Source organism: Mucilaginibacter celer, from assembly GCF_003576455.2.
Lineage (GTDB): Bacteria > Bacteroidota > Bacteroidia > Sphingobacteriales > Sphingobacteriaceae > Mucilaginibacter > Mucilaginibacter celer.
In genome coordinates this window covers 2,534,697-2,996,069 of the sequence record NZ_CP032869.1, presented here as the reverse complement: position 1 = coordinate 2,996,069, position 461,373 = coordinate 2,534,697, and the positions used below count along the sequence as shown (strand labels likewise).

333 protein-coding genes, 2 tRNA genes and 1 other RNA gene (2 of these 336 running past the window's edge) are annotated in these 461,373 nt (G+C 43.9%); 177 read left to right on the top strand and 159 right to left on the bottom strand.

The features are described from left to right. The 4 genes in view from HYN43_RS11790 to HYN43_RS11775 are tightly spaced (at most 24 nt apart) and all read right to left on the bottom strand, a layout consistent with a single transcriptional unit that may run on beyond the window. Positions 1 to 1,109, bottom strand: the 5' portion of a protein-coding gene (locus HYN43_RS11790; RefSeq protein ID WP_119409536.1) for a hypothetical protein. It extends 40 nt beyond the left edge of the window; 1,109 of the gene's 1,149 nt are visible here — the first part of the coding sequence; its start codon is at positions 1,107 to 1,109; its stop codon lies off the left edge, out of view. A 24-nt stretch (positions 1,110 to 1,133) separates the two neighbouring features. After that, the gene (locus HYN43_RS11785) at positions 1,134 to 1,838 is read right to left on the bottom strand and encodes a DUF3823 domain-containing protein (protein ID WP_119409535.1); all 705 of its coding nucleotides are present in this window, start codon (positions 1,836 to 1,838) and stop codon (positions 1,134 to 1,136) included. Positions 1,839 to 1,861: 23 nt separating this feature from the next. Continuing rightward, positions 1,862 to 3,676, bottom strand: coding sequence for a RagB/SusD family nutrient uptake outer membrane protein (locus HYN43_RS11780; RefSeq protein WP_119409534.1), 1,815 nt, complete (start codon positions 3,674 to 3,676; stop codon positions 1,862 to 1,864). Positions 3,677 to 3,688: 12 nt separating this feature from the next. Next, positions 3,689 to 6,829 carry a SusC/RagA family TonB-linked outer membrane protein gene (locus HYN43_RS11775; protein ID WP_119409533.1) on the bottom strand — a complete coding sequence of 1,047 codons (3,141 nt, stop codon included), beginning with the start codon at positions 6,827 to 6,829 and terminating at the stop codon, positions 3,689 to 3,691. A gap of 513 nt (positions 6,830 to 7,342) precedes the next feature. Between HYN43_RS11775 and HYN43_RS11770 the strand changes: the two genes are divergently transcribed. Both HYN43_RS11770 and HYN43_RS11765 read left to right on the top strand, forming a co-directional pair. Beyond that, on the top strand, positions 7,343 to 9,538 hold the full coding sequence (locus HYN43_RS11770) for a DUF5916 domain-containing protein (RefSeq protein WP_119409532.1): 2,196 nt from the start codon (positions 7,343 to 7,345) through the stop codon (positions 9,536 to 9,538). A gap of 61 nt (positions 9,539 to 9,599) precedes the next feature. Then, positions 9,600 to 10,346 (top strand): HAD-IIB family hydrolase, encoded by a 747-nt coding sequence (locus HYN43_RS11765; protein ID WP_119409531.1) that lies wholly within the window; start codon positions 9,600 to 9,602, stop codon positions 10,344 to 10,346. Positions 10,347 to 10,462: 116 nt separating this feature from the next. Here HYN43_RS11765 and HYN43_RS11760 read toward each other — a convergent pair whose 3' ends face one another. From HYN43_RS11760 to HYN43_RS11750, 3 genes are read right to left on the bottom strand one after another with little or no spacing between them, the layout of a single operon-like run. Beyond that, on the bottom strand, positions 10,463 to 10,792 hold the full coding sequence (locus tag HYN43_RS11760) for a phosphoribosylpyrophosphate synthetase (protein ID WP_205589921.1): 330 nt from the start codon (positions 10,790 to 10,792) through the stop codon (positions 10,463 to 10,465). Positions 10,793 to 10,829: 37 nt separating this feature from the next. Beyond that, complete coding sequence (locus HYN43_RS11755; protein ID WP_119409530.1) at positions 10,830 to 11,762, bottom strand: cation diffusion facilitator family transporter; 933 nt, start codon at positions 11,760 to 11,762, stop codon at positions 10,830 to 10,832. A 5-nt stretch (positions 11,763 to 11,767) separates the two neighbouring features. Next, positions 11,768 to 12,808, bottom strand: a complete 1,041-nt coding sequence (locus HYN43_RS11750) for an AI-2E family transporter (protein ID WP_119409529.1) — start codon at positions 12,806 to 12,808, stop codon at positions 11,768 to 11,770. A 307-nt stretch (positions 12,809 to 13,115) separates the two neighbouring features. Between HYN43_RS11750 and HYN43_RS11745 the strand changes: the two genes are divergently transcribed. From HYN43_RS11745 to HYN43_RS11725, 5 genes are all read left to right on the top strand, one after another. After that, complete coding sequence (locus HYN43_RS11745) at positions 13,116 to 14,354, top strand: MFS transporter (RefSeq protein WP_119409528.1); 1,239 nt, start codon at positions 13,116 to 13,118, stop codon at positions 14,352 to 14,354. Between the two features lie 8 nt (positions 14,355 to 14,362). Next, positions 14,363 to 15,217 (top strand): ROK family protein, encoded by an 855-nt coding sequence (locus tag HYN43_RS11740; RefSeq protein ID WP_119409527.1) that lies wholly within the window; start codon positions 14,363 to 14,365, stop codon positions 15,215 to 15,217. 13 nt (positions 15,218 to 15,230) lie between these two features. Beyond that, positions 15,231 to 17,888, top strand: coding sequence for a glycoside hydrolase family 2 protein (locus HYN43_RS11735; RefSeq protein ID WP_119409526.1), 2,658 nt, complete (start codon positions 15,231 to 15,233; stop codon positions 17,886 to 17,888). 473 nt (positions 17,889 to 18,361) lie between these two features. Then, positions 18,362 to 19,054: a hypothetical protein gene (locus tag HYN43_RS11730; RefSeq protein WP_119409525.1), complete on the top strand. Its 693-nt coding sequence runs from the start codon at positions 18,362 to 18,364 to the stop codon at positions 19,052 to 19,054. 93 nt (positions 19,055 to 19,147) lie between these two features. Continuing rightward, positions 19,148 to 20,689, top strand: a complete 1,542-nt coding sequence (locus HYN43_RS11725) for an MFS transporter (RefSeq protein ID WP_119409524.1) — start codon at positions 19,148 to 19,150, stop codon at positions 20,687 to 20,689. Position 20,690: 1 nt separating this feature from the next. Here HYN43_RS11725 and HYN43_RS11720 read toward each other — a convergent pair whose 3' ends face one another. After that, a complete protein-coding gene (locus tag HYN43_RS11720; protein WP_119409523.1) occupies positions 20,691 to 21,029 on the bottom strand; it encodes a TfoX/Sxy family protein in 339 nt (112 codons plus the stop codon). Between the two features lie 189 nt (positions 21,030 to 21,218). Between HYN43_RS11720 and HYN43_RS11715 the strand changes: the two genes are divergently transcribed. Beyond that, entirely contained in the window at positions 21,219 to 21,569 is a 351-nt protein-coding gene (locus HYN43_RS11715) for a YciI family protein (RefSeq protein WP_119409522.1), read from the top strand. Positions 21,570 to 21,609: 40 nt separating this feature from the next. Further along, a complete protein-coding gene (locus HYN43_RS11710) occupies positions 21,610 to 22,854 on the top strand; it encodes an RNA polymerase sigma factor (protein WP_119409521.1) in 1,245 nt (414 codons plus the stop codon). 49 nt (positions 22,855 to 22,903) lie between these two features. On the opposite strand, the gene rpoN is transcribed toward HYN43_RS11710, so the two are convergent. Further along, positions 22,904 to 24,379 carry an RNA polymerase factor sigma-54 gene (gene rpoN / locus HYN43_RS11705; RefSeq protein ID WP_119409520.1) on the bottom strand — a complete coding sequence of 492 codons (1,476 nt, stop codon included), beginning with the start codon at positions 24,377 to 24,379 and terminating at the stop codon, positions 22,904 to 22,906. 173 nt (positions 24,380 to 24,552) lie between these two features. Between rpoN and mscL the strand changes: the two genes are divergently transcribed. Further along, complete coding sequence (mscL, locus tag HYN43_RS11700; RefSeq protein WP_119409519.1) at positions 24,553 to 24,963, top strand: large-conductance mechanosensitive channel protein MscL; 411 nt, start codon at positions 24,553 to 24,555, stop codon at positions 24,961 to 24,963. Between the two features lie 74 nt (positions 24,964 to 25,037). Here mscL and HYN43_RS11695 read toward each other — a convergent pair whose 3' ends face one another. Further along, positions 25,038 to 25,916: a ChaN family lipoprotein gene (locus tag HYN43_RS11695; RefSeq protein WP_119411212.1), complete on the bottom strand. Its 879-nt coding sequence runs from the start codon at positions 25,914 to 25,916 to the stop codon at positions 25,038 to 25,040. Between the two features lie 371 nt (positions 25,917 to 26,287). On the opposite strand from HYN43_RS11695, the gene HYN43_RS11690 reads away from it, so the two are divergent. From HYN43_RS11690 to tsaB, 5 genes are all read left to right on the top strand, one after another. Further along, entirely contained in the window at positions 26,288 to 26,866 is a 579-nt protein-coding gene (locus tag HYN43_RS11690) for an ankyrin repeat domain-containing protein (protein WP_119409518.1), read from the top strand. Between the two features lie 280 nt (positions 26,867 to 27,146). Further along, positions 27,147 to 27,305: a 50S ribosomal protein L34 gene (rpmH, locus tag HYN43_RS11685; RefSeq protein WP_083878950.1), complete on the top strand. Its 159-nt coding sequence runs from the start codon at positions 27,147 to 27,149 to the stop codon at positions 27,303 to 27,305. Between the two features lie 45 nt (positions 27,306 to 27,350). Continuing rightward, a complete protein-coding gene (locus HYN43_RS30885) occupies positions 27,351 to 27,785 on the top strand; it encodes a ribonuclease P protein component (RefSeq protein ID WP_342633832.1) in 435 nt (144 codons plus the stop codon). A gap of 8 nt (positions 27,786 to 27,793) precedes the next feature. After that, positions 27,794 to 28,036, top strand: a complete 243-nt coding sequence (gene yidD, locus HYN43_RS11675; protein WP_245447260.1) for a membrane protein insertion efficiency factor YidD — start codon at positions 27,794 to 27,796, stop codon at positions 28,034 to 28,036. A 5-nt stretch (positions 28,037 to 28,041) separates the two neighbouring features. After that, positions 28,042 to 28,734 (top strand): tRNA (adenosine(37)-N6)-threonylcarbamoyltransferase complex dimerization subunit type 1 TsaB, encoded by a 693-nt coding sequence (tsaB, locus tag HYN43_RS11670; protein ID WP_119409516.1) that lies wholly within the window; start codon positions 28,042 to 28,044, stop codon positions 28,732 to 28,734. Here tsaB and HYN43_RS11665 read toward each other — a convergent pair whose 3' ends face one another. Together HYN43_RS11665 and HYN43_RS11660 are read right to left on the bottom strand one after the other, a co-directional pair. Further along, on the bottom strand, positions 28,735 to 30,183 hold the full coding sequence (locus tag HYN43_RS11665) for a DUF5723 family protein (RefSeq protein ID WP_119409515.1): 1,449 nt from the start codon (positions 30,181 to 30,183) through the stop codon (positions 28,735 to 28,737). A 129-nt stretch (positions 30,184 to 30,312) separates the two neighbouring features. Further along, positions 30,313 to 31,896 carry a hypothetical protein gene (locus tag HYN43_RS11660; RefSeq protein ID WP_119409514.1) on the bottom strand — a complete coding sequence of 528 codons (1,584 nt, stop codon included), beginning with the start codon at positions 31,894 to 31,896 and terminating at the stop codon, positions 30,313 to 30,315. 86 nt (positions 31,897 to 31,982) lie between these two features. Here HYN43_RS11660 and HYN43_RS11655 point away from each other — a divergent pair, with 86 nt between their 5' ends. Together HYN43_RS11655 and priA are read left to right on the top strand one after the other, a co-directional pair. Continuing rightward, the gene (locus tag HYN43_RS11655; protein WP_119409513.1) at positions 31,983 to 32,372 is read left to right on the top strand and encodes a DUF423 domain-containing protein; all 390 of its coding nucleotides are present in this window, start codon (positions 31,983 to 31,985) and stop codon (positions 32,370 to 32,372) included. Positions 32,373 to 32,378: 6 nt separating this feature from the next. Further along, entirely contained in the window at positions 32,379 to 34,871 is a 2,493-nt protein-coding gene (gene priA / locus HYN43_RS11650; protein ID WP_119409512.1) for a replication restart helicase PriA, read from the top strand. Between the two features lie 103 nt (positions 34,872 to 34,974). Here the strand turns inward: priA and HYN43_RS11645 are convergent, their stop codons facing one another. The 6 genes from HYN43_RS11645 to argB all read right to left on the bottom strand — a co-directional run bounded on the left by HYN43_RS11645 (position 34,975) and on the right by argB (position 45,506). Next, a complete protein-coding gene (locus HYN43_RS11645; RefSeq protein WP_119409511.1) occupies positions 34,975 to 37,788 on the bottom strand; it encodes an alpha/beta hydrolase family protein in 2,814 nt (937 codons plus the stop codon). 101 nt (positions 37,789 to 37,889) lie between these two features. Further along, on the bottom strand, positions 37,890 to 40,805 hold the full coding sequence (locus tag HYN43_RS11640) for a DUF6493 family protein (protein WP_119409510.1): 2,916 nt from the start codon (positions 40,803 to 40,805) through the stop codon (positions 37,890 to 37,892). A 12-nt stretch (positions 40,806 to 40,817) separates the two neighbouring features. Further along, positions 40,818 to 42,158 (bottom strand): SWIM zinc finger family protein, encoded by a 1,341-nt coding sequence (locus tag HYN43_RS11635; protein ID WP_119409509.1) that lies wholly within the window; start codon positions 42,156 to 42,158, stop codon positions 40,818 to 40,820. A 99-nt stretch (positions 42,159 to 42,257) separates the two neighbouring features. Continuing rightward, positions 42,258 to 43,634, bottom strand: coding sequence for an aspartate kinase (locus HYN43_RS11630; RefSeq protein ID WP_119409508.1), 1,377 nt, complete (start codon positions 43,632 to 43,634; stop codon positions 42,258 to 42,260). A 214-nt stretch (positions 43,635 to 43,848) separates the two neighbouring features. After that, on the bottom strand, positions 43,849 to 44,664 hold the full coding sequence (gene proC / locus HYN43_RS11625; protein ID WP_119409507.1) for a pyrroline-5-carboxylate reductase: 816 nt from the start codon (positions 44,662 to 44,664) through the stop codon (positions 43,849 to 43,851). Beyond that, positions 44,661 to 45,506 (bottom strand): acetylglutamate kinase, encoded by an 846-nt coding sequence (argB, locus tag HYN43_RS11620; protein WP_245447258.1) that lies wholly within the window; start codon positions 45,504 to 45,506, stop codon positions 44,661 to 44,663. The genes proC and argB overlap by 4 nt, the downstream gene beginning before the upstream one ends. 147 nt (positions 45,507 to 45,653) lie before the next feature. On the opposite strand from argB, the gene HYN43_RS11615 reads away from it, so the two are divergent. Continuing rightward, the gene (locus tag HYN43_RS11615) at positions 45,654 to 47,009 is read left to right on the top strand and encodes an NAD(P)/FAD-dependent oxidoreductase (RefSeq protein ID WP_245447257.1); all 1,356 of its coding nucleotides are present in this window, start codon (positions 45,654 to 45,656) and stop codon (positions 47,007 to 47,009) included. A gap of 42 nt (positions 47,010 to 47,051) precedes the next feature. Next, a complete protein-coding gene (locus HYN43_RS11610) occupies positions 47,052 to 48,299 on the top strand; it encodes a cation:proton antiporter (RefSeq protein ID WP_119409506.1) in 1,248 nt (415 codons plus the stop codon). Between the two features lie 29 nt (positions 48,300 to 48,328). Here HYN43_RS11610 and HYN43_RS11605 read toward each other — a convergent pair whose 3' ends face one another. From HYN43_RS11605 to HYN43_RS11555, 11 genes are all read right to left on the bottom strand, one after another. Continuing rightward, positions 48,329 to 48,937, bottom strand: coding sequence for an FMN-binding negative transcriptional regulator (locus HYN43_RS11605; protein ID WP_119409505.1), 609 nt, complete (start codon positions 48,935 to 48,937; stop codon positions 48,329 to 48,331). A 70-nt stretch (positions 48,938 to 49,007) separates the two neighbouring features. Beyond that, a complete protein-coding gene (locus tag HYN43_RS11600; protein WP_119409504.1) occupies positions 49,008 to 49,955 on the bottom strand; it encodes an N-acetylornithine carbamoyltransferase in 948 nt (315 codons plus the stop codon). Positions 49,956 to 49,976: 21 nt separating this feature from the next. After that, positions 49,977 to 51,104 carry an aspartate aminotransferase family protein gene (locus tag HYN43_RS11595; RefSeq protein ID WP_119409503.1) on the bottom strand — a complete coding sequence of 376 codons (1,128 nt, stop codon included), beginning with the start codon at positions 51,102 to 51,104 and terminating at the stop codon, positions 49,977 to 49,979. A 67-nt stretch (positions 51,105 to 51,171) separates the two neighbouring features. Further along, positions 51,172 to 52,170 (bottom strand): N-acetyl-gamma-glutamyl-phosphate reductase, encoded by a 999-nt coding sequence (gene argC, locus HYN43_RS11590; protein ID WP_119409502.1) that lies wholly within the window; start codon positions 52,168 to 52,170, stop codon positions 51,172 to 51,174. Then, positions 52,148 to 52,501, bottom strand: coding sequence for a cupin domain-containing protein (locus HYN43_RS11585; protein ID WP_119409501.1), 354 nt, complete (start codon positions 52,499 to 52,501; stop codon positions 52,148 to 52,150). Before HYN43_RS11585 ends, argC begins: the two co-directional genes overlap by 23 nt. Next, positions 52,494 to 53,690 carry an argininosuccinate synthase gene (gene argG, locus HYN43_RS11580; protein ID WP_119409500.1) on the bottom strand — a complete coding sequence of 399 codons (1,197 nt, stop codon included), beginning with the start codon at positions 53,688 to 53,690 and terminating at the stop codon, positions 52,494 to 52,496. Before argG ends, HYN43_RS11585 begins: the two co-directional genes overlap by 8 nt. Positions 53,691 to 53,785: 95 nt before the next feature. Then, a complete protein-coding gene (locus HYN43_RS11575) occupies positions 53,786 to 54,430 on the bottom strand; it encodes a GNAT family N-acetyltransferase (protein ID WP_119409499.1) in 645 nt (214 codons plus the stop codon). A 436-nt stretch (positions 54,431 to 54,866) separates the two neighbouring features. Beyond that, on the bottom strand, positions 54,867 to 55,823 hold the full coding sequence (locus HYN43_RS11570) for a YpdA family putative bacillithiol disulfide reductase (RefSeq protein ID WP_119409498.1): 957 nt from the start codon (positions 55,821 to 55,823) through the stop codon (positions 54,867 to 54,869). 86 nt (positions 55,824 to 55,909) lie between these two features. Next, positions 55,910 to 56,008, bottom strand: an RNA gene (gene ffs, locus HYN43_RS11565) — signal recognition particle sRNA small type. A gap of 44 nt (positions 56,009 to 56,052) precedes the next feature. Next, complete coding sequence (locus tag HYN43_RS11560; RefSeq protein ID WP_119409497.1) at positions 56,053 to 56,682, bottom strand: 2'-5' RNA ligase family protein; 630 nt, start codon at positions 56,680 to 56,682, stop codon at positions 56,053 to 56,055. A gap of 12 nt (positions 56,683 to 56,694) precedes the next feature. Beyond that, entirely contained in the window at positions 56,695 to 57,315 is a 621-nt protein-coding gene (locus tag HYN43_RS11555; RefSeq protein ID WP_119409496.1) for a 2'-5' RNA ligase family protein, read from the bottom strand. A 74-nt stretch (positions 57,316 to 57,389) separates the two neighbouring features. Between HYN43_RS11555 and dinB the strand changes: the two genes are divergently transcribed. From dinB to HYN43_RS11535, 4 genes are all read left to right on the top strand, one after another. Continuing rightward, the gene (gene dinB, locus HYN43_RS11550) at positions 57,390 to 58,574 is read left to right on the top strand and encodes a DNA polymerase IV (RefSeq protein WP_119409495.1); all 1,185 of its coding nucleotides are present in this window, start codon (positions 57,390 to 57,392) and stop codon (positions 58,572 to 58,574) included. A gap of 223 nt (positions 58,575 to 58,797) precedes the next feature. Continuing rightward, a complete protein-coding gene (locus HYN43_RS11545; RefSeq protein WP_119409494.1) occupies positions 58,798 to 60,021 on the top strand; it encodes an acyltransferase family protein in 1,224 nt (407 codons plus the stop codon). Between the two features lie 9 nt (positions 60,022 to 60,030). After that, on the top strand, positions 60,031 to 61,056 hold the full coding sequence (locus HYN43_RS11540) for a sensor histidine kinase (protein WP_119409493.1): 1,026 nt from the start codon (positions 60,031 to 60,033) through the stop codon (positions 61,054 to 61,056). Between the two features lie 3 nt (positions 61,057 to 61,059). Next, a complete protein-coding gene (locus HYN43_RS11535) occupies positions 61,060 to 61,758 on the top strand; it encodes a LytR/AlgR family response regulator transcription factor (RefSeq protein WP_119409492.1) in 699 nt (232 codons plus the stop codon). A 52-nt stretch (positions 61,759 to 61,810) separates the two neighbouring features. On the opposite strand, the gene HYN43_RS11530 is transcribed toward HYN43_RS11535, so the two are convergent. From HYN43_RS11530 to HYN43_RS11515, 4 genes are read right to left on the bottom strand one after another with little or no spacing between them, the layout of a single operon-like run. After that, entirely contained in the window at positions 61,811 to 62,338 is a 528-nt protein-coding gene (locus HYN43_RS11530) for a GNAT family N-acetyltransferase (RefSeq protein ID WP_119409491.1), read from the bottom strand. 22 nt (positions 62,339 to 62,360) lie between these two features. Continuing rightward, positions 62,361 to 62,951, bottom strand: a complete 591-nt coding sequence (locus HYN43_RS11525; RefSeq protein ID WP_119409490.1) for a hypothetical protein — start codon at positions 62,949 to 62,951, stop codon at positions 62,361 to 62,363. Next, positions 62,938 to 63,435 (bottom strand): RNA polymerase sigma factor, encoded by a 498-nt coding sequence (locus HYN43_RS11520; RefSeq protein ID WP_119409489.1) that lies wholly within the window; start codon positions 63,433 to 63,435, stop codon positions 62,938 to 62,940. The genes HYN43_RS11525 and HYN43_RS11520 overlap by 14 nt, the downstream gene beginning before the upstream one ends. Positions 63,436 to 63,478: 43 nt before the next feature. Then, positions 63,479 to 64,006 carry a hypothetical protein gene (locus HYN43_RS11515; protein WP_119409488.1) on the bottom strand — a complete coding sequence of 176 codons (528 nt, stop codon included), beginning with the start codon at positions 64,004 to 64,006 and terminating at the stop codon, positions 63,479 to 63,481. 162 nt (positions 64,007 to 64,168) lie between these two features. On the opposite strand from HYN43_RS11515, the gene HYN43_RS11510 reads away from it, so the two are divergent. The 4 genes from HYN43_RS11510 to rpmA all read left to right on the top strand — a co-directional run bounded on the left by HYN43_RS11510 (position 64,169) and on the right by rpmA (position 67,373). Beyond that, on the top strand, positions 64,169 to 65,545 hold the full coding sequence (locus HYN43_RS11510; protein ID WP_119409487.1) for a dicarboxylate/amino acid:cation symporter: 1,377 nt from the start codon (positions 64,169 to 64,171) through the stop codon (positions 65,543 to 65,545). A gap of 453 nt (positions 65,546 to 65,998) precedes the next feature. Next, entirely contained in the window at positions 65,999 to 66,511 is a 513-nt protein-coding gene (locus tag HYN43_RS11505) for a hypothetical protein (protein WP_205589920.1), read from the top strand. A 77-nt stretch (positions 66,512 to 66,588) separates the two neighbouring features. After that, complete coding sequence (gene rplU, locus HYN43_RS11500; RefSeq protein WP_119409486.1) at positions 66,589 to 66,897, top strand: 50S ribosomal protein L21; 309 nt, start codon at positions 66,589 to 66,591, stop codon at positions 66,895 to 66,897. 53 nt (positions 66,898 to 66,950) lie between these two features. Beyond that, positions 66,951 to 67,373, top strand: a complete 423-nt coding sequence (rpmA, locus tag HYN43_RS11495; protein ID WP_119409485.1) for a 50S ribosomal protein L27 — start codon at positions 66,951 to 66,953, stop codon at positions 67,371 to 67,373. 66 nt (positions 67,374 to 67,439) lie between these two features. On the opposite strand, the gene HYN43_RS11490 is transcribed toward rpmA, so the two are convergent. The 10 genes from HYN43_RS11490 to pbpC all read right to left on the bottom strand — a co-directional run bounded on the left by HYN43_RS11490 (position 67,440) and on the right by pbpC (position 78,929). Then, positions 67,440 to 67,856 (bottom strand): energy transducer TonB, encoded by a 417-nt coding sequence (locus HYN43_RS11490; RefSeq protein ID WP_162996426.1) that lies wholly within the window; start codon positions 67,854 to 67,856, stop codon positions 67,440 to 67,442. 4 nt (positions 67,857 to 67,860) lie between these two features. Then, positions 67,861 to 69,456: a M1 family metallopeptidase gene (locus HYN43_RS11485; RefSeq protein WP_119409483.1), complete on the bottom strand. Its 1,596-nt coding sequence runs from the start codon at positions 69,454 to 69,456 to the stop codon at positions 67,861 to 67,863. Between the two features lie 4 nt (positions 69,457 to 69,460). Continuing rightward, on the bottom strand, positions 69,461 to 69,784 hold the full coding sequence (locus HYN43_RS11480) for a TonB family protein (protein ID WP_119409482.1): 324 nt from the start codon (positions 69,782 to 69,784) through the stop codon (positions 69,461 to 69,463). Between the two features lie 23 nt (positions 69,785 to 69,807). Then, positions 69,808 to 70,215 (bottom strand): energy transducer TonB, encoded by a 408-nt coding sequence (locus HYN43_RS11475; protein ID WP_119409481.1) that lies wholly within the window; start codon positions 70,213 to 70,215, stop codon positions 69,808 to 69,810. 2 nt (positions 70,216 to 70,217) lie between these two features. After that, positions 70,218 to 70,577, bottom strand: coding sequence for an energy transducer TonB (locus tag HYN43_RS11470; protein WP_119409480.1), 360 nt, complete (start codon positions 70,575 to 70,577; stop codon positions 70,218 to 70,220). A 13-nt stretch (positions 70,578 to 70,590) separates the two neighbouring features. After that, entirely contained in the window at positions 70,591 to 71,565 is a 975-nt protein-coding gene (locus HYN43_RS11465; RefSeq protein ID WP_119409479.1) for a polyprenyl synthetase family protein, read from the bottom strand. A 91-nt stretch (positions 71,566 to 71,656) separates the two neighbouring features. Then, on the bottom strand, positions 71,657 to 73,795 hold the full coding sequence (rnr, locus tag HYN43_RS11460; RefSeq protein WP_119409478.1) for a ribonuclease R: 2,139 nt from the start codon (positions 73,793 to 73,795) through the stop codon (positions 71,657 to 71,659). A 250-nt stretch (positions 73,796 to 74,045) separates the two neighbouring features. After that, positions 74,046 to 75,743 (bottom strand): ABC transporter ATP-binding protein, encoded by a 1,698-nt coding sequence (locus tag HYN43_RS11455; protein ID WP_119409477.1) that lies wholly within the window; start codon positions 75,741 to 75,743, stop codon positions 74,046 to 74,048. Continuing rightward, positions 75,736 to 76,452 (bottom strand): 3'-5' exonuclease, encoded by a 717-nt coding sequence (locus HYN43_RS11450; protein WP_119409476.1) that lies wholly within the window; start codon positions 76,450 to 76,452, stop codon positions 75,736 to 75,738. The genes HYN43_RS11455 and HYN43_RS11450 overlap by 8 nt, the downstream gene beginning before the upstream one ends. Before the next feature lie 86 nt (positions 76,453 to 76,538). Beyond that, entirely contained in the window at positions 76,539 to 78,929 is a 2,391-nt protein-coding gene (pbpC, locus tag HYN43_RS11445) for a penicillin-binding protein 1C (protein ID WP_119409475.1), read from the bottom strand. 82 nt (positions 78,930 to 79,011) lie between these two features. Here pbpC and HYN43_RS11440 point away from each other — a divergent pair, with 82 nt between their 5' ends. Further along, on the top strand, positions 79,012 to 79,737 hold the full coding sequence (locus HYN43_RS11440) for a glycosyltransferase family 2 protein (RefSeq protein ID WP_119409474.1): 726 nt from the start codon (positions 79,012 to 79,014) through the stop codon (positions 79,735 to 79,737). Here HYN43_RS11440 and HYN43_RS11435 read toward each other — a convergent pair. From HYN43_RS11435 to HYN43_RS11415, 5 genes are all read right to left on the bottom strand, one after another. Further along, positions 79,724 to 80,476 carry a 4'-phosphopantetheinyl transferase family protein gene (locus HYN43_RS11435; RefSeq protein WP_119409473.1) on the bottom strand — a complete coding sequence of 251 codons (753 nt, stop codon included), beginning with the start codon at positions 80,474 to 80,476 and terminating at the stop codon, positions 79,724 to 79,726. The genes HYN43_RS11440 and HYN43_RS11435 overlap by 14 nt on opposite strands. Positions 80,477 to 80,478: 2 nt before the next feature. After that, a complete protein-coding gene (locus tag HYN43_RS11430) occupies positions 80,479 to 84,498 on the bottom strand; it encodes a non-ribosomal peptide synthetase (protein WP_119409472.1) in 4,020 nt (1,339 codons plus the stop codon). A 2-nt stretch (positions 84,499 to 84,500) separates the two neighbouring features. Further along, positions 84,501 to 91,172: a polyketide synthase gene (locus HYN43_RS11425; protein ID WP_119409471.1), complete on the bottom strand. Its 6,672-nt coding sequence runs from the start codon at positions 91,170 to 91,172 to the stop codon at positions 84,501 to 84,503. Between the two features lie 196 nt (positions 91,173 to 91,368). Next, complete coding sequence (locus tag HYN43_RS11420; protein WP_119409470.1) at positions 91,369 to 92,544, bottom strand: glycosyltransferase family 2 protein; 1,176 nt, start codon at positions 92,542 to 92,544, stop codon at positions 91,369 to 91,371. Beyond that, a complete protein-coding gene (locus HYN43_RS11415; RefSeq protein WP_119409469.1) occupies positions 92,541 to 93,464 on the bottom strand; it encodes a glycosyltransferase family 2 protein in 924 nt (307 codons plus the stop codon). Before HYN43_RS11415 ends, HYN43_RS11420 begins: the two co-directional genes overlap by 4 nt. Before the next feature lie 80 nt (positions 93,465 to 93,544). Between HYN43_RS11415 and HYN43_RS11410 the strand changes: the two genes are divergently transcribed. From HYN43_RS11410 to HYN43_RS11395, 4 genes are read left to right on the top strand one after another with little or no spacing between them, the layout of a single operon-like run. Further along, a complete protein-coding gene (locus tag HYN43_RS11410; RefSeq protein WP_119409468.1) occupies positions 93,545 to 94,045 on the top strand; it encodes a hypothetical protein in 501 nt (166 codons plus the stop codon). A gap of 12 nt (positions 94,046 to 94,057) precedes the next feature. Further along, positions 94,058 to 95,197 (top strand): fused response regulator/phosphatase, encoded by a 1,140-nt coding sequence (locus HYN43_RS11405; protein WP_119409467.1) that lies wholly within the window; start codon positions 94,058 to 94,060, stop codon positions 95,195 to 95,197. Next, positions 95,198 to 95,533 carry an STAS domain-containing protein gene (locus tag HYN43_RS11400; RefSeq protein ID WP_119409466.1) on the top strand — a complete coding sequence of 112 codons (336 nt, stop codon included), beginning with the start codon at positions 95,198 to 95,200 and terminating at the stop codon, positions 95,531 to 95,533. Between the two features lie 12 nt (positions 95,534 to 95,545). After that, positions 95,546 to 96,094: a hypothetical protein gene (locus HYN43_RS11395; protein ID WP_119409465.1), complete on the top strand. Its 549-nt coding sequence runs from the start codon at positions 95,546 to 95,548 to the stop codon at positions 96,092 to 96,094. A 13-nt stretch (positions 96,095 to 96,107) separates the two neighbouring features. Here the strand turns inward: HYN43_RS11395 and HYN43_RS11390 are convergent, their stop codons facing one another. From HYN43_RS11390 to HYN43_RS11320, 16 genes are all read right to left on the bottom strand, one after another. Beyond that, positions 96,108 to 97,250 carry an acyltransferase family protein gene (locus HYN43_RS11390; protein WP_162996425.1) on the bottom strand — a complete coding sequence of 381 codons (1,143 nt, stop codon included), beginning with the start codon at positions 97,248 to 97,250 and terminating at the stop codon, positions 96,108 to 96,110. Between the two features lie 91 nt (positions 97,251 to 97,341). Beyond that, complete coding sequence (locus tag HYN43_RS11385; protein WP_119409463.1) at positions 97,342 to 99,996, bottom strand: non-ribosomal peptide synthetase; 2,655 nt, start codon at positions 99,994 to 99,996, stop codon at positions 97,342 to 97,344. A 64-nt stretch (positions 99,997 to 100,060) separates the two neighbouring features. Continuing rightward, positions 100,061 to 101,284: a glycosyltransferase family 2 protein gene (locus tag HYN43_RS11380; RefSeq protein ID WP_119409462.1), complete on the bottom strand. Its 1,224-nt coding sequence runs from the start codon at positions 101,282 to 101,284 to the stop codon at positions 100,061 to 100,063. Positions 101,285 to 101,347: 63 nt separating this feature from the next. Next, on the bottom strand, positions 101,348 to 102,565 hold the full coding sequence (locus HYN43_RS11375) for a glycosyltransferase family protein (RefSeq protein ID WP_119409461.1): 1,218 nt from the start codon (positions 102,563 to 102,565) through the stop codon (positions 101,348 to 101,350). Between the two features lie 9 nt (positions 102,566 to 102,574). Then, entirely contained in the window at positions 102,575 to 103,918 is a 1,344-nt protein-coding gene (locus tag HYN43_RS11370; RefSeq protein WP_119409460.1) for an oligosaccharide flippase family protein, read from the bottom strand. 9 nt (positions 103,919 to 103,927) lie between these two features. After that, positions 103,928 to 104,542 carry an acyltransferase gene (locus HYN43_RS30880; RefSeq protein ID WP_119409459.1) on the bottom strand — a complete coding sequence of 205 codons (615 nt, stop codon included), beginning with the start codon at positions 104,540 to 104,542 and terminating at the stop codon, positions 103,928 to 103,930. 4 nt (positions 104,543 to 104,546) lie between these two features. After that, positions 104,547 to 106,058 carry an O-antigen ligase family protein gene (locus HYN43_RS11360; RefSeq protein ID WP_119409458.1) on the bottom strand — a complete coding sequence of 504 codons (1,512 nt, stop codon included), beginning with the start codon at positions 106,056 to 106,058 and terminating at the stop codon, positions 104,547 to 104,549. Between the two features lie 27 nt (positions 106,059 to 106,085). After that, a complete protein-coding gene (locus HYN43_RS30290) occupies positions 106,086 to 106,223 on the bottom strand; it encodes a hypothetical protein (protein ID WP_162996424.1) in 138 nt (45 codons plus the stop codon). A 58-nt stretch (positions 106,224 to 106,281) separates the two neighbouring features. Then, a complete protein-coding gene (locus tag HYN43_RS11355; RefSeq protein WP_119409457.1) occupies positions 106,282 to 108,435 on the bottom strand; it encodes an exopolysaccharide transport family protein in 2,154 nt (717 codons plus the stop codon). A gap of 3 nt (positions 108,436 to 108,438) precedes the next feature. Continuing rightward, positions 108,439 to 109,122 carry a TolC family protein gene (locus HYN43_RS11350; protein ID WP_119409456.1) on the bottom strand — a complete coding sequence of 228 codons (684 nt, stop codon included), beginning with the start codon at positions 109,120 to 109,122 and terminating at the stop codon, positions 108,439 to 108,441. A gap of 5 nt (positions 109,123 to 109,127) precedes the next feature. Beyond that, on the bottom strand, positions 109,128 to 110,216 hold the full coding sequence (locus tag HYN43_RS11345) for a sugar transferase (protein ID WP_119409455.1): 1,089 nt from the start codon (positions 110,214 to 110,216) through the stop codon (positions 109,128 to 109,130). After that, positions 110,197 to 110,583: a response regulator gene (locus HYN43_RS11340; protein WP_119409454.1), complete on the bottom strand. Its 387-nt coding sequence runs from the start codon at positions 110,581 to 110,583 to the stop codon at positions 110,197 to 110,199. The genes HYN43_RS11345 and HYN43_RS11340 overlap by 20 nt, the downstream gene beginning before the upstream one ends. Positions 110,584 to 111,006: 423 nt before the next feature. Next, positions 111,007 to 111,396 (bottom strand): VOC family protein, encoded by a 390-nt coding sequence (locus HYN43_RS11335; protein WP_119409453.1) that lies wholly within the window; start codon positions 111,394 to 111,396, stop codon positions 111,007 to 111,009. 57 nt (positions 111,397 to 111,453) lie between these two features. Continuing rightward, on the bottom strand, positions 111,454 to 111,675 hold the full coding sequence (locus tag HYN43_RS11330; protein WP_245447255.1) for a hypothetical protein: 222 nt from the start codon (positions 111,673 to 111,675) through the stop codon (positions 111,454 to 111,456). A gap of 144 nt (positions 111,676 to 111,819) precedes the next feature. After that, positions 111,820 to 112,248: a VOC family protein gene (locus HYN43_RS11325; protein ID WP_119409452.1), complete on the bottom strand. Its 429-nt coding sequence runs from the start codon at positions 112,246 to 112,248 to the stop codon at positions 111,820 to 111,822. A 162-nt stretch (positions 112,249 to 112,410) separates the two neighbouring features. After that, a complete protein-coding gene (locus tag HYN43_RS11320) occupies positions 112,411 to 113,160 on the bottom strand; it encodes an NUDIX hydrolase (RefSeq protein WP_119409451.1) in 750 nt (249 codons plus the stop codon). Between the two features lie 138 nt (positions 113,161 to 113,298). On the opposite strand from HYN43_RS11320, the gene HYN43_RS11315 reads away from it, so the two are divergent. From HYN43_RS11315 to HYN43_RS11305, 3 genes are all read left to right on the top strand, one after another. Continuing rightward, entirely contained in the window at positions 113,299 to 114,930 is a 1,632-nt protein-coding gene (locus tag HYN43_RS11315) for a carboxylesterase/lipase family protein (protein WP_119409450.1), read from the top strand. Positions 114,931 to 115,061: 131 nt separating this feature from the next. Continuing rightward, positions 115,062 to 115,586, top strand: coding sequence for a Fe-S protein assembly co-chaperone HscB (gene hscB / locus HYN43_RS11310; protein WP_119409449.1), 525 nt, complete (start codon positions 115,062 to 115,064; stop codon positions 115,584 to 115,586). A 19-nt stretch (positions 115,587 to 115,605) separates the two neighbouring features. After that, positions 115,606 to 115,685, top strand: a tRNA-Leu gene (locus HYN43_RS11305). 109 nt (positions 115,686 to 115,794) lie between these two features. Here the strand turns inward: HYN43_RS11305 and HYN43_RS11300 are convergent. The 3 genes from HYN43_RS11300 to HYN43_RS11290 all read right to left on the bottom strand — a co-directional run bounded on the left by HYN43_RS11300 (position 115,795) and on the right by HYN43_RS11290 (position 117,575). Then, the gene (locus HYN43_RS11300) at positions 115,795 to 116,076 is read right to left on the bottom strand and encodes a hypothetical protein (protein WP_119409448.1); all 282 of its coding nucleotides are present in this window, start codon (positions 116,074 to 116,076) and stop codon (positions 115,795 to 115,797) included. Then, entirely contained in the window at positions 116,073 to 117,005 is a 933-nt protein-coding gene (locus HYN43_RS11295) for an SDR family NAD(P)-dependent oxidoreductase (protein ID WP_119409447.1), read from the bottom strand. The genes HYN43_RS11300 and HYN43_RS11295 overlap by 4 nt, the downstream gene beginning before the upstream one ends. Before the next feature lie 132 nt (positions 117,006 to 117,137). Then, entirely contained in the window at positions 117,138 to 117,575 is a 438-nt protein-coding gene (locus tag HYN43_RS11290; protein WP_119409446.1) for a MarR family winged helix-turn-helix transcriptional regulator, read from the bottom strand. Positions 117,576 to 117,783: 208 nt separating this feature from the next. On the opposite strand from HYN43_RS11290, the gene HYN43_RS11285 reads away from it, so the two are divergent. Next, positions 117,784 to 118,812, top strand: coding sequence for a GlxA family transcriptional regulator (locus HYN43_RS11285; RefSeq protein ID WP_119409445.1), 1,029 nt, complete (start codon positions 117,784 to 117,786; stop codon positions 118,810 to 118,812). 12 nt (positions 118,813 to 118,824) lie between these two features. After that, the gene (gene gap / locus HYN43_RS11280; RefSeq protein WP_119409444.1) at positions 118,825 to 119,802 is read left to right on the top strand and encodes a type I glyceraldehyde-3-phosphate dehydrogenase; all 978 of its coding nucleotides are present in this window, start codon (positions 118,825 to 118,827) and stop codon (positions 119,800 to 119,802) included. Positions 119,803 to 120,083: 281 nt separating this feature from the next. On the opposite strand, the gene HYN43_RS11275 is transcribed toward gap, so the two are convergent. Then, positions 120,084 to 121,292: a hypothetical protein gene (locus HYN43_RS11275; protein ID WP_119409443.1), complete on the bottom strand. Its 1,209-nt coding sequence runs from the start codon at positions 121,290 to 121,292 to the stop codon at positions 120,084 to 120,086. A gap of 264 nt (positions 121,293 to 121,556) precedes the next feature. On the opposite strand from HYN43_RS11275, the gene HYN43_RS11270 reads away from it, so the two are divergent. From HYN43_RS11270 to HYN43_RS11220, 11 genes are all read left to right on the top strand, one after another. Then, the gene (locus tag HYN43_RS11270) at positions 121,557 to 122,423 is read left to right on the top strand and encodes an alpha/beta hydrolase (protein ID WP_119411206.1); all 867 of its coding nucleotides are present in this window, start codon (positions 121,557 to 121,559) and stop codon (positions 122,421 to 122,423) included. A 22-nt stretch (positions 122,424 to 122,445) separates the two neighbouring features. Continuing rightward, complete coding sequence (locus HYN43_RS11265) at positions 122,446 to 123,741, top strand: CitMHS family transporter (RefSeq protein ID WP_119409442.1); 1,296 nt, start codon at positions 122,446 to 122,448, stop codon at positions 123,739 to 123,741. 57 nt (positions 123,742 to 123,798) lie between these two features. Then, a complete protein-coding gene (locus tag HYN43_RS11260) occupies positions 123,799 to 125,133 on the top strand; it encodes an acyclic terpene utilization AtuA family protein (protein WP_119409441.1) in 1,335 nt (444 codons plus the stop codon). Beyond that, positions 125,123 to 125,452: an AtuA-related protein gene (locus tag HYN43_RS11255; RefSeq protein ID WP_119409440.1), complete on the top strand. Its 330-nt coding sequence runs from the start codon at positions 125,123 to 125,125 to the stop codon at positions 125,450 to 125,452. The genes HYN43_RS11260 and HYN43_RS11255 overlap by 11 nt, the downstream gene beginning before the upstream one ends. A gap of 309 nt (positions 125,453 to 125,761) precedes the next feature. Then, positions 125,762 to 127,855, top strand: coding sequence for a tetratricopeptide repeat-containing sensor histidine kinase (locus HYN43_RS11250; RefSeq protein ID WP_119409439.1), 2,094 nt, complete (start codon positions 125,762 to 125,764; stop codon positions 127,853 to 127,855). Beyond that, on the top strand, positions 127,827 to 128,564 hold the full coding sequence (locus HYN43_RS11245; protein WP_119409438.1) for a LytR/AlgR family response regulator transcription factor: 738 nt from the start codon (positions 127,827 to 127,829) through the stop codon (positions 128,562 to 128,564). Before HYN43_RS11250 ends, HYN43_RS11245 begins: the two co-directional genes overlap by 29 nt. A gap of 350 nt (positions 128,565 to 128,914) precedes the next feature. After that, the gene (locus HYN43_RS11240; RefSeq protein WP_119409437.1) at positions 128,915 to 149,839 is read left to right on the top strand and encodes an MBG domain-containing protein; all 20,925 of its coding nucleotides are present in this window, start codon (positions 128,915 to 128,917) and stop codon (positions 149,837 to 149,839) included. A 192-nt stretch (positions 149,840 to 150,031) separates the two neighbouring features. Next, positions 150,032 to 150,388, top strand: coding sequence for a hypothetical protein (locus HYN43_RS11235; protein ID WP_119409436.1), 357 nt, complete (start codon positions 150,032 to 150,034; stop codon positions 150,386 to 150,388). A 3-nt stretch (positions 150,389 to 150,391) separates the two neighbouring features. Beyond that, positions 150,392 to 150,967 carry a Crp/Fnr family transcriptional regulator gene (locus tag HYN43_RS11230; RefSeq protein ID WP_245447253.1) on the top strand — a complete coding sequence of 192 codons (576 nt, stop codon included), beginning with the start codon at positions 150,392 to 150,394 and terminating at the stop codon, positions 150,965 to 150,967. Between the two features lie 338 nt (positions 150,968 to 151,305). Further along, complete coding sequence (locus HYN43_RS11225; protein ID WP_162996423.1) at positions 151,306 to 151,725, top strand: HEPN domain-containing protein; 420 nt, start codon at positions 151,306 to 151,308, stop codon at positions 151,723 to 151,725. Further along, positions 151,712 to 154,435, top strand: a complete 2,724-nt coding sequence (locus HYN43_RS11220) for a P-loop ATPase, Sll1717 family (RefSeq protein WP_119409433.1) — start codon at positions 151,712 to 151,714, stop codon at positions 154,433 to 154,435. The genes HYN43_RS11225 and HYN43_RS11220 overlap by 14 nt, the downstream gene beginning before the upstream one ends. A gap of 86 nt (positions 154,436 to 154,521) precedes the next feature. Here HYN43_RS11220 and HYN43_RS11215 read toward each other — a convergent pair whose 3' ends face one another. Both HYN43_RS11215 and HYN43_RS11205 read right to left on the bottom strand, forming a co-directional pair. Further along, positions 154,522 to 156,114: a glycoside hydrolase family 43 protein gene (locus HYN43_RS11215; protein ID WP_119409432.1), complete on the bottom strand. Its 1,593-nt coding sequence runs from the start codon at positions 156,112 to 156,114 to the stop codon at positions 154,522 to 154,524. Between the two features lie 675 nt (positions 156,115 to 156,789). Continuing rightward, positions 156,790 to 157,440 (bottom strand): hypothetical protein, encoded by a 651-nt coding sequence (locus tag HYN43_RS11205; RefSeq protein WP_119409430.1) that lies wholly within the window; start codon positions 157,438 to 157,440, stop codon positions 156,790 to 156,792. Between the two features lie 590 nt (positions 157,441 to 158,030). Between HYN43_RS11205 and HYN43_RS11200 the strand changes: the two genes are divergently transcribed. Continuing rightward, on the top strand, positions 158,031 to 158,996 hold the full coding sequence (locus HYN43_RS11200) for a hypothetical protein (RefSeq protein ID WP_162996422.1): 966 nt from the start codon (positions 158,031 to 158,033) through the stop codon (positions 158,994 to 158,996). 110 nt (positions 158,997 to 159,106) lie between these two features. On the opposite strand, the gene HYN43_RS11195 is transcribed toward HYN43_RS11200, so the two are convergent. Both HYN43_RS11195 and HYN43_RS11190 read right to left on the bottom strand, forming a co-directional pair. Beyond that, the gene (locus HYN43_RS11195) at positions 159,107 to 160,213 is read right to left on the bottom strand and encodes an acyltransferase family protein (protein ID WP_119409428.1); all 1,107 of its coding nucleotides are present in this window, start codon (positions 160,211 to 160,213) and stop codon (positions 159,107 to 159,109) included. A gap of 93 nt (positions 160,214 to 160,306) precedes the next feature. Beyond that, positions 160,307 to 161,029 (bottom strand): DoxX family protein, encoded by a 723-nt coding sequence (locus HYN43_RS11190; RefSeq protein WP_119409427.1) that lies wholly within the window; start codon positions 161,027 to 161,029, stop codon positions 160,307 to 160,309. Positions 161,030 to 161,179: 150 nt separating this feature from the next. Here HYN43_RS11190 and pnuC point away from each other — a divergent pair, with 150 nt between their 5' ends. The 6 genes from pnuC (at position 161,180) to HYN43_RS11160 (ending at position 164,571) form a co-directional block, all read left to right on the top strand. After that, a complete protein-coding gene (pnuC, locus tag HYN43_RS11185) occupies positions 161,180 to 161,809 on the top strand; it encodes a nicotinamide riboside transporter PnuC (RefSeq protein ID WP_119409426.1) in 630 nt (209 codons plus the stop codon). After that, positions 161,802 to 162,785 (top strand): AAA family ATPase, encoded by a 984-nt coding sequence (locus HYN43_RS11180; protein WP_119409425.1) that lies wholly within the window; start codon positions 161,802 to 161,804, stop codon positions 162,783 to 162,785. Before pnuC ends, HYN43_RS11180 begins: the two co-directional genes overlap by 8 nt. A 115-nt stretch (positions 162,786 to 162,900) precedes the next feature. Then, entirely contained in the window at positions 162,901 to 163,281 is a 381-nt protein-coding gene (locus tag HYN43_RS11175; protein ID WP_119409424.1) for a DoxX family membrane protein, read from the top strand. A 49-nt stretch (positions 163,282 to 163,330) separates the two neighbouring features. Beyond that, positions 163,331 to 163,648: an ArsR/SmtB family transcription factor gene (locus HYN43_RS11170; protein WP_119409423.1), complete on the top strand. Its 318-nt coding sequence runs from the start codon at positions 163,331 to 163,333 to the stop codon at positions 163,646 to 163,648. Positions 163,649 to 163,651: 3 nt separating this feature from the next. After that, the gene (locus tag HYN43_RS11165) at positions 163,652 to 164,155 is read left to right on the top strand and encodes an SRPBCC family protein (RefSeq protein ID WP_119409422.1); all 504 of its coding nucleotides are present in this window, start codon (positions 163,652 to 163,654) and stop codon (positions 164,153 to 164,155) included. A gap of 2 nt (positions 164,156 to 164,157) precedes the next feature. Further along, positions 164,158 to 164,571: an SRPBCC family protein gene (locus HYN43_RS11160; RefSeq protein WP_119409421.1), complete on the top strand. Its 414-nt coding sequence runs from the start codon at positions 164,158 to 164,160 to the stop codon at positions 164,569 to 164,571. Positions 164,572 to 164,647: 76 nt separating this feature from the next. On the opposite strand, the gene HYN43_RS30960 is transcribed toward HYN43_RS11160, so the two are convergent. From HYN43_RS30960 to HYN43_RS11140, 3 genes are all read right to left on the bottom strand, one after another. Next, the gene (locus tag HYN43_RS30960; protein ID WP_483466616.1) at positions 164,648 to 164,845 is read right to left on the bottom strand and encodes a PIN domain-containing protein; all 198 of its coding nucleotides are present in this window, start codon (positions 164,843 to 164,845) and stop codon (positions 164,648 to 164,650) included. 247 nt (positions 164,846 to 165,092) lie between these two features. Then, on the bottom strand, positions 165,093 to 165,320 hold the full coding sequence (locus HYN43_RS11145; protein WP_245447251.1) for a UPF0175 family protein: 228 nt from the start codon (positions 165,318 to 165,320) through the stop codon (positions 165,093 to 165,095). Between the two features lie 66 nt (positions 165,321 to 165,386). After that, positions 165,387 to 166,091 (bottom strand): DUF4241 domain-containing protein, encoded by a 705-nt coding sequence (locus HYN43_RS11140; protein WP_119409418.1) that lies wholly within the window; start codon positions 166,089 to 166,091, stop codon positions 165,387 to 165,389. Positions 166,092 to 166,204: 113 nt separating this feature from the next. Here HYN43_RS11140 and HYN43_RS11135 point away from each other — a divergent pair, with 113 nt between their 5' ends. The 4 genes from HYN43_RS11135 to HYN43_RS11120 all read left to right on the top strand — a co-directional run bounded on the left by HYN43_RS11135 (position 166,205) and on the right by HYN43_RS11120 (position 171,004). Beyond that, entirely contained in the window at positions 166,205 to 166,936 is a 732-nt protein-coding gene (locus tag HYN43_RS11135; RefSeq protein WP_119409417.1) for an AAA family ATPase, read from the top strand. Between the two features lie 159 nt (positions 166,937 to 167,095). Then, positions 167,096 to 168,589: a tagaturonate reductase gene (locus HYN43_RS11130; protein WP_119409416.1), complete on the top strand. Its 1,494-nt coding sequence runs from the start codon at positions 167,096 to 167,098 to the stop codon at positions 168,587 to 168,589. 207 nt (positions 168,590 to 168,796) lie between these two features. After that, positions 168,797 to 169,810: a zinc-binding alcohol dehydrogenase family protein gene (locus HYN43_RS11125; protein WP_119409415.1), complete on the top strand. Its 1,014-nt coding sequence runs from the start codon at positions 168,797 to 168,799 to the stop codon at positions 169,808 to 169,810. A gap of 75 nt (positions 169,811 to 169,885) precedes the next feature. After that, a complete protein-coding gene (locus HYN43_RS11120; RefSeq protein ID WP_119409414.1) occupies positions 169,886 to 171,004 on the top strand; it encodes a sialidase family protein in 1,119 nt (372 codons plus the stop codon). Positions 171,005 to 171,071: 67 nt separating this feature from the next. Here HYN43_RS11120 and HYN43_RS11115 read toward each other — a convergent pair whose 3' ends face one another. Continuing rightward, the gene (locus HYN43_RS11115; protein ID WP_119409413.1) at positions 171,072 to 171,743 is read right to left on the bottom strand and encodes a hypothetical protein; all 672 of its coding nucleotides are present in this window, start codon (positions 171,741 to 171,743) and stop codon (positions 171,072 to 171,074) included. Between the two features lie 612 nt (positions 171,744 to 172,355). Here HYN43_RS11115 and HYN43_RS11105 point away from each other — a divergent pair. Further along, positions 172,356 to 174,497 carry a glycoside hydrolase family 31 protein gene (locus HYN43_RS11105; protein ID WP_119409411.1) on the top strand — a complete coding sequence of 714 codons (2,142 nt, stop codon included), beginning with the start codon at positions 172,356 to 172,358 and terminating at the stop codon, positions 174,495 to 174,497. 257 nt (positions 174,498 to 174,754) lie between these two features. Then, positions 174,755 to 176,935, top strand: a complete 2,181-nt coding sequence (locus HYN43_RS11100; protein WP_119409410.1) for a GH92 family glycosyl hydrolase — start codon at positions 174,755 to 174,757, stop codon at positions 176,933 to 176,935. A gap of 105 nt (positions 176,936 to 177,040) precedes the next feature. Here HYN43_RS11100 and HYN43_RS11095 read toward each other — a convergent pair whose 3' ends face one another. From HYN43_RS11095 to HYN43_RS11035, 13 genes are all read right to left on the bottom strand, one after another. Further along, positions 177,041 to 178,150, bottom strand: a complete 1,110-nt coding sequence (locus tag HYN43_RS11095; RefSeq protein ID WP_119409409.1) for an alkene reductase — start codon at positions 178,148 to 178,150, stop codon at positions 177,041 to 177,043. A gap of 95 nt (positions 178,151 to 178,245) precedes the next feature. Continuing rightward, positions 178,246 to 179,061, bottom strand: coding sequence for a DJ-1/PfpI/YhbO family deglycase/protease (locus HYN43_RS11090; RefSeq protein ID WP_119409408.1), 816 nt, complete (start codon positions 179,059 to 179,061; stop codon positions 178,246 to 178,248). A gap of 40 nt (positions 179,062 to 179,101) precedes the next feature. Next, on the bottom strand, positions 179,102 to 179,881 hold the full coding sequence (locus HYN43_RS11085) for a putative quinol monooxygenase (RefSeq protein WP_119409407.1): 780 nt from the start codon (positions 179,879 to 179,881) through the stop codon (positions 179,102 to 179,104). 159 nt (positions 179,882 to 180,040) lie between these two features. Then, the gene (locus HYN43_RS11080; RefSeq protein WP_119409406.1) at positions 180,041 to 180,259 is read right to left on the bottom strand and encodes a 2TM domain-containing protein; all 219 of its coding nucleotides are present in this window, start codon (positions 180,257 to 180,259) and stop codon (positions 180,041 to 180,043) included. Positions 180,260 to 180,303: 44 nt separating this feature from the next. Then, positions 180,304 to 180,891: an NAD(P)H-dependent oxidoreductase gene (locus HYN43_RS11075; RefSeq protein ID WP_119409405.1), complete on the bottom strand. Its 588-nt coding sequence runs from the start codon at positions 180,889 to 180,891 to the stop codon at positions 180,304 to 180,306. A gap of 78 nt (positions 180,892 to 180,969) precedes the next feature. Further along, a complete protein-coding gene (locus HYN43_RS11070) occupies positions 180,970 to 181,569 on the bottom strand; it encodes a Crp/Fnr family transcriptional regulator (protein WP_205589919.1) in 600 nt (199 codons plus the stop codon). Between the two features lie 62 nt (positions 181,570 to 181,631). Then, entirely contained in the window at positions 181,632 to 182,075 is a 444-nt protein-coding gene (locus HYN43_RS11065; RefSeq protein ID WP_119409404.1) for a GNAT family N-acetyltransferase, read from the bottom strand. Positions 182,076 to 182,087: 12 nt separating this feature from the next. Next, on the bottom strand, positions 182,088 to 183,233 hold the full coding sequence (locus tag HYN43_RS11060; protein ID WP_119409403.1) for a glycosyltransferase: 1,146 nt from the start codon (positions 183,231 to 183,233) through the stop codon (positions 182,088 to 182,090). Positions 183,234 to 183,262: 29 nt separating this feature from the next. Next, positions 183,263 to 185,596, bottom strand: coding sequence for a GumC family protein (locus HYN43_RS11055; protein WP_119409402.1), 2,334 nt, complete (start codon positions 185,594 to 185,596; stop codon positions 183,263 to 183,265). 7 nt (positions 185,597 to 185,603) lie between these two features. Then, a complete protein-coding gene (locus tag HYN43_RS11050; protein WP_245447249.1) occupies positions 185,604 to 186,398 on the bottom strand; it encodes a polysaccharide biosynthesis/export family protein in 795 nt (264 codons plus the stop codon). Between the two features lie 26 nt (positions 186,399 to 186,424). Next, positions 186,425 to 187,687 (bottom strand): glycosyl hydrolase family 28-related protein, encoded by a 1,263-nt coding sequence (locus HYN43_RS11045; RefSeq protein WP_119409401.1) that lies wholly within the window; start codon positions 187,685 to 187,687, stop codon positions 186,425 to 186,427. 45 nt (positions 187,688 to 187,732) lie between these two features. Beyond that, positions 187,733 to 188,137: a hypothetical protein gene (locus tag HYN43_RS11040; RefSeq protein WP_119409400.1), complete on the bottom strand. Its 405-nt coding sequence runs from the start codon at positions 188,135 to 188,137 to the stop codon at positions 187,733 to 187,735. A gap of 191 nt (positions 188,138 to 188,328) precedes the next feature. After that, entirely contained in the window at positions 188,329 to 191,676 is a 3,348-nt protein-coding gene (locus tag HYN43_RS11035; RefSeq protein WP_119409399.1) for a non-ribosomal peptide synthetase, read from the bottom strand. 713 nt (positions 191,677 to 192,389) lie between these two features. Between HYN43_RS11035 and HYN43_RS11030 the strand changes: the two genes are divergently transcribed. Further along, positions 192,390 to 193,133, top strand: a complete 744-nt coding sequence (locus HYN43_RS11030) for a WecB/TagA/CpsF family glycosyltransferase (protein WP_162996421.1) — start codon at positions 192,390 to 192,392, stop codon at positions 193,131 to 193,133. Positions 193,134 to 193,160: 27 nt separating this feature from the next. Here the strand turns inward: HYN43_RS11030 and HYN43_RS11025 are convergent, their stop codons facing one another. The 4 genes from HYN43_RS11025 to HYN43_RS11010 all read right to left on the bottom strand — a co-directional run bounded on the left by HYN43_RS11025 (position 193,161) and on the right by HYN43_RS11010 (position 198,318). Continuing rightward, a complete protein-coding gene (locus HYN43_RS11025; protein WP_119409397.1) occupies positions 193,161 to 193,373 on the bottom strand; it encodes a hypothetical protein in 213 nt (70 codons plus the stop codon). A gap of 193 nt (positions 193,374 to 193,566) precedes the next feature. Next, the gene (locus HYN43_RS11020) at positions 193,567 to 194,943 is read right to left on the bottom strand and encodes an O-antigen ligase family protein (protein WP_119409396.1); all 1,377 of its coding nucleotides are present in this window, start codon (positions 194,941 to 194,943) and stop codon (positions 193,567 to 193,569) included. Between the two features lie 194 nt (positions 194,944 to 195,137). Beyond that, a complete protein-coding gene (locus tag HYN43_RS11015; protein ID WP_119409395.1) occupies positions 195,138 to 196,694 on the bottom strand; it encodes a glycosyl hydrolase family 28-related protein in 1,557 nt (518 codons plus the stop codon). 220 nt (positions 196,695 to 196,914) lie between these two features. Then, positions 196,915 to 198,318, bottom strand: coding sequence for a glycosyl hydrolase family 28-related protein (locus HYN43_RS11010; RefSeq protein ID WP_162996420.1), 1,404 nt, complete (start codon positions 198,316 to 198,318; stop codon positions 196,915 to 196,917). 329 nt (positions 198,319 to 198,647) lie between these two features. On the opposite strand from HYN43_RS11010, the gene HYN43_RS11005 reads away from it, so the two are divergent. Together HYN43_RS11005 and HYN43_RS11000 are read left to right on the top strand one after the other, a co-directional pair. Beyond that, complete coding sequence (locus HYN43_RS11005; RefSeq protein WP_119409393.1) at positions 198,648 to 199,646, top strand: glycosyltransferase family 4 protein; 999 nt, start codon at positions 198,648 to 198,650, stop codon at positions 199,644 to 199,646. Between the two features lie 65 nt (positions 199,647 to 199,711). Further along, positions 199,712 to 201,187, top strand: a complete 1,476-nt coding sequence (locus HYN43_RS11000) for an oligosaccharide flippase family protein (RefSeq protein WP_119409392.1) — start codon at positions 199,712 to 199,714, stop codon at positions 201,185 to 201,187. Here the strand turns inward: HYN43_RS11000 and HYN43_RS10995 are convergent. Then, the gene (locus HYN43_RS10995; protein WP_119409391.1) at positions 201,184 to 202,338 is read right to left on the bottom strand and encodes an acyltransferase family protein; all 1,155 of its coding nucleotides are present in this window, start codon (positions 202,336 to 202,338) and stop codon (positions 201,184 to 201,186) included. The genes HYN43_RS11000 and HYN43_RS10995 overlap by 4 nt on opposite strands. 461 nt (positions 202,339 to 202,799) lie before the next feature. Between HYN43_RS10995 and HYN43_RS10990 the strand changes: the two genes are divergently transcribed. Next, on the top strand, positions 202,800 to 203,321 hold the full coding sequence (locus HYN43_RS10990; RefSeq protein WP_119409389.1) for a tetratricopeptide repeat protein: 522 nt from the start codon (positions 202,800 to 202,802) through the stop codon (positions 203,319 to 203,321). 62 nt (positions 203,322 to 203,383) lie between these two features. Here HYN43_RS10990 and HYN43_RS10985 read toward each other — a convergent pair whose 3' ends face one another. Both HYN43_RS10985 and HYN43_RS10980 read right to left on the bottom strand, forming a co-directional pair. After that, positions 203,384 to 203,851: a c-type cytochrome gene (locus HYN43_RS10985; RefSeq protein ID WP_119409388.1), complete on the bottom strand. Its 468-nt coding sequence runs from the start codon at positions 203,849 to 203,851 to the stop codon at positions 203,384 to 203,386. Positions 203,852 to 203,853: 2 nt separating this feature from the next. After that, on the bottom strand, positions 203,854 to 205,161 hold the full coding sequence (locus tag HYN43_RS10980) for a PQQ-dependent sugar dehydrogenase (protein ID WP_245447247.1): 1,308 nt from the start codon (positions 205,159 to 205,161) through the stop codon (positions 203,854 to 203,856). A gap of 277 nt (positions 205,162 to 205,438) precedes the next feature. Here HYN43_RS10980 and HYN43_RS10975 point away from each other — a divergent pair, with 277 nt between their 5' ends. From HYN43_RS10975 to HYN43_RS10955, 5 genes are all read left to right on the top strand, one after another. After that, entirely contained in the window at positions 205,439 to 206,353 is a 915-nt protein-coding gene (locus tag HYN43_RS10975; RefSeq protein WP_119409387.1) for a hypothetical protein, read from the top strand. 272 nt (positions 206,354 to 206,625) lie between these two features. Continuing rightward, positions 206,626 to 207,639 carry a LacI family DNA-binding transcriptional regulator gene (locus tag HYN43_RS10970; RefSeq protein WP_119411201.1) on the top strand — a complete coding sequence of 338 codons (1,014 nt, stop codon included), beginning with the start codon at positions 206,626 to 206,628 and terminating at the stop codon, positions 207,637 to 207,639. A 101-nt stretch (positions 207,640 to 207,740) separates the two neighbouring features. Then, positions 207,741 to 209,021, top strand: a complete 1,281-nt coding sequence (locus tag HYN43_RS10965; RefSeq protein WP_119411200.1) for a serine hydrolase domain-containing protein — start codon at positions 207,741 to 207,743, stop codon at positions 209,019 to 209,021. A 228-nt stretch (positions 209,022 to 209,249) separates the two neighbouring features. Further along, positions 209,250 to 209,501 (top strand): hypothetical protein, encoded by a 252-nt coding sequence (locus HYN43_RS10960; protein ID WP_119409386.1) that lies wholly within the window; start codon positions 209,250 to 209,252, stop codon positions 209,499 to 209,501. 123 nt (positions 209,502 to 209,624) lie between these two features. Then, positions 209,625 to 210,326, top strand: coding sequence for a hypothetical protein (locus HYN43_RS10955; protein WP_119409385.1), 702 nt, complete (start codon positions 209,625 to 209,627; stop codon positions 210,324 to 210,326). A 160-nt stretch (positions 210,327 to 210,486) separates the two neighbouring features. On the opposite strand, the gene HYN43_RS10950 is transcribed toward HYN43_RS10955, so the two are convergent. The 5 genes from HYN43_RS10950 to HYN43_RS10930 all read right to left on the bottom strand — a co-directional run bounded on the left by HYN43_RS10950 (position 210,487) and on the right by HYN43_RS10930 (position 216,023). Further along, positions 210,487 to 211,176, bottom strand: a complete 690-nt coding sequence (locus HYN43_RS10950; protein ID WP_119409384.1) for an arylesterase — start codon at positions 211,174 to 211,176, stop codon at positions 210,487 to 210,489. Positions 211,177 to 211,196: 20 nt separating this feature from the next. Then, on the bottom strand, positions 211,197 to 213,782 hold the full coding sequence (locus HYN43_RS10945; RefSeq protein ID WP_245447246.1) for an ABC transporter permease: 2,586 nt from the start codon (positions 213,780 to 213,782) through the stop codon (positions 211,197 to 211,199). Next, positions 213,760 to 214,449 carry an ABC transporter ATP-binding protein gene (locus tag HYN43_RS10940; RefSeq protein WP_119409383.1) on the bottom strand — a complete coding sequence of 230 codons (690 nt, stop codon included), beginning with the start codon at positions 214,447 to 214,449 and terminating at the stop codon, positions 213,760 to 213,762. Before HYN43_RS10940 ends, HYN43_RS10945 begins: the two co-directional genes overlap by 23 nt. 105 nt (positions 214,450 to 214,554) lie before the next feature. Next, positions 214,555 to 215,154, bottom strand: a complete 600-nt coding sequence (locus tag HYN43_RS10935; protein WP_119409382.1) for a GNAT family N-acetyltransferase — start codon at positions 215,152 to 215,154, stop codon at positions 214,555 to 214,557. A 236-nt stretch (positions 215,155 to 215,390) separates the two neighbouring features. Continuing rightward, a complete protein-coding gene (locus HYN43_RS10930) occupies positions 215,391 to 216,023 on the bottom strand; it encodes a MarR family winged helix-turn-helix transcriptional regulator (protein ID WP_119409381.1) in 633 nt (210 codons plus the stop codon). 236 nt (positions 216,024 to 216,259) lie between these two features. Between HYN43_RS10930 and HYN43_RS10925 the strand changes: the two genes are divergently transcribed. The 9 genes from HYN43_RS10925 (at position 216,260) to HYN43_RS10885 (ending at position 227,057) form a co-directional block, all read left to right on the top strand. Next, complete coding sequence (locus HYN43_RS10925; RefSeq protein WP_119409380.1) at positions 216,260 to 218,014, top strand: ABC transporter ATP-binding protein; 1,755 nt, start codon at positions 216,260 to 216,262, stop codon at positions 218,012 to 218,014. A gap of 41 nt (positions 218,015 to 218,055) precedes the next feature. Further along, entirely contained in the window at positions 218,056 to 219,816 is a 1,761-nt protein-coding gene (locus HYN43_RS10920; protein ID WP_119409379.1) for an ABC transporter ATP-binding protein, read from the top strand. 243 nt (positions 219,817 to 220,059) lie between these two features. After that, positions 220,060 to 220,764, top strand: coding sequence for an NUDIX hydrolase (locus HYN43_RS10915; RefSeq protein WP_119409378.1), 705 nt, complete (start codon positions 220,060 to 220,062; stop codon positions 220,762 to 220,764). A gap of 81 nt (positions 220,765 to 220,845) precedes the next feature. Next, a complete protein-coding gene (locus HYN43_RS10910) occupies positions 220,846 to 221,295 on the top strand; it encodes a response regulator (RefSeq protein ID WP_119409377.1) in 450 nt (149 codons plus the stop codon). 99 nt (positions 221,296 to 221,394) lie between these two features. Then, a complete protein-coding gene (locus tag HYN43_RS10905) occupies positions 221,395 to 224,961 on the top strand; it encodes a gliding motility-associated C-terminal domain-containing protein (protein WP_119409376.1) in 3,567 nt (1,188 codons plus the stop codon). A gap of 2 nt (positions 224,962 to 224,963) precedes the next feature. Next, positions 224,964 to 225,977, top strand: a complete 1,014-nt coding sequence (locus tag HYN43_RS10900) for a PorP/SprF family type IX secretion system membrane protein (RefSeq protein ID WP_119409375.1) — start codon at positions 224,964 to 224,966, stop codon at positions 225,975 to 225,977. Between the two features lie 150 nt (positions 225,978 to 226,127). Continuing rightward, the gene (locus tag HYN43_RS10895; protein ID WP_119409374.1) at positions 226,128 to 226,532 is read left to right on the top strand and encodes a hypothetical protein; all 405 of its coding nucleotides are present in this window, start codon (positions 226,128 to 226,130) and stop codon (positions 226,530 to 226,532) included. Positions 226,533 to 226,549: 17 nt separating this feature from the next. Further along, positions 226,550 to 226,777 carry a hypothetical protein gene (locus HYN43_RS10890; RefSeq protein WP_119409373.1) on the top strand — a complete coding sequence of 76 codons (228 nt, stop codon included), beginning with the start codon at positions 226,550 to 226,552 and terminating at the stop codon, positions 226,775 to 226,777. Between the two features lie 79 nt (positions 226,778 to 226,856). Continuing rightward, positions 226,857 to 227,057, top strand: coding sequence for a hypothetical protein (locus HYN43_RS10885; RefSeq protein ID WP_119409372.1), 201 nt, complete (start codon positions 226,857 to 226,859; stop codon positions 227,055 to 227,057). 72 nt (positions 227,058 to 227,129) lie between these two features. On the opposite strand, the gene accD is transcribed toward HYN43_RS10885, so the two are convergent. Next, positions 227,130 to 227,975: an acetyl-CoA carboxylase, carboxyltransferase subunit beta gene (accD, locus tag HYN43_RS10880; protein ID WP_119409371.1), complete on the bottom strand. Its 846-nt coding sequence runs from the start codon at positions 227,973 to 227,975 to the stop codon at positions 227,130 to 227,132. A 269-nt stretch (positions 227,976 to 228,244) separates the two neighbouring features. On the opposite strand from accD, the gene fbaA reads away from it, so the two are divergent. The 4 genes from fbaA to HYN43_RS10860 all read left to right on the top strand — a co-directional run bounded on the left by fbaA (position 228,245) and on the right by HYN43_RS10860 (position 230,992). Next, complete coding sequence (gene fbaA / locus HYN43_RS10875; RefSeq protein ID WP_119409370.1) at positions 228,245 to 229,324, top strand: class II fructose-bisphosphate aldolase; 1,080 nt, start codon at positions 228,245 to 228,247, stop codon at positions 229,322 to 229,324. 103 nt (positions 229,325 to 229,427) lie between these two features. Continuing rightward, the gene (locus tag HYN43_RS10870) at positions 229,428 to 229,937 is read left to right on the top strand and encodes a low affinity iron permease family protein (protein WP_119409369.1); all 510 of its coding nucleotides are present in this window, start codon (positions 229,428 to 229,430) and stop codon (positions 229,935 to 229,937) included. Then, entirely contained in the window at positions 229,903 to 230,328 is a 426-nt protein-coding gene (locus HYN43_RS10865; RefSeq protein WP_119409368.1) for a GNAT family N-acetyltransferase, read from the top strand. The genes HYN43_RS10870 and HYN43_RS10865 overlap by 35 nt, the downstream gene beginning before the upstream one ends. Positions 230,329 to 230,419: 91 nt before the next feature. After that, a complete protein-coding gene (locus HYN43_RS10860; protein WP_162996419.1) occupies positions 230,420 to 230,992 on the top strand; it encodes a hypothetical protein in 573 nt (190 codons plus the stop codon). A gap of 82 nt (positions 230,993 to 231,074) precedes the next feature. On the opposite strand, the gene HYN43_RS10855 is transcribed toward HYN43_RS10860, so the two are convergent. Both HYN43_RS10855 and HYN43_RS10850 read right to left on the bottom strand, forming a co-directional pair. Beyond that, the gene (locus HYN43_RS10855; protein WP_119411198.1) at positions 231,075 to 231,845 is read right to left on the bottom strand and encodes a DNA-formamidopyrimidine glycosylase family protein; all 771 of its coding nucleotides are present in this window, start codon (positions 231,843 to 231,845) and stop codon (positions 231,075 to 231,077) included. 46 nt (positions 231,846 to 231,891) lie between these two features. Beyond that, positions 231,892 to 232,947, bottom strand: a complete 1,056-nt coding sequence (locus HYN43_RS10850) for a winged helix DNA-binding domain-containing protein (RefSeq protein WP_119409366.1) — start codon at positions 232,945 to 232,947, stop codon at positions 231,892 to 231,894. 90 nt (positions 232,948 to 233,037) lie between these two features. Here HYN43_RS10850 and HYN43_RS30285 point away from each other — a divergent pair, with 90 nt between their 5' ends. Then, complete coding sequence (locus HYN43_RS30285; RefSeq protein WP_162996418.1) at positions 233,038 to 233,190, top strand: hypothetical protein; 153 nt, start codon at positions 233,038 to 233,040, stop codon at positions 233,188 to 233,190. 68 nt (positions 233,191 to 233,258) lie between these two features. Here HYN43_RS30285 and HYN43_RS10845 read toward each other — a convergent pair whose 3' ends face one another. Next, on the bottom strand, positions 233,259 to 234,881 hold the full coding sequence (locus HYN43_RS10845) for a gliding motility protein RemB (protein ID WP_245447244.1): 1,623 nt from the start codon (positions 234,879 to 234,881) through the stop codon (positions 233,259 to 233,261). Positions 234,882 to 235,171: 290 nt separating this feature from the next. Here HYN43_RS10845 and HYN43_RS10840 point away from each other — a divergent pair, with 290 nt between their 5' ends. The 13 genes from HYN43_RS10840 to HYN43_RS10780 all read left to right on the top strand — a co-directional run bounded on the left by HYN43_RS10840 (position 235,172) and on the right by HYN43_RS10780 (position 263,199). Continuing rightward, on the top strand, positions 235,172 to 238,195 hold the full coding sequence (locus HYN43_RS10840; RefSeq protein ID WP_119409365.1) for a glycosyltransferase family 117 protein: 3,024 nt from the start codon (positions 235,172 to 235,174) through the stop codon (positions 238,193 to 238,195). 162 nt (positions 238,196 to 238,357) lie between these two features. Further along, positions 238,358 to 240,931 (top strand): DUF3857 domain-containing protein, encoded by a 2,574-nt coding sequence (locus HYN43_RS10835; RefSeq protein ID WP_162996417.1) that lies wholly within the window; start codon positions 238,358 to 238,360, stop codon positions 240,929 to 240,931. A gap of 279 nt (positions 240,932 to 241,210) precedes the next feature. Further along, positions 241,211 to 242,464 carry a Pycsar system effector family protein gene (locus HYN43_RS10830; RefSeq protein ID WP_119409363.1) on the top strand — a complete coding sequence of 418 codons (1,254 nt, stop codon included), beginning with the start codon at positions 241,211 to 241,213 and terminating at the stop codon, positions 242,462 to 242,464. 117 nt (positions 242,465 to 242,581) lie between these two features. Next, positions 242,582 to 244,618: a polyphosphate kinase 1 gene (ppk1, locus tag HYN43_RS10825; RefSeq protein WP_119409362.1), complete on the top strand. Its 2,037-nt coding sequence runs from the start codon at positions 242,582 to 242,584 to the stop codon at positions 244,616 to 244,618. Further along, positions 244,615 to 245,511 carry an SdiA-regulated family protein gene (locus HYN43_RS10820; RefSeq protein WP_205589918.1) on the top strand — a complete coding sequence of 299 codons (897 nt, stop codon included), beginning with the start codon at positions 244,615 to 244,617 and terminating at the stop codon, positions 245,509 to 245,511. The genes ppk1 and HYN43_RS10820 overlap by 4 nt, the downstream gene beginning before the upstream one ends. Positions 245,512 to 245,607: 96 nt before the next feature. After that, positions 245,608 to 249,171 (top strand): BamA/TamA family outer membrane protein, encoded by a 3,564-nt coding sequence (locus HYN43_RS10815; RefSeq protein WP_205589917.1) that lies wholly within the window; start codon positions 245,608 to 245,610, stop codon positions 249,169 to 249,171. Positions 249,172 to 249,195: 24 nt separating this feature from the next. Continuing rightward, complete coding sequence (locus HYN43_RS10810) at positions 249,196 to 251,553, top strand: GAF domain-containing protein (protein WP_119409360.1); 2,358 nt, start codon at positions 249,196 to 249,198, stop codon at positions 251,551 to 251,553. Between the two features lie 285 nt (positions 251,554 to 251,838). Further along, positions 251,839 to 256,737 carry an MBG domain-containing protein gene (locus HYN43_RS10805; protein ID WP_119409359.1) on the top strand — a complete coding sequence of 1,633 codons (4,899 nt, stop codon included), beginning with the start codon at positions 251,839 to 251,841 and terminating at the stop codon, positions 256,735 to 256,737. Beyond that, on the top strand, positions 256,697 to 257,437 hold the full coding sequence (locus HYN43_RS10800; protein ID WP_162996416.1) for a hypothetical protein: 741 nt from the start codon (positions 256,697 to 256,699) through the stop codon (positions 257,435 to 257,437). Before HYN43_RS10805 ends, HYN43_RS10800 begins: the two co-directional genes overlap by 41 nt. Positions 257,438 to 257,563: 126 nt before the next feature. Further along, the gene (locus HYN43_RS10795; protein ID WP_245447242.1) at positions 257,564 to 260,152 is read left to right on the top strand and encodes an outer membrane protein assembly factor; all 2,589 of its coding nucleotides are present in this window, start codon (positions 257,564 to 257,566) and stop codon (positions 260,150 to 260,152) included. An 85-nt stretch (positions 260,153 to 260,237) separates the two neighbouring features. After that, positions 260,238 to 260,888, top strand: a complete 651-nt coding sequence (rpe, locus tag HYN43_RS10790; protein ID WP_119409357.1) for a ribulose-phosphate 3-epimerase — start codon at positions 260,238 to 260,240, stop codon at positions 260,886 to 260,888. A gap of 203 nt (positions 260,889 to 261,091) precedes the next feature. Further along, the gene (gene serC, locus HYN43_RS10785; protein ID WP_119409356.1) at positions 261,092 to 262,159 is read left to right on the top strand and encodes a 3-phosphoserine/phosphohydroxythreonine transaminase; all 1,068 of its coding nucleotides are present in this window, start codon (positions 261,092 to 261,094) and stop codon (positions 262,157 to 262,159) included. Positions 262,160 to 262,245: 86 nt separating this feature from the next. Further along, positions 262,246 to 263,199 (top strand): D-2-hydroxyacid dehydrogenase, encoded by a 954-nt coding sequence (locus HYN43_RS10780; RefSeq protein WP_205589916.1) that lies wholly within the window; start codon positions 262,246 to 262,248, stop codon positions 263,197 to 263,199. 225 nt (positions 263,200 to 263,424) lie between these two features. Here the strand turns inward: HYN43_RS10780 and HYN43_RS10775 are convergent, their stop codons facing one another. The 5 genes from HYN43_RS10775 to HYN43_RS10755 all read right to left on the bottom strand — a co-directional run bounded on the left by HYN43_RS10775 (position 263,425) and on the right by HYN43_RS10755 (position 269,055). Next, a complete protein-coding gene (locus tag HYN43_RS10775) occupies positions 263,425 to 264,171 on the bottom strand; it encodes a hypothetical protein (RefSeq protein WP_162996415.1) in 747 nt (248 codons plus the stop codon). Between the two features lie 139 nt (positions 264,172 to 264,310). Then, on the bottom strand, positions 264,311 to 265,717 hold the full coding sequence (locus tag HYN43_RS10770; protein ID WP_119409354.1) for an MBL fold metallo-hydrolase: 1,407 nt from the start codon (positions 265,715 to 265,717) through the stop codon (positions 264,311 to 264,313). Positions 265,718 to 265,879: 162 nt separating this feature from the next. After that, positions 265,880 to 267,712, bottom strand: coding sequence for an ABC transporter ATP-binding protein (locus tag HYN43_RS10765; protein WP_119409353.1), 1,833 nt, complete (start codon positions 267,710 to 267,712; stop codon positions 265,880 to 265,882). A gap of 27 nt (positions 267,713 to 267,739) precedes the next feature. After that, positions 267,740 to 268,264 (bottom strand): hypothetical protein, encoded by a 525-nt coding sequence (locus HYN43_RS10760; protein WP_119409352.1) that lies wholly within the window; start codon positions 268,262 to 268,264, stop codon positions 267,740 to 267,742. Between the two features lie 14 nt (positions 268,265 to 268,278). Further along, positions 268,279 to 269,055, bottom strand: a complete 777-nt coding sequence (locus tag HYN43_RS10755) for an SAM hydrolase/SAM-dependent halogenase family protein (RefSeq protein ID WP_119409351.1) — start codon at positions 269,053 to 269,055, stop codon at positions 268,279 to 268,281. 101 nt (positions 269,056 to 269,156) lie between these two features. On the opposite strand from HYN43_RS10755, the gene HYN43_RS10750 reads away from it, so the two are divergent. From HYN43_RS10750 to HYN43_RS10735, 4 genes are all read left to right on the top strand, one after another. Next, positions 269,157 to 270,122 carry a PhoH family protein gene (locus tag HYN43_RS10750; RefSeq protein ID WP_119409350.1) on the top strand — a complete coding sequence of 322 codons (966 nt, stop codon included), beginning with the start codon at positions 269,157 to 269,159 and terminating at the stop codon, positions 270,120 to 270,122. A 144-nt stretch (positions 270,123 to 270,266) separates the two neighbouring features. Further along, positions 270,267 to 271,211, top strand: a complete 945-nt coding sequence (locus HYN43_RS10745; RefSeq protein WP_119409349.1) for a phosphoribosylaminoimidazolesuccinocarboxamide synthase — start codon at positions 270,267 to 270,269, stop codon at positions 271,209 to 271,211. 50 nt (positions 271,212 to 271,261) lie between these two features. Further along, positions 271,262 to 271,639 carry an STAS domain-containing protein gene (locus HYN43_RS10740; protein ID WP_119409348.1) on the top strand — a complete coding sequence of 126 codons (378 nt, stop codon included), beginning with the start codon at positions 271,262 to 271,264 and terminating at the stop codon, positions 271,637 to 271,639. 21 nt (positions 271,640 to 271,660) lie between these two features. Further along, complete coding sequence (locus HYN43_RS10735; RefSeq protein WP_119409347.1) at positions 271,661 to 272,575, top strand: ribonuclease Z; 915 nt, start codon at positions 271,661 to 271,663, stop codon at positions 272,573 to 272,575. A 74-nt stretch (positions 272,576 to 272,649) separates the two neighbouring features. On the opposite strand, the gene HYN43_RS10730 is transcribed toward HYN43_RS10735, so the two are convergent. Further along, the gene (locus tag HYN43_RS10730) at positions 272,650 to 273,594 is read right to left on the bottom strand and encodes an MlaD family protein (protein WP_119409346.1); all 945 of its coding nucleotides are present in this window, start codon (positions 273,592 to 273,594) and stop codon (positions 272,650 to 272,652) included. A 109-nt stretch (positions 273,595 to 273,703) separates the two neighbouring features. Continuing rightward, complete coding sequence (locus HYN43_RS10725) at positions 273,704 to 274,639, bottom strand: N-acetylmuramoyl-L-alanine amidase family protein (RefSeq protein WP_119409345.1); 936 nt, start codon at positions 274,637 to 274,639, stop codon at positions 273,704 to 273,706. 52 nt (positions 274,640 to 274,691) lie between these two features. Between HYN43_RS10725 and HYN43_RS10720 the strand changes: the two genes are divergently transcribed. The 4 genes from HYN43_RS10720 to HYN43_RS10705 all read left to right on the top strand — a co-directional run bounded on the left by HYN43_RS10720 (position 274,692) and on the right by HYN43_RS10705 (position 281,247). Further along, complete coding sequence (locus tag HYN43_RS10720) at positions 274,692 to 277,436, top strand: putative LPS assembly protein LptD (protein WP_119409344.1); 2,745 nt, start codon at positions 274,692 to 274,694, stop codon at positions 277,434 to 277,436. Positions 277,437 to 277,442: 6 nt separating this feature from the next. Then, on the top strand, positions 277,443 to 278,690 hold the full coding sequence (locus HYN43_RS10715; protein WP_119409343.1) for a competence/damage-inducible protein A: 1,248 nt from the start codon (positions 277,443 to 277,445) through the stop codon (positions 278,688 to 278,690). Between the two features lie 42 nt (positions 278,691 to 278,732). Then, on the top strand, positions 278,733 to 280,373 hold the full coding sequence (locus tag HYN43_RS10710) for a dihydrolipoamide acetyltransferase family protein (protein WP_119409342.1): 1,641 nt from the start codon (positions 278,733 to 278,735) through the stop codon (positions 280,371 to 280,373). 214 nt (positions 280,374 to 280,587) lie between these two features. After that, positions 280,588 to 281,247, top strand: a complete 660-nt coding sequence (locus tag HYN43_RS10705) for a protein-L-isoaspartate(D-aspartate) O-methyltransferase (protein WP_119409341.1) — start codon at positions 280,588 to 280,590, stop codon at positions 281,245 to 281,247. A 106-nt stretch (positions 281,248 to 281,353) separates the two neighbouring features. Here HYN43_RS10705 and smpB read toward each other — a convergent pair whose 3' ends face one another. The 3 genes from smpB to HYN43_RS10690 are packed head-to-tail and all read right to left on the bottom strand — an operon-like array spanning position 281,354 to position 284,382. Beyond that, on the bottom strand, positions 281,354 to 281,806 hold the full coding sequence (smpB, locus tag HYN43_RS10700; RefSeq protein WP_109608705.1) for an SsrA-binding protein SmpB: 453 nt from the start codon (positions 281,804 to 281,806) through the stop codon (positions 281,354 to 281,356). Between the two features lie 28 nt (positions 281,807 to 281,834). Then, positions 281,835 to 283,736, bottom strand: coding sequence for an Nramp family divalent metal transporter (locus HYN43_RS10695; RefSeq protein ID WP_119409340.1), 1,902 nt, complete (start codon positions 283,734 to 283,736; stop codon positions 281,835 to 281,837). Then, positions 283,720 to 284,382 carry a metal-dependent transcriptional regulator gene (locus HYN43_RS10690; protein ID WP_119409339.1) on the bottom strand — a complete coding sequence of 221 codons (663 nt, stop codon included), beginning with the start codon at positions 284,380 to 284,382 and terminating at the stop codon, positions 283,720 to 283,722. Before HYN43_RS10690 ends, HYN43_RS10695 begins: the two co-directional genes overlap by 17 nt. A 129-nt stretch (positions 284,383 to 284,511) precedes the next feature. On the opposite strand from HYN43_RS10690, the gene HYN43_RS10685 reads away from it, so the two are divergent. Further along, positions 284,512 to 284,982, top strand: coding sequence for an Lrp/AsnC family transcriptional regulator (locus tag HYN43_RS10685; RefSeq protein WP_119409338.1), 471 nt, complete (start codon positions 284,512 to 284,514; stop codon positions 284,980 to 284,982). Between the two features lie 174 nt (positions 284,983 to 285,156). Here HYN43_RS10685 and ung read toward each other — a convergent pair whose 3' ends face one another. Next, positions 285,157 to 285,834, bottom strand: coding sequence for a uracil-DNA glycosylase (gene ung, locus HYN43_RS10680; protein WP_119409337.1), 678 nt, complete (start codon positions 285,832 to 285,834; stop codon positions 285,157 to 285,159). Between the two features lie 72 nt (positions 285,835 to 285,906). Between ung and HYN43_RS10675 the strand changes: the two genes are divergently transcribed. Then, a complete protein-coding gene (locus HYN43_RS10675) occupies positions 285,907 to 286,458 on the top strand; it encodes a tetratricopeptide repeat protein (RefSeq protein WP_119409336.1) in 552 nt (183 codons plus the stop codon). A 58-nt stretch (positions 286,459 to 286,516) separates the two neighbouring features. Here HYN43_RS10675 and HYN43_RS10670 read toward each other — a convergent pair whose 3' ends face one another. From HYN43_RS10670 to lysS, 4 genes are all read right to left on the bottom strand, one after another. Further along, a complete protein-coding gene (locus tag HYN43_RS10670; protein ID WP_119409335.1) occupies positions 286,517 to 286,735 on the bottom strand; it encodes a hypothetical protein in 219 nt (72 codons plus the stop codon). A 98-nt stretch (positions 286,736 to 286,833) separates the two neighbouring features. After that, the gene (locus HYN43_RS10665) at positions 286,834 to 287,364 is read right to left on the bottom strand and encodes a metalloprotease family protein (RefSeq protein ID WP_119409334.1); all 531 of its coding nucleotides are present in this window, start codon (positions 287,362 to 287,364) and stop codon (positions 286,834 to 286,836) included. Between the two features lie 2 nt (positions 287,365 to 287,366). Continuing rightward, the gene (locus HYN43_RS10660) at positions 287,367 to 288,299 is read right to left on the bottom strand and encodes a hypothetical protein (RefSeq protein WP_119409333.1); all 933 of its coding nucleotides are present in this window, start codon (positions 288,297 to 288,299) and stop codon (positions 287,367 to 287,369) included. Between the two features lie 117 nt (positions 288,300 to 288,416). Then, complete coding sequence (gene lysS, locus HYN43_RS10655; RefSeq protein ID WP_119409332.1) at positions 288,417 to 290,138, bottom strand: lysine--tRNA ligase; 1,722 nt, start codon at positions 290,136 to 290,138, stop codon at positions 288,417 to 288,419. Between the two features lie 202 nt (positions 290,139 to 290,340). Between lysS and HYN43_RS10650 the strand changes: the two genes are divergently transcribed. The 8 genes from HYN43_RS10650 (at position 290,341) to HYN43_RS10615 (ending at position 301,448) form a co-directional block, all read left to right on the top strand. Beyond that, the gene (locus HYN43_RS10650; protein ID WP_119409331.1) at positions 290,341 to 291,234 is read left to right on the top strand and encodes an SMP-30/gluconolactonase/LRE family protein; all 894 of its coding nucleotides are present in this window, start codon (positions 290,341 to 290,343) and stop codon (positions 291,232 to 291,234) included. A gap of 337 nt (positions 291,235 to 291,571) precedes the next feature. Then, entirely contained in the window at positions 291,572 to 292,075 is a 504-nt protein-coding gene (locus tag HYN43_RS10645; RefSeq protein ID WP_119409330.1) for a glycosyl-4,4'-diaponeurosporenoate acyltransferase CrtO family protein, read from the top strand. A 196-nt stretch (positions 292,076 to 292,271) separates the two neighbouring features. Continuing rightward, positions 292,272 to 294,644: a response regulator gene (locus HYN43_RS10640; RefSeq protein WP_119409329.1), complete on the top strand. Its 2,373-nt coding sequence runs from the start codon at positions 292,272 to 292,274 to the stop codon at positions 294,642 to 294,644. A 589-nt stretch (positions 294,645 to 295,233) separates the two neighbouring features. Next, a complete protein-coding gene (locus HYN43_RS10635; RefSeq protein WP_119409328.1) occupies positions 295,234 to 297,615 on the top strand; it encodes a TonB-dependent receptor in 2,382 nt (793 codons plus the stop codon). Positions 297,616 to 297,657: 42 nt separating this feature from the next. After that, positions 297,658 to 298,236 carry an RNA polymerase sigma-70 factor gene (locus HYN43_RS10630; protein ID WP_119409327.1) on the top strand — a complete coding sequence of 193 codons (579 nt, stop codon included), beginning with the start codon at positions 297,658 to 297,660 and terminating at the stop codon, positions 298,234 to 298,236. 4 nt (positions 298,237 to 298,240) lie between these two features. Further along, positions 298,241 to 299,191 (top strand): FecR family protein, encoded by a 951-nt coding sequence (locus HYN43_RS10625; protein ID WP_119409326.1) that lies wholly within the window; start codon positions 298,241 to 298,243, stop codon positions 299,189 to 299,191. A 4-nt stretch (positions 299,192 to 299,195) separates the two neighbouring features. Next, positions 299,196 to 300,932 carry a carboxypeptidase-like regulatory domain-containing protein gene (locus HYN43_RS10620; RefSeq protein WP_119409325.1) on the top strand — a complete coding sequence of 579 codons (1,737 nt, stop codon included), beginning with the start codon at positions 299,196 to 299,198 and terminating at the stop codon, positions 300,930 to 300,932. A gap of 45 nt (positions 300,933 to 300,977) precedes the next feature. Continuing rightward, positions 300,978 to 301,448, top strand: coding sequence for a RidA family protein (locus tag HYN43_RS10615; protein WP_119409324.1), 471 nt, complete (start codon positions 300,978 to 300,980; stop codon positions 301,446 to 301,448). A gap of 290 nt (positions 301,449 to 301,738) precedes the next feature. Here HYN43_RS10615 and HYN43_RS10610 read toward each other — a convergent pair whose 3' ends face one another. After that, on the bottom strand, positions 301,739 to 302,719 hold the full coding sequence (locus tag HYN43_RS10610; protein ID WP_119409323.1) for a GlxA family transcriptional regulator: 981 nt from the start codon (positions 302,717 to 302,719) through the stop codon (positions 301,739 to 301,741). A 160-nt stretch (positions 302,720 to 302,879) separates the two neighbouring features. On the opposite strand from HYN43_RS10610, the gene HYN43_RS10605 reads away from it, so the two are divergent. Together HYN43_RS10605 and HYN43_RS10600 are read left to right on the top strand one after the other, a co-directional pair. Beyond that, positions 302,880 to 303,299 carry a DoxX family protein gene (locus HYN43_RS10605; protein ID WP_119409322.1) on the top strand — a complete coding sequence of 140 codons (420 nt, stop codon included), beginning with the start codon at positions 302,880 to 302,882 and terminating at the stop codon, positions 303,297 to 303,299. Between the two features lie 69 nt (positions 303,300 to 303,368). Continuing rightward, the gene (locus HYN43_RS10600) at positions 303,369 to 303,941 is read left to right on the top strand and encodes a dihydrofolate reductase family protein (protein WP_119409321.1); all 573 of its coding nucleotides are present in this window, start codon (positions 303,369 to 303,371) and stop codon (positions 303,939 to 303,941) included. 48 nt (positions 303,942 to 303,989) lie between these two features. Here the strand turns inward: HYN43_RS10600 and HYN43_RS10595 are convergent, their stop codons facing one another. Then, on the bottom strand, positions 303,990 to 305,606 hold the full coding sequence (locus HYN43_RS10595) for a carboxylesterase/lipase family protein (RefSeq protein ID WP_119409320.1): 1,617 nt from the start codon (positions 305,604 to 305,606) through the stop codon (positions 303,990 to 303,992). A gap of 226 nt (positions 305,607 to 305,832) precedes the next feature. Between HYN43_RS10595 and HYN43_RS10590 the strand changes: the two genes are divergently transcribed. The 3 genes from HYN43_RS10590 to HYN43_RS10580 all read left to right on the top strand — a co-directional run bounded on the left by HYN43_RS10590 (position 305,833) and on the right by HYN43_RS10580 (position 307,482). Further along, a complete protein-coding gene (locus tag HYN43_RS10590) occupies positions 305,833 to 306,597 on the top strand; it encodes a hypothetical protein (RefSeq protein WP_119409319.1) in 765 nt (254 codons plus the stop codon). A gap of 125 nt (positions 306,598 to 306,722) precedes the next feature. Continuing rightward, positions 306,723 to 307,175, top strand: coding sequence for an SRPBCC family protein (locus HYN43_RS10585; protein WP_119409318.1), 453 nt, complete (start codon positions 306,723 to 306,725; stop codon positions 307,173 to 307,175). Further along, positions 307,156 to 307,482, top strand: coding sequence for an ArsR/SmtB family transcription factor (locus tag HYN43_RS10580; protein WP_119409317.1), 327 nt, complete (start codon positions 307,156 to 307,158; stop codon positions 307,480 to 307,482). The genes HYN43_RS10585 and HYN43_RS10580 overlap by 20 nt, the downstream gene beginning before the upstream one ends. A gap of 220 nt (positions 307,483 to 307,702) precedes the next feature. On the opposite strand, the gene HYN43_RS10575 is transcribed toward HYN43_RS10580, so the two are convergent. Next, positions 307,703 to 309,022 carry an IS4 family transposase gene (locus HYN43_RS10575; RefSeq protein ID WP_281024319.1) on the bottom strand — a complete coding sequence of 440 codons (1,320 nt, stop codon included), beginning with the start codon at positions 309,020 to 309,022 and terminating at the stop codon, positions 307,703 to 307,705. A gap of 732 nt (positions 309,023 to 309,754) precedes the next feature. Next, positions 309,755 to 310,318 carry a DoxX family protein gene (locus HYN43_RS10570; protein ID WP_119409315.1) on the bottom strand — a complete coding sequence of 188 codons (564 nt, stop codon included), beginning with the start codon at positions 310,316 to 310,318 and terminating at the stop codon, positions 309,755 to 309,757. Positions 310,319 to 310,400: 82 nt separating this feature from the next. On the opposite strand from HYN43_RS10570, the gene pdxR reads away from it, so the two are divergent. After that, positions 310,401 to 311,885 (top strand): MocR-like pyridoxine biosynthesis transcription factor PdxR, encoded by a 1,485-nt coding sequence (pdxR, locus tag HYN43_RS10565; protein ID WP_119409314.1) that lies wholly within the window; start codon positions 310,401 to 310,403, stop codon positions 311,883 to 311,885. 1,453 nt (positions 311,886 to 313,338) lie between these two features. On the opposite strand, the gene HYN43_RS30280 is transcribed toward pdxR, so the two are convergent. Further along, complete coding sequence (locus HYN43_RS30280; RefSeq protein ID WP_162996414.1) at positions 313,339 to 313,479, bottom strand: hypothetical protein; 141 nt, start codon at positions 313,477 to 313,479, stop codon at positions 313,339 to 313,341. A 147-nt stretch (positions 313,480 to 313,626) separates the two neighbouring features. Here HYN43_RS30280 and HYN43_RS10560 point away from each other — a divergent pair, with 147 nt between their 5' ends. Genes HYN43_RS10560 through HYN43_RS10550 form a run of 3 tightly spaced genes read left to right on the top strand, consistent with a single transcriptional unit; the run spans position 313,627 to position 319,084 of the window. Next, positions 313,627 to 316,641 (top strand): glycosyl hydrolase family 28-related protein, encoded by a 3,015-nt coding sequence (locus HYN43_RS10560; RefSeq protein WP_205589915.1) that lies wholly within the window; start codon positions 313,627 to 313,629, stop codon positions 316,639 to 316,641. A gap of 19 nt (positions 316,642 to 316,660) precedes the next feature. Continuing rightward, the gene (locus HYN43_RS10555) at positions 316,661 to 317,920 is read left to right on the top strand and encodes a DUF5009 domain-containing protein (protein ID WP_119411660.1); all 1,260 of its coding nucleotides are present in this window, start codon (positions 316,661 to 316,663) and stop codon (positions 317,918 to 317,920) included. A gap of 21 nt (positions 317,921 to 317,941) precedes the next feature. Beyond that, positions 317,942 to 319,084: a glycoside hydrolase family 18 protein gene (locus HYN43_RS10550; protein ID WP_245447238.1), complete on the top strand. Its 1,143-nt coding sequence runs from the start codon at positions 317,942 to 317,944 to the stop codon at positions 319,082 to 319,084. Between the two features lie 413 nt (positions 319,085 to 319,497). Here the strand turns inward: HYN43_RS10550 and HYN43_RS10545 are convergent, their stop codons facing one another. From HYN43_RS10545 to HYN43_RS10515, 7 genes are all read right to left on the bottom strand, one after another. Further along, entirely contained in the window at positions 319,498 to 322,383 is a 2,886-nt protein-coding gene (locus HYN43_RS10545; RefSeq protein ID WP_162996413.1) for a glycoside hydrolase family 9 protein, read from the bottom strand. A gap of 269 nt (positions 322,384 to 322,652) precedes the next feature. Beyond that, on the bottom strand, positions 322,653 to 323,411 hold the full coding sequence (locus tag HYN43_RS10540) for a 6-phosphogluconolactonase (RefSeq protein ID WP_119411657.1): 759 nt from the start codon (positions 323,409 to 323,411) through the stop codon (positions 322,653 to 322,655). A 9-nt stretch (positions 323,412 to 323,420) separates the two neighbouring features. Further along, on the bottom strand, positions 323,421 to 323,687 hold the full coding sequence (locus HYN43_RS10535) for an HPr family phosphocarrier protein (protein ID WP_119411656.1): 267 nt from the start codon (positions 323,685 to 323,687) through the stop codon (positions 323,421 to 323,423). Continuing rightward, complete coding sequence (ptsP, locus tag HYN43_RS10530) at positions 323,684 to 325,396, bottom strand: phosphoenolpyruvate--protein phosphotransferase (protein WP_119411655.1); 1,713 nt, start codon at positions 325,394 to 325,396, stop codon at positions 323,684 to 323,686. The genes HYN43_RS10535 and ptsP overlap by 4 nt, the downstream gene beginning before the upstream one ends. Before the next feature lie 13 nt (positions 325,397 to 325,409). Further along, positions 325,410 to 326,996: a PTS system mannose/fructose/sorbose family transporter subunit IID gene (locus HYN43_RS10525; protein ID WP_162996412.1), complete on the bottom strand. Its 1,587-nt coding sequence runs from the start codon at positions 326,994 to 326,996 to the stop codon at positions 325,410 to 325,412. A 40-nt stretch (positions 326,997 to 327,036) separates the two neighbouring features. Continuing rightward, positions 327,037 to 327,507 carry a PTS sugar transporter subunit IIB gene (locus HYN43_RS10520; protein ID WP_119411653.1) on the bottom strand — a complete coding sequence of 157 codons (471 nt, stop codon included), beginning with the start codon at positions 327,505 to 327,507 and terminating at the stop codon, positions 327,037 to 327,039. Further along, positions 327,500 to 327,937, bottom strand: a complete 438-nt coding sequence (locus HYN43_RS10515; RefSeq protein WP_119411652.1) for a PTS sugar transporter subunit IIA — start codon at positions 327,935 to 327,937, stop codon at positions 327,500 to 327,502. The genes HYN43_RS10520 and HYN43_RS10515 overlap by 8 nt, the downstream gene beginning before the upstream one ends. A 395-nt stretch (positions 327,938 to 328,332) precedes the next feature. On the opposite strand from HYN43_RS10515, the gene HYN43_RS10510 reads away from it, so the two are divergent. From HYN43_RS10510 to HYN43_RS10475, 8 genes are all read left to right on the top strand, one after another. Then, complete coding sequence (locus HYN43_RS10510; protein ID WP_205589914.1) at positions 328,333 to 330,180, top strand: glycoside hydrolase family 9 protein; 1,848 nt, start codon at positions 328,333 to 328,335, stop codon at positions 330,178 to 330,180. Positions 330,181 to 330,196: 16 nt separating this feature from the next. Then, positions 330,197 to 331,330, top strand: coding sequence for a redoxin family protein (locus HYN43_RS10505; RefSeq protein ID WP_119411651.1), 1,134 nt, complete (start codon positions 330,197 to 330,199; stop codon positions 331,328 to 331,330). Positions 331,331 to 331,354: 24 nt separating this feature from the next. Then, positions 331,355 to 332,110, top strand: a complete 756-nt coding sequence (locus HYN43_RS10500) for a ThuA domain-containing protein (protein WP_119411650.1) — start codon at positions 331,355 to 331,357, stop codon at positions 332,108 to 332,110. 558 nt (positions 332,111 to 332,668) lie between these two features. Further along, entirely contained in the window at positions 332,669 to 333,193 is a 525-nt protein-coding gene (locus HYN43_RS10495; protein WP_119411649.1) for a DUF4468 domain-containing protein, read from the top strand. An 18-nt stretch (positions 333,194 to 333,211) separates the two neighbouring features. Then, entirely contained in the window at positions 333,212 to 333,970 is a 759-nt protein-coding gene (locus HYN43_RS10490; protein WP_119411648.1) for a ThuA domain-containing protein, read from the top strand. 95 nt (positions 333,971 to 334,065) lie between these two features. Next, complete coding sequence (locus HYN43_RS10485; RefSeq protein ID WP_119411647.1) at positions 334,066 to 336,087, top strand: copper amine oxidase; 2,022 nt, start codon at positions 334,066 to 334,068, stop codon at positions 336,085 to 336,087. A gap of 188 nt (positions 336,088 to 336,275) precedes the next feature. Next, positions 336,276 to 337,046 carry an adenine nucleotide alpha hydrolase family protein gene (locus HYN43_RS10480; protein ID WP_119411646.1) on the top strand — a complete coding sequence of 257 codons (771 nt, stop codon included), beginning with the start codon at positions 336,276 to 336,278 and terminating at the stop codon, positions 337,044 to 337,046. A 73-nt stretch (positions 337,047 to 337,119) separates the two neighbouring features. After that, entirely contained in the window at positions 337,120 to 337,425 is a 306-nt protein-coding gene (locus HYN43_RS10475) for an HTH domain-containing protein (RefSeq protein ID WP_119411645.1), read from the top strand. A 138-nt stretch (positions 337,426 to 337,563) separates the two neighbouring features. On the opposite strand, the gene HYN43_RS10470 is transcribed toward HYN43_RS10475, so the two are convergent. Beyond that, on the bottom strand, positions 337,564 to 338,850 hold the full coding sequence (locus HYN43_RS10470; protein WP_162996411.1) for a hypothetical protein: 1,287 nt from the start codon (positions 338,848 to 338,850) through the stop codon (positions 337,564 to 337,566). A 156-nt stretch (positions 338,851 to 339,006) separates the two neighbouring features. Between HYN43_RS10470 and HYN43_RS10465 the strand changes: the two genes are divergently transcribed. From HYN43_RS10465 to HYN43_RS10435, 6 genes are all read left to right on the top strand, one after another. Then, complete coding sequence (locus tag HYN43_RS10465; RefSeq protein ID WP_119411643.1) at positions 339,007 to 339,381, top strand: DoxX family protein; 375 nt, start codon at positions 339,007 to 339,009, stop codon at positions 339,379 to 339,381. Positions 339,382 to 339,443: 62 nt separating this feature from the next. Beyond that, on the top strand, positions 339,444 to 340,835 hold the full coding sequence (locus HYN43_RS10460) for a serine hydrolase (RefSeq protein WP_119411642.1): 1,392 nt from the start codon (positions 339,444 to 339,446) through the stop codon (positions 340,833 to 340,835). Between the two features lie 248 nt (positions 340,836 to 341,083). Then, positions 341,084 to 341,473 carry a BlaI/MecI/CopY family transcriptional regulator gene (locus HYN43_RS10450; protein ID WP_119411640.1) on the top strand — a complete coding sequence of 130 codons (390 nt, stop codon included), beginning with the start codon at positions 341,084 to 341,086 and terminating at the stop codon, positions 341,471 to 341,473. 25 nt (positions 341,474 to 341,498) lie between these two features. Next, positions 341,499 to 343,235 (top strand): M56 family metallopeptidase, encoded by a 1,737-nt coding sequence (locus tag HYN43_RS10445; protein ID WP_119411639.1) that lies wholly within the window; start codon positions 341,499 to 341,501, stop codon positions 343,233 to 343,235. A gap of 218 nt (positions 343,236 to 343,453) precedes the next feature. Beyond that, on the top strand, positions 343,454 to 345,892 hold the full coding sequence (locus tag HYN43_RS10440) for a TonB-dependent receptor (RefSeq protein WP_119411638.1): 2,439 nt from the start codon (positions 343,454 to 343,456) through the stop codon (positions 345,890 to 345,892). A 433-nt stretch (positions 345,893 to 346,325) separates the two neighbouring features. Beyond that, the gene (locus tag HYN43_RS10435) at positions 346,326 to 348,062 is read left to right on the top strand and encodes a phospho-sugar mutase (RefSeq protein ID WP_119411637.1); all 1,737 of its coding nucleotides are present in this window, start codon (positions 346,326 to 346,328) and stop codon (positions 348,060 to 348,062) included. Positions 348,063 to 348,141: 79 nt separating this feature from the next. Here the strand turns inward: HYN43_RS10435 and HYN43_RS10430 are convergent, their stop codons facing one another. Further along, a complete protein-coding gene (locus tag HYN43_RS10430) occupies positions 348,142 to 348,609 on the bottom strand; it encodes an RNA recognition motif domain-containing protein (protein ID WP_119411636.1) in 468 nt (155 codons plus the stop codon). A gap of 158 nt (positions 348,610 to 348,767) precedes the next feature. Next, positions 348,768 to 349,367 carry a hypothetical protein gene (locus HYN43_RS10425; RefSeq protein WP_162996410.1) on the bottom strand — a complete coding sequence of 200 codons (600 nt, stop codon included), beginning with the start codon at positions 349,365 to 349,367 and terminating at the stop codon, positions 348,768 to 348,770. A gap of 376 nt (positions 349,368 to 349,743) precedes the next feature. Between HYN43_RS10425 and HYN43_RS10420 the strand changes: the two genes are divergently transcribed. The 5 genes from HYN43_RS10420 to HYN43_RS10400 all read left to right on the top strand — a co-directional run bounded on the left by HYN43_RS10420 (position 349,744) and on the right by HYN43_RS10400 (position 363,162). Continuing rightward, complete coding sequence (locus HYN43_RS10420) at positions 349,744 to 351,354, top strand: DUF6377 domain-containing protein (RefSeq protein ID WP_119411634.1); 1,611 nt, start codon at positions 349,744 to 349,746, stop codon at positions 351,352 to 351,354. A 569-nt stretch (positions 351,355 to 351,923) separates the two neighbouring features. Beyond that, positions 351,924 to 354,914, top strand: a complete 2,991-nt coding sequence (locus HYN43_RS10415) for a SusC/RagA family TonB-linked outer membrane protein (RefSeq protein WP_162996409.1) — start codon at positions 351,924 to 351,926, stop codon at positions 354,912 to 354,914. Between the two features lie 10 nt (positions 354,915 to 354,924). Beyond that, positions 354,925 to 356,463 (top strand): RagB/SusD family nutrient uptake outer membrane protein, encoded by a 1,539-nt coding sequence (locus tag HYN43_RS10410; protein WP_162996408.1) that lies wholly within the window; start codon positions 354,925 to 354,927, stop codon positions 356,461 to 356,463. A gap of 71 nt (positions 356,464 to 356,534) precedes the next feature. Beyond that, positions 356,535 to 359,837, top strand: coding sequence for a VCBS repeat-containing protein (locus HYN43_RS10405; protein ID WP_162996407.1), 3,303 nt, complete (start codon positions 356,535 to 356,537; stop codon positions 359,835 to 359,837). Next, positions 359,824 to 363,162: an FG-GAP repeat domain-containing protein gene (locus HYN43_RS10400; protein WP_119411630.1), complete on the top strand. Its 3,339-nt coding sequence runs from the start codon at positions 359,824 to 359,826 to the stop codon at positions 363,160 to 363,162. The genes HYN43_RS10405 and HYN43_RS10400 overlap by 14 nt, the downstream gene beginning before the upstream one ends. A gap of 97 nt (positions 363,163 to 363,259) precedes the next feature. Here the strand turns inward: HYN43_RS10400 and HYN43_RS10395 are convergent, their stop codons facing one another. Further along, on the bottom strand, positions 363,260 to 364,192 hold the full coding sequence (locus HYN43_RS10395) for a GyrI-like domain-containing protein (protein WP_119411629.1): 933 nt from the start codon (positions 364,190 to 364,192) through the stop codon (positions 363,260 to 363,262). 234 nt (positions 364,193 to 364,426) lie between these two features. On the opposite strand from HYN43_RS10395, the gene HYN43_RS10390 reads away from it, so the two are divergent. Genes HYN43_RS10390 through HYN43_RS10380 form a run of 3 tightly spaced genes read left to right on the top strand, consistent with a single transcriptional unit; the run spans position 364,427 to position 368,078 of the window. Continuing rightward, the gene (locus HYN43_RS10390; RefSeq protein WP_119411628.1) at positions 364,427 to 365,755 is read left to right on the top strand and encodes a vanadium-dependent haloperoxidase; all 1,329 of its coding nucleotides are present in this window, start codon (positions 364,427 to 364,429) and stop codon (positions 365,753 to 365,755) included. Positions 365,756 to 365,787: 32 nt separating this feature from the next. Further along, positions 365,788 to 367,827, top strand: coding sequence for a kojibiose hydrolase (locus HYN43_RS10385; protein ID WP_245447236.1), 2,040 nt, complete (start codon positions 365,788 to 365,790; stop codon positions 367,825 to 367,827). A gap of 44 nt (positions 367,828 to 367,871) precedes the next feature. Next, positions 367,872 to 368,078, top strand: coding sequence for a DUF2683 family protein (locus HYN43_RS10380; protein ID WP_119411627.1), 207 nt, complete (start codon positions 367,872 to 367,874; stop codon positions 368,076 to 368,078). A 347-nt stretch (positions 368,079 to 368,425) separates the two neighbouring features. Here the strand turns inward: HYN43_RS10380 and treA are convergent, their stop codons facing one another. Next, complete coding sequence (gene treA, locus HYN43_RS10375) at positions 368,426 to 370,018, bottom strand: alpha,alpha-trehalase TreA (RefSeq protein ID WP_119411626.1); 1,593 nt, start codon at positions 370,016 to 370,018, stop codon at positions 368,426 to 368,428. Positions 370,019 to 370,193: 175 nt separating this feature from the next. Between treA and HYN43_RS10370 the strand changes: the two genes are divergently transcribed. Further along, on the top strand, positions 370,194 to 371,348 hold the full coding sequence (locus tag HYN43_RS10370) for a glycoside hydrolase family 130 protein (protein WP_119411625.1): 1,155 nt from the start codon (positions 370,194 to 370,196) through the stop codon (positions 371,346 to 371,348). 78 nt (positions 371,349 to 371,426) lie between these two features. After that, complete coding sequence (locus HYN43_RS10365; RefSeq protein ID WP_119411624.1) at positions 371,427 to 371,741, top strand: hypothetical protein; 315 nt, start codon at positions 371,427 to 371,429, stop codon at positions 371,739 to 371,741. Positions 371,742 to 371,786: 45 nt separating this feature from the next. Here HYN43_RS10365 and HYN43_RS10360 read toward each other — a convergent pair whose 3' ends face one another. Beyond that, a complete protein-coding gene (locus tag HYN43_RS10360; protein ID WP_119411685.1) occupies positions 371,787 to 372,563 on the bottom strand; it encodes an NUDIX hydrolase in 777 nt (258 codons plus the stop codon). A 136-nt stretch (positions 372,564 to 372,699) separates the two neighbouring features. On the opposite strand from HYN43_RS10360, the gene HYN43_RS10355 reads away from it, so the two are divergent. From HYN43_RS10355 to HYN43_RS10345, 3 genes are read left to right on the top strand one after another with little or no spacing between them, the layout of a single operon-like run. Continuing rightward, positions 372,700 to 373,692: a TIM barrel protein gene (locus tag HYN43_RS10355; protein ID WP_119411623.1), complete on the top strand. Its 993-nt coding sequence runs from the start codon at positions 372,700 to 372,702 to the stop codon at positions 373,690 to 373,692. Positions 373,693 to 373,717: 25 nt separating this feature from the next. After that, positions 373,718 to 375,466: a GMC family oxidoreductase gene (locus tag HYN43_RS10350; protein ID WP_119411622.1), complete on the top strand. Its 1,749-nt coding sequence runs from the start codon at positions 373,718 to 373,720 to the stop codon at positions 375,464 to 375,466. 18 nt (positions 375,467 to 375,484) lie between these two features. Continuing rightward, the gene (locus HYN43_RS10345; RefSeq protein ID WP_119411621.1) at positions 375,485 to 376,108 is read left to right on the top strand and encodes a gluconate 2-dehydrogenase subunit 3 family protein; all 624 of its coding nucleotides are present in this window, start codon (positions 375,485 to 375,487) and stop codon (positions 376,106 to 376,108) included. Positions 376,109 to 376,810: 702 nt separating this feature from the next. Here HYN43_RS10345 and HYN43_RS10335 read toward each other — a convergent pair. The 5 genes from HYN43_RS10335 to HYN43_RS10315 form a co-directional block, all read right to left on the bottom strand. Further along, positions 376,811 to 380,203, bottom strand: a complete 3,393-nt coding sequence (locus HYN43_RS10335) for a DEAD/DEAH box helicase (protein WP_245447234.1) — start codon at positions 380,201 to 380,203, stop codon at positions 376,811 to 376,813. A gap of 95 nt (positions 380,204 to 380,298) precedes the next feature. Continuing rightward, a complete protein-coding gene (locus HYN43_RS10330; protein WP_162996406.1) occupies positions 380,299 to 381,363 on the bottom strand; it encodes a nucleotidyl transferase AbiEii/AbiGii toxin family protein in 1,065 nt (354 codons plus the stop codon). Positions 381,364 to 381,372: 9 nt separating this feature from the next. Then, the gene (locus tag HYN43_RS10325; protein WP_119411618.1) at positions 381,373 to 381,981 is read right to left on the bottom strand and encodes a hypothetical protein; all 609 of its coding nucleotides are present in this window, start codon (positions 381,979 to 381,981) and stop codon (positions 381,373 to 381,375) included. A gap of 93 nt (positions 381,982 to 382,074) precedes the next feature. Beyond that, positions 382,075 to 383,154 (bottom strand): phosphotransferase enzyme family protein, encoded by a 1,080-nt coding sequence (locus HYN43_RS10320; RefSeq protein WP_119411617.1) that lies wholly within the window; start codon positions 383,152 to 383,154, stop codon positions 382,075 to 382,077. Between the two features lie 84 nt (positions 383,155 to 383,238). Further along, positions 383,239 to 384,264: a LacI family DNA-binding transcriptional regulator gene (locus tag HYN43_RS10315; protein ID WP_119411616.1), complete on the bottom strand. Its 1,026-nt coding sequence runs from the start codon at positions 384,262 to 384,264 to the stop codon at positions 383,239 to 383,241. A gap of 402 nt (positions 384,265 to 384,666) precedes the next feature. Between HYN43_RS10315 and HYN43_RS10310 the strand changes: the two genes are divergently transcribed. The 9 genes from HYN43_RS10310 (at position 384,667) to HYN43_RS10270 (ending at position 400,836) form a co-directional block, all read left to right on the top strand. Then, positions 384,667 to 385,914, top strand: coding sequence for a DUF3472 domain-containing protein (locus HYN43_RS10310; RefSeq protein ID WP_162996405.1), 1,248 nt, complete (start codon positions 384,667 to 384,669; stop codon positions 385,912 to 385,914). A 25-nt stretch (positions 385,915 to 385,939) separates the two neighbouring features. Then, entirely contained in the window at positions 385,940 to 387,289 is a 1,350-nt protein-coding gene (locus HYN43_RS10305) for a Gfo/Idh/MocA family protein (RefSeq protein ID WP_119411614.1), read from the top strand. A 543-nt stretch (positions 387,290 to 387,832) separates the two neighbouring features. Further along, positions 387,833 to 390,898, top strand: coding sequence for a SusC/RagA family TonB-linked outer membrane protein (locus HYN43_RS10300; RefSeq protein WP_119411613.1), 3,066 nt, complete (start codon positions 387,833 to 387,835; stop codon positions 390,896 to 390,898). Between the two features lie 32 nt (positions 390,899 to 390,930). After that, positions 390,931 to 392,451 carry a RagB/SusD family nutrient uptake outer membrane protein gene (locus HYN43_RS10295; RefSeq protein WP_119411612.1) on the top strand — a complete coding sequence of 507 codons (1,521 nt, stop codon included), beginning with the start codon at positions 390,931 to 390,933 and terminating at the stop codon, positions 392,449 to 392,451. Between the two features lie 84 nt (positions 392,452 to 392,535). Beyond that, positions 392,536 to 393,936, top strand: a complete 1,401-nt coding sequence (locus HYN43_RS10290) for an aryl-sulfate sulfotransferase (RefSeq protein ID WP_119411611.1) — start codon at positions 392,536 to 392,538, stop codon at positions 393,934 to 393,936. Next, entirely contained in the window at positions 393,937 to 394,959 is a 1,023-nt protein-coding gene (locus tag HYN43_RS10285; RefSeq protein ID WP_205589912.1) for a c-type cytochrome, read from the top strand. Between the two features lie 207 nt (positions 394,960 to 395,166). After that, positions 395,167 to 398,154: a glycoside hydrolase domain-containing protein gene (locus HYN43_RS10280; protein ID WP_119411610.1), complete on the top strand. Its 2,988-nt coding sequence runs from the start codon at positions 395,167 to 395,169 to the stop codon at positions 398,152 to 398,154. A gap of 214 nt (positions 398,155 to 398,368) precedes the next feature. Next, the gene (locus tag HYN43_RS10275) at positions 398,369 to 399,064 is read left to right on the top strand and encodes an adenylate/guanylate cyclase domain-containing protein (protein WP_119411609.1); all 696 of its coding nucleotides are present in this window, start codon (positions 398,369 to 398,371) and stop codon (positions 399,062 to 399,064) included. A gap of 242 nt (positions 399,065 to 399,306) precedes the next feature. Further along, on the top strand, positions 399,307 to 400,836 hold the full coding sequence (locus HYN43_RS10270) for an alpha/beta hydrolase family protein (protein WP_119411608.1): 1,530 nt from the start codon (positions 399,307 to 399,309) through the stop codon (positions 400,834 to 400,836). Between the two features lie 34 nt (positions 400,837 to 400,870). Here HYN43_RS10270 and HYN43_RS10265 read toward each other — a convergent pair whose 3' ends face one another. Continuing rightward, on the bottom strand, positions 400,871 to 400,993 hold the full coding sequence (locus tag HYN43_RS10265) for a hypothetical protein (protein WP_245447232.1): 123 nt from the start codon (positions 400,991 to 400,993) through the stop codon (positions 400,871 to 400,873). Positions 400,994 to 401,355: 362 nt separating this feature from the next. On the opposite strand from HYN43_RS10265, the gene HYN43_RS10260 reads away from it, so the two are divergent. Next, complete coding sequence (locus tag HYN43_RS10260; protein ID WP_119411607.1) at positions 401,356 to 402,468, top strand: glycoside hydrolase family 43 protein; 1,113 nt, start codon at positions 401,356 to 401,358, stop codon at positions 402,466 to 402,468. Positions 402,469 to 402,569: 101 nt separating this feature from the next. On the opposite strand, the gene HYN43_RS10255 is transcribed toward HYN43_RS10260, so the two are convergent. Together HYN43_RS10255 and HYN43_RS10250 are read right to left on the bottom strand one after the other, a co-directional pair. Next, entirely contained in the window at positions 402,570 to 403,346 is a 777-nt protein-coding gene (locus HYN43_RS10255; RefSeq protein WP_119411606.1) for an SDR family oxidoreductase, read from the bottom strand. A gap of 290 nt (positions 403,347 to 403,636) precedes the next feature. Further along, positions 403,637 to 404,668, bottom strand: coding sequence for a LacI family DNA-binding transcriptional regulator (locus HYN43_RS10250; protein ID WP_119411605.1), 1,032 nt, complete (start codon positions 404,666 to 404,668; stop codon positions 403,637 to 403,639). A gap of 149 nt (positions 404,669 to 404,817) precedes the next feature. On the opposite strand from HYN43_RS10250, the gene uxuA reads away from it, so the two are divergent. Then, a complete protein-coding gene (uxuA, locus tag HYN43_RS10245) occupies positions 404,818 to 406,011 on the top strand; it encodes a mannonate dehydratase (protein ID WP_119411604.1) in 1,194 nt (397 codons plus the stop codon). A 212-nt stretch (positions 406,012 to 406,223) separates the two neighbouring features. Further along, positions 406,224 to 408,404 (top strand): alpha-glucuronidase family glycosyl hydrolase, encoded by a 2,181-nt coding sequence (locus HYN43_RS10240; protein WP_119411603.1) that lies wholly within the window; start codon positions 406,224 to 406,226, stop codon positions 408,402 to 408,404. A 245-nt stretch (positions 408,405 to 408,649) separates the two neighbouring features. Here HYN43_RS10240 and HYN43_RS10235 read toward each other — a convergent pair whose 3' ends face one another. Further along, a complete protein-coding gene (locus tag HYN43_RS10235) occupies positions 408,650 to 409,462 on the bottom strand; it encodes an SDR family oxidoreductase (RefSeq protein ID WP_119411602.1) in 813 nt (270 codons plus the stop codon). An 83-nt stretch (positions 409,463 to 409,545) separates the two neighbouring features. Further along, complete coding sequence (locus HYN43_RS10230; RefSeq protein ID WP_119411601.1) at positions 409,546 to 411,474, bottom strand: sialate O-acetylesterase; 1,929 nt, start codon at positions 411,472 to 411,474, stop codon at positions 409,546 to 409,548. A gap of 818 nt (positions 411,475 to 412,292) precedes the next feature. Between HYN43_RS10230 and HYN43_RS30620 the strand changes: the two genes are divergently transcribed. The 4 genes from HYN43_RS30620 to HYN43_RS10215 all read left to right on the top strand — a co-directional run bounded on the left by HYN43_RS30620 (position 412,293) and on the right by HYN43_RS10215 (position 414,764). Then, positions 412,293 to 412,472 carry a carboxypeptidase-like regulatory domain-containing protein gene (locus HYN43_RS30620; RefSeq protein ID WP_205589911.1) on the top strand — a complete coding sequence of 60 codons (180 nt, stop codon included), beginning with the start codon at positions 412,293 to 412,295 and terminating at the stop codon, positions 412,470 to 412,472. Then, positions 412,420 to 413,298: a TonB-dependent receptor plug domain-containing protein gene (locus tag HYN43_RS10220; RefSeq protein ID WP_205589910.1), complete on the top strand. Its 879-nt coding sequence runs from the start codon at positions 412,420 to 412,422 to the stop codon at positions 413,296 to 413,298. The genes HYN43_RS30620 and HYN43_RS10220 overlap by 53 nt, the downstream gene beginning before the upstream one ends. A gap of 78 nt (positions 413,299 to 413,376) precedes the next feature. Continuing rightward, positions 413,377 to 413,559, top strand: coding sequence for a hypothetical protein (locus tag HYN43_RS30275; RefSeq protein WP_162996404.1), 183 nt, complete (start codon positions 413,377 to 413,379; stop codon positions 413,557 to 413,559). Then, the gene (locus HYN43_RS10215) at positions 413,556 to 414,764 is read left to right on the top strand and encodes a DUF4982 domain-containing protein (RefSeq protein ID WP_245447230.1); all 1,209 of its coding nucleotides are present in this window, start codon (positions 413,556 to 413,558) and stop codon (positions 414,762 to 414,764) included. Before HYN43_RS30275 ends, HYN43_RS10215 begins: the two co-directional genes overlap by 4 nt. 37 nt (positions 414,765 to 414,801) lie before the next feature. Here the strand turns inward: HYN43_RS10215 and HYN43_RS10210 are convergent. From HYN43_RS10210 to HYN43_RS10200, 3 genes are all read right to left on the bottom strand, one after another. Next, positions 414,802 to 414,886: transfer RNA gene (locus HYN43_RS10210), tRNA-Ser, on the bottom strand. Between the two features lie 631 nt (positions 414,887 to 415,517). Continuing rightward, entirely contained in the window at positions 415,518 to 418,109 is a 2,592-nt protein-coding gene (locus HYN43_RS10205) for a DUF5686 family protein (protein WP_162996403.1), read from the bottom strand. Between the two features lie 309 nt (positions 418,110 to 418,418). Then, complete coding sequence (locus HYN43_RS10200) at positions 418,419 to 424,793, bottom strand: T9SS type B sorting domain-containing protein (RefSeq protein ID WP_119411598.1); 6,375 nt, start codon at positions 424,791 to 424,793, stop codon at positions 418,419 to 418,421. Between the two features lie 384 nt (positions 424,794 to 425,177). Between HYN43_RS10200 and HYN43_RS10195 the strand changes: the two genes are divergently transcribed. After that, positions 425,178 to 433,133: a T9SS type B sorting domain-containing protein gene (locus tag HYN43_RS10195; RefSeq protein ID WP_162996402.1), complete on the top strand. Its 7,956-nt coding sequence runs from the start codon at positions 425,178 to 425,180 to the stop codon at positions 433,131 to 433,133. 185 nt (positions 433,134 to 433,318) lie between these two features. Here HYN43_RS10195 and HYN43_RS10190 read toward each other — a convergent pair whose 3' ends face one another. From HYN43_RS10190 to HYN43_RS10165, 6 genes are all read right to left on the bottom strand, one after another. Beyond that, positions 433,319 to 434,281 carry an ROK family protein gene (locus tag HYN43_RS10190; RefSeq protein ID WP_119411596.1) on the bottom strand — a complete coding sequence of 321 codons (963 nt, stop codon included), beginning with the start codon at positions 434,279 to 434,281 and terminating at the stop codon, positions 433,319 to 433,321. Positions 434,282 to 434,284: 3 nt separating this feature from the next. Beyond that, on the bottom strand, positions 434,285 to 435,757 hold the full coding sequence (locus HYN43_RS10185; RefSeq protein ID WP_119411595.1) for a glycoside hydrolase family protein: 1,473 nt from the start codon (positions 435,755 to 435,757) through the stop codon (positions 434,285 to 434,287). Positions 435,758 to 435,774: 17 nt separating this feature from the next. Then, positions 435,775 to 437,148 (bottom strand): sugar porter family MFS transporter, encoded by a 1,374-nt coding sequence (locus HYN43_RS10180; RefSeq protein WP_119411594.1) that lies wholly within the window; start codon positions 437,146 to 437,148, stop codon positions 435,775 to 435,777. Positions 437,149 to 437,168: 20 nt separating this feature from the next. Beyond that, complete coding sequence (locus HYN43_RS10175) at positions 437,169 to 438,884, bottom strand: RagB/SusD family nutrient uptake outer membrane protein (protein WP_119411593.1); 1,716 nt, start codon at positions 438,882 to 438,884, stop codon at positions 437,169 to 437,171. 17 nt (positions 438,885 to 438,901) lie between these two features. Next, positions 438,902 to 441,976, bottom strand: a complete 3,075-nt coding sequence (locus tag HYN43_RS10170) for a SusC/RagA family TonB-linked outer membrane protein (protein WP_119411592.1) — start codon at positions 441,974 to 441,976, stop codon at positions 438,902 to 438,904. A 147-nt stretch (positions 441,977 to 442,123) separates the two neighbouring features. Continuing rightward, positions 442,124 to 443,134 carry a LacI family DNA-binding transcriptional regulator gene (locus tag HYN43_RS10165; RefSeq protein ID WP_119411591.1) on the bottom strand — a complete coding sequence of 337 codons (1,011 nt, stop codon included), beginning with the start codon at positions 443,132 to 443,134 and terminating at the stop codon, positions 442,124 to 442,126. Between the two features lie 375 nt (positions 443,135 to 443,509). Here HYN43_RS10165 and HYN43_RS10160 point away from each other — a divergent pair, with 375 nt between their 5' ends. The 7 genes from HYN43_RS10160 (at position 443,510) to HYN43_RS10130 (ending at position 456,289) form a co-directional block, all read left to right on the top strand. Continuing rightward, a complete protein-coding gene (locus HYN43_RS10160) occupies positions 443,510 to 444,463 on the top strand; it encodes a hypothetical protein (protein ID WP_119411590.1) in 954 nt (317 codons plus the stop codon). Positions 444,464 to 444,500: 37 nt separating this feature from the next. Beyond that, positions 444,501 to 446,285, top strand: a complete 1,785-nt coding sequence (locus HYN43_RS10155) for an alpha-L-fucosidase (RefSeq protein WP_119411589.1) — start codon at positions 444,501 to 444,503, stop codon at positions 446,283 to 446,285. Positions 446,286 to 446,783: 498 nt separating this feature from the next. Beyond that, on the top strand, positions 446,784 to 450,059 hold the full coding sequence (locus tag HYN43_RS10150; protein ID WP_119411588.1) for a SusC/RagA family TonB-linked outer membrane protein: 3,276 nt from the start codon (positions 446,784 to 446,786) through the stop codon (positions 450,057 to 450,059). Positions 450,060 to 450,077: 18 nt separating this feature from the next. Then, the gene (locus tag HYN43_RS10145; protein WP_119411587.1) at positions 450,078 to 451,991 is read left to right on the top strand and encodes a RagB/SusD family nutrient uptake outer membrane protein; all 1,914 of its coding nucleotides are present in this window, start codon (positions 450,078 to 450,080) and stop codon (positions 451,989 to 451,991) included. Between the two features lie 27 nt (positions 451,992 to 452,018). Continuing rightward, positions 452,019 to 453,263, top strand: coding sequence for a DUF4959 domain-containing protein (locus HYN43_RS10140; RefSeq protein ID WP_119411586.1), 1,245 nt, complete (start codon positions 452,019 to 452,021; stop codon positions 453,261 to 453,263). A gap of 16 nt (positions 453,264 to 453,279) precedes the next feature. Continuing rightward, a complete protein-coding gene (locus HYN43_RS10135; protein ID WP_119411681.1) occupies positions 453,280 to 454,494 on the top strand; it encodes a DUF4998 domain-containing protein in 1,215 nt (404 codons plus the stop codon). A 61-nt stretch (positions 454,495 to 454,555) separates the two neighbouring features. Next, positions 454,556 to 456,289, top strand: a complete 1,734-nt coding sequence (locus HYN43_RS10130) for a S1 family peptidase (protein WP_119411585.1) — start codon at positions 454,556 to 454,558, stop codon at positions 456,287 to 456,289. 216 nt (positions 456,290 to 456,505) lie between these two features. Here the strand turns inward: HYN43_RS10130 and HYN43_RS10125 are convergent, their stop codons facing one another. Next, complete coding sequence (locus HYN43_RS10125) at positions 456,506 to 458,494, bottom strand: HRDC domain-containing protein (RefSeq protein ID WP_119411584.1); 1,989 nt, start codon at positions 458,492 to 458,494, stop codon at positions 456,506 to 456,508. Positions 458,495 to 458,714: 220 nt separating this feature from the next. Between HYN43_RS10125 and HYN43_RS10120 the strand changes: the two genes are divergently transcribed. Together HYN43_RS10120 and HYN43_RS30955 are read left to right on the top strand one after the other, a co-directional pair. Next, a complete protein-coding gene (locus HYN43_RS10120) occupies positions 458,715 to 460,454 on the top strand; it encodes a thiamine pyrophosphate-dependent enzyme (protein WP_119411583.1) in 1,740 nt (579 codons plus the stop codon). Between the two features lie 292 nt (positions 460,455 to 460,746). After that, positions 460,747 to 460,965, top strand: coding sequence for an outer membrane beta-barrel protein (locus HYN43_RS30955; protein ID WP_119411582.1), 219 nt, complete (start codon positions 460,747 to 460,749; stop codon positions 460,963 to 460,965). 158 nt (positions 460,966 to 461,123) lie between these two features. Here HYN43_RS30955 and HYN43_RS10110 read toward each other — a convergent pair whose 3' ends face one another. After that, positions 461,124 to 461,373: the 3' portion of a hypothetical protein gene (locus tag HYN43_RS10110; RefSeq protein ID WP_119411581.1), read on the bottom strand. The gene runs 293 nt beyond the window's last position; 250 of the gene's 543 nt are visible here — the last part of the coding sequence; its start codon lies off the right edge, out of view; it ends in the stop codon at positions 461,124 to 461,126.

The following is a 461,373-nucleotide window of genomic DNA, read 5'->3' as shown; positions in this document are numbered from 1 at the left end:
AAATCATCGTGTGCTTTGGATGAGGTAAAGAAGAAGATCCTGAAGTGATTGATAGCCGTATAGTCGGCACCACCATCACTTGTCTTGATCGATTTATCAAAATCGAGGGTGATTTTATTCCAGCCGTTTTTAAGTGTTGGTAGTAACGGTGCTACATCCCAGGCCGATTCATGATCGTCGGATTTTCCGGAACTGGTAATTTCGATAGAACCATCAGCTTTCAACAATGACACGTCCGATACATACCACCAGAAACTAAACCTGCCATCAGCAGCGCCGAATGACGTGTTTACCGGCGTATCAACACTTTTAATAAATTGCATAAAGTCGCCGCCGTTGGCTATGGTATTTTTCAGGTAGCCGGTACCTTCTTTTTGCCCGGTGGTGGCTATATTGGGTGTACCAACAGTTTCCCAGCCATCAGCCTTGTCAACATTATCAAATATAACCGGAGGTGGGGCAGGGGCCGCCCTGAATACCAAATCATCTACACCAGTCACCAAATCGTCGTGAGCCTTGCTGGTGGTGAAAAAGAAAATGCGGAAATGGTTAACAGCCGAGTAATCAGCCCCGCCATCACTTGTTTTGATGGCTCTGCTAAAGTTAAGGGCTATTTCGTTCCACCCATTTTTTAGGTTAGGGATCAACGGCGCTACGTCCCAGGCCGATTCATGATCGTCGGATTTTCCGGAGCTGGTGATCTCAATCGAACCATCCGCTTTAAGCAGCGACACATCTGATACATACCACCAAAATTTAAACTGGCCGTTATCGCCTGTAAGTTTTGTATCCAGCGGTGTTGGCAGGTCTTTGATGAACTGCATAAAATCGCCGCCATTGGCAATGGTGTTTTTCAGATAACCGGTACCTTCTTTTTGGCCGGTTGTAGCAATGTTGGGCGTGCCCACCGTTTGCCAGCCATCGGCCTTATCGGCATTATCAAACGAGATAAGTGTTGCATCTACCGGTGGCGGCGCAACGGTATCCGGTGGTGGCGACTTCAGGTAACTGGTATCTCTCGAAATGTATTTTTCTTTTTTACAGCCGGCAAAACCTATGCCTATCATCAGGATGGCGCTTGCCACCATTGTTATTTTAGTGAATTTCATTTCCTTTTTTGGTTTTAGGTTAACTTATTTAGGAATATCTACCTGTACTATTTCCGAAAAATTCGAACTGTTGAAGCTGTCGCTCAACCTTACGCCAACGCGTACAAAAAATGTACGGCCGGGAATCAGATCGGGTACGGTAAGGGTTATCGATTTTTCGGCAGCGCTCATGTCAATAAATGCCTTATTGATACTTTTTGAGTTCACATCCGAAAAATCACGGATGGAAGCGCCTGTGCCTACCAGTTTGGTGGTGTTTACATAAGGCTGCACATCTTTAATGGTTGGCAAACCGGCAATGATAGGCGCATCAATATCAAACTTTAAGGTAAGCGTATTGCCTGTTAAAGTATGCGTGAAGTTTTTGATTACGATATAAGGCGTAACCGTAAAATCATGCTTTGTACCTTTATCAATATTAACAGTCACCGTATCGGTAACAGGCCAGAATGCGCCGCCGGTGGGCACAATTTTATAGCCGCCTTTAAACAGTTTGCTGTCCTCGTAAGTACCATCAAATTTACTTGGGATGGTTTGTGGCGAGGTCCAGCCAATTTGCTGCAGTTTGATGGTTGTGCTGCCGCCCGATGTAAGCAGGTTACCACCCTCTGATGAGATGATGTTACCCTGTAGTGAAGCATTGGGGCCATCATAGTTATCTATTTTTGTACATGCAGAACTTGCCAGTATAGTTATGCCCACCAATATTCTACCAATCAGATTTTTCATATCTTATAACTTTTAAATTCTTATTAATAATTAGGGTTGTTAGGAAGCAGGTTAGGGTTTTTGCCAATTTCGCCGCCCGGTATCGGCTCATAATAAAACTGCTTTTGGAAGGTGTACTCCCTGTTAAACAGCTCGGGCTCGGCCAAAAAGATGTATTTGTTTTCGTTAAATACATAGTATGGCATCAGGCCTTTAAAGTGAGCGCGATCAAGCACCACATCGGCAATGCGCCACCTTTTTAAATCCCAGTAGTATTGGTTTTCAAAGGCAAGTTCCATCCGGCGCTCTTTGCGTACTTTATCCAGATCGATAGAGCCGTAAAGGGTTGCACCGGCACGGGTTCTGATCTGGTTGATGGAGGTTAGGGCATCGCCGTTATTTCCCAATTCAACTGCAGCTTCGGCACGGTTTAACAAGATCTCGCCATAACGCAGGTCAATCCATGGCTGCTCGCTGCGGTTCAGGTCAACCGAGGCTTGTGGTTTGTTGTAATCAACATACTTGCGAACGTAGAAACCGGTACGGGTAAGCTCATCACCGCCTGTCCACGGACCAGTGAAGCCGATAACCTGTTTGCCGTTATAAAGCGTTTTGGTATCGCCCGATAGGATGTATGAGCGCGAGTTTGGCTGTTTAGCCACCTCGGCAGCAGCCGTACCGCTAAACGACGGGTAAATACCGCGCTGCATATCAAACATCAATCCCCTTAAGGTTGCACCCGGGAAGTAGATGGTAGCCAGTAACCGTGGCTCAAGGCCTTGCATCAGCTCGGCACGGGTGTTAAAGCGTTTAGGCGTACCATCATCATTGGTTACGTTTAAGGCTCCCCAAAGCTGCACTAAATCAAGCGTAGGATATGAGCGAGAAAGCGCATTGGCAGTGAAATAACGTGGCGACATGGTATCGTCCCAGCTATGTGCGGTATGGTTGGCTATCGAATACTGTTTGATAAAAATATTCTCCGGACTTGGTTTTAAAAACGCGTCGACATAGTTCTGTACTTTATCAGAGTTAGCGTTATAAAGCGAATAGTGGCCTTCCAGTAATTTAGCCGCGTCATAAGCCGCCTGGAAATAGGTATTGGCTTTTGATGCCGGGATACCCACCAAGCCCTGCGAACGTGCCGGGCCGTCAACAAAATTGGTTGAACCATATTTGGCAATACAAGCCGCGTATAGCATCACTCTTGATTTTAATGCAGCAGCTGCATATTTATTGGCCCTGCCGGCATCGTTGGTTTCGGGCATCATCTGGTAGCCCAGGTCAAGCTCGGCGCCGATGAAATCCCAGGTAGCTTCTTCTTTATCGCGATGTACCTGTAGCTCGGATAGGGGAGCAGCGGGGTCCTGCGGAACTTTGATAATCGGTACGCCGCCGTAACGTTTAGCTAAACCAAAGTAATAGTAAGCCCTTAAAAAGTGAGCTTCGCCTAAAAGCGCGTTAACGGTTGTTTGGGTTAACGCCGCGGTATGTTTAGGTAGCTCGTCAATCAGAATATTTACGTTCCGGATGTCACCATAAGGCCAGTAGCCAAAGCCGCCGCCAATATCCATACCGCCAAAGGGGCCAACCTCTTCGCCTGTTACTGAGGCCGAGTTATAAAAGTTTTCCCAATCGTTGCTGCCGGTTTTAAACCCTTGGTCGGGACGGTATTTAAAATCTTCGATGGGCAGGTTGGTGTAAATTGTTGCTAAAAATGATTTAACACCGGCCTCGCTATCGTAAATAACATTAGGCGTAAAAATATTGGTTGGCGGAATATCTAATCGTTGGCAGGAAGTTACCGAAGCGCCTACGCCGACAGCAATTGTTATAATGAGTTTATGTATTTTTTTCATGTGTTAAATGATTTAAAATGAAACATTAGCACCCAGGTTAAAGGTGCGGTTCATTGGATAGGTGTAACCGCCCAGTGCCCTGCCAAAGTCGCCGTTATCCCTTGGGTTAGGTCCCTGGTGTTCCGGATCGTAGTTTTTAAGGCCGGTAAATGTTAACAGGTTATAGCTGTTTACATACACCCTGAATTTGCGCACGCCAATAGTTTTTAATATAGAAGGGGAAAGGGTATAACCAAACTCAAGCGTTTTTAAACGCAGGTAGCTGGCACTTTGAATAGCCTTGGTACCTTTTGCCGAAGGTGAGCCCATAGCAGGATAGAAGCCCGGCACCCACTGTGTATTCGGGTCGAATACGTTGGCCGATGGATCTACCGTGTGCCAGCTATCCAAAAAGCGGGTTAGCGCGCTCCTGTTGTACATCAACGGCTCGGCAAATTGCTCGCCGTATTGTACGTAAACGCCGGCTGCGCCTTGTAAAAGCATATTCATATCAAAGCCTTTATAGCTTACGCCAACAGTAAGGCCGTAGTTGTACAGCGGAATATCAGTTGTAGCGATAGGATGATCGTCTTTACCGTCAATCACACCGTCGTTATTCCAGTCTTTATAGTAATAATCGCCCGGCACCACGTTGTTGTTGCCGCCGCCGGTGTTTATACCATAGTTGTAAATTTGATTGTAGCTGGTGAACTGGCCGTCATATTCGGGGCCCCACCAGATGTTTTGGTAACGGTTGGTTTGGTTGTTTTTCCAGTTATCGTATTCGTTACCCGAGTTGCCGCGCAATACCTTCAACGCTTTTAAGCGGGTGGTGCCGATGTTACCGGTAAGGTTTAAACCAACCTGGCCAAAGGTGTTACGGTACGAGAGGTTGAAATCCAAACCCTGTACACGGTCGCTGTTGTAGTTAATTTGCGGTACTGCAGCACCCACTGTACCTGGCAGGGCAACTGATGGCTGCGCAGGCAAACCTGTTCTGTCGTTCCTGAAAACCTCGATGGTACCGTCAACTTTTCCGCCAAATAAACCAAAATCCAAAGCGATGTTCTGGATGGTATTTACAGACCAGGTTAAGCCAGGGTTACCCAGTTTAGGTGCCGAGCCGTTTACTGCAGCCGAACCGAAGATGTAGCTGTTAACAGGGTAGGTGTAACCGTTAATGTAGTTAAAGGCAGGGGCATTACCCTCATCGCCCACTTTACCATACGAACCGCGGAGTTTTAAGTTGGTTAAGATATAATCTGATACCAGTTTGCGGAAAAAGTCCTCTTTGGTGATAACCCAACCCACCGAACCGCCAAGGAAGTTACCCCACTGATCCTTACCTGGTTTGTACAGGTTGTTACCATCGCGCCGGAAGGTACCTTCTAACAGGTATTTGCCTTTGTAATCGTAGTTGATCCTGCCGATAATGCTGCGGTGAGCACGATCAGTAAGAGCGCCTGCATCCATACCGCCTGCCATATTTGAGTTTTGCAAACCACCAAACAGGTAATCAACCGGAATTTCAACGTCGCGATAAGCGTTAAAGTTATCGGCAGTTTCGTGGCTTTGCTCGTACGTAGCCATCGCCGTAATATTATGATCTTTAAAGAATGTATGCGCATAGTTTAAAGTCAACTGGCTCAGGGTATTGAGGTGCGTATAGTACTGGCGGGTAATACCTGCAGGCGAGTTTACCAAACTTGGGATATAAGTATCGTTCTCGGCTTTATAAGTGTACAGGTTAAATGAACGCCTGATGATATTGTTATCGGCCACACCATAATCAATATTAAACAAAGCTTTGGCGGTTAAACCGGTTACACCCGGAATATCATAAGTTAAGTTTAACTGGCTGGTGATATTTTTATTCCTGAAACGTTTTGAACCAACCTTATCAGCATCTGTAATGATAGATGGGTTCATGTTATCATCTATTACTGCCGGGTAAAGCGGGTTATCATTAGCGTAGATCTGGTGGGTTGGGATCTGATTCCAGGTGTATTTGTAGATGGTCCATTGATCGGTATAAGGCAGGTTTTTTTCATCCATCCAGGCCGATGTTAGTACCTGTGCTTTTAGCCCTTTGGTGATACTTGCGGTAACGTTTGACCGGAAATTGTATTTGTTATAATTTAAATCGCCGGTTTTAAAAACACCGTCCTGCTTCTGGTAACCGAAGTTGAAGAAATAGTTGATCTTATCGGTACCGCCGTCAATATTCAGGTTGTGCTGAATTTGATTAGCCCTGTCCCTGAAAACCAAACCTATCCAATCGGCCGATTTGTAGGTGCCGTCGAGCCATGGTTTGAAATCGGCGTATTGAAATTGCGGGGTTACGTTATGCACAAAGTTATTGGCAAAATCGCGTTTAACTTTTTCGTTGGTCAACAACATATAATCTACGGCACCTACACCTTCGGGCATGCCCAAAAATGTTTGTATGGCATTGTTTACCGAGTAGTTGATATTGATTTTACCATTTTTGCCGCCTTTTTTGGTGGTGATTAAGATAGCGCCGCCGGCAGCACGCATACCATAAATTGAGGCGGCCGCATCCTTCAGTACCGAAATGCTCTCAATCTCGTTAGGGTCCATGCGGCCTACGGTTGATTGATCGCCGCCGATAACACCATCAATTACAATTAATGGTGAGCCCTGGTAACCACGGATATTAAGGTTGTTGGCATACGAGCCCGGTTCGGCAGTTGTTTGCACAATGCGTACGCCCGGTATTTTACCGGTAAGCATGTTAATAACACTTTCGTTTTTGGTGGTAGTGATCTCCTTGCTTTGTAATGTGGCGATAGAGCCGGTTATGGTTGCTCTTTTTTGCACACCGTAACCTACCACTACTACCTCATCCAAACTTTTGCTGGTAGTTTTTAGGGCGATGGTACCGTCTTTGATATCTTTTACAGCAATTTCGAGGGTTACATAACCTATGTATGATACCTGTAAAACCGCATTGGGGCCGGGTACCTGTAACTGGAACTTTCCGGCTACATCCGTGATCACACCGTTGTTTGTGTCTTTAATTTTTACACTTACCCCCGGAAGTGTCGACCCATCTGTTAAGTCTATTACTTTCCCTGTAATGGTAGTTTGCTGGGCAAACAAACTAAGCGGGAAAAGGAAGAAAAGTATAAGTAAGTATTTATATTTTTTCATATCGTCTCTCTTTGTTGATTGGTTAAGTTTAATTGGTTGGGCTACCCTGCAGGTAGTAAATAGCGCATGCGGCGGCAAAGCCTCAGGGCGGGTTGGGGTTGTTGTAATACATGGTTTAAAAAAATTGGTTAAGCAGTGAATGGTTGCCTTCCGGCCCTAAAAAACACTGCTGATGGCTTATAATTTCAGGTACAAAACAACAGGAGGGCATTAATAAAAAATAAATAATACATTAATAATTGCCCTGTTAATGGCCAAAAACGGGCTTTTATGAAATTTTTTGCAATCGATTGCGGAAAAATGAGGTTTTGACAGAAATAATTTGTTTGTTAATGATGGGGCAGAAGTATTGATACATTTTTAACAAAAGGTGATACGGGTTAGCAGTAGTTTAATGGTTGGCGCGAAGATGCGGCTTATAGCAGTAAATTATATGATACAACCTTGGCTTTTTGAACAAAAAATGTAGCTTTAAAACGGTTAAACCAATTCAACACCGTTACGCTTATCTTAATGCCCCTTAAACGCTCCTGCCTTTTCCCGGTAAAACATTTATTGCTTATTGTGCTGTGCTGCATAACCGGCTTTTATGCATCGGCGCAAAAAAAGAACGCCGGGTATAAATACCATATCCGCAGGGCGGCATCGGCAGTTAGTATTGATGGTGTAATGAATGAGCAGGCCTGGATGCAGGCCGATTCGGCAGGCGATTTTTTTATGGTGTTGCCGATGGATACCAGCAAGGCCACGGTTAAAACGGTGGTGAGGATGTGTTATGATGATAAAAACCTGTACATCCTGGCCATTAACTATAATTCGGTACCGGGGCCTTATATGGTCGAATCGTTAAAACGGGATTTTAGCTTCGTGAAAAATGATAACTTCCTGATTTTTATGGATCCATTTGATGCCCGTACCGATGGCTTCAGTTTTGGCGCCAACGCGGCAGGCGGGCAGTGGGACGGGAGCATGTACGAGGGTGGAAAGGTAGATCTGAGCTGGGATAACCGCTGGTATTCGGCAGTGAAAAATTACCCGGATAAATGGGTTTGGGAAGCGGCAATCCCTTTTAAAAGTATCCGCTATAAAAAAGGGATTACGGAGTGGGGCATCAACTTTAGCCGCAACGATTTAAAAACTGCCGAAAAATCAAGCTGGACACCCATACCACGCCAGTTTCCTACAGCCTCATTAGCCTATACCGGAACATTGGTTTGGGACGAACCGCCGCCAACGGCCAGCAGCAATGTATCTATTATACCTTATGCTCTCACCGGCTTTAGCAAAGATTATCAGCATAACACCAAAACCGATTTTAAACATGCTATAGGCGGTGATGCCAAGGTATCCTTAACGCCCTCGCTCAACCTCGATCTCACCGTTAATCCCGATTTTTCGCAGGTGGATGTGGATCAGCAGGTGATCAACCTCAACAGGTACGAACTCTTCTTCCCCGAAAAGCGCCAGTTCTTTTTAGAGAACGGTGATCTGTTTGCCAATTTCGGCTACTCGGATATCCGGCCATTTTTTTCAAGGCGGATAGGCCTGAATGTTCCTATTGATTTTGGCGCAAGGCTAACCGGCAAACTGGATAAGGACTGGCGCATCGGCGTCATGGATGTCCAAACCGGGAGTTCGGGCACAGCAGCCCAGGCTGCGGCAAATTATGGTATCATAACCCTGCAACGCCGGGTGCTCGACCGCTCAAACATCGCTTTCCTTTTTGTAAATAAAGATGCTACAGCCAATATCCCCGGTACCAACGCAGGCGCTACGGCTTACAACCGTAACATAGGTGCCGAGTTTAACCTCGCCTCGCGCAGCAATATCTGGACGGGTAAGGCCCTCGCCCTAAAATCATTTACACCCGGGGTAAACGGCAAGGATTGGGTACTTTCAGATCATTTTCAATACCTCAGCAAATACTGGACGGTTTACCTGCAGGAGGAGTACGTAGGTAAAAACTACAATGCCGAGGTAGGTTACGTGCCCCGCGTTGGCTATATTAAGGTAAGCCCGCTTTTGTTACGTAACTTTTTCCCTAAGCAGGGTAACATTTTGAGTCATGGCGTACAGGTTACTTCCAATTATTTTTTTGATGAGTCGTTCCATCGTACTGATAATGAAAGTGCTTTATCGTACCTCATCACTTTCCGCAACCGTGCCACGCTTTCTGTAACCGGTTTTAATGATTATGTGCGCCTGTTAAGGCCTTATGATCCCACCAATATCGGCAAGGGACTGCTGCCCACCGGCTCAGAACATAATTGGAACACCATTGATGTGCAATTTGTATCAAAACCTCAAAATGTGTTCACCTACCTGCTCGAGGCATCGCACGGCGGTTACTATGATAAAGGGATCCGCAACAGTTTAACAGGTTTAATTGGCTACCGCTTTCAGCCTTATGTAAATATTGCCATCAATACATCCTTTAATGATTTGCGGTTGCCGCAGCCGTTTGGCCATAATTCTTTTTGGCTGGTAGGACCAAAGGTTGATGTTACTTTTACCAATACACTGTATTTTACCACCTACGTGCAGTACAACCAGCAGATAGATAATATCAACATCAACACCCGCCTGCAATGGCGGTATAAGCCGGCATCAGATCTGTTTATTGTTTATGGGGATAATACCACGCCATCGCCCTATACAGTTAAAAACAGGCAACTCACTTTAAAATGGACATACTGGTGTAACCTGTAAAACAACTACAGGTATGCGTATGTTGCTTTAATGCCCGGCTATTAAGCCCGTGGCAATACTGATGAAGAAACTGATTATATTCGACCTTGACGGTACCCTTGCCGAAAGCAAGGCTTCGTTGGATAAGGAAATGGCCACGCTGCTGGTTAGCCTGCTCAAAGTTGCCAAATTGGCTATCATATCGGGCGGCGACTGGCCCCAGTTTGAAAAGCAGGTACTTGGCAACCTGCCCGAAAAGGGTTTACTTAAAAACCTGTCTATCCTGCCCACCTGCGGTACTAAATATTACCAGTACAAAAAATCGGGCTGGAAAAAACTTTATTCAGAAGATTTTACTGTTGATGAGGAAAAGGAGATCATCGACAAATTAAACGAAGCCGTTGACGAATCGGGCGTAAAAGCTAAGAAAACCTGGGGCGACCAGATAGAAGATCGCGGCAGCCAGATCACCTTTTCGGCATTGGGGCAACTGGCTCCGCTTGATGAAAAGAAGAAGTGGGACCCCAAATTTGCCAAACGCAAAAAGATCAAATCCCGACTGGATAAATCACTTACCGGCTTCTCCGTTCAAATGGGAGGGGCCACCTCTATCGATATCACCAAACCAGGAATAGACAAAGCCTATGGCATTCATAAACTGGAGCATACCCTCGGCATAAAAATAAAACAGATGATTTTTATTGGCGATGCTTTGTTTGAAGGAGGAAACGATCATCCGGCCAGGAAAACAGGAGTAGACTGCATCCAGGTTCGTGACCCGGAAGAAACTAAGAGGGTTGTAGAGGGGCTTATATTGTGTTTAGAATAATCTGATCTGCCGTTCATTGTCATTCTGAAAAACTAAGTATGAGATTAGATATGATATGCGCTATATCGCAAACCAAATACTTCGTTTTTCAGAATGACACAAACTTAACGATTGATTTATTCCCGTCTTGCCTGCTGATATTTATAATGTAAATTTTTCAGCGTTTCGATAGTCGCGTCATCGGTTGACACACCGTAACCCGTTACAAGCGTACCTTTAACGCCGCTGGTTGATGCCAGTGCATAAACAACGGCTTCATCGGCAGGATCTGAAGGCCCTTCGTAGCGGTAAAGGTCGGTTATCTCAAAATCCGCGGCAGGAAAGGTTTCTTCGCCGTCTTTAAAATGATCACCTTCAAGGCTAAATTCATGCGTGTAGCCTTGTTCTTTTAATTTGGCTATAGCTTCAGTTACGGTGGCGTAATGAAATTTTTGTTCTTGCATCATGAGGGGTAGGGTGTTTTTAGTTATTACTAATATACAATTAAAGTACGCTGCCTGTTTCATTAACCTCGGTCGAAAACGGTTCAGGTTGCACCAATACAAAGCGTACCAATATAAATTCATGTTTAACGCAATCACGTATGCGGTCGATAGCCTGGTTGATCTGTTGCGTATCAAGATCTTCCTTAAATGCTACTATCAACATCAAAATAATTTCATCGGGCGATTGGTATGTAGAGAGCATGTGCATCACTTTTAACACCGCGCTGTCTTTTTCAACCAGCCGGGCAATTTTTTCTCTCGATTCGGATGAGATTCCTTCGCCCATCAGTAAACTTCGGCTTTCGCGGGCAAGTATTGCCGATACACCTACCAAAATTAAGCCAACCAATAACGAAGCTACGCCATCAAGTACAGGAATATCATACCGATGGTTCAAAAACAGGCAGATGGCTACAATAAAAAGCCCCGCGACAGCGGCGCTATCTTCAAACATTACTAAAAACGTTGATGGATCCTTGCTTTTAACTACGGCTTCCCACCAGGTTTGCCCACCGCGTACAGCATTAAATTCTTTTAGGGCTACTATAAGTGATGAGCCCTCAAAGATGATAGATAAACCGAGAACGATGTAGCTTAAGGTCGGATCGCCCAGCGTTTCAGGCTCACGGATATGTAAAATGCCCTGGTAAATGGATAAGCCCCCGCCTAAACCAAATATGATGATTGATACAATGAACGACCAGAAATACAGCTCTTTACCATAGCCAAAAGGATGGGTTTTATCTGGCGCTTTGCGGCTGCGGTAAAGGCCAAGTAGTAATAGTAACTCATTGGCGGTATCCACCAGCGAATGAATTCCTTCTGAAATCATCGATCCGCTCCGGCCGATAATGCCGGCTACAAATTTGGTTACGGCTATCAGCAGGTTGGCGATAAGCGCGCTGTATATCGATTTTTTTGATGAAGCCATTCGTTTTAATGCGCAATTACTTCGGCATCGCCCAGTTTTTTTACATAAAGTTCATCAACCAAAATAACAATAATGGCCAGGATAGGCACGGCCAGTATAATGCCCAACACGCCCGAAAGCGTGCCCATAACCACCTGGCTTATAATTGTTAAAGCCGGCGGCAGGTTGATCATCCGGTTTTGCACTATCGGCACCACAATATTGCTTACAATGGTTTGCGATACCACATAAATAAGCGCTACAATGATGGCCGAATTTGGTCCGATGGTAAGCGCCAGTAACACGCCCGGTATCATGGCTATTACCGAACCTAAGTTGGGGATGATTTTTAGCATGCCGGCAAACAAGGCCAATATTAAAGCCGCCGGGATGCTCATAATGCTTAACCCGGTAGTGAGTAATATGGCAAGCAATACCATGGATAGCAGCATCCCTTTTAACCAGCCTTTTAAGGATAAGCTTATCCTATCCATAATGTCTTTACCCAATTGTTTTTTCCGGTCGGGAATTAATATCATTATCCCATTTTTATAAACATCGGGATTGGAGGTGAAAAATATACTCAGGAAAAGGATTATATAGATGTCGCCTAATACACCAAAACCCGTACTGAAAAAATGCTGTACGGTAACCACCATTTTGTCCGGATCGTTATCGCCCGAAAAATAATCGAGGATCTGCTGCCCGGCTGAGTTGGAGGCCAGTTTTGCTTTAAAATTATTTATGGTATGCGGCAGTGTTTCTTTTAGTAAGGCTATCTGGTGCTGTATGGTAGTGCCCATCAGATAAAACAACCCGGCAACAATTAAAAAAGAACCGCCTACGGATATGATCATGGCATACCTGCGGCGCATTTTGGTGTTACGCTCAATCAAATCGCCAAGGCCGTGAAAATAAGTGGCTATCAATGCTCCCGAAAGTACCATCAACAGCACATTGAAAGCAACCCGGGCTATCAGGATTACAACAACCAACAGGGCAACAATGGCTACCGTGTGCCATACTTTTTCAATATAACTAAGTTCTTTTTCTCGTTTTGGGGTCATAGCACGTCGTTTGTTCCATAAACACGCTCATGTACCGTAAATGTTTTGATTAAGGGAATTTTAAGTTAAAATGATGTTAAGGACGGAGAACGTTGCACCGTATTTACTCACCCCAACATCGCTGCGCTTGCCACCCAGCGAAGCGTAGGCCGTGTGAGTTGACTATCCGGGAGATTTTCAAACTTTTTAAAATATTTTAAAAAGAAAGTGTAACAATTTAAATAACATTTTGTAAAATTATCCCGCCAACGGATTTTTAACGATATTAGTTAAGTGCCAAAGCAAAACCCATAACCTAATTGAGCCAATGAAAAAAAACTACTACATCGTAACGCTCATCATGCTTACGTTTTTTGTTATCTCGTTTTTAACCAATATTATCGGCCCGCTCTCGCCCGAGTTTATAAAGGATTTTGAACTGAGCGATGCCATGGCAGGGCTGTTACCTTTCGCGTTTTTTATCGCTTATGGGGTAATGTCGATCCCATCAAGCATGCTGGTTCAAAAATATAACGAGAAAACCATTATGGTGGCGGCTTTTGTGGTGGCGTTTATAGGGTCGTTACTTTTGGCTGTTTATCCTAATTATCTCACTGCCATATTATCGTTGTTTTTAATTGGCTGCGGTATGGCTATGCTGCAGGTGGTGATCAATCCACTGTTACGCACATCCGGAGGCGAAGAGAATTACGCCTTTACATCTGTATTGGCACAATTAATTTTTGGCGGGGCATCGTTTGTGAGTCCGCTGGTTTACTCGTACATGGTTAAAAATATGGGGAGCAGCAAGGGTGGTATTTTTCCGCTGCTGGAGTCGCATGTGCCTGCAACTATGCCCTGGATCTCGTTGTACTGGTTATTTGCGGTGATTTGCCTTGCCATGTTTGTAATTATGCTGGTATCTAAATTTCCGAAGGTTGAGCTGGCCAGCGACGAAAAGGCAGGGCCGTGGAAAACCCATATCGATCTTTTTAAAAAGCCGGTTGTTATAGCTTATTTCATTGCCTTGTTTTGTTATGTGGGCAGCGAGCAGGGCGTATCCTATTGGATGTCGCAATTTTTGTTCGAGTATCATAAGTTTGATCCGCAAACAACCGGGGCCAGCGCCGTAGCCTATTTCTGGGGACTGATGACGGCAGGCGGCGTTTTAGGTTTGTTTTTGCTTAAGCTGATGGATAGCCGTAAACTGCTGGTAATCTTTACCATACTGGCAATCATATTCCTGTCGCTCGGTTTGTTTGGCGCTCCTCAGACATCATTGTATTCGTTTTCAATAGTTGGTTTCTTTATGTCGGTGATGTATCCTATTATATTTTCATTAGCGTTGAGTTCTGTTGCTGAAGATCACGGCTCATTTGCGGGCATCCTGGTTACCGGTATTATCGGTGGTGCGATTGTTCAGTTGCTGATAGGCGGATTAGGTAGCTTATTTGGATTACGGCAGGGGATGTTTTTCCTGTACATCACGTTTGGTTACATGCTCAGTATCGGTTTTTGGGCTAAGCCGCTGGTTACCAACAAAACTATTTTCGATAATAAAGAATAACCATATAAATGAGCAATATAAAAGTTATAGGCATTGATCTGGGTGCCACCAATATCCGTGGCGCTGTGGTTGATAATAATGCAATTGGCAATATCATATCGCAAAGGATAAAAAGCGATGGCAGCATTGATGATGTATTGAATGATATTTATACCGTTGTTGATACCCTGCTGCAAAACGATGCAGCCGATGCTATAGGTATTGGCGTACCCAGTGTGGTTGACGTTACCGAAGGGATAGTTTATGATGTACAATATATCCCCTCGTGGAAGGAAGTACACCTTAAAAAACTGATGCAGGAGCGGTACAATATCCCCGTTTATGTAAATAATGATGCCAATTGCTTTGCTGTTGGCGAGTTATATTTTGGCAAAGGCCGGGGTTTGGATAGCATGGTTGGCGTTACCCTCGGCACCGGGCTTGGTACCGGCATTATTGCCAATGGTAAATTGTATGCCGGCCATAATTGCGGGGCAGGGGAGATTGGCCTTTTTCCTTATATCGATAATATACTGGAATACTATTGCAGCGGCTCGTTTTTTAATAATGTTTATGGGCTGAATGGGGTGCAGGTATTTAAAGATGCACAGGCCGGCGATGCCCGCGCTTTGGAGCTTTATGCCGAATTAGGAACCCATGTTGGCAATGCAATAAAAATGGTAATGTATGCTTACGATCCTGAGTTGATTATTTTAGGTGGATCGGTAAGCCATGCCTTTGATTATTTTAAAGATGCTATGTGGCAGGTGGTGAAAACCTTTGCCTATTCCAAAACCCTCGAACGCATAAAAATTGAAATTTCCCAACTGCAAAACAGCGGCATCATAGGCGCGGCTGCCTTGTATTACGATAACCAGCAATAAACCTATATCTGCAATGAAAAAAATACTACTACTATCGGTACTCACTTTATTGGGGTCGGGCGCTTTTGCCCAGCGAAAGGAAAACTTTAACCTGCTGTTGAAGGAAGACTGGCAAATGCAGTCTACAGTAACCGCTCCGGCCGCCGCTGCCGAGATCTCAAAAGAAAAATTTGATACACAGGGATGGTATAAAGTGAGCGTTCCTTCAACTATTTTAGCGGGCCTGCTTGCCAACCATGTATATAATTTCGATCCGTTTATGGGTAAAAACCTCGAAAAACTGGCCGACCCTAAGCTGGATAAACCCTGGTGGTTTAGGCGGGAGTTTACACTGCCTGCTGCCGAGAGCGGCAAAAACGTGATCCTCCGTGTGCATGGCATCAATTACAAGGCAAACATCTGGTTTAACGGTGTAAAAATAGCCGATTCGACAAAGGTTAAGGGCCCATATCGCATGATAGACCTCGACCTCACAAAATACATGAATTATACAGGAGCAAACACTCTTGCCATTGAGGTACTACGCCCGTTCGCGCCAAATAAGCGTGATGGCGACCTGGCTATTGATTATGCCGACTGGATTCCATACCCGCAGGATTACAACGGAGGTATTATCAATAACGTAGAGATTCGTACCTATAATAAAGTAGGCGTAAAATTTCCGCTCGTTACTACCGATTTTGACCTGCCATCGTTGGCTGTAGCTCATTTAAACGTTGATGCCCAGGTAACTAATTACACCAATAAGCCACAGGATGCTGTAATTAAAGGTAAGATCAATGAGAATATCTCTTTCGAGAAGAAAGTTCATTTGCTGGCCAATGAATCGAAGAACGTGAATTTTTCACCTGCCGAGTTTAAGCAGCTGAATGTAAAAGATCCGGCTATCTGGTGGCCATGGCAATATGGTAAACCTAATCTGAACAGGATCGAGGTTTCGGCTGTGGTTGATAAAAAGCTGAGTAATTCGGTTAGCGAGAATTTTGGCATCAGGCAGTTTACATCAAAAATAATTGATGATAACCAATCGCGGGAGTTTATTGTGAATGGTAAACCGATTATGCTAAGGGGCGCGGCCTGGTCGCCGGATATATTTCAGCGTCGCTCGCCCGAAAGGCAGGAGCAGGAGATGAAGCTGGTGCGGGATATGAATATGAATATTGTACGTTCGGAAGGTAAAATGGAGGATGATAATTTTTATGATCTGTGCGATAAATATGGCCTGATGGTAATGAACGGCTGGATGTGCTGCGGCACCTGGCAACACCCCGAAAAATGGGATGCCGCCGAGCGTAACGTAGCTATGGCATCAGATAGCAGCGTAATGTACTGGCTGCGCAACAAGGCCAGCCTGTTTGTTTGGCTTAACGGCAGCGATATGCCGCCAACCGATACTTCCGTTGAAAGCGATTACCTGAAAATTGAAAAGCAACTGAAATGGCCCAACCCGCTGCTGGCTACAGCAAACGAAAGCAAATCAAAAGTATCTGGTTACAGCGGTGTAAAAATGGCCGGTCCTTATGAGTGGGTACCGCCAATATACTGGGAAACCGATGCCACCAAAAAGTTTGGCGGTACCTACAGTTTCGCTACCGAGATATCACCCGGCCCGTCTATCCCGCCATACGAAAGCCTGGTGAAGTTTATCCCTAAAGATTCGCTGAACGTAACCTCGGCCGATTGGAACTACCATTGCGGTACGGGCTCGTTCGGCACCACTAAGGTATTTACCAAAGCGCTTTATGGGCGGTACGGCGAAACGGCATCTATCAAAAATTATGTAGCCAAAGCGCAGGCCCAAAACTACGAGGCCCACCGTGCAATGATGGAAGCTTACGGTTTAAATAAATACCAAACTGCTACAGGCGTGGTGCAATGGATGCTGAGCAACCCATGGCCAGGTATTATCTGGCATACTTATGATTATTATTTATATCCGGCCGGTACTTACTTCGGTATGAAGAAAGCCATGGAACCGCTGCACGTGCTGTATTCGTACAAAGGTAACGAGGTAGCGATCATCAACTCGTACCTTAAAACTTTTAGCGGTTTAAAGGTTAAAGCTGATGTTTATAACCCGGATGGTTCAAACAAATTTACTAAAACAGTAACTGCCGATATCGGTGCGGATGCCTCAAAAAGGCTATTCGCCTTGCCTGCTATAGCCGGTTTGTCTGATACTTATCTCTTGCGTGTTGAGTTAAGTGATAAGAACGGCGAAACCAAAAGCATCAACTGGTACTGGCTCTCCAAAAAAGGCGACGAGCTGAACTGGAAAAAATCAAACTGGTTTACCACACCGCAATCGGCCTATGCCGATTACAGCGCTTTGCAATCTCTGCCTAAAACAAAACTTAGCGTTAACCAAAGCAATAAAGTTGCCGGGGATAGTACATCTTATACTGTCACCATTAAAAATGCTGGTAGCGCTGTGGCATTCTTTGTGCATCTGCGGGCATTGAAAGGACAGGGGGGAGATGATATTTTGCCGGTGATCTTCAGCGATAATTATATTTCGCTGGCTCCGGGCGAAAGCAGGGTGATTAAATGCACATATGCCAATAAAAATGCTGATGGGACTAAACCATACTTATTAACTTCTGCCTGGAATGTGGATGTTGCCGGAAGTAACGGAGATAGCGGGTTTGAAGACGGACTGCCGAAAGAGTAGAGAAAGCTAATAAAAAAGTATGCTGTCCGAAGACTCTTTCTTCGGATGCCTATGCCTGTAGTTTGCAACTACAGGTAGCCTAAGTTTGACGGATTAGCTATGGCCGGAGTTGTAAACTACGGGCATAGCTAATCCGGGCTCAAACACATCGAACTGCGTGATTACTTAATAAAGAAATAACCCGGCTTAAAGCTACAGGTTGCTGTAGGGGCTGTACACTCAACAGGCAGGCGATGGTGATATGAATAAGTATAAGGATAAGCTTTTTCATGATGGTTATTGATTTTTGATCAATATTATCAAGTGTCTGCCGCTATATAAACAAAGTGTGACGAATGCACATTATTAAGTGACAGAAGCTACAGGTAAAATTTAAAAGGCTGGATAATCAGCGTTGTTATCCAAATTAAAACGCAACTACAAACATGTTGTGGCTGGCAGGTGTTAATCATTAATCACCTATTGATAAAACTGTGCTTAACACCTATAATACTGCGCGTAAAAACAATAATTTAACCAGGCCCGAATTCCTGGTATTAGGTTTGGCTGCTCTTGTTACGCTAACGGCTATTGTACTGTTCTCTGCCAATAAAACTTATTTCGAGATTTTTTACAATCGCGAGGGAGGTTTTATCGGGTATATTAGTGTGCTGCTATTTATAGCAGTTTTCGTGGTATCAGTAGTGTATATGCTGAGGCTTGCCCGCTACCGCAGTATTCAATTTTGTGCGGTTCTGATTTTAACAGGCATGCTGAGCCTGTTTTTTGCCGCCGAAACTTTATCGAACCTGCCCGATCTTGTTCACCTATCAACACATCATTTTTTTAAGGCCGATAAGATTGTGACTGGCACAAACGTAAATGATATAGTTAAAATTAATGAAACAGGTAAAATTGCTTTATACTGGGTACTTATAGCCGCAGGCGCTTTTTACATTTTAATACTCCCCCTTATCTACCGTAATAATTTTAAGGCCAAACGCTTTATTGATAAAACGGGGATCCCGGTTCCGCATCGTAATCATATCATCGCGTTAATGGTGCTGAGTGCTTTAGCGATGCTTTTCTCCGCGGTTAGGGCATCGGCAGTTTTTCAGCTTGATCTTGCGGCAATCGCGCTGCTCATATTATTCTGCCCGGAAAATATCGGAGTTTTCAGGCGATAGTCATATTGCAGATAATTAATTGCCGGATGGCTTAGCTAATCCAATCAATTAACGCAACTTTGTATTGGGAGATACCAATTAACCTTATAAAATATGGCTACAGTTTCCTTAAGCAGCCCGGCCGGTAAATGGATCATGGTTTCGGCAATACTGGCATCGGCTATGGCTTTTATTGATGGTACAGCGCTTAACGTAGTACTACCTGCCCTGCAGCAAAGCCTCAATGCCAAAGGTGCCGATCTGTTCTGGATCCTGAATGCTTACCTGCTGATGCTGGCCTCGCTCATTCTTATAGGTGGCTCGCTTGGCGATAAGCTGGGCCGGAAGAAAATTTTTACGGCGGGTATTTTCATCTTCATAGCCGGGTCGGCGCTTTGCGGCCTGTCGCCCGGTGTTTTTTATCTCATCATTTTCAGAATTATCCAGGGCATAGGCGGGGCTTTGATGATTCCCGGAAGCCTCTCGCTTATTTCATCCTCTATCGATGTAAAAGAACGAGGAAAGGCTATAGGTACATGGTCGGCCATTACTACGGTGGTTACTATGGGCGGCCCCGTACTTGGCGGGGCCCTGGCCGATGCAGGCTTATGGCGCTATATATTTTTTATCAATGTACCCATCGGCATTGCCGCGCTGCTTATCCTGTGGCGAAAGGTTGCCGAAAGCCGGGATGACGGGGCAGATCAGTCGATTGATTTTCCCGGGGCTATCTCAATTGCCTTAGGATTGGCCCTGCTTACGTTCGGTTTTTTAAGGATGCCGGCTGTTGGGCTTAATAACTGGCAGGTTTACGGTTCGCTTGCAGCCGGGCTTTTATTGCTTGCGGCCTTTATTTATATTGAACGTACAAGCAAACATCCTATGATGCCGCTTAGCCTTTTTAACAATCAAACCTTCAGCGGAATAAACCTGCTTACTTTTTTTCTGTATGCAGGTTTGGGCGGCGGGATGCTGTTCATGTCGCTAAACATGGTGCAGGTGCAGGGATATAGCCAGCTGCAATCTGGTCTCACCTTTTTACCGTTTACCGTGCTGATGATCTCGATAGCTCGTTATGCCGGTAGCATAGCCGATAAAAAAGGCCCGCGGTTGTTGTTAATTATCGGTCCGGCTTTGGCCGGTGTGGGCTTGCTCATCCTATCTTTCATTAAACAAACTGCCGGACCTGCTGATTATTGGACAAGCTTTTTCCCCGGGGTGCTGGTTTTTGGTTTCGGGATGTCATTAACCGTGGCTCCGCTTACAGCAACGGTAATGGGCTCGGTAAGCGATCATTTTTCGGGTACGGCTTCGGGCATTAATAACGCCATGACCCGCATTGCCAACGTTTTTGCAAATGCCATTTTCGGCGCACTCGCAGTATTGTTCTTTTCGGGAGCGATGCAGGGCGATTTGAAGAAAATGCCGCTCTCCGAAAAAAATAAAAAGGCGGTTACGGAACAGGCGGCTAACTTAGGTAATGCCAAAGTACCCGATGGTATTAACGGCCCTGACAGGAAAGCGATTGAAACAGCCTACCATAACAGCTTTATCTTGGCATACAGCAATATTATGAGGATCTGCGCGGGATTAGCTTTCCTGGGCGCATCAATGTCGGTTGCTTTTATCCGGAACAGTGCTGTGAAAAAAGAATAGATCACTTCTTTTTTGATGCTTTAGCTAAAGGATTAAACGCAAGGCATAACGAAATCCAGTAATGAAGGCCTTTGGCGGTGTTAACCTCCGTTTCATCCACATAAACAAAATCTTTCATTACCCGGCCGGCGTTAATCATTTGGGTGCAGTTGCCTTTTTCCAGTTCAATATGCGCCTGTTGTTCGCCAACCCGGCAAAGCAGGCTATCTTTACTTACACATACGCACATTTTACCATCAACCAAAAAGCAAACGCCCTGAAACATTTTCTTTTCCTCAACAATGGGCTCATCCATCAACGCTTCGCGAACGCGGTTGGCTAACTGCTCGTTATAAGGCATATACTTTGTGTTTTTAAGGCAGATAAATTAGCACTATTTAACGCTTCTGATTTCCAATATGTCGTTTAAAATTAATTCATTTTGGGCCAATGCATATTTCTCGCTACTTTAATAAAAAAAATCAAGTGCCTGTCCAATTCCGGTTAGCCTGATCGTCTTTTGGTTTTTAACCATTAAATTCAAAACAACGTGAACGAGTTCTTATTGATTTTCAGAAGAGATGCAGAAGCAAGCGCGGTACAACGCTCGCCCGAACAAATGCAAACCATGATGAATTACTGGCGCGAGTGGATTGGCGGGATAGCTGCCCAAAACAAGCTGGTAGCCGTTGGCAACAGGCTGGATACCAACGGCAGCGTAGTAAAGCCGGATGATGTAATAACAGACGGCCCTTATGTTGAAGTTAAGGAGGCCATAGGTGGATACAGCATCATCAGAGCCGCATCATTACAGGAAGCCACCGAACTATCAAAAGGTTGCCCCATATTATCGGTAGGCGGCAGCGTAGAGGTTCGGCCTATCATCCCGATGGAAGTTTAAATGAATTACAGCCTCCCATAAACGGGAGGCTGCTTGTTTTATGCAGCAGGATCAGCTTTTACCTCATTTATTCCGTACCGAATACCAAAAGATCATAGCCGTGCTATGCCATTATTTTGGCTTTGAACATATTGAAGCCGCCGAAGACATAGCCAGCGACACCTTTTTAACCGCAGCTGAAACCTGGGGCATAAAAGGTTTGCCAGATAACCCCACAGGCTGGCTATATACCGTAGCCCGCAACAAGGCAACCGATTATATACGACGCGGCAACCGTTTTAAACAAAAAATAGCCGAAGGACTTGTTGTGGATGGCGATGAGCCGGAAGAGGCAGAAATCGACCTTTCCGATCAAAATATTACCGATAGCCAGCTGCAAATGATGTTTGCGATATGTCATCCGGCGCTACCGGCCGGTGCACAGATAGGCCTTGCACTGCGTATTCTTTGCGGTTTTGGGATTGATGAAATTGCGGATGCTTTTTTATCAAATAAAGATACCATCAATAAACGCCTGTTCAGGGCTAAGGAAAAATTGCGTGAGCAAAAAGTTAAGATAATTTTTCCAGCACCTGCTGAGATTGTTGGCAGGTTAAGCATTGTACTGAAGACATTGTACCTGTTGTTTAACGAGGGTTATTACTCCAGTTGCCAAAGCCTTACGTTAAGAAAAGATTTGTGCCTTGAAGCCATGCGGCTTAATTATCTGCTGATAGAAAATAAACAGACCAATTTGCCCGAAGTGAACGCCTTATTAGCGCTGATGTGTTTTCATGCTTCGCGGTTTGATGCCCGGGTTGATGAAAACGGGGACATGGTACGTTATCACGACCAGGACAGGAACCTTTGGAATGATGAACTGATAGCAAAAGGAAGGCATTTCCTTAACCTTGCATCAAAAGGCAGCGATGCCGGTAAGTATCATATTGAAGCTGCCATTGCCTATTGGCATACCGTTAAAACCGACACTGCCGAAAAATGGGAGAATATCCTGATGCTTTATAACCGGTTGTTGATCTCTGCCTACTCGCCTGCTGCAGCATTAAACCGGGCTTATGCTTTAGCCATGGTGAAAGGAAAGGAAAAAGCCATTGTAGAAGCTGAAAAGTTAAAACTGGATACCAATCATCTCTATCACGTATTGTTGGGCTACCTGTATACCGGGGTAGATAATAACTCGGCAATAACCCATTTGCAATCGGCCCTTAAACTGGCTAAAACACTGGCCGATAAAAACAGGATTTTAAAAGATCTGAACGCCCTGCAGAAAGGATATAATGAATAATGCCCCTTAATTATTTATCAAGGGGCATCATTTTATCAATTCAAGTAAATTATAATTCTTTCCTCAACCTTGCTACGGGGATATTCATCTGCTCACGGTATTTGGCAACCGTACGGCGGGCAATATTGTAACCTGCATCTTTCAAAATCTCGGTTAGTTTCTCATCCGCAAGCGGATGACGTTTATCCTCTTTGCCAATATGTTCTTCCAGGATCTTTTTTACCTCTTTGTTAGAAACCTCTTCACCACTTTCTGTCTGGATAGCTTCGGAGAAGAATGATTTGAGCAGGAAGGTACCAAATTCGGTTTGTACGTATTTGGAGTTGGCTACGCGCGATACGGTTGAGATATCCATACCAATCCTGTCGGCAATATCTTTTAATATCATCGGCTTCAGGTTTTTGTCGTCGCCGGTAAGGAAAAACTCGTATTGGTATTGCATAATGGCATTCATGGTTTTAAGCAGCGTTTGCTGGCGCTGTTTAATGGCATCAATAAACCACTTGGCCGAATCGAGTTTTTGTTTTACAAATTGAACCGCTTCTTTCAGCTTTTTATCTTTTTGCGAAGCTTTATCATAGTGCTGAAACATTTCCTGGTACGATCGGCTTACTTTTAACTCCGGTGCGTTTTTAGAGTTAAGCGTAAGCACAAGTGTGCCATCATTATTGGTGATATGAAAATCCGGGATCACCTGCATTTGCTTGGTATTGATCTCGTTCGAGTCGCCCGGTTTCGGGTTCAGTTTCAGAATCTCATTAATAACACCGCGAAGCTCAATCGAATTAAGATTAAGCGATTTTTCGAGTTTGTCGTAGTGTTTGCGTGTAAACTCGTCGAGATAATTTTCGACAACCAGAATGGCTTTCTTTATAATAGGGTCGTTCGGGTCTTTTTTACGCAACTGGATCAATAAACACTCCTGCAGGCTTCGTGCACCAACACCTGCCGGGTCAAAGCCCTGTATCACCTTCAGCATATCCTCAACCTCTTCATCTTCGGCAAATACATTTTGCGAAAATGCAAGGTCATCAGTAAGCGACATAATAGGGCGGCGCAGGTAACCATCATCGTCAAGGCTGCCGATGATCTGCTTGCCTATCATAAAATCCTTGTCGCTCAGTACCAAAAGGTCAAGCTGTAGTTGCAGGCTTTCAAAAAATGAGCTTTGTACGGCAATAGGTATTTCCTTGCGTTCATCCTCGTCGTCGCCGTTTTGATCATAGCGCGAGCCATAATCATTCACGTTATCTTCCTGCAGGTAATCGTCAATATTAAATTCATCCATCTCGCCTTTTTCCTCGTCGTTGTTGTTGTAATCATCGTCGGGGTCGCGATCCGGGTATTGTTCTTCGGGTTCGTTTAAATTAGTGAGGCTCAGATCTTCAAGCGCGGGGTTTTCTTCCAGTTCTTCTTTTATCCTGGTATCAAGCGAAACGGTAGGCACCTGCAGCAATTTTATAAATTGAATTTGCTGCGGCGAAAGTTTTTGTAAAAGTTTTTGTTGAAGGTTCTGTTTAAGCATAATTAAGACGTAGCCAAAAATACATCAAATTAATATTAACTGAAAATTACTTGATGCGTCTGCTATAAAGTTGTTAAATGTATTAGTTGGATAATTGTTTTTGCGTCAAACAAAAATCGCTATAAAAACTTACTTGTGTATTATTGCTAACTTTATCAACCAAACTTAAATTTATGGCTATAATAAAAGAATTTAGAGAATTTGCTTCGCGCGGGAATGTGGTTGACCTTGCTGTGGGTGTTATCATCGGCGCTGCATTTGGCAAAATTGTTACCTCGCTGGTTAATGACATTGTTATGCCGCCCGTGGGCTTGCTAACCGGAGGTGTTGATTTTAAAGATCTAAAAATACACCTTAAAGCTGCCAATGAAGTTACCAAAACCCCTGCGGTTGATATTAACGTAGGTAATTTTATTAATACTGTAATTGAATTTCTGATTATTGCCTTTTGTATATTTATAATTGTAAAAGGCATAAATGCTCTTAAAAAGAAGGAAGCAGAAGCGCCGGCCGCCCCTCCTGCGCCATCTAAAGAAGAGGTATTACTTACCGAAATTCGCGATCTGTTAGCGAAGAAAGCGTAATTTTTTTCCAGTTAGTTCGTGGTTCATAGTAGTTTTTGGTCGTCCATCATGAACTATGAACCACGATCTGTCGGCTACCTTGTTTTCGGCAACCCCGGGTCTGTAAGGATAATATAATCTGCCAGTTTTGTGAATTGGCTCCAATCGGGATTGTTAAAACTATCGTCTGATAAGGAAGTTACGTTCAGCACCCGTATTTTTGAATTGTATTTTTTTAACTGGGCCACTATTCCCAGCTTTTCTTCGCTATGAAAACCTCCGTTTAGCTGAAGTATTTTAAAATCTTTATGTTTTTTATAAAACTGTGCTATTGACCAGGCCATGGTTGCGTCCCATAAATTTTGCGATTGATAGATCTGCATGCCCGGCATAGAAGCATGGCCACCCATAATTTGCACAAATTTATCATAATAGGCACCCGTGGCGGTATCAATAGGTAAGGGTGGGAGATAGCTTTTTGCCTGCTCATCAAGTTGTTTTAAACCATCAAGGCCGAGGCGCGTAACCATATTGGTATAACGGGTAGGAGTGTTGGCGGCTATCACCGGGATCTGATTGGTTTTGGCTAACTCAATCAATGGCTTGTAATCCTTATAATTAGGCCAGGCACGGCCCTCGGTTACCAGGTTTTTTTCGCGGATAAAGCCGGCCAGGTATTCATTCAACACCAGTTGACAATCGGTTTGAAACATCTCCATGGATAGGGCTGCTTTCTGGGGATACTTTTCTGCCAGCTTTTTAAATAGCAGGTATTCGAGATAATGCGCTGTCGAATCATTGTGTTCCTCGCCAAAAAACAACACATCGGCATTTTCTATATCACTAATAATGTCATCTGGCGATATGATTTTTTGCCTTTTGGTGCTGTATATTTTATAATGATTTGTCGGTAGTTCCTGACCGAAAGCAAACATAGAAAACAGCGTTAAAATTAAAAGCAATAAGTATTTCATGAGGATGGCTGAAAGTGTTGAAAGTACACCGAAAAATCTGTTTAGAGCTATTTTGTTTAATTTTTTTTGAGCAGAAATTGTCATGGATTTGTCATGTAGTATTCTTTAAAGAGGTAAGCCGGTAAACTATTAATTAACGGTAAATGTAATTGTTTATTTAAGAAGCCGAAATTTAGCCAATTACGACTGTTCATTTTGTTCATTTTCGTGACGAGAAATGGGTGATGTATTTAATTTTAATGAAAAAAAATTTCAACCATATTTTCCTGAAAATATGGGTAAAGCTAACTCAGCCGAAAATTCTTAATCTCTTTTTTTCGTTACTTGCAATGATTTGTACAACGGAAAGCATTTTAAATTATTGATTATTAATGAAAAAGAGATTTACTTTATTGAGTTTACTGTTGGTATGCTCATTACCCATTTTTGCACAAAACATTTTTACAGCTATTGGCGACAATGATGTTCAGGGCGTTAAATTTTTGCTGAACAGGGGAGTTAACCTGAAAGCTAAAGATCAGAATGGCAATACCCCTTTAATAGCCGCAGTGAAAAACAACCAGGACAGGATTGTAAACCTGATACTGCAAACAGACGTTAAGGTGGATGGCAAGGATGCAGATGGAAATACTGCCCTCATGATTGCAGCCGACAAAGGAAACGATGTATTGGTAGGTATGTTGCTACACTACTATCCCAATACCAACGCGCACAACGCCGGCGGCGCCACGGCCCTGATGATGGCCGTAAACAGCGGCAATGCCAATGCGGTAAAAAGCCTGCTTGAGCACGGTGCCAATCCCAAACTAAAAGATAAGCAGCATAAAGCAGCTATTGATTATGCTAAGGAAACCGACAAGCAACAAATGGCCTCGCTGCTGGATAACACCTACCCGGTAACGGCAAGCATTAAAAACACCGGTGGCACTTACGCCATCCCTTTTCAATAAGCAAGCAGACCCCTATAAGTAAATAAACGAATCAGGTTGATTAAACCGGTTTTAATTTGTGTTAAGCCCTTAAAATTAAGCAATACTAAAACTATTGCTAATTTTAGGGCTTTTGTTTTCGACGCTGTATACCAAGGCAGCTATTTAACAGTTTTTAATGCTGCTAAATGCCTTAGATAAAATATCTTATTTGATAAGAAAAATAGTATTTGAATTAATAAATAAAATAACTACATTTGCGCTCTTGTTTAAAAAAGACGACGAATAGAATAAAATAGCCATGAAAAGAACGTTTCAGCCTTCTCAAAGAAAAAGAAGAAATAAACACGGTTTCCGTGAACGCATGTCAACTGCAAACGGCAGAAGAGTATTAGCAGCCAGAAGAGCAAAAGGCAGGAAAAGATTAACTGTATCTGACGAAGGCAGGCACAAAGCATAATTAAGGTTGCCCTGCCCTTTTTAAAAGGGTTTGGAACCGTTTTATATGCTCACCTCCGGTTCAATAATGGCAACTATGTATACTTTTAAAAAAGAAGAACGGTTATGTAACAAAAGGCTTATAGACAAGCTTTTTCATAGTGGTTCTTCTTTTTTATGTTATCCCTTCCGGGTATCCTGGCTTTTAAACTCTGAGCCGCAGCCTTATCCCGCGCAAATTTTATTTTCGGTTTCAAAAAAGCGTTATAAGCACGCTGTTGATCGTAATACAATAAAAAGATTAATGCGCGAAACCTACCGCCTGCATAAGCAGCAGCAATTGTATCAAACATTAGATATGTGCGATAAAAAGGTGCTGATTTCGGTTGGATATATAGGTAAGGAGATTGAACCCTATCTTTTCTTCGAAAAAAAAATGCTGAAGTTGCTGATCCAGCTAAGTAATGAACTTACTGCCGACAACTTAAAGCAGGCTAATTAAAAGAAGGTATGAAGATGATAGCAAAAATTTTGAAAACACTTGTAGGTGGGATTTTTGTTTTGCTTATCAAAATCTATCAATACTTTATTTCTCCGTTATCGCCCGCTGTGTGCCGGTATACGCCCACCTGCTCGCAATATGGTGTTGAGGCTATCAAAAAGTATGGAGCATTTAAAGGTGGGTGGTTAACTATTAAACGCATTGCCAGTTGTAACCCCTGGGGTGGACACGGGCATGATCCGGTACCTTGAATACTATGAGCACTATCTTACAAATAGAAACCGCAACTACATCCTGTTCTGTAGCGCTTTCGCGCAATGCTGAAGTTGTTAATTTTAAACAGATCAACGCCCGCAACATCCATGCTGAGGTGATTACCCTTTATATTGATGAGTTGCTGGCTGCTCAAAATTTAAATTATAATGAGCTTGATGCCATTGCTGTAAGCAGCGGTCCCGGATCGTATACCGGTTTGCGCATTGGCGTATCAACTGCCAAGGGCTTATGTTTTGCGCTTGATAAGCCACTTATCGCTATCGAAACCCTGGAGGCGATGGCTTATGGTGTTTTAACTGCCGGTGAGTTTGAGCCGCAGGAGGGCATGCTGTTGTGCCCGATGATAGATGCCCGGCGCATGGAGGTGTACACCGCCTTGTTTGATACCGCAGGAAACCGGGTGCGCGAAACAGCTGCCGATATTATAGATGGGCACAGCTTTTCATCATACCTCGAAAATCATAAAATTCTTTTTTTTGGCGATGGCGCCGAAAAATGCAAAACCACTTTAGGCTCAAACCCTAATGCCTTGTTTTTGGATGATTTTGCAAACTCGGCCACGCATCTTACGGTAATGGCCGCAAAAAAATTTAACGCGGGGCAGTTTGAAGATGTAGCTTATTTTGAGCCTTACTACCTTAAAGATTTCATTGCCGGTAAAAAAGCTCTTTAATTACCGGTAGGTTTTAAAGATGCGGCCAAATAACCTGCCGAAAAATCCCTTTTCACCCATTGGTATATAGCTCGCATTCATAGGATGTTCTATCACACGGCCAAACTTTAACGAAAAGCCAAAAAAGATATCAGCACCGGTATAATTGCCCACATGGTTTATTTGCCCGGTATTGTTAAGGGCAGCAAGTGTAAACCGTCCTGTGTTAACCAAACGTTCGGTACCTATAAAAAACTCTGCGTTGGGCGATTTAACCATAAACTGCAGGCCCAGGTTAAAAAGCTTATAATCGTCATAAGTAGCCGTTAATGTACCTACCAGGTTGTTTTTTTGTACCGAGTTTACCCAGGCACCGGTAAAGCCCGAATAAAATAATTCTTTTTGAGCAATAACGGTTGGGAAATACCTTATTGTTTTTTCGTCATCAAACCAATAGTTTTTGGTTACACTTAACTCGGCTTTGGCGTTGGTTTTGGTGTTAAAACCGGTTAAGGTGCCGTTACCGGTAAATAATTTATAACTGGTATTATAAATACTGTCCTCACGGTGTGCGGTATTGATCCCGTTTATCGTAACGGTGTTATTAAAATCAGTAATTAATGAACGTTTACTCCAGTGTATAAAGCCAAGATCTTTAACATTGCCTTGTATGGTTATACCATCCTCGGTACGATAACTGGCACCCATGGTTATTGATGCGCCAGGGTTACGGAAATTTGGCAGAAAATCGCGGCCATCCAAACGCCCGGGTACGTAGCTGTGATAATAGCGACCCTGCATATACACATCTGCACTTTCTTCGCCGTTGATATCCTGGATCCTGTTAAATTGTACTGCCGAGTTTACAACATCAATTTTAGCGTACTGAACACCCGACAGGTAACTTAATTTAAAACCAATGGCCAACTGCTTGTCAATCCGTTCGCGATAAGTGTAGCTTAACTGATCGTAGATTTGCAGTTTATAGTGGTTGTTAAATACGTTTTCGTAGTAATCTTTGGGGAAGGTTTCCGGACCTGAAAAAAAGCGGACCGATTCATCTGTAAGTAAACCTTTTGATTCAACCCTGCTTTGCGCCGAAAAACCCATTTCAACATCGCCGCTCAGGTTAGTGTAAAACTTAAGCATTATCCAGTAGTTGTTTCCGCCTACATTAAAGTGGTTTAAACCGCCTCTGCCCGGAGGAGCTAACGACGATACATCGTAATTGCCGGTAAAAGCGCGGCTTTTTAATGCCCGCTGAGCATTGCCGGTTACATACAGATTAGCATCGAAATTCGGAACAAAAAAGTTAAAAGCTATAGCCCTGCTCGAATCAGGTATAAAAGCCCTTTGCGATGGGTTTTCGAACGAGTCATATAAAGAGCCGGTATTAAATTGTGCGAATTGCTGGGCCGAAGCGGATAGAGAAAAAAGAACGAAAGAGATAATAATAAAGATCTTATTCATATTGTAGCATAACTACCTTTGCTCTCCATTTTATAAAAAACGAAATGGAGTACAGGTAAAACTGTTAAATTTTTACTTTAGTAGTTTTACGAGATTAGCGGGTTATTGTTTTGCAAATACCCTATAAATTTAATTTTTTATCGCACTACTATCAGGAATGCTGAGCTGCATGCAAAAATTGGTGTAAAATTCCTTGTCGGATGTGGCCAGTTGGTAGGCCGCAGCATAGTAGTTTTTCCAGCCATAGCGGCTGTTTTCAAAATCATCAAAAAAAGCCGGTTTTAGGTCGCGTTTCAAAATCGGCTGCATGTTTTTAAAGTGTACAAAAAAGGCCACGTTGCTACGTTCGGCCAGCAAGTTATCAAAACGGGTAAACTGGTCTGTTTTACCAATAAATTTCCGGTTGATGTAGGTATCGTAATAACTCTCCAGCTCCGAAACAGAAGCCGCCAGCACCAGGTAGTTATCCAGGATGATAAAATAAGGCTTCCTGAAAATACTGAAAGCATCGCCCAGTAAAAAGAAAGGCAGTTTTTCATAATTAAACTGGCCCACCTTATCGGTAACCATGTTGCTGATGTTCATCATCAGCGGTAGTAGTTTAGTGCCGTCTTTAACCGAAATAATGGCAAACTTTTCGAAATAACGGGTAGTAACAACTGCAAACTCATTACCCAATAAATTATCAAACTCGGGCTGCAAAAACAGGCCGGCGTTCGCTTTTACATCGGCCAGCAGTTTGTCGCGTTCTGCTCCAACTCCGGCTTTGTTTTGCCAGTTGGCCAGATCGGAGGTAAACTTTACAGCATCCGAGATGGCAAAGCTGGTGCTGTAAGCCGTTGTTGAAGGGAAGATGTCTTTTAAGTGATTAACTATGGGTTGCTGTGCCAAAAAAAGGTTTAAATAACTTGTTGCATTGCCTTGTTGTTTGCTGAAACCATTAAACATGAGCGCATCGCTTTTATAATTTAATGTTAAGGCGCCAAAGGCAGGTAATAACCTGAAGCTTTTAAAAATATCGGTATTCTTATTAAAAAACAGTTGGTTAAATAGCGGGTCGAATTGGCTATAATTAACATAAAGTTCGGCAAGCGAATTGGCGTTCTGCTGCTCGGGCAGCGGTACGAAGTTGTTTTTGTTTTTATCTTCGATGGCGCTATGGTCAATAAGGTCTTTCGAAAAACTGCCCGAAAATATATTGCCGCCTTTTTTAAGGATATAAAAATGTTTGTCGAGCTGTTTGATAAAGATATTATAACCCTGGCTTGCGGCTATCTGCATGGGGGCTATTTGCAGTGCTGATTTGGCAGCGCCGGTTAAAGTAGTAAACATGGCAGCATTAAAGGTTTTTGAGGCTCTTGCCGTTATCAATAGGTTAATATCCTCGTTGTTTGCCGGGTGCAATGAAACAAAAATGTTTTGACCATCAAAAAACTGATTGAGTTGGGGCGATGCAATGAGCAGCTTGCGCAGTGTATCCAGATCGGATAATTTTTCTTCGCCAACAAAGTTTTTTAGCAGCGCACTGCCGTTAAAAATATCGTAAAAGCCCTTTTCGTTATTAAACTCAAATATGGCAACGGCATTGGCCGGGATACTGTGCATAACCTCGCCGGTGCGTACCCCCGGCGGACTCAGATTTTTGAAATATAATACCGTAACCAGCACAGTAGCTATAATCAAAAATATAGTGGTAGCAATCAGTCGTTTCATAGGTGGGTTGCGTAGCAAATATAGAATTTTACCCCGCGCAGTTAAAGTAATACTTTCAATTGGTTAACTTAGCTTTTTATATCTGCATGAACAAACAAATAGTTATCACCGCCTCGTTTTTTGGTATGCTTGCCGTTATAACCGGGGCTTTTGGTGCTCATGGTTTAAAAAACCATTTATTGCCTTCACAGCTTGAGGTTTGGCATACCGCTGTACAATATAATTTTTATCATGTATTTGCCTTGTTATTCCTGGCTGCTTTTGCCGGTAAGCGGGATGGCGGACTGATCTCGGCAGCGCATTACCTTTTTACATTCGGTATCATCCTTTTTTCAGGTTCGTTATACCTGCTCTCGTGTCGTGATTTGCTCGGCTGGAGCTGGCTGAACGTAATGGGGCCGATTACGCCGGTTGGTGGTTTGTTGTTTATTTTAGGCTGGCTGATGCTGGGCCTGGCCGCTATCCGTACCAAATAATATTACATGCTTGAATTTGCTGCCGATATTGAACATACCGATCGTAAAACACTTTTTGCCGAAGTGATTTTACCGCTGGCTATTTCAAAAAATTATACTTACCGGGTACCTTACGAGCAAAATGATGCCATTGCCATTGGTAAAAGGGTAGTAGTGCAATTTGGCAAAAGCAAACTCTATACAGCCATAGTTAAAAGCCTTAGCGAACTGGCTCCCGAAAAATATGAAGCTAAATATATCATCGAGATTCTTGACGACCGCCCGGTAGTAACCCCCCGGCAACTGGAGTTTTGGGAATGGCTGGCCGATTACTATATGTGCAACACAGGCGAAGTAATGAACGCGGCATTGCCTGCAGCCTTAAAACTGGCCAGCGAAACTAAAATTGTACTTAACCCCGAATACGAAATTGATAAGGCTAACTTACACGATAAGGAGTTTTTAATTGTTGAGGCCCTCGAAATACAACCCGAACTTACGGTTAGTGATATTGCCAAACTGCTTGGGCAAAAAACAGTGATGCCGATATTGAAGCAAATGTTTGAAAAAAACATCATCAATATCTCGGAAGAAGTAAGCGACCGTTATAAACCACGGCGACGGACATTCATTATCCTTAACCCGGTTTACAATAATCCCGAGAATCTTCGCGAATTGTTTCCGATATTGGAAAAACGGGCACCTAAGCAGGCTGATGCTTTGCTGGCCTATATCAAACTTTCGCGTCATCAAAAAAATATCACCAAAAACGAACTGATTGAGGAGAGTGGTGCAGGCGAATCGAGTATCAAATCACTGATTGAAAAAGATATTCTTTTTGCCGAAGACAGGAATGTTAGCCGTTTACATTTTGAAGAGGATGATGAGGCCGGCAATACTTTCGAATTAAGCGAGCAACAAACCGAAGTACTGCAAAGTATCCGCACCCGGTTTAAGGAAAAAGATGTTACCCTGTTGCATGGTGTTACCTCATCAGGTAAAACGCAGATCTATATCCGGTTGATTGAAGAGATGGTGCGCAACGGCAGGCAGGTACTTTACCTGCTGCCCGAAATTGCACTTACCACGCATATTATCGAGCGTTTGCGAATGTATTTCGGCGCTGATATTGGTGTTTATCACTCGCGTTTTAATGATAACGAAAGGGTGGAGGTTTGGCAAAAGGTGCTGAGCGGCGAATATAAAATAGTGCTCGGCGCGCGGTCGTCGGTATTTTTGCCTTTTAATGATTTGGGTTTGATTATTGTTGATGAAGAGCACGAAACATCATACAAGCAATATGATCCTGCCCCCCGTTACAATGCCCGCGATGCCGCCATATTTTTAGCAAACCGCCACAACAGTAAAGTACTGTTGGGTTCGGCAACCCCATCGTTTGAGAGTTATTATAATGCCCGCACCCATAAATATGGTTTTGTTGAGCTGACCGAAAGATTCGGCGGCGTTGAGCTGCCTGTAGTTGACGTGGTGAGTATAGCCGCGGAAACCAAACAAAAAACTATCCAGTCGCACTTTACAAGTGTGCTGATGGATGGTATAAAACAGGCGCTGGAAAATAAGGAGCAGGTGATATTATTTCAAAATCGCCGGGGTTATGCGCCTATTTTAATGTGTAAGATCTGCGCTTACACGCCCAAATGTATCAATTGCGATGTAAGCCTTACCTACCATAAAAGCAGCGGTAAACTGCATTGCCATTATTGTGGCTACAAGGAAGACACGCCCAATATTTGCCCGGCCTGCGGCTCGACTCACCTCGAATACAAAGGCTTCGGCACCGAAAAAATTGAAGATGAGCTGAGCGTTTTACTACCCGAGGCCCGCATTGCGCGGATGGATCTGGATACTACGCGGTCGCGAAATTCATTGCAAACTATCCTCAATAATCTCGAAGAGAAAAAGATCGATATCCTCGTCGGTACTCAGATGGTAGCCAAGGGCCTGGATTTTTCCGACGTTACATTGATAGGGATCATCAACGCCGATAGCCTGCTCAAGTTTCCGGATTACCGGGCAAACGAACGTGGTTACCAGTTACTGGCCCAGGTTAGTGGCCGTGCAGGCCGGCGCGGTAAGCAGGGTAAAGTGGTTGTGCAAACCTATGATATTTACCATAGGGTGCTGAAGCAGGTGATAGATAATAATTACGCCGATTTGTATTTTACCGAGATGGAAGAGCGACGCAGTTTTAAATACCCACCGTTTTACCGCATTATCAACCTCGATATCAAACATAAAAATCCCGATGTGCTGGCCAACCAGGCCATATATCTCGCCACACGGCTGCGCGAGCATTTTGGTGAACGGGTGATCGGTCCGGAGCCGCCGTTGGTGAGCCGCATCCGTAATTATTACATCCAGAGCATTATGCTCAAGTTTGAAAAGGATGGCATCTCGATAGTGAAAGCCAAATCTGTTTTGAGGGATGTGATCACGCAATTTCAAACCACAAAACTAAGCACCGGAAGTATTGTGCAGCCGGATGTTGATCCGTATTAGGGGAGCCTTAAGTCGAAAGTTCTAAGTCTTAAGTGGGGAGTTTCAAGTTAACAAAGCAGACATCATCAATTTCGACTCAAGACTTAAGACTTCGGACTTAGAACTACTGACTCATCTCCAAACCCCAATCCTTCCCCTTATCAACAGCCGGAACACCCTTATCCATCCAAACCGGCATCGGCGCTCCTTTTAAAAAATGATCAAAAAACTGCTGTTCGCGGATGGTGATATCCTTGCGGTTTTGGCGTAGCACAAGGTTATGCGCCTCGCCATTATATTGCAGCAGCCATACCGGTTTGCCTAAGCGGCGCAGTGCGGTAAACATTTCAATACCTTGATACCAGGGCACGGCACCATCGGCATCGTTGCTCATGATCATCACCGGAGTTTTTACTTTGGGTAACTGAAACAGCGGCGAATTTTCGAGATAAAGCTCTGGTTTTTCCCAAAGGGTGGCACCGATGCGGCTTTGCGATTTTTCGTACTGAAATTGCCTGTTCAGACCAGATTCCCAGCGTATACCGCCATAGGCCGATGTCATATTCACTACCGGTGCGCCAGCCCAGGCCGCAGCATACATATTAGTTTGGGTGATGAGATAAGCCACCTGGTAACCTCCCCAGCTTTGACCTTGTATGCCAATATGTGCGGCATCAACCCAACTGTTTTTCTTCAACTCCTCGACCCCCGAATTGATAAACTCAACCGCCGAAGCACCCGGGTGACCGTTTTGATAACTGATATCGGGTGCAAATACCAGGTAGCCATTACTTACAAAAAACGAAATAGGAAGACGGGATGGAGTAGGAGCCGGCGCAATGTAATTGTAAAGCCCGTCGGATAGTTTCTCATAAAAATAAACCACCATTGGGTATTTTTTAGTGGGATCAAAGTCCTCGGGTTTGTATAATATTCCGGTTGATTTATAGCCTTTTGGGGTAGTCCATTTTACAAGCCCGGCGGTGCCCCAGTTATATTCATCTTGTTGCGGGTTGATATCGCTCAGTTTGATCTCCTTTTTTAAATCGGACGAAGCATACAGATCGGGCGATAACTGATAGCTGGCCTTGGTATAGATATAGGTATCTGCTTTTTTTGCCTTTAAAAGATTATCATAACTCAAGGGAGCCATTACCACCTTTTCGGGCGGATTTTGGCCGGCGGGCATTTTTTTATAATAGCCCCATTGTTTAGTCTCTTCGTTTTGGGTTAACAGCCACATTGGCTCGTTTAGGGGGATAAATTTTTGTTCCGGATCGGTTTGATCGTACCGGATGATGAGCTTGTTTTTACGACCGATACCATTGGTAAAGTTAAACGCGTCGCCTGTAGCCGGGTCAATGCTCCAGATATCATACCTGTCATAAATAAACACTCTTTTATCCCCCTCCGTCCAACCGGCCAAACCATAGGCCGAGGGATAACCCGGAACATCATTAAGCTCATCTCCCATAGCAGTACCTGCGGATTTACTTAAATTTACGTTCTGCCCGGTAGCAATGGTATAGCAAAACCAGCTTTGCTGCTTTGCATCAAACCACAAAACATAATTGCCATGCGGCGAAATGTAATAACGGGCGAAAGCAGCGCCATTAACCAGCCGGTGATTACCACTTTTGGTATCAATTAAAATAGCCTGCTGTTTGGTGCCGCCTTCCCACTGGGCGGATACGCGGGCCCCGGTGTCAGTAACACCTAATACATAGCGGGCATCTTTATTCTCGGCGGTTAATATTTCGGGGATGGCCTTGCTGCCCAGCTGCACCGTTTTAGGGGAGAGGTCATTGGGTTTTATTACAGCAAGATAGCTCCGTTTTAATTCGGATTGCAGGTTTTTGAGTTGCTGGGGCTGCAGGTAATCATCTTTATAATTCCAGATATCCAGTTTAGCCACCTCAAAATCAACCAGTGTGGTATCGGCTGGTTTGGGGATAGGGGCGGTGCCAAAAAAAAGATTGCCGCCGCTTTTACTGAAGCTAATTTTACCGTCACCACTAACCGCCCATTTATCTGGTACTCCTGCCGAACCTTCGGCCGCGATCACCTCGGCAGTATCTTTGGTTGTATTGTAATAGTACAGTTTAAAAGGTTTAACTAATGCTTTTTCGGGGTTCTTTTCGGCCGAGAATGCTAATTGCCTCGCGGCCTCATCAAATGTTATGTTGTGATAATTGCCTTTGCCTGTGCTTAGCTTTTTTGCCGTATTGCTTTCCGTATCAAATAGATATAATCCGGCGATAACATCCTTTTGCTTTGGCAACGAGCTAACTGCAAAGGCTACCCATTTGCCGTTTTTGCTGATCTGGTATTCGGTAACCTGTTTAAAAATCCGTTCGGTTTTAGCTGTTAGTTTTTTGATGGTAAGGTCAGCCCCCGCAGGAGTGGATGGCGCAATGGTAGCAGCGACGGCTTTTTGGGAGGTATCACCTGCGGCCGGTTTCTTTATAGTATCGGCGGTTGCCAGGTAAGCTAATACCGGCGCATTTTCGGCTATTTTGAATGAGCGGATAGCCGGAAACTTGCTAACCGAATTTGAACCCAATTGAATAATGCCAAGGGTATCCTTAGGAAAGTCGGCTTGCTTTTTCTTTTTGATTTTTGCCTGCCGGGTGTCTTTATAAAATGGGCGGATAAGGCATACGGCAAATTTCGAATCGCCGGTTATTTTTACGGTATCAGCACGTGCGATTTTGAGTGTAGAACTGTTTTTTGCGTCTTTAATAACCAGTTCTGCATCGCCCTGCTGCGGTTTTATAACATAAGCCACCCACTTACCATCATTGCTGATCCGCTGCCCGGCAACGCTTTGCCATCCGTCAAAAACAGAATGATCCAAAGGTTTTTTTGCTGCTTTTTGGGCAGATAGATCAAGCGAAACAAAAAACAAAGCAATTAAAAACAGTAAATGTTTAAGCATAGCAGGCACATGTAAAACCTAAATATGCTTAATAACGGCGGGTTTTAAAAGTTTTGCTGTAGGAATGTTACAATTGATCGCACTACAAATGCTATTGTATTTTATTGTTTACTGCCCGAAAACCCCTGTTTAATGCGCCCGGTAACAGTTGTTAAACTACTGCCTGTTTGTTCCCACTCGTTTAACATGCCTAATACCTTTTCATCCGTAACCGACTGCTTATTGGCCGCCAATACTTCAAGGTAAATATCAAGAAGCTTTTTGGTGTTGTTTAAAGGTTTTTTATTCATGTTGCTGATACAGGCTGCCAGCAATTGTTCAAGTTCGCGATCATGAGCCGGTGAAATATGCAGCATGCCCGAAAGGATCAAGTCTGTAAACCGTTTTAAAGGCGCAAGCCCGTTATATTCGTGCTTACCTATAATTTCGCCCAGTTGTTTGCTGTTTATAGTTTGATCTTTAACGCCTTTTATCCATAATTCGGCAGCGTATGAACGTACTGTTTTATCATTAAGCAACATGCAGGTGCCAATAAAAAGATGACTCGCAGCGCCGTAGGTATACTTAAGAGTCATTAAGGTTTCCTGTGCCGAAATAACAAGCTTTTTGTCGGTTTCGCCTTGCAGATCAAAGTAGCGGAAAGATTCTTTGTTAACATAGCACAACCAATGCTCGGGCCAGTTGGGGCTTAAATAAATGAGGCGCTTAATGTCATTTTGCTCGGCGGTAATGTATTTATATTTCAACTCTGCAAAATCAAAATAACCTTCCTCATACGCTACAAGGGTTTTGTGGCCCGTGAGTTTGTTCCACAAACTTTTGATGCCCGAAGCAACCGGACTTGTATCTGTTTTGTTGATGGATACAATCACCGCGTTTCGGGTAGCGGGTACCATTTCATATTTCTGCTTTTGGTAGTTATACTTTTTTTCCTGGTAATGTTCTACAAGTGACGACCAGGTGAAACCGGCCAGTAAATATTCCTCATTCCATTTGCTGTACGCCGCCCATTGTTGTATCAAACTGCGCCTGTGTGTTAAAACCGCAGCAAGCCAAACCGGCTTGAGTTGATGCTGCGGATTGGGTTGATGATCTTCTCCTAAAATAAAACCGATTAAATCGCGCGACTCGCCATTTAAAAGCCCGTTAGCCAATGAAAGCGCTTCTTCTTTATTATCGATAAAGGAACGCATTACCGCCACCTGGTAATCCATGAGGCCTGGCCGGGTATTTTTGCCCTGGTATACGCTTATCCTCCTGATCAGTTCTTCAATCGACACAAGGCTGGGTTCATGAGTAGGAGTGGAGAGTAGCGGAACCCAAAGTTTATGTTCAAGCGCCCAAAATGCGTTCAGTAAAATATGCTTATGAGGTTTGTACCCTTTTGAATGTGTGAATACCTCCCATGCCTTGATGCCGCTGTCAAACCATTTGAGATCCTGTTTTTTTTCGACCATCTTTTTGCGATGCTCCTGGTGAAGCTCTTTAAGCGATTGTGCCGCAGCCGGGTAAAAATCCATCAGTAATAAACCATAGCTGAGCATAAATTTGGCCAGCATGCTATCCAGGTAACCCCTGGTGCTTACCCAATCGCCGCTGATGGTTTTAAATGCGCGCTGAAATGCAGGCAGTAGTTTCCTGATATTCTGCTCCGTCATCTGGTCCTGAAACTTCAGGATGGCAGCCGGCAGCAGATCAAAATGATAAGCCTCGTTCTGGTCAAAAGCCTGGCTGGCCAGGTATACAAATTCATCAAAGTTTTGAGGGAAAGCTATGGGCTGCCTATCCTGTTGTTCGTGCACACCAACAAAATCTTCCGAATCATCTGTAGGTTCCTCCGGCATTAAAAAAGGTTCGAGGATATTTTTAGCCTCGAAAAGCAGACCTTGCTGGTAAGCCGAAACCGCTTCCCAAACGTCTAACGAAGCACTATCGGCGTATTTTGAAATGAGTTTGGCGGTACGCACCTGCAGTTTATCATCCTGGTGAAGGAGTGCCTGGCTGGCCAGTATGCAAATTTCTTCCCGCTTACCCGGATGTTTTTTGGCCAGTTTTTCCAAAATCATTAAGGCATTGGTTACGGTTGTTTTTGATTCGGACGAGAGCACCAGCGGACAATGTTCAAAAAAGCCGGTTTCGTCAAAACCTTCATCACCTGCTATATCTTTAAAATATTTCAGTGCCGTGTTTACAGGTTTGGAATGTGGCGAGTTAAATGTATTCAGCAATACCTGTTGCAAATCAAGCAATTCTGTTTTAGAAGGCTCAATCCGAATGAAAAGTTCAACAAACCAACCACACAGGCTCTGGTTAAAATTACGGTTAATGGCTGCCGTGGTAGCGTTTAACACATCCGCACGAGGTAAAAGTCCGCGTCCTATAAAATCAAGAATAGCTTTTATCCAGAATTGTTCGTTTTCGTCGGCCCAATGAATTTCGTTGCTATATTCAAACAGGTACCAGAAATGTTTTTGCAGGGTAACAGGCCGTTCAAGAAGCTGTTGCGGCTCGTAACTTTTTCCGCGCGCAAGGGGCTTAAAAATAGCACGAGGCAAAATCCGGGCAATAAGCTGCGCCGATTCGCTTACATAGCCGCCCTCAACCAATTCCATGTACCAGCTATAATCAATAAAATAGGGGATAAACTCTGTATCGGCAAAGCGGTTCATATAATCGCTAAACCAGGTGGGGCAATACCAGGGCAGTATGGTATCCAGTACCTTTTTGTTTATAACATCAACCGGGTTGGCTTTTTCAAATTCTTTGCGGTTATAAACCACAAAAAAGGTAATACCCAATATTTCGCGCTGTAAATCGGTAGATTTATAGCCATACCGTTCCCCGCCAGATAATGATTTTTCTATTATCCCAAACTTAAAGTGCTCCGTATCCAGTTTTTTAAGCTCGGGCAAAAAAACTTTTTTACCGGCTACATCCAGGGTTTGCAGCAGCGGAAGCAAATCTTTACGACGCTCTTTTTTTAAAAGTACCTGGTATTGCTCAATAAAAGTGCTCATATCAATAAAAGCTTATCGGGCCAATAATTTTTTCACCGCCAAAATATGTTTGCAAACACCACGCTCGCCCTGGTTTTTGCTGAACCACATGCAGGTACAACGATCCTGATCATTCTCCAATAAAACCATGTGGTGTACACCGCTTCCCTCAACTTCGGCCTCTACCCGGCTACCGGTATTTGACTTGATCCGTACTTTTCCTTCAGCAAGCAGCTTTTCGGCATCCTTCAAGCGTGGGTTTAATGTGAGGATGCGGCTGGTTTTAAAAGGCAAACGACGGTAAAAGAAATTGTTATCATCCAAATCAAACCCCAGCAAACCTATAGCCGAGAGCCTTCCGGTTAAATTCTCCACTTTTTTTAGATCTATCCCTTCGTTTACAGCAAGCAGGGTAGGATTAAATTCCTGGTTAGCATAGCTGTAACTATCCATCAGTTCTACCCAGTTTTCGGGCACATCTTCTATCAGCGATTCGAGCGCTGCGCCTTCGCCGGAAAATCCCCGCCAGGCATCCCTCGATATGGAAAGACTAAACCGTACCGCGCCGATATAAACCTGCCAGGTGGTTGATTGCTGATCTTTATGAGCAAAAACCTGCAGTTGATCGGCTATAAGCAATAATGGTTCAATTAATTTAAGGCGGTGAACCCCGCCAACTGTTATGGCATTTGCGGCTTGTACCGGCGAAAACATCGGTTTTCCGCCCCGCAACAGTAAATAATAATCTGTTTTGGGTTTTCCTGTCGGGATGGTTTTAAATAGCTGGATGGCCTGCAGGCGGTTAAATTTGTAGGTATGTTCCGATTCGGAAAGGAACACCTGTACGCTGGTTAAGCCCTTTATCCATTTAGTTGGCAAAGGTACCTTACGCTCCACTATTTTGCCTTCATCGCGGTGTAATGCGACTTCTTTTTTGCCTATAGACAGCAACACTTCCTCATTTCGGCGAACGCTGCTCAAAGCCGATAACATGGGCTGATTAAAATCGACGTTAGTGGTGCCGTTTTCCAAAAACTCGCCATCGTGCCCATCACCTAACACATCAACGCGGGCATAAACGCCTGCACAATGCGAAAAGCCTTCAAACCTGATCTTTTCGTTACCTGCGGTTACAATCGGGTCTTTCATCATCATAAAATCAAATGGTGATAAACTGAAACTTGATTTTACAACGTTTGAAAGCGTAAGCAGGCAGCGCGAAACTACATAAGGATCAGTAAGCCTGCCCCAAAAAAAGCAGGATGCATCTTTTTTCTGCACCTCGCTGTAGTTGGCCAAAAACAACTGATCGTTGTTGTCAACTTTGCTTAATGATGATAGCTGGTTATATTGGTATGTAATGGTATCAGACATTAGGATAGTTTAGGATAACAGCGCTAATTTAAAAAATAAAAGGTTAGTTACTTGCTGCAACTAACCTTTTACCTTTAAGCTTTCACCTTTCACCTCAACCTAACACATCGCTTTGTTCAACGCGCGGATAGCTTCGTTAAAATCTTCGCGGGCCACTAAAAACTGGATGTTTACCATCCTCAGGGCGAAACCGCAGCTCCGGATATTAATACCATTTTGGGCCAGGGCAGTCGCTGATTTGGCCAATAAGCCCGGCTGATCCATATTTGAACCGATGAGGCAAACCATAGCCATTTTTTCAACAGCAACCTTTTCGTAATTATCTTCCAGCTCGGCAATCAGTTTTTTGTTATAGTCTTTCTCCCAAATAACAATCGAGATACTGTTTGCGCTGGTAGCCTTAAAGCTGTAGCTCACGCCGTACTTGTAAAACAGCTGCATAATATGGAAATCGGTACCCACGTTGCCTACCATTGATGGATCGTAGATATCAATCATAACCACTTTGTCGGTACCGGTTATTACTTCAACGCGTTTAGTATCGCATATATATTCGCGGGTAATGAGCGTGCCGGGGTGTTCTGGCTGGAAGGTGTTTTTGATCCTCAGGTCGATATCATTTATCTCAAGCGGTTTTGAGGCTTTAGGGTGAATAGCCTCCATACCCACATCAGCCAGCTGATCGGCAACATCATAATTGGTATTACCTACCGGGAAACAATTTTCAACGCCAACCAACTGCGGATCGGCAGTACACAAGTGGTATTCTTTGTGGATGATGGCTTCCTGAGGTTTTACAGCTACAGCTATTTTGCTAAAGGTAACTTCAGAATAACCACGGTCAAACTCGCGCATAATACCTTCGGTACCTTTGGCGTAGCCGGTAACGATGGTAATGGTTTTTGAAAAATCGATATGGGCAAGATCCTTCCTGATCCGCTGATCGATAGTTAGGGCGCGGTGATCGTGAAAGCCGCTCAGGTCGATGAACGTGGCATTGATACCCATGTTTTGCAGAATATTGGTAAAATTAAAAGCCGAGTGGCTTTCACCAATAGATGCCAGGATCTCGCGGGCGGCCTGTAAAATACCTTCTTTACCTACATAGCCTGATGCCAGGATGTTGGCCAGGTTTTCGAGATAAGTTTGCGCGTCTTTAATGCGGGTTTCGATAAACTTATCGGCTTCGATTAGGTTAAGGCCAAGGCTTTCGTAGTTTTTATTGAGTTGCTTTAACTTAACAATAAGCTGCTTAAGCAGGGGATGGAAATCTTTATAAGTGGCCAGCTTGTGGTAAACACCGGGTGCGCCGGTTTTCTTATTTTCGAGCAGGAGGTTGGTTACTCCCGAAAAGGCTGATACTACAAATATGCGGTTGTAAAGCTCATCGCCGCTGCGTTCAAACTGGATGATGTTTTTGATCACATCGCCCAAAGCGGTCATGGATGTACCGCCAATTTTTTCTACTGTTAACATTTTATAATTGAAAGTTCAACATGCAAAATGCTATTATTATGCCACCGTAATTATGGTGCTGATTGCTAATAACTTGTCGTTTTACTGTTGTTTAAAAGTATCTCATTTTGATTCCTTTGGTATCAAAACGGTCGAATATAATGATTTTGCTGTTATCGATTTTGTTTGAATTGTCAGGCTTTCCGCTTTTGGCCTTCTGCTTTAAGCTAATATATCAATCCTTTTTGTACAAGTCGCCTGCTTTCTCTGCTGATAAACGGATACCCTTGATCATGGCCGAACTGAAACCATGGTGCTCCATCTCGTTTAAGCCCGCAATGGTACAGCCACTTGGTGATGTTACTTTATCAATTTCCTGCTCAGGGTGCGATGCGAGTTGCAACAAGAGGTCTGCAGCACCTTTGGCAGTTTGTGCAGCCATTTTCAATGCATCATGCGCGTGGAAGCCAATCTCAGTACCACCTTGCGATGCCGCGCGGATAGATCTTAAAAAGAAAGCTATGCCACAGGCGCACAGGGCAGTGGCCGATGTCATGAGTTCTTCGTTAATCTGGATGGTAACGCCAACGGTATCAAACAATGATTTGGTCATGTTGATGTTTTTGTTGGTGCCGTTATCTGTAGCGATACAGGTCATTGAATGCCCGATGGCAATGGCCGTATTTGGCATAGCCCTGATAATCTGCACGTTTAAATCGAGGTGCTGGCGGATATCGGCACAGCTAACTCCTGATATCACCGAAATTAGCAGTTGCTTATCCGGTTTTAGTTGTGGCTTTATTTCATCAAGGAGTTTGTTTAATTGCTGGGGTAGTACGGCCAGTACAACGATATCGGCTTTGCGTACGGCACGCAGGTTATTATCAGATACATGATACCCTTGCTCGGCATATTGGCTAAGGGCGGCAACATTACGGCGGGTAAGGGAGATTTGCTGGGGTTTGCAAATTCCTGCCTTAACTAAACCTTTGGCTAATGAGAGGCCTATGTTACCAGAGCCTAATATTGAAATGTGCTGTTGTGAGTTCATGCGTTTTTTGTTAAACGTGTTCCAAATGGTTTGTTATCCTTTAGCTGCCCCAAATCGTCCGATTTGCCTATAATTACCGCTTTTACGCCGCAGGCAATAGCGGTAAAGGCATTGTCAAGCTTGGGCAGCATGCCGCTGTGTATTATCTTTTCTGTTTTTAATTCCTCGTAACGCTGCGGATCTATTTCGCCAATCAGCGATTCCTCATCGTTAATGTCTTTTAACACGCCTTTTTTCTCGAAACAATATATCAGGGTGGTGTCGTACAATCCCGATAACGATACCGCCAATGCTGATGCAATAGTATCTGCGTTGGTGTTTAATAGCTGCCCTTCACCATCGTGTGTTATGGCGCAAAAAACAGGTGTAAAACCGGCTTCCATCAGCTTGCTTATGTTTTGCGGGTTGATGGAATCAGGTACAATATCACCTACAAAACCATAATCGATTGTTTTTACAGGTCGTTTTACCGCTTTTATAAAATTACCATCGGCACCCGTTAAGCCTATGGCATTATTGCCAAAACGCTGTAACTGCGCTACAATGTTTTTATTAATGAGCCCGCCATAAACCATGGTAACCACACGCAGGGTTTCGATATCGGTAATGCGGCGACCATCAACCATTTTTGATTCGACGCCCAAATCTTCGGCCATTTGCGTAGCTACTTTTCCACCGCCGTGTACCAGTATTTTATAGCCTTTAAGTGCTTCAAAGTCTTTTAAAAAATGATACAGATTTTCGGAGTTATCAATAACGTTTCCTCCAATTTTGATTATATAAAGGCTGTTATTGGATGTTAATTTACCCATTTTGATATGATCTGTATCAATTTTACCCATCACTGTTGTTAATATAGCTATATTTTTAGTAAATCTCTGCTTTTTTTAGTAGAAAAGCATCTAAAATTAAAAAATTATAGTGTGTTTGTTAAAAAAATGATACAAAAATGAGCAGGCGTTGTTTGGTGCCGACTTTACAATTTGATAATGAAAGATTTAGTATTATTGGAAAAATTAAGGCATCATCCTTGCTTATACCTATCTATGGAGCAAAAAAAGAATACCAGGCCGCGCGTAGCAATTATTGGCGGAGGATTTGGGGGCATTCAGTTAGCTAAAAAATTAAAAAACGCACCTGTTGATGTGCTGATGATTGATAAGCATAATTATCACACTTTTCAACCACTGCTTTACCAGGTGGCCGGCGGTGCCATCGCCGCCGATTCGATTGGCTTTCCGTTGCGGAGGATTTTCACCAGGCAAAAGAATTTCAGGTTTGCACTTGCCGATGTAAAGAAGATCAACCCGGAAAGCAATACGCTGGATACCGATATAGGCACAATTTATTATGATTACCTCGCGATAGCCACCGGCTCCAACACCAATTTCTTCGGCAATAAGGAAATTGAACATTTTGCCATGCCGATGAAAAATATCCCCGAAGCATTAAACCTCCGGAGCCTGATTCTGCAAAACCTGGAAATGTCGCTGGTATCAAAAGATCCTGAAGAGAAAGCCGCGTTAATGACCTTTGTGGTAGTAGGAGGTGGCCCTACAGGCGTTGAACTATCGGGCGCGCTGGCCGAGATGCGGGAACTTATTTTGATGAAGGATTATCATGGTCTGCGCAAACACAGCATGAAGGTATACCTGGTAGAAGGTAAGGCCGAGTTACTTGCAGCCTTTTCGCCAAAAGCCAGTGCAAAAGCCAAACAGTTTTTGCAGGATATGGATGTAACCATTTACAACAGCGTGCATGTGGAGAGTTATAACGGTTATCTGCTTAAAATAGATAATGGCACCACCATACTTACCCGCAATGTGCTTTGGGCTGCCGGAGTAAAAGGAGAAATCCCGGAAGGCATCCCTGCCGAAAACATAGCCCGTGGTAACCGGATCCTGGTTGATGAATATAACAAAGTAAAAGGTTATGAAAATATCTACGCCATAGGCGATGTAGCTGCGATGATTACTGATGAATTCCCCAACGGGCATCCCGGTGTAGCACCGGTAGCTATTCAGCAAGGGCAAAACCTGGGCGAAAATGTTTACCGCATGTTTGAACGTAAGCCGCTGGTGCCATTTAAATACAAAGATAAAGGTTCACTTGCAACCATCGGGCGTAATAAAGCGGTTGCCGATTTAGGAAAACTTCATTTCCAGGGCTTTTTTGCGTGGCTGGTTTGGGGCCTGGTGCACATCATGTCGTTAGCTGGATTTACAAACAAGGGTATTATCTTTTTTAGCTGGGCCATTAACTATTTTACCAAAAACAGCGACAACAGGCTTATTGTACGCCAGTTTGATACCGAAACCCGCAAAACCAATCCCGAAGTGAGATAACGGCAAACAATAATCCGCATAAATCCTTATTGATAAGTATTTATGGATCTGTTTGTTGTAATTGCTTTATTGGTTATTGTAAGCGCGATTTTTTCATACCTCAACGCGCGTTTTATAAAGTTGCCCGGCACAATTGGTATTGTGCTGCTGGCTACAATTGCTTCTATAGTTATACTTGTTTTAGATAAAGTAGATTCGTCTATAGCTGATTACCTGGGCACTTTGGCCAAGAATATTAATTTTTCAAAAGCGGTATTGAATATTCTGCTGGGTTTCCTGTTATTTTCAAGTTCGTTTAACCTTGATGGCCGGAAGCTTAAAAAAGAAATGCGGCCTGTGTTTGTGTTGAGCACACTTGGGGTAATTATTTCAACCGCAGCATTCGGAACGCTGTTTTATTACGTAGCTCCTGTTTTTCATATTCATATGCCGCTTATTTATTGCCTGCTATTCGGCGCATTGATTTCACCTACCGATCCTGTAGCGGTATCTGCCATCATCAAAAACTCAAAACTGCCGGCACACCTTGAAACCATTATTTCTGGCGAATCGTTGTTTAATGATAGCATTGGGCTAATCCTTTTTGTGATTATTTTAGAAGTTGCACGCGTAGGCGAAGAGAAGATAGAACTGGCTAAAGTAACCATGCTTATTGTTAAGGAAATAATAGGAGGGATTGTAGCCGGTGCGTTATTAGGGTACCTGGCGCACCGCTTAATGCATTCGGTAAAGGATTTTCAGACTATCGTATTGATCTCGCTGGCTTTGGTGATGGGGTTATCTGTATTGGCCGTTCTGCTTGATTTTTCGATACCGCTATCGGTTGTTACGGCAGGATTATTTGCTGGGAGTCAGTCTATTAACCAGGATAATAAAGAGAAATCGCACGAAGCACTCGAAAAATTCTGGAAACTGGTTGATGAAATTCTGAATACTATATTATTTGTGATGATAGGGTTGCAACTGGTTAACCTGCCATTTGTAAACAATTACTGGGTTACCGGCAGTTTATCGATAGCCATAGTGTTAATAGCGCGGTGGATGAGTATTATGCTGCCGCTTACCTTTTTAAGGAGAACATTGAAAGTGAATTACAGTAATATCAATATCATGACCTGGGCGGGCTTACGGGGAGCGATCTCTATAGCACTTGCATTATCATTGCCCAATACACCATATCGGCATCTGATCCTTTCGGGCAGCTATTTTATCGTGATATTTTCGGTAATTGTACAGGGGTTAACGCTGAATGCAATGATAAACAGTGCATCCAAAAAAATACAGGAATAAACAATCTGCCGAAGATTTAATTGTAGTAATTACTCTAAGCCAGACATGTATTTGCTTATCTCTGCTTCAACAGCATCTCCACTTTTGGCTAAGGCTTCAATAATATTTTTTCGTTCAAGTTCACTCCGGTTTTGACTGAGCTTTTGTTTACCCTGTAAATCATCTACAGCAATCTCAAATGCTACAATGCCTTTCATCATACGTTGTTTGTATTCATTAGGCAAGCCGTTCGATTGTTCCAGGTAATCGGCTTCATAATTACCTATCATTCGGGCCAGTAAATCGGCGGTCTGTTCGCCTTCGGGCAAAATTATGGCTTTGCCGTAGGCATGTACGGCTATATAATTCCAGGTAGGTACGTTGGTTTCTTTTTCGTAATGTTTGGGTGAAATATAGGCATGAGGCTCGGTAAATATCACTAAAACATCTTTTCCGATAATTTCAGTTGCCTGCGGGTTAGCTTTGGCAAAGTGCGAAGCGAGAATGATTTTCCCGTTGCGCTTTTCAATCAAAAAAGGGATGTGGGTAGCAAAAGGCACATCGTTAGTAGCTGTAATGATGGTTGCAAAGCTGTAACGCTGCATAAAGCTGATGGCTTCCTGCTCATCTGTTAACTGAAAATGTTTAGGCGTATACATGAGAAAAGAATCAGGAAAGTAAGAGGCAGGAATCAAGATCTGATCTTAATTCCTGCTCATTGAAAAATTACTACAAACTCTCTAACATCTGCTTTAAAACAGCCTGCGCTGCCCAAACACGGTTGCCGGCTTCGTGAACTACTACCGAATTTGGTCCGTCTAAAATCTCATCAGACAGTTCCAGGTTACGGCGAACCGGCAGGCAGTGCATTACTTTAGCATTGTTGGTTAAGGCAAGCTTTTTATTGGTAAGCATCCACTCTTCATTTTTGCCCAAAATATTGCCATAAGGCTCATAAGCCGACCAGTTTTTTACATAAATAAAATCTGCTCCGGCCAAAGCCTCATCCTGGTTGTAAGTGATATTTGCGCCTTGTGTAAAATCGGCACAAAGCTCATAACCTTTTGGTTGAACGATGGTAAAATCAACATCAGCCTTACACATCCACTCCGAAAACGAATTTGGAACAGCCTGCGGCAACGGTTTAATATGCGGTGCCCAGGTTAAAACCACTTTAGGCCGAGCGCTGGTTTTTAACTCTTCAATGGTAACCAAATCGGCCAAACTTTGCAGCGGGTGACGGGTAGCTGATTCTAAACTCACAACCGGCACTTTGCAAAACTCAACAAACTTGTTAAATATCATTTCGCTATAATCCTCTTCGCGGTTACGCAAGCCTGGGAACGAGCGAACGCCAATAATATCGGCATACTGGCCCATAACGCCCGCCGCTTCGCGGATATGCTCAACGGTGGTGCCATCCATAATTACGCCATCGCGCAGTTCAAGCGCCCAGCCTTCTTTATCGATGTTGAGTACCATCACGTTCATGCCCAGGTTAATGGCAGCCTTTTGGGTACTCATGCGGGTACGCAGACTTGGGTTTAAAAACACAAGCGCCAGCGTTTTATTTTTACCCAGTTGTTGATGGGCAAAAGGATCCTGTTTAAGTGCCAGCGCCTCTTTTACAAGCGTGTTAACATCGGCTACATCATTAACAGAAGAGAATAGTTTCATCGGTTGGGGTATTATAGCGGGTTATTGATTTAAAACAGTTACAAAAGCTTCCAAAAACCTATCAGCATACGCTTTGGTGAGGTTCAATGCCGGTAGTAACCTGATCACGTTTGGTTTAGCTTCTCCGGTGAATATATGGTGCTTGTTAAGTAATTCTTTACGGGCGTGCGCTAATTCCTCAGGCAGTTCAATACCGATCATCAAGCCACGGCCACGAACTTCTTTAACCTGCTCAAGTTTTTTCAACTCGGTAATCAGATAGCTGCCAATCTCAGCAGCATTTTGCATCAGGTTATCCTGTTCCATTACTTCAAGTACGGCCAAACCGGCAGCGCAAGCCAGATGGTTACCACCAAAAGTAGTACCCAACATGCCATAAGCAGGCTGTATTTTAGGCGATATGATAATACCGCCAATAGGGAAGCCGTTACCCATACCTTTAGCCATGCTGTAGATATCGGCGTTAACGCCTGCAAAATCGTGCGAGAAGAATTTACCTGTACGGCCATAACCGCATTGTACCGAATCGGCAATAAATACAGCATTATATTCGTCACAAAGCGAACGGATCTTTTGCAGGAAAGCTTCAGGAGCAACCTGGATGCCACCTACGCCCTGAATACCTTCGATTATTACCGAAGAAACCTCGTTGTCTTTCAAAGCCTGCTCTAAAGCAGCTTCATCAGCCCAAGGCAAAAAGATCACGTTATCGGTTTCGTTTACCGGCGCAACAATTTTAGGATTATCAGTAGCTGCAACAGCCAAAGACGTACGGCCGTGAAACGATTTTTTGAAAGCGATGATCTTCTTTTTACCATTGTAAAACGAAGCCAGTTTCAAAGCATTCTCATTAGCCTCAGCACCAGAGTTACACAAAAACAATTGGTAATCATCCTTGCCAGATACCTTACCTAATTTTTGAGCCAGTTCAGTTTGAATAGGGATCTCGATAGAGTTAGAGTAAAAGCCGATCTGGTGCAACTGATCTTCCAAACGCTTTACATAATGCGGATTGGTATGACCAATAGAAATAACGGCATGACCGCCATAAAGGTCAAGATATTCAGTTCCTTCGGCATCGTAAACAAGGCTGCCATTACCCCTTGTAATGTTTATATTGTTGATAGGATAAACGTCGAATAATTTCATTTTTTTCAGTGGATATAATTTTACTACTTAATTGATAACAGGTTTTCCGGTACGGCGAGCAGCTCCATCAGAAGCCGATCGCCTTAAGTCGTAAGCCTGCGCGCTCGTCAAGGCCGAACAATAGGTTCATGTTCTGTACTGCCTGGCCGGATGCGCCTTTAAGTAAGTTATCCATTATGCTGATAATGAATATTTTGTTATCGTGTTTTTTTACCTGGATAAAGCATTTATTGGTATTAACAATCTGCTTTAAATCGATATTACGGTTGGTTACATGTGTAAATGGATGGCCTTCGTAATATGCTTTGTAAAGCGCTAATGCTTCCTCTTCGGTTAAGTCGCTTTCGGTATAAATAGAGGCTATGATGCCGCGGGTAAAATCGCCACGATAAGGGATAAAGTTTATCGCTTTATCAAAGCCCGGCTGTAATTGCCTTAACGATTGGCCAATCTCATTTAAATGCTGATGGCTGAATGCTTTATAAACAGAAAGGTTATCGTTTCTCCATGTAAAGTGTGAAGTAGCGGATAAACTCTGACCGGCTCCCGTAGAACCTGTTGTTGCTGTAACATGCACCTCATTATCCAATAAACCTTTCGAAGCCAGGGGCAGCAAACCTAATTGTAAACAAGTAGCAAAGCAACCCGGATTGGCAATATTAGCGGCTGTTTTAATTGCCTCGCGGTTCAATTCAGGCAAGCCATATACAAAGCCCTTACCGTTTAAAGCAGCGTTTTGCGACAGCCTGAAATCCTGGCTCAAATCAATGATCTTTACAGAATCGGGGATAGGATTTGCTTCCAAAAACTTTTTAGCATCGCCATGGCCTACGCAAAGGAAAAGCACATCGATATCTGTAGATAATTCAGAAGCAAATTTCAGGTCGGTATCGCCAAACAGGTCGGTATGTACTTCGTAAATGTAGTTGCCCGCGTTGCTGTTGCTGTGTACAAAAGCTATATCAACGTTAGGGTGGTTGATCAGGATGCGGAGCATCTCGCCACCGGTGTATCCCGCGCCGCCAACTATACCTGTACGTACCTTATTTAATTTCAATTCTGTCATTATTTGTAGATGGATATGAATATAAAATAAACTCCAGATCTGTCCGGTCGTTGTTGCTTATAAAATGCTTCTGACCGGGGTTAATCTCGATACCTTGTTCGGGTTTTAATACCGTTACCTCCCCGTCAATCGAAAAAGTAGCTCGTCCTCTCAAAATAAAAAATACCTGAGTGGCTTTTTCATGATAATGCAATTGCTCGGCAGTATCGGGTGGCATTAGTTCTTGTTTAACGGATAAGGCTTCCGTATCAATGAAAGTCCATCCGTGGCAGTCGTCGCCCCAGTTATAGTGCTTTAAGCAATCGCTTTTTGAAAACGCCGTATTAATCATTTTGGCCGTTAACCTTATGATAGATCATTACCTGGTTACCGAATATTTTCGAGAAACCTTTAACGTCTTCGCCGCTCCATGCATTGTTCATCTCGCCGTAGCTGCCAAATTTGTTCGACATTAAATCATGATCAGACTCGATACCTACAACCTGGAAACGGTATGGGTGCAATTGTACAAACACTTTTCCGCTTACGTTAACCTGTGTATCGTTCAGGAAAGCTTCGATATTACGCATAATAGGATCATGGAACTGACCTTCATGCAGCCAGTTGCCATAGAAAGATGATAACTGATCTTTCCATGAAAGCTGCCATTTGGTCAAAACGTGTTTCTCTAAAGTATGGTGAGCTTTGATGATCACCATTGGGGCAGCGGCCTCAAAGCCAACGCGGCCTTTAATACCGATAATGGTATCGCCAACGTGGATATCCCTGCCAATGCCATAAGGCTGCGCGATAGCTTGTAAAGCCTGGATAGCTTTGGTTGGGTGATCATATTGCTCATCGCCAATGGCTACCAATTCGCCTTTATCAAAAGTAAGTACCAAATCTTTTACTTCGCTTTCGGTAACCTGTGTAGGCCAGGCCTCTTCAGGTAAACCAAGGTTTGAAGTCAAGGTTTCTTTACCACCTACCGAAGTACCCCAGATACCTTTGTTAATAGAGTATTTAGCTTTTTCGAAGTTCATATCAACACCATGTTTTTTCAGGTATTCGATCTCTTCTTCGCGGCTCAGTTTCAAATCGCGGATTGGGGTGATGATCTTTACTTCTGGTACAAGGATATTGAAGATCATATCAAAACGCACCTGGTCGTTACCGGCACCGGTACTGCCGTGGGCAACAAACTCGGCACCAATTTCTTTGGCGTAGTTAGCGATGGCGGTTGCCTGGCTTACACGCTCGGCACTTACCGATAGCGGGTAAGTATTGTTTTTTAATACGTTACCATAAATTAAAAAGCGTACGCAGGTATTGTAAAAGTTTTCGGTTTCGTCAACCACATGGTGCGATGTAACGCCCATTTTATAAGCACGCTCTTCAACGCCTTTTAACTCTTCTTCGCTAAAACCGCCGGTATTTACAATAACCGAATGAACCTCATAACCAAGATCCTGTGTTAAATAAATACAGCAAAAAGAGGTATCTAAACCTCCGCTATAAGCTAATACTACTTTTTTCTTCATGTTTTTTGGTAAGCTTAAAGCTTAAAGCGTAAGGCTTAAAGCTTTACTATCAATTTATGGTAATCTGTTTTTGTTTGTTTTACTAAGCCTCTGGCTTAATGATCGTGCCCGATGCGTTTTTTTATGGCATTTTCAATACGCTCCAAAAGCGTTGCTTTGTGCGTAATTCGTTGCATCTTTTCCTCGTACTCCTTTTGTTTTTCCGCAGGATCAAACAGCATAGCTGTGCACATGCAGTTTTTACGGTTTTTACTGGTGAGGATATCGAAGTTTACGCAGCTTTTGCAGCCGGCCCAAAAGTTCTCGTCCTGGGTAAGTTCAGAGTAGGTAACCGGTTCGTAGCCAAGTTCCGAATTTATCTTCATTACCGCCAAACCGGTTGTTAAACCGAATATTTTAGCATCCGGATATTTGGTGCGCGACAATTGGAAAATACGGTGTTTAATGGCTTTCGCTAAACCTGCTTTTCGGAATTGCGGGTTAACAATAAGGCCCGAGTTGGCAACAAAGTCGCCGTGGCTCCAGGTTTCTATGTAGCAAAAACCGGCCCAGGTGCCATCTTTATGCAATGCTATAACCGCTTTGCCTTCCAGCATTTTATTGGCAACATATTCGGGCGAGCGTGTGGCGATACCGGTTCCGCGTGCCTTGGCCGATTCGGCCATTTCATCGCATATCATGGCAGCATAATCTACATGCTGTGCTGTAGCAACCTGGATATCAAAATCTTGTATGGTCATTTAAATAGGTAATTACCGTGAAATTAATTGGCTTTATCAGCCTTAAATAATTAGATGGTTTTTTTAAAAGAAGTTTAAAAAACTCTTTTTGTGTGGAGCAGGATGAAAATTAATTCAAGCCCGTGGCATGTAGGTCCTTCGTCGGAGAAGAGGGCAGTTTAAAAATACAGCTGAACCCAAGGCAGCAGCAACCGGAGCAAAACTTGCTCTCAGGGCGGGCTTATTTAAGCTTGGTATATTCATTTTTTTGTTGAATTACTGTGTTTTTAATTTCGCTGCAAAGAAGACTATAAAATTTTATTTATACAAGAAAAAAATGTCATTATTTGTGGGTTGGTGAATGGTTGATTGAGTTGATTGGGTGAGTAGTTGGTTTTTGTTTATAACTTGTTGTTTTTCAAATAAAACCATTCGCCTAATCAACTCAATAAACCACTCACTTTTTCGCCATAATATCAGCAAGGATCATCTCTGCGTGAACGCGCGAGTTTTCAATGAACCAAAGATGCGTATCGAGGCCGCCGCAAACCACCCCGGCAAGGTATAAACCGGGCATGTTTGTTTCCATAGTTTCGGGGTTGTATTGGGGGATAAATTTATCTTGGGATAGGATAATTCCGAGTTTTTTAAGAAAGTCAAAATTCGGTTTGTAACCTGTCATCGCCATCACAAAATCGTTGGGAATGGTGATTAAACCTTCGGGAGTTTTGATATCTACCTCATGTTCGCGGATGGCTTCGAGGTTGGAATTAAAGTAAGCTTTAATGCTGCCTTCTTTTATGCGGTTAATAATATCGGGCCTTACCCAGTATTTAACCCTTTGGCTCACCTCGCTATCGCGGATTACGAGGGTAACCTCAGCGCCTTTACGATAAGTTTCCAATGCCACGTCAATAGCCGAATTGCTTGAGCCTACCACAACCACTTTTTGCAGGGTGTAATAATGCGGGTCCTGGTAGTAGTGCTTTACCTTAGGCAGCTCTTCGCCGGGGATATCCAAATTAACCGCAATATCATAAAAGCCGGTTGAAAGGATTACCTTTTTTGCCTGGTAGCTTGCCTTTTTAGTAGTGATGGTATAAATACCTCCTTCAAGCTTTACTTCGGTAACTTCTTCAAAAAGATGAATAGGCAAATTATTGGATAGAGCTACCCGGCGGTAATATTCCAATGCATCGGCTCGGTTAGGCTTAGTGTGTGTGGTAACAAATGGTACGCCGCCAATTTCCAGTTTCTCTGATGTAGAGAAGAATGTCATGGTTGAAGGGTAGTTGTATAATGAATTTACAAGGGTGCCTTTTTCGATGATCACGAAGCTTAAACCGGCTTTTTGGGCTGCAAGTCCGCAAGCTAAACCAATAGGGCCGGCACCAATAATGAGTATGTCGAGCATTTATGTATTTTATGAAGTAGAGAGATCTTGTACACCGGAAGCAGGCGTGTACCATTTTGCCGGTGCGGCAAAAATAAGAAAATAAAAAAGGGTAAGCTACTTCTATCGCGCCGCTCAACTCTCTACCCTTGCTGTGTTCCCACCCTGGGGGAGTTCAAGAGGAGCTGGCCGTAAAAGACTTACCCCGGCGCAAATATAGAAAAAGACAGCATTTATGATTAAGAAAATGTTAAAAAAGGCTTATCTGTTGATTTATAGAGGGATAATTTTTAATTTGCCTGTTTATACCCCAATTATCAGAGCCGGCCAGTACATTTTCGTCGCCCCGAAACTCAAATTCACGGTAAGTTTTGGCATGTTGGTCTGAATCTGTGAGCAAATTTTGCAAAATGGTTAGCCTGCTCACCACAAATTTTACCTTCATTTCCCGTTTCTGAAAATGCGGCCATAGCCGGTTAAACTGATCCGGAGTGATGCCCCTTGCTATGGTGATATGGGGAATGGTGCTGCTTTCGCCAACTATATCTTTCAGCAGTTTTAGCCAGTATTTGTTCTGTTCGCTTAGTTTAACTTTAGCGTAGATTGTCTTACTATAGTTGTTGCCTTCGTTAAAGCAATCAAAACCATCTATCTCAAAAACAACTGACGGCAATAATCCAAGCTTCCTGCTCAAAAATGAAAACCCCTGCATATCTGCATCAAGTGGTTTGCGTGGGTAGTTATTGATGGTGATATGTGCCCGCGCCTGCATGCTTGGGTAATTGCCGATGAGGCGCTTTGCCTCGTTCTTTAATTTCAGGATCATGAAGTTAACATGATCGGGTACCGGCAAAATGAAATGATAAAATGCGTAGTCCATGATATTAAAATTTTAAATAAAGAGGTTAATTTGATCCGGATCACCTGCTTTAAGCAGTTCCAGCTCATCGCGGGTGTAGCCGGGAGCAGTCTGGTTTTTAAATTCGAAAACTTTAAACTTATCCCATTTGGCAAAGGCATCCAGTGTATCGCGCTTTAAGATGCTCAGCTCCCTGATCCAAAATGGCTCAACCAGTTTTTTATGCCTGAAATGCGGCCAAAGCGCATCGAAATGTTTTTCGGGAATATCGCGCACTACGGTAATATGGGGCACAATATTTTTTTTGATCTTGAGCCTCTTTTTAAGCGCGCTAAACCAGTCATCAGTGGCCGGGGTGGTGCGGATGGTGGCATAGATGGTCATACGGCTATGCAGATGTGTAAAATGCGCGAAGCCATCTAAATGCAGCAGTACTGGTGGTAAGGTATTAATGCCTTGTTCAATTAACTCCATGTTTTTACCAGACATAAATGGCTTCTGCCTTTCCAGATGCTGAATAGAAATATGCGCCGGAGAATCCATGCTTTTAAAATTACCGATAAGCCTTGCCGACGCCTTTTTATAGCGGGCTATCTCGTGCTTCACCGGTTCGGGAGGCGAGAGCAGCATCAGGTAATCTTCGTACATATTCATCTGTTAGCTAATTAATTTAGTCAAAAATGCTAAAATAATTAGTAAAATATCAAATTTATTTTCACTTTTGTTTTGTGGAAGCCAAACGCTATATTGTTCATATCGACCTCGATTCGTTTTTCGTTTCGGTGGAACGAAAGTTTCATCCGGAGTTGATTGGTAAACCCGTAATTATCGGTGGCTCGGCCGAAAGGGGAGTGGTGGCCTCCTGCAGTTACGAGGCGCGGGCATTTGGCATACACTCGGCAATGCCTACCAAACAGGCGCTTAAGCTTTGCCCGCACGCTATCCTCATCCGTGGTTCGCATGGGCGATATGGAGAAGCCTCGCGCGAGGTTACCCAGATCATTGATGATACGGTGCCTTTGTATCAAAAAACCTCCGTCGATGAGTTTTATATCGATTATACCGGGATGGACCGCTTTTTTGATTGTTACCAGGAGGCTACCAAACTGAGGCAGAAGATCATCAAAGAAACCGGCCTGCCAATCTCCTTCGGTATGGCATCTGGCCGAACTGTAGCTAAAATGGCTACCAACCAGGCCAAGCCCAATGGGCAAATGTTTGTGAAGCATGGCGATGAGGTGAAGTTTTTGGCCCCGCTAAACATCAGGAAGATACCCGGGTTGGGTGAGAGTACCTGTAATAAATTATATCAATACGGCATCGAAAAGATAGGCCACTTGCAAAAAGTAGATATTCGTTTTCTGGAAACTATTTTCGGTAAATATGGCCATGCGCTTTGGGAAAAGGCCAACGGGATTGATCATAGCGAGATAGTACCGCATTCCGACAGGAAATCCATCAGCACCGAGCATACGTTTCATACCAATGTATCCGATCATCGCACGCTTGAAACCACGCTGGTATCAATGACGGAGGAGTTGTCATCCAAACTTCGCCGGGAAAATAAGTTATCATCATGCCTGGCCATTAAATTACGTTACGGTAATTTTGAAACGCATACCCAGCAGCAAAAAATTGCACTCACGGCCGCCGAGCATATCCTTATTCCGGGAGTGAAAAATTTGTTGAGAAAGGCCTGGGATCAGCATCGACCTATCCGCCTGATAGGTGTAAGGCTGAGCGATTTGTGTACCGGAAGTTATCAGATTAACCTGTTTGAGGATAATGAAGAGCGCATTAAACTTTACCAGGCGATGGATCAGATCAACTTTAAATTTGGCGATAAAACCATTTGCCGGGCGGCGGGGATGGAAATAGGGACGAGGAATTTTAACCCGTTTATGCGTGGCTGACCGTTGATGGGGAATGATTACGTTGATTTTATCTGGGATTACACCGATTGTTTTTTGATTACACCGATTTTTTGAACGGGAAATAGCAGTAAGAGTTTTCTCGATAATTTGATTTTATTCAGCCTCAAATCCTGCCAATGGTCAAAGCTTTTTTACCGTTGGTCAAAGTAATTTTATACAGCGCGTGCCCCTGATTTTCTTTGATAAAAAACAAAGAAATATCATGGAAACCACACAACGACAAACCTATCTCGACTGGCTACGAATTTTATCCATACTGGGCGTATTATTTTTCCACTCGGCAATGCCTTTTGTTGCCGAAGATGGCTGGCACATCAAAAATCACGAAACCAGTAACCTCATGATGGAATCGAACCATTTTTTACACCTTTTTCGCATGCCGCTGCTCTTTTTTATATCGGGTACCGTGAGTTACTACATGATGCAGCGGCGTTCTACACTCAGTTTCATCGGCTTGCGCTTCCGCCGGCTTTTTATTCCGCTGCTGGTGGGCATGTTCGTCATTGTTCCGCCGCAGATCTATATGGAACGGCTGGCTAATGGTTACAAAGGCTCCTTCCTTGATTTTTATCCCAGTACGTTTAGCTTTCAGCCCTATCCCAAGGGTAATTTCAGCTGGCATCACCTTTGGTTTATCGCCTATTTGTTTATTTATGATCTGATCTTCGCGCCGCTTTTTGCCTGGATGATCTCGCCTAAAAGCAATGGCTTTAAACAGAAACTGGCTATATTAGCCAATGGCAAATGGGTTTACTTGGTTATGTTGCCGGGCATCCTATGGTTTACATTTACCAGTTGGGATTTGCCCGAAACCAACGATCTGATTCACGATGGCAGCTATTTTGTTTACTGGCTGCTGTTTTTGCTGGCTGGTTTTATTTGCATTCTTCAACCAAAATTAATGGATAGCCTTGAGCGCAACCGCCGTTTTGCCTTAACCATTGGCTTCATCAGCCTGATGATATGGGAAGTAATGCGCTGGAACAGTATTGAACCCTGGCAAACAGCCTGGCCGTTTAAAAGTATTGCTTTTTCGTATGCTTTTACCGCTTTACGGCCAATAATTGCCTGGGGATGGGTGTTGGCGCTTGTTGGCTATGGCAAGCACTATTTTAACAGGAGCCACAAAGTGCTTGGTTATTTAAACCAGGCCGTATATCCGTTTTACATACTGCATCAAACGGTTATTGTTTTGATAGCTTACTATATTGTGCAAACCCAAAACGAAAGCATTCTTTCAAAATATATTTATACTGTGGGTATTACCCTTTTTGTTACCGTGCTTATCTATCATTTGCTGGTGCGCCCGTACGCTTTAACAAGGTTTTTATTTGGCATGAAACCCAAAGAAAAACCGGCATCGCAGTCGTCCGCAACGGTATCCGAACTTCAGCCGGAGGCCGCTCTTTCTGCCTTAAATTTGTAATTTGCTGATATGAAACTATTCGGGAAATATGTTTTTCCACTATTGTACGGTCTGCTGATATATTTTACCATCAGGTTGGTGCACGATGTAGAAATAGGCTCGAGGTTTTGGGAACGGCCTGCGATGCTCAATACTTTGGAGATAAGTTTGAGCGTTTTAGTGGGATACGTAGGGGTAGCGATGAACGAGTGGCTGTTCCGGTACTTTGAAAAGCGCTGGCCAGCCGGGCTGAGTTACGGCAGTGTTGCACGTGAACTCGCAATATTTGCCGGTGCTAACCTGTTGCTCATCAATACAATATTTACCCCCATGGCCGCCTTGACAGATGATGGCATTTCGTGGGCCGATGTGGTTGACATTAACCTGATTCCTACCCTGTACGCCACAGTTTACTACGGCATTGCACGCACTAATACCTGGCTTAGGGCTTATGTAAACAATAAAGTTCAACTCGAAAAACTAACTAATGATCAACTCGAAACAGAGCTTAAATTCCTGAAGGCCCAATATCATCCCCATTTTTTATTTAACGCGCTAAATACCATTTATTTCCAGATGGATGAGGATGTGCCGGGTGCCAAAAAGAGCACAGAATTGTTATCAAGCCTGCTGCGTTATCAGCTGTATGATCAGCAGCAGCAAGTGCCCGTTTTGCAGGAGTTGGAATATCTTGAAAATTACATCCTGCTTCAAAAAATACGGGCCAGTAATAAGATGAAGCTGAATGTTAAGTTTGATAATCAGCTTGCCGACCAACTGATTTACCCGCTGTTGTTGCTCCCCCTGGTTGAAAATGCCTTTAAATATATAGGCGGCGAATACCGGATTGCTATTGAATGCAAATTGGAAAACGATATGTTTGTTTTTAGTGTTTATAATGATGTACCGCCTAACATGAAAGCGCCGGATAACTACAGCGGCATCGGCCTGGAAAATTTGAAGCGGAGACTGCATTTATTGTATCCCGATAAACATCAATTAAAAACCGGCCGGGTAGATGACCATTATGTTGCCCAACTCGAACTAAAACTATAAAACATGGCTCGCATAAGTTGTATTATTACCGATGATGAACCTTTTGCCCGCAAAGGCCTGGAAGGTTATGTAAATAAAGCCGGTTTTTTTGATTTGAAGGCGCAATGCGAAGATGCCATGGAACTTGGAGCTTTGTTAGCGCAGCAATCTGTTGATTTGTTGTTTCTTGATATCCAGATGCCGCATTTAACCGGGGTAGAATTTATCCGCTCGCTTCCGAATCCTCCAAAAGTAATATTCACCACCGCTTTTAAAGAATACGCTACCGATGGCTTCGATCTGGATGTGTTGGATTACCTGCTTAAACCCATCCCTTTTGAGCGTTTTATGAAAGCTGCCTTTAAAGCGAAAGACTACTTCGACCTGAAAAATAATGATCCATCAACCGGCTATGTATTTGTTAAAAGTAACGGCAAGCTGGAGAAAGTGGTTTTTGATGAGGTGCTGTTTATTAAAGGCATGGAAAATTATGTAGAGATCCATACAGTTGCCCGTAAAATTATAACGCACAGCACGTTGCGGGCTTTTGCCGATAAGTTGCCTCAGCGCAGGTTTATGCAAACGCACAAATCGTACATCGTAGCAAGTGATAAAATAACTTCGATAGAAGGTAATATGCTAAATATAGGAGCCTTTGAAGTGCCGATAAGCAGGCAGCTAAAAGATCAGGTAATACAGGCTTTGATTAATCAGAGCCGGTAGTTTTAAGTTAGAAGCCTTTAATCTTAAGTTTGAAGTTCAGAGTAAAGATCTTTTAGTTGAGACTCTTTTTCATTAAAAGGTCGGTTTGCCTATCGGTTCCTAAAAGAAACTCATGGCTGCCGAAGGGCTCAAAGCCATGCCTGGTGTAAAAACCAATCGCTTTTTGGTTATGCTCCCATACTCCAAGCCATACGTATTGCAAATTCTGTCCGGAAGCCTCATTTAGCGCAAAATCAAGTAAACGGTGACCTATCTTTTTACCATGATGCTGTCGCGATACATAAATCCGCTCAACTTCAAGCGAGGCGGGATCCCGGAATTCGGTTTGTGCCGATCTGTAGTTTAGTTTAAGGTAGCCTGCAATCTCATCATTCAACATCGCAAAAAAGAAACAGGAATCCGGATTGTTCAATTCTGCCTCGATTTTAGATAGTGTAAATGCCGTGGAGGCATAAGCTTCCATATCTTCGGGCTTATTTGCCGCTGCGAAGAAATCAAAAAAAGTATCCCTGCTGAATGCAAGCAAGGTTTCGGCATCAACTAAAGTTAGTTTTTTAATGATGATGTTTTCGGTAACCATGAGGCAAACCTAACAATATATCTTAATCAAACTGCTCTTTTAGCCTTACCAGCCGGTCAATCATCAGGTTTAGTTTTTCTTCTTCGTTTTTAAACATGCGTGGTTTAAGGTAAAACGTAGTGAACAGGAACCAAACGAGTATGGATGTATAAGTAATTATTTTAAAAGTGAGCGATGAGTGTTCCAGTACCTCAACAAAGTACATGGCCAAACCCGCGCTTAGCAGTAATATATAAGTGTAATAAAACCAGCCGATAACTTTGCTGCGGTTTTTTTGGTAAGCTTTGAGGCTATCAAGATAATCGGCAGGGTTAACGGTTGCGTCGCGTTTGCTCAGGATATGGTAGTGACGCACCATTAAGGCCAAACCCATAATCATGGTTACCAAAACAATAAGGATACCGATAGTGGTAACTGCAGATTTAAATGCCAGGAAAAAAGTAACAATAAATGCAAAAGCCACTGTCACAATCATAGCCACAATGCTCCAGTACAACTTATTGGTTATACTCCTGATCCCTTTCTTTACCTGCTTCAGCACCTCATCCACCGAAAGCTGATCTGGTTTTGGCTGTCCCTGCCAAACCGACATCAAATGATCAAAGTCTTTCATACTGGTTATATAACTCTGTTAATTTTTGTTTAATACGATAAATTTTCACCCTCAAATTCCCTTCAGATATACCCGAGATCTCGGCGATCTCCGGGTACGGCACCTCATCAAGCACCATAGTTATAATAATCCTTTCCGATTCTTCCAGTTTTGAAATACATTTATACAGCAGAGCCACCTGTTCGTTTTTCTCAGACAGTTCTTCGCGTTTTGTTTCGGCCAGTTGTGGGGTAAGCTCGTCTTTAGCCTGGCGTTTTTCCGAGCGCAGGTAGGTTAAACAGGTATTTACGGCAATCCGGTAAATCCAGGTCGAGATCATGGCCTGGTTACGAAACTTTTCCAGGTTTTGCCAAACTTTTAAAAAAGTTTCCTGTACCAGGTCGTACGCGGCATCGTCATCGCCCGTATAACCATAGCACAGATGGAATATCTTTTTAGAATTAGCCTCGTATATCTGCTTAAACGCCGCTTCCTTGTTGGCCACTTGTCAGTTAATTTTATATTTAGACGATGTTAAATGTTATATGTTACAACAGGTGATCATTCTTTTTAAACCAGCCCAGTTTAGTTTCAGCATCGCTTATTAATTTGTTGTAACTATCCTGGTAATCAAACTGCAGGTCTTCGTGCAGTTTGCCAATCAGGCCGCGTACCTTATCAACCTGTTTTATTAAAATCAGTCGTAAAGGTTTGTAGGATGTTCGGCGGTCGGCATATTCAAGGTAATTTTCACAGAAATTGATGAGCAGTTCAATTTCAGCTCCCTTCGAAGCCATAAATTTGGTGTACTTACCCAATAGCCTTAAAATTTTGCGCATCCCTTTGGCCGCGTTATAGCTTATTGATGATAACTGGCTGAACATGAAACCGGCCTCGGCTTTTACTTTTTCGATAAAAGCGGCTTCGTCATGCGCTTCAAATAACAGGTAGGCAAGGAGTTCCTTATTCTCCTTTTTGTAGCGTGCCAAACGCAGCATTAACTCGGCAAGCTGTTCATTGGGCAGGTGCTGAATTTCTTTTTTAATATGCTGTAATCCGTAGGCTGTAGTGCTCATGTTGTAATAAGCGGGCAAAATAGTAATTGTTTTATAAAGTGTGATAATGCGGGCTGCAGGGAATGCTTTATTTGTTTTATTGTATGGTTTATGAAATAGAATATCACCAGTGCTGTTTAAACAGTATTTAAATTTTGTAGTTTTGCAGCCTTATTGTATTAAATGAAAAAAAGCAGACTGACGCTCTTCATTTTTATCGCGCTGGTGGCGGGCGTGGTGGCCGGCTATATTTATAATACTTATGTATTTGCCGATCTGAACAAACAGATCAGCACCGCCGGGGTAAATCTCAAAACGATCAATAAAAGCATTGAAGCTTTGACCGATACCACAGTAGCAGCTTTTAAAGATTTTAAAATACAAAAAGCTGCACAGCTTAAGGCTCAATCTGTTGCTACGGATGCCCGGGAAGACAAGCTTGAATTATACAATATATTAAGTAAGATATTTCTTAATTTAATTAAGATGATTGTTGCTCCCCTGGTATTTACCACATTGGTGGTTGGGGTTGCAAAAGTGGGCGATATTAAAGCGGTTGGGCGCATTGGAGGTAAAACCATGCTTTGGTTTATCAGCGCCACCCTGGTTTCATTGCTATTGGGGATGTTGCTTGTAAACCTGTTTGAACCGGGTAAAACTATGCATCTGCCGCTTCCTGATAGTCACCTAAGTACAGGTATCAAAAAGTCGGCATTGTCATTAACCGAGTTTATCGGGCACGTATTTCCTAAAAGTTTTATCGAGGCGATGGCCAATAACGAGATTTTGCAGATTGTTGTATTCTCGTTGTTTTTTGGCGTAGCCACCGCGGCTATAGGCGAGCAGGGGAAAGTGGTAATTAAGGCTATGGACGCTATTGCGCACGTAATAATGAAAATTACCGGTTATGTAATGAAGTTTGCACCGTTTGCTGTTTTTGGTGCGATAACTGCCGTTATTGCCAAGCAAGGCCTTGGAGTACTTTCAACCTATGGCATTTTTATAGGCGAGTTTTATTTTTCGCTGTTTGTGCTATGGTCGGTTATCATACTGGCCGGTTATATTGTATTGAAGAAACCGGTATTCAGGTTGATTAACAGTATTAAGGATGCTATGCTGATCGCATTCAGTACTTCAACCAGTGAGGCTGCTTATCCGAAAGTATTGGAAGAGCTGGAGCATTTTGGCTGCAGTAATAAAATTGTAAGTTTTGTACTGCCGCTGGGTTATTCATTTAACCTGGATGGCTCGATGATGTATATGACTTTCGCATCGCTGTTCCTGGCGCAATCATATGATATTCATCTTTCGTTTGGGCATCAATTATCGATGCTGTTGGTGTTGATGCTTACCAGCAAAGGCGTAGCAGGTGTGCCGAGGGCTTCGTTGGTGGTAATAGCGGGTACTTTGTCGATGTTTAATATTCCAGAGGCGGGTTTGTTTTTACTAATTGGCATTGATCCGCTACTTGATATGGGACGTTCTGCAACAAATGTACTCGGAAATGCAATGGCAACGGCTGTGGTTAGCAAGTGGGAAGGGGAGAAAATAAGTACATAGTCAACGATTTGAGCGCAGGCCAGCGTTAGGGATTGCAGTGGAAAGCCCACAGCGCGGGTTGGGCTGTGCGCCGGAAAGGCGAGGACTTGCAACGGAAAGCCCGGGCCGCAGGCAACGCCCGCGTTATAATTAAAGTTAGAAGAAGACATTTATTGAAAGCTAATAATATAAAATAATCAGTAACAATAAAACAACCAACAACGATGCATACAGAAGCTTCTTATAGGGGATTTGCTTCGGCCCACCCATGACGCAATTGAATGGGTGTCGTGCTGAGCCTGTCGAAGCATGGTAGGCAGGGCCTTTGCACGCGACTCTTCGAAAAGCTCAGAGTGGCAGTGCCGCCCGCCAAATGTCACGTCTCCTTTAGAGGCCGCGGCTTTTATTACTTATAATGACGTCTGAAAAAAAACAACTCATTTACTAATTCAACAATTCACTAAATAACTATATATGTCTCCCCGCACCAAAAAGGTATTCTTATTCATGGTAGTTGTAGTGCCGTTTATTCTGTACTGCGTTTATTATTATGGTATGATGATTAAAAATGCCCCTTATCGTTTTGTCGATTTTCAATCATTAAATTTTCAATATGGCCATAAGGATAGCCTGGTAAATAAATATGATTCGCATACCGGCATGTTTCAATACCTGGATAAGCGCGATTCGCTGATCAGCGAGCACCTGCATTTTACCAAAGACGACCTGCTATATCTGCACCGCAAAGCTGCCGATTTAGGTTTCTGGGATTTTCCCTCGAATGAAATTGGCGATACAACCGCTGCGGCTAAAGGCAAGGCTGTGCGTTATATTATTGAGTTTAAATACAAGGAAAAAACCAAGCGCGTGATTTTTGACAGCGATTATTTTGGTAACCCTAAACTAATTGATGCCAACCAGCGCCTGATTGCCGAAATACAGCAAAGGATAACTGCTGTTGAGGCCCGGGGTAAAAGTAAAAAATAAAACTCAGGCGTATTGTTTATTAAATAATCAATCCCTATATTTGCACCTCGAATTTTAAAACAAATAATTAACAAAACATGTACGCAATAGTAAGTATAGCAGGACAGCAATTTAAAGTTGCTAAAGACCAGCAGATCTTTGTACACAGATTACAAGGCGATGAAGGCGCTAATATTGAATTTGACAATGTATTGTTAGCAGAAAACGAAGGCGCATTCAAATTAGGTTCTGATTTGAAAGGTGCTAAAGTATCGGCTAAGATCCTGTCTCATTTAAAAGGTGATAAAGTGATCATCTTCAAAAAGAAAAGAAGAAAAGGTTACAAAAAGAAAAACGGTCACCGTCAGCAATTTACCAAAATTGAGATCACCGGTATTACATTATAATTAAAGGTTGAACCAAAGGAGTTGTTTAGGCAATTCTATAAAAGAAATAAAAAATGGCACACAAAAAAGGGGCCGGTAGTTCCAAAAACGGCCGCGAATCCCATAGCAAACGTTTAGGTATCAAAATTTTCGGTGGTCAGCCAGCTATTGCAGGTAACATCATCGTTCGTCAGCGTGGTACCAAACACAATCCGGGTTTAAACGTAGGTTTGGGTAAAGATCATACTTTATTCGCTCTTGCAGAAGGTATCGTAGTTTTCAAAAAGAAAGCTGATAACCGTTCATACGTATCAGTAGTTCCTTTTGAGGCTGCTGAAGTTGAAGAAGTAGCTGCACCTGCACCTAAAGCAAAAAAAGAAGCTAAAGCTGTTACAGTAGAAGCTCCTGCTGCTGAAGAAGCTCCAAAAAAGAAAGCTGCTCCAAAAGCTAAAAAAGAAGAAGCTGCTGATGCTGCTGAAGAAGTTGTAGCTGAGTAATCAGTTAACAAACATTAGGATATAAAAAATCCCGGTCAGTTTTGATCGGGATTTTTTGTTTGGGGATTATTCATCTCCGGTGAAGCAGACAATAATTGGAATACTATATGTCACCCTCACAGGTCTGCCGTGCAAAAGGCCTGGTTTCCATTTAGGCGATTGACGGATACGGTCAAGATATGCCCGATCCATTATTTTACTGCCACTACTGCGCACTATTTTAAAATGGGTTAAACTTCCGTCTTTCTCTACAATCACTTGTATATGCATCCTACCAGGCAATCTTTCCGTAGTATCTAACGCCGGTATTTTTGTTTTTGCCAAATAAGCGCCAAACCTTTCTAACCCTCCGGGAAATTCAGGCACCATGTCTACCGAAGTGTAAACGGCTGTATCTGGTTTAATACCTGCCTTTTTTAATTTGCTTTGAGCAAATGAAGTAACAGAAAGCAACATCAAACCCGATACAAGCCAGCCTTTCATAAACTTATTCAATAATGAGTTTTTTGAGATAATAGGTATCCGGATCAATAACCGGCATTGTTTTACTAATAATCGTAATTCCCTTTTTATCCAATGTATATTTCTTAGTAATGCCATCTGCCGTGATATCAACAGGTAAAGGCATATCGATATTAAGTAGTTGAACCTGGTACTTATCGCCGCGCTGTGCTTTTACATGCACTTCCAGTTTATTGGTGGAATAGATAAACAGATCAAACAAGGGTTTCAAATCTTTCCCCGCCGCCTTGCTGAAATAATCGATCACATCTTCGGTACTGGCCAGGTTGTTATAAGTATAACGCGGATCGGTAACAAAACCTTTAAGGGTAGGGAAGAAGGTGCTATCGCCCATTACATACCGCAGCGTATGCATAAAGAAGGCGCCTTTGCCGTAGATGTCGCCATTATAGGCCGATTCTTCGTCGATATCCTTACCTATCACAATCGGGATTTTATTGCCGAAGGATAAAGCCGAGTTTTGAAAGAATTTGATATAAGCCTTTTCGCCTTCAAACTCGCGTATGTAAAGGGCGTCGCCGTAAGTACAGATACCTTCGTGAATCCAGTAGTCGCCCCAATCTTTTGCTGTTACTTTGTTGCCCCACCATTCGTGGCCAAACTCGTGATGCATAAGGCCGTCGTAATCTTCGCCGCCAACTTTGCTGTACCTGAATTTTGCACCGTAAGCATTCATTGTTTGGTGTTCCATACCCAGGTGAGGGGTTTCAACAATCCCTATCTTCTCTTTAGCCCATGGGTATTCGCCAAAATATTTCTCCTGCTCTTTGATGGTTTTGATAAAGATATCCAGGTGATGTTGGGCTTTGGCTGCATGTTCTTTTAATACATAAAACTGCACCGGCACGTTATGGCCATCAACTGTGGTATATGGCCTGCTTACTACCGTATAATCGCCCGCGTTAAAAAGGATGCTGTAGTTATTGATAGGATATTTGGTTTGCCAATGATAGGTAGCTGTTTCACCTTGTTTACTCACTTTTTTCAATAAGCCCGGACCCGCTACTACCAGATCTTTAGGAACGGTAATGATCAGATCTGCACCTTCGTCGGGCTCATCAGATGGGTGATCTTTACATGGGAAATACAGTTTGCCGCCGGTACCCTCGGCAGTAATAGCCATCCATTGATGCCCGGTTGAATCACGTGTCCAGATAAAGCCGTCATCCCAGGGCGGTCGACGGGCCACGTGGGGTTTGCCGCCGTAAATTACTTTCACGCTGGCTTTGCCCGCGGGTAGTTCTTTGGCGGTGTGTATGGTAATGAGATTGTTTTTGTAATCAAAAGTTTCGGGTTTGCCGTTTACCAGTACTTTGCTTACGGTTAACGAATCCAGCAAATCAAAAAGTAAAACTTTGGTTGCCTTCGCCATGATCACGTCGATGGTAGTAAAGCCATCTATGGTTTTCTGCTCCGGATCAACAGCAAGCGAAATGGTGTAATGCCTTACATCCATTATGGCTTGCTCAGGTTTGAGCTTTCCGCCTGATGTTAGGGTTTGGGCCTGTAACAGGCAGGTAGACATAAAGAGCGACAGGGTGACCGATAAAATTCTTTTCATTTAACTATGGGCGTTTAAAACGTAATGGTATAGTATGTTTGCTTTGTTTAGGCTGGCTATGGATAACCCGGGGCCTCCAATCGGTGTAAGAACGGATCACCCGTAAAGCTTCGGCATCCGTAGCTTCGGATAAGCTTTGTTTAATGTGTGCCTCAATCAGTTTACCTTCTTCGTCGGTTGTATATTCAACCACAACTTCACCCTCTATGGTTTCAGCCTCCGGGTATTTCAGGTTTTCGGTTATATAATCGATGAATTTTTTTATCGCATCAAAATTGAAAGTAGTAGTTAGCGCTGCTTCTGTTATTTTTATTGTTTGTTTTTGCATGGCAGTGTTTTAGATAATAAGCTTTATTTGAAGGAAATAGGAATAAAATATTCGAAGCGCTCGGGTTTGCCATTATTAATGGCTGGTTTCCACCTCGGGCTTTTTTTCATCAATCGTACAACTTCTTTATCTTTTTCGGATGATACTCCTCTAATAATACGAATGTTGGTTATCCTTCCGTCTGTTTCAATGAAAAAGGCAGCTATCACACGCCCCCTGCCATTGTCATGTTTGTTTGCTTGTTGCTTTAAATTTTTCTTGATAAATGCCTCAAACCCTTGCTCGCCTCCTGGAAATTCTGGTATTTTATCTACTTTATGACCGCATTTGCAAGAAATAGTCGCTGTATCAATCTCGGGCGAAGTGCCATTTTGTGCTTTTGCAGTTATCGTAAGAAATACTAAAAAAAACAATACTAAAATCCCTCTCATAATCAATATACTGTTAACTCATACTGAATAGGAACCGAATATTTTGATTTAATAGGCTTTCCTCCACGCGTTGCCGGAACCCATTTAGGCGAAAGCCTGATAACCCTAAGGGCTTCCTTATCAAATTCGGGTGCAAAACCCTGCGCTAATTTAATATCCGAAAGTGTGCCATTGCTTTCTACAAAGAAGCTCACTTTAACTACGCCCTGTTTAACAAGTGTATCTTTTGGCCATTTAAGGTTTTGATCTAAAAAATCATGAAAAGCTTTATCTCCGCCACGAAAATGCGGCGGCATAAGCTTTTGGGCGTTCAAGCCCGATGAAATCAATAAAAGGATAAGGATGGGTAAATATTTCTTCATCCTTAAATATAAATCAATTCTCCCTTACCAGCAAGCTGTCGGCAAAATCGCGGAGGTATTGTTTATGATCTTCGGGCAGGCTTATCGCTTCAAGGGCGGCAAAGGCTTTATCGGCAAATGAGTGCATGGCTTGTTCGGCGTATGGTCTTACGTCCAGGCTATCGTAAATTGCGGTTACTGCGGCAACCTTCTCAATGTTGTCAAATTGGTCAAGGTTGATCCAGTTATTAAGTTCGGCTTTGGCTTCGTTTTTTGCTAACTCCAGCGCTTTAATCAACAGGTATGTTTTTTTGTTGGAGATGATATCGCCGCCAACCTGTTTGCCAAACTTTTCCGGGTCGCCATATACATCCAGTATATCATCCTGCAATTGGAATGCTATCCCCAGGTTAACCCCAAACGCGTCGATCAGTTCCGCATCTGTAGCAGAAGCTCCGCCAATGATGGAGCCTATTTTCATCGTTCCACCAAGCAGCACAGCAGTTTTCAGGCGGATCATATCCAGATACTCGGCAATGCCAACATCGTTACGTTGCTCAAAGCTCATATCAATCTGCTGCCCTTCACAAACGCCTGTGGCGGTATCGTTAAATACATTCAGTACTTCACGCAGTATATTATCGTCAACCATCATCATCATGCGGTTGGCTTCCACCATCATGGCATCGCCCGATAGGATTGCCACATTGGTGTTCCACTTTTCGTGCACGGTTGCTTTACCACGACGTAGCGGGGCCTTATCCATGATATCATCATGCATCAGGGTAAAGTTGTGAAATACCTCAATGGCTAAAGCTGGCTCAATAGCCTTGTTAACATCGCCGCCAAAAAGATCGCAGGCTAACAAAAGCAGCGCGGGGCGCATACGTTTGCCGCCAATAGAAAGAATATAGCTTATCGGTTCATACAAATCGGCCGGGTAAGCCGGGTAACTTAACTTGCCAACCGCTTTATTTATCAGTAACTGTAACTCTGTAAGTTGTTTCATTTTTTAAGTGGAACCCTGATTTTCCTGATTTTAGGATTTTCTGATACATTATTCAAGTAATCCTAAAATCAGGCGAATCAAGGTTCAGTTTTTATTCCTGTACCAGTGAAAAATCTATCTGTTTTTTAGTTAGGTCAACCTGTTTTACTTTGATCTTTACCTCATCACCCAGCTGATATATTTTCTTTTTACGCTGTCCGATGATGGCATAGTTTTTCTCGTCCAAAGTATAAAAATCGTCCGAAATATCGCGCAGGCGGATCATGCCTTCGCATTTATTTTCGATGATCTCAACATACATGCCCCATTCGGTAACGCCCGATATGATGCCTGTAAAGGTATTGCCAACCTGGTCGCGAAGATACTCAGCTTGTTTGTATTTTACCGAAGATCGTTCGGCATCGGCTGCTTTTTTCTCCATGGCCGAGCTGTGTACGCACAACTTTTCATAAAACTCGGCATTGGCCGATTGCCCTCCGTTTAAATAGTGGAACAGCAGGCGGTGAACCATCACATCCGGGTAACGGCGGATGGGCGAGGTGAAATGTGTATAATGATCAAATGCCAGGCCGTAATGGCTGCTGCTTTTGGTGGTATACAAAGCCTTAGCCATTGAGCGGATGGCGAGGTGCGTTAACACATTCTGCTCCTTTTTACCTTCAACATCCTCCATCAAAAAGTTGAGCGATTTGGCGGTTTCTTTATCCGATTTGGTGTTGATTTTATAACCAAACCTGGCTGCAAACTGAGCAAAATTTGCCAGCGCATCGGGCTTTGGTGAATCATGCACACGATATACAAAAGTGTATTTATGTTTGCCTTTGCCCATTTTGCTTACGCGTTCGGCTACCTTGCGGTTGGCCAGTAGCATAAAATCCTCAATCAGTTTATGGGCATCTTTGCGCTCTTTTACATAAACGCCTATGGGTTTTCCGGTTTCATCAAGCTTAAACTTAACCTCGGTTGTTTCGAAGCTGATAGCGCCGTTTCTAAATTTGCGCACGCGCAGTTTGTGTGCAAGGGCGTTTAGCTTAAATATTTCATCTTTAAAATCGCCTTCGCCGCTTTCAATCACTTCCTGCACCTCTTCGTATGTGAAACGCCTGTCGGAGTAAATGATGGTTTTGCCATACCATTCGGTAATGATATTGGCTTCCTCATCCATTTCAAATACTGCCGAGAAGCATAGTTTTTCTTCTTTAGGGCGAAGCGAGCAAAGCCCGTTCGAAAGCCTTTCGGGCAGCATTGGAATCACCCTGTCTACCAAATAAACCGAAGTAGCCCTTTCCAATGCCTCTTTATCTAAAGCCGAATCGGGGATGATATAGTGCGACACATCGGCAATGTGTACGCCAACCTCATAGTTGCCGTTTTCGAGTACCCGGTAGGATAGGGCATCGTCAAAATCCTTGGCATCAAATGGATCGATAGTGAAAGTGGTAATATTGCGGAAGTCGCGACGTTTGGCAATTTCTTCGGGCGTGATCACATCCGGAATTTCTTCAGCTTCATGCTCAACCTCCGCAGGAAAAGCTAATGGAAAACCATACTCGGCCAGGATGGCATTCATTTCCGTATCGTTCTCACCTTGTGCCCCTAAAACGTATTTAATGCGACCGATGGGGTTTTTAGCTTCCGTTGGCCAATCGGTAATTTCGGCAATGGCTTTGATGCCATTTTTTGCCCCGTTAAGCTCGGCCATCGGGATAAAAATATCGTGCATCATCTTGCGGTCGTCCGGAATGAAAAATGCATAACGCTCAGAGAGTTTAACCACGCCGGTAAACTCCATTTTGGCGCGTTTAATAATCTCGATTACCTCGCCTTCCTTGTTTTTGCCGCGGCTTTTGGCGTATACATAAACTTTTACCCGGTCGCCGTTAAGGGCAGTGCGCAGCTTGCGTGGGGCGATGAAAATATCGCTTTCAAATTCATCATCGGTAACGATGAAGGCCGAGCCATCGGCAGTCATATCAACAATACCTTCAACAAAGGTTTTAAGTTCAATAAGCTGGAATTTGCCGGGAGCCGTCTCTTTTAAAACTGATTTAAATGCCTCTTCTTTAAGTATTTCAAGTATTACCTGGCGACCTTCATCATCGCGCACATTTAGTTTTGCAGATACCTGCTTATAGTTGAGTGGCGTATTGCCGTTTTGTTCAAATATATCGAGCACCAGTTTGGTAAATACCTGGTGTATAGATGAGTTTTTCTTTTTATGTTTAGACATAGTGTAGTATTTCTATCAAAGATACGGAAATTTGGGGTGGTTGGTAGTTAACTGAACGGTACGATGTGTCGTTACAACGCGTGTGTGTGGAGATATATAACTGATTATTGAATGCGCAGGTTTAAGCGTCTACGCTTGAACCATTTTTTGTGAGGGTCCATGCTCCCGAAGCAATTCAATTAAGCGTGGACGCTCAATTTTAGGATAGTTCAAGCGTGGACACTTGAACCTGCGATTATTTTAAATATAATCACCCCGGTATCGAAGCAATCAATTTCTTAGTATAATCCTCCTTTGGCCTGTAATAAATATCATCCGGATAGCCCATTTCCACTATCTCACCCTTATTCATCACCATCATCCTGTCGGAGATATGCTTAATCACGGCCAGATCATGTGAAATAAAAATATACGTAAGTTTCAATTCCTCCTGCAATTCGCGGATCAGGTTTAATACCTGAGCCTGTACCGATACATCAAGCGCCGAAACCGACTCATCACAGATAATAAATTTAGGCTGCAAGGCCAAGGCTCGTGCTATCACAATGCGCTGCCTTTGCCCACCCGAAAACTCGTGCGGGTAGCGGTTAAAATGAGCAGGTAACAGGTTTACGCGTTCCAGCAATTCCAGCACCTTGCGCTTTCGTACGGTATCATTATCGTAAAAACCATGCACCTGTAAGGGTTCCATTAACGATTGGCCGACGGTAAGTTTGGGGTTTAATGATGAATACGGATCCTGGAAAATGATCTGGATCTCTTTCCTGATCTGCCTCAGATCATCCTTTTTAAGCCCGCGCAGATCAGTATCGTCAAAGGTGATCTTACCCGACGTAGGTTCTATCAACCTTAAAATACTCCTGCCCAATGTAGTTTTGCCACAGCCCGATTCACCCACCAAACCCAATGTCTCGCCGGGATAAACTTCAAAACTTACGTTATTAACGGCTTTTACTATATCGCTTTTGCGTTTAAAAAATCCACTCCCGGTTGGAAACCAGGTACTTAATGCCTCTGCTTTAAGCAAAGGTTGCTGGTTATATAATTTCTTTTTTCGTGCCGATATTTCATCTGCGGGATAGTGATATCGTTCCCGGATTTCCTCAATGGTAACCGTCGGTTTATTTTCACCCAAAAAATCGGCTACCACCGGGAGCTTTTTTAAATGCTGATCAGGAACCGGGCGGCAAGCCAGTAAACCTTTGGTATAGGGATGTTGCGGATTGGCAAAGAGTTGGTTAACTGTCGCTTCCTCAATAACCTCTCCTTTGTACATTACCAAAACCCGGTCGGCTATCTGTTTAATTACCCCTAAATCGTGCGAAATGAAAATGAGGCTCATCTGCCGTTCGGCTTTAAGCTTGTTCAGCAAATCGATAATGGTTTTTTGCACCGTCACATCAAGGGCAGTGGTCGGTTCATCGGCTATCAAAATTTCGGGGTTACAGGCCAATGCCATGGCAATCATCACCCGCTGCTTTTGTCCGCCCGAAATCTGATGGGGGTAGCTATCAAATATAGCCTCGGGGCGGGGGAGTTGAACTTCTTTAAAAAGATCAATAGTTTTTTGTTTTGCCTCTGTTTTGTTCAAACCTAAATGCAGCCTGATAGCCTCGGTTAACTGGAAACCACAGGTAAGCACCGGGTTAAGCGAGGTCATGGGCTCCTGGAAAATCATCGCCACCTGGTTACCGCGCACCTGCTGCATTTCATCTTCAGAAAGTGAACAAAGGCATCGCCCGTTTAAAAGTACATGTCCATCCAAAACGGTTTGTTCGGCATTGAGCAAACGCATAATAGCCAGCGATGCAACCGATTTGCCTGAGCCAGATTCGCCTACAATGCCAATGGTCTCTCCTTTTTTTAGCGTGAAAGAGATTTCCTTAACAGCTTTAAAGCTGTTTTTTCCGCTACGGAAGCTTACCGATAAATTTTCTACCTCAAGCATTGCCGCCAACTATCGTAATACAATCATCCGTTATCAGTTCTTCGCCGCGATACCGCCTTAACAGTTGTGCTGTTACTATCACATCCTTTTGGCAATAGGTACAAATCCGCTCCAGTTGGTTTTCCTGCCAGTAAACCCGGCCAACGTCGCTGCCGTCTATATCATCTTTAGAGGTAGGGATATTAAAAATGGCCGAAAGCAGGTTAAGCGAAGTATAGTGTTTATGGTCGCCAAATTTCCAGAGCTCCATGGTATCTAAATGGATAACCTCCCAGGGCTTTTTGCCGGCTATCTGTAACTGCGGCGGAAAAGGCATCCCGTTAATAAGCAATCGCCGGCAGATGTACGGAAAATCGAACTCCTTACCATTATGCGCGCATAAAATAAGGTTGGCAGGCTGGCTAAAAAGCAGGTTGGTAAATTTGGTGAGCAACTCCTTTTCATCGTGCGAGGCAAACGATTTTACCCGCAGACCCGTGCTTTTGCCCGCAGTAAAAATCCCGGCCGAAATGCAGACTATCTTTCCAAACTCAGCCCAGATGCCGGCGCGTTCATAGTAAGCATCGGCGGGCTCATCCTTGCGCTGGTATTGGGTTTTAAGCTCCCAGAGTTTTTGCAAATTCTCGGGCAGTTGATCGTGGCTGCTGTATTGCGGTACTGTTTCAATATCAATTATCAGTATGTTATGCAGATCGTACTGTTCAAGCATCCGGGTAAAAATTTGAAAGCAAGATAATAATAATGTTAAAAGTTAAAGAGAGGGAGCAATGTCTTTACAGGCAGATTACAGGGGCTTTATTTACTCAGGATCTCAAAACCGATGCTGATGGTGTTACCGTTGCTATCAACCAATGTAAGGATATGCTTGCCCGGAGGCGGATTTAAGGCCATCTGGTGAAAATCTTTGGTTTCGCCCATATACCGATCGTCCAGGTGCCAGAATATTTTTACGCCGGGTTGCCGGTGCGCCGCATTGCAGATCATCCGGCCCCGGGTACCATCGGCTTCAAGGGGAACATAGATCTTTGCACCGTTTTTGGGGTAGATCACCTCCATGGTATTGCTATTTTCGTTCTGCGCACAATCAGCCCTGAAGGGCGGTAAAACATGGTACTGATAATTACGTGCCTTGTAATAATATTCCATCGAAGGCGGCAGTACAAACCAGCTTTTATTAAGGATGTTATCAGGTGTTTCGCAATTGCCATTTACCTGCCATCGGGCATCAGCCGATAAATGTACCAGTTGATGGTAAGGGCATACCGGTGCCCTTAAGCCGCTTTTAGGTACGTATTGTTCATCAATATCCTGGCAATATTGACCGGCACGATAACCGCTTTGATGGCATACATTTATCTTCACCATTTCGCCTGCGGGCATCTCAAACCAATCGCGCGAAACCGGGAGCAGCCTGAAAATCTCGAAGAGGGCAGGGGCGGCAGTATTAATCCCTGTTAACCCCGGCCTGCCTTCGCCATCGGTATTCCCAACCCAAACCCCTACAACATATTTAGGTGTAACGCCAATGGCCCATCCATCTCTGAAGCCAAAGCTTGTCCCCGTTTTCCAGGCCACTCGCTGCGATGAGCTGAACTGCTGCCATAACATTTCCTCGCCCGGGCGCATAACCTCTTCCATAGCCTGAAAAGTATAGTAAATTGACGCGGCATCCAATAATCCTGATGTATGAAGCTCCGGTTTACCGGTTTCCTGCCGGCTGTAAACCGGGCTGTGAAAATCTGCCGGGTTATATTGCCCTTTGTATTTGTTATAGTGATTCAGCACCCGCCCCATATCCGCATAAGCGCCACTTAACTCCCAAAGGGTATTTTCGCCACCGCCCAATATTAATGATAAACCGTAATGATCGGCAGGTTTGGTTAGCGTGCTGATGCCTGCCTTATGCAAAAAATCGTAAAAACGCTCGTATTTATATTGCTGCAGCATTTTTACAGCCGGCACATTTAGCGATCTTGATAAAGCTCTTGAAGCCGGCACCGCACCATCATAGCCCAGATCAAAGTTTTCGGGGTGATAGCCTGCTATCAGCGTGGGTACATCAGGCATTAAGCTATTGGGCAAGATCAGGCCATCATGCAGCATCGCCGCATACAGCAAAGGTTTAAGTGTGCTTCCGGGGCTACGGGGGGCATCAATCACATCCACATCGCTTTCCATCTGCGGGTCTTCGCGGTGCGAGATATTGCCGGCGTAGGCCAGCGTAGTTCCGGTTTCAACATCAAGCACAATGGCTGCTATGTTATTGATGTCGTTGCCTTTCAGCAATTGATGATGCTGCTCTAAAATATCATTCACCTGTTGCTGCAATGATGAATTGATACTGGTGGTGATGCGGGTGTCTCCATCGGGCTTAATTTTGTGATCGGCCTTAAAGCGTTGCAACAGGTGGGGGGCAAGTTGTGGCAAAGGCATTGGCCTGTCGGGTACGGGCTCCAGGCGGGCCAGCACAGCGGTAATGCTGTCAATAACACCGGCCTTTTGCAGTTTATCAAGCAGCGAATTGCGTTTTTTCAAAAGGATTGTCCGGTTGCGGCCGGGGTGTACCAAGGATGGTGAGTTGGGCAATACCGCCATGGCCGCCATTTCGCCCCATGATAATTTATCCGGGCTGCGGCCAAAATACCGCCATGAAGCAGCATCTAAACCGATAACATTGGTGCCAAAGGGTGCATTGCTGGCATATAAAGCTAAAATCTGTTTTTTGCTGTAGCTAAGCTCAAGGCGCATGGCCATAAAAATTTCCTTAAGCTTGTTCCAGATGTTGCGGTTATGTTTGGTGGCTAAACGAATTACCTGCATGGTAATGGTACTGCCGCCGCTGGTCACTTTTTTTGATGACAGGTTTTGCTTGATGGCACGACTAAACGCGATAGGGTCAAAACCGGGGTGATGTTCAAACCGTTTATCCTCAAAGGCAATAATACATTGTTTAAACTTTTCGGGTACATCAGGGTTGTACGGAAAGCGCCATTGCCCGTCGCTTGCTATAGAAGCGCCCAATAGTTCACCTTGTTCATCATCAATAACATACGATGTTGGGCTGCGAAATAGGGGGCTTGGCAAACAAAACCAGAATATCAGGGTTAAAACAAACAAAAGCGAAAGTATGATGATCACTTTCGGCTTTTTTAGCAGCTTTTTTGTTCGTTTTAATAAAAAATGCATTATTAAATATAAAATATTAAACAGGTAAAGGTTTATACAATTATAATTGCAGCAAATATCTACTTAGGCAATATTACGATAAATGACGATAGAAAAATTATCAATTATTATTCCGGCTTATAACGAGGCGAGGACCATCCATCTTATTTTAGATAAAATTAAAACCGTAACTCTCCTCAATGATATTAAAAAGGAAGTGATCATTGTAAACGATTGCTCGAAGGATGATACCGAAGGTGCTGTTTATCACTATAAAGCATCAAATCCCGATCTTGACATCCAGTACTTTAAACACGAAGTAAATAAAGGCAAGGGGGCTGCGCTGCATACCGGCATCGCCAAAGCCACCGGCGAATACCTAATCATTCAGGATGCCGACCTTGAATATGATCCCGCCGAATATAACGATTTGCTGAAACCGGTAATAAACGGCTTTGCCGATGTGGTTTATGGTTCGCGCTTTATGGGCAGCAACCCACACCGCATCCTCTTCTTTTGGCACACCATAGGCAACAGGTGGTTAACCTTCGCATCAAACATGTTTTCCAACCTTAATTTAACGGATATGGAAACCTGTTATAAGCTCTTTAATACCAAACTCATCCAATCAATAAAACTCACCGAAAAACGTTTTGGCTTTGAGCCGGAGGTTACCCAAAAAATCTCGCGTGTTCCAAAAATCAGGATCTACGAGGTGGGCATATCCTACTATGGCCGTACTTATGACGAGGGTAAGAAAATAGGATGGAAGGATGGCGTTAGGGCGTTTTACTGTATTGCCAAATACGGCATGTTTAAATCGAAGTAAGGTTAATATCCCAAAATTTAAGTTCAGAATCATTATCGGCTTCATAAGCTACCGTTGCCAGGTTGCCGGCATCAAGCTCAAAACTTGCTAAAGCTATATCCTTAGATGAATTGATGATGTTGTTAGCTATGAGGTGTTTATGGTTTAATGACGGGATTGCTTTTAGTCGTTCATCCAGTCCTTGTCCGGTTAGTTTGGTGGTAGCTTCTTTACGTGTCCATAACAGGCAAAAACGCCGGTGTGATTGATTCTGTTCAATATAGTTTGTCTCTTCTTTATTGAAGTGATCTGGGAGGATATCTGCATAGGCGAATACGGGATCTATTTTTTCCGTATCTACACCAATTGGCTTTTTTGAAACCGCGATCAAAGCCCATTTATCCGAATGGGATATGTTATAGTTGATCGGTTTATCGAAATTTGCTAAAAACGGTTTCTTATTTAGGCCGATGCCGAAACGGATATCGCGGGCAGGCTGATTGATGTACCGGCCCAAAATAACCCTTAACACGGCCCTGCTTATTGCAAACCGGTTTCTGTCTTTTTCCTGGTAATAGCGACTGGCACGTTCTATTTCGTCTGGTTCCAGTATAGGTAAAAAACGGGGAATTAAATGGAGGTTAGCTTCGAGACTGATGCGCCATACATCGATGTCATCCGTTAAGTTAAAAGAGCACCCGGTATCCTGCTGCCAGTTAACAACATCAAGATACCGGATATCTACAGTAATCCCGGCCATAGCTATTTTTTAGCTGCCTCATCAAGGCATTGCTGCAAAATGCGGGCAAAGATCTTGTCGTTTGGCGCTTTAAATATCGAGTTATGTTCGCCTGGGATGGGATGTACGTTAATGCCCTTTAAAGCATAGGGTTTCCAGCCCAGGTTTTCAAAATCGTCCATATAAAAAGTATGGGTATTGGCCCTGAACAATTCGATGGCGATGTTATAAGGTTTCAGTTGGTAACGACGCTCGGCAAGCTGATTCATTTCGTCAATTTTGTTTGAATAACCGAAAAAACCTTCCTGCTGATTATCATTAGTTAACTTCCATAACATCCTTGTGGCATGGCGTTTAATATTTTTTGTTTTCTCGGTGAGGCTTTGCGACAGGCCTTCGGGCGTAAATAAGTTGTATTTAAGCTTGCGCATAAAAAACTTGGCCCTTTTGGTTTGCATGGTAAGCCAGGGATCAAAAAATGGTGAACGATAGGCATAGGTATCAAACATGGCCAGCATTTTTACCTGTTTGCCTTGTGCCTCCAGTTGCCGGGTCATTTCCCAGGCTATGATGCCGCCAAACGAATAACCGGCAAGCGCGTATGGCCCGTTAGGGTTTTGTGCCTGTATGGCGCCGATGTAATGCGCGGCGATATCTTTGATCTCGCTCAGCGGTTCGTCAATACCGTTAAGGCCTTTTGCCTGTAAGCCGTAAACCGGCTGGTCGGCATCCATGTTGATGGCCAGCGCGTTAAATAGCAATACATTAAGTCCGGCACCGTGTACAATATACAAGGGCATTTTGCTGCCATTGGGCTTTATCGGCACTAACGAATCCCAAACAATGGATTTGCCGTCCATTTCCAGCATGAGGGATAATTTCTCAACTGTCGAGTTTTCAAACAGCGCGGCAAGCGGTAACCGTTTGCCGGTAACCTTTTCAATGCGGGCCATTACCTGCACGGCTATCAGCGAGTGCCCGCCCATCTCAAAAAAATTATCGTAAACGCCTACTTTGTCAATCTCTAAAAACTCGCTCCAGATATCGGCAACCAATTTCTCTACATCGGTGCGGGGAGCTACGTACACGTTTACCGCCTCAGCTATTGGTGCCGAGGTTTGGATCAGCGCTTTTTTATCCATTTTACCGTTTGGTGTAAGCGGAATAGCCGTAATCACGATAAAATCATCGGGCACCATATAATCCGGCAGGGCATTTTTAAGTGATGACCGCCAGTTTTTTTGCCGCGCAATTTCATCTTCCATCAGGTAATTATCATCAATGGTAATGTAGGCTACCAGTTTATTGATCCCTTTTTTATCGGGCTGCGCTACAACCACCGCCTGTTTTACGTTTGGCTGATTGATGAGATGATATTCAATTTCGCCGGTTTCAATGCGATAACCGCGAATTTTGATCTGGGCATCGGCACGGCCAAGGCATTCAATTTCGCCATCTTCCATAAAGCGGCCTAAATCGCCGGTACGGTACATTTTATCACCGGCGTTGTCTGAAAACGGATCGTCAATAAACTTTTCGGCCGTTAGTTGGGGTTGGTTCAGATAACCGACGGCAAGCCCGTCTCCGCCAATATAAATCTCACCTATAGTGCCGGTATCCAGCGGGTTAAGGTTTTTATCTAAAATATAGATCGAGGTGTTATCTATCGGTCGCCCTATGGTTATAGCTACATCATCAGCCTTAATTTGTTTGATGGTTGACCATATTGTGGTTTCCGTTGGTCCGTATACATTCCATAGCGATGATGCTTTGCCTAAAATCCTTTCGGCTAATTCTTTAGGTAAGGCCTCGCCGCCGCAAATTACTTTTATCGGCGTATTTTCATCCCACCCTGCTTCAAGCATAATGCGCCAGGTATATGGCGTAGCCTGCATGGTGGTTATGTTTTCCTTGCGGATGATGTCCAACAACGCACGGCCGTCTTTAGCGGTATTGGTATCGGCAATTACAACCTGGGCGCCGCTAAGCAGGGGAAGGAATAGCTCAAGCCCGGCAATATCAAAGCTGATGGTTGTAACGGCAAGCAGTTTATCAGCCGCCGTCATCCCCGGTCGCTTTTGCATGCTGTACAGGAAATTTACCAGGCTATGCTGGCTGATTTGTACCCCTTTAGGCATACCGGTTGAGCCGGAGGTGTAGAGAATGTACACGAGGTCGTCGCCTGTAACTTCAACAACAGGTTCTGTTGCCGGATATTTTGAAAGATCGGGCCAGATGTCTTCGATGATTAGTTCAGTAGCTTCTGATTGATAATGCCCCTGGTATTTTGCCGATGATAACAATACCACGGCTTTTGAATCGCTGAGCATGTAATTGATCCTCCCGAGCGGAAATTGCGGATCGAGCGGGATATAAACAGCCCCGGCTTTCATAATACCCAAAATCACCACAAGCATTTCTGCCGACCTGTCCAGGGCAAAAGTCACCTTATCGCCTTTTTTAACACCTTTATCAATCAGTAAGGCCGCTAAACGGTTGCTGTTTTCGTGCAGTTGGCTGTAACTCAGACTTTGGTCTGCAAATTTTACGGCTATTGCATCGCTTTGCCAATTGATTAGTTGGTGCAGCGCTTTGTGCTTAGGATAAGCCACCGAAGTGTTATTCCAGGCCTTTAGCTTTTCAATTAACACTGCACGGTTGGCAGCAGAAACACTGCCTATCAATACCTCGGGATCATTTACCAATTCATTCAACAAAAACTCAAACTCATCCATTAAATTGCGGATGCATTTTTCGCTGAATAACTGCGTGTTATATGACCACTCAAGAACTAAAGCTTCATCCCGCCCGGAGATGTTCACAAAAATCTCGAAGCTTTCATATTCGCGCGGGTTGCTGGTTAGGTGATGCTTCAATCCGTAAAAATCAACATCATCATCCATACCCATATCAATGTTAAACATTACCGGTACCAGTGGCACCCGTGATGCATCGCGGGGGATGGCAAGCTTTTTCAGTAATTCGCCAAAGGTATATAACTGATGGTCGTACGCATCAAGGATAGCTGTGGTACGCTGTTTCAGATAACTTTTGAATGATTGTGCGGATTTAGGCGCACTTCTTAAAGCCAGCAGGTTAACGCAGTGGCCAACCAAACGGTAATTACCCGTAGCTGATTGCCCAGCGGCAGGCAAACCCAATATAATCTCGTCCTGCCCGGTTGCGCGCTGTAAAAAAACCTCGAACGCCGCGAGTAATGTAGTTACAAAACTACTGCCATTGGCCTTGCCCAGTTGTTTAATCCGGGATACCAATTGTTTATCAACCGGAAGATCGAGCCGGTGGCTTTTATAGGTACGCACAGCAGGCCTTGGCAAATCTGCCGGCAAATCCATCAAATAATTGCTGCCTTTAAACTCGTTAAGCCAGTATTGTTCAATATCTTTAAATTCTTTGCTGCCGGTAAATAAAACCTGCTCATTTGAGTAGTCAATAAACGATGGTCCGGCAGGAAGCTTAAGCTCTTCGCCCCTGGTGTAAGCCGAATATAGCTTGCTCAAATCCTGCATCATAATACCGATAGACCAGCCATCGCAAACAATGTGGTGTGCTATAAAGGTTAGGCGATGTTCCGTTTCACTCAATTTAATCAATTGCACTTTAAACAGAGGGCCCGTTACAAGGTTAAAGGGAGTAAATGCATTTTGATTATTCTGCTCGGTGATAAAAGCATGTTGTTCGGCAGTTGTACGGGTTGATACATCAGCAAAACTGAAATCGAGCGCGAGTTCTTTATATACACAGATATATTTACCATCGGCACTAAAAGCCATACGCAGGGCCTGGTGCATATTGGTAATTTCCTGTAAGGCCAGCAGCATAGCATCCTGGTTTAGCTGGCCTGTAAGCTGTAATGAAAATGATTCGTTATAGGCACAGTTGGCTTCATCGCCGCCAATAAGGCATGATGCCCAGATTTCGAGCTGTGGCTCGGTTGATGGAGCAATGGCAAAAAGCTCTGGTCCGGCAAAGGGGTCAAACTCAACCGGGATAGTATTGTATATGGTAGTAGTAGTGGCCAAAATTAGTTGCTGCTGATTTTTACCTGTAAATATTTGCCGGGGTTTTCCTCGTCGCTGATAAACCAGCCTGGATTGCCATCTTTATCGCGGCCCAGTTTGGCACCAGGTACCGGCGGCTCGGCCGGCAAGCCATTTTTTTTAGGTTCGGATTCAACCGGTTCGGGTTTGTTGGTTGGCATAATACCTGCCTCAATCAGTTCGTAAACACTTTCGCTGAATTTGCTGATGATCTGATCTATATCTTCATCGGTATGCGCAGCCGTGATAAAGCAGGGGAACAGATCCCAGATGTGGATCCCTTTCAGGCGCATCAATGTAAACAGCAATTCGCCGTAGGCAAGTTCGTAATCAAACTTAATTTTCCATAACGAACCGAATGAAGGTATATGAAGCGGCAGACCTTCTTTTTCGCAAATAGCATTCAGGGCATCGGCCAAACGCAGGGTCATGTTATTTAACCGCTCCTGTAAAGCCGGGCCCTGTTCTTTCATGTAAAGGAGCGAGGCCTTGCCTGTAGCCAGTGCTAAGGGGTGGCGTACAAAGGTGCCCGCAAAATAGGTTACACCGGCCTGCGGCGATGAATCGTCGCCGTATTGCCAGGTGCCGCCATCAAGTGCGTCCATGTATTTGCTGATGCCTGCAATGGCACCTATAGGCATGCCGCCGCCTATTACCTTGCCGTAAGTACCCAAATCGGCCTTAATACCAAATATAGCCTGGGCACCGCCGGGATGCATCCTGAAACCGGTGATCACCTCATCAAAAATCAATACCGTTTCTGATTGCCGGGTAATTTCGCGCACACGCTTTAAAAACTCAACCGGGCGAAAGTCTGGCCTGCGGCTTTGTACCGGTTCAACCAGTACGGCGGCAATTTCGTGAGCACGTTCGGCAATGATCCTCAGTGATTCTTCGGTGCCGTAATCCAAAATCAGCATGTTCTGAACCACCTCGGGCATAATACCCGGAGCGGCCGGAACTGTTTTAAGTTTTTTGGTGCCGCGAACAATCACCTCGTCATTAATACCGTGGTACGACCCGTTAAAGGCCACTATAATAGAGCGGCCGGTAACCGTGCGGGCAATGCGCATAGCTCCTAAAACAGCTTCCGAGCCTGTATTACATAAGGCTGCACGGTCAAAATTGGTAAACTCACAAATCAATTTGGCAACCTCGCCGGCAAGTTCATGCTGCGGGCCTATTTCGTAGCCTTTTTCAACCTGGTCAAGTACTGCCTGTTTCAGGATCTCGGTTTGATAGCCTAAAAAGTTTGAGCCAAAACCGTTCAGTGCGTCGATGTATTCGTTACCGTCAATATCCCAAACCCGGCTTCCTTTTGATCGGTTAACAATGAGGGGGTAAACCACTTCTTTGGTTAACGGACGGAAACCGCTTACAACCCGCGGATCGGCCATGTAGGGCCTGTCCATTTGGGTTTGTACTTTGCTGCCTTTGGTTTTGGCATTATATTTTTCTGTAAGATCTTTTAAAAAGGCCTGTTGCTTGTCATTTAAACCCTGTACCTGTTTTTCAATCCGCGCAGTAGCGCCGAATGGTTTTTTTAGTTCAACCTGCTCTTCGGGCGTAAAATCGGCCACTAAAGATAAAAGCGATTTGGCCGGTGTTGCCGCAGGGGCAGGCGCATTAAATGTTTGCGGGGCAGATGCTGCTACAGGCGCTGCACTATTACCCTGTATTAAAGTTAACTGGCTGGCCAGTAGTTGTAGTTGCTGAGAGATGAGGCTGATGGCAATATCATTACTGCTTTGCCCTCCGGTAAACTGCGACGCATGCGATGCCGGGAATGAATTAGCAGTAGGAGCGGGCACCGGATTTTGTTGATGCTGAAATGCCGGATTAACCGAAGGCGCTACCTGCGGCTGGAAAGCATCGGCCGGCAACTGGGTGTCGAGGTAAGCCGCCAGCAGCTCGAGGCTGTTGTATTCTTCAAATAGCTTCCGGAAAGTGATAGGCACGCTGAAAATCTTTTTCAAATTGGTGGCTATCTGTGTTAATGATAACGAATCGAAACCGATTTCGATAAAGCTAAGGCCTGTGGCGGCCATGTCAATTTCAATACCGGCGGCATCTTCAAATACTTCCTTCAGCTTGTCAATTAAAATATCCTTCCTCATCGGTATAATTTGCGTAGTAGTAGTTTCTGTTTGTTGTTGTGTTAAGGTTTCGGGCACCATATTTATGGTTACAGCAGGCTCAAGCCAGCACCGTTTATGATCGAAAGCGTAGGTTGGGATATCAATCCTTTTACGGTTTTGCCCCAGATAAGTTGCCTTCCAATCGGCTTCAATGCCGTTAAGCCAAAGCTGGCCAAGGGCTTTCAGCAGGCTATGGTATTCAGACAGTGTTTCGCTCTTTTCAAAACCGCTGATAACCGGAATAGTTTTACCTGCCGTGTGCTGGCGCGCAAGTGTAGCCAGGATATTACCAGGGCCGCTTTCAAGCAATAACCTGCCCTCATTTGCCAATACGGTATCCAAAGCGGCTGCAAAGCGCACAGTTTTACGCAGGTGCTGTGCCCAATAATCAGGATCGGTAGCTTCGGCCTCGCTTAGCCAGGTGCCCGTTACAGTTGACACCACGGGTTTTAGGGGCGGATTTAATTTTACCGATTGTACAACGGCTTTAAATGGCTCAACCACATCATCCATCATTAACGAATGGAATGCGTGGCTGGTGAGCAGTAATCTTGCCGGGATTCCTTTTTCTGTAAGCAGGTTAGTAAATGCAGTAATTTCGTTTTCCGGCCCTGCAACTACGCACAGTTTGCGGCTGTTTACCGCTGCTATAGAAAGTGTTGCCGGTAAAATCTCTTTCAATTTACCCTCTGCAACCCGTACCGAAAGCATTTGGCCCGGTGCTGCGCTGCTCACCAAACGGGCACGTTCTGAAATAAGCAATAAAGCATCTTTCAGGCTGAAAACCCCGGCAAGGTGGGCCGCTACAAACTCACCAATGCTATGGCCCATTAAAACGGAGGGCTGTATCCCCTTGCTCATCCATAGCTTAGCCATGGCATATTCCAGGATGAACAGCGCAGGCTGGGTATAAAAAGTGTTTTTTATTTTTTCTGCGGATTGTGCATCGGCCGTGTTTGGAAAAATGATATCGAGCAAGCCTGCATGTACGGTATTTTGCAGAAGCGAGACACATTCGTTCACCGCATCAGCAAAAACAGGCTCCGGTTGATACAAATCATGGCCCATATCAGCGTACTGTGATCCCTGGCCGGGGAACATGAATACCACTTCGGCAGGGATATCAAGCAGCCTTTTTGTTGCTGATGGATCAGTTTCGGGCGAGTTTAGTTTTGACAGTAGCTCATCAGCATCAGAGGCAACAACAAAGCGCCTGTAGCTAAAGCCGGGCCTTGTAGTTTGCAACGTATAGGCAACGTCATTGATATCGATATCTTTATTGTTGCCGATAAAGCCGACAAGTTTTTTGGCGTAGTTAGTTAAACTGCTTTCGGTTTTGGCCGACCAGCTAATCAGCTTTAACGGTTTATCTATGCCAGCCTGTTCGCCTACCGGCTTTTTATATTCATCAACAATAATATGCACATTGGTACCACCCACGCCAAACGAACTGATGCCCGCGCGTTTAGTTTCGGAATTCCAATCGCTCAGTTGCGCGTTTACAAAGAATGGGCTGCCGGCAATATCAATATTGGGATTGATCTGTTTAAAAAACAACGAAGCCGGAATTTTACCATGCTGCATACCCAGCACCGTTTTAATCAATCCGGCAACGCCCGAAGCCGCTGTGAGGTGACCCAAATTGCTTTTTACCGATCCTATGGCACAATACTGTTTTTTATCCTGCCTGCCGAAGGCGAGGTTAAGGCCTTCAATCTCTATCGGGTCGCCAATAGGGGTGCCGGTGCCGTGGGCCTCAACATAATTAATGGTTGACGGATCAATATCAGCATCGGCAATGGCCATAGCAATTGCGCCGGCTTGTCCCTGTGCGTTGGGACCTCCAAAGCTGCCTTTTTCGGCTCCATCGTTATTTACGCCTATACCTTTAATTACCGCATAAATGGTATCTCCATCACGTTCCGCATCTTCCAGGCTCTTCAATAAAACCACACCGGCACCATCGCTAAAAACGGTACCCGAGGCTTCCGCATCAAAAGGACGGCAATGACCGTCGATACTCATGATGGAACCTTCCTCATAAATATGCCCGCTTTTTATGGGTGAGGTTATCGAAGCAGCACCCGCCAGAGCCACATCACACTGCCCGCTGCGAATGCTGCTAACAGCCTGTGTAATGGCAAGCAATGATGTTGAACAGGCCGAATAAACCGCTACTGCCGGTCCTTTCAGGTTTAGCTGGTAAGCCGTACGTGTAGCTATATAATCTTTTTCGTTAAGCGTACGTACCTGGAAATGGCCGGTGCTTTCAACAATGGCCGGGTTGGTGAGTACGTTGTTGTTGTAATAGGTATTGTAGCCGCAGCCGGCAAAAACACCTACAGAGCCATTATGTTTTTGTGGCAGATAGCCGGTTTTTTCCAGGACCTCCCATGCAAGTTCTAAAAATACACGCTGCTGCGGATCCATCAGTTCGGCCATACGGGGGGTGAAGCCGAAAAAAGCGGCATCAAATTCTTCAGCACCGTTGATAATGCCTCTTGCTTTTACGTAGGCCGGGTTGGTTTTTTCGCCAAGCGGTACATATTTATCCAGTTCCTCTTCGCTGAAAAAGCTGGTGCCTTCACGGCCTTCGGCCAGTAACTGCCAAAATTGTTCGATAGTATCGGCACCGGGGAACCGGCCCGCCATGCCTATAATGGCCACGTCGCTATTGTGATCCGCAGCTTTGATTTTTTTTGTGGAAGTGAATGTTTGCTTATCTGCTCCGCTTATCAAATTTGCTATGCCCGCAATAGTGGGGTATTGATATAATTTGGTAATAGCCACTTCATAACCGAAGCGTTGTTTCAACACGGCTACGGTTTTTAAAGCGAGTAGAGAATTGCCGCCCAGCTGGAAAAAGTTATCATTAACGCCAACCTTATCAAACTGCAACAAGTCAATTAAAACTGCTGCGATGTTTTTTTCTGTTTGGGTTGACGGTGCTTTATAAAGTACATCCAGTTCGGGGCGTTTAATATCGGGTTTGGGTAATGCCTTCCTGTCAACCTTGCCGCTGGTGGTTTTAGGCAACTCCTTTAGCCATACATAGGCCGAAGGCAGCATATAATCGGGAAGGTGTTCTTCCAGATTTTTGCGTACGGCTTCAGTATTTTCATCATCGCCTGAGGCCACCATATAAGCAACTAATCGCTTTTGACCGGCGGCATCTTCGGGTGCAGTTACAACGGCTTGTTTAATATTGTCAAGCTGGCTGATCAGTACTTCAATTTCGCCAATCTCAACCCGGTTACCACGGATTTTTACCTGGGTATCCCTGCGGCCAAGGTATTCGATATTGCCATCGGGCAGGTAACGGGCCAAATCGCCGGTGTGGTAAATGCGGATAGTTTTTCCGTTTTCCGTCCAGTCGATAAATTTTTCGGCAGTAAGCTCCGGTTTATTCAGATAGCCGTTGGCTAAACAGATGCCCGATGCGCAAAGCTCGCCGGTTTCGCCATCGGCAACCCGTTGCAGGTTTTCATCAAGCAAAATTATCTCGGTATTACTTATGACTATGCCAATTGAGGGGAGGCCTGGCCATAACGAGGCATCACCATCAAGCTTAAGTTGGGTAATTACGTGCGTTTCTGTAGGGCCGTATTGGTTATACAAAACAGCTCCGGGCAAGGCTTTAAAAAAGCTTGCTACCTGCGGTGTGATTTTTAATTGTTCGCCGGCTGTCATTACTTCCTTTAAGGATGCCGGAATGTGGTTATTGGCTGTAGCAGCTTCTGTTAAATACTGCAATACCACAAAAGGTAAAAATATGCGGTGGATGCTGTTTTCATCAATAAACTGCAGCAGCTTAACAGGGTCGATACGTAGTTCTTCATCAACCAAAAACAACGTTCCGCCTGTACCCAACGTAGCGAAAATCTCCTGGAAGGATACGTCAAACGTTAAGGGTGCAAACTGCAGCGTATTTACCCCCGGTGCTGATATGGAATTTTCCTGTTGCCAATACAACAGGTTAACTAATGCGGCATTGCCCATTGATACGCCTTTGGGGGTACCGGTTGAGCCGGAAGTATAAAGTACATAGGCTATATCGGGTTGCCAATCCGCAGAAATTGATTTAGCAGCAACATCATGAATTATATCTGAGGGCAGGATAGTAACAGGCAAACCATCAAACAAATGTTTACTGGCAGATGAAGCAAGGCAAACTTTAATACCCGAATCGTTGATGATAGTTTCCAGCCTGTCTTTTGGATATTCAGGGTCGAGCGGGAGGTAGCCTTTTCCGGCTTTCAGAATGGCTAATACACCAACAATGGTTTCAATTCCGCGGGTGGCGCTAACGCCTATAATCTGGTCGGTTGGATAAGCAGCAAGGATGGCCGATGCAAGATTATCGGCTTTATAGTATAGTTCGTTATAGGTTAACTGCCCGCCCTTGTGCACAACAGCAACAGCATCGGGTAATTTTATCCGCTGTTGATCAAACAAGTCGTACACATAAGGGGTAGCAGATTCCCCGTTAGCAATTATGGTTCCCGGCTCAATATTCATTAAAATCAATAAGGTTTGATCGTGGTTAGCGATCTGAAATATACTTTTAAATTATGTGACAGGTAATTTAAAAAGCAGTTGAAGATAATGATTTTTTAATGTTGTACCATTTATCCGGAATTATTTTGCGGTTTTTATTTATTCGTTAAAAGAATAAATTATTAAATAATTCCGGATTTAACTTATCCTCAATGCTTTATTGTTTACGCTGCACTTTCTCCCAAACGGCGCTTTGCTTTTTGCCAAAATAACGGATAATGCCGGCCAGCACGGCGTAGTTCATTACGCAAAAGTAGTAAGGAATAAAGAGTACCTTGATACGCAGCTGTCGTTTTTCCATAAGTAGCCCAAGCAATGCCATAAGGTAAAACAATACCTGTGCCAATAACAGTATTTGCATGGCCGTTTCGCCGGGTTTAAGGGCAAGTACTACTGTTAAAATTAAAGAGAGGATAAGCAGGAAGGGTGTAACCGTCCACCGTAATACACGGTGACTGATATACTGGAATGAAAGTATAGGATAAGAAAATGGGTTAAACAGTTTTTTGAGCCTTAATATAGATTGAATGCCGCCCGCTGCTATCCTCACTTTTCGCTTTAACTCTTCCGATACATTTTCGGATGCAGTTTCGGTGGCATAGGCATCGGGTTCGTAAATAATGCGGTAGCCTTTGGCGGCTATCAGCATCGAGATCATAAAATCATCCAGCACAGTATCAGGCTCAACAGGCTGATACAATGAACGACGTACACTAAAAAGTTCGCCGGCTGCGCCAACTACTGAGTATAATTCCGAATCCCACTTTTTTAAGGCCGATTCATATTTCCAGTAAAAGCCTTCGCCAGCGGCACTCGCATCGGCGTTTTCGTCAATGTGCACACGTTTTTCGCCGGCTACGGCACCAACGGTGGCATCGCTGTAATGGCGGCAAATTTTAATGAGGGCATCTTTATTTAAAAAGGTATTGGCATCGGTAAATACAACTGCATCGGTATCAACATACTCCATTGCGCGGTGTACGGCGGCTATTTTGCCGGCACGTTCCGGCTTGTGCAGTAATTGAATCTGCGGATAGCGCGCAATCACCTCCGGCGTTTTATCTGATGAGCCGTCGGTAACAAAAAGCAGTTTCAGCTTACCTTCGGGATAGTTAAGTGCCAGCGTGTTTTGAATTTTTTGCTCCATGTAGTACTCTTCGTTGTAAGCAGCTACAATGAGGGTGCAAGTGGGTAGCAGGTCGGCATTTTCGTCAACAGCGGGCTTGCGGCCCTTAACAGCACGTTTTATTTTTATAATAATGTACAGAAAAATTCCGTACCCGGCAAAGGTGTAAAAAACAATGAACAGGCTAATGAATAAAATTATTTTCATGCTATAGTCTTAATAGGATATCCCAGATCGCTGCTGTTTTTTGAATGTGTAAAATTCCACCAAACTGCTTTTAAAAGCATCGGTATAAAATCGTATTGTTTGTCTTTAATGTAACTAACCAGGTTGCGGGGCACTACCAGCAACAGGAAATAAAAATAAAAGAAGATCTTTTTGAACAATGGCGCGTTCCTACGGATAAAAAGGATGCGGTTGCGGTTCATGAAATACTCTTTCAGCTTGCTTTTTTTACCTACCGAGACTGATTCTTTATGATAGATTAAAGCCTCGGTACATACCCAGGCCTTAAACCCGGCGCGAATAATATGTTCGCACCAGTCAACCTCTTCATAATATAAAAAGAAGTTTTCGTTCATCATACCGGCTTTTTCAATGGCTTCCTTCCTGATCATCATGGCTGCGCCATGGCAGTAGGCCGTAGGGGCGGTTATATGATCATACTGGCCTTCATCTTTTTGTTTGAGGCCGATGCAGCTGTTACGGGCAGTATAATAATTCATGGGGGTGTAACCTGCGTATTGGATCAGCTGTTTATCGATGAAATAATTGATTTTGGGCGAGATCATACCCACGGCATCATTGCTATCCAATACGTTAACCAGGGTTGCAACCAGCCCGGGGGTGAACTCGGTATCGTTATTCACCATAAAAATATAATCGCCCGTGGCCGATTTAAGACCAAGGTTGTTGCCGCCGGCGAAACCCAGATTTATCTCCGAGCGTATAAAAATAATACCGGGGTATTTTGTAATCCAATCTGGCACGGGATTTACCTTGCTGGCATTGTCGACAACAATTACCTCGAGATTGGTATAAGTGTTTGTTTTTTCGATTGATGATAACAGTTCTTCGGTAACGGCAGGCTGGTTAAAATTTACGGTAACTACAGATACTTTTTTCATCTATAAAGGTGTTATTATCAATATTGCCTTTTTACGACTAATATGAGCAAAAGTTAATTATAATACATCAATTAATTCCTGTGAAGAGTGAACAAATAAACAACAACGATTTATTGCTTGATGTAAAAGTAAACGAGCTGGTATTACTACTTCAAAGCGGCGATCTTGATAAGGAACATATCAAAGCCGCCCAGCAAAAAATAAACAACGCTATTGATACGCTGCCTGCGCAACAAAGTTTCGATGCTTTTAAGGAACTTGACGGAGCCCAGGACCGCCTTGCAATGGTAACTAACCTTGAATTGCTGCTTACCCAACACCAGGTGGATAGCAGGCAATCAAAAAAATACCTGCTGCACGAAAAAGTAAAGCGTGTAGTATTGATTGCTATTGCAATTACAATGGCTGTACTGGGTCTGGCCATGATTATTATGCCCGCACCACCATATTTTGAAATGTTTACCATATTTTACTTTTCTAAAGACGATGGTATAACTTTAATGGATGTAATATCCGTATTAATACTGTTAACAGGCGTATATTTGTTTTTGAACGCCGTTTTAAAAAAAGCCAATCCCTGATACCTTTGAATTATGTCGAAATCAAAAAAAATACTACTGGTTGATGATAGCCCCCTTATTTTAAAAATCATAGGCCAGGCGTTAGAAAAAGATGGTTTCGATTGCCTGAAGGCGGCCAATGTACAGGATGCAATGGAGCATCTTAAAAATGAGATCCCCGATCTGATCCTGTCCGACTACCAGATGCCTGATATTGACGGCTTTGCCTTCAGGCAAAGCTTAATGGGTATTCCCGAATATCGCAATATCCCTTTCATGTTTTTAACCTCCATTGCCGATCACGACCGGATGCTGGAAGGGATGAACATGGAAGTGATTGATTATATTATCAAAGATACGCCGATAGCCTTTGTTATCTCCAAAATAAACAATTTCTTAAACAGCATCCGCGAGCGGCACGAACGCACCATTAAAGAACTAAGTACCGCCGCTATGGCGCTTAATTTGTATTCTATTCCGCAGGATGCACCATCTGTCGATGGGTTTGATATTCATTTCTGGCACCGCTCATACCAAAACTATCCCGGTGGCGATTTTATTGACCTGATCACCATTGATGATAAATACACTTTTATTATCCTGGGCGATGTGATGGGTAAAAAGTGGGGTGCCTGGTTTTTTTCGTTCGGCTATCTGAGTTATATCCGTGCGGCGGTAAGGTTATGTGTGTCGGAAGGCGATCTGTCAACCAAAAGCATCATGCAAAAAATTAACCAGGTAATTTATCATGATCCGGTGGTGAGTGGGTTACTATCCACGCTATCACTCATCATGATAAATGCCGAAACAGAAGCTATCAGTTATACAGGTGCCGGCGACCTGCCGTTGTTTTTTTATGATCATGCAAAAAGCACACTTAACAAGATAAGCTCGGCAGGCCTGCTGTTAGGCGTTAGTAAAGATGGTGGTTTTGACGAACATATATTTACCATGCTGCCCGGCGACCAGCTGCTGATGATAACCGACGGCATGATTGATAAGGAAACCACCCGGGGCAAGAAAACTGATCTAAAAGGTTTTGAAAGCGAATTGCTAAGCCATCTGGGTAAGCCCGATTCGTTTACAGACATGAAAGAGAACGGCTTTTTAAACAAAAAAGCCAAAGAACAAATTGACGATTGCAGTTTAATATTTATTCAAAAAAACAGCTAAATGATATTACTGGCAAGTGCGCTTGGCAATGCTTTATTGGCCACTGTACAAATAAAGGAAGGAAATATGGTTTTGGCCGAGGAATTTAAAACAGAATTGCTAAATTTAATTGATGATAACAACAAGTACATTATTGTAAATTTTGAGCGCGTTATTTATGTTGATAGTTCTTTTTTAGGCGCTTTGGTATCGGCACTGAAACATGCTATGAATAAAGGTGCAGACATAGCCGTAGTGGGATTAAATAAAGATATCAAATCGCTTTTTCAATTGGTACGATTAGATAAGGTGTTCAGGATTTATGCAACAGCACAACAGGCGTTAAACGGGGCATAACCAATTATTACCTTGAAAAAGTTTGTTTTTAATAATGAAACCGAAGGGATTTATCCATTAACCCTTCAAATTACCGACTATATTAAAAATATAGCTGAGCAATTTATTGACGAGGATGTGAGTTTCAGGGTGCGTACTATCCTGATCGAATTACTCACCAACTCGCTCAAACACCATAGCGAACAAACTACACTTATCGAGGTTTCGCTTAAAAACAATAAACTCTCCATCAAAAAATTGGACAAGGGGCAACCCTTCCAGATCAAAACCCGCCAGTACCTGTTAAAATGGCCCCTCCCGCTTGATGTTTTAAAAAAGAATGAGATAGCTGTTTACGGCGACGACTTCGGTACCCTGAAAGGCCGGCTTAAAAACAGCAATAAGCTTGAGTTTTATACCGAAGATGTTGATGTACAATATGTTGACAGGGAAGTGATAAAAGGCCTTAACGAGCATTACGGGCTTATGATTATAACCCGCGCCAGCGATGTGTTTAATTATGAATATAAGCCGGGTACAGGTGCCAATAACTTTACATCGATAATACAACTGGGTAACTAATAACGCCGTTAGTTTATTGCGTTATCTTCTGGAAGCGCTTTTTAATATTCAAAAAAGGTTTTTCATATCCGAAGTAGGTGAGGGAAGCTATTCCGATAGCGCAGGAAATGGTAGCCACGTAAATCACTACGTTTTGAATTAACAAATTACTTTGGGGCATATAGGTATGTACCAGGTATAATATTAAAAACAAAGGGTACTTATGCATTAAGTATATTCCGTAGGAGATTTGCCCCACGTAACCCAGTTTTTTATTTTTTATAGTGAAAATACTGGTTTCAGATTGGCAGAGGTTAACGATAACCAATGATGATAGTATGGCAAGCGGCACATCGCCGTGCCCCATATCGTAATCAAGATAGGAATATATATATCCAATAAGCAGTATGTAAAGTATTACCTGGGTGCCGGGTTTAAACAATAGGTTGAATAAGGATTGGGCTCTAAATTTAAAAGTGGGGTGCAGGGTGTTATGATATAATATAGCCACCGCAGCCCCGATCATCATATTATCAAACCTGGCATAGTAAAAAAACTGGCTAAAAAGCCTCCAGATAATATCTGTGTGTTTGAGGAAGTGCATACTTACCTGTATTGACCATATTAACAGGATAAAAACAACGAAAGCATAAAGAATCTTCTTTGTATTTTTTATCCTGAAAAAATGAGGATGAAAAATATAAAACTGCTCTTCCGTACCTATCGACCAGATTGGGTTAAATATATCGGGCAGCATCCGGAGGCAAAATGCCAGGTTAGGCAAAAAGAATATTGATAGCCATAAAGCTGTAGACGAGCCGTGCCGCGGGTAAACAAAAAAACCGATTACAACAAGCAAAAAGTACAAGGGCCAGATTCTGAGCATTCGGCGGATATAAAAATCCTTGAAGTTTACTGCAGAAAAATTTCGCCGCTCTTCGAGCAACAAATAGGTGATGAGAAACCCACTTAATGAAAAAAAGATAGTAACCCCGGTTTTACCAAAATTAAGAATATTGATATAGGGGATTCTGTCTATCCGAAAATCAACTTTATGCAGCTCGATGTGCGATATTACAACCATCAGGGCGGCAATAGCCCTTACGCCGTTTAAGTTGGCGAAGTATACTTTTGCTTTACCTGATGGCTTTGTATCTTTTTCGGTAGTTTTCTCCATAGTTAACATCGCCGCTTAAGCTAAATATAGCTTAAAGTTTTAATATGCCCGGCATGTTTATTATGCATTTAATTTAATAGTAGTTTTTGCTTTATTTTTTGGCTACGCGATCGAGGCATTTTTGTAATACTTCGGCAAATTCCTTATCGTTTGGCGGTGCAAAAATGGTATTATGCTCGCCCGGAATTTCGTGTACGTTAACGCCTTTTTTGGCAAAAGGTGTCCAGCCTAAAAACTCAAAATCTTCCATGTAAAAGGTGCGCTTTTTAGCCCGGAATAAATCAAGCGTGATATCCAGCGGTTTTAAAACATAGTTGCGTAATGCTTTTTCGCTGGCTTCGTCAATTTCGTTATCGTAGGCAAAAAAGCCTTCTCTTTTTTGGCCGCTTTTAAAAACTTTCCAGTACAGTTTTATTAACTGGCGTTTAAGCATCAGGCCTTTATATTCAATGGTGCGTTTCGGGTCTTCAGCAAGTAACACAAAGCTGTGTGCAAATTTTTTGGTACCTAAAATGGCTTTGCTTACCGCTTTTTTAGCGGCGCTGTCGTTTACAGTTGAGCGCTCGGCGTAGGTGTCAAACATGGCTACCATTTTCACTTCTTTGCCTGCGGCTATTAACTGGTTAGCCATTTCGTAAGCTATAATACCGCCCAAAGAGTAGCCGGCCAAAGCATAAGGCCCTTCCGGGTTTTTAGCAACAATTTCGGCAATGTAGTTGGCGGCAATTTCCTCCATTACATCAAGCGGCTCATCAATACCGTTCAAACCGCGGGCCTGTAAGCCGTAAACGGGTTGCTCGGCATCCATATTCATGGCTAATGCATTAAACAGCAACACGTTTAAACCGGCACCATGTACAATGTACAAAGGCATTTTGCTGCCGGTAGGTTTTATCGGTACTAACGATTCCCAACTGATCACTTCATCACCTTCCAACCTTTTCGCCAATTTCTGAATAGTTGCATGTTCAAACAGGGTAGCAAGCGGCAGGCGTTTACCGGTTTCCTGTTCAATAGCCGCCATAATTTTTACAGCAACCAGCGAGCGGCCACCCAGTTCAAAAAAGTTATCGAGGATACTGATCTTCTCAATCCCCATATTTTGCTGCCATATTTTGGCAACCAGTTTTTCATTATCAGTACCCGGCTCAACAAATTCCCCTTCGCGGTATATAATATTATAATCGGGTTTGGGTAGAGCCTTGCGGTCTATTTTTCCGTTTGGTGTAATCGGGATAGCTTCCATCACCACAAAATCGTCTGGTACCATGTATTCGGGCAGTACTTCCAATAGCCCTTTTTGCCATGCATCGAACTGGTTTTTAAGTTCGATGCCTTCTTTTGCCTCGGGCGTAATCACATAGGCCACGAGGCGCGGCATGCCGGGAGTGTCTTCGCGGGCTATCACAACGGCCTGTTTAATATTGCCTTGTTTTAACAGGTTTTGCTCAATTTCTTCCAGCTCGATCCGGTAACCGCGCACTTTAACCTGGTGATCAATACGGCCAAGGCAAACTATTTCTCCATCCTGCCTGATCTTGCCCAAATCGCCGGTGCGGTACATGCGGGCATTTTCATCGGCCGAGAAAATATCTTTTATAAAACGCTCTGCTGATAATTCTTCGCGGTTCAGGTAACCAACGGCTACACCATCACCACCAATCAAAATTTCGCCTATCGAACCATCGGTTAAATTATTCAGTTGTTCATCAACAATATAAATCTGGGTATTGGCAACGGGGGTACCAATGGTGATATCCTCGTCGCTGGTGATTTGTTTAATGGTTGAATAGATAGTAGTTTCAGTCGGGCCGTACAGGTTCCAGATCTCGCTTGTTTTAGGCAACAACTGTGTAGCCAGGTCTTTTGGAAATGCCTCGCCGCCACAATAAATTTTCAGATCTATTTTACTGTCCCAGCCAGATGCCAGCATCATACGCCAGGTGAAGGGAGTAGCCTGCATTACCGTTACGTTTTCGGCTTTTACCAAATCAAGCAACGCACGACCATCTTTTGCCGTTGCCGAATCGGCAAGCAATAATTCGGCTCCGGTTATCAATGGCAGGTATAAATCCAAACCGGCAATATCAAATGATATGGTGGTAACAGCCAGTACTTTATCTGCCGGCGTTAAGCCTGGCCTTGATTGCTGGCAGCTCAATAAAAAGTTGACGAGGTTAAAATGGCGGATCTGTACACCCTTAGGTTTACCTGTCGAGCCTGATGTATAAAGAATATACGCAAGGTCTTCGCCAATAACACCGCTTTCAGGTTCAACTGCAGGGTAATCGGGGAATTTTTCTAACGCTGCTTCAATTAAAACTTCTTTGGCATTGGCGGCGAAGTGATTTTGATATTTTTCGGATGTGATCAGGATTTTTGCTGATGAATCTTCCAGCATAAATTCAATCCTGTCTTTTGGATAATCTGGATCAAGCGGTACATAAGCGGCACCGGTTTTCATAACAGCCAACAGCGAGATCACCATTTCGGGCGAGCGATCAAGCGCCACGCCGGCAACATCGCCGCGTTTAAGGCCCTGGTCAACCAGGTAACCGGCAAGTTTGTTGGCGGCATCATTAAGTGCCTTATAAGTAAATACCCTGTCGTGAAACTTAAGGGCAATTTTATCAGGATTTTGTGCAGCAGCAGCTGCAGTTAAATGGATCAGCGCTTTTTCTTTTGGATATGCTACGGCTGTATCGTTTAAAGCGTTTATTGCATCGGTATTTAAAGGAGCATCCATAAGTATTTTTGTTAGCTGTTAATTGCTGGTTTGGTTAATTGTTAATTTTACTACACTAATTTATTTACACATTTGCCTGATCTTTAATTTCTTCGGGCACAGCCTCCTGTGCGGCGTGATCATGTGGTGTGTGGATAAACTTTTTGTTGGCACCCTTTAATTTAAACAGGAGCAGGAACATGGTAATAAAAATAAGGGGCAGCTTCAGCATAGCCTCTAAAAGTTTTCCGTTATAGAACGATGTTGGTATGGCAACAATAATACCAAGATAACAGGCAATGGTAGCGTAAAGCCATAAGTGCCAATCCGGACCGATACCCGGGGTTAAAAATGAGATAAACAACATCACGGGCATCAACCCAAGCATCAGTACGCGGGGCAGGATAGCCATCTGGTAAATCTCGTTCACATAATCAAAATTGCCACGGAAGAACTGGGCCGGGGCGGTGGCACCATATTTTTTTAGCAGGTTAAATTGTGCCGAAAGCCAGCGTTTACGTTGTTTTTCGAATACGGCGGGGTTACTTACCTTTTCGTCGTAGATGTAAGCTTTTTCGGCATAGGCAACATGGATCTTATCGCGGGTAAGCAGCAGCCCCATCTCTTTATCAAAACCACCAACTGCATCAATCCTCGACATTACATTTACAAACAGTTGAAACTCCAACGCCATTCCGGAGCCGATGATTGCCGCTGAAAACTTGAATAACTGCTGCGATTTTCTGAAAATATGATTGTTAACTTCTTCACTTACAGCATCAAGTACAGCCACCTGCGTGTTTGAGTTTTTTGCTACGCGATGGCCCTGTACTACGCGGTGTCCCGCCTGCAGGTAGTTGTTGATCTCGTGCAAATAATCCGGAGCGGCAATGTTATCGATATCAAAAACAACGGCAGCGTCAAAACCCACGGCCGTGTTTTCAATAGCTTTATTCAGGGCTTTTGATTTGGTGCTGGTTTCAAAAACAACCTCAACCACCTGTAAAGGCATCTGCTTTAATTTGGCAATGGTTTCGGGTTTTAACGAATCGGCAATTACGCAAACATGGAATTTATCTTTCGGATAATCGATAGTGAGGGCAGCGGCAGCCGAGTTTAAAATAATTTCATCTTCTTTATAAGCACAGATATAAAGGATAAAATTACTGAGCTGCGTTGCTACCGGCGGTTGCTTAATGGGAATTAATTTCCCCAATGCTGAGAATACAAACAGGTACAGGCTATATACCCCAAGGTATATAAAAAGTACAATTGCCACTACCGATGCAATAAGTTTAATGATTTCCATGTGTTGTGATGATAAAATCCCTGTTTTGTTAATTATTAGTAAAAGGGTGTCCTCTGTAATGAATTAACCTTTCTGCTTATTATTCAAATTTGTTGCCAGCAGGTTTTTTATTTCAGTTATACGGTGTTCCCAGGTATTTTGTGATGCTACATTTAATCTTTTTTGTTGCAGCCATGGCGTATCATTTAACGATAGGTTAATAGCTGCCGTAAACTCCTCTGCGTTTTTACAAATGTGCACCGTATCGCCGGTAAACTCTTCCAGGTCGGCGTTAAAATCGCTTATCACAACCGGCCTTCCCGATCCTAAGTATTCAAACAGTTTAAGCGGAAATATTGAGCTGCTTACATCATCTTTTTTAAAAGGGATAATGGCCACATCAAATCCCTTTAATACCGCCGGCAATTGCTCATAAGGTACCGATCCTTTTTTGAAAATATTGGGCGCATCAAAAGCCGGGTTATTTTCATAATCTATATCTACGGGGCCAACAAAAACAAAGTTTTTATCGGGGTTCTGTTTTAATAAATTGGTGAGCAAATCATAATCTATCCTCCGTTCAATATTGCCAAAATAACCAATAATGGGCTTCCGGACATCCGACAGGATCTCCGCAACCGGCAGCATAGGGTCAAGTGCCTTTTGGCTGTGGCTGATGTTGGCTGCGTTTGGTACAAAATAGGAGTTAGGGTTAAGTTTAGCTTTAATGTTGCTTAGCTCCTTGCTGGTGCAAATCACCATATCCATATCTTTTACCAAAATATCTTCGGATATTAAACCATGGCGGGTTTGATATTCCTCAATTAACGGATCGACGCAATGATATACTTTAAGCAAGGGCTGCAGTTTAAGCAGGCGATGCATAGTTGGGTAATAAAAAGCGTACGAGTTGATAAAAATATAATCGGTAATGCCCAGGTTTTTAATCACCTTGTTAAGCCGGCCGACTACAATCCATTCGTTAACCTTTAGCGCCATCCGGTATATTTTACCCTCGGGCAACGAATTAATGGACGGAACGGGAGGCGAAATGATGATTTTTAAATTAGGGATCTCCGTTTGAATAAAACTATCTGTCGAGGAAAAAAAATGGGGCTTGCGGGCCTTGTAGCCGGGTGTATCTTTAAACTGAACGTAATCCTTCCAGGTATACGGCCTGTCTACATAATACACATAGTTATCCTTAGCCAAATGCTTGGCCATGGTGTAGTTTGTAGATTCGAGTCGGCTATCAAACTGCATTTGCGAAAATATAACGATATGCTGGTTCTTAAGCTCCATGGTAGTAGGTTATTCTGTTAGTTGTTTTCCTTTAATTTTTTGCAATACCACAGCAATCAACTCTTTAAGTTCGATATAGCCTAAAACAAAAATGTCGGATATTTTAAATTGAAGATGCTTTTTAAGTGCCCAATAGCCAAATATGGCTCCCGAGAAAAATGTAAAAATAGAAGCAACTGCCACCGCATACAGGCTGTGGAAGATGAAGATACCGGTAAAATCGCCAACCACGTTTACTGTAAGCATCAGGAACACTTTTATCATGTTTAAATGCGGTTTGCCTATGATATCGAGTGTGATACCAAAAAACCTGTCAATAGGCAGCAGCATTACGTAACACATAAAAATACGGAAGATGTTGCCTGCATCTGAGTGATAGTACTTGGCGCCGAATATTAACCCGATAATCAGATCGGCACCGGCAAAGCATATTATGGCTATAGGGGTGAGCGCCATGGTAAGCATACCTGCATACTTTTTCATGATATAGGTAACATACTTTTTATCGTCGCGCTGTACAGCTGCCGACATGGCCGGAAGTGCGGTTGAGATAAAGGCCCTTAGCGGAATTTCAAAGATTTCCATTAATCTTTGCGGGATATAATAAACCGCCAGCAAATCAGGACTAAACATCGGTTTTACAATAAGCGTATCCGAACTGCGGAGCAGGTACGAACTGATGGAAGTACCCACGCTGTATTTACCAAAGTGCGCCATCTCTTTAATTGTAGCCCAGCTTTTTGCGGCAATGGTTTTAACCTTAGCCCAGCCTATAATAATACAAATGATACTGCTGAGCAGGTTTGCTGCGAAGTACGAGTAGATAGTGGTGTTAAAATCCGACCGCCCCATAAAGGCAAGGATAACCACCAGGATAAGAAAGCCGCCCTGGTTCATCAGCTGTAAAATAAACATCTTATCAAACCGCTCTTCGGCCTGCAAAATCCATAAACTTACGGCAGATGGAAGTGTACAATAATAGATGAGACTGAACCATTTAAGGGTAACTACTATATCAGGGTCGGTGCCCGGATAAACAAGATATATCAGCAGGTTTACAACAGCAAATACAGTAGTAATTAAAAAACCCAGGTACCAGGTAGACCCGGATATGTTGCGCATCCGCTCGGGCGTGGAACCCGAATAAAATTTGATGAGCGATGTTTGCAGGAAACCGGTGCGAAAAGTATCAGCCAGTGTAAAAATAATCAGGAAGAACACATAGTTACCAAACGCTCCTTTACTTAAGCGATGAGCAAGCAGCGAAAGTATCACCATCCCCAAAACCGGCAACACCGCGTTGGTGGCTAACGAAAGTGTGTGTTTGTTTATCAGTTTTTTAAATAAACTCATGGTTGCCTTTTACGCTTTTTCCCAGGTTTGTGTTGTGAAATTGTATTGTTTAATCACTTTTGCCGGGTTGCCCACAGCAACCGAATAGGGGGGGATATCGCGCGTAACCACGCTGCCTGCACCAATTACCGAATGTTTGCCAATAGTTACACCTGCGGTTACTGTGCAGTTGGCACCTATCCAAACATTATCATCAATGGTTATTTGTTTAGTGGTAACTTTTTGGTGCCTTGGGGATATGGTTACATCCTGGTAGCCGTGGTTCAGGCCCGATATCACCACGTGCTGGGCCGTCATACTAAAATTGCCTATTTTAACGGGGCCAATCACTACGTTGCCAATACCAATACCGGTACCCTCGCCAATAAAAACGTCGCCTACGCCGTTATTGATCACTGCAAAATCCTCTATAATACTTTTGGCACCCAGTGAAAATTTATTGAAGGGAAACAGGTCCATGCGTGAGTTAAACCGCACTACGCTTCCTTTGCCCCTGTGATGAAAAAAACGGTTCAGGATTAGCCTTACCCAAAGCCGCGGCCGCGATTGCCCGGTGGGGATCAGCATCCAGTGCACCAGTTTTTTAAGCTTTGGGTTTGATTTTATGGAGGATACTATCGACATCGGCTTAATTAATTATTACAGCTTCGGTTTTGTTTAACTGTTTTAGTTGCTCCTGTTCCTGATCGTCAATACGTTTGCAAACTACCAGTATGGATATGGCCAGGTAAAACAGGATGTTTGATGGGTATTGAACGAGTGCCTGCTGCGGAAAGTTGCCGATATTAAAGGCAAAAAGTATCAGCAGCATAGCCAGGCAGTAATTTTTGAGTGTGGGATTTTTGACGCTGAAATAATAGTTGATTCCCGTTTTAAGTACTATAAAAAACAAGGTGCAGAATAGCAGGAGGCCCAGCCAGCCCATCTCAACCGAAACCCGCACATAACCACTATCCGGCGGAAATTTGGCCAGCATGGAGTTTGGCGAAAATCGCCTGCCCCATACACCAACCGAACCAAGCCCGCCGCCAATGGGGTGCGAAAGGATAAACGGTTTTATTTTTTTCTGATTTTCGGCACGTACGTTATAAGATGGATCGTCGGACGGGTTAAATGCCGTTTGGAAGCGTTTGATAAGCGGATTTGAGGTTGGCATCACAATTAAAACGCCAAGCATTGCACCGGCTATCAAAGTAAAAGTGAGTACCCTCCTGTTAAAATTAATTACTGCCAGCATAGACAGCGCACCGGGGATTAATACATAAGCGGCCCTGGTACCCGAATAAAGCATCACGTATAAAAAAAACATCGCGGTACAACCCAGTATAATTTTCTTTTTAAGTGGCGGGTTGCCCATAATTAATACTATACAAAGCAGGCTACCAATAACCATGTTGTACGAAAACGTAACCGGATCTGAAAAAATTCCAAACTTACGCATGTGCCCGTTTATAAACAGGAGGCTAACCCGCAACGGATCGGCATAAAGATACTTATGCTCGAAAGGAAGAAAACCGAAGTTTTCCTGCTGAAAAGCTGAGATACCAGCAAGTATATCCAAAAATAACCAAAGCTTTAACAGGGTTTTGATAAATTTTATAGTACGGATCTGGTAAACAAACACAAAGTACATCAGCATAATAAAACCAACGGTACGCACGGTATAAACCCAGGCCAGCCGCGATTCGGCGGAAGGGTTTACAAATTCAAGCAGATTGAAACTCAACCAGGCCAGGATCATATAACTCACAGGGTTTTTAAAATAGGTCCAGTTTCTTTCAGTGCGCTGTTTAATGAAAAAGCCGAGGATGAGCAGGTAGGTGGTTACGTCCATCAGGGTACCGATAGGTACTTCGTCGGGCAAAAACTCGGATACATAGCTGATAAAAAATGCTGCAACAATAAGTGCGCAAATCCCAAATTCGGGATAAACGGTAATGGCAAATACAATAGGCAAACCAATGGTTAAAACCAGCACTGCGCCAAAACCAATAAATTGCAGTTTGTAAGTTAAAAAACTAACAGCCAGGCAGGTAACAAGTAAAACCAGCAAGGCAAAAGGATGCGAAAACTTTTGCACCAGCAAATCCTTCCAAAAGCTGGATTTAATTTTGGTATCGCCTGTTGGTTCGGTTCGCATAAGGTAGTGTAGCCGTTTAACGTAAGTTTACAGGAACAGGATTTTTACCGCCCACACAAATACGCCTATAAAAGCAAACCATATAGTGGCTTTGCGCGTTTTTTTTTGCAGCGGCGTTAAGTCTTCGTACGGATCCTTTTCAATTTCAGGAGGGTCTATTCTCATTTTTAATTATAATTAATGTGAACCCGCCGCTTTGCGGGGCGGTTAAACCACTATCGTTTTATTTGTGCTGATTGTTATAATCAGTTTTGTTAAGTACCCAGCCTGCAAACCTGTTTTCGAGGCCCTTTAAATAGGCAACATGTTGTTTTTGGGTGTTGGTAAGCTTTTTATTGGCTTCAAAAACAGCAATGGTTTTATTGCTGAACAACATCCATTCTTTTGATTTGTTAAGTGCCGTTAATGGTGCGGTATCAATAATAATAACATCATATTTTGTACGGAGCTCGTCAAAACGGTTTTTGGCAAAGGCTTCGTCGCCAATTTCAAGTAGGGTTACATCACTGCCACGGTTACCTATAACTGTTGTGGTAATGCTGCTGATATCCTGCCCGTAAGATGAGCTCTTGAAGAAATCCTCTACATAAACCTGCGGTTGTGCTGTGCCGCTTATGGTAGGGTGATTAAAGTTACCATCAATCAGCAATACTTTTTTGTTAATCATTGAGTAGGAGTAAGCCAGGCTTATAGCCAGCAATGTTTTGCCTTCGGTTGCCTCAATACTGGTTATCGCTAAAACTTTTTCGCCGCGCAATTCCTGGTCAATTTCAAACCTGATGGAGCGGAGCAACTCTTTAAAAGTTTTCATTTTATCCCTGTGCTCTACATCCCAAAGCTTCCGCAAATCAAGTGTTTCGCCCTGAATTTTGTTCAGGTAACCCAATAACGGCAACTGGGTTTTATTAACCAGCTCGGCAGGTGTTTTGATGGTATCATCAATGTAAAACAAAATAAACAGCCAAAAAATACACGCAAATAAACTACCCACAAAACTCAGGATAATGAGCAGCATCTTTTTAGATGGCTGGGCAACATCCGGCACGGCAATCTCCACCTGGATCAGTTTTATCGAAAAGTTTGAACGCAGGTTGGTTTCGTTGTATTTATTCAGTACATCCAAATATTCTTTACCGGCTATATCGATATCAAAATCGTAGGTTTTAACTTTTGCGTCAAATGGTACCAGGCGGGCAAATTTGGCGTTGAGGTTCGCTAATTCGCCGTTTATTGATTTTACACTGTATTTGGCCAGATCGCGCGAAACCTCAAGGGTTAGTTTCTGTTTGATCTGGTCATCTTTGGCTACCAAAGGGTTGGTGATGTATTTATCAGATGAAAGATTGATCTGGCTGGCCAACTGGCTCTGCAACGAATCGAGCTCAACTTTGTACTTGTTGTTAAAACCGCTGCGCACGTATTGATCTTCAAGGATATGTAGTTGCTCCTGGGTTGAAATAATAGCCTGGTTGTATTTGTTGGTTAAGGCCTCAACATATTTGCGGTCATCCGGTGTAAATTTCCGGTCGATGGCGTCGATAGCTCCCTGGTAGGAGATGGCATCTTTATCGGCCTGTAACTTTTTATCGTTATAAACCATAATCTGCCCAAAAATAGCTTTCGATTGCTCGTCGAGGTTCAATACACCGTTTTGAATTTTGTATTGCTGCAGCTCACCCGTTTTTTCGCTCAGGGCCTTACGTTTTTCTTCCAATAAATTCGAAAGGAAGTTTACCGCGTTCGATTCGTTTTGCTTTACGCTTTGCGTATAGTAATCAATAAACTGCTTACAAAGTGTATTAACCAAAAATGCCGAAAGCTGCGGGTTTTCAGAGTCATAACTAACCGAAATAAAATCGCTGCTCTCATCGCGCGCTATCACCAAATCCTTCATCATGCTGCGCTCGTCGTATTTCATCGAGCGCAATAGTTCAATGATCGAATTTTCAGTTTTATCATAAACCGAAAGCGGTTGCAGCCTGGCAAACTTATTTTTTAAAATAGCTAAAGCAGCATCGCGTTCATAAGGGCGCATTTCAAGCAATTCCTTACTTGGCTTGCGGAACGGTGTGTTGCTGCTCAGATCATGGATCATGAGCGAATACGAAACCTGGTCAATCAGCTTTTTTAGCTTCATGATGGCTATCAGGTTGCTAAACTCGCGGTCAACCTGTTGCTCCTGCACGTTGGCAGTGGCATCCTTATCCAGTAAATGGCGCGAGGCATCAATAATGCCAGTAGCTATCTCGGCGTGAGATTCATAAACATCGGGCAGGTTTTTGACAAGAAAGAACGAAATAATAACAAACACCAACGGAATGATGATGATAATATTTCTGTATTTTTTTAGTAGATTAAAAAAGTTGCCTATCTCCATTTTTTACTTAACGTCTTCCAATTTAGTCCCCAACAATTCTTCCAGATTGGTTTTCGCCGTAAATGTCGCTAATTCGGCCTGCACTTTAAAAGAGTTTTGGTTATATAAACTGTTAAGTTGTTCGTTGTAAATCTGAAAAGTTGTTTCCCCTTTTTGGAAAGCGTATTTTAATTGTTTTACCGCGCTCTCGGCATCAATAACCGCGTTCGATCGTAACCTTAACTCGGCCTGGGCCTCAAGGAAGGCAAAATAAAAGCGTTTAACCTGGGCCTCAAGGCTTAGCATATACTCGGCCTGCTGGTATTGCGCCACTTTGTAGGTTTCTTTTGCCTGCCTGATAGTACCCGGCCTTGAAAACAGCTGACCTATATTTAAAGATATGGCTATCTGGTAGCCTTTAAATATAGTTGGCTGCGAAATATTGATGGATGTTTGCGGGCTGTAAATATATGATGCCGTTAAAACATCCAACCATGAAAACGCTGTTGCATTGTAAAGGCCTTTGGCGGCTGCAACCTGGCTTTGCCTGGCCTTAACCTCAGGGTAGTTCTTTTTTGCCGTAGCTATCAGTTTTTCAAGGTAAGGGTAGTTAATATCTTTTATAAACGATGTTTCCTGGGCCTGCACACGGGCGGCTAATAAAATAATGGCAATAAATAAACACGCTGGTTTTAAATTTACAGGCATATAGGTTATACTTTTTCTTTTTGGAACAAGGCAGGCACAGTACCTACAATAATTTTTAAATCTAACCAAACAGAATATTTTTGCGCATAAAAATTATCTAATTTTTTTCGTTCACGCTCAGACATGTCTTCCTTACCGCGTTTGCTGATCTGCCACAGGCCTGTTAAGCCCGCCGGGCCCAAAAAGCGCATCGACCACTCGTTAGATGTAAGCATCTCGGCCTCATAAATTGGCAAAGGCCTGTTACCCACTACCGACATATCGCCACGCAATATATTATATAATTGCGGCAATTCATCAAGGCTCGAATTACGTAAAAAGTTACCCAATTTAGTAATCCGCGGATCGTTTTTAATTTTTACGAAGGCTGCTGTTTTTTCACCGCCCTCGGCTGCATACTGGTTATTTTCGGCCGATAATTTGGCCAATAACTGATCGGCATCGGTACGCATCGACCTGAATTTGTAAAAATCAAACACCTTATAGCCTGTACCCACACGTTTGCTTTTGTAAAACACCGGGCCTTTTGAATCGAGCTTGATTAAAATAGCCACAACCAGCATCACCGGCGAAAGGAACAATAACATACCGCCCGAAATTACGAGGTCGATAAGGCGTTTACCTGCCGGCATTTTGTAGGTTGTATCAACCACTTTTGATAGCTCAAGCAGTTTGGGTTTAATCAGTTTAAACTTCACTAAAAAGTTTAAACGCTCGCGCAGGTCGCTGATGGTAAAAGGAGCGGTGTAAAAATCATGCACCTTTAATTTAATAGCCTTTTGCTTTAAAGTTTTATCGGCCCGCGATGATAACAGTACAATAATTAAACCATTAAGCAGGAAGCTCTTTTTAACTTCTTCAACCAGTTTAATCCACTGTCCTTCGGCGTCAACCTCAACCAGCATAATATCCGGTACCGATAGGATTGACTGCTCGCCCAGGTAATCATTAAGCTGATCGATCGAGCTATTATATTCTATTTTAAAACCTTCGTTTAAGCCAGCCGCAATTACATCTTTAAATTCAGTACCGGCATAAGCTACCCTGATATTTGAACCAGAGCTTTCGTTCCAGTTAGCTGTTTGATGATTCATAAACTTTCAAAACTTTGTTAATGGCTGTTTTTAATGCTTCAGGCTTAAATGGTTTGTGGATATAGGTATCTACGGTAAAGGGCATTTTGCTTACCTGCTCGTCAAGATCATGTGCGGCCGAAAGTAATATTACCGGGATTTCGCGGTAAAAACCGCTGATCTTTACATTTTTAATAAATGATTGTCCGTCAAAATATGGCATCTGTAAATCGGAGATGATGAGTTCGGGCATATTGCCATCTTCAAGCCAGCTAAAAGCTTCGATGCCGTTATTTTTAACTATGATATCGTATTCTTTTGAGAGGATGAAATTGAGCAGTTTTAAAATGCTCAAGTCATCATCAACAATAAGTATAGTTCTTTTCATTTTAAATGGGGTTTGATTTCAGGGAGGAGTGATTGTTTATGATTGTTGATGTTGTATTGAATTTATAATATTCGAAATAAATAGCAATATCGATTTGTTTTGTATTAAATTATCTATTATTAATAACGGTATTTAACAATGATAACCTGTTGCTGCCGTTGGTTAAATATAGCATAAATACTTGCATCATTAACCTAATTTGTTCAGGTAATCTTTATACAATAAACATTCCCGAAACTCAAAAAACTGATGATAAATGGCTTGATTGCCTTTTTTACGTATTTTAAAGGGAATAGTTATATAAATAACCGGTTTTTAACGCAAAGTTAATAGCAGAAAGGAGTATCTGCGAGGAATAAATTCCCGGTGCGGGTAACGGGTATTCCCCAAATTGAGGTGAATAAACAATGGTTTACAGCCGATTTACCTATCGGTTTCCAAAACCGACAAAAAGTTACCGGCCGGATCTTTAAACCAGGCTATCTTCGGCCCTCCGCCCAGAAAAATTCCTTTTTCGTTTGTCTTAAAGTTTTCTTCGTTATATATGATAAACTTAACCCCGCGTGCGCTAAGCTCATCAACTGTTTTTTCAATATCAACAACCGGAAAATTGAGAATGGTGAAAGTGGCAGGGCTATGATTGGGTTTTGTATAAATGAGGATTGAGGCGCCACCTGTTATATTTAAGCGCAACAAACCCTGCATATCCGGAACGTCGCTTACATCTAAACCTAATACATCCGAATAAAAAGTTTTTGCTTTTTCAGTATCATCTACCGAAAAGCCACTAAATGCCTTGCTATCTTTTAACATGATGCCTGAGATTAGTTTATAGTTAAATATACCCGCACCCGGGCCTTATTGTTTGCTTTAATCTGTCAAAACTTCGGCCTTGCAACCCATTTCATTCAAAAAAGTCATTAAAGTTTTTGAACAAAATACACCCTCGTCGCATTGAATACGCAAAATCCGGTCACAATCCTCCAAATCAAAATTGGCTTTGTGGTTATTAAAAGTTTTGTGAATTGCCTCGAGCAGTTTATTAGCCTCGCGACGCCTGCTTACATTGGTTTTAAAAACTTCTACTATCATAAGTTTGGTTTTTAGGCTGCGATATTTATTTGTCGCGAAACCTTATGGTTGCAAATTTAATGAAACCTTTTGGTTGCGCAATAGCTTTGGATGTATTTTTTAAAGGGATGATCAATTTTGGATCATCCCTTTAAAAAATACCTATTACGGACGGTTAGGATTAAAAGAGATCATCCAGCTGATGCCGAATTTATCGGTAACCCAACCAAAGTAATCGCCCCAGAATTCTTCGCGCATAGGGCCGCCTTTTTGCTGATCGACAGATAAGCCGGCATGAAATTTATCAGCCTCTTCCTTTGATTCGCAGCTGATGGTAAGCGAAAAATTGCTGCCCATGGTTACAAGGCCCATGGCCGATTCAAGCGCATCGGTACCCATCAGCATATTGCCCGGACCAAGGGGTAAGGCGATGTGCATTAATTTGTTTTGGTCTTCTTCCGGCAGCTTTGAGGCTTCGGGACCGTCTTTAAAACGCATTACTACGGCAAACTCGCCGCCAAAAACTGATTTGTAAAAGTTGAAAGCCTCTTCGGTATTACCGTTAAAATTTAAATAAGGATTTACGACTAACATGCCTGATTGTTTTTGATTTATAATTTGAGTGATTTGATGAAGTAAAATTAGGTTGTGTTTAACAGCATAAGAGGGTGCTGTTAAGACATATTAAGGGGTTAATTGCGACATTAACTGTGCTCAATATAGGCAATAGAAAGTATCCCGGTGTGCAGATAACGGTTAAATATTATCAACAAATGTTTTATCCGAAATGAATTTATATAAGTAGGGGGCCTTATGCGCGCCGCCGGTCCATTTTTTGGCCACGCGCTCTAAAATACCGAGGCTTAACATTTTACGCTGAAAAGCAGCACGGATAAGTTTTTTATTGAGGATGGTTTCGTAAAGCGATTGCAGATCGCCCATCGTAAACTCCTCGGTCATGAGGTTGAAGCCGATCAGTTTTTGATCCAGGTCGCGTTGCAGGGTTTGCAGGGCTTTGCTGATAATTTGCCGGTGATCCTGCATCAGTACCGGGAGCTCGTTAAGGCTGTACCAGTTGCAGGTGTCTGATATTTCGTCGGGAGCGGGGATGGCTTTGGTAAAATCAACAAGGGCATAGTATCCTATGGATACAAAGCGTTTCAATAACCAGTGACCGGCAGGAGGGATGTAGCCCCGGGCTTCCATAATGGCTTTAAGCGGGGAGGGGTCGAAACGGCTGAGATCGCCAAAAACATAAAACTGCTCCAGGTAAATATTGGTTAATGATGTACGGCTTTGCAGCACACGGCGTGCCGCTTGGTTTACATCCTCATCATCGTGCACAAAGCCACCTGGCAGCGCGTAAAGAGCCGTGTTTTTATATTCAAGCAATAATACTTTAAGCTGGCCATCGTGAAAGCCAAATATTACCGTATCAATAGCCAGGCCGGGTAAAAAACCTATTCCGTCAACGTTACCTTCCTGCCTGCGAAACTCTTTGTCCATTTAATGTTATAAAATAAAGCTACAAGTAAATAAAAAAATTTGATAGCTGTTGTAATTTATTTTATTATTGTAACATAATGATACAATAGCAATTGATGTATTGTGATCAATTAAAACCAAACTAACCAAAACCAGATAATGAAGAAACCAATTTTAGTAATGCTGCTGCTTGCGCAGGTTGCCTCGGTAAGGGTAATGGCGCAGCTATCTGAAGGCAAAACAACCGTAGAGAACGGTGCGCTGCAGGGCGTTCGCGAAGCATCAAACGTAACCAGTTTTAAAGGTATTCCTTTTGCCCAGCCGCCCGTTGGCAATTTGCGCTGGAAGGAACCACAACCAGCCAAAAACTGGGAGGGAACTTTAAAAGCCGATCATTTTGGCCATAACCCTATGCAAAAGCCAATTTTTGGCGATATGAGTTTCCGCTCGGCAGGTATGAGTGAAGATTGTTTATATCTTAACGTTTGGACACCTGCCAAATCATCAAAAGAAAAATTGCCCGTACTGGTTTATTTTTATGGTGGCGGCCTGATGGCCGGCGACGGGTCTGAATCGCGTTATGATGGCGAAAGTATGGCTAAGAAAGGAATAGTTGCTTTAACAGTGAATTACAGGCTTAGCGTATTCGGTTTCTTTTCTCACCCGGAGTTAACCAAAGAATCGCCGAATCATTCATCAGGCAACTACGGTTATCTTGACCAGAACATGGCCCTGCTTTGGGTAAAGAAAAATATTGCTGCTTTTGGCGGCGATCCTGATCGGGTTACCATCGCGGGCGAATCTGCAGGTTCAATTTCAGTATCGGTACAAATGGCGTCTCCCTTGTCGAAAAATCTGATTGCCGGAGCTATTGGCGAAAGCGGTGCGGGTATCAAACCAACGCTTTTCCCTATCCCGCTTGCAGATGGCGAACAGAATGGTGTTAAGTTTGCTGCAAAGGTGAATGCCAATACCCTGGCCGACTTGCGTGCCATCCCCGCCGATAAATTGTTGGATGATGCCTTTACACCGGGAACTCCGCCTATGTCAGCCACTATTGATGGTTACCTGTTACCAAAATCGCTGCCCGAAATATTTATGGCAGGCGAGCAGGCCAAAGTGCCTTTACTGGTTGGCTGGAACTCGGCCGAAGTGCCTTTCCAGTTTTTGATGCGGGCTGATGCGCCAACCCTCGAAAATTACAAAAAAACATTAACTACCCTGTATGGTGATAAAGCAGAAGAAGCCCTGAAGCTATATCCGGCAACCAACGACCAGGAAGTTATAAAATCGGCAACAGCACTGTCAAGCGACCGCTTTATCGTATACAGCACCTGGAAATGGGCCGATTTGCAGGTACAAACAGGAGGGAAGCCGGTTTATCGTTACCTGTTTTCGCGCGTTCGCCCGGCCATGGTAGCCTCAATGGGTAATGCTACGCCGGGCCTTGCCGGTGGCGTTGTACAAGGGGATGCAAGTAAACCTGCCCTAAAAATGCCCCCGCCGGTTGGTGCAGCTCACGCTTCAGAAATTGAATACGCTATGGGTAACCTAAGTGGCAATAAAACTTATGCCTGGACACCGGATGATTTTAAAGTATCAGAAACGATGGAGAACTATTTTGCCAACTTTATTAAAAATGCCAACCCTAACGGTTCGGGTTTGCCAAAATGGTCGGCCATTACGGATAATAACAAGGTGAAGTTTATGAATATTGATGTGAAAAGCCAGGAACAGGCCGAGACGGATCGTGCACGGTACCTGTTTTTGGATAAGGAGTATATGAAGTAAGATTTTTTATTTTAGATGTTTGGGCTGGCCTCTGCAATTTTTTGCAGGGGCCTTTTTTATTGGTACGTCATCCTGAAGCTATAAGGTTTGTGCGGAAACATTGTAAAGCGCTAAATCCTTATCTTTGCTCAATGAACTATTTTGAATTTTATGGCATCCCCGAATCCTTCAATGTTGATCAGGCTGCGCTTAAAAAAGAGTTTTATAAACTGAGCAAACTTTACCATCCCGATTTTTATGCCAACGAGGATGAGGAAAAGCAAAAGGAAATACTGGAATTATCTACCCTTAACAATAAAGCTTTCCTGGCCCTTGGCGACCCGGCGAAGCGCCTCGAATACATTTTGAAGCTGCATGACCTGGTATCTGAAGGTGCAAAACCACAATTGCCCGCAGATTTTTTAATGGAGATGATGGATATTAACGAGCGCCTTATGGAAGCCGACGATGCGGAGCAGCTTGCTGCTATCACTTCAGAAACGCTTGCCATTGAGGGGGATATGAATGAGGAACTGGCAAAGCTAACCGATGGCTACGAACAACTGGACGATACTGCCAAAGAAAGCCGCCGGATTGAAATTGCAAATATTTACTATAAACAAAAATATTTGTTGCGAATTAAGGAGAGTTTGTCTACCTTTGCAACCCGCAAGTAAGGGAACACACTTACGAAATGCCCAGATGGCGGAATTGGTAGACGCGCTGGTCTCAAACACCTGTGGGAAACCGTGCCGGTTCGACTCCGGCTCTGGGTACAAAGCCTGATACGAAAGTATCGGGCTTTGTTGTTGTGTGATCCTGGTTTATACCGGATATTTTCTCCCGTCTCAGCTTTTATCGTTTTATATGATTCAAATTTGGCACTCAAGTTTTGTCGAGTTTTTCAATAATCTGATCCCGCATTTTCTTTTTAAAATCGTCGTCAAGTTTAATGCTCCCGGTAATCTGCCGTTCACGGAACACATCACGCACCAATTTATTGATCAATATGCTTTGCTGCTCAAACATCCTGCACCCGGAGCAACTGGTCAGATGTACCTTCAGCTCCAATTTCTCACGGATAGTTATATAGCCTGCCTGTTTTTTCTCAATAAGCCATGACGCTTTCCTGCAGTTTTGGGTAATATTTTTTAATATGTTTTTCAAGCCTGTTTTATAAAACGGTGAATTGCTTCATCGGCGTTATCTTGAAAAGAAGCATTTTTCAAGTCAGTATAAAAAGTGCTCTGGTCAACCACGTCTCCTGATAATTTACCCTCTTTACTTGCATAAAAAACGCCGCTCTTATATCGCTCATCCGAAACGCCATCTACAAAGCGCCTGGCACCTACTTCTAACTTGTGCACCATTTCTCCAATCAATGGGAATACAATAGGCATCATTAAATACTGCAATATAAATTTCATTGCCGGGGGCAAACTATCCGGTGCATTTGTTCCGCCCGTGTTTCCGGGGCTCATAACAACAAATTTGAGGTGAGGATATTTTCTTGCCATTAATAAGGTCCACATGGTTAATGCATATTTAACATAGCCGTATGCCTGAATTGCTTCGAACTTATCACCAAAATATGATCCGTCAAGAACAGCAGCAAACTCATCTACAGAAGAGTTCTTCATCGCAACCGGTTTCATTCCGAGCATCTTTACCCCCGGTACAGCTTCCGCACTTACTGATAGCACTGCTTTTTTTAACAAATCGCGCTTTATCAATTCTTCCACTAAGATTACATTACCTAAAATATTCGTAGCAGCTAATACATTCATACCGGAAGGCGTAATTTTTGCAGCCGTTTTGCCAATTACTCCACCCGCATTTAAAATTACCGCATCAATAGGCTCCTTTAATTGTTCCACCGCTTTTCTTACGGAATTTTCCTCCGAAACATCCCCAATAATTATTTCGAAAACCTGTTTACCCGTTTGCTTCTCCAGGTCCGTTTTTGCCGCCTCGGCTTTCACCTGGTTTCTGCAGAAAAGAATTACTTTTTTTGTTTCTTTTTTCAATGCTAATTGTCGGGCAGTCTCTTTCCCAAGCCCTGCATTTGCCCCGGTTATTAATATACTTTCGTTCATTTTTTTATTCTTTAGAAGTCTTTATTTCGTTAATGCAATAGTACGGATATCGAATTAATTAAACAAGCGACCTCTCTGTTTTATTACGAATAAGGAATATTACCATTAACGAACTAAATAAGAAAAAAAATATTAAAGCTTAATTGAAGCTACGAGTTGAGTGAGATTAGTAATAAGTGTTGCCTGCTCCGTTTCACTCAAATGGCCTAATACCTTTTTTGCCATAACTTCTCTCCGGTTTTTGAATTCTTTATAAGAGCCTTTTCCTTTCCGGTCGAGTTCAACTTTTACCACACGCCGGTCATCATGAGAATTATACCGTAAAAGGAATTTATTGCTGACAAGCTTATCAATAATGGTGGTTAAAGTACTAAGTGGCGCTTGTATATAATCAGCTATATCACTCATTTTTACACTCTTTTTTTCTCCGATAAATGCGATAATAAATAATTCTTTTTCATTAAGACCACCACAGATCTTGCAACAATACTCAGACTCACTTTTTATCGCATTATTCAGGTTGAACATCACGGATATGAACTTTTCCGCATTTTCCGCTTCTACTACCATATTGATTTTTTTAACTGAACTCTAAAATTTTGAAACATTACTGTCCGCTGCAAAAATAGACGATTAAATTAAAAAAATTCAGTGTTCCTTAACCGGTATTCCTTTTTGTTCTACATTATCATTCAATCTGTATTTATAAACTAATGATGGCCTAAATTGACTGATTTATGTCCTTTGCGACATGGTAGTCAATTCCTAAATTTGACTTATGAACGGTAATCCTCAAAAAAAGAAAATCGTTATTGTCGTTATGTCTGGCAATATGCTGTTGAATTTTGCAGGCCCTTCTGATGTATTTGCAAATGCAAATGCGAGCCTTGTTGATATGGGTATGCCCGAGGGATACGAGGTGCTTATAGCAACCGCTACGAAGGATCGGAAAGTACGTGGCCGGACGGGTGTCGAAATTCAATGCCCCTGTTGCGTTATGGAGGTTGCACAGCCTATTGATACGTTGATTATAGCAGGTAATGACCGGAGTGCAGAGGGTGGTATCCGTTTAGCTGAGTTCCATCATTGGCTGAGTAAAATAGATCCGAAGAAAACACGACGGATTGCCTCTGTTTGCGGTGGTGCCTTTGCTTTGGCCAAAGCAGGCCTGTTAAATGGAAAGAAGGCAACAACCCATTGGGAACGTAGCGAAAACCTCGAAAAAGAGTACCCCGGCGTTCAGGTTGAGGCTCATCAATTTTTTGTAAGGGATGGTAATATTTATACATCGGCAGGGGTATCCTCCGGTATCGACCTTTCCCTGGCTATGGTTGAGGAAGATTACGGCAGGGACATCGCAATACGGGTTGCCCGAAAATTGGTTTTTTATTTAAGCCGTCCCGGTTTTCAATCTCAATTTGGAAACTTGATTCCACCATACGAAGCCGAAAATATAGCCGGAAAACTACAGGGTTGGTTAAAACAACATTTGCACGAGCCGCTTGACGTAACCCGAATCGCCGATTACTTGAGTATGAGTACCCGCAACTTTACACGGGTATTTCATAAACAAACCGGTATATCACCAGCCAAATTTATAGAAAAGCTGCGTGTGGAAGCTGCCCGTAAATTACTGGAAGATACCGATGTTCCGCTGGAAAGAATAGCAGAACAGTGTGGGCTTATTAACCTTGTTGGTATGCGTCGTACGTTTTTAAGGCACCTGAATGTGACACCCTCTGATTACAGGCGCACTTTTCGTACCGCGTTGAAAGATGCAGGTATCACAGAACTTCTTATCAATTAATATTTATAACACATGAAAATTGCAATCAATGGTTTCGGCCGCATCGGCCGGATGACTTTACGCGCGCTTCAGTTACACCCGGAAATAGAAGTTGTAGCTATTAACGATCTTACTGATGTAGCTACGCTTGCCCATCTCCTTAAATATGACACAGCACACGGCCGTTTTCCCGGCGAAGTTATTGCCGAAGGCGAAACCTTAAAAGTGAATGGTAAAAGCATCGCAATGTACCAGGAAAAGGACCCTGCTAAGTTGCCATGGGCTGTTTTAGGTGTTGATGCGGTTATCGAATCAACCGGCCGTTTCACTGATAAAGCTACAGCTCAGGCGCATATTGATGCAGGCGCCGGGAAGGTACTCATCACAGCACCGGCAACAGGTGGGGTAAAAACAATTGTTCATGGTGTGAATAATGAATTGATTGGTGATGACCAGATTTATTCAACTGCATCCTGTACTACCGGAAGCATTGCCCCTGTTTTATTTGCTTTGGATAAAGAATTTGGTATTGAATCGGGTTATATGGTTACTGTTCACGCATTTACTGCCGACCAGAATTTGCAGGATGCTCCGCATAAGGATCTTCGTCGTGCGCGGGCATCCGCCTATTCCATCATTCCTACCACAACCGGCGCGGCCAAAGCAATAGGAAATGTGTTACCTAACCTACAGGGGAAGATGGATGGCTATTCATACCGTGTACCGGTAATTGACGGCTCTATTGTTGATCTTTCCATCAATCTGCAAAAGGAAGTAACCGCAGCAGAAATAAATGAAATACTGAAAAGATACGCAGACACAACCCTTAAAGGGATTATGGAATACACCGAAGAGCAGTTTGTGTCTACGGATATTTTAGGCAATACGCACTCTTCTATTGTAGATGGCGGAATGACAAAAGCCATGGGAAAACTGGTTAAGGTTGTTGCCTGGTACGATAATGAGGTTGGTATATCAAACCGGATTGCTGAACTAATTTCGCTAATTTGATTGTTTTGATAGGTAAAGCACATGGAGATGGCTGATGCAAACAGCAAAGCCCGGTACACAAGTGTCGGGCTTTGCTGTTTGAATGAATTTTTCCCCCGGGGCTTTTTTGGATTCTAAGTCTGAACAGGAAAAAAGATGAATTGCTTGTACCTCGAGGTGTACCCCTGAAAGTTTTTATTTTAGCGTATAAATATTTATCGGAAACATTGGCTTTACTGTTATCAAAGAATTTGAAGATAGTTATAAAGCGTAATAGCAATTAATTTGCATGGGATAGTGTCTTATTTGGGCTTACTCAAAGATTTTATCATAAATAGTGTTGAATCGCCCGGTTGAGATAATAATATACTTTTCTCGTCAAGCGTTTTTTTTAGTCTTTGATCTCCAATAGTATCCAAAAGTTCATTTTTTAAGTAAAATAAGCGCACCTTATCATTGCGAGGAAACCATCTGATTATTTTACAACTGCAGGCCGCGTTTTGCGGGGTATTTATAATCTCTTCAATCCGGCCGCCTTTTCCCTGTTTCATAAATAGTTCTCTTATCCCGATGATCCTGTTTTTTTTGCCCTGGTCAAAGTTCCATGACGCTGAAATTACATTTATATAGCTTTTTGCTTCGTCCAGGCGCATTAAAGATAATTTGGGCGACTCAATACTGTCCCTCTTGTTAACCACATGCGAGTGAATGGAAACCAGCCAGGGCGCTTCAAACTGCATATAACCGGCATGGTCAAAGTTAGAGCCATAACGGGTGAATTTAAAGTAGCCATTTATGTACTTCACATCCATGATGTTCGAAACGATTTTATGAAATCTTCCCGCGTCGTAAGTGCGCGCCTGGGGCGATCCTGTATAGCATAACCAAATTCCTTCCAGGCTGTCTATTTCAGCTTTTGTTGGCTGGTAGGGTAAAATGCTTAAGTCCCGAATTAATCTTTTCTTTTGTGAAATTTGTTTAGCCCAAAAAAAACTGATAATTAATAATATCACAGTAAGGAGAATTATAACCAATAGATAGCTATTGGTCTTTTTTATAATTAAAGGTTTTTCGCTATCGGCAACAGAAATATTGCTGGCTTGTCTTTTTACGGCCGCCGACTCCTCAAGCAATCCTTCATCAACCGGTTTTTGTGCAAACCCCACTCTGCCCTCCCCATATAAATAGATATAACAGGCGTCAACCAGGAATTGGCGGGGATTAGATACAATCCCGTTAATGGCGTCCTTTATCTGCCCCCCTGTTATATCATATTTGCGAAAAGGATATAAGGCGCCGGTATTGTTTTCATCAGGCGGATAATGGCTATGTAAAAGTGTTTCGCTGGTATCGGGTAAACGATTACTGATCTCGCTCAACATACGGGCCAGGTCTTCATAATTTTTCCTGTTGGTATTTCGCTTAATATCCTTTCCTGTTTCTCTTTCATATTTTAACACCACCTTAGTTAGTAGGTATACAACTTCATCTTTCCCTGTTTTGAGCTTCATGTAGGTTTGGGGATATTAGGTTAAATCCGATTTCGGAAATGTTTCGGAAATGCAATACTAAATTTATACACAATTCAGCAATATAAAAAAAGATGAAATTAAAGATGTAGATATAGATTTGTTATTCACGATAACGCCGATAAATAAGAACCGAAAATATCATAGTGCTATGTTGCTTTTGATATTGAATTTTTAATGAACGGCGGCCGGATGCTGATTTATTAAAAATTGCTGCCATTAGATATAAGAACCAATAAAACCAACATGAGGAAACTGAATTTCTTTTTATTCATCATGATGATGAGCAGTATGTTCGCTTATGCATCAAAAGTTGACACCATCCAGGTGCCAAGCGCTGCTATGAACAAAACCTATAAAGCAGCTATCGCGTTACCAGACAGTTATTCTAAAAGTAAAGCCGATTTTCCGGTTTTGTATTTGCTGCATGGTGGGTTTGGGCACTTTAACGACTGGCTGCTTAAAACGCCGGATAAAATGTTGGTACGTAACCTGGCCGATCAGTACAATATGATTATTGTAATGCCCGAAGGCGAAATTTTTAGTTACTATATCGATAGCCCGGTAGATCAGAACAGCAAATTCGAAACGTATATCATCAGGGAAGTAATTCCGTATATCGACAGTAAATACCGTACCGTAAAAGACAAAAAAGGCCGCGTGATTACCGGCTTGTCTATGGGTGGGTATGGCTCGTTATATCTATCCACTAAACATCCCGACCTTTTTGCTGCGGCAGGTTCTATGAGCGGAGCTTTAGATCCTAACATGACTACCTGGAACCTTACGCCCGAGCGGTTTAATGGTTTATCTAAATTTCTTGATAAAATCATGGGGCCTATGACACCCGATAATTATCTGCCATATTCGATTGTTAACATGGCCGATCAGATTCGCAGAAACGGGCTGCCGATAGTAATGGATATAGGGGTTGAAGATTTTTTACTGGAGCCCAATCGCGAACTGCATCGCAGGCTGGTATACAATCATACCCTGCATAATTATACAGAACGGCCCGGTGGCCATACCTGGGACTTTTGGCAGGATGCGTTGCCCGGGCAAGTATTATTTTTTAGTAAAGTTTTGAAAGCCAACAGCACGGCAGTTAAATAAAAACTTAGCGTATAAAACCAAAATGCTATCATTACTTGGCTTTTTAACTATCTGCGTTTTTTTGGGTTTGATCCTTACCAGGCGGTTGTCTGTGTTGCTTTCATTGATTTTGGTGCCTGTGATATTCGCGTTGATTGGCGGTTTCGGGTCAAAGGAGGTTGGTGAAATGGTATTAAGCGGGATTAAACAGGTGGCTCCTACGGGTATTCTCCTGATCTTCGCCGTGTTATATTTTAGCCTGATGATAGATGCAGGGCTTTTCGACCCGATTGTAAGCGGTATCATTCGCCTGGCTAAGGGCGACCCGCTTAAAATAACTTTAGGCACAGCTATTTTAGCCATGCTGGTTCACCTGGATGGAGATGGTACGGCCACGTTTATGATCACCATTACAGCATTGTTACCAATTTACAAAAAGTTGGGGATAAAAAAGCTGATACTGCCATGTATCGTAGCGCTTAGTGTTGGCGTAATGCACCTGGTGCCCTGGTCGGGTACAGTGGCCAGGGCCTTGAACGTTATGAAAACCGATCCTGCGCAACTGATCATTCCTGTGCTGCCATCTATGGCAGGCGGAATACTTTGGGTGCTGTTCGTTTCATACTGGCTCGGCAAAAAGGAACGGAAAAGGTTAGGTATTGTTCAACTTAATTATAACCATAACCAGGAACTTTCAGATGCACAAAAAGAAAGCCGCCGCCCGGGCTTATTCTGGTTCAACACCGTTTTAACAATTAGTTTGATCTCAGCGCTCATCTTATCGCTGGCTCCGCCGTCGGCTTTATTCATTATAGGTTTTGCAGTGGCGATCCTGATCAATTACCCGTCGCAAGCCGAACAAAGAAAAAGGATACAGGCACATGCTACTAATGTATTTTCAGTTTCAATTATAGTTTTTGCGGCAGGGGTGTTTTCCGGTATTCTTATGGGGACTAAAATGATTGATGCCATGGCATTGTCGGTTGTTTCAATTGTTCCTAAGGAGCATGCCGGCCACCTGCCGGCGTTGGTGGGTTTTACAAGCATGCCATTAAGTTTGGTTTTTACGCCGGATGCTTATTATTTCGGGGTAGTTCCCGTTTTAAAAACAGCCGCCATTCATTATGGGTTAAACCCGGTGGAAATAGGCCGGGCGGCAATTTTAGGACAGATGACAACCGGCTTCCCCTTAAGCCCTTTAACGGCCTCAACTTTTATTTTAGTGGGATTGTCGGAAGTTGAACTGGCAGATCATCAAAAATTCGCTTTTAAGTGGGCGTTCGGCACAACAGTTATCATGACGATCATAGCCATGTTAACCGGTGCGATAAGTATATAAATAATTATTTAATACCCTTTTCCGCTGTTTGATACTTCCGCGGATGACCGAGTAAAAATGAAACATAAAGATAAAGTTCGGATAGGTTGCGGGGCGGGCTTTTCGGGTGACCGGATTGAACCCGCGCTGGTTTTAGCCGAAAAGGGAGACCTCGACTACCTGGTACTGGAGTGCCTGGCCGAGCGTACCATTGCCCTGGCACAAAAAAGAAAAGCAGCAAATCCTGCGCATGGTTACGATCCTTTATTGGAGCGCCGCATAGAACTATTGCTGCCGTTACTCAAAAAAAACAAAATACGGCTCATTACAAATATGGGTGCTGCAAACCCTGTAGCAGCGGCAGATAAAATTATCGATATAGCAAAAAAACAAGGGATAGCTATCAAGGTTGCCGCTGTTACCGGCGACGATGTTCTGGAACATATCGGCGGCGATGAGATTGCTATGGAAACAGGGAACCCGGTTTCGCTTTCGGGGCCGGTTATTTCAGCCAACGCCTATTTGGGTGCAGATGCTATCTTACCGGCACTGGAAACAGGTGCAGAAATTATCGTAACCGGCCGTGTAGCCGATCCATCGCTTTTTGTTGCTCCGTTGATATATGAGTTCGGTTGGTCTTTAGATGATGCGGATATTATTGCCAGGGGAACCGTAACAGGTCATTTATTGGAATGCGCCGGACAGATTACCGGTGGTTATTTTGCCGACCCCGTTAAGAAGCCTGTTGATAATATGGCCACACTGGGGCACCCTTTTGCAGATGTATACGCCGATGGTTGCGCCAGCATCAGCAAGGTGGACGGAACGGGGGGAAGTATAACTTTATCAACCGCTAAAGAACAATTGCTGTATGAGGTAACCAATCCGTATACATATATAACGCCCGATGTATCGGCAGATTTTACCACGGTATATTTAAAACAGGAGGGGAAGGATTGTATTAAAGTGAGCGGAGGCAGTGGTCGTAAAAAGCCTTCTGCATTAAAAGTAAGCATCGGTTATAAAGCAGGTTTCACCGGTGAAGGTGAAATTACCTATGCGGGTGCCAATGCATTGGAGAGAGCAAGCCTGGCAGGCGATATTATCAAGCAACGTTTAGCCAATAAATTTCCCGGGATCAGGGTGGACTATATCGGCCATACATCTGTGCATCCATCATCATTGTCAAACGGGTATCAACCTTACGAAGTGCGTTTGCGCATATCCGGCCGGGCTACAACCGCCGATGAAGCAGCGATAATAGGTGAAGAGGTAGAGTCGTTATATACCAACGGTCCGGCGGGCGGCGGTGGGGTGCGGAAATACGTAAATGAGGTAATCGGTATCGTGTCGGTGCTGATAGACAGGAGTAAAGCCAAATCATCAGTAATATTGAAAAGTTATGAGCATTAAACTTTATGACATAGCGCACAGCCGTGCCGGAGATAAGGGTAACACACTTATATTATCGTTGATTCCTTACGACGAGAAAGATTATGAACTGTTACGGAGCCTGGTGACCGCCGACAAAGTAAAACAACATTTTAAAGGAGCGATACTTGGCGAAATAGTCAGATATGAGTTGCCTAATATTTCTGCTTTGCAGTTTGTATGCCAGCAGGCTTTGGCGGGTGGGGTTACAACGTCTTTAGTAATGGACACACATGGAAAAACACTGAGTTATGCGCTGTTGGAGATGAATATGGATACCTCTCAAATCTCTCATATTTGATTTTTAATTCCATTGCTTATGAAATCGTTGATAAATCATACCGCTAAACGGCTTAGATATGTCCACATCGGCGTCAATTATCAAACAAAGTGCAAAACCGCTTCAGGTCGTCAATAAAATTGGTTCGTGTATACGATGGCTTTGTTGATTTTATGATCCGAATTTCCCCTGGATATTTTCTTCCGGATATTTTTTTAACTCTATATAACTATCCCATTATCTGGTAGTTAATTTAAAATAAGTATTCCTTTTTTACTACTCCCATCATAATTTTTTTGATATTTTCGGCTAACTATCCTAAGCCATATTATGAAGTTAACCTCATTCAGGACATTATTCATCATAGCAATTATGCTGATAATGCCCCAAATGGTATGGCCGCAATTGCTTAAGCAACATGCTATCGACTCGTTGAAAAACCTGATCGGCAAAGCAAGAGCAGATACAGACAAGATCTTGTTGTTAACCAAGCTTTCACGAATCTATTTTAACATTGAGCCGGATAATGGAATTTCTTTTGGGAAGAATGCACTGACTATGTCTGAAAAAATAGGCTGGAAAAAGGGCATCGCACTGGCAAATAATTCTTTAGGATCAAACTACTGGGCAAAATACGAGTTTAATAAGGCACAGGATTATTATATAATAACGCTCAAGATTGCAGAAGAGATAGGTGATGACGGACTTATGGCGAAAGCCCTGCTTAATATAGGCGTATGTTATGAAGCCGAGACCAATTACCCTAAGGCTGTAGAGTACTATCAAAAAAGCTTAATCCTTTTTAAAAAAGTTGGTAACTACGAAATGATTATTGGTTGCATAAGCAATATTGCAGGCAACTACCTGATGCGGCAAAAGTTTCAGGATGCTATAAGTTTTTATAATCAGGCCCTACAAATAGCAATTCGCAATAAAGATGATGTCCGGACCAACTTCTTCTACCAAAAAATAGGTATGGTTTATTCAAATACCGGCGCTTTTGATAAGGCGTTTCAATATTATAAAAACGCATTACCTTTTTTAATTAAAACCGGTAATAACGAAGACCGGATGACCTATGCCGCGGGGCTTGGCGAGATCTACCTTAAAAGCAAAAATTACAAAGCTGCAATCAGCCAGTTTCAAAAAGCTTTAAAGTTGTTAAATGATTATCCCGGCCGTAATGCCTCTGGCCTAACGGGTAACTATTATGGTAATATAGGCGAAGCCTACTATGGGTTGGCAAAAAATGCTTCGGGCAATGAACGTTTCAGGAGTAATTATATAAAGCAGGCTGTGCTTAATTTAGAAAAAGCCGTGCAAATAAATTCGGCCATTAATTATAAAGAAGGTTTGATTACTGCATTAAAAGACTTGTCGGACGCCAAATTATTTCAGCATGATATTGTAGGAGCTTTTGCCGATTACAGGCGATATGTTACCCAAAAAGATAGTTTATTTGGCGAGGAAAAGGACAATGAGTATAACAAACATGAACTGGCTTTTGAATATGCAAAAAAGCGCGACTCATTAAATTTTGCCAATAAACTGCAAAATATCGCGTTAGCGCAGGCAAAAGCTCAAAATGATAACAGGTTAAAACAGCAGTCGCTTTATGCAATTGCTGCTATCCTTGTGCTGTCGTTGGTTTCCTCCTATTTTATTTTTAAAACCCGCATTCAAAAAATAAACTTTAAGAATGAGCTAACTAAAGAGAAGCTGGGCTTGCAGTTAAAACAGATCTCGTTCGAAAGCCGGTTGAACGATCTCCGTCTCGAATCGCTGAAATCGCAGATGAACCCGCATTTTATTTTTAATTGCCTCAACTCTATCAGATATTATGTAGAGATAAACGAAACCGATGCCGCTTCGGTGTATATCACAAAATTTTCAAAATTAATAAGGTACATCCTTGATGGCGCGAGGGCCGAAAAGGTAAGCCTTGCCGCCGAAATAGAAGTGATCAGGCTATACCTGGATATGGAGCAAATGAGGTTGAAGGAAAAATTACATTATGAGCTTCATTTAACAAACAATTTAAATCCGGAGGTTATTGAATGTCCTTCCCTGCTAATCCAGCCTTATGTAGAAAACGCAATCTGGCACGGCATCATGAATAAATCAGGAGGAGGGATGGTGAAGATCGACGTAAAAAGATCGGTTGATGGAAACTACCTGGTTATAACCGTGGCCGACAATGGGGTAGGGAGACAGAAGGCCGCCGAAATACGAAACAGGAATTTTCAGCATAAATCTCATGCCAGTGCTTTAAACAATGAAAGGATAAATATGTTTAACGCTAAATACAATGCAAAAAATGAGGTTGTTATCAGCGATTTAAAAGATCCTGAAAATAATCCCCGTGGTACCCTGGTAACTATTAAACTGCAATTTAATGAAACCTTTAAAAACAGTAATTATTGACGATGAAGCCGACGCAGTGAACCTGCTGAAATTGCAGCTGGTAAAGTATTGCCAGTTAAGCGATATCACTACATACACCAATTCGTCGCTTGCATTGGAGGCATTAAGAAAATCGCCGCCCGATTTGCTTTTTCTTGATATTGAAATGCCTTTAATAAATGGCTTTGAATTGCTGCAGGAGCTGATGCCCATCGGGTTTCAGGTAATATTTACCACCGCTTATAACCAATATGCAATAAAGGCATTTAAGTTTAATGCAGTTGATTATTTGATAAAACCGATAGATACAGATGATTTGATGGCTGCTGTTTTACGTGTTCAAAACAAAAGAGCTTTAAACGCCAAAACGCTAAAAACTGTACAAAAACAAATTAAAGGCACTACGATAGATAAGATGGCCATATCCACCCATGAGGGCGTCTCTTTTATTGATTTAAACGAAATTATTTACGCCGAGGCCGACAGTAATTACTCAACCCTCGTTTTAATTAATGACAGGCGCTTTGTAATTTCTAAAACATTGAAAGATTTGCAGGAATTACTGGAGGAAAGCCATTTTTTACGTATTCATCGCCAATATATCATCAACCTTAATCATTTAAAACACCTCGATCGTACAAAATCATTGCTTACTATGGCAAACAAACACGAACTAAGCATTGCGCGCGATCAGAAGGATAAACTGATGGAGATGTACAAATGGTTATAGCGCCTTAAACACTGCCGGAATAATTTGCATAAAAACCTTTTCTTTTCAATTTTCCCCGCTAAATATTTTTACCGTTCATCCCCCGATAGCGGCAGTTTACTCATTCAAATATAAACTGAAACGGTTAATATCTACTTTAACACACCTGTTACAAAAAGGCATTTTGAGCTGATTTGTTTGGCTTTAATTTATTGACTTTCAGTTAATTAAATTAAAGTGTAATATGTTTCTCTCAAGTTATTCAGCACACTGTTTCAGGTAAGTTATTGAAATTTTTTCTTGTTGCGATTTTGATTTTTTGCATAAGAAGAGATTTCATTTAATACATATTCATTAAACCGGATCTTATTATGAGGAAACTTTTACAAGCTGTTACGTCGCTGTTTGCTATCAGCTGTTTTGCAACTGTTTTTGTACAGGCCCAAACCCAAACACCCCCCGTTTTTACTTATGCCAGCCCGCAAAATTATACCGTAGGCACTGATATTGGCACGCTTAAGCCGGTAAGTACGGGCGGTATTGTAGCGCCGGCCTTTTATGGGCAAACATCAACATTGGTTACTGGTTTCAGTACCAATTTGGGTATTGTTACAGATTCGGCACGAAACATTTATATAGCAGATGTAAACAATAACCTTATTAAAAAGATTAGCCCTACAGGTGTTATTACCCGGTTTGCAGGTAACGGAACCGCAGGTTTTGTAAATGGTACCGGTTCGGCTGCAAGCTTTAGCGGTCCGGTTGGCCTGGCAATTGATGCATCCGGCAATTTATATGTAACAGAAACGGGTAATAACGCTATCCGGAAAATAAGCCCTTACGGTGTGGTAACAACACTGGCAGGCAGCGGTACAGCAGGGGCTACCAACGGTACGGGCGCTGCAGCTAAATTTTACAGTCCGGCTGGTATTGCTGTGGATAATAGCGGGAATGTGTATGTATCTGATACTTACAACAACCTGATCAGGAAAATCACTTCTGCGGGTGTGGTAAGCACTCTGGCAGGCAATGTATCCGGCGGATATAAAGACGGAACAGGAACTGCTGCAAGTTTTCTCAATCCGGTAGGGATTACCGTTGATGCCGCAGGCAACCTGTATGTTGCCGATGCCGGGAACAATGTGATCAGGAAGATAACTGCTGCGGGTGTAGTTACCACGCTGGCGGGTAACCCTGTAAACCCCGGTTCAATAAATGGCAACGGTATGGCGGCCTCATTCAACGGCCCGCAGGGGATCACTATTGATTTGTCCGGAAATCTTTACGTGGCCGAGGTTTATAACAATTTAATAAGGATGATCACTCCGGCGGGTGTTGTAAGCACTCTTGCCGGCGGAGGTTCGGGAAGTACCGACGGCATTGGCGCAACAGCAGGTTTCCAAAGCCCAACCGGTATCACCATAGATCAGTCGGGATCACTTTATATTACTGAGTACTATGATATCCGTAAACTGTCGTTAACCGGCTATACTGTTAATCCTGCCTTACCGGCTGGTTTAAACTTCGATGTTACCACCGGCACAATAAGCGGAACGCCATTACTGGCAAAAGCTGCCGGTAATTACTTAATTACAGGTTATAATGCGGCCGGTAACGGTACGGCAACTGTTAATATCACGGTTACCGGTAGCCTGCAAACACCAACGCCCGCTGTAAAAGCTCCGGTAATAACTTATGGCGGTGCGCAAAGTTATACGGTTGGTACGGCTGTAAATGCTTTAACGCCTACCAATACAGGCGGAGTTGTCCCGGCAAACCCATATGGCCAAACCACTACGCTCGCAACAGGCTTTGGCGATTCATACAGTGTAGTGGCTGATGCAGCAGGTAATATTTATTATGCCGATGCCAGCTATAATGTTATCCGCAAGGTATCTCCGGCGGGTATCAAAAGCATATTTGCAGGTAGTGGCAGCGCCGGCAAAACAAATGGTACCGGTACTGCGGCCAGTTTCAATAATCCGCAGCGGATGGCTTTAGACGCCGCCGGCAATATTTATGTTGCGGATATGGGTAATAATCTTATCCGTAAAATTACTCCGGCTGGTGTTGTAACTACCTTTGCAGGTAATGGCAAAGCAGGCCGCAGCGATGGCACCGCTGCAACAGCAAGCTTTAACGGCCCGGCCGGTATAGCCATCGATTTGTTTGGAAATATTTACGTTGCCGATAACATCACTCACCTTATTCGTAAAATCAGCGCATCAGGTATTGTTACTACGCTTGCAGGCAGCGGCTCGCCGGGATATGCTGATGGCACCGGTTCGGCAGCGAGTTTTTATAATCCTGCAGGGATGGCCGCAGATGCTTTATGTAACCTTTATGTAGTTGATGTAAATAATAATTCAATCCGTAAAATCACTCCTGCCGGTGTTGTAACCACGCTGGCCGGTTCGCCAAATATAGGGGCTGTAAATGGCACCGGTAGCAACGCAAGTTTTTACAACCCGGAGAGTGTGGCAATTGATGCTATAGGTAATTTATATGTTGCCGATATGTATAATCATTTAATCCGTAAAGTAACGCCTGCCGGTGTAGTGAGCACAGTTGCCGGAGGCGGTTACGGATCAAATGATGGTACAGGCACGGCTGCCGGTATCAGCAATCCCGAAGGAATTACAATTGATGCTGCCGGGAATTTATATGTTGCCGATGGCGGCACTATCCGCAAAATAACCACAACAGGTTATGCAATTAATTCAGTTTTACCTGCCGGATTAACATTTGATAATACCACAGGTGTTATCAGCGGTACACCGCTTTTGGCAAAAGCAGCCTCATCTTATAGTATTTCGGCATATAATTTAGGGGGAAGCAGTACAGCCGCTGTAAGTATTACGGTAACCGGTGCCTTAACCGCACCTGCCGCGCCTGTAAAAGCACCTGTAATAAGCTACACAGGGCCTCAAAGCTATACAGCCGGTACAACCATCAGCAACCTGGCACCTGCAAATACCGGCGGAGTAGTTCCGGCATTTTCATACGGACAAACCACTACCCTGGCTACCGGTTTTGGAAATGCCTGGGGGATAATAAGTGATGCCGCGGGCAACGTATATTACTCGGATGCGGGTATCAATGTTATCCGTAAGGTTACGCCTGCCGGTGTAAGCAGCATTTTTGCGGGTAGCGGCACGCCTGGTTTGGTAAATGGAACCGGCACCGCCGCAAGTTTCAACAATCCTCAGCGTATGGGAATGGATGCCGCGGGTAATATTTACCTGGCCGATCTTGGCAATAACGTTATCCGTAAAATTACCCCGGCCGGCGTAGTAAGCACATTTGCCGGCAGCGGCATATCTGGCAGAAATGATGGTACAGGCGCAGCGGCAAGCTTTAACAGCCCGGCAGGTATCGCGGTTGACAGATTCGGTAATGTATACGTATCGGATTCGGGCAGCGGACTTATCCGTAAAATCAGTCCTGCCGGAATAGTAACCACACTTGCCGGCAGCGGATCGGCCGGATACGCTGATGGCACCGGCAATGCTGCAAGCTTCAACGTGCCGGCCAGCCTGGCGGTTGATGGCTTATGCAACCTTTACGTAGCCGACGTATCAAATAATATTATCCGTAAAATTACTCCGGCCGGCGTTGTAACCACATTTGCCGGTAACCCTACTACAAGCGGATCCGCAAACGGAACCGGTACGGCGGCGAGTTTTTATAACCCGCAAAGCATAGCTATCGATGCTATTGGCAACATCTATGTAGCTGATCAATACAACTACCTCATCCGTAAAATTACCTCTGCCGGTGTTGTAACCACACTTGCCGGAAGCGGAACGGGCGTAACAAGCGACGGCATTGGTCTGGCAGCCCGCTTTGGCAATCCGGAGGGAATAGCTATTGATGCATCAGGGATGCTATATGTTGCCGACGGTAGCAATATCCGTAAAGTTTCGGCTGTAGGTTATGCAATAGGCAGCACTGCTTTACCAGCAGGTTTAACATTCGATGGTACAACCGGCATAATAAGCGGCACACCGCTGCTTGCCAAAACAGCAGCCAGCTATAGCATTACTGCTTACAATACAGGAGGCAGCAGTACTGCAACGGTAAGTATTGCAGCTACTGGTAATTTAACAGCTCCTGCAGCTATCAGTGCTCCGGTTATTACTTATGCCGGTCCGCAAACCTACACCGCCGGTACTGCAATAAGCGCGTTATCGCCTTCAAATACCGGTGGTGCAGTACCTGCGGCCTTATTTGGACAAACAAGTACTTATGCAGGTACCGGTGTGCCCGGAATTACTGATGGTGCTGCTACCGCAGCTACTTTTAATCAGCCAACAAACACTGCGGCCGATTTATACGGAAATGTTTACGTAGCAGATTATAATAATAATATTGTCAGAAAGATAAGTTCTGGCGGTGTGGTGACTACGTTGGCTGGAAGTGGTTCGGCCGGTTATGCAGATGGTACCGGTGCAGCGGCAAGCTTTAATGGCCCGGCGGGCCTCGCGGTTGATGCTTCAGCCAATGTTTACGTAGCCGATTATAATAATCATGTTATCAGAAAAATAACGCCGGCAGGTGTAGTAACTACCGTTGCCGGAGTTGCGGGTTCACCTGGTTACGCTGATGGGGCCGGAACCAGTGCTATGTTTAATAATCCCGGTAACCTGGCTGTAGATGCTTCAAAAAACTTATATGTAAGCGACCAGGGTAACCAGATCATCAGAAAAATTACTTCAGCAGGAATAGTGTCAACGCTTGCAGGCAGCGTAGGTAGTGCCGGATATGCTGATGGTACCGGAACAGCAGCCATGTTTTATACTCCTAACGGCATCGCGGTTGATGCCGGCGGTACTGTATACGTTTCTGATTTTAGCAATAATATAATCAGGAAGATAACAGCGGCAGGTGTAGTAACAACTTTTGCCGGTACTGCCGGAAACTATGGCTATACCGATGGTACAGGCGCAGCAGCAAGTTTCAGCAACCCGGCAGGATTAACGGTAGACAAGGCAGGCAATTTATATGTTGCCGATGCGAGCAATAACCTGATCAGGAAAATTACAAAAACCGGTGTGGTAAGTACATTAGCAGGTAACAATGCTGCCGGGGGTGTTAACGGCAACGGAGTTGCAGCCGGATTTATTAACGGTAATGGCAGCTCTGCATCTTTTAGCGGTCCATGGGGGATTGCCGCCGATTATTTAGGTAATATTTATGTGGCCGACCGTTACAACAACGCAATTCGTAAAATTGCCGCTACAGGATACACTACCGATAATGCCTTGCCTGCCGGATTAACGCTTGATGGCACCACGGGTATTATCAGCGGCAAACCAACAACTCCGCTTGCTGCTACAACCTACAGTATTACGGCTTATAATGGTGGCGGAAGCAGCACAGCTACCGTGAGTATTACAGTTACGGGTACCGCAGTTACAACACCTGCTGTGGCCGCGCCGCAAATTTCATACGCCACTCCAAAAAGTTACCCGGTAGGTACTGTTATCAGTACTTTAAGTCCGGCAAATGCAGGTGGCGCGGTACCGGCAGCTATTTACGCCCAGGTTACAACATTCGCCAATATAGGCTATTATTCCAGGGGAATTGCTTTTGATAAAGCTGGCAATGCATACATATCTTATCAAAATAAAATATTAAAAGTTACCCAAACCGGGGTTGTTTCAACTTTTGCAGGGAATGAAAACGCCGGGGCAACTAATGGTAAAGGCAGCGCAGCAAGTTTCAACGGACCGCAGGGCCTTTGCTTCGATGCTTCCGGCAATTTATATGTAGTAGATAATGGTAATCAATTAATAAGAAAAATCGGCCCTACAGGTGTCGTTACCAACTTTGCGGGTGTGGCCGGAGTAACCGGTGCCAAAAACGGAGCCGCTACCGTAGCCACGTTCTACAATCCGCAGCAACTAACGATAGATGCATCGGGTAATATTTATGTAACCGATGGTTCCAATAATATGATCCGTAAAATTACCGCAGCAGGTGTGGTAAGTACGCTGGCCGGTAATGTTAATGGGGGGTATGCGGATGGTACAGGCGCAGCGGCAACTTTCAGCAACCCGTATGGCATAACAACAGATGCATCGGGGAATTTATATGTAAGCGATCAAAATAATGGGGTAATCCGTAAAATAACGGCGGCCGGCGTTGTAACCACTTTAGCGGGTACTGCCGGTGTTGGAGGAGTGCAGGATGGCACCGGTGCAGCTGCAAGTTTTAATAGCCCTGCAGGTCTTGCTATAGATGCCATAGGTAATATTTACGTAGCCGACCAGTATAACTCCCTAATCAGGAAAGTTAGCTCTGCGGGTGTTGTAACCACGCTTGCCGGTAATGGTACTACTTCAGCAACCGATGGGGTAGGCCTCACCGCAAGTTTCTACTACCCGCTGGCCCTGGCTATCGACGGCTCAGGCAACCTGTACGAAACAGACTATAACAACACCCTTCGCAAAATTTCGTTAAACGGATACATACTAACAGGTACCCTGCCTGCCGGTTTAACTTTTGATGGCACCACAGGAGCAATCAGTGGTACACCGGTACTGGCATCGGCTGCGGCAAATTATTCTGTTACGGCTTACAATGCCGGCGGAAGCAGCACCGCTATTGTTAACATAGCTGTTACCGGCAGCATAACACCGCCGGCAAACCCCGTTCAGGCACCGGTTATCAGTTATACAACGCCGCAAAGCTATACAGCGGGTACCGGCATCAGCACATTGAGCCCATCCAATACGGGCGGTGCTGTACCTGCCATGATATATGGGCAAACCAGCAATTTTGTAAATGGTTCTTACTATTCGCATGGTTTAATTACCGATGCTTCGGGCAACGTATATTTTACTGCCAACAATCAAATTATTAAGGCTACACCTGCCGGGATAACCAATGTAATAGCCGGTAACGGTAACGCGGGCTTTATCAATGATACCGGTACCGCGGCCAGTTTTAACAATCCGCAGGGAATGGCCATAGATGCGGCAGGTAATATTTATGTAGCCGACGGCAATAACAACATGATCAGAAAGATCACCCCAGGCGGTGTTGTGAGTACACTTGCCGGCAGTGTTACCGCCGGGCGTAGTGATGGCCCGGGCGCATTAGCCGGTTTCAACGCACCTCAGGGAGTAGCGGTGGATGTTTACGGCAATGTTTATGTTACAGACGCAGGAAATAACCTGATCCGCAAGATCAGTGCTTCGGGTGTTGTAAGCACGCTTGCCGGCAACTCGGCGGGCTATGCCAACGGCACTGGTACGGCTGCAAGCTTCAATACCCCATACGGTATAACGATAGACGCGTCCGGCAATTTATATGTGAGCGATCAGGCCAACCAGGTAATCAGGAAAATCACTCCTTCTGGCGTTGTAACTACTTTGGCGGGCAATGCAGGAAATTCAGGCGCTACAAACGGCACAGGTGCGGCAGCTACATTCAGCAGCCCGGCCGGTTTGACTATAGATGCGGTAGGTAATATCTACGTAGCCGACCAGTATAATTCACTGATCAGGAAAATCACCCCGGCCGGTGTTGTAAGCACACTTGCAGGCAACGGCACTACGGGCGCGACCAATGGGGTAGGGGTAACATCAAGTTTCTACTACCCATTGGCTTTGGCCATTGATGGTTCCGGTAATTTGTACGAAACGGATAATAACAATCTTGTTCGTAAAATTTCATTAAATGGCTACACGTTAACCGGTACATTACCGGCAGGTTTGAACTTTGATGGTACAACCGGAGCTATCACCGGTACTCCTGTATTGGCGTCGGCAGCAGCAAACTATTCCGTTACTGCCTATAATATGGGCGGAAGCAGTACTACCACGGTAAACATAACAGTAACAGGTACCATAACACCGCCGGTAAATCCTGTTAATGCACCGGTTATCACTTACGCTACACCACAAAGTTATGCGGCTGGTGTTAGCATCAGCACACTAAGCCCATCCAATACGGGAGGGGCTGTACCTGCCATGATATACGGACAAACCAGCAATTTTGTAACAGGTTCAAACTATTCACATGGTTTAATTACCGATGCTTTGGGTAACGTATATTATAATGTCAATAACCAGATTGTTAAAGTTACATCTGCTGGAATAACCAGCGTATTGGCAGGCAATGGCAATGCCGGTTTCATCAATGATACCGGTACTGCGGCCAGCTTTAATAATCCGCAGGGTATGGCTATCGATGCAGCGGGCAATATTTACGTAGCCGATGCCAATAATAATATGATCAGGAAGATAACCCCGGCCGGTGTTGTAACTACACTTGCAGGCAGCGTTGCTCCCGGACGTAATGACGGCCCGGGTACCTTAGCCGGTTTCAACGCGCCCCAGGGGGTAGCGGTGGATGCTTATGGAAATGTTTATGTAACTGATGCCGGCAACAACCTGATCCGTAAAATCAGCGCTTCGGGTATTGTGAGTACCCTTGCAGGTAGCTCAAACGCCGCTTTTGCAAACGGCGCGGGTGCGGCGGCAAGCTTTAATACGCCGGCTGGTATAACGATAGATGCATCAGGAAATTTATATGTAAGTGATCAGACAAACCAGGCAATCAGGAAAATTACTCCTGCAGGTGTTGTAACTACCCTGGCGGGCAGCGCGGGAAATGCGGGCGCAACAAATGGTACAGGAACGGCGGCCAAATTCAGCAGCCCTGCCGGTTTGACGATAGATGCAGTTGGTAATATCTATGTAGCCGACCAGTATAATTCATTGATCAGAAAAATAACTCCGGCCGGTGTTGTAACTACGCTTGCCGGTAACGGTTCAACCGGGGCTATCAATGGGATAGGGGTAACATCAAGTTTCTATTACCCGCAGGCTTTAGCTATTGATGGCTCTGGTAATTTATACGTAACAGATTACAACAATACCCTTCGCAAAATTTCACTAAACGGTTATACGCTTACAGGTGGGGCTTTACCCGCAGGTTTAACTTTTGATGGTACAACAGGTTCGATAGTGGGTACTCCGCTTACCGCCGTGGCTGCAAAAAGCTATACCGTTACCGCTTACAATACCGGTGGAAGTAGTACTGCTACCGTAAGTATAGCAGTAACCGGTACAGCAGTAGCGCCCGCTACGCCAACTGCACCTGTTATCAGCTATGCCACTCCGCAAACTTACGCTGTCGGGATCCCGATAACTCCGCTTGCTCCGGCAAATACCGGCGGTGCTGTGCCTCCTTCTATTTATGGGATTACAGGTCCGTTTGCCGGAGGTGGCCCGGGCGGCAGCGTTGATGGTATTGGTGTTAACGCCAGTTTCAATGCCATTAATGGTACAGCAACCGATATTTATGGAAATGTTTATATAGCAGATGCAGGGGCTTACACCGTTAAGCGGATAACCCCTGCAGGTTTTGTTACAACCCTTGCAGGCAGCGGTAACCAGGGATTGGTAAACGGAACAGGCACAGCCGCAAGCTTCGGTTATATGACAGGTATTGCTGTTGATAAAAGCAGCAATGTTTACGTTACCGATCAAAACAACCAGGTAATCCGCAAAATTACTCCGGCAGGGGTTGTGAGTACTTTTGCAGGCAATGGCAATTATGGTGTGGTAAATGGCTCGGCTACTGTAGCTGGTTTTGCTAACCCTACAGTTATTACCGCAGACAAATCCGGTAACTTATATGTGGTTGATTATAGTAATCTTTTAATCAGAAAGATCACATCGGCCGGAGTGGTATCAACTTTTGCAGGTAACACTTCCGGCGGCTTTACTAATGGTACAGGTACTGCCGCAGGTTTTGGTTCGATAAGGGGAATAGCGGCTGATGCGTTGGGCAACTTGTACGTAACTGATGCCGGTAATAATGCCATCAGAAAAATCACCACTGCAGGGGTAGTAACTACACTTGCAGGTAACGGAAATGCCGGTTTTGCTGATGGTTCAGGTTCGGCAGCACGTTTTAATAATCCAGGTGGTATCACAGTAGATGCAGGCGGCAATATTTATGTTGCAGATGAAGGTAACAGCCTCATCCGTAAAATAACGCCGGCCGGTGTTGTTACAACCATAGCAGGCGATGGTAACCAAACACAAATTGATGGCATAGGCCAGGCAGCAAGCTTTGCAGATCCTTCTAATCTTACAGTAGATAACTCGGGTAACCTATACGTGGTTGACGGCGGAAACATCATCAGAGAGATAAGTATTAACGGTTATACCAATAGCGCGCCTCTTTCTTCGGGCCTGAATTTTGCCGGTACAACGGGTATTATTTCGGGTACCCCAACAGCGGCTTCACCAGCAACAACTTATACCATAAAAGGTAATAACAGTGCCGGTACGGGTACGGCAAATTTAACCATCACGGTAATCTATCCACCGGTAGTAACCACCACCGCGCCGGTAACGACTTTTGCTTCGATGGGTGATGTGACGCCTGTGCCCGTTGTTATAGATGGTGGTATTACAGTTACAGATTTAAGTAAAACTGTATTGGCAAATGCAAACGTTTCAGTAACCGGTAATTTTGTTGCCGGCCAGGATGTGCTTGCGTTTACGCCAAATGCGGCTACAATGGGTAATATTGCAGGAACATATAACGCAACTACAGGTGTTTTATCTTTAACCTCGGCCTCATCAACAGCAACGTTGGCACAATGGCAGGCAGCTTTGCAATCTGTTACCTATAATAACTCAAACAATGTTGCGCCTAATGTAGCCAGCCGTACAATAAGTTTTACAGCTAATGATGGTTTGTTTACCAGTGCGCTTGCTACCAAAACAGTTGGATTAACGTATACGCCATCTTCAAACGCGAAATTAAGTAGCTTAGGCATTAGTGCAGGTACTTTAAGCCCAGCTTTTGCTTCGCTCACTAACAGCTATACGGCTACGGTTAGCAACACAGTATCATCAATTACCGTTGTGCCGGTAACAGCAAGTGCCAATGCTACATTAACTGTTAATGGAAATACAGTGCAAAGTGGCGCTACATCAGCTGCTATCCCGCTTAACGTTGGTGACAATACTATAACTACCGTAGTTACAGCGCAGGACAAGGCAACTGTTTTAACCTATACCGTTACTATAACACGGAATGCCGCCCAGGTGATTACTTTCAACCCAATTGCTGCTACTACTTATGGTACGGCAGATTTTGCACCGGGCGCTACAAGTACCAATTCAACCATACCTGTAACTTATACCAGCAGCAACACCGCTGTCGCAACCATCAGCGCATCGGGCAACATTCATATTGTAGGCCTCGGAACCACCAACATCACAGCCTCGCAGGCGGCGGGTGCTAATTTTGATGCCGCAACTCCGGTTGTAGTACCGCTTACTGTAAACGCGGCGGCGCTTACCATTACGGCTTCAAACCAGTCAAAAAGCTATGGTTCTGCTAATCCAACCCTTACAGTTACTTATGCCGGTTTTGTAAATGGCGATACCCAGGCAGTTTTAACTACACAGCCAACAGTAAGCACAACCGCTACCACTGCTTCGGCCGCGGGTAATTATCCTATTACTGCATCAGGCGCGGTTGCAGCTAATTATACCATAACTTATAAAGCAGGTACTTTAACAGTAAACCCTGTTGTGTTGAGTGTTACCGCTAACAATCAAACCAAAACATACGGCGCCGCTAACCCTGCGCTTACGCTTACTTATTCGGGCTTTGTAAATGGTGATACGCAAGCGGCATTTACCACGCTGCCTACTGCAAGCACCGGCGCTTTAACAAGCTCGGGCGTGGGCACTTATTCTATTAATGTTTCGGGAGGAGTATCAGCAAATTATACGGTTAGTTATACTTCGGGAGTTTTAACGATAAGTAAAGCAGGATTGGTGATCACTGCCGATAATCAAACCAAAACATACGGTACTGCTAATCCAACACTTACAGCAAGTTACGCCGGTTTCGTAAATGCTGATAACGCTGCAAATTTATTAACGCCGCCTGTTTTAAGCACAACTGCTACTACAACTTCGGCCGTTGGAACTTATCCTATTACTTTGAGCGGAGCCACATCCAACAATTATAACATTACTTATAAACAAGGTACGCTCACTATTACGCCGGTAACGCTAACCTTTAACCCGATACCTGCTAAAACCTATGGCGCCACTGATTTTGCGCCAGGGGCTGCAAGTACAGCATCAATAAGTTATAGCAGCAGCAATACGGCCGTTGCAACTATAGTATCAGGAAATGTGCATATAGTTGGTGCCGGTACATCAACCATAACGGCAAATAACGGCACGTCTACTTCATCGCAAACTTTGTCTGTAAGTCCGGCTGTGTTAACCATAACTGCTAACAATCAAATTAAAGCAGCGGGAGATGCCAACCCTGTATTGACTTTAAGTTATTCGGGTTTTGTAAATGGCGATACCCAGGCAGTACTCACTACGCAGCCAACGGTAACAACTACAGCTACTACAACTTCAATAGCAGGTAATTATCCGATCACGGTGAGCGGAGCAGCCGCTGCCAATTACAGCATCTCGTATGTTGCAGGTACATTAACTGTTACTTCGGCACCGTTGGCATTCGCCGCTATTCCGGCTAAAACCTATGGCGCGGCCGATTTTAACGCGGGTGCAACCAGCGGCTCAGCAATTACTTATACAAGTAGCAACACCGCGGTAGCAACTATCGTATCGGGCAATATTCATATTGTTGGTAAAGGTACATCAACCATAACAGCTACAAGCGGTTCATCAAGCTTAGCGCAAACCTTAACGGTAAACGCGGCGACATTAACTATTACGGCTGTAAATCAAACCAAAATAGCGGGTGCTGCCAATCCAACATTAACAGCAAGCTACAGCGGTTTTGTAAACAGCGAAACATCGGCAGTGTTAACTACAAAGCCTACGCTGGCAACCACAGCCACTACATCATCCGCGGTTGGTAGCTATCCGATAACTGTGAGCGGTGCCGCAGCCGCCAATTACAGTATTACTTACGTTGCGGGTACATTAACAGTTACAGCGTCGCCTTTAACATTCGCGGCTATTCCAGCCCAAACCTATGGTGCGGCTGATTTTAGCCCGGGCGCAACAAGCGGTTCGGCAATTACCTATACCAGCAGCAATACCTCGGTAGCAACCATCGTATCGGGTAATATCCATGTTGTTGGGGCCGGTACATCAACCATAACAGCTACAAGCGGATCATCAAGCTTAACACAAACCTTAACGGTGAATCCGGCTGCCTTAACAATAGCAGCCTCAAATCAAACCAAAACATACGGAGCTGCTAACCCTGCATTAGTTGCAACCTACACAGGTTTTGTAAACGGCGAAACGCAGGCGGTACTCACAACACAACCAACACTATCAACAACTGCCACTACTTCATCAGTTATTGGCTCATATCCAATAACGGCAAGCGGGGCAGTTGCGGCCAATTATACTATTAGCTATACAGCAGGTACATTAACAGTTGGCAAGGCAAGCCTAACAATTACTGCTGCTAATAAAACCAAAACAGTTGGTGCCGCTAACCCGACATTGACCTTAACTTATACGGGGTTTGTAAATGGCGAAACATCAACAGTATTAACAACGCAGGCTAAAGCAACAACAACTGCTACCACAGCTTCGCCTGCCGGCACTTATCCAATTACAGTGAGCGGTGCTGTAGCGGCCAATTATAACATTACGTATGTTGCAGGCACACTAACTGTGACCGCCGCACCGTTAACATTTGCTGCTATCCCAACCAAAACTTATGGCACAGCCGACTTCAGTCCCGGCGCAACCAGCAGTTCGGCAATTACCTATACCAGCAGTAATACGGCGGTAGCTACAATCGTATCGGGCAATATCCATATTGTTGGAGCGGGAACATCAACCATAACGGCTACAAGCGGTTCATCAAGCCTTACGCAAACGTTAACTGTAAACCCGGTTGCGTTAACTGTAATGGCCTTAAATCAAACCAAAACCTACGGTGCCGCTAACCCTTTGTTAACTGCAAGATATACCGGTTTTGTAAATGGTGATACCACCACTTCGTTAACAACTCAGCCTGTTATAACTACAACAGGCACCGCAACTTCGGGAGTAGGTACCTATCCAATAACAGCAAGCGGAGCCGCAGCTAACAACTATACCTTTACTTACACCAACGGAACGTTAACAGTTGGAAAGGCAGCCTTAACTATCACCGCAGTTAATAAAACCAAACTAAGCGGTGCGGCCAATCCTGCTTTAACAGTAACCTATGCCGGTTTTGTAAACGGTGAAACTGAGGCAGTATTGACTACACCGGTCACTATAACCACAACGGCAACCACGGCATCGGCAGCCGGTACTTACCCTATTACCGTAAGCGGAGCCGTAGCGGCTAATTATAACATTACTTTTGTAGCCGGAACCTTAACGGTAAGCGCGTTAGCTGCGCCAAGCATCAGTTATACAAGTCCGCAAAGTTATACATCGGGTACGGCTATAACTGCTTTAACGCCTGTTAACACAGGTGGCGCGGTGCCTAACGCTATATATGGTTTAACTACAACTTTTGCCGGGAGCGGTGCGGCCGGATCTGTTAACGGAACCGGCACAGCCGCCAGTATAAATTACCCGGGGGGAATTGCGTTTGATAAATCAGGCAACGCTTACGTTGCTGAAACGGGGGCAAACCTGATCAGGAAAATAACAACAGCCGGCGTAGTAACCACCTTTGCAGGCAGCGGGGTTAAAGGAAGCACAAACGGAACGGGTACAGCAGCAAGCTTTAGCCAGCCATCGGGCATTGTTGCAGACGCAAGCGGTAACCTGTATGTAACGGATGCCGGTAGTTATTTAATCAGGAAGATAACAACTGCTGGTGTGGTGACAACCTTTGCCGGCAGCGGGGTATCCGGCAGCGCAGATGGAACCGGAACGGCAGCATCTTTCAATTTTCCGGAGCAGATCTCAATAGACGGATCAGGCAATTTATATGTGGCGGATGGGTACTCGACCATCAGAAAAATCACCCCGGCAGGTGTGGTAAGCACTTTACCATATTCGTTTAATTCGCCTTTTGGTGTAACAGTTGATAAAAGCGGCAATATTTATGTATCTGATTTCAGCAACCAGATCTTCAAAATAAGCGGGGGTGTAAAAACGGTATTAGCCGGTAGCGGAGCCGTTGGCGCTGCTAACGGAACCGGGGCTGCAGCTACATTCAATAACCCTAATTTTATTGCTGTTGATGCCTTAGGAAACGTTTATGTTGCAGATAGCAGCAATGGTTTGGTAAGAAAAATTACCCCTTCGGGAGTGGTAACCACTTTAGCAGGAAGCGGCGCGCCGGGAACTGCAAATGGTACAGGCACGGCTGCAAGCTTCAATTTTCCGTTTGGTATAGCAGTTGATGCATCTGGAAACGTATTTATAACAGATGAAACAGGTAACCAGGTAAGGAAAATAGTAGCTACCGGTTACGGTATTAGCCCGGCCTTGCCACCAGGATTATCCATAAATGGCTCAGGTACCATCAGCGGTACACCAGCCTCGGGTGCCAATGCTACAGATTATGCGGTTACCGCTTACAATACAGCAGGTAGCAGCACAGCAAACATTAATATAGCTATCAGCGGTCAAAACACCTACCAGGCTCCGGCGATAAGTTATGCCGGGCCGCAAACATATCCAGTTGGTACGGCAATCACCGCTTTAAATCCGGTAAATACAGGTGGTGTAGTGCCGGCAATAACCTATGCGGGTACAAGTACGCTGAGCGCAACAGTGTTTAACGAGCCACGTGGTGTTGTGGCTGATGCATCAGGCAATGTTTACGTGGCAGAAGAAAACAACCAGCTGATCCGCAAGATTACCGCTGCCGGCGTGGTTTCAACATTGGCTGGCAGCGGGGCAACCGGCTCGGCAGATGGCACAGGTACGGCAGCAAGCTTTAACGATCCTAAGGGTATTGCAATTGATGCATCAGGAAACCTGTATGTTACCGAAACGGGCAGTGATCTCATCCGCAAAATAACACCGGCAGGGGTAGTTACCACATTAGCCGGCAGCGGAAGTGATGGTGCTGCCAATGGCATAGGTGCAGCGGCAAGCTTCTCTTCACCAAAGGGCGCAGCAGTAGATGCCAGCGGCAACGTATACGTGGCCGATGAAGGGAACAACATGATAAGAAAAATCACCCCGGCGGGAGTAGTAACAACATTTGCCGGAACCGGGGCGATGGGCGCGGTTAATGGTTACAGAACAACAGCTACCTTTAGCAACCTGATTGGCATTGCCATTGATGCTTATGGGAACCTGTTTGTTACCGATGGGGTGCTGATAAGGAAGATAACTCCGGCAGGAACGGTGAGCACCTTTGCGGGTAACGGCAATAGTACTGTTGTTGATGGCATTGGCACAGCAGCGGGCTTTGGGGGCCTTGAAGGCATTGGCATTGACAGAGCCGGAAATCTGTTTGTGGCCGATGGCGACCTCGTACGAATGGTAACCCCGGCCGGCGTTGTCACCACTGTAGCCGGAGACGGAAATGAAGACGGTGCACCAACCAATGGCGTTGGTGCTTCTGCAAGCTTCTCGGATATTTACGGTGTTACTGCCGATAAGCTGGGGAACGTTTATGTTGGTGATACCGGCAACGGCCTTGTGCGAAAAATTGTGGTAACCGGCTATACAGTTAGTCCTGCGTTGCCGGCCGGTTTAAAACTGGATGGTAAAACCGGTACCATCAGCGGTACGCCTACTGCCGGTACTGCTGCATCAAACTATGTGATCACTGCCTATAACAAAATTGGCGGGGGGAGTGCAAACCTCAGTATCACCGTAACACAACCATTGAAATTTACAACTATCCCGACCGTAACCTATGGTGCGGCCGACTTCAATCCGGGAGCTACCGGTGGCAGCGGTACGGTTACCTATACCAGCAGCAATACAGCGGTTGCAATAATAGTATCCGGCAAGATCCATACAACCGGGGCAGGAACATCAACCATAACAGCAAGCGACGGGGTTTCGAACTTAACCCAAACCCTTACAGTTGGAAAAGCTGCGTTGACTATTACTGCTGTAAATAAAACCAAAACCGCAGGTGCTGCCAATCCGGTGCTGACGGTAACCTATGCCGGTTTTGTAAATGGCGATACTACATCAGTTTTAACAACACAACCGACAATAACTACCACCGCAACCACCTCATCGGTAGCAGGCACTTACCCAATTACGGTTAGTGGAGCAGTTGGTGCAAACTACGCTATTACTTATGTAAATGGTACATTAACAGTGACAAGCCCGACTGTTGCGGCTCCTGCTATTACCTATCCGGCCACACTAACTTATACGCGTGGTACGGCAATAAGCTCATTGGTGCCGGCAAACAGCGGTGGTGCAGTGCCTGCAACTAACTATGCTCAGGTAAGTGTATTTGCGGGAAATGGAGCATCGGGGGCGCAAAATGGCACCGGTACAGCTGCAAGTTTTCAATATCCTACCGGTTTAACATTTGATCGTTCGGGTAACTTATTTGTTGCCGACTATCTAAATTCAATTATACGAAAGGTGACGCCTACAGGTGTTGTAACAACGTTCGCAGGCGACGCAAATGTGCAGGGGGCAACAAATGGCACCGGAGCGTTAGCGAGCTTTAAATATCCTATAGGTATAACAGCAGACGCAAGTGATAATTTATATGTTGCCGATTTGCAGAACCAGATAATCAGGAAAATAACCCCGGGAGGAGTTGTGACCACGCTGGCAGGAAGCGGCATACAGGGTGCTGTAAATGGTACCGGTACGGCTGCAAGCTTTAAGCTGCCGGTAGGTGTTGCGGTTGATAACAGTGGAAATGTTTACGTTGCCGACCAGGCGAATAACCTGATCCGTAAAATAACGCCGTCGGCAGTGGTTACAACGTTTGCTGGTAGCGGTGCGGCCGGCTCTACTGACGGAACAGGTACGGCTGCCACTTTCTCGGGCCCGGATGGAATAACCATTGATGGCGCAGGTAATTTATACGTTGCAGACGCAGGAACAAAATTGATCAGGAAAATTACACCGGCCGGAGTTGTGACAACTATAGCAGGAAATGGGGCGATAAAGTTTATAACGCCTATGGGACTTACATTAGATGCTGGCGGAAACCTGTATGTAGCAGATTTGAATGGCAATTCAGTTTATAAAATTACAGCTGATGGCCAAATTACCACCCTATCAGATGGTAACGGAGTGCCCCTTTCATTTAACGGGCCCGCGGGACTTAAAATTGACGCAGCCGGAAATTTATTTGTGGCCGGATTTTCAAATCTGATACAAAAAGTTACGCAAACTGGTTATGTTATTAGTCCGGCTTTGCCGGCAGGGTTATCATTTAATGCCACTACCGGTATTATCAGCGGTACCCCAACAGTTGTAAGCGCAACTACAACCTATACCGTTACGGCGTACAATGCCGGCGGTAGCAGCGCAACAACCTTTACTCTGGCTGTTAAAGATCCTTCGGCAGGTTCCGGGGTTCCGGTTATCAGCTACGCCGGACCGAAAGTATATGTTGTTGGAACGGCTATCGCGGCGCTGGCTCCAACCAATACCGGTGGTGCCATTCCGAATGCAATTTATGGTAAGGTAACCACATTTGCAGGTAGTACCACAAGCGGTTCGGCAGATGGTACCGGAACTGCGGCAAGGTTTAACGGAGCCTTAAATGTGGCAAATGATGCGGCGGGTAACGTTTATGTAACAGATCAGATAAATAACCTGATCCGTAAAATCACGCCGGCCGGCGTAGTAACTACCCTTGCAGGCAGCGGAAGCCAGGGCGCCGTAAATGGTAATGGAACCGCGGCAAGCTTTAGTCACCCAACAGGTTTGGCTGTTGATGCATCGGGCAATGTTTACGTAGCCGATCAATCCAACAACCTGATCCGCAAAATTACACCGACAGGCGATGTTACTACATTTGCGGGAAGCGGTAGCCAGGGCGCTGTTAACGGGACAGGAACCGCAGCAAGCTTTAATTTACCAACCGATATCACTATCGACAGTAATGGCAATTTGTATGTAACGGATTTGTTTAACAACCAGATCCGCAAAATAACCCCGGCAGGTGTGGTAAGCACTTTTGCGGGCAGCGGCGTACAGGGATCGGCCAATGGCACCGGTACTGCGGCCAGCTTTAATTATCCAACCGGCATCGCCGTTGATTTAAGCGGTAATTTATATGTGGCCGATCAAAATAATCATAAAATACGCAAAATAACCGCCGCCGGCGTAGTAACAACCTTTGCAGGCGTTGGCACAGCGGGCGCGGTTAATGGCGCAGGTACAGCTGCAAGTTTCTATAATCCGTATGCCGTAGCTGTTGACGGAACCGGTAACGTGTATGTTGCTGATTACAATAACAATATGATCCGTGCAATTAACAGCGCGGGTACAGTAACTACGCTGGCCGGTAAAACAACATCAGGAGCGGTTGACGGAAACGGTACTGCCGCAAGCTTTAACCACCCCGGCGGCCTAAGCCTTGACGGAACAGGCAACCTGTATGTTGCTGATTACTACAATAATGAAGTCAGAAAAATAAATGTTACGGGGTATACCATAAACGCGGCATTACCTACCGGTTTAACCTTTGCTACAGGTACCGGCATCATTACAGGTACACCAACGGTTGCAAAGGCGGCCACTGTTTACACAATTACAGGTTACAATGGCGGAGGGAGCAGCAAAGCTACGCTTAGCTTAACAGTATCGGCTTTTGCTGCACCTGTTATCAGTTATAGCGGTGTTCAAAGCTTTAAAACAAATACGGCAATAACGCCTTTAACGCCAAATAACACAGGCGGTGCTGTACCTGCAACAAATTATGGTTCGGTTAGTACGCTGGCAGGCGTAGCAAGCCAGGCCGGCGCAACCAACGGTGCCGGAACATCCGCTACCTTCAATAACCCGATAGGGGTTGTTTCAGATAGCCAGGGTAACGTGTTTGTGGCCGATAATACCAATAAACTGATCAGGAAGATCACCCCAGCCGGCGTGGTATCCACTTTTGCAGGTACAGTTGGTTCAGCGGTGTCTACAGATGGCACAGGCACGGCGGCAACTTTCCGCAGTCCTTTTGGATTGGCAATTGATTTGAGCGGCAACCTGTATGTTTCCGACGATCAGTTGATCCGGAAAATTACAACGGCAGGAGTGGTAACCACACTGGCCGGCACTTACGCAACCCAGGGAAATACAAACGGCACAGGCACAGCAGCTAAGTTTGCCGGCCCTCAGGGGCTTGCCACAGATGCACAGGGCAATATATACGTGGCCGACGCGCTTAATAACATGATCAGGAAAATTACGTCGGCGGGGGTAGTTACCACGTTAGCGGGTAGCGGCGCATCAGGAAAGCTTAACGGAACAGGTGCCGCAGCTACTTTCTCGCAGCCAACCGGGGTAGCTGTTGATGCACAGGGCAACGTGTTTGTTACAGACAGGTTAAGTAATTTAATCCGGAAAATAACATCGGCCGGCGTTGTAACCACCTATGCAGGAAGTGGTGCGATTACATCAACTGATGCGACCGGTAAACTTGCAGGTTTTGCAAGTCCGGATGCGTTATCGATAGATGCTACCGGGAATTTATATGTTGTTGAAATGGCATCGCATAAAATACGAAAAATAGGTACAGATACGGTGGTTAGAACAATTGCAGGCAGCGGAGTTTACGGAAATGCCAACGGCATTGGTACTGCAGCTACTTTTGGAAGTCCAATTGCGGCCACAGCAGATGCTCAAGGTAATTTGTACGTTGCTGATGAAGACTACGATGTGATCCGCAAGATTGTGTTGACCGGTTATACCATCAGCCAGGCATTACCCGCCGGCTTAAGTTTTGATTCTACTACAGGTACCATCAGCGGAACGCCAACCACAATATCTCCGTCGGCAGCATATACCGTAACAGCCTATAATGCAGGCGGCAGCAGCACAGCTACTTTGAATATTGTGGTAAGTGCCGACAGCGCAGGTGTCACCAAAAAAATGGCATTAAGTTATGTAAACAATAACGCGCCGGGCGAACCGACGGTAAAACAGGCAATGTCGCCAAATGGAGATGGTATAAATGATGTATTACAAATTGAAAATATCCAAAATTACCCCGACAATAAGGTGGTGCTGATTGATTTAAGCGGTACAACCATATTCGAAGCATCGGGATACGATAATGCCAATAAGGTGTTTGACGGACACTCCAGCAAAACAGGTGTAATGCAGCGTGCAGGTACCTATTACTATATGTTGGATTATAGGGATAAAGGCGAGTTGAAACATAAAACGGGTTATTTTATCATCAAATATTGATAGGAGAAAGCGTTTAAGACCATCCAAAAAAATGGTTAGTAAAGGACATCCGTTTTGCACATCAATGCCTGGTACGAAAGTATCGGGCTTTGATGTTTTTTAGTAGTTATGGCATACCGGTTTTGCGATGACTATTTGTTTTTATAAAACTACTTTAATTTTTTTCTGCCGCGTGTATCGTTGCTTTGTAATATGAAAAACATAGCAGATAACATCAGGCTTTACGTGAGTGCCTGGAACGAAAAAACACCCGAAGCCATTAAGGCAATACTGTTGGCTTGTTGTGAGCCTAACATTACGTACACAGATAAACAAACCCCGCAATTTAGCGGTATCGACGCGCTGGTTGATTTGATTATGAACTCGTACCAGTTGGTGCCAGGTCGCGTTATCACCCTGCAGTCCGAACCGGAATATTTTGACGGGCATGCTTATTACGGCTGGGGCATCATTATTCCCGGGGTAGGCGAACGCGCCGGAAGGGATTACATGATATATGATGAAAACCACCGGATAGTGGAGATTGTAGGCTTTTTACCTGTATCTTAGTGAATGATGTTTGATCATATTTTTGCAAATTTCGCCTACCACATACAACTCAATGCCGATGAGCAGGCGCGCATTAAAAACTCGCTGCAAACACTCGCGGTAAAGAAAAACAGGTTGGTTTTGAGGGCGGGCGAAATTTGCAGGAATATTTATTTTGTTGATGAAGGCTGCCTGCGGATGTTTTATATAGATGAGGATGGTTTTGAACACAACATCCTTTTTCAGCCCGAAAACTGGTGGGCTGTGGATATCGACAGCTTTTCGCACCAAACGCCCGCTTTTTACAATATCGGCTCGCTTGAAGATTCAATGCTCCATTACCTGAGCCACGCCGCCCTCGAAAAACTTTACCTCGAAATCCCGAAGCTGGAACGCTTTTTCCGCATCCTTACCCAAAACGGCTTTAACCTATACCAACGCCGTATTACCTCGGCCTTATCCCAAACAGCCGAAGAACGCTTCGCTAATTTCAGGCAGCAATACCCCCGGTTGGAATCACGGATCGCGCAGAAACATATTGCGGCCTATCTGGGGATTACACCTGTTTTTTTAAGCCAGTTGAGGAGGAGGAGGGGGTAAGGCTGGGTGATGTGCGTCTTACTTATGGGTATTAACAATGCGCGGAATATAGCTGAGAATTCGCTTCAATTTGATGGAGGCTTAGGTTACTTTTCTTCTCCGCAGCTGTTCTGGTTGCGGGTGGGTTTTTTTTTGGGGGGGGGGTGGTGATGATTTTCTACGTAGAGGATGTTAATTGTTGGGTTAGTAGATGTCGTTCTATAGACCGAGAGGTTGAGTTGTATTATACTCTAGAGTATCCTAAATTTAAAACGACTATTTATAGAAAAGTAAAGTATATCAACGAACATTTTCTTACATCGTTTTCTAATCATACCTTAGTGCTATATATTAGATTAATGGCAGAGAATTTTTTCAATGCAGCTGAGCGAATGAGAGATAGTGCGAGAGTTCTACATGATAGTTCCCAGTGGCACAATGCATGTTACCTCGCTGGTTACGTGGCTGAATGTTATTTTAAGATTTTTTTACAATTTGGAATAGTGTCCGGCTCTCCTAGAAGTTATTCGCATAATTTTCAAAGGTTGAGTGTAGATCTTATTTATGCGGCGACCAGCAGTGCAACTGCCGCTGCCTATAGACCATATCTTTTGAATGTCAATATAGAATGTCCTAATATTTCTTCTAATTGGATTCCTGGTGGAAGGTATTTTGACACTGCAAGCGAATGGGGGGAGATTCTAAGTAACTCTTTTCAAGTTGAAAAGGAAAAATGTTTTGAAATGATAACTAAAATGGTCATTGATGGCCACATTTGACAAAATGAAAAGCTTTGAAGATATAAAACTTAATATTAAGTTGGCACTTATCGAGTTAGTAACTACTGAAACGGTTTATTTGGTGTGTGATATATTTACACAGTTTTCAATTTATGTAGTTGAACCAGATAGTAGCGATCTTATCACAAATTTGAAAAATCGTCTCAAAGGTCACGTTTCTCGGATTGAGTTGATTAATGCTGGAGGTTTTGTTTTTAAAGATTTAAATCATCCAGATTATTTACCTCCTATTAATATTGAAAAAAACATCTATTATGTAGATCGCCACATTGGACTACAGAATTGGGAGTTAATAAATCGTTACAATTCAAAAGTTCCCATAGTTAGTTTTTATTCATTTAAAGGAGGTTTGGGACGCACGACAGCCCTAGCATTAACCGGTTTACAACTTGCTAGGCAAGGAAAAAAGGTAGCTCTTCTAGATTTTGATTTAGAAGCCCCGGGGCTAGCTACCTTGTTTTCGAACGATTTCCCTGAAATCGAACAATTTAAAGGAGTAACCGATTACTTGGTTGATTTGATGGCGTTCAACTTTGATTCAACTAATTTGGATTTGAATGATTATTACTATAGTCTTAGCCGACAAGACGTCGTTGGAACACAAGCCGGCGAAATTTTAATTTTTCCTGCATGCTTAGTGGAAAATGCTGAGAATAATTATCTCAGCAAATTCTCAAAGATTAATTCAATATTTTTAAGCAATCAACGTTCGCCGATTGATAATTTATTGGATAGAATACAAAATGAATTGAGGCCGGACGTTATTTTAATTGATACACGTACGGGGTTGAATGATTTAGGAGGGATTTTCTTGACGCGATATGCAAGCCAATCATTTTTGTTTTTTTATGGGAATCGACAAAATATGTTCGGCTTAGAATCTATTCTTCCAAAATTAAAAAGACAGAATTCGAAATTTTATATTATAAATTCACCTGTTCCTGCGTCACCGCTTGCTCAAGAGGAGAGGGAATATTTTTTAGAACGCTCTTACTCGCTGTTTTCCGATTTATACTATGAGCCCGAGAATACACCGTATATTGCGGACGAAACAGCAGCACATTATCCGATTGAAATACCTCATAATAATCTGGCGGTATTATTAAATAATGCAGAAAAGTTGAAGGCTCTCGCGGATGAGAACAATGGAAAGAACGTGTATGCTGAAATTGCTCGCCTTATTGTCGGACCACGCCCTAGTATATCAGATGATGTGAAACAGGTAAATACAGTTGTAGAATCGAAACAATTGTTAACGGGCCTTAAAAATATTTCTTCAACGGGTTCATCTGCTAGCGAGTATGAATTTGAAACCGATAATGATCTCATGAAAAATTTCTATCCCCGTAAAGATTATCGTTTCATTTTTGACAAAAACAAATATTTAATATTGGGAGAAAAGGGGGCGGGCAAAACGGCCTTATATGCTGTGTTGTCTCACAAATCTTATGCTGTGGATTTGGCAAAGTTTTGTGAAACAAATGACACGGAGATGCAGGCAACAACTTGGGTAAAAGGCCTAGATCGCGTTCAAGGATACCCCAATGAAACAACATTTGAACAGTTAGCAAAAGAAGAGTCACAGACCTACAAAAACTTTTGGAAGTTGTTGTTGATAAAATACATAGATCAAGAATTTAGTGGGGATAAGTCAATTGGGATTACCGATTGGTCAATGTTCTTACATGATTCGAAAACCGCTGATCCGTTAATGTTGGACACTCAAATAGAAAAGATCTCAGTTCGATTAGATTCTACCAAAACATTTATAACAGTTATTTATGATTATTTAGATGTTTTAATAACTGATGAAAAAGGATTGAGAGGAAGAATATTGAGCGCGTTATTGGAAGTTTGGAGATCATTGCAAACTCGTCAAACCAGATTAAGCGCAAAAATATTTATGAGGAAAGATATATTCGAGCGAGAAGTTGAATTAACAGATAAGGTGAAACTGAATAATCACATATCTGAGATAAATTGGGAGTATAATCAACTGTTAAACATCGTTTGGAAAAGGCTCTATCAATCAGGTCAAAGCTTGCCTTTATGGATTACATCCAATATCGAAGAAAAATCTGAAACGTTTACTGGCTTAGGTATTATACCGGAACTACAAGAAAATGATAATAGAAAGTTTTTGAGTGAGCTTTTGGGAGAGTACATGGGCGGTAATAATAAGGCATTTCCTTACAACTGGATACTATATCACATAAGCGATACTAAAACACGCATTCAACCTAGAAGTTTATTGAATTTATTCAGCCAAGCTGCATCACTCCAAATAGAGGATAAAGATTCGCAAACGCGAGAAAATTTACTTCGCCCTAAAAATATGGAATTAGCAATGGATAGGGTATCTCAGCACCGTGTTCAAGATATAAAAGAAGAATATCCAAAATTGAAACCAATTTTTGATAACTTAAAGAACTATCGACAACAATTTCCCGCCGAAGAATCTGCTTTAGATGATGCGTTAAATAAGTTGGTAAATGATAATACCAACTTATCTGGCATACCAATACCAGATATCAAGAAAACCCTGGAAGAAATTGGGGTTCTTTATGAATATAAATTTACGCCCAAAAATAGAGAAAAGCGTTTTCATATTCCAGACTTGTATTTAATTGGGATGGGATTGAAACGAAAGGGCCCTGGTGCTCACAAAGCATTATTTGGTAAGAAATAACATTTAACTGCCTTACACGTATCATGTAATAAATGAGGATTATAAAGCCTGATTGAGTATTCAGTCAGGCTTCATAAATATCAACCTTATTGGATTTTCTCCCCACCCGTCCCATCAAACCCATACCTAAACCAATCAAACAAAGCCACCCCGCCATCCCGCTCGGTATTAAACGAAAACAAAGCCGGCCTAACAGCTTTCCAAAAATTAAAATACGATAACTTACAAACCTCGCCGATAGGGGTAAACACCTTGCCATCCAAACTATAACTCAGCGTAGTATGGTCATGTTCAATATCCACATTAACCCGCAAATAAATAACCGGTTGCTTAGGCAGCGGTTCGGTAACCAGGTGGCCGTTATTATTGGCATAAACAACCATGCCCGAATCTCCTTTCAAAACGCCAATTTCATGCATATAGTTACCCAGCAGGCATAGGCCCGCGCGCTGCCCGGCGGCCAGTTTGGCGTAGTTTAACGCGGTTGTAATCTCGCCGGTTTTGCCCATTAGTTTTTGGGTAATGGCGTTGCGGGCGTTTTTAATGTCGGGCGCTTTCAGGGCGGTTAGGGCCAGGTAACCCTTGTTACTTTTTAACGACCATGATCTATCATCCGGGTTATGGTTCCATTGCCACTGCAGGCCCAACCGGGTAGTATTAAACTCGTCGGAAGTTTGGATCAGGTTTATTTTGCCGGGGTTTTCAATTTTGGGTTTGATGTATTGGGTAACGGGTTCGCCAATGCCATTTTTATCAAAGTCAACGCCCATCAGTGGCCAGCCGTCCTGCCAGTGTACAGGCTCGAGCATAGCTACCCGGCCTATCGAACCGGAATCGTGAAAGTGGATAAACCAGGCTTCGCCGGCTTCGGTTTCTACTAATCCTCCCTGGTGGGGGCCGTTTACTTTGGTGCTGCCTTGCTCAAGTACAATTTTACGCTCGTAAGGGCCATAAATATTGTCGGCGCGGAGGGCTGTCTGGTATCCTGTGCCAACGCCTCCTTCCGGAATGATGATGTAGTAGCGGTTATAGCGCTTGTAAATTTTTGTGCCTTCGCTAACCGGGCCCTGGTACACGGTTTTGCCATCGTCGAGCAAATGCCTGCCATCTGCGCTCATTTTGTGGATGATAATGGGGCCTGCACCTAATACGCTGTGGCCGAGGTAGGCCTGACCGTTATCGTCCCAAAAGGGGCAGGGGTCTTCCCAGCCGCGTACGCGTTTCACCTCGGTAAGCGGTGCCCATTCGCCCGCCGGGTTGGTGGTGCTGCTCATGTACAAACCTTCGTCCGGTGTGCAGAAATAAACATAAAAGCGGTTATTATGGTAGCGCAGGGAAGGAGCCCAGCTGCCACTGCCATATTTTTCCATGGTGTTGTATTTCGGGTCGAGATCCAGGCGATGGTACACCTGGCTGATGATCGTCCAGTTCACGAGGTCGGTTGAGCGGAGGATGGGCATCCCCATAAAATGAAAATCGGAACAAACCATATAAAAGTACTTCCCAACACGAATCACATCCGGGTCGGAATAATCGGCATTTATGATGGGGTTTTTATAGGTTCCATCGAGCTGATCGCCCCATACACCGGCGCGAAGCCGTTTTTGCTGCGCGAGGGTTAAGGTGCAAATAGCTAATAGTAGGATGGAGGTGAGGGATAGTTTGGTAAATAGCTTCATTTGGATGAATTGATCAATTTGAAAGCTGGCGGCAAGGGTTGCATTGCTGCCAGCTTTCGGTTTATTAAGTACTTTGGGTGGAGCGAAACCCTATAAAGGATTGCAGTTTTTATCTGAACGTCTGATCCTACAACATATACACATCTTTAAAAAAGTTGTCATTTCGACGAACAGGGTGGGATTGAGAGGGCGGGTGAGGAGAAATCTTCTACACCCTGTTTCCCAACATTACATAGCGGCCTTGCATGGCGTACGAGATTTCTCTTTCGCCCCGGCGCTTAGCCCATCCCCGCTCTTTCGTAACGACATTTTCCTGAAATACATGATAAAATGACTCAATTTGTAAGTGCGGACCAGGCCAAACGTACATTGAATAAGTTTAATAGCACCCAAAGTACCCGGCTGGGTTGACCACGGCTGAAAACCGTTAACTTCCTGCGTTTGTCTATCCCATAAATAAGGACAATACCGCCGTAGCCTGTAACGGCATAGCTTGGCTGCGGGTAGTTGAAAGTGTCAAAAAAATAAATAAGTCGAACCAATTTATCTGTTCTAAAGCCCCTTTCGAATAGCATCAAATGAGATCACAGCAAGTTCAAAATTAAATATACCTGCTCCTGGGAACGCTTTCCTCGTCTTGGCATTTCTTTAGTGCCTGATCCCCCCCAAAAAATCTCACTTCTCCCTAACAATCCTCTCAATCTGATACAACTGCTCCTTACTTAGTCTATTCAGGTTTTCCTGGCTTAGTATCGTATTGTTTATTTGTATATAGTTGTTGTTTTGTTCGTTTATAACTGTTTTGGTTTGCTGTTGATTAGTAGCGCCCACTATTTCAAAGTACAGACGGGCAGCCCTGATATCTCCATCGTAAGCAAGCTTGCAAATGGTGGCCAGTATTTTAGGAACCATATATTTAAACTGCTCCATTTCGGCAAGGTATTGCGGGTGTGTTTTATAGCCGGTAAGGTGTTTGGCAACCGTTTGCCGGCTGAGGCCGGTTTCATACGCTATCGCGTATTTAGTGGGCATGGAGCCGTATTGGCCCATTAGCTTTGCAATGGCCCTGCCAATTACAAGGTGGTTATACTCCCAGATCTGTTCGTTTGTAGCCGGGGTAATGATGGGTTCTATTTTATTTAAAAAGTCGTCACGTTCTTCGCCTTTTAAATGCTTCAGCGCTTGGTTGGTGATATCCCCGAGAGATTCGCGTTCTGCCTCATTAAAACCCTCAATATCAGCTTTGGTGATCTTTTGTAAACCCATTACCCGGTTGATCTTATCGCAGGAGGGTGTTAAATTTGTTAAGGTATTTTCAATTTCCATAAGGTTTGGTTCTATTTTAATAAAGATAGGTAATTTGTTATTTAATTGCTAATTATTTTAGCAATTAAATAATGTTAACCCCTCTTGTATATTGCATGTAATTGATTATGAGTTATTTAAAGTAAAATAATTTCCTCAAGCAGATCGGCAGGCCTGCAATGTTAAGCGTCGTTTTTTATATATAATTGATTATCAGTGACTTAATTTTTTGTTATTTCTGAATATACATCGGAAATGTAACCTCTGTTTGTTTGTATGGTAATGATTATCAAGATATTGAATATTTTGATTTGAAATTGTGTTAACCCTGTTAACCCGCTGTCGCTTTCCGCCCGCCTGAACGCGATCTTGCAGGCGGCTTAAGGAGTTTAGTTAGCGTAAGCACCCGGGTTGGACTGTTTAACTACAAGGGTAAACTACGCTCTCAACAGAAAATAATACAGCTGTGCTTCAATATTTTGAAGTCAGGGCCGTTGTACGGGATACACGATAGTGCGTATCCCATAACAAAGAGCTTAATTTATTGATTGATAAGTATGTGAATGATTTAACAAAAACTTATTTTCGTTTTTTCTAATCAAAACCTGTTAATGAACACTAAACCTTTCTTCGTACTATCTGCACTGCTATTACTTTTTTCCTGCGAACAACCCGGGGCAAAAAAAATGTCTTCTTCGCCCGATGTTAAATTGCCACCCGCCGAACAGGGTTTTGTTGACCAGTTTCATCGCGCGGTAATGTTAGTACCGGATAGCTTAAGTGATGACCGGAAGCAGTTTTTGGAGGATAGCCTGAAAAATACGATCGATCAATGGCTCTCGAAAAAGACGGGGCTCAAGGCAGATCGATGGCTGGGTGTGGTAATGAATGATACTGTTGGGCAAAGTTTGGGAGCCAACGACGGAAGCGTTCTGCAACTGTATATTCCCATTCCTAATGCTGCCGGTTCCCGTTATGATGTTACACGTTCTGTCGTCCTAACCATGTCGGTTGATGAAGATGACAAGGATATGTACAAGGCAAGGAGACAACTAACGGATGGTGATACGGCTGTTTTCAGCGGATATTTTTCACCTATGAGCGGGCAGGTATCGGATGTATTAAGTCATCCGGGTAATTTTTTGGCCAATCCTTCTTTAGATTTTACGCTCACAGAATTGTATAAGAAGAGTGCGTCGCTGCCACCTGCCCGGCCAGAGCCCGATACCTTGGGTTTGGCAAAAGCGCCCGTTAAGGTAACCGCGGCAATAGTGGCTAAGCGGGTAAGTGGCAGCCGGTTCATTAACATTAAAGTGAAGATCAAAAACACGTCGAACAAGGCGATTACCAAACTAAGTGTACGCTGGCTGGTGACTAACAAAAAAGGTGACCCGGCCAAGGTGAACGGCGCTACAGGCGCTTATCAACAAGGCTATTTAAATAACGACCTGCAGCCCGGAGCGATAATTACCGGAGAATGGCAGCATGAAAGCCCGGATGGTGAAAAGGTGAAACTTATCTTTCCAAAATGGGTGACATTTTATAACGGTACCCAATGGAAAACAGGTAGGCACTAAGCAATATCTCATTTAAGCAGCCGAACATCAACATTCTTTAAGTTGTGCAAATAAGCCCGCATTGATAAGTTTTTGAGTATCAATACGGGCTTATTTGTTTGTACCGGCCTCTACCCAAGCTTCTTTCTCAGCCACTTCCGCACAGGCTCATCATACCATTTCAAAGCTGCCCAGGCTAAAACTATCGCTCCGGTTAAAATAAGCAAGGCATAAGGCCAGGCCTGTGTAATGGTTGTGCCTTTATTATTGCTGATCCAAGCCACATAAAAATAAACCAGCGGGTAATGTACCAGGTAAAGCGGATAGGAGATCTCACCTAAAAATTTGCAAATCCTGTTTTGGGTTTGGCTTTGCATCAGGCTGCCGGTACCAAGGTATACAATAAAGGGAAAAACGATAATAATGCAAACAGACTCGTAAATGCCATTCATCCAAACATTCCCCGCGCCGCCAATGCGTGGCATGTAAAGCACTATCGCCAATAAAAGGCTGCACCATAAAAAGGCATTTTTAATTTGCACAGGTTTTGCTATCCGCGAAAGCAGCAAACCGGCAAAAAACGGATAAATGGTACGTGTTAGCCCAATGCGCACCTGCGGTACATTCAGTGTCCAACCGCCGCTTACATCACCGTTGGTAATGGCCAGATGTGCAAGTGCGATAGCAGCAATGAGCACTAAGATCCCTAATGCTGTTTTAGAGAATTTCCTGATCCATACAGCGTAGAGAATATTGGCAACGTATTCAAAAAACAACGACCAGCCAACGCTGTTAAGCGGGTGCATCTCTTCCCATCCACGAATATCGAGCGATAAGGGTATCGGCAGGATGGTATAGCCAATCAGCATCACAATCAGCATTTTCCATACCGGTACAGTATGGATGAGTGGCCACAGCGTAGAATCTGTAAAATAAAAACCGATAGCGCCGAGGGTCATCCCCAAAACCACCATGGGCTGAAGGCGTTCGATGCGGCGTTTGAAGAAACTGCCAATAGTCATTTTATCCCAGCGGCTGTCATAAGCATAGCCCATAACAAAACCTGATAGCAAAAAGAAAAAATCAACTGCGAGATAGCCATGATTAACAAGGTTATCTAAATGCCCGGTGGCTAACGGCTCGGTTAAGTGAAAAGTTACAACGATGATGGCCGCAACACCGCGAAGTCCATCTAAAATAGGGTAGTGCGGCCTTGTGGCCAGCTCATTGTTGTTCATTAATAAAACAGGATACGCAGGTTAATGAATTAAAACCGGCGTAAATTATAAAAAAAATCAACTAAGCAGCAATAAGAGGTGTTTAATCGACAGTTATTTTGCAGGCGCCCTATTAAGCTGTTTTGCTCTATTAAAAGTTGCCAGGCAGCTATCCAAAGGTTTTCCCTCTTTATAAATACAATCGCAAAAAAACCGGCATGCGGCTCCATTTTTACCGGGAGCGCACTGATTACGGCATTCCTCTTCAGAATTGCCGGGGCTAATCTCATATAAATAAGATGTACCGATAATAAGGATGGCCAACACCGCAATGCAACCTCCAAAAAATATAAACCTGAGGCGCTTGCCTGCAGGGTTTCTTAACACCGACGGATCTGTTTGAGCTTGCTTAAATGGCAGAATATGTTTTAACCGATCATAATCCCAGATCAGCAAAAACAAACAGGCCAACACCAACATTGTTACCAGCCGGGTACCATCAAAGCGGGTAGCGTAGGTAAGCACGCAGATATTGGCGATGATGGGAAAATACATTAATGCGCCCAGAAGAGAAGTGCGTGGAATAACAAGGAGGATAGCTGTTATTAGTTGAACAACACCGATAAATGTATAGTAATAGCCGGTAAGATGCAGCGCATCAAAATAATGCCCTAATGGATTATTAGAGGGCAAACCGGAGGCGAAACGTTCTCCCATAATTTTAACATAACCGGCAGGGATAAAGCTGGCTGCTAAAGCAACCCGGCAGAAAATGACAAACCGTTTAAACCAGTTATCGGCTTTTGCTCCGTAGTATAGCTCTTCAAATCTGCTCATAATTGTATGTGATTGAGTTAGTGTTTAAATTAAGTTATTTTAAAGTACTTTGTTTTTCAGAGTTAAGTAAAGATTGAATCTATTTCAAATGATATTTCGCGGCATATTTATCTGCTTTAATTTAATTACTATAAGTAATATTGCTGCAACATGAGCTTTTTCGATATACAAAATACGGCCTTTACCATTTTAAACTATCATGTAAGTTACATTGAATTGTTGGGCACCGTATTCGGTTTAATTTCCGTATACTATGCCTCGGCTGTAAATGTGCTCACCTGGCCAACCGGCATACTCAATGAACTCTTCTTTTTTATATTGTTTTTCCAGGTGCGGTTATATGCCGATATGTTTTTGCAGGTATACTTTTTTGTGATAACCATTTATGGCTGGTATAATTGGAATTCCGGTAAAACGGATCTCAGCATAAGCGGCCTTGATTTAAAAGCAATGCTTATATTACTGCTTTTAATGGCAATGGGTTCGGTAGGTGTGGGTGTTTTAATAAAAAATATACACCACCTGTTACCGCGTTATTTCAGCGTTCCTGCAGCTTTTCCATTTATCGACTCGGCGGTGATGGTTGCCAGTATTTTTGCTACCGTATTACTATCCCGCAAAAAAATAGAAACATGGTATTTATGGATTGCGGTTGATGTTGTTTGCGTTGGTCTTTATTTTAAAAAGCAGATTTATTTTTTTAGTATCGAATATTTTATCTTCCTGTTACTGGCCTCATACGGACTTTATCACTGGAGAAAAGAATTAAAAAATGACTAATGGATTTGTATTCGGGAAATTTTTGCCTTTTCATAAAGGGCATGAAGCGCTTATTCGTTTTGCCTTAAGTAAATGTGATTTTGTAACCGTTTTAATTTGTTGCAGCGATAAGGAAGTTTTACCCGGTGACGTAAGACAGCGATGGATAGGGGAGAGTTTTGCTGGTATTCATCAACTTGAGATCAGGATTTTTAATTATCTTGAATCCGAGTTGCCAAATACCTCTCAATCCTCGCGCAAGGTTTCTGCAGTTTGGGCCCGGCAATTTAAAACTCTTCTTCCCGGTTACACCGTGGTTATCACGTCCGAGCCCTATGGTGCTTTCGTTGCCGGCTTTATGAATATAAAACATATCCCGTTTGATCCTGATCGCTCACGGTTTTCCATATCAGCCTCGGCAATCAGAAGTGATCTGTTTTCAAACTGGAATTTTCTGCCCGCTGCAGTGAAGCCTTTTTACGCGATTAAGATAGCGATACTCGGCACCGAATCTGTAGGGAAAAGTACTTTATCCGAACAGCTTGCTGAACATTATAATAGCAGTTTAGTGCCTGAGGCAGGTAGGGATTTAATAGCCGACTCAAACAGTTTTACTTATAATGATTTGCTAAGGGTATCGCACGAGCATTCAAAACGTGTTAAAGCTACCATGGCCGGGGATAATCCGCTAATCATTATGGATACAGATCTTCATATTACAATGTCATATTCGAGGTTTGTTTTTGACAAGGAGTTAGAACTAACGGATGAAATTTCGTCTGTCGACAAATCTCATCTGTATTTATATCTTGTAAACGATGTGCCCCACGTTCAGGATGGAACCCGGCTGGATTTGGAAAGGCGGAATGCCTTGGATGCAAGCCACCGGCGGGTTTTATTTGATAATAATATCCCTTTTATTGAATTAAAAGGTTCGTGGGAAGAGCGTTTCACCGCTGCGCTCCGGAATATAGACCATCTTATCGCTCAAAAATAAGCCCTGCCTTGTAAATATTATTTTTTTAAAATTTTTTGTACAAAACAGTTGCGAAACCGAACAGTTGCGCATATATTTGCAACCAGTTAGTTTCTTATTTAAAAAACCTTTAATCATGAAAAAAATAATACTGTTTGTTTTATGCCTGCTAACGGGCCTGATGTTTATCAACGCCGGTTTAAATAAATTTTTTAACTACATGCCCGTGCCAAAGGATATGCCTGCCGAAATGATGAAAGTATTTCAGGCTTACATGACCATAGGCTGGTTGATGCCTTTGGTTGGCGCTGCGGAGGTAGTTGGTGGTTTATTGCTGATTATTCCGGTAACAAGGGCATTGGGTGCAGTGATACTGGTGCCTATCTTAACAGGCATTTTGTTGGCCAATATCAGTACTTCGCCATCGGCTTTACCTATTTCGCTGATAATGGCGGCAGTTGTTGTTTGGGTAATTATTGATAACAGGGAAAAATACCTTCCGATGATCAGGAAGTAATTCAGTTTTTAAAAGCCTGATATGATTTAGGCGTGTAAATAAAGTATAAGTGAGAAGAGATATTTTCCAGGCCATTGCCGACCCGACCCGCAGAGCCATCATAGCCCTCATAGCCATACAGGCCATGACGCCGAATGCCATTGCCGAACATTTTGATACCACCAGGCAGGCCATTTCAAAGCACCTGAAGGTGTTAACCGAGTGCCAGTTGCTGAAACAGGAGCACCAGGGACGGGAGATTTATTACCAGTTGGAGATTGACAAAATGAAAGAGATAGATAAATGGCTGGAACAATTCCGCAAAATTTGGGAAACGCGTTTTTCGCAGCTCGATGATCTTTTATCAACCTTAAAAAAACAAAAATAGATAATGAAACACAATTTGCAGTTTGATTTTATTGCCGATAAACAAAAAAACACACTAACCATCAGGCGCGAGTTTTTGGCTGGCAGGCAACTGGTTTGGGATTGCTATACCCAAAGCGAATTGCTTGACCAGTGGTTTGCGCCTAAACCCTTTACCACCAAAACAAAATCGATGGATTTTAGTGAAGGCGGTCACTGGCATTACGCCATGGTTGACCCAAGCGGTACTGAGTATTGGGGCTATACCGAATATATAAAAATCGAGCCGATTGATTATTACACCACGCTGGATGCTTTCAGCAATGCCGAGGGTGAAATAAACCAGGATTTGCCCCGTGCCGAATGGCTGGTTAACTTTACCGATAAGGATGAAAACGCGTTGGTTGAAACTATTGTAACCTATAAATCGTTATCCGATTTGGAAACGGTTATCCAGATGGGTATGGAACAGGGCATGATGGCCACACTCGAAAAACTCGACGAACTTTTACTAACCTTAAATAAATAAAAATGAGCGACAAAATCACGGTTAACGCTACGGTAAACGCCGGTGTTAAAAAGGTATGGGATTATTACACCCAGCCAGAACATATTACCAAATGGAATTTTGCCGATCCGTCATGGCAGTGCCCCTCAGCATCAAACGATATGCGCGTGGGCGGAAAATACGCTGCACGCATGGAAGCTAAAGACGGCAGTTTCGGTTTTGATTTCGAGGCTACCTACGATGAAATTGTTGAGGGCGAAAAGTTTACCTACACCATGCCAAACGGTCGCCAGGCCAGCGTTGAGTTTAAAGAAAACGGCGATCAAACTGATGTTGCAGTTACTTTTGATCCGGAAAATCAAAACTCGCTTGAGATGCAGAAGAATGGCTGGCAGGCGATATTGAATAGTTTTAAGAGCTATACGGAAGCGAATTAAACGTAAATCTTAATAAATATTTGAATTAAAAAGCTAATCGGAAGATTGGCTTTTTATGTTTTAATTATCCATTTCCTTATTCGCCCGCGTCCTTAATAAATTGCTCAGCCAGTTGCTGTGATAATCTGAAATTAGTTTGCTGAATAAGTTCAATATATGGACGTAGCAGAGGAATAATACCGTTCTGCTTTGCATTTAATAAAACTCCTACAGTGCCCTTTATGGATAATCCCAGTTTTTTCGCAAGTTTTCGCGCGGCTAAGTCATCAACAATAATAAAATCGCAGGGAATTTAGGATGCTAAGGCTATAGCGCTTGCCTCACCTCGATCCACATATTGACTGTATTCTTTTTGTAATAACTAATTTGCTGGTTGAATAATAATCCAAACGGGCAATGGATATCCATATTCTTCCGCAATTTCCGGAGTGGTTAACACATGGGTGAACGAAAGATGCAATATATCAAGAGCGTTGATTTTCTTAAGTAGAATAAAGCAGCTGGTATCGGTAATAACAATTTTATTTTCCGGAGGATTGGTTAAAGTCATTTAGATCTGCTGTTGCGCTTGAGTCAAAATAATGCACACCATAATTAATCAGGATCTCAGCGAAATCCCATTTCTTCATCCCACACATTTCCGCGGCCTGTCCGAGGGTTAACTTACCCGATTCATATAGTTTGGCCGCAATTAAACGTACAGTTTCGTCATGATCGTTTTCAAGTTCTTCTGGAACCTGTAATGTCATCGTAGTCATAATTTAAAGATAAGAATTAATCGATATAACGACGATAAATGAATTATAATTATTGTACTACCACTCCCCAAACAACACCATAAAATCAATCACCAGCGAAACTATCTCTTCATCGTTCGTCGTTCCCCAATAAGCCGGATACATGCCATCACCATAACCCGAATGAAACATGGTTATATTTAAATCGGTACCGGGGAAGGTAAAATTTACCCAATCGCCAATATCGTTTGGATCATCTTGGTCGGCAGCGTTTTTCTTAAATTCGGCAGCAAAAAAATCATCGTAAATATTACTGTTGGGATTGTTTTTCTGAAAATCATCAAGAAACTTATCATACACGGCGGCAGTTTGGCTATCTAAAAAGCCGCCTAAACCTGCATCTACAGGAAAACCAAAATAGTCACCTTCGTTTTTTAGTTGTGACGTATCCTGGCCTTTGGTTAAAGCAAGCACCCACTTTTCGGCTCGCCCGGGTTTTATTTCTAAACAGGCTACGGCGTAGCGATCACCGGCATCGGGTGTTTTAGCTATGTAAATTGTTACCGGGTATTTGCCGGGAGCGACTGTTTTAGTAAAAGGCTGAGCATCAGAAAAAACTAAAGGGTCGCAAACTATAATTTGCCCGGTCGGTACATTCAACAAGCCAATATCCAATCTTTCAACCGGGATGCCGTCAATAACCGTATTATCAAACACCCGGTTATAATCAACCGGCGAATAAACTTCTTTTTCTTTTTTGAACAGATTGCTTAAAAATCCCATAACGTTGCTTTGCGCTAAATGTAGTTAATTGCTTTAAATTAAGGTAGCCCGCCTTGTTAACAAATAGCGCCCAAACCGGCTTAAAATTGTAAGTTTGTTCAAAACCTTTGCCTATGCCGTTTTTATCTCATATCTCCTTGCCGGCCTTATCCGGTAGTTACCTGCAAAATATCTCCAGCCTTAAAAATGGTTTACAACTGAGGCTAAGAAGCAATGTTACATTTTTTGTAGGCGAAAATGGTTCGGGCAAATCAACGCTGCTGGAAGGCATAGCTGAGCAATGCGGCTTTAGTTTGCGGGGCGGCAACCGCAATCATAACCTGAATACCGGGCACCTGTTTGAAGGTTACGAATCGCCACTGGCCAGACTGGTTCAATTGGGATGGACGCCCCGGCGCGTTAACAACGGCTTTTTTATGCGGGCCGAAAGTTTCTTTAATTTCGCCTCCTACATCGACGAACTGGCCATCGATAACCGCCGCATTTATGAAGCCTACGGGGGTAGGTCGCTCCATGAGCAATCGCACGGCGAATCTTTTTTGGCTTTATTTCAAAACCAGTTTGAGGCGGGTATTTATATCCTCGATGAGCCCGAGGCTGCTTTATCCCCGGCAAGGATTCTTGCTTTTATGTCGGTAATCCACCAGTTGGATCGCAGCGGGCGGGCACAGTTTATTATAGCAACGCATTCGCCAATGCTGATCTGCTATCCGGGGGCCGCTATTTACCAGTTTGAAGAGGGTGGCATCAGCGAAACTAATTATGAAAATACCGAACATTACGTTCTAACCAAATCATTCCTGGATAATCCGGCGTTGTATCTCCGGCATCTGTTGGATGAGTAAAATATGTTTCAAATCTTGACTTGCCCGCAAAATCCTCACACCCTTTAATTTTACATAACCGTTTTTGGGAACGTTTGCGTGGTTTTAGTTGCTTAAAAGTTTTTTTTTACGGCCTGTCGACTTTAATCTTGTTTACAGGAAGAAAAACATCGTCCAAATATGATATTATCACGATATAACCTCAGAAAAATTAATGTACCGGCAACAGAACTACCGCCGCCGGATGTATTCGATCTGCCCGAGAAAGTGTTACAGTTTGGCACCGGCGTACTGCTGCGCGGTTTACCCGATTATTTTATTGATAAAGCCAACCGCCAGGGTATTTTTAACGGAAGGGTGGCGGTAATAAAATCGACAGACAAAGGATCGACCACCGATTTTGATATGCAGGATGGCTTATACACCATCTATTCAAAAGGAATTGAAAACGGTGAGGAGGTAAGCGAACGGGTAATCTGCTCGGCTATCAGCAGGGTATTATCTGCCAACAGCGAGTGGGAAGAGATACTGGCAATAGCCCGGAGCAAAAACCTGCAGATAATCATTTCAAACACTACCGAGGTAGGCATCCAACTGGTAAAGGAAGATATGGGCAAACACCCGCCAGCATCGTTCCCGGCTAAGTTACTGGCCATTTTATATGAGCGTTACCTGGCGTTTAACGGGCGGGAGGATACCGGCCTGGTAATTATCCCTACAGAACTGATAATTGATAATGGTAAAAAATTGGAGGCTATTGTGCTTGAACTGGCTCACCTCAATAAACTGGAGCCCGCCTTTATGGATTGGCTGGAAAGCGGCAACAATTTTTGCAATTCGCTGGTAGACAGGATTGTACCGGGCAGGCCTGATGAAGCCCTAAGCAACGTTTTGGAAACAGAAAGAGGCTATACCGATAATCTTAGCATTATGTCTGAAACTTATAGCCTTTGGGCCATTGAGGGCGACGACAGCATCGCTGAGGTGTTAAGTTTTGTACAGGCTGATAAAGGCGTTGTAATTACCCCCGATATTGAGTTGTTCAGGGAGTTGAAACTACGCCTGCTTAACGGTACGCATACATTAAGTTGCGCTGTTGCTTATCTATCTGGTTTTAAAACGGTTAAGGAGGCGTTGGATTATGAGGAGTTTACACGTTTTATAACAAAATTGGTGTTCACCGAAATTGTACCTTCTATCCCATACAAAATTGATGAAGCTGTTGCCGCCGATTTTGCGGATAAAGTACTGGATAGGTTTCGTAACCCAAATATCAGGCATGAGTGGCTCAGCATCTCTGTACAGTATACCACCAAAATTAAAATGCGGGTGATTCCGCTGTTGTTAAATTATTATAAAAACAATAACAGTGTGCCGCAAGCCATGGCACTTGGCTTTGCTGCGTTTATACGTTTTATGCAGATTGCCGAAGCGGCCGGTGGTAAATACACCGGCAACCTGAACGGCGAGGCTTATACCGTAACCGACGACCACGCATCATATTTTGGCAAAACCTGGGCAGGCGCTAATGAAACTACCGCAATAAATGCCATCCTCAAAAACAAAGATCTGTGGGATGCCGATTTAACTACGCTTAATGGCTTTACCGAAGCAGTGAGTGAAAAGTTCAAGTCTATCACTGAGCAAGGAAAGCCACAGTTAAGCGGCCTTTAAAATTTAGATATCGTAAATAAAAAAAATGAACGTTTACCCCGCTTGCAAATCGGTGCCTTTTTGTAATGCCGAAACCATTGGGCAAACAGGTTAACATATTTTAATTATGTAATTAAGTACCCGGCGGTGATATTTAAAAAAAGCGGTAACACATAGGGCGGATAATTTTGTTCTGCGAAAGAGGGGTTTACTTATAAATTTGAACCGATGAAGATACTAACCTGTACAACTCCCGGAGAGTTAAACTACGGCACAGCCGATATGCCTGCGCTAAAGCCGGGCAAAGCTTTACTAAAAATAAAACGCATTGGTATTTGCGGCACAGATTTGCATGCTTTTGAAGGCACACAACCATTTTTTAGCTACCCCCGCATATTAGGCCACGAGCTGGCTGCAGAGCTGGCTGATCCTGGCATGGCCGAAGGATTCACTATAAATGAAGCGGTAACTTTTATCCCATACTTTAATTGTGAGCACTGCATAGCCTGCCGCTCCGGTAAACCAAATTGCTGCGTAAATATCCAGGTTTGCGGTGTACATACCGATGGCGGTATGGCCGAATACCTGCAGGTTCCGGCCCGTTTACTGGTTCATGGCGAGGGTTTGAGCTTTGATGAACTGGCGCTTGTTGAGCCGCTTGCCATCGGCGCACACGGTGTACGCCGTGCTGATGTAAAACCCGGCGAATTTGTACTGGTGATAGGTGCAGGCCCGATAGGACTTGGCATTATGGAGTTTGCCCGCATTGCCGGTGCAAAGGTAATAGCAGCGGATGTAAACCCGCAACGCCTTGCTTTTTGCAGTGATAATTTAAAGGTTGATTACACCATCAATGTAAAAAATGAGGATGTAATTGAACGGTTAAAGGAAATCACCAATGGCGACATGCCAACGGTAATCATAGATGCTACCGGTAATCAAAAAGCTATTAACGGCGCGTTTTTATACCTGGCCCATGGCGGCAGGTACGTGCTGGTAGGTTTGCAGCGCGACGAACTGATTGTAAGCCATCCCGAGTTTCATAAACGCGAAAGCACACTGATGAGCAGCCGCAATGCCACCCGCGGGGACTTTGAACACGTGATCAATTCGATGAAAAAAGGGTTGGTTGATCCCCAAACTTACATAACCCACCGCGTAAAGTTTGATGAGGTGAAAGATAATTTTGAAAGCTGGCTAAACCCGGCAAACGGCGTAATTAAAGCGATGGTTGAGGTATAGCGATGTAATTGTATTAGCCTAAGCCGCCAATGCTGCCAAAAAATCAAATTAAATAACAAATTGTAAAAATAAACAATGGCAAAGAAAGGATTATTCATGGCACTTCACTCTCTGCTTTTTAGCGGTGAGCCGGTTGCTCAGCATAATCCACGGCGCAAAGGGCTCATTAAAGACGAATTTATTTACGATAAGGCCCCGTACCCGGAATGTCATGCTGCAACCATCGCCGAAACACCCACCGGGCTTGTGGCCTCATGGTTTGGCGGCACTAAAGAACGATACACTGACGTATGTATCTGGGTGAGCCGACTTGTTAATGGCAAATGGACAGAGGGGGTAAACGTAGCAAACGGCATGCGGAACAACACCTTACGTTGCGCTTGTTGGAACCCCGTATTGTACCAGGTACCTGAAGGCGAATTGCAACTTTATTATAAAATTGGCCCCGATCCCTCAAAATGGAAAGGTTTTGTTAAAACATCCGCTGATGGCGGGATTAGTTGGTCTGTACAGAAAGCATTACCTAACGGCTTTTTAGGGCCAATTAAAAACAAACCCGTATTACTTGAAAACGGAACGCTGCTGAGCCCCGTAAGCACCGAGGCCAAAACATGGAAGGTTCATTTTGAAGCCAGTAACAATTTTGGTGAAACCTGGGCTATGATTGGTCCCGTTGGTGATGATGGAAAGAACTTAAGGGCTATTCAGCCATGTATTTTAACTTATAAAGACGGTAGTTTGCAGGCGCTTTGCCGTAGCCAAAACCGGGCTGTATTGACTACATCGTCACACGATGGTGGTAAAACATGGTCGCCTTTGCAGAAAACGTCTCTTCCTAATAATGATTCTTGTATCGATGCGGTGACGTTGAAAGATGGACGGCAATTACTGGTTTACAATCACGTATTACCACGTGGAAATTTAACCAGGGGCGCACGCACACCTCTTAACATGGCTGTTTCTGCAGATGGTGTTAACTGGTATGCTGCTTTGATTTTGGAAAATTCACCCGAAGGAGAGTACTCATATCCGTCTGTAATTCAGTCGGCCGATGGTATGGTTCATGTAGTTTACACCTGGCGCAGGCAAAAAATAAAATATGTGGTGATCGACCCCTCGAAACTGGAGTTGAAAGAAATAATAGATGGCATTTGGCCTAAGGCGGGTGATGATGTATCCGGTCGGAATAAGTGATCTTTAGAATGAACGTATCCGCTTATTATTTGTACCGGCAACTTTGCAGGTTGCCGGTACTGTTGTATTATTTGGTTTTGTTATAACCTAAAAGCAAGCCCTTATAAATTTGAAGCTGCTTTTTTAGCGCTGCTCTTTGCATGGGGGTAATATTTACAACTTTATAATACTTATCGCCGTCGTACCTGGCTTGTGCTTTTTTTGCGTTGGCAATATCGGCCAGCATGGCTATATCAGTGCCGTAAACTTCGTCATCACACCATTCCCAAATGCCACCATCGCCGTTATCTGTTTTAAAGTCAGGTGTGTAAGTGTAGTTTTCGCCATCGGCGTTAAAAGTAACTTTTTTAATAAACAGCCAGTCGTCGGCAGCGTATTGTATTGAAAACCGGAGCGAAAAATCGCTGCCGTTTTGGGCAATATATGCATAGATGCCGTTGTAATTTACATATTGTGGCGATGACTTATCATGAATGTATGTATTGCCCGAAAATTTGTCGTATTTTTTTCTTGCTTTAGCGTATAGTTTTTTAAAAGTTGGGGCATCAATATCTATTGAAGCTAATTGTTTTAACACCGCAGAATTTGCCGGATTATCACCCGTAGCCGTGCTGTCTTTTTTCAAATCGTTGCTTTGTGCCGATGTGCCGGTATCGGTTTTTGTAGTGTCTTTTTTCAACGAATCGAGATATGACGCACTATCAGTAACAGATTCATGCTGGCTTGCAGCAATTATCATAATGATAAATGTTATAACTAAAATTAAACACCCCACGAGCACGGGATTGGATTTTCCGCTTTTTTTAACGGGTGTATGTGGACCGGTTCTAAAATCCGTAATTGGGTTTTGATTGCTCGTATTACTTCTGGCTCGAAATTGGGCAGGATCCAGTTGGCTGCCGTCCTCCCGATAAAAGCTTCTGCAATACGGACAATGTAATATAGTGTTGCTTTTAACCTCTAATCCGGCTCCGCAATTAATACACTTTTCTAAAGGGTTACTGTTCATTTAATTAAGCCTTGAACGTTTTGTGACGGGTAAAGTATTGAAAATGAGTTTTTGGGCTAATGACCAAGCCATGGCCTTTAATGATAAGGCCGCCCGTTTGCTTTAATGAAAAGGGCAATTGGAGCATTAATATTGTGATAAAGTTAACGTACGGGCAAATATTGGATATTTTTTTGAAAATCCGCATTGTAAAAAAGTGTTTTGTATTGTTGATGCTATTGCACAGATTTATTTTAGTAGCAGGTTTTATTATACTAACTGCGGGGCTAAAAAAGTGAGCTGATAATCTGGATTTTTGCTGTTCTCTGTTAACTTTGACAACCTTAACATGGGTTATTAAGCATGAGAAAATTCTTTATCTGTACTACTGCGCTATTCGTACTTTTTCAACTTACTGTTTTATGTGCTTTTGGACAAGTAACGCAGCTTGCACCGGGTGTGCAAAAAATAGCCCTCGGCACGGCAGACAGGTTTACCCCATACAGCTTTTGTAACGAATTACCTATGAGCGAAGCGTTAAACCAACTTGGGCCCGGCAAACTTCCTTTTAATGTTAATGATGTTAAAATTAACATTAACAGCAGGGGAGTGGTTGTAGAAGTGCCTTTGGATGATACCGAACAGTTGTATGGTTTTGGGATGCAAATAGGTTCGTTTAATCAGCGTGGTTTAAAGAAACGCCCTATTGTTAATGATAACCCCTTAAACGATCTGGGATATACGCACGGGCCGGCATCCTTTTATGTTTCAAACAAGGGGTATGGTATTTTAATCAACACTTCGCGGTATGCAACCTTTTACTGCGGCAATACAGCAAAACTGAATAATAACCGGAGGGATGTTAAGGAGAGTAATGGCGGAAACTCGGTTGAGGAGTTGTATAAAAGCGATAATAAAGCTTCGGGTTACGTAACGGTTGATATCCCGGGTGCCAAAGGGATAGAAGTGTTTATTTTTGAAGGGCCCGATCTGAAAACCGTCATGCAGCGGTATAACCTGTTTTCGGGCGGCGGCGCGCTACCTGCCATTTGGGGGCTTGGCGTAAAATATCGGGTTAAAGCCGATTTTAACCAGTACCAGGTAAATAAAATGGCCGCTTATTTTCGTGATAATCATATCCCCTGCGATGTATTAGGTTTGGAGCCCCGCTGGCAAACGGCTTCGTATTCGTGCTCATACGTGTGGAATAACAGTTTTTTTCCAACGCCCGATCTGTTTGTCGACACGATGAAAAACAAAGGCTTTCATATTAATTTGTGGGAACATGCCTTTGTGTCTCCTAAATCGCCTTTATATCAACCTTTAAAAAATAAGGCAGGCAATTACCTGGTATGGAACGGACTTGTTCCGGATTTTGCTGATACTGCCGCCGCCAATATTTTTGCCGATTATCACCGGCAGACATTTGTAAAGCAAGGTATATCAGGTTTCAAAATGGACGAGTGCGATAACTCAAACATCGCTTTCGGCAGCGCTACCTGGAGCTTTCCGGAACTCAGCCAGTTCCCTTCAGGTATCGATGGCGAACAAATGCACCAGCTCTTTGGCCTCTTGTATCAAAAAACTATCTACGGCATCTACAAAAAGCTTAATCAGCGCACTTACCTTGATGTGCGTGCTTCCAATGCTTTTGCCTCATCATATCCTGCCGCGTTATATAGTGATACTTACCTGCATGAGGAATATATCCGCATGATCCTTAATTCGGGTTTTGCGGGTATGATCTGGTCGCCGGAGGTGCGCGAATCTAATACCATTAAAGATTTTATGCGCCGCAGTCAAACCGCCGTGCTTTCGGCTCAAACGTTGTATAATTCCTGGTATTTGCAGAATCCACCATGGCTGCAAATCAACAAAGAAAAAAATAACAAAGACGAACTGATGGAGAATGCAAAACAGGTAGAAACCGACATCCGCAAGCTGCTAAACTTCAGGATGAGCCTGATCCCATATCTTTATAATGCCTTTGCCGATTATCATTTTAAAGGTATCCCGCCTTTCAGAGCTTTGGTAATGGATTATCCGCAGGATAAAAACACTTTTAACCTATCCGACGAATACATGATAGGCGAATCCGTCCTGGCAGCGCCATTAACCGAAAAAATGGACGAACGCAAAGTTTATTTGCCCGAAGGTACCTGGTATGATTACAATACCAGGCAGAAATACGAAGGCGGTAAATACTACACCATTAAACCTGATTTGAACCAGTTACCCATTTTTATCAAAAGCGGCACTATTTTACCGCTGGCAAAACCGGTAGAATATGTAAGCCCCGATACCAAATTTGAAATTACCTGTTATGTTTATGGCCGGGCTAACAAAGCCACTTTATTTGAAGATGACGGAGTGACGTTTAATTATGAGAAGGGAGCGTATAACAGCGTGAACTTGTTGTGGGAAAAAAATAAGGGTACTGTTAAGCGTGCGGGCAATTTTAAAAAGAGCCGGTATGTTATAAAAAACTGGGAGATTATTAATTAACCCGGATGTGAAATAAGGGAAATCTGTTCTGATAATTAAACGATGGCATTCCCCTTAACTCTATGCGCCTCATCGAATTTCGTTAAAAAAAACGGGTTTTATAATTCCGGGTTCACCGGATATACAGCGAGGCGGTATACCTGTCGCTTTAACATTAAATATTAAAAAAAATGAATGTAAGGTCAATAAATATGCATAATTTGCATTTTTCCTAAATCAATTTAGCAGGTAATTTGCAACGCTAATAAAACCTATCAATGAACAAGCCAATTAAAATCCTGATCAGTTTGACTTTATTTGTTTTTTTTGTAACCAGCTTTGCCTGCGCGCAAATAAAGCCGGTGTACACCCCATACGTTAACACCTTTATAGGCACCGCGCCGCTTAATGATCCTAAAATACTGGGCTACGCATTGCCGAAAGGCTGGCGCTCGTGGGCCGGGCTTACCTTTCCGGGAAGCTCGTTGCCAAATGCGATGGTGCAGTTAAGCCCGATGACGGCCTATGGCTCGGGGGCAGGTTATCAGTATGAGGATTCGGTAATTTATGGTTTTACGCATACCAACAAAGGGCATTGGAACCTGTGTAATATTCCCATCCTGCCGGTTTCCGATCCTCGTGAATTAAGGGTACAAAATCCGCAGGGAAGTAAATTCGGCTCCAAATTTTCTCATAAAAATGAAAGTTCGGCGCCGGGATTTTACCAGGTTTATCTTGATGATTATCAGGTAAATGTTCGTCTTACTTCAACTTTGCGCTGCGGATATCATCAATATCAATTTAAAAATAATACCAACAGGCAAATACTCTTTGATTTAGGAAAAGCTAACAGCCGGGTTTCAACCTGGCGCATTGAACAGGCCGGGCCGAATGCTGTACAAGGCTTTCAGGGAGGAGAGAACGTTTATTTTTATGCAACCATCAACACAAAAATCAACAAACTCGAAAAAACTGATGAGGGGCAACGAAGCGGTTACGCAATGCTATACCTAACTGACGGCGGTACGGCTCCGGTTGAAATTAAGATAGGTCTTTCGTTTGTGAGCGAAAAGAACGCGAAGGAAAATCTTGAGAAAGAAATAGGAGATAAGAACTTTGATGCTATCCGCAATGAGGCTACGCAAAAATGGGAGCAACTGCTTTCAAACATAAAGGTAAAAGGTGGCACCGAAAAGCAGAAGCGTATGCTTTATTCCTGCCTGTACCGCTCGTTTTTATGGCCTGCCTTGCGTAGCGATGTAAACGGTGAGTTTACCGATGCCAAAAGAAATGTGGTTAAAACCGGCTTCAGGTATTATACCGAGCCCTCGTTATGGGATACCTACCGCAATAAGGATGTGCTGCTGGGTTTAATAAGCCCGGACGTTACGCTTGATGTGATCAAATCGCTTAAAGATGTTGGTGATAAAACAGGGTTTATCCCAACGTTTTTTCATGGCGATCACGGTGCTTCATCGATAGCGGGAGCTTACCTGAGGGGCATCGACCAGTTTGATATTGAAGGGACCTATAAAATATTATTACGTAATGCTAATGTAGAAGGCGGTGCCCGTCCTTACGTCAGCGAGTATATTAAAAAAGGATATATTTCTGATCCGGATATAGCCAAACCCGAAGTGGAAACGAAGGCTAAAGCAGGTGTTTCGAAAACGCTCGAGTATTCGTACGATGATTACTCAGTTGCGCAGATAGCTAAAAAGCTGGGCGATACAGCCAATTACCGTATTTTGATGGCCCGTTCAAAAAACTATAAAAACATGTTCGATCCATCTACCCGCTTTATGCGCGGCCGGTTGGAAAACGGCGATTGGATCAAAAATTTCAACCCGCAATACCCGTATTATGAGTATATGTACCGCGAAGCCAACGCATGGCAGGTATCTTTTTTTGCGCCTCATGATATGCCCGGGTTAATTCAGCTTTATGGCGGCGCAAAGGGTTTTGAATCAAAACTTGATTCGCTATTTACCCTGCCCTGGAATCCTAATTATATAGCCCGTAATGTGGAAACCATGATAGGCCAGTATTGCCAGGGAAACCAGCCGGATCACGAGGCGCCGTTCGCCTATATCTTCATCAATAAGCCCGCAAAATCTCAAAAGATGATCGATTATATTTTGAATAACCTGTACGGCATTGGTGATGAGGGCCTGGAACTGAGCGGTATGGACGATGCAGGCGAAATGTCGTCATGGTATGTGTTCAGTGCTTTGGGTTTGTATCCCTTCTCCGCCACCGATCCGAAATATATTGTTACTGCGCCATTGTTTGATGAGGTAAAATGGACAACAAGCAACGGCAAAACTTTAACCATCAGCAAACCGGGCAAGGGCAGGGGAGTTACCACCATAAAAGTTAACGGGAAAGTAAATGATGGTTATTTTGTATCGCATGATCTGTTTAAAAATGGTGGAGTGATAAACATTGCCACCAAATAAGTCGGCAGCTCTAAATCCAAACAAAAACCCGTAAGCACATTTCACTTACGGGTTTTTGATTAATGGAGGGGTAAGAACATACTGCTGTTATCCGCAAGCTTCAAATTAAACCAATTCGGGCTGCCGGTAAGTTTCCCAATCGGTGTAGCCATGGTTACCTAAACCGTAATGAAGGCTTCGATCAGGAGGAGTAAGCGGCCAGTTGTTTTGTAAGCGTTCCACCAAATCGGGGTTGGAGATAAAGGGTTCGCCAAAACCGGCAATATCGATGGTACCGGCATTGATCAGCCTTTCAGATTTTTCCCTGTCCATACTACCCGCAAGTATGATCACGCCTTTATACCAAGTACGAAAGCGCTCCAAAAAGCCTTCAGGTAAGGCGTGGCTGCCTTTTGATTGTTGGTCCATCAGGTGGATGTAAACCAGGTTTCTTTTGGCCAGTTCGGTAGCAAGATATTGATAAGTAGCTTCTATTTCATCATAGTGCGGTAAATCGCCCAGTCCGCCGTAAGGTGTAAGCCTGATCCCTACTTTATTGTTACCTACTGCTGCAATAGTGGCATCAACGGCTTCCAATAAAAACCTCGATCTGTTTTCAATGCTGCCACCGTATTCGTCGGTGCGGTTATTTACAAATGGATTTAAAAACTGCTCAATTAAATAGCCGTTAGCTCCATGCAGTTCCACGCCGTCAAAACCTGCTTCCATGGCGTTTACAGCAGCATTGGCATAATCTTTTATTACCTGTTTAACCTCAGCAGTAGCAAGGGCTCTTGGTTTTGATGAAATAACAGGGCCTTCTTTTCCGCTTTCGTCATAACCCCAGGCGTACGAATTAACCGCCTGAATGTCTGACGGGCCTACCGGTGCAACGCCTCCAGGTTGATTTGAGGTATGTGATACCCTGCCCACATGCCATAGCTGGGTATAGATAATGCTGCCCTGCTTATGCACCGCGCCGGTTACTTTTTTCCATCCTTCAACCTGTTCCTGTGTATATAATCCGGGGATATACAGAACGCCTTTGGCTGTATTTGAAATTGCTGTGCCTTCGGTAATAATCAACCCGGCACCTGCACGTTGACTGTAATATAACCCATTATCATCGTTCGGAATCCCGTTGGCATTTCTTGCCCTTGTCATTGGGGCCATCGAAATGCGGTTTTTCAGTTGTAACGAACCGACATTTGCCGGTTCAAAAATATTGATATTCATTGTCTTAAAATCTGTTTGTGTTTTTAACTGCCGGGAGTAAGCAGTCTTACTCCCGGTTTTAATTATCTCCCCTAAAATCGGGACGATAGATTCTTTTATTTTTTAATCAGCCAGGCCTCTACGGCTCTTGAAAAATCGGCCACATCAATAGGATGCCTGCTGGTTACCAGGTTGCCATCGGTTACAACAGGTTGCTCCAATACGATGCCGCCCGCGTTTTTCAAATCTGTCTGGATGTTCCAGTAACCAGTTAATTTCCGACCTTTCAAGATATCAGCCGAGGCTAATACTACAGGGGCGTGACAAATAGCGGCTATCAGTTTACCCGCTTTGTTAAAATCCTGGATAAAATGGATCACATCTTTATCATACCTCAGGTTATCAGGGTTCCATGCTCCGCCGGGAATAAATACCGCGTCGTAATCGCTTACCTTAATCTGGTCGGCAGTACGGTCCACTTTTACCCAGCCTACAGGTTGCAGATACTGGATAGCCATAATGTGGGTTGCCGCCATTTCGGGAGCAGCCAGGCCGTAGCGGGCGGGGGCAGGATTGTATTTTGGAGAAACTATATCAACCTGTGCACCCAATTCCCTGAAATACCATACCGGGCCTAATAATTCAATCTCTTCAAAGCCATCGGCAGCCAGCACGGCTATTTTTTTGCCTTTTAAAGCAGTTTTATCTTTTACAGGTGTGAAAAAGAATGCTCTGAGCGCTTCGTTTCCGGGGGCGTTAAGCAATTGCGATACGGGCATATTAACTACTACTGATGGTGACGTTAATTGGTTCAAAACCTCTAATTCGTGCGATTTAACTTCGCCGGCCTGTACTTTAACCTGCGCATTGGCGCTGAACACAGTAAGTATGCCTACGATACCTGCTGCTATAATTTGATTTATTGTTTTCATTTTTTTAAGAATTTATGTGTGTTAAGTATTTGAATATTTATTAATTATCGCCTGAAGCTGTAAATGCGATAAGCCTATGAATACCTTTTTGAAAAGGCTGTTGTTTGATACTTGTATTCAGATAATCAATAACCGGCTGTATCGGCTTAAAATTGAGGTGATATTGAAATGCGTCTTCGTTCCTGAATTTTTCGTAGGTTACAAACTGTGTGCTGTCATCTTCAAACTGCGAAAGCTGGTAGTTGATAACGCCGGGCTCGCTGCGGAACTGTGGCATGGCTGTGTGGTAAACCCGTTTAAAATCGTCGTCTGTTCCCGCTTTGCTATCTACAAAAAGCATAATGGTAATAGGGGTATCGGTTTTATTTGCTGCGGTACGCCATTGCTGTTTAGATATCGGCTCCAGATCTTTTACATAAATCACCTTAGCCGGTTGGATCAGCGCTTTTGCCGATAGCGATTGGATTACTTTAAAGTTTTCACTTTTTTCTATCCTGTTCAATAGTGTTTGTGAATCCCATCTTTCAATAATCCACAGTACATCCGGCTTTTCCTGCTCATAAAAAGCTTCCGATAGGATGTTCCCTTTTTGCTTAAGCGAAAAATTAACATAGTTGCTTATCGCTTTGCGGAAAGCTTTTTGATGTTCAGGCTTAACTTCGTACCTGGTTAATTTAACCTTTGGGTTTTCATTAACTATTTGATCCTGAACAGGCGCTGGTTTAGCTAAATTTTGTGCTCTTAAACCCAGGCTGCACAATAATGCTGTGATTAAAAATCCTGCTTTTACTTTTGTTATTATTTGTGTTTTGGCTTTCATTGCCTTTTATTTTTAATTTGTTAATTGATGGTTTCAGATCGAGATAACCGCCTGTTTATATAAGCAAACCTACTATCAAACAGGGCCCCGGCCGTAGGAGGAAAGTCACTAAAAAAGTGTGACGAGGATCACAGCCGGGGTGGGTGGTTCTAAACGCATTTAGTTTTGCTTTTTGAAAATATAAACCCCGAGGTAGTGAAACAATACCCCTATTGCCCATGCCGGTGTACTCCATAGTGGCCATGGATATGATCTGTCTGTCAAGTACCAGATAAACCATATTGCCGGTGTAACCAGTGCAAAAACAAGTAAGTGAATACGGAATGCTTTTTTAGGGTTGATAGGGGTAAGTGTGCCCCCGTTGATATACTGTGTCATAATTTTTTGATTTTAATGGTGTGTTGTATTGTTTTGATATTCAATTATTTAAGAAGTTTTCCAAGCTGCTCGGCTTTTTGTAGCCATTTGCTGCGCAGCTTGTCGGTTGATTTTCTGATAAAACCGAAGGTGGTAAACCGGATAGGATCGAACCCCACGTAGCCAAACACAATATCTTTCAAAATTTGATATTGAGATGCACGGTAGATGAGGTAAAACCATAGCTTCGGGGTATCCATGGTTACCAGCAAACGCAGGCTTTTCCCTTTTAGAAGCTTTTCGGGAAAGATTTTGCCTGAATGGTTTTTAAACGCGAAACCAGGTAGAAAAATCCTGTCGATAAAACCTTTGGTGATAGCGGGCATAAAGCCCCACCAGTTGGGATAAGCCAAAACCACGTGATCGGCCCATTGAATAAGTTGTTGGGATGTAACGAGGTCTTCTTCAAGTTGCATCGCTTCGCCGGTTTTGTAGCCATCGGCAAGGTTTACATTGAAGTTTAACCGGGATATATAAATTATTTTGCAGGTTGCTCCGGCACTTTCGGCTCCGGCACTATATGCATTGAGCAATGCATTACAAAATGAATTTTCGGATGGGTGGCCGAGTATCAGTAATATGTTCTTTTTCATTGCAGTACGTTTTAATTTGATACTGCAAATTTGCTAAGGAAACGGAGGGCGTACCTGACGCAAATGCGTCAAAAAAAACTATTTACGGGCCAGGTGCTGGCGGATGCGGGTAAGTGTCTGGCGTTCGATGCCGAGGAAACTGCAAAGATGGGAAAGCGAGATGCGGTTGAACAGGGTAGGGCGATGCTTAATAAAATCAAGATAACGCTCTTCGGCGGTTTGAAAGATGAAGCTTTCTATGCGGGCCTGCTGCCGCTTCAAAATCTCTTCGGCTATCAACCTGCCGTATCTTTCAAAAGTGGGCGACTGCCGATAGATCCATTGCAGATCATCAAACGAAAGGCAAATAAATGTTGTAGGCTCCAGGCACTGTATTGAATATTTGCTGGGCTGCCTGGCAATAAAGGCCGGGTAGTGCGTAGCGTAATCTCCTTCCGAATAAAAGCCTACAGTAATTTCATTACCCTCCGGATCGACAAAGGACGAACGGAGCAGCCCTTTCACCACAAAACCCAAATGTTTTTGAACTTTGCCCGATTCAAGAAACAATTCTTTCTTATTCAGAACTTTAAAACTGAACTTTGATGCAAATAATGCCAACTCATCATCAGTAATACCGGGGCAAAATGCCTTTACCGATTTTAAGTATACCTCTGCTTCTGGTTGTATTTCGGGCATGATTTATTGCAGCCTTTTGATGGGCTGGCCTTTCATGCACTAATATATTCAAAAAACAACGGTTATGTGTTTAACTGCTTAAACATAAACACGTATTGATCGGCAAGAGTATAACCGGCCATTTCGTAAAAATCGTACACCGGGAGGTATTTGTTGGTCATTAAAACCAATAGTTCAATCTGGTTGCTGTTGGCATACTCTTCGCAAAATTGCAGAAGTTTTTTGCCGTAACCTTTTTTTTGATGTGCCGGTGAAACAAATAATTCATCAATCATTAACTGCTTGTTGGTCCACCAGGTTTTTTTATGTCCTAAAATGGCACCGGCGGGTTGGTTTTCATCGTAAATCATAAAACCTACAAAATCCCGGTGATCAATTAACTCGCCTAAATATTGATGTGCTTTTTCGGGCGTCCACCGGCAATTCCAGGGTGGGGCGTTGTAGGCCTCTATCAGGATTGCGGCACAATGCGTTAGTTGGTTTTCGGTTATAGCGATAATTTCCATTACTGTATATTTTTATAAGCCAGGCACAGCCTGGTCTAAAACCATCTCTTCAGCATAAATGGCCGAAAATTGTTTGCGCAACACCTCTTCGTCATAAACCTCTTCATAAAATTTAGCCCCCGCATTGGTAAGCTCTTCATGGTAGCCATTTTCCAGTTTTTTTATCTTTTGCATCAAGACCGCAGGGGAATCATTACTGAAACTGATGCTGGTTACATTATCAATAATCAATTGCTTAAAAAACGGGATATCTGATACCAAAGTTGGCACCCTGAAATAATAAGGAATGGATAATATGCCCGATTGTGTGCCCGAGATGTACGGAAAAACAGCACAAAATGCATTGGTAAATAGCTGCCTGATCTCTTCATCATCAATATACCGGTTAATGAAGATTACATTATGTTCCTTTGTTAAGTCTCTTTCAAAATAGATATGGCCCTTGCCGGCAATAACCAGCGGAGGTTTCGGTGTGCCGGTTGAATTAATATAGGCGTTGTACAGGATATCAACCCCTTTGTACTGTTCAATCTGCCCAAAAAATAAAATGTAGTTATTAATACCCGCCAGTTCGGGTACAGCTTTATTGCCGGCTTTAATAACATCGGTAACCAGTGTAGGAAAGTTATGGTAGTAAATGTTTTGACGGGTGAAGTTTTTCTTCATCCAATCGTATTGATATCTGCTGCTGGTAACCAGGTTATCTGTGTTTTTTATTAAATATTTAACCCGTTTATAAACAAGTACATTGCGCAACAACTTGCTGAATATATTTTTATAAACCTTTTCATGAAAAAACAGATCGTGAACAGTGTAGTACACTTTGGCAAGCTTTTTTAACTGGCTTAAATGAAGGGCGAGCGATGCATCTTCGGTTAGCAGGTGGATCACATCAATTTTGTTGGTTTTACAAACCCGGATTATCTCCTTTAATAGTTGCGCAGGATAAATATGTTGAAGCAGCCCTTTAACCTTACTTTCCGGAAAATCAAGAAACAGGTAATTATTTCCGTTAGGTATAAGGGCTTTGCGGTAATCACATTTGCCGGTACACACAAATATGCCATACGTATCCTCAGCGCGCATGGCGTTAACTATGGTAGCGGCAAAGGGTAATAACCCGGCATAAAACTCTGAGCAAACAAATAACTTCTTCATTTAATACAAATGGTAACAGCAAATAATAATCAGGCCGATAGCTCGCCGGGTATGGATGTTGCCTGGTAGTATGCGTTATCATACTCGTATCCGTAACCAAATTTTTTAACATCAACCCCGTTAAATACAATTTGCATGTTTGGCAGCTTGTTTTCTTTAAGCAGGGTTTTGATAAAGGCAAGCTCGCTTTTGGGTGTTACGCCCTGCCGTACCACATATAAAGTAACATCACTGATGCGCGAAATGATATAAGCATCGGCAACAAGATGTGCCGGAGGACTATCGATGATAATATCGCTGTAGCTGTTTTTAAGATCGGCTATCAACTCATTAAGCTTTCCGTTTTCCAGCAATTCGGTAGGGTTTGAAACAGCCGATCCGCTGCTGATAATATCCAAAGATGCGTTAACGCCGGATGGCTGGATAATTTTTGCCAACGTGGCATTTCCACGTAGGTAATCTGAAATGCCCGCCTGCTTTTTCGAAAGCTTAAAAATATCTTTAATTGCCGATCGCCTCAGGTCCAGCTCAAGTATTACGGTTTTTCGGCCGGTATTGGCAAAAATATTGCCGAGGTTGCCTGCCACAAAGCTTTTTCCCTCGCTCGAGATACTGGACGTAATCAAGGTTACATTTGCTTTTTTGCCTTCTCCGTGCAAATCGTACAATTGCGTTCTCAGGCTTCTTAGCTGTTCTATAATCAGGCCATGTTGGGTAAGGCCTGGTTTGGGAGAAGCTGCAATTTCGCCTAAAACAGGCATTTCTGTAACGTTTTCCACTTCGGCCGGGTCCAGTACCACGCCTTTTAGCAGCTGTGCAAGGTAAATTCCTATAGCGGGCAGTATAACGCCCAAAACCAAAGCAGCCAGGTAAATAATTTTGTTATTAGGCCATTTTGATGGCAGACTATGAGCTGCATCAAGCACTTTATGGTTTGATACCGTAGTGGCGTAACTCAGGGACACTTCCTCGCGTTTTTGCAGCAGGTATACATACAGGTTTTCTTTGATAGATTGCTGCCTTTTTATGCTGATGAATTTCTGCTCCTGGCCCGGCAGGTGCGCTATCGACGATTCGGACGATGAGCTTTGGGCCTGCAATTTGCTTTGTGCATTTAGCAGGGAAGCTTTTATGTTTTTAACATTATCCTTTATTGCCGCCTTGGTGGTTTTAATCTGCGCATTGATCTCTTCAAAATCGGGATTGGTTTCGGGAGTGGTAGCCGCAAGCTGATCCCGCTGTAATTGCAGCTGCGAAAGTTTCTCAACCGAACTTACCAGCGACGGATCATTAATGCCTATAACAGCCGGAGCCTTGTCGGCCGTATGCGGCGAGTTAACAAAACCTTCAATACCGTTTATTACACTCAACTGAACATTGATCTCGCTTAAACGGCTATCATTATTCTGCAGCTTCTCCAATTCAAATTTAGCATCGGAGGTGATATCTGTAAGCCGGTTGCTGCTTTTAAAATCAGAAATATTTTTTTCAACGCCGGATAATTCGCCGGTGAGCGATGCCAGACGCTGATCGATGAAGTTGATGGTATTTTGGGTCTCCTTGTTTTTATCAGCTATTTCATCATCATTATACACTTTAATCAGCTGATTGATGATGTCTTTGCCCTTTTGCTTATCTGTTGTGTTAAACGACAGGTCGACAGCGGTGGCAAGCTTATCTTCCAGGCTGGCATCTATGTTTTTCTGGTAGTATTCGGTTAGCTTATCGGCATCAAGCAATGATACCCGTATGGCCTGCCCCGCAAATGAGGCTGCGTTTACCGCAGGAATAACTTTCCAGGTGCCCCAGTCGGTGTGCATCACATCATTAAACGAGTACTGTTTGTTATCGCCATCTGTTTGCAGCAGGAACGATTTGCTGTCTTTTATTTGGATAAATACCTTCGCTTTAAGGTTAGCATCAGCATTGTGCTTTATAAACAGAATTTTAAAGGGACGCGAAGCATACAGATCCTTATAGCCTATGCCTTTCTTTTGTTCGTAACTTACATCCAGTTGTAAATCATTAATTACCTGGTTAATTAATTTGGCCGATTTTAATTTGGCTATCTCATTCTCAACCGCATCGGCCGATTTGGGAAGATCGATCTTATCCAGTACAGATTGATTGGCATCGGGTTTATCAGCATCCTTCGGCGTATTTACCAGCAGGGTAGCTTTTACCTGGTAAACCGGGTCGGCCAGTTGGGTATAGGCAAAAGCAATAACAAGCATTAAAACTATAGTTGCTGCAATAAGGGGCCAGTTATACAGGTACTTGGCAAAAAGCGATTTTAAACTAACTGATGAGTTTTTTTCCTTTTCGGTAGCAAAGGTTAAAAACTGTGAGGGATTTGTACTCATTAAACTACTAATTACGTGTTAATACTATTGCAATTACCGATAGGGCCGAGATTACGATACCCAAAACCGGCAAGCCATTGGCCGTGAGTTTTGAGCGGCCCGGCGTTACATATATTTCATCGTTATTTTTTAAATAGAAGTAAGGCGATTGAAACAGATTTTTTGAAGTAAGATCGAGCGGAATGTATTTGCGCTCGCCATCTTCGGTTCTGATCAGCAGCACTTTTTTACGTAAGCCGGTTATATTTAAATCGCCGGCCATGGTTAGGGCCTGGGTAACGGTTGGGTGCTCGTCGGTAATGGTGTAGGCGTTGGGGCGGGCAACGTCGCCGTAAACATATACTTTAAAGTTTACTATCCGGATGTTGATTACCGGGTCTTTTAAATAAGTAAGCAAGGTTTTGCCCATACTTTCTGTTAGCTGTTGGGTAGTTAAACCGGCTGCTTTAATGTCGCCGGCCAGGGGCAGGTGGATATTACCGCTGTCGTCAACCCGGTAGCCGATAACCGGGTTATCGGGCGAAGTGTTATAGGCATTGCCGTTTACCCTTGCCAGATTATAATTAAAAACCGCTGCCGATTCGGGATTGCGACTTGTGATGTTAATTCCCAAAATATCGCCGGTATGGATGATGTAATTGGTGTTGTTGGTTATTTTTTCGGTTACAATGCCGCTTTTATCCAGATCTTTATAATAAGGCACGTTTTTGTACGATTGACAGGAGGATAAGGCACAAATTATAATTAGCAGGGCCAGAAAGGTTTTTTCTATCTTATAAGTTACCATTGATGTTTTTTTCAAGTGATGTTTTGAATTAAAAATTTGCATTATTTTTTGGTGATATTGGAGCTAATTGCCCCTTCCGAATCGATCAGCATTACACCACCTAAATTGCGGCCCTTAAGAATATTATGCCGGGCAGCTACTTTTTTGTATTTATAAAACACTATCCCGTTACCCGGAATAGCCGATTTTATATAATTACTATCGATAACAATATCCCTGAGCCCGGTTGTACTGCGGGCATCCGAAACGTTTATTGCCGGTGTACTAACATGAAGTACCCCTTTAAGGTTTTCAAAAGTGTTAATTATTGTATTCCCAATAATTCTAACATCCAGATGGCCGAAGCAGTCTATCTGTCCCTGGTAAATTTTATTGTTGTAAATGCGGTGATGCCCGCTCAGCGAGTCGGCGGTGCCGTTGTTGTAGCCATTGTAAAAATAGCCTATGGTTACCGCGCGGCGGTACCTAATAACCCGGCCGCGTTCAACCGGGCCAAAACCCTTCCTAAAATCAAACAGGTTGTTGTAAACTGCTACATTGGTAACCGTTTCGTTGGCGCCATGCCGTTCAATATCAACACCGCCAACCAGGTAACCATTGCCATGCACCCAATTGTTATAAAACGAAGCCCCGTTTACACAGCAAAACATAGTGCCTTCGCGATAAATATTAAAAAATTCGCTGTCATGAACCTGAACATTTAAAACTATCCGGGCATTAAGTTCAGGCTCAAACGTATCGCCAAAAAGTAAGCCATCGCCTCTGAAACTTTGAAACTTGCAGTTTTTAACTTCGATATTTTTGCCGTTGTTAATGCTGAGTGCATGGCAAAACTGGTATTCGGGATCAAACAGCTGTTTGCCCAGGTTACCATCAAAATCAATTCCCTGTACGGTTAGGTTGTTAACCGAGGGTTCTTCGCGCCAATCCTGGTAAAAGATTGAGTTTGGATTTTTGCGGCCTCCCGATAGGATAATATGTGTTTTATCCGGCCCGTCGCCCTTAAAACTTATACCATTGGCCAGCTTGATGATACCCGGTTTGGTGCCGGCATCAGCAATTAAATATTTGCCTGCCGGAAAGTATACCGTAGCAAGGTTGTTTTGGCGGGCAAATTCGATGGCGTTTTTGATAGCCTGGGTATCATTGGCAATGCCATCGCCCTTAGCCCCATGATCTTTAATGTTCACCATATCATGATTGCCTTTAACAGCATAAGCAGCGTTTGAATTAAACGCTGCCCGGGCTGTTGTTGCAAATGGTAATTGAAGCATCATAATATGGATGAGCAGTATGTAAATCATATCTGGCAAAGGACGATTGATATTTATAGAGGCGGTGGCTGCTTATCAGTCCTTAACTGTATAACTGAAACTTGCCGTACTGCCCGAGCCGCTGGTGTTGGTAACTATCGGATCGAGATATTGCCCCTTGTATAAAGCCGAAGCTGTGATTACCCCACCGGCACTTTGAATGTTTACTGTTATTTTATGACCGACAACCGGTGTAAAACCATAATCAAAAGGAGTGGTTTGATCGGCATTTTCGGTATTGTAAGGCGTTACACCATCATCGCCGTACTCAACTATAACCAGTTTAAAGGTTGATGTTGAGCTGGCCTTTACCCGGAATACCCTGTTATGGGCATCATAATTTGGATCATTGTTGCCAGGAGCAACATCAGAGTTTGCAAGTTTTTTGCACGATGAAAATGCAACCATGGCTGCAAGCAGGATTAAAGAGAAGTATTTCATATAGGTAGTTTTAGTAGTAATGTTATTATTAACAGTAGACTTTTAGTAAACAGTAGCTTTGAATTTCGAAATTTGCAATATCTATGCCTTTATGGTTGCCGCTGATAGCTGCACAACCTGAAAGTGTAAAATCGAGGCGTCGGTGTTTTAAATCACCAAAAATTGACACCGGTTGCATTATTAGTGTATAGTTAAACCGACGCAACATCGTCTATATTTTTTTGCAAAACGGCACCCAGTTCGGCAACGTAAGGCGTTTGCAGCATCGAAAAATGGTCACCGGGAATCTCAAAAAGTTCAACGCCTTTTTGGGCGTATTTTTCCCAGCCCAGGTATTTACCATACTCAACATAGTGTACACTAATGCGGGCTTTGTAAAGGTACAGCGTACCATCAAAAGGTTCGAGCGGATAATTTCTGAAAGCGGTAATATGCTTGTTCCTGATTTTTTGGATAAGCTTATAAAACTCCCTCGAATCCTTCTTATTTTCGGCCGGAACTTCCGGTTGTTGGGCACTGCCATTAAACCATTGGTTTATTGAAAATCGCAGCGCCTGCATCATACGCGGAAAATGACGTTTTGCTTTTTTAGGCAGCAATGAATACCAGTCTTTGTACTCTGTTTTTTCGGCATCGGTATCAAAAATGATCAGCATTTTTACCTCGCGGCCCTGGGCTACCATTTGTTTCCTGATTTCCATGGCCACATAACCGCCTGATGAATAACCGGCAAGCAGATACGGTCCGCGCGGATTGTGACGGATAATTTCCTGCATGTAATGGTAGGCTATAACCGGCAGTTTATCAATAGGCTCGTCAATACCGTTAAGGCCCAGCGCCTGCAGGCCGTAAACGGGTTGATCCTTGCTTACATAATCGGCCAGTTTACTGAAATTAAGTACGTTTAAACCATCACCATGAATAATATACAATGGGTTTTTTGATCCCGATGGCTTAATAGGCACTAACGATTTAAACTGCTGATCGCCGTTTTCTTCATCCAGGAAATGCGCCAGTGGCCTTACGCTTGGATATTTATAAAAAATAGATAACTGAAGGTTTTTACCTATTATTTTTTTGAGTTTGGATAAAATTTGAACCGCCATTAACGAGTGCCCGCCTATTTCAAAAAAATTACTTAGCACATCAATGTCGCTGTTGGCAAAATTTTCCTTCCAGATGCTTACCAGCATCCGTTCGGTTTCGGTTTCCGGTTCAACGTATGCTCTTTTTATTTTGTGCTGCTCATTAACATCGGGCAGGGCGTTGCGGTCTATTTTTCCGTTTCCGGTTAGGGGTAAACTATCAAGTTCAACCCAAACCGCAGGGATCATATACTCGGGTAAAAACTTCTGCAGGTATAGTTTAAGCCCTTCGGGATTGTAATCAGAGGTTGTGTTTACAATATATGCAACCAATCGCTTGTTACCTTCCGCATCCGGCTTTGCAAGTACTACAGCCGCATCTACCAGTCCGCTTCCGTTCAACACGCTTTCAATTTCGCCCAATTCAACCCTAAAGCCCTGAATTTTAACCTGGTTATCCTTTCGGCCAATAAACTCCATATTGTAATCGGGCATCATTTTGCCTAAATCGCCCGTGCGGTACATCATTCCACCGCTATCTGGGTGAAAAGGATCCGGAATAAATGACCGGGAAGTTTTTTCGCTATCGTTTGCATACCCGCGGGCTACGCCAACGCCACCTATATACAAATCGCCAATGGTACCAACCGGTACAGGCTGCAGGTAATCGTTAAGGATATAAAAAAAGTTATTAGCTATCGGCTTGCCATAAGGAATGCTGTTCCATGCGGCATCGGTTTTATCAACTATAAAATAATTCGACCATACCGTGCCTTCGGTTGCGCCGCCCAAACTTACTACCTGTGTTTGGGGAAAGAATGTTTTGATGCGATCGGGCAGGTTTACCGGGATCCAGTCGCCGCTCATAAACACGGTTTTCAAGCCGGGGTAACGGTAGGAGGGCTGCCCGCTTTCCAAAGTTTTAACAAGGTAATCTAAAGTAGTGGGCACCGAATCCCAAAACGTGATGTTATGCTTTATCAGCATATCGGCCAGTGTTAGCACGTCTTGAATCTCCGCCTTTTCGGCAATTACAATTGCCGCCCCGGCCGAAAGCATCCCGAAAATGTCATATACCGAAAGATCGAAACACATAGAGGTGATGAATAGCAACCTGTCATCAGTGCTAATATTAAAGCGTGTATTTACCCATTGGATAAGGTTTACTGCCGAATGGTGAGCAATCATTACCCCCTTTGGTTTACCGGTAGAACCGGAGGTGTAAATGGTGTAGGCGAGTTGGTTGCTATCGATATTTAAGCAGGGATTTTGGTCGCTGAATCTGCAGGTATCCTCTTTACTGATTACTTTGAAATTTTTTGCGCCAACAATCACTTTTAATGGGTAATCATCATCTGCCACGATCATCGTAATTGCCGATTGGTTGTAAATATATTCCTGCCTGTCAATCGGATAATCCGGATCGATAGGAACATAAGCACCGCCGGCTTTCAGGATACCCAACATCCCTATAATCATTTCAAAATTACGATTGGTGAGTATGCCGATATTATCGCCTGGTTTTACGCCCTCATTAATCAGGTAATTGGCAAGTTGGTTGGCACGGGTATTCAGTTGGTGGTAAGTAAGTGTAAAATCACCTTTAATAAGCGCAGTAGCATTGGGGCTTGCTGCAGCGTTTTGCTCAAAAAAACTAAATATGGTGTTTTGGTGGTCGTAAGGAGTAACTGTGTCGTTAAATTTGTTTATTAACAAATCATACTCATCATTTTCCAACACATTGTACTGCCCTAATTTAAGCGAACTGTTGTTTGTAAGCTCCCGTAATAAAACAACGAGCCTGGCTGCAAAAACGCTGAAAAAATCGCTGTCGAGCTTATCTGTATTATAAAAAAAAGATACATCCGGTATTGTATGATCTTCCTTAATATATACCCCAAAATGAAAATCGCTTAATTGGGCGGTAAGTTCGTTAATAAGGGGTAATGGCTCGGGCGTTAACTCTTTCTCTAAAATAAAGCAAACCTGGAATAGCTCCTTTTTTATGCTGAGGGTTGCCAAATCAAAATTTTCAGCTATTTGAATAAATTCGGCGTTATTGGTAATAGTATCCTTTACTTGTGTGGCCGTTTCTTTAAATAAATTTTCGCTGTTTAACTCGCTCCAAAGTTCTGCCACCTGCGGCTCATTGTTTCCGGTTTTTATGATGGCTTGCCCAAATAGTACGTTTTGCTGGCCGGTGTATCTTTTTAAAACAACGTTTATCGCCGTAATCAATAGCGAACTGAATTGCATATTATTGCTGCGGGCTGCTGTTAAAAGCAGTTCTGATAATTCTGCGTCGATATTTAATTTAAAAACTCCGCAGTTTTTACTACTACCGTTAAAAGCACCCGGTTGGTTTTTGCTGTTGCTTCTTAGAGCCGTAGGATTGTTTTTATAAAAAAGATTGAAATTAAATGGTTCGGTTTCGGTAGAAATCACAAGGGGCATGTTTGGGTTAGTATTAATGTTATCAATATGCTATTGGGTAAATAAACTCTGCTATTTATTGTTTTAGTGATTTAACAGATGAAAAAAAATGCCAAAGTCTCGCCCGCGGTTTAAATAGTATCATCTGAAACCAAAATGTTACATACGCTTTATATTTGTCTTTAAAAACGATTTAGTTTTAATGATTTTAATATCAATTAGTTGTAGCGTTGTTTGACGTTATAGTTCAGCTTTCTTACTGTTTTAAGGCAACAATAAAAGATGTTTTCTTAAAAAGAATCTCACTCCTAAATGGAGTAATAAAAAAAAATAACTATGGATGAAGATTTAACAGTAGAGTTTGTATGTTTTTTATAACAATAATTGTATTAAATTTCAGATGTAGAAGTAAAAAAGTTTCGACGATTGATGGTTTATGTAATTATTAGATAAAAAAAGCGTTACAAATCTCCACAATCTTACTCCTTTTGGTTTTAACTTGCTTTGTAAAAGTTGTATTTACGCTTTGGTAATTGCTAAAGTGCCTACATTTATATCAAACTGGCTTTTGGTTTGAGTGGGTCCGTGTGTCGAAGACGACTAATATTTAAAATTTTATACAACTCACAATGGATATCTACAACATCTTTATCTCACGAATCCCAAGAACTATCGAGGATTTTGACCCCAGGAAAAAGAAGCTGATTACATTTTTAAATCCCCACTCATATACATTGGCTGTAAAAAGAGCCGACTTATTTGAATCATTTGATTATATAGCACCCGACGGGATTTTGGTTGTAGCTATTTTAAACTTGCTGAAGGCGGTGGCATTTAAAATTAAACGCTTCTCGTGCGATATGACCTCGGTAGTACCTTATGTATTTAAAATAGCCATCGAAAACAAGTTGAGCACATTTTTTTTAGGTACAAATGCCAGTGGTATTAAAGAGTCGGTTAAAGTTTTCAGGAAGAGTTTTCCCAAACTGAAAATCTCAGGTTTCAGGAACGGATACTTTTCGAGCGAGCGGGAGAGAGACGAAGCCATTTTAAACATTGTGAAATTAAAACCCGATATCATTTTTGTAGGTATGGGAACTATTTTGCAGGAGACTATGGTGTTGGATTTAAGAAAAGCTGGTTATGAAGGAGCGGTTTACACCTGCGGTGGTTTCCTTCATCAAACCAAAAATGAGATTAATTTTTATCCTCAGTTCATAGATAAACTAAACCTCAGGTTTTTTTACAGGATATTTAAAGAGAACGGCGTATTAAAAAGATCTATAAAAACTTACCCGCAGTTTTGTTACCTCATGATGCGCAGATTATTTAAAGGCGGTAAGGCAGATGATAGTAGTGATGAAGCTAAAATTAACAACAAGATAAAAATAAACGAAGCCAGGCGCAATATAAAAGTCGTGTCAACAAACGAGGAGTTGCTTAAAGCTAACAGAAATCGTTTAGCTAACTCAAATTAAACCAGTTAAGGCAAACCATTGCAGTAATTACTTGGCTTGAGCTTTATAAGTTACATTTTGGGGCGTTGAGTTCACTTTAGGAAGTGATTCATGCCCGGTTTCAGAAGAGGGTTGATGCGAATCATTCCTCTTTTTTTTTCTGAAAACTATTTTAACACCGTTTTTCCAATACTTTTCGAACGAAACCACACTCAAAAAGTTAATTACTTTAAGTAATAACTTAAACTTTCTGTCATTCATGTTATATAATTGGTTTTACCCATCTAACCTTTTATACGGTTATCAGGGGATAAAGTTCCGTTCTGGCTGTAAAAATAGGATGGAATCAGTGACCGGAGCTGGTTTATTATTGTAAAAATATCTAAAATACAAATACCGGACAACTAAATTTGAATTTTTCAGTACGATATTTTTTAACTTTAATGCAAGATAATCAGGTACTTAAGGTAACCGCCTGGGCCGGTTTTGAACTGATACTGTACTTGTTAAAAAAGAAGGTAAAAAGCAGGAACAAGGGGAAAGTTGAGTGTGAAACAGGTGCCCAATCGGTGCATCCGTAAATGATATAAATTACAATTACTGCTATTTGGGTGAGCGATAATATGGTGTTTACGTTTTGGGCAATACTGATTTTAGCCTGCCTGAGGCTCATGATGATAAAGATTATCCAGAGCGTAAATCCAATAATGCCTGTTTCGGCCAATATGATGAGGTGGGTGTTATGGATAGGGTTGGAGGTCAAAAAATCGTTATGGATAACCTTGCTCATTTCAGGCGAGCGATTTACAAACTCAAGATGGCTGTTAATACCGACGCCAATAACGGGCGAGCGGTGAAATATATCCATCCCCATCGTCCAATGGTCAAGACGGGCCTGGTACATATCGTCGGCATCGGTCTTCAAAAAGGTTGCGCTAAACGGCGACAGGAATACCAGCCAGTATAATACAATTGCTGCGGGTAATACGCCCAAAAAGAAACTCTTTAATGATAGCAAGGGCTTATCCGCATTTTTAAAAAGATAATACAGCATAATCAGGATCACCACCAGGGTGATGTATGATGTACGCGAGTAGGTGAGGATGATAGTAATACCGGCCATCACGATTAATATTAAACTCAGTTTCTTTTTAAAACCGTTAAGATAACACGCAAAAAAAAGCCCAGAAGCAATTACCGAAAACAGGCCCAGATTAGCCGGCGTAACAAAAATGCCTATCGCCCCGGCGCGCGTACCGTTGCGGGTAGCCCACATATCGCCGCCGGCCTGAAAAATTGTGGTAACAAACGTAACGTTCAATAAGGGATATAAAATTGCCAGGCAAAAGTTTAATACGCACAATAATAAAAAACTGCAAAAAATGCCATTCAGTATCTGTATAGGGTTAAGCTTGTTATACATCAACCTGAAAAACAGAATATAGGATAACAATGCCACCGCAAATGCAACGGTACCCCACCGGGCCACGTTAAACGGGTTAACAAATGATATAGCTACAAGCAGCAGGATCCATATTACCCACCGCTCGTTTTTATATCGATACAACAGGTTTGGATTTTTTTGTGTTAAGAGCAACCAAAAAGAAGCTATCAGGGGCAGCATCAAAAATATTTTGCCGGTAAATGATCCTATCCCGTCTACCGATATATAGCTGGGGGTATATAATGGGAACGACATCTGGAAGGGGATGCAGGTAACTATAAAACTAAAAAAAAGGTGCGATGAATCTTTTTTTTGAACCAGGTTAACGGTATACCACACCAGGTAAACGGCAACAAGTACAAAAAAGATGAGAATTTTTAAAAGCATAGTTCAATAAAGCGAGCTATCACCCGGTTTTATGCACGGGGCATTAAAAAGCGGCCGGCTATGTAACCCTATTGAACTATAATAATTGTACGGCAAAAAAGTTTGGTGCGTTTTGATATTTCTTAGCTGTATCCGGAATAAAAAAGGGGATACTTTAGCTTAGCATCCCCTTTTTGTAGAATTATTTATGTTGATCAGCCCGCAAGGTTATTAAGCAACTGGGCAAAGGTAGATTGCAGCCAGTATAATGATATAATACCCGCCGCCATGTTTTTGCCTTTATTATTCTGGATTTTTGGCGCAACCTTACCGTTGTTGATGCCGGCTATTTTAACCACATAGTCCATTGTGCGGGCCGTACCCGATAGGGTGTTGGTAGCCTGGTTAGTGGTAATGATAAGCCCTGATGAATCGCCGCTTACAATAAAGCCCGAAGCTTTTTGGGTGGCCGTACCTGCATCAGTTACCGTGTTGCCGTAAAAATAGCCGCTTGTTGCAATCAGGTTAATGCCGTCGCTGCGGGTGCCGGTAATGGTATTAGCATTGGCCTGCGCCTGGGTATAGCCATGAAACACAATGCCGTTACCAATGGCCGATTTGATAACGTTGTTATCTGCAGATACCTTAATTAAACCTTTGGTATTAGCCGGGTCGGCAATATTGATAGCGGCTGTTGTTAAAAAGTTTACGCCTGTAATATTTTCATAAACATTGGTAAAGCAATTGCCCGAAATACTTACGTTGATAATACCCCAGCAATCAATTTGCCCCTGGTAAATTTTATTGTTATAAATTTTATGATGGCCGCTTAACGAATCGGCAATGCCGTTTTTATAGCCGTTGTAAAAAAAGCCCATGGTAACTGCCCTGCGGTAACGTACTTTTGGTCCGCCGCGTTCCGCCGGCCCGTAGCCATCGGCAAAATTAAAGGTGTTGTTGTAAACAGAAACATTGAGCACGCTTTCGTTAACGCTGTGTCTTTCTATATCAACGCCGCCCACCAGGTAGCCATCGCCGTGCACATTGTTGTTGTAAAATGATGCTCCGTTTACGCAGCAAAACATGGTTCCCTCGCGGTAAATATTAAAAAACTCCGAATCGTGTACGTTTACGTTGGTTACAATCCTTTTATTTAGCGTTGGTTCAAAGCAATCGCCAAACAGTAAACCATCGCCCCTGAAACTTTGAAACTTGCAATTTTTAACTTCGATGTTTTTACCGTTGTTGATGCTAAGCGCATGGCAAAACTGGTAATCTGCATCAAATTTCTGAAGCGGCAGGTTGCCATTAAAATCAATGCCTTGTATAGTGAGGTTGCCTATTGATGGCATGCCCACATAATCCTGGTAAAAAATAGAATTGGGATTATAACGCCCTGATGTTAACTTAATGTGGCAGGTTGCCGGGCCGTTACCTGTCATACCCACACCATCAACCAGTTTAATAATACCGCCGCCGTTGCCGGGCTGGCCTATCATATAAGTTCCGTCGGGGAAATAAATATTGGCTTTACCGGTAGACTTTGCGTAAAGCAGGGCATTGGTAATTGCTTTGGTATCGTCTGTAACGCCGTCGCCTTTCGCACCCTGATCTTTCACATTTACAGCGTTTGTAGGTGCTGCTGTAGCGGCAAGTGAAATAGCTGGCTGTGCAACCAAAATATTAGCCTGAGGCTGTGCAATTATTGCCACATCGTCCTTTTTGCAAGACGCTAATAAAAACAATGCCAAAGCGGTAAAAATTCTCTTCATTTGGGGTATATTTAATCAATATGTTGGCTTGTACGCTTTATCGATTAAATTGTTACGTAAATGAAGAAATATTTTCTCTTATTGAAAGTTTTGGCACGATAGTTAATGTCTGAATTTAACTATAAAGAAATATTGTAGAAAATTATTCCCAATTCGGGGTTTTGGCAAAAAAATAAGGGTATATGCATGCATATACCCTTATTTCTACAGCTTAATAAAATCACATAGCTACATTGTTTGAAGTTATTACATATCCGGCCTGGTAGTAGTATTCGGATAAAATGCCTTTAATCATGTTTTTGCCCTTGTTGCTTAAAATTTGCGGAGCTACCGTGCCATTATTGGCGCTGCCTATTTTAATTACATAATCCATAGTGCGGTTGCTTCCTGTTGTTGTATTGCTGGCCTGGTTGGTTGAAACATACAAACCCGAAGCATTCCCATTTATTAAAATACCCGAGCATGGGTTCGCCGCCGTTCCGGCGTCTGTTATCTTGTTACCGTAAAAACAACCGCTGGTACTTAAAACACTGATGCCATCCAGTGGGGTACCAATAATGGTATTGCCGTTAGCTGTTACCTTCGAGTAGTTTTTAAATGCTATACCGTTTCCGATATCGCTATCGATGATATTATTATCCGCCGATACATTGATAAGGCCTCTGGTGGTAACATTATCCGAAATATTGATGGCAGGCGCTGTCAGGAAACTTACACCGGCTATATTTTCATAGCTGTTTTTAAAGTTATTGCCCGATATGCTTACATTAAGCATCCCCCAGCAATCAATCTGGCCCTGGTAAATTTTATTGTTGTAAACCTTGTAGTGTCCGCTTAATGAGTCGGCAATTCCGTTTTTGTAGCCATTATAAAAAAAACCCATCGTAACCGCGCGGCGATAACGCACTTTGGGGCCGCCGCGTTCAACCGGTCCGTAACCATCTCTAAAATTAAAGGTGTTGCTATAAACTGATACATTCAATACGGTTTCGTTAACGCTGTGCCTTTCAATATCCACACCGCCTACCAGGTAGCCATCGCCGTGAACGTTGTTGTTATAAAAGGTGGCATCGTTTACGGCACAAAACATCGCGGCTTCGCGGTATATGTTAAAAAACTCGCAATCGTGCACGTCAATATTGGTTACCATGCGCAGGTTTAACGAGGGTTCGAAGGTATCACCAAAAAATAAGCCATCGCCCCTGAAGCTTTGAAACTTACAATTTTTTACCTCGATGTTTTTGCCGTTGTGAAAATTAAAGGCCGTACAGTATTGATAATCACTATCAAAAGTTTGTAATGATGAGTTGCCATTAAAATCAATACCCTGTATGGTTACATTGCTAACAATGGGGGTGTTCACATAATCCTGGCAAAACATAGGGCTGGGGTTGTTGCGGCCTCCCGTTAACTTAATATGGCAGGTGGCTGGTCCGGTACCGGTTAAGCCCACGCCATCAACAAGTTTAATGATGCCGCCGCCGTCGCCTGCCTGGCCTATCATATACGAGCCATCGGGAAAATAGACGGCCGGGATACCTGCTTTTTTTGCTGCGGCCATTGCAGCCTCAATGGCATCTGTGTCGTCGGTAACTCCGTCGCCTTTGGCGCCGTAATTTTTCACATTGATTGTTGCCGAAGAGGCCAGTGATAAATGTGAAGCGTTTGTTAAAGAATTACTAAATTTTTCAGATCTGTTATCTGTGATAACTGAATTGGCTTCCTTTTTGCATCCCAAAAAGCATAATGCAATCAGGAAAGTCGAAAACTTTCGCATCAATAGGGGTATTAATCAAGTTAGTTAATAATAAATTAATTTAAGCGACTAAAAATAATGAATTTTATGAAAACTTTTTAATTAAAACTTTGTATTTGTGGAGAAAAAAGAATTTTTTATGGTTTTTTGTGGAAATAAAGCCAAAAATTAACATGGAATTTAATTAAAGTTAAATAATGGCTTTGGATATTGTTGCAACAACCTCTGATCTTGATGTTTACGGCGGTGCGCAGAAGGTTCTTTTAGATATACATAACGGTATTAAACATAAGTACAATTGTAAGATACTGGGCTTTGTTCCTTTCCAAAAATTGCATCCCAAGTATAAAATTCCCGAAAACGAATATGTAAAGTTTTGCAATCCGTTTTACCTTAATGATAAGATATTGCTGGTGCACGCCCGTAATATCATGGCCGTGATGATGATAATTAAACGCCTGTTTTTTTTAAATACCCGCATCATCTATATTGCCCACAATGTATATGATACGCATAAAAATATTTCTTTTTTTCCGTATCAAATAGTTTCCATCTCTAAAAAAGTTACTGAAAACCTGCTTCATTATTTCAGGCTTAAAAACAGGAACATAACCTTAATATATAATGGTATAAAAGATGAGGCAGAAGTTTATTCAACCATAACTTTTAAGAAGCAGCAAAAAATAAAAATCCTGTACTCGGCCAGGGTAATAGATGTGAAGCGGCAGTTATTGATAGTTGAACACCTTAAGGGAAAACTGCATCCGGATATCGAATTGCTTTTTGCCGGTCATGGCCCGGATTTACCAATGCTTACTGAAAGTTGTAAGGATTTGCCAAACTTTAAAGCGCTGGGCTTTGTTGAGGGGGTGAACGATTTGGTAAAGCAGGTTGATTTTTTGATGCTGTTTTCTGTTCAGGAAGGTTTGCCCATTGCTTTGATAGAGGGCATTATGCACGGAAAGCCATTACTGGTTAATGACATCGGCGGAAACCTTGAGATAGGTGTTCCGGGATATAACGGCATCGAGTTAAATGAAAACTGGGATGAACTGGCCGGTGCCTTGAACAGCCTTGTAGACCTGCCGGTTGCCGATTACGAAAAAATGAGCATCAACAGCCGCACCCGCTACGAGATTATGTTTAAGTATGATGCCATGTTACAGAAATACATCGAACTGATTGAATCGGTATAGAAAGCAAAAACTTTCATCTGAAGCCATCTACAATAATATTAAAAACACCAGATACTGAAACGCGAATGGAGATTTCACATAACTCATTTAAAACAAAAATTTCAGGTTTATTTCAGAACTCTCTTTTTAAAAACAGCAGTTGGGGCGTTATTTCGCAAATGTCGCAAACGGTGTTTTTGAGTTTGTTTTTTGTGATTTTGGCCAGGATGTACCCCACCGCAATTTTTGCAAAGTACATTATTGCCAATGCCATATATCAACTGGTGACAGCTTTTTCAACCATGGGCCTCAGCCAGTGGTTTATCAGGGAGTATATGCATACTGATGATAAGCCTACCATGATCAGTAAGTTTATCAAAATGCAGATCTATTTCGGGCTGATATTTTATGCCGTGAATATTGTACTGGCATTTACAATTTATGATGACCAGTTTACCCGCGCACTTATCATCTTAATGGGCGTAAACGTAATTTTTGATAACCTGATTAACGGTATAAAATCATTAAACATTGCCAATTTTGAGCAAAAGAAAACTGCCATTATCCTCACTATCGAGTCGGTTTTGAAGTTTGCGGCCGGTTGTGTGCTGTTTATCTATCCTTTTTCCATCATAACGCTATCGGTGGTATTAATCGCTATCAGGTTTTTAACGCTCAATCTGTTCCTGGTTATCGGCTCGTCAAACCTGATCACTTTAAAAACACTTTGGCGATGCTCGGTTACCTATCTTGATTTAAAGGCCATGGTAATTATGAACTGGGCTTTTGTTATTATAGGCGGCGTATCCATCATCAACTGGCGAATGTCGAACATCATTATATCGAAGGTTTTAACCGCTTTTGATGTGGCTAATTATGAAATTTCCTTCAAAATATTTTCCATCGCCCAGATTTTGCCGGTGGTGATATCCACCTCTGTTTTTCCACTGCTTGTAAAACACTATTCCAAGCCGGATAAAACCGACTTCTTTGCCTTTTACAAAAAGGTGCATGTTTACTATTTACTGTTTGGCTGGCTGGCCTACACCTTTATCTATTCATTTTCGGATAAACTGATCCCGATAGCTTTTGGTAGTACTTATATAAACAACGCTGTTTATACCAAACAGATGTTTTTAACCATTTTGTGTTTCCCTACGGCACTGCTCCAGGCCAATGTATTAATTGCCATGAAAATGGAGAAGCAGGATATGCTTTTTAATATCATCGCCTTAATAGTAAACTTATCGGTGTGCCTGTTTGGGGTGTTGTACATTAAATCGTTAAGCGTAGTGAATTATTCTATTTTCTTATCGTTTCTGGTGTTTCATATTTCGCAGGATATTTTGCTGCTTGGCCGTAAGATGGTTTCGTTGCTTTCGGTAATTAAATTTTACGTAATTACAGCGGCATTTATAGGTGGATATATGTTGCTGAGCAATGTGGTTAACCCGTATGTTTTATTTACGCTTACCTGGGCGGTTACTCTTGCCGTTACCTTTATGGGTAATAAACTGCAATATGTTAAGCCGGCAGTGTTAAGTAAAGGCGTTAATGGTTAAGCGCTTTTATTCCCGGCCGAAAGCTCATTCTTTTTGTTAAATCCCAAAATATTAGCCTGCTTAAGCCAGGCTATTTGTTTTTCGGGTTTGCGATAACTAAACAGCCACCAGAAACCGTATCGGAGGCAAAAGTTGTAAAAAAATACGGGCAGCACTATACCGGCCGTCCATATGATAACTAACAGTAATGGCACATTGCTGATATGGAGCATGCTCATTAGTACAGTACGTGTCACCGTCATTACAATAATCTGCACGCAGTAAATATAAAGCGAGTGATAACCAACAATGCGTAAAAAGCCTAAAACCTGTAGTTTTTGCAGAAAAAAGGAACAATTGATGGATAAAGCACAACCAATAACGGCCTGCAAAAAAAACAGGTAATGTTGGTTAATCTCCACATTGCGAATCCCGAAATCAGATGCCTGCAGGTTAATCGGCGTGCAATAATATTGTATGGCGATAAAGGCAATAAGCAGGGGCACAAAAAACTTCCAGGAGGTATATAACTGCATTTTTTTATCGTCGAGCATTAGTTTCGATAGCAAATCGCCCAATGCAAAAAATATGTAGTATTCAAAAATATCAGTGAATAGTCCTGCTTTGATCTGATACATCAGCGGGAACAGGATGTACAGCGCCACACCGATACAAAACTGCGCAACCGCCGGAACTTTCAATTTTACATGCAGAAAAGCGTATAGGGTGCCGATGCAGTACAGCGCATTAAGATACCAGAAGATTCCTGTGCGCCGCGGGTTTATAATCAGGTTAAGATAATCGATAGGGGTGTAGCCGTTGTGCGTAAACCGGTTCATTACAATTTGTAGCGAAACCTGTATTACACCCCAAATTAGCAGGGGATATAATATATTGTTGCTCCGGTCGGCAATGTAGGCCTGCAGGCCTTTTTTATTCAAACTTTTAACAATCAGCAGGCCCGAAATGATAAAAAACAACGGCATCCGGAAACCGTACAAAAACACACCGATGTAATTAAAAAACGGATATTGCTCCAAAGCAAGGCCATGATCTTTCAGTATTTCGTAGCAATGGCCGTAGGCAACCAAAATAATGCTTATTCCTTTATCATAATCAATCCAGAGCCACCTCTTTTCGTTTTTTATAAATTGAGTATTAAATAGATCCATGAATAAAGTTTAGCTGTTTTATGTTGAAGGTATATGTGTAATGATATACAACACAATGAAAACATTTGAAAATTGTTTTTTTTGATAAAAGTAAATACAGGAGATCACAAAACTTTTACAGGCCGGACAACGAGGGGTTGTACGGGGTGCGTGAAATAAGCTTTCAGCAAACAATAAAACTCTGATCCCAACCACAACATCGCTTCCGGCTGAGGCACTTGCTTTTCTCATTAATTAACCCTATGTTTGTGTAGTTAAAACACAAAACGATGCAATTCAATAAATCAATCTGCTCAATAGTAATGTGGCCCATGGTGCCGCAGCAGAAGGGTTTTGCATCCTTAATTCTCTTCTCAACACCGGTATAGTGCTTTAGCAGCACCCAACCGTTTTTACATTTACCACATTTTTTTCTAACCTTAAGTCTTAAATTTTTAGGCTTAAATGAATTTTTAATTAATATGGATAATTATTATTCTATTGAAGAAAAGTACCTGCAGGCCGTTGATGAGCTGTCGTTCGGCGAGACGCCCAAAGGACTTAATATATTAAACCAGATTATAGCCGATGAGCCTTTTTATGCCAGGGCGCATTACCAGTTAGGGATGATCCATTACTACAAAATTCAGGATTATCAAACTGCCGGCTATCATTTCAAAACCTGCATGGAGCTGGAGCCTGCGTTTCCGGATAATTATACGCATTATCTCGATCTGGTTATTTTCCTGAATATGGAAAAACAGGTATCGGCCATTTCTGCTCAGGCTTTAACCGTTGCAGGTGTTAACAAAGCCCGTATTTACGAGCTGATGGGCTTGTTTCACGAAAAGCAACGAAACTGGAACAAGGCCTTAACCGCCTACCAGGATGCCTTTATGGAAGTAACCGAAAAGGATGAACGTAAAGACATTGAAGAAAGCCTTAAGCGTGTGCGGCTAAAAATGAAGCAAACGCAGGCTTATACCTACGTTGTTATCGAATAATGATAAAAATATCGGGTACTGAAAAAGGCCTCCGGGAAAACCGGAGGCCTTTGTGTTTTTAATTAGTTACCCGGAGCCGGTGGTTTATTGGTTGCTCTCGTGGCTTTTACCTGTGCTGCAGTAATGGCGCTTGCTTTATTGCCAAAACTGTTACGCACGTAAGTTAAAACATCAGCTATTTCCTGATCTTTTAAAAAATTGTGTGCAGCCATGGTGTTTGAGTAGCTTTCGCCGTTAATTTCTACGTCTTCGTTAAAGCCGTTCAGCACTATTTTTATCAGCTGGCTTTTATCGCCCAAAACATAAGTAGTTTTCACCAATGGCGGGTTCATGCGGGGTACGCCTAAACCATCGGCCTGGTGGCAGGTTACGCAATACTGCGTAAAAACTGCTTTGCCGTTGGCTATTGATGTTTTGAGGCTTGTTAGCCCTGGCTTATTTACAATCGTTTTATGTTTTGTTTGGGCCGATGTGCTGAAGCCTGTAATAGCTATCAGCAAAATCAGCGACAGGGCTTTTTTCAAGTCCATTGTTATTTTTTATAGCTGATTTTGTAAATGTTACCCTTAACATCGTCGGTAATATAAAGCGAGCCATCCGGGCCTTGTGCCAGGCCGCAAGGGCGATGCTCGGCAGCTCCTGATGCGGTATTGGCTGTCGAACCTGAAAACCCGTCTGCAAAAACTTCCCACTGGCCATCAGGTTTACCATCCTTAAACGGTTGAAATACGACAAAATAACCTGCCTGCGGCTCAGGTGCACGGTTCCACGAACCATGGAAGGCGATGAAAGCGCCGTTTTTGTATTTGGCCGGAAATTGATCGCCGGTATAAAACAGCAAACCGTTAGGGGCAAGGTGGCCTGGGTAAGCAGCCGCCGGATCGATTGCATCCTGTCCGCCTTCTTTTTTACCATCGCCTCCATATTCAGGCATCAGCATTTTTTTGTGTTGTTCCTGGTCGTAATACATATAAGGCCAGCCGCAGTTGTCGCCTTTTTTTATCGCGTACATACATTCGGCAGGTAAAATGGCCGATTGTTTGGCGGTGAAATATTGCGGATAAAATTCATAAAGCTGATCGCGGCCATGCTGCATCACAAACAATTGGTTGTTTTGCTGATTCCAGGTAATGCCAACCACGTTGCGCAGGCCGGTTGCATAACGCACGCCGTCGCCATAATGCTGGTTTAATTTAGCAGCCTTAAACTGCCAGATGCCACCGGCCGAATCCAAAATAGGACAGCCTTTTTGGCCCGGCGAACCTTTTTTACGGTCCTCAACCTGGCAGGCATTTGAGTAGGCGCCAATGTTAACGTACAGGTTGCCGTCATTATCAAGTGTAATGGCTTTGGCTTCATGCTCGTGGCGGCTTATTAAGCCTGTTACTATCTTTTCGGGTTGCGCAGAATTGATCACCTCGCTTTTATCATTCAGTTTATAGCGAAAAACCTCCTCGTCAGATGATGCATACAGGTATCCGTCTTTAACGGCTATGCCGGTACCGCTAAACTCGCCAAAGCTGCTTTTTACTGTTGCTTTGCCGCCTTCTTCATGCAGCATCAAAATGCCTTTATTGTTTTTAACGTTGGTAAGTTTAACATACAAATCACCTTGTGGGGTAACAGTAATGTGCCTGGTGCCGCCAAGGTTTTCGGCAATAATACTTGCGGTAAAGCCTTCGGGAGTTTTTAAACCTGCATTTTCGGCTGTCGAAACCGGGGCGGTACCTGTGCTGTCGGCTTTTTTCGAATCGCTGTTGCTTTTACAGGCGTTAAAAAACATCATGCTCCCGGCAACTGCCAATGGCAATATGGAGCGGAATAATTTGCGGTTTTTCATGGTAACTGATTAATGGTTATCAAATTAAGTAAATATACGGCTATTACAAAAATCTGTTTTGTAGTAATGCGGTGAAAAGTGCATTGCGGTTGAAAAATCAACCTATAATAAAATTTGGCTGCAATAGATTGCAGGTAATTGATTTCGAAATAAAATTTCACATACGGTGCTTTTGTGTAAAATTAAATACTGTTTTTTTAATGTTTAAACATATAAGGTAAATGAGCATTAAACCATTGCCGTTTAATATCGTCCTAACTACATAAATGTTACAATTATGAAAAAGTTAGTCTTATTATCAGCAATAGCCGCCGGAAGCTTATTTATCACTAAAGCCAACGCACAGGTATCTATCCATTTCGGTATTAATATTCCTGCTCACAGGGTTTATGTGCCAACTCCTCCGCCTCCGCCACCGGTTGTTCAGGAGCCTGTTTATGACGATGATGAAGTAGATGCTCCGGCTAGTTACGATGACGATTATTATTATTTACCCGAAGTTGAAGCATACTACAGCGTAGGTGCCGGATGCTATTACTATAATAACGGAAGCAGTTGGGTAAGCTGCGCCTACTTACCAGGCGCCTATCGCGACTATAACTGGCGCACAGCAGTAAGATATGAAGTACGCGCCCCCCGCCCTTATTTGCACCACGATATTTACCGCTCAAGATGGGGTGGCTGGAATGGCGACCGCAACAACTGGGGCCACCGTTTTGATCGCAGAAGCAACGAGAGGTATGTATACCGCGGATACGATAACCGCGGCTGGGGCGGCGATAGGAACCGTGGCGACTGGGGCAGAAGGCCAAATCCTTATGATAACAGGGGTAATGGCGGCTGGGGCAATAACAACCACGATAACCACGGCGGCTGGGGTAACGGTAATCACGACAACCATGGCGGTTGGGGTAACGGCCCTCAGCCAGGCAATGGCGGAAACCATGATAACCACGGCGGCTGGGGTAATGGTCAGCAACCCGGCAACAACCAACCCGGCAATGGCGGGCACGATAACCATGGCGGCTGGGGCGGCGGCCAGCAACCGGGTAATAACCAACCTGGCAACGGCGGCGGCCATGATAACCACGGCGGCTGGGGCAACGGTCAGCCATCAAACAATGGCGGCCATGACCGTGGCAACGGCGGCGACCGCTTCGCTCAAAACAGCGGACGCATGCGCAGATTTTAATATTCTAACTCCCTATATATTAACTGGAAGACCGCCTGTTATGGGCGGCCTTTTTTTGTTTAGGGCTTTCCCGGGCTGCCAAAAAGCTATAACCGATATTATTCGTTTAGTAGTTATTTACGTAACGTATTTAGCAAAAAAGTAAGGTTATTCATTTTTATATCTGCCGGATTTAGTGCTGTTTTAAACCCCTTTTCTTTGTTTTTTATCTACTAAACCTGTTTAGCATTAGTATTTATATTATATATTTGGTTTTAAATACCAAAAGCCACGTGAAGAAAAAGCTATCTATAGTTGACATTGCCAATAGTTTAAACATCTCTAAAACAACTGTTTCATTTATATTAAACGGGCGTGCCCAGGAAAAACGCATCAGCGAGGAGTTGGTGAAACGCGTGCTTGAATATGTAAAGGAAGTGGGGTATAAGCCCAACTCGCTGGCCAAAAGTTTACGTACCGGTAAATCTCATATCATCGGTTTATTGGTTCAGGATATTTCTAATCATTTTTTTGCTACCATTGCCCGCCAGATAGAGGATCTGGCCTATAAAAACGGCTATAAAATTATTTACAGCAGCACAGATAACGATACCCAAAAAACGCAGGAACTGATAACCATGTTCCGCGAGCGGCATGTTGACGGCTACATCATTACCCCGCCCGATGGTATTGAAGATGACATCAGCGACCTGATCAGGGATGGTTTTCCCGTGGTACTTTTTGACAGGTATCTGCCCAGCGTACCTACCGATTATGTAGTGGTTGATAATTTATTCAGCACCTATAATGCAACACAATATCTTATTGATAACGGCCATAAAAATATAGTATTTATAACCTATAGCTCCATTCAAACCCAAATGATTGAAAGGCTGGAGGGTTATGAAAAGGCTATGCACCAAAGCAAACTGAAAACCAGCGTTACCGAAATTGACTTTTATGCCAGTGCCGATAGCATAGTTAAGTTAATACTTGATTTTTTTGAACAGAACAAAGACGTTGATGCCATTTTGTTTGGCAACAATCATTTAGGCAAATGCGGTTTGAAGGCTACCCGCAAAGCCGGCAAACGCGTCCCCGAAGATATTGCCCTGATTGCATTTGATGATTATGAGCTGTTTGAACTTTACACGCCGGCCGTAACGGCTATAGCACAACCGATAAGCGAAATTGCCGATAACGTGATTAACCTGCTGATGGAACGCCTGAACACAACTACTGAAGAGCAAAAGAAGCAGCATATTACTTTGGCTACCGAGTTGATTGTTAGAGATTCATCAAAGTAAACCGTACTTAAATGTAGGGTAGGCGGGCTGTTGCAACGCTTTGCAATATGCTTTCACATCAATTTATAATTGCCTATTTTGGATGCAATTATAAAACCATCATGAAAAGAACTCTTGTTTTTTTGCTGTTTGTGGCTTTAGCGGCTCAAACATTTGCGCAGGGAAATGTATTAAAAGCCGCCGATCCTGTTGCAGCAAAGTTTTCGCCCGAGCGCTTGAAGCGCATCGATGCTATGATTGAGCAAAATATCGATTCAGGCTATGTAAAAGGAGTAGTGGGTTTTATAGCCCGCGATGGTAAAATTGTTTACAATAAATCATTCGGGCTGGCCGATGAGGAGCAAAAGAAGCTGATGAATACCGACGCGATTTTCCGTATCGCTTCGCAAACCAAAGCTATTACCAGCACAGCCGTGATGATGCTTTTTGAAGAAGGCAAGTTTTTGTTGGATGACCCAATCTCCAAATATCTGCCTGCTTTTGCGCACCCTAAGGTAGTAGATCAGTTTAACGAAAAAGATTCAACTTACACTACCATCCCAGCCAAACGTGAGATCACCATCCGCGATTTGCTTACCCATACATCGGGTATCGAATACGCGCAGATCGGCTCGCCCAAAATGAAAGCTATTTATGCCAAAGCTGGCATCCCGGCAGGCTTTGTTGCCGATAAAATATTGCTGGCAGATGCTATGAACAAACTGGGTAAACTCCCCCTGCTTCACCAACCGGGCGAGCGCTGGACCTACGGGATGAATATCGATGTGTTGGGCTACCTTATTGAAAAAGTATCAGGCAAAAGCCTCGACCAATTTTTAAAAGACAGGATCTTTACGCCGCTGGGTATGGTTGATACTTATTTTTATATCCCGGCGGCCAAGCAAAACCGTTTGGTAGCGCCTTATACATTCGATAAAAACGGGCAGATCACGAAATGGACTTCAACCACGTTTCCGGCCTTTAATGTTGATTATCCAAAGGTTAACGGTACGTATTACGCCGGGGGAGCCGGATTGAGCTCAACCATTAAAGATTATGCTATCTTTTTACAAATGATGTTAAACGGCGGCGTTTATAACGGCGAACGTTTACTGGCCCGCCACACGGTTGATTTGATGACCACCAACCAGATAGGCGATCTGTACATCAACGCTGATAAAGACAAATTTGGATTAGGGTTCGGCCTTACCACGCAAAGCAGTTCGGCTAAGCTGGGGATTAGTGAGGGTTCATTTGCCTGGGGCGGTTTTTTTGGCACCCTTTATTGGGTCGATCCGAAGGAACACCTGGTTTGTTTGCTCTTTGTCCAAAACTGGCCTTTTCCGCACAACCAGATCCAGGATAAATTCAGGGCCATGGTGTACCAGGCTCTTAACGATTAATTTATTTTCTTTTTTTAAGTGCCGTAAAACTGTTGTGTTGCTTTGTTGCAGATCTTTTTACGATACTTTAAAATACGTATAAATACGTGGTATAAAATGGGTGTTTTTACGGGTTGCAATTTCCGCAGTTGTTGCATAGGTTTATGTTGTTTAACAGCCTGATATTTAGACCTTTTTGTGAAGATTGTAGAGGTGCGTTAAGATTCACTTAAACCTTAACAATGTGATATGGAGAATGTAAACCCACAACCCACTCAAACAGATACTCCTGACGTTGCAGGTAGTACCGGTATCAACGAGATTTCACCTCGCGGAAAATTTCTGGCCGGCTTTCTTCTCATCATATTTATTATAGCAGCAGGCACTACCATAGTTGCTTATTGGCCGGATAAATTGCCGCCGGCAGGTAAGCCGGCGAGGTATCAATACAAAGCATTCAATATCACTTTGCTTGATAGTTGCCAGTTAAATTCGGGTTGAAATGTTACACCGTATGATAGCCTGATAAAAAATGTTGCCGGCAACCTGATTTCGAAAAAGGATACGTCAAAAAAACATTCGGATAAATTTAAAATAGCTGCGGTAAGGTTGTTTGAAAAAGAGATGCTTCAAAAAGCCGATTCTTTAAAAAAACGTAATCAAGCCAAAATTACGGTGGCCGCTGCTAACACTATCGAATTTAACACCATTATATTGATACTGGTGGCTGCTGCCGGCTTTTTGGGTAATATGATACATATCGCCACGTCTTTTACAACGTTTATAGGTGCCGGTCAGTTTAAAAGCAACTGGTTGCTATGGTACTTTGTAAAACCGTTTACCGCGGCCGCTTTGGCCATGGTAATGTACTTCGTGTTTAGGGCCGGCTTCCTTAGTTCTGCCGACCCTGGCAGTAATTTAAATATTTACGGTGTAATGTCTATTGCAACCTTTGTTGGCTTGTTTACAGATGTAGCTACCGAAAAACTTAAAGAAGTGTTTAAAACTATGTTTAATACCAGGGACGACAGGCCGGATAAGATCAAACCCGATATAAAGGTTTTGGCGACTTCTGTCAGTCCTGAAAAAATTAACATCACAACCCTTAATGATTTTGTTGTATCCGGTGAAAATTTCGACACGAAAAAATTGAATATTGCAATAAATGGCCAACCCATACCCGCCGGAGACATTGTTATAACCGACAAACTGATTCATATAAAGTACCAGGTGCCGGTTGCACAAGCTAATTTAACTGCTTTTACCTTGCTTATTACTGATGAAACCGGTAGCGAAATATTTAAAAAAGTGTTGACTGTTAATTAAAAAATATAGTTTGTTTTTTTATATAGGATACCTTACAGACTGGTGGTTGATTTGACGTTAAAAGGTTAACGGCAGGCTTTAATTTTTCTGGAAAGAAATTGATACTATACCATGGCGTAAAAACTACCTTTAAAAAGCAACATTCCGTAAATTAAACCTGCTATTTTAAAACATCTTTTAATACCGCCCAAACATTACCGGCTACAATTTTTGCGCCTTGTGCAGTAGGATGGATGCCATCGCCTTGATTTAGAGATGCTACGCCGCCAACACCTTGCAACAGGAAGGGCACCAGCGCCATATTGTTCTTTTTAGCCATATCGGGAAATACGTTTTTAAATTTGTTGCTGTAATCGGCGCCCATGTTTGGCGGTACCTGCATGCCCAATAGTACCAGTTTGGCCTGTGGATATTTGGCTTTTACCTTATCTACAATAGCCTGTAGGTTTTTAGAGGTTTCGTTTACCGGGATTCCGCGCAGGCCATCGTTAGCACCAAGTTCGAGTATGAAAACATCAACTTTCTGTTTCAGCAACCAGTTAATACGTGCGTTACCGCCTGCGGTTGTTTCGCCGCTAAGGCCTGCGTTAACCACTTTATAAGGTAATTTTAACGAATCAACTTTATGGCCAACTACAGCCGGAAAAGCATCGTTTGCCGGATCGTCCAGCCCGTAGCCCGCTGTCAGGCTATCACCAAAAAACAAAACTATTTTTTTTGAAGCCGAATCGGTTTTCGTTGGTTCGGTAGCCGGAGTTGAAGTACTTTCGTTTGTCGGTTTTGTATTATTACCGCAGCCTGTAATGGTTAGTGCCGTTAGCATTAGGCCGGTTAATGTAGTTCTCATCATATCAAATAAATACAACGCGCTTAGGCGTTTGTTCTTAAAATTTCGAGCGGCGGTTTGTTCAGTACACCGCGGCTGTTTAGTAAGCCTATGATAATCGTAAGCAGGCTTACCATCAAAAATAACACAAGTGCCGGTAAAATACTAACCGAATAAGGGATGCCGAAGCTGTATTTTGCCAGGAACCAGGTACCGGCAAAAGCTATCAAAATGCCAGTTAAGGCCGATAGGCTACCTAAAAACCAGTACTCGAGGGCGGTTATGGTAAAAATTTGTTTGCCGCTTGCGCCAAGGGTGCGAAGTAAAACACTCTCCTGGATACGCTGATATTTGCTGATGCGCACCGAGGCAATCAACACCACAATACCGGTAATGATGCTGAAAGCGCTCATGAAGCGGATTACATAGCTTATTTTACTCAGCAACTCGTCAACCACGCTTAATATCAAACCCAGATCGATAATGGAAACGTTGGGATATGCCTTCACCACCGTTTGTTGAAATGCTGCCGATACTTTATTGGATGGCACATGTGTCATCAGCACATGAAACTGCGGTGCATCCTCCAAAATCCCGGTAGGAAAAACCACCTGGAAATTAGTTTGCACCTTGCCCCAGTTTACCCTGCGGATGCTGGCAACGTAAGCAGGCATTTGCACACCCTGCACATTAAATATCAGCTTATCGCCAATTTTAAGATTTCCCCGCTGCGACAGGTTTTCTTCAACCGAAACCGGGACTTCTTTGGCCGGGTCGGCTTTGCCAATCCATTTACCATCAATCAGTTTTTCGGATGAGGTAAGCGAATCGCGGAAGGTTACCCGGTATTCCCAGGCAAATACGCTGTGTTGTATTTTTATGGTGGTATCTTTGTTCAAATCGGCAGCGGTTTTGCCGTTTATTTCTTCAATACGCATGGTTACTATCGGTACCTGTTGTAATACAGGTAAGCCCTGCTGTTTGGTGAGCTGTACAACGCCCTTTTCCTGGCTGTTTTGAATATCAAACAAAATCATATTTGATTGATTACCGCTGGTTGAAAGGTTTACCTGTTGTATAAGCAGCGATTGTACAAAATACAGTGTGCAGATAAACATGGTGCTCAAACCGATAGATACTATTAAGATAATAGTTTGATTGTTGGGGCGATATAAGTTGGCAAAACCCTGTCGCCACAGGTAACTCCACGAGGCTTTGATAATGGCTTTGGTAATCCTCATCAGTAACCAGGCAGTTGCCGAGAGTATAGCAAAAGCAATCAAAATTCCGAGGGTGAAAAATAAACTACCCACCCAGCTATCCAGTTGCAGGTAACTGAATACCACTACAAATGCCAGGATCAGCAGGTAAACCAGCCAGCGCAGCGGGTCATTGCTGCGGGCGCTTTCATCTACCGACAGGCGGAGGGTGTTGAGTGGGGATATGTTACGTACCGAGATAAGCGGCAGTAAGGCAAAAAGGATAGAGATGATTATCCCCAATAAAATGCCCTGCCCGATAGCCATCCACGAAATTTGTACAGATATGGTAAAAGGCAGCCAATCGGCAAAAACCATGGGTAACAAATGCTGGATAGCCGTGCCCAAAACAGCCCCGGTAACCGAACCGATAAGGCCGATACCAACAATCTGGATAAGGTAAATTAAAAACGCTTCGGAGGCTTTTACGCCCAAACACCGCATAATGGCAATGGAGGCTATTTTTTCTTTTACGTAGATATGAATGGCGCTGGCTACACCAACACAGCCCAGCAGCAGCGCCACAAAGCCCACCAGCGATAAAAATCGACTGAGATCGCCAAAAGCGCGCCCGGTATTATCTTTTTTACTCTCAATGGTATCAAAACGCATCCCGGCTTTATCAAGTATAGGGTCGAGTTTTTTGGTGAGTTTTTCAAGGTTGGTGCTTTTATCAAGTTTGTAATAAAAGCTATAGGTTACCCGGCTGCCTATTTTAACTAAACCGGTTTGCTCCAGATACTGCATGGGGATGTAAACTATAGGCGCTATACCGGCCATAACACCGCTTTGCCCCGGCGCTTTATTTAAAATACCCGCTATTTTAAACATCAGGCTCCCCACTTTTACCGAATCGCCAACCCGGGCGTTAAATTGCAGCATCAGGGTTTTATCAACCAATGCCATGCGGCCCTGTTTAAATTGGGTACCCGCTGCCTCGGGCGTAGTTTCTAAAGTGCCATAATAGGGGAAGTTGCCCTGTAATGCGCGCACCTGTACAAGCCGCGTGCCTTTGCTGTGCGGGAAATATAGCATTGAAGCAAAACTGCGTTCGGTTGAGCGATCGCTGCCCAATGAATCGAGCAAATGCTTCAGCGAATTATCCACCGGTTTATTTCCCGAAACTGCCAGATCGGCACCAATTAATGTGGCTGCCTGGTTATTTATATCATTTTGAACATTGTATTTAAACGAGTAGATAGCCACCAGCGCAGCTATACCGAACACAATGGCCGATATAAAAAGGAACAACCGCGAACGGTTTCTGCGGCTATCGCGCCAGGCCATCCTAAACAGCCAGGGCAGGTTTGTTTTTCTTTTTGGGGCGATGAAATTGGTATCCATTAGCTTAGGCGTTAATGGTTTTATCATCGGCAATCAGTTTGCCGCCTTTTATGCGGATGATGCGCTGGGTTTTGGCCGCCAGTTCCAGGTCGTGCGTTACTACCACCAGCGTGGTGCCAGCTTCTTTGTTCAGGTCGAAAATGAGTTTGATCACCTTGTCGCTTGTTTCGGCATCGAGGTTACCGGTTGGCTCATCGGCAAACAAAATTTTAGGTGCATTTGAAAACGCTCTCGCCAATGATACCCGCTGCTGCTCGCCGCCTGATAGCTGAAGCGGATAATGGTGCCCCCTTTCAGACAGGCCTACCTTATCTAATAAATCCAGCGCCCTTGCTTTGATATTCTTTTCGCCCCGAAGTTCCAGCGGTACCATCACATTCTCTAAAGCAGTAAGTGTTGGCAGCAGCTGAAAATTTTGAAATATAAAGCCGATATGCTGATTGCGCACCTGCGCGCGCTGATCTTCGGTAAGGTTACTCATGTTGATGCCGTTAAGCTCAACCGAACCGGATGTTGAACGATCAAGCCCGGCACAAAGACCGAGCAGGGTTGTTTTACCGCTACCTGATGGGCCTACTATGGCATTGGTTGAACCGGTAGCTACCGAAAAGTTAATATGATCAAGCACGGTGAGCACTCGCCCGGCACTTTGGTATGTTTTACTGAGGTTGGTGATGTTGAGGATATTGTCCACAGCGTATTTTTTAGGGTATAGATACAAAAAAGCCGGGCTTGTTACCAGCCCGGGTCATGGAATATTCAAGTATTATGGCATCTTTACTTTTGGTTGACATTGCAGTTAAAGCCTGCTTTTCAGTTTCTGCTTTACTTCGTGTTCCCATTCGCTTTTCAAAATGCTCAACACTATCGAATCCCGGCGGGTACCATCAGCTAAAGGCATATTGCTTCTCAGGATGCCCTCAACCGTGCAGCCAATACTTTTCATTGCGGCTATACTGCGTTGGTTACGGGCATCGGCCCTGAATTCAACCCGTTGCATGTTCAGTTTTTCAAAGGCAAATTGCAGCATCAGGTATTTGCAATGTTTGTTTAACCCCGTACCGCGGAATTTTTCGCCGTACCAGGTGTAGCCAAGCTGCAGGGTTTGATTGGCAGGTTGGATATCGTAAAACCTGGTACAGCCCGCGTATTGGCCGGTGGCTTTGTCAAAAACGATAAAGGGATATTCTTTGCCTGCAGCGCGTGCGTTTATGGCCGCCCAGATGTAGGCTTTCATGCCATCTTCGCCTGCGGCACTGGTTAATGAGTAGTTCCAGGTATCAGGCTCATTCAGGGCAAAGGGGAGGAGGTGTTCGGGATCATCGGCTGTTAGGGGGCGTAATGTTACGCGGTCGTCTTCTAAAATATAATTTGCTTCGGGGTTGAAGGTGGTGCTCATGGTGTTGGATATCGAGAACCAATATAGCTTTACCAGAGGAGGTTGGCAATAGGAGCGTGCCGAAACATGGCGCGGAGTTTACTCACCCGATCTTCAATTCGCTGGATCTGCCCTCTCTCCGCTGCGCGCAAAGAGGGCGTAGGAAGTGATTTCTTCACCCTCTTTACAGCTTCGCTGTAGAGAGGGACGGCCAGCGTAGCGTAGCCGGGGTGAGTCAACCCTGACAAGCAGCATAATCAACCCTTCTCCTCCATAATATCCTCATACATCCTGTCGAAGGACTTGTTTTTATTTTCAATAGCCTTTACCGAGTTTCGCTGTTCGCAATATTTCAGCATTTCGTAACAATCAACCAGTACGTCATCGGCAACATCTTTAAAAGTCATCTCTACCACTTTGCCCGAGATCTTATAATATTCATCCAACGCCTTTAAGCCTTTTTCGGTGATCTTGATGAGCTTGGCCCGTTTATCATCAGGCGATTGCCTTTCTTCAACCTCCTCCTGCCTGATGAGGCGGTTAATAACTTCCATGCCCGTAGTTGTTTCGGCAAACATGTGGTTAATAAGGTCGCTTTTGCGCACCTCGCCCAGGTGCATTAAACCATTCAGGTAATAAAAATTCTCCGCAGGCCCGGCTTCAATATGCGCCACTGCCGAACGGAAGTATAACGAATACGCACTCATAATACGGCCAACAGTTTTTAGCAGGAATGCGCCATTCATAATCCGCTCGCCTTTTTTACCCGGGTGTTTTGGTTTTGGGCGCTGCTTTTGAAGATAGTAACGGCAAAAGGCCTCCACGCTGGGCTGGTCGCTCTCAGCTTCAAAAGCCGTCCATTCATCAACTAATTGCACTATTGGTTTCATTTTATTGCGGTTTAGGTGTAAAATTAAAAATTTATTTCTAAAAAGTTTTATTTATTCCTAAATGGGAATATATTTGTTTAATTGTTTCTGAATTGAAATATGCGTTGAGCCATTAAAAAAGCTTCAATCCAATTTATTTCGATAATTTTAACAAGGACAAAAAATGTTTTGTCCGCTCAATCGTCACATCAAATAACAGGCGGTTGAGTAAAAAGCCAGCCTAAAAACAGAGAATTATGCAACCCGATCATACAAAGAAAGCAACCCCAAAACCACCCAGTGTATTCAGCCTGTTGGTACCCTATAAGGGCCTTGTAGCATTATTGTTATTATTTGCGCTTTTTGGCAATGCCATTAACCTTTGGCTGCCCAAGGTTATAGCAAGTGGTATCGATGCATATTCGGCGCATAAATTTATACTGGGCGATATCGTTGTTAAATTTTTAATAGCAGCTGTGCTGGTGTTTTTGTTTGCCGGTTTGCAAACAATTATCCAAACATACGCCTCCGAACGGGTGGCCCGCGATCTGCGCAGGCGTTTATCAGATAAAATCTCGCGTCAAAGCTCGGTTTTTATCGAGCAGGCCAATCCATCCAAACTGTTAACCAATTTAACTGCCGATGTAGATTCGATCAAACTGTTTGTTTCGCAGGCTTTGGTATCCATTATCTCATCCTTGTTTATTATTATCGGTTGCAGCGTGATGCTGATGCTGATTAACTGGAAACTGGCGCTGGCGGTTATCGCTATTATTCCTGTTATTGGCGGTACTTTTGCATACGTGCTAAAAAAAGTGCGTGCCCTGTTTATTAAAAGCCGTGGTGTTATTGATCAGTTAAATAAGGTAATTAACGAGAGCATCCTTGGTTCGGCACTTATCAGGGTAATCAACTCACAGCAGCTGGAATACAATAAATTTTTGTTAGCCAATACCGAGGCTAAGGATTATGGTTTACGCATTCTCGGATTTTTCTCTGGCCTCATTCCAATTGTAACGTTTACCGCAAATATGGCAGCACTTACCATTTTGGTAATGGGCGGACATTTTGTAATAAACGGCAGCATGAGCCTGGGCAGTTTCGCTGCTTTTAACAGTTATTTGTCGCTGCTGATATTCCCGATATTTATTTTGGGATTTATGAGTAACCTGATAGCACAGGCCAGCGCTTCGTTTACCCGAATCAGCGTGGTACTTGATGCGCCTGATGTTATAGAAGGCGGGAAAATTAAAGATACCCTGCGCGGTGATGTGGAAATGGAAGATGTTACTATTACCTACGGGCAAAAATCGGTACTGAAAAACATATCATTTAAAGTGGCGGCCGGATCAAAAATTGCCATCATCGGCCCAACATCTGCCGGGAAAACCCAATTGCTGTACCTGCTTACCGGGCTTATCAACAGCACAACGGGCAAAATTATGTTTGATGGCAAAACCATTGCCGAGTATGATAGCGAAGCTTTCCACCGGCAGGTTGGTTTTGTTTTCCAGGACAGCATTATCTTTAATATGAGTATCCGTGAAAACATTGCTTTTAGCGATACGGTTACCGATGAATCTTTACAAAAAGCCATCGAAACAGCCGAGTTAAGCACTTTTATTGATGGTTTGCCTGATAAGTTAAACACCATAGTTTCAGAACGCGGCTCGAGCCTTTCGGGCGGACAAAAACAGCGGATTATGCTGGCGAGGGCTTTGGCGGTTAATCCTAAAGTTTTGTTACTGGATGATTTTACGGCACGTGTTGATAACAATACCGAGCGGAAAATATTGGCCAATATCCAGAAAAACTATCCGGGTTTAACGCTTATCTCGGTAACGCAAAAAATAGCCTCTGTTGAGCATTACGACCAGATTATACTATTGATGCAGGGCGAAATAGTTGCCCGCGGCGTGCATGATGAACTGATGAAAACCAGTCCCGATTATGTGCAGATTTTTAATTCGCAGCAAAGCACCAGCAACTACGAACAGGGTATTACCCATTAAATTTTGAAGTTAAGAGCAGATAAATATATATCGAAAAAAAAATGAACTACGATCTTAACCAGCTAAGCAAAAATCAGCAAAAAACCTCAACCATGGCAGGGCTTAAAAAGCTGCTGCAACTGATAGCGCACGAGAAGCCTACGCTTATTATCGCGTTTTTCATCATTATTGCCAATTCGGCGCTCAATTTGCTTGGCCCGCTTATTATAGGGCACACCATTGATAACTATGTACAGCATAAAAATTTTGACGGCGTACTCCGTAATGCGGCCATCTTATTAGCCATGTACGCTACGGCCTTATTTACCAGTTACAAGCAAACCACGCTGATGGGCGGGGTAGGGCAGCGCATGCTGTTTACCTTGCGTAATTCCATCTTTAATAAACTGCAGCAACTGCCTGTGGCCTTCTTTAACCAAAACAAAGCGGGCGATTTGATATCGAGGGTAAATAACGATACTGATAAGCTTAACCAGTTTTTTTCGCAATCACTAATGCAGTTTATTGGCAACATCTCCACCATGATAGGTGCGGGGATTTTTTTATTGGTGATTAATTTTGAGTTAGGGGCAGCCGCTTTAGCACCATCACTGCTGATCCTTTTTTTAACACTTGCCTTATCTCCCTGGATAAAAAGTAAAAACGCTGCCAACCTGAAAAGTACAGGCGGGCTTAGCGCCGAGATTCAGGAAAGCCTGAATAATTTTAAAGTGATCATCGCCTTTAACCGCCGCGACTATTTCAGAAAGCGTTTTGAGGAAGCCAATACAGACAATTATAAAACAGCTATAGGTGCTGGCTTGGCCAATAACGTGTTTGTGCCGGTGTACGGCCTGTTTGCCAGCATGGCGCAGTTGATAGTGCTGTGCTTTGGTATTTACCTTATCAGTAAAGGTATGTTCTCTATCGGCTTAATGGTGAGTTACTTATCGTACGCAACTAACTTTTATAACCCTTTGCGGCAATTAGCCGCACTGTGGACCAACTTTCAAACCGCAATGGCCGGCTGGGACAGGATCTCGCAGATCCTCTCGCTCGAAAGTAATTTGCCTGTATTGCCGGCCGGTGTTAATGAACCGGATGCCTGTTTGCTGGAGTTTAGACATGTGCATTTCAGTTATGATGAAAGCCGGGAAATTTTGCATAATATCTGCTTTAAACTGGAGCGGGGTAAAACCTACGCCCTGGTAGGGCCTACGGGCGGCGGTAAAACTACAACAGCTTCATTAATAGCCCGTTTGTATGATCCAACTAAAGGTCTGGTACTGCTTGGCGGTAAAGATATCCGTACGCTTACACCCGAAGAACGCAGCCAAAAGATCGGTTTTATTTTGCAGGAACCTTTCCTGTTTACGGGTACGGTACGCGATAATATTCTGTATGGTAATGAACTTTATAAAGATCATACCAACGAACAAATGGAGCAGGTAATTCGTGATGCAAATTTGGGAAGCTTGCTGGCTATTTTTGAAGAGGGACTGGACACCAGGGTATTATCGGGTGGTGATAGTATCAGTTTAGGACAAAAACAGCTCATAGCCTTTATGCGGGCAGTTTTACGCAATCCTGAGATTTTGATTTTGGATGAGGCCACAGCCAATATTGATACCATTACCGAACGATTACTGAGCGATATTTTAGATAAACTGCCCGAAAGTACTACGCGTGTTATTATCGCCCACAGGCTGAATACCATTGAGAATGCCGATGAGATCTTCTTTGTAAACTCGGGCGAGGTGATCAGGGCGGGCTCTTTTGATGATGCGATGGATTTGTTATTGCAGGGAAAAAGGGTTAGCTAATCAATTGTCTGAACCGGAATTTGGGGGAATTAACGAATTTGTAGAATTTGCTTAGCATTCTGTCAATTCCCTAATTCCCCCAAATTCCGGTTCATACAAAGTCGCGGTGATAATTAAACTTTAGAATTCGTATGTAACCTGATTCAATGAGATCAAATTACTATTGATATAAAATAGTTGTCCAATCTACACTAAATAATTGCTAAATTATTTTTACCATTGCATATAAACTTAACCTAAGTTATGCATAAGTACAGCGGCGAAACGCGCATTTTAGTTGCAACAGATTGTATTATATTTGGATTTGACGGTGCAAATATCAAATTATTGCTGGTTCAGCGTGGGTTGGAACCCGAAAAACATAAATGGAGCCTGATAGGTGGTTTCATTAAACCATCCGAATCTCCGGAAGATGCGGCCAATCGTGTACTTGAATTGCGCACCGGGCTTAAAAATGTTTATATGGAGCAGTTCCAGGTGTTTGGCAAGCCCGAACGCGACCCGGTGGAGCGCACTTTATCCATAGCTTACTTTGCATTAATTGATATCCACCAGTATGAGGCACAACTGAGCGAAGAATACCATCCCGAATGGTTTTTGCTTGATGAAATGCCCGACCTGATTTTTGACCATAACGAGATGGTACGGCTGGCTAAAAGACAACTCAGGTACAAGGCGGCCCTGCACCCTATATTGTTCCAGCTGCTTCCCGAAAAATTTACCATCCCACAGTTACAGGCTCTGTATGAGGGGGTTTATCAAACTAAATTTGATGACCGTAACTTTAGTCGTAAACTACTCTCGACCGGTTTATTGGTAAAACTTCCCGAAAAAGATAAGCTCTCATCAAAAAAAGGGGCCTTTTATTATAAGCTCGATCAATCTCATTACGAAGAGAATTTTGAATCATTTCTGAACCTGGTGCCAAACCCTGATAAGTTTTTTTAGGGTTGAGTTGTTAGGTTATTAAAGGGCTCCCCGTTAAATTTAAAAAAACGGGCTATACAGCTCTTTATAAACCTATTTTTAATGAACCAGGAAAACGCGGGTGTATTGTATATTGATGATGCTGTAAGCAGGCTTGACGATTTTAAAAATTTATTCGGCAAATCGCTTAATGTTTTCACCGCGCAATCTGTTGTTATTGCGCGAAGTATTTTGGCCCAGCACGAAGTTGGGGTAATGATGATAAGCCAGCTGATGCCGGGTACAGGTGGTCTCAGTTTTTTTGAAAGCACAGCGCAAAGTTATCCGCGGGTTATCCGTATTTTACTCACCGGTTTTCCGGGGGAGGAAGGGGTTTTTGAAGCCATGAACAACGGTTTGATTTACGCCTGCCTGCCCAAACCCTGGCAAAATCAAAATATAAAACAGGTGCTGAAAAATGCCCTCGAAGTATATTACCTGCGCAAACATAATATCGAACTAACCTACAAACTGTACGAGGCCACTTACGAACTTACTAAAGTCCATAAATAGCGCGGTTTATTTTACATAGCACATCGTACTGGCAATAAAGGTTTTTTGTATTTTTAACCGTTAGCTTTAGGCTCTCAAAATAAATTCAACTAAACACCTTTGAGCAGAACCGGTTTTTTACGGTCGTTAATTACGGCTGTTACGCTGTTATATTTTAATTTGTACGTGCTTGCGCAGGGTTCAACAAACCAGGGTACCGAGTTTTATACTGCGTATATGGCCCATGTTAATGGTGCAGCGGGGCTACCGGGTTCTATTGCCGGCGGCAGCCAGATGCAGCTTTATATTACATCTGATGTAAAGACCGCTGCAACTGTCGAAATAACCGACGGTACGCTTTTAGGTACGTTCCGGATCACTCCCAAAAATGTAACCTCTGTTACAATCCCTGCAAGTGCGTTTTTAGCAGGACAAGGTACTTTTTTAAAAGCCATCCACATCCGGTCGGCTAAACCTGTTGCTGTTTATGCTCATATTTTTGCAAGTGCCGTTTCGGGCGCTACTTTGTTGCTGCCTGTTAATACGTTGGGGAAAGATTATCTCTCCATCAACTATGAGCAGATCTCAAACTCCAATAATACCGGAGGAGGAGGTGGGGGCGGCGGAAACGGCGGCGGCGGGGGAGAAGGCCGACCCTCTTACTCAACCTTCGCGGTTATTGCCACAGAGGATAATACTACTGTTGAAGTTACCCCCTCACAAACTTTGCTTGATGGTACGCCGGCCGGCGCGCCCTTTACCTTAAATTTAAAAAAAGGCGAGGTTTACCAGGCCCTTTCTTCCACCGATTTGACGGGCACGCGGGTGAAATCAATTGTATCGGCATCGGGTACCTGTAAAAAAATTGCAGTTTTTTCGGGCAGTTCAAAAATAAGTATCGGTTGCCAGGGTATTAATGGTTCATCTGATAACCTTTTTCAGCAGGTTTATCCGCTCTCGGTATGGGGGAAAAATTATATCACGGTGCCGCTAAAAAGCCGTATTTATGATGTGATCCGGGTGGTGGCAGCTTCGCCCGGTACAATGGTCACCATCAACGGCAATCCTATCCAGATAAACGGGCTGTTTTATGAGTTTACATCGTCGGCACCTAACGTTATTTCGGCCGATAAACCAGTGCAGGTTGTTCAATATGCAGTAACACAGGGCGAAACCAATACCAGCAATTGCCAGCTGGCTTCCGGCGATGTGGGCGATCCTGAAATGATCTATTTAACACCCATTGAACAAACGCTTGATCATGTTACCCTCAATTCGACGGGTAATTTTAATATTACCTCAAATTATATTAACGTAATTATCAAATCGGCAGCTGTGCCAACTTTTTCACTGGATGGAGCGTCATACACAAATTTTATGGTGATGCCCGGAGCTCCCGGATACTCGTATGCTCAAATTAACGTTGATGCCGGGGTGCACAACATTAAAGCATCTGATGGTTTTAATGCTATTGCTTATGGTTTCGGGCAAAAGGAATCGTACGGGTATGCAGCAGGTACCAACCTTAAAGATCTGAACGAATTTATTGCTTTGATTAATCCAAACAATAAAAGCGTAACCTTAAACGGCTGCACAAATACAGATTATAAGCTACAGCTTACTATACCATACCAAACCCCTAAAATTACATGGGATTTGAAAGATGGTTCGGCCCCTATCGTGGTTGATAATCCAACGCCCACAGGGTCGGTGGTTAAAGATCAAAAGGTGCTTTATACCTACGAGTGCCCGGTAGATGAGCACGAGTATACGGATGGAGATTACAGCGTAGTGGCAACAGTTTTTAACCCCGTTGCCGACGAATGCGGATCGAACGAGGAAATTGAGTTTGATTTTAATATCTCCAAACCGCCGGTGGTGACTTTTGACTATGCCAATACCTGCTTTGGCAGTACCGTGCAGTTTACAGATAGAACAACCTCGGGCACACGCGAAATAAAAACCTGGCATTGGGATTTTGGTGATGGTAGTACTGATGTGGTACAAAACCCCACCCATAAGTTTTCAAAACCGGGCGATTACAATGTAAGCCTTTTTGCAATCAATGAAAATGGTTGCGGAGAATCGTCGCTGCCGATAAAAGTTCATATCAGTATATTGCCTGTCGCTATTTTTGATGCGGCTACGGCATGTGTAGGGCAGGATGTTACCTTTACAGATAATTCAACTTCCACAGAAAGCAACATAGTAAGCCGGCAATGGGATTTTGGTGATGGCACACCAGTTGAAACCCGGACGGATGCAATTCCCTTTAAGCACCTGTTTACCAAAGCAGGCGATTACGTGGTTAAATTAACGGTAACTGATAACAACAATTGTGCAAGCGATGTTACCATCCATCCGGTAACTGTTTTTCCGGTGCCTGTTGTTGATTTTTCATTACCAGATGCCTGCGAGGGAGATTTTGCCCAATTCACTAATCAAAGCAATATTGCCGATGGCACTGAGGCCGATTTTAGTTATGAATGGAATTTTGGTGATCCTGCGGCAACGCCAGGTAATCCGAATACATCAAACCAAAAAAATCCGGTACATCGCTATGGTGCAGGTATGTACCAGGTAAGCTTAACGGTAACGTCAAAAAACGGTTGCTCAATTACTTCAGCGTCTAAGTCATTAACCATTAACGGCAGCACACTCAAGGCTGCTTTAACCGTGCTAAACCCCGCCGATTTATGCAGCAGCCGTGAGGTTTTTTTCGAAAATCATTCAACCGCTAATTACGGCCAGGTTACTAAGCTCGAGGTAACTTACGATGCATCCGATCCGGCAACGATGGTGGTTTATGATCACCCTGTTGATGGGCAGCGTTTAAGATATAAATACCCTTTATTTACCCAGGGTACGCGTAACGTAACAGTAAAGGTGGCTGCCTATTCGGGTACTACGTGTTTTGATATTGCCAGTGTGCCCCTGGTTTTAAAAGCCTCACCGGTAATCACCTTTAATCCTGCTCCTGTTTTTTGCCTCGAATCGCCTGCATATTCTTTCCTACCTCAATTAGATGGGCCGGCTGGCAATGGTATTTTCTCGGGCAGGGGAGTGAGCAGCACAGGCGTGTTTGATCCGGCTGCCGCTGGTGCAGGTACTTTTGAGATCCGGTATATTTATACCGCCCAAAACAGCTGTGCAGACACGGTAATACAACAAATTACGGTCGATTCGCCGCCGGTTGTTTCACTTGGCGATGACTTTACCATGCTTGAGGGTACTAAACACGTTTTAAAACCATTGGTAACCGATCAAAACCTGAGTTATAAATGGTACCCGGCAACAGGGCTGGATCATGATGACATAGCCAACCCAACGGCAAGCCCTAAAGAAGATGTTACTTATCATCTAACCGTTACATCGGCGCATGGTTGTACAGCCGAGGCTTCGGTATTTGTAAAAGTTTTGAAGTTTTTGGTGGTTCCATCGGCCTTTACACCCAACGGTGATGGGGTAAATGATGTTTGGGATGTTAAATATTTGCAAAGTTATCCAAATAATAGGGTAGATGTATACAACAGATACGGAGAAAGGGTATATTCGTCAATTGGTTATAGCACGCCCTGGGATGGTCGTTTTAACGGCACATACCTGCCTCCCGGAACGTACTATTATATTATCGATCCCAAAAATGGCCGGCAGGTTATTGCGGGTAACGTAACCATTATCAGATAGTAATGAAAAGAATTTTATACATTATCACATTTGCCTTAGCCGCACAATTTTCAAGGGCTCAACAACGGCCGCAATACACGCAGTACGTTTTCAATAATTACCTGTTAAACCCTGCCCTAAGCGGTATTGAAAACTATACCGATGTAAAGCTGGGCTACCGCAGCCAGTGGACGGGCCTTGACGGTGCACCGGTAACGTCGTACTTTAGTATAAACGCGCCTATCGGCAATAATTTTTTACAGGGAGATGCCACGGCTTTTCCCGCAGGCGGAGGACTCAACCCCTCAAGCAGGGCATACACTCAAAACTATATGGCTGCCGAACCGCATCACGGTGTTGGTTTAACTATCGTATCTGATAAAACAGGTCCTATTTCGCAAACCAATATCGATGCAACCTATGCCTATCACCTGGGCATAACCGAAAAGCTGAATCTTGCGGTAGGTGTTTCCGGAGGGTTTAGCCATAATATGATTGATAAATCGAAACTGAATCCGGCAGTTGCCGATGACCCGACAATTAGGGATCTGGCAGGAAGCCAATGGAAACCGGATTTGGGTATAGGTGTCTGGGCTTATTCTTCAAATTACTTTTTTGGCGTGTCGGCGCAGCAAATTCTGCCTCAAAATTTGTACATAACCACTTCAACAAGCAGTGTGCAAAATAAAACAGTGCCTCATTATTTTGTAACAGGCGGTGTAAAGCTTTTTGTATCTGAAGATATTACCCTTATGCCATCGGCCTTATTAAAATTCATAGCGCCGGTTCCGGTTACTTTTGATGTGAATATGAAGATGTCGTTCCAGGATAAGTTTTGGATAGGAGGGTCGTACAGGCGGAATGATTCGTATGCGGCTTTGGTTGGGTTTAACTTAAGTTCGTTAATCAATGTTGGCTATTCGTACGATTTTACTACATCTGCCCTGAACACAGTAAGTCATGGCTCGCATGAGATTGTGCTTGGTATCCTGCTTAATAACCGCTATAAGGTTACCTGCCCGCAGCATACTTTTTAAGTATCAGAAAATTATATACGATGCGATACATTTGCCTACCTGGTGATGTATCGCATTTGTTTTTTATGGAATTTTATTTCTTATAACGAAATAAATTAAAACAATCCGCCGATTTGATGGGTTTTAATAATAACTAAAAAATTAAAACCTATGAATACGAATAATGAAAGCTGGAACAACCAGGATAACGAGCGCAATGATTTTGAAAATAATAACAATTCATTTTCGGTAAACGGAGGGGACGCCTATAACAACGACGAACTGGAAAATGACGATGTTGACCTGGGCACCGACGATATTGTTGATTATGATGATAACAACCGCGAGGTAGAACAGCCACCCCAAAAGGAAAGCGTAGGCACGCATAGCCAAAGTGAAGTTAACCAGGTAAATCGAAGCGCAGATACCTCATTCAGCGAGCAAACCGATGTAACGCCGCCAAACAAAAAAGAATTTCCATCAACAGGCCCGGCCAAAACCGATTTTGAAAGCCGCCCGCAAGGCCGTACCACCGGCCGGATGGTTGGGCACGAGCCAGGAACCGAGGGTATTTAATGAAAGGAGGCTTTATTATGAGCGATTATAAAGATGAAATAGCACCCAACAACAGCAGTAAAGAAGAACGCGAAAGTAATACTAATGATGCTGATTGGGGCGCTGATAAAAGCAAAGGCGGTCTGGAAACAGAGGGCCCGCAAAAAAAGCAGTATAATGTATTGAATGAGGACGGCAGCCTGGCCGATCTTCCCGATCAGGATGTTGAGGGTGCGGGAGCCGGCGATGGCACTATAGGAGGTTAATAGTAACTTCGGCTTTAATCAATAAAAAGCAGTTAGCATTTCTAACTGCTTTTTTATATTTGAGGCAAAAGCAACCTGAATGAACTGGGAAATATTGTACCACCTGCCTTTCATATTTATCGTGGCCGTCCTTACCCAGCCGGGTTTAAAGAAGCTTATTGGCAAGTGGGTGAGTGGCTGGGGGTACTATGCAATTCTTATTGCTATAAGCATCCTTATTTACATAGCGATCCTTGCGATATTGTTGTGGATCTTTTTTCATGATACCCGAAACGATTAATCACCACAACGATATTAACAGGAAAGGCCATCTGAAACAGACGGCCTTTCTTGTTAATATGGATCCGGAACTTTAGTTCTTCATCATTTTAATAAATGATGATAGTTTCTCCTTCATCTCTCTTCTATCTACAATAAAATCAAGGAAGCCATGTTCCTGCACAAACTCGGCAGTCTGGAAGCCTTTCGGAAGATCTTTTTTAATGGTTTCTTTAATAACCCTTGGGCCGGCAAAGCCAATCAGCGCGCCCGGTTCGGCAATGTTGATATCGCCAAGCATGGCGTATGATGCTGTTACACCACCGGTGGTAGGATCAGTAAGTAATGAAATGTACGGAATTTTAGCCTGCGATAACAAAGCCAGTTTAGCCGATGTTTTGGCCATTTGCATTAATGAAAATGCCGCCTCCATCATACGGGCACCTCCCGATTTAGAGATCATCAGGAAAGGAACTTTATGTTCGATGCAATAGTCGATAGAGCGTGCAATTTTTTCGCCCACTACCGAACCCATCGAACCTCCGATGAAGTTAAAATCCATACAGGCGATAACCAGGTCCTGCCCCTCAATTTTGCCGGTTGCCGAACGGATTGCATCTTTTAAACCGGTTTTCTTTTGGGTTTCCTTCAGCCTGTCGGTATACTTCTTGGTATCCTCAAAGTGTAAAGGGTCGCCTGAAGTAAGCTCGGGGAAAAGCTCTGTAAATTCGTTATTATCAAACAGTACCGAAAAATATTCTTTTGAACCTATGCGCAGGTGGAAGCCACAGTAATGGCACACATATTGATTTTCTACCTGTTCAGAATAGTGTAAAGGCTTCTTACAATTAGGGCATTTATTCCAGATGCCATCGGGGGCTTCCTTCTTTTCCTCAGTAGTCGTAATTATCCCTTTCAACTCTCGTTTAAACCATGCCATATCTGTGTCTAACTCTTTCAATTGGCTACAAAGAAACAAAAAATATTAAACATGTAGGGTTCGTATTCAAAAAGATATAAACGGCCAAATTGTTTACCTCCAACTAAAATAGTTTTTTAATATCAAATTGGCAATAAAACAGGTTGATTATTAATAATTCATATTACTTTAACAAAGTAAGCCTATTTTTACTATCGTTTTAATATACTTTTAAGATTACTTACCTGTTTTAAAGAATTTTTATAACTTCGGGGCCCAAATAAACGCTAATGGACATAAAAAATTATAAAGGTGTTCTGCACGGCGATCAGGTGCAGGAACTATTTGAAGCAGCAAAAAAGCATCAGTTTGCTTTACCGGCAGTAAACGTAATTGGTACTAACACTATCAATGCAGTTATGGAAACAGCTAAGGCTGTTAACTCTCCGGTTATTATCCAGCTGTCAAATGGCGGTGCTCAGTTTTACGCCGGCAAATCATTGGATAATTCAAAACTTCAGGCCTGTATTTTAGGCGGTGTTTCTGCTGCAAAGCACGTTCACCTGCTGGCCGAGCACTATGGCGTAGCGGTTATTTTGCATACAGACCATGCTGCAAAAAAATTATTGCCATGGATTGATGGCTTGCTGGATCATGGCGAGAAATTTTTTGCTGAAACAGGCAAACCGTTGTTCTCATCACACATGCTCGATCTTTCGGAAGAGCCTATCGAAGAGAATATCGAAATTTCGGCCAAATACCTTGAGCGCATGGCTAAAATGGGTATGACCCTCGAGATTGAGTTAGGTGTTACCGGTGGCGAAGAAGATGGCGTTGATAACTCAGACGTTGATAGTTCACGTTTATATACCCAGCCCGAAGAGGTTTCTTACTCGTACGAGCACCTTTCAAAAGTTAGCCACCGTTTTACTGTAGCAGCAGCTTTTGGTAACGTGCATGGTGTTTACAAACCGGGCAACGTAAAATTACAGCCGGTTATCCTGCACAACTCCCAGGAATATGTAAAACAAAAATTTGGCTTGGCCGATGAAAAACCAATCAACTTCGTATTCCACGGTGGTTCGGGTTCATCTCAGGAAGAAATTCGTGAGGCTATCTCGTACGGTGCCATTAAAATGAATATCGATACTGATATGCAATGGGCTTACTGGGAAGGTATTAAAAACTACTACCAGGAAAAAGAAGGATACCTGCAAAGCCAGATTGGCAGCCCGGATGGCGAGGATTCTCCAAACAAAAAATACTACGACCCACGTGTTTGGTTACGTAAAGGCGAAGAAAACTTTGTAAAAAGGCTTTCTGCAGCGTTTGAAGATTTGAACTGTATCGACGTACACAGCAAACTATAATATTCATCAAAAACTAACAAAAGCGCCTGTACATTTGTTGTGCAGGCGCTTTGTTGTTTAAAGGCAGCGAAGCTTGCACCATGAAAGTTAAAAATCTACTAAAATGACAGAGGTTCGTAAAAAAAAGAGAAACTTATTTGAGCGTTTTGCCAATTGGGCTACTATTGCCACCGGTAGTTCAGGAGCCTTTATAATTGCTTTTGGAATTATCATTGTATGGGGGATAACCGGGCCATTGTTCCATTATTCGGATACCTGGCAACTGGTTATCAATACCGGTACTACCATTGTTACTTTTTTAATGGTTTTCCTGATCCAGAAATCGCAGAATAAAGATTCGAAAGCGATACATTTGAAACTGAACGAGTTGCTGGCCTCGCACCAGGGCGCAAGTAACCGGATGGTTGATATTGAAGATATTACCGAAAAGGAACTCGATCAGCTGCATAAGTTTTACGTAGAGCTTGCAGATCTGGCCGAAGAGGAAGATGATATTACCTGCACGCACTCGATTGATGCGGCCCGCGAAAATCATACCACCAAGCTTAATAATTATAAAACAAAACCGCATTACATCAATGCCCGCAAAAATCATAGTAAAAAAAGCCGCTGAGCAGGCTGATTTGGATAAGATACATGCCATCAGGTACGAAGTGTTTGTTATTGAGCAAAACTGCCCACCCGATTTGGAGATAGAACATAATGAGGACTCCACACATTTTTTAGCTACGGTTGATGGCCAGCCCGCCGGAGCCTGCCGCTGGCGTAAAACCGAAAATGGTTATAAACTGGAGCGGTTTGCGGTGCTTAAAAATTTCAGAGGCTATGGCCTGGGCCAGGAAATGGTTAAAGCTGTTTTGGCCGATTTGCCGGTAGATGCTGATTATGTTTACCTCAATTCGCAAACGCATGCGGTGTCTTTCTACAAAAAATTAGGCTTTGAAGAAAGCGGTCCCGAATTTGAAGAGGCAGGCATTAAACATTACCGGATGGTAAAAAAGTGATATCAAATTTTTATAATTTTTTAACAGATGCTGCAACCAAATTAAAGTTTGCAGCATCTTCTGTTTAGTACATCATCTAAATCAAATTTTTATGTTAAATCTGAATCTTATTCCCCAAAGATTATTAATGGTGCTTTTGCTGTTTGTGGTGTCCATTAACGCAATGGGCCAGGATAAAATCAAAACCATCGGCAACAAGCTTCGCAGCGGATCAACCAATACAACTTTTGATGCGGTTAAAGGCAAGCTGGTTGGCGTTGAAATGAATGCCGGTAAAAAACAGGTGCAATTACTCAAGCTTAGTTTTCACACCGCAAACCGCTCGAGCGATAGTGTTGCCTTTAAAGTTAACGTTTACCAAATGGCCGGCAAATACCCCAACAACGTTAATCTGGTAACTGACGAAGTTAAAGGCTATATCCAAAAATACCGCGACGGAAACCCTCAGTTAACAACGATTGACCTATCGGCTTACAACATTAAAGTTGCCGGTGATATTGTGGTAGCCATTGAGTTTCTGGAAACAAAAAATGGTTCAAACATCGGCTTTTCATGCGGCCTGCTAAATGGTGGCACTTTTCACCGCGACAGCGAGGCAGCCGGGTGGAAAAAGATCCCGGTGGTTGGAGCGGATTTTAGCGTGCGGGTAAAAAAGCTTAATTAAATGCATCGGCTGGTCAAACTTACGAGGTTTTAAAAGCTTCGTAAGTTTTGCAAATCCCGGAATCTGTAAACCTGATAAACCTCTATTCGAACAATTCCTGCTCATCGGTATAATAAGTTTTCCGCGATCCTTCTTTCACCAAAATATAGGCCCCGGTTGGGCTTTGCTTCTTTTTAGAGTTGTGGATGTTCATAAAATCGCGCACCTCGCCGTTAATGATATCCGGGTTGGCTTTAAGGATACTTTTTTCGGCATCTTGTAAAACCGTTTTGATGGATTTTATTAAACCGCTCAATTTGGCTTCGGGAATTTTGTTACTTACCGAAAAAGGGGAGAGCCGGGCGTGCCAAAGAATTTCATCGGCATAAGCATTACCTATTCCGCGCAAAATTTTCTGATCAAGCAATACTGTTTTGATATTGGTTTTTGTTTTGGCCAGGCGTTTGGTTAAAAAATCAACCTCTACTTCAAGCGCATCCGGTACGTCTGTTTTAGCCGGATTGAGGGTAGGGGTAGCTATACCCTGAAAATCGGTTAATACCAAACCACTGCCATCTTTAAAATGCAGTTCAATGATTGGGTACTTGTTTTCATTTTTGCCTTCAAACAAAAACAGTTTGCCGTGCAACATTAAATGCAGGCCAAGTACATCTCCTTTATTAAACCTGATATGCAATTCCTTGCCTTCGCGGTAAACTTTTTCAAGTTGCTGCCCGGTAAGGATATCATTAAGCTCTTTTACACCTACATTTAACTTTTTAGTGTTAGGTACGATGATTTCTTTTACGGTTTTACCACTGAGTTTTTTTTGCAGGTTGTGGCTAAATGCCTGCAGGTCGGGTAGTTCGGGCATGGTATGTTGTTTTATATGGGTGAATAATAAGTTTGTTGATGTTTTATTAAAGTAAGCCGTTAAATTTTTTGAAACGTTGCGAGGCTGTTTCAATAGCTTTGGTTTGCGCTTTGTTCAGATTGCCATAAGGCTTAATTTCAATATCGATATTATTTTTACCAACAGTACGACTCCAGTTGCCGATAACCTGGTTGTTTATCATAACAGCAGGAAAAAAGGTAACATCCCCTGTTTTATCGAGATATTTTGCAGGTATAATGGCTTCACGGTTTTTATAAGCGATGATCAGCTCATCATAAACCGGCAAAAGGCAGGATGCTGATTTGATCGCTATATCCGGATTTGCATCTGCATGCATCCAATAGGTTTTTCCTTCTGCCGTGATATTGGTTAGCGAGTCCTTATTGATCTTAATTCCCGCTTTAGCGTCAGCAACCGTTAAGCCCGACCAATGTACAAAATCGTTTACTGTAGCCGGGCCGCGACTTGAGAAATATGCTAAAACTAATCGCGCCACTGCCTCGTCCCTGTCAATTACCGGAGTGATCGGTGCCCGTTCGTCAAGCAGCGCGTAGGTGAATTGTTTTCCTTCGCGCGCGCCGCTGCAAATCAGTTGATCAAGCTCGGCCTTCATCAGCAAAATGGTAAGCCGCAAATCGTTGGTTGCTATGCCTGCGCTATTTAATAGCTCGGTTATGGTTTTGCGTGTTAGCTGTTTGCCGCCTTCCATTGCCTTGGCCAGTATATTATGGCTTTTGTTAAATATTGCACTGTCTACTTCCTGTTGTTTGTACATCGTGGCATTGCCTGCATCAATACGGGGCGCGGTGAGTGCAAGCAGCCAGCGGATATCCTGCGGTAATACAAAATGCCAGGTTGGCCGTAATACATGTGTGCGTAATATGGCTCCGGCGTTTACTGCTTTCTCCACGGCTTTATCCGTTGGTGATAGCATGCGCAAGCCTATAGCCCATTTGGCATAGCTATATTCCTGTGCTTGCATGGCTACCATATACTTAACAACATCTTCGGGCTTTTTAAATTTATCGTAGTTGAGGCATTGGTTGTAAACCCGCATGCGGGCTATTTGGCTTAGCGTCATGTTTAATATGCTGCTTGTTTATTCAAATTAACAATACAGAATTGACAACCGTTTGTCAGCAGCAAAAAAAGTTTTACTTTGGATGTTGGTATGGATAGGATAGATTCGAAATACTTTATAGCCGCAGCGGCAATAGGCCTTGCCATTGGTCTTGCCTTACATAACCTTGCTGTAGGTATAGCAATGGGCGTTGCAATGGGCTTAGCAATAGGTTCAAGAAAAAAGAAGGGAAATAACTCCTGAGATAGGGCAAAGACTAACAATTCATACTTACGGGGTTTTAACTCCCGTAAGTATGAATCAGGAGTTTATTAAAAATCGTGGTACAAATTCCGGAACGAACTTCTTAAACCAAAAGTAATCAGGGTGTTTTTTGTATCCTTCTGAGCATTTTTTTCCTGGCGATACAGTGCGCCAAGTTCAAAGCGCAGGTTGTATTTGGGGTTCAGGATGTAGGCTACCGTTCCTTCACCATAGTATAATTGGGTGCTTAGTCCCTGTCCAACTGTGGTTGTGTTGTTGGCCGATGGAACAAATGGTTTGGTGATATCCATCCCAAAATTATCGTTTTTGGTTGCATCAAGACCATATTTGGCGTAATTGATCTGCCCCTGGAAATCAAACCTGCCCACCGAATAGTTCAGGATGCCCAATACTTCTCTAAAGTTAGCGCCAAGTGGGTGGGCCAGCGCATCGCCATAAAAAGTATAGCTGCCTATTAGTTTGGTATCAGTATAGGTGTACGGCTTAACAGTATTATACTCAAACAGGTAATTCAGCCTTTTTACTTTGAAGATATCTGCCCCGCGGATCCCCAGCTGCCAGCCGTTGGTATTATCAGCATTATTGCCCGAAAAGAAGTTGCTGCCTTTAAACCTGTCAAACATAATCTGTCCGTACAGCGCTGTTTTATCCAGAATTTTGTATTTGGCGTTAAAGCCTAAAAATACGTTGTCTTTACCGCCGCCCGGGCCTAATGAGCTTGTAAAAAGCACGGGGTTAACAAAATTAGCGTCGAAGCCGCGTTTTTTTGCCTGATCGTCTGTTTCGGGAGTAATAAGGGCATTAAACATACCAAATGACACTCTTTTGCTGATATTCCAGTCGATGTAGTGAAACAGGGCCCATTTGCGCGGGTTGCTGCCAAAGAAGGTATCGTAAGGAGGTTGCCTTAAATCCTGGATGTAGGCCCATGCTATCATATAACGCACGGGGCCCAAATCGGCCGTAAGCCTGAGTAAAGGCATGTTCGAAGCAAAATCCGACAGTAGCACCGAGCGGTAGCCATCGCCGATAAACATTTTGTCTTCGCCCAAGGTAATATTCAGTTTTTGGGTAGGAGAGTAAGATAATATAGCGGTTACGTACGACCAATCCTGTGAGTTTTGCGGCTGCCCGTTGTAATGCCTTGCATAAGCCTGGCCGGGGATGAAACGATGATCGTTTACATAATCATTATAATACGAAACAAACTTGGCCGAGTTTTCAAAACCGCTGCTGTAAAATGAAAATTTATCGCCAACGGTGCCGCCAAGCTGAAAGCCGCGGGTATTTAGATTGGTTGATTTGCTGTTGTTAAAATCGCGGCCTACCTGTAAATCGGTTATATAATCGGCGTAAAAGGTATAGCCCTTGTCTTTAACATCAAAAAGGTGCTCATTAAACAGTTTGCGCCCGCCCCAGGTTTTGCGCTCGCGTATACCCACATTCATCACCGAATCATAGGTATGCAAAATGGTGCTGTCTATTAAAAAAGGCCTCAGCGATGTATGTGAAGAACTTTTTACAGAATATATATCAGCATTAAATTTTTGATACAGCTGGTACGAGTTTGGCAAATAAACTGATTGCGCCTTACTGAGCTGTGCTGTAAATAAAATGCACGCAGCAGCAATAAGGGCCTTTCGTAAGTTTAGGGAGTAGATATTTTGCATCGCAACAAAGTAAGGATTATTTGTTGTAAGTTAAAAATTTGATTGTTAAAAGCGTAATGCTCAATGCAGAAAGCAAAAAGCGTAAAGCAGAAAACTCAAAGCCCAAAGCGGGATTCAATTGCTTTTAGCCTTGAGCTTTCTGCTTTAAGCTCAAAGCAGGATGTTTCGTTAAAACCAAGAGGCTAAAAGTTAATTATTGTTAAATTTTGTCAGGCAAGGGTGTTTTTTTTTTATAAGTTATAAAAATCATGATATTTGCCGCGCTATTAAATCAATTGATATACTATTAAATGCAGTACAAAAAAATCAATAACCTATTGGGTTGGCTATGTTTTGTTATAGCCTCAATAACCTATATTTTAACACTGGAACCATCTGTAAGTTTTTGGGATTGCGGCGAATTTATTTCATGCGCCTACCGTTTGCAGGTAGCCCACCAGCCTGGTTACCCTGTTTTTGCCATGATTGGCAAGGTTTTGTCGCTGCTTTCATTTGGTGATAACACTAAGGTGCCTTTCTTTACCAATATGGGTTCGGCGCTGGCCAGCGGTGCTACCATCATGTTTTTATTTTGGACAATTACTGCCTTTGCCAAAAAATTGATGCTTGAAAAGCGTACCGACAAAATTGATAATTATAAATTATACGTTATAATGGGTGCCGGTTTGGTAGGCGCGCTTGGCTTTACCTACACCGATACCTTCTGGTTTTCGGCTGTTGAAACTATTGTGTTTGCTTTATCGTCGTTATGTACTGCCATTGTGTTTTGGGCTATCCTGAAATGGGATGAACATGCTGACGAGGCGGGAGCTGATAAATGGATCGTTTTCATTGCTTACGTTATCGGTTTATCAATAGGCATTCACCTGCTTAACCTGTTAACCATCCCTGCTATCGGTATGGTATATTATTTCCGCCGCAGTAGAAATGTAACCGTTGGTGGCAGCATCCTTGCCTTTTTAGCCGGTGTGGTGATACTTGGTTTGGTGCAATACGGTATCAGGGGCTATACTATCAAGTTTGCCGCTTACTTCGATCTGTACTTTGTTAATTCGCTGGGTATGGGTTTTGGTACCGGCGCGTTCTTTTTTATCCTGATTATTATTGCTGCCATTGTATTTGGTATCGTTTACAGTATCCGCAAAAAGAAACCTGTGCTTAACCTGGCATTGCTTTGCGTTGCGTTTATTTATTTTGGTTACGGCTCGTTTGCTTATATCCCAATCCGCGCTACTGCCAACCCCGACTTGAATAACTCTCACCCTGATAATGCTTTCACTTTGTATGGTTACCTTAACAGGATCCAGTACGGAGAAGTTCCTTTATTAAGCGGCCCTTTTTATGACGCACAGGCTGTTGATCAAAAGCAAGGCAGTATCATTTACCGCAAAGGAAAAACGCAATATGAAAATGCCGGCAGGAAAATTGATTATGTTTATGATCATACAACCCCGCTGCCGCGTATGTACAGCACTGATGGTAATGATGTGCAGTTTTACAAACAATGGCTGCGCATTCCCGATGGGCAGGTGCCAACCATGGGCGATAACCTGAAATGGATGGTAAGCTGGCAGATGTACCAGATGTACTGGCGCTACTTTTTCTGGAATTTTGTTGGCCGCTATAATGATGCCGATGGCCAGCAAAGTACCGAAGGTATTGACGGCAACTGGACCAGCGGCCTTTTTGATGGTGGTAAACACCTGCCAAAATCGGTAACAGCCGCAAATACTTACACGCCGTTATATGGCCTGCCATTACTTATCGGTTTAATCGGTTTGTTTTATCACGTAAACAAGCGCGGTAATGATGCCTTGATTGTTGCCCTGTTATTTTTCTTTACCGGTTTGGCTATTGTATTATACGTAAACCAGGCCTCGGTACAGCCCCGCGAGCGCGATTACTCGTATGTAGGCTCGTTTTATGCCTTTGCTATATGGATAGGTCTTGGCGTTATAGCCATTGCCGAATTTGCCCGCAAATATATTGATGGTAAACTCGCCGCTATCGGTTCAACAGTTATTGGCCTGTTGATTTGCCCTGTTTTACTGGCTGCCAAAGAGTGGGGCGATCATGATCGTTCAACCAAAATGACGCCGCATGATATGGCTTATAACTACCTGATATCGTGCCCGCCAAATGCTATTTTATTTACTTATGGGGATAATGATACCTACTCGTTATGGTATGACCAGGAAGTTGAAGGCATCCGCCCGGATGTGCGCATTGTTAACCTGAGCTTGTTTACCGGCGACTGGTACATCCGCCAGATGCAGAAACCAATGAACGCTTCGGCACCGCTGCCTATCACCATGCCTTTTGACAAGTACAAAGAAGGGGTGAGGGATGTGGTTTATTTTAACGATCAGAAACTGGCAGATGCGCAGGATGTAAAAGAGGTTTTTGATTTTATCACTTCGGATGATAAAGCTGCGAAGATGCAATTATCAAACGGTGAAGAAGCCAATTATCTGCCAACAAAAAGCCTTAAAATGGATATTAATGCCGATGAGGTGGTTGCCAACGGTGTAGTAACACCCGGGCAGAAAAGCAAACTGGCCAAAACCATGGAATGGAAATATACATCAAACTATGTAACCAAAGAAAACCTGGCCATGTTTGATATATTAGCCCATAACAACTGGAAACGCCCCATCTGCTTTACAACCACCATTGGTAACGAAAACCTGGTGGGATTACAGCCATACCTGTATAAGGAGGGTTTTACCTATCACCTGATCCCTTTCCAAAAAGATACCGCAGTACACGATCAGCTAAGTAAGGTGAATACCGAGGTAATGTATACCAACGTAATGACCAAGTTTAAGTTCGGTAACTTTAAAAAGGCTAAATATCTTGATCATGAGTCAACATCGATGTTTTACCCGGTAATGGTAACCACATTCCTTGATCTGGCGCAGAGCCTGGTTGAAGAAGGCAAAACCGAAAAAGCCTTGAACGTAGTTAGAAAATATGATGCCGAGCTGCCCGATCTGTATCCGTATGTAGATGTGGCAGGCCGTAAGCTCTATTTAGCACGCCTGGCTTACGAACTTCATGATGTGGTATTGGGCAACAAGCTTTCAAAAAATATTGATGCCTATCTTACAGATCAGCTGGATTACAATGCCTATTTACTTACTCAAGACATCAACAGCATTAACGGCCGCGATGTGCAGATAGGTATGCAGGTGCTTAACGGCCTCGCCCAGTTTGCCAAGGATAATCATCAAACGTCCCTGGCTAACCAGTTTGATACTCAGTTGAAAAATTATGAAACTAAGTTCCGCGCTGTGTTGGGTGGCGGTCAATAAAATTTGATTTTTTTAGTGATAGGGCAAAGCCATCTCTGTTTGAGGTGGCTTTGTTGGTTTATGGGGTTACCGTCCCTAACATATAAAATAACCATTCATAAACCGTTAAATATTAAAATAATTACCTCAAAGTCGCCCCGATTAATTATTTTCATAGCCGGTATGCAAAAGCTTTTTAAAATACATTTTAGGTTTTCCCTTTGTTTGGTGGTGTTGATTTGGTGCAGCGGGGCTGCTTTTGCCGATACACCTACGGTACATATATCGGCTAAGCCGGTATGGATCAATGCACTTAAACCTTACAATCAAAGGCCATCAGGGCGTACTATCGAACGGGGATTTTATTATGCACTGATAGAGCAGCAGGTTCAGGTTGAAAAACAGGCCGATTATAACCACATCATTCGCGAAATAGTTTCTGAAACCGGCATCCAGAACGCCTCGCAAATCTCGGTAAGTTTCGATCCAGCCTACGAAAGGCTCGATTTTCATGATATCACCGTATGGCGCGATGGCAAACCGTTAAACCGTTTAAAAGCATCAGCATTTAAAGTTTTGGCCGATGAACAGGATCTGTCCAATTTTATTTACCAGGGCAGTTTTTCGGCGTTGTGTATTCTTGATGATATCCGCAAAGGCGACAGGATCGAATATTCCTACACCATAACAGGCCGCAACCCGATATTGAATGGTAAGTTTTGCAGTAACCTGTATTTTCAGTGGGGTACGCCAATTTCGCATCATTATACCGCGGTGATTGCCTCATCGCAACGTAAACTGAATTTTAAAACTTTTAATAAAGTTCCCAAACCGGTTATAAGCCAAAATAACGGTTTAACAACTTATGCCTACGAGGGCTTTCAAATTCCGCCGGTGCATGATGATGATAACCAGCCATCGTGGTATGATGAACGCGGTATTATACAAGTGAGCGAGTTTAATACCTGGGGCGATGTGGTTAACTGGGCGCTAAGCATCAACCCGCCGTCACTAAATATCCGGGGCGATTTAGGCAGCCGCATAGCACAACTTAAAAAAGAAGCAGGTGCCAATAAAGAAAAATATTTCAGAGCGGCAGTCCGCACCGTACAGCAGGAGGTGCGCTACATGGGCATAGAAATAGGCGAATACTCGCACCGTGCCAACAACCCCGAAAAGGTATTTAAGCAGCGTTATGGCGATTGTAAGGATAAATCATTATTGCTGGTATCTATGTTAAAGGCAAATGATATTGATGCACAAATGGTATTGGTAAATGCCGATATGAACGAGCATGTGGATCAGTATATCCCTACAGCCTACGCTTTTAACCATGCTGTGGTAACAGCCAATGTAAACGGAAAACAGGTTTGGGTTGATGCAACTATGGATAACCAGGGGGGTGAAGGAACCGATATTTACTTTCCACGGTATGGTAAAGGGCTGGTGTTAAAAGCCGGTAACAGTGCACTTACAACTATCCCGCCCGCTAAAGGAGGTTCAATAACTGCTGAGGATATTTATACCATAAAAAATGTTAAATCGCCGGTATTGTTTACGGTTAAAACAACATACGCAGGCGATGAGACCGATTATATCCGTGGCAAGCTGGAATCATCGGGCATGGCCGAAACCGAAAAAAACTATCTTGATTATTACTCAAAAATTTACAATAAAATTGAAGCCAAAGATTCGATAATAGTAAAGGACGATCTGAAAAAAAACATCCTCACCACCATCGAAACCTATAAAGTGGGCGACTTTTTGAAAAAAGACTCAACGTCGGATAAGTTTACTGCCGATTTATTTGCCAACGTTATTAATAACCAGTTTCCGTCAATAACCAGCCGTACCAAAACACCGGTTAGTGTTACTTACCCTTATGATGCAAATTATACCATCAAGGTGGTGTTACCCGGCGGCTGGGATATTAATGAAGCTCATGATGCCATCAGTCGCGATTATTATCACTACGAATCAAATTTCAGTTCGGCAGGGGATACGCTTTCACTGAATTATAAGCTTTCTTTTTTAAAGGATAATGTACCGGTAAACAAACTGGACGAGTTTAGGACAGATATCAAAAAACTGAACAACACCAGCCTCGGCTACAGCTTTTCGTATACGCCCGACGAGGTTGCAAAGCCCGCAACCGTTAACAGCATCCTGGTGCTTATTGCATTTTTGGTAACGGTTGCGCTTATTGTGCTTGGCGTATGGCTTTACCAGCGCGAAACGCCGGGTATTGTATTTGCTTATGGTTCAACTTTTGTCCCCCTTGGCGGTTGGTTAATAGTGGTAGCCGTTTTTTTAGGTGGGATGGTGGTTTCGTCGGTATGGGGATTATCAAGCCAAAACTACTTTAATATCACTTCCTGGAATTCGGCAGCGGTAAAAAACATTGCCGAACATCGTTTCCTTATTATTCTCGAAACGCTTGGAAATATTATAGTGGCCTGTTATGCCATGTTTTGCCTGGCTTTATTGCTAAACCGCCGCGATATATTGCCGCAGTATATCATCGGTTTCTTTGTTTTCCGGGCGGCGACCAGCCTGGCTGTTTACTACGTTGCTTTCAACCTTTACGGCACCGTGAGCGACCTGGCTATGCAGGCGCTGGTTGGTTCATTCATTGTAGCAGCCATTTGTGTTCCTTATTTCCGCAAATCTTCGCGCGTGCATGAAACCTTTATCGTACCGTATCCGCCATATAACTACAGTTATGAAGGCCCCGGCACAGAAGACGCCAGGGGATAACAGGTTTGATAGTTAGCTATAAAGGGAATGTGTTACCTGCGTGTTTTGTATTAAAGCTTTCGCTTTTTCACGATATATCGTTATTTCTGAAATGTGTTTACCGTCAAGTATCTGATAGCCAGTACGCCCTGCCTGTGGCATATACTTTGCTTTTGTCGCCATGTATATTTCCGGCCCTTAAATAAACATTAATCAATATTTTATGTTTCTGCCTGTTGATGGCTGTAATTAGGGATTTTTAAAATAAATTTGATTTACATTTAACGATAAAAAACTACGATGAAATTTCAACCGCTGTTAGAACAGGTAAAGCAGTACGTTATATCCTATTTTGATGTTCACCACGATCCCGACTTAATTTACCACAACCTGCGTCATACTAAAGATGTGGTTGCAGCGGCCACCCAAATAGCAAATCATTATCAGCTAAGCGATGAGGACTTTTTCGCCGTGATCTCTGCCGCCTGGTTTCACGATACCGGCTACTTTACAGATAAAGCCGATCATGAGAGTAAAAGCGTAGGCATAGCCGATCACTTTTTAAAACAGCATAAAGTTGAGCAAGCTGTTATTGATAAGGTAGATGGCTGTATCCTGGCCACCCGCATGCCACAAAATCCAACCAATCTTTTACAGCAGATTATATGCGATGCAGACCTGTTTCATTTAGGTACCGATGATTTTAAAGATAAAAACAAGTTGCTGCGCAAAGAGATGGAAGCCTGCAAAAAACGCGATATCGATAAAGATGAATGGCGCGCCTACAACATCGAGTTTTTGCAGGGACACGACTACTACACCGACTATTGCCGTTTGCTGCTTAACGATCAAAAACAGAAAAACCTGCAAAAGCTAATTGAAAAGCAGGCAGAGGTAGAGGTACGTGATACCCCGGATCAAATAACCACAATCACTACAACCAATACCGATGGCGGTACCATTATCACTGCCGAGAAGGAAAAGGAACACGATGATCATGATAAAGATCATGGCAAAAAGCACAAAAGCGACCGCCCCGACCGTGGTATCGAAACCATGTTCCGCATCAGTTCAAGCAACCATCAGCGGCTGAGCGATATGGCCGATAACAAGGCCCATATCATGATTACGGTTAACTCCATCATCCTGTCGGCCATTATCAGTTTGGTGCTGCGTAAGCTGGATGAGCACTCTGCGCTGCTGATCCCTACATTTATGCTGCTTTCGGTAAGTTTGGCTACCATGATATTTTCTATTCTTTCTACGCGGCCATCTATCCCGCCGGGTTTGTTCAGTCCTGCTGATATCGAAACAAAAAAAGTTAACCTGCTGTTTTTCGGTAATTTCTACCGCATGTCGTACGATGCCTACAGCGATGGTATGGAAAAGATGATGGACGACCGCGATTTTCTATACGGCAGCCTCATCCGCGATAACTATTCGCAGGGCGTAGTACTGGGTAAAAAGTACAGGCTGTTAAGAGTTTCGTATAACATATTCATGTTCGGGTTAATTGTTTCGGTAATAGCGTTCATTATATCATCATTATTGTAAACGGCAGGTTTTTCGCCAAAACTATTGTTAAGTCGGTAGTACCTGGTCCTAAGTCCCGAAGTCATTTTGTTTTTTGACTTACTACTTATGACTTACGACTAAAATTAACACAACACTATGGAATACTCATTTTTTGACCGCGACCTGAGCTGGCTTTTGTTTAACGAGCGCATTTTGATGGAGGCCGAAAGTGAGGATTTGCCGGTACTGGAAAGGATTAGTTTCCTGGCCATATTTTCATCTAATTTAGATGAGTTTTACCGCGTGCGCATGCCCGTGGTTATGGCCCTGCATAAACTTAACCTGCTAAATAAAACCGAACAAAACGATGATGTGCCCGATAAAGCCCGGCAACTGGTTGAGCAAATGCAAAACCGGTTTGGACAGGTTTTTACCGGAAGGCTGATTCCGCTGCTAAAAGAAAATAACATCCACCTGCTTTTTCATGAACCCATCCCTGCAGCTATTGCCGATAGGGTAAACGATTATTTTTACAGCCAGGTACTGGCATTTTTGCAGCCTGCCGATTTAATTGGCGGCAAAAAGCAATTCTTTCCCGAAAATAATAAGCTTTATTTTTTGGTGAACCTTGGGCTGAAGGATGGTAAAGAACGACCGGTGATCCTGAACATCCCATCAAACCAGTTGCCGCGTTTTTTCAGTGTTAATGAGGATGGCAAACAGTATATTGTTTTTTTAGATGATATTATCCGGTACAATCTGGATAAGATTTTTAAAACGGAAGAGATAAAAGGTTGCTACAGTTTTAAAATAACCCGCGATGCCGAGCTTGATCTTAACGATGATTATGAGGGTGATGTACAGGAGCAGATTGAAAAACAGCTATTGAAACGTGATATGGGACTGGCCACCCGCTTTTTGCACCAGCCGGGTATCCCGCTCAGAGTGCTTCATTTAATTGAAGATAAGCTGGGCTTACAGGGATCGAGCATTGTTGAGGGTGGTTTTTATCATAATTTAAAAGATTTAATGGGCCTGCCAGCCGGTGGCCCGGGGCTTAAATACATCAAATGGCCTGCTTTGGTTAACAGGCAAATAAGCGCCGATGAATCGATATTTGATTATATAGCCAAGGGCGATTGCATTTTTCATGCGCCGTATCAATCATATAATGCCATTCTGCGTTTTTTTAACGAGGCTGCCATTGATGAAGATGTAGAAGAGATTTCTGTCACTCTGTACCGTGTAGCGAGCGACTCGCGTATTGTAAACGCGATGATCAGTGCTGCCGAACGCGGTAAAAAGGTACGCGTTTTGGTTGAGTTGAAAGCCCGTTTTGATGAAGCCAACAATATTAAATGGGCTAAAAGACTAAAAGCCGCAGGAGCAAGCATTATATACAGCGATAAGGCCATAAAGGTGCATGCCAAGGTTGGTTTGGTGAAAAGAGTGGTTGATGGGCGTGTAAAATATGCCGGCCTGCTGGCAACAGGTAATTTTAACGAGAGTACGGCTGCTTTTTATACCGATCATATCATGATGACGGCCAATCCGCAGTTGTTGCGCGATATGGATCTGTTGTTTATCTACCTTGCTAAAAAAGCAAAATCATCCGATGGATACGATATTGATTTTCAGCACCTGTTGGTGGCTCAGTTCAACCTGCAATCGAAGTTTATTGCGCTGATTGATCGCGAAATTGAACAGGCACGCAAGGGCAACCCGGCAGCCATCACCATAAAAATGAATAACCTTGAAGAGCGGGTGTTGATAGGTAAACTGTACGAAGCATCGCAGGCTGGTGTGCAGATCAGGATGATAGTACGCAGCATCTGCTGTTTAATACCGGGAGTGAAGGGGATGAGCGAAAACATCGCCATTCGCCGCATAGTTGACCGTTACCTGGAGCATGGCCGCATTTTTATATTCCACAACGGCGGCAATCCGGAGGTTTTTATGGGCTCGGCCGATTGGATGAACCGGAATATTTACCGCCGCATTGAGGTTTGTTTCCCGGTTTATGATGAAAAGATAAAGCAGGAAGTTATGGACATGATCGAAATACAACTGCGGGATAACGTACAGGCGGTAACTTTAAACGAACAATTACAAAACATCAGGGTTGATAGAACGGAACCGCCGGTACAATCGCAGCGGGCTATTTACGAACTGTTACAGCAAAAAAGTATATGATGATGTTTAAAACAAAAGGCGCTTTGCGCAGGGCAGCTGTTTATATTACCGGAATAATAGCGCTTGCGGGCATTTTTTTAACGATATCGTGCAAAAACAAAGAGAAAGCTATACCGGCAAGCCCTCCGGGTTATGATCTGAACAAACCTGTAAAATATAAAATGCCCGATGATTTGACCGAGATCTCGGGTTTTGCATTTCACAAAGGCAAAAGCGATTCGGTTTATGCCCAGCAGGATGAAGAAGGTTTTTTATTTAATTTGAAGTTGGGCGATGCAAAAGCTGCCTACACCAAATTTGCCAAAAGCGGCGATTACGAAGACGTAGCTATTTGCCGCGATTGGGTGATTATGCTTAAAAGCGATGGCATGCTCTTCACCTTTCCGTATAGCGAAGTTAGGAGTAAAGAAGTTGCCCATGTACAAAAAATAAAAGATCTGCTGCCCGAAGGCGAGTTTGAAGCTATGGCAGCCGACGAAAAAACAGGTTTGATTTATGTACTGTGTAAACACTGCACCGACGAAAAAACATCAAAAAGCAGCAGCGGCTATATTTTGCAGTTACAGGCGGATGGCACACTGAAGCAAAGCGGCAATTTTACTATCGACGTAAATGAGATTGAGCGGCTGGTAAATAAAAAACGGGTAGCGTTCCGCCCCTCGGCTATGGCAAAAAACACGGCTACTAACGAGTGGTATATCGTATCGGCAGTAAATAAAATGCTGGTGGTTACCGATACCGGCTGGAAGATTAAAAACGTTTATCCGCTAAGCGTTACCATTTTTGTTCAGCCCGAGGGCATGGCCTTTGATAATCAGCGTAACCTGTATATCTCTAACGAAGGGGATCAGTTAAGCGCCGGTAATATATTGAAATTCAGCTTTGTAAAGTAACTTTTATAAAGCTTTGATAAAACCTTAAAAACATACACATCTAATCCGGTCCTTATGATTAAAAAATTACCCCTTTTACTTATTTTATTAACGGGCATGCTTAAAACCCAGGCCCAGGACTCGGTTAAATACCGCCTCATCCTTATTGGCGATGCCGGCGAAATGGATCAGCAGCAAAGCATGGTACTGAAACATGCTGCCGCCAATATCATCAAAAATAAAACCTCGGTGTTTTATCTTGGCGATAATATTTACCCCCGCGGAATGGGCCTGCCCGGCAGCCCCGAAGAAGCCGAAACCAAAAAAATTCTGCAATCGCAGTACCAGCCCATGCGGGCCAATGGTGCACCGGTATACTTTATCCCGGGTAACCACGATTGGGATAAGACGGGGCCGCTTGGCCTGGCTAAAATAAAACGCCAGTGGGAGTATCTTGAACAACAAAACGATAAAGGGCTTAAAATGGTACCCGAAAACGGCTGCCCCGATCCGGTGGAGATCAATCTTTCAGATAAATTAACCGTAATTGCGTTTGATAGCGAATGGTGGTTATACCCCTTTAGCAAAAGCAACCCCGGTGCCGAGTGCGACTGTAAAAGTAAAGATGATATAGCCGACAAAATCAAACTGATTTTTGAGCGCAATAAGGACAAAGTGATTATCCTGGCTTCACACCATCCTTTTCAAAGTTATGGTACGCATGGCGGCTATTTTTCTTTTAAAGATCACCTGTTTCCGCTTACTGTAGCCAACAAAGATCTTTGGATCCCGCTGCCGGTAATAGGTTCGTTATATCCTTTTTTACGCTCCACTTTCTCCAATCCCGAAGATCTGGGGCATCCCTTGTATAAGGATATGATTAAAAAGGTAGATGGCGTTTTTGCCGATTTTCCTAACCTCATCCACGTGGCCGGTCACGAACATGGTTTGCAATTCATCAAAAGCAAACAAATACAGGTGGTAAGCGGTGCAGGGGCAAAACAAACTTATGCCATTAAAGGCAGATATTCGCTTTTTGCCGATGCCACGCAAGGCTATGTTACTGCCGATCTGCTTACCGATAACAGCATTCGTTTTACCTATTACATTGATGATGAAAAAGGTGTAAAGCAGGCGTTTACTTATACGCAGCCATACACTTCGGTTAAAAATGTGCCCGATACGCTGCACACACCTATAAAGGCTGATAGTATGGTTGTTAGGGTTCACCCCAAATATGATAGCGTAAGCAATTTTCACCGCCGCTGGTTTGGCGAAAACTATCGCAAGGAATGGGCTGCCGAAACCAAATTGCCGGTAATCAGGCTCTCGCAGATTCATGGCGGATTAAAGGCCGAAGGGCTTGGAGGTGGCTTTCAAACACACTCGTTAAGGTTAATTGACAAGGATGGCAAGGAGTGGGTGCTGCGCAGCGTTGAAAAACAGCCCGAACGAATTTTGCCCGATGAATTTCAGGAAACGTTTGCTAAGGATTGGGTTAATGATGCCATGAGTGCCCAGCATCCTTTTTCAGCGCTGGTTGTACCCCCGCTGGCCACGGCCGCGCGCGTACCGCATGCTAACCCTATTATTGGTGTGATATCGCCCGACCCGGTGTTGGGCCAGTATGCTAATATTTTTGCCAATAAGGTTTGTTTACTGGAAGAGCGCGAGCCGGGAGGCAAATCAGACAATACGGTAAAAATGATTGGCAAAATGCTGGAGGATAACGATAACTCGGTTGATGGTGAGGAGTTTTTACGCGCCCGCCTGCTGGATTTATTGATTGGCGACTGGGACCGACACGGTGACCAGTGGCGCTGGCGCGATGAGGAAAAAGGCAAAGGCAAACTATACACCGCCGTTCCGCGCGACCGCGACCAGGTGTTTTACACCAACCAGGGCGTGCTGCCTACCATTGCCGCCCAGCCATGGCTTGCACCAAACCTGCAGGGCTTTAGCGGCGAAATTTATAGCGTTAAATATTCCCTCTGGAAAACCATGTTTATGCAGCGCTGGCCATCGGTACAATACAGTCACGAACAATGGACTAAAATTGTAAATGATTTTATTGCTGCCGAGAACGATGAAGTGCTGGAAGCCGGCTTACGTCGCCTGCCCGAATCTGCGTACAAATTAAGGCACGATGTATTGCTGAAGCAATTGAAGGAACGCCGCGCTAATATCCCGGCTGCTATGGAGTTTTACTATAAGTTTATCAATAAAATAGTTGATATTCATGCATCTGACAAAAACGAACTTGTAACTGTAAAGGATGAGCCCAACGGGAGTTTGAACGTGGTGATCAACAAGATCAACAAAAATGGTGAGGTAAAAGATACCCTCATGAACCAGAGTTATCACCCCGATATCACCAAAGAGCTGAGAATTTATGTAAGCGGTGGCGATGATAAGGTGGTACTGGATAATGCTACATCGCCCATCAAACTGCGCTTTATTGATAGTACCGGTACCAAAAATTACAATATCGTAAAATCGCGTAATACCGTTCAGTTATATGACAGGGGTAAAAAGTTAACCATTACCGGCGATGAATCAAGCGTGCACAAACATATTGATGCCGATAGCGCCAACACATCATACCTGAGGGTTAACCTGATGAATGTGACTGCACCGCTGGCCAATATCTCCTACAACCCCGATGAGGGTGTGTTATTGGGTGCCGGGTTCAGGTATACCCACCAGGAGGGATTTCAAAAGCTGCCTTATAATGATCAGCAAACTGTTTTTTTAAGCCACTCCTTCAGCACCAAAGCTTTCCGGTTTAGTTACAACGGCGAGTGGATTCACGCGTTTGGCAATGCCGACTATTTGATGAACGCCGAAGTGAATTTTCCGGATAATATTAACTTTTTTGGCCGGGGCAACGAAACGCAGTTTATCAAGGAAGGCGATTTCAGGAAGTATCACCGCATCCGTTTTAACATCTTCAACTTTAACCCTGCTTTCAGGTGGCGTAATGAATCGGGCACGTCGTTAACCATCGGTCCGTCGTTTCAATACTATAAATTAGACCTTGATGACAATATCGGCCGATTTATTACATACCCGTTACTCACCAACGCGCCAGATAGTTATACCTTTGATAAAACAAAACTACATGCCGGCCTTGTTGTTAATTTTGTAAACGATAAGCGTAATAACAAAATTTTACCTGCCTGGGGTAGTTACGTTAATATCAAGCTACAGGGCTATAAAGGTTTAAACAATAACTCAACCAGTTTTGCGCAACTGATACCTCAGGTGGCGCTTTACAAAAGCCTGAACGCCAAAAGCACCATTGTACTGGCCGATAGGGTAGGTGGCGGTATAACCATTGGCAAAACATCGTTCTATCAATCGCTGTTTTTAGGTGCTCAGGATAACCTTTTAGGCTATAGGTTGTACCGGTTTGCAGGCCAGCACAGTTTTTACAACAACCTGGAACTGCGCATTAAACTAACCGATTTTGCCAGCTATATAGTACCAGGCCAGATTGGTTTTGTTGGTTTTTATGATATCGGCCGCGTTTGGGAAAATGGTCAAAGCTCGGATAAATGGCATAACGGCACAGGTGCCGGATTGTATGTAGCACCGGCGCGCTTAGCTGTAATAAAAGTTGTGGCCGGTTACTCGGAAGAGGGTTGGTATCCATACCTCTCGGCGGGTTTCAGATTTTAACGTGAGGGATTAAAAAATTAAGCAATGCACACTGAAGTATTAAATATAAGTAAGGATGAATGTTCGATATGCCAGGTTGAATCCTGCCTGACATTTAATCCCTTCGTGGAGCATTTACGCGAACGGGTATCTACAGAAAAAACACTGAAAAGTGAGTTTTACCGTTACGTATTAGGCCGTTTTGAACATGATTTATGCATAGATCTGAACATGAGCCCGGCAGATGCCGAAAAACACCGGGAAATGCTGGAGCTCATTTACTCAATACTAACGCCGCCTATCGCCAACGAAAAAGAGTTTCACTGGGCGCTGAGCACGCCCGTTCCCGATAAGGTATTTTTTAGTACCGAGGCTTTTTATGATTTTCATTCCAGCCACCATTCCAACCTTTACGCACTGAACGCCCCCCGCAACGAGGTATTTGCCGACAGGCAGAAGAGGTTTATTTACAGCCTGATATTGGAGCGTTTGTACGGTTTTTCATCAGCCATCCGCAATGAACTGCTGTTTTCATATGCAGATCCCGAAACGGGGCTATCGCGCTATTTCAATATCCAAACCGATCCGCGTTTTGTAGAGATCGAGCTTAAAGGTGAATTACCTGAATTAAACTTTGATACCATCGAACCATACTTGCACAGCAATATGAGTTTGGACTTGATTGAGCAGGTTTTACCTTTAAACCTGTTTAAATTTAAAGGATTTACCGTTATTACGCTTACGGATATCACTTTGCAATACGCGATGGAAAATATCCGCAGCGTACTGGTTAGTCATAGCGCAAATGAGCAGGAACAGTATAAGCATGTAATAGAATCATTAAGAACACTTGCCGAAAACCCGGGGATTCAGTTTGCACTGATGCCATTTTTGTCCATCAATAACCAACCGATATTTGATAACGAAGAGTGCGCAAAAAGTGTGTTATTACACGCTGCCAAAGAGTTTCACCTGGCCGAAGAAACTTTTGATAACATGGTTGATGATTACAGCAGCAACCCAAGGCCTATCTTTTTCAATTCGCTCACTGATGAAAAAATAGCCAAATTTCCGTTTTTACAGGTGTTGAAACAGGCTGGCGTTAAATCGTACGGGATTTTTCCGGTTTACTACAATCTGAAAAATGTGGGCATTATGGAGGTGTACTCATACAATGAGATTGTGTTTTATGAACATCTGCTCGCCAAATTGCGTGCGACAACTCCCATGATTGCCCAGTTGCTGCAAAACAGTATTGACAGGTTCGAGACCCGGATCAATGCCGTTATTAAAAATAAATTTACCTCGCTCCAGCCATCTGTGCAATGGAAGTTTAACGAGGTGGCCTGGAAATACATCAAACAAAAAGATAAAAAGAAAAAGAACCCCGAGATAGAAACAGTTGCGTTTAGCCATGTTTATCCCTTGTTTGGAGCGATAGATATCCGCAACTCAACCGTTGAGCGCAACAGCGCTCTGCAGGAGGATTTAAAAAGTTTGCTTACCGTACTGGTTGATACGCTAAAAGTGTTGAGCAAAGATATTCGCCTGAGCCTTACCGGCAAGCTGATCTCCAAATGCGAAGAATGGCTTGAGCGTATTGGCGGCTACATCACCACCAATGATGAGCTGATGCTGGATACATTTCTTCATAACGACGTAAACCCCTTCCTGGAGCATTTCAGGAAAAATTATCCCGAGGAAAAAGAGGTTATCGACCGGTATTTTAACGCATTGAACGAGGAAGACGGCTCGGCTTACGAGCACCGGCGCAATCTTGAAACCTCCATGCAGCTCATCAACACCTCTATAAATCAATACCTGGAGCAGGCGCAAACCGAAGTGCAGGAATCATTTCCGTGTTACTTCGAAAAGTTCCGCACCGATGGGGTGGAGTATGATATTTATATCGGTCAATCCATAGCGCCGCAACGTGCTTTCGATTTGCTGTATCTTAAAAATATCAGGTTGTGGCAACTACGGTCGATGGCCGAAATTGCGCGGATGACCAACGGCTTAGCCGATCAGTTATCGCGCCGGCTGCAAACCACGCACCTGATCTTTATCCACTCAAACCCGATAGATATCAGCTTCAGGAATGATGAGCGGCGTTTTGATGTTGAGGGCGCATACAATATCCGTTACGAAGTAATTAAAAAACGTATCGACAAAGTGCTGATTGCCGGTACTTTTGAGCGCCTTACCCAGCCCGGCAAAATAGCCATGGTATACTTTAACCCCGGCGAAGCGGCCGAGTATGATGAATACATCAGGTACCTGCAACTGGAAGGTTATTTGTTGGATGACCTTGAATACCTGGAATTGGAAGAACTACAGGGCGTAAGCGGTTTGAAGGCTTTGCGAGTGGGCGTTAATTACGCTGCCGGCTTGTTGGAGAATTAATATTATGCTGTTTTAAAGAAAGAGATCCGATTACATAAAATTTTCTGTATAGCATATAAAGCGGAACCTGTTAATTCAGGTTTCGCTTTTTTCTTTGCTTAAATTATCCAAATGTATTATATTTAGAAGATTTTATTTTATTGATAACCAAACCTTTCAGTATATGATACTCAAAATCTACAACACCCGCTTCTCTGCCGCTTTAGATCAATGTCGGCTATTTGATTTCTGTAATTTTTCTACAATTTCTTAAGATTTCATCTTCCGCTTTCAAAAACCTGCACCATGATCACTAAAATAAGCAAGTGTGCCATTCGGTGCACCTTTTTAGGTATACTGTTATTAAACAGCTTTGCCTCCAACGCTCAACAACCCGGCGATAAAAAAAAGATATGTAAACAGTCAGTCCCCTCGGGATGGATTACTACGCATGTAGGTGATCCTTGTGAACCTGGTTTGGTTTTTGGGCTCGAAAACTATGCAAGGGATATTGTTTATTATGAAGGTCTGCCTACAGGCAGCAAGCTGTTTTTGAGCGCTGATATTAAACCTTCAGGTTGGATAAAAACTTCTAAAAGTATAGGTCCTGCTATTCCTGCAATAATTAATGGTAAACTCGGAACGAGTATTTATTATAATAATGATATTCTGAAAGTAGAAGGTATGCCTACCGGAAGTAAGGTTGATATGGTTGACGATATTGCGCCTGATGGCTGGGTTTGGACCGGAGTGAAATTTAATCCAACCTCAATTGCTCCGCAAGATTACTATGCCACCATAACCCGTTACGACGGCCTGCCGCCGGGTAGTACCTTAACTATCTTAAGCCCTTTTGTTCCAATAGGTTGGGTAGCCACCGATATGGGTACTACAAAGCTGGGTAACCTGAGTTTCGATACCCGCAAAATTATAAGGCTTGATGGCTTGAACAGTATTGACGAGATTACTATTGTTGGCTCGTTTCCGCCGTCTGGTTGGATAACTATAGGTATGGGAACTAAAGTAGTAGGTAACCAGAAAGTGCTAACACGAAGAATTAAAAAGATCAGCACGCTCGATCCAAAAAAAGAATATTCTTTTTATGACGGGGCTATGCCCGATGGCTGGATCCAGACGGATTTTGGTGCAAATAATACCGGTATAGGTATATACAATTATAAACTTGCTAAAAACTATAAAAACGCGGCACCCGGCGATAAAATAACCATTATTGATGCCAGGCCACCTCAAGGCTGGGTTACGATAGGTGTTGGCGGACGTTTTTTTATATCCACAATATATCAAACCCGTACCATCGAAAAACTTGAAGGTTTTGACTCGTTGAATGAAATAACCATAGTAGATGAAATACAGCCCGATGGGTGGATGCCTGTTTCAATGGGGAGCGTATTTTCGGTAGCAACTATTTACGAAACCCGAAAAATTATCCGTACCAGTAGTATGGATCCTACCAAACAATACTCTATGGCAACTACCATACCGCCTGTTGGTTGGTTCATTACAGGGATTACAACTCAAACAGTAGGTACAAGAACCTATGAGATTTTTAAGATCAGTAATTATTACAATATGCCCGTTGGCAAAAAGATTACCGTTATAGATGATGGCTTTGCACCTACACCACCGCCGGATGGATGGACAACTATCTCTACCGGTAAAGCCACCGGCTTGTTTAGTGTTTATACCACCTATTATATCACCAAAAAACAAAACCGGATAAATGGCGAAGTGAGTGGTACCTGGACCAAAGCTGGCAATCCTTGGGTAATTAATGGCGAGGTTATCATTCAGCAAGATAAAAAGCTTACCATTGGGCCTGGTGTTGAAGTGCAAACCTATTCTGTTAATGATCGCATTACGGTTAACGGAACACTGATTGCAAACGGTACTGCTACCGATTCCATTTTATTCCGTGGGCTTCGTAATCCAGGTGATCAAAGCAGGCCCGGCGGTTACGTTACCTTTAACGCTACCAGTAAAAATTCAATTTTGAATTTTGTTAGTATTGATAAATGGGGGGATGATTATCAGGAGCAAAATGCTATTAATATACTCAGCTCGTCTGTAACGATTACTAATTCGATGATTAAAAACAGCTCCTTCACAGGTATAAATATTCATGATGATTATGTTCCGATTATAACAAACAATAACTTTTCTGGTAATAAGACAGCTATTGAAACTAAATCCGAAAATTTATTGAATGCAACCGGAAATCGCAATGCGAATATCAAACTGATCAGCAGCACGATTCTTAATAACAAATCGACACTTAAAAATCAGGGGCCAGGTTCATATTATTTTTTTAGGGCTTTATATCAGGTAAATTATGGCAGCACGTTAACTATCGATCCAGGAACAGAAATTCGTTGGACGGGAAATAGCAGAGCTTATCCTGATATTTTTAACGTTTACGGAACGCTGATTGCAAAGGGGACAGATAAAGATTCAATTCGTTTTACTGGAAACGACCGTTGGAGAACAGATATGTTGGTGTCTCCTCCTGGGCACCTGCTTTTTTCTGATAGCAGCAAAAACAATGTGATTGATCATGTTGTCATCGATAAAATGGGAACTGCCTACACTGAAGTTTCTGGCGAATATGGCGCTATATCAACTTATACGCCATCGTTAACGGTTACAAACTGTTTAATCAAAAACAGTGCAAGTGTGGGTATTACTAATGATAATAACGGTTACGAAGCAGTTGTAACGAATAACAGTTTTTATAATAACTCAAAAGACATTGTAACAACATTGGCGGGAAGTGTAAAAACCCGGAATAATACAAATGCTAAGATTGTTTTGCTTGATGGACCGGTTCGCAAAAATATTGATTTGCCGTTACCAGGTCTCAATTCATATTATCAATTAAGGGATTTGATTACAGTGCCGCAAAACATAACGCTCAATATTGCTCCCGGTACGCTTTTCGATTTCGGTAACATCCGTGGCGGCCTAAATGTAAGCGGTACGCTGAAAGCAAAAGGTACCTCACAATTGCCTATTAAATTTGTGCGCTTAAAACCAGAAGCGGCAAGTACAGGAGATTTTGGTATTACGCTAAATTATCCAAGTAAAAATTCGGAATTGGAGTATCTTAATATTGATGGTGGAGGAAACATCAATGCCCGGTCGGGAGCGCTAACCGTATATAATCAAAACTTTATGGCTTCAAATCTTTCTATAACGAATAGTACTTATGCAGGTATAGTATGTACAGCTGATAGACCGGTTATTACTAAATCCGTAATAAAAAACAACAAGATAGGTATACAATCATGGCATTGTTCACCAACTTTTAAAGATTGCGAGATATCCGGTAACATTGATTACGGAATACAAACAGTTACTAATTACCCTGATACGGTAGACGCCCGCTATGTATCCTGGGGTGATCCATCTGGGCCTTTTCATAAAACACTTAATCCAAAAGGAAAAGGTAACCAGGTTACCGATAAGGTATGGTTTTTACCTTACAAGGTAGGTAATAAGCTTGGTCAGCAAATACAAATGGATTCGGTTTTAACCAGGCGCTATGGCGATGCAGACCTGGCCCTGAATGTTTCGGTTTCTTCGGGTTTGATTCCCGTATTTAAAATAAGCGATCCCTCAATAGCATCTATCGATGCAAAATACAATTTACACATAAAAGGTGCGGGCAGCACACTTATTCAAGCTACGCAAAAAGGCGACGCGACTTATGCACCTGCTGATACTGTGATATTAAAGCTAACCGTAAACAAAGCATCCCTAACTATTACAGCCGATAATAAAGCGAGGTATTACGGCGATGCCGATCCTCTGCTTACTGTCGCGTATAATGGTTTTGTAAATGGAGATTCCCCTAAAAGTTTGAAAACGCTACCTTCTATTTCAGCAGCAACTACATCCCTGTCCTCTCCCGGAAATTATCCGATAGCCGTTTCGGGTGCAGTTTCGCCAAATTATGATATCACTTATGTGGCAGGAACTTTTACCATAAAACCTGCGCCTGCACCAACTATTGCTTCCATTACGCCTGGTGCAGCTATCGAGGGAAGCCAGGTCACTATTAAAGGGGCTTACTTTTCAAATGCTTCTGAGGTGAGTTTTGGCGATGTACCTGCGGCATCATTTAAAGTTGTTTCATCATCTGTTATCACCGCGGTAGTGGCTAAAGGGGGTAGTGGTAACGTATCTGTTACCACTCCTTCAGGTAAGGGCTCAATTACTGGTTTTGTTTTTGTGCCAATGCCTGTTATAAGCGCAGGTGGTCCGCTTGATTTGCAAAGTGGCGGAAGTGTAACCCTTAGCAGCGCAGGTGTAGCCGGTTTAACTTATCAATGGAATAAGGATGGTAAACCTATCAGCGGAGCTAATGCAACTAATTTTACTGCAAATCAAAGCGGTTCATATACCTTATCAATTAGTAATGCAGGTGTGGTACAAACCTCGCAGCCATTGGTTGTAAATGTTGTTTTTAGTCTTCCGCCTGATAATTTTAAATTCAGCAATACTGGTGTTAGCTGTAAGGGATCAACCAATGGCTCTATTAATATCAGTGCTAAAGTTGCTTTAAATTATACTGCTATCTTAAACGGACCTGCAACAAATAACAAAACGTATAACTTTACAGATAAGTTAGTATTGGCTGATCTTGCTCCCGGTAGCTATAATATCTGTATTACAGCGGCTGAGCAGCCCAACTATCAACAATGTTTTACATCGGTAATAACCGAGCCTGCCGATCTCTCAGTATACTCAAGCATTACGCCAGGCACTACACAATTGCTTCTTTCCATGCAGGGCGCGCAAACGTATAACATTAGCCTTAATGATCAGTTGGTCACCACCTCCAACTCGCAAATTACATTAAAGCTGCAACCCGGAACCAATACGCTTAAGGTAAGTACTGATAAACTTTGCCAGGGTGTTTTTCAAAAGATCATTACGCTAATAAAAAACGCGCCCCCATATCCTAATCCTTTTACTTCAACAATTAAGCTGGATGCAGGAACCGATTTATTGAAAAATGCTACCCTGATTGTCTTTGATATGACTAATAAGGTTGTTTATAAGCGAAATTATGCCGCCGTTTCGGGAGTTATTGAAACCGATTTGAGCAGTTTAAAGTCAGGCGTTTATATCCTGAAGCTTGCTTGTGCGCAAAAAGAAAATGTTTACAAAGTTATTAAGCACTAAAATGAAGAAAAGCTGTTCAATTTTACTCGCTGTGTTTTTGTTCGCATGCGGCAAAGGAGGGGATAAACTTAAACCTGTATCCCCCCCAGAGCCTTCAAAAGCCAACCTTATATTTCCTTCAGAAAACGCGCTTTGTACAAGTGGTACGGTGGTTTCTGATAAGGAAACTACTATTAACTTTTCATGGAGCGCGGCTGCTAATGCTGATAGTTATGAAGTGTTGTTAAAAAATCTGCTTACAGGAGTTACCGCAAAACAAACAGCACAGAGCAATCAACTCGCATTAACTGTTTTAAGAAATACCCCTTACTCGTGGTCGGTTATCTCGAAATCTCAAAAGTCAACTGCTACAGCAGAAACCTTGTCCTGGAAATTTTATGTAGCCGGAGTAGGTATCATCAATTATAGTCCTTTCCCAGCAGCATTGGTAGCCCCGATATTTGGCAAGCACCTCGGTAGCACTACAAGCTTTGTTGATTTGCAATGGATTGGAAATGATGTAGATAATGATATTGATGGGTATGATGTATATTTTGGTATCACATCTAAACCGGCTTTATTAAAAAGCAATAATTTGGCAATGAACTTATCCTCGGTGCCTGTTAGCAAGGGTACAACCTATTATTGGAAAGTGATAACCAAGGACAAGACGGGCAATGCTTCCGAGTCGGGATTGTTTCAATTTACTGTTGATCAATAAATTGGATAATACCCACCCTCTGTAATTTAATCGGCACACTAATTAATTTAATCGGTTATTTTGGATATTAATTAAAACTATTTTGTAATATAGGGTTATTACTACTATCGTTTAACTGAGAAACCAATGGGGCACGGTAAATACCTATTTAACTCCTTATTACTTGTTTTAACCACTGGCTTTTTATTTAAGGCCGATATTGGTAACGCTCAAACTAAGCCCGATAGCATTAAACTTGCCATCGAGCCGCAATATAACAATGTTAGCGGCACACATCGTTTCTTTTTAGGGGATAATTACCGCATGTTATGGGCAGCTCCTGTTACACTCCCTGTGTTTCATATCGACAAAGAAAAAGGCGGTCTTAAAATATTACAACGGGGAGGGGGGAAGCAAACCAAATCTCTACGCCTGCAGGATGCAACCGGGCAACAATGGGTGATCCGTACCTTGCAGAAATATCCCGAGAAAGGTTTACCCGTTAATTTACGGCCTACGGTGGCAAAAGATATTTTGCAGGACCAGGTATCTGCCGCACATCCTTTTTCTGCCTTAACTGTGCCGCCTTTGGCAGAGGCGCTTGGCGTTCCGCACTCCAATCCTAAAATTGTTTATGTGCCCGATGATCCGGCTTTAGGCGAGTACCGGCAGGATTTTGCCAACCAGGTGTTTTTGTTTGAAGAACGCGAACCGCTGGATGCCGAAAAAACCGACAATACCGAAAAAGTACAGCGCAAATTACAGGAGGATAACGATAACCACGTTGACCAGAAAATAGTATTGCGCGCCCGTTTACTTGATATGCTGCTGGGCGATTGGGACCGCCACGAAGACCAATGGCGCTGGGAAAAGATAGATGGCAAACACGAAACCATCTACGAACCCGTTCCTCGCGACCGTGACCAGGTTTATTATAAAACCTCCGGCGTTTTCCCCTGGATAGTGGCCCATCAATGGCTTAAATCAAAGTTTCAGGGCTATAGCGATGAGATCAGGGACATTAACGGCTGGAATTTCAACGCCCGCTATTTCGACAGGTATTTTTTGAATGGATTGAGCGAGGATGACTGGAAGGAGCAGATAACCTTTGTACAAGGCAAACTGACCGATGATGTGATTAAAAAGGCGGTGAGGTTGATGCCAGATACCATCTATAAATTATCCGGCCCCGAAATTATCAGTAAAATGATAGCCCGGAGAAACATCCTCCAAAAACAGGCGCTTGAATACTACAGATTTATTTCGATATATGTTGATGTACCGGCCAGCGATAAAACTGATAAGTTCAGCATCGCCCATGAAACCAATGGCGATATTACCGTTACTGTAAACAAGATCAAAAAAGATGGAAGCATTGATAGGGTAACCTACCATCGCACTTTTAAACCCGATGTTACCAAAGAGGTGAGGCTATATGGTTTTGACGGGGATGACCGGTTTGAGGTTACCGGCTCAACGCCCTCATCAATCATAGTGCGGATGATAGGCGGGGAGGGGGCCGATACTTTTAAGGTTGATAGTTCGCTCAATAACAAATCAAAAAACTACATTTATGATCGTTCAGATCAGCAGAACAGCCTACCGTCGTCATCTTTAGCCCGCATTCGAACCTCGACAGACAGCACCGTAAACAGTTACGATAAAACAGCTTTTAAGTTTGACAGGTTTGAGCCTATTGTGTTGGCTAATTATAGCAATGATATCGGCATTTTGTTAATAGGCGGCTTCAGTTATGAGCGGCATGGCTTTCGCAAAGAGCCTTATGCTTTTCGCGAACAGTTCCTGGTTAACTATTCGCTCGAGCGTAAATCATTTCTGTTTACCTACGTGGCCGATTGGAAAAAAGCCATTGGTCAAAATGATTTGCGCATCAACCTGCTGTCGCGTGGGCCGCATAACCTGAGTAATTTTTTCGGGATAGGCAACAATACCGTTTTTGAAAACCAGGGCGACAGAAAAATTTCATACTACCGCAACCGCTATGATTATGTTACCGGTGATGTTTCCCTGCACCGCGATTTTGGCAGCCTGCATGTAAGCGCCGGCATAGCCGGGCAGTTTTACAACAGTAAGCCATCAAACAATACCGAAAGGTTTTTAAACGGCTATAATACCGCATTCGGTAACGAAAAAGTATTCGGAACAAAAGTTTATGGCGGGCTAACGGCAAACGCAACTGTAGATACCCGCAACAAACTCATTATTCCAACTAAGGGCATTCTGTGGACAACCACCGTAAGTGGTTTTAGCGGGGGCGGCTCTGGCAGTCATAATACTTATGGCCAGGCGCTTTCCGAATTTAGCTTTTACCTTAATCCCGACAGGGATTCGGTACTCGTGATTGCCAACCGTACCGGTTTGGGCACTACGGTGGGTAATGCTGCCTACTTTCAGCAGATGAAGCTTGGCGGCTCACAAAATTTTCGTGGTTTTCATACCAACCGTTTTACCGGGCGTACCATCGCTTACAATAACCTCGAGCTGCGCTTAAAAGTGATGGATTTTACCTCGTACCTGTTGCCGGGCTCGTTTGGGTTGATTGGTTTTAATGATGTTGGCAGGGTCTGGGTACCCGGCGAATCATCAGACAGGTGGCATGATGGCTATGGCGGTGGGCTTTACGTTATTCCGGCGCAGCTGGTATTGATAGAAGCTGTAATGGGTTTTTCGAAAGAGGGATCGTTACCTTATATTACTATTGGTTTCAGGTTTTAGTAGTTATTGTGTCTTTTTTACACTCCTGCTATAAAAATAATTACCCCATCAGTTCTGTAGATTACCTGCTTTTATATATTTGCATATGAATCACCTCATAGCACCATCCATTTTAGCGGCCGATTTTGCCAACCTGCAACGCGATATCGAAATGATCAATAACAGCGAAGCCGATTGGATTCACGTTGATATTATGGACGGTATGTTTGTTCCCAATATTTCATTTGGTTTCCCGGTAGTAAGCGCTGTGAAAAAACATGCCACCAAACCGCTGGATGTTCACCTGATGATTGTGGAACCCGACAGGTACCTGAAAGCTTTTAAAGATGCCGGTGCCGATAGCATTACCGTGCACTACGAAGCTTGCCCGCATTTGCACCGCACCATACAGGTAATTAAACAGTTAGGCTGTAAAGCTGCTGTAGCCATCAACCCGGCAACGCCGGTTTTTTTATTGGAAGATATTTTAGGCGAGCTGGATATGGTGCTGATTATGTCTGTTAATCCGGGCTTTGGCGGGCAGCATTTTATCGAAAACACTTATAAAAAGATCAAAGAACTGAGAACACTAAGTGCCGATAAAAATCCGGATTTGCTGATTGAGATTGACGGTGGGGTGGATGCTACCAATGTAACGAAACTGATAGAAGCCGGCGCCAATGTACTGGTTGCGGGCACTTCGGTATTCTCGTCGGCGAGCCAGCCGGCCGCTATATCACAACTCAAACACGCGTAAAAGTTATTACAATTGTAATAATTACTACCAACTCTGTAGGGTTAATTTAATTATTTGCAATCAAACGGGCATTTGTTGATTAATTGTATATTTTTTCAAAAAATGTAAATAATGTCTATATATTTTGTCAAATTAATTAACTTCGGCCCAACAAAATACAAACTTCCTAATAGTGTATTTAGAACCTACAATTCTTTAATTATATGAAACATAATTTTGGTGCCGGACCCGGCATTCTACCACACGAAGTTTTGAAGCAAGCTTCAGAAGCAGTTATCGATTTTAATGGTACAGGACTCTCTTTGCTCGAAATTTCACACCGATCGAAGGAGTTTGAAGCCGTTTTAGACGAAGCTGTTGCCCTGGTAAAAGAATTATTCAGTGTTCCTGAAGGTTATTCGGTATTGTTTTTGCAAGGCGGTGCAAGCACCCAGTTTGCTTTGGCACCGTACAACCTGTTGCCCGAGGGTGGCAAAGCTGCCTATGTTGAAACCGGCGTTTGGGCCAATAAAGCTTTGAAAGAGGCTAAATATTTTGGCCAGGTGCAGGTGGTAGCTTCATCAAAAGAAGCTAATTTTACCTACATCCCTAAGGATTTTGAAATTCCGGCCGATGCTGCTTACATCCATATCACCTCAAACAATACCATTTACGGTACACAGTTGCAGGAGTTTTTCAAATCGCCCATCCCGGTGGTTTGCGATATGTCATCAGATATTTTCAGCCGCGTAGTTAACGTAGCTGATTTTGGTTTGATTTATGCCGGTGCTCAGAAAAATATGGGTCCTGCAGGTGTTACCCTGGTTATTGTTAAGGATGAACTGCTGGGCAAAACCGGCAGAAGCATCCCTGCCATGTTCAATTACCAAACCCAAATTGAAGGTGGTTCAATGTACAATACCCCACCGGTATTTGCCATCTACGTATCGATGCTTACCCTTAAATGGTTAAAAGCAAAAGGCGGCGTACCAGCTATTGAGCAGGAAAACATTACCAAAGCCCGTGTATTGTATGACGAGATTGACCGCAACCCGCTATTTAAAGCCGTAGCTGCCGTTGAAGACCGCTCGAAAATGAACGTATGCTTTGTAATGGAACATCCCGAGCTGGAAAAACCATTCCTGAAACTTGCCGAAGAACGCGGTATTGTTGGCATAAAAGGCCACAGAAGCGTAGGCGGTTTCCGCGCTTCAATTTACAACGCGTTACCAATAAGCAGCGTATACGCCCTGATTGACGTAATGCAGGAATTTGCCGAAAAGAATAAATAATTTATTTCATTAAGTCATTGGGTCATTAAGTCATTTTAGTATGGCAATGACTCAATGACCTAATGACTCAATGACTATATAAAGAGATGATCAAAATATTAGCTAACGATGGTATCGATCCGATAGGCAAAAAAATGCTGGAAGATGCCGGTTTTTTTGTTGATACCAACAATATCCCACAGGAAGAGCTTCCTGAAAAATTAAAAAATTATGATGCTATTACTGTACGTAGTGCAACTAAAGTACGTAAAGCATTGATCGACGCTACACCCAACCTTAAACTGATTGGTCGTGGTGGTGTTGGTGTTGATAATATTGATGTTGATTATGCCAAAGAAAAAGGCATCGGTGTTTATAATACTCCTGCATCTTCTTCATTATCAGTAGCCGAATTGGTATTTGCCAGTTTGTTTGGGGCTGTACGCTTTTTACCGGATAGCAACCGCAAAATGCCGGTTGAAGGCGCTACCAACTTTAACGGTTTAAAGAAAGCTTATGCCAAGGGCGTAGAGCTTCGTGGTAAAACCTTGGGTATCGTAGGTTTTGGCCGTATCGGCAGGGAGGTAGCTAAAATAGCTGTCGGTGTTGGTATGGATGTTTTGGCTTATGATCTTTTTGATTTTAACCCCGAGCTTGATCTTGTTTTAGGTGGCGGCACTGCCGTTAAAGTGGCTGTTAAAAAAGCTACACTTGACGAGATTATCACCTCTGCCGATTTCATCACCCTGCATACGCCATTCATTGATAAAGCCCTTTTAGGTGCCGAAGAACTGGCTAAAACTAAAAAAGGTGTTGGCCTGGTAAATATTTCACGCGGCGGCCTTATTGACGAGCTTGCTTTGGTTGATGCTTTAAACAGCGGCCAGGTTTCGTTTGCAGCGCTTGATGTGTTTGATAATGAGCCAACCCCTCGTCCCGAGATCCTGTCTCACCCTAAAATTTCCTTAACCCCGCATATTGGTGCTGCTACCAACGAAGCACAGGAACGTATTGGTGTTGAACTTGCAAGTTTGATCATTGAGCATTTTAAAAACGCTTAATTTGATTGCTTAAGCAAAGCAGATAATAAATAACAAATGGGATGGATCGTATGATTCATCCCATTTGTTATTTAAACAGCACAACACTGCCGCGGGTTTAGCGTAGCGTAACCCGTGGTGTAAAATTATTTGAGTTTTCAACTCAAGTGGAAGGGGACTAAATTTGAAAACTTTAGTTGTAGTTTACCAAGGGTTACGCTGCGCTAAACCCGCGGCAGATTGATGTTATTTAATGTTAGGGAAAGGAAAGCGATAGGCAATCGAAAATAACCTTCCGCTTACTTTTACAGCCTGTTTTTCACCCATCGAATTAATAAGTTTTTTCAGTTTATCAAGGTCTTTTCTATCAATATAAACGCTGTACAGATCAACGCTTCTTTGTACGGTGTGTTTGTCTTTCAAATCGGGCCAACCGGCCGGCCAGTTCATTGGTGTTTCGGGAGAGTAGCTATAGCTGGTTAACATTACCTCAACGCTATCAGGCAACCATTCTTTTGCTTTGTTGTCTTTAAAATTGATAAGCTTATCAAATACATTCAAAAAGGCTTTTGGCGTTTTCTCTCTTGCCGGGCTTTTCTCGTACCGCAGGCTGCCATATACAAGTGTTTGCGCGTGAAAATCAGAATTTATTATTAATTCGCTCGTAGGCTGATCAGTTGCGTAGGTTGCGGATATATATGAAGGCAGTGCTTTGAGGCTATCAGTTACACCCAATTTCCTGAACGCTGCCTGTATTTCATTTTTGGGGATAGAGGTTTTATAATACTTTACTTTATTTTTAACCTGCTTTTTATATATAATTTGCCCGTTTTGATATAAAACAAACGTAGGAACATCCGAACCGATGACCATTTGCCATGGATTAATTTCGGTTAATTCAATTAACGGTTTACCGTATTCCGGCTTGTAATTTTGCGCCGACGCCAGGGATGTGAAAAGGGTTAGTAATGCTAATAGATATAATTTTTTCATAATGGTTTTTATATCATGATGCATTTACCGGCTGTTTTCCATAAAAAATAAAAACAGGAACTTAAGTTGAAAACTTAAGCTTTGTACACCACAGGTTATGCTGCGCTGAACCTGCGGCAGATATCTTTTTAATAATTTTTTAAATGATATAACTTACACCTTTTTCAGGCATTGTAACCCCATAGCCTTCCTTCTCCAGATCATTAGCTAACAGCTGCATACTTTCACTTTCGCCATGCACCAGGAATACATGTTTTAACTTATCAGGGCCGATAGCTTTAACATTATCCATCAGATCATTGTGATCGCCATGGGCGCTCAAAACATCAGTTTGTTTAATGGTGGCATAAACCGCCAGTTCGCGGTCTTTAATGTGCACTATGGAATCGCCTCTTAATAACCGGTGCCCTAAAGTTCCTTTGGCGCAATAGCCTATAAACAGGATGGTGGCATAATAATTTTGGATATTGTAAAACAGGTGATCCTGAATGCGCCCGCCCTCCAGCATACCTGCCGAAGATATGATGATGCAGGGTTCCCAGTAATTGGAGATCTGGCGGCTATCTTTAAGGGTTTCCACGTAAGTGAGGTTATCAAACTCAAACTCATCACCCCGTTTCTGGTAAAAATCCTGCGCTTCCTTGTTTACATGATTGTGGAATTTACGAAATACCTCGGTAGCCTGCGTAGCCATCGGGCTATCCACAAAAACTTTAACCGGTGGTAACAAACCTGTACTGAAAATTTTGTTTAAACTGTAAACCAGCGATTGTGTACGCCCGATACTAAAAGCCGGGATAATTAAACGACCCTGTTCTTTAATACAAGCCTTATCTATTATATCAATAAGCGTTTGCTCAACTGTTTTATCTTTCGAGTGATAACGGCCACCATAGGTAGATTCTGAAACGAGGTAATCCACCGGTGGGAGAAATTGCGGATCATTCAGCACCGGATAATTTTTCCTGCCGATATCGCCGGTAAAGGCAATTGATTTTTCTTCGCCTTTATCAGTCACGTTAAATACGGCTGCTGCTGCGCCCAACAAGTGGCCAACAGGCACAAAAGTAAGCTCGATATCGCCGGTAATGCGGAACGGTTTGTTAAAACCAATAGTAACAAAGCGCTCAACAGTATCCATTACATGTTTTTGCATGTATAAAGGTTGGGCATGGCTGTTAAAGCGCCCTTTGCCCCGCCTGTGACGGCCGCCGCCGTTGTTCCCCGCAGCTTTCTTCATAAATATGTTTACCGAATCGAGCAATAGTAATTCAGTCAAATCGGCGGTGGGGGGAGTACAAAGGATCTGTCCCTCAAAACCTAAACGGATGAGGGTAGGGAGGTTACCCGAGTGATCGATATGGGCATGGGTAAGTACCACCACGTCGATATCTTCGGGATTAAAGGGAAAGTTTTCGTTGGATAGTATGCTGCGGTCTTTTTCGTAGTCCAGTCCGCAATCCACTAAAATTTTATATTGGCCAACCTCAAGCAAATGCATGCTGCCGGTTACCTGCCGGGCCGCCCCGTGTATGGTTAATTTCATTTTGATGTACTGTATGCGCTATCTTTCCGCACACTCATATTGTATTACGTTTACCTGTAATATTTAAACTGTGAATATAATAGTTTAATCTAATTTTATCGGTCTGTAAACGGATTAGCCGGCTATAAGTTGGCTTACAGATCAATAAATTTTAACAGGCAGCTAAGCCTGGCTGGTCTCAAACTGCAGCTGGCTTAAATAGCGGTATAAACCCTGCTCGTTATTGATAAGTTCGGCGTGGCTGCCGCTTTCAACAATGTTGCCTTTTTCAAGCACTACAATTTTATCAGCTTCGCGGATGGTTGAGAGGCGATGGGCTATGATGATGGATGTGCGGTCTTTCATCAGCTCTTCCAAAGCTTCCTGAACAAGGCGTTCCGATTCAGAATCTAACGATGAAGTGGCCTCGTCAAGTATCAGTATGGATGGATTTTTAAGCAACGCCCTTGCTATGGCAATTCGCTGGCGCTGGCCACCTGATAATTTAACACCACGCTCGCCTACAATGGTCTCATAACCCTCTGGAAAGGAGGAGATGAACTGGTGCGCGTTAGCCCGCTGCGCGGCTTTGATGATATCTTCTTTCGAGGCATTTAAGCGCCCGTAGGCAATATTTTCAAGGATGGTGCCGCCAAACAGCAACACATCCTGCGGAACGATGGCTACCTGGTTACGGATATCGGTTAACGAATAATTATCAGCCGGTTTACCATCAAACAAAATATTGCCGTTTTGTGGGTGATAGAATTGAAGGATGAGCGAAGCCATGGTTGATTTACCCGAACCGCTTGGCCCCACTATGGCCACACGTTGCCCTGCATCGGCATGGAATGAAATACCTTTTAACACGGTAATCTCCGGGCGGGAAGGGTAGGCAAAAACTACATCATCAAATGCAACGTCGCCCTTAATGGTTTGTTTGATATCATTATCGTTCTCAACCATCGAAATGGCTTCACCCTGTTCGGCTAATATTTCCAATACGCGTTCACTGGCACCTACTGCTTTTTGCAGGTTGGCATATAAATCAGGGAAGCTGCCCATTGCCGCGCCAACAAATATCGAATACATGATAAACGTAGTAAGATCGCCTACATATATTTCATGATTAGCTACTAATACCGATCCGTACCAGATTACACCTACAAAAGTGCCAAACAGGCAAAACACGATGAATGAAGCAAAGATGCCCCTGAATTTTGCGCCTCTTACAGCTATGTTTACCACCTTGCGTAAAATTTTATCATAACGATTGGCTTCATAAGCTTCGTTAACAAATGCTTTTACATTAGCTATGCCCTGCAATGTTTCTTCAACTATGGTGTTTGATTCGGCCAGTTTATCCTGCGCATCGCGTGATAGTTTGCGGATGTATCGCCCAAAAAACACAGCGAAAGCAACTAAAAACGGCAAAATGGCCAACAGCGCCAGCGTAAGTTTGGAAGATACAATTGCCAATAAAGTAGTACTACCCACCATCATTACCAACTGGCGGATAATTTCGGCAAAGGTGGTAGTTAATGTATCCTGGATCTGCGAAAGATCGGCAGAAATGCGGCTGTTCAGTTCACCAACTCTGCGGTTGGCAAAAAAGTTCATGGGCAGGGTAATGAGTTTAAAATAAGTGTCGCGCCTGATATCGGCCAGCGATCGCTCGGCCACCTGTACAAACCAAACAACCCTGAAAAACGAAATAAATGCCTGTGCAAATAGTATGCTGAAACCCATTATGGCTATGGCATTTAAACCATGCGGCAGATACTTGTATTTGTAAAACCCCTGTGCAGCATCAATCAATGCCCCTAAAATAGCGGGGAATGCTAAGCCAACCAAACTTGAGAGGAAGAGAAATACCAAGCCTGCAATAAATTTCCAGCGGTAGGGTTTCAGGTAGGTGAGCAGTTTGCCCACATTGCGTAAGCTGCTGCGGTTTATTTTTGCTTTGGGTAGTTCTGCTTCGGTTTTTGCGCCACTGTTCAGTCGTCCTCTTGCCATGTATGCGTTTTAGTTAAAGCCGCGAATTTACGCTTTAACCCGGTTTTTTTTAAGCAACATGAACAAAATTGACGCACCCATGAAAACAATTACCACCAGGTAAATATTTTGACGCATGCCAAAATGCCCGTCGGCTTCTTTAGCCTGTTGCTTTAGTTTGGCATTTTGCTGTTGTAAATGGCTGATCACCTTTAGGTAAGCATCACCTGCACTTTCAGCTTCGCGGCTATGGCTCTGGATCTGCTTTTGCTGAAAATCGCGGTATTCCAGTAAAATTTTTAATTCTTTAAAAATAGCATCGTCTGTTTTGGCTATATCCATCAGGATGCCGGCCGAACGGCGGATATCATCCTTGGTTTGAAAACCAAAAATACCCGTATGCTGACTCAAACTTTGCTGGTACTGCCCAAACTTTTGCTTACGGGCAGTAAGCATCCTGTTTATTTTTTGCCTTTGAAGCTGGTATGCAACCGAATCGGAGTTAACGGGGCTTTGCCCAAAAGCGGTAACCGATGCTATTGAGAAAAATATAAACAGTACAAGTTTTTTCATGTATCAGTTAGTGTTTATTGAAATTCGATGATCACCTTATCGTTAAGATTTAGGCCCAGCAATCCGCTGGCATTGCCTTTATTGATGGCTATTTCCAAATGATCGCTGATGCCAAACAGGCAAAGTTTTTCGCCAACCGGCACTTCATTATAATGCCAGCTAAGGTGTGTAATGGTTTCGTTCCGTTTAAAGTTCAATACAAAACGGCGGCCCTGCTGCACCCGGTTAAAAAACTCTTTGGTAATATTGGTTATCACGTTCTGAAACGAATCGATATAAATCACTACGCCTTTTATCTGGTTTTTTTCGATAACAGGCTGCAAATTCATTTTGTTTTCAATTTCGGATACCGGCAAACCAATTTCATCAAGCTTACCACCTTTGGCCAGGTGGCAGGCGGCTTTAACAAAAATATCCGCAAGCGGAAAATGCAGAAATTTAAGATCCTGCATAATATTGATTTCCACAATCTCTTCCGGTTCCTGGTCAAACATCAGCGAGAAAATGCCATTATCGGCACCAACAAAATAATGTTTTTTGTAGCGGATGGCCAGGTATTTGGTATGATCGCTGTAAACGGTATCGATGCCTATCAGGTGTACGGTATCTTCAGGAAAATAGTGAAAGCTGTTTTTTAGGATAAAGGCGGCCTGTTGCACATTGAAAGCCGCTACGCTGTTGGTAATATCAACAATATTTACTGTGGGGAGCGATTTGTAGATGCTGCCTTTTAGCGCAGCCTGGTAAATATCCTTATCGCCCAAATCAGTAGTTAATGTTATAATTGCCATTAATTTTATAAATATTTATTGCTAATCTTGTAGTAGCGTTTGAAGCTACAAATATTCAATTTTTAATTCATAAAAATCTGTAACTAAAAAATCAATTAGTATTGAACGAACTTAAGCTATCTATTGAAAATGTGAACCCCGCAGTACTTTGGGGGCCAAATAATGATCATTTTGAGATCATTAAGAAACAATACCCCAAGCTTAAAATAGTTGCGCGCGGCAGTGAAGTAAAGGTTTTGGGCGACGATAATGAATTAAATATCTTCCAGGAAAAATTTACAAACCTGATACAGCATGTTGAGAAGTTTGAAAATCTTAACATAACTGATCTTGAACGCATCTTAGGCTCGAGGGCGAATGCAAACAGCCAGCCGGCCGATGCTGCCACCGCCGATAAATTTGCAAGCGGTGAGGTAATTGTTTTTGGCCCTAACGGGGTAATGGTACGTGCGCGCACCACCAACCAGCGCCGTATGGTTGATGCCATTAACAAAAGCGACATCCTGTTTGCCATTGGGCCAGCAGGTACAGGTAAAACTTATACCGCAGTTGCTTTGGCTGTTCGAGCGTTAAAAAACAAGGAAATTAAACGTATCATCCTTACCCGACCGGCGGTTGAGGCAGGGGAGAACCTCGGCTTTTTACCCGGCGATTTAAAGGAAAAGATTGACCCATACCTGAGGCCGCTTTACGATGCGCTTGATGATATGATCCCGGCCGAAAAGCTGAAAGTATACCTGGAGAACCGAACTATCGAAATTGCGCCGCTGGCCTTTATGCGCGGCCGTACCCTGGATAACTGCTTTGTTATTTTGGATGAGGCCCAAAACGCCACCGATATGCAGCTGAAAATGTTTTTGACCCGCATGGGCCCATCAGCCAAATTTATTGTAACCGGCGACGTTACGCAGATAGATTTGCCAAAAAAACAACAATCAGGCCTGCATACGGCACTTCGCATCCTTACCGATATTAAAGGCATTGAAATAGTGTACTTAAGCGGCGAAGACGTGGTAAGGCACAAACTGGTTAAGCGGATTTTGGAAGCTTACGGGGATATACAGTAATTAGTTGATCAGAGGTTGGTGGTTAGAGATTAGTTGAAAAGCTTATTTCTGATCAGCAACCTTTGGTTTTGAAAATACAGCGAGTTTGAAATCAGAGATAGAAAATCCCTAACCTCTGATCTCTAACCTCCAATCACTAAAACAATGAACTCAATAAAAGAAACACATTTTAACTTTCCGGGGCAGACGGCTTTTTACAAGGGGAAAGTACGCGATGTTTATACGATAGATAATAAATACCTGGCCATGGTGGTTACCGACCGCATTTCGGCCTTTGATGTGGTATTGCCCGAGGCTATACCGTTTAAGGGACAGGTTTTAAACCAGATAGCCGCCCGTTTTTTAGAAGCCACTGCCGATATTGTACCTAACTGGGTGATTTCGGTTCCGGATCCGAGTGCTACTATTGGTAGGATTTGCGAGCCATTTAAGGTAGAGATGGTGATTCGCGGTTATTTGGCCGGGCATGCTGCCCGCGAGTACGCTTTGGGTAAAAGAGAGGTGTGCGGCGAGGCTTTGCCTGAAGGATTGAAGGAAAACGATATCCTGCCCGAGCCGATCATCACCCCAACCACCAAAGCATCGGTAGGGCATGATGAGGATATCTCTCGTGCTGATATACTTGCAAAAGGTATCGTATCTGAAGAAGACTATACTAAGTTAGAAGCCTACACCAAAGCTTTATATAAACGCGGTACCGAAATTGCTGCCAAACAAGGTTTAATTTTGGTTGATACCAAGTATGAGTTTGGTAAAGTTGGCGACCAGATTTACTTAATTGATGAGATCCACACACCCGATTCGTCGAGGTATTTTTACGCTGATGGTTATGCAGAACGCCAGGAAAAAGGCGAAGCGCAAAAACAACTATCCAAAGAGTTTGTGCGTAAATGGCTTATTGAAAACGGTTTCCAGGGTAAAGACGGGCAGGTTGTGCCGGTGATGACTCCCGGGATTGTTGAATCGATATCTGAGCGCTATATTGAGCTTTATGAAAAAATAACCGGCGAAACTTTTGTTAAGCCCGAAAACAATGATGTAATATCGCGTGTTGAAACAGCAATAACCGAAGCTATTGCTGCGATATGATTTTTTAATATCAGCAAAATATTTATCTTAGCTTATTAATTTTAATAAGAATGAAATTCACTGTAGATAAACACGAGAAATATATAGTATTGAAGCTTAACGAATCAAAGTTAAACTCGATAGTTACTCCACAGCTAAAATCTGAGTTGATATTGATCAACACGGAAGGGCAGCGCAATATCATTCTCGACCTATCCCAGGTAAAATTTGCCGATTCATCGGGTTTAAGCAGCCTGCTGGTTGGTCATCGCTTATGTAAAAATGCAACAGGATCGTTTATCCTTGCCGGCTTAAATGATGCCGTTGCCCGGTTAATCACCATTTCGCAGTTGGATAACGTATTAACTATCGTTCCAACAGCCGAAGAAGGTGTCGATCTTATTTTTATGGAAGAGATTGAAAAAGAACTGAAAAAAGAAGCAAGATAAACCATACATTGTTTACCCATTATGACATTTGAGGTAACAATACTTGGCAGCAGTTCGGCAACGCCGATATTTAACAGAAATCCCACTTCACAGGTGCTCAATATTAATGAGCGCCTGTATTTAATTGATTGCGGCGAGGGCACACAACAGCAAATGCTTCGCTATGATATTAAAGCAAGCCGCATCGATCATATCCTCATCAGTCATCTTCACGGCGATCATTACTTAGGCCTGGTTGGTTTATTATCATCCATGCATCTTAACGGGCGCAAAAAGCCGGTTATACTGGTTTGCCCAGCACCACTTAAAGAAATTATCGATCTGCAATTGCACTATTCTGAAACCGAGCTGCAATTTCCGCTGGAGTATATTTTTACAGATGCAGAAAGAGCCGCAGTGGTTATTGTTAACAGCGATGTTATTATCGAAACCATTCCGCTCGATCATCGTATTGCCTGCACCGGTTTTTTGTTTAAGGAGAAAAAACGCTTACGTAAACTGATCAAGGAAAAAATTGAAGGTTTGAATATTTCGGTTGCTTACTATTCGATATTGAAAAAAGGCGGAGACTATACCGACGAAAACGGCGTAGTTTACAAAAATGAGGATTTGACCATCGATTCGGCCGAGCCTAAAACCTATGTTTACTGTTCGGATACGATGTATAACGAAAGCTATTTCGCTCAAATTAGTAATGCAACCCTCTTATATCACGAGGCTACTTTTTTAAACGATATGCTGGACAGGGCCGTGATCACTCATCATACCACTGCCCTGCAGGCGGGAGAGATAGCCCTGAAAACCAATTCAAAGAAACTGTTGATAGGTCATTTCTCGGCCCGTTACCGCACCCTTGATGAGTTGCTGAATGAAGCTCAAAGCGTTTTTCCGGCAACTGAACTGGCAATTGAAGGAAAAACTTTTGCTATCGAGTAATCGATAAAGAAAATATACAAAAAGCGCCATTGCCCTATACGAGCAATGGCGCTTTTTGTTATAGCCGAGATTTCTTAATCCTTTTTACCACCAAACACAGAGAAGCTTACATAACGTTTTGGATGGGCTTTTAAATCGATAAACAGATTGTTAAGGTTGTTTGATGCATCGGTAAGGTTTTTATACATCTTGTCATCGTTTAACAATAAGCCTAACGAACCCTGGCCGGCATTGATCTTGGCAATGGTTGCCTGCAAATCGGCCATGGCTTTATTGGCGTTATCCAGCGTTTGTTTCAGGTTTGCAGCGGCGATATCGTTACTTACTTTATCAAAGTTAGCCGTCATACTGTTCAGGTGTGCAGTGCTTGTTTTTAAACTGCCCGAAACTGTTTCGGCATTGGTTAATATGGCATTAATGTGGCCGGTTTGCGAACCTACCAGGGCATCAATTTTCCTGGTTGTACCCTCCAAAGTTTGCAGCGAGTTAGCAATGCTCATAAAGCTACGATCAACATTTTTCTGGAAGTTAGGGTTCAGAATTTTGTTTACGGCCGAAAGTGACGAATCAAGCTTGCTGATCAGCATTTCGGCTTTTTTCTGGATTGGCTGCAGGCTTTCGGCCAGGCTGCCCTGGATATCGGCTTTAAGCGTATCCTTATCTTCGGCCGGAGCCTTGCTATCGCCTAACTGAAAAACAATGGCTTTGCTACCCAGCAAGTCGGTACTCTCCAGTTTGGCCAGGGTGTTTTTCGGCACTACAACATCCGGATCAATTTTAAACTCAACAACGGTGCGGCCATCGTGTTGTAATTCCATTTTCGAGATGCGGCCTATCTGGTAACCGTTTACAAGTACGGGCTTTGATACCGCTAATCCGTCAACACTGTTATAAATGGCGTAATATTTATTGGAACCAGAGAATACATCGTTGCCGCGTAAGTAACTGTATCCTAATATTAGTATTGTAATTGCGATGGCCGTAAGCGCGCCAATTTTGGTTTCGTTAGAGATTTTCATTCGGTAGAGTTTGTCCGTTGTATATGTTTGTCTGATAACCTGTAAACAGGCTTATATGTTTTGTATGTACGTTATATTTATATGCTATGTAACAGTTTACAGCGCTAAATTACTGCGAAACCTGCTCCATATCTTTTTTATAGGTTGACAGGGCCCGTACAATAGAGGCTACAATTTCGTTTTGTCCTTCTTCCGAGTTGAGGTATTTCTCATCGTCGGGATTATTGATATAGCCTGTTTCAACCAGTACCGATGGCATCGCACTATGGCAAAGTACGTAAATACCCTGCTCGCGGATGCCCTCGCTGCGGCGGCCGTCGGTATCTGTAAGTTCGCCGTTTATCAGGGTAGCCAGTTTAATACTCTGCTGGCGGAATTTGCGCTTATACTCGTTTGTTAAAATGATGGTAGTTGGATCATTGGGATCCAGCGCGCCGCCGTCAAGTTCTGTTTCTTCGCCAACCTGGTTGTTTTGAATGGCTTTTTCCTCTTCGCGGGTACGGTGTAAACCATAAACCAGCATCAGCACGCCTTTGCCCGAACGATCTGGCACGCGGACAGAGCGGTATACCGGTTTATGGCGCTTAGTGCCCACGCGCTCGTGCACAACCCTGTCTGAAAGCGAGTTGCAGTGTATGGATATAAAAATCTGTCCCTTGTTTTCGTTGGCTATTTCGGCCCGGCGCTCAAACGAAACATCATCTTCGGTGGTACGGGTCATAACGGCTTTCACACCGGTTAATTCTTTTTCTATAGCGGCCTGCAATTTAAACGCGATAGCCAGCGTTACATTCCTTTCTGATGAATATGAGCCTGATGCACCGTGCGAATAATGCCCCACATTACTTGATGGTTTACCGCCGTGCCCGGGATCGATAATAACTGTTTTTATTTTGAAACCGTTGGCGGCTACTACAGTATCTTTCAGGTTTAATGAACCTACAGTACCAGTAATGGCACCAAATGAATTAAGAGGAAAAAATGAAAGGAAACCCGGCAATACACACAAACTATAAATCAATCTTTTCAATGCCTTATTTTTCATTATTTTTGAACGCTGTTAACTATATCTGCAAAAATACTATTCATAATCAATTTTGAAATCCACAACCTTCTTTTTTCTGCTTGCAATTATATTAATAGTAAACGTACCTGTGCATGCGCGGATACATTTAAATTACAACTATGGCAGAAAGCCGGTAGCAGATACCATTATCAAACTTGATTCGCTTCGTGATAAGAAACTTCTTAAAGGTAAACAATCGGGCTCAATTACGCCACTACGCAATGGTAAGCCGGTAAATTCTTTACCTGCCAATGATACCACGAAGAAAAAGAAGAATGGCGGCCTGGAATCGGAAGTGAAGGCAACCGCCGAAGATTCGACCCATGCCGATAACGATCATAACATTCTTCACCTATACGGAAAGGCCCGCGTAACTTACGAGGATTTTGAACTGGATGCCGATTATATCCGGGTTGACAGAAACAATCACGTTGTATTTGCACGCGGTAAAATAGATCCTGTTAGCCACCGTTACCTGGGCGGCCGGCCAATCCTCAAACAAAAAACAGATAAGCCCGTAGCTGCCGACTCACTGTTTTTTAACTACGAAACCAAAAAGGTAAAAATTTATAACCCGGCGTCCGAGCAGGACGGCAATTTTATATCGGGCGGCCAGGCAAAAAAGCTGAATGATGATGAGGTAGCTTACCGAAACGTAATTTACAGTACCTGCGATTTGCCTTATCCCGATACGCACTTCGGTATAGTAATTACCAGGGGCATCGGCGAAAAAAAGCGGATTATATCCGGGCCAGCCTACCTTGAAATTGAGGGCGTACCTTTGCCGCTTGCTATTCCGTTCGGCTTTTTCCCAAAGCCGGACACCCGTACTTCTGGCGTGATCTTACCTACTTTTGGCGAGGATAATACGCTGGGTTTTTACTTGAAAGGCTTTGGATATTATATCGGTATTAATGATTACCTCGATTTAACCACCACGGGTACTATTTACTCAAAAGGATCGTACGAGTTAAGCAGCACTGCCCGGTACTTAAAACGTTATAAATATACAGGTAACGTTACCCTAAGTTTCGGGTCGCATAATTATGGCCTGGAGGGCGATCCGGCTACAAAGGACGCACACATCTACTGGTCGCATGTGCAGGATGCCAATGCTAATCCGGGTTCAACATTCAGTGCATCGGTTGATGCAGGTACGTCGGGCTTTTTCAGGAATACGCCTTCGGCAAGTAATTATAACGTTAACTCTATTGCGCAAAGCAGCTTGCGATCAAGTATCTCGTATGGCAAAACCTGGGCCGGTACGCCGTTTAACTTAAGTGTAGGTATTTCACACAGCCAGGATATTGCCCGTAAAACGGTGAGTATCGAGTTACCTACAATTGCCTTCGGTATGTCGTCAATCAATCCTTTCGACTCGAAAGACAGGGTTGGCGAACAAAAATGGTATCAGAAAATTACCTTAAGCTACAACCTGGTGGGAACCAACAAGGTGAATGCCGTGCCCGAGTCTGAATTATTTAAAAGCGAAACTTTGTCAAAAAGGCTGCAAAACGGTTTTCAGCATACTATTCCTGTAAGTTTAGGCTTAAACGTGCTTAAATATTTTCAGTTTAACAGCAGTGTTAACTATACCGAGCGCTGGTATTTTCAAAGCATTAATGAGCGGTTTGAGCGGGGAAGTATCTCGGGCTCAAATCAGTTGGTTATCGATACCATACCCGGTTTTAAGCGCGCAGGCGAATACAGCGTTAGTACCGGTTTTTCTACCAAGCTATACGGAACGGTTAACTTTAAACACGGTAACCTGAAAGCCATCAGGCATGTGGCTACGCCATCTATCAGCTTTAGCTATCGTCCTGATTTTAGTGATCCAAGCTTTGGGTATTATAAAACAGCTGTAAGCCAGGCAACCATACCATATCCTTACAGTTATCAAAAGTATTCGATATTTCAAAACGGCGTTTATGGCGGGCCTTCGGCCGGCAAGCAGGCAGGTTTGAACCTTTCTGTCGATAATACCATTGAGGCTAAGGTAAAGGCAAAAAGCTCAGACACTACCGGTACCGATAAAAAGATCACTATTTTACAGGGTTTATCGTTTTCAACTTTTTACAATTTTGCTGCCGATTCGATGAAGCTGTCTGATATCTCGTTTTCGGGGCATACGGCTATCTTTAATCAAAAGCTAAGTATCAGCTTTTCGGGCGTGTTCAGCCCGTATGTGATCAGTGTGAGCGATTCGATAGCCAACGGGCAAATTGTGCGTACCAGCAGGTATGTTAACAGGTACGCCTGGCAGGACGGCAAGTTTCCTACCTTAACGGGCCTTAATATCTCGATGGGAGGGAGCTTAAATTCAACCAAAGCTGCACCAGGCAACGCCGCACTTAATACCATCGCTACAATGAACACCAGCCAGGCACAAAGGCTGGCGCTGGTGAACAGCGATCCTAACGCTTACGTTGATTTTAATGTACCATGGAACCTGTCATTAAACTATAGTTTCAGCTATCAAAATTATCTGAATAACAAAAACACCACCAATACGCTCCAGATGTCGGGCGATGTAAATCTTACCCAAAAATGGAAGATCCAGGCCACTACCACCTATGACATTAAGGCGGCCAAATTTGCAAGTGCCACCTCGTTTTCCATTTACCGAGATCTGCACTGCTGGGACCTCGCTTTTCAGTGGATTCCGTTTGGTGTGTATAAGATGTATAACGTAACTTTAAAGGTAAAGGCATCTATCCTGCAGGATCTGAAACTGAGCAAACGAAGCGATTACAACCCACAATCAACCTTTTACTAAATAAAAATGCTGGCAGAAATAATTACCATTGGCGACGAGATATTGATAGGACAAATAGTTGATACCAACTCGGCCTGGATGGCTACCGAACTGAATAAAATAGGTTTACGGGTGAAACAGATCTCGTCGGTAAGTGATGATCGGGAGCACATCCTGAAAGCCTTGTCAGAAGCTGCCGGCCGTGCCAATGTTATTTTTATTACCGGTGGATTAGGCCCTACAAAGGATGATATCACCAAAAAAACCTTAGCCGAATATTTTGGCGTTGAGCTTGTGGAAAGCAAGGATGCCCTTGCCAATGTTGAACGCATTTTTGCCAAATACAACCGTCCGCTATTGGAGATTAATAAGCAGCAGGCACTGGTGCCCGCTAATTGCGAGGTGGTGCTTAATCACAATGGTACCGCGCCGGGCATGTGGTTTAATCACAATGGGGTAATCTATATGTCGATGCCGGGAGTACCCTTCGAGATGATGTATATGATGGAGGGGCAGGTTATCCCTAAAATAAAAGCTACGCTTAAGTTACCGGTTATCATACATAAAACCTTGCTTACGGTAGGCGAGGGAGAATCATTTTTAGCCGAGCGGATTGCCGATATTGAAAACGACCTGCCATCAAATATTAAACTGGCCTATTTGCCAAAACTGGGCCAGGTACGTTTACGTTTAAGTGCATTTGGCGAGGATGAGGCCGCGTTACAGGCGGATGTTGATCGCTTTGCTGCAAGGTTTATTGAGCGCATAGGCGCACCATTTGTTATTGACGAAGATATTCCGCTTGAGAAGGCGATACTTGATATGATGGAAAGCCGTGGCCTTACCCTATCAGTTGCCGAGAGTTGCACAGGCGGTTATTTGTCGCATTTATTTACCCAGCACCCCGGCTCATCGCATGTGTTTTTAGGTGGCGCGGTGTCGTACTCGTACGAACTAAAAGAGAGCATATTGGGTGTACGTAACGAAACCCTGTGGCAACATGGAGCCGTTAGCGAAGAAACTGTAAAAGAAATGGTGGAGGGTGCGTTGCTGAATTTTAAATCGGATTTGGCGGTGGCAATTACGGGTGTTGCAGGCCCCGGCGGAGGCACCGAAGATAAACCCGTTGGCACTGTGTGGATTGCAGTTGCAGCCAAACAAAAAACCACGATAAAGAAATACACATTTGGTGGTAAACGCCGTCAAAACATTGAAAGGAGCGCTATAATGGCGTTATCAATGTTGAATACTTTACTTGCAGAAATTGAAAAGTAACGGCGAAAATCTATAAATTTGGGGTCAAACTATATTCTACGTATGGCTAAATACCAACTATTGTTGCCAAAAATGGGGGAGAGCGTTGCAGAAGCAACTGTTATTAAATGGCTTAAAAACCCCGGAGATAAGGTTGATGCTGATGAAGCGGTAATGGAGATTGCAACCGATAAGGTTGACTCTGATGTACCCTCGCCTGTCGCTGGTAAATTAGTTGAACAACTGTATCAGGAAAACGATGTAGTGCAGGTTGGTGCCGTTATTGCAGTTATTGAAACCTATGAGCCCGACACTCCGCCACCTTTACCTGCGCAACCGGAAACTCCTGTTGCCGACGAACCTTATCATGCTAACGGCAACGGAACTTTATATCACGAATCAGTACCTTTTACAGATATAAAAGATCAGCCTGAGCTGGAGTTACAGCCTGAAAACTTGTATAACATACCAGGAGTTGATCAACTGGAACAGCGGCCTGCACCAACTGCTCCTGTTTTTAAAGCAGAAGGGCGTTTTTATTCGCCATTGGTGCGCAATATTGCTACCCAGGAAGGGATCAGTACAGACGAACTTGACCATATCCCGGGAACCGGTTCGGACGGGCGTTTAACCAAGGACGACCTGTTAAATTACCTGCAAAATAAAACCTCGCAGGTTGCTTCTACACCAGATGTATCGCAGCCCGTTGAAGCCTTTAATCCGCCGCCGGTAGACGTATCGAGCCCTCCGTCAATAGAAACGGTTATCCCGCATACAGAAGCTGTACTGCCATCATCTGCTCAGCCCGGCGTGGTTGATAGCATTGAACAACAGGAAGTTGTTACTGAAGAAGCCCAGCCGGCTGCCAATAGTTCTGAGCCTGTTCAGCCAACAGCCTCTGAGGATGCTGCTGAACCCGCTCAGGCAAAAACCGAAGAAGCTCCTGCACCTGAAAGCAAGCCTGCACCGGCTCCGGTTGCTACCTCAACTTCCGGCGCAGATGAGATTATTGAAATGGACAGGATGCGCCGCCTTATTGCCGAGCACATGGTGATGAGCAAGCAAACATCGCCGCACGTAACTTCATTTGTTGAGGCCGATGTAACCAACCTGGTACTATGGCGCGAAAAAGTAAAAAACAGCTTTGAAAAACGCGAAGGCGAAAAAATAACCTTTACCCCGATATTTATTGAAGCGGTAGTTAAGGCTATTAAAGATTTCCCGATGATCAACGTAACCGTTAACGGCACGCAGATCATTAAAAAAGCTGCTATCAACATAAGCATGGCCACAGCATTGCCAAACGGTAACCTGATAGTACCGGTTATTAAAAAGGCTGATGAACTAAACCTTGTAGGCTTAACCAAGGCCGTTAATGACCTGGCCGGCCGTGCCCGTATCGGCAAATTGCTGCCTGATGATGTTAAAGAAGGCACTTTCACCATCACCAACGTAGGATCGTTTGGTAACGTGATGGGTACGCCAATCATCAATCAGCCACAGGTTGCCATTTTGGCTGTAGGTGCCATCAAGAAAAAACCGGCGGTAATTGAAACCAAAGAAGGTGACATGATAGCTATACGCCACATGATGTTCCTTTCGCTCTCCTACGATCACAGGGTGGTTGACGGCGCTTTAGGCGGATCATTTGTACGCCGTGTAGCCGATTACCTGGAAAGATGGGATAGCTCAAGAGAGTTTTAAAATTTAACTTTAAGTGATATGAACGCCGGATTAACAGTCCGGCGTTTTTTTTTAATGGACTAAGCTGAAAGTTGTCGCCTTGTTTATCGATCATTATCGACGTCATCTTCCTGATTTTAATTTTTTATGAATGAAGCACATAAACGGCCGGAAGGTTTAAAAGCACTGTACAGGGCGGATGATGCCGAAAATCGTATTAACTTTGCCTTTGAAAATGGCTTACAAGTATATTGATAATTACCGCGAACAAGGCGCCCGGAAAAGACTGGTTGATGTTTTAAGAAAAAAAGGAATAGGCGATGAGCATGTGCTGGAGGCCATTGGCAAAGTAAAACGTCATTGCTTTTTTGATGAAACTTTCTGGAACCAGGCTTACAGGGATATTGCCTTCCCGATAGGCGAGGGACAAACCATATCCCAGCCTTATACGGTAGCCTATCAAACCGAACTGCTTCATATCCGGAAAGGAGATAAAGTATTGGAGATTGGTACTGGATCAGGTTATCAAACCTGCATCCTGTTGGAGCTTGGCGCAACGGTTTATACTATCGAAAGGCAGGAAAAACTATACCATCGCACTAAATTTGTATTGCCCAATGAAATGGGCTACAACGCGCACTTTTTTTTAGGCGATGGCTCAATTGGCAAAGCCGAACACGCTCCGTATGATAAGATCATCGTAACAGCCGGCGCGCCCACAGTGCCCGAAGTATTATTAAAGCAATTAAATATAGGCGGCATCCTCGTAATCCCTGTAGGAGATGAAGAAACCCAAAAAATGGTTACGATATTAAAGGTTGGCGAGAACGATTATGAGAAGATAGTGTTGGATACTTTTAGATTTGTACCGCTGGTAGGGGATAAGGCGTGGTAGTGTGATTTCGGATTTCGGATGTTCGATTTCGGATTTGTTTTTTTGATTTCGGATTTATTTTGATTTTTTAAATCCGAAATCCCCATTCCCAAATCCGAAATCAAAATTACCTTTTCATCACCCTATCCAGTTCAATCTTCGTGTCGCGCTCTTTCATGGTTTCGCGTTTATCGTAGGTCTTTTTACCCTGGGCTAAGCCAATCTCCAGTTTGGCAAATCCACGCTCACTAATGAACAAGGCAAGCGGAACTATTGTTAACCCTTTTTCTTCGCCACGGGTTTGAAGTTTTTTAAGCTCTTTTTTATTGAGTAAAAGGATCCTGTCGCGCTTGGCTTCGTGGTTATAGAATGAGCCGAACGAGTATTCAGAAATATGCAGGTTGCGTACATACAACTGGTTGTTGATGAATGTACAAAAGGCGTCGTTAATATTGGCTTTACCCTGGCGTATCGACTTGATCTCGGTACCAAGCAACTGAATGCCCGCGGTGTACTTATCAAGTATATGGTACTCAAAGTATGCTTTTTTATTTTTTATGTAGATGTTATCCTGGCTCATAATTTATTCGAACCACAAATTTACAAAATTAGTTTGATTGTGGCTTCACCACCAATACCGGTATGTTTACCTTATGCCTTACCGAGTTTACAGTAGTACCGAATATCAGATCTTTTAAAGCCTTGTGCCCGTGCGAGCCCATTACAATAAAATCTACACCTTCCTTTTTTACAATTTCGGCAATGGCGCTGGCCGGGTTGCCGTAGCCAATCTGGCCATCAGCTGCATAGCCAAGGTTTTTTAAGGCGCATACATATTTGTCAAGGTTGTCAAAATCTACCTGTGTTTCATTATCCATTACCTGGCCGCCATAATACCTGGCGCCCGCCGTCTCCACCACGTGTATGAGCGTATAAGTGGCGGTTTTACCTCCCTGCATAATGGCATGGCGCAAACATTCGGTATCGTTGCTCGAAAAATCGATGGTAATGCCAATATGATTATAGGTTATAGCATCAAGCTCGGTAATGGCGTTGGCTATACCGTGCGGTACGTAAGCTGGCCGGTCGTAATGTTTAAATAACAATGGCCTCAAAAACACATAAACAAGTAAGAGGCCTATTCCAATAACAATCGGTACCACAATAGTGTAGATCAGCACCGGCGACGATGTTTCGCTTATCCAATCGCCAATTTGTTCATAAACCAGTTTGGCGTTTAGGGCCACAATTAATAATGCGCTTGCCCATGATAAAACAAGTGTTAAACTATTGATGGCAAATTTGCCCATCCTTTTCCTGTCGGATGTAAAATGAATCAACGGGATAACAGCAAAGCCCAATTGCAGGCTTAAAACCACCTGGCTTAATATCAAAAGCTTACCTAAGCCATCTTCACCATAGTAAAGAATGGTGAATACCGCAGGTACAATAGCCAGCAGCCGGGTGAGCAGGCGGCGCAGCCAGGGCTCGATACGCAGGTTGATATGGCCTTCCATAATGATCTGCCCTGCCAGGGTACCGGTAATGGTTGAGCTTTGGCCCGATGCTATCAGTGCTATGGCGAACAAAGTAGGGGCTATAGCGCCAAAAATATGTTCTAATAATTTATAGGCATCCTGTATTTCGGCCACTTCAAAGTACCCATTTCTGAAAAAGGCGCTGGCGGCTAATATCAGTATGGCGGCATTAACAAAAAATGCCAGGTTAAGCGCAATAACCGTATCAAACAGGTTAAATTTTATGGCCGAGCGAAAGCCGTCTTCGGTACGGGTAATTTTACGGGTTTGCACTAACGATGAGTGCAGGTACAGGTTATGCGGCATCACCGTGGCGCCGATAATTCCTATCGCGATATATAGCATCTGCTGGCTTATTTTATCGCCCTTAAACAAATTGCCCGGAATAAAACCTTTGGCAACTTCCGCTGCATCCGGGTGCACAATAAACATCTCCACCAAAAACGACAGGCCTACTATAAATATCATCGAAATGATAAAGCCTTCCAGTTTGCGCATGCCTTTATTCATCAGGTAAAGCATCAGCACAGTATCGGTAATGGTGAGCGATACCCCCCAGATTAATGGCAGGTGAAATAAAAGTTTTAAGCCGATAGCCATACCGATAATCTCGGCCAGATCGCAGGCAACGATGGCTATCTGAGCCAGGATATACAGCCAGAAATTAACAAAGCGCGGATAAGCATTTTTTGATGCTTGCGCCAAATCAAGCCCGCGCACAATGCCCAACCGCGCCGCCAGCGATTGCAGTAACAAGGCAATCATGTTAGATACAAAAAGTACCCAGATCAGTTTATACCCAAAAGCGCTGCCGCCCGCAATATCAGTAGCCCAGTTACCGGGATCCATATAGCCAACGCTTACGAGGTAGGCCGGGCCTAAAAAAGCCAATAGTTTGCGCCAGCCCGTTTTGTTTTCGGTAGTTACCGAGCCGTGTACATTCCCTAATGATTCGTTATGAGTGTTGTTCATTTGTTATTAATAGGTTATTAGCCACTTCGCGGCTGATCTGTATTTTTTTGTTATTCAATTGAAGTGTTATCGAATGATCGTAATCAATAATATCAACTACTGTTATCCTGCAGCCTATCGTAAGTTCCTGCTTATCGAGGTATTGCAAAAACGATGGGCTGTGATCGCGCACGGCCGAGATAATACCGGTTTGATTGATCGTTACCGCCGAAACAAGTTTTAATTCATCATTACTGAAATTACCATTGCAGTCGGGGATAGGATCGCCGTGCGGGTCGTGTTTCGGGTAGCCCATAAACCGGTCGAGCCGGTCAATTAACTCCTGCGATGAGATATGTTCCATCTCTTCGGCAAGATCATGCACTTCATCCCATTTAAAATTTAATTTCTCTACCAAAAAATATTCCCACAACCTGTGTTTACGGATAATACCCAAAGCTATTTTCTCTCCCGATGGCGTAAGGCTTACACCCTGGTAGGGTATGTAGTTAATCAAAGCTTTTTCGGCAAGTTTTTTAAACATATCTGTAACCGACGATGCTTTGGTATTTAGCGAGGATGCAATGCTGTTGGTGCTTGCATTGCCGTCATTTACAGTGAGATGGTAAATGGCTTTTAAGTAGTTTTCCTCGGCTAAAGTATTCATTTAAACAAATCTAATAAAAAATTTAGACTAATCTAAAAATTTCAACGTTAAGAAATATGTTTCTGCTTAATTACTTTCACGAAAAATTAAATTTTGTAAAGCAGGGAAAATATTATATTTGCGTACACTATGGCTGCTGAATTAGATAAAATAGACCTACAGATACTCAAGATTTTACAGGAAAACGGAAGGATAACCAACCTCCAGCTATCCAACGAGATAGGGCTTTCACCGGCTCCGACGCTCGAGCGCGTGCGTAAACTTGAGAACGCCGAATACATAAAAAGCTATCATGCTTTAGTTGATGAAGAAAAGTTAGGCCTGGGTATCAAAACCTTTATCCAGATCTCGCTCGATTTTCACCAAAAGAATACTATCCAAACTTTTTTGGATGAAATTAAAACCATTAAAGAAGTTACCGAGTGTCACCACGTAACCGGGCAGTGTGATTTTTTACTGAAAGTTTACGTGCGCGACATCAAATCATACGAACAACTGATCATGGAAAAAATCAGCCGCATTACCGTGGTGAAAACATTCCAAACCATGATGATCATGTCGACCAGTAAAAAGGAGCCGATAGTGCCGCTGGAGTATTAGAAGAGCGTCAAGACTGTTAGAATCAAGAGTCAAGAAAGAGGAATTAATATTTTTCCTTTTTTCTTGACTCTTGTTATTTTCAGGCATTTCAAATCTTGGTTCCTGATTCTTGTCGTCTTGATTCTTGCCTCTTGACTCTTGTTGTTATGACTCTACTTTGTCTTATCTATCTTCTTAATGTATTTGCCAGTCAATTGGCTGCTTTCCTTCTTTTTTCAAGATCTCATTGGTTTTTGAGAAAGGTTTGCTGCCAAAAAAGCCACGATCGGCCGAGAAGGGCGATGGGTGGGGCGAGCGGATGATGAAATGTTTCTTTTCATCGATCAGTACCGCTTTTGATTGGGCAAAGGCCCCCCACAGTATAAATACGATTGCTTCTTTTTTATCTGAGATGGTTTTGATCACATGGTCGGTAAACTCTTCCCAACCTCGTTTTTGATGTGAACCCGGGGTGCTTGCCCGTACCGTTAGCGTGGCATTTAGCAATAGTACACCTTGTTTGGCCCACTCTTCGAGATTGCCGTGTGAGGGTGGTATAAAGCCGGGGATATCGCTTTGCAGCTCTTTATAAATATTCATTAACGAACGGGGGATAGCAATGCCCTTTTGTACCGAAAAGGATAAGCCATGCGCCTGGTGAGCGCCGTGATAAGGATCCTGCCCTAATATCACCACCTTAACATCCTCAAAATGGGTTGTGTTGAATGCGTTGAATATGTCGGCGTTTTTAGGGTAAACAACCTGGCCCGATTCGCGCTCGCTTTTTAAAAAATCCCGCAGTTTTACCATGTAAGGTTTATCAAATTCCTGTTCTAAAACCTCAAGCCATGATGGTGGTAATGCAATCGCCATAAATATTGATATAGATGTTGGTTAAGCGTACAAATAAACAGATATTTGTGCTAATATATAGTATCACAAATTATGTCAAACATTGTTCGGTTAGTTATTGCCTGTGTGGTGATGGGTGCTGCAATTGCACTGTGTGCATTTGGTTTTTGGGGTTGGGGCATTTTAGTTTTGTTTTTGGGCGGTATCATCCTGCTCAGCTTCTTCTTTAACGAGAATATGATCATTGCGCAGTATTTTCTGCGTAAGGAAGATTCGGCTAAAGCCGAAGAGTGGTTATTGAAAATAACCGATTATGAAAAACAGTTATATAAAAGCCAACACGGTTATTATAACCTGTTAATCGGTTTGATCGAGTCGCGCAAGGCGCCTTTAAAGGCAGAGAAATATTATAAGAAAGCATTATCGCTGGGTATGAAAATGTCGCACAACACGGCATTGGCAAAATTAAGCCTTGCAGGTATAGCGATGGCCAAGCGTGATAAACGTGAAGCAACGCGTTTATTATCAGAAGCATCAAAAGATGATAAGAACAAATTGCTTACCGAGCAAATTAAAATGATGAAAGGCCAGATGGCGCAAATGGATAAACAGCAGGTAGTTAGGGGTGGTTACCGCCAGTTTTAAACAGAACAAAAAAGAAAAAGATTAAAAAAATAAAAGGGACGCGAAAACCGCGTCCCTTTTATTTTTCTTCAATAGCGCTGAAATAATCAGGCGTTGCAGAGTGATTTTGGTATGGTTGAACGTAGCTGTCAGTATATGATGAATATTCCGGACCTTCAGAGGGATTGGCTACTTCAACAAGTTTCAGTAAACTCCTGATGAACGACAGGTTAAAATTATTCCTGTTTAATTTGATCAGGTATTCGTTTTCGGTTATCTCTAATATTGAGTTAGTCATAATGCGTATGAGTTGTATTATACAATAATAAAGAATAACTTAAAAATAAAAGTTTTCCTTTTTTTATGATTTTGTTAACAAATTGTTACCGAGACTAATTATGACTTGAAAATAAGCGATGGTAAGCCAACCCCAATGGCTATTCCATAAAATAAATCGGCCCAAACAATACGTAATATATTAAATAAATATATAAGGCCGGTAATTGGAAAGGAGATGATTGCCAGCACGTTACCGCTTTTGGCCTCTGTTTTAGCCTGCTCATATAAATTATTTGCATCCTGGTTGGATGGGATGGCGTGCATGCCAATAGAAATTCCAAGCCACATTAAAAAATATGACAGCGGATGCTCTACCTCAAAAAAGCTGATCGGCATGTAAGCGGGAATGCAGATCAGTAAACATAAAAGTGTATTTACAAAAAACGGCCCCATACTTATCAGGAATGTAGTATAAAAGTTGGTGGTGTTTTCGTGAATTACATAACCCAATGGATTGGCAAACCTGAAATAACACACCTCAAAAACAGCCACTTTACGCAGCCTGCAAAAAAGCAGGTGGGCAAACTCATGAACAATAACGCCTGGAAATGTGGCAATAGCTATTACAATACCTGGAATAAAAAACATAATTATTTTGTTGTAGAAGAAGTGTAACCTTTAGGGAATTTTTTAGTGTATTCGTCAATATCAATAATTTGCTTGCTATCTATACGGTAAAGGATGCGGCCGGTATATTCTTTGGCCGCAGCACTGGTGTCATCAATGGCGTGCGATTTATGAAGATATTGCAGAGCCAACTGTTTCAGCGAATCCTGCCCGTTTTGGGCATACAAGCAGGCATAGGCCGAAGCGACGCCCGCCCAGGATTGCGACGAGGTAGAATCCTGATCTAAAACTATTTTTGATGTTTTTAAAAAGCCGGCGTAATCCTTTTTATCAAAGGTAGCACCCAATTGGGCAGTAAGTTTTAATGTGCTGATGTGGAATGCAGAATCAATATCGGCGCACTTATCAAGCTCGGCCAATGCTGCTTCTGATTTGTCTTTTGATAAAAGTTCAATGGCGTGAAAATAGGCAGCAATCTCGGCTATATCGCGGTTTTCGGGTACTTTTTTTGCTGCTTTATCCATCAAAACATAAGCACCGGAATAATCTGCTTTGGCAAATTGCCGGTTGGCTGCGTTCATGCTGTTAAAACTTTCAAAAAAGCGCCAGTTCCAGAATAGGGAGAAAACAACAAGCGCCACCAGGCCGCCTAAAAAGAATTTTACCCAGGTGGGGAAAATCTTTTTTTCCAGGTCGGCATTACATTCGGTACAAATAGGGTAAACCCCAAGCTTTTTTAAGGGGCTGCCAAAATCTGTTTTACAGAGCGCACATACCGAGTCTTTGGGAGGAGCCTCTGCAGGTTGTTCCTGTTGGTTTGCTGAAGGTTCTTCCTGGGTGGCAGGCGTTTCTTCATCTCCCGAAAAACTGATGCGTAAATGTGGATTGCCTTGTATTAAGGCCGGGTTTAAAATAGAATCCCGTTTTGATGACGGGGCAAAAGGGCTTAAATTCATCAATGTGATACGATTAGGGTAAAAACAAACAACGGCAAGTTAATTTCCGCCGCTGTTTGTTCTCTATCGTAAAAATATCACAAAAAATGGATATTAAAAATTAAGGCAATATTAATTTTATGCAAACCAGGCCATTACCTCATCTTTGGTAGGCATGGTAATATCCAGTTTTAATTTTTTGCGCATCCCGCCCAAATCGTTAAATACTTTGTTAGGGTTGGCTGCTTTCAGTTCCTCAACGGTATTAAAGCCCATTTTATTTAACACCTGCACCCATTCGGCAGGTACGCCAATGTTCACAAAATCATCAGTACTGGCCACTTTCGCTTTTTTCTCAGGGCGCATTTGCGGGAAGAATAATACTTCCTGGATAGTGCTTTGGTTAGTCATCAGCATCACCAGTCGGTCTATACCGATACCTAAGCCTGATGTTGGCGGCATGCCGTATTCAAGGGCGCGTAAAAAATCATCGTCCATAGCCATAGCCTCATCGTCGCCGCGGCCAGCCAGTATCAGCTGCTCTTCCAAACGCTCACGCTGATCGATAGGATCGTTCAGTTCCGAGTAGGCATTGGCAATCTCTTTACCGTTTACAAAAAGCTCAAAACGTTCCACCAGGCCGTCTTTGGTACGATGTTTTTTGGCAAGCGGGGTCATTTCAATAGGGTAATCAGTAATATAGGTAGGCTGGATGAGGTGGTGCTCAACCTTGGCGCTGAAAATCTCGTCGATCAGTTTCCCTTTACCCATGCTTGGGTTTACTTCTATTTTCAGTTCGGCACAAACGTTGCGTAAGCCTGCTTCGTCCATGGCCGATACATCGATACCGGTATATTTCAGGATGGAATCATACATAGATAGTTTTTCGTACGGGCCTGCAAAGTTGATCTCGTTGTTGCCAACCTGTACAACCGGGATGCCATGTACGGCACGGGCTACTGTTTCCAAACATTCCTCAACCATGGCCATCATCCAAATGTAGTCTTTGTAGGCTACATAAATTTCCATGGCGGTAAACTCGGGGTTGTGGGTGCGGTCCATGCCCTCGTTACGGAACATTTTACCAAACTCGTACACGCCATCAAAACCGGCTACGATAAGTCTTTTCAGGTACAACTCGTTAGCGATACGCAAAAACAGCGGCATATCAAGCGTGTTGTGGTGTGTAGCAAATGGGCGTGCCGCAGCTCCGCCATGCACAGCCTGCAAAATAGGGGTTTCAACCTCCATCCAGCCTTGCGCGTTAAAGTAATTACGCATAGCGCTGATCACTTTTGAGCGGTTAACGAAGATTTGTTTGTATGCCGGGTTAACAGTTAAATCAACGTAACGCTGGCGGTAACGCAGTTCAGGATCGGTAAAGCCATCATGGATGGTACCGTCGTCTTCGCGTTTAACAACCGGAAGCGGTTTCAGTGATTTTGAAAGCACAATCAGTTCACGTACGTGAACTGAGATCTCGCCGGTTTGCGTGGTGAATACGTAGCCTTTAATACCAACATAATCGCCAATATCAAGCAGTTTTCTAAATACGGTGTTATATAACGTTTTGTCCTCACCGGGGCAAATTTCATCTCTTTTCAGATAAATCTGTACCCGGCCGGTTGAATCCTGTATTTCGGCAAATGATGCGTTACCCATAATGCGGCGGGTCATGATGCGGCCGGCAATTACAACATCCTGGTAGGCCTCGGGTTTATCCTTAAAATTATCGGCAATGTCCTGAGCCCAGGCGTTAACATTAAAAGCTTCGGCAGGGTATGGGTTAATACCCAGTGCACGTAATTCCTGTAAAGATTTGCGACGAAAAATTTCCTGTTCGGATAATGCAATACTCATGTGATGTACGGTATTTTAATAAAGGTGCAAAAGTAGCGTTTTTATCAATCTTTTTTATCAAATATTTGATAAGCTGCACAGTTATCGCCGTAAGTTATCCACCATACAAAACCACTACCTGTATCAAATATTTTACCCCGATAAAATAAATGGTTTTAAAAATAGGCTACTTTAGCGAAACCAAATAAAACCTGTACCAACCATGAAAAAACTTTCTGCAATTATATTGGTGTTATCTGCGCTTACCGGCAAGCTATCGGCACAAACCGAAACCGGCCTTTACGATGCAGGCACCAAAGCACAACTGGTAGCCAAGCAATTTTCATTTACCGAAGGCCCGGCTGTTGATAAAAAAGGTAATGTGTTTTTTACCGATCAACCCAATAACAAAATCTGGAAGTATGATACCGAAGGTAAACTCTCGGTATTCCTGGATAGTGCAGGCCGCTCAAACGGGATGTATTTTGATAAAAAGGGCAACCTGATTAGCTGTGCCGATGCCGATGACCAGCTATGGTCAATCAGCCCTAAAGGTAAGGTGACCGTATTGCTTAAAGATTATGAGGGCCATAAGTTTAACGGGCCCAATGATGTTTGGGTACGCCCTGATGGCGGCATTTATATTACCGACCCCTATTACCAGCGCGATTACTGGACACGCAAACAACCCGAGCTGGACGGTATGAAACTGTATTACCTGCCCAAAGGCAAAGGCCCGGCTGTGATGGTTGATGATAAGTTTGTTAAGCCCAATGGTATTATCGGTACTCCGGATGGTAAAAACCTTTACGTAGCCGATATCGGCGATAACAAAACCTACCGCTTTGATATTAACAAAGACGGCTCATTAACCAACCGCATTTTGTTTATTGCCATGGGATGCGATGGCATGACTATCGATCAGCAAGGCAATATTTACATGTGCGGCAAAGGCGTAACCATTGTTAATCCAAAAGGGGAAAAAATAGGCCACATCGATATCGATGAACCCTGGACGGCCAATATCTGCTTCGGCGGGAAGAATATGGATACCTTGTTTATCACGGCATCCAAGGCAGTGTATACCTTTAAAATGAATGTAAAGGGTGTTAATTAATCCCGTTATTCCAAAGTGTTCCATTTTTAAAGGTGGAACACTTTGAGTAAATTGTAAAAATGGAACATCTGATAATCAGTGTGTTGTAAAATGTCAAAAGAGCCCGAAATTAAAACTGGAACACTTTGGTATTGATAATCAGCTGTTTGTGAAAATTGGAAATGAAAACTGGAACACCCCCGTTTTTAAAAGTGGAACACTTTGCTATAAAAACTTTATATAAATTATTTAATAGGCTATTTATTAGCTTTTTATGATTTATTCCTGATAAATTTTGGCTGCCTGTTGTAAAAACAGACCGCCAATAGCAGATATTCGATAAAAGTACCGTATTGCCATGAACCAATTCATTAATTTTTTTTGGACGATACTTTGTTTTGCCGGCGTTGTGGTGTATTGGGTTTCAGCGGGATTATCTCCCGGTTTCTACATTTTTATCGCTCTTAGTTTTATTCCGGCCTTGCTACCGCAAAAAATACTGGGCAAGCTTCAGCTAAGCAATAGCACCCGGTTGTATCAACGTTTAGGCGTGCGGTTTATCCGCAGGTTTGTTCAGCATGGCGATATTGCAAACCGCATCTCCCGCAAAAATAAACCCGGTTATACGGCTATCCCTCAAAAAAACAATCCCGCTATGTATCTTAAAACCATCGCTATGTATGAGCGCTTTCATTTCATGTGCCTGCTGTTTTTCCTGTTTAGTACCGTAGCTGCTTTGTTGGATGGTCGATATATTATCGCTGCAGTCATCATGATCTGCAATATCATTTATAATTGCTGTCCCATTTTATTGCAGCAGTTTAACCGCATCAGGATCCGTAGGTTAACTGAAACTATTTAAGCTGTACGTGAAATTAACCTATTGTTTATATCAACCATTAACTCCAACTAAATAATTAAATATATTCTGCAGGGTTGTTATATTCACACCTTAATAATAAAAACTGCATAAAATGCTGCTGCTTTTTGGCAAAGCATTTGCACATAGGTAAAATCCTAATACCATCAATTAAATTTGCTGGTGTTTTATTTAAGCGATGAAAATCAGGTGGCTTGTTTGTATTTTGCTGTTTATGCTGCCGGGCGTGTTTACCAAACCTGCCAGGGCTACCAACTATGTAGCAGCGGTACACGGTGTGCTGGACCTGCGCGACCATCCTGTTGATAACAAAATTGAACTTCGCGGGTACTGGCAATTTTACTGGAACCAGTTTGTTAATCCCAATGATACCGCCGGCATTAAAAACCGCCTGCTGGTTGAGTTCCCCTTTAAGTGGAATGGCTTTAAATGGAAGGGGCAGGAGCTGCCGGCCTACGGCTACGCAACTTACCGGCTCACTATTTTACTTCCTCCGCGCAGCCATGACCTGCGCATTTCCATGCCCGATGTATACTGTGCCTACCGCCTGTTTGTTAATAATAAGGAAATGGCATCCAACGGACAGATCAGCACCTCCGAAACCGGTTTTGTACCGCACTGGGAATATAAAGCTGTTGATTTGCCTGCCAATGCCGATACCATCAGGCTTACGCTGCAAATAGCCAACTTTGTACACAGCAAGGGTGGCATCAGCAAACCGATGTTTATAGGACCGCGGGATACCATTGCGCTCGCCCGTCACCGCGCCGAGGGGATTGATTTGCTGCTTACCGGCTGTTTAATTATGGGCGGTTTGTTTTTCCTGGGTTTGTATTTGCTGGGCAGCCGGGATAAGGCAATCCTGCTGTTTGCCCTGTTTTCGCTGGTTTACAGTTATCGCATCATCGGCACAGATAATTATGTGCTGCACAGCCTGCTGCCCAATATTAACTGGTATGTAACCGCCCGCATAGAATACATGAGCCTGTTTTTGGGGATAGGTCTGTTTGGTTTATACACCCGGCACCTGTACCCGCTTGATGTAAACAAGCGCATTGTGGATGTTATTAACGGTATCTGCGTTTTGTTTGCCTTAGCCTCATTGGTATTACCCGCCTGGATCTTTACCCAACTGGTTAATCCCTTTTTGGGCGTAATGTTGTTTTGCCTTGTATATATTCCATACGTGTACTCGCAGGCCTGGCGCAATGAAAGGCCGGGCTCGGTATATGCTTTGTGGAGTGCATTTGCTTTGATGACGGTATTTGGTATCTCGCTGTTCCATTACTGGGCTCTGATCCCGCCATTACAATTAGTTAGTTTTTTAGGGTATCTAACTTTCTTCTTTTTACAATCCCTGGTGCTGGCGCACAGGGTATCTTTCGTATTAAAAAAGGCACGGGCCGATGCCGAGCAGGGGTTAAAAGTTAAAAGCGAGTTTTTAAGTACCATGAGCCATGAAATCCGCACACCGTTAAACTCGGTTATCGGTATGAGTCACCTGCTGCTTAAAAGTAATCCGAGGCCCGACCAGGTGGAGCACCTCGACGTAATGCTGTTTTCGGCCAATAACCTGCTGGCTATCGTAAACGATGTGCTGGATTACAACAAGATAGAGGCGGGTAAAATCACTTTCGAACATATTGAAATGGACCTTGCCGCCATTGCCCGCAACGTGGTAGGCGGTTTGCAAACCACGGCCCATGATAAGGGCATTGGTTTAAGGCTCGATCTGGATAAAAAACTGCAGCACAAAGTTCTGGGCGACCCAACCCGTATTTCGCAGGTGGTTACCAATCTGGTACACAACGCTATCAAATTTACACCCAGCGGCGAAGTGGTGCTGGGTATCGAGGTAAAGGAGCAGACGGAAACATCGGCCACCTTAATGATATTTGTGAAGGACACAGGCATAGGCATCCCCCGCGGTAAACAAAAGCTGATCTTCGAGCGCTTTACCCAGGCCGATTCGTCTATTTCCCGCAGCTTTGGGGGTACAGGTTTAGGCCTCGCCATCAGCAAAAAAATCCTCGAACTGCAAAACAGCGCCCTGCAGCTCATCAGCGAAGAAGGTGTGGGTTCGATATTTTACTTCGTTAAAACATTCGAAAAAGTTGCCCGTAAAACCGCACCGGCCGAGGTTAAGACAAAAACCGACGATGCCGATAAGCTGCTTAACGGCATCGATATTTTACTGGTTGATGATAACCCCATGAACGTGCTGGTTGCCCAAACTTATTTAAAACGATGGGGGGCCACTACCAACGTAGCAACCAACGGCCAGGAAGCCCTGGATATGCTGGATACCAACAAACACCGACTGGTGCTGATGGATTTGCAGATGCCCGTTATGGATGGTTACGAAGCCACCAAACGCATGCGGCTAAATGGTGTGCATATCCCAATTATAGCCCTCACGGCCAACCTGCCCAAAGATGTAGAGGAAGATGCCTTTAAAAACGGCTTTGATGATATTGTAATGAAACCCTTTTTGCCCGATGAACTGCGGGGCAAGGTTTTACACCATGTTTTTAAGCAGGAGATTGTCTGAATCAGAATTTACAGAATTTGGGAATTAACAGAATCTAATCAATCGCAAAATTAAGATTGTCTGAATCAGAATTTCCGTCCCCTCAGGGTCTCTCGCAGATTTAAGTTTACCCATAAAAATCGGACCTGCTAAATGTCTTGTTTTGCACCTCTGGTGCAATAAATATGGGTGATTTGATATTACTACAAACCTTTTGCACCTCTGGTGCACCTATCATGGCGCTATAAAAGAAATAAAAAGATTGACAAATTATCAAAATCCCCCAGAGGGGGTAAAGGTTTGTAGAAAAACACGCTACGCTCCTTCCGAACCCCAGAGGGGTTCAACTCAAGTTGCTATTCAATTTCACCAATGCTGTTTTGTGGGTAAACTTAAACTCGCAGAGGACCCTGAGGTATACACAGGGTGTTTGTCTGAATCAGAATTTACAGAATTTGAGAATTAACAGAATCTAATCAATCGCTGAAATTCTGTAAATCCTAAAATTCTGTAAATTCTGATTCAGATAATTTTCACTCAGACAAAAAAATTTTCATTTCCCCATAGGGGTAAAATAATCCTGGCGTGTTACGGGAGAAATTTTACTGAAATGAATAAATTATCTTCCTTATTGCTTCTCTTTACTTTTCTGATATCAGCATCCCTCGGCATAGCGCAGGTTAAAAACAAACCTGCATCATTTACCCAAACCATCAGGGGTATTATTGTTGATAAAGGCGCCAAACAAACCTTGCCCGGTGTTATGGTTAAAGTAACCTCGATTGAGCCCGGCAGGGCAGCGGCTACCGATGCTAACGGTATTTTTCATATTACGCAGGTGCCGGTTGGCCGCCAGGTGGTTGAAGCCACTTATGCAGGTTATAACAAAGTGGTATTGACAGATATATTGGTGATCACCGGTAAAGAAACCGAACTAAATATCGAACTTGAACCCGCCAATACCCAGCTTAACGAAGTTGTGGTAAGCGCTACATCAAATAAGCGCCCGATTAATTCGATGGCGATGGCCAGCGGCAGATCGTTCTCGCCCGAGGAGACCAACAGGTACGCGGGTGCACTTTTCGATCCGGCGCGGATGGCGCAGGGTTTTGCAGGTGTGGTTGCCGGTGGCGATAATAATGAAATCATCGTACGCGGCAACTCGCCCAAAAGTTTGCAATGGCGTTTGGAGGGCATCGAGATTGTGAGCCCTAACCATTTTAATAACGAAGGTTCGGCAGGTGGCGGGGTGAGTATGCTCAATTCCACTGTTATTGGTACTTCTGATTTTTATACGGGTGCTTTAGCCGCCGAATACAACAATGCCACGGCAGGTGTTTTTGATCTCCGTTTCAGAAAAGGCAATACCGATAAACGCGAATATGCTTTCACCGCCGGCGTACTTGGTTTTGGAGCAACCATGGAAGGGCCGTTTAAAAAAGGCGGCAATGCTTCCTACCTGCTTAGCTATCGCTATTCAACGCTGGGTTTGTTAAACGCGGTAGGTGTAAAAGTATCCGATTCGGGCGTGCCCCAATACCAGGATCTTTCATTTAATATCGTTTTACCTACTAAAAGTGCCGGTACATTCTCGCTGTTCGGCGTTGGCGGCGCAGGCAGCGATAACAAAAATGCAGATCGCGATACCGCCAAATGGGACGAGCGTATTGATGCCTGGGATTTGAAGTACAGCTATCACTCGGGCAGCGCCGGCTTAAAGCACATTTATATTGCCAATAACAGGCTCAACTTCAGCAATATTATCTCGGTATCACAAAGCCGGCTTTCTACAAAGGTGGATACACTAACCAGCAAGTTTGAGCCGAGCCTGTTTCAAAATAATCATTATGATAATGGTGCGGTACGCTATGCGGGTATAGTTAACTATCGCACAGGCAATAACAACAACATCCGCGCGGGCCTTAATGCAGGTTTCCTAACTTATAACCTGTACGATTTGGAATACCAGCGCGATGATAAAACGCTAAAAGAATTGCTGAACCAAAAAGGCAATGCATCCACCTTTGATGGCTTTATCCAAAACAAACACGAGTTTGGCGAAACGCTGAGCCTGAATACAGGTGTTCACGTTAACTACTTTAACCTGAGCAAAACCTGGAGCTATGAGCCAAGGGCAGGCATCAACTGGCGTGTAACTCCCGATCAGGAGCTGTCATTAGCTGGTGGCATCTACAGCCGATTGGAACCTCTATCGTTTTACTTTGCAAAAAGCGCCACATCAAACGCGGCGGTAAGCAGCAAACTATCGCCAACCAAATCGGCGCAGTTGGTGGCTGGCTATGAAAAACTGTTTTCCAATCACCTGAAATTTAAAACAGAGGCCTATTATCAGCATTTATATGATGTGCCGGTATCATCCGATCTAACCGATAATTTCTCGGTGCTGAATGTATCGGATAATACAGCTATCAGCGGGGATGATTATCGTTCATTGGTAAACAAAGGTACCGGCAAAAACTATGGCGTGGAGGTATCGGTGGAGCGCTCACTGAATAAAGGCTATTATTTTATGATCACCTCGTCGGTATTCAACTCAAAGTACAAAGCGTTGAGCGGACAGGAGTTTAATACCACTTTCAATACCCAATACGTAACCAATTTGGTGGCAGGTAAGGAATGGGCTACCGGCGATAATCATAAAAACCTTTTCGGCCTTAACGGAAAGATCATTTATGCAGGCGGCCGCAAATACACGCCAATTTTGGTTGATGAAACTTTTAAGCGCGATGAGCAGATCATCGATCAATCCAAAACCAACACATTAACGGCCGATCCCTATATTCGTGTCGATTTTTCGGCCAGTTATCGCATCAACAGTAAAAAGGTATCGCATTTTTTGCTGCTCGATATTCAAAACCTGTTAAACAGGCGCAACAATACCGGTTTGTTTTACAACACCAGCAAGCGGATCATCGAAAAAAATAAATGGATAGGGATTTTCCCAACCATCAATTACCGCATAGAGATTTAATAACCCAATGTTTAACGGGCTTTATGCCCAAACAACCAGATTGTGGATTTAAATAACGAACAATTAATTCCCCTGCTGCTCTCGGGCGATGAGGCAACGTTTGAAGGGGTTTACAAACACTTCATCAGGCCGCTGCACGTGTACGCCATCTCTATTTTAAGGGATGAGGATACGGCTAAGGGCATGGTGCAGAATGTGTTTCTGAAATTATGGGAACGCCGGGAGCGGCTGCAGTTTTCGGGCTCTATCAAAGCCTACCTGTACGGCGCTGTATATAATGAATGCCTTAACAACCTCAGGCATCAAAAAGTAAAGGTTGATCATCAGCAACATGTATGGTATATGACGAAGGATAACGCGGACGAAAGCACAGGCATGGAACTGCTTGATTTAAAGGAGAAACTACAGCAGGCCATGAATGAGTTGCCCGAAAAATGCCGCACGGTTTTCCAGCTAAGCAGGTTTGAGGACCTGAAATACCAGGAAATTGCCGACGAGCTGGGCATCTCGATAAAAACAGTCGAAAATCAGATGGGTAAGGCCCTTAAAACGCTACGGCTTAAACTGGTTGATTACCTGCCGTTATTGATATGGTTTATTAGCAGGGCTTTAAATATTTAAAACGATGGACGAATTATTAACCAAATACATGCTTAACGAAACCACGCCGGTTGAGAATGAAACCATCAGCCGCTGGCTTGAACAAAGCGAAGACAACCGCAGGTATTTTAACCATTTTAAACTGATTTGGGATACTGCGCGCAACCTTAAAACAGAAAGCAAGCTCGACCCCGAAACATCCTGGGCCGAGTTTAAGCAACTTGCCGCCAATGTTAAACCAGGGGCAACAGTGCGATCAATCAGCCAACCTAAACGCTGGTTGAGGGTAGCGGCTGTTTGGCTTGCCATTTTTGGTTGCGCCGCACTGATCTATACATTAAATAAACCCGGCAAGCCCAATATATTAACGCTGCAAAGTAATAACGCGGTGAAGAAGATCACCCTGCCGGATAGCTCGGTAGTAACGCTGAACAAAACCTCGCAGCTTGTTTACCCCGATAGGTTTGCCGGCAACACCCGCGAGATTAATTTAAAGGGCGAGGCCTTTTTTGATGTAGCGCACGATAAAAGCAAGCCTTTCATGATTCATGTAAACAGCGTAACCGTAAGGGTTGTAGGCACATCGTTCAACATAAAAAGCGCGGGCGATAGTACCGAGGTTATTGTGGAGACAGGCATAGTGCAGGTGATACAGCAGGAGGTAGAGGTGCGCCTGAAACCAAGGGAGAAGGTGATGGTAAAATCGGGCAGGTTTAAAAAAGGGAGTACTCAGGATGATTTGTACAGCTATTACCGCACGCAAAAGTTTGTGGCCAACAATACCCCGCTATGGCGATTGGTTGAGGTGTTGAACGAGGTTTATCACGCAAACATTGTTATCGATAATAAAAAACTGGGTAACCGTGTCATCACTACAACATTTAAAGCGGATTCGCTTGATAATATCCTCAAGGTTATTAAAGATACGTTCGGCGTAGAGATCATCCGGAAACCGCATCTCATCATAATAAAATAACACGATGGAAAAGAGATTAAACATACTATTCTATATATTCCTGGTGCTGGCAGGCTGCCTGCTCATCACCGATGCCCTTGCGCAAGACAACCTGAACCGGGTAGTGGCGCTTAATGTAAAGCAAAAAAAGATAGCCGATGTACTTACCGTTATCGGCGAAAAAGGGAAATTTTATTTTTCGTACAGTAATGATGTGATCAAAACTGATAGCGTGGTGAGCGTCACCACATCGGGCCAGACCATCAGGAATTTGCTTAATGAGTTTTTTCACGGCAAGGTTGATTATAAAGAGGCGCAGGGTTACATTATCCTGAGGCCAACGCCGTATCGTTTATCCCTGGTTCCCGATAGTGCCATTAATCCCGCCAATGTATATTACATCAGCGGGCATGTGCTTGATGATAACACAGGCGCACCGCTCGAAAATGCCAGCGTATATGATAAAGGTACGCTGGCCTCCACACTTACAGATGCAGGCGGCTATTTTAAACTAAAAGTAAAGGCCGACGGAGTACTTACGCTTACCGTAAGTAAGGAGATGTATAAAGATACCAGCATCAACTTTTTAAGTAATGTAAATGTATCCATCAAACCCCGCAATTATTACTACAGCGAAGGTGCCACATCAACCAAAACCGAACGCAGCTGGCTGGGCCGCATGTTTGTATCCTCGGGTCAAAAAATCCAGAACCTTAACCTTGGCGGCTTTGTATCTAAAGTACCGGTGCAAACTTCCTTTTTACCCGGTTTAGGTAGTCATGGACTGATGAGCGGGCAGGTGATTAACAATTTTTCATTGAATTTATTGGGCGGATATAACGGCGGGGTAGATGGTGTTGAGTTGGGTGGTTTGTTTAACCTCAACAAACAGGATGTTCAATATATGCAAGCCGCCGGTTTATTCAACGTGGTTGGCGGCAACAGCGAGGGAGTGCAGTTGGCAGGTATCAATAATAATGATTTAAAAAGCATGAAGGGATTGCAGGCCGCGGGTGTTTTTAATATGGTGAAAGATACCTTAACAGGCGTACAGATAGCCGGAATTTTTAACCACGCAGGCGGCTATGTTAATGCTTTCCAGGCGGCGGGGATTTATAATTATGATAAAAAGGATAGCAAAGGCTTTATGATTGCCGGACTGGCCAACGTAACAGGCGGAACATCAAAAGGGGTACAGGTTGCCGGCATAATTAACAAAGCTCACGTTATAAAAGGTTTCTCGTTCGCGATGGTAAATGTTGCCGATACGCTTGATGGTTATGCCATTGGCCTGGTTAATATTTCAAAAAACGGCTATGCCAAAATATTGGTTTACAGCGATGAGATAACCACGGCCAACCTTGCTTTTAAAACAGGTAATGCTAAATTATATTCGGTTATTTCGGGCGGTGTTAATTTTACTGATCAGCATACGTTTTACAGTTACGGCTTTGGCGTGGGGCACGATTTTATTTTTAATGATCGATACTCGCTCTCGGCAGAGGGTTCAACGCACATACTGTTAGCCAAAGGGTGGAAAAATCAAAACCAGGTAAACAGGCTTAGTGCCTTGTTCAATTTTAAAGCCGGATCAAAATTTGGCTTTTTTGCCGGGCCATCGTTTAATGTGTATACCAATTATAGCGATCATGCCGGGGACAGCGATATCCGGCAGATCATCAAAAATAAGCCCGGTTTAATTGACTGGGGTAACCGCACCAAAGGCTGGATAGGCTGGACTGCAGGGATCAGCTTGTTGTAAGTATGCGGTAATATCAGCAACTTTGATTCAGCTAATTAAAAACCTATGAAAAAGCTCCTGCATCTTGTTTTGTTAATGATTTCATCTGCCTGTTTTGCCCAGCAAGGCGGTAAGGATCTTGAATTTTTAAACCCGCCAACGGTTGGTAAACCATTCGGCTATTCGCATGCAGTGGTGGTTGATCTGGGTAAATACAAAATGGTCATCATGTCGGGCCAGGTAGGTTTGGATCAGGACGGCAAACTGGCCGGCAACGGCGACCTGAGCAGCCAAACCGAACAGGTGTTTACCAATATCAAAAATATTGTAGAAGCCGCCGGAGGCACCATGAACGATCTGGTAGAGCTGAATTATTACCTGATGGATGCGTCGCAGGTAAAACTGGTGCGCAGCATAAGGGATAAATTTGTCAATACCAAACAACCACCCGCAAGCACACTGGTGCAGGTAAGCAAGCTTTTTAGGGATGATATTTTGATTGAGATTAAGGCTGTGGCGATGATTGGGAAGAAGTGATTTGATTTCGGATTTCGGATGTTCGATTTCGGATTTTTTTTTGTTGGGATTACACCGATTTTGTCAGGACGGGGATTTGGGGGGGTAGGATGAACAGGATTTTTGTCTGAACTCGAATTTATCGAATTAAAGAATTTATGGAATTTACTTATCGCTTTAAAATTCTGGCCATTCCTTAATTCAAAAAATTCCGGTTCAGACAAAAATAAAAATCCTGCCCATCTCCTAAATTCCCCCAAATCCCGATTCAGACAATATTCTGTAAATTCTAAAATTCTGTAAATTCTGATTCAGACAACCGCCGCCTCTTTATTATACTTATTCCGGTAATCAATAGGCGATAAGCCCGTTATCTTTTTAAACACCGTGCGGAAAGCCTTGGCATCGGTATAACCAACCTCCCACATTACTTCATTAATGTTTTTTGGCGAGGTTTCCAGTTGTTTTTTTGCCGCCTCGATCTTTACCCGCTGAATATATTCGACCGGGGTATTGTTGGTGGCTTTTTTAAACCTGCGCTCAAAATGCCTCCTGCCTATGGCGTATCTTGACGACAGGTCTTCAACCGAGATCTTCTCGGTAACATTATTTTCAATGTATTCCTGCGCCTGTTTTATCGGGTCGTCTTCGTGTTTCTTTTGGCCGGTGAACATGGCAAAAGGCGATTGACTTTTGCGGTCTATTTCCAAAGCATAAATTTTGGCGGCCATAATGGCTATTTCCCGGCCGGCATATTTTTCAATCAGTAATAACAGCAAACTCCAGTAGGAGGTAGCTCCTCCGCTCGAGTAAAGACCCTGCTGCTCGGTAACAATCCGCCCGTCAACGAGGGTAACTTCGGGAAACATCGCCCTGAACTTTTCGGCGGTGATCCAGTGACTTGAGCATTCCCTTCCATTTAACAGGCCGGTTGAAGCCAATATGAACGAACCGATGCACAAACTGGCCACTTCGGCGCCGTTGTTATATTGATTGATGATCCATGGTACAAACTCCTGGTTCACTTTAACCGCATTTTCAAGGTCGCCGCTAATGGCGGGGATGATGATGATATCAGTCCGGTGCAGATCGCTCAGCAACAAATCCGAGTGTACCGAGAACATGCCGTTGTGTACCTTGGTATCCCAGGCAAGGCCAATCATCTGCACCTCAAAAACCGGCTCCCTACCCATCGATTGTAAAAAATCGTTAGCGCCGGTAAATATGGTGCGGGCGTCAACAATGCTTGCCAAAACAGCTTCGTTGGGGATAAGGATGCTTACGTGTTTCATGTATAGATTTTTGTAAATTGGTTTTTGATAAAGATAAAAAACACAAAAGTCGCAATCAACCCCTTTATTCGTCCTTTTTGCACACCATTCAATTTTGGTGGCGGGCATACCTTTGTATCGTTAAGCAATCAAAATCAAATCACAAAAAAACAATATCATCATGAAACCAAAAACAACTAAAATCCTGTACTGGATCTTCACTATTTTATTTGCGCTGGCTATGCTTGGCGATGCCTATGGCGGTATAACCATGCAACAGGCCGGTAAAGAATCGCTGGCTAAATTAGGTTACCCGATGTACCTGCTGGTAATTATGGGTTCGGCAAAAGTTTTGGGCGTTATTGCCATTTTGCAAACCAGGTACAGCACCATTAAAGAATGGGCTTATTCAGGTTTTACCATTAGCTTCATCGGTGCATTTTTATCGTGGACTGCCGTTGGCACTGCCGAAACAGTTAATCTTATTGCGCCCCTTGTAATGCTTGCTGTGATGTTTTTTACCTATTACCTATGGAAAAAATACGAGCAGGTGAAAGATTTGTCGGTTACCAATACGGTACTTGCCGGCAATGCTGCGTAGCCTGGTAACTACATCATTTTAATTCATATACCGGGCGGGTAAAACTGCCCCCGGTTTACTATTGCACCGATGCGCAAACTCATAGTATCTGTAAACATTACGCTGGATGGCTTTGTAGCCGACACCGGCGGCGGGCTCGACTGGCACCTCCAAAGCTGGAGCAATGAACAGGCTTATGCGCTCGCCGAAATATTGAGCCGTGCAGATACCATATTATTAGGTCGAAAAACCTACCAGGCCATGGCCGCCTACTGGCCCTGGCAGGCAAAAAACGTAAATTTTCCGCGCGAGGATATTGCCTATGCCGAAATGATGAACAACCACCGCAAGGTGGTGCTTTCAACAACTATGCAAAATGCATCGTGGCATAATTCGGTATTGATAAACAGCGATGTAAAACGCACGTTAAGCAATTTGAAAAAGCAACCCGGCGAGGATATTCTTACTTATGGCAGCATAAGTACGGTAAAAAAGCTGGCCGCTTTTAACCTGGTTGATGAATACCAGTTGTGGGTGCATCCGGTGAGCTTAGGGCAGGGGTTACCGTTTTTTAAGACACCCAAGGATGATTCAGGGCTTAAGCCGGTATCAAGCAAAATATTTGAATCGGGGGTGGTGCTGATGGTTTACAGGCATATTTAAATAACACCCCGCGCTTGTTTGCAAAAGCGCGGGGTACTACAATTTGTATTATGGCTTCGGTGTAGCCGATGCAACAATTTTCAATAACTCATCGTCCGGATGATTTTTAAGTACGCATTGGTTATCCAGTATCATCGTTGCCCCGTTTTCGGCAGTGTAAGCAGACCATTTAGGTAACGATGGGGTGTTGGGATTACCTGTTCTGGCAAAATTGATCCAGGCGCTGCTGATTTTATCGGCCAGCGCATAAGCTTCCTTGCCACCGCCTGTCATTTCCTGGCAGCGCGCAATGTTATTAAACTGGAAAGCAATATCCATACAATGCATAGCCTTATACATGCCGCCATTTACAGGCGATTGCCAGGTAAACAGGTACATATAAACAGGTGCCGCACCGCTAACCGCTTTTTCGTTAGCCTGTTTGATAGCCAAGGTGCGGAAGTTAAATTCGATATCGGTATACCCCCCAGGTGTTGAAACCGTAGGATAGGCGGTTTTTACGGCGGCCATAAAAGCATCAGTTTTATCACCGTATCGTTTTTGCAGGCTGGCTTTCAAATCATCCATCGTTTGGTTTTTATTGGCCGGCATAAATGCTGCAAATTCGTTTTTGGTGGTGCCCACTAACAAAGGCACGTTTTTAGAAAGTTCCTTAGCCATAGGATCAGATGGCTGATAGGGAAGAAAATCTCCATCTAAAGCAGGTCCCCAGCCGTTTATGCCTTTACCTTCCTTGCGCAGGTCGGCAGCTACTTTGCGCATGGCTTTTTTGCCTGCTTCGTTTAAAATATCATAGGGTATTTTCTGCAGCGAATCAACCTGTGCTGGTTGCAGGTGAAGTTCATCCAGCAAAGCCGCAGCAACTTTTTGGGTAACCGGTTTTTCATTAAAATTGGTGATGTAGCTGCCGCTTTCAACAATAGCGTTTTTAAACAGCCCTTTTACCGATGGCGCATTCATGAGGCTGGTAACCTTGCCGCCCCCGCCAGATTGGCCGAAGATGGTCACATTATCCGGATCGCCGCCAAACTGGGCTATGTTTTCGTGTACCCACTGTAAAGCCAGTTTCAGGTCAAGCAAACCGGCATTGGCCGAGCCTTTGTATTTATCTCCATACGCCGAAAGATCCAGAAAGCCGAGGATATTTAAGCGGTGATTAACCGATACCAAAACCACATCGCCCTTTTTTGCAAGGCTTTCACCATCATATGATGGCAGCTCGATTGAGGAGCCGGCTGTAAAGCCGCCGCCGTGCAGCCATACCATCACCGGGCGTTTTTTGCCATCGTTCAGTTTTTGTGTCCATACGTTTAGGGATTGGCAATGTTCGTTCTGGTAACCCAGGTCGTGCTGAAAGGCAAATTCAAATTCATCGTTTACCGTAAGCGTTGGGTCGGTAGGGCAAACGGGGCCGTAGGTTTTTGAGCTGCGTACATCTGTCCAGGGTGTTGGTTTTTCGGGGGCCATAAAGCGGTCGGCTTTGGCGTAGGGGATACCTTTAAATGTAAAAATGCCATTATGGATGTAGCCTTTTACCTTACCGCTGCCGGTATTGGTTACTGCGATATCGCTACCCGCCACAACGGGTTCGGCATTTTGGGCGAGTGCCGTGGATGACAAAACACAAGCAAATAAAAGCAACAAGATAGTACTGTTTCTTTTCATGATATAATGGTTAATTGGTTACAAAAGCACACTGCCCCAAAAGGCGGGCAGCAAAGAAGAAAAATACCTCTCTTTTAGAGGATACTTATTGTGTAAATATAACACAATGGGTTTTGTAAAAACAATTTATATCAGATTTTTTACGTGGATAATTTAGGCAGATAAATTACTGCTCTCCGAACAATAATGATATGTAATTAACTAAATTTAATCAATTTACTATATTATGTGCGCACGCCTGCTTTATATAATTGTTGCTTTTTTTTGTATTTGTTCGTGCGGCGGTGCCCGGCACAAAGGTGATAAGCTTAAACCTAATGCCGATGCTGCAAGCGAGGAAAAATCAGTTGATACGTTGGCCCAAAAGCCACAACCGGCATTCGGTTATCGTTTTGTTATTTCCGGCGATTTTGACGGAGATGGGAAGCAGGAAAAATTAGTCGAGCATTTCTGTGATAGCACAGGGGCGAAGGAAGTTGATAAATTTTTTAAAGGCGATTATGATGACGATGTGAAAATGCTTCATAGCAGAAAATGTCATTCGTTCCTGAAATGTGATAACAATTTGATTGACGCGCCACCTATTGAGCCTCTGCCCAATTTTGGATTACTTTTTCTAAAAAACGAGGGCGATCTAAACGGCGACGGCAACGATGAGATTTCCTTTGTAACCAATAAAGCCGATTGGTCAAACCTTAATGATTATACTATCATGACCTACAAACATGGTAAATGGGAAACGCTGTATTGGTTTCCGATATGGGAGTGGCAGTTACCTGATTTGCCACGTAAGGCTTATAATTTAAAACTTTACGGTAACCAGGAGGATGTAATCGATACTACGGATCAGCGGTTATTAAAAGAACTTGAAAGCTTCAGCGGTCTGGTAAAAAAGATCAATAACAAAAAACTGCAGATTATCTACAGGAGCCGGGATATCTCAGCAGATACCATTATAGTTAGCTTAAAAAATCATCACCCTAAACTATAATTTTCTTAAACAGGTTTTCTTAAAACATCAGATAGACGGGCCATAAGCGCATCAAAATATTTTAAAATAAAATTGCGTAACTTCAAAGTTACCTATATATTTGAGTAACCTAAAAGTTACCTATTATGTCAAAAATCATCAAACACCAGTTTTTCTTCGCTCATCCGGCCGAAATGGTTTGGGAGTATCTTACCAACGCCGATCTGATGGCACAATGGATCATGAAAAATGACTTTCAGCCTATCGTAGGGTTCGATTTTCAGTTTAGAACAGGCCCGATGCCTGCGCTCGATTTTGATGGTATCATCTATTGCAAAGTATTAGAGGTAGTACCTTTTGAAAAGCTTTCGTATTCGTGGAAGAGCGGACCGGGTGACGGCGTAATTACACTCGATTCGGTAGTGATCTGGAAGCTGGAACCGAAAGAAAACGGCACCGAGGTTTTCCTCGAACACAGCGGTTTCTCGGACACCGTAAATCTCGACCTTTACAACGCGATGAACGGAGGCTGGGCACAAAAACTTCCGGCTATCAATAATCTTTTAAGTGCTGCGCAACATGGCCATACCAACGCTTGATGCTTTCCAGGTAATTGCCGATCCCAGCAGGCGGAAAATGCTGATGCTGCTCTCGGCAGATAGCCTCACCATTAACAGCCTTGCCGAAAATTTCGACATGAGCCGCCCTGCAGTATCCAAGCATATCAAGATCCTGCAAACTGCGGGCTTTATTTCAATACAGGACCAGGGGAGGGAGCGTTATTGCACCCTTAAGCAGGATGGCTTTAACGAACTGCAGAAATGGATAGATTACTTTGACAGCTTCTGGGCTTCAAGGCTTAAAACGCTGGAAACGTTGTTGAACAATAGTAAATTACCTAACTGATGTTACCATGGTACTGATAAAATAACTGTCAAATTCAACAAAAAGCGGAGGAATTGTGCGGTTCCCCTCTTTGAGAGCAGGGCTGTTGTATTCTATTTTATATTTCGCAAGTTTGAGCGTCCACGCTCGAGCTATCCGGGAAGTAAGCGTCCACACTTACACTAAACCGGGAGCGTGGACGCTCTAACCTCGAATAATTCAAGCTTCTACGCCATAGCCGTTAACTTAAGGAAAAGAACACTTCATTCAGTATATGTAGACTGGCTTTTTTTCCTTTTTTAGGTTCAATAAGAAGATTCTTCACAACGCTGGCTGAAAATAAATCACACCAAATGGTAAAATGCAGTTTTCCGCTAACAACCATTCTCAACAAGTGAGAGCATTGCCTGGCCTGCTTAAAAAACTTCCATACGGAGCAGGCATTATCCGGTGAATTTTGCCTAATAAAGTTCGCCAAACATCGGAATATCTTCCAGTTAAGGATTATCCAAATGAATTTAGCCATCAACTGGCATTCCAGTCGTTCTTTTTTTACAGCTTTAACTTTGTGCATGTCGAGCAACGATTTCCATGTCTTAAATACCAATTCAATTTGCCAACGTAAACGGTACAGTTGAATAACTTCTGTAGCATTGAGTAACTCAATTGTTGTATTTGTAATAAATATGCTAAACCGGCAGCGGTACTTATAGTCATCAGTAAGTTCATAACCAACGCTTTTGGCCCGTATTTGAGCCTTCCGGATCCTTTCAGACCATACTTTTTCGGGTACAGGCACAGCGATCAGGCGGCAATCAAAGGCTTCCTCTCCCTTTCCTATAGTGACCATTGTTTCAAAACGATTACGCTTGCTTAGTTGCATTTCCTGATAAAGTGTATGCCAATTAATCGCTTTTCCCGTACTGCGCGAGATCGGTTTCCAGCCCGGATGCAGCCTGTTAAGGAAAAAGGCTTTTTCTGTAGATACCTTCAGCAAATATCCGTGGGTAACATAGCCAAGGTCACGGATATGCAAATCTCCCGCCTTAATATCCTGTAAGCTTCTTTTTGAATAAGCTTTATCATTTTCAGATACTTTGGTCAATTCAAGGGTTTCCCAGTTACCTTGCTTAAGATCAAAGGCATACTGCATATTCATCAAGGCCTTGCTTCTGGCTCCGCCAAACCCAGGATAATCATCTTTATATTGTTGAGGTAAGGCAAATTTGCATGAATCTGTAATCATTACCCGGGTAAAAGGCTTCCAGTCCTTTCCGCTTTTTATATCCAGCTTTTGGGTGATCTGTTCTGCCAATACTGATTTTAAAAAACTGAAGCTATGTTCATTAAACCGTTTGTGCAAGGCTACTTTACTCAGCGATTTTTGATGTTGGTGAGCCAGATCGTTACAGCAATCCTGAAGGCTTAGCCTGCTATGGTCGAACTCGCTGAACATCAGCGTATCGATAAACTCTTTTGGCTTAAGTTTAGAAGTCCTTTGCAAAAATCCAGTTCTGCGGGCTATGGTATCAAGTTGTAAAGGATCAAGGAAGCCGGCTATATTGTTTTTTAATGCAGATGAGCAACTTGTGATAAATGCCTCCTGATTGAAAATAAATGGAACTTTTCTCCTACAAAAGAGTTCAATCTTAAAAAAAAATGTCTATATTTAAATAGAAAAAGGCGGTAAACGTATGGTAAACAACCGCCTTTTTATTGAAAAATAAAACTATACAAATATGGGAAAATCTAAGTGGTTTTGCCCATCGGCGAAGCCCCGCCTATACAACATCTTAAAAAAAACTTCTCAAAATTTCCTTAAGTTAACGGTTATGGCGTAGACGCTTGAACTTGCGAATTTTTAAGAGTTTCTTCCGTTTCCTCAGGGTCCTCTGCGAGTTTAAGTTTACCCACGAAACAGCATTGGTGAAATTGAATAGCAACTTGAGTTGAACCCCTCTGGGGTTCGGAAGGAGCGTAGCGTTTTTTTTCTACAAACCTTTACCCCCTCTGGGGGATTTTGATAATTTGTTAATCTTTTTATTTCTTTTATAGCACCATGATAGGTGCACCAGAGGTGCAAAAGGTTTGTAGTAATATCAAATCACCCATATTTATTGCACCAGAGGTGCAAAACAAGACATTTAGCAGGTCCGATTTTTATGGGTAAACTTAAACTCGCAGAGGACCCTGAGGTTTTCGGTTGTCGTTGCATGGAAGAAGCAGTTGCAAAAAAACTGCCGAGGTATACCTAAAAAAGTTTGTCTTAAATTAAACCACCTCGCTTCCCCGTTTAAATCCGGTACGATATTTTTACAAATGCCCTGATCTGGTCAATATCTGCAAATTCAGCATAAGGCTCTTCGCGCTCAACATTGCGCTGAGCGGATTGGTATGCGCTTAACTTCCTGTTAATTTTGCACGATGCCAGCCAGTTATCCAAACTCCAGGAATATTGGGTTAGCCCGGCCAGTAAAAAGCTTGCCGCACTTAAAGTGAAAACCGAATAGCCCAACGGAGATTCAATACCGAACGAAATTGCCATCGCGATAGCAAAACATAAGCTCAGCACGCCGCTGCCTATAGCCGCCATACGGGTAAACAGGCCCATGATAAGCAGGAGGCCGAAGCCGCCTTCGCCGATGCTGGCTATGGCAGCTAATGGGTTTACCAATGCAGGAGGCAGGAAACTCATTACCTGTTTGGCGTAGGCTGTAAAATGTTTCCAATCGCCCCAGCCTACATGGGGCTGGCCGTTGATGCCTAACAGGCCGAGACGATCGGCTACTTCCCACAGGTAGCTGATGCCGATGGCTAACCGGAGAAAAAAGGATGATATTTTTTGATTAATTGACATGGTTTATTTTGTTTGATGATCAAAAATACCATGGTTGTGGACTATGTTTGTAGTCCACAATTTACATTAGCGATAGTCCACCATGATGCTCATCGAAAGTTTGTTAAGTATCGATAAAAATAGCCAGGTGCCTGTGTATCTGCAAATAACTAATGGCATTATCAGCTACATCAGGCAGGGGATTTTAAAACCAGGTTCTGCGTTACCCGCCAGCAGGGGATTAGCAGCATCATTAAATGTGCACCGCAAAACGGTGGTGGCAGCTTATGATGAGCTGTATGCCCAAAGCTGGGTTGATGTTATTGCCCGTAAGGGGATTTATGTAGCCAATAACCTGCCCGATGTTACTGCCAGGCCTATTGATAAAACGGTGCAGAAACACAGGCTTGCCGGTAAAACATCATTTAGGGTGGATGATGACCGGGTAAACCACCGTTCGGTATTTAAAGAGATGCCGGAGGGTAATATCACTTTTACCGAAGGATTTCCTGATACCCGGATAGCCCCGGTTGATTTAATGGTGCGCGAATACCGCCGCATGGCAGGCTATCGCTTTACGCATAAATACCTGATGTACGGATCTGAGCAGGGATCAGAAAACCTGCGGAACGAGCTTGCGCGTTTTTTGGGCGAAACAAGGGGCTTACATGTAGCAGCGGATGATATCCTGATTACCAAGGGCGTACAAATGGCGCTGTACCTGTGTGCACAGGTGCTTATCAATAAAAACGATATAGTTATTGTGGCCGATCCGGGATACATCGGTGCCAACGAGGTGTTTGAACAGGCCGGCGCAAAGCTGGCTTTAGTGCCGGTAGATGAGCATGGCATAGATATCGACGCGGTAGAAACCATTTGCGCCGCAAAAAAAGTGCGGATGTTATACGTTGTACCGCATCATCATCAGCCCACCACCGTAACTTTAAGTTCGGAACGCCGCATGCGCCTGCTCGAGCTGGCCAGGAAATACCAGTTTGCCATTATTGAAGACGACTATGATTTTGATTTTCACTATACCTGCGGACCGATATTACCACTAATAAGCGCCGATTACAACGGCAATGTAATTTATGTAGGTTCATTTTGTAAAACCATAGCACCCGGCATCCGGATAGGTTTTATGGTAGCCCCGCAAAACTTTTTGCAGCAAGCCATCCGTTTACGCAGGCACATTGACAGGCAGGGCGAGCATTTACTGGAAGAAGCCATGGCAAGCCTGTTAAAAAACGGAGATATAGGCCGCCACCTTAAAAAAGCCAATAAACTATACCACGAAAGGCGCGATACGCTTTGCAGCTTACTTAACCGACAAATGGGCCATTTGATTGAATTTAAAATCCCAGACGGCGGTTTTGCCATTTGGGTAAAATACCTGAACGGCGTTGATTCGGCCCTGGTATCCGAAAAAGCAAATGAATTGGGCTTATCGATAGGCGCAGGGACAGATTATTATTACGACAGAGCATTTAAGCACAGTTTTGTAAGGATTGGTTTTGCATCATTAAACGAAAAGGAAATGACGGAGGCCGTAGAGATTTGGAAAAGGGCTATCATAAGGGCGCTTTAGTGATGCACATGCAGATTTTGGCATAGGGGTTTAAACGGGGCATTTGGCTGTTTTCTCAATATGTTGTCATGTTTGTGGCAGGTTGTGTCAGGTTTTTAAGCGGCTGATTTTATGTCAAAATTGCCGCGTGTCATGTATGTGACAAATTGTCGCTTATTTTTTTTCAAAATGCTAAGCGGTTTTGTTGATGCTGATAGGCTTACGTTTTTTTGACAAATAAATGTTCGATGCTAAATTTTAAGGGTCATTTTCCTGCCGATTGAAATAAATCCTGAAAAATATTTCTTCAAAAATAATTTATCTGCGGATTGCCGTTTCGGGCCGAAATTATTTGATAAAAAAGAGCTTTTTAATTTTTTCTACCCCTAAATGAGCGTGTTTTTCTGATTCTGAATAAAAAAATAAAATTTTTATCGCTTAAAATCCTCTTTTCATCACTCTCTTTCAAAAAAACTTAAAATTAAAATTGACGATTTTTTGCCTAAATGATTGATTTATAGCGCCAATTTTTTAGTGGCACATATTTAGCGCAATCGCCGCCGGGATAGGTACAATTGTTCTTGCATCCCGGCCGCAAGGCATGCCTGCAGGAACGGTTGTGTTATTCCGCAAAAATTAACTCAGTAATCAAAATATTTAAAAATTAAAGTTATGTTAACCGTATTAGAAGTTGCCCTTTTCTTAGCTGTAATCATTGTTCCTTTAACTCCTGCCAGAAAAACTGCAAAGTAATTTTAGGTAAATAAAAACAGTTAATGAATGGGCGGCCTTTGGTTGCCCATTTTGTTTTATGCCCGTTATACTCCCAGATTTGCGTAATCATTTTTATGCAGAGACGCGGTATCTACTTAAAAGCAAATAGCTTCTTTTAAATTGTTTAAAAACACATAAAAGCCGTAATTGCGGATAATCATCAGGGAGCCCGAAAAAATGTAAAGATCTTGTAAGAGAATTGACTTTTGGAGGGGCTGCGCGCGGGGCCGCGTTAGGGATAGGAGCGTAAAGCCCGGAGCGTGTGATGGCAATTGTGCGCCGGGAAAGCGAGGACTTGCAGCGTATAGCCCGGGCCGCAGGCAACGCCCACATTATAATTAAGAAACGAAAATTTCTCGCAGCGGCTATTGGGATTCACAACGGCCAGTTCCTATCTTACTAACATTGGCCGCTCATTTGCCGCGGAGGCTGTTACTTTTGTCTTGATACAAAAGTAACCAAAAAATCAAGACAGAAAAAAGCTTCAGCCCGCGAGGCCAACTCCCGGCCCGCTTTTCTGTCAGGCCACCGCTCATTTAAAAAAGCATTTGACATTCAATAACTTGCAATGATGTGATTATAAATTATTGATTATCAGATATGATTTTTACACATCGTTACTTTTTTTTCCTGATGGATACTCGCAATTAGTTTTGGAGATATAACTTTTTTTTAATCATTTACAGGCACTGAATACTTTTCATTTTTTAAACAACTTCCGGGTATAATTCCAGATCTCGCTTTCTCTCTTCATTATCAACGCTATCCTTTTCTTTTGTATCAGCACTTTACCTATAATGTTACATAGCGTAGTGGTGATGTAGTGCCGTAATAATCGCATCTGATAGCCCTATCGGATACATTTGCAGGGTTGGTTATCACAATTTGCTATCAGCAATTTTACATCGGGTGTTAAAATAATATAACAATTTATGATGTAGATTGGATGCCGTAACCCACGCCGTATAAACCATTATTATAACCTGAAGTGAAAAAGTTAACCCTGTTAATTGCCCTGTTTGTTTTTATCCAAAACGTTTGCCTTGGTACATCCGCGCCGATTAAAAAAGATGAAGGTGGCAAATCAATTTATCCGGCCCGGTTACAGGATTCGGACGCCGTTTATTTTACGCCCGAAAATTTTAAGATCAAAGCCGATGGCAAAACAGATGTATCTGATGAGTTGCAGGCTGCCATCACCAAAGTAAAAACCGAACACAATTTCGGTGTGCTGTTCATCCCCGAAGGGAAATACCTCGTCTCAAAAACCATTTATATACCTACCGCCGTGCGCCTGATAGGCTATGGTAAAAACCGTCCGCAAATCATCCTTGCCAAAAACTCTCCCGGCTTTCAAACAGAGTATGAGAATGATAAAGGCCATGCCAAATACATGTTTTGGTTTGTGAGTAACCTATCCAAACCCGGCGACGAGGTGCATGATGCCGGGGCTTCAACTTTTTACAGTTCAATATCCAACATCAACCTCAAAATAGAGGATGGTAATCCTTATGCTGTAGCCATGCGCACGCACTTTGCCCAGCACAGCTTTATAGCCCATGTTGATGTGCAAATTGGTAAAGGCCTGGCCGGGATGTTTGATGTAGGTAACGAGATGGAAGATGTGCGTTTTTTTGGCGGGCAATATGGCATTTATACCACCAAGCCATCGCCGGGCTGGCAGTTTATGATGGTTGATACTTATTTTGAAGGCCAGCGCGAAGCAGCCATCCGCACGCAGGAAGCGGGATTGACCATTGTGCGCATGAATGTTAAAAATGTGCCTGCGGTTATCAGCATCAACCCAAATTATCATGAAAAGCTTTTTATGGAGGATTGCCGCTTTGAAGATGTGCGCAGTGCGGCGATCATTATCAGCAACGAGGACAATGCTTTTAACCAGATTAACCTGCGCAATGTGGTGTGCCGTAATGTACCGGTACTGGCCAGCTATCGCCGCAGCGGAAAAACTACACCGGGAGCAGGACCTATCTATCGTATTAAAAATTTCACAAACGGACTGCAAATAGATGGGCTTGATGCCGAACCGCAGTACAAAACCATTAATGAGCAGGAAAAGCTAAGCACTTTACCGGAGCCCTTTCAAAAAGATATCCCCGATTTTCCTGCTATCAATACCTGGGCAAATTTAAAAGCTCTGGGTGCTAAAGGCGATGGTGTTACTGATGATACGCAGGCTATCCAGGCGGCAGTAGACAAATACGAGACCATATATGTACCGCAAGGCTGGTATCGCGTTAGTCAAACTATTAAACTGAAACCTGATACCAAACTGATAGGACTTAACCCCATAGCCACACAATTTTTAATTGCCGATAACACACCGGCCTTCGGCGGTTTTGGTGCGCCGGTTGCCTTGCTCGAATCATCAAAAGGCGGCGATAATATTTTAAGCGGAATAGGCCTTTGTACCAGCGCCGATAATCCGCGAGCCTTAGCCTGTAAATGGATGGCCGGCGAAAAATCATACATGAATGATGTGAAGTTTGTAGGAGGGCATGGTAGTATGCAACGGATTGGTATGCCTACAAGCAAAACAGGTACAGCTACAGCCCCGGGAAGGGCATATAGTCGCACGCAAAACGGTGGTGATGCATCATGGGATACACAGTACTGGAGCCTTTGGATAACCGATGGCGGCGGCGGTACTTTTAAAGATATCTGGAGTGCCAATACTTACGCAACTGCGGGTACTTATATTTCAAACACTCAAACGCCAGGCAGGATCTACGCCATGTCGATAGAGCACCACGTGCGCAATGAAGTTCGTTTCAATAACGTAGCCAACTGGAAAGTGTATGCCATGCAGATGGAAGAGGAAAGTCGCGAAAGTACCGAATGCCAGCCTATGGAACTGGAAAATTCAAGCAATATGGTATTTGCCAACCTGTATATGTTCAGGGTGATCAGGGTTAATAAACCAGCGCCGTATTCTATCCGCAAATCGGGCGGCAAAAATATCGAAATGCTGAACGTGCATAATTACAGCCAGATCAAATACACCAGTACCCTGCCGCTGTATGATATCAACAGCAGTACGGAGGTAAGGCCATGGGAATTTGCGAGGCTTTATATTGGTGACCAAAATAATACAGTCAATGTTCCGGCTAATGGTTCAGTTACCAAACTTGCTACGGGATTTGAGTTTGCTTCGGCAGCCTGTGCGGATAGCAAGGGGAATGTTTACTTCAGCGAGCAACGGATGAAGAGGATCTACAAATGGTCGTCGGTAACCAGGCAGATCAGCTTATTAGCCGATTATCCATGGGAGCCGCTTTCATTAGCCTGCGATAAAAATGATAACCTGCTGGTTGTGTTTAAATATGTTCCGAAGCCTGGGTATTTGGTGAACGGTAAGCCCGAAAAATTTGATAATCCTGCTGATGCATCAGGTACATCTTTTAGCTGCTGGGGTAACTCGGGTTTTGCAAGCTGGGCATATTCAATTAATCCCGAAAATGCGGATGAATCGATCCAAAAGCTGAATACCATACCCATGGGGCAGGTGAAGCAGGTATATAAAGCTTTATACCCGGCCCACCGCTGGCGGGATTACCATGATTTTAATACCGTTACGGTAAATAAACCAACCGAGTGTTTCGTTGCCCCCGATGGTGTTACTATTATCCCGGTAGTTTATGACCTGGCCCGTTCAACAGCATTAGCGCAGGCTTATCCCGGTAAACCAATGTACAGCAGCGATGAGTACGATAAGCGAACTGTTAGTACCACAGTGAACAACGAGGGCTATATCAGCGATTTGAAATATTTTGCCGAAAGAGGTGAGTTTGCCTCGGCCACCGATGCTCAGGGCAACGTATACATAGCCGACGGACAAGTGTACATTTACGATGGTACCGGCAAACAAACCGGCGAAATAAAAGTACCCGAGCGCCCAACGGGTTTAACTTTTGGCGGGCCCGGTAATAACACTTTGTACATCACCAGTCATAACTCACTGTTTTTAGTAAAAATAAAATAACAAGCCTAATTACAATTCAATGCAACAATTACCCAAACGCCTTTTATCTATCGATGTTTTGCGGGCCATCACCATGCTCCTGATGATATTTGTTAACGATGCCAGCGGAGTAAGGCATATTCCCGAATGGATTGATCATGCCAAAGGTTTTGAAGACAGGATGGGTTTTGCCGATACTATTTTCCCGGCGTTTTTGTTTATTGTAGGCTTGTCGTTGCCTTTTGCTATTAATAACCGCATCAAAAAAGGCGATAGTGCAAAGGAAGTTTTGTTTTACATCCTCATCCGCAGTGCTGCGTTGCTTATCATGGGGTTTTTCCACGTAAATCTCGAAGAGTTCAACTCATCGGCAGCACTTATCTCCAAAGCAGTTTGGGCTCTGGTTATCACTACGGCATTTTTCCTTATCTGGCTTGATTATCCCGAAACCATGGCTAAAGGAAAAAAATATGCGCTTCAAATTTTAGGCATAGCCATGCTGGTGGCCATGGCGGTGGTTTATAAAGGCGGCGAAGATGGCGATGTACACGGCATGGAACCATCATGGTGGGGAATTTTAGGGTTGATAGGCTGGTCGTACCTGGTATGTGCGCTGATTTATTTTATGGTGAAGGGAAAACTCAATTCGCTCATTGTAGCCTGGATAGTTTTGGCAGCCATCAATATCATTGCGCATAGTGTATTTAAAATAAAAGTAATGCGCGATGAATCGATAGTAAAAATTGCAGGCGATGATGTTACCGGTACTTTTATTGGCAATGCCATCATATTTTTAAAACCGTTATGGATCATCCACGATGCCTCGACCATGACGCTAACCATGGGTGGCGTGGTTATCTCGGGCATTTATGCCAGGCTGGTTGAGCAGGGCAAAACTCAGCGCATCTGGGCAACGCTGGCTATTATCGGCGTGTTGTTTTTGGTGGCCGGCTTCGCGATAAGGCCTTATGCCGAGGGGATTTCTAAAATCCGTTCAACACCGGCCTGGGTGTTTATTTGTTCGGGCATTACCACGCTGGCTTTTTTGATATTGATTTACGTGGTTGATGTTAAGGGCAAGGTAAATGCTTTTAAGTGGATCAAGCCCGCAGGCACAAGCACTTTAACCTGTTACCTTATTCCATATTTCCAGGTATTTATTCTCGAGCTGTTTAATGTACGATATCCCAGCCTGATCAACAACGGCTTCCCCGGCCTGTTGCGATCATTTGCCACCGCGTTTTTGATTATACTGCTGGTTGGCCTGATGGAAAAGAAACGATTGCGACTTAAAATTTAAACCTTTCATCTCTAAACAATTATGATGACAACAAATTTAAAATTTAGCAAGGCGCTGCGCCTTGCCGGGGTGCTTACATGCCTGATATTGGCTTTTTATACCGCGAATGCACAGAAGGTAAAACAAAAAAAGCATGTAATTATTGGCTATGTGGGCGGTTTCCGCGGGCTGTTGGATACCAATATGGTCGACGCTAAAAAACTTACACATATTAATTATGCCTTTGTGGATGTGCAGCGTAACCGGGCCTCATTAAGGTTCCGCCGTACCGATACCGCCAATTTTAAATACCTGGTTGGGTTGAAGAAAAAGAATCCGGCGCTGAAAGTATTAATCTCGATAGGAGGCTGGAGCTGGAGTAAAAATTTCTCGGATATGGCGCTTACCGATACCGGCCGGAAAGCTTTTGCCGTGAGTGCGGTTGATATTGTTCGCCGCTTTAAAATGGATGGCGTGGATATTGACTGGGAGTACCCCAATGCCTATGGCGATGGAAATAAATACCGCCCCGAAGATAAAGTGAATTTTACGCTGATGTTTGTTGAACTACGTGCCGAACTGGATAAACTGGAAAAAGAAACCGGCCAAAAGCAATTACTTACCGCAGCAGTAGGAGCCTTTAAACGCTTTACCCAAAACACCGAAATGGATAAAGTAGGCAAACTACTCGATTACATCAATTTGATGACTTATGACTACGGTGCCGACTTAGCCGTACACCACACAGGCCTCTACGCCTCCAAGTACCTCAAAACCGAAAATAACTCGGATGCCGGTACACAGGCGTTTATTGATGCCGGTGTTCCGCGCGAAAAACTGGTGTTGGGAATGGCGTTTTATGGAAGATCGGTAAGGGTGTCTGATAGTACCAAAACCGGTTTGGGGTCAAAAAGCCTCGAAAGGATGCGTGGCGGAAGCTATACCTTTATTAAGGATAGCCTTGAAGCCAATAAAGACTTTAAATACTACCGGGATAAAAGCGCTCAGGCACCGTACCTGTATAACACGGTAACCCGGCAGTTTATATCATTTGATGATGAATGGTCGATTAAAAAGAAGTGTAAATATGTTAAAAGGCAGGGAATGGCCGGGGTGATGTTTTGGGAGTATGCTGATGATAAAAAAGGGTACCTGCTTGATGCAGCAAACGGTCATTTAGATTAATAATAGCCTAAATCTTGTACAAAGGAAAAGCCGCCTGAATTATCGGGCGGCTTTTTGTTTTGGTATGAATTAACCTTGCGCTCGTTTAAAATTAACTTGCGCTCGTTTAAAACGAGGGCTTAAAATGGGTTTGCGTTTGTAACGCAATGGCGATGGAACTATTCGCGTTAATTAGCATGCGGCATTCGTTAACTTACATTATATAACAACCTTAGTTCAATAGCACAATCATTGGCAGCTCATTTGCCGCGGGGGCTGTTACTTTTGTCTTGACACAAAAGTAACCAAAAAGTCAAGACAGAAAAAAGCTTCAGCCCGCGGGCCATACTCCCGGCCCGCTTTTCTGTCAGCCCCACGCTCTTTTGTTACAGGTACGTTTCATAATGCTACTTTTATGATGATGCTGATTAGCTTCATTTTTCCCAATCAGCCCCTCTTATTTCCTTCTTTATCGCCAAATCACCATCTGGAATAACCACAGCCACCCACGGAGCCTTTTTATCATCAACGCTCCCTTTCCATTCAAAGCTAAACTGGGTGCCTTGCTTAAGGGTAACCTGTTTATTGGCTGCGCCAATATTTAAATTGTCGGCCCGGATGCTGAAATTATGTGACCCGCTTCCCCATACATTTACTTTTATAACCAGTTCGCCATTTGCTGATATGGTTTTTGATAATTCATATTTTAAAAACTTATCCTTACGCAAATCCAGATGATAGCTTGAAGCCGGTAAAAAAGTTTGGCTTAGCGATTGGCCGTTATTTGTAACCGTATATTGCCCTTGTGGCAGGCTTGCTTTAAACTTTTTGGTTGAAGCATCGGGTTTTACAATAGTAGTTAAACCTGTACTTAACTCTTTAAAAACAACCGGGCCGTTAGCCAAACCATCAACTATTGCCGGGCCTTCTACATCTTTCAATAGCCAGATCCAGTTGGTAACCGGGTGGCCCCAGATTTCTTTATAAGTCCACATGGCTTGAACGGGCCAGTATGGCGCGTCATTTTCATCTTTGGTTTGGATGCCTACCGGCAGGCCGCCCACCATGTCGCCTGATGATGGGGTATAAAGCGGTACATAATCATATCCCTCGCCATACATGGTACTTGCCGAGAATGGGTTACGGCCAATGATCCATTCTAATTGATTGATAGAAAGTTGCGCCGATGGCAGGTCGCCCCTTAAATGAGCGGCGTTGGCCAGTGCCTGGGCCTGCGGTAAAATAGTACCGAAATGCCCCCGGTAATCCATCCAAACCGGGAACAGGCGCAGGTAATGGCCTTTACCCAGCGGTACGCCTTTTAAAACCTGCTTGCGAAATGATTCGCGACGGCTTTCCGGTACGCTTTCATATTCGGTATCGGTGTATACGGATGCAGGCATCACATTGTAAGGCGCGGTGTATTTGGCGATGGTTTTCAGGTATTCAGAGTAAAGGGTAACCGATGCATACCATTTTATCCAATCTTTCTCGTTCGGAAAAGTTTCGCAAAGTTGGGTAAGCGCCATGGTTGGAGCTTGCTCGCGTCCGCGGTGGCAATAGTGCAGGATGCGCTCTTTAGCTGTAGATGTATAAAAGAACCCGGTAAGCGGCGTATCCCAATCCGGGCGTTCGCGTTGTTGGGCATTGGTGATATAGGGCGCTTGTTTTATGGCGAGTTCTTTGTATTTATTGTTACCTGTGGCTTTCCATAGCGCGATGGAAGAGAAGATGATCTGCGATGGTAGCTCATCTTCCACATTATTCGAATCGAATGTGCCGCGCCATTGATCTGTTACCGGTTTTAGCTTTGACAGGCCATCTACGGCAAACTGCCAATCAGCTTCCGCTTTTTGAAGGGCATAGCTGGCATATCTCGGGTCGATATCTTTAAATATCCGGTAGCCGTAGGCTTCTACCGAGGCAGCTTCAAAATTAGCCATTGGCGTGTTTTGCGCCGTGGTGATCACATCGTCATCATCGCCAATAATATTATTGGTACGGCGGCTGTTGATAGATCCGGTATTACGATAGCCATCGCCAAAGCTTGTTTTCAGGATCCAGTCCAGGCCCCATTTAGCCTCTTCCAGTACACGTTGGTATAGCTTAGGGTTTTCGTTTCGGGCGTGTAGTTTTTCGGCCATGCTTAGCATGGCGTAGGTGATCTCTTCCGTGGCCTCGAAGCTTTGTGAGAGGTCGCCGGCATCATGCCAGCCTCCGTTGATAACAATGCGTTTGTCGCCGTGTACGCAAAGCCAGTCTTCATGTTCCTGCCCGTGGATGCCCGGTATTTCTGTACCGCATCGTTCGGCATAGAAAAAGTTAATGGCCTTCCATACGGTACGTTCGTACGGATCGGCATCTATCCTGAACGGCCTTGTGCTAACCTTGCCTGCATGTAAAATATAGTTCCCAGGCGCGTTTACTTCCGAGAAATCCAGCACATCGAAATTGCCGAGATGAGATGTTGTTTTTTGGATGGCCTTCTGCAAAATAACTTTTCTGTTATCGGCATTAACCAGCTTAAAATCTTTCGCCTCTATACCATTGGCAATGGCTGTTTTTTGAGCACCGTTTTGATAGCCTGTATGGGCAAAGGAAATCTTCCCCTGTTCAACATCCCAGCCTTCAACTTTGTCGGCTTTCACAGCTTCCAGTTCCATCTGATCGAAATAAAAACGGATATTACCGGCCTCGCCGGGATAACTGCCCGATAACCCGTACGACATTTCGAAGGCTGTGATCTTATCCCTCGCTACATTGCTGATCTCCCAAACCACATGGTTCCACTCATGGTTTTTTAGTGTGAGCGAGGTTTGACCTTCCTGGCCAAAAATAGCAGGTAGTTTTTCTACGCCATCATTAAACAACTGGCAATCCAGCGCGGTAGTGTAAAAACCGGGCAGGTCGGGATATACCCAGATGGAAATTCGGTTATATTTTGTCCAGTCCTCTGCATTAAAAAGTCTCCGTACGCCCGACCGTCCCCAGTGTCTGCCGTTTTTAGGTGCCGCGTTGGCCAGGCGGGTAGGCGTGTTCATGAGCAATGCCTGTTTACCACTGTGCACATACTTATCAGATAGTTCGATAGTTGCTACCGAACTGCTGGAATCGGGTGTTACCATTACCTTGCGGGCATCAACAACCTGTACGCCCGATGAGGTGAAAGAGCGCCAGTTATCCATGCTTTCCATATCATCAAGCAGGCGTTTGTTTTCTACTTTTTTATTCAGCCAGCGGTAGGCGGCTCCGTCCTCGAGGTGTTCAGTCATCGGTTCGCGGATGAGGTAGAAGCCGGATAGGAGGAGGGTGGCTGCCATTAGTGTGAGGTAGATGTATTTCATGTGGGAGAGGAAATTGAATGATTAATATTTGCAATATTTCTCCACCACGTCATTGCGAGGTACGAAGCAATCCCCGATAAGCAGAGCCGCTATACATATCCGCCCTGTATAGTTTGGGATTGCTTCGTACCTCGCAATGACGTGGTGGTTAATGGTTGAAATGTGGCGTATAGTGTATTGGGAACAAAAAAGGTATCCCAAAACACATCAGGATACCTTTTTCTATTTTATCAGTTCATCATCTGTTACCAGTTATAACCGCGTTCCTTAGCATAGTCAGCAACCAAAGCACCGGCATCGGCATCCAATAAAATTTCGCAGTTAGGATGCAATTGTACCACCGAAGCAGGAATATCGCTACCCACCGGCCCGAGGATAGCCTGTTTAACAATCTCTGCCTTATGGCTGCCTTTGGCAATGAGGATCAACTTACGGGTATGCATGATATTTTTAATACCACGCGTTAAGCCGCCAAGTTCAATCTCGGGCGGGACCTGGGTTTCGCGACGAACACGGGCCTCAAAATCCGGGTCCATTGGCGATACCCATGTTTCGCTTTCCAGCGGGGTTCCGGGTTGGTTAATACCGATATGTCCATTGCTGCCGATGCCAAGCATTTGCAGATCAGCACCGCCACGCTCAGCAAGACGTTTTTCAAACAGGATGCTCTCGGCCACAAAATCGTCCGAAAGGGTAGGCGGCATAATAAAATTCTCATCAGGTATCCCCAGCGGACCGGCAATCTGGTTTAATATCATCGTATAACAGCTGCCAGCATATTCCCGCTCCAAATTCGTCAATTCATCAACATTAAAAAGGGTAATGTTCGATACATCAAATGGATATTGGGCATAAATTTCGGATACTATACGGTGCATACCAATGGTAGTTTGCCCTGTTGAAAGGCCAATTACCGAGTTTCTTTTCTCCAGCATTTGCGCTATGATGCGCCACGCCGCGGTTACGTCAAATTCCTGTTCGCTTTTGGTTATAGTTACTTTCATTTATGCTGTTTATAGTTCTTTAAGCTGTTTGGTAAAAAAATCATCGATGATAACGGCAGCACTTACTTCATCTTCACCATCCATAATTACAGAAACGGTTTCGCCGCCTTTAATGCTGAGCGACAGGATATTGAGCAGGCTGTTAAGTTTAACGGTTTTATCGCCTTTTTTTAAACTGGTGTTGGCTTTAAAGCCTTTGGCCAGTTTAACCAGTTGTGTTGCCGGTCGGGCGTGCATGCCTTGTGCCGATGTGATGATATAATCTTTGGTTATCATTGGGTTATCTCTTTTAAATAGGCAATAATGTTTTCCGAGCTGTCCATCGCCATTACCTGCTGGCAAACTTGTTTGGCCTGGGCTTCGGTGTTATTGATAATGATGTTTTTGATGGAGGGGATTGATGCCGCGCTCATTGAAAACTCTTCCAGTCCCATGCCTAATAATAGCAGGGTAGCTAACGGATCAGAAGCCATTTCGCCGCACATGCCTACGTGGATGTTATGCTCGCGGCCTTGCTCAATTACATTCAGGATAAGGCGTAGCACTCCCGGATTGAAAGGATCGTAAAGGTGGGTGATCTTCTCGTTCATCCTGTCTACAGCTAAAGTGTACTGGCAAAGATCATTGGTGCCAATGCTGAAAAAATCTACTTCCTTAGCCAGGATGTCCGCTGTAACTGCCGCCGAAGGGATCTCGACCATAATACCAACTTTCACATCATCACTAAAAGCAATGCCTGCTTCAGTGAGCTCGGCTTTTGCTTTATTGAGGATAACCTTGGCATCACGGATCTCTTTTACATTCGAGATCATCGGGAACATGATACTTACCGAACCGAAAGCCGAGGCGCGTAATATAGCTTTCAATTGTACTATAAATAACCCTTCCTGGTCTAAAGAGATACGAATGGCTCTGTAGCCAAGGAAAGGATTGAGTTCGGCAGGTAAGTTGAAGTAGGAGAGGTGTTTATCTCCACCAATATCAATGGTGCGGATAATTGCCGGTTTGCCTTTGGCTTGCAGTACGGCTTTCTTGTAAAACTCGAATTGCTCTTCCTCATCCGGGAAAGTATCACGATCCATAAACAGCATTTCGGTGCGGAACAGACCAACGCCTTCACCGCCATTGTCGTGAACCATGTCCAGATCGTCGGCGCTGGATATGTTGGCCAGCAGGGTTACCTGTTTGCCATCGGGGGTAATGGCGGGTTTGTCCTTTACTTTTTTCAGCACTTCAGATTGCTGCCTGAAGGATGCCGATTTGGCCGAGTAACGGCTGATAATCTCCTCGCCTGGATTTACGTAAACCGAACCGCTGAGGCCGTCGAGGATGATAAAATCGTTATGGTTAATGGTCATTAACTCATCGCCGCAGGCTACAACGGCAGGCAGCCCTTTTGATTTGGCTATAATGGCCGCGTGCGAAGTACGGCTGCCTGCCTGTGTTGCAAAACCGGTGACGAGGTTAAGGTCTAATGTGATGGTGTCGGAAGGGGTGAGGTCATCAGCAATAACAATGGTATCCGGCTCGAACGAGCGGGCATTGGTATCGCCGGTGCGGTTAATATATTTGAGGATGCGGTTACCGATATCCTGGAAATCGGCCGAGCGGGCGCGCATGTACTCATCGTCCATGCTTTCAAATAATGCTACAATGCCTGCCGTAACTTCTATCAGGGCATCGTTGGCGGTTTTCTTTTCGGCTTCAATTTTGGCCACTACATCCTCGCGGATCTGCGGATCGTTAATCAGCTCAACCTGCGTTTCGAGTATGGCGATGTCATCATCGTTCAGCATCAGTTGCGAGCTGTTTTTGATGGCATCGATCTCGCCCAGCGCGTTTACCACCGAGATATCAAAGCGCTCTATCTCGGCCACTATCTCTACCTGGTTTTTTAAAACAATACCGTTTGTGGCGGGCGCGTTTTTCTTAATCACAAACGCCCTGCCTATGGCTATGCCCGGTGAAACTCCAATTCCCTTCATTTATATCTTTTCTTTATGCAAACAGGTGAATAATACTCCCTGCAAAACCAAGCAACAGCAGGCCTAACAACAGGTATGTGGTTTTTATATTTTTTTTAACAAAATAGTACACTAAAAAGGTGAGGCCGAGCGGGATCATGGCAGGCACCACCTGGTCTAAAATACTCTGGATGCCCACGGCCGATTTATCCGCGCCGATGTGCAAGGGTGTAGTGATATTCATCAACGTGGCGGGCATAGCGCCAACTACCATCAGCCCTAAAATAGATGAGCCTTTGGTAAGCCTGTCCATCACGTTATTTTTGGCCAGGTTTTGCAGAAACCGTGTACCCGCATCATATCCCACAAAGGTTAATTTATACCGAAGCAATAAGTGAGGTACATTGAATATCAACAGAAATAACAAAGGCCCCATAATATTCCCTTTAATAGCCAGCGAAGTACCAACCCCGGCAGCAATCACCTTAAAAGTTCCCCAAAACAATGAGTCGAATACACCAGCCAATGGCCCCATCAAACCAAGCTTTACCGAGTTAATTGATTCTTCATCAAAATCTTCATCACTGCTTTTTTGCTCTTCCATCGCGGCGGTGATACCCATAATAAGGGTTGAACCGTAAGGGCTGGTATTAAAAAACTGGAGGTGCCTTTTCAAAGCGGCGGCCATAGCCTCTTTAGTGTTATAAAGCTTTTTTAAAACCGGGATAATAGAAAAAGCGAAGCCTGTATTTTGCCAGGTTTCAAAGTTAAAATTAGCCTCTAATGCTAACGAACGGAAAAACAGCGAGCGGATATCTTTTTTGCTGAGTTTCGGGTTGAGTTTTACCGGCTCGGCGGGCTCATCATTGCTGCCAAAATCATCATCGTCATCAATGGCTGGTTTTGGTGCAACCTGCGTTACCAGCAAGGCAATGATCACTCCAAAACCTCCAATAGCAATAACCGGGAGTTTTAAATATGCGGCCAACATAAAACCCAGGAAAAAATATGGTGCCATGTTTTTGTTGAACATCAGGTTCATTAACAAGGCAAAGCCCAAAGCTGGTAGCATATTACCCGCAACCTGTAAGCCGGTTTGTACCCATGCCGGTATCAGATCCAAAAACGACTTCATTGCGCCTGCACCTAATTGCAGCGCCAGCATTATTATTATGCCCATCAACAAAGGCCTTAATAGCCCGGATATAATATGCAGCCGTTGAATTCCTGCAAAATCGCCCTCATCGGCATATTGGCTAAATTTTTTGTTGAGCATAGCCCGCAATACAAACAAACCGCTAATCACCATTTCGGCAAGGATGGAAACCGGTACGGCTATAGCCAACGCGATAGCAGGGCCTTTGCCCGAGATAATAGCGAAGGCCGTACCCAACACCCCGCCGGTAATTACATCGGGCGGAATGGCCGCGCCTACTTTAATGTTGCCCATAAAAATAAGCTCCAAAGTAGCGCCGATGATCACGCCCTGCGTTACATCGCCAAGCACAAGGCCAACCAGCGGCCCAAGTACCAGCGGGCGGCTAAGCAGGGTAGTGCCCAAAAAATCTTCCGAATGTCCAAACATCGCTATCAGCGCGATGAGCAAGTATGATACTGACAAGGATTTAAATAGTTGTTTGTATGGGTTTTAAATTAGTTTATTAAATAAGGCTTTCCACAAGCTGCCGGTTATCGGTAGGCACCTGGCGCACTTCCAGTTCAATGCCTTTGGCCAGCATCTCACGGATCACAGCAATATCATCATCATTTACCGCGATGGCCTTCGAGATCAGCTTTGAACCTTCTTTGGAGCGTAAGCCACCAAAATTAACCGAGGTGATCTCCGGTACATCGGCAGCTAAAGCGGCCGCATCTTTAATATTATTAATAAGCACCAGTACTTTGGCGTTTTTGCTTTTTTCGTCGTTTAAAAAAGTGGCTGCGTCTTTTACGGTTTTGATGAGCAGTTTTGTGCCTGCCGGTTTGGCCAGGCTTAAGGTCATCTTCATAAATTCGTCCTTAGCTACTTTATCGTTTGCTATCAGCAGGCAATCGGCACCAAGAGCGGGTGTCCAGGTGAAGGCTACCTGGCCGTGTACCAACCGGTCGTCTATTCTAATCAGTTTAATCATTGTCTTCCTCCTGCGTTTGTGCGGCTAAAAGTTGGTTTACGTATACCATTTGTTGTTTGGCGTTTTCAATGGCTTCGGCAATTACTTCCTGCGCCGGGGTATCGGTATCTGCCAGTACTATCTCAATTACCAAAGGCAGGTTAAAGCCCGAAACTACATGCACGTTGCTTTGACTGGCATATTGCAAAACCTGATTGGTAACGCTGCCACCCATAATATCCGAAAACACAATCAACTCGTCGTTATCGCCAACCTGGTCAACCACCGCTTTAATATCATCCTCGATCGACCTGTTTTCATCTACATAAGCCTCTATCAAAAAAATACTATCCATAGCGCCGGTAATAATATCGAGCGATGATTTTACACCGCCAGCCAGCCTGCCATGCGTAGCTATCAGAAATTTTCGGGTTCCTTCGGTATTCTCCATTAATTATTAAGGTTTTTATAGCCGCGTTTTGTGGGCGCGGCGTTTCATAATTGGTTTATACAATGTATGAAATTTAATCTTCTGCAATTATCAATGAAACTTTGTTCAATTGCTATTTTGAAGCCACTACATTAGCACTACTATCGTTTATTGCTTGGCTGTCCGTAGTCTTAAGTTCTGAGTCTGAAGTTCTAAGTCAGAAGTATTTAGTCTGAAGAAAAAAAGCTTAACCGGACTGCCGACTTTAGGCTTAGAACTTAAGACTTAAAACTATCTACAAACCGTAGTGCTAATGTAGTGGCAGCAAAATATCCAGCGGTAACATTATCTTTTAGTTTTGAAACCGGATGCAAAACGCTTCCCTAACCGCGACTTTATAATTCCTTAAATTATATATGAACCTGAAAAAACATATAACCATTTTATTATCGATATGCCTGCTTTTGGCAGCATTGCCGTTTTTTGCGCAGGCTCAAAGTATTAAAGTGGTAACCAACCATGTAGGTTACGAAGAAAATAAAGCTAAACATGCCATTATTGTAGCCGATAGTCATCTTACCCTAAGCAATTTTAATTTAATAGATGCCGAAAAAGGCAACACCGTTTTTTCGGGTACGATCACTTACAGCGGCCCGGTAAACAAGTGGAAGAACTTTGAATTCTGGACGCTTGATTTTAGTGGTTTCGCTACGCCGGGCACTTATAAAATACAGTTCAGCTCGCCCAAAGGCAATATTTCATCTTATCCTTTTATAATAGGAAAGAATGTATTGGAAAAAGCCACCATATCTGATGTGGTATATTACTTTAAAGGGCAGCGCAGCTCGGGTTTGTTGGATAAGGCCGATCATCATTTAGTACTATCGGGTACTACCGATACCATTGATGCTCACGGTGGCTGGTACGATGCCACTGGTGACTATGGCAAGCATTTATCCCACCTCTCATTCTCCAACTACTTTAACCCGCAGCAAATTTCGTTAACTGCTTTTAGCTTATTCAAAACTTACGAGTTATTATCGGCCCGATCAGGAACCGATTTCCGCCAGTTTAACCGCCGTATTTTAGATGAGGCTATGTATGGTGCTGATTATTTGGTGCGCATGCAGGCTAAAAACGGTTCATTCTATCGTTCTGTATCATCGCCGGGGCCGGGCAAATTACCTAAAGACAGGGTGATTCAGGCCGATGAGGGTAGCTATCGTATCAAACAAAATAAAGATCAATCTTTTACCAAAACCACAACCGGCAAAAACTGGCGTACTTACCAGGCCAGCTACCGCTCAGGCGCGGGCATCAGTATCGCGGCCTTGGCTATGGCTTCGGCTTATCCAACATCGGGCGAGTATAGTAATTCCGATTACCTGAAAGCCGCCGAAAACGCTTTTGCCTTTTTGGAGAAGGAGAATCCGCAGATGGATTACGATAAAAAGGAAAATATCCTTGATAATTACTGCGCCCTAAGCGCCGCCACCGAACTGTATAAAGTAACCCACAAACCAATTTACCAAACCGCTGCCGAAAAACGTGCTAATAACCTGCTTAACCGCCTCAGCTCATGGAATAAATACCAAAACTTTTGGCGTGCCGATGATAAAGACCGCCCGTTTTTCCATCCATCGGATGGTGGTTTGCCGGTGGTGAGTTTATTGTACTACTATCCGCAGGCTTCGGCGGCTATTCAGGCTAAGATAAAAGCCGCGGTAAGGAAATCGATGGAGTTTGAGCTAAGCATTACGCATGAGGTAAATAACCCCTTCGGCTATAGCCGCGAACTGGTGCAGGATACTTTGGGCAACCGCAAAAGTGCCTTCTTTTTCCCGCACGGCAGCGATGCTTCGCCATGGTGGCAGGGAGAGAACGCGCGTCTTGGTTCTGTAGCTACTGCTGCAAGGATGGCGGCTAACCTGTTTAAAGACGATAAGGCTTTTCACGATCAGCTATCTGCTTTCGCGATAGACCAATTGAATTGGATATTAGGATTAAACCCCTTCGATGCCAGTATGCTGCAAGGTACCGGTCATAACAACCCGGCCTACGGCTTTTTCGGCACATTTGAATACACCAATGCGCCGGGCGGCATTGTAAACGGTATTACCTCGGGTTTTGAAAACGAAGACGACATCGACTTTAATATCCCTTACGCCGTTTCGGGCAAAGATTCAGATTGGCGATGGGCCGAGCAATGGCTTCCGCATACGGCCTGGTACCTGCTGGCTGTTTCCACAAGCGATCAATTGTAAACCGTTATATATTGTTATGAAGAAGTTAAAGATCCATATATGCTTAATCCTCGCGCTGTTATTGTGCAGCCCGGTATTTTCTTATGCTGCCGATGAGCATAAAACGCTGGCAATCGGTGCGGCTGCACCGGATTTTAGTCTGCCCGGTATTAATGGGAAAACCTATACCCTGCAGTCCTTTAAAAACGCCAAAGTACTGGTGGTTGTGTTTATGTGTAATCACTGCCCAACATCGCAGGCTTATGAGGATAGGGTGATCAAACTTACCAGCGATTACGCTGCCAAAGGTGTTAGCGTTGTTGCAATCAATCCTAATAATCCATCGTCATTACGGTATGATGAGTTAGGTTACAGCGATTTGGGCGATGGTTTTGATGATATGAAAATACGCGCCAAAGATAAAGGCTTCAACTTCCCGTACCTGTACGATGGTGAAACCGAAATAGCATCCAACAAATACGGCCCGGTAGCTACGCCGCATATTTTTGTTTTTGATAAGGATAGGAAGCTGCGCTATAATGGCCGTATTGATGATATGGAAAATCCGGCTAAAACACCAAAATCGCAGGATGTGCGCAATGCTATCGATGCTGTGCTGGCCGGCAAAGAAATAGCCGTACCGGTTACCAAAACTTTCGGCTGCTCGGTAAAATGGGCAGAGAAAAAAGATTGGATTGAAAAAGCGCAAATTCAATGGGCTAAAGAACCTGTTAAAATAGATACCATCAGCGCCACGGGGATTGCCGGAGTAGTGAAAAATCATTCGGACAGGCTAAGGCTCATCAACCTTTGGGCTACCTGGTGCGGCCCTTGTGTTGCCGAGTTTGACGATCTGGTAACCCTGAACCGCTTGTATCGCGACAGGGGGTTAGAGTTTGTAAGCATCAGTGCCGATGATCCGGTCAATAAGGATAAAGCCCTGAAATTTTTGCAACGCAAACAATCATCGGGTACCAATTACATCTACACCGGCGATGATAAGTACAAAATGATAGAAGCTGTGGACCCGAAATGGGATGGCGCACTGCCCTACACCATGCTGGTTGATCCCGAGGGCAAAGTGGTTTACACCCACCAGGGGGCTATCGATATTGAAGAGCTGAAAAAAGTGATCTGGAATAACCCGATGATGGGCAGGATCTATAAATAATACATTAACCTGTAAACAATCAACATGAAAAAAATAGCCCTGATAATTAGTTTTTGCCTGTTAACCGTCGTGGCTTTTGCCCAAAAAGCACCCCGCTTTAAAGTGATTGCCCTGTATGAAAACGGGGGCCACCACATTGAATATTCAAAAGTTGCCAAAGTTTGGCTGGATAAACTGGCAGCCGATAGTAATTTTTCTATCGATTATATCCAGAATACCGATAAGATAAACGAAAAGTTCCTGTCACAATATCAACTTTTTATCCAACTGGATTACCCACCTTATGCCTGGAAAGAACCGGCTGTAAAAGCATTTGAAAAATATATTGATGAAGGTAAAGGCGGCTGGATTGGTTTTCACCATGCAACCCTGCTTGGCGAATTTGACGGCTTCCCAATGTGGAACTGGTTTTCGAATTTTATGGGCAATACCCGCTATAAAAATTACATAGCCACCTTTGCCAAAGGCACCGTGAACGTTGAGGATAAAAAGCACCCGGTTATGAAAGGCGTATCGCCATCGTTTTTAGTGCAGAAAGAGGAGTGGTACACCTATGATAAAAGTCCGCGGGCTAATGTGCATGTGCTGGCCTCGGTGGATGAATCTACATACGAGCCTAAAGATGGTATCACCATGGGCGACCACCCGGTAGTCTGGACTAATCCTGCTAAAAAAGCGCGGAATGTTTACATTTTTATGGGGCATTCGCCTTTGCTTTTTGAAAGTAAGGATTATACAACCTTGTTTAGTAATGCGATTTTCTGGGCGGCAAAAAAGTAAAATAAGGGCGTTGAGCCGGTCGCTTTTATAGTACGGGGCACCTACGGAGCCGGGAATGATTTTAGATACTTTGCTTTAAACACGTTACTCCTACGGAGTATTAGAAGCATGGCTTAAAAAAATGCAAAGTACTCCATAGGAGTAACGTTCTGGACGGCTAAGAAGTAAAATCAGGGCGTTTAGCCGGTCGCCTTTATAGTACGGGGCACGGAGCCGGGAATAATTTCAGATACCTTGCTATAAGCATGTTACTCCTACGGAGTATTAGAAGCTTAGTGTGAAAAAAATGCAAAGTACTCCGTAGGAGTAGCGTGTCTATAGCATAAACGGAAATAGAAATAGGGGGCTCCGTAGGTGCCTCGTATCTACGAGACCATGCTAAACGATTATTGCTGGTGTAGATCTATTTAGATAATGTTGTTTTGTTTGTTGATAATTAGATTGTTGCGGATTTTATTTTAGCCCTGTAGTGTTAAAATAGTACCCTCAAATTAACAATTTAACCCCTGCTTTTTGATATTTACCTAACCACAAACCCTGCTCATAACCAATCAAACTATGATAAGAAAATTACTGATTGTGTCCCTTTTGCTAAAGCCATTTATAAGCATAGCGCAGGGAAATAACACATCACCCATATTGCTGCAAATGCGCAATGGCAAAGTGTATTTTGATAACGTTTACGCCCTCAACCCAACCTTTAAAAAAGCCGACTTATACAACAAAGCCCAAAACTGGTTTAAAGGCGAGGAAAAAGCGATAACCACCGCCAACGAAAAGAAAGGCGAAATTATAGGCACCTATACAACCCGTGTAAACATAGGCACTACCGGCAACTATTATTTTGTGAGGGTTGTGGTTGATGTAATTGTTTACGATGCCACCTACGAGGTAAAAGTGTATGATGTTTACGAAAAGCCGATAGAAAAAGGCATCTCGAACGAATACTCGAAAATTGAATACCGCTGGTGGGATTTCAGGCGGGGTCACCCATGGTCGGGGGATGATGAGCCTTTGTTTAGGGGGATCAGCGCTGCTGTAGGTAGTGTGATGGATTCGCTTGGTAATGAAATGAATAAATAACCCGGTAAAGCATTTACAATGAAGAAATTTATATACTCCACGATGTTTTTTGTGCTGATGCTCTTGGCCGGTAACCTTGCATTTGCCCAGCAGCCACAATTTAAAGTATTGGCCTTGTACTCAACTGATGTTGAGAGCGACCACGTTGATTTTGCCATGGATGCCATGAAATTCTACGGTAAAATGGCCAAAGAAAAAAACTTTGTTTTTGATACCACCAGCAATTGGGGCGATTTGAACGACGATAAGCTGAAAGACTACCAGGTTGTGGTTTGGCTTAACGAGTTTCCGCATAACCAGGCACAGCGCAGCGCTTTTGAAAACTTTATGAATAACGGCGGGGCCTGGCTGGGCTTCCACGTGTCGGGCTATAATGATAAGTACACCAAATGGCCTTGGTTTGTGAACTTTTTGGGCGCTACGTTTTACAACAACAATTGGCCGCCGCTGCCTGCCAAAATGATTGTTGATGATAATACGCACCCCGTAACCAAAAGCCTGGGTAAAAGCTATGTAGCACCCATCAACGAGTGGTACGGCTGGAAACCCAACCCGCGCGATAGCAAGGACATTAAAGTACTGGTAACGCTCGATCCGGCAAACTATCCGCTGGGTAAAAAAGATATCATCCGCGATGGCGATATCCCGGTGGTATGGACAAACACCAAATACAAAATGCTATACATGAACATGGGTCACGGCGATTTGATATTTACCTCGCCCCAGCAAAACCAAATGTTTGAGGACGCATTGCTGTGGTTAGCTGCTAAAAAATAATACCGTTTTGATTTTTATAAAGTTTAAGATACCGGTTATAACCTAAAGTTTGAGAAGAGAGACTTTAACAACCGACACTCTTTAAACAACATAAAATGATTAAAACCCCGTTACTTTATGCCCTTGGCGTAGGGTTGCTTTGCAGCGCGCCTGCATTTGCCCAAACCGGCGGCAACACTTACCCGCTCGATCCGCTTTCGGCGGCCGAAATGAAAAAGGTTGTGCAGATACTGAAAGACAGTAAAACCACAACCGGCAAGGATATTTTTAATATCATTAACCTGAAAGAGCCGCCTAAAAGCGAAGTGCTTGCCTATAAACCCGGCGCACACACCCGGCGCGAGGCTTTTACCAGCTTTTATGATTACAACAAAAACGGCGTTACCGAAGCCGTGGTTGATCTGAATGCCGAAAAGGTGATCTCGGTTAAAAACATTCCCAATGTAATAGGGATGGGCCTCGAGGCCGATTCGGTGGCTAACACCATTGTACGGAAGGATAAAGCCTGGATAGCAGCTTTGAAAAAGCGCGGTATCTCAATCGATTCGGTAACGCACCGCAGCATTTTTGTGGGCGATATCGGCATTGCGCCAATTGGTCATAGGGAGCAGATGGTGATAGCAAGGCGTAAAAAGAACAATGTGGATATTGAGGGCTTGATGGCTTATACCGATTTCACTACTGGTAAAATCCTGAAGATAGTGGATGAAGCCAATGCTTTCAGCGATAAAACCGATCTGTATTACTTCAATAAAGATTCGGTTAAGGAAACGCTGCCTGCGCCAAAGCCGCTCATGATCACACAGCCCGATGGGCATACCTTTGCCGTTAACGGCCATGAAATTACCTGGCAAAACTGGAAACTGCGCTATGGGGTAGATAATCGTGAAGGTTTAGTGATTTACGATGTGCGTTTTAACGATAATGGTAAAGAACGTTCCATCATGTACCGCGGTTCGATGCCGGAGATGGTGGTACCTTATGGCTCGCCCGATTTGTTCCAGGCAACCTACAACTTTTTTGATGCAGGCGAATACCGTTTGGGTCAAGGCACAGCACAATCCCTAACCCCCGGTGCCGATGCGCCCGAGAACGCCGAGTATATGCCGGCCATCCTTCATCGCGAAAACGGCACACCTTTCCAGGTGGATAGAGCGGTGGCTGTTTATGAAGAATACGGCGGCGTGTTATGGCGTCATGGCACGGTATCGCGCAGGGCCACCAATCTGGTAATTAAATACTATACCATGATCGAGAACTACGATTATGCCTTCACCTGGCGGTTTAAGGAGGATGGCACTATCGACGTAGACATTGAGCTTACCGGTATTGTAGAAGTGAAGGGTGTACACCGCACCACCGAAATGAGCATGGGTATCAACAAGAATGATTATTCGTACCAGGGTCATTCGTTCGGCACATTGGTGCATAAGCATGTGGAAGCTATTAATCATCAGCACTTTTTTGTTTTCAGGCTGGATATGGATATCGACGGCGCGCAAAATAACAGTGTAATGGAAATGAACAGCAAAGCCGTGCCGCCGGGTAAGGATAATCCTTATCAAAACGCGTTTTATGTGGATGATACCATGTTTATGAACGAGAAGGAAGCCCAGCGCGATGTTAACTACCAAAGCGCCCGCAACTGGCACATAGTGAATAACAAGGAGATGAATGAATTTGGCGGCCACGTAGGTTATATGCTGATGCCGGGTGGACAGGCCAAAACTTTCGTACCGCAAACCTCGCTGCTGCGTAAAAAGGCAGGCTTTTTAAATCACCAGTTTTGGGTAACTCAGTATCATGAAAACGAAATTTATCCGGCAGGTAAATACCCCGCCAGTAACAAAGTTTACGATGGCCTGCCCGAGTGGACGGCCAAAAACCGGGAGATAGGCGATAACGATGTGGTGCTATGGTACGTGGCCGGCATCACGCATATTGTTCGCCCGGAAGAATGGCCGATCATGTCGGTACATCATATGGGTTTTACGCTGATGCCTTTTGGTTTCTTTTCCGGCAATCCAACCTACGGCAATAGCAACCCCGAGTTTATCAAACAACAATTTAAACCCGTGGAAAAGAAGCAGGTGGGTTCGGACATCGACCATCAATAAAACTTTTTTAATTGCTTTTTAGTTAAGCCCTGTTCGGCGCCGGAACAGGGCTTTTTCTATTTTGATAAGTCTAATCCGGTTTTAATAATGACTTGACAATTTTATGACGGATTTAATTAGAAATTAAAAAACCTTTTTTAATTATACTGCGTTTTACCTTAATACATCTCATCTAATATCTACGCTATATGAAATCTATTTTGGTAATCCACAACCTTAAAAGTGAGAGCCGGAACGCCCTTGCTTACGCGAGCGAATTAAGTGAAAAATTGAACGTTAAGGTTGTTGTTACCTACACGGTCCCCGAATCACGCAGCTTATCTGCGCAGCAAACGGTTCCCGAAGATAGTTTTTTGCATGATGAGGTAAACGTTCATGAACATAATCACGTAGCTGATCATGTCATTTCCCTAAGCTACATCGATACGCTCGGCATGTCTATCCATGAGCTAACGGTTAAATACGATACCGGGATCATAATAAAAGGAGTTTCGGGCACGGCGCAGGCCATCAACGAAGAACTTAAGACAATTTTACATCACACCAGCTGCCCGGTGCTGGCGGTTCCGGAGGATGTGAACTTTAGTCTGCGTAATATAGGGTATTTAACCGATCTAAGGTTTGCTAAAAAGAACATCACTTGTTTTATCAACCAGTTTACTTCATCAACCAATACAAAAGCAAAGCTATTTAACGTGGCCGAGCTAGGCGTACCCCATATGCACGATGCTTATGCACAAACTGTTTTTGCGCAATCATTTGGCAACTACAATCTCGGCCTGATGAATATCAGGGAAAGGGAGGTTGCCAAAACCATCGATGTATTGACCAATATTATGCAGGTTGATCTGTTTGTGCTGAGCAACCGCAGTTCGCAATTAAACGCCGTTTGGGAACATTATGATGCGCATGCCGGGCAACCGCACGCGCATTTTCCGGTTTTGATATTTCCTTGTTAATCATCAAATTTCTCTGCTGACACACTGTTGTCATTACACCTCAACACATTTGTATGAAAAAATGCGTTAAGGTATGAACAGGGCCGACAGGTTACTTAAACTATTGGTATTGCTGCAAAGCAGAGATGTGGTAAGCATCGACCTGCTGAAACAGCATTTCAATATCAGTAGCCATGTTGCCTACCAGGATCTGGAAGCGCTAAAAGAACTGAAAATAGTGGTAACTTTTGAAGCTGAAAAAGGTTGTTTTGTGTTGGTGGGGAGTTGCCCATCGCCGTTAAAGGATAAAGAAATTGTATCAAAGCCGATGATGATCTTGCCTCCGGCTATTAAAAATGAGGTGTTATCGATTATATCCCAGGAAAATAACCCTTCCTAATTTCTTTACTCACCCCGACATCGCTGCGCGTAAAGAAGGGATTGTTTGTTTCTTTATTTTTCCTACCCTCTTTGCGGCTTGCCGGAGAGAGGGTGGTCCGGCGAAGCGTAGATCGGGTGAGCAGATTCTGCGATATCATCAAAACTCCTCATCATAATTAACCTTATCATTCTTCAATCTCACATAGTCAACAGCCCCGGTTCCCTCAAAGCGGTAAAGCACTCCGATAATCTTTGCCCTGTCAATCTTCTTATCAATGGTATAAACCAGTTTGTTGTTCACAAAAACTTTGGCCTTGCCCGCATGTGATGTTATTTTTAGCGGGATATAATCACCAAAATCAACCCCGAACATGGATAGATCAGTTTGCTTGCCCGATACCTGGTAGCCGGCAAAGTACATATCAAGGTTGGACACGCAGCCTTTGGTGCCAAAAGGGATCCACATCGCAGTACCTTTGCACAAAATATAAACCGTGCTTTGCTGGCAGGCGGCAGCGCCTTCGTTGTAGTTATTTTTGATAGCCGTTTCGAAGGTGAAATCATCACTGTAGATCTCGCCGAAATCATCCACGTTGGTATAAATTACATGCGGTGGGTTGGGCTGCATGTTGATGTTCCGCTCTTCAATTCTTTGTTGGGGGAGGGAAAGTTTTCCATCAGCTATAGCATCTTCTTTTTTATAATATACGGGTACAGGATCCCGCTCAACCACGGGTAGCCAGCCGTTTGATTTGATGAGCAGCTCGTGCTGTTTTACAATGCGGCCGCCTACTATCAGCTTGGCAAAATAAAAATCGGGAAAGTAATAGATGGAAGTATGCTGATGCCCGTTTTTGGAAACGTTAACCCGCAGGTGCCTGTCCCATGATTGTTGTATCGCTACCGAATCATACGGTGCTTTGCGGGCATCATAATTAAACACAACCGTATTGGGCAAGCCCGATGTAACCACCGTTTTGCTATTGAACGAATAATCGCTGTCGCGGATAACCGGTGCCGGTTTAGGGTGCTCCACTCTTGATGCTATAATGATTACCAGCAGCAATACGGCAAGTGTTAGTATTCCTAATGTAAGCGGTTTGGATAATGAGCGTTTCTTTCGCTGTTTGTTGGAGACCGGAGGCTGCTCATCCCCGGGTAATTGCTGCGGCGCGGCAAACTGACTGCTGAAAACCCGGTAATTTTCGTACCCCAGAAATTGCACCAGGGTATCCATGGTATAGGTATTGGGCAGGCTGTTATACTTTACCTTTCCCCAAATACGCTTAAGCGTTACATGGCTTATTGATGCACCGGTTTTTTCCTGGATCTTGTCGCTCAGGTTAATAAAATCCTGGTTGGTCCAGCTGTCGCTGTCGCCCCAGCCGGTAAAAGTTTGGTACTGTTTTATCAGCTCGGCTATCAATAAATCTTGTACAGGCATATCCATTGGTTAAAAATAGCTGATAAAGCGGTTCAATTTTTATTTGTACCGGCTTGTACCAACTTGTACAGGCTATGAATTGCACCACGGGCGGTTGCTTCCTTAATTTTACCTGCAATTCAAAATTAAACCTAAATATACCAAACGTAATTCACAATGAAACAGGCAGCTAAAGTAAGCGCATATATTTATGCAACGGTAATGTTCATTTTCGGGATCCAGCATTTTATGTATGCAGATTTTGTAGCCACACTGGTACCAGGATGGATCCCATTTCATTTGTTCTGGGTGTACTTTACAGCGCTTGCCCTTATGTCATCGGCAGTGAGTATTTATATCGGTATATGCGCCAAATGGGGTTGTTTGCTGTTAGCATGCATGATATGGGTTTTTATTTTAACCATCCATATCCCGCTGCTTATCAACAGTCATTTTGATGGCGGTAAAATAACCAATGCACTTAAAGATACCGGTTTGGCCAGCTGCGCTTTTATTTTGGCCTGGATCTATCAGCAGGAAGGGATTAAATAACAACCGTTTGCTTGTAACATAACGTAGGTTATTGTCGTCTCTATATCATCAAAACCCGCCTTATGAAACTGAATTTGAAATACAGGTTGCCTTTGTTTATGATGGGTGTTTTATGCACCGCATCTGTCTTAGCACAAAATAATAAGGCAGCCAATATTGATACGCTGATGCGCCGTGCTAACCGGCTTGGTATGTTTAACGGCAATGTGCTGGTGGCCGATCACGGCAAAGTGATTTATAAAGCCGCCTTAGGTTATGCCGATGCCTCCAAAACTACCAAACTTACCGAGGCCTACCGTTTTCATATCGGCTCGATAGCCAAAGAGTTTAATGCCGTTGGCATCATGATGCTGCAACAAAAGGGTAAGCTTAGCCTGGACGATAAATTATCCAAATACCTGCCCGAACTACCGGCCTGGGCCGACTCGATGAGCATCATTAACCTGCTGCAATACACCAGCGGCCTACCTGATGTTCAATGGAAAACGGTTAAAAGCGATGCCGATAATATGGCCGATTTAATGAAGATAGCTCAGCTTAATTCTGTACCGGGTAAAAAATATAACTACAACAATAACAATGTGTTTTTACAGCGCCGCGTTATCGAAAAAATAACCGGCATAAGCTTTAAACAGTTTGTTGAAGATGATGAATTGAAGCCGGCCGGGATGAATACCGCTGTTATCGATCCCACAGAAAAAGATGCCTTAGTGGCGCATGCTTATGATAACAAAGGTAACGCCGATCCGTTTTTTTACCCCATCTCGGGCTGGACGGCTTTAACACTTGATGATTTTTATGCCTGGGCAAATGCCATAGACAAATTTAAACTGATTAATCCGGTTGCTACCCGCGAGATCATTAACGGTATAGGCCCAAACAGGCAATCGGGGCTTGGCGGCGGGAGTATGGATGAGGACAAAATGATCAGTCACATACATGATGGCACCAGTATGAATTACCAGGCACTGCTGGTAAGTAAAGCGCCCGCGGGGATTACCGTTATCCTGATGACCAATAACAAACAAGGTAACCTTTACGCCATCGACAGATCGATAGAGGCAATTTTAGATGGGAAGCCTTATGCCCAGATCAGGAAATCGTTTGTAGACGAGTTCAGCACCAAAATCGATTCGCTTAACGGTGCACAGATCCTTGCTTTTTACAACGATGTTAAGGCCAAACACCGGGATGAGTACAGCTTTGACGGCGAAGACACGCTTAACGAGTTAGGTTACCACTTAATGGGCAGCAAACGCCTGGCCGATGCCATTATGGTTTTTGAATTCAACACAAAATTATTTCCAAACTCAGGCAACGTTTTTGATAGTTTGGGCGAAGCATATTATAACCAGGGTAATAAACCGTTAGCGCTGCTCAACTATAAAAAATCATTGCAGCTCGACCCGACAAACGATAACGCAAAAAAGATCATCACTGAATTGGATAAATAGGAGGGTTTGCCAAAATAAGGGGAATTGGCAAACCGATTTTCACAGATATACTTTTCCAACTCCTGTATATCCGCCTGTTTATGCCGGTTTGCTTGTGCAAGCCGGCCAACGGGCAAATAATAAAACGATTACCAATACCAACAAAGAGCGGGGCGGGCCACATAGTGGTTTGCCTTTTTTATGCTTGCGTCAAAAATAATTAACCTAATATTTGTTTCGTACGAAAAGTTTTCTACCTTTGAGTTGTTATGAGCGAGAAAGAGCAAAACAGGCAAATTGAACCAACCAAATCCGAGCTGGAAATACTGCAGGTACTGTGGGATAAAGGCCCTTCAACAGTGCGTGCCGTAAACGATGAATTACTGAAGCAAAAGGATGTAAACTATACAACCACGCTGAAACTGATGCAGATTATGGCCGATAAGGGCATCCTGAACCGCGATGAAAGCCAGATGAAGCACATTTACAGCGTTGCCGAAGAAGAGCAGAAAACCAAAGCCCATTTGCTGGATAAGTTTGTGGATACGATGTACAAAGGCTCGGCAAGCAAGCTGGTGATGCAGTTGCTGGGCAACAAAAAAACATCCGATCAGGAATTACAGGAGATAAAAGAGATTCTCAAAAAACTGGAGGAATAGGCGTTAACCTAAAAAAATATCGGTTATGGAATTTTCACTGTTAAATATGATGCCCGGCAACCTTGCAGAGGCGCTTTGTGCAACGCTGCTGCACTCGTTATGGGAAGGTTTGGCACTTTCGTTACTGGCTGGTGCTGTTATGGTGAGTACAAAAAACACATCGGCTGCAAAACGGTACAATATGCTTATCGGGTTGATGCTGGTGTTTACCGTAGCTGTCGCGGTTACTTTTGCTGTTTTATACCAGGGTAAGCCGGTTAGTGTACAAAGCATAGCAGCAACAGATGGGAATGCCCCGGTTAATAATATCGTAAATCAGGCCGTCGTAACCAGGCAAACTTCATTTATAGCAAATGCCGGTACATATTTAAATAACCATGCTGCCGGTATTGTATTGGTTTGGCTGTTGATAGTTAGCGCACGTTGCCTGCAGCTGCTAACCGGTTTGCACGGTTTGTATCATTTAAAACGTAAATCTGTTTTTGCTGTAGATGAAAGCTGGGAGCGCTACGTATCGGCCATGGCGGCAAGGATGGGCATCCCCGGTATTGTGCATATCGCCGGGTCGGGGCTGGCGAAGGTGCCTATGGTAATAGGGCATCTTAAACCTTTAATATTATTGCCGGTTGGCTTGTTAACTGCTTTACCGCCTGCCGAGGTTGAAGCGATACTGGTGCACGAGCTGGCCCATATCCGCAGGCGCGATTACCTGGTTAATTTATTGCAAAGCCTGCTGGAGATTGTGTTTTTCTTTAACCCTGCCGTGCTCTGGCTTTCAGCATTGATCCGCACTGAGCGCGAAAATTGCTGTGATGATATTGCTGTATCGCAAACCAGCAGTAAGGTAAATTATATCCGGGCGCTGGTATCCTGCCAGCAGTACCGGCAATCGGCACCGGCTTTTGCCATGGCTATAAAGGATAAGGAAGGTCATTTATTAAGCAGGGTAAAGCGCATGGTATCGGGCAATAACCAATCATTAAGCCTGCGTGAGCGGTCGTTGCTTGGTGTTGTGTTGCTGGCAGCTATGCTTTTCACCGCCGCTTTTACCAATGCTGCCGGTATTAACGGCATGGTAGTTAAAGCCACTCAGCTGATAAAAAAGGAGATGCCGGTAAAAAAACAGAACGCCAAACTCACTATGGAAACTCATGATACTTTAAGCAGGAGAGCATCGCTTTTGCAGCCGGTAATTAATGACGATACCATAAAAAAAGCCCGCGAAAAAGAAGCCGCAGATACGCTTAAAAAACTGGTTACACAGGATTCAATAACCCAAATAAATAGGCTCGGTAAACTAAAAGGATCATTAGGATCGATGACGGGCAATAACGAAAAAAGCCTATCCGAAATGAAGCGGCTGGCCAAAATGGATTCGATAAACCTTGCCGAACGGTTTAAGCAACTGCAGGCTGTAAAAAATAACGACCCGGCTTACAAAGCGCGTACAGCTGAATATAAGGCATCTACAACAGGCTATCAGCAATCGGCATATAAAGATTATAATAAGCCTTATGAACCATCAAAAGAACCTACCATAGGGGATAAGGTAACCGAAGAGTTGATAAAGGACGGTCTCGCTGCTGAAAATTCGCCCAGCCTTTCTTTTAAACTCAGCGAAAAGGAGATGATCATCAACGGAAAGAAACAGCCCGATGAGATTTTTCAAAAATACAAAGCCAAATTTGTACCACCGCTTACAGGCAAAAACGGATGGACCTTATATCATAACTACGATACCGATACCCAAACAAAGCCTTAGCAAATAACAGCTTAAAACAATAATCAAATTTATTATCACCGGCGTGCTTTGTTTTCAAGGTAACATGGGATTTCTATGCTCAAAAAAACATGCATAACCGGGGTTAATACTTAATAAAATAGCAAATCAAAAACCAAAACAATCGTCAATAAAAAGCTTTAGGCTTTATGCATTTGGCTTTTAGCTTCAAAAGTTAACACCTAATTATCCATACTCATATGAAATTAAAAATTGCTGCTTTTTTTGCGGCCTGGCTTTGTATTGCCCAAACTTTTGTAAAAGCCCAAAGCAATATTGCCATCAGCGGAAAAATAACAAATACAGAAGGGCAGGCACTTGAAGGTGCCACCATATATTTAAAAACCGTATCCGATTCGGTGCTGATTAAAACCGCAATATCCGGTGCCGATGGTAGTTACCAGTTAGTGCAGCTTAAAAAAGGTAACTACAGGTTGTATGTTACCATGATTGGTTTTGCTGCCTATAAAAGCCCGCCGATATTGTTGGAGCAAAGTATCGTGGGGCAGGCTATCAGCCTGCAAAAAAGTGGCACTGCGTTAAAGGAGGTTATTGTTACAGCGCAAAAACCGTTGATTGAGCACCAGGTTGATCGTACGGTGGTTAATGTTGATGCGCTGATCAGCAATGCAGGTTCAACAGCTATGGATGTGCTTGAAAAATCGCCCGGGGTAATTGTAGATCAGAATGGAGCCATTAGTTTGAAAGGAAAAAACGGTGTAAAAATTTTTATAGATGATAAGCCGACTTACTTATCAGGTGCCGATCTCGAAAATTATCTGCGCTCGCTCTCTGCATCCACTATCGACCAGGTAGAACTGATGACCAACCCGCCCGCAAAATACGATGCGGCAGGGAACGGCGGGGTTATCAATATCCGCTTAAAAAAGAATAAAGCTAAAGGTTTTAATGGCGGACTTAACCTAAGCTACTCGCAGGGTCGTTTTGGCAAAACCAACAACAGCTTCAATTTTAATTACCGCAATAATAAATTCAATGTATTCGGTAATATAAGTTACAGCACGGTTAATAGTTTTAACGATCTGGATATCAACCGTCATTTTTTAAATGCCGATGGCAGCATTGCGTCCAACTTTTTGCAAAACTCTTATATCCGCCATACAGGCCAAAGCTATAACAGCAAAATTGGTGTGGATTATTATGCATCGGATAAAAACACTTTTGGCATTAATTTAACCGGCCTGATCAATCCCGCGGAGGACAGAACGCTTAATACCAGCAGGTTGCTCAATGCTTCGGATGTATTGGATAGCACTATAGTAGCTATTAACCGCGAGCACAGCCGGTTGAAAAACGGGGGCATCAACCTTAACTTCCGCCACCAATATGATAAAAAGGGGCGGGAGCTAAGCTTTGATCTGGATTACCTGGTTTATCATACCGTCGATGAGCAAAGTTTTGATAATACAACGTATCTGCCCAATGGCGCTGATATTAATCACGATTTGCTAACCGGTAACCTGCCGTCTAACATCGATATCTATTCGGCTAAAACAGATTATACGCATCCGCTGGCAGGCGGTTTTAAATTGGCAGCCGGGTTAAAAGCAAGCTATACCAAAACCAATAATATTGCCGATTATTTTTATACTACAGATGGGCTTACGACGCCCGATTATGGTAAAACCAATCATTTTATCTACAAGGAAAATATAAACGCTGCATATTTAAATCTGAATAAGGATTGGAAACGGGTTTCGCTCCAGGCGGGTTTAAGATTTGAAAACACCTCGTCAGACGGGCACCAGCTTGGTAATATTCAGAAACCCGATTCTGTTTTTAAACGTAACTACAACGGCTTGTTCCCAACGTTATATGTGCAGTACAAATTGGATACGGCAGGCAATCAAACCATCAATATCAACTACGGCAGGCGGATTGACAGGCCTTATTACCAGGATCTGAACCCGTTTTTATCACCTTTGGATAAGTTTACCTATTATACCGGCAACCCTTTCCTCAAGCCCTCATATACTAACAGTATCGAACTTTCGCATACCTGGAAAAACATAACAACAACGCTTAGCTACAGCAAAACAAAGGATGAAGTGAATGAAACCATCGAAATTGTGGATGGCATTTATTACAGCAGGCCGGGTAATATCGGCAGTAAGGTGATAAAGAGTATTTCGGTTGACGCCGGTTTCGACCCTACAAAATGGCTTAATATCCATTTTTACGGGCATGTAATGAATATGCACACCATCAGCGCCTTTTATACAGGTACCTTAAACACACAGGGAACCTATTATTTTATCAGGCCGGTGTTCCAGTTTAAAATACCGCAGAATTGGACGCTGCAGCTTGACGGAGGCTATCAAAGCAGCGTTACCGATGCCCAGTTCGTAACCAGGGGCATGGGTAAAATCAATACGGCGGTGTCAAAAAAAATCTCGGCATCAACAACGCTTAAACTGGTAGTAAATGATGTGTTTCGCAATTTTATAAGCGGGGGAGATATCAATAACCTGGCCAATACGCAGGCCAACTACCGCAACATAAGGGATAGCCGCACTACGGTTTTATCATTGAGCTACCGTTTTGGCAAAGCTATGGCCGATCAGCGGAAGCATAATAGCAATGGCGCCGAAAGCGAACAGAATAGGGTGAAAAATTGAGCCGGTTACATAAAGGGGAATATTTTTAAAATGACGGGCTAACACGAGGCACCTACGGAGCCAAAAAAATGTTTATGTTTTGGCTATAAACACGATACTCCTACGGAGTTTTAAAAAGTATGCTTAACACCCCGGAGGGGTATCGTGTTTATAGCAATTTACAATCCGTAAATTCGGCTCCGTAGGTGCCTCGTGCTTTGATCGCTATGTTTCGGGCGATAGGCTCCCGTTTCAGATTTATCAAACTTTAAATTATTATTGTTGTTAGGGGATAAAACCCTTGCTTGGTTAAGCATCCCCGGCTCAAAAACTTATTGTATTTTGAACTGGCATATTTAAAAAGATGATTTAACTTTAGCCTGTTTCAAAGCCGGTACCTTGTACCCGGTTTTGGAACGCAACCGAACCCGATAAACTGAAAATACGTACCAATATGCAGGAATTAGACCCTACCATTCTCGCCAAAGCCAATTCATGGCTCGAAGGAAATTATGACGCTGATGTAAAACAGCAAATTCAAAAATTAATTGACGATAAAGCGTATACCGAATTAACCGATTCGTTTTACCGCGACCTGGAGTTTGGTACCGGTGGTTTGCGTGGCATTATGGGCCCGGGCTCAAACCGTATTAACAAATACACCATTGGCGCAGCCACCCAGGGTTTGGCCAACTACCTGAAAAAAACCTACCCCGGCGAAAAAATTAAAGTTGCCATTGCGCATGACAGCCGTAACAATGCCGATTTCTTTTCAACCATCACTGCCGAAGTATTTTCGGCCAATGATATTTACGTGTATTTTTTCAAAGCCCTGCGCCCAACGCCCGAGCTTTCGTTTGCCGTGCGCCAGCTGGGTTGTAAAAGCGGTGTAATGCTTACCGCATCGCACAATCCTAAAGAGTACAATGGTTACAAAGCCTACGGCGCCGATGGCGGCCAGTTTGTAGCCCCGCATGATAAAGCCGTAATGGACGAGGTAGCCGCCATCAGCAGCATCGACGAAATTAAATTTACCCGTGTTGACGCCAACATCGAAGAAATAGGAGAAGACATCGACGAGCTTTACCTGAGCAAAATTGTTGAGTTATCAGTTTCGCCGGAGGCTATCCAACGTCAAAAAGATCTTAAAATCGTTTACTCGCCAATTCACGGTACCGGTATCACTTTAACTCCGCAAGCTTTAAAACGCTTTGGTTTTGAGAATGTGATTTTGGTTGAAGAGCAAATTACTCCGGATGGCAACTTCCCAACAGTAATTTATCCAAACCCCGAAGAAAAAGAGGCTTTAACCCTGGCCCTTAAAAAAGCACAGGAAACCGATGCCGACCTGGTACTGGCAACCGACCCTGATGCCGACCGTGTAGGCATCGCCGTAAAAAACACCGATGGCGAGTTTATATTGCTTAACGGCAACCAAACCGGCGCTATGCTCATCAATTACCTGTTAAGCGCCTGGGAAGATAAAGGCAAACTAACCGGTAAAGAATATATTGTTAAAACAATTGTTACCACCAACCTTATTGAGCGCATTGCCGAAGCCAAAAATGTAACCTATTATAACACACTTACCGGCTTTAAATACATCGGCGAACTGATGACCCATTTTGAAGGCAAGCAAACCTTTATAGGCGGCGGTGAAGAAAGCTACGGCTACCTTGTTGGCGAACTGGTGAGAGATAAAGATGCCGTGGTATCGAGCGCATTTATTGCCGAGATGACTGCTTATTACAAAGATAAAGGCAGCAGCCTTTTCGAAGCCCTGCTCGAAACCTATGTACAATATGGTTTCTACAAAGAGAAACTGATCTCCTTAACCAAAAAAGGTAAAACCGGTGCTGAGGAAATTAAAGAGATGATGGAGAAATTCCGCACCAATCCTCCGGCTACCTTAGGCGGATCAAAAGTGGCTACCCTGAAAGATTATGAAAAAGGGATTGAGACTGATCTGGCTGCTAATACTACTAAACCTATTGAATTGCCTGCATCAGATGTATTGCAGTTTATTACCGAAGATGGCAGCATTATTTCGGCCCGCCCGTCAGGTACCGAGCCTAAAATTAAATTTTACTGCAGCGTAAACGGTAAACTGGAGAGCAAAGAGGCTTATGCTGAAACAGATAAGCAGCTTGATGCCAAAATAGCTTCTATTATGCAGGATTTGGGCGTTTAATTGAAAAACGCCATCAATAAAAAAAATCCCATCGCGTTTATTAACCGATGGGATTTTTTATTGCAAAAGTAAATTGAATTTACATGGTTTTTCTTGGGCGTCGTGGCCTGTCGGACGGCGCCCCTGAAGCTCCGCCACCATTGTTATTATTGTTTGATGATCTGTAGCCTCCTCCGTTGCTACTACCACGATCATAACCTCCACCGCTATTATTACCATAGCTGCGCGGACCGGAACTATTGCCGCGGTTGGTATTGCCATACCCGCCGCCGAATGATTTACGTGGGGGAGGTGTTTTCTTTACAAAGTCATCGTTTATTTTCACGCTTAGCACACGGTCGGCCATCTGCATACCGTCAAGGGCAATCACGGCGTTTTCGGCACCGGTTCTGTCCTTCATTTCCAGGAATGCATAACCCTTGCAAATGCGGGTTTTTTTATCGCGTACAATTTTTATGGTTTCCACATCGCCATGCGGACCTATCATTTTAACAATTTCCAGTTCGGTCATTTCCAGTGGAAATCCGCCGACAAATAATTTGACCATTTATAAAATTAAGATTTAAGATGATAGAAAACCACCGGATGCAAATTTCGTTTCATTTTTTTTAAATTAAAGGATGTTTTTACCTTAAAAGCAAAGTTTATTTTCACTTTTTGCCAATTTACAACATTATTAGTATTACAGGCGGGCGTTTTGTGCCATCAGTACAATGCAGATAACGATTGGGTAGACGCTTTGGCAATCCGGTTTGTTTTATCTGCGGCTATCACATTTTCAAGTTCCTTGCTTGTAAATATCGCCACACCCAAATCTGCTTTCACCTCATACCGTAACGTTAAACTCAGGCGGCTGGTATCCCAGTTGTAAATATCGGCATAAGCATCCGGTCGGGAAGTAAAAGGGCCATAGGCATCTAAAAAATTACTCAGTACTTTATAGGCGTCCTTTATTTTAAAAAACAGGTATATATTCACTATTTTATCCCGGTAAGTGCGCAGGCCTATAGCATCTAACGATAAGCTATCGCCAAGTGCCAGCAGGTTTTCATCGTGGTATTGATACTTCAGGCAACTATCGGGATCCATGCTGCTGTCACCGTCAAGATAGCTGAGGTTTTGAGAAGGGAGTTCTGTAATGCTGCTGCCGAGAAGCAGGTTCCCGATGCCATTGCTTTGTTTCAGATATTCCACAGAACCTGCTTTTAACGATTGCGACCAGCCAAAGGATGGAGAAAGACAAATTATTGCTGAAAGCACCAGGCTTAAAAGCCCGGAAACTGATGAGTTGTGGTGTATTTTCATATTCAGGGTATTTGAGTATGAAAACACAAGGCAGATGCCATAAATAGCTATTTGTTAACTTTTATTTAATTTTTGATTTTACTGGTTTATTAATATCAATTTATTAATAATCATTGTTGTTTACCCCCCTGTTTTTTGTATCAAAAATTAAACAGCGTATACTTTTTATTACGCCGTATACACTAATGGTTAACATACTTTCATAATTTAATATTCGGCGAAGATTAATTCCGGGAAATTAGTGTGTCTGATACCCTGCATGTTTAAAAACAAATCGGGCATAAAACGTATTAGCAATGCTTGTAATGTATATATTTGATTATATAAACCGGGATTAAGCAACGCTTACCACTTTCTTACAGCTGTTAAAACTAAAATGAGATACTTTTTCTGCCTGTTATTTTCGTTAGTTAGTATTTGTGCAAATGCTTTTACCGATACCAATAAGTTACTGGAGGAGTTAAAGAATGAAATAGCTAAGAAACCAGGTTACGACGATGCCAAAGAGTTAAGAATCAAAAAAATAAAAAACTCGCTTAATACTCTTTCATTAACGGATTATGACACCCGCTTTGATGCATGGGATAAATTATATACCGAGTACAAATCGTACCAGTTTGATTCGGCCTATGTTTATGTGGATAAAATGATTTTGCTGAGCAAGGTAACCGGCAACAAACCCAAAGAATATCATAGCTATGTGAAAATGGCGTTTATCCTGCTTTCATCGGGCATGTTTAACGAAACTTTTGATTACCTGCGTAAGGTTAATGTGCAGGCGCTCAGTAATGCAGATAAAGTTGATTATTACTTTTTTTTAGGGCGATGTTACTACGATCTCGCAAATTATAACAACGACCGGTACTTTAGTCCCGGTTATGTTGAGGCCGGTAATAAAAGTATCGATTCGGCGATAGCTTATTGTGGTACAGATCATATTTCCCGCACGTACCTCATTGGCTTGCAAGGATTTCACAAAAAGGACTTTAAAGAGGGCAGGGCCAGGTTTGCCGAACTACTGAAACCCAATATGCCTATCTCCATGCATTTAAGAGCAATGGTGTCGTGTACCTTTGGTTTAATCGATTTGGAAGATGGGCGCAGTGATGATGCGCTTGACTTGATGATCCAGTCTGCTATCGCCGACATCAAGTCGTCCACGCGTGAAAACATGGCCATACACAGCGTGGCGGAAATTCTTTACAAAAAAGGCGATATAAAGGATGCATATGATTTTATACAAATTGCAAAAGCCGATGCCGATTTTTATGGTGCCCGGCAACGCAAAATTAGGATAGCGGCCATTTTACCGCTCATAGCAGCGGCCGAACTGGATAACACTGAACATCAAAAAAACAGGTTCCTGATTTTCCTGATCATCATCACGCTGCTGGCTATACTGGTTGTATTTTTCCTGGTGATGATAGCCAAGCAGTTGAAAAAGCTTAAAATTAAAGAGGGGATAATAGAGGCTAAAAACATCCAACTAAATGTTATTAACGGCAAGCTTATTGAAGATGCCCGGATCAAGGAAGAATACATCGGCCAGTTTTTTAAGGCCATTTCAGGTTATATCGTTAAACTCGAAAATTTAAAGATCTCGATAGATGCCAAGCTGTCGATGAAAAAGTATGATGCCATCCATACCTTTGTGGATAACATCGATATTAAAAAAGAGCGCGAAAGTTTGTACTATAGCTTCGATCATATCTTCCTTAAAATTTTCCCAAACTTTATAACCGTTTTCAATAGCCTTTTTGCCGAGAAGGATCAGATCTGGCCAGAGGAAGACGAAGTATTAAATACCGATCTCAGGATATTTGCCCTTATAAGAATGGGTATTGCCGACAACGAAACTATAGCCAAAATACTGGAGTATTCGGTTAATACCATCTACGTTTATAAAATGCGCATCAAGGCCAAATCGCTGCACCCCGAGCATTTTGAGCAACGCATTATGGATATCAAGGCTTTTGATTACGATTAAGTATTTTATGATATACTGATTGCTTATGAAGCCTCCGAAAATTGAATTTCAAGAGGCTTTTTTGCGTTTAAAAGTATCATAATCAGTTAAAAAAAGCTTATATTTTTCATGTTCGATTTAAATGCAATTTATTGTAAATCAGATATTTGATTTTTAAAAACATCGAAAAAATTTATAAAAATATTAAAATAAGCCGTTTTCACCTTTGCTAACCGTTGCAGGTGTTTTTCTGATGGGATTTATAAGTAAATTGCATCAGATTTTAACATGTAATAATTGTAAACCGTTACATTTTCAAACAACCAGTTTTATCATTCACCTGCATCCCGTACTAATCCGCTTAATCTGTTTGGTACCCGGAACGCTGTTGATGGCATTTATGCTTATAGGGTATATTATATATTGATGATATATGAAACCAAATATGCGGCTGTTCGTTTAAATTAAAGGAGCGCATTTAAAGCGTGTTAAAACCTAAAGCCAAACAACAAACCAATTTCAACTAAATCTCAAGTTTTATGCAAATTAAACATTTACTCAGTGTGTGTTTCTTTGCTGTTTTTTGCTTTATGATGCAGCCGGCCCTGGCGCAAAATAAAGTGATAACCGGTAAAGTGACCGACAAAAAGGATGGCTCCCCTTTAATAGGAGTATCAGTGGTAACTGCTGTAGGCGCACAAGGTGGGGCTATAACAGCTACCGACGGATCGTACAAAATCTCGGTTCCGGCAAGCGCCACGAGCCTTACGTTTACCTATGTAGGTTTTTTAAATGTAACCGTACCCATCAACGGGCGCTCGTCTATCGACGTGCAAATGTCAGAAGCTAACCGTGCCCTGAACGAAGTTGTGGTAATTGGTTACGGTACGCAAAAGGTTAAGGATGCAACCGGTTCGGTAGCTACCTTAGGTTCAAAGGATTTTAACAAAGGTGTTATTGCCACTCCCGAGCAATTGTTACAAGGCCGTATAGCTGGTGTTCAGGTAACCCCGGCAAGCGGTGAGCCCGGTGCTGGTGCTACCATTAACATCCGTGGTGCAAGCTCAATCAGATCGGGTACCAGTCCGCTATATGTAGTGGATGGTGTGCCTTTGGATAATGGCGGTACTTCGGGCGGTTTTGATAGCGGCGCAGGTAGTTCATCGGCCCGTAACCCATTGGCCTTTATCAACCCTGCGGATATCGAAAACATTTCGGTTTTGAAAGACGCTTCGGCATCTGCAATCTACGGTTCGCGTGGTGCCAATGGTGTAATCCTCATCACCACTAAAAAAGGCAGAAAAGGGCAGGGTATCCAGTTTGGCGCAAGCACCAGTATTGCCAATGCAGCAAAAAGGTACGACTTGCTTGACCGTGATGCTTTCTTAAAAGGCGTAGCCAGTGTAGGTTCAAACGCAGGCCCTATTTCGGCAGGCGGCGTTGATTACGGTGCCAATACCGATTGGCAAAAACAAGTGTTTCGCAGCGCTGTATCGCAAAACTATAACTTGGGCTTTGGCGGCGGTAACAATACCGGCAGCTATAGGGCAACCGTATCGTACGACGATCAGCAGGGTATCATTAAAAGGAGCGAGTTGAAACGCTTCTCGGCCCGTATCAATGCTTCGCAATCGTTTTTAAACGGTCGTTTAAAATTCGATTTGCAATCATTATTCTCTAACGTAAAAGACAGGTTTGCTCCAATTACAAACAACGCCGGTTTTAACGGTAGTTTGATTGGTGCCATGATTCAAACCAACCCAACCATCCCGGTATATGATGCGCAGGGCAGATACTTTGATATTAATGGTTATGAAAACGGCTTCCCTAAAGGTAACAGCTTCCGTAACCCGGTTTCGTTACTTAACCAGATAGACGATACTGATAATATCAAACGCTACCTGAACAACTTAACCATGACCTTAAAGCTGTTTGAAGGCTTATCATACAAAGGCAATATCGGTGCAGACATCTCGAGGGGACAAAGGGAAACCTATTACGACTCGAAAGTTGTAGGTTTTACCGATGAAGCCAATATCGGCGATTTTAAGGTGCCGCCTGCAACAGGCAACGGCCGTGGTATTTTGGTACATAATAAGCTTACCAATATCACTACCGAGCATACTTTAAACTATGACAAAAAATGGAGTGATAACAGCGCTTTAACAGCCCTGGTAGGTTATTCATACCAAACTTTCAAAAACTTTAACAGGGGTAACCTGGCATGGGGTACACCAACTCCCGGCGACTTTTTGCATGATTTTAACCAGTTTAAAAATCACATGCCGCATGATTTTAGTAACCGTAACGGTTTGGATAGTAGCAGCTACAAACTGCAGTCGTATTTTGCACGTGCACAGTACACCTACAAAGACCGCTATATTATCACCGGTACTATCAGGAGAGACGGTTCATCGCGTTTTGGTGAAAACCACCACTACGCAAACTTCCCGGCAGCAGCGTTTAAATGGCGCATCAGCCAGGAAAGCTTTGGCCCTAAAGGCATATTTGATGATTTAAGTCTGCGTTTAAACTGGGGTAAAACCGGTAACCAGGATTTCCCTTCTTACGCTTCAAAAAGGCTTAGGCAAACCAATTATGCCGGTACTGCAAACTCGCAGTTAAACGCCGAAAATCCTGATTTGAAATGGGAAACACAAACCGCCTACGGTGCAGGTATCGATTTCTCGTTATTTAAAGGCCGCGTAACCGGTACTTTAGATTACTACAACAAATCGCAAACAGACATCCTGTTTTACCAGGATTTTGCGCAGCCGGCTCCGTTCCCACGCATCTGGATCAACCTGCCGGGCAAAGTGGTTAACACAGGTATTGAGTTAGGCTTAAATATTGGCGTGATACAACAGAGAGACTTTAGCTGGGATGTATCATATAATATGACCACCATTAAAAACCGTGTTAAAAACTTTGGCAGCCGTAACATCATAACCGGTAATATTGACGGCCAGGGTTTATCAGGTGCTTATGCCCAGTTTATTGCTGATGGTTATCCGCTTTACTCGTTCAACGTACCTAACTATAAAGGTTTGGATGGAAACGGTTTCGGTATCTATCCGCAAGGTATTGACGCCGCTACTCCGCAGGGCAGTCCGCTTCCTACCTTTTTGGCCAGCGTAACCAATACTTTTACCTATAAAAACTTTACCTTAAGCTTCCTGTTAAACGGCGCAAGCGGTTTTTATATCTATAACAATACAGCCAACGCATTTTTCTACAAAGGTAACCTCGTTAGCGGTCGTAACGTAACCAAGGATGTTGCTGCAACCAACGAAAATCCGCTTAACTCGGGCGAGGTATCAACCCGCTTCCTTGAAAAAGGCGATTTTATGCGCTTAAGCAACGCTACATTAGGTTATACCGTACCACTTAAAACTAAATCTATTAAAACTTTACGCGTATCGTTAACCGGCCAAAATTTATTCCTGATAACCGGCTACAGCGGCCTCGATCCGGAAGTAAATACCAACAAGGAAAGAAATGGTGTTCCTTCACGCGGTATCGATTATACACCTTATCCAAGTGCACGCACATTTACTTTAGGTTTAAATGCAGGTTTTTAAAAATATTAACATGAAAAGAAAAGCATCAATAGCTGCGATAAGTGGGATAATTATGTTAACCGCTGCAAGCTGTGCAAAATTAAATGAAACACCTTATGGTTCGGTATATGTAGATAGCGGAGGTGCAGCATCATCATCAGATTTGAATGGTGTGTACTCGCAATTATTCGGACAAACCGACCAGGCAAATACTTACGCTTTACAGGAGCATCCAACAGACGAAATGATGGGCCCAACCCGCGGTACCGACTGGGGCGATTTTGGTACCTGGCGTAAATTACACACCCACACCTGGACACCATCGCACAATCAGGTAAGCGATACCTGGGATCAGCTGAACATTGGTGTATACCGTGCCAGCCAGGTTATTCAACGTGCTACCGATAACAAAATTAAAGCAGAAGCAAGCTTTTTAAGGGCCTACTTCATGTTCCAGGTGGTTGACTTGTATGGCCAGGCTCCGTATCGTGATCCATCGGCACCAAACTCGGCTTTGCCTATTGTTTATAACCGTGCAGACGCTACTGCCTTTATTATCAAGGATCTGGAGTTTGCAGAAGCTAATCTTACCACCTCAGCTAATATCGGTGTTGCAAGCAAAGCAGCAGCCGATGCCCTGCTGGCCAAAGTGTACCTGAACAAAGCTGTGTACACTGCTGCATCAGTTGGCGGTCCGTTTACATTTGCCAAAGCAGATATGGATAAGGTAATTGAGTATGCAAACAAAGTTACTGCTGCCGGTTATACCTTAGAGCCTGCCGGTAAATACTTCCAGGATTTTGCATGGGATAATACCGAACAATCGCACGGCAATATCTTCGGTATTTACAACACGCCTACAAACGTACCGGCATCAGCCAAAAACCGTTGGAAAATGGGCCTGCACTACAACCAGACTCCTGATGGATGGAACGGTTTCACCACTTTGGCCGATTTCTACAAATCATTTGAAGCAACCGACGAACGCCGTGGTGTTGACTACCCTGGTTTAACTGATAAGGTTGGTTTACGCGCAGGTTTTGCTGTTGGCCAGCAATATGGCCCGGGTCACGTAGCCTTGAAACAAAGGGGTGGCCAGCCGCTGGTATTTACCGAGAACGTGAACCTCAACTTCTCTACAGAGGCACAGGGTATCAGGGTATTTAAATATTTCCCTCACCCAAATGCCGATGGAACCGTACCAGATAACGGGGAAGATAACGACTATGTAATTTTACGTTATGCCGACGTGTTGCTTGAAAAAGCAGAAGCCATTTTACGTGGCGGTACCGATCCAAGTGGCCAAACAGCTTTACTAATTGTTAACCAGGTACGTGTGCCTCGCGGTGCATCGGCTTTAACCTCGGTTGATTTAACTGCATTGCTTGCCGAACGCGGCCGTGAGTTGTATTGGGAAGGCTGGAGAAGGAATGACCTGATCCGTTTTGAGAAATTTAATGATCCGGTTGATCAGCGTCCGGCTAAAACAGATAAAACCAAAACTGTTTATCCTATCCCTCAACGCGCGGTTGATACCAACCCTAACTTGAAACAAAACGCAGGTTATTAATATTTGAGATTTATTTGATTGAAAGGAACGTAGCGGAGTTTTTCCGCTACGTTTGTTTTATCTTCATGTATATGCTTCCAAAAATACCCCGGTTACTTTTTTTTGCCGTGCTGGTTATCTTATGCTCATGCAAAGGGGGAAATAAGCAAACCTTATTCAGCCTGCAGGATAACGAAGCGATAGGTATCAATTTCGTCAATCAGTTAAACGATCAGGATCGTACCAATGTGTTTACCTTTCGTAACTATTATAACGGCGGTGGCGTGGCCATTGGCGATGTAAACAACGATGGTTTAAATGATGTTTACCTCACCTCTAACATGGGCGGTAACCAGTTGTACATTAACAAAGGCAATTGGAAATTTGAAAATATTACCGACAAGGCAGGGGTAAAGGGAACCAAGTACTGGAGTACCGGCGCCACCATGGTTGATATTAACGGCGATGGCTGGCTGGATATTTATGTTTGCCACAGCGGCAATGCCCGCGGTAAAGAAAAGGGAAATGAATTGTTCATCAATCAGCACGATGGCACGTTTAAGGAAGAAGCTGAAAAATATGGGCTGGTAGACAATGGATTATCAACCCAGGCCATATTTTTTGACTATGATAACGACGGAGACCTGGATTGCTTTGTGCTCAATAATTCTTTCAGGCCGATAGAATCGTTCGATTTCAGTAAAAACCTGCGTGCCGTTGTTGATGAACTGGGCGGCGCACGTTTATACCGTAACGATGGCGGGCATTTTACCAATGTAACTAAAGAGGCAGGCATTTATTCGAGCGATATCGGTTTCGGTCTTGGTGTATCGGTTGCTGATATTAACCAGGACGGCTACCCGGATATCTATGTTTCCAACGATTTTTTTGAACGCGATTATCTCTACATCAATCAAAAAAACGGAACTTTTAAAGAAGACATTCAAAACTTAACCGGCCACCTGAGCCTGGCATCGATGGGATCGGACATTGCCGATATCAATAACGACGGGCGGTATGATATTTTCACAACAGAGATGCTGCCCGAAGGAGATAAGCGCCTGAAAAAGATGACTTCCTTCGAATCGTACGATGTAATTAAGGCTAAGCAGCGCGATGGCTATTACAACCAATACATGCAAAACTGCCTGCAGGTGGGTAATGCCGATGGCACATTTTCCGAAACAGCCTTTTACTCGGGCGTGGCCGCTACCGATTGGAGCTGGGGCGCGCTAATGTTTGATATGGATAACGATGGGTGGAAGGATATTTTTGTATCCAACGGTATTTACAAAGATCTCACCGATCAGGATTATATTGAGTTTTTGGGCAACCGGGATAACATGGCCAAAATTGCCGAAGGACGTAAGAAGTTTGACTACAAGGATTTTACCGATAAGATGGTTTCTACGCCATTATCAAATTATGCCTACCTCAATAACCGCAATCTCACTTTTACCAATAAATCGGCCGATTTTGGGTTGGATAAACCAGCTTTCAGCAACGGCTCATCCTACGCCGACCTGGATAACGACGGCGATAACGATCTGGTGGTAAATAACGAAAACTCGCCGGTTTATGTGTATAAAAGTAATGCCGATAAAAACGGCAATCACCATATCCAGGTTAAACTGAAAGGAGCAGGGCTTAACACTTTTGGCATCGGCACCACCCTGAAAGTATTTATGAAGGGTAGCGCTGTGCTTTATTATAATCAACCTACGCGCGGGTTTCAAAGCTGCACGTCGCCTAATTTACTAACCCTGGGTATGGGCAAACACACCATGGCCGATTCGGTGCAGGTGATTTGGCCCGGAGGCAACTATCAGCTTATAAAAAATGTTAAAGCAGATAGCGTTTATACCTACCAACAGGCCGATGCTCATTTAAAATACAACTGGGCAAAACCCGCTGTTAAAACCATGTTTGCCGATGTTACCAAAGCTATATTTGATAGCATTCCCAAACATAAGGAAGACGATTTTATTGATTTTGATAATGAGCGCCTGATGTTGCAAATGCTCTCGACAGAAAACCCCTATATGGCAACTGCCGATGTTAATGGAGATGGCTTGACAGATTTTTACTTCGGCAGCTCAAAAAACGGCTTTGCAGCTATCTACATACAACAAAAGGATGGCCGGTTCAGGCAAACTATTCCTAAAGATTTTGAAAAGCAGGAGTACATTGAAAATGCCGGCGCAGTTTTTGGCGATTTTGATGGCGATGGCGACCTGGATTTAATTATTGGCGTTGGCGGTAATGCCGACGAGGCCGAAACAGCAATTTATAACCCCCGTTTTTTTGTTAACGACGGCAAAGGCAATTTTACACGCGATGCCGGCCGGGCTTTAAATGCCCCGGTTAACACCTCGGTAATTGTATCGGCCGATTATGACGGCGATGGTAAGCCCGATCTTTTTGTTGGCGGCAGAAGCGTACCGGGTTTGTATGGCTGCTCGCCAAAATCGTACGTGTTTCATAATGATGGCAACGGGCATTTTACCGATGTATCCAAACAGGTTTTAGGTGCCGATACCAAACTGGGTATGGTAACAGCCGCCGTATGGGCCGATCTGGACAAAAACGGTTCGCCCGATTTGATTGTGGCCGGCAACTGGATGGGCATCAGGATTTTTAAAAATAATAAAGGCCGTTTTACCGAAGATAAACAGCTAAACAATTACAAAGGCTGGTGGAGCAGCCTCGCGATTGCCGATGTTGATGGCGATGGCAGCTTGGATCTTATTGGCGGTAACATTGGCCTTAACTCCAAGTTCAGGGCCTCTTTCGATCAGCCGATGGAAGTTCATGTAAAGGATTTTGATAATAACGGCACCAAAGAGTGTGTTACATCCATGTATAAAAGTGATGGTGTGAACTATGTTTTCCACATGAAGCCCGATTTGGTAGGGCAGATGCCGATATTGAAAAAACGTTTCCTGAGATACATTGACTATGCCGGCAAGCCTTTTAATGAGGTATTTACCGATGAGATGCTGGAAGGTGCCGAAACCCACCAGATGAATTTTTTAGCTTCGGCGGTGTTTTTAAACAAGGGCGGCAAGTTTACCTGTAAACCTTTGCCCGCTGATGCCCAGCTATCTACGGTAAACACCATTTTGTGCGATGATATGAATCATACAGGTAATCCGAACATAATATTGGGCGGTAACTTTTATGGTTTCAAACCCGAAGTTGGGCGCTTAGATGCCAGCCATGGTTTGGTTTACCAGTACACCAAAAACGGATTTGTGTATTTGCCCACTGCGTTAACCGGTTTAAATTTAAACGGCCAGGTACGCTCATCGGCAATTATAAAAAACAGCAAGGGCAGTAAATATTACCTGTTTGGTATTAACGACCAACCGCTTAAAGCTTATGAACTACGCTAATACTCCTTTAATGCCGCTTAAAAAGATCTTGCTATATAGCTTTTTGCTTCTTGTTGGCTTTGCCTGCCTGTTATCGTGCAAACATAAAAAAGAGGGCGAAGGGGTATTTAAGTTGCTGCCCGCCAATGAAACAGGAGTAGGGTTCATCAACAAAAACGTAGTTTCTGATTCGGTCAACATTTTAGATTACCTGTATTTTTATAACGGGGCCGGCGTAGCATCGGCCGATTTTAATAACGATGGCCTGCCCGATCTGTATTTTGTATCCAACCAGGGCGATAACAAACTTTACCTGAATAAAGGCGGGATGAAGTTTGAGGATATTACTGCCAAAGCAGGTGTTGCCGGCACCGGCAATTGGAAAACCGGCGTAACCATAGTTGATATTAATGGCGACGGCTTAAAAGATATTTACCTGAGCGTGGTATCCGGATATAAAACTTTTAAAGGCAAAAACCAGCTTTTTATTAATAACGGTGATTTAACTTTTACCGAAAGTGCGGCTAAATATGGGCTTGATTTTGCAGGCCTATCCACCCAGGCTTCATTTTTTGATTATGATAAGGATGGCGACCTTGATATGTTCCTGCTTACCTCATCGGTGCACAGCAATGATACCTACGGCGATTCGACCCAGCGGTTTAAGTACAGTCATGATGCCGGCGACCACCTCTTCAGAAATGATAATGGGCATTTTACTGATGTTACCGCCGGTTCGGGCATTTATTCGGCACCTATTGGGTATGGTTTGGGCCTGAGCATTGGCGATTTAAACAACGACGGCTGGGACGATATTTATGTAAGCAACGATTTTTTTGAGCAGGATTACTACTATATCAACCAGCACAACGGCACTTTTAAAGAGCAGTTAAAAAGCGCTTTTGGGCATACCAGCCTGTTTTCGATGGGTAATGCCATCAGCGATATCAATAAAGACGGGCACCTTGACGTGCTCACTACCGATATGTTGCCCGAAGAAATGAAGGTGCTGCGATCAACCATTAATGATGAGCCGTTGGACATTTACAACCAGGAGGTTAACGCCGGTTATTACTACCAGTACTCAAAAAATTGCCTGCAACTGAATGTGGGTAACGGCAGTAAGTTTGTTGATTTGAGTTTATACAGCAACGTATCAGCGACCGACTGGACCTGGAGCCCTTTGGTGCAGGATTTTGATATGGATGGAAAAAAAGATATGTTTTTTAGCAACGGCATTAAACGCCGGCTAAATGACATGGACTACCTGAAATACCTTGGCGACCCACAGGTGATGCAGGCTTATAAGGAGAACCGTGTTTTTGATAAGGATAAGATTAACAAAATGCCCGAAGGCGGCGTGCATAACTATTTTTATCGTGGTGATGATAAGCTGAAGTTTACCGATGTATCGTTGGGTAATGATATGCAAAATGCCTCAATTTCGGCAGGTTCGGTAGCTGTTGACCTGGATAACGATGGTGATCTGGATATTGTTACCAATAATATGGACGAGCCCGCATATATCTACCAAAATACCACCACCGAAAGCCATAAAGATGCTAAGCCACTGTATCTGAAATATAACGTAAAATATAACAAGGAAAACAGGGACGGTATCGGCACAAAGTTATTCCTGAAATCGGCAGATCATATCGATCACCAGGAAATACAAACCAGCAGCGCTTACGAAAGTAATTTAAGCAACGATTTACTATTCACCTTTGGGCCGGGCGATAAGCCGGAACAGCTTTTGGTAGTTTGGCCCGATAACAGTTACCAGGTGATACAGGACTTTATGCCCGGCGAGAAGATCACCCTCAGTTATAACAGGCAATCTGTTGATAGCGCCAAACGGGTTTCGCAGGTTATTGCGGATTTTATTAATAACCGGCAGCAGTTTACAAGCCAATCGGTACAAACCAAAGTTTTAGCCGGGGTAAAAACTTTTGATACGCCCGATTTTAATTATTACTCATTATTGCCGCATACCTATCTGCAGCATACGCCGGGTGTAGCCGTAACCGACGCCAATGGAGATGGGGCAGATGATATTTACGTAGGAGGGATAGCCGGCGAAGAAAAATACCTGCTTGCCGGTGATAAATCGGGCGGTTTCAAAAAGATTAATGTACCTGCTTTTGATCGTGATAAAGAATTGGGCGATGAACAGGCCGCTTGGGCTGATGTTAACAAGGATGGTAAACCCGATTTGATTGTAATTACCGCAAATCATCCGTTTACAGAGCCTGAAAAGTTGGCGCAACCACGCTTGTACATTAATAAAGGTAACTTTCAGTTTGAATTTCAACCGCTTCCGAAGTTAAATTATCAGGCTTCAAAGATTACGATGTTTGATTTTAATGGCGATGGTTTAAATGATATATTGTTTACAAGCGCGGTACCATTCAGGGATTATACGGCGGTAACGCCATCTGCCATATTGATAAATAAAGGCAATGGCAGGTTTGAAATGAGCACCGATAAAAGTTACGACGAAATACGTAATTTATCTTATGTTACCGACATTTCGGTTACAGATGCCGATGGTAACGGTAAGCCCGATTTGCTGATCGCCGCCGAATGGCAGCCAATTTGCCTGTTTTTGAACGATGGTAAAACACTGAAGCGTTTTGTATCGCCGGTATTGGATAAAGAAAAGGGCTGGTGGCAATCGGCACTGATTACCGATATTGACGGAGATGGCAAGGCTGATTTAGTAGCCGGTAACTGGGGGCAAAACAACAAATACAACGTTACCACCAATACGCCGCTTTATGCCTACAACAACGATCTGGACAAGGACGGCAAAAACGACCTGATCCTGTCGTACAGTTATAAAGGTTTATACTACCCCTTCCGGCCAAAAAACGACCTGGAGCAGGAGCTGCCCTACATCAAAAAAGAATGGCTCAGCTATCAAAAAATGGCTGATAAAACTACCGACGAAGTTTTTAAAGGCAAGCTGGATGAGAGTAAACGGCTTGAAGCCAACCAGTTTAGCAGTATTTTTGTAAGCGATGTTTTGCATGCCACTACCGTAACCGAATTGCCGTACCTGTACCAACAGGCACCCATCCGCTCGATAATAAAAAACAGCAACGGCCAAATTATTTTGAATGGCAACTTTTGGGGTGTTGTGCCTTACGAGGGTAAATATGATGCGCTTGGTATAGTATCATTAGGATATGATAAAAAACAGAAGCAATTTAAAGCGTCGAACTATTTTGTAAATTCAGCATTTAACGGGCAGGAGTTAACGTACTTGGCTCCAATAAAAAATGGTAAGCCGGGTAGTTGTGTAGTAGTTACTTACGATGGGCGGATATTGCTTGTAAGCCTGTGAAAATAAAAATATGCAGCTCTCTTGCGCTCATTTATAATGAGTGCTTAACATGGGTTTGCGTTTATAACGCAAACCCATGTTAAGCGATAATCAGTCGTTACAAAATAGGATAATAAATTTTAGTTACCCATTTCGATGTATCCTTCTCTGCCGATCTATCTGTAATCAGCGACTGAAAAGGCATTGCCGGCGACACCAGCCGGTGATCTTTCATATAAGCTTTTACCTGGTTAAGCGCGTTATCGGCAGTATTTGGCCCGCCATGCACATCTGCAACCAATAAATTACCGCCTTTAGGGATATGGGTGATGGTGGTATTTGGCGCCGGGCTGATGGTTATGTTAATAGGCAGGGCCACGTTTAACGCATAGGTATGATCATCAGTTTGCGTAACATTCAGCATCGGGAAATTGGTTTGAGCGGCTCCTTGTTTTTTGGCCTGCTCTTTTAAATTATTAATTATCCCATAAATCATTGGCAGCGACGGTTTATCGGGATATGTTCCCGAAGTTGCAAGCAAAACGGTGTCTTTGGCATGATTGAGGTAAATACGGTAGCCGTAAACATTCCTTTCGTCCTGTAAAAAATGTTTCAGGCTATTCAAAATAACGGCTATTTGCTCAGTTGCTGCCTTTGTACCGAAATAATAGTTCAGTCTTGAAAAAAAGCCGCTCTTGTCTTCGCCGGTGGCAATCCATTTAACGTTAACCGAGCCCTCTTCGCCAGCGAGGTAACTGATATCGCTGTTAAATACCTGGCCGTCTTTTTTTAAGGCGAGATACACATCGCTGTTGGTTACTTTGCTGATATAAAAATCGGCACCGTCAAATTGGTAATGCTTGTCGCTTAGCTTTTTCCCGGGCCACCATTTGTCCCAGCCGGTTTGGGTGATCAAAAATTTGGCGGCAACTACGTCCGATGCGTCAATGGTAACTTCCCCGGCTATTTCGGCTTTGGTTGGGATTAAGAAAAAAATTGCTGTTGCAAGTAATATGATAACAGCTAAAACAATCAGAAAGATCTTCTTCATTTTGGTTTATAAAAACACGGATAACAAGGGGGATAAATTTAATAATATTTAGCACAAAGGCGTGACAAAGCAACAGGAAATAATGAGGCAAAAAGATGCAGCATCAGGCTCAAAAAACAAACGTAAATATGCGGTAGCGTGCTAAAAAAAGCTTATATTGGCTGTTAATCAATAAAAAATAACGGCAGATATTTCCCGATATATCCGCCTGATTTTTAACCTATTTTATACTATATGAGATTTTTTTTATGTTGCCTTGCCGGTGTATTATTTTTATTTACATCATGTAAAAAGCCCGATTATGAAAAGGTAATACACAACCCCGATTTATACCGGGCCACGGTAAAAAAACTGAACGATATTGTGCTCGAAAATAACTTTCCGCCGGTTACGGCTTCCCGTAACTACGTGTACGCCAACATAGCCGCCTACGAGGTAATTGCCTCCGGCGATCCGGAGCATTTCCGTTCGTTATCCGGACAAATAAAACACCTGCCTGCTGTGCCCAAAGCCTCAAAAGATACTGCGGTTGATTACCAGTTTGCCTCTTTACTGGCATTTTGCACGGTGGGCAACGCGGTAACATTTCCCGAGGGCAGTATGGATCAATATGTTGAGGGTTTAAAGCAAACAGCAAAAGATGCCGGTATGCCATCAGATCTGTTGGAAGGCTCAGTTAATTACGCGGCGAAAGTTGCCAAATTTATATTGAAGTGGAGCAAGGGCGATCATTATGCTCAAACCCGCTCGGCCAGTAAATATGTGGTGAAGCAGCAGGATGGCCGCTGGATTCCAACCCCGCCTATGTATGCCCAGGCGTTGGAAGCGCATTGGGGCGAGATCAGGCCGATGGTTTTAGATTCGACGGCGCAGTTTATCCCGCCAAATCCCCCGGTTTTTAATGTAAAAGATCATAACAGCCCGTTTTACAAACAAGCGGTTGAGGTAATGCAAATTGTTGATAGCCTTACCAAAGAACAAAAACACCAGGCCGATTTTTGGGATGATAATGCCTTTAAGCTTAATGTAGTAGGGCATGCCTCATTTGCAACAAAAAAATTCTCGCCGGGCGGCCACTGGATGAACATTACTGCCGTTGCCACCCGCGCTAAAAAGATGGATTTTGGTACCACCGTAAGTGTTTATACCCAAACTGCAGTAGCATTGTTTGATGGTTTTATTAATTGTTGGTATTTAAAATACCGGTCAAACTATGTGCGTCCGGAAACTATCATTACCAAATACATTAATGCCGATTGGAGGCCATATATCCAAACCCCGCCATTCCCGGAATATAGCAGCGGGCATGCTGTAATTTCATCTGCCGCTGCCGAGGTATTGAGTAACCGGATTGGTGATGATTTTGCTTACACCGATTCGTCGGAAATGGAATTTGGCATCGAGCCCCTGTCGTTCAAATCATTTCGCGAGGCTGCAAAATCGGCAGCCATGTCGCGGGTAATGGGCGGAATCCATTTTAAAAATGCCTGTGTGGTAGGCAATAAGCAAGGCGGCGAAATAGGGCAGCTGGTGGTGAAGAAGCTGCAGCTGAAGGTTAAGTAGTATTTTAGTTTGATTTTTTTAATTTATTGATAGTGAACAAGATATTTAAATATAGTTTATACTTTGCTTTATGGCTGCCGGCGCTATCCAAAGCCCAAAGTATCGATACATGGAAGATAAAGGCAGATAAAATTGATCCGGCCAATTACTATGGTATCACCGTGGCTAATGGCATGATTGGCATCGTATCAGCCCCCGAACCTTTTAAGGTAAAAAATGTGGTATTGGCCGGTGCTTATGATCTTTATGGCCGCGGCCGGGTAAGCAATTTCCTGAATAGTTTTAACTTGCTCAATATGTACCTGGAGATTGACGGCAGGCGCATTGATGCCAAAAACATCAGTAATTTTAAGCAGGAGCTGGACATGCAGCATGCCGCATTTACCACCAGTTTTGATTATGGCGATAAGGCAAGTATCAAATACACCTACTATTCGTTGCGGCAATTGCCTTTTACCGTTTTGATGGATGTTTCGGTTACCGCCAAACAGGCCATCAACATCACATCGGCCAGTGTAATGGAAGCACCGGATGCATTGAAAGAGGTGCAGAATTATTATAATGAGATTGACAGGCCGCATGTAACCATCAGTTTGCTCACTTCAACCGCTAAAAGCCCCACAGGCAAAATGCAGCTTTGCGCTTCAACCTCGTTTTTATTTAACGAGCCGCACGGCCAGGAACCGCGCATTATTCATGAGATGTGGGATAATAACATGCACCTCATGAAATTCAGCAAGGCAATCAGCGCCGGGCAAACCTATAGCTATGCCGTAACCGGCTCATCCATAACCTCTGCCCATCATGCCGACCCGCTGAACGAAGCCGAACGCCTCACCATTTTTGCCAAACTGGAAGGCCGCGACAGGCTCATCAAATTCCATAACAAAGCCTGGGATGATTTATGGACAAGCGATATCCAGATTGAAGGCGACGACCAATCGCAGCAGGATATTCATAGTATGCTTTACCATTTGTACTCGTTTTCGCGCGCGGGCACGGCTTACTCGCCATCACCCATGGGGCTATCAGGTTTAGGTTATAACGGTCATGTTTTTTGGGATTGCGATGTTTGGATGTACCCGGCCATGTTGGTTTTACATCCTGAAATTGCCAAATCGATGGTGGAATATCGTTTTGAACGGTTGGAGGCGGCCCGAAGAAATGCGTTTTCGCATGGCTACAAAGGGGCTATGTTCCCCTGGGAGAGTGCTGATAGCGGGGTAGAGGAAACTCCGGTTTGGGCATTGAGCGGTCCGTTTGAGCATCATATCACTGCTTGCGTAGCTCTTGCCGCCTGGAATTATTACTGCGTAACCCAGGATAAACAATGGCTGCGCGAAAAAGGATGGCCAATCCTCTCGGCTACTGCCGATTTCTGGGCAAGCCGCGTTGAACGAAACGGACCGGGTCACTATGACATCAAAAACGTAGTAGCGGCCGACGAGTGGTCCGAAAATATTGATAACAACGCATTTACCAACGCCGCCGCCAAAGCAAACCTGCTTAACGCAACCGCTGCCGCCAAAATATTAGGCGAAAAAGCCGATGCCGATTGGGCAAACGTTGCCCAAAACATCCCGATACTAAAACTGGATAACGGCGTTACCCGCGAGCATGCCTCCTACAACGGCGAAGGCATTAAACAAGCCGACGTTAACCTGCTGGCCTATCCGCTTAAAACCATAACCGATGCAGCACAGATCAAAAAAGACCTGGAATACTACGAAACCCGGGTACCTAACGAAGGCACTCCGGCCATGACCCAGGCTGTTTTTGCTCTGTTATACTCCCGGTTAGGCAATGGTGATAAGGCGTTTCACTTTTTTAAAGATGCTTATGAGCCTAATCTGAATCCTCCTTTTAGGGTGATTGCAGAAACCAAGGGCGGCACTAATCCTTATTTTGCGACAGGAGCAGGTGGGATTGTACAAAGCTTGCTGATGGGTTTTGGTGGTTTGGATATTACGCCGGCTGGCATTGTGCAGGTTAAAAGTAAATTGCCTGCTAACTGGAAATCTTTAAAAATTACCGGGGTGGGGATGAATAAGGTTACTTATACCATCAAATAGCGGTTTGCCATCAAACGGAAATTGATTTTTGTATATTTGTTTACATGGAAAGCATTTTAATACACCCTGATAGTCCCGAGCAATTAAAAACGGTAAAGGCAGTTTTAAAGGCGTTAAAAGTTTCTTTTGAACCGGCTCAGGTTGGGTTGCCTGCTCATGTTTCGAAAAGTATTCAACGAGGAATTAGTCAGTTTGAGGCTGGTCAAAGCATATCGCTCGAAGAATTTACCAAAAAACATTTATCGGAATAATGAACTTTGAAGTCAGGTTTACTCCTGAAGCAGAGGATACTTTTGAAAGTATAATGGAACAACTCCAGGAACGGTGGGGGAATACTTAAGTACAGAAATTTAAGCTCGAGGTAGCTGCTTCATTGAAAATTATCGGCAATACGCCTTACATGTATGCAGTAATTGAAGAACACACCGAAATTCGTAAGTGTGTTCTTCATAAAAATTGTTCTATGCTATATCGGGTATATGATCAGGTTGTTGTTGTAATTTGCTTTTGGGATAACAGACAGGATCCATTGTTCATATCTTGAAATAGATTTCTCTACTAATAGTGCGTCTGTTTTGTCGAAATTTTACTTCTCCTCTCAATTCCTCACCTCCGCCGGAGCCTTTTCCAATTGCTCAGTATCAATATGATACCTATTCACCAGGTGCAGAAGCACCCCATTCGTCCAGCCAAAGCCATCCTGCAAAGGATACTCGCCGCCGCCCGCTGTTAATTGCGTATCAACCACATTGTATTTTTCCAGCAGCTTACCGGTTTGCCTGAATACACGGATATTAAGTTTTAACCACCGGGTAGCTATCTCTTTAGCCAACGCGTTGTAGTTGTATTTCTCCAATCCATCAATGGCCATGTATTGTAAAGGTGCCCATCCGTTTGGTGCATCCCATTGCTGGCCCGAAAAGTTTTGCGTAGTTACCAGGCCGCCGGGTTTCAGGAAGTTGTTTTTGAGGCCGTCGGCCACCAGGCGGGCCTGCTCATCGCTGGCAATTTTAAATTCTAACGGGAATTCTCCGGCCAACGTTTCTATCGGCGATTGTTGTTTCAGCTTCCAGTTATAATCATCAAACCAGCCTGTTTTAGGGTTCCAGCAATATTTCAGGATAGCTTCTTTTCGCCTGGCGGCCCTGTACCGGTACATTTTGGCAAGCTTGGCGTTCTGAATTTGATTAAGGCTGCGGGCGATGGTTAGCTCCATGTTATACATTAAACAATTCAAATCAACCGGTATAAGATCTGTTGTTTGAATGGTTGGCAGCTTACCCGATGCATCAAACCAGCGCGTGCTGAAATCCCAGCCCGAAGCCGCTGCGGCGCGGATATTCTGATAAAACTGAGCAGCGGGTTGTGTGCTTTCTTTAGCTGCATCTACATCTTTAATGTACGATTCTTCGCGTGGTTGGTCGCTTTCATCCCAATAACGGTTTAATACGGTGCCATCGTTAAGGCGAACCACCCGGTGTGCAGCGTCGCCTGATTTTACAGCCATCGAGCCCTGCATCCAGTACTCGTATTCCTTGATTAATTGCGGCCTGAAATGTACCAACACTTTTTCACCCTCAATTTTTGCCAGCAGGTTTACCATCATGGCAAAAAAGGGCGGTTGCGACCGGGTAAGGTAATAACTCCGGTTTCCGTTGGGGATAAAACCATATTTATCAATCAGGTAGGCAAAGTTCTCTACCATGTTATGGATTACTTTGGTTTGATGGCTTTCCAGCAGGCCAAGCATGGTAAAGTACGAGTCCCAGTAATAAATTTCGCGGAAGCGCCCTCCCGGAACGATATATGGGTTGGGTAGGGCAAGGGTAGAGGAGAATGGTTTTGCTTCATCCGGGCGGCGTTGCAATACCTGCCACAGCGTATCGATGTGCTTGCGAATGCCCGCGCCTACATCAGTCTGAAAATTATTATGCGCTACGGGGATCTCGAAATTGGCAAGTACAAATGCTTTCAGATCGAAGCCCGATTTGTCTTTTTGTTCATTGTAGGCTTTCATTATTTCGGCCGGATCTTTTTTGGGTGTAGCGTCAACAAAGGTTTTGTTATCGGGAAAAATGGTTGACGATTGAACGGCTTCAAATAATCCCGGGAACTGCTGCCGGGGTGTTGGTATCTGCGCCTGGGCGCTTAAAGTAATAAATAAAAATACAACTAAAAATAATCTTCTCATCAGCATTAAATTGTACCCTTTTGGCAGGATGGGCGTGGTTTATAACAGGTTATAAATTTACTATTTTTGAATATAAAACAGGCGGTATCCCGTTTATTTTCAATGTTTTTTAACGATATTATCGCCGTAAAATTATTGCTAACCGCCGGTTACAAACCAATTATTATACCTGCTTATGATACTGCGAATTTTGAAGTTAAAAACACTGCTTCTATTGCTTTTATTTGGCGAGGCTTGCTTTGCCCAATCCGCTAAAAATGTGTTACCAAAATGGGCCTTTGGAGGTTTTACCCGCCCGGCAAATGTAAATCCGATCATCTCGCCCGATACAACCTCAAGGTTTTTGGATCCGATGAGCAACAAGCAGGTTCAGTGGGAAGCTAATGATACCTTTAATCCGGCGGCGGCTATCAAAAACAATAAAATTGTGGTGCTGTACCGGGCCGAAGATCTTTACGGCATTGGTATCGGCTTCCGCACTTCGCGCTTAGGTTATGCCGAAAGTAACGACGGCATCCACTTTGCCCGCAGAAAAACGCCGGTGCTTTACCCGGATAATGATATCGCTAAAAAGTACGAATGGCCGGGCGGTTGCGAAGACCCGCGTGTTGCTGTTACCCCGCAAGGTACCTATGTTGTGTTTTATACCGAATGGAACCGTGAATTGCCCCGGCTGGGAGTAGCGACATCCACAGATCTGATCCACTGGAAAAAGAACGGCCCGATATTTAAAAAAGCTTATAACGGTAAGTTTTTTAACATCGCCAGTAAATCGGCTTCCATTTTAACCCAGGTGGTTAACGGTAAACAAGTGATCATCAAAACCGGGGGGAAATACTTTTTGTACTGGGGAGAGCACCATGTTTACGCCGCAACCTCAACCAACCTGGTTGACTGGACGCCGGTTATTGATATGAAAGGCCGGTTAAAAGAACTAATGTCGCCGCGGAATGGCTATTTTGACAGCGACCTCACTGAATGCGGCCCGCCCGCTATCATGACCAAAAACGGCGTGATACTATTTTATAACGGTAAAAATAAGCCTGCCGAAGGCCGGAACACCCGTTTTAATGCAAATTCCTATTGTGCCGGGCAGGCCTTATTCAGCGCAAAAGATCCGCAGAAATTTGTTACCCGGCTTGATCTTCCTTTTCTGCGCCCGATGGCACCTTTTGAAAAGAGCGGGCAATACGTAAACGGAACAGTTTTTATTGAGGGGATGACTTACTTTAAAAATAAATGGTTTTTATATTATGGCTGCGCCGATTCGCGTGTGGCTGTGGCCGTTTATGATCCGGCAAAACCTACACCACCCGATCAGTTGGAATAAATTTGCGTAAAAAATGCTGTAATTTTTGGAGGTACTCCTAAATTGTTTATCTTCATGGTTAAATAATTTTACAACACAATGCTTTACACCTTAGCCCTCATCGGTGCTGCTTTTTTTATTGCCCATGTAGTTTTACTTTTTACTTCCTTTAATGATGCTAAACTGAAAGCTCCCCGTTATTTTTATTCGCATCTAACCTTGTGGCTTACAGGATTAACTGTATTTGCTTTGGCATTTTTATATAGCGGCACTAACCAGTCGGGCTTTTTAGATTATTTTGATACAACGCTCAAAAAATCATATATCCTTATATTCACTTTCGGGTTATCGTTGGTGGCGCATTGCCTGGTTACCTTTGTGGTTTTGCCATTGCTGAAAAAATCAAACGTTTAACAGCTTAATTTTACGCTCAGGTTATTTAGGCGTGGCTTTGACTGTTTAGTTCAAAACCACGCCATTTTTTAATGCCTCGCCGTATTTTTCTTTGTTGAATGAATATAGGTGCGGTGAGCGGTGTGCGCCTATGCTTCGTTTTTCGTTCAGTTTTTCTAACAGTCCAAGAGCCATCAGTTTTTTAGGAAAATTGCTGATATCAAGCTTTTTACCCAGAAGTGTTTCGTACAGGGCATGGATCTCGCTTAAGGTAAATTTCTCGGGCAGCATATTGATACCGATGGGGTAGTGGTACAATTGCACCCGCATGGTATGCAGGGCTTCCCGCACCATCTCGTCATGATCGTACTCAAGTCCGGGTAGTGCGTCAATATCAAACCATGCGCATTTTTCGGTAGTGATATCGGTTTGTAATTCGGTTTGCGAAAAATCTGTAATGGCGTAAAATCCTACCGATATGGTTTGGTCAAACAGCCAGGTATCCTCCCACGATTCGATGCCCGTTAACTCCAGCCACTGTTGTTGGTCAAACTTGTTAAACTGGATCCTGTCGGGATCGCCGAAAGTTTTAAATTGCTGTAAAAAAAGGTTATCAACGCCGGTACGCACTTTTACGTTTCTTTCGGCCGCTTCCACCAGTTTCTCGGTACGTTTAATGTATCCGCCGGGCAGGCACCAGCCATCAATGGCTTTGTGTTTTATCAGCAATAGTTTTAACTGCTGCTCGTGGTAGCCAAAAATGGCACAATCTATCGATACATGTGGGATGTAGTAAAGATGTCCGTTCAGTATAAAATCCTTTAATTCGGCTTCCGTTTGCATCTTCAAAAATAACATTTCTGCCGGTACAAAATACCGCTTAAAATTTATTTAGTGAAAATTACTAAATAATAAATTATTGTATTTATCTTCATTTTGTAAAATCTACTAAATAAGATTAACCAATAACCAATTATAAATGAAAACCAACAGGAGAGATTTTATTAAACAAACCGCTATGGGAGCTGCCGGGATGGGCCTGGCTGCCACCTTTCCGCAGTTTTTGTATGCGGATAGCAGTAAAGCGCCATTTTTTAAGCTGGCCATTTCCCAATTCTCATTTGCCAGCCAGTTTTGGACAAAACAGCTCGATCCGCTCGATTTTCCGGCAAAGGCAAAAGAACTGGGCATTACCGGGCTGGACTATTGTTCAATGTTTTTTGCCGATAAAGCCAAAGATCAACAGTATTTAGCCGACCTGAAAAAACGCGCCGCCGATGCCGGAAGCTACAACCTGCGCATTATGGTAGATGGTGAAGGCGTTTTGGGCGATTTAAATGAAGCTACCCGTTTAAAAGCCGTAGATAATCACCATAAATGGATAGACGCCGCCGCTGCCTTAGGTTGCCCGATGATCAGGGTGAATGTAGAGGGCGAGGGTAATCCCGACGATGTAGCCAAAGCCGCCGTGGATAGTTTGGGCAGGTTGATTGAATACGGCAGCAAGCAAAAGATAGATGTTATTGTAGAAAACCACGTAGGCATATCCTGTAATGCCGGCTGGCTGGCGGGGGTAATGAAACAGGTGAACAGTAAACACTGCGGTACCCTGGCCGATTTTGGTAATTTCTGCGTAAACCGTACCAAACCCGAAACCAATGATATTGCCGGTTACATGAAAACCCGCTGCCTGGAAGAGTATGACAAATACAAAGGCATAGCCGAACTAATGCCTTTTGCAAAAGGCGTACACGCCAAATCGCACGTGTTTATGCCTGATGGCAGCGACCCGGAGACTGATTTTTTAAAGATGTTTAAGATCATCAAAGATTCGGGCTTTAAGGGTTGGGTGAGCATTGAGTATGAGGGCGGCCTGCTGAAAATGTACAGCAAGGATGATAAGTACCTTGATGATTATGCCGGGACAACAGCCACCAAAAAGCTGATAGAAAAAGTTGCCGCGATGGTTTAAGCAATCACCCTAAATTATCAATAACATGCAGATAAAGAAATCATCAACCGTTTATGATGTGGTGGTTATAGGTTCGGGAGCGGGTGGAGGCATGGCGGCTTATGTGCTGGCTAATGCCGGTGTAAAAGTGCTGATGCTGGAGGCCGGACCTTTTTTTGACCCGGCTAAAGACTCGCAGCAACTGAAATGGCCTTATGAATCGCCAAGGAGAGGAGGCAATGCTACCCGGCCTATGGGCGATTTCGACGCGGCTTTTGGCGGCTGGCAAATTGAAGGCGAACCTTACACGCAGAAGGAAGGGTCTGATTTTCAGTGGTTCCGGTCGCGGATGCTGGGTGGGCGTACCAACCATTGGGCGCGCATTTCGCTGCGTATGGGGCCAAAGGATTTTAAAAGCAGAACCGCTTACGGCGTTGGCGATGATTGGCCCATCACCTACGATGAAATAAAACCTTATTATGATAAGGTAGACCGCCTGCTGGGTGTTTACGGATCGATGGAAGGTTTGGAAAATGACCCCGATGGCATTTTTTTACCGCCACCCAAACCCCGCCTTAACGAGTTGTTTGTTAAAAAAGCTGCTACCGGCTTAGGTATTAAAGTTATTGCAGGCAGAGGTTCGATACTAACGGCACCGCTGCCGGGCAATAAAGACAGAGGGGCATGCTTTTTTTGCGGGCAATGTAACCGGAGCTGCAAAATTTACGGCGATTTTTCGTCCTCATCCTGTTTGGTTATCCCGGCTCTTAAAACCGGCAATTTAACGTTGGTGACCAATGCTGTTGTACGTGAAATATTGACGGATAAGGAAGGGCTGGCCAATGGCGTATCCTACATCAGCAAAAATGATATGCAGGAGTACCAGGTGAGCGCCAAAACGGTGATCCTGGCGGCAAGTACCTGCGAGTCGGCAAGGATCCTGTTAAATTCAAAATCAGATAAACATCCAAATGGGCTGGCTAACAGCAGCAACGCAGTGGGCAAGTACCTGCACGATTCAACCCAGGGTGGCGGTGCTGCAATACTGCCCCAACTGTTAGGGCGCAAACGTTTTAATGAAGACGGGGTGGGGAGCCTGCACCTGTACGCGCCATGGTGGCTGGATAATAAAAAGCTTGATTTTGCGCGTGGCTATCACCTCGAGATTTTTGGCGGCATGATGATGCCCGGCTATGGCGGTTATTTTGGTTTTGAAGGCGCCCCGGTGCCGTACCTGAACGGGTTTATACCCGGCGCGGATGGTAAGACAAAAGATTCGGGGGGCTTTGGCGTATCACTTAAAAATGATTACCGCACCTTTTACGGCAGTATGGCCGGGGTAGGCTGCCATGGCGCATCTACCGCGCGGGAGGATAATTATTGCGAGATTGATCCGAATGTGGTTGATAAATACGGCATCCCGGTTTTACGTTTCAGGTATAAATGGACGCAGGACGATATTAACCAGGCTAAACACATGCAGGAGATTTCGCAGGAAATTGTAAAACAGATGGGCGGCATCTCGCTGGTACAACCTAAAGGCCCCGAAAGCAATTATGGTTTGGATAAACCCGGAAAAGGCATCCATGAAGTGGGTACGGTACGCATGGGCGATGATGCCAAAAAGGCCCCGCTTAACAAATGGGGACAGGCGCATGATTGTAAAAACCTGTTTGTTACCGATGGTTCGGTATTCACCCAGCAATCCGAAAAAAATCCAACCTGGACAATCCTCTCCCTTGCCATGCGTACTGCCGAATACCTGATTGATCAGCGTAAAAAACAAAACATTTAATCTTAATTATTAAATCAGATGAATAGAAGAGACAGCCTGAAAGCCATAGGATTAAGTACTTTATCTGCAACAACGATTTTAGCCGCCTGCACACCCGGGGCAGATAAAGCAACAGGTGATGACCACGTAGAAGTAGCCAAAACCGGCAGGCAGGATTTTGAAATTGCCCGCGATGAATCAATCGCCAAAACAACTTTTTTTGATGCGCATGAAATGGCAACCATTACCGTATTGGCCGATCTGATTATCCCCAAAGATTCCCGGAGCGGCAGCGCCACTGATGCCAAAGTGCCTGAGTTTATAGCTTTTATTGTGAAGGATGAGCCCGAGCACCAACTGCCCATGCGCGGCGGCCTTAAATGGCTGGATGTGCAATGCCTTAACCGGTATAATAATGATTTTATCGGCTGCACGTCGCAGCAGCAAACGGCACTCCTGGGTGAAATAGCCTATCCTTTTAAAGCAAAGCCTGTTATGCAACCCGGCGTAGCATTTTTTAATAAAATGCGCGACCTAACCGCTATCGGCTTTTTTACCAGTAAAATGGGTATTGAAGACCTGGGTTATAAAGGAAACACTCCAGGTAAATGGGAGGGGGTGCCCGCCGATGTTTTGAAACAGTACGGTTTGGAGGGTGTGTAGTTTGATATTTAATACCCCTGTTTGCGCTGTCGCTATGTGCGATGGCCCTTTTTAATTCAAATGAATCCTTAGCGAGTTCAAGCGTAGAAGCCATAGCCGTTAACCTAAGGAATTATTTTAGCGTAAAAGTTTTAAAATCCCCTCTTGAGAGGGGGCGCGATGGGAATGAGCGGGAGCAGGGGTGTGTTATACAAGCGATAAACCGCATGCAGAATAACACACCCCTCCACCCCTCTCAAGAGAGGAATCGCACATTCCCCATGCTTTTTAACGGTTTTCCACTTAAGTTAACGGCCATGGCGTAGAAGCTTGAACTTGCGTGTTTTTTCGTTCCCTCCTTGGGGTTTAAGTTTACAAAAAAAAACGGACCTGCTAAGTTTCTTGTTTTGCACCTCTGGTGCAATAAATATGGGTGATTGGACATTACTACAAACCTTTTGCACCTCTGGTGCACTTATTATTGGGCTATAAATAAAATAAAAAGATTGGCAAATTCTCAAAATCCCCCAGAGGGGGTAAAGGTTTGTAGAAAACACGTTACAGTGCTTCCCGAACCCCAGAGGGGTTCAACTCAAGTTGTTATTCAAATTCATCAGTGCTGTTTTGTGGGTAAACTTAAACCCCCGGTAGGGAATAGCACACCCCACCGCTTTTTATTTATTCTCTGATACCTGCGGGACTATCAGCAATTATGATACTTTTTTAATTCAATAAATCCAACAGCTCATCTTTCGATAACGAAGCCACAACCGAACTATCCGGCCTGATGAGGTTATCGGCCAGGTCTTTTTTGGTTTGCTGCATGAGCATGATCTTTTCTTCTACCGTGCCGGGGCAGATCAATCTCACGGCCACAATATTTTTATCCTGCCCTATGCGGTGGCAACGATCAATGGCCTGGTTTTCTACGGCGGGATTCCACCATGGATCTACCAGGTATACATAATCGGCTTCGGTTAGGTTTAAACCTGTGCCGCCGGCTTTGAGGCTGATCAGGAAAACGCGAATTTCCGGGTCATTTTGAAACTCGTTTACCGCGGCTTCGCGTTTGCGGGTTTGGCCCGTGAGATAAGAATAACGAATATTGCGGTCTTTCAGCTCATTCCTGATCAGGTCAAGCATTGATACAAATTGCGAGAACACCAGGATCTTGTGCTGGTGCATTTTGCCTTCAATTTCCTCCATCAGGGTATTGATCTTGGCTGATGCTTCGCCGGGCATTTTCTCCCCCTTCAATAACATCGGCGAATCGCAGATCTGCCTTAATTTGCCTAAACCTTTCAATACATTCATCGGAGTTTTTTTCAGCACCTCGTTAGTGGTGGCCGAGATGTATTCCCTGAACTCCTTCTCGTACGAATCGTAAATATGGCGCTGTTCCTGCTGCATTTCGCAGTATAATACCATTTCGGTTTTTTCGGGCAAATCTTTGGCTACCTGTTGTTTGGTGCGGCGAAGGATGAAGGGTTTTACCTTGTTTTGTAACTCGAGTGCCCGCTTGCTGCCTTTAAACTTATCGATAGGCACAGCATAAATATCCTTAAAATACTGTTTGCTGCCCAATAAACCGGGACAGGCAAACGATAACTGCCCGTACAAATCAAAAGTATTATTCTCTATCGGTGTGCCCGTTATGGTGATCTTGTTACGCGATTTTAATAGCCGCGCGGCTTTATAACGCTGCGACTCGGGATTTTTAATATTCTGCGATTCATCCAAAAAAACATAATTGAAATGGAAATTTTTCAAAAAATTAATATCCGAAAGCAAAGTGCCGTATGAGGTTAGCACAACTTCGTATTTGTGCAGATCATCCGCATGCCTGGCCCGCTCAGCCCCGTAAATAGTATGCACGGTGATTGATGGCGCAAATTTTTTAATTTCCTGTTGCCAGTTAAACAGGAGGGAGGTAGGCACCACAAAAAGGTTGGTGTTGTTTTTAACTTTTGCCCTTTGCAATAATATAAACGCTATAACCTGGATGGATTTACCCAAACCCATATCATCGGCCAGGCAACCGCCAAAGTTAAGGTCATCCAAATAGTTAAGCCAATTCAGGCCCTGCTGCTGGTAAGGCCTAAGTATGCCATTCAAAGTACCAGGTACAGCCACTTCGGCTATTTGATGGGTATCGCTTAGCTTTTTATGGTAGATGTTGATCTCGTTACGCACTTCATCATCCAGCATCTCTTCATCATAAAATTGCTGAATAGCGCTGTAGTTGCTTTTGGATGTATGGAGGGTGTCATCATCACCAATCTCGCCCGAGTTAAAATAATCGGTAAATTTCTCTATCCATTCCGCAGGTAAAATCCCCTGGGTGCCATCGTCAAGCTTAACGTATTTGTTCTTGTTTTTAACCGCCTGGTGAACCTGTTTCAGGCTTGCCCGCTTTTTGCCAAATTTTACATCGATAACCGTATTAAACCAGTTGATGCCGCTTAGTACTTTAATATGGATGGTTACTTTGTTGGCGTTGAGTTTGTTGCCTTCCAGTTCGTTAAAGCCCAGTATCTCAATCTGGTGGTCGCGCCATTGGGCAAATACATCCGGAAACCAATCCTCATCCAAAAAATGCCTTTTGTGCAGGTAAAAATATTCGAGGTCGTTATCTACCTGTTCGTCAAAATAGGGGTGCTGCTTCATGAGCAGGGCGGTGAAAGCTATCTCCTCATCATCGCGGCGTTTTACCATAAACTGGTTGCCCTTTTCGTCGGTACCGTAAATCTGTTTTTTAGTGCGGATGGGGATTTCGGCTTCTCCGTAGCGCATTACCGGGATGATCATCACGTGTGCGCCAAAATCCGATAGGTAGATGATCTTTTCCGCCGGTTGGTCAAAACCTTCGTCTTTTATCTGTGCGGGCGTTGCAGGTTTTATATACACATAATCGATGCTCAGCTTGCTTTCCAGTTTGTTGAGCAGTTGCGATTTTACATCGGCGTATTTGCTTTTGTGTACCTGCAGGCTGCCTTGTTTTTTCTTTAACAGTTCAACAAGGTTTAGCACCTGCAGGTTGTCAATAAAATACAGGCTGTCGCCAACGGCAATAAAATAGCTGAATTTTACTTCAATATCTTTAACATCATAAAGCAAACCATCAATATTAAATACGCCGTTTATTTCATAAAAATCGCCCCAGGTATTCACCTTCAGGTTAATGTCGCTTTGTAATGCTTTTACTTTAACGGGGCTTACCGAACCTGCGGTAACATTATCAGATATATTGCTATCGTGCGCGTAAAAACTATAGTTTAAAGGGTTTTTAACTATAGCTTTTAATGCCGAAATATCCGCCGTTGTCCGTTGCTGGTTGATGTGGTTTTGAAATTTGTTTACGCCCGTAAAAAACTTCAGTTTGGCGGCTTCTTCCGTATCCCAAACCATATCCAAGGGTGCAATAGGGCTTAGCGGATTTTTGATTTTACCATCCTTTGTAGTTTGCGCGCTGTAAAGCTCAATAAACAGGTATTTATAGTATTTATGCTGTTTAAGTACGATGCAAACGGTTTTATCTTCAGCATCGCCGGGTTGTTCAGGCGGTTCGGGCTTATCCTTAATAATTACCGCTTGCAGGGCATCGAGGCTCTCTTTAGTTACCATGGTTAAAGCAGCCGAGCGGGGTGTTATTTCGATATTTTTATGCTGATACTTTACTTCAAAATGCTCGTCGGGATTAGCTTCATTTTCAAGACCGTAATCTTTCGCTACTTTCCTGATTTTTTGATGCCTGAGTTTTTCATCGAAAAAAACGCGCAGCTCATCGCGCTGGATAATGGCAGATAACACCTGGGCCTGGTGCTCACATAGCTTATCATTTGGGGCGCTGCAGGCACACGAAAGCGAAAGTTGCTCCGGTTGGCGGGTAACAATAACTTCCGGAAAAGCTATTGTGGCGGCTTGATTGGTGAAAGCTCCATGGTCAACTTCAATGTGTTTCGGCAGAATTTGGCGGTAGCTTTCCTTATCAAAATAAATACTGACAGCTGCATGTTGGGCTATCAGGGGGTCGGTAAACTCGTCAATGGCAATGCCTTTGATGATGATGTTGTGGTTATCCGAATTATCGTCCCTGTAGCTTTTTATCCTGATCACTGTGGCGTTACTGTTTTAGGTCGAATATCATGTATTGGCAGTTCAGGTACAAATAAAAATCTTCGATGATGAATTTTCTCAACGCCGAAACGTAATTACTCGTTTTTAAATAGCCAGGTAATTAATCTTTTTAAAGCAGATTTATTGTTTGCGTTTGTTTTTTGATGTGCTGAAAATGAAGTGGTCCGGGTATCGTAGTTAGTTTTATTTAGTTCGCGGCTGATGGCTGCAAGTGATTGCGATCTTGAAATATAATCACTTATCGGCGGTTGATTAAGTAAAGCAGGAGTTAACCCGGCTGTCTCCATACTACCTTTTAAATTTTGAAAAAAATCGGGGAGTTGCGCAGGGATAAAATCAGTATTGGTAATATTTTCCGCCATTTCATCCCACGCGGAAAACTTAATCTTGTTTGTTGTTTCAATGCCGTGTCGCCAGAAATCCCAATCAGCCTTTATCGAAACAAATGGATACAGCTTTTCAAATTCATAATTAAAAAAAGAAATTAGTTTTTCGTGATGTACATTATCTGTTTTGCATTCATTTACAAGTGCAATTAACGTTTGCGTGCGAACCTCGCTGTTAAAGGCGGGGTGATTAACAAGGTATGTAAGATCGAAAAGATCTTTAAAACGTTCCCTTACCAATGTTTGGTGAATTTTCCAGGAAACCTGCAAACTAAGTGGAACGGTAAACGGAACTACAAAGGCTTCTCCCTCAATAGGTTGATATGTTAAAGTTGCCGGTTGCTGTTCAATTGGAAGGTTAAAGGAAATGTCTACTCTTAAACCGATTTCAAAACCATGTACAGTGCATACTATATCTGTATTAACGGTTGGGAAATCATCGGCCATCGCGTAATCCATCAAACGCCAAAACCTATCTTCCGTAAAACTTCTGAAAGTAATGCCATCATCTATTTTAAGCTCTGTTATGTTGGTAACCCAATCACTAAAAATACGCTCGGCTTCTTTCTCTTTTTGCAGATGGAGCATATAAACCCAATCCATATCGGCAGGAAATCTTTCAACGCCATCGGGTAAATATTGGCGTGTAACGTAACTCCCCTTCAACATAAAAGGCATGTTTATTATCGAAGCTCTTCTTAGAAAAGCCTCATAGGCTATCATTTCAAGTTTTTGATTCTCTGCGTTTCGCATTATGCTAAATTATTGAGGCAACCAGCCGTTATCCAGAAAAACATTATTATCGTAAATACAATATTCCGATTCCTGTTTTATAATATTCCATCCTTCGTGAAGGAGGGTATTTATAATATCCTGCACCCGGTTTTCAAATTGTTGCCTCGTTCCAAACTCCCGCAATGTTATAAAGCGTAAATCATCTTCGTTTTTAAGCGAGTTTGAGGATAGGTGAGCACGGTGCACAGCGCAGATTTGCATCAATCTGTCAACATTTACATAGTTCACCTTGGCATGCCATTCAAAGTATTTTCGGAAATCGGATTCGAGTAGCAACGTACCGGCATATTCGGCAGGTATTTCTATTTTTAACCGTTTGGCCATAAAATTATTTGCTGCGAGTTTATCCGAAAGCATATTCGCTAACCATAAGGCGGCCGTAATATCGTTGGTCATAATGACTGTACCAAGCATTGGTTGGTAAACATGATCTCCCTTCGAAAGCTGAATAAACAAAGGCTTGCTGTTATTTGCCAGACACAGATTAATAAAGAATTGTTGTTGTTGAAGTGCGAACGTATCAACAGTGATATGAATTTCGAACGGGATATTTTTGTTATATGTATTTACGTCCATACCGCCTGCAGCTTGTAAATTACAGTTTAGGTAAGTCAAATATAAACAATTAATAGCTCCGTAATTGTATCGTATGCGAATTGCAGCCCGGTTTTATTCCGCGGGATTCAACAACTCTTTGTCTACCCGGGCAATAAGTAAGCAAAAATCCGGGATCGCTTTCTGATATTCACTCAATAACCTGAATTGGTTTTTGGCACGCACCAGATTGTGCCCTTTGTATCGAGCGCCGTAATAAATGTCGTTATTTAAAAAATCGGTTAAAAAGCGTAGGCCTTGCATGTAGATCATCATCTCGCCCGAAAAAATAAACAATTGCTTTTCTGCTTCGGTGAGTATGCCGCCCATTTCGGCCATGTAGCCGGCGTATATCGCTTTAAAAAATTCCTGCCTTATGGTAATCTTGTCAAACTCTTTCTCTTCTTCGTTAGCTGCCGATAGGTAGGTGCGCATCATGTCGCCTACATCGCTCAGGTAGTAGCCGGGCATTACAGTATCCAGGTCAACCAGGCAAAGGGCATTGTGCTTATCATCAAACAATACGTTATTGATTTTGGTATCGTGATGGATCACGCGTAGCGGGATCTCACTGTTTTGCACTATTTGAGTATAGGTATGGGCAATGTTGGCATTATTATAGGCTTCCCGTATTTCGGCCGAGGCTTCTTCCAGTTTATCGGTAGCGGTATCGGTAGCTGCTTGTTTAAACTGTTCGAAGCGGAGTTTCAGGTTGTGAAAATCGGGGAGGGTATAGCTTAATTTACTGATATCAAAATTATTGAGCAGGCGGGTAAATCTGCCAAATTGCAGGGCGGCGTTAAAAGCCTCCTTATCGGCCTGCAAAAAATTAACCGTGTGCGATCCTTCAATAAAAGGGAACAAGCGGTAAAAATTACCATCGGCAGATTGGATGATGGATTTGCCTGTTTTACCCCTTATGGGTGCCACAAACAAATAATCCGGACTGTTTTTGTCCAGATAATCTTTAATTAAAGTAAGATTATTATCTATCGCGTCGGGATCTTTAAATACCGAATTATTGATCTGCTGTAAAATATAGGAATGGTTAACACCGCTTACCTTATAGGTATGGTTAATAAGGCCCGAGCCGAAAGGCTGCACCTGGTAATCGGAAGCGTTCAATCCAAAATTGATAAGGATATCATTAAACATAGTATGGGCGTTAACTTGTTTTCAAACATAGCTAATTGGTTAACGATAGCCATGCGCAAACGTTTGACTGTTTTTTATCCAGGTTTACTTTTTGTTCTCTACCAGTTGCGATTCGATGATCACTTTGTAAAAAGCGCTTGGTTCATTGCCTGCCGCTCCTTGATGGTGTAGCAGGTCCATTAAAATATCGGTAGCCTTTTGTCCCTGTAAATAAGGGAACTGCTCAACCGATGCGGCCGGGATATTTTCCATATAGTTAATGAGCGGCAGGTTGGCATAGCTTACAAACTCCAGCTCGTTGTTTATTTTAATGTTGAGTTTTTGCGCGTATTTGATTGCGAAAAGCGCCACATAATCATTAAAAGTTACTATAGCGGTTGGCTTGCGTTTGTTGTTAAGCAGTTCGTCTAAAGCTTTTTGGGTGCCCTGTTCGGTGAGGTCGCAGGATACGATGAGTGACGGATCGTATTTCAGCCGGTTTTTAGTCATTGCTTTAATGTAGCCCTCCTTACGCTCGCCGGTAGCTACCATAGTTTGCGGGCCGTTGATCATGCCGATGGTTCGGTGACCTTTTTTTAGCAGGTAGCTAACAGCCTCTATGGTGCCTATCTCCATGTTACAGGCCACATAGTGGATATTAGGGATAGAAGGGATCCTGTCGAAATAAACAACCGGGATATTATACTTTTTAAGGTTCTCGAAATGCTGGTACGATGAGGTGTTTTTACCTACGGATACCAGCAGGCCATCAACCCGGTGGTTTTTCATTTTCTCAACCAGTTGTTTTTCTTTTACCTCATCATCATGCGATTGCGCCAACAGTACCGTATAATTCTTTTTATAAGCCGTATCCTCAATGGCGCTGATGGCCGAGGAGAAGAAGGCTTCCGAAAGTTCGGGCAGGATAACGCCGATGGTATGTGTTTTCCCTTTTTGCAGAAATATGGCGGTTTGATTAGGCTCATAACTAAGTTCGGCAGCCAGCTTTTTTACTTTGGCCCTGGTGGTGAGGCCAATGCTGGGATGATCATGCAAAGCCCGCGAAACTGTTGAAACAGAAATACCTAAAATTTGCGCTATCTCCTTAATTGTTGTTGGTTTTCCCTGCATGTATACCCTGTTTCGCTGTTTTATTTTTAAAGTTAAGCCATTATTGTGAGATAAGCTACTGCAAACGTTTGCGTAGCATTTGCGCTGAATTTGAAGGGTAGCCACATAGGCTTTAAATTATCGGCTTTATAATTGCCGGGCAGATTTACCGCCGTAGTATTTTGATAAATAGTGGCTTATCATTAAGCTTTTGTGAGATAGCTAATTGGTAATTATGGCAAGATATGGGATAAATATGCCAATATTACAAACGTTTGCGTTGAAATTGAGCGGTTTATTCTTTACTAAAACAACTAATGCAACTACATTTATAAAAACATAGCCGCCCATAAGCTGATCATGAAGAAAACCATTTCAATTTGCATAATCCTATTTTTTGCCTTAAAATGCTCCCATACGGTAATGGCACAGGAAGCCCGTATTGATGTGTCAAAATTGCGCCACATTATTCCGCTTGGTGGCAATGCCTGGGTTAACCGGCCGGATTCGATTACCGATGAGGGGCTTTTTAATTGGAGCAATCCTAAATCAACAGCTAATATCTATTTTAGGTTGAGCGAGGCACAGGATGTAAAACTTGCTTTACGGCTAAGGGTGCAGGAAGGGGCGAGCACCATAAAGTTATCCGCCGGAAAAAGTGAGATTACAAAGAAGCTGAGCAATAAAGCATTTGATACGGTTGAATTTGGAACCATCCATATAAGCCAGCCCGGCCATGTGAAGATCAGCTTAAAAGGCATCAGTAAAACTGGAAAAATTTATGCCGATGTATCTGATGTGATAGTTACACTACAACATCCGGATAAGGATATAGCCTATGTTACGCAAGGTAGTTCGTTCCATTTTGGCAGGAGGGGGCCATCGGTACATTTGCGGTACCCGGTTGCTGAAGATAAACAAGATAAACTAAAATGGTTTTATAATGAGATTATAGTGCCTAAAGGAGGGGACATAATAGGATCTTACTTTATGGCCGATGGTTTTGGCGAAGGGTACTTCGGTATGCAGGTAAATTCGGCTACCGAGCGAAGAGTGCTGTTTTCGGTATGGAGCCCTTTCAATACCGAAGATCCAAAAAGCATTCCTGATAGCATGCGGATTAAACTGGTTAAAAATGGCGCGGGCGTGCATATCGGCGAGTTTGGTAATGAAGGATCGGGCGGCCAGAGTTATATGCGTTTCCCATGGAAAGCCGGACAGGCTTATGCTTTCCTGTTAAGTGCCGAGCCTGATTTTGCAAAGAAAACTACCACTTACACCGCTTACTTTAAAGATGTAACCGCCGGAAAATGGTTTTTAATAGCCAGCTTCACCCGCCCGCAAAAGGCAACTTATTTAACGCATCTGTATTCGTTTGTAGAGAATTTTGAGCCGGAAAATGGCGATCAGATCCGTAAGGCGTTCTTCACCAATCAATGGATAGGAGATAGCGATAACAACTGGCAGGAATTAACCAATGCAGTTTATACCGGCGACGCAACCGCTAATACTAATTACCGCAAGGATTACGCAGGCGGAACAGAAGGCAATAAATTCTACCTGCAAAATGGCGGTTTCTTTAATAACTACATTCAGCTTAAAACGCCATTTGATCGTAAAGCCACTGGTCAAAAACCGCTGATCGATTTTAAAAATCTCCCCAATAAATAAGCCCCAAAACAACGATATTTAATATATGGAAAGAAGACAATTTCTAAAAACCAGCGCCATTGCAGCGGCAGGTTTCAGTATTTTGCCATCGGGCAGTTTGTTTGCCTCGGCTCCGGCCAAAGTACGTTTAGGTTACATTGGCGTAGGTGCCCGCGGCATGAGCCATATTGCCGAAGGTTTGCTTCGCGATGATGTGGAGATCATAGCAATCTGCGATACGCAGGAAAGCTCCCTGAAAATTTGCCGCGAATACATTGCCAAAAAAGGCCACGCCCCGGTAAAAGAATACACAGGCGGATTGGATGCCTACAAAAAACTGCTCGATCATAAGGATATCGATGCCGTGATCATTGCCACCCCATGGCAGTTTCACCACCCGCAGGCTATTGATGCCATGAAAGCCGGTAAATACGTAGGCTGCGAGGTAATAGCAGGTTTAACGGTAGAAGACCATTGGGATATTGTAAACACCTCCGAAAAAACAGGTATGCCCTACATGACGCTCGAAAACGTTTGTTACCGCCGCGATGTTATGGCTGCCCTGAACATGGTACGCCAGAATTTATTTGGTGAGATGATCCACTTAGAGGGGGGCTATCAGCACAACCTGCGCCAGGTGTTGTTCAATAACGGTAAGCAATATTACGGCGGTGGCGTTGAGTTTGGCCCCAAAGCCTTAAGCGAAGCACAATGGCGTACGCAATTCAATATCGACGTGGATGGCGATATTTATCCGACACACGGTGCAGGCCCCTGCATGCACTACGCCAACATCAATGCGGGCAACCGTTTCACCAACCTGGTATCTTTCAGCAGCAAAGCACGTGGTTTGGCGGCTTATGTAGAGGAGCAATCGCCCGGTCACCCTAATGCCAAGATCAATTATAAAAATGGCGACGTAACTACTACCATGATCAATTGTGCCAATGGCGAAACCGTGTTATTGAGCCACGATACGCATTTACCACGCCCGTATTCGTTAGGTTTCCGTGTGCAGGGTACAAAAGGTCTCTGGATGGATGTAAACAAAAGTGTTTATATAGATCACCAATCCAAACAGGATGACGTATGGGATCCGGCAAAAGACTGGTTTGATAAATATGATCACCCGCTTTGGAAAAAATACGAAAAGTTTGCCGAGGGAGCAGGTCACGGAGGGATGGACTGGTTTGTATTTAATGCCTTTATCGAATCGGTAAAGCAAAAACGCCAAACGCCTATTGATGTTTATGACTCGGTTACCATGAGTGTGATTACGCCGCTATCAACCCAATCATTGAAAAAGGGCAATGCCAGCGTGGAGTTTCCTGATTTTACCAAAGGGAAGTGGAGGGAGAGGAAGAATACTTTCGCTTTGGATGATAGTGGATTTTAAGCAGCAAGTTTTAATAGTTTTGTATATGGAGCCCGGCGCAAGCCGGGCTTTTTTAATAATATACCGCGGGTTTAGCGATAGCGTAACCCGTGGGAATAAAAGGTTAAGCTTTCAGCTTAACCTTTACATAGCGATTTCTGGTCGAAGTTACGCTATCGCTAAACTTCGACCAGTATCGGTTTTACACCACGGGTTAGGCTGTCGCTAAACCCGCGGCAGATTATATGGAAATAATCGCCTCGTAATCAATTTCTTCCCGCTACTTCCCAAAACACGCCGATTCTCTCAAATCGATAACCAAAAGCTCACGCAATCCATCATAATCACCTCCAAAAACCACTTCAATTACCCAATTCGCGCTCGCAAATTACCTCAGATCAAACGTTTGCGTAACGTTAAAATCCTCCAAAACAAACGTTTGCGCTGTGTTTGCAGGCCCGATTTTTTGCTTTAAAAAACCTGTATCTCTAATTTCCAATATTCAAAAACAGGGCTAAAAACAACAAAAAACTAACAATTAATTAATACTAACACCCACCACGTATGATTAAAATTTACTCAACCTCAAAACAGGGTGCAGGCAAACACATTAATTTAAGAGGGCAGTTTAGCAGCCTTTTTAAATTAATATGCTGCACCCTCCTTTTATTATTGCCGGTACTGGCCAACGCGCAAACAGTTATCAGCGGTAGCGTGAAAGATAAAGACGGTCCCGTTATTGGGGCTACAGTAACTCAGCAAGGCGTTAAAAACACCACCACTACCGATGTTAATGGCAAGTTTAAGCTTACTTTACAAGGGAGCGCCAACAAGCTGCTTGTATCTTATGTAGGCTATAAAACGCAGGAAGTAACTATCGGCAATTCAACCCAACTTACTATTACTTTACAGGAAGATCTCAACAAACTGAATGAGGTAGTTGTTGTAGGCTATGGCAGTGTAAAAAAGGGTGACCTTACCGGTTCTATCAGCTCCATCAAAAGTGATAACCTAACACTGGGTGGTACCACTACCAATATCGGCCAGGCTATACAGGGCAAGGCTGCCGGTGTGCAGGTGCAGCAATCAAGCTTCGCGCCGGGTGCCGGTATTAATATTACGGTGAGGGGTGGTAACTCAATCAACACCTCAACATCGCCTTTATATGTGGTTGATGGTTTCATTAGCGATAATGGCAACCAGGTTAATCCTAACGATGTGGAGGATATCCAGGTGCTTAAAGATGCATCGGCCACGGCCATTTATGGTGCAAGGGGCGGTAACGGTGTTGTATTGATTACTACAAAAAAAGGCAAAAACGGTAAGGTTTCGCTGGATGTAGATGTATCGGGCGGTACGCAGCATCTAACTTATAAACCGGAGTTATTAACCGGGCAGCAATACACCGATATTCAAAACGCCACCGCTTTAGAGGACGGCAAACCTCAACCGTATCCGTCAAGTTTCCAGGTGGCTAATACCAACTGGCTAAAACTGGCAACCCGTAACGCTACGGTACAGAATCAAAGCATCAGCCTAAGTTCGGGCGATCAAAATTCTAAGATCTATGTTGCCGCTAACCACATTAAACAAGTAGGTGTGTTGCAGCATACCGGCTACGAACGTTACACCGCCAGGATAGGTGCCGAGAAAACGATGAGCGATAACCTGAAGATCAGTGCTAATTTTTACGGCGCTAATTCAAATTCAACTTTACAATCATACTCGGGCGATATTACCGCGCCGTTATTCAGTTTGTTAACAGCACCACCAAACGTAAACCCTTATAATGCCGATGGTACTTATAACTATTATGTTACCCAGGGCACAAAAACTAACGCTTTATCCGGTTTGTTAGAGCCAACCAATAACAGCGGCAACAAATTGGTTAATGCCAATATCGGTCTGGATTATAAGGTGATTAACGGTTTAACCTATCACCTTACAGCCGGTACAGAATACAGCCAGACCATCGAGGGACAATATCTGCCAACGACAACCATAGCAGGCGCTAAACAAGGTGGTGTGGCTACCGAGAAATCATCGTCGGCTTTTAGGTGGATTGTGGAGAATTATTTTACCTATAAGTTTAACCTCGCCAAAGACCACGACTTTACTGTGTTATTAGGTACATCAAACCAAAAAGACGTAACCGAAAGCCTCAACGCCGGATCGAAAGGTTTTTCTACCGATGCCTTCCTGTATTACAACCTTGGTGCCGGTTCGTTACCCAATGGTTACGGAAGTGCGAAAGCCGAAGCATTTTTAACTTCATATTTCACCAGGTTAAACTATGCATATAAAGATAAGATACTGGCTTCATTCTCTTTCCGTGATGACCGTTCCTCAAATTTTGGCTCAAACAAGCGCTCTGGTTATTTCCCGGCAGGTGCTGTAGCTTATAAGCTTACTGATGAAGATTTTGTTAAAGACCTGAACACATTTTCGAACCTGAAAGCCCGCGTAAGCTACGGTATTACCGGTAACGACCGCATTCCGGCCAGCTTATACCTTTCAACTTTTGGCCCTTACGGTGTGGTGCTTAACGAAACCGGTAACTTACAAACCGGTATCGAGCCAAAAACACTGGCCAACCCTAACCTTAAATGGGAAGCCACCCGCCAGCTGGATATTGGTTTGGATATGGGCTTTGCCAACGGCCGTATCAATACCAGCATTGATTACTATTCCAAAAAAACAACCGACTTGCTGATCCAGATCCCTATCGGGCAACAGTGGGGTTTCAGTAATCAATATGTTAACGGCGGTGCTATCCAAAACCGGGGTATCGAGCTTTCGGTTAATACCAGCAATATCCGCAACAAAGATCTGTCGTGGAATACCACCGTTACTTTTGCTTACAACAAGCAGAAAGCCTTGGATTTAGGCCCGGGTGTAACGGTGATCAGCACCAATACTGCCAACCCAAGCGGTACGGTTTCTGGCCAGGAGTTCACCCGTGTTGTGCCGGGCATTGAATTGGGCGAATTGTACGGCTACATTTACGAAGGCGTAGTTAAAACCGGCGAGAAATACGCCCCTCAACCAAACTCAAAAGCCGGCGACCCGAAATACAAAGATGTTAACGGCGACGGCGTAATTACCCCGGCCGACCGTACTTATCTTGGTAATTCAAACCCGCATTACATGGCCGGTTTCGGTAACGATTTCCATTACAAAGGCATTGATCTGGGTATCTTTTTCCAGGGAGCGTTTGATTATTACCTGTACAACATGAACGCCATGGTATTGGAATCAACTACCGGCGCGGCGGCATTGAACAGGTTTGTTGCCGGTAAAAATGAAAATACTTCCATCCCTCGCGAAGGTTATTACCTGAGCACTTACGGCAGCTACGTAAACTCGCGCTTTGTTGAAAACGCCTCTTATGTACGCCTGAAATCATTAACGCTGGCTTATAATTTCCCGGCAAACTGGTTCCAGAATATGAAAATATTACAGGGCGTAAAAGTGTATGCCGAAGCACAAAACCTGTGGACAATTACCGGCTATAAAGGTACCGACCCTGAGGTAAACGTACACTCGGGCGCTTTGGGCGGCGGTTTGGATTTTAACTCCTTCCCGGCATTTAAAACCGTAACCTTCGGTATCAAGGCATCAATTCATTAATCCATTAAGGGATCAACAAAATTTAAATCGAAATGAAAAAATATAATATCCTTGTATTGGCAGCGGCGGTGCTTGCACAGTTTTCGTGTAACAAAACCAACCTCGAGCCTAAAATATATAGCAGCTTAACAAGTCAAAATGCTTTCTTAACCAAATCAGACGCTATCGCGGCAGTTAACTCGGTTTACGCCCGCCTTAAAGGCCCCGCAGTTGGCGATAACTTTGATTATTGGACGGTTAGGCACTTCGCCCTTACCGATTTAACTACCGATGTTGGCCATTGTAGTTACGCAGGCGACCCTGGTCAGCTATCGCAAGTGCAATGGAACTCGGCCAACGGTTTAATTGCCGAAGATTACCGTCAGATCTACAAACTGATTGCCAACGCCAACAATGCTATTTACAACATCGCTGCAATGAGCAGTATCTCGGCCGCCGAGAAAAACCAGTTTCTGGCCGAGATGAAGTTTTTGCGTGCCATTGCATATTCTGATTTAACCGACTCGTGGGGGCCGGTGATCCTGAATACCGAGAAAGATGTAGCCAATCCCGATTATAAGGCGCAAACTAAACCAAGCCCGGTGGCTGATGTTGATGCACTGATGATAACCGATCTGGAAAATGCCATCAGCGTTTTACCAACAGATTATACCAAAAACAGCATCTACTCAACCAATGATGTTGGCCGTGCTACCAAAGGTGCCGCTATGTTCCTGTTAGCTAAAATTTACCTGCGTGAACACGCCTGGCAAAAAGCTGCCGATTTAACCAAACAAGTAATAGATTTGGGTATCTATCAATTGTATCCAAGCTATGAGGGCTTGTTTAAAGAATCGAATACCTGGTGCTCTGAAAATATATTCTCAGTATTAAGCGATGCCAACGTTAACGGTACCGAATTGCTGAACCACTTCGGCCCGCTAAGTCACCCGGTATTAACCGACAGGTGGCAGTATTACGCCGTAACCTGGGACTTTTATAATAGCTATGGCGATGAGGACGACCGTAAAAAAATGTTCTTCACGCAATACGATGGGGTAGACGGTTTAACCCACAAACAAGCGCCATCATTAGGTGCAACCGCTCCGGACGGTGTTTTATACATGCCCGATGTAGCTACTATGAAATATGCCGACCCGAACGGTGCCAATACCTACTATGACGGCCACAGCGTGGATGTTTTACGCTATGCCGATGTATTACTAAGCCGTGCCGAAGCGCTTAACGAACTGGGCGGCCCAACTGTTGAGGCTGTTGGCCTGGTAAACCAGGTAAAAGGCCGCTCGCATGCAAAACTGTTGGTAGCAGCAAACCTTACACAGGCAACCTTCCGCGATGCTTTATTGCAGGAACGTGGTTGGGAGCTTTATTATGAAGGCAAACGCCGGGCCGATCTGAAACGCTTTGGTAAGTATGATGTAATTGTGAACGCTTACCTGAAACGCATTGGCGCAACCAATACCGTGCAGCTACCGCGCGATGAATATTTCCCGTATCCGCTTAACCAGGTTAATATCAACCCTAACCTGAACAACGCGGGCAGGCAACAATAAGCATTAAATAATGATAGGATAAAGAATACGCGGCTTCCTATCGCCGTGTATTCTTTACCATTTAACCGGATTACAAATTGAGTGATGAAGGATTGGTTTAAAATATTAGTAATAGGATTGCTGGGTACGATGATGAGCGGATGCTCGGACATTAATGTGGTGAAGGAGATACACCTGGGGCTTTACAACAATAACGAGCTGAAAATAAGGCTGGATGTAACCACCACCAAACCCGTTGATCTGTATGCCGAATATTGGATTGAGGGCAAGCACCCTGAAAAATACCGTTCGGTAAATACCAGCAAGGCCACATCGTACAAACTGGTGCTAACTAATATTTTGCCCGATACTACTTACTCATATCATATTGTAACGGTTAGCAACGGAGATACTACGGTAGGCAAAACCTACAATTTTAAATCGCACCAGTTGCCGCTGTTTTTGCAGGAACAGTTTAACGCAAAGGTAGCTCCGAAAGCCACATTACCGGGCGAGTTTAATGACGGGCTGATGCTCATTAACAAACGCTACGCGCCGGGCGTGGCTTACCTGGTTGATAACAAAGGGCAGATCAGGTGGTACCATACCATAGATGACCTTGGTTTTAAGGTGATCAATTTTACTAAAGATAAAACCCTGCTCTCTATTTTAGGTCGTAATGATGAACCTACCAGTTATGGCAGCGAAATATTGGAGATCAATTTATTGGGCGATACCCTGCTGCACCTCAAAAAAGGGCAGGGCGATTTTAAACAAATCATCCATCACGAGATATTGAAAAATGATAAAGACCAGCTGGTTTTTATTTATGTAGATAAGCGGATAATGGATCTTTCTTCGGTTGGCGATGCTAAACAGGACACCGTTAATGGTGATGGCATTATGGTGATGGATAAAACCGGCAAGCAGCTTTACAAATGGAGTGTGTTTGATGTGATGGATCCGCTGAAAGATCCAAAGATCATGAAAACAAAAAAAGACTGGATGCATGCAAACAGCCTTAGCTACGACAGGGATGGAAACTACTTGATGTCGTTTTACAATAACGGGCAGATCTGGAAGATCAACGCAAAAACCGGCAAGGTGATCTACAAATTTGGCAAAGGTGGAACTATTAAAATGCCTGCCGATTGCAATTTTACACAAGCCCATGCCGCGCATATCAACGCGCAGGGTAACCTCATGTTTTTTGATAACGGAGTAGAGAAACACCAGTCGGGCGTATATGCCATGAAGATAGATGAGCAACACCAAAGTTCAACCATCGCCATGCATATCCAGCTACCTAAAGAAATTTTTAACGGCCGCATGGGCAGCGCCTATCAAATAAACGATACCACCACACTGGTTTGCTGCTCAAAAAGGCACATTGTAGTGCTGGCCGATAACAAGGGCCGTTTACACTGGACGATGGAAACATCTGTACCAACCTACCGTGCCGGCTTTATAAAATATGAACAGCTCAATCCTTATTTAAAACCATAAATGATGATGAACAGGAAATTTCAATATATAACCCTTTTATTGCTGTTGTTTGTTTTTGCTAACGCGATGCAGCTAACATCATGCAGCGGCAGCAACGCAGAGGAGACAACCAATGCCGAATCTGCGGCGGCTGAGAAACTGGTCTCGATAGATACTACCAAAATTCCGGGGGGCAAATACGGTGCTGCGGTGCGTTACGGCAGGGAATTGATGTTGCATACCGCTTACTACATTGGCCCGGAGGGTATTAACGGGCATTATACCGGTAACAAAATGAATTGTACCAATTGCCACCGCGATGCCGGTACAAGGCCTTACGCCTTTAACCTGGTGCGTTCGTTTAAAGATTACCCGCAGTATCGGGCGAGGGAGGGGAGGATCTTATCACTGGCCGAGCGCATCAACAACTGCGTAATGCGACCTAATCTGGGTAAACCCTTACCTTTGGATGGCAAGGAGATGATCTCAATTATGGCTTACCTCAAATTCCTGAGCGATTCATCAAACGTAGCGCAAGTTAAAAAAGGTATCAAAAACCTTGAAGTTGAGCTGCCGGATGTAGCCGCATCATCCGACAGGGGAGAAGTGCTCTACGCCCAAAACTGCGAGCGTTGCCACGCCAAAAATGGCGAGGGCAAAATGCGTTTTGATAACGTAACTTACGAATATCCGCCGGTATGGGGTTTACTGGCTTACCGACCCGGATCGAGCATGCACCGGGTGGTCAAGCTTGCACAATGGCTAAAGGGTAATATGCCTTATGATAAAACGGAGGTAGGCAAACCTTTTCTTACCGATGCCCAGGCGCTTGATATTGCCGCTTATGTTAACGATGATAAAAAACACAAACGCCCGTTGCCCAAAACCACAAAAGAGGTTGATTATCCTAACTATGATGAAAAGGCGATAGATTATGATAAAGGGCCTTTTAAAGATCCTTTTACAGAACAGCAGCATAAATATGGGCCGTATAAGCCTATTATTGATTTCTGGGAAGGTAAGGGGATAACGCCTACGATATAAGAATAAGAACCAATAAATAGAAGTGGGGGGGGATAGTGCGATTCCCTCCCTTGGGAGGGTTTAGGGAGGGGTTTCTTTACCATGCATATCCGTTAGCACAGTATAGGAACCCCTCCCTGCCACTACACTCGCCGGCACACCCCTCCCGAGGGAGGGAATTAGAAGGCACATCACCAGATTATAAAAAGTACTGACTAAATTTATTTCATGAAAAAACAATTGTTGGCTGCGGCCATCCTTTTAACCGGCTTTACCGCATCGGCGCAAAAAGTACCTTATACCAATTGCGATAACTGCTGGCTGGCCGATTCGTTAGGTAATCACCGTGTAGTATTAACTTTTAACGGTACCGGCAAGGTAGCTAAAGCGATGATCAACTGGCGCAGAAGGGACGATAACCCAGAAAACAAGCGGATTATTATTGAAGATGCTAAAACCAAACAAAAAATAACCAATGTAAAAATAGGTGCCGTAAACCGCGAAAACGGAGAGCTGTATTTCGAGCCTACATCGGGCAAAGGCGAGTATTTTGTATACTACATGCCTTACAAAAACGAAGGCCGCTCAAATTATCCTAAAGGAGTCTATCTTAAACCGGAAAACACAGCCTCGGCGGATTGGCTGAACACATTGCCTGCCGATAAGCAGATCCCGGCAGCAACTGTAAAAGAATATCAATCGATAGATGCTTTTAATAGCTTTTATCCCATGGAGGTGATCGCTACAAAAGCCGAGACTGAAACCCTGATCAGCAAATATAAAACCGAATCCTTCCTGATCTTCCCGGAAGACAGGATGAACTCCATCCGCATGACAAAGGATTTACCGCAGCGTTGGATAGAAGCTTATCCGCAAGCAAAATATGTTGGTGAGGCCGCCCGTGGTGAAAACTTTGCATTTCAATTAGGCCTATATGCGTTGAAAAATATTGAAAATGTTCAGGTGAAATTCACCGAACTGAAAGCGGCAAACGGAAAAACTATCCCGGCTGCAAACCTGTTTTGTATCAACACCGGTGGTACAGCTTACGATGGTAGGCCGCTTACCAAAATCGTAAATATAAAACAGGGCGAAGTACAGGCCTTGTGGTGTGGCGTGGATGTTCCGGCGTCTGTAGTTATGGCTACATATACCGGGAAAGCCACCATCAGCATTAATGGCAAACCTGCAAAAACAATAGCCCTAACCATCCGCGTAAATAACAAATTATCGAAAGACGGTGGCGTAAGCGAACCTGATAAAATGACACGCCTGGGCTGGTTAAACTCTACCATGGCGCAGCAGAATACTGTTATCGCACCTTATACTCCTTTGCAGGTAAGCGGCAACACCGTAAGTTTATTAGGCCGTAAAGTAGAGGTGAACCAGGACGGCTTTCCGAAACAGATCCAAACTTATTTCACTCCCGAAATGACGGAGTACGCAACCGCGCCAAACAACCTGTTAACTGAAGGCATCCACTTTCATTTTATCAATGCGGCAGGCAACAAAATAAACCTGAAAAGCCAGGGCATACAATTCACCAAAAAAGAACCAGGAACCGTACAGTGGACAGCCACGAGCGCTAACGATAGCTTGCAGATGAATGTAAGTGCATCGTTAGAGTTTGATGGTTTTATAGCCTACACCGTAAAGGTTAAAGCCTTGCAGGATGTAAGCCTGAAAGATATCACCATGCATATCCCCTTTAAAAAGGAGTTTGCAAAATATATGATGGGCCTGGGCCAGAAAGGTGGCTACCGCCCTGAAAACTTTGAGTGGAAATGGGATGTAGCGCACAAAAATCAGGACGGCGCATGGATTGGTAATGTGAACGGCGGCCTGCAATATTCGCTAAGAGATGAAAAATATGTACGCCCGCTTAATACCAATTTCTACCTGCAAAAGCCTTTGTTACTGCCCACATCATGGGGTAATGATAACAAAGGCGGTATTAAAGTAACCTTTGATGGCAAGGCCGTATTAGCCAATAACTATAGCGGGGAGCGCGATCTGAAAAAAGGCGATGAATTATATTACAATTTTACGCTGCTTATCACGCCGTTCCATACTATCAATACCGATTTTCAGTGGGCCACAAGGTTTTATCATGCTTACAAACCTATCGATACCATTAAACAGGCCGGTGCTACTTTGATCAATATCCACCACGCAACCGCTATTAACCCAACTATCAATTACCCCTTCATCGCCTGGCAAAAAATGAAGGCTTACGATGATTCGGCACACGCGGCGGGATTGAAAGTGAAGATCTATAATACCATCCGCGAGTTATCAAATCATGCTTACGAAACTTTCGCCCTGCGTAGTTTAGGCCACGAAATCTATTCGCCGGGCAAGGGGGGAGGCTTTAGCTGGTTGCAGGAACACGTGGGCGACGATTACATAGCTGCCTGGTTTGTACCCGAAATTAAAGATGCTGCCATTATTAATAGCGGCATGAACCGCTGGCACAATTACTACGTAGAGGGCATGAACTGGCTAACGCAAAACGTAGGCATCGATGGTATTTACCTGGACGATGTTGCCTTTGATCGTGTTACCATGAAGCGCATTAAACGTGTGCTCACCAAAGATGGGCATCCCGGTATTATCGACTTACACTCTGCCAATCAATACAACAAGAGCGATGGTTTTGATAACAGTGCAAACCTGTACATGGAGCATTTTCCGTACCTCAACAGGCTTTGGTTCGGCGAGTATTTTGATTACGAAAAAAATGATCCTGATTTTTTCCTGACCGAAGTGAGCGGTATCCCTTTTGGTTTAATGGGCGAGATGCTGCAAGGCGGTGGCAACAAATGGCGAGGCATGGTTTACGGCATGACCAACCGCATGCCATGGAGCGATGGTGCCGACCCGCGCCCGATCTGGAAAGCCTGGGACGATTTCGGTATCAAAGGCACTAAAATGATAGGCTATTGGGTTGATGATAACCCTTTAAAAACCGACAAGGAAAAAGTGATTGCTACCGTTTACAAAAAAGATGGTGCTGCCATGGTAGCTATAGCCAGTTGGGAAAACACCGATACCGATTTCAAATTAAACATCGACTGGAAAAAATTAGGTATCGACCCGGCAAAAGCAACGATTACCGCGCCCGAAATTAAAAGCTTTCAACCTGCCAAAACTTTCGGAATGAACGATAGGATTCCGGTTGAAAAAGGGAAGGGTTGGTTATTGGTCATCAAATAAAAACCTTCTTTATTTAATGAACGGGCATTGTACAGGAGTTGTTAATCAATCCTGCAATGCCCGTATTTTTTCATATTGTGTCATCCTAAAATTACAGTGTCATATCAAACTCTAAATCAGGTCATCCATTTATCACAAGCAGGTAATTTAAATTTTATTTAAAATGTTTTCGTGAGCTTCGCGTCTGAGTTAGTATACCATAAAATATACGCTGATGAAAAACTTAGACTTGATATTAAACGGTGCCTGCACCATCAATATAAATACCGCTGCCGACGAAGAAAAAGAGTTGGCGATTTTATTCCTTGATATCCGCAATTTTACCGGGCTGATGGAATCGCAACCGGGCCAGGTAGTGATTAACGTGGTGCGCCGCTTATTTACTGCCTTTAACCAGATCATCAAAAACTTTCAGGGCAAGGTGGTTGAAATAGCCGGCGATAACCTGTATGCCGTTTTCGGTTTGCAAACCGGCATCCGCGAGGCTGCTAATAATGCTTACCAGGCCACCAAAGCCATGTTTCAAACCATCAATATGTTTAACGAGGCTTATGCCGAGCCATTTTATGGCGGTCCGCTGGAGATAGGAGTGGGGATGCATACGGGTAAGGTATTGGTTGGCGAGTTTGGCCTTGATGGCGCCAGTAATTTATCGGTGATGGGCTTGCCGGTAAATATAGCGGCAAGGCTGCAGGCTAAAACCAAAGAGCTGAACAATGATCTCCTCATTTCGGAAGAGGCTTATCTGTTGTTGGATACTGCTGATACTGATTTCAGTCATCAAACCATTAATTTACAGGGAATCTCACACGGGCAGCAAATCCGCTTAGCCGGTAAGCCGTATTTAACTACGCATTATCTAAACGCCCCGACTCAAAGCTTTGATTATCTTTTGGCTATCTCGGGTTAAAAACCAATCTATTAATACCATTTGGCGAATTTGATAGAGTTTTAGCTTTACCTATAATTTGCAAAAGATTTGTGCAATCGATTGTATAAATCTTTTTTTATTTGTTACTTAGTGATGTAAACCATCAAACAAAAATTTCGGGGCGGTATGAAATTGCTAAAGCTATCGCTATTAATGATGTGCCGTGGTTTATAACGCCTGTTCGGGCCAGCATCTAAACTATAAACCAAAATCAAGGAGAAATGAAAAATACAATATTGTTTTTTCTATTAAGCTGCGCAATAGCAGTAAAGGCCCAAAGCCCGGCACCCGTAAACTTCACTGCCGATCAGGATCATCAAAATATGATGAAGCAGTTGGGGATTAAGGCACTACGTAACGGCCCCAGCGGCGATGAGTCGGCTCCTAACCATGCCAATTATGATGAGGCGCTGGCTAATCCGTATCCTGATTTGCCGGAAGTGCTTACATTAAAAAACGGTAAAAAGGTAACCACCGCACAAATGTGGTGGAACCAGCGCCGCCCCGAAATTGTGGAAGATATGGAGCGCGAAGTTTATGGCCGCATTCCGGCAAATGTACCTAAAGTAAACTGGACGGTAAATGTTACAGACAATGAACGGGTTGGCTTTTTCCCGGTTATAGCCAAACAGCTTATCGGCCACGTTGATAACACCGCTTATCCGCTCATTAATGTAAATATCGAAATGACGCTGGTGCTTCCGGCAAATGCCAAGGGACCGGTGCCCGTATTAATGATGTTTGGCCGGAGTGCTTTGCCCGCACCTGCTCAGCCCCCTGCCGCCGATGTAGAAAAAATCAACAAAGCGCTGAAAGAAATGCTGGTAAAAGAGCATCCCGAATTAAAAACCATTTTTGAAAAACACCCGGCTTATAATCCCATTCCTGAGCAATCGCCCTTCGGTCCGGGCGGCTTCCCGGCAGCTAAAAGTGATCCGCCAACTGCTATGCAATTGATAGCTAATGGCTGGGGTTATGTATTGATTGATCCGTCGTCTATCCAGGCCGATAATGCTGAGGGGCTTACCCGGGGGATTATAGGTTTGGTAAACAAGGGTCAGCCACGTAAGCCGGATGATTGGGGCGCTTTACGGGCCTGGTCGTGGGGAGCGGCGCGGGCTTTGGATTATCTCGAAACAGAGCCGCGTGTTGATGCCAGGCATGTAGGTATTGAAGGTGTATCCCGCTATGGTAAAGCAGCACTGGTTACATTAGCCTTTGAACAACGTTTTGCCATGGGCCTGATAGGCTCATCGGGCGAGGGTGGAGCCAAGCTGCATCGCCGTAATTTTGGTGAGGCTGTTGAAAGCCTTACGGGCGGTGGGTACTACTGGATGGCCGGTAACTTTATGAAATATGGTGCATCGGAAGCCTCATCCGGTGCTAAAACTGCCAAAGATTTGCCGGTAGATGCGCATGAACTGATTGCCCTTTGTGCTCCGCGGTTCACATTTATTAGTTATGGAGTGCCCGAGCAGGGCGATGCCAAATGGCTTGATCAGCAGGGCAGTTATATGGCAACCGTGGCAGCCGGACCGGTATTTAAATTGCTTGGAGCGAAAGATCTTGGTGTTTCAGATAACTATAAAACCGAAAAAATACCCCCGGTTAATACCAGCTTGCTCGAGGGCGAACTGGCCTGGCGGCAGCACGATGGCGGCCATACCGATGCACCAAACGTTAAATATTTTATTACCTGGGCAAACAGGTTGATGCATTACGGCAAGGACGGGTTTGAAAAAAGTAAATAAGCACGCGAGCCACTGCAGATAGCTTGTTAAGTCCTTAAAACCCGATAGAATTGCCGCCGTCAGCCTGTAAAGCAACTCCGGTTACGTATTTGGTACTATCGGCGGGCAGGTAATAAACTGCTTCGGCTACATCAGCAGGTTCGCCCGGTTTGCGCATGGGGGCGGCCCATCACTTTTTGTTTGCGGGCCGGATCATTGTTAAGTGCCTTTGCCGACATATTTGTGGCTATAAAGCCCGGCGCAACACAGTTAACGGTATTGTTAATTTAAATAAAACTTTTTATATTGCAATCGATTGCGTAGGTAAATTTATCGTATAAACCGTTTGCTACAGGCGGGAGGGGTTTTAACCCGTTTTGCCGTTAATTGCTATAGATCCAATTATATTTTACTGTCATAGTTATATCAAAAGCCGGATTAATAACATCATGACCAAACCTAAGTTAACGAAGATGTGCCTGCTGCTACTTATTGTAATAATTACATAACCAATTAAACATCAGCATAAATCAAACAACCATGAACGTCAAATTTATCAATGGATTAATAATCGCAGCCCTTTCTGCACCCCTTTGCATTTTGGGCGCCTGTAATTCATCAACCCAAAAAACACCCGCAAGTGCCGATACCAGCAAAACAGATACCGGCAAAAAAACAAAATACCTTTCACAGCCGCTCATTAGTTCAATTTACACTGCCGATCCATCGGCTCATGTATTTAACGGTAAAATTTATATTTACCCATCGCATGATATCAACGCAGGCATCCCCGAAAATGATAACGGCGATCATTTTGCGATGAGGGATTACCACATCCTGTCGATGGATAGTATCGGTGGCAAGGTTACCGATAATGGAGTAGCGCTTGATATTAAGGATATCCCATGGGCGGGGCGGCAGCTTTGGGCACCGGATGCGGCTTATAAAAATGGCACCTATTATCTGTATTTTCCGGTGAAGGATAAGCAGGATGTTTTCCATATCGGGGTGGCAACCTCTGCAAACCCGGCCGGTCCGTTTAAGGCAGAGCCGCAGCCTATAGCAGGCAGTTACAGTATCGACCCGGCGGTTTTTACCGATACAGATGGCAAAACGTACATGTATTTCGGAGGGATCTGGGGCGGACAGCTTCAACGCTGGATTACCGGAAAATATGAACCCAACGGCTCAAAAACCGATTCGAAACAGGAAGATGCCCCGGCCATAAGCTGCAAAGTTGCCCTGCTTAAACCCGATATGAAAAACTTTGATGGTGCCGCAAAAAACGCTGTTATTGTAGATAGCCTGGGCAAACCATTGTTAACCAAAGATCATAACCGTAGGTTTTTTGAGGGCTCGTGGATGCATAAGTACAACGGAAAGTACTATCTCACATACTCAACCGGCGATACGCATTTGCTTTGCTACGCGATAGGGAACAGCCCGTTGGGTCCTTTTACGTATAAAGGCGTATTTATGAAACCGGTTGAAGGTTGGACAACGCATCATTCCATTATCGAAATTAAGGGTAAATGGTACATATTTTATCACGATACCCAACTATCGGGCAAAACTCATTTACGCAACGTGAAAGTGACCACGCTGGAACATAACGCCGATGGTTCTATTAAGCTGATTGATCCGTTTTTGTAGAATTGATTGATATCGGGAACACCTGATTTTAATAATTAGGTTAATCAGATCATTTTATATAACCGACTGCCTATAAACCACAAAGCAGCCGGTTATATCAATTAAAAGATAGCACGGTTTGCTCCGCCATCTACCTGTATGGTAGTGCCGCTGATATAGGCCGCCGGGGCTGATGAAAGAAAAGCCACCAACGCAGCAAGCTCTTCGGGCTTACCGATGCGGCCAAGCGGAATATTTTTTGTTTTTTCCCTGATGGCTTCTTCGGGATCCATATCCTGGGGTAGGGTATGTTTGATGCGATCTGTAAGGATCAATCCGGGTGCAATATTATTAACGGTAATTCCGTGCATACCCAGTTCGTCGGCAAGCATTTTGGCCATGCCAACCACCGCCATGCGCATTGCCGTTGATAATACCGAATTGGCAAGAACAGATTTTACCGATCCGCTGATGATGTTAATGATACGGCCGCTGCCGGTGCTTTTCATAAAAGGCAATACCAGGCGTGAGGTGCGCACAAAACTGAGCAGGTTTTGTTCGTAAGCCTGCTGCCATTGTTTATCGTCAAAACTTTCAAACTTTCCAAAAGGCGGGCCGCCGGCGTTGTTCACCAATATATCTATCCGGCCATATAAATTACCGGCCTGCTCAATAAAAGCTGTAATTTGGTCATCGCTGCTAACGTCGACCGCAAAAAAATGAACTGGGTTCCCTGTTTTTGAACTGATTTCGGCTGCTGTTTTTTCAAGCTCCGTTACATCGCGCGAGCCGATGATAACTTTCGCTCCCTCGGCTGATAATGCCATAGCCGAGGCTTTTCCCAATCCTTTACTTGCCGCCATCACAACGGCTACTTTTTGATCTAATCCGAGATTCATGGGTAGATTTTTATTTAGGTAAGTGTTTTCAAATTTAGGGATAGTTGGTGGGATTTAGTAGATTATAGCACCATTAGTTGGAGTGAATAATAAGCGGCTACTTGGCGTAGGCTGTAACCATCATAAAGTATTTGCCAATTGGTGTAAAACTGCGCCCTGATTTGTTCGTCAGTATTTGATTCAAACAGGTTGATCATGCCGGGGGTATATGACCAAAAATAACGCAGATTTAAAGGAAACTGTGCTACCCGGTTCTGAAGTTTATTGGCAAAGCACTGAGCAATCAGGCATCATTTCTGCAAATTATTTCTGAGTGACGACTCACGGATGATTAACTCAGACCTTAGTATAAGGCTGTGAGTTTCCTGGAAATCATCCTTATCCACTAAATGATTGATCATCAACTTCGCGGCCACTTCGCCCATTTCGTAGCCTTTATAATTTACCGTAGTAAGCGCGGGTTCTATCACGGTGGCGGTAGGGTCATTGTTAAACCCGGCTACTGCTATATCTGAGGGGATATTTATTCCTTCTTTTTTTAACACCTGCATACATCCGATAGCACAAATATCATTGGCCACAAACAAGCCATCGGGCAGGGGAGACATCTTTAGAATTTTATAAGCTGCATCACTTCCGGCTTTGCTGGTAAGATCGCTGATGATCACCAGGTTTTCGTCAAACAAAAGGTTGTTTTCCTCCAGCGCTCTTTTGTAACCCTGAAGCCGTTCTGCATATACATTGCGCAATTGGTTGCCACCTATATGAACTATGCGTTTACTGCCTTGCTTAATAAGATGATCAGTAATATCATGAGCAGCTTTATAATTATCAATGTAGATCTGCGGGCATGATTCATGCTCAAACACCCTGTCGAAAAATATTACCGGGATGTTTCGCCTTATAAAGGACTCAAAATGATCAAAGTTGGTGGTATCGTAAGCTACCGAAACCAATAATCCATCCACACGATTATTAAGCATAGCCTGGGCATTGCTGGCTTCCTTTTTGGTGCTTTCAAGCGATTGACTAATAAATAAATTGTAGTTATTGCTGTTAGCCACTTTCTCAATACCGGCCAGCACATCGGCCATAAAGTTACTATTTAGCCTCGGAACAATTACGCCTATGATACTGCTTTGCTTTTTGCGGAGGTTGCTGGCGAATGAGTTTGAGCGATAGCCCATTTCGTCGGAAGTTTTAGCAACAAGCTTTTTGGTGGCTTTGCTTACCCTCGGGTGATCTTTCAGCGCCCGGCTAACGGTGGCTGCCGAAATATTAAGCCTGGCGGCAATATCATAAATAGTAATTTCTTTATGCACGTTGTTCGTCGGGGGTATAATCTCCGATCCGGGTGATAAATATATAAATAAAAACTAAACAAAGAATACAATATGCAATCGATTGCATATATTTGACAGGTTGCCTTTGTATATGCAGATCGATGTATCTGCGAAATTGATTTTTTAAAATGATACCTAAATTAGAACAAACATTCAGATGGTTTGGCCCTTCAGACCCGGTTTCTTTACCGGCCATATCACAAACAGGAGCAACAGGCATTGTCAGTGCGCTGCATCACATACCCTGCGGCGACGTGTGGAGCAGCGGCGAGATTGGTGAACGTAAAAAAGTGATTGAGGCGGCAGGTTTCCGCTGGTCTGTTGTTGAAAGCGTTAATATCCATGAAAGTATAAAAATGGGTACATCCGCACGCCAGCGGTATATTGCAAATTACATCGAAACGTTAACCAACCTGGCCGCAGCCGGCATCAACACGGTATGTTATAATTTTATGCCTGTGCTTGATTGGACACGTACACACCTTGATTACCGTTTACCCAACAATGCTTCTGCCTTAAGGTATCATGCCGCCGCGCTGGCCGCATTTGATCTTTATATTCTGCAAAGGGAAAATGCTTTTAATGAGTTTTCTCCTCAACAGCAATCGGCCGCCAAAGCTTACCTTGATACATTAAGCGATGACGAAAAACAACTTTTAACCAACACGATCTTGGCTGGATTACCAGGTACAGATGAGGTATTCACAGTAGATGAATTCAAAGTATATTTAGAAAAATACGCTGCCGTTGATGAGCAAAAATTAAAAGAAAACCTCGGATATTTTTTAAACGCAATAATACCTTATGCCGAAAAATTGGGCATAAACATGTGCATCCATCCGGATGACCCGCCTTTTGCTATTTTAGGGCTTCCGCGAGCTGTTAAATGTGAGCAGGATCTGGTTGATATTATTAATATGTACCCTTCTGTAAATAATGGCATCACGCTTTGCACCGGCTCTTTAGGGGCCAATCCTGGCAATGATATTCCCGGCATCATAAATCGCCTGGGGGGCTATATTCACTTCCTTCATTTAAGGAATGTTTGCAGGGAGCCTGACGGAAGCTTTTACGAAGCGGAACACCTGGAGGGCGATACGGATATGTTTGCTGTAATGAAAGCCATTATCGACGAACAGATACGACGTGAAAAAGCCGGGCGTAGTGATCTTGCAATACCCCTGCGGCCCGATCATGGTCATAAAATACTCGACGATTATAATTACAACACTTACCCCGGCTATTCGGTTACAGGCCGTTTAAAAGGTCTGGCCGAACTACGGGGACTGGAACTGGGTATCAGGCGAATGATAAATGGCTGATGGACGGATGTGACGCATGTGCACTTAAAAAAATCGACACATTCACTATTCATTATGTTTTGATTTTCAAATGGTTTTTTATATTTGCAATCGATTGCATAATCCTGAACAGGTTATAAACCCTTGTTGACGACAATCAGTTATCGACAATAATATCCATGATCCTCGCGGGTCTTTGTTTTATAATATTACTTAGCTGAATTGAGAATAGTATGCCTAAATATTTACTGAAATATCCGTGCCTGTGTTTAATGGCTTTGTTTATGGTAATGAATAAAGTCCAGGCCGACAATGGCTATAAGTTATGGCTCGAATATCATAAAGTAAGCAACCGGCAACTGGCCGGAGTTTACAGGCAGCAGTTGCAATATATGGTATTCCCCGCATCATCAAATCCGCTTAAAGCTGCCAAGGCCGAGTTTTTGATGGGTTTGGATGGGATGCTTTCAGTAAAACCTACAGAGGTTACGAATATAGTAAGCGGGCAAACAATTGTGGTTGGTACGCCAAAATCATTGAATGCTTTACCTATATCCTTTCCTGATAGCATTGGTAATGAAGGATATCTCATCAAAACAATATTCATTAATAAAAAGCAATGTACGCTTATAACGGCCAATACTGATGTTGGGGTTTTATATGGTGTTTTTAACTTTTTAAAGCTGATCCAGACTAATCAAACAATCAGTAAACTCAGCGTTGCCGATCATCCGCGTTTAATGTACCGGGTTTTGGATCATTGGGATAACCTAAACCGTACTGTTGAGCGCGGTTATGCAGGTTCATCCATATGGAATTGGCATAAACTGCCCGATATTGTCGATCAGCGTTATATTGATTATGCAAGAGCTAATGCTTCTGTTGGCATCAATGGGGCGGTGGTTAACAATGTAAATGCCGACGCGCTGGTCCTCTCGCCGCAATATTTATTGAAAGTGCAGGCGCTGGCCAATGTTTTCAGAACGTATGGCATCAGGATCTATCTTTCGATAAAATTCAGCAGCCCGGTAGAATTGGGCGGCCTGAAAACTGCCGATCCGCTTGAGCCTGAAGTGAAAAAATGGTGGGCCGGTAAGGCTGATGAAATTTATAACTACATTCCTGATTTTGGTGGTTTTTTAGTTAAAGCTAATTCAGAAGGGCAGCCTGGCCCGCAGAGTTATGGCCGCACCCATGCGGATGGTGCCAATATGCTTGCCGACGCATTGGCCCCGCATCACGGCATAGTGATGTGGCGCGCTTTTGTATACGATAACAAAGTACCCGATGACAGGTTTAAACAAGCTTATAACGAATTTAAACCGTTTGACGGGAAATTTAAGGACAACGTGATCGTCCAGGTTAAAAACGGCCCTATTGATTTTCAGCCACGGGAGCCTTTTCATCCCTTATTTGGTGCTATGCCTAATACCCCGCTGATGATGGAGTTTCAGCTGACGCAGGAGTATCTTGGTTTTTCAACGCATCTGGTTTATGAAGCGCCTTTATTTGCCGAATGCCTGCAGGCTGATAGCTACAGGTATGGTAAAGGTTCAACAGTTTCGCGGGTAATTAAAGGCGATTTTAATAAGAAACTGATAACCGGTATGGCCGGCGTAGCCAACATTGGTGCCGATTTAAACTGGTGCGGCCATCCTTTTGCGCAAGCCAACTGGTATGCCTTCGGTCGCATGGCCTGGAATCCGGACCAGTCGCCGGCAGAAATTGCCGCCGATTGGCTCGGGATGACTTTTACCAACGATGAAAGTTTTGTAAGTCCGGTAAAAAAGATCATGCTGCAATCAAGAGAAAATACGGTTAACTACATGACCCCGCTTGGCTTGCATCACATCATGGGAGTATCCACGCACTATGGCCCCGGCCCGTGGGTGGATAACGCAGGCCGCCCTGATTGGAATGCCACTTATTACCACAGGGCCGATTCTGCCGGCATAGGTTTTGATCGTACGGCAGCAGGGAGCAATGCCTTATCGCAATACGCGCCGGAAGTTAAGGCCGATTGGGGAAATATGAAGAGCTGCCCGGATGAATACCTGCTATGGTTTCATCATTTAAGCTGGGGGTACAAAATGCGGTCGGGGAGGACGTTATGGGACGAGCTGGTTTGGCGCTATTACACAGGTGCCGAATCGGTTAAACAGATGGGACTAACCTGGAATAAACTACAGGGCAAAATTGATCCTGAGCGATTTGCCGAGGTAAAACAACTGATGCAGCTTCAGTTTAAAGAAGCCGTAACCTGGCGCGACGCCTGCGTTTTGTATTTTCAATCATTTTCAAGAATGCCCATCGCAGCAGGATCCCCTAAGCCTGAACATCTTTTAGATTATTACAAAAAACTGAAGTTTTACTACGTGCCGGGCATAGGAGGTAATAACTACATGACCAATTAAAATCATCTTAAACCCAGGCCGATAAACCTGCATTTACAGCATAAAAAAAGGCAATCGTTATGCCTTTTGTACCGTTATGCCTTTTAGCACGTGTAACTCACCAAATTCTAAAATAGCCAATGCGGCCGAACGCCTGGCAAAGCGGCTTTGCATTCGTTAAAGCCTGGCGTAGAAGATTTCTCCTCACTCCACCATCGCAATCCCCGCGCTGTTCGTTCCGAATGACATTCGGGTTTTGGAGGCAGTTACACCCCGCTAAACACCGAAAACCCCCCATCAACTGTAATAACCGTTCCGGTCACAAACCTTGAGGCATCGCTAAGCAACCAGACCAACGCGCCCACCAATTCATCGGGCGAGCCGAACCGTTTAAACGGCGTTTTATCAATTACCAGGTTGCCACGTTCGGTATAGGAGCCGGTAGGGGTGGTTAATAAGTTTTTATTTTGCTCGGTCAGGAAAAAACCGGGGGCAATAGCATTGCTGCGGATCCTGTCGCCGTAGCGGTTGGCAAGCTCTACCGCAAACCATTTGGTAAAAGTATCTACCGCGCCTTTGGCTAAACTGTATCCCAAAACTTTGGTAATGGCCTGTTGCGACGCCATTGATGAAATGTTTACAATACTACCGCTTCCGTTTTCGGCTATAGCTTCACCAAATACGCGGGTAGGTAAAATGGTGCCGTAAAGGTTAAGGTCAATTACCTGCCGGAGCGCTTCAATGTCAAACGAAAAAAGGCTATCGTGGGGCTGTATAATACCCCCCGGCATATTACCGCCTGCGGCATTAACCAATCCGTCAATTTTTCCAAACGTATCCAGTACTAAATGGCGGGCTGCTTTTAGTTCATGCTCGCTGGTTACATCGGCAATGAGCGCCAGGGCTTTAGCGCCGTTTTTCTGTAATTGGGCCGCCCGTTGTTCTGCTATTTCTTTGTTCCGGCCAAGTATGGCAACAGTGCCGCCGGCCCGGACAATGCCGTTAATAAAAGCTTGTCCTAATATCCCGGTTCCGCCGGTTATTATGATTACTTTGTTGCTTAGTAAAAAATTATCCATAAATGATATGGGCAAATACGCCCTTGAGTTTTATGTGGTTTTATTTGTTGTATATAATTGAACCTGTGGCAATACCAGGGTGGTTATGGTTTATCTGTACGAAAAGGCATCGCCGGTAAGCCTTCGTTGTTGATTAAATTAGGATTGACCGGGTTATCTGCCCATGCGTACCGAATATATAGCGGACGAGGTACATCTGTACTGCTTAATACCACAGTATTGCCATTAATGGTGGCCTTGGCCCATGAAAAAATTTTATCGGCTCCGGCTATGGCAAATTCCTGCGGTTCTTCGCCATCTTTGGTACAAAGTCCCAAACCCGAATAATCAAAGCTGATGATGATCTTGTCGCCATCAATTTTTGCTGATTGAAAAACAGGGCCTGACGCTACAATATTTTTATCTCCATAGGCAAGTTTTTCAGCCTGGAGGGCCAATCTTTCGCCAACTTCTTTTTTTGCATCCGGATGAATATCGTTCCATTCGCCAAGGTCAATAGCTACAGCCATTGCTGTATTAGGTACAGACAATGAAGCTGCCTGAGCCTCGCGAAATTGGGCCCATTGGCTTTCGGATGGCAAATAGTTCATTTCCATAAAGCCCGGAAGTTGCACAAATAGGAAGGGCGCGTTGGCCATTTGCCATTTTAGCCGCCAATCGCGGATCATGGCGGGCTGGAGTTTTGCATACTGGGTGGGGTTGCCGGTATTTGATTCGCCCTGATACCATACAAAGCCTATAATGTTGTAATTAGTAATAGGGGCTATCATTGAATTGAACAAAGCCGTTGGTTGATTTTGAACCGCGATACCCCCGCCTGCAACGCTACCCTCTGGTTTGTTTACCAACCCTACTTTATATTGCCAGTAGCCTGTAAGGTCAATAGTATCGGCACCACAAATAAGCTGATATGGTTTATCGGGCACAAAACCACCCTTGCCCGAATTGTTGGTGACGCGAACAACAAACAGGTTTTTACCGGGTTTTAAGGTGTTTGGAGGGATGTTATATCGTCGTTGCGGGTACATATATGATGTAGAGCCGATCTGTTTCCCGTTAACGTAAACCACATCAGCATCTACTATTCTCCCCAAAAATATTTTGACCTGTGAGTTGAGCATGCTTTGCGGAATGTTGACCTCACGGCGGTACCATACCACGCCGTCGAGGTTGCGGATGCCCTGGTCTTCCCAGTATCCCGGAACGGCAATTCTGCGCCATCCTTTGGTTATGTACCCAGGATCGAACCATTTTTCGGTAAGCCCTTTATCCTGCTGATAGGGTACAGACTTATTTGCCAAAGCATCTTTTCGTAGGCTATTAAGGAATGCTGTATCTCTGTTTCTTTTAATTAAAAGTTCGATATCGGCAAAATCTCTCAGGCTTTCTTCACTCATCCAGGCCTCAATAGGAGTGCCCCCCCAGCTCGAATTGATCAAACCGATAGGTACATGGTACTTCTGATAAAGCGCTTTTGCAAAAAAATAGGCCACAGCCGAAAATTCGCCGATACCGGCAGAATCGGCTTTTTTCCATTTGCTACCCGGAACATCTTCCTGCGGATTTTGCATATTAGCTCTATTGGTTATGGCAAATTGCCTTATAGCAGCGTTTTTTGCACCGGCAATCTCTTTGGCATAACGCACTTTGTGCAACTCCATCTGGTGTACCATATTTGATTGGCCCGAACACAGCCATACATCGCCAATAAGGATATCCTTTAGTTGAATATGATTTGATCCATCTATGTCCATTGTGTATGGCCCGCCGGCTTCCGTTGGTGGCAGTGTTATCAGCCACTTTCCGTCACCTGAAGCAAGGGTTTTAAATTTCCTGTTCCTGAATTGAATTGTAACATGCTCTGAAGGAGCGGCCCATCCCCATATTTTGATTTTTTGATTGCGTTGCAACACCATGCCGTCACTCATTATGACGGGGAGGCGTATTTCGGCACGCGAAATAAAGCTGGTCAGAATGATCGCGATCAGGCTCAATAATTTCTTAAGTGTCATATCTACAGTAGTTTATAAGGAGTGTTGGGCTATCCGCCAATGGTTTAAAACATGATTTTAAGAGCGATGTAAGTTATAAATAAAAAATAATACTGCAATCGATTGCACATTTAAAAAATATATTATCTTGCAATCGCCAATTTTAATAAACTAATTTTCTTCTTTTTATATGAACAACCGCATTAGAGGCGTAATTAGCCAACTGAGCTTTATCCCTAATTTGCCATTTAAATAGCAATCGATTGCTCAATTAAGCACTTTGGATAATAATCCTGAAGACTTTGCGACGCTTTTTCTTCGTAAAGGGAGCCTTGCCATGCCGAAACTTATAGAAAACCTTAAAGTATCGGTAATTAGAATTGATCATTTGCTTCGTGATTTTGGGCACAATACAAAAGAAGAAATTCTCAGTATATCACGATTTAAAAGATCAGCACAGCCGAAAAGCGTTTGGTTACACCATTATATGATAAACTATTTTTTAAGAAACCTGAAGTGTTTCCGATCCTTTGATTTTGCAATCGATTGCGTAATTGAAATCAAATGCCTTTCGCAAAACAGGTGAGATGAGTCAGTTAATAAATAAAAAAACGAAATCTCCCGGGTCAAGGACCGGGGACTTTCAGTAAGAAACCCTATAAACCCTATACTTCAAACCAATTATAAAATGAATTTATGCGAGTAAAAATTTACACAAAAAAAGAAAGGGCTGGTGATATACCGCCTTCTAAAAAGGCCTCCGCGCTTTTGCTGATAGCCTTGTTAAGTTTTTTTCCTTTAACCTGTACGCTCAGAATGCTGCCGTTAAAGGCCGTGTTATGGACGAACCCGTACGGATAAAAGGAGCCAAAACAGGTACTACTACCGATGCCGACGGCGGTTTCCAGATCTCGGCGCCGCGAAACGCATCGCTCCAGGTATCGTCTGTAGGTTATGTTACGCAGGATGTCTATCAACAACCAAAGCAACATCACTATTACCCTGGTGCCCGAGCCTAAAAGCTTAACCGATGTTATTGTGGTTGGTTATGGGAGCCAGCGCAAGGAAGCGGTTACGGGTTCTGTGGCTTCCATCAGCGGAGCTAAACTTAATGAAATACCATCGGCCAACATAGCGCAGGCGCTGCAGGGCCGGGTTGCGGGTGCGGAGCTTGCCCAAACCTCTACAAAGCCGGGTGCCACCATGCAGATCCGCATCCGCGGTACGCGTTCTATCAACGCCTCTAACGATCCCCTGATCGTGCTTGACGGGATTCCTTTTGGCGGAACCATTGCCGATATCAGCCTTGATGATATCCGGAGTGTTGACATTTTGAAAGATGCTTCGGCAACTGCCATTTATGGTTCGCGCGGTGCAAACGGTGTAATATTGATCACCACCAAAAAAGGGAGCGCCGGCCAGGAACCGCAGGTGGCTTACTCTGGTTATCACGGTGCTAAAGATGTATTGAAATATCCGATGATGCAGGCGGGCAAATACCTGGCCTTAAGAAAAAGGGCCGGGCTGAACAAAAACCCCGGGGCTGATGAAGATACCACGGGCAAAACCAATACCGATTGGCAGCACCTTTTTTACCGCCCCGCGGCTGTAACCAACCATGATATCAGCGTAACCGGCGGAACCCAAAAAGGCAGCTATAAATTTGGCGTGGGCTACTACCGCGATGAAGCACCTGTACCGCTTTCGCAATACAACCGTATTTCACTAAGAGGATCGCTTGACCAGGGAATAGGAAAACTATTCCGGGTAGGTTTTACTACCAATAATAGCTATAGCATTACTGACGGTGCAAACAAGGTCTATCTGGCAATTGCTGTCGTTTGATGCCGTCGAAATTTCCTTTGTTTGTCTCAATTTTGATACTTCTGGCATCATTTTCTGCGTCGGCACAACAAAAGCAACATGGGGTGGCCACGGGAAGGGAACGCATTAATATTAATAATGGATGGCTTTATGCGTTATGATGGGAAGGGTGATGACCTGATGTATGATGAGCGCCCGGTAGTTAATAATCGTAAAGATGATGTTGTTGCCGATAGTCGCCCATCGCAAACTAATTTTGAAGGAACCTCTTCAATGTATTGAAGAAATGGATTTTGCCAACGGCAAATGATTTTTTAAGCGATACTTCGAAGCAAAGGTCTACCGCTGCATCCATGAATTATGCCCGGCCAAATATGCCATTTCCTCATTCAACTGATCTTATTTCTCTTAATTACCAGGGCGAGGGAATCAGGGATGCCCCGGCTTATGCAAATCTGAAAGGTATCCGGACAACTCCTTTATACCCTGCTTTTCATGCTAAATTTCCCGAGAAAATGATCATTAGCAGCGAAACAGCATCTACGCTGAGTACACGGGGGGCTTATATTTTTCCTGTTTATGATGGGATACGCGCGCCGGTGAACGATACATCAGGCGGCGATCCGAATCACCGCTTTGTTAGCGCTTATGAATTGTATACGGCTCAGTTCGGTGCCTCGCCCGATAAGGTTTTTATGTCGCAGGATAAACATCCTTTTGTGGCAGGCGAGTTTGTATGGTCAGGATGGGATTACCTGGGCGAGCCTACGCCGTATTATACAGCCCGTAGTTCTTATTCGGGTATCATAGATCTTGCTGGTTTTAAAAAGGACAGGTTTTATCTTTATCAATCAAGGTGGCGTCCGGATTTAAAGTTTGCGCACATTTTACCTCATTGGACATGGCCGGGAAGAGAGGGCCAAATTACACCCGTACACGTTTTTTCATCAGCCAACGAAGCAGAATTGTTTTTAAACGGAAAATCGCAGGGACGGAAGAAAAAAGGTGAACATGAATACCGGTTTAGATGGGATAGTGTTAAATATCAGGCGGGAGAACTTAAAGTAAAGACCTACAAAAATGGCAAGCCCTGGGCTGTTGAGACAATTAAAACTGTGGGTGTTGCAGCCAAATTGGAATTGACTGCAGATCGCCAGACTATAAAAGCCGATGGCTCTGATCTATCCTTTATTACTGTAAGAGTATTGGACAAGGAGGGGCATATAGTGCCTGATGCAGATAATGATATTACTTTTTCAATATCAGGCTTGGGTGAAATAGTTGCTACAGATAACGGTGATCCATCAGATCTCACAGCATTTCCGTCAAAAAACCGGAAAGCACTAAATGGCATGGCGCTTGTCATCGTAAAAGCGAGAATCGGACAGCCTGGTTCATTGGTGATAAAAGCCCGTTCGAAAGGTTTATACGGTCGGGAATTAAAAATATCAAGCAGTATAACTCAAAGCAAAAAGCGCAGTAAATAATTCATTTACTGCGCTTTCCTAATTGAATAATACTTAGCGGAGAGTTAGGGATTCGAACCCCAGGAACCTCTCAGTTCAACAGTTTTCAAGACTGCCGCAATCGACCACTCTGCCAACTCTCCGGGCGCAAAAGTACAAATCCGGGCCGGATTGCCAAATTTGAAATACGAATTAAAACTGTATGTCGACGTTTATGGCCATGAAGCAACTGCTATTCAAAATGTTAGGAACGATATTTTTTTTGAAAAAAAATTTATACTGGCTTAAAAATCCCGTAACAAGAGCCGGTATTTTGTAATTCACGCTATCTATTTGGCAACATTTCTTCGGTTCAAATCCCATTTCGAACAATAGTCCATCTAAAATATTAAAACATTGTGCATAAATAAATATGTTTTTCTGCTTTAATTATGCACAACCTTTGGCTATATTTGATTAACCGGTTATTTCTAAATTTGAGGAGAGTAAGTTTACCTTAATCTGCCCATTGATGAGTACTGAACCGATTTTAAAACCATCCGTGCAAAAACGGCTATGCCCGTGTGGTGAAACCGAACGATCAAACCTCGAGCGAATCCGCCGTACATGGTTTATGCGATATCTGTTGTTCTGGTTGCCTGTAAAGCGTTATAAATGCTATGGCTGTATGCGCAATAAATGGGTAATGGGTAATTAAGAATAAATTATCACTGATGCCGGGGCGCAGGAAACTAATCCTCAATAGCATCGGCGTTAAATAACCAAGAGTTTTCGCTACAAATGTGGCCTGAAGCCAAGCTTAACCCCGTAAGGTGAAACCGCCGGATGATCGAGATAATTGAACCGCTTGATCACATCTATCCTTAAAAACTTAAAAATATTGCCTATGCCAACCCCACCTTCAACGTAAGGGGTGCTGCCTAATGAAAATGTACCGTTCGAGCCATTAGATGCTACCGGGAACTGGTACAGATTTTTTGAAAGCAAAGGATTGTTCTCTTCGCGAATGCCACCATATAATACTTTAACCGACAAAAATTCGCGCCATTTTAAATGGCGGATGAGCGGGATCTTGTTCAAAATAAAACCGTTAAATGCCTGGGTGTAATTCAAGCCGATATAATGATCGCTTACAAACTCAAGGTAATTCATTTTATTGTAAGCGTTGGCATCGTACGCTATGGATTGATTGGCCCGCAAAATATTGAGCAGGGGGAACGGAACCTTGCCGGTTGTGATATTACCTAACAAAGTAATATCGGCATAGCCCAGCTGCGAAAAGTAAAACCGCTTGTAGATATTCGCGTCGATATTGTTATAAGTGTATGAGCTGTTAAATACATCCTTAAAGCCATGCGTAATCTGCAGGTTAAAAATCGGGAACCTGCTGCGGATGGTATGGCGTTCTTCGGTACCCTGTATAATCTGTTCGTGCGGTGCGTATCGCATGTTCAGTTCAAGTTCGGTGGCGGTTAAATTGTGAATCAGTTTGTTATCTCCGTTGTTCGATCTGAATTCGAGCGTCCCTGCCGGCTGCTGGTTCCAGTTTCTGAAAGCTATATTGAATGAAAAATGATTTTCAAAATCGCGCACATAAGCAACCGTATAAGTTTTGTTATACAACCAATAATCGGTTTTACCGGTGCTGAACGAGGTAAGTGCGGCCTGCTCCGGGATAACGGTAAGGCTATGCCCGGGCAAATCGGCATCATACCGGTAACTGAGTTTAAAATAATTGCGTGGATACCTGAATGGCGATACCTGGTTTAACGAAAGATAGGTGTTGAGATTATATTTTACCTGCTGATCGCGAAAGCCGTAAGCGATGTGATCTTCAAGATAAACGGTTTTGTTAAACTGCGGTGTCGTTCGGCCGCCTATCTGCAACCTCGAACCCTCCTGCGAGTCGTAGGCATAAGTTGAGCCCAGTGGCCCTAACTGTACCGGGCCAACGGCGGCATAACCGCCCGTAAGTGTCGAGGCTATCCAGGTATCGCGCTTAAATGCGGGCATGCGTTCAAGTTTGGTGATGTTGGCGTACACGGCTACCTGGCGGCGGGTTAGGGTATCGGGGCGATGAAGTGCCCAATAGGCGGTATCGTTTTGGCTGGGGTTTTCAACGGTTTGTTGATCTTTTCCTTCGTAAAAGGCGGCGGGCTGAGGGGCATTTTGTTTATAGTTGGTGAACACCGCCGTTCGTTCGCCAAAAATTGCCATTCCCTTATCCTTAAACAAGCCAAAATCAGCCTGCACATTGCTTTTAAACAGGAAATAATGCCCCGAATCGCGCTTAAAATCCTGCTGAATTTTGAGGCTGCGCATAAAGTTGATATTGATATCCTTGTTTACATTCAGCTCGCAGGCTTTAACGGCATAGCTGCCATCCATCGTAACATATAATTTGCCCTCAAACAAAATATCGCCGGTATTGCGCGGCGTAAAACTGATTTCGATTAGTTTTTCGGGCGAGGTTTTAATGGTATCGGTAATGAAAAACTTATAAAAATCGGGCGAGTGATTAGCTATCGGGCTCAGAAACTGCCTGTTAATAATAAAAATGTTATTGGTATAGATATCAATGTTGTTACCATAAAGCCGGTTAAGGTAGATCTCAAGCCCTGCGGTATCAATAAATTTAAGAATGTTGGTTTGCCTTTGAGCTTTCAGTACCTGGATGGATTTTGAAGGATCTTTACGATAATAGTTTTCAGACAGTTTTTCGCTGAAAAAAGCGGGCAACGAAATTTTGGTTTGCCCGTTTATCTTCGAAGTGCTGTCCAGCATAAATTTATACTTGCTGAAAAAACGCCCGTTCATAAACTTATCCGACAGGTTGAAGAACGAAAGCCCAATCCGCTCGTACAAATCATATTGCAGGTAATTTGAACTTTGCATCCGGTTTTGATCCTTACGATCAATAACCTGCTGAATAAGTTCTACGGCAGGATTACCTTTATTGCGATAGCGCTTGCTTTTGCCCGATGTTATCTTAACTTCCTTTAACTGGGTTTCGGCATACCTGAGTTTAACAGACAGGTTATTTACCTGGCCCGGATTAATTTTGCGGCGCTCGGCCATGTATCCCATCGATGAAAATGACACCTCGCTAAACAAGCCGGGTGCAGTTAGCGAATAGTTGCCATGATTATCTGTGGAGGTGCTGTAAGAACTACCCGTAAAGGCAACGCGGATAAAGGGCAGGGGAGCACCAGAAACCGCATCGGTAACCCGACCGCTTACCTGTGTCTGTTTATCGCCCGCAACATTATTTTGTTGTGCCGATACATTCAGCGAAAGGGAAATGAGGAATAAAAAAATGAGTTTCTTAAGATGATAATAGCCGCGAAACCCGTCGGGATTCCGCAATGCGGCAGCCCGTAGGTTGGAGGAATTCAAAAAAATAAAAGCCAACTGATAAATTATTTATTAATAAAAAAAAGCAGGTATTTATACAGTCATCCGGTTACGTTAGTGCGTTTTTATTTCAGCCCTAATTTACGATAAAAATCTGATTTTGGCCGATGTTTTACCATGTTTTGGCAAGTGGCTATGTTTCAGTTGGTTTAAGGAACGGTTATTAAATTTATAGCGATAGAAAGCAGTATCTGTTAGTTTCCCCTGAAATTTTGCTTTTATATCTATTATTGATGAATATCCCACTTGGTTTAATGTATTTTATCTAAGTATCGCCACCCAACCAGCCTTAGCCGGTGAACCATCGCTAAGGTTAATAACATAATAGTATGTACCAACCGGCACCGGGTTACTGCCAAGCTGGCCATTCCACTGCTGGCCGTATCCTACAGACGAAAATACTTTGGCACCCCAGCGATTAAATACGTTTACGGTGCAATTGGGATAATTTTCGATGTTCTTAATAACCCAGGTATCGTTATTGCCATCGCCGTTTGGCGTAAAAGTATTATACACCAAAACCCCGGCAGGCGTTATTGTGAGCACGCCCGGAATGTACGTGAAGGTGTAATTACCAGCTTCGGCGTTACCCGTAAAGTAAATAGGATAAGTGCCCGCAGCAGCGGCCAACGTAGCGTCTGTTCCCAATAAGGGACTTTTGGTGAGAACCGATTCATTCTGGTTGTTTACAAACCCGATATATTTAACCGTAAATGGTGGGTTTTGGGAATTGACAGGCCGTGTTTTGTTATCAGCTTTAACAATTACCGAAGCTGGTGTAACTATGCTGCCCGGCATTGATAAGTTATTGCTTGTTCCACCTGTGCTTAATGCGATGTTACCTGAATAGTTACCAACGCCGGTAGCTTTACTCAGCCTGATATAAACCGTAGTAGCATTAAGCGTACCTGGGCCGCCAATAGTAACGGTGTTATTAAAATTAACGCCATCGGTACTCAACTCAAAGCCCGCAGGCGGAGTGACCGTTACGCCTGATGTAAGATTAGTGCCCGATACGCTGAAACTCCCTGTTGAAGATGATGTACCATAAATGGTAGTAAGCGGCGATAAATTGCCCGAAAATGTAATAGCCGGCGCCACGGTTGGCTTAATAGTAATACTGAAACTAACCGGAGCACCGGTACATGATCCGTTAGAGGGTATAACGGTGATAGTGGCAGTAATCGGCGTTTGCCCATTATTAACAGCCGTAAATGGCCCTATATCGCCGTTGCCTGCGGATGCAATGCCGATAGCGGGGTTAGTATTTGTCCAGCTGTATGTTGTAGCCCCGGTAAAGTGAATAAGTGATACAGGGTCGCCATTAGTATAAGCTGGAGATGGCAACGCTGCCATAACAGGCAAAGCGTTTATGTCGCCGTCAACAGAAACTTTTTGATCGGCAATACCTGTGGAAGATAGGGTAATATCCCCCGAAATATGGCCTGCCGGTGCCGTAGCTGCCGACCTGATATAAATAGTAGCATTATTAACCTTACCGGCTGTTGGCGTAAGGGTCTGGGTGTTGCCATACCCGGAACTGAGATTCAATGATACTTCGAAATTTGCGGGCGCTGTTACCCGGATATTGCCGGTAAGGTTACTGCCACTAATACTAAACTGCCGGATATTAGGGTTGGCCGATGCCGAGCCTTCGCAGGCTGTTATACTGCCGCTCATTATGCCGGCCGTAATAGATGGTGGTGTTGGCTTAACGTTAATTTTAAAAGATACAGCATTACCGCTGCACGAGCCATTTGATGGTGTAACCAGGATATTAGCTGTAATGGTGGATGCTCCGTTGTTAACGGGTGTGAACGCCGGTATATCGCCGTTGCCATTGGCAGGCAAACCTATGGCCGGGTTGTCATTTGTCCATGTATAGGTGGTGGCTCCGGTAAACTGGATTGAAGTGGTAAGCTCACCGTTATTAAAAGTTGGCGATGATACCGCAGCCATCGTAGGCAAAGCGCTTACATCACCATCAACGGCGATATTTTGATCGGTGACCCCGGCAGAAGATAATAGCACGTTACCTGAGATATAGCCTGCAGGCGCTGTAGCCGCCAACCGTACATAAATATTGGTATTGTTGACTTTCCCGGCCACTTGCGTAAGCGTTAAGGTGGTGGTATACCCGGTATTAGTGGTTAATGATACTTCAAAATTTGCTGGAGCTGTTACCAGGATATTGGCGGTTAAATTGCTGCCGTTAACGACAAACTGTTGAATATTTGGACTGGTGGATGCCGAGCCCTGGCATGCCGTAATATTGCCACTCACCGCGCCTGCCGTTAAAGACGGCGGGGTTGGTTTAATGTTAATTTTAAAAGGGACAGGGTTACCATCGCATAAACCATTTGATGGTATTACCATGATATTGGCTGTAATTGCCGTTTGTCCGTTATTGGTGGCTGTAAATGCAGGTATATTGCCACTCCCGCCGGCAGCTAAGCCTATAGCCGGGTTATCATTTGTCCAGGTATAGGTGGTGGCCCCGTTAAACTGGATTGGAGTAGTAAGTTCACCATTATTAAAAGTTGGCGATGACACGGCCGCCATAACCGGCATGGCGGTTACATGGCCATCAACAGGAATTTTTTGATCAGCAAGTCCGGTAGTGGATAATATAATATCTCCCGAAATATGCCCCGCGGGGGCCGCAGAAGCAGATTGCACATAAATTTTAGTACTGTTAAGCTTTCCTGCATTCGGTGTAAGCGTTAATGTACCGCCATAGCCCGTACTACGGCTTAATGATAACTGAAAGTTTGCAGGGGCCGCCACGATAACATCGCCGGTTAAACTGGTGCCGCTAATTGTAAACTCCTGGATATTGGGATCAGCCGATGCTGAGCCCTCGCAGGCCGTTATAATACCGCTTACAGGGCCGGCCGTTAACAATGGGGCGGCAGGTTTAACATTAATTTTAAAAGTCATGGAGCCACCTGTACATGAAGCGGTTGATGGTACAACCGTAATATTTGCAGTAATAACAGCTAAACCATTATTACCGGCGGTAAACTCGGGTATATCGCCGCTGCCGCTCGCCGGTAAGCCTATTGCGGGATTATCATTCGTCCAGTTGTAAGTTGTGGCGGCTTGATTGCCGGTAAACTGGATTAGGGTTGTAGTTTCGCCACTATTAAAATTTTTATCAATAACCTGGTTCACAGTGGGTAAATCATTAACTATACCGTTAACAGCAACCTTAACATCGGGCACACCAATAGAACTCAACACCACATCGCCGGTAAAATTACCGGCCGTACCTGATGTTGCCGCGCGTACGTAAACCACCTTGTCGGTTACTGTTCCGCCTACCTGCGGTATGGTTAGCGAACTGGCAAATCCACTGGTTTCGTTTAGCGAAACTTCAAATTTGGCTGGTGCCGTAACCGTGATATCAGCTGATAACTTGCTTCCTGAAACTTTAAATTGTTGTGTATCTGTTGATGGCGAACCCAGGCAGGCCGATATATTGCCTGTTACCGCACCCGCGGTAATAGCAGGAGCGGTTACGTTTACGGTTATGGTAAATTTAGATAGGCTTGAGCATCCGGTACCGGGCACAAAAAAGTTTCCGAAGCTTTTACCCAGTTGTTGCTTTGCGGTGATGGTGCCGGTTATCGTATTTGTAGCCGTACTGATAATATTTACAATATTGGTACGGTCATTAACCACATATACACTTTTTCCATCAGGAGTTATGGTGATGCCTACAGGCTCGTGATTTACCGGTATGGTTGCTATAACTTTGATACTCTCTGCATCTACCACCATCACATTATTGCTTTTGGTATTGGCAATATAGATCCGTTTACCATCCGGACTAACACACAAACCTGTAGATACATCGCCGATTGGAAGAGTAGCTATTACTTTTTTCGCCGCCGCATCGATCACCTTCAGTAAACCGTTGTACTGCGCGCTGGTGGCGTACACCCGGCTGTTATCCGGGCTTACGGCAATGCCCGTTGGGCCGAAACTTACTTTAATGGGTGTTACCTGCCGGGTTTGGGTATTAACGGCTATCACCGCGTTTTCACCTATGCAACCAACGTAAACATTTAAACCATCAGGGCTTGCCGCCAGGCCGTAGGGTGCCCAGCCTACGTAAACTGTTGAGGCAGCGCCCGTAGCTACATCAATGATGGTCATGTTGGCCGTATTTACGTTAGCTACATAAACTTTTTTACCATCCGGAGAAAAACAGATGCCTATAGGTGAGATCACATTATTAACGGTAGAAACCACTTTGTGGGTGGTTGTATTAATAAACTTAACGGTATTGGCATCTACATCGGTAATGGCTACCAGTTTGCCATCGGGGCTAACGGCTGTGCCTACTGTAGCCAGCCCCCCGGTATTTATGGTTCCTGCCTGCTTGTTATTACTGGCATTTACCAGCACCATACCGCCGGTACCAACCAGGTACAAATAATCATCAGACGAGGAAGTTACCGTGATATTGGCTTTTACCGTGGCTGTACCGGTATTTGTGGCCGTGAAAGATGGTATATCGCCCGTGCCGCTTGCGCCAAGGCCGATAGAAGTTTGATCGTTAATCCAGTTGTAAGTATTTCCTGTGCCCTTAAATTCGATGGGGGCTGTTACATCGCCGTTATTGTAGATCTTATCATCTATAACATCTGTAACAGGCAAATCATTCACCACGCCTTTCACAGCTACATTTTTGTCGGATGCACCGGGAGTGGTTAAAAGCACATTGCCCGACAGGTTGGCCGGCGTACCTGCTGCTTTAGCGCGCACATAGATCACTTTATTCGTTACCGCACCGCCGCTTTGGATAAGAGTTAGCACATTGCTGAAGCCGCTGGTTTGGCTGAATGAAATCTCAAATCCGGCCGGAGAGGTGGCAGTGATATTACCCGATAAATTATTGCCCGATACCGTGAATTGCTGAAACGTTGTTGAAGCCGAGCCTATACATGTGGTAATAAGGCCGCCAACCGCGCCGGGGCTGATGGTGGTAGGAGAGGTATTTACCGTAATTTTAAAATTAGTTGGATTACCCAGGCAATCGTTAATACCCGGAGTAATAAAACTGCCCAGCGCCCGTGGATACTGGCCGCAGGATATGGTTGCAGCCACGGTATAATCGGCAGTGTTGATGATGGATACGGTGCCCGCATCCACATTCGCTACATACACGTATTTTCCGTCGGGCGTTATTGAAATCCCTTCGGGCGATTTTCCTACCGGCAAGGCAACCATAAACGCGTTGTTTGTGGCGTTAATTACCGAAACAGTTCCGGCAGCCTGGTTAGTAACATAAATGCGGCTGCCATCCGGGCTTACCGCTATAGCCGCAGCGCCGGATGGAATATTAATGGTTGCCGAAAGTGAAGCGGTGGCGGCATCTATTACGTAGATGCAATTGGAATAACTTCCTGTAACGTAAATCTTCCTGCCGTCCGGACTTGAAACTGCATAGTTGGCCCCCGGTGCGGGAATATTACCCAAATCGGCACCTGTTGCTGTATCATACACCCGTACATCGCCCATGGCGTAATTGGCTGTATAAAGCCACTTACCATCATTACTTATAGCCAGCCCTGCGGCGCCCGAAAAAAATGATAAGGAGGTAAGTGCTACATCATTCACCGCATCAATTACCGTACATTGGCCTGTTGCACCGGCAACATACACGCGCGTACCATCTTTGCTGTAAACCATTCCTGTGGGCGTATCAAACGTTGGTACGGTTTTCACCGCATTAGTTGCGGTATTAATAACCGAAACAGTGTTACTGCCCAGGTTTGCCACGTACACTTTTTTGCCATCAGGGCTTATAGCAACCCAACCCGGGGCAGGTCCCACCGGAATGGTATCGATAATTTTATTGTTGATGGTGTTCACCGCCAAAACGGTGCTGGTATTAAAATCGGGGATATAGGCAACATTGGCTTTTTTTGCCGTAACGCTGATGTGAGCTATAACCGGGCTCGATCCGGTATTTACAGCCTTAAAAGGTTCAATATTATCGGTACCACTGGTAGGCAAACCAATAGATGGCCTGTCGTTTGTCCAGTAAAAAGTATTACCGGTACCGGTAAAGTTTATCCAGGCTGTCAGATCACCGTTGGCGTAAACCAGGTCGGATATCGGGTCGACAGCGGGTAAAGCGTTAATAGTACCTTTTACAGCTACCTTCTTTGTTACTGCCCCTGCCGAAGTTAAGTTTACTGCACCCGATAAATTAGCCGGTGTAGCTGAAGTAACCACGCGTACATACACTGTTTTAGGAGTTACGGTACTGCCGGATGTAACAAAGAAAAAAGAATTACTAAAACCACCGGCCGGATTAGCCGAAATTTCAAAACCGGCAGGAGCCGTAACCGTAATATTATCGGTAAGGTTGTTGCCCGATACCGTAAATTGCTGCATGCCTGTTGCTGCAGCGCCCACGCAGGCCGACGTTGTTCCGCTCGCTACACTTACAATAATTGATGGCGTGGCAAAGGCCGGTTTAATTTTACTAACCGATCCTCCATGGTGAAAAATTACGTTGGTGTACCCACAGCTAATATTATAATTTAATGGCTCGGTTTTAGGCTTTAAAGGCGCGCAAAAAACCGATACCATACTTAGGAGAAGTAATGATTTACTCATGCTCAAGTCAGGTGAAAAACATGGTTTGGTTTTGCGGGGTAACCGGGTATGAAGTTATTACTTTAATTGTTAAATTAAAACACCTGCTATTTTTTGTGACGGTAAATTCTGTTTAATTAAAATTAAGTGCCGCTGTCCACACATACAGTAAGTTTCAAATTTCAATTTTTGCTTTAGGGAGAGATACCGGACTGCGTTTTTGAAGACAAAATCATTAATCTGCAGGAAACTTTAACCCCTAAAAAATCTCATTGCAAAAAGCGGGTTTCCGAAACCTATTTTTCTATCCGCAATTTTAAATACCCGTTTTACGGTATTGTGCTACTTTTTTTTAACATGCAAATTTACAATGCATTATATACGTAGCGCAAAAGCCTTATCAATATGTTAGTATTTTACCCCTCAACCTTCAAAAAGCTATTTTCCTTTATTATTTTAATTACTTTATGTATGCCGATAGCCAGGGCGGAGGTTGCTCCTGTAAATAGTAAGAGCAAAAAATTTGAGAATAGTAATTCAGCAAATCTGCATAAAGTTAATATCAAACCGGCACCAACGGTAATAGTATTCGTTACTCAAAACGGTGCCGGCCTGAAAAACGGCAGTAGTTGGGCAAACGCCTACAGTACCAATGAATTGCATAGTGCGTTATTTAACGCAACATCAGGAATGCAGTTTTGGATAGCCGCAGGTGCTTATAATCCTATCATAAACGGATCGGGTACTTATAAACTCAAATCGGGGGTTAGTATTTATGGTGGATTTGCAGGTTACGAAACACAGTTAAGTCAGCGGGATCCGTCTGTAAACATAACATTATTAACAGGTGCTTCTTACCAGCTCATGTACGCGCTTGATCTTACCGAACCTGCCCTTATCGATGGTGTAACCATGACAACCAGGGCTACGGTGCTTACCACATTCGGCAGGGTTGGAGGAGCTCTTTGGGTATCGGGGGGCGATAATCTGCTAACCGTTAATAATGTAACATTTAAAAATAACCTGGCAGGTAAGGGCGCTGGCATCTATATACTACATAGCAGCCCAAATATCACCAACTGTACGTTTACAAACAATACGGCCAGCGCCACAGCAGTTACCGGAGGTGCAGCAGCCGGCGGCGCTATTGCTATTGCCTGTGCCCGGGAAAACACCACTTCGTACGGATCGCACGGGCCAAGTAACCCAACAATTACTAATTGTAAATTTACTAATAATACGGCGGGTTACGGGTCGGCCATTTATATGGCCGGCGAAGATATTTACAACGATGCGGGCAACAAGATTGCTACCTGGGCTCCCAATCCGGTGATAACCAATTGCGTGTTTTCTAATAATTATGGCAGTTCCACCGTACATATCGTACTTTTTAGTTACGACCAGGTGTCGTTAACAAGGCCCCGCATCCAAAAATCTGTCTTCTATCAAAACCAGGGCAATTCAATTGTAAATGATTCGAGGGGAATGAGCCTTACAACCGAAATTTATAATTGCTTATTCACCGGTAATAACCAGCCTGCTATATACAACACCTCTACCACAAACTCTACAGTAACATCAAACGCCTGTACGCCGGTAATTGTTAACTCTACCTTTTATGCCCAACCGGCAATAAGCAATTTTAACGCGAGTCCGTATTTATGGGGTGATATTTTATGGGGATCGAATAACCCGATCTATAATTTTGAAAAGAGCTTTCCCCAGGTCAAATACTCAATTGTACAGGGAGGATACGCCGGCACAGGTAATTTAAATGCCGATCCGGTATTTGTTAATACAGGCAATCTTATTGGTAGCGATAACGTGTGGGGTACCGCCGACGATGGTTTAATGCTGTTGCCATGCAGTTCGCCTGCTATAAATGCCGGCACACTGGTTTCGCAGGGCCCAACGAGCGATATTCGCGGAGTTGCCTGGCTTGATAACCCTGATATGGGTGCCTATGAACAAAACAGTACCCGTTTAACACCGGTAATTGCTATTACCACAAGCAGCCGCAGCATTTGCGCCGGTACCCCGGTAACCTTTACCTCGGCAACAAGATATGCCGGCGATAAACCCGTATATCAGTGGCAAAAAAATGGCATAAATGTGGGTTTTAATTCCGCCACATATACCGATAGCACTTTAACCGACAATAGCGTAATTACCTGTTTGTTAACCAGCAGCGATGCATGCAGTATTGGCCAGGTTACTTCAAACAGCCTGGTAATGACGGTAAATCCGGTAATTAAACCAGGTATCAGCATAGCAGGTTCTGCAAGTTCGGTATGTCCCGGCACACCGGTAACTTTTACCGCAACCCCGGTAAACCCGGGGAGTTATGCAAGCTATCAATGGCTGCGAAACGGTAAAAATACCGGTACCAACGCGCTTACCTATACAGCAAGTTTTACTACTACGGATACCATCAGGTGTATCATTACTACCAATACAGATTGCACAGTTCCGCGCACTGCTGTCTCTAACAGTATTGTAATGGGAATAAAGCCGCAATTAAAGCCCCAGGCTACCATCACGGCTTCAGCAACTACTATTATCCCCAAAACAAAAGTTACTTTTACTGCCAAAGTAGTAAATGGCGGTACCAAACCTTTATACAGTTGGATTAAGAATGGGGTTACCGTTGGTCAAAACCAGGCCACCTATATCGATTCATTATTAAAGGGAAGCGAGCATATCTCATGTATAGTAACCGGAAGCGGCGACTGCCCCTTGACTGATACTTCCAATGTTGTCACTATAAACATGGTTGCGCCCCAAATCAGCTCATTTAGTCCGGCAAACGCGGTAAGCGGAACGAGTATAATAATCAAGGGTAAATACTTAACAAACACCAGTTCTGTTAAATTTGGAGGAACGGCTGCGGCATCATTTGTGGTAAACTCGGATACACAGATCACGGCGGTGGTGGGCATCGGTTCAAGCGGCGATGTTACGGTTGTGACACCCGGCGGACCGGCATCGGCAAGCGGATTTGTGTACCAGTTAAATCAAACCGTCACATTTGCATCCATCCCTGCAAAAACCACCAATGCTGCTGATTTTGATCCGGGAGCAACAAGCAGTTCGGGCCTGCCGGTTGCTTACACGTTTAGCAATACTAAAGTGGCGAGCCTGGTAAATGGTAAAATACATATTTTATCTACAGGCTCGGTAACAATAACAGCTACCCAGGCCGGCGATTCAAAATATGCAAAAGCAACTGCCTCGCAGCTGTTAATCGTATCATCGCCAGGGGTTCAGGTTATTACATTTGCAACTCCGGCTCCCGTTTCTTACGGGATGGCAGATTTCGACGCAGGTGCCACTTCCAATGCCGGATTACCTGTACTTTACAGCAGCAGCGATACAACCATCGCTAACATTATAAATAACAAAGTTCATATTACCGGTGTTGGCAAGGTTAATATAACGGCCTCGCAACCAGGCAACGAAGCATACAATAAAGCAACCAGCCTAACCCGTATTTTAACCATTAACAAAGGGAATCAAAGCATTTCATTCGATCCTTTGGAGAGTATCACCTATGGTTACATTTCGGGCACAACAGCCAAAGCAAGCGCATCATCAGGTTTGCCGGTTATTTTTAGCAGTGCCGATACTACTATCGCCAAAGTTTCATCAAACCAGATTTTCCCTTTTAAAGCAGGGGTTGTGAATATTACAGCAAGCCAGCCGGGAAACAATTTTTACAATGCCGCCACCCCGGTTGTACAGTCCCTTACTATTTATAAACAGTATCAATATATCTCCATACAAAGTTACGGCTACCAAACCTTTGGCACTGCCGATTTTGAGCCGGGCCTGTACATATCGTCCAAATTAAAACCTACTTATAGCAGCAGCGATACTACAGTTGTTTCGATAAGCGCAGCCGGATTACTGCATATGAAAGGGGTTGGCACAACAACAATTACGGTAACACAGGCTGGTAATGAAAGTTATTATCCCGCAAATGCGGTAACGCAGCTGCTTACTATAAGCAAGGGCGGGCAAACAATAACATTCCCTGCTATGCAGCCTGTACAATTTGCTTCGGCCGATTTTATTCCCAACGCTGTCAGCAGTTCGGGCTTAGCACTTAGTTTTACTTCAAGCGATACCACCAGGGCAAAAATAGTGGCAGGCAAAATACGACCGCTTAAAGTAGGGACGGTAACAATAACGGCCACACAGGCGGGGAATAATAATTATACGGCAGCCACAAAAGTTACACAACTGCTTACAGTTGTTAAAAGCGATCAAAGCATCAATTTTGCAACGCCATCAGCAGCAAAATTCGGCGATGCGCCTTTTACATTGGTGGCTACCTCCGGTTCGGGTTTGGCGGTGAGTTTTGTGAGTTCGGATACCTCGGTTGTCAGGATCAGCGCAGCCGGGCTTGTTACCCTGCGTAAACCGGGCAGTGTAACCATTATCGCCAGTCAGGCAGGTAGCGCCAATTACAATGCCGCAGCACCGGTAAGCCGTACGTTCAGCATCGGTAAAGGCGATCAGCAGATCACCTTTGCAGCACTTGCTCCAAAAACATTTGGCGATGCAGCTATTACTCCCGGGGCGATAAGCAGCTCCAAACTACTTGTAGATTACAGCAGCTCTGATACCTCGGTCGCCGTGATAAGCGCAGGCAGAATTGTGATTAAAAACGGGGGACAGGTTACCATAACCGCTACCCAGGCCGGTAATGATTTTTATAACCCGGCACCGGCAGTGAGCCGGCAGCTCAGCATAGGCAGGGCAGCGCAAACCATCACCTTTGCAGCCCTCACTGCCAAAGTGTTCGGCAGTGCTGATTTTGCACTTACAGCATTTTCAAGTTCAAGACTCCCGGTGACTTATACCAGCAGTAACACCGCGGTGGCTACAGTAACAAACGGTGTGGTACATATTATCGGTGCCGGTACTGCCACCATAACGGCAAGCCAAACAGGCAACAGCAAATATGCAGCCGCCACACAGGTAAGCCAATTGCTTACGGTAAGCAAGGCAGTACAAACCATTACCTTTGCGGCTTTACCTGCCAAATATTACCTCGATACCGATTTTTACGTATCGGCAGTAAGCACGGCCGGTTTGCCGGCAAGCTTCAGCATTGCCGATACCACCGTAGCCCGGTTCATTAACGGGAAAGTGCATATTATTAAAGCTGGTATAACCAATATTATTGCCACACAGGCCGGCAATGGCAACTATAGTGCAGCAGTACCGGTTACCCGCGCATTTACGGTAGGGAAGGCCCCACAAAACATCACCTTCAGTACATTGCCATCCAAACAATACGGCGACGGCGATTTTTCCATCAGCGCAATAAGTTCATCCGGTTTACCTGTAAGCTTCAGCATCAGAGATACAACAGTAGCCCGGATCAACAACGGAGTAATACATATCCTAAGGGCGGGTACAACAACAGTACTGGCCAACCAGGCAGGAAACAGCAATTACAATGCTGCACTTACTATTAGCCAGATACTCAACATCGGCAAGGCTAACCAAAGCATCAATTTTGCAGCGCTACCGGCAGCAAAATTCGGCGATGCGCCTTTTACATTGGTGGCTACCTCCGGTTCGGGTTTGGCGGTGAGTTTTGTGAGTTCGGATACCTCGGTTGTCAGGATCAGCGCAGCCGGGCTTGTTACCCTGCGTAAACCGGGCAGCGCAACTATTACCGCGAGCCAGGCGGGCAGTGCCAATTACAATGCTGCCGCACCGGTAAGCCGTACGCTCAGCATCGGTAAAGGCGATCAGCAGATCACCTTTGCAGCACTTGCTCCAAAAACGTTTGGCGATGCAGCCATTACTCCAGGGGCGATAAGCAGCTCCAAACTACTTGTAGATTACAGCAGCTCTGATACCTCGGTCGCCGTGATAAGCGCAGGCAGAATTGTGATTAAAAACGGGGGACAGGTTACCATAACCGCTACCCAGGTTGGTAATGATTTTTATAACCCGGCACCGGCAGTAAGCCGGCAGCTCAGTATAGGCAGGGCAGCTCAAACTATCACTTTTGCAGCCCTCACTGCCAAAGTGTTCGGCAGTGTTGATTTTGCACTTACAGCTTTTTCAAGTTCAAGACTACCGGTGACTTATACCAGCAGTAACACCGCTGTGGCTACGGTAACAAACGGTGTGGTACATATTACCGGCGCGGGTACTGCCACCATAACGGCAAGCCAAACGGGCAACAGCAAATATGCAGCCGCCACACAGGTAAGCCAATTGCTTACGGTAAGCAAGGCGGTGCAAACCATTACCTTTGCGGCTTTACCTGCCAAATATTACCTCGATACCGATTTTTATGTATCTGCAGTGAGCACGGCCGGTTTACCGGTAAGCTTCAGCATTGCCGATACTACGGTAGCCCGGTTCATTAACGGGAAAGTGCATATTATTAAAGCTGGTATAACCAATATTATTGCCACACAGGCCGGCAATGGCAACTATAGTGCAGCAGTACCGGTTACCCGCGCATTTACGGTAGGGAAGGCCCCACAAAACATCACCTTCAGTACATTGCCATCCAAACAATACGGCGACGGCGATTTTTCCATCAGTGCAATAAGTTCATCCGGTTTACCTGTAAGCTTCAGCATCAGAGACACAACAGTAGCCCGGATTAATAACGGAGTGATACATATCCTGCGGGCAGGTACAACAACGATACTGGCAAACCAGGCAGGAAACAGTAATTACAATGCTGCGCTTACTATTAGCCAGACACTCAACATCGGCAAGGCTAATCAAAGCATCAATTTTGTAGCGCTACCGGCAGCAAAATTCGGCGATGCTCCTTTTACGTTATCAGCCACCTCCGGTTCAGGGTTGGCAGTCAGTTTTGCAAGCTCGGATACCTCGGTTATCAGGATCGGCGCAACCGGGCTGGTTACCCTGCTTAAACCGGGCAGTGTAACCATTATCGCCAGTCAGGCAGGTAGCGCCAATTACAATGCCGCAGCACCGGTAAGCCGTACGCTAAGCATCGGTAAAGGCGATCAGCAAATCAGCTTTGCAGCACTTGCACCAAAAACGTTTGGCGATGCGGCCATTACTCCGGGGGCGATAAGCAGCTCCAAACTACTTGTAGATTACAGCAGCTCTGATACCTCGGTTGCCGTAATAAGCGCAGGCAGAATTGTGATTAAAAACGGGGGACAGGCTACGATAACCGCTACCCAGGCCGGTAATGATTTTTATAACCCGGCACCGGCAGTAAGCCAGCAGCTCAGTATAGGCAGGGCAGCTCAAACTATCACTTTTGCGGCCCTCACTGCCAAAGTGTTCGGCAGTGTTGATTTTGCACTTACAGCTTTTTCAAGTTCAAGACTACCGGTGACGTATACCAGCAGTAACACCGCTGTGGCTACGGTAACAAACGGTGTGGTACATATTACCGGCGCGGGTACTGCCACCATAACGGCAAGCCAAACGGGCAACAGCAAATATGCAGCGGCAACACCGGTAAGCCAGTTACTTACCGTAAGCAAGGCAACACAAACCATTACCTTTGCGGCTATTACCAATGTTAAGTACGGCAGTGCTGATATTCAGCTAAACGCTGCTGCAAGTTCAAAACTTACCGTAAGCAATTATGTAAGCAGTAATACCTCGGTAGCAACCATTGTTAACGGACGTTTGCATGTAATAAACGCAGGCAGCGTTATCATAACTGCAAATCAGGCCGGTAATAGTAATTATAACGCGGCCAACCCGGTAAGCATAACCGTATCTATTGCCAAAGCACCTCTTACTATAACTGCCGGCAATAAAACCAAAGTATCGGGTGCGGATAACCCTGTGTTTACGGCAACCTATACGGGCTTTTTAAATGGCGATACAACAACCAGTTTGCTCACACCACCTATATTTAAGGCTACCACAACCGCAAGCCCAGGCGCTTACCCAATAATTGTAAGCGGAGCAACAGCCGCCAATTATGTTATAAGTTTTGTTAACGGCACGCTTACCGTTACCGCCAAACCTGCAACCGGTATTAGCCAGCCCCGAATCGAAACTACGGCTGCTAAAACTCCGGATAATATCGCTTATGTAAAAACAGAACCAACGGTCAGAGGCGCATTATCGCCAAATGGCGACGGCATTAACGATGTGCTTATTGTTGACGGCCTTGAAGCATATCCGGATAACACCCTAACGATATTGAATTTAAGCGGCGTTAAAATATACGAAGCAAAGGCTTACGATAATGCTAACAAAACGTTCGACGGACATTCGAACATTACCGGTGTAATGCAGAAGCCCGGCACTTACTTTTATTTATTGGAATATAAAGACAATGGCGAAACGAATAAGAAATCGGGTTATATAATTATAAAATATTAAAATGTAATTGATAAAAATAAGATGCGATCAGGAATAAGCCGGTATGCCCTCGCGGCGATACCGGCTATCTTAAACCAATTATATAAATGAGAACTTTTAGTTTTGTTTCTGTTTATATAAAACTGATAATCAATTTATTATTTTAATTAACTGTAATTTTAGATTGCTATTATTTTCAACGTGGCTTAACTACACATGGTAGCGAGCGATAATGCCGCCATATCGCCCACACTTTCGGTAAGCCCGGCAGGTACAATACTACAGGCTGCTACCGATTCAAAATAGGCTTCCTTTTCAATCACCTCCATCATAGCAGGCCGGAGCAAAGTTTCAGCCCGGCCATAGATACTGCCAAGAATAATCAGTTCCGGGTTCAGCATATCAATGAATAGCGAGAGCGCTTTGCCCAGATAATATCCGCACAAACGATAAACCTCTTTAGCCGTTTCATCGCCTGCAAAGGCAGCTTCTGCAATTGATTTAGCTGTAACTAATGGGAGATCGCCGACGTTTTGACAATAAGCCACCGCTTTACCTACTTGCAGCATTTCACGTGCTTTAAACTGCCCTATCTGTGCAATGCCGCCGCCACTGCAAAAACCCTCAAATGAGCCTGATTTACCAAAGCCAACCGGCCCAAGGTCGGCCAGGCGGATGTGGCCAACCTCGCCCGCCAGATCGGATATGCCGGAGTAAAGCTGGCCGTTCAGGATCAGGCCGGCGCCCATGCCTGTGCCAAAGGTGAGGAACATCAGGTTGTTATACCCGCGGCCCGCACCGTATTTCCATTCGGCAACAGCGCAGGCGTTGGCGTCGTTTTGCAGTAACACGGGGCGGCCAAACCGCTCGGTCGCCATTTTTACAATAGGCACGTTATCCCAGCCTATCAGGTTGGGTGGGGATAAAATGAGCCCTTTTTTGCTGCTGAGCGGCCCGCCGCAACTGATTCCGATACCGCTGAGCGATGTTTTGGCAACCTGGTGCTGATTGAGCAATCTTTCGGCTGTGGCAAACAGCTTCTCAATCATTTCATAAACGGGCAAATCGGTAGGCATGGCTTCCTTGCACACCAACCGGATGTTACCGGGCGTTTGCTCACCAATTAATACGGCACATTTTGTTCCGCCAATGTCAAAACCTAATAGCATTTGTTAGTTTTTTAGAGGGTAGATTTTAATTGAACGGAATACAACTTTTCCGTGTTTTGCATACAGCCATATTACATCGCCATTATGCTCATAGGTTCTGTTAACGATGGTTCGCTTATGGTCGATATCGGCATCAAGGATCCCATCTTTCATTACCAAATCAATTTTTAATGTTTTATTCAGATAATCAACACCGGTAATGGAGGTGTTACCGAGGCTTACAATACCATCGGTACCTATAAAATTGAGCCGGTAACCATCATCACCTTTTGCATCTGATTTTAACAGGATGCCAAATTCTTCATTTGCTCCCTGTGGTTCAATTTCGAGGGTAATGCGGCAATTATCAGGAATGTGATCTATCCGCGCCGCACCTACGCCGTTAGGGGCGTTGATCGATGCTCCATCGCTTCCCAAAACCGAAGCCATAAGCTTAGGGTTGATCTTTGCCGCGATTGCATTATCGGTTAAAGGAATCATTTCGGCCGGGAACCTCGTATCCAGCGTACCATCCGGCTCCTGGATCACCTCGCGGAATAGGGAATTACCGCCAAATATTTCATGGTTGCCATCTTTGCTATCGTTACGGTTAGGCACCCAGGCGGCAGCAATACGGCGATCATTTTTAAACTCCGCAGTTTTTACCACATTCGACCAATCCTCGTTCAAAGCCTGGTGGCGCGGTGCCTGCCATGGGCCGTACGCATTTTTTGATTTTACGTAATAGGTACGGCTGTTATCGCTGTAAACCAAATAGTACCAGCCTTTCCAGAAAAAGTAATCAGGGCATTCGGGCACGCTCGGCTGGCCGGTTAATATCGGCTCCTGCACCGTCCAGTTTTTTAAATCTTTCGAAGTAAGATGCACAAGGCATCCCGCCGACGATTGCATTACCGGTTTTTCCTGCTCGCTTGATACAAACAAATGAAAAACGCCTGCCTGATCTACAAAAACCTTCGGGTCGCGGAAGTTGCGTTTGCTGTAACCCGGTGCCGAGGTGTAAAACGGGTTAGGCTTTTGCTTATCGAAATGGATACCATCGTTGCTGATGGCATAACTTAATTGCTCGTTCACGTGGCCTTCTTCATTAATCAACCGGGTAGCATAAAAGGCATAATATTTCCCCTGGTGATAAACAACCGAACCTGTACAGATGGATTTTTCCCATTGCTCATCAATACCCAATACAAGCGGGTGCTGTTTCCAGGTTTTCAGATCGGTTGATGTACTGAGCGCCCACTGGTGCCCGCCCAAACCGTTAAGGCTTTTATGGTGTGCCGAATCAAGCAGCCAGTAGTAGTAATAAGTACCGTTGCGGGCAAAAGGTATGCAATCGCCCACAAAAAGATTGCCTTTGGGCTTAAAATACTGCATGCTTGTTGTCGACTGGATGCTTGGATCGTACTTTACACCCAGTTGCGCTTTAGCGACGCTTCCCAGTATTACGGCCAGCATTAGTAATGAAAGTTTTTTCATGTTTTAGATATTATAGTTTAAAATTTACGCGGCGAACCGCCTTTTCTCCAGTGCTCTTCAATTTCTTCCAGTGTTTTTCCTTTGGTTTCGGGGATGTAGTAATACCCCCACCACAAACCGGCTACGCATACCAGCGCGTACAACCAAAATGTAAAATCGACACCTAACGAGTTTACCAGTTTTAAAAATGTAAAGGCGATAATGGCATTAAAACCCCAATGCGCCAACGAGCCGATACTCATGCCCACCCCACGCACATTAAGCGGAAACACTTCAGATATCAATAACCATCCCAGCGGTGCAAGGCTAATAGCGATAAAAATGATAAAGCAAACGATGCTCAGCACCGCAAACACGGGCAGGCTTGCACCAAGCTCTTCCTTAAAATGAAAGCAGGCACCCAATAGGGCCAGCGATGGGATCATACCCCAGATCCCGATCATGTAAAGCCGGCGGCGGCCAACCTTATCCAACAATAAAACAGAAACCACGCAGGCCAATACATTTACGCCGCCTATAATAATTGCCGGCAGAATGGAGCCCGTATTGCTCACTATCCCGGCCATTTTAAAAATGATAGGCGAATAGTAGATAATGGTATTAACGCCCGAAAACTGCTGAAAAAAGAAAATGCCAACGGTGATGATGAGCGGTGCGCGCAGCCAGGGTTTGAAAACCTCGGTCCAGTTGGTGTTTTGCTCGCGTTGCATTTGGAGGTCTTTTTCCAGTTCGGCAAGGGTATTGTCGATGATATCGGCATCTTCCAGTTTTTCGATAATCTTTTTGCCTTCGTCCCAGCGGCCTTTGCTGATAAGCCAGCGCGGGGTTTCGGGCAAGAAGAACATACCCACCAACAGGATAACCGCGGGGATAAATCCCACTAAAAACATCAACCGCCATGATTCAGGCTTGCTATCGTCTGATAGCCAGTAATCGGCCAGGTAGGATACCAGGATGCCGATGGTAATCATAAGTTGGTTAAGGGTAACCAACCCACCCCGCACGCGGCTGGGCGAAATCTCGGAGATATACATAGGCACCACGTATGAGGTGATGCCTATGGCAAAGCCAATAATAATCCGCATCACAATCAACACGGTAACATTAGGCGCATAGGCACAGCCGAAAGCGCCAACGGTAAATATAATGGCGTTGGCAATAATCATCCGTTTGCGGCCTATGGCATCTGATAATTTACCGCTGGTTACCGCACCAAGCACGGCGCCGATAAGCACCGTTGTGGTAATGAGTTCGATATCGGCATCGGCAAGCTGCCAGTATTGTTTCAGAAAAGGCAAAGCGCCCGAAATTACGCCGGTATCAAAACCGAACAGCAAACCACCGGTAGCGGCGATGATAGCGATGAGGAGTACATTAGCTTTTATTTTCATTATAATTGGTGTTTAGCAATTTAGTATCCGGGGTTTTGCTTGTATAACCCCTTGCTGAAGTTGATCTGGTTGGTAGGGATAGGCATGTATTCGTCCCTTCCTTTCTGAAACTTAGCTGTTTTAAGGTGGGCACGCTTGGTGCTTTCTGATGCAAAATAGCTATTCATATAGGTATCGGCAATACCCCAGCGCACCAGATCGAACAGGCGGTTACCTTCCATGGCAAATTCAAGGCGGCGCTCTTTCCGTAGTGCTTCGCGGGCGTAGGCCTGTGTCCAAACGCAGTTTACACCGGGCTGATAGGTTGCCACTTTATAGTTGGTAGCGAATGATCCGTCGGCTTTTTTAAGCATCCCGGTACTGTTGGCGGCACGGGTTCTGATCTGGTTAATGATGGGCAGCGCTTCCGTTTCCCGGCCAAGCTCAATCAGGGCTTCAGCCTTCCAAAGCAACACATCGGCATACCTGATCAATTCCCAGTTTTTTGAGCTCGACATAAATGGCGGAATTCGCTGAAATGAGCCATCGTTATAAGCCGCCAAATCCTTCATACTGGTAAAATAACCGTAAATGGCAGGTGCGCGGGCCCAGGAGTTTTGATAAACAAAAGTTGGCACATATTTAAATGGGTGACCGGGGATGCCCACGGTATGATCCAACCGGGGATCGAACGTGGCCAGGATAAAATCATTACCCGATAAAGCGTCGGTACTGTTGTAGCCCGTAAACTTTGGCAAACCATTGGTTTCGGTTTTAAAATTGTTTACCAAATCCTGACTGGGGATATGTTGCCAGCAGCAGCCGTACTCCACATTCATGGGGTATGATAGGGAATGGCCCAAATCAATCCTCCCATAAGTTGTTCCGTCATTCCGCGAATACTGGATGGCAAAAACAGATTCGGGGCCGTTTTCATACTGCGCCATAAAGTTCTGCCCAAAATCAGCAGCAAGGCCATATTTTCCTGAACCTATCACCACATCGCAAAGGGTAACCACTTCCTGTAGTTTGGCGGCATCCATGCCGGTAACGTTGTGGTTATCGTCCTGCTTATAAGCCTGGTAAAGCCTTACTTTAGCCAGCATGGCATTGGCGGTAAATTTGTTAGGCCTGCCAACATCGGCTTGTGAATTAGGCAGGTTAGCTACCGCAAACTGAAACTCGCCGGCAATTTTTTCCCAAAGCTGGTCGCTGGTTAAATCGGTGTTCGAGATCTTGATGTATTCGTCCTTAGCAACGTTTTCGTCAAAATACGGTACGCGGTTAAACAAAATCTTCAGCATAAAATAATAGTACCCACGTAAAAAGCGCATCTCGGCCTGGCGAGATACTTTGTTGGGGAAAGATGCCGCGTCGATTTGGTTAACCCTCACCAAAGCATCGTTAACCCGGCCAATGCCGTTGTACAACTGCGCCCACATCCTATCGGTAATGCCGTTGGTTGGGCGGTTGGTAACATAAGTTTCATAGTCGTTCCAATCGCTGTTGTCGCCCGCGCCGTCGCCGCCTTTGTAGGCGTCGCCGCTGCGCAGACTGCCCCAGGGCCACAAGCTGTTTGAGGTATGGATACTTTCATTACCCAAAGTAGCATAGGCCGATATTACCATTTTTTCCACATTTACCGGCGTATTTAAATCGCTGCTGGATACCACGCCCTGTGGTGTTTCGTCGAGCGCCTTCTTGCAGCCGAAGCTAAACGTAAGCAGGGCAGCCCAGATCAATATTTTCGTTTTCATATACATTACATTTTAAATTAAAAGGACAGATCTAAACCAAACGTTACGATGGCCGGCACGGGATAACCGTTGCCCGGATTTTCGGGATCGGCAGCCGTATATCCCTTGCTTTTAATGGTCCATAAATTAGCGCCCTGGAAAAACACCCTCGCGTTTTGCACTTTAATGCTTTTCAGCGCGTCTTTCAGGCTATAGCCAACCTGTAGGTTGCGCAGTTTGAGGTACGATCCGTTTTCGATGAAATAGGTTGAAGTACGGTTTTCATCGTTAGTATTCACCAATGTAAGCGCCGGAATGGTTGAATTAGGCCTTTGCGGGCTCCAGGCATCCAATGTACGGGTGCCCCAGTTGCCACCCGGCCATATCGATGAAAAATCTGTATAGGTTTTGTAGGAGTTGTAAACCTTCAGTCCCTGTACACCCTGGAAAAAGGCGGCGAGGTCAAAATTTTTCCAGCGCAGGGAAAGGTTTAAACCATAAAGGAAATCGGGGTTGCCGTTGGAGATATAGGTACGGTCGCGATCGTTGATTACGTTATCACCATTCAGGTCTTTAAAGCGGATACGGCCCAAACCCTTGCCCGGCTGCGCGGGCGAGTTGGTAACCTGGTCGGCCGAAGTGAACAACCCGTCGGCTACGTAACCGAAGATGGAATTGATGGATTTACCAACGATGATCTGGTCGGTGCCGTTACCCGCGTAAGCAGTATAAATTTCGGAAGGCAGGTAGGTTACCTTGTTGATGTACTTGCTGAAATTGGCGCTTATCCCGAAGGTTAAATCTGAGGTTATGCGGCCATCGTAGTTCACAATAGCGTCGATACCTTTATTTTGCATCGATGCGCCGTTGAATGTTTTTGTGCCGCCCTCGCCTATAACGGCCAGGTAGCCTGGCGTGATGAGAATGCCCGATGTGTTTTTGATAAAATAATCAACACTACCGGTGATGGATTGATTGAAGAGCCCGAAATCAACACCGAAGTTGGATTCCTTAGTAGTTTCCCATTTCAGATCAGGGTTTTCCTGCTGAATTTTAACAAAGCCCGATGGTAGTGTGCCTGTTCCGGCCCCGATGATATCATAAGCCGTACCGCCGATAACATCGTTATTACTCAACCCGTAAATTGCCGAATAAAGGCTGTAGGTTGCATAGTTACCCGTTTCCTGGTTACCTGCCTCGCCATAGCTGTAACGCAGCTTAAGATCTGAAACAATTTTTGAATCTTTCAGGAAAGGCTCCTGGCTGATACGCCATCCGGCCGATCCGGCAGGGAAATAACCGTAACGGTTGTTGGCACCGAAACGTGACGAACCATCACGCCTTAAAGTACCCGAAAGGAGATATTTGTTGGCATATACATAGTTTACCTTGCCAAAAAACGATAACAGGGAGTTGGCCGTACCGTTACCACCATTGTTGATATTGGTGGTACCACGATCAAGGTAGGCATAGTCCAGGTTTTCGAGCGCGTAGCCTTGTCTTGAAGCAAAAAAGTTTTGGTTGATGAAGCGGATGGATTCATGGCCCAGCACGGCATCGATATGGTGTTTGCCAAAATCGGTATTGTAGTTGATGGTATTCTGGAAAATGAGGTTGCCATCATAGTTCTGGCTGTTTTGAACCAGATTTGAAGGATCGGTAAGGAAGCCCGATACATACGATTTTCGTAAAGTGCGCAGCCAGGTGCCGGCATAATCAACGCCATAGTTGGTTTTGGCATGCAGGCCCGGCAGTATGGTTAAATCGGCATAGGCATTGGCTATGATGCGACCAAAATAGTTTTTGTTTTGTTTGTTGTCTTCAATCAGGCGTACAGGGTTGTGGCGATCTGTCATACCCGAAGCCGGACCGCCCCAGCCACCGCTCACGGTGTGTACCGGTACAATAGGCTGCTGCACCAACGCGGTAAAAAGCACATCGCCGGTTGGGATCAGCACGTTGTTGGCATAAGTAGCATTAAAATTCTCGCCTATTTTGAGCTTGCCATTCAGAAAATTATATTCCGAATTGAGGCGCATGGTGATCTTTTTAGCCCGCGATTCGCGCACGACGCCTTTGTTATCATAATAGCCCAACGAGAAATAGGAGTTGCCCCTTTCACTGCCATTGGTAAAAGCGAGGTTATAGTTTTGCAGCAGCGAGGCCTGCGAAATTTCATCGTACCATTTGGTATCTGCCGATCGCATGGTTTTGGCCGCGTCGATAAACTCGGGCAGGATAACGCGGTTTAGTACCGGGTTGTTGAAATCGTTATTCCAGTCGTATTGGTAAATCTGGTTATTGTTGGGGTTAAATTTATCATTTAATGCTGCCCGCCAGTAAGCTTCGCCGCGCTGATTGGTGTTCAGCATGCTTTGCTTGGTGGTGTAATATTCTATCGAGCTGGAAGCATTAACATCTATACGGTGCACCCCATTTTTTGCCCGCTTGGTGGTAACAATGATAACACCGTTGGCAGCCCGAGAACCGTAAATAGTGGCCGAAGAGGCATCCTTTAACACCTGGATCGATTCGATATCGTCCTGGTTTATCTCCTGCAAACCACGCTTGGTTGGGATACCGTCAATTACATACAAAGGATCGTTATTACCCAGGGTATTGATCCCCCTGATCCTTACCGTAGCGCCACCGCCCGGATCGCCGTTTGAAGTAATGTTTACACCCGGAATGCGGCCCTGTAGTGATTTGATAGGATTCCCTTGTCGCACGTTTTTTATGTCGGTCATGTTTACAACGGCTACCGATCCGGTCAAATCGGCTTTCTTTTGGGTTTGATAGCCTGTTACCACCACCTCGTTCAGGTTGCCTGATGAGTATTCAAGCAGGATGGCTACCGGGCTGGTTTCGCCGTGATAGGTGTAGTTAACCGCCTGCATGCCCACAAACGTAAACGTAACGGTTTCGTTAGGGGCTACATTCACTGTAAAACGACCGTTATTATCGGTAGTAACGGTTTGCCGGGGCGATTTAACCGTTACCCCGGCCAAAGGGGTACCCAGATCTTTGCTGGTTACCGTGCCCGACAAGCTTCGTTGCTGGGCTGATGCTGCCCCACACAGCAGCATAATGATGAGTAATAATTTAATTTTCATAATCGGGAAATTGGTTTTTTGATTGGTTTGAATAGCTCTTTAAACGTTTAAAGAACTATGGCGAACGATTGCGCTGTGATGATTTAAATTTTTTTGAAAGCATGATTATTTCTCTTTAAACGTTTAAAGTAATGGTGAAAAAAATTTTTACTCCCTACAGCTTTTAGCAGCAACCAGTTCTGTTTCGAGGTAAATCTGGTTTACAACGCCTGGTTTGTTCACCAGGTCGAGCAGCATATTTACCGCTATTTTGCCCATTTTTTCGAGGGGCTGGCGGGCATGCGACACCGGGCAGCTAAACAATTCAAATGCCTCCGATTCGTCAAAACTGAACACGGAGAGCTCTTCAGGAACTTTGATCTTTAAGTTTACAATTTCTTTTAATCCACTGATGGCCAGCCTATCTGTAGCGAAAAATATCGCATCGCATTTACTTCCGGAGGTGAGCTGGTGGATGGCTTTACGCATATCCTGCTCATAGTGGTTTTGCCTTACAAACAGCGACCAGGCCGGGTGGGGTTCGATGCCGTGGTCTTCCAAGGCTGCAATATAGCCCCGGTTACGTTCCTGCAGGTTAAACAGACGGTTATTATAGTTGATAAAGGCGATTTTTTTGTGGCCCTGGTTTATTAAATGGGTAGTTGAATCGTAAGCGGCTTTGTAATTATCCAGCAATACGCAATTTGTGATCATATTAGGAAAATTCCTGTCGATCAAAACAAAGGGAAGATCTGATTTTTGCAAGGAGGCAATGGAAGCCTCCGAGTGCTCAACCGGAACCAGAATGAGCCCATCTACCTGGTGATTGATCAATACATTAACCAGTTCATTAAACTTATCACTACTCTCATTACTGCTACCAAAGATTACGGTATAGTTTTTTCGTTTAGCCTCCGCCTCAATAGCCCTCGTAATCCCCGAGCTGAAGCGGTAATTAATATCGGCTACAATAAGACCTATGGTGTTTGATTTGCGTGTTTTAAGGCTTTTGGCTAACTGGTTGGGGCGGTAGTTCAGCTCTTCCGCCGCCTGCTTTATTTTTTCGGCAATTTCTTTACCTACCTGCTTTTCTTCGGCCTGCCCGTTAAGCACATAAGACACCAGCGCGGTTGATACACCCACGTGCGAAGCAATATCTTTAAGGCCTATTTTTTTCATTTAAATTAGCAGGGAAGCAGGTTACAATCGGGTTTGTAAATCAAATATAGTTCTTTAAACGTTTAAAGCAATTTTTTTTTAAAAAAACTTAAATCAGGACACTGATTGTTTTTGGGGAGGAGACAGTGATACTTGAAATAGGCGTTATCCAATAATAATTATTGTATTTGATTTAATCTGCCTGTATTAACGGGTGCCATTTAATGCGGGTAGGAGGCTAAATAACAGGTTAATTATAAATACTATAAAGGTAATCAGGTAAAATTTCCGGCGCATTTTATATGTCAAATTGCAGATATGGGGTTGTAGCTCAACATACAAAGCTACGATGCCCATTTTAAGTATCTGTTAAATGATTGACAACAATAAACACGCATGAAAAAAACGATTACTATTTTTATTTTATCTGCCATCCTGCTTACAGCGGCTTGCAAGAAAGACGGCAAACCGGTTGTAAAACCTGTAGACACGGCAAAAGCATTAGCCACAAACGCCCCACCAAAAAAGTGGCAGGAACACTGGTATGAACACGATGACCTGTTAACCAATGTTTATTACAACGACGACCTCGCTTTGTATTACGATAACGAGATGGATACCGCCATCACCTGGCCGCGGGGAGCGTACACCCGCATCTGGCATTACATTAAACAAAACTATGGCAACTTTGGAGATTCGAGCAGGTTTTATGTGGTGTTGCATGCCAATAAGCATGAAGGATCGGGCCATCCCGCGCCTTATTATGATGTTAGCCACGATTACCGTAACGTGCTTGATGTAGGCGAAAGCTTGTCCGATTGGTATAAAGAAGAAGGCGATAAACTCAGGTTGCCGATACATGAGATAGGGCATATCGTGGCAAGCTCATCGCATGGCCGTACGCATGATTTGCAGGACGGTAACATTTGGGGCGACAGTAAATTTGCCGAGATTTTTATTTACGATGTACTGCTGAATACCGGTTACAAATCAGAAGCCGATGCGGTTTACGCCCAGATGAATGATCCTTCGCAAACGGATAATTATAGCTATCCGGGTGTGAGCTATCCTGGCGTTAACTTTTTTGTGGATTGGTTTTATCCCATTTATACCAAATACGGTAAGGGTGCCGTACTGGCCCGCTATTTTAAGCAGATAGCCGATAACGTGCCCATGGACAGAACGGATGATTTGAACCTGGGCGAGTTTGTGCACTTTTTTAGCGGCGCGGCCGGCGCAAATCTGCGCGGCCAGGCCAAAATTGCCTTTAAAGAATACTGGACCAGCGATGTTGAAGCCCAGCTTAAACAAGCCCAGCTTGATTTTCCCGGTGTAAAATATCCTTATTGATCTCCATTTTTTAATTCACAAGACATTTTTAATATTGATGAAAAGATTGATTGCCTACATCATGCTGGCGCTTAGCCTCGCGGCATGCAAAAAACAAAATGTAAAAGATACCGGGCCTACAACGGTGGTTACCCCACCTGTTACCGGCATTATTGATACTTCCAGAACCTCGTGGTGGCAAAAAGCCAAATTTGGTATGTTTATTCACTGGGGCGTTTACTCGGTGCCGGCCGGTATTTACAACGGGGTGGATATTTCAGATCCGGGTTCGGGCCATTATGGTTCGGGCGAGTGGATTATGCATAACCTCCAAATTCCGGTGGCCAGCTATAAGGAGTTTGCAAAGCAATTTAACCCCACAGCCTATAATCCCGAAGAATGGGTGCAACTGGCCAAAGATGCAGGCATGAAATACATTGTATTTACCGCCAAACATCACGACGGCTTTGCCATGTACGATACCAAATACAGTGATTGGAATGTGGTTAAAGCCACGCCCTACGGTAAAGACGTACTGAGGCCGTTGGTAGATGCCTGCCGCAAGTACGGCCTTAAAATAGGCATTTATTATTCGCAGGCTAATGACTGGATTAATAAAGGTGCCGCAAACGGTGGTTTTTGGGATGTTGCACAAAACGGCAGTATGGATGATTATATCGATAAGATCGCCATTCCGCAGGTACGCGAATTGTTAAGTAACTACGGTGATGTATTGGAGATCTGGTGGGATATCCCGGATGAAATGACTACCGCACGTGCTGCCAAATTTTCGCCGGTATTGGCTCTTCAACCCAGAACACTAACCAATAACAGGCTTAACCAAAACTGGACAGGCGGCGATTTTGATACGCCAGAGCAAAACATCACGGCAAGCAGCGGCGGCAGGCCATGGGAATCATGCATGACGATGAACGATAGCTGGGGCTATACCAAAAACGATAAAAACTTTAAATCGAGTTCAACTATTATCCGTAACCTTATTAAAGTAGCATCGCTGGGCGGTAATTACCTGCTTAACGTGGGGCCAGATGCCAACGGAAAAATCCCTCAGCCCGAAATAAGTATCCTGAAAGATCTTGCCGGCTGGATGCGTATCAACAGCGAATCAATTTATGATACTTACGCCAGCCCGTTTAAGTTTACACCATGGGGTAATGCCACTACTAAATTAACCGCCGATGGCAACACTAATATTTACCTGCACATTTTTAACTGGCCGGGAGGCGAAAAACTGCATGTGCCGGGCGTTAAAAACCAATTGCTTTCGGCCTCGATGCTTGCGAACGGTAAAAGTGTTAACGGGATTAATGATGATACAGGCATCACGCTTGATATCCCTGTAGGTCCGGTTGATAATATATCGAGCGTTATTAAAATGGTAGTTAAGGGGAAATTACAGGTTGAGGTTTACGAACAAGGTCCGGAAGCGAATGGTTCGTTTATATTGTCGGCTGCCGCTGCCGATCTGCATAATCCCAACGGCTGGGATGATATACATGTAGAAAACGAAGGTAATCCCAACCTTGGTTACTGGACCAACCCTTGGGCTTATGCCACCTGGAAAATAGCGGTTAAAACACCCGGCATTTACAAAGTGCAGGCGGAAATTGCCACGGAAGCCGGGGCTACAGTTATGGTAGCATCGGTTAACGGCGAAGCGGTGCAAAAAACATTAACATCAACCGGCGGATATGGTAGTTATAGGCTCGTAACGCTTGGTAACCTTAAAATTGCCAACTCCGGGTCCGTCACGTTTACTTTAGCACCCGATCCGGGTAACTGGCAGCCGGTTAATGTGCGAAAGGTTATACTTACGCCATAGCTTTAACAGCTTGTAACTACCCGTTACCCCGTCTGGCTCAAGTCTTGTGGATGGGGTAGTAGCAGGGATGACTTGTGCCTGCCCGGATAAGAGACATTAGGCGGGGCGGCCTTTACAACCCTGAGCTTGTCGAAGGGTCGCGCGCAGAGACCCTCCCCACCATGCTTCGACGGGGCTCAGCATGACACCCATTTAATTATGTCATGGGTAGCGATAGCGAAGGATCTTCTACAACAAGCATGGCGGCTATACAGGGCGAAGAAGATGCTTCGTGCCTCAGCATGACAAATAGGCTAATGTCATTTTGACTTCATAGAGGCTCCGGATACATATCCGGGGCCTTTTTTATAATCCGTCCTTTTCTATTCTCCGGTATTAACTCATCATAAACAAATGGTAATTAAACAGAGCATAATGATAATCCAATAAAATATCCGCCGGGCCTAAAATGGGATTTTGCAATCTTAAAATCATTAACAACGAAACTATTGACGATCTATGCTAAAATTTTACAATTTATTAAAGCGGATCTGGGTGCTTAAAATCCCTAATTATTCGCGCCCTGTTATTTTGCTGGTAGCCTTTACCGTTTTTTGTTGCCTGTATGCCGATAATGCTTCGGCACAGGTAAAAAGCAAAACTAAATTTACCATTACGGGTATCGTTACCGATACATCAGGCGTGGCTGTTATTGGTGCCAATATTGTGCCGGTAAACGTAAAAGGCAACAGTACCGCTACCGATGCCAACGGTAAATTTATCCTTGATGTTGAGCCTGGTACCATTTTAAAAATATCCTACGTAGGCTACCAGGAACAAAAAGTAACGGTATCGCCCGATCAAAAGTATTTAAAAATCATCCTAAACCTTACTAAAAGCCAGTTTGATGATGTTGTGGTAACCGCCTATAGCCGTAAGCAAACCCGCGAATCGGTGGTAGGCTCGGTAACCACCATCAAACCGGGCGTGCTTAAAATTCCGGCAAGTAACCTTACCAATGCGCTTGCGGGCCAGGCGGCGGGTATAATCGCTTTTCAGCCAAGCGGGCAGCCGGGGCTGGATAACTCTAATTTCTTTATCCGCGGCGTTACCACCTTTGGTTACAAACAAAATCCGCTGATACTGATCGATAACGTTGAGTTGTCTACCAGCGATCTGGCCAGGCTGAATGTGGATGATATTGAGAGTTTTTCGATATTCAAAGATGCAAGCGCTACAGCCTTATACGGTGCGCGTGGTGGTAATGGCGTTATCCTGGTAAAAACCAAAGAGGGTAAGGCAGGCAAGGCACAGATTAATGCGCGACTTGAAAACTCAAGTTCGCAATCTATCAAATCGCTTGATATTGCCGATCCTATCACCTACATGAAACTTTTTAACGAGGCAACAACAACCCGCTTCCCGCTTGATCCGCAGCCTTACAGCCAAAATCAGATCCTGAACACGCAGGCTACCATAGCCAAAGCACCCGGAAGCAACCAGTATGTTTACCCGGCTGTAAACTGGCTCGATATGTTATTTAAAAACCGTACCAGTACCCAGCGTGCCGATCTGAGCATATCAGGCGGTGGGGGTGTAGCACGGTATTACGTAGCCTCATCTTACAGCGGGGATAACGGTATTTTGCGCACCGATGTAAGAAACAATAACAACAATAACGTTAAGTTTCAGAACTACCAGCTACGCTCAAACGTTAACATTAATGTAAGCAGCAAAACCGAACTGGTGGTCCGTCTGTGGGGCAATTTTAACGAATACAACGGTCCTCAAACTGCCGATGGTGGTTTCTCTACCGACATGTACAACTACGCGCTGCATACCAGCCCGGTTGATTTTCCGGCCTATTATCCGCCCGATGATGCCAACCTGCTTACCAAGCATATTTTGTTTGGTAACAAAGCGGCTTCAAACGGTTCGCTATCCTACATCAACCCTTACGCGCAATTATTGAAAGGCCACAAAAACTATTCAGAATCGCGGATGCAGGCCCAGCTGGAGCTCAATCAAAACCTTGATTTTTTAGCTGCCGGGCTTAACTTCCGTGGTATGTTCAGTACCAACAGGTATTCGTCGTTCCAATCGGCCAGGGCGTATCTGCCGTTTTATTATACGGCGACTAACTACGATCCTCAAACCAATAAATACGTTCTGCAATGGCTAAACCCGCAGCCGGGGCAGGCGCAGGAGTATCTAAGCTACGTGCCAGGTGGCAGTACGCTGAACACCTACCTGCAGTTTCAGGGTAATTTAGATTACGCGCATACCTTTGGCAAAAACCATAGCGTGCAGGCTACGGTAATCATGAACCGCGAACAAACTACCAATGGCAACGCCGGCACTTTGTTTGATGCCCTGCCTTACCGAAATTTAACTTTGGCGGGCAATGTTAGCTATGGCTATAAAGGCCGGTATTACATCAACGGCAACTTTGGCTATAATGGTTCCGAGCGCTTTTCGGCCAACCACAGGTATGGTTTTTTCCCAACCATCGGCAGCTCGTGGATCATTTCCGACGAGAAATTCTGGGGTAAACTATACAATATTTTTGATCGTGTTAAACTCCGCGCCAGCTATGGTACCGTGGGTAATGATGCCATCAGCGGTCAGCGGTTTTATTACCTGTCGGATGTTAACATGGCCAGCAATGGCGATGGCAGCCAGGGTAATTCAGCATCGTTTGGTACATCTGGCTATAGCCGTCCGGGTGTTAAGATCAACAATTATGAAAATGATGCCATCACCTGGGAAACCTCAAAACAGCTGAACCTTGGGCTTGAGCTTACTATGTTTAAGCAGATTAACCTTATTGTGGAGGTTTATCGCAATAACAAATACGATATTTTACAAACGCTGGGTAATGATAATATCCCCGCTACTATGGGCCTTGAGGCCGATGTGGCTGCCAACGTAGGTAAGGTACAGTCAAAAGGTATCGATATATCGTTGGATGGAACACAGCGCTTATCAAAAGATCTGTCCATCACCGCCCGGGGTAACTTCACCTTTGCAACCAATAAATTTTTGGAGTACGCGCAGCCGGGTTATAAAGAGGCTTACCGCAGCATTATAGGCCAGCCGCTTTACCGCAACAGCGGTTACCTTGCCGAGCGGTTATTTGTTGACGACAGCGAAGCTGCAAACTCGCCAACGCAAATATTTAGTTCAAAAGGTCCCGCACCAATGGGAGGCGATATCAAATACCGCGATTTGAATGGTGACGGGAAAATTGACGCGGCCGACCAAACTTACTATGGTTACCCAACCGTGCCGGAAATAGTATATGGTTTCGGCTTTACCACCGCCTGGAAAAATTTCGATCTGTCTACCTTTTTCCAGGGCAGGGCAAGGGTATCATTTACTATCGATCCATCAACCACATCACCATTTATCAAAAGCGCCGAATCACAATTTAATGGCAACACACAGTTGTTGCAGGCTTTTGCCGATAATCACTGGTCGGAAGATAACCAGAACCTGTATGCCATGTACCCGCGTTTGGGCACCGACGGCGATATCATTACCAACAATCGCCAGTCCAGTACATGGTGGCTGCGCGATGGCAGTTTCCTGAGATTGAAATCGGTAGAGTTTGGGTATTCATTATCAAAACAGCTTATTAAAAGGTTGGGTGTACGGGGAGCGAGGATTTACTTTAACGGCCTCAACCTCATCACCTGGAGCCCCTTTAAACTCTGGGACCCTGAGCAGGGGGGTAATGCCTTTGCCTACCCGGTACAAAAGGTTTACAACCTGGGCCTTTCTGTCAATTTATAACCATAACAGCTCATCAACATGAAATCAATACATAAATATATATGGATGGCACTTTTGGCGGTCTGCGCGGTGTCGTCATGTAAAAAATACCTTGATGTTACGCCTGATGGCGTGGGCACCATCGATTACGCCTTCAGGAATCGCAACGAGGCCGAAAACTATCTTTTTACCTGCTACTCCACGCTGCAAAAAATGCAGAACATGCATTACGACGCGGGCTTTACCACCTCGGGCGAAATTGTATTCCCGAACAACCTGTCGGACAACACTTATATGGATCTTACGGGTTTTAATATCCTGAGAGGATTACAAACCAGCGGTAACCCGGCCCTTAACTACTGGGACGGCAACAACGGCGGACAAGACCTTTGGCAGGCCATCAGGCGTTGCAACATCATGCTCGAAAACGTGGATAAGCCGGTTGATCTGAGCCCATCGGAGAAAAAGCGGTGGATAGCGGAAACCAAGTTTTTAAAGGCGTATTATCATTTTTACCTGTTCAGGCTTTATGGCCCTATCCCGGTGGTTGATAAAAACCTTGATATTAACAGCCCTATCCCGGTAACTAAAATTAAACGCCGCCCGGTTGATACCGTGGTAAACTATATGGTGAGGTTGCTGGATGAAGCAGCCCCCGATCTGCCCCCGGTAATTGAAAATACCGCTAAAGAACTGGGCCGCATCACTTCGGTAATTACACTGAGTTTAAAGGCGCAGATATTGGCTACGGCTGCAAGCTCTTTGTTTAACGGTAATCCGGATTATGCATCGATAAAAAATAAAGATGGTGAAGCTTTGTTTAACCCTACTTTTGATGCCTCGAAATGGGATAAGGCCTCTGCCGCCTGTTTAGCTGCCATAACGCTGAGCGAAAAAAGCGGGCTAAAACTGCATACCTATACGCCCGAAGCCGGTATTGATAATTTGAACGATACCCTTACAACCGTATTAGCTACTCAAACCGCGGTAACGGCAAGGTGGGAAACCAATACTGAGCTTATCTGGGCTAATTATACAACCTTCCCGGAAGAAGAGTACTGCTTCCCGAGGTTAACGCAAAAATCGGTGTCGAATATTATTTGTGCAGGTACTTTCGCGGTGCCAATATCTGAGCAGGAGTTGTTTTATACATCTAACGGTGTACCTATCACCGAAGATAAAACCTGGGATTATAATGATCGCTACGGTTTCCGCACCGGCGATGATGCCAACAAAAGCTATATAGGCGTTGATTATCAAACCGTAAAAGCGCACTTTAACCGCGAACCAAGGTTTTATGCTGATTTGGGCTTTGACGGCGGCGTATGGTTTGGCAACGGTGTAGGCGACCCTGATAATGCTTTTGTTCTGCGTGGCCGCGGACCTGAATCTTTCGCTGGCCCTAAAGATAACGTGCGTGTAAACGTATCGGGCTACTGGCCAAAAAAACTGGTTAACTACCTGTCGGTTTATGATGATGGCTATAACCGTGTACCTTACCATATGCCTCTCATCAGGCTTGCCGATATTTATTTGCTATATGCCGAGGCGCTGAACGAGCAGGGAAAACCTTACACCGAAGCCGCGCAATACATTGATAAAGTACGCGCCAGGGCCGGCCTGAAAGGTGTAGCCGAATCATGGACTAAATTTTCATCGAACCCCAATAAATTTACTACCAAAGAGGGCATGCGCCAGATTATTCACCAGGAGCGCCGTATTGAGCTGGCTTTTGAAGGCGTGCCGGGTTATGACCTGCGCCGCTGGAAAGAATTACAGGGCGTTATGAGTAAACCCCTGCAAGGCTGGAACGTACGCGAAAGCACCCTCGAAAACTACTATCGCCCGCGTTTACTGGCTACCCCGGTTTTCAATACCCGCAACTATTTATGGCCTATTCAGGATAACGACCTGATTGTAGATGGCAACCTGGTGCAAAACTTAAACTGGTAATAATTAATAACGATAATAATTAATTTGATGAAAGAGATTAAAAACCACTTATTGCTGCTGCTAAGTTTAGCGGTAATGAGTGCCGTTTCGTGCAAGCGGAACGATGGTTATAACGAACCCTTATCTACCGATAAAACAAAACCCGGCGTGGTTACCAACGTAAGTGTAACGGATTACAACGGCGGATCGAACATAAGTTATAAACTCCCCAACTCAAACAATGTGCTATATGTGCTGGCTAAGTACCAGATAAGGGATGGCGTATCCCGCGAGACTAAAGCGTCTTATTTTTTGGATACTTTGAATGTGGATGGTTTTGCCAAAGCGCAGGAATATAAAGTACAGCTTTACACGGTGAGCCGGTCTAACGTAATGTCTGATCCGGTTACGGTTTCCGTTCACCCCAAAACGCCGGTTTATACATTGGTAAGCAACACTGCCGCCATCGAATCGGATTTCGGCGGCGTGCATATCACGGCTTTAAATAAGCTGAAAAAAGGTGTGGGTATCATCGTTACCAAGTACGATTCGTTAACCAAAAAGATGCTCATCCTCGATCAGCATTATACCAACACCGATACCATCGATTACTCGATACGTGGCATGAGTACCGCAAAAAGGAATTTCGGGGTATATGTTACCGATAAATACGGCAATATTTCGGATACGTTGAAGCAAGCTGTATCGCCGTTGTTTGAGGAGATTCTGGATAAAGGTCTTTTCAGCCCTTATAAACTAACTTCGGATACCGAGATTGGTTACGGTTGGGAATTGCCAAACCTTTGGGATGGCCATACCGATGGCTCATCGGCAGGCTGGCATACGCAGCCGGGTAATAAACCGCCTTTTGTTTGCTCATTTAACGTGGGCAAAACCTATAAACTAAGCCGCTTTGTACTATGGGAACGCCCCGATGATGATGGCGGTGGCAACAAGTACGCTTTCGGCCACGGTAACCCAAGGTATTTTACTATGTGGGGATCAAACGTAGCGTCGCCTAAAGACGCTAAGCTGCCGGTATCATCGCCGGTGGGTACCAAAGTGGGCGATTGGATAAACCTGGGTAATTTCACTTATCCTAACCCTCCGTCAGGCTTATCGCCCGATAATCATAATGCTGCCGATAATGCCTTTGTGCTGGCCGGGGTTAACTTCAACTTTTCGTTAAATACGCCTCCTGTTCATTTTATACGGATAGGAGTGGCCCAAAGCTGGGAAAACGGCGATATAGCCCACATTATGGAAGTTTCACTTTATGGTAGCCCGGAATAATTTAAACAAACACAAAATGAAAAAAATTAAATACCTGCTGCTCAGCCTTACGGTATTAACGATACTATACAGCTGTAAAAAAAATGAGCAAACCGATTACAAGCGGTTTTTAAATAACCAGGAGATAGTTTACACCGGCGCTGTTAAAAATGTAGTTGTACAACCCGGCAACCTGGAGATGGGTTTGAAATGGAAAGTAGGTTCTGACGCCACCATTGTTAAATATGTTGTTTATTATAACAACGGATTGGATTCGCAGGTGGTGGCCGCCTCGTCGGTAAAAAATGATACTATTCGCACAGTGATTAAAGGTTTATCAGAATATAATTATTCCTTTACCATTTACTCGTTCGATGCCAAAGGCAATAAATCCCTGGGTACTGAGATAAACAATGCCACTGTTTACGGACCGGCATACCAGGCCGGTTTAAATAACAGGCCCGTTAATAACGCCAATCCCTTCAGTTTAAATGCCGATGGCTCGCTCACCCTTAACTTTGGTGTGCCTGATACCATCAATACCAAAACGGTGATCAGTTATTTTAATAATGCCGGCTCGGTGAGTAAGGCTATTATCCTGGCTTCCCAAAGTACCATTACGTTAAACGATTATAAGTTTGGTACCGATGTTTCGTACCTGTCGTACTATATTCCAACCCGCACCGCGCTCGATACCTTTTCGGTTACCAACCTGGCTACTTTTCCTTTACCGCAGACTGTAAAGTGTGATAAATCGCTGTTTAAAGAGATTGCGCTTCCGGGAGATATTACCGGCATCCCTAATCAGGGTATGGAACACCTGTGGGATGGGAGCGAAGGGCCGCAAAGCCCGCCCAATGTTTATTTTTCGATGACCTCGCCGCATGATAACCCCAATACATTTACCATCGATCTGGGCAAGGTTTACAAAAACCTGAGCCGGGTTGATGAAACCGGATCAGTAATACCGCCGCTAAACGTAACGCAATTTGAGGTTTGGGGCATTGCCGATATTAACGGCGCGGCCACCACGCTACCGGCCAATGATCCGGGGTGGACAGGTGAGGCCAAAGCAAAAGGCTGGGTTTTACTTGGTGATTGTGCGCGAACAGATGATGGTATGAGCGAAAAATCCTTTAACTTTATAGCCAACCCGCCACCGGTGCGATACGTGAGGATAAGGGTAAAAAAGGAGGTACTGGCAAGTACATCCTGGGTGATGGGCGAATTGACATTCTGGAACTCGAACTAAAAAAATATAAGTTACGGCCCGCTGGTAAAACCTGCGGGCCGTAACTTATAAATATACATTGATGAATAAACTACTACTTAGGCTGACTGTTTTTTTACTTTTATTACTTTCTGTTTCCCCCGCCATCGCGCAGCAAAAAAACAAAACCGGCGCGAGCCCCAAAATTGATAAACTTACCAACGCCGTATCGTCGGCTATAAAAAAATGCTACCAGGCTTCGGTGCTGATGTGGGAAATTGACGGCGAAAGCGGTCAGCGCATGAGCGCCCAGTTTAGCGGTGTGGTAGTGAGCGCGTCGGGACAAATTTTTAGTGCGGCCCACGTAGTTCACCCCGGCAAAAGTTACCAGGTTATGTTTCCGGATGGCCGTAAATGCGTGGCCCGCGGATTAGGGCGTATCGCTATCGCGCCTACACACATGATTCCTGATGCGGCGGCTTTAAAAATAATTGATAAAGGCACCTGGCCCTTCGTGCAACCTGGCTGGTCATCGTCTGTTTGGGTTAATGAGCCTTGTATCAGTATTGCCTATCCCGAAAGCCAGGAACAACGTAAACCCTACATCAGGTTCGGTCGTATCAGCGTACTGAAAAATGAATACGGGTTTATCGAATCAGCCTGTTTAATGGAACCCGGCGATTCGGGAGGCCCGCTGTTTGATCTGTCGGGCAGGCTGATTGGTTTGCACAGCGGTATCCAGCAGCAGGAGGATATCAATTATGAAATACCGGTAGATACTTATCGTAAATACCTTACCGCCTTAAACCGGGAGGAAGATTATGCATCGATGCCTAAAGACAGCGATGCTGTTGGCATGGACAATGCTCCTTTAACGGCTAAAAATATCCCTTCGGCAACTAACCTGAACCAGGAATTTAAAGCTGCTGATAAAGCCGCAAAAGTTTCCTGCGCCAAAATATCAAGCAATATTGGCGGGCAGGCACAACATGTTCTGGGCACCATAATTAACCCGGATATTGAACATGTTAAAGCTTCCATCGCAGGGAAAGGCGTTATCGTATCAAAAAGTTCGATGGTTGGAGTCGACCCGGTTATCACCTTGCCCGATGGTGTAGTGATTAAAGGCGCAATTTTGGCACGCGATAAGGTTAACGATTTGGTGTTGCTGATCCCGGCTTCGGACAAGAAAATGAAAGGGATCAGCTTAAAAGCGCTGAATACTGATAGTGTTGCTTACAATGATCTGGGCAAGTTCCTGATCTCGCCACTGCCCGATTCTACAGCCAGTATCAGCGTTGTGGGCAGCTTGTTTTTTAACCTGCCCAAAGTTAGCAGCTACGGATATTTGGGTGCAGTTACCGGCGAAAAAGATGACAAGCTAATATTTACTTATATCCAGCCCAAAAGCGCTGCCGAACAGGCGGGTATTACCGTTAGCGATCAGCTTTTGGCGGTAGATGGCAAAGTGGTTAAAGATCAGTTGGATGTACTTAAATCACTTCAAAAATACAGGGCGGGGGATACCACTACCTTTACTATACTAAGTAAGGATGTAAAACTGGATAAAACTGTGGTTTTAAAATATCCGCCACAAAAAGTAACCAATCACCCGGTTGAGCGCTTTGCCGGAGGAAAAAGCCTTAGGCGCGACGGCTTTAACAATATTTTTGCGCATGATGCCCGGATCAAACCTTATGAATGCGGCGGGCCGGTGTTTAATGTGGCGGGTTATCTGATGGGTATAAATATTGCGAGATTAAGCAGAACGACGACGATTGTTATGCCTTCCGGGGCAGTTAAAAGTTTTGTAACTGCTAATTTGGTTGACAAATAAGATTAGATGATTTTTAATTAACAGGCTGCGTGAAAATAACGTTATTATCAGATTACGAAGCAATTTTCAGGCCTACCATGTTTAGTTTGATATTGCTTCGTATTCGGAGCCTCACTTTTAAAAAGGGTATAGAAAATATCCTTTTAGAATCCTGATCAGTTTTTTCCCCGCAACGTTGAAAAGTTTGGGATGCAGATGCGGAAAGATATTCTACATTCAAAACAAACTAACCTGCTCAATCCCACCTCCCTGTTGCGCCTGCTTATAAACCCTGATCATACCGATAAGCTCTGCTCCGTATAATGCCGCTTTTTGCGGCCCGATGCCCTTAATAGCGCCCAGATTTTTAAGCGTATCCGGCAGTTTGGCGGCAACAACTTCTAACGTTTTTTCGGAGAGTATCATATTGGGCATTATTTTTTCTTTGGCAGCGGTTTGTTCGCGCCAGCTCAGCATCTGCTCATATAATTCTTCGTTAGCTTTGGCATTCAGCGCTTTAAGATAGGAGTTAGCGTTCGCGTTCAACTTGTTCCTGGATAGCTCGAGGTATCGTTCGGTTGAGAATGAGTGTTGTGCAAAATATTCGAGGAGGCTTACCCGATGCATTAACCAGTTGATGAGCTTATCCGCTTTTCCTGCCTTTTCTTTTGATTCACCTATGATGCCGGGCAGTTGCCTGTGCAGGTTTTCAACTACAATTTTAAACTTATCCAGGAAATATGTTGCCGCTTGTTGGCTCCGCTCGGCTTTCAGTTGCCGGTTAAACTTTTCGGCAACTTCCATAATCTCAGTATCCAGGTTGAGGATCAGGACCTCGAAGCCTTTAGCATTTACCCTTAATTGATTAAAATTAAACAAACTGCTCAGCAGGAACATCCGGTACAATTCCTTATCCCGCTCAAGGGTTTGCCAATTTGGTTTTATGGCTTCGGCCTGTATGTTAAACCGCGTTACAGCCGGATCGCCAATAATGTTATGAGCAGCAATAGGATTACGCAAAACCATCCCCGATAAACTGCGGCAGCGGCTTAACGCCACATAGGCCTGGCCATGGGTAAAGGCCTCGCTTACATCAATAATAGCCTTATCAAACGTTAAACCCTGGCTTTTATGAATGGTAATTGCCCAGGCCAGCTTAAGTGGATGCTGTGCAAAACTACCGGCATTGGTTTCGCTCATTTCACCCTCGGCCATTTGGTATTTAATGTTCGTCCACTCTACAGGTTCAACAGCAAGTTCTTTGCCAGTACCTGTGGTTACAAATACCGTATTACCATCTCTCCGGCTTATCGTACCTATTTTGCCATTATAGTAAAGCTTCTCTGCCGATCCGTCGTTTTTTACAAACATCACCTGTGCGCCAATTTTTAACTTTAAGCTGGTTTCGGTAGGATAAGCATCCTTCGGAAATTCTCCCCGGATGGTAGCCGCAAACTCAAATTCGGTGCCCGTTAGTGCATCTAAATATTCGGTATTAATTTGTTGGGCAATATTATTGTGCGTGGTGAGTGTTATGTACGGATCATCCACAGTTGGTTTAAAATCAGGCAGATATCGCGCGTTCAACAAATCTAAACTCGCCGGACTAATAGTTTGATTGCGTACTTCATTCAATATATCAACAAAGGTCTGTTCTTTTTGCCGGTAAACATGATCCAGCTCAATGCGCACAAAGGGAGCTTTTTGCATCACCTGGCTGCTAAAAAAATAAGGTGTAGCGTAGTACGGCCTTAATATTCCCCACTCATCATCCCGGATAATGGGACTTAACTGCGACAGATCGCCGATTAAAAGAAGCTGTATGCCCCCAAAAGGATAATTATTTTTTTTGATGTTACGCAGAATGAGGTCGAGCTGATCCAGCACATCCGGCCGCACCATACTGATTTCATCAATAATGAGCAGCTCGAGGGCGGTTAACAATTCTTTCTTCTCGTCGTTATAGCTGGCTTCGGGATGCGTATTGCCTCCTGGAATTACCGGCCCGAAGGGGATTTGAAACAACGAGTGAATGGTCATACCGCCTGCATTAATGGCTGCTACGCCCGTTGGAGCCACTACCGCCAGTTTCTTTTTTGAGGTTTGTCTCAGGTTTTGCAAAAAGGTAGTTTTACCGGTACCGGCCTTACCCGTAAGAAAGACCACTGTATTGGTACTCTCCAGGTAATCATGAGCCAGTTGCATGGCGGGGTTATGTTCACTCATCTCGGTTGCAATATTACAAGGATCGGTTTAAAGTTTAGGCTTTTCTGAAAATCTATATTGAAAATACATGATTTACGGCATTTCGTTAAAAAACGATATTTCAAAAAGGTGTCTTTACACTCTATTTTCCAAATATTTGATCATTAACAGCTTAACAATTGGCATGTTTTTGTTGTTACTTTAAAAAACACAATTCTACAACAAAAAACACCTCAAAAACATGGCAAAAAAAGTAGCCGAACAACTGGTTGATATGCTGCTGCAGGCAGGTATAAAACGTATTTACGCCATTACCGGCGATAGTTTAAACGAACTGAACGATGCCGTACGCCGCAACCCCGAACTAAAATGGATCCATGTACGCAATGAAGAAGCCGGAGCATTTGCCGCCTCGGCCGATGCGCAGTTAAGCGGCTTGGCCTGCTGTGCGGGCAGCAGCGGTCCGGGGCATGTGCATTTGGTTAATGGTTTGTATGATGCGCACCGCTCGGGCGCGCCCGTATTGGCTATAGCCTCAACCTGCGCTACCAAAGAGTTTGGCAGCAATTACTTCCAGGAAACCAATGTAATTAAACTTTTTGACGATTGCAGCTATTACAACCAGGTGGCCGCCAACAATAAACAGGTGCCGCGTATGGCACAGGCAGCTATTCAAACAGCCATACAGCGCAAAGGGGTAGGGGTTTTAGGTTTCCCGGGGGATGTGGCCGGAGAAGATGCTGTAGAAATAGAATCATCGGTAAATAACTTCTTTTGCCAGGCCAATATCACCCCGGTGCAGCAGGAACTGGAACAACTGGCCGAATTGATTAATCGCCACCATAAAGTTTGCATTTTTGGCGGGATAGGCTGCGCCGATGCCCACGATGAGGTTGTTGAACTTGCCGCGCTGCTTAAAGCCCCGGTAGGCTATTCCTTCCGCGGGAAAATGTTTTTGGAGTATGATAACCCCTATGAAGTAGGCATGACGGGCTTGCTTGGCCTGCCCGCCGCTTATCATGCCATGCACGAAAGTGATTTGGTGATCCTGTTGGGTACCGATTTTCCATACACTCAATTTTATCCTCAGGATAAAAAGATAGTGCAGATTGATATCCGTCCCGAAAATTTAGGCAGAAGGGCTAAGCTGCACCAGGGGCTTTACGGCGATATCAAATCGACCGTTAAAGCGCTGATGCCATTGCTAACCGAAAAAACAGACCGGAGCTTTCTGGATGCGCAATTGCACGTACACGCAAAGGTGAAAGATCAGCAGGAAGCGTATATTAAAGATCTGGGCAAGCATGATGCTATTCACCCCGAAGCATTGGCTTCATTTATAGATAAATATGCATCAGCCGATGCTATTTTTACCTGCGATACCGGGATGTGTAATGTATGGAGCGCAAGGCATATCAAAGCAAACGGCAAACGCTCCATGATCGGTTCGTTTGTTCACGGATCGATGGCCAATGCCATGCCGCATGCTATTGGCGCAGCGCTGGCCTGCCCGGACAGGCAGGTGGTGGCGATGTGCGGCGATGGCGGCATTTCGATGCTTTTAGGCGATTTGGCCACCATTAGACAATATAACCTGCCCATCAAAATCATCGTGTTCAATAACCGCTCTCTTGGTATGGTAAAACTGGAGATGGAGGTAATGGGCCTGCCCGATTTTGAGGTGGATATGCAAAACCCAAACTTTACGCTCGTTGCCGACGCTATGGGGATAAAGGGTATTACTATTAATGATCCTGCCGATCTTGAGCAGGGCATCAGTGAGGCTTTTGCATACGCCGGACCGGTACTGGTAAATGTTTTAACCGATGGAACAGCCCTGGCTATGCCGCCGCACATCGAACTTAAAATGGTAAAAGGTATGGCCGTTTCCATGACAAAAATGATGCTGGGCGGCAAGTTTGATGAGGTACTGGCTACGGTTAAAGGGAATTACAAGCATTTGCCGGAGATTTTTGATTAAACAGGCTATCAATAAAAGGCATTATGGCGTGGTACGAACCACTCACGGCATTTGGTTCGTGCCTACCCATAATATGTTTTAAAAATTAATATAATGGGTGGCCTGTGGAGGCATGGTGAGTGAGGCCTCTGCGCACGCCTTCTACAGGCTCAAGACTGACTGAAAATATGGCCGCGCCAACTATGGCTTGAGCGTGCTTACACGGGTAGAAGGCGACCTGCTGATCCACACATAGGAACGCATAATCGAAACGATCAATTAATTCTAATTAAATAAAAACTGAAGTGCCGAACTGAACGGTATTTTGCCAGGCAGGCAAACTTACGGACAAAGCGATAACAGTTCGATATACAATATCGGTTTCGGTATTCAGAAACAATTATGGCAGCGACAGGGAACTATAAGGTTATGCGCCAATGATTTGTTTCATACACTTAACCTGCGCAGCCAAATACTCGGCGTCAATGGTGTAGAAGCTTTAATACCCACTCTAACGATACGCACTTCATAAACTTGTAAATTAATTACCGCATCGGAAAAGCAGCTGACGCAAGAAAATGTAAGGATAATAGCCCAAGAACCAATAAAAACAGCTTATAAAAAAAATCAGGTAGCGGGTCAAGTAATCGAGATATGTCTGCACTTTTCACCTATGAGCCATAATTTGAATTATAATGACCTGCTCAGATTAAATTCCCCGTCGGTTATATCAATATAGCTTGAGGGCGAGCTACCTACTTTGACCAGATGACCTCTGAATGTTCCTGTTACATGGTCGGCGGCTAATGATGTGAATTGCAGGGTAAGAGAAGTGGAAGCAAAGGTGCCGCTGGCATAATAGTTGGCTCCGTCATCGTCTTTATAGGTAATGGTGCCCTGCACCGCTGTTTTGCCTTTAATCGCGATGAATTGCTCGGTA

Bases quoted from the DNA above. Each gene is read 5' to 3' on its own strand.
- HYN43_RS11355 (WP_119409457.1), bottom strand. From the start codon at position 108,435: ATGGAGATAGGCAACTTTTTTAATCTACTAAAAAAATACAGAAATATT.
- HYN43_RS11485 (WP_119409483.1), bottom strand. From the start codon at position 69,456: ATGAAAAGAATTTTATCGGTCACCCTGTCGCTCTTTATGTCTACCTGC.
- HYN43_RS10365 (WP_119411624.1), top strand. From the start codon at position 371,427: ATGCTTTACACCTTAGCCCTCATCGGTGCTGCTTTTTTTATTGCCCAT.
- HYN43_RS11710 (WP_119409521.1), top strand. From the start codon at position 21,610: ATGCAGCAGGATCAGCTTTTACCTCATTTATTCCGTACCGAATACCAA.
- HYN43_RS10140 (WP_119411586.1), top strand. From the start codon at position 452,019: ATGAAAGAGATTAAAAACCACTTATTGCTGCTGCTAAGTTTAGCGGTA.
- HYN43_RS10405 (WP_162996407.1), top strand. From the start codon at position 356,535: ATGCTTCCAAAAATACCCCGGTTACTTTTTTTTGCCGTGCTGGTTATC.
- HYN43_RS10470 (WP_162996411.1), bottom strand. From the start codon at position 338,850: ATGCCTGTACAAGATTTATTGATAGCCGAGCTGATAAAACAGTACCAA.
- HYN43_RS10465 (WP_119411643.1), top strand. From the start codon at position 339,007: ATGAAACAGGCAGCTAAAGTAAGCGCATATATTTATGCAACGGTAATG.
- HYN43_RS11190 (WP_119409427.1), bottom strand. From the start codon at position 161,029: ATGAGCAGATTTGAAGAGCTATACTACGGAGCAAAAGCCGATAACTGG.
- HYN43_RS11530 (WP_119409491.1), bottom strand. From the start codon at position 62,338: ATGGTTACCGAAAACATCATCATTAAAAAACTAACTTTAGTTGATGCC.
- uxuA (WP_119411604.1), top strand. From the start codon at position 404,818: ATGATACCTAAATTAGAACAAACATTCAGATGGTTTGGCCCTTCAGAC.
- HYN43_RS10760 (WP_119409352.1), bottom strand. From the start codon at position 268,264: ATGAAAAAACTTGTACTGTTTATATTTTTCTCAATAGCATCGGTTACC.
- HYN43_RS10555 (WP_119411660.1), top strand. From the start codon at position 316,661: ATGCAACAATTACCCAAACGCCTTTTATCTATCGATGTTTTGCGGGCC.
- HYN43_RS11525 (WP_119409490.1), bottom strand. From the start codon at position 62,951: ATGAAAGACTTTGATCATTTGATGTCGGTTTGGCAGGGACAGCCAAAA.
- HYN43_RS10240 (WP_119411603.1), top strand. From the start codon at position 406,224: ATGCCTAAATATTTACTGAAATATCCGTGCCTGTGTTTAATGGCTTTG.
- HYN43_RS10755 (WP_119409351.1), bottom strand. From the start codon at position 269,055: ATGGCAATTATAACATTAACTACTGATTTGGGCGATAAGGATATTTAC.
- HYN43_RS10260 (WP_119411607.1), top strand. From the start codon at position 401,356: ATGAACGTCAAATTTATCAATGGATTAATAATCGCAGCCCTTTCTGCA.
- HYN43_RS10955 (WP_119409385.1), top strand. From the start codon at position 209,625: ATGCTTCAAAAAGCCGATTCTTTAAAAAAACGTAATCAAGCCAAAATT.
- HYN43_RS10265 (WP_245447232.1), bottom strand. From the start codon at position 400,993: ATGCGCAAACCGGGCGAACCTGCTGATGTAGCCGAAGCAGTTTATTAC.
- proC (WP_119409507.1), bottom strand. From the start codon at position 44,664: ATGAACTCACAACAGCACATTTCAATATTAGGCTCTGGTAACATAGGC.
- HYN43_RS10155 (WP_119411589.1), top strand. From the start codon at position 444,501: ATGAAAAGATTGATTGCCTACATCATGCTGGCGCTTAGCCTCGCGGCA.
- pnuC (WP_119409426.1), top strand. From the start codon at position 161,180: ATGAGCTTTTTCGATATACAAAATACGGCCTTTACCATTTTAAACTAT.
- HYN43_RS11725 (WP_119409524.1), top strand. From the start codon at position 19,148: ATGGCTACAGTTTCCTTAAGCAGCCCGGCCGGTAAATGGATCATGGTT.
- ppk1 (WP_119409362.1), top strand. From the start codon at position 242,582: ATGGAATACTCATTTTTTGACCGCGACCTGAGCTGGCTTTTGTTTAAC.
- HYN43_RS10310 (WP_162996405.1), top strand. From the start codon at position 384,667: ATGGCACAGGAAGCCCGTATTGATGTGTCAAAATTGCGCCACATTATT.
- HYN43_RS10850 (WP_119409366.1), bottom strand. From the start codon at position 232,947: ATGACGCTAAGCCAAATAGCCCGCATGCGGGTTTACAACCAATGCCTC.
- rpmH (WP_083878950.1), top strand. From the start codon at position 27,147: ATGAAAAGAACGTTTCAGCCTTCTCAAAGAAAAAGAAGAAATAAACAC.
- HYN43_RS10715 (WP_119409343.1), top strand. From the start codon at position 277,443: ATGCTGGCAGAAATAATTACCATTGGCGACGAGATATTGATAGGACAA.
- HYN43_RS10735 (WP_119409347.1), top strand. From the start codon at position 271,661: ATGACATTTGAGGTAACAATACTTGGCAGCAGTTCGGCAACGCCGATA.
- HYN43_RS11075 (WP_119409405.1), bottom strand. From the start codon at position 180,891: ATGAAAAAGAACATATTACTGATACTCGGCCACCCATCCGAAAATTCA.
- HYN43_RS10450 (WP_119411640.1), top strand. From the start codon at position 341,084: ATGAGCGAGAAAGAGCAAAACAGGCAAATTGAACCAACCAAATCCGAG.
- HYN43_RS10290 (WP_119411611.1), top strand. From the start codon at position 392,536: ATGAAGGATTGGTTTAAAATATTAGTAATAGGATTGCTGGGTACGATG.
- HYN43_RS11420 (WP_119409470.1), bottom strand. From the start codon at position 92,544: ATGAAAATAATTTTATTCATTAGCCTGTTCATTGTTTTTTACACCTTT.
- HYN43_RS11295 (WP_119409447.1), bottom strand. From the start codon at position 117,005: ATGAACGAAAGTATATTAATAACCGGGGCAAATGCAGGGCTTGGGAAA.
- HYN43_RS10295 (WP_119411612.1), top strand. From the start codon at position 390,931: ATGAAAAAATATAATATCCTTGTATTGGCAGCGGCGGTGCTTGCACAG.
- HYN43_RS11020 (WP_119409396.1), bottom strand. From the start codon at position 194,943: ATGCTTTTAAAAATTCTCATCTTTTTTGTACTTGTTGCCGTTTACCTG.
- HYN43_RS10495 (WP_119411649.1), top strand. From the start codon at position 332,669: ATGATAAGAAAATTACTGATTGTGTCCCTTTTGCTAAAGCCATTTATA.
- yidD (WP_245447260.1), top strand. From the start codon at position 27,794: ATGAAGATGATAGCAAAAATTTTGAAAACACTTGTAGGTGGGATTTTT.
- HYN43_RS11230 (WP_245447253.1), top strand. From the start codon at position 150,392: ATGATGTTTGATCATATTTTTGCAAATTTCGCCTACCACATACAACTC.
- HYN43_RS11380 (WP_119409462.1), bottom strand. From the start codon at position 101,284: ATGGAAATCATTAAACTTATTGCATCGGTAGTGGCAATTGTACTTTTT.
- HYN43_RS10200 (WP_119411598.1), bottom strand. From the start codon at position 424,793: ATGAGTAAATCATTACTTCTCCTAAGTATGGTATCGGTTTTTTGCGCG.
- HYN43_RS10535 (WP_119411656.1), bottom strand. From the start codon at position 323,687: ATGATAACCAAAGATTATATCATCACATCGGCACAAGGCATGCACGCC.
- HYN43_RS10995 (WP_119409391.1), bottom strand. From the start codon at position 202,338: ATGGATCTATTTAATACTCAATTTATAAAAAACGAAAAGAGGTGGCTC.
- HYN43_RS11740 (WP_119409527.1), top strand. From the start codon at position 14,363: ATGAGCAATATAAAAGTTATAGGCATTGATCTGGGTGCCACCAATATC.
- HYN43_RS11025 (WP_119409397.1), bottom strand. From the start codon at position 193,373: ATGAATGACAGAAAGTTTAAGTTATTACTTAAAGTAATTAACTTTTTG.
- HYN43_RS11735 (WP_119409526.1), top strand. From the start codon at position 15,231: ATGAAAAAAATACTACTACTATCGGTACTCACTTTATTGGGGTCGGGC.
- HYN43_RS11640 (WP_119409510.1), bottom strand. From the start codon at position 40,805: ATGAGCACTTTTATTGAGCAATACCAGGTACTTTTAAAAAAAGAGCGT.
- HYN43_RS11330 (WP_245447255.1), bottom strand. From the start codon at position 111,675: ATGATAGTAGAAGTTTTTAAAACCAATGTAAGCAGGCGTCGCGAGGCT.
- HYN43_RS11750 (WP_119409529.1), bottom strand. From the start codon at position 12,808: ATGACCCCAAAACGAGAAAAAGAACTTAGTTATATTGAAAAAGTATGG.
- HYN43_RS30880 (WP_119409459.1), bottom strand. From the start codon at position 104,542: ATGTCGATAGTATCCTCCATAAAATCAAACCCAAAGCTTAAAAAACTG.
- hscB (WP_119409449.1), top strand. From the start codon at position 115,062: ATGAACTATTTTGAATTTTATGGCATCCCCGAATCCTTCAATGTTGAT.
- HYN43_RS10895 (WP_119409374.1), top strand. From the start codon at position 226,128: ATGAATACGAATAATGAAAGCTGGAACAACCAGGATAACGAGCGCAAT.
- HYN43_RS10885 (WP_119409372.1), top strand. From the start codon at position 226,857: ATGAACTGGGAAATATTGTACCACCTGCCTTTCATATTTATCGTGGCC.
- HYN43_RS11490 (WP_162996426.1), bottom strand. From the start codon at position 67,856: ATGAAAGGCTGGCTTGTATCGGGTTTGATGTTGCTTTCTGTTACTTCA.
- HYN43_RS10705 (WP_119409341.1), top strand. From the start codon at position 280,588: ATGGCTTACAAGTATATTGATAATTACCGCGAACAAGGCGCCCGGAAA.
- HYN43_RS11235 (WP_119409436.1), top strand. From the start codon at position 150,032: ATGAAAAACATAGCAGATAACATCAGGCTTTACGTGAGTGCCTGGAAC.
- fbaA (WP_119409370.1), top strand. From the start codon at position 228,245: ATGGACATAAAAAATTATAAAGGTGTTCTGCACGGCGATCAGGTGCAG.
- HYN43_RS10635 (WP_119409328.1), top strand. From the start codon at position 295,234: ATGAATAAATTATCTTCCTTATTGCTTCTCTTTACTTTTCTGATATCA.
- HYN43_RS11545 (WP_119409494.1), top strand. From the start codon at position 58,798: ATGGAAACCACACAACGACAAACCTATCTCGACTGGCTACGAATTTTA.
- HYN43_RS10410 (WP_162996408.1), top strand. From the start codon at position 354,925: ATGAAAAGAAAAGCATCAATAGCTGCGATAAGTGGGATAATTATGTTA.
- HYN43_RS10590 (WP_119409319.1), top strand. From the start codon at position 305,833: ATGTGCGCACGCCTGCTTTATATAATTGTTGCTTTTTTTTGTATTTGT.
- HYN43_RS11570 (WP_119409498.1), bottom strand. From the start codon at position 55,823: ATGCTCGACATACTCATTATTGGTGCCGGCCCTATTGGTTTAGCTTGC.
- HYN43_RS11220 (WP_119409433.1), top strand. From the start codon at position 151,712: ATGGCCACATTTGACAAAATGAAAAGCTTTGAAGATATAAAACTTAAT.
- HYN43_RS10810 (WP_119409360.1), top strand. From the start codon at position 249,196: ATGCACACTGAAGTATTAAATATAAGTAAGGATGAATGTTCGATATGC.
- HYN43_RS10615 (WP_119409324.1), top strand. From the start codon at position 300,978: ATGAAAAAGCTCCTGCATCTTGTTTTGTTAATGATTTCATCTGCCTGT.
- HYN43_RS11770 (WP_119409532.1), top strand. From the start codon at position 7,343: ATGCCCCTTAAACGCTCCTGCCTTTTCCCGGTAAAACATTTATTGCTT.
- HYN43_RS10860 (WP_162996419.1), top strand. From the start codon at position 230,420: ATGTTAAATCTGAATCTTATTCCCCAAAGATTATTAATGGTGCTTTTG.
- HYN43_RS11015 (WP_119409395.1), bottom strand. From the start codon at position 196,694: ATGAAGAGAATTTTTACCGCTTTGGCATTGTTTTTATTAGCGTCTTGC.
- HYN43_RS11345 (WP_119409455.1), bottom strand. From the start codon at position 110,216: ATGAATCATCAAACAGCTAACTGGAACGAAAGCTCTGGTTCAAATATC.
- HYN43_RS30885 (WP_342633832.1), top strand. From the start codon at position 27,351: ATGCTCACCTCCGGTTCAATAATGGCAACTATGTATACTTTTAAAAAA.
- HYN43_RS11325 (WP_119409452.1), bottom strand. From the start codon at position 112,248: ATGTTAGTCGTAAATCCTTATTTAAATTTTAACGGTAATACCGAAGAG.
- HYN43_RS11195 (WP_119409428.1), bottom strand. From the start codon at position 160,213: ATGAACAACAATGAGCTGGCCACAAGGCCGCACTACCCTATTTTAGAT.
- HYN43_RS10270 (WP_119411608.1), top strand. From the start codon at position 399,307: ATGAAAAATACAATATTGTTTTTTCTATTAAGCTGCGCAATAGCAGTA.
- HYN43_RS10845 (WP_245447244.1), bottom strand. From the start codon at position 234,881: ATGCAAAATATCTACTCCCTAAACTTACGAAAGGCCCTTATTGCTGCT.
- HYN43_RS10165 (WP_119411591.1), bottom strand. From the start codon at position 443,134: ATGAAAAAAATAGGCCTTAAAGATATTGCTTCGCACGTGGGTGTATCA.
- HYN43_RS11250 (WP_119409439.1), top strand. From the start codon at position 125,762: ATGAAGTTAACCTCATTCAGGACATTATTCATCATAGCAATTATGCTG.
- HYN43_RS30290 (WP_162996424.1), bottom strand. From the start codon at position 106,223: ATGAGAATAGACCCTCCTGAAATTGAAAAGGATCCGTACGAAGACTTA.
- HYN43_RS10185 (WP_119411595.1), bottom strand. From the start codon at position 435,757: ATGAAAAAACTTTCATTACTAATGCTGGCCGTAATACTGGGAAGCGTC.
- HYN43_RS10475 (WP_119411645.1), top strand. From the start codon at position 337,120: ATGAACAGGGCCGACAGGTTACTTAAACTATTGGTATTGCTGCAAAGC.
- HYN43_RS10285 (WP_205589912.1), top strand. From the start codon at position 393,937: ATGATGATGAACAGGAAATTTCAATATATAACCCTTTTATTGCTGTTG.
- HYN43_RS30280 (WP_162996414.1), bottom strand. From the start codon at position 313,479: ATGCGATTATTACGGCACTACATCACCACTACGCTATGTAACATTATA.
- HYN43_RS10415 (WP_162996409.1), top strand. From the start codon at position 351,924: ATGATGCAGCCGGCCCTGGCGCAAAATAAAGTGATAACCGGTAAAGTG.
- HYN43_RS11635 (WP_119409509.1), bottom strand. From the start codon at position 42,158: ATGTCTGATACCATTACATACCAATATAACCAGCTATCATCATTAAGC.
- HYN43_RS10420 (WP_119411634.1), top strand. From the start codon at position 349,744: ATGAGATACTTTTTCTGCCTGTTATTTTCGTTAGTTAGTATTTGTGCA.
- HYN43_RS10815 (WP_205589917.1), top strand. From the start codon at position 245,608: ATGCTTAAAACCCAGGCCCAGGACTCGGTTAAATACCGCCTCATCCTT.
- HYN43_RS10840 (WP_119409365.1), top strand. From the start codon at position 235,172: ATGCAGTACAAAAAAATCAATAACCTATTGGGTTGGCTATGTTTTGTT.
- HYN43_RS11120 (WP_119409414.1), top strand. From the start codon at position 169,886: ATGGCAAAGAAAGGATTATTCATGGCACTTCACTCTCTGCTTTTTAGC.
- HYN43_RS11515 (WP_119409488.1), bottom strand. From the start codon at position 64,006: ATGAGCACTACAGCCTACGGATTACAGCATATTAAAAAAGAAATTCAG.
- HYN43_RS10330 (WP_162996406.1), bottom strand. From the start codon at position 381,363: ATGCGAAACGCAGAGAATCAAAAACTTGAAATGATAGCCTATGAGGCT.
- HYN43_RS11665 (WP_119409515.1), bottom strand. From the start codon at position 30,183: ATGAATAAGATCTTTATTATTATCTCTTTCGTTCTTTTTTCTCTATCC.
- HYN43_RS11475 (WP_119409481.1), bottom strand. From the start codon at position 70,215: ATGAGAGGGATTTTAGTATTGTTTTTTTTAGTATTTCTTACGATAACT.
- pdxR (WP_119409314.1), top strand. From the start codon at position 310,401: ATGATGCTCATCGAAAGTTTGTTAAGTATCGATAAAAATAGCCAGGTG.
- HYN43_RS11125 (WP_119409415.1), top strand. From the start codon at position 168,797: ATGAAGATACTAACCTGTACAACTCCCGGAGAGTTAAACTACGGCACA.
- HYN43_RS10915 (WP_119409378.1), top strand. From the start codon at position 220,060: ATGCATAAGTACAGCGGCGAAACGCGCATTTTAGTTGCAACAGATTGT.
- HYN43_RS11320 (WP_119409451.1), bottom strand. From the start codon at position 113,160: ATGGACAAAGAGTTTCGCAGGCAGGAAGGTAACGTTGACGGAATAGGT.
- HYN43_RS10230 (WP_119411601.1), bottom strand. From the start codon at position 411,474: ATGACACTTAAGAAATTATTGAGCCTGATCGCGATCATTCTGACCAGC.
- HYN43_RS10990 (WP_119409389.1), top strand. From the start codon at position 202,800: ATGGATAATTATTATTCTATTGAAGAAAAGTACCTGCAGGCCGTTGAT.
- HYN43_RS10775 (WP_162996415.1), bottom strand. From the start codon at position 264,171: ATGAAAAAATTATATCTATTAGCATTACTAACCCTTTTCACATCCCTG.
- HYN43_RS10540 (WP_119411657.1), bottom strand. From the start codon at position 323,411: ATGAAAGTAACTATAACCAAAAGCGAACAGGAATTTGACGTAACCGCG.
- HYN43_RS11115 (WP_119409413.1), bottom strand. From the start codon at position 171,743: ATGATAATTGCTGCAAGCCAGCATGAATCTGTTACTGATAGTGCGTCA.
- HYN43_RS11555 (WP_119409496.1), bottom strand. From the start codon at position 57,315: ATGAATATGTACGAAGATTACCTGATGCTGCTCTCGCCTCCCGAACCG.
- HYN43_RS10795 (WP_245447242.1), top strand. From the start codon at position 257,564: ATGGGGCACGGTAAATACCTATTTAACTCCTTATTACTTGTTTTAACC.
- HYN43_RS30620 (WP_205589911.1), top strand. From the start codon at position 412,293: ATGGACGAACCCGTACGGATAAAAGGAGCCAAAACAGGTACTACTACC.
- HYN43_RS11255 (WP_119409440.1), top strand. From the start codon at position 125,123: ATGAGCATTAAACTTTATGACATAGCGCACAGCCGTGCCGGAGATAAG.
- argB (WP_245447258.1), bottom strand. From the start codon at position 45,506: ATGGGTAAAATTGATACAGATCATATCAAAATGGGTAAATTAACATCC.
- HYN43_RS11455 (WP_119409477.1), bottom strand. From the start codon at position 75,743: ATGCTTGAGGTAGAAAATTTATCGGTAAGCTTCCGTAGCGGAAAAAAC.
- HYN43_RS10130 (WP_119411585.1), top strand. From the start codon at position 454,556: ATGAATAAACTACTACTTAGGCTGACTGTTTTTTTACTTTTATTACTT.
- HYN43_RS11510 (WP_119409487.1), top strand. From the start codon at position 64,169: ATGAAAAAAAGCAGACTGACGCTCTTCATTTTTATCGCGCTGGTGGCG.
- rnr (WP_119409478.1), bottom strand. From the start codon at position 73,795: ATGTCTAAACATAAAAAGAAAAACTCATCTATACACCAGGTATTTACC.
- HYN43_RS10355 (WP_119411623.1), top strand. From the start codon at position 372,700: ATGAAAACCAACAGGAGAGATTTTATTAAACAAACCGCTATGGGAGCT.
- HYN43_RS10945 (WP_245447246.1), bottom strand. From the start codon at position 213,782: ATGATAAAACCATTAACGCCTAAGCTAATGGATACCAATTTCATCGCC.
- HYN43_RS10765 (WP_119409353.1), bottom strand. From the start codon at position 267,712: ATGGCAAGAGGACGACTGAACAGTGGCGCAAAAACCGAAGCAGAACTA.
- HYN43_RS11005 (WP_119409393.1), top strand. From the start codon at position 198,648: ATGGCTTTGGATATTGTTGCAACAACCTCTGATCTTGATGTTTACGGC.
- HYN43_RS11105 (WP_119409411.1), top strand. From the start codon at position 172,356: ATGAGAAAATTCTTTATCTGTACTACTGCGCTATTCGTACTTTTTCAA.
- HYN43_RS10740 (WP_119409348.1), top strand. From the start codon at position 271,262: ATGAAATTCACTGTAGATAAACACGAGAAATATATAGTATTGAAGCTT.
- HYN43_RS10605 (WP_119409322.1), top strand. From the start codon at position 302,880: ATGAAACCAAAAACAACTAAAATCCTGTACTGGATCTTCACTATTTTA.
- HYN43_RS10640 (WP_119409329.1), top strand. From the start codon at position 292,272: ATGAAAATCAGGTGGCTTGTTTGTATTTTGCTGTTTATGCTGCCGGGC.
- HYN43_RS11040 (WP_119409400.1), bottom strand. From the start codon at position 188,137: ATGAAATACTTCTCTTTAATCCTGCTTGCAGCCATGGTTGCATTTTCA.
- HYN43_RS10900 (WP_119409375.1), top strand. From the start codon at position 224,964: ATGAAAAGAATTTTATACATTATCACATTTGCCTTAGCCGCACAATTT.
- HYN43_RS10255 (WP_119411606.1), bottom strand. From the start codon at position 403,346: ATGAATCTCGGATTAGATCAAAAAGTAGCCGTTGTGATGGCGGCAAGT.
- HYN43_RS10120 (WP_119411583.1), top strand. From the start codon at position 458,715: ATGGCAAAAAAAGTAGCCGAACAACTGGTTGATATGCTGCTGCAGGCA.
- HYN43_RS10505 (WP_119411651.1), top strand. From the start codon at position 330,197: ATGAAGAAGTTAAAGATCCATATATGCTTAATCCTCGCGCTGTTATTG.
- HYN43_RS10430 (WP_119411636.1), bottom strand. From the start codon at position 348,609: ATGGTCAAATTATTTGTCGGCGGATTTCCACTGGAAATGACCGAACTG.
- HYN43_RS10515 (WP_119411652.1), bottom strand. From the start codon at position 327,937: ATGGAGAATACCGAAGGAACCCGAAAATTTCTGATAGCTACGCATGGC.
- lysS (WP_119409332.1), bottom strand. From the start codon at position 290,138: ATGAGTATTGCATTATCCGAACAGGAAATTTTTCGTCGCAAATCTTTA.
- HYN43_RS10145 (WP_119411587.1), top strand. From the start codon at position 450,078: ATGAAATCAATACATAAATATATATGGATGGCACTTTTGGCGGTCTGC.
- HYN43_RS10490 (WP_119411648.1), top strand. From the start codon at position 333,212: ATGAAGAAATTTATATACTCCACGATGTTTTTTGTGCTGATGCTCTTG.
- HYN43_RS11060 (WP_119409403.1), bottom strand. From the start codon at position 183,233: ATGAAGAAGTTATTTGTTTGCTCAGAGTTTTATGCCGGGTTATTACCC.
- HYN43_RS10865 (WP_119409368.1), top strand. From the start codon at position 229,903: ATGCCCGCAAAAATCATAGTAAAAAAAGCCGCTGAGCAGGCTGATTTG.
- HYN43_RS10275 (WP_119411609.1), top strand. From the start codon at position 398,369: ATGAAAAACTTAGACTTGATATTAAACGGTGCCTGCACCATCAATATA.
- HYN43_RS11535 (WP_119409492.1), top strand. From the start codon at position 61,060: ATGGCTCGCATAAGTTGTATTATTACCGATGATGAACCTTTTGCCCGC.
- HYN43_RS11405 (WP_119409467.1), top strand. From the start codon at position 94,058: ATGTCGAAATCAAAAAAAATACTACTGGTTGATGATAGCCCCCTTATT.
- HYN43_RS11165 (WP_119409422.1), top strand. From the start codon at position 163,652: ATGAAACACAATTTGCAGTTTGATTTTATTGCCGATAAACAAAAAAAC.
- HYN43_RS11135 (WP_119409417.1), top strand. From the start codon at position 166,205: ATGCCGTTTTTATCTCATATCTCCTTGCCGGCCTTATCCGGTAGTTAC.
- HYN43_RS10350 (WP_119411622.1), top strand. From the start codon at position 373,718: ATGCAGATAAAGAAATCATCAACCGTTTATGATGTGGTGGTTATAGGT.
- HYN43_RS11140 (WP_119409418.1), bottom strand. From the start codon at position 166,091: ATGGGATTTTTAAGCAATCTGTTCAAAAAAGAAAAAGAAGTTTATTCG.
- HYN43_RS10625 (WP_119409326.1), top strand. From the start codon at position 298,241: ATGGACGAATTATTAACCAAATACATGCTTAACGAAACCACGCCGGTT.
- HYN43_RS10595 (WP_119409320.1), bottom strand. From the start codon at position 305,606: ATGAAAAGAAACAGTACTATCTTGTTGCTTTTATTTGCTTGTGTTTTG.
- HYN43_RS10125 (WP_119411584.1), bottom strand. From the start codon at position 458,494: ATGAGTGAACATAACCCCGCCATGCAACTGGCTCATGATTACCTGGAG.
- HYN43_RS10175 (WP_119411593.1), bottom strand. From the start codon at position 438,884: ATGAAAACGAAAATATTGATCTGGGCTGCCCTGCTTACGTTTAGCTTC.
- HYN43_RS11070 (WP_205589919.1), bottom strand. From the start codon at position 181,569: ATGCCCGAAATACAACCAGAAGCAGAGGTATACTTAAAATCGGTAAAG.
- gap (WP_119409444.1), top strand. From the start codon at position 118,825: ATGAAAATTGCAATCAATGGTTTCGGCCGCATCGGCCGGATGACTTTA.
- HYN43_RS11585 (WP_119409501.1), bottom strand. From the start codon at position 52,501: ATGATTAATACGGCGTTTTCAAAAAGCGATTGCTTAAAGCACTATAAC.
- HYN43_RS10930 (WP_119409381.1), bottom strand. From the start codon at position 216,023: ATGAAACCAATAGTGCAATTAGTTGATGAATGGACGGCTTTTGAAGCT.
- HYN43_RS11575 (WP_119409499.1), bottom strand. From the start codon at position 54,430: ATGACCATACAAGATTTTGATATCCAGGTTGCTACAGCACAGCATGTA.
- HYN43_RS10545 (WP_162996413.1), bottom strand. From the start codon at position 322,383: ATGGCAGCCACCCTCCTCCTATCCGGCTTCTACCTCATCCGCGAACCG.
- HYN43_RS11200 (WP_162996422.1), top strand. From the start codon at position 158,031: ATGAACACTAAACCTTTCTTCGTACTATCTGCACTGCTATTACTTTTT.
- HYN43_RS10180 (WP_119411594.1), bottom strand. From the start codon at position 437,148: ATGAAAATAAAAGCTAATGTACTCCTCATCGCTATCATCGCCGCTACC.
- HYN43_RS11655 (WP_119409513.1), top strand. From the start codon at position 31,983: ATGAACAAACAAATAGTTATCACCGCCTCGTTTTTTGGTATGCTTGCC.
- HYN43_RS10280 (WP_119411610.1), top strand. From the start codon at position 395,167: ATGAAAAAACAATTGTTGGCTGCGGCCATCCTTTTAACCGGCTTTACC.
- HYN43_RS11000 (WP_119409392.1), top strand. From the start codon at position 199,712: ATGGAGATTTCACATAACTCATTTAAAACAAAAATTTCAGGTTTATTT.
- HYN43_RS11335 (WP_119409453.1), bottom strand. From the start codon at position 111,396: ATGTTAAAAGATAGCAAGGCATTTAGTGGCTTTTCGGTAGATGATACT.
- HYN43_RS10890 (WP_119409373.1), top strand. From the start codon at position 226,550: ATGAGCGATTATAAAGATGAAATAGCACCCAACAACAGCAGTAAAGAA.
- HYN43_RS11055 (WP_119409402.1), bottom strand. From the start codon at position 185,596: ATGAGTACAAATCCCTCACAGTTTTTAACCTTTGCTACCGAAAAGGAA.
- HYN43_RS11470 (WP_119409480.1), bottom strand. From the start codon at position 70,577: ATGAAGAAATATTTACCCATCCTTATCCTTTTATTGATTTCATCGGGC.
- HYN43_RS10690 (WP_119409339.1), bottom strand. From the start codon at position 284,382: ATGAATACTTTAGCCGAGGAAAACTACTTAAAAGCCATTTACCATCTC.
- HYN43_RS10610 (WP_119409323.1), bottom strand. From the start codon at position 302,719: ATGAAACACGTAAGCATCCTTATCCCCAACGAAGCTGTTTTGGCAAGC.
- HYN43_RS11505 (WP_205589920.1), top strand. From the start codon at position 65,999: ATGTCTCCCCGCACCAAAAAGGTATTCTTATTCATGGTAGTTGTAGTG.
- HYN43_RS10380 (WP_119411627.1), top strand. From the start codon at position 367,872: ATGGAAAGCATTTTAATACACCCTGATAGTCCCGAGCAATTAAAAACG.
- HYN43_RS11035 (WP_119409399.1), bottom strand. From the start codon at position 191,676: ATGCCCCTTGTGATTTCTACCGAAACCGAACCATTTAATTTCAATCTT.
- HYN43_RS10425 (WP_162996410.1), bottom strand. From the start codon at position 349,367: ATGAAAATACACCACAACTCATCAGTTTCCGGGCTTTTAAGCCTGGTG.
- HYN43_RS11180 (WP_119409425.1), top strand. From the start codon at position 161,802: ATGACTAATGGATTTGTATTCGGGAAATTTTTGCCTTTTCATAAAGGG.
- HYN43_RS11540 (WP_119409493.1), top strand. From the start codon at position 60,031: ATGAAACTATTCGGGAAATATGTTTTTCCACTATTGTACGGTCTGCTG.
- HYN43_RS11375 (WP_119409461.1), bottom strand. From the start codon at position 102,565: ATGGAGCTTAAGAACCAGCATATCGTTATATTTTCGCAAATGCAGTTT.
- HYN43_RS10580 (WP_119409317.1), top strand. From the start codon at position 307,156: ATGGCCATACCAACGCTTGATGCTTTCCAGGTAATTGCCGATCCCAGC.
- HYN43_RS11240 (WP_119409437.1), top strand. From the start codon at position 128,915: ATGAGGAAACTTTTACAAGCTGTTACGTCGCTGTTTGCTATCAGCTGT.
- HYN43_RS10820 (WP_205589918.1), top strand. From the start codon at position 244,615: ATGATGATGTTTAAAACAAAAGGCGCTTTGCGCAGGGCAGCTGTTTAT.
- HYN43_RS11265 (WP_119409442.1), top strand. From the start codon at position 122,446: ATGCTATCATTACTTGGCTTTTTAACTATCTGCGTTTTTTTGGGTTTG.
- HYN43_RS11660 (WP_119409514.1), bottom strand. From the start codon at position 31,896: ATGAAACGACTGATTGCTACCACTATATTTTTGATTATAGCTACTGTG.
- HYN43_RS11605 (WP_119409505.1), bottom strand. From the start codon at position 48,937: ATGTATACGCCTAAACATTTTCAGTTAACAGATGAGCAGGAAGCCATC.
- HYN43_RS10650 (WP_119409331.1), top strand. From the start codon at position 290,341: ATGAAAAAACTTTCTGCAATTATATTGGTGTTATCTGCGCTTACCGGC.
- HYN43_RS10965 (WP_119411200.1), top strand. From the start codon at position 207,741: ATGAAAAGAACTCTTGTTTTTTTGCTGTTTGTGGCTTTAGCGGCTCAA.
- HYN43_RS11415 (WP_119409469.1), bottom strand. From the start codon at position 93,464: ATGAAAAAAGTATCTGTAGTTACCGTAAATTTTAACCAGCCTGCCGTT.
- HYN43_RS11595 (WP_119409503.1), bottom strand. From the start codon at position 51,104: ATGAAATTATTCGACGTTTATCCTATCAACAATATAAACATTACAAGG.
- HYN43_RS11775 (WP_119409533.1), bottom strand. From the start codon at position 6,829: ATGAAAAAATATAAATACTTACTTATACTTTTCTTCCTTTTCCCGCTT.
- HYN43_RS10960 (WP_119409386.1), top strand. From the start codon at position 209,250: ATGGAGAATGTAAACCCACAACCCACTCAAACAGATACTCCTGACGTT.
- HYN43_RS10675 (WP_119409336.1), top strand. From the start codon at position 285,907: ATGTCAAACATTGTTCGGTTAGTTATTGCCTGTGTGGTGATGGGTGCT.
- HYN43_RS11340 (WP_119409454.1), bottom strand. From the start codon at position 110,583: ATGAAAAGAACTATACTTATTGTTGATGATGACTTGAGCATTTTAAAA.
- HYN43_RS10305 (WP_119411614.1), top strand. From the start codon at position 385,940: ATGGAAAGAAGACAATTTCTAAAAACCAGCGCCATTGCAGCGGCAGGT.
- pbpC (WP_119409475.1), bottom strand. From the start codon at position 78,929: ATGCATTTTTTATTAAAACGAACAAAAAAGCTGCTAAAAAAGCCGAAA.
- priA (WP_119409512.1), top strand. From the start codon at position 32,379: ATGCTTGAATTTGCTGCCGATATTGAACATACCGATCGTAAAACACTT.
- HYN43_RS10395 (WP_119411629.1), bottom strand. From the start codon at position 364,192: ATGAAGAAGATCTTTCTGATTGTTTTAGCTGTTATCATATTACTTGCA.
- HYN43_RS11080 (WP_119409406.1), bottom strand. From the start codon at position 180,259: ATGACACAGTATATCAACGGGGGCACACTTACCCCTATCAACCCTAAA.
- HYN43_RS11130 (WP_119409416.1), top strand. From the start codon at position 167,096: ATGATATTATCACGATATAACCTCAGAAAAATTAATGTACCGGCAACA.
- HYN43_RS10685 (WP_119409338.1), top strand. From the start codon at position 284,512: ATGGCTGCTGAATTAGATAAAATAGACCTACAGATACTCAAGATTTTA.
- HYN43_RS10645 (WP_119409330.1), top strand. From the start codon at position 291,572: ATGAACCAATTCATTAATTTTTTTTGGACGATACTTTGTTTTGCCGGC.
- rpoN (WP_119409520.1), bottom strand. From the start codon at position 24,379: ATGCTTAAACAGAACCTTCAACAAAAACTTTTACAAAAACTTTCGCCG.
- HYN43_RS11260 (WP_119409441.1), top strand. From the start codon at position 123,799: ATGAAACATAAAGATAAAGTTCGGATAGGTTGCGGGGCGGGCTTTTCG.
- rplU (WP_119409486.1), top strand. From the start codon at position 66,589: ATGTACGCAATAGTAAGTATAGCAGGACAGCAATTTAAAGTTGCTAAA.
- HYN43_RS10585 (WP_119409318.1), top strand. From the start codon at position 306,723: ATGTCAAAAATCATCAAACACCAGTTTTTCTTCGCTCATCCGGCCGAA.
- HYN43_RS11610 (WP_119409506.1), top strand. From the start codon at position 47,052: ATGGATCTGTTTGTTGTAATTGCTTTATTGGTTATTGTAAGCGCGATT.
- HYN43_RS10985 (WP_119409388.1), bottom strand. From the start codon at position 203,851: ATGGACTTGAAAAAAGCCCTGTCGCTGATTTTGCTGATAGCTATTACA.
- HYN43_RS10325 (WP_119411618.1), bottom strand. From the start codon at position 381,981: ATGGACGTAAATACATATAACAAAAATATCCCGTTCGAAATTCATATC.
- HYN43_RS10370 (WP_119411625.1), top strand. From the start codon at position 370,194: ATGATACTGCGAATTTTGAAGTTAAAAACACTGCTTCTATTGCTTTTA.
- HYN43_RS11160 (WP_119409421.1), top strand. From the start codon at position 164,158: ATGAGCGACAAAATCACGGTTAACGCTACGGTAAACGCCGGTGTTAAA.
- ptsP (WP_119411655.1), bottom strand. From the start codon at position 325,396: ATGAAGGGAATTGGAGTTTCACCGGGCATAGCCATAGGCAGGGCGTTT.
- HYN43_RS10500 (WP_119411650.1), top strand. From the start codon at position 331,355: ATGAAAAAAATAGCCCTGATAATTAGTTTTTGCCTGTTAACCGTCGTG.
- HYN43_RS10980 (WP_245447247.1), bottom strand. From the start codon at position 205,161: ATGAAAAACCGCAAATTATTCCGCTCCATATTGCCATTGGCAGTTGCC.
- HYN43_RS10670 (WP_119409335.1), bottom strand. From the start codon at position 286,735: ATGACTAACTCAATATTAGAGATAACCGAAAACGAATACCTGATCAAA.
- HYN43_RS10480 (WP_119411646.1), top strand. From the start codon at position 336,276: ATGAAATCTATTTTGGTAATCCACAACCTTAAAAGTGAGAGCCGGAAC.
- HYN43_RS10435 (WP_119411637.1), top strand. From the start codon at position 346,326: ATGCAGGAATTAGACCCTACCATTCTCGCCAAAGCCAATTCATGGCTC.
- HYN43_RS11225 (WP_162996423.1), top strand. From the start codon at position 151,306: ATGGCAGAGAATTTTTTCAATGCAGCTGAGCGAATGAGAGATAGTGCG.
- HYN43_RS11745 (WP_119409528.1), top strand. From the start codon at position 13,116: ATGAAAAAAAACTACTACATCGTAACGCTCATCATGCTTACGTTTTTT.
- HYN43_RS11370 (WP_119409460.1), bottom strand. From the start codon at position 103,918: ATGAGTTTATTTAAAAAACTGATAAACAAACACACACTTTCGTTAGCC.
- HYN43_RS10920 (WP_119409379.1), top strand. From the start codon at position 218,056: ATGAACTACGATCTTAACCAGCTAAGCAAAAATCAGCAAAAAACCTCA.
- HYN43_RS10445 (WP_119411639.1), top strand. From the start codon at position 341,499: ATGGAATTTTCACTGTTAAATATGATGCCCGGCAACCTTGCAGAGGCG.
- HYN43_RS10360 (WP_119411685.1), bottom strand. From the start codon at position 372,563: ATGCAAACGGAAGCCGAATTAAAGGATTTTATACTGAACGGACATCTT.
- HYN43_RS10835 (WP_162996417.1), top strand. From the start codon at position 238,358: ATGCAAAAGCTTTTTAAAATACATTTTAGGTTTTCCCTTTGTTTGGTG.
- HYN43_RS10570 (WP_119409315.1), bottom strand. From the start codon at position 310,318: ATGTCAATTAATCAAAAAATATCATCCTTTTTTCTCCGGTTAGCCATC.
- HYN43_RS11095 (WP_119409409.1), bottom strand. From the start codon at position 178,150: ATGAATATCAATATTTTTGAACCGGCAAATGTCGGTTCGTTACAACTG.
- HYN43_RS11090 (WP_119409408.1), bottom strand. From the start codon at position 179,061: ATGAAAACAATAAATCAAATTATAGCAGCAGGTATCGTAGGCATACTT.
- accD (WP_119409371.1), bottom strand. From the start codon at position 227,975: ATGGCATGGTTTAAACGAGAGTTGAAAGGGATAATTACGACTACTGAG.
- HYN43_RS10460 (WP_119411642.1), top strand. From the start codon at position 339,444: ATGAAACTGAATTTGAAATACAGGTTGCCTTTGTTTATGATGGGTGTT.
- HYN43_RS11045 (WP_119409401.1), bottom strand. From the start codon at position 187,687: ATGATTTACATACTGCTCATCCATATTATGATGCTTCAATTACCATTT.
- HYN43_RS11630 (WP_119409508.1), bottom strand. From the start codon at position 43,634: ATGTTAACAGTAGAAAAAATTGGCGGTACATCCATGACCGCTTTGGGC.
- HYN43_RS10855 (WP_119411198.1), bottom strand. From the start codon at position 231,845: ATGCCCGAACTACCCGACCTGCAGGCATTTAGCCACAACCTGCAAAAA.
- HYN43_RS11760 (WP_205589921.1), bottom strand. From the start codon at position 10,792: ATGATGCAAGAACAAAAATTTCATTACGCCACCGTAACTGAAGCTATA.
- HYN43_RS11065 (WP_119409404.1), bottom strand. From the start codon at position 182,075: ATGGAAATTATCGCTATAACCGAAAACCAACTAACGCATTGTGCCGCA.
- treA (WP_119411626.1), bottom strand. From the start codon at position 370,018: ATGAGAAGATTATTTTTAGTTGTATTTTTATTTATTACTTTAAGCGCC.
- serC (WP_119409356.1), top strand. From the start codon at position 261,092: ATGAAACATAATTTTGGTGCCGGACCCGGCATTCTACCACACGAAGTT.
- HYN43_RS10485 (WP_119411647.1), top strand. From the start codon at position 334,066: ATGATTAAAACCCCGTTACTTTATGCCCTTGGCGTAGGGTTGCTTTGC.
- HYN43_RS11205 (WP_119409430.1), bottom strand. From the start codon at position 157,440: ATGGAAATTGAAAATACCTTAACAAATTTAACACCCTCCTGCGATAAG.
- HYN43_RS11360 (WP_119409458.1), bottom strand. From the start codon at position 106,058: ATGCGAACCGAACCAACAGGCGATACCAAAATTAAATCCAGCTTTTGG.
- HYN43_RS11285 (WP_119409445.1), top strand. From the start codon at position 117,784: ATGAACGGTAATCCTCAAAAAAAGAAAATCGTTATTGTCGTTATGTCT.
- HYN43_RS11215 (WP_119409432.1), bottom strand. From the start codon at position 156,114: ATGAAGCTATTTACCAAACTATCCCTCACCTCCATCCTACTATTAGCT.
- HYN43_RS10190 (WP_119411596.1), bottom strand. From the start codon at position 434,281: ATGCTATTAGGTTTTGACATTGGCGGAACAAAATGTGCCGTATTAATT.
- HYN43_RS10935 (WP_119409382.1), bottom strand. From the start codon at position 215,154: ATGAGCACCACCTTCAACCCCGAAGCAAATTATATTTTAGAAGACGAC.
- HYN43_RS10695 (WP_119409340.1), bottom strand. From the start codon at position 283,736: ATGAACAACACTCATAACGAATCATTAGGGAATGTACACGGCTCGGTA.
- HYN43_RS11290 (WP_119409446.1), bottom strand. From the start codon at position 117,575: ATGGTAGTAGAAGCGGAAAATGCGGAAAAGTTCATATCCGTGATGTTC.
- HYN43_RS11645 (WP_119409511.1), bottom strand. From the start codon at position 37,788: ATGCTTAAACATTTACTGTTTTTAATTGCTTTGTTTTTTGTTTCGCTT.
- HYN43_RS11350 (WP_119409456.1), bottom strand. From the start codon at position 109,122: ATGCCTGTAAATTTAAAACCAGCGTGTTTATTTATTGCCATTATTTTA.
- HYN43_RS10550 (WP_245447238.1), top strand. From the start codon at position 317,942: ATGATGACAACAAATTTAAAATTTAGCAAGGCGCTGCGCCTTGCCGGG.
- HYN43_RS10910 (WP_119409377.1), top strand. From the start codon at position 220,846: ATGAACCAGGAAAACGCGGGTGTATTGTATATTGATGATGCTGTAAGC.
- HYN43_RS11560 (WP_119409497.1), bottom strand. From the start codon at position 56,682: ATGGACTACGCATTTTATCATTTCATTTTGCCGGTACCCGATCATGTT.
- HYN43_RS11400 (WP_119409466.1), top strand. From the start codon at position 95,198: ATGATATTACTGGCAAGTGCGCTTGGCAATGCTTTATTGGCCACTGTA.
- HYN43_RS10730 (WP_119409346.1), bottom strand. From the start codon at position 273,594: ATGAAAATCTCTAACGAAACCAAAATTGGCGCGCTTACGGCCATCGCA.
- HYN43_RS11450 (WP_119409476.1), bottom strand. From the start codon at position 76,452: ATGCTTGAACAGTACGATCTGCATAACATACTGATAATTGATATTGAA.
- HYN43_RS11315 (WP_119409450.1), top strand. From the start codon at position 113,299: ATGAAGAAACCAATTTTAGTAATGCTGCTGCTTGCGCAGGTTGCCTCG.
- HYN43_RS10315 (WP_119411616.1), bottom strand. From the start codon at position 384,264: ATGCAGGGAAAACCAACAACAATTAAGGAGATAGCGCAAATTTTAGGT.
- HYN43_RS11390 (WP_162996425.1), bottom strand. From the start codon at position 97,250: ATGGAGAAAACTACCGAAAAAGATACAAAGCCATCAGGTAAAGCAAAA.
- tsaB (WP_119409516.1), top strand. From the start codon at position 28,042: ATGAGCACTATCTTACAAATAGAAACCGCAACTACATCCTGTTCTGTA.
- HYN43_RS10870 (WP_119409369.1), top strand. From the start codon at position 229,428: ATGACAGAGGTTCGTAAAAAAAAGAGAAACTTATTTGAGCGTTTTGCC.
- HYN43_RS11615 (WP_245447257.1), top strand. From the start codon at position 45,654: ATGAAAGATTTAGTATTATTGGAAAAATTAAGGCATCATCCTTGCTTA.
- HYN43_RS11100 (WP_119409410.1), top strand. From the start codon at position 174,755: ATGAACAAGCCAATTAAAATCCTGATCAGTTTGACTTTATTTGTTTTT.
- HYN43_RS10925 (WP_119409380.1), top strand. From the start codon at position 216,260: ATGCAACCCGATCATACAAAGAAAGCAACCCCAAAACCACCCAGTGTA.
- HYN43_RS10320 (WP_119411617.1), bottom strand. From the start codon at position 383,154: ATGTTTAATGATATCCTTATCAATTTTGGATTGAACGCTTCCGATTAC.
- HYN43_RS11600 (WP_119409504.1), bottom strand. From the start codon at position 49,955: ATGAAACTATTCTCTTCTGTTAATGATGTAGCCGATGTTAACACGCTT.
- HYN43_RS10150 (WP_119411588.1), top strand. From the start codon at position 446,784: ATGCTAAAATTTTACAATTTATTAAAGCGGATCTGGGTGCTTAAAATC.
- HYN43_RS10520 (WP_119411653.1), bottom strand. From the start codon at position 327,507: ATGATTAAACTGATTAGAATAGACGACCGGTTGGTACACGGCCAGGTA.
- HYN43_RS10600 (WP_119409321.1), top strand. From the start codon at position 303,369: ATGCGCAAACTCATAGTATCTGTAAACATTACGCTGGATGGCTTTGTA.
- HYN43_RS11765 (WP_119409531.1), top strand. From the start codon at position 9,600: ATGAAGAAACTGATTATATTCGACCTTGACGGTACCCTTGCCGAAAGC.
- HYN43_RS10950 (WP_119409384.1), bottom strand. From the start codon at position 211,176: ATGATGAGAACTACATTAACCGGCCTAATGCTAACGGCACTAACCATT.
- HYN43_RS11720 (WP_119409523.1), bottom strand. From the start codon at position 21,029: ATGCCTTATAACGAGCAGTTAGCCAACCGCGTTCGCGAAGCGTTGATG.
- HYN43_RS10660 (WP_119409333.1), bottom strand. From the start codon at position 288,299: ATGAATTTAAGCCCTTTTGCCCCGTCATCAAAACGGGATTCTATTTTA.
- HYN43_RS11425 (WP_119409471.1), bottom strand. From the start codon at position 91,172: ATGAATATTGAGCCGGGAACCATAATTGCTAACGGGGAATCTGCTACC.
- HYN43_RS10745 (WP_119409349.1), top strand. From the start codon at position 270,267: ATGAACTCAATAAAAGAAACACATTTTAACTTTCCGGGGCAGACGGCT.
- HYN43_RS10975 (WP_119409387.1), top strand. From the start codon at position 205,439: ATGAAAAAGTTAGTCTTATTATCAGCAATAGCCGCCGGAAGCTTATTT.
- HYN43_RS10665 (WP_119409334.1), bottom strand. From the start codon at position 287,364: ATGTTTTTTATTCCAGGTATTGTAATAGCTATTGCCACATTTCCAGGC.
- HYN43_RS10170 (WP_119411592.1), bottom strand. From the start codon at position 441,976: ATGAAAATTAAATTATTACTCATCATTATGCTGCTGTGTGGGGCAGCA.
- HYN43_RS10510 (WP_205589914.1), top strand. From the start codon at position 328,333: ATGAACCTGAAAAAACATATAACCATTTTATTATCGATATGCCTGCTT.
- HYN43_RS10195 (WP_162996402.1), top strand. From the start codon at position 425,178: ATGTTAGTATTTTACCCCTCAACCTTCAAAAAGCTATTTTCCTTTATT.
- HYN43_RS11785 (WP_119409535.1), bottom strand. From the start codon at position 1,838: ATGAAAAATCTGATTGGTAGAATATTGGTGGGCATAACTATACTGGCA.
- HYN43_RS10805 (WP_119409359.1), top strand. From the start codon at position 251,839: ATGATCACTAAAATAAGCAAGTGTGCCATTCGGTGCACCTTTTTAGGT.
- HYN43_RS10135 (WP_119411681.1), top strand. From the start codon at position 453,280: ATGAAAAAAATTAAATACCTGCTGCTCAGCCTTACGGTATTAACGATA.
- HYN43_RS11270 (WP_119411206.1), top strand. From the start codon at position 121,557: ATGAGGAAACTGAATTTCTTTTTATTCATCATGATGATGAGCAGTATG.
- HYN43_RS10345 (WP_119411621.1), top strand. From the start codon at position 375,485: ATGAATAGAAGAGACAGCCTGAAAGCCATAGGATTAAGTACTTTATCT.
- HYN43_RS11465 (WP_119409479.1), bottom strand. From the start codon at position 71,565: ATGAAACAACTTACAGAGTTACAGTTACTGATAAATAAAGCGGTTGGC.
- HYN43_RS10390 (WP_119411628.1), top strand. From the start codon at position 364,427: ATGAGATTTTTTTTATGTTGCCTTGCCGGTGTATTATTTTTATTTACA.
- HYN43_RS10620 (WP_119409325.1), top strand. From the start codon at position 299,196: ATGGAAAAGAGATTAAACATACTATTCTATATATTCCTGGTGCTGGCA.
- HYN43_RS10235 (WP_119411602.1), bottom strand. From the start codon at position 409,462: ATGGATAATTTTTTACTAAGCAACAAAGTAATCATAATAACCGGCGGA.
- argG (WP_119409500.1), bottom strand. From the start codon at position 53,690: ATGAAGAAAAAAGTAGTATTAGCTTATAGCGGAGGTTTAGATACCTCT.
- HYN43_RS10220 (WP_205589910.1), top strand. From the start codon at position 412,420: ATGTCTATCAACAACCAAAGCAACATCACTATTACCCTGGTGCCCGAG.
- HYN43_RS10780 (WP_205589916.1), top strand. From the start codon at position 262,246: ATGATCAAAATATTAGCTAACGATGGTATCGATCCGATAGGCAAAAAA.
- HYN43_RS11755 (WP_119409530.1), bottom strand. From the start codon at position 11,762: ATGGCTTCATCAAAAAAATCGATATACAGCGCGCTTATCGCCAACCTG.
- HYN43_RS11245 (WP_119409438.1), top strand. From the start codon at position 127,827: ATGAAACCTTTAAAAACAGTAATTATTGACGATGAAGCCGACGCAGTG.
- argC (WP_119409502.1), bottom strand. From the start codon at position 52,170: ATGACAGAATTGAAATTAAATAAGGTACGTACAGGTATAGTTGGCGGC.
- HYN43_RS10400 (WP_119411630.1), top strand. From the start codon at position 359,824: ATGAACTACGCTAATACTCCTTTAATGCCGCTTAAAAAGATCTTGCTA.
- HYN43_RS11695 (WP_119411212.1), bottom strand. From the start codon at position 25,916: ATGAAATACTTATTGCTTTTAATTTTAACGCTGTTTTCTATGTTTGCT.
- rpe (WP_119409357.1), top strand. From the start codon at position 260,238: ATGAATCACCTCATAGCACCATCCATTTTAGCGGCCGATTTTGCCAAC.
- ung (WP_119409337.1), bottom strand. From the start codon at position 285,834: ATGGCGATTGCATTACCACCATCATGGCTTGAGGTTTTAGAACAGGAA.
- HYN43_RS10300 (WP_119411613.1), top strand. From the start codon at position 387,833: ATGATTAAAATTTACTCAACCTCAAAACAGGGTGCAGGCAAACACATT.
- HYN43_RS11780 (WP_119409534.1), bottom strand. From the start codon at position 3,676: ATGAAAAAAATACATAAACTCATTATAACAATTGCTGTCGGCGTAGGC.
- HYN43_RS10725 (WP_119409345.1), bottom strand. From the start codon at position 274,639: ATGAAAAATAAGGCATTGAAAAGATTGATTTATAGTTTGTGTGTATTG.
- HYN43_RS11690 (WP_119409518.1), top strand. From the start codon at position 26,288: ATGAAAAAGAGATTTACTTTATTGAGTTTACTGTTGGTATGCTCATTA.
- HYN43_RS10160 (WP_119411590.1), top strand. From the start codon at position 443,510: ATGAAAAAAACGATTACTATTTTTATTTTATCTGCCATCCTGCTTACA.
- mscL (WP_119409519.1), top strand. From the start codon at position 24,553: ATGGCTATAATAAAAGAATTTAGAGAATTTGCTTCGCGCGGGAATGTG.
- HYN43_RS10770 (WP_119409354.1), bottom strand. From the start codon at position 265,717: ATGAAATTAACCATACACGGGGCGGCCCGGCAGGTAACCGGCAGCATG.
- HYN43_RS11175 (WP_119409424.1), top strand. From the start codon at position 162,901: ATGAAAAAAATAATACTGTTTGTTTTATGCCTGCTAACGGGCCTGATG.
- HYN43_RS11440 (WP_119409474.1), top strand. From the start codon at position 79,012: ATGACGATAGAAAAATTATCAATTATTATTCCGGCTTATAACGAGGCG.
- rpmA (WP_119409485.1), top strand. From the start codon at position 66,951: ATGGCACACAAAAAAGGGGCCGGTAGTTCCAAAAACGGCCGCGAATCC.
- HYN43_RS10440 (WP_119411638.1), top strand. From the start codon at position 343,454: ATGAAATTAAAAATTGCTGCTTTTTTTGCGGCCTGGCTTTGTATTGCC.
- HYN43_RS11085 (WP_119409407.1), bottom strand. From the start codon at position 179,881: ATGAAAGCCAAAACACAAATAATAACAAAAGTAAAAGCAGGATTTTTA.
- HYN43_RS11275 (WP_119409443.1), bottom strand. From the start codon at position 121,292: ATGAAGCTCAAAACAGGGAAAGATGAAGTTGTATACCTACTAACTAAG.
- HYN43_RS30275 (WP_162996404.1), top strand. From the start codon at position 413,377: ATGGGGTGGCCACGGGAAGGGAACGCATTAATATTAATAATGGATGGC.
- smpB (WP_109608705.1), bottom strand. From the start codon at position 281,806: ATGAGCCAGGATAACATCTACATAAAAAATAAAAAAGCATACTTTGAG.
- HYN43_RS10830 (WP_119409363.1), top strand. From the start codon at position 241,211: ATGAAATTTCAACCGCTGTTAGAACAGGTAAAGCAGTACGTTATATCC.
- HYN43_RS11435 (WP_119409473.1), bottom strand. From the start codon at position 80,476: ATGGCCGGGATTACTGTAGATATCCGGTATCTTGATGTTGTTAACTGG.
- HYN43_RS10710 (WP_119409342.1), top strand. From the start codon at position 278,733: ATGGCTAAATACCAACTATTGTTGCCAAAAATGGGGGAGAGCGTTGCA.
- HYN43_RS11385 (WP_119409463.1), bottom strand. From the start codon at position 99,996: ATGGATGCTCCTTTAAATACCGATGCAATAAACGCTTTAAACGATACA.
- HYN43_RS11145 (WP_245447251.1), bottom strand. From the start codon at position 165,320: ATGACATTACAGGTTCCAGAAGAACTTGAAAACGATCATGACGAAACT.
- HYN43_RS30285 (WP_162996418.1), top strand. From the start codon at position 233,038: ATGGATAGGATAGATTCGAAATACTTTATAGCCGCAGCGGCAATAGGC.
- HYN43_RS11480 (WP_119409482.1), bottom strand. From the start codon at position 69,784: ATGCAAAAACAAACAATAAAAATAACAGAAGCAGCGCTAACTACTACT.